The sequence below is a fragment of the Paraburkholderia phytofirmans PsJN genome (genome assembly GCF_000020125.1).
Classification (GTDB): domain Bacteria; phylum Pseudomonadota; class Gammaproteobacteria; order Burkholderiales; family Burkholderiaceae; genus Paraburkholderia; species Paraburkholderia phytofirmans.
In genome coordinates this window covers 115343-576715 of the sequence record NC_010676.1, presented here as the reverse complement: position 1 = coordinate 576715, position 461373 = coordinate 115343, and the positions used below count along the sequence as shown (strand labels likewise).

420 protein-coding genes and 6 pseudogenes (2 of these 426 only partly in view) are annotated in these 461373 nt (G+C 62.4%); 186 read left to right on the top strand and 240 right to left on the bottom strand.

What is annotated here, in order from left to right; translation table 11 throughout:
* Positions 1-271, top strand: the 3' portion of a protein-coding gene (locus BPHYT_RS22375) for a thioesterase family protein (protein ID WP_012426396.1). Its footprint begins 239 nt before the window's first position; only the last 271 of its 510 coding nucleotides appear in the window; its start codon lies beyond the left edge, outside the window; its stop codon occupies positions 269-271.
* Positions 264-1229 carry an alpha/beta hydrolase gene (locus BPHYT_RS22370; protein ID WP_012426395.1) on the top strand — a complete coding sequence of 322 codons (966 nt, stop codon included), beginning with the start codon at positions 264-266 and terminating at the stop codon, positions 1227-1229. Before BPHYT_RS22375 ends, BPHYT_RS22370 begins: the two co-directional genes overlap by 8 nt.
* A gap of 75 nt (positions 1230-1304) precedes the next feature.
* Here the strand turns inward: BPHYT_RS22370 and BPHYT_RS22365 are convergent, their stop codons facing one another.
* The 3 genes from BPHYT_RS22365 to BPHYT_RS22355 all read right to left on the bottom strand — a co-directional run bounded on the left by BPHYT_RS22365 (position 1305) and on the right by BPHYT_RS22355 (position 4761).
* Positions 1305-2747: a sensor histidine kinase gene (locus BPHYT_RS22365; protein ID WP_012426394.1), complete on the bottom strand. Its 1443-nt coding sequence runs from the start codon at positions 2745-2747 to the stop codon at positions 1305-1307.
* Between the two features lie 24 nt (positions 2748-2771).
* Positions 2772-3734, bottom strand: coding sequence for a response regulator (locus BPHYT_RS22360; RefSeq protein WP_012426393.1), 963 nt, complete (start codon positions 3732-3734; stop codon positions 2772-2774).
* Between the two features lie 352 nt (positions 3735-4086).
* Positions 4087-4761: an HAD family hydrolase gene (locus tag BPHYT_RS22355; protein ID WP_012426392.1), complete on the bottom strand. Its 675-nt coding sequence runs from the start codon at positions 4759-4761 to the stop codon at positions 4087-4089.
* A gap of 138 nt (positions 4762-4899) precedes the next feature.
* On the opposite strand from BPHYT_RS22355, the gene BPHYT_RS22350 reads away from it, so the two are divergent.
* Positions 4900-5754, top strand: a complete 855-nt coding sequence (locus tag BPHYT_RS22350; protein WP_238535740.1) for a hypothetical protein — start codon at positions 4900-4902, stop codon at positions 5752-5754.
* 220 nt (positions 5755-5974) lie between these two features.
* On the opposite strand, the gene BPHYT_RS22345 is transcribed toward BPHYT_RS22350, so the two are convergent.
* The 3 genes from BPHYT_RS22345 to BPHYT_RS22335 all read right to left on the bottom strand — a co-directional run bounded on the left by BPHYT_RS22345 (position 5975) and on the right by BPHYT_RS22335 (position 12584).
* Positions 5975-8221 (bottom strand): hypothetical protein, encoded by a 2247-nt coding sequence (locus BPHYT_RS22345; protein ID WP_012426389.1) that lies wholly within the window; start codon positions 8219-8221, stop codon positions 5975-5977.
* A gap of 1692 nt (positions 8222-9913) precedes the next feature.
* The gene (gene msrA / locus BPHYT_RS22340; RefSeq protein ID WP_012426388.1) at positions 9914-10654 is read right to left on the bottom strand and encodes a peptide-methionine (S)-S-oxide reductase MsrA; all 741 of its coding nucleotides are present in this window, start codon (positions 10652-10654) and stop codon (positions 9914-9916) included.
* Between the two features lie 49 nt (positions 10655-10703).
* On the bottom strand, positions 10704-12584 hold the full coding sequence (locus tag BPHYT_RS22335) for a cytochrome c biogenesis protein DipZ (RefSeq protein ID WP_041759101.1): 1881 nt from the start codon (positions 12582-12584) through the stop codon (positions 10704-10706).
* A gap of 266 nt (positions 12585-12850) precedes the next feature.
* Here BPHYT_RS22335 and BPHYT_RS22330 point away from each other — a divergent pair, with 266 nt between their 5' ends.
* Both BPHYT_RS22330 and BPHYT_RS22325 read left to right on the top strand, forming a co-directional pair.
* Positions 12851-13588, top strand: a complete 738-nt coding sequence (locus BPHYT_RS22330) for a response regulator transcription factor (RefSeq protein WP_012426386.1) — start codon at positions 12851-12853, stop codon at positions 13586-13588.
* On the top strand, positions 13585-15081 hold the full coding sequence (locus tag BPHYT_RS22325; protein WP_012426385.1) for a HAMP domain-containing sensor histidine kinase: 1497 nt from the start codon (positions 13585-13587) through the stop codon (positions 15079-15081). Before BPHYT_RS22330 ends, BPHYT_RS22325 begins: the two co-directional genes overlap by 4 nt.
* Positions 15082-15183: 102 nt before the next feature.
* Here the strand turns inward: BPHYT_RS22325 and BPHYT_RS22320 are convergent, their stop codons facing one another.
* Together BPHYT_RS22320 and BPHYT_RS22315 are read right to left on the bottom strand one after the other, a co-directional pair.
* A complete protein-coding gene (locus BPHYT_RS22320; protein ID WP_148225139.1) occupies positions 15184-15963 on the bottom strand; it encodes a hypothetical protein in 780 nt (259 codons plus the stop codon).
* Positions 15964-16061: 98 nt separating this feature from the next.
* A complete protein-coding gene (locus tag BPHYT_RS22315) occupies positions 16062-16259 on the bottom strand; it encodes a hypothetical protein (protein ID WP_012426383.1) in 198 nt (65 codons plus the stop codon).
* A 185-nt stretch (positions 16260-16444) separates the two neighbouring features.
* On the opposite strand from BPHYT_RS22315, the gene BPHYT_RS22310 reads away from it, so the two are divergent.
* The 3 genes from BPHYT_RS22310 (at position 16445) to BPHYT_RS22300 (ending at position 18095) form a co-directional block, all read left to right on the top strand.
* Positions 16445-16765: a DUF4148 domain-containing protein gene (locus BPHYT_RS22310; RefSeq protein WP_012426382.1), complete on the top strand. Its 321-nt coding sequence runs from the start codon at positions 16445-16447 to the stop codon at positions 16763-16765.
* Positions 16766-17142: 377 nt separating this feature from the next.
* The gene (locus BPHYT_RS22305) at positions 17143-17337 is read left to right on the top strand and encodes a hypothetical protein (RefSeq protein ID WP_012426381.1); all 195 of its coding nucleotides are present in this window, start codon (positions 17143-17145) and stop codon (positions 17335-17337) included.
* Positions 17338-17633: 296 nt separating this feature from the next.
* Complete coding sequence (locus BPHYT_RS22300; protein ID WP_012426380.1) at positions 17634-18095, top strand: hypothetical protein; 462 nt, start codon at positions 17634-17636, stop codon at positions 18093-18095.
* Here BPHYT_RS22300 and BPHYT_RS22295 read toward each other — a convergent pair.
* On the bottom strand, positions 18071-18949 hold the full coding sequence (locus tag BPHYT_RS22295; protein WP_012426379.1) for a LysR family transcriptional regulator: 879 nt from the start codon (positions 18947-18949) through the stop codon (positions 18071-18073). The genes BPHYT_RS22300 and BPHYT_RS22295 overlap by 25 nt on opposite strands.
* Positions 18950-19070: 121 nt before the next feature.
* Here BPHYT_RS22295 and BPHYT_RS22290 point away from each other — a divergent pair, with 121 nt between their 5' ends.
* Entirely contained in the window at positions 19071-19823 is a 753-nt protein-coding gene (locus BPHYT_RS22290; protein WP_012426378.1) for a TerC family protein, read from the top strand.
* Between the two features lie 93 nt (positions 19824-19916).
* Complete coding sequence (locus BPHYT_RS22285) at positions 19917-20237, top strand: TFIIB-type zinc ribbon-containing protein (RefSeq protein WP_012426377.1); 321 nt, start codon at positions 19917-19919, stop codon at positions 20235-20237.
* Positions 20238-20290: 53 nt separating this feature from the next.
* Here BPHYT_RS22285 and BPHYT_RS22280 read toward each other — a convergent pair whose 3' ends face one another.
* The 5 genes from BPHYT_RS22280 to BPHYT_RS22260 form a co-directional block, all read right to left on the bottom strand.
* Positions 20291-20944 (bottom strand): DUF2894 domain-containing protein, encoded by a 654-nt coding sequence (locus BPHYT_RS22280; protein WP_012426376.1) that lies wholly within the window; start codon positions 20942-20944, stop codon positions 20291-20293.
* Positions 20937-21584 carry an OmpA family protein gene (locus tag BPHYT_RS22275; RefSeq protein ID WP_012426375.1) on the bottom strand — a complete coding sequence of 216 codons (648 nt, stop codon included), beginning with the start codon at positions 21582-21584 and terminating at the stop codon, positions 20937-20939. Before BPHYT_RS22275 ends, BPHYT_RS22280 begins: the two co-directional genes overlap by 8 nt.
* Entirely contained in the window at positions 21581-24199 is a 2619-nt protein-coding gene (locus tag BPHYT_RS22270) for a DUF802 domain-containing protein (protein WP_012426374.1), read from the bottom strand. The genes BPHYT_RS22275 and BPHYT_RS22270 overlap by 4 nt, the downstream gene beginning before the upstream one ends.
* A gap of 10 nt (positions 24200-24209) precedes the next feature.
* Positions 24210-25001 carry a DUF3348 domain-containing protein gene (locus tag BPHYT_RS22265; RefSeq protein WP_012426373.1) on the bottom strand — a complete coding sequence of 264 codons (792 nt, stop codon included), beginning with the start codon at positions 24999-25001 and terminating at the stop codon, positions 24210-24212.
* Between the two features lie 106 nt (positions 25002-25107).
* Positions 25108-25398 (bottom strand): Rossmann-fold NAD(P)-binding domain-containing protein, encoded by a 291-nt coding sequence (locus BPHYT_RS22260; protein ID WP_041759100.1) that lies wholly within the window; start codon positions 25396-25398, stop codon positions 25108-25110.
* A gap of 408 nt (positions 25399-25806) precedes the next feature.
* Between BPHYT_RS22260 and BPHYT_RS22250 the strand changes: the two genes are divergently transcribed.
* Positions 25807-27051, top strand: coding sequence for an NAD(P)/FAD-dependent oxidoreductase (locus BPHYT_RS22250; protein WP_012426372.1), 1245 nt, complete (start codon positions 25807-25809; stop codon positions 27049-27051).
* A gap of 74 nt (positions 27052-27125) precedes the next feature.
* On the opposite strand, the gene mctP is transcribed toward BPHYT_RS22250, so the two are convergent.
* Both mctP and BPHYT_RS22240 read right to left on the bottom strand, forming a co-directional pair.
* A complete protein-coding gene (gene mctP, locus BPHYT_RS22245) occupies positions 27126-28607 on the bottom strand; it encodes a monocarboxylate uptake permease MctP (protein ID WP_012426371.1) in 1482 nt (493 codons plus the stop codon).
* Positions 28604-28801: a DUF3311 domain-containing protein gene (locus tag BPHYT_RS22240; protein WP_012426370.1), complete on the bottom strand. Its 198-nt coding sequence runs from the start codon at positions 28799-28801 to the stop codon at positions 28604-28606. Before BPHYT_RS22240 ends, mctP begins: the two co-directional genes overlap by 4 nt.
* A 256-nt stretch (positions 28802-29057) precedes the next feature.
* Here BPHYT_RS22240 and BPHYT_RS22235 point away from each other — a divergent pair, with 256 nt between their 5' ends.
* The 7 genes from BPHYT_RS22235 to BPHYT_RS22205 all read left to right on the top strand — a co-directional run bounded on the left by BPHYT_RS22235 (position 29058) and on the right by BPHYT_RS22205 (position 36714).
* A complete protein-coding gene (locus BPHYT_RS22235; RefSeq protein WP_012426369.1) occupies positions 29058-30473 on the top strand; it encodes a cache domain-containing protein in 1416 nt (471 codons plus the stop codon).
* Positions 30470-31117, top strand: a complete 648-nt coding sequence (locus tag BPHYT_RS22230; RefSeq protein WP_012426368.1) for a response regulator — start codon at positions 30470-30472, stop codon at positions 31115-31117. Before BPHYT_RS22235 ends, BPHYT_RS22230 begins: the two co-directional genes overlap by 4 nt.
* Positions 31118-31226: 109 nt before the next feature.
* Positions 31227-31775 (top strand): hypothetical protein, encoded by a 549-nt coding sequence (locus BPHYT_RS22225; protein ID WP_012426367.1) that lies wholly within the window; start codon positions 31227-31229, stop codon positions 31773-31775.
* Positions 31776-31933: 158 nt separating this feature from the next.
* Entirely contained in the window at positions 31934-33880 is a 1947-nt protein-coding gene (locus BPHYT_RS22220) for an arylsulfatase (RefSeq protein WP_012426366.1), read from the top strand.
* A 7-nt stretch (positions 33881-33887) separates the two neighbouring features.
* On the top strand, positions 33888-34973 hold the full coding sequence (locus BPHYT_RS22215; protein ID WP_012426365.1) for a formylglycine-generating enzyme family protein: 1086 nt from the start codon (positions 33888-33890) through the stop codon (positions 34971-34973).
* Positions 34970-35764: a MetQ/NlpA family lipoprotein gene (locus BPHYT_RS22210; protein ID WP_012426364.1), complete on the top strand. Its 795-nt coding sequence runs from the start codon at positions 34970-34972 to the stop codon at positions 35762-35764. Before BPHYT_RS22215 ends, BPHYT_RS22210 begins: the two co-directional genes overlap by 4 nt.
* Positions 35758-36714, top strand: coding sequence for a hypothetical protein (locus BPHYT_RS22205; RefSeq protein WP_041759098.1), 957 nt, complete (start codon positions 35758-35760; stop codon positions 36712-36714). The genes BPHYT_RS22210 and BPHYT_RS22205 overlap by 7 nt, the downstream gene beginning before the upstream one ends.
* 12 nt (positions 36715-36726) lie before the next feature.
* On the opposite strand, the gene cls is transcribed toward BPHYT_RS22205, so the two are convergent.
* The 3 genes from cls to BPHYT_RS22190 all read right to left on the bottom strand — a co-directional run bounded on the left by cls (position 36727) and on the right by BPHYT_RS22190 (position 39495).
* Positions 36727-37989, bottom strand: coding sequence for a cardiolipin synthase (gene cls, locus BPHYT_RS22200; protein WP_012426362.1), 1263 nt, complete (start codon positions 37987-37989; stop codon positions 36727-36729).
* Positions 37990-38135: 146 nt separating this feature from the next.
* Complete coding sequence (locus tag BPHYT_RS22195) at positions 38136-38621, bottom strand: hypothetical protein (protein WP_012426361.1); 486 nt, start codon at positions 38619-38621, stop codon at positions 38136-38138.
* Between the two features lie 22 nt (positions 38622-38643).
* Positions 38644-39495: an H-NS family nucleoid-associated regulatory protein gene (locus BPHYT_RS22190; RefSeq protein WP_012426360.1), complete on the bottom strand. Its 852-nt coding sequence runs from the start codon at positions 39493-39495 to the stop codon at positions 38644-38646.
* A gap of 603 nt (positions 39496-40098) precedes the next feature.
* On the opposite strand from BPHYT_RS22190, the gene BPHYT_RS22185 reads away from it, so the two are divergent.
* Both BPHYT_RS22185 and BPHYT_RS22180 read left to right on the top strand, forming a co-directional pair.
* Positions 40099-40389: a hypothetical protein gene (locus tag BPHYT_RS22185; RefSeq protein ID WP_012426359.1), complete on the top strand. Its 291-nt coding sequence runs from the start codon at positions 40099-40101 to the stop codon at positions 40387-40389.
* A gap of 56 nt (positions 40390-40445) precedes the next feature.
* On the top strand, positions 40446-40685 hold the full coding sequence (locus BPHYT_RS22180; RefSeq protein ID WP_012426358.1) for a hypothetical protein: 240 nt from the start codon (positions 40446-40448) through the stop codon (positions 40683-40685).
* A 27-nt stretch (positions 40686-40712) separates the two neighbouring features.
* On the opposite strand, the gene BPHYT_RS22175 is transcribed toward BPHYT_RS22180, so the two are convergent.
* Complete coding sequence (locus tag BPHYT_RS22175) at positions 40713-41786, bottom strand: DUF6765 family protein (RefSeq protein WP_012426357.1); 1074 nt, start codon at positions 41784-41786, stop codon at positions 40713-40715.
* Positions 41787-42127: 341 nt separating this feature from the next.
* Between BPHYT_RS22175 and BPHYT_RS22170 the strand changes: the two genes are divergently transcribed.
* Entirely contained in the window at positions 42128-42358 is a 231-nt protein-coding gene (locus tag BPHYT_RS22170; RefSeq protein ID WP_041759097.1) for a DUF2964 family protein, read from the top strand.
* Between the two features lie 47 nt (positions 42359-42405).
* On the opposite strand, the gene BPHYT_RS22165 is transcribed toward BPHYT_RS22170, so the two are convergent.
* From BPHYT_RS22165 to BPHYT_RS22155, 3 genes are all read right to left on the bottom strand, one after another.
* Positions 42406-42867 carry a DUF488 domain-containing protein gene (locus BPHYT_RS22165; RefSeq protein WP_012426355.1) on the bottom strand — a complete coding sequence of 154 codons (462 nt, stop codon included), beginning with the start codon at positions 42865-42867 and terminating at the stop codon, positions 42406-42408.
* A 100-nt stretch (positions 42868-42967) separates the two neighbouring features.
* Positions 42968-43369, bottom strand: a complete 402-nt coding sequence (locus tag BPHYT_RS22160; RefSeq protein ID WP_041759096.1) for an FKBP-type peptidyl-prolyl cis-trans isomerase — start codon at positions 43367-43369, stop codon at positions 42968-42970.
* Positions 43366-44244, bottom strand: coding sequence for a carbon-nitrogen hydrolase family protein (locus BPHYT_RS22155; RefSeq protein WP_012426353.1), 879 nt, complete (start codon positions 44242-44244; stop codon positions 43366-43368). The genes BPHYT_RS22160 and BPHYT_RS22155 overlap by 4 nt, the downstream gene beginning before the upstream one ends.
* A gap of 216 nt (positions 44245-44460) precedes the next feature.
* Between BPHYT_RS22155 and BPHYT_RS22150 the strand changes: the two genes are divergently transcribed.
* The 8 genes from BPHYT_RS22150 (at position 44461) to BPHYT_RS22115 (ending at position 56702) form a co-directional block, all read left to right on the top strand.
* Positions 44461-47106 carry a ligase-associated DNA damage response DEXH box helicase gene (locus BPHYT_RS22150; RefSeq protein ID WP_012426352.1) on the top strand — a complete coding sequence of 882 codons (2646 nt, stop codon included), beginning with the start codon at positions 44461-44463 and terminating at the stop codon, positions 47104-47106.
* Positions 47103-47762, top strand: coding sequence for a ligase-associated DNA damage response endonuclease PdeM (gene pdeM / locus BPHYT_RS22145; RefSeq protein WP_012426351.1), 660 nt, complete (start codon positions 47103-47105; stop codon positions 47760-47762). Before BPHYT_RS22150 ends, pdeM begins: the two co-directional genes overlap by 4 nt.
* A gap of 1124 nt (positions 47763-48886) precedes the next feature.
* Positions 48887-50098, top strand: coding sequence for a hypothetical protein (locus BPHYT_RS39470; RefSeq protein ID WP_167315764.1), 1212 nt, complete (start codon positions 48887-48889; stop codon positions 50096-50098).
* 932 nt (positions 50099-51030) lie between these two features.
* On the top strand, positions 51031-51792 hold the full coding sequence (locus tag BPHYT_RS22135) for a 3-oxoacyl-ACP reductase (RefSeq protein WP_012426347.1): 762 nt from the start codon (positions 51031-51033) through the stop codon (positions 51790-51792).
* Between the two features lie 351 nt (positions 51793-52143).
* On the top strand, positions 52144-53532 hold the full coding sequence (locus BPHYT_RS22130) for an FAD-binding oxidoreductase (protein ID WP_012426346.1): 1389 nt from the start codon (positions 52144-52146) through the stop codon (positions 53530-53532).
* Between the two features lie 214 nt (positions 53533-53746).
* Positions 53747-54337, top strand: a complete 591-nt coding sequence (locus BPHYT_RS22125) for a BPSL1445 family SYLF domain-containing lipoprotein (RefSeq protein WP_012426345.1) — start codon at positions 53747-53749, stop codon at positions 54335-54337.
* A 269-nt stretch (positions 54338-54606) separates the two neighbouring features.
* A complete protein-coding gene (locus tag BPHYT_RS22120) occupies positions 54607-56094 on the top strand; it encodes a SulP family inorganic anion transporter (protein WP_012426344.1) in 1488 nt (495 codons plus the stop codon).
* A 161-nt stretch (positions 56095-56255) separates the two neighbouring features.
* Complete coding sequence (locus BPHYT_RS22115) at positions 56256-56702, top strand: response regulator (protein ID WP_012426343.1); 447 nt, start codon at positions 56256-56258, stop codon at positions 56700-56702.
* 30 nt (positions 56703-56732) lie between these two features.
* Here the strand turns inward: BPHYT_RS22115 and BPHYT_RS22110 are convergent, their stop codons facing one another.
* Positions 56733-58292 (bottom strand): methyl-accepting chemotaxis protein, encoded by a 1560-nt coding sequence (locus BPHYT_RS22110; RefSeq protein WP_012426342.1) that lies wholly within the window; start codon positions 58290-58292, stop codon positions 56733-56735.
* A 316-nt stretch (positions 58293-58608) separates the two neighbouring features.
* On the bottom strand, positions 58609-59148 hold the full coding sequence (locus tag BPHYT_RS22105) for a YbaK/EbsC family protein (protein WP_012426341.1): 540 nt from the start codon (positions 59146-59148) through the stop codon (positions 58609-58611).
* A 273-nt stretch (positions 59149-59421) separates the two neighbouring features.
* Here BPHYT_RS22105 and BPHYT_RS22100 point away from each other — a divergent pair, with 273 nt between their 5' ends.
* On the top strand, positions 59422-60753 hold the full coding sequence (locus BPHYT_RS22100) for a YihY/virulence factor BrkB family protein (protein WP_012426340.1): 1332 nt from the start codon (positions 59422-59424) through the stop codon (positions 60751-60753).
* 418 nt (positions 60754-61171) lie between these two features.
* A complete protein-coding gene (locus BPHYT_RS22095; protein ID WP_012426339.1) occupies positions 61172-62353 on the top strand; it encodes a porin in 1182 nt (393 codons plus the stop codon).
* A 224-nt stretch (positions 62354-62577) separates the two neighbouring features.
* Here BPHYT_RS22095 and BPHYT_RS22090 read toward each other — a convergent pair whose 3' ends face one another.
* The 8 genes from BPHYT_RS22090 to BPHYT_RS38315 form a co-directional block, all read right to left on the bottom strand.
* The gene (locus BPHYT_RS22090) at positions 62578-63450 is read right to left on the bottom strand and encodes a proteasome-type protease (protein ID WP_012426338.1); all 873 of its coding nucleotides are present in this window, start codon (positions 63448-63450) and stop codon (positions 62578-62580) included.
* A gap of 173 nt (positions 63451-63623) precedes the next feature.
* Positions 63624-64424 (bottom strand): transglutaminase family protein, encoded by an 801-nt coding sequence (locus BPHYT_RS22085; protein WP_012426337.1) that lies wholly within the window; start codon positions 64422-64424, stop codon positions 63624-63626.
* 12 nt (positions 64425-64436) lie between these two features.
* The gene (locus BPHYT_RS22080; protein WP_012426336.1) at positions 64437-65387 is read right to left on the bottom strand and encodes an alpha-E domain-containing protein; all 951 of its coding nucleotides are present in this window, start codon (positions 65385-65387) and stop codon (positions 64437-64439) included.
* Positions 65388-65551: 164 nt separating this feature from the next.
* Complete coding sequence (locus BPHYT_RS22075) at positions 65552-66961, bottom strand: circularly permuted type 2 ATP-grasp protein (RefSeq protein ID WP_012426335.1); 1410 nt, start codon at positions 66959-66961, stop codon at positions 65552-65554.
* Between the two features lie 404 nt (positions 66962-67365).
* On the bottom strand, positions 67366-67818 hold the full coding sequence (locus BPHYT_RS22070) for an HU family DNA-binding protein (RefSeq protein WP_012426334.1): 453 nt from the start codon (positions 67816-67818) through the stop codon (positions 67366-67368).
* A gap of 514 nt (positions 67819-68332) precedes the next feature.
* The gene (pdxR, locus tag BPHYT_RS22065; RefSeq protein WP_012426333.1) at positions 68333-69805 is read right to left on the bottom strand and encodes a MocR-like pyridoxine biosynthesis transcription factor PdxR; all 1473 of its coding nucleotides are present in this window, start codon (positions 69803-69805) and stop codon (positions 68333-68335) included.
* A 218-nt stretch (positions 69806-70023) separates the two neighbouring features.
* On the bottom strand, positions 70024-71565 hold the full coding sequence (locus BPHYT_RS22060) for a peptide MFS transporter (protein WP_012426332.1): 1542 nt from the start codon (positions 71563-71565) through the stop codon (positions 70024-70026).
* 151 nt (positions 71566-71716) lie between these two features.
* Positions 71717-72115 carry a hypothetical protein gene (locus BPHYT_RS38315; RefSeq protein ID WP_148225138.1) on the bottom strand — a complete coding sequence of 133 codons (399 nt, stop codon included), beginning with the start codon at positions 72113-72115 and terminating at the stop codon, positions 71717-71719.
* A gap of 373 nt (positions 72116-72488) precedes the next feature.
* Between BPHYT_RS38315 and BPHYT_RS22055 the strand changes: the two genes are divergently transcribed.
* From BPHYT_RS22055 to BPHYT_RS22025, 7 genes are all read left to right on the top strand, one after another.
* On the top strand, positions 72489-73061 hold the full coding sequence (locus tag BPHYT_RS22055; protein ID WP_012426331.1) for a cupin domain-containing protein: 573 nt from the start codon (positions 72489-72491) through the stop codon (positions 73059-73061).
* Positions 73062-73242: 181 nt separating this feature from the next.
* Positions 73243-74859, top strand: coding sequence for a peptide ABC transporter substrate-binding protein (locus BPHYT_RS22050; RefSeq protein ID WP_012426330.1), 1617 nt, complete (start codon positions 73243-73245; stop codon positions 74857-74859).
* 17 nt (positions 74860-74876) lie between these two features.
* A complete protein-coding gene (locus BPHYT_RS22045; RefSeq protein ID WP_012426329.1) occupies positions 74877-75815 on the top strand; it encodes an ABC transporter permease subunit in 939 nt (312 codons plus the stop codon).
* Positions 75816-75818: 3 nt separating this feature from the next.
* Entirely contained in the window at positions 75819-76733 is a 915-nt protein-coding gene (locus BPHYT_RS22040) for an ABC transporter permease (RefSeq protein WP_012426328.1), read from the top strand.
* A gap of 1 nt (position 76734) precedes the next feature.
* Complete coding sequence (locus BPHYT_RS22035; RefSeq protein ID WP_012426327.1) at positions 76735-77733, top strand: ABC transporter ATP-binding protein; 999 nt, start codon at positions 76735-76737, stop codon at positions 77731-77733.
* Entirely contained in the window at positions 77730-78755 is a 1026-nt protein-coding gene (locus BPHYT_RS22030) for an ABC transporter ATP-binding protein (RefSeq protein ID WP_012426326.1), read from the top strand. The genes BPHYT_RS22035 and BPHYT_RS22030 overlap by 4 nt, the downstream gene beginning before the upstream one ends.
* A gap of 176 nt (positions 78756-78931) precedes the next feature.
* Positions 78932-80521 carry an OprD family outer membrane porin gene (locus BPHYT_RS22025; protein ID WP_012426325.1) on the top strand — a complete coding sequence of 530 codons (1590 nt, stop codon included), beginning with the start codon at positions 78932-78934 and terminating at the stop codon, positions 80519-80521.
* A 51-nt stretch (positions 80522-80572) separates the two neighbouring features.
* Here the strand turns inward: BPHYT_RS22025 and BPHYT_RS22020 are convergent, their stop codons facing one another.
* Entirely contained in the window at positions 80573-81451 is an 879-nt protein-coding gene (locus BPHYT_RS22020) for an IclR family transcriptional regulator (RefSeq protein WP_012426324.1), read from the bottom strand.
* Between the two features lie 303 nt (positions 81452-81754).
* On the opposite strand from BPHYT_RS22020, the gene BPHYT_RS22015 reads away from it, so the two are divergent.
* From BPHYT_RS22015 to BPHYT_RS21985, 7 genes are read left to right on the top strand one after another with little or no spacing between them, the layout of a single operon-like run.
* Positions 81755-82846, top strand: coding sequence for an ABC transporter ATP-binding protein (locus BPHYT_RS22015; RefSeq protein WP_012426323.1), 1092 nt, complete (start codon positions 81755-81757; stop codon positions 82844-82846).
* Positions 82839-83753, top strand: a complete 915-nt coding sequence (locus tag BPHYT_RS22010; protein ID WP_012426322.1) for an ABC transporter permease — start codon at positions 82839-82841, stop codon at positions 83751-83753. The genes BPHYT_RS22015 and BPHYT_RS22010 overlap by 8 nt, the downstream gene beginning before the upstream one ends.
* Before the next feature lie 39 nt (positions 83754-83792).
* A complete protein-coding gene (locus BPHYT_RS22005) occupies positions 83793-84587 on the top strand; it encodes an ABC transporter permease (RefSeq protein WP_012426321.1) in 795 nt (264 codons plus the stop codon).
* Complete coding sequence (locus BPHYT_RS22000; protein WP_012426320.1) at positions 84587-84973, top strand: (2Fe-2S)-binding protein; 387 nt, start codon at positions 84587-84589, stop codon at positions 84971-84973. The genes BPHYT_RS22005 and BPHYT_RS22000 overlap by 1 nt, the downstream gene beginning before the upstream one ends.
* Positions 84970-86403 carry an FAD/NAD(P)-dependent oxidoreductase gene (locus tag BPHYT_RS21995; protein ID WP_012426319.1) on the top strand — a complete coding sequence of 478 codons (1434 nt, stop codon included), beginning with the start codon at positions 84970-84972 and terminating at the stop codon, positions 86401-86403. The genes BPHYT_RS22000 and BPHYT_RS21995 overlap by 4 nt, the downstream gene beginning before the upstream one ends.
* Complete coding sequence (locus tag BPHYT_RS21990) at positions 86396-87523, top strand: NAD(P)/FAD-dependent oxidoreductase (RefSeq protein ID WP_012426318.1); 1128 nt, start codon at positions 86396-86398, stop codon at positions 87521-87523. The genes BPHYT_RS21995 and BPHYT_RS21990 overlap by 8 nt, the downstream gene beginning before the upstream one ends.
* A gap of 32 nt (positions 87524-87555) precedes the next feature.
* Positions 87556-88602, top strand: a complete 1047-nt coding sequence (locus BPHYT_RS21985; RefSeq protein ID WP_012426317.1) for an ABC transporter substrate-binding protein — start codon at positions 87556-87558, stop codon at positions 88600-88602.
* An 86-nt stretch (positions 88603-88688) separates the two neighbouring features.
* On the opposite strand, the gene BPHYT_RS21980 is transcribed toward BPHYT_RS21985, so the two are convergent.
* From BPHYT_RS21980 to BPHYT_RS21890, 19 genes are all read right to left on the bottom strand, one after another.
* The gene (locus BPHYT_RS21980) at positions 88689-88988 is read right to left on the bottom strand and encodes a hypothetical protein (protein ID WP_012426316.1); all 300 of its coding nucleotides are present in this window, start codon (positions 88986-88988) and stop codon (positions 88689-88691) included.
* Between the two features lie 67 nt (positions 88989-89055).
* A complete protein-coding gene (panE, locus tag BPHYT_RS21975; protein WP_012426315.1) occupies positions 89056-89991 on the bottom strand; it encodes a 2-dehydropantoate 2-reductase in 936 nt (311 codons plus the stop codon).
* A 219-nt stretch (positions 89992-90210) separates the two neighbouring features.
* The gene (locus BPHYT_RS21970) at positions 90211-91176 is read right to left on the bottom strand and encodes a nucleoside hydrolase (RefSeq protein ID WP_012426314.1); all 966 of its coding nucleotides are present in this window, start codon (positions 91174-91176) and stop codon (positions 90211-90213) included.
* Entirely contained in the window at positions 91173-91562 is a 390-nt protein-coding gene (locus BPHYT_RS21965) for a cytidine deaminase (RefSeq protein ID WP_012426313.1), read from the bottom strand. The genes BPHYT_RS21970 and BPHYT_RS21965 overlap by 4 nt, the downstream gene beginning before the upstream one ends.
* Positions 91563-91577: 15 nt before the next feature.
* Positions 91578-92855: a NupC/NupG family nucleoside CNT transporter gene (locus tag BPHYT_RS21960; protein WP_012426312.1), complete on the bottom strand. Its 1278-nt coding sequence runs from the start codon at positions 92853-92855 to the stop codon at positions 91578-91580.
* Positions 92856-93051: 196 nt separating this feature from the next.
* The gene (locus tag BPHYT_RS21955; protein WP_012426311.1) at positions 93052-94239 is read right to left on the bottom strand and encodes a thiolase family protein; all 1188 of its coding nucleotides are present in this window, start codon (positions 94237-94239) and stop codon (positions 93052-93054) included.
* 70 nt (positions 94240-94309) lie between these two features.
* Positions 94310-95743: an efflux transporter outer membrane subunit gene (locus tag BPHYT_RS21950; RefSeq protein WP_012426310.1), complete on the bottom strand. Its 1434-nt coding sequence runs from the start codon at positions 95741-95743 to the stop codon at positions 94310-94312.
* Positions 95744-95753: 10 nt separating this feature from the next.
* Positions 95754-97325: a DHA2 family efflux MFS transporter permease subunit gene (locus tag BPHYT_RS21945; protein ID WP_012426309.1), complete on the bottom strand. Its 1572-nt coding sequence runs from the start codon at positions 97323-97325 to the stop codon at positions 95754-95756.
* Between the two features lie 7 nt (positions 97326-97332).
* Complete coding sequence (locus BPHYT_RS21940; protein ID WP_012426308.1) at positions 97333-98433, bottom strand: HlyD family secretion protein; 1101 nt, start codon at positions 98431-98433, stop codon at positions 97333-97335.
* Between the two features lie 90 nt (positions 98434-98523).
* A complete protein-coding gene (locus BPHYT_RS21935) occupies positions 98524-98946 on the bottom strand; it encodes a MarR family winged helix-turn-helix transcriptional regulator (protein ID WP_012426307.1) in 423 nt (140 codons plus the stop codon).
* Between the two features lie 81 nt (positions 98947-99027).
* Positions 99028-99450: a MarR family winged helix-turn-helix transcriptional regulator gene (locus tag BPHYT_RS21930; protein WP_012426306.1), complete on the bottom strand. Its 423-nt coding sequence runs from the start codon at positions 99448-99450 to the stop codon at positions 99028-99030.
* A gap of 171 nt (positions 99451-99621) precedes the next feature.
* Positions 99622-100584 (bottom strand): formimidoylglutamase, encoded by a 963-nt coding sequence (gene hutG, locus BPHYT_RS21925; RefSeq protein ID WP_012426305.1) that lies wholly within the window; start codon positions 100582-100584, stop codon positions 99622-99624.
* Positions 100581-101357, bottom strand: coding sequence for an amino acid ABC transporter ATP-binding protein (locus BPHYT_RS21920; protein WP_012426304.1), 777 nt, complete (start codon positions 101355-101357; stop codon positions 100581-100583). Before BPHYT_RS21920 ends, hutG begins: the two co-directional genes overlap by 4 nt.
* Positions 101354-102022, bottom strand: coding sequence for an amino acid ABC transporter permease (locus BPHYT_RS21915; protein WP_012426303.1), 669 nt, complete (start codon positions 102020-102022; stop codon positions 101354-101356). Before BPHYT_RS21915 ends, BPHYT_RS21920 begins: the two co-directional genes overlap by 4 nt.
* A gap of 17 nt (positions 102023-102039) precedes the next feature.
* On the bottom strand, positions 102040-102795 hold the full coding sequence (locus BPHYT_RS21910) for a transporter substrate-binding domain-containing protein (RefSeq protein WP_012426302.1): 756 nt from the start codon (positions 102793-102795) through the stop codon (positions 102040-102042).
* 75 nt (positions 102796-102870) lie between these two features.
* A complete protein-coding gene (locus BPHYT_RS21905; protein WP_012426301.1) occupies positions 102871-103620 on the bottom strand; it encodes an IclR family transcriptional regulator in 750 nt (249 codons plus the stop codon).
* A gap of 187 nt (positions 103621-103807) precedes the next feature.
* Entirely contained in the window at positions 103808-104698 is an 891-nt protein-coding gene (locus BPHYT_RS21900; protein WP_012426300.1) for a transglutaminase family protein, read from the bottom strand.
* Positions 104695-107331, bottom strand: a complete 2637-nt coding sequence (locus tag BPHYT_RS21895) for a circularly permuted type 2 ATP-grasp protein (RefSeq protein WP_012426299.1) — start codon at positions 107329-107331, stop codon at positions 104695-104697. Before BPHYT_RS21895 ends, BPHYT_RS21900 begins: the two co-directional genes overlap by 4 nt.
* 29 nt (positions 107332-107360) lie before the next feature.
* Positions 107361-110834, bottom strand: coding sequence for a transglutaminase family protein (locus BPHYT_RS21890; RefSeq protein ID WP_012426298.1), 3474 nt, complete (start codon positions 110832-110834; stop codon positions 107361-107363).
* Between the two features lie 335 nt (positions 110835-111169).
* Here BPHYT_RS21890 and BPHYT_RS21885 point away from each other — a divergent pair, with 335 nt between their 5' ends.
* Both BPHYT_RS21885 and BPHYT_RS21880 read left to right on the top strand, forming a co-directional pair.
* A complete protein-coding gene (locus BPHYT_RS21885) occupies positions 111170-112399 on the top strand; it encodes a zinc-binding metallopeptidase family protein (protein ID WP_012426297.1) in 1230 nt (409 codons plus the stop codon).
* 340 nt (positions 112400-112739) lie between these two features.
* Positions 112740-114581, top strand: a complete 1842-nt coding sequence (locus BPHYT_RS21880; protein ID WP_012426296.1) for an adhesin — start codon at positions 112740-112742, stop codon at positions 114579-114581.
* An 85-nt stretch (positions 114582-114666) separates the two neighbouring features.
* Here the strand turns inward: BPHYT_RS21880 and BPHYT_RS21875 are convergent, their stop codons facing one another.
* From BPHYT_RS21875 to BPHYT_RS21865, 3 genes are all read right to left on the bottom strand, one after another.
* Positions 114667-115944, bottom strand: coding sequence for a DUF3443 domain-containing protein (locus tag BPHYT_RS21875; protein ID WP_012426295.1), 1278 nt, complete (start codon positions 115942-115944; stop codon positions 114667-114669).
* Between the two features lie 11 nt (positions 115945-115955).
* Positions 115956-116405, bottom strand: coding sequence for a DUF2844 domain-containing protein (locus tag BPHYT_RS21870; RefSeq protein ID WP_012426294.1), 450 nt, complete (start codon positions 116403-116405; stop codon positions 115956-115958).
* Between the two features lie 581 nt (positions 116406-116986).
* A complete protein-coding gene (locus BPHYT_RS21865; RefSeq protein ID WP_012426293.1) occupies positions 116987-117412 on the bottom strand; it encodes a phasin family protein in 426 nt (141 codons plus the stop codon).
* A gap of 350 nt (positions 117413-117762) precedes the next feature.
* Between BPHYT_RS21865 and BPHYT_RS21860 the strand changes: the two genes are divergently transcribed.
* Both BPHYT_RS21860 and BPHYT_RS21855 read left to right on the top strand, forming a co-directional pair.
* Complete coding sequence (locus tag BPHYT_RS21860; RefSeq protein ID WP_012426292.1) at positions 117763-118221, top strand: hypothetical protein; 459 nt, start codon at positions 117763-117765, stop codon at positions 118219-118221.
* A 775-nt stretch (positions 118222-118996) separates the two neighbouring features.
* A complete protein-coding gene (locus tag BPHYT_RS21855) occupies positions 118997-119767 on the top strand; it encodes a DUF4410 domain-containing protein (RefSeq protein ID WP_012426291.1) in 771 nt (256 codons plus the stop codon).
* A 98-nt stretch (positions 119768-119865) separates the two neighbouring features.
* Here the strand turns inward: BPHYT_RS21855 and BPHYT_RS21850 are convergent, their stop codons facing one another.
* From BPHYT_RS21850 to BPHYT_RS21840, 3 genes are all read right to left on the bottom strand, one after another.
* Positions 119866-120543 (bottom strand): dihydrofolate reductase family protein, encoded by a 678-nt coding sequence (locus tag BPHYT_RS21850; RefSeq protein ID WP_012426290.1) that lies wholly within the window; start codon positions 120541-120543, stop codon positions 119866-119868.
* Between the two features lie 184 nt (positions 120544-120727).
* Positions 120728-121351, bottom strand: a complete 624-nt coding sequence (locus tag BPHYT_RS21845) for an RNA polymerase sigma factor (RefSeq protein WP_012426289.1) — start codon at positions 121349-121351, stop codon at positions 120728-120730.
* Positions 121352-121378: 27 nt separating this feature from the next.
* A complete protein-coding gene (locus BPHYT_RS21840) occupies positions 121379-122410 on the bottom strand; it encodes a MerR family transcriptional regulator (RefSeq protein ID WP_041759093.1) in 1032 nt (343 codons plus the stop codon).
* Positions 122411-122622: 212 nt separating this feature from the next.
* On the opposite strand from BPHYT_RS21840, the pseudogene BPHYT_RS39695 reads away from it, so the two are divergent.
* Positions 122623-122745 (top strand): annotated as a pseudogene (locus BPHYT_RS39695) (NAD(P)-binding protein); the annotation flags it as partial.
* A gap of 25 nt (positions 122746-122770) precedes the next feature.
* A complete protein-coding gene (locus tag BPHYT_RS39190) occupies positions 122771-122935 on the top strand; it encodes a hypothetical protein (RefSeq protein WP_238535738.1) in 165 nt (54 codons plus the stop codon).
* Between the two features lie 323 nt (positions 122936-123258).
* Here the strand turns inward: BPHYT_RS39190 and BPHYT_RS21835 are convergent, their stop codons facing one another.
* On the bottom strand, positions 123259-124356 hold the full coding sequence (locus tag BPHYT_RS21835; protein WP_012426287.1) for an NADH:flavin oxidoreductase/NADH oxidase: 1098 nt from the start codon (positions 124354-124356) through the stop codon (positions 123259-123261).
* 87 nt (positions 124357-124443) lie between these two features.
* Here BPHYT_RS21835 and BPHYT_RS21830 point away from each other — a divergent pair, with 87 nt between their 5' ends.
* Positions 124444-124773: an ArsR/SmtB family transcription factor gene (locus tag BPHYT_RS21830; RefSeq protein WP_012426286.1), complete on the top strand. Its 330-nt coding sequence runs from the start codon at positions 124444-124446 to the stop codon at positions 124771-124773.
* Positions 124774-124812: 39 nt separating this feature from the next.
* On the opposite strand, the gene BPHYT_RS21825 is transcribed toward BPHYT_RS21830, so the two are convergent.
* On the bottom strand, positions 124813-125244 hold the full coding sequence (locus BPHYT_RS21825; RefSeq protein ID WP_012426285.1) for a response regulator: 432 nt from the start codon (positions 125242-125244) through the stop codon (positions 124813-124815).
* A 339-nt stretch (positions 125245-125583) separates the two neighbouring features.
* A complete protein-coding gene (locus BPHYT_RS21820) occupies positions 125584-125868 on the bottom strand; it encodes a DUF4148 domain-containing protein (protein ID WP_012426284.1) in 285 nt (94 codons plus the stop codon).
* Positions 125869-126158: 290 nt separating this feature from the next.
* Between BPHYT_RS21820 and BPHYT_RS21815 the strand changes: the two genes are divergently transcribed.
* Complete coding sequence (locus BPHYT_RS21815; RefSeq protein WP_012426283.1) at positions 126159-126431, top strand: DUF4148 domain-containing protein; 273 nt, start codon at positions 126159-126161, stop codon at positions 126429-126431.
* A 69-nt stretch (positions 126432-126500) separates the two neighbouring features.
* Here the strand turns inward: BPHYT_RS21815 and BPHYT_RS21810 are convergent, their stop codons facing one another.
* From BPHYT_RS21810 to sauS, 9 genes and pseudogenes are all read right to left on the bottom strand, one after another.
* Entirely contained in the window at positions 126501-127946 is a 1446-nt protein-coding gene (locus BPHYT_RS21810) for a heavy metal sensor histidine kinase (protein ID WP_041759092.1), read from the bottom strand.
* Entirely contained in the window at positions 127943-128623 is a 681-nt protein-coding gene (gene irlR / locus BPHYT_RS21805; protein ID WP_012426281.1) for a heavy metal response regulator transcription factor IrlR, read from the bottom strand. The genes BPHYT_RS21810 and irlR overlap by 4 nt, the downstream gene beginning before the upstream one ends.
* A gap of 79 nt (positions 128624-128702) precedes the next feature.
* Positions 128703-129150 (bottom strand): annotated as a pseudogene (locus BPHYT_RS21800) (efflux RND transporter permease subunit); the annotation flags it as partial.
* 15 nt (positions 129151-129165) lie between these two features.
* The gene (locus BPHYT_RS21795; protein WP_012426280.1) at positions 129166-130725 is read right to left on the bottom strand and encodes a SulP family inorganic anion transporter; all 1560 of its coding nucleotides are present in this window, start codon (positions 130723-130725) and stop codon (positions 129166-129168) included.
* Between the two features lie 407 nt (positions 130726-131132).
* Positions 131133-131471, bottom strand: a complete 339-nt coding sequence (locus tag BPHYT_RS21790; RefSeq protein WP_012426279.1) for a DUF4148 domain-containing protein — start codon at positions 131469-131471, stop codon at positions 131133-131135.
* A gap of 88 nt (positions 131472-131559) precedes the next feature.
* Positions 131560-131892 carry a DUF4148 domain-containing protein gene (locus tag BPHYT_RS36935; protein ID WP_012426278.1) on the bottom strand — a complete coding sequence of 111 codons (333 nt, stop codon included), beginning with the start codon at positions 131890-131892 and terminating at the stop codon, positions 131560-131562.
* A gap of 439 nt (positions 131893-132331) precedes the next feature.
* Positions 132332-133714 (bottom strand): MFS transporter, encoded by a 1383-nt coding sequence (locus tag BPHYT_RS21780; RefSeq protein ID WP_012426277.1) that lies wholly within the window; start codon positions 133712-133714, stop codon positions 132332-132334.
* Positions 133715-133777: 63 nt separating this feature from the next.
* Complete coding sequence (locus tag BPHYT_RS21775) at positions 133778-135439, bottom strand: AMP-binding protein (RefSeq protein WP_012426276.1); 1662 nt, start codon at positions 135437-135439, stop codon at positions 133778-133780.
* On the bottom strand, positions 135436-136881 hold the full coding sequence (gene sauS / locus BPHYT_RS21770) for an acylating sulfoacetaldehyde dehydrogenase (RefSeq protein WP_012426275.1): 1446 nt from the start codon (positions 136879-136881) through the stop codon (positions 135436-135438). Before sauS ends, BPHYT_RS21775 begins: the two co-directional genes overlap by 4 nt.
* A 204-nt stretch (positions 136882-137085) precedes the next feature.
* On the opposite strand from sauS, the gene BPHYT_RS21765 reads away from it, so the two are divergent.
* The 3 genes from BPHYT_RS21765 (at position 137086) to BPHYT_RS21755 (ending at position 138590) form a co-directional block, all read left to right on the top strand.
* A complete protein-coding gene (locus BPHYT_RS21765; RefSeq protein WP_012426274.1) occupies positions 137086-137850 on the top strand; it encodes an IclR family transcriptional regulator in 765 nt (254 codons plus the stop codon).
* Between the two features lie 132 nt (positions 137851-137982).
* A complete protein-coding gene (locus tag BPHYT_RS21760; RefSeq protein ID WP_012426273.1) occupies positions 137983-138213 on the top strand; it encodes a type II toxin-antitoxin system Phd/YefM family antitoxin in 231 nt (76 codons plus the stop codon).
* Entirely contained in the window at positions 138213-138590 is a 378-nt protein-coding gene (locus BPHYT_RS21755) for a type II toxin-antitoxin system VapC family toxin (RefSeq protein ID WP_012426272.1), read from the top strand. The genes BPHYT_RS21760 and BPHYT_RS21755 overlap by 1 nt, the downstream gene beginning before the upstream one ends.
* A 119-nt stretch (positions 138591-138709) precedes the next feature.
* On the opposite strand, the gene BPHYT_RS21750 is transcribed toward BPHYT_RS21755, so the two are convergent.
* Both BPHYT_RS21750 and BPHYT_RS21745 read right to left on the bottom strand, forming a co-directional pair.
* Positions 138710-140020: an MFS transporter gene (locus tag BPHYT_RS21750; protein WP_012426271.1), complete on the bottom strand. Its 1311-nt coding sequence runs from the start codon at positions 140018-140020 to the stop codon at positions 138710-138712.
* A 189-nt stretch (positions 140021-140209) separates the two neighbouring features.
* Positions 140210-141865 carry a GMC family oxidoreductase gene (locus BPHYT_RS21745; RefSeq protein WP_012426270.1) on the bottom strand — a complete coding sequence of 552 codons (1656 nt, stop codon included), beginning with the start codon at positions 141863-141865 and terminating at the stop codon, positions 140210-140212.
* A gap of 205 nt (positions 141866-142070) precedes the next feature.
* On the opposite strand from BPHYT_RS21745, the gene BPHYT_RS21740 reads away from it, so the two are divergent.
* Positions 142071-142907, top strand: a complete 837-nt coding sequence (locus BPHYT_RS21740; RefSeq protein WP_012426269.1) for an IclR family transcriptional regulator — start codon at positions 142071-142073, stop codon at positions 142905-142907.
* Positions 142908-143025: 118 nt separating this feature from the next.
* Entirely contained in the window at positions 143026-143778 is a 753-nt protein-coding gene (locus BPHYT_RS21735) for an IclR family transcriptional regulator (RefSeq protein ID WP_012426268.1), read from the top strand.
* A 42-nt stretch (positions 143779-143820) separates the two neighbouring features.
* Here BPHYT_RS21735 and pdxR (BPHYT_RS21730) read toward each other — a convergent pair whose 3' ends face one another.
* Positions 143821-145347, bottom strand: coding sequence for a MocR-like pyridoxine biosynthesis transcription factor PdxR (gene pdxR, locus BPHYT_RS21730; protein WP_012426267.1), 1527 nt, complete (start codon positions 145345-145347; stop codon positions 143821-143823).
* Between the two features lie 321 nt (positions 145348-145668).
* Here pdxR (BPHYT_RS21730) and tauA point away from each other — a divergent pair, with 321 nt between their 5' ends.
* From tauA to BPHYT_RS21695, 7 genes are all read left to right on the top strand, one after another.
* The gene (tauA, locus tag BPHYT_RS21725; RefSeq protein WP_012426266.1) at positions 145669-146727 is read left to right on the top strand and encodes a taurine ABC transporter substrate-binding protein; all 1059 of its coding nucleotides are present in this window, start codon (positions 145669-145671) and stop codon (positions 146725-146727) included.
* Positions 146728-146760: 33 nt separating this feature from the next.
* Positions 146761-147576: a taurine ABC transporter ATP-binding protein gene (locus tag BPHYT_RS21720; protein WP_012426265.1), complete on the top strand. Its 816-nt coding sequence runs from the start codon at positions 146761-146763 to the stop codon at positions 147574-147576.
* Positions 147569-148489 carry an ABC transporter permease subunit gene (locus tag BPHYT_RS21715; protein WP_012426264.1) on the top strand — a complete coding sequence of 307 codons (921 nt, stop codon included), beginning with the start codon at positions 147569-147571 and terminating at the stop codon, positions 148487-148489. Before BPHYT_RS21720 ends, BPHYT_RS21715 begins: the two co-directional genes overlap by 8 nt.
* Before the next feature lie 219 nt (positions 148490-148708).
* Entirely contained in the window at positions 148709-150142 is a 1434-nt protein-coding gene (gene phnY, locus BPHYT_RS21710; RefSeq protein ID WP_041759090.1) for a phosphonoacetaldehyde dehydrogenase, read from the top strand.
* Positions 150143-150329: 187 nt separating this feature from the next.
* Positions 150330-152162 carry a sulfoacetaldehyde acetyltransferase gene (gene xsc / locus BPHYT_RS21705; RefSeq protein ID WP_012426262.1) on the top strand — a complete coding sequence of 611 codons (1833 nt, stop codon included), beginning with the start codon at positions 150330-150332 and terminating at the stop codon, positions 152160-152162.
* 148 nt (positions 152163-152310) lie between these two features.
* Complete coding sequence (pta, locus tag BPHYT_RS21700; RefSeq protein ID WP_012426261.1) at positions 152311-153345, top strand: phosphate acetyltransferase; 1035 nt, start codon at positions 152311-152313, stop codon at positions 153343-153345.
* Positions 153342-154103: a sulfite exporter TauE/SafE family protein gene (locus BPHYT_RS21695; protein ID WP_012426260.1), complete on the top strand. Its 762-nt coding sequence runs from the start codon at positions 153342-153344 to the stop codon at positions 154101-154103. Before pta ends, BPHYT_RS21695 begins: the two co-directional genes overlap by 4 nt.
* Positions 154104-154124: 21 nt before the next feature.
* Here BPHYT_RS21695 and BPHYT_RS21690 read toward each other — a convergent pair whose 3' ends face one another.
* From BPHYT_RS21690 to BPHYT_RS21670, 5 genes are all read right to left on the bottom strand, one after another.
* A complete protein-coding gene (locus tag BPHYT_RS21690) occupies positions 154125-155858 on the bottom strand; it encodes a cobaltochelatase CobT-related protein (RefSeq protein ID WP_041759496.1) in 1734 nt (577 codons plus the stop codon).
* A complete protein-coding gene (locus tag BPHYT_RS21685; RefSeq protein ID WP_012426258.1) occupies positions 155858-156847 on the bottom strand; it encodes an AAA family ATPase in 990 nt (329 codons plus the stop codon). The genes BPHYT_RS21690 and BPHYT_RS21685 overlap by 1 nt, the downstream gene beginning before the upstream one ends.
* A gap of 140 nt (positions 156848-156987) precedes the next feature.
* Positions 156988-158418 carry an amino acid permease gene (locus BPHYT_RS21680; RefSeq protein ID WP_012426257.1) on the bottom strand — a complete coding sequence of 477 codons (1431 nt, stop codon included), beginning with the start codon at positions 158416-158418 and terminating at the stop codon, positions 156988-156990.
* A gap of 269 nt (positions 158419-158687) precedes the next feature.
* The gene (locus tag BPHYT_RS21675; protein ID WP_012426256.1) at positions 158688-160103 is read right to left on the bottom strand and encodes an NAD(P)/FAD-dependent oxidoreductase; all 1416 of its coding nucleotides are present in this window, start codon (positions 160101-160103) and stop codon (positions 158688-158690) included.
* A gap of 13 nt (positions 160104-160116) precedes the next feature.
* Positions 160117-160527, bottom strand: a complete 411-nt coding sequence (locus tag BPHYT_RS21670; RefSeq protein ID WP_012426255.1) for a nuclear transport factor 2 family protein — start codon at positions 160525-160527, stop codon at positions 160117-160119.
* Between the two features lie 283 nt (positions 160528-160810).
* Between BPHYT_RS21670 and BPHYT_RS21665 the strand changes: the two genes are divergently transcribed.
* Genes BPHYT_RS21665 through BPHYT_RS21650 form a run of 4 tightly spaced genes read left to right on the top strand, consistent with a single transcriptional unit; the run spans position 160811 to position 165039 of the window.
* Complete coding sequence (locus BPHYT_RS21665) at positions 160811-161020, top strand: DUF3311 domain-containing protein (protein WP_012426254.1); 210 nt, start codon at positions 160811-160813, stop codon at positions 161018-161020.
* 12 nt (positions 161021-161032) lie between these two features.
* The gene (locus BPHYT_RS21660) at positions 161033-162418 is read left to right on the top strand and encodes a sodium:solute symporter family protein (RefSeq protein WP_012426253.1); all 1386 of its coding nucleotides are present in this window, start codon (positions 161033-161035) and stop codon (positions 162416-162418) included.
* A gap of 33 nt (positions 162419-162451) precedes the next feature.
* Entirely contained in the window at positions 162452-164110 is a 1659-nt protein-coding gene (locus BPHYT_RS21655; protein WP_012426252.1) for an amidohydrolase, read from the top strand.
* Positions 164107-165039 (top strand): CobW family GTP-binding protein, encoded by a 933-nt coding sequence (locus BPHYT_RS21650; RefSeq protein ID WP_012426251.1) that lies wholly within the window; start codon positions 164107-164109, stop codon positions 165037-165039. Before BPHYT_RS21655 ends, BPHYT_RS21650 begins: the two co-directional genes overlap by 4 nt.
* A gap of 31 nt (positions 165040-165070) precedes the next feature.
* On the opposite strand, the gene BPHYT_RS21645 is transcribed toward BPHYT_RS21650, so the two are convergent.
* Complete coding sequence (locus BPHYT_RS21645) at positions 165071-165892, bottom strand: LysR substrate-binding domain-containing protein (RefSeq protein ID WP_193372831.1); 822 nt, start codon at positions 165890-165892, stop codon at positions 165071-165073.
* A 125-nt stretch (positions 165893-166017) separates the two neighbouring features.
* On the opposite strand from BPHYT_RS21645, the gene BPHYT_RS21640 reads away from it, so the two are divergent.
* Entirely contained in the window at positions 166018-166869 is an 852-nt protein-coding gene (locus BPHYT_RS21640; RefSeq protein WP_012426249.1) for an alpha/beta fold hydrolase, read from the top strand.
* A 41-nt stretch (positions 166870-166910) separates the two neighbouring features.
* Here the strand turns inward: BPHYT_RS21640 and BPHYT_RS21635 are convergent, their stop codons facing one another.
* Together BPHYT_RS21635 and BPHYT_RS21630 are read right to left on the bottom strand one after the other, a co-directional pair.
* A complete protein-coding gene (locus BPHYT_RS21635; protein WP_012426248.1) occupies positions 166911-167315 on the bottom strand; it encodes a VOC family protein in 405 nt (134 codons plus the stop codon).
* 203 nt (positions 167316-167518) lie between these two features.
* Positions 167519-168382, bottom strand: coding sequence for an NmrA family NAD(P)-binding protein (locus BPHYT_RS21630; protein ID WP_012426247.1), 864 nt, complete (start codon positions 168380-168382; stop codon positions 167519-167521).
* 184 nt (positions 168383-168566) lie between these two features.
* On the opposite strand from BPHYT_RS21630, the gene BPHYT_RS21625 reads away from it, so the two are divergent.
* The 3 genes from BPHYT_RS21625 to BPHYT_RS21615 all read left to right on the top strand — a co-directional run bounded on the left by BPHYT_RS21625 (position 168567) and on the right by BPHYT_RS21615 (position 170737).
* Positions 168567-169481 carry a LysR family transcriptional regulator gene (locus tag BPHYT_RS21625; RefSeq protein WP_012426246.1) on the top strand — a complete coding sequence of 305 codons (915 nt, stop codon included), beginning with the start codon at positions 168567-168569 and terminating at the stop codon, positions 169479-169481.
* A gap of 117 nt (positions 169482-169598) precedes the next feature.
* Entirely contained in the window at positions 169599-170066 is a 468-nt protein-coding gene (locus BPHYT_RS21620; RefSeq protein ID WP_012426245.1) for a GNAT family N-acetyltransferase, read from the top strand.
* Entirely contained in the window at positions 170063-170737 is a 675-nt protein-coding gene (locus tag BPHYT_RS21615) for an FMN-dependent NADH-azoreductase (protein WP_012426244.1), read from the top strand. Before BPHYT_RS21620 ends, BPHYT_RS21615 begins: the two co-directional genes overlap by 4 nt.
* Positions 170738-170854: 117 nt before the next feature.
* On the opposite strand, the gene pdxR (BPHYT_RS21610) is transcribed toward BPHYT_RS21615, so the two are convergent.
* Positions 170855-172384: a MocR-like pyridoxine biosynthesis transcription factor PdxR gene (gene pdxR / locus BPHYT_RS21610; RefSeq protein WP_012426243.1), complete on the bottom strand. Its 1530-nt coding sequence runs from the start codon at positions 172382-172384 to the stop codon at positions 170855-170857.
* Positions 172385-172572: 188 nt separating this feature from the next.
* Here pdxR (BPHYT_RS21610) and BPHYT_RS21605 point away from each other — a divergent pair, with 188 nt between their 5' ends.
* The 5 genes from BPHYT_RS21605 to BPHYT_RS21585 all read left to right on the top strand — a co-directional run bounded on the left by BPHYT_RS21605 (position 172573) and on the right by BPHYT_RS21585 (position 176740).
* Entirely contained in the window at positions 172573-173325 is a 753-nt protein-coding gene (locus BPHYT_RS21605; RefSeq protein ID WP_012426242.1) for an SDR family oxidoreductase, read from the top strand.
* 106 nt (positions 173326-173431) lie between these two features.
* A complete protein-coding gene (locus tag BPHYT_RS21600; protein ID WP_012426241.1) occupies positions 173432-174142 on the top strand; it encodes an SDR family NAD(P)-dependent oxidoreductase in 711 nt (236 codons plus the stop codon).
* Positions 174143-174376: 234 nt separating this feature from the next.
* Entirely contained in the window at positions 174377-174898 is a 522-nt protein-coding gene (locus BPHYT_RS21595; protein WP_322786759.1) for a TetR/AcrR family transcriptional regulator, read from the top strand.
* 161 nt (positions 174899-175059) lie between these two features.
* Entirely contained in the window at positions 175060-175938 is an 879-nt protein-coding gene (locus BPHYT_RS21590) for an NmrA family NAD(P)-binding protein (RefSeq protein ID WP_012426239.1), read from the top strand.
* 40 nt (positions 175939-175978) lie between these two features.
* A complete protein-coding gene (locus BPHYT_RS21585; RefSeq protein ID WP_012426238.1) occupies positions 175979-176740 on the top strand; it encodes an SDR family oxidoreductase in 762 nt (253 codons plus the stop codon).
* Positions 176741-176926: 186 nt separating this feature from the next.
* Here the strand turns inward: BPHYT_RS21585 and BPHYT_RS21575 are convergent, their stop codons facing one another.
* Entirely contained in the window at positions 176927-177127 is a 201-nt protein-coding gene (locus tag BPHYT_RS21575; RefSeq protein ID WP_012426237.1) for a hypothetical protein, read from the bottom strand.
* A 567-nt stretch (positions 177128-177694) separates the two neighbouring features.
* A complete protein-coding gene (locus tag BPHYT_RS21570) occupies positions 177695-178384 on the bottom strand; it encodes a ferredoxin reductase domain-containing protein (RefSeq protein ID WP_012426236.1) in 690 nt (229 codons plus the stop codon).
* Between the two features lie 376 nt (positions 178385-178760).
* Here BPHYT_RS21570 and BPHYT_RS21565 point away from each other — a divergent pair, with 376 nt between their 5' ends.
* Complete coding sequence (locus BPHYT_RS21565) at positions 178761-179384, top strand: LysE family translocator (protein ID WP_012426235.1); 624 nt, start codon at positions 178761-178763, stop codon at positions 179382-179384.
* A 9-nt stretch (positions 179385-179393) separates the two neighbouring features.
* Here the strand turns inward: BPHYT_RS21565 and BPHYT_RS21560 are convergent, their stop codons facing one another.
* A complete protein-coding gene (locus BPHYT_RS21560; RefSeq protein WP_012426234.1) occupies positions 179394-180809 on the bottom strand; it encodes an aminotransferase-like domain-containing protein in 1416 nt (471 codons plus the stop codon).
* Between the two features lie 258 nt (positions 180810-181067).
* On the opposite strand from BPHYT_RS21560, the gene BPHYT_RS21555 reads away from it, so the two are divergent.
* The gene (locus BPHYT_RS21555; RefSeq protein WP_012426233.1) at positions 181068-182396 is read left to right on the top strand and encodes an aspartate aminotransferase family protein; all 1329 of its coding nucleotides are present in this window, start codon (positions 181068-181070) and stop codon (positions 182394-182396) included.
* A gap of 210 nt (positions 182397-182606) precedes the next feature.
* Here BPHYT_RS21555 and BPHYT_RS21550 read toward each other — a convergent pair whose 3' ends face one another.
* From BPHYT_RS21550 to BPHYT_RS21530, 5 genes are all read right to left on the bottom strand, one after another.
* Entirely contained in the window at positions 182607-183125 is a 519-nt protein-coding gene (locus BPHYT_RS21550) for a DUF6496 domain-containing protein (protein WP_012426232.1), read from the bottom strand.
* Positions 183126-183293: 168 nt separating this feature from the next.
* Positions 183294-184010 carry an O-methyltransferase gene (locus BPHYT_RS21545; RefSeq protein ID WP_012426231.1) on the bottom strand — a complete coding sequence of 239 codons (717 nt, stop codon included), beginning with the start codon at positions 184008-184010 and terminating at the stop codon, positions 183294-183296.
* Between the two features lie 92 nt (positions 184011-184102).
* Positions 184103-184399 (bottom strand): 4Fe-4S dicluster domain-containing protein, encoded by a 297-nt coding sequence (locus BPHYT_RS21540; protein WP_012426230.1) that lies wholly within the window; start codon positions 184397-184399, stop codon positions 184103-184105.
* A gap of 2 nt (positions 184400-184401) precedes the next feature.
* Positions 184402-184710: a hypothetical protein gene (locus BPHYT_RS21535; protein ID WP_012426229.1), complete on the bottom strand. Its 309-nt coding sequence runs from the start codon at positions 184708-184710 to the stop codon at positions 184402-184404.
* A gap of 12 nt (positions 184711-184722) precedes the next feature.
* Positions 184723-185304 carry an RNA polymerase sigma factor gene (locus tag BPHYT_RS21530; RefSeq protein WP_193372830.1) on the bottom strand — a complete coding sequence of 194 codons (582 nt, stop codon included), beginning with the start codon at positions 185302-185304 and terminating at the stop codon, positions 184723-184725.
* A gap of 151 nt (positions 185305-185455) precedes the next feature.
* On the opposite strand from BPHYT_RS21530, the gene BPHYT_RS21525 reads away from it, so the two are divergent.
* Entirely contained in the window at positions 185456-185707 is a 252-nt protein-coding gene (locus BPHYT_RS21525; protein ID WP_012426227.1) for a hypothetical protein, read from the top strand.
* Positions 185708-185832: 125 nt separating this feature from the next.
* On the opposite strand, the gene BPHYT_RS21520 is transcribed toward BPHYT_RS21525, so the two are convergent.
* The 11 genes from BPHYT_RS21520 to BPHYT_RS21470 all read right to left on the bottom strand — a co-directional run bounded on the left by BPHYT_RS21520 (position 185833) and on the right by BPHYT_RS21470 (position 200014).
* Positions 185833-187041, bottom strand: a complete 1209-nt coding sequence (locus BPHYT_RS21520) for an ABC transporter substrate-binding protein (RefSeq protein WP_012426226.1) — start codon at positions 187039-187041, stop codon at positions 185833-185835.
* Between the two features lie 73 nt (positions 187042-187114).
* Entirely contained in the window at positions 187115-190738 is a 3624-nt protein-coding gene (locus BPHYT_RS21515) for a molybdopterin cofactor-binding domain-containing protein (RefSeq protein ID WP_012426225.1), read from the bottom strand.
* Positions 190735-191253, bottom strand: coding sequence for a (2Fe-2S)-binding protein (locus BPHYT_RS21510; RefSeq protein WP_012426224.1), 519 nt, complete (start codon positions 191251-191253; stop codon positions 190735-190737). The genes BPHYT_RS21515 and BPHYT_RS21510 overlap by 4 nt, the downstream gene beginning before the upstream one ends.
* A 31-nt stretch (positions 191254-191284) precedes the next feature.
* Complete coding sequence (locus BPHYT_RS21505) at positions 191285-192484, bottom strand: amidohydrolase family protein (RefSeq protein ID WP_012426223.1); 1200 nt, start codon at positions 192482-192484, stop codon at positions 191285-191287.
* A 78-nt stretch (positions 192485-192562) separates the two neighbouring features.
* Positions 192563-193276 carry an ABC transporter ATP-binding protein gene (locus BPHYT_RS21500; protein WP_012426222.1) on the bottom strand — a complete coding sequence of 238 codons (714 nt, stop codon included), beginning with the start codon at positions 193274-193276 and terminating at the stop codon, positions 192563-192565.
* Positions 193273-194082: an ABC transporter ATP-binding protein gene (locus BPHYT_RS21495; protein ID WP_012426221.1), complete on the bottom strand. Its 810-nt coding sequence runs from the start codon at positions 194080-194082 to the stop codon at positions 193273-193275. The genes BPHYT_RS21500 and BPHYT_RS21495 overlap by 4 nt, the downstream gene beginning before the upstream one ends.
* On the bottom strand, positions 194079-196019 hold the full coding sequence (locus BPHYT_RS21490) for an ABC transporter permease (protein ID WP_012426220.1): 1941 nt from the start codon (positions 196017-196019) through the stop codon (positions 194079-194081). The genes BPHYT_RS21495 and BPHYT_RS21490 overlap by 4 nt, the downstream gene beginning before the upstream one ends.
* 175 nt (positions 196020-196194) lie before the next feature.
* Positions 196195-196779: an amino acid synthesis family protein gene (locus BPHYT_RS21485; protein WP_012426219.1), complete on the bottom strand. Its 585-nt coding sequence runs from the start codon at positions 196777-196779 to the stop codon at positions 196195-196197.
* Positions 196780-196852: 73 nt separating this feature from the next.
* The gene (locus tag BPHYT_RS21480; protein ID WP_012426218.1) at positions 196853-197443 is read right to left on the bottom strand and encodes an amino acid synthesis family protein; all 591 of its coding nucleotides are present in this window, start codon (positions 197441-197443) and stop codon (positions 196853-196855) included.
* A complete protein-coding gene (locus tag BPHYT_RS21475) occupies positions 197419-198357 on the bottom strand; it encodes a UPF0280 family protein (protein ID WP_012426217.1) in 939 nt (312 codons plus the stop codon). Before BPHYT_RS21475 ends, BPHYT_RS21480 begins: the two co-directional genes overlap by 25 nt.
* Positions 198358-198409: 52 nt before the next feature.
* Complete coding sequence (locus tag BPHYT_RS21470; protein WP_041759087.1) at positions 198410-200014, bottom strand: hypothetical protein; 1605 nt, start codon at positions 200012-200014, stop codon at positions 198410-198412.
* Positions 200015-200399: 385 nt separating this feature from the next.
* On the opposite strand from BPHYT_RS21470, the gene BPHYT_RS21465 reads away from it, so the two are divergent.
* Positions 200400-201128 (top strand): TetR family transcriptional regulator, encoded by a 729-nt coding sequence (locus BPHYT_RS21465; RefSeq protein ID WP_012426215.1) that lies wholly within the window; start codon positions 200400-200402, stop codon positions 201126-201128.
* A 21-nt stretch (positions 201129-201149) separates the two neighbouring features.
* Here BPHYT_RS21465 and wecB read toward each other — a convergent pair whose 3' ends face one another.
* The 10 genes from wecB to BPHYT_RS21415 form a co-directional block, all read right to left on the bottom strand.
* On the bottom strand, positions 201150-202253 hold the full coding sequence (wecB, locus tag BPHYT_RS21460; protein WP_012426214.1) for a non-hydrolyzing UDP-N-acetylglucosamine 2-epimerase: 1104 nt from the start codon (positions 202251-202253) through the stop codon (positions 201150-201152).
* A gap of 66 nt (positions 202254-202319) precedes the next feature.
* Positions 202320-203507 (bottom strand): class I SAM-dependent methyltransferase, encoded by a 1188-nt coding sequence (locus BPHYT_RS21455; RefSeq protein ID WP_012426213.1) that lies wholly within the window; start codon positions 203505-203507, stop codon positions 202320-202322.
* 66 nt (positions 203508-203573) lie between these two features.
* Positions 203574-206267, bottom strand: a complete 2694-nt coding sequence (locus BPHYT_RS21450) for a glycosyltransferase (RefSeq protein WP_238535737.1) — start codon at positions 206265-206267, stop codon at positions 203574-203576.
* Between the two features lie 66 nt (positions 206268-206333).
* On the bottom strand, positions 206334-207704 hold the full coding sequence (locus BPHYT_RS21445) for an ABC transporter ATP-binding protein (RefSeq protein ID WP_012426211.1): 1371 nt from the start codon (positions 207702-207704) through the stop codon (positions 206334-206336).
* A complete protein-coding gene (locus tag BPHYT_RS21440) occupies positions 207705-208553 on the bottom strand; it encodes an ABC transporter permease (RefSeq protein ID WP_012426210.1) in 849 nt (282 codons plus the stop codon).
* A gap of 517 nt (positions 208554-209070) precedes the next feature.
* On the bottom strand, positions 209071-209466 hold the full coding sequence (gene pcaC / locus BPHYT_RS21435; protein ID WP_012426209.1) for a 4-carboxymuconolactone decarboxylase: 396 nt from the start codon (positions 209464-209466) through the stop codon (positions 209071-209073).
* Positions 209463-210254 (bottom strand): 3-oxoadipate enol-lactonase, encoded by a 792-nt coding sequence (gene pcaD / locus BPHYT_RS21430; RefSeq protein ID WP_012426208.1) that lies wholly within the window; start codon positions 210252-210254, stop codon positions 209463-209465. Before pcaD ends, pcaC begins: the two co-directional genes overlap by 4 nt.
* Before the next feature lie 5 nt (positions 210255-210259).
* Positions 210260-211639 carry a 3-carboxy-cis,cis-muconate cycloisomerase gene (locus BPHYT_RS21425; protein WP_012426207.1) on the bottom strand — a complete coding sequence of 460 codons (1380 nt, stop codon included), beginning with the start codon at positions 211637-211639 and terminating at the stop codon, positions 210260-210262.
* 92 nt (positions 211640-211731) lie between these two features.
* On the bottom strand, positions 211732-212391 hold the full coding sequence (locus BPHYT_RS21420) for a 3-oxoacid CoA-transferase subunit B (RefSeq protein ID WP_012426206.1): 660 nt from the start codon (positions 212389-212391) through the stop codon (positions 211732-211734).
* A 13-nt stretch (positions 212392-212404) separates the two neighbouring features.
* The gene (locus tag BPHYT_RS21415; RefSeq protein ID WP_012426205.1) at positions 212405-213112 is read right to left on the bottom strand and encodes a 3-oxoacid CoA-transferase subunit A; all 708 of its coding nucleotides are present in this window, start codon (positions 213110-213112) and stop codon (positions 212405-212407) included.
* A 386-nt stretch (positions 213113-213498) separates the two neighbouring features.
* On the opposite strand from BPHYT_RS21415, the gene BPHYT_RS21410 reads away from it, so the two are divergent.
* Together BPHYT_RS21410 and folE are read left to right on the top strand one after the other, a co-directional pair.
* Complete coding sequence (locus BPHYT_RS21410) at positions 213499-214428, top strand: LysR family transcriptional regulator (RefSeq protein WP_012426204.1); 930 nt, start codon at positions 213499-213501, stop codon at positions 214426-214428.
* Between the two features lie 123 nt (positions 214429-214551).
* Positions 214552-215190: a GTP cyclohydrolase I FolE gene (gene folE / locus BPHYT_RS21405; RefSeq protein WP_012426203.1), complete on the top strand. Its 639-nt coding sequence runs from the start codon at positions 214552-214554 to the stop codon at positions 215188-215190.
* A gap of 33 nt (positions 215191-215223) precedes the next feature.
* On the opposite strand, the gene BPHYT_RS21400 is transcribed toward folE, so the two are convergent.
* Positions 215224-216129, bottom strand: a complete 906-nt coding sequence (locus BPHYT_RS21400; protein WP_012426202.1) for a DMT family transporter — start codon at positions 216127-216129, stop codon at positions 215224-215226.
* A gap of 292 nt (positions 216130-216421) precedes the next feature.
* Between BPHYT_RS21400 and BPHYT_RS21395 the strand changes: the two genes are divergently transcribed.
* On the top strand, positions 216422-217459 hold the full coding sequence (locus BPHYT_RS21395) for a VTT domain-containing protein (RefSeq protein WP_012426201.1): 1038 nt from the start codon (positions 216422-216424) through the stop codon (positions 217457-217459).
* Positions 217460-217485: 26 nt separating this feature from the next.
* Here BPHYT_RS21395 and BPHYT_RS21390 read toward each other — a convergent pair whose 3' ends face one another.
* Positions 217486-218367 carry a CHAD domain-containing protein gene (locus BPHYT_RS21390; protein WP_012426200.1) on the bottom strand — a complete coding sequence of 294 codons (882 nt, stop codon included), beginning with the start codon at positions 218365-218367 and terminating at the stop codon, positions 217486-217488.
* A gap of 266 nt (positions 218368-218633) precedes the next feature.
* Between BPHYT_RS21390 and BPHYT_RS21385 the strand changes: the two genes are divergently transcribed.
* Positions 218634-219227: a short chain dehydrogenase gene (locus BPHYT_RS21385; protein WP_012426199.1), complete on the top strand. Its 594-nt coding sequence runs from the start codon at positions 218634-218636 to the stop codon at positions 219225-219227.
* 206 nt (positions 219228-219433) lie between these two features.
* On the top strand, positions 219434-221020 hold the full coding sequence (locus BPHYT_RS21380; protein ID WP_012426198.1) for an inorganic phosphate transporter: 1587 nt from the start codon (positions 219434-219436) through the stop codon (positions 221018-221020).
* 109 nt (positions 221021-221129) lie between these two features.
* On the opposite strand, the gene ppk2 is transcribed toward BPHYT_RS21380, so the two are convergent.
* Positions 221130-222056, bottom strand: coding sequence for a polyphosphate kinase 2 (gene ppk2 / locus BPHYT_RS21375; RefSeq protein ID WP_012426197.1), 927 nt, complete (start codon positions 222054-222056; stop codon positions 221130-221132).
* A 156-nt stretch (positions 222057-222212) separates the two neighbouring features.
* Complete coding sequence (locus tag BPHYT_RS21370) at positions 222213-222611, bottom strand: VOC family protein (protein WP_012426196.1); 399 nt, start codon at positions 222609-222611, stop codon at positions 222213-222215.
* A gap of 291 nt (positions 222612-222902) precedes the next feature.
* Between BPHYT_RS21370 and BPHYT_RS21365 the strand changes: the two genes are divergently transcribed.
* Positions 222903-223946 carry a S1C family serine protease gene (locus BPHYT_RS21365; RefSeq protein WP_012426195.1) on the top strand — a complete coding sequence of 348 codons (1044 nt, stop codon included), beginning with the start codon at positions 222903-222905 and terminating at the stop codon, positions 223944-223946.
* Positions 223947-224073: 127 nt separating this feature from the next.
* Here BPHYT_RS21365 and ggt read toward each other — a convergent pair whose 3' ends face one another.
* The 6 genes from ggt to BPHYT_RS21335 all read right to left on the bottom strand — a co-directional run bounded on the left by ggt (position 224074) and on the right by BPHYT_RS21335 (position 230976).
* Positions 224074-225807 (bottom strand): gamma-glutamyltransferase, encoded by a 1734-nt coding sequence (gene ggt / locus BPHYT_RS21360; RefSeq protein ID WP_012426194.1) that lies wholly within the window; start codon positions 225805-225807, stop codon positions 224074-224076.
* A 221-nt stretch (positions 225808-226028) separates the two neighbouring features.
* Positions 226029-227432: an MFS transporter gene (locus BPHYT_RS21355; RefSeq protein ID WP_012426193.1), complete on the bottom strand. Its 1404-nt coding sequence runs from the start codon at positions 227430-227432 to the stop codon at positions 226029-226031.
* Between the two features lie 225 nt (positions 227433-227657).
* Positions 227658-228422, bottom strand: coding sequence for a phosphocholine cytidylyltransferase family protein (locus tag BPHYT_RS21350; RefSeq protein WP_012426192.1), 765 nt, complete (start codon positions 228420-228422; stop codon positions 227658-227660).
* Between the two features lie 27 nt (positions 228423-228449).
* Positions 228450-229469 (bottom strand): lysylphosphatidylglycerol synthase domain-containing protein, encoded by a 1020-nt coding sequence (locus tag BPHYT_RS21345; RefSeq protein WP_012426191.1) that lies wholly within the window; start codon positions 229467-229469, stop codon positions 228450-228452.
* Entirely contained in the window at positions 229466-230278 is an 813-nt protein-coding gene (locus BPHYT_RS21340; protein WP_012426190.1) for a HalD/BesD family halogenase, read from the bottom strand. Before BPHYT_RS21340 ends, BPHYT_RS21345 begins: the two co-directional genes overlap by 4 nt.
* The gene (locus BPHYT_RS21335) at positions 230275-230976 is read right to left on the bottom strand and encodes a CDP-alcohol phosphatidyltransferase family protein (RefSeq protein ID WP_012426189.1); all 702 of its coding nucleotides are present in this window, start codon (positions 230974-230976) and stop codon (positions 230275-230277) included. The genes BPHYT_RS21340 and BPHYT_RS21335 overlap by 4 nt, the downstream gene beginning before the upstream one ends.
* Before the next feature lie 246 nt (positions 230977-231222).
* Here BPHYT_RS21335 and BPHYT_RS21330 point away from each other — a divergent pair, with 246 nt between their 5' ends.
* The gene (locus BPHYT_RS21330) at positions 231223-231657 is read left to right on the top strand and encodes a hypothetical protein (protein ID WP_012426188.1); all 435 of its coding nucleotides are present in this window, start codon (positions 231223-231225) and stop codon (positions 231655-231657) included.
* 264 nt (positions 231658-231921) lie between these two features.
* Here BPHYT_RS21330 and BPHYT_RS38305 read toward each other — a convergent pair whose 3' ends face one another.
* The 3 genes from BPHYT_RS38305 to BPHYT_RS21315 form a co-directional block, all read right to left on the bottom strand.
* Positions 231922-232158 carry a hypothetical protein gene (locus BPHYT_RS38305; RefSeq protein ID WP_148225136.1) on the bottom strand — a complete coding sequence of 79 codons (237 nt, stop codon included), beginning with the start codon at positions 232156-232158 and terminating at the stop codon, positions 231922-231924.
* A gap of 451 nt (positions 232159-232609) precedes the next feature.
* On the bottom strand, positions 232610-234562 hold the full coding sequence (locus BPHYT_RS21320) for a PhoX family protein (RefSeq protein ID WP_012426186.1): 1953 nt from the start codon (positions 234560-234562) through the stop codon (positions 232610-232612).
* 216 nt (positions 234563-234778) lie between these two features.
* Complete coding sequence (locus BPHYT_RS21315) at positions 234779-235315, bottom strand: hypothetical protein (RefSeq protein WP_012426185.1); 537 nt, start codon at positions 235313-235315, stop codon at positions 234779-234781.
* Positions 235316-235943: 628 nt separating this feature from the next.
* Between BPHYT_RS21315 and BPHYT_RS21310 the strand changes: the two genes are divergently transcribed.
* The 3 genes from BPHYT_RS21310 (at position 235944) to BPHYT_RS21300 (ending at position 238419) form a co-directional block, all read left to right on the top strand.
* On the top strand, positions 235944-237095 hold the full coding sequence (locus BPHYT_RS21310; RefSeq protein WP_012426184.1) for a porin: 1152 nt from the start codon (positions 235944-235946) through the stop codon (positions 237093-237095).
* Between the two features lie 198 nt (positions 237096-237293).
* A complete protein-coding gene (locus BPHYT_RS21305; protein ID WP_012426183.1) occupies positions 237294-237764 on the top strand; it encodes a hypothetical protein in 471 nt (156 codons plus the stop codon).
* A gap of 139 nt (positions 237765-237903) precedes the next feature.
* A complete protein-coding gene (locus BPHYT_RS21300; RefSeq protein WP_012426182.1) occupies positions 237904-238419 on the top strand; it encodes a metal-dependent hydrolase in 516 nt (171 codons plus the stop codon).
* 45 nt (positions 238420-238464) lie between these two features.
* Here BPHYT_RS21300 and BPHYT_RS21295 read toward each other — a convergent pair whose 3' ends face one another.
* The 3 genes from BPHYT_RS21295 to BPHYT_RS21285 all read right to left on the bottom strand — a co-directional run bounded on the left by BPHYT_RS21295 (position 238465) and on the right by BPHYT_RS21285 (position 240716).
* Complete coding sequence (locus BPHYT_RS21295) at positions 238465-239286, bottom strand: AraC family transcriptional regulator (protein WP_012426181.1); 822 nt, start codon at positions 239284-239286, stop codon at positions 238465-238467.
* A gap of 143 nt (positions 239287-239429) precedes the next feature.
* Positions 239430-240356 carry a serine O-acetyltransferase EpsC gene (epsC, locus tag BPHYT_RS21290; protein ID WP_012426180.1) on the bottom strand — a complete coding sequence of 309 codons (927 nt, stop codon included), beginning with the start codon at positions 240354-240356 and terminating at the stop codon, positions 239430-239432.
* Positions 240357-240482: 126 nt separating this feature from the next.
* On the bottom strand, positions 240483-240716 hold the full coding sequence (locus BPHYT_RS21285) for a hypothetical protein (protein ID WP_012426179.1): 234 nt from the start codon (positions 240714-240716) through the stop codon (positions 240483-240485).
* A 323-nt stretch (positions 240717-241039) separates the two neighbouring features.
* On the opposite strand from BPHYT_RS21285, the gene BPHYT_RS21280 reads away from it, so the two are divergent.
* Together BPHYT_RS21280 and BPHYT_RS21275 are read left to right on the top strand one after the other, a co-directional pair.
* The gene (locus BPHYT_RS21280; RefSeq protein ID WP_041759487.1) at positions 241040-241492 is read left to right on the top strand and encodes a DUF3005 domain-containing protein; all 453 of its coding nucleotides are present in this window, start codon (positions 241040-241042) and stop codon (positions 241490-241492) included.
* 216 nt (positions 241493-241708) lie between these two features.
* Positions 241709-242314, top strand: coding sequence for a short chain dehydrogenase (locus BPHYT_RS21275; protein WP_012426177.1), 606 nt, complete (start codon positions 241709-241711; stop codon positions 242312-242314).
* 105 nt (positions 242315-242419) lie between these two features.
* On the opposite strand, the gene araD is transcribed toward BPHYT_RS21275, so the two are convergent.
* From araD to BPHYT_RS21245, 6 genes are all read right to left on the bottom strand, one after another.
* Entirely contained in the window at positions 242420-244225 is a 1806-nt protein-coding gene (araD, locus tag BPHYT_RS21270; protein ID WP_012426176.1) for an L-arabinonate dehydratase, read from the bottom strand.
* Positions 244226-244237: 12 nt separating this feature from the next.
* The gene (locus BPHYT_RS21265) at positions 244238-245176 is read right to left on the bottom strand and encodes an ABC transporter permease (RefSeq protein ID WP_012426175.1); all 939 of its coding nucleotides are present in this window, start codon (positions 245174-245176) and stop codon (positions 244238-244240) included.
* The gene (locus BPHYT_RS21260; protein WP_012426174.1) at positions 245176-246054 is read right to left on the bottom strand and encodes an ABC transporter permease; all 879 of its coding nucleotides are present in this window, start codon (positions 246052-246054) and stop codon (positions 245176-245178) included. The genes BPHYT_RS21265 and BPHYT_RS21260 overlap by 1 nt, the downstream gene beginning before the upstream one ends.
* Complete coding sequence (locus BPHYT_RS21255) at positions 246051-247130, bottom strand: ABC transporter ATP-binding protein (protein WP_012426173.1); 1080 nt, start codon at positions 247128-247130, stop codon at positions 246051-246053. The genes BPHYT_RS21260 and BPHYT_RS21255 overlap by 4 nt, the downstream gene beginning before the upstream one ends.
* An 88-nt stretch (positions 247131-247218) precedes the next feature.
* Positions 247219-248388 (bottom strand): ABC transporter substrate-binding protein, encoded by a 1170-nt coding sequence (locus tag BPHYT_RS21250; RefSeq protein ID WP_012426172.1) that lies wholly within the window; start codon positions 248386-248388, stop codon positions 247219-247221.
* A 239-nt stretch (positions 248389-248627) separates the two neighbouring features.
* Positions 248628-249569: an SMP-30/gluconolactonase/LRE family protein gene (locus tag BPHYT_RS21245; protein WP_012426171.1), complete on the bottom strand. Its 942-nt coding sequence runs from the start codon at positions 249567-249569 to the stop codon at positions 248628-248630.
* Between the two features lie 688 nt (positions 249570-250257).
* Between BPHYT_RS21245 and BPHYT_RS21240 the strand changes: the two genes are divergently transcribed.
* A complete protein-coding gene (locus BPHYT_RS21240; RefSeq protein ID WP_012426170.1) occupies positions 250258-250962 on the top strand; it encodes a helix-turn-helix transcriptional regulator in 705 nt (234 codons plus the stop codon).
* On the opposite strand, the gene BPHYT_RS21235 is transcribed toward BPHYT_RS21240, so the two are convergent.
* Positions 250946-251263, bottom strand: a complete 318-nt coding sequence (locus tag BPHYT_RS21235) for a helix-turn-helix domain-containing protein (RefSeq protein ID WP_012426169.1) — start codon at positions 251261-251263, stop codon at positions 250946-250948. The two genes, BPHYT_RS21240 and BPHYT_RS21235, sit on opposite strands and share 17 nt — an antisense overlap.
* Before the next feature lie 154 nt (positions 251264-251417).
* Between BPHYT_RS21235 and BPHYT_RS21230 the strand changes: the two genes are divergently transcribed.
* Complete coding sequence (locus tag BPHYT_RS21230) at positions 251418-252011, top strand: acyl-homoserine-lactone synthase (protein ID WP_012426168.1); 594 nt, start codon at positions 251418-251420, stop codon at positions 252009-252011.
* Between the two features lie 176 nt (positions 252012-252187).
* Here the strand turns inward: BPHYT_RS21230 and BPHYT_RS21225 are convergent, their stop codons facing one another.
* Positions 252188-252877, bottom strand: coding sequence for a FadR/GntR family transcriptional regulator (locus tag BPHYT_RS21225; protein ID WP_012426167.1), 690 nt, complete (start codon positions 252875-252877; stop codon positions 252188-252190).
* Positions 252878-253166: 289 nt separating this feature from the next.
* On the opposite strand from BPHYT_RS21225, the gene BPHYT_RS21220 reads away from it, so the two are divergent.
* From BPHYT_RS21220 to BPHYT_RS21210, 3 genes are all read left to right on the top strand, one after another.
* A complete protein-coding gene (locus BPHYT_RS21220; RefSeq protein WP_012426166.1) occupies positions 253167-253634 on the top strand; it encodes a universal stress protein in 468 nt (155 codons plus the stop codon).
* 403 nt (positions 253635-254037) lie between these two features.
* A complete protein-coding gene (locus BPHYT_RS21215) occupies positions 254038-254694 on the top strand; it encodes a helix-turn-helix domain-containing protein (protein ID WP_012426165.1) in 657 nt (218 codons plus the stop codon).
* Positions 254695-254824: 130 nt separating this feature from the next.
* Positions 254825-256144, top strand: coding sequence for an SUMF1/EgtB/PvdO family nonheme iron enzyme (locus tag BPHYT_RS21210; protein ID WP_012426164.1), 1320 nt, complete (start codon positions 254825-254827; stop codon positions 256142-256144).
* Positions 256145-256260: 116 nt separating this feature from the next.
* Here BPHYT_RS21210 and BPHYT_RS21205 read toward each other — a convergent pair whose 3' ends face one another.
* Genes BPHYT_RS21205 through BPHYT_RS21195 form a run of 3 tightly spaced genes read right to left on the bottom strand, consistent with a single transcriptional unit; the run spans position 256261 to position 259235 of the window.
* The gene (locus BPHYT_RS21205; RefSeq protein WP_167315763.1) at positions 256261-257325 is read right to left on the bottom strand and encodes a nickel/cobalt transporter; all 1065 of its coding nucleotides are present in this window, start codon (positions 257323-257325) and stop codon (positions 256261-256263) included.
* A 53-nt stretch (positions 257326-257378) separates the two neighbouring features.
* Positions 257379-258131: a DUF1007 family protein gene (locus BPHYT_RS21200; protein WP_238535736.1), complete on the bottom strand. Its 753-nt coding sequence runs from the start codon at positions 258129-258131 to the stop codon at positions 257379-257381.
* 3 nt (positions 258132-258134) lie between these two features.
* Positions 258135-259235: a sialidase family protein gene (locus BPHYT_RS21195; protein WP_012426161.1), complete on the bottom strand. Its 1101-nt coding sequence runs from the start codon at positions 259233-259235 to the stop codon at positions 258135-258137.
* A gap of 480 nt (positions 259236-259715) precedes the next feature.
* Between BPHYT_RS21195 and BPHYT_RS21190 the strand changes: the two genes are divergently transcribed.
* From BPHYT_RS21190 to BPHYT_RS39185, 3 genes and pseudogenes are all read left to right on the top strand, one after another.
* On the top strand, positions 259716-261401 hold the full coding sequence (locus tag BPHYT_RS21190) for a phospholipase C (protein WP_012426160.1): 1686 nt from the start codon (positions 259716-259718) through the stop codon (positions 261399-261401).
* Positions 261402-261708: 307 nt separating this feature from the next.
* Positions 261709-261807, top strand: a pseudogene (locus BPHYT_RS39690) (IS6 family transposase); the annotation flags it as partial.
* A 199-nt stretch (positions 261808-262006) separates the two neighbouring features.
* Positions 262007-262483 (top strand): group II intron maturase-specific domain-containing protein, encoded by a 477-nt coding sequence (locus tag BPHYT_RS39185; RefSeq protein WP_238535735.1) that lies wholly within the window; start codon positions 262007-262009, stop codon positions 262481-262483.
* Between the two features lie 777 nt (positions 262484-263260).
* Here the strand turns inward: BPHYT_RS39185 and BPHYT_RS36930 are convergent.
* The 22 genes and pseudogenes from BPHYT_RS36930 to BPHYT_RS21075 all read right to left on the bottom strand — a co-directional run bounded on the left by BPHYT_RS36930 (position 263261) and on the right by BPHYT_RS21075 (position 287387).
* A complete protein-coding gene (locus tag BPHYT_RS36930; RefSeq protein ID WP_012426159.1) occupies positions 263261-264307 on the bottom strand; it encodes a porin in 1047 nt (348 codons plus the stop codon).
* A gap of 870 nt (positions 264308-265177) precedes the next feature.
* Positions 265178-265759, bottom strand: a pseudogene (locus BPHYT_RS21175) (IS5 family transposase); the annotation flags it as partial.
* Positions 265760-265884: 125 nt separating this feature from the next.
* Positions 265885-266811 (bottom strand): LysR family transcriptional regulator, encoded by a 927-nt coding sequence (locus BPHYT_RS21170; protein ID WP_238535734.1) that lies wholly within the window; start codon positions 266809-266811, stop codon positions 265885-265887.
* Positions 266812-267032: 221 nt separating this feature from the next.
* Positions 267033-267945, bottom strand: a pseudogene (locus BPHYT_RS21165) (alanine dehydrogenase).
* 114 nt (positions 267946-268059) lie between these two features.
* Positions 268060-269523 carry an NAD(P)(+) transhydrogenase (Re/Si-specific) subunit beta gene (locus BPHYT_RS21160; RefSeq protein WP_012426156.1) on the bottom strand — a complete coding sequence of 488 codons (1464 nt, stop codon included), beginning with the start codon at positions 269521-269523 and terminating at the stop codon, positions 268060-268062.
* Entirely contained in the window at positions 269520-269876 is a 357-nt protein-coding gene (locus BPHYT_RS21155; RefSeq protein WP_012426155.1) for an NAD(P) transhydrogenase subunit alpha, read from the bottom strand. The genes BPHYT_RS21160 and BPHYT_RS21155 overlap by 4 nt, the downstream gene beginning before the upstream one ends.
* Before the next feature lie 10 nt (positions 269877-269886).
* Positions 269887-271005 carry a Re/Si-specific NAD(P)(+) transhydrogenase subunit alpha gene (locus tag BPHYT_RS21150; protein ID WP_012426154.1) on the bottom strand — a complete coding sequence of 373 codons (1119 nt, stop codon included), beginning with the start codon at positions 271003-271005 and terminating at the stop codon, positions 269887-269889.
* Positions 271006-271072: 67 nt separating this feature from the next.
* Entirely contained in the window at positions 271073-272311 is a 1239-nt protein-coding gene (locus BPHYT_RS21145; protein WP_012426153.1) for a Zn-dependent hydrolase, read from the bottom strand.
* Positions 272312-272454: 143 nt separating this feature from the next.
* Complete coding sequence (locus BPHYT_RS21140) at positions 272455-273456, bottom strand: TIGR03842 family LLM class F420-dependent oxidoreductase (protein ID WP_012426152.1); 1002 nt, start codon at positions 273454-273456, stop codon at positions 272455-272457.
* Between the two features lie 32 nt (positions 273457-273488).
* Positions 273489-274169, bottom strand: coding sequence for an NADPH-dependent F420 reductase (gene npdG / locus BPHYT_RS21135; RefSeq protein WP_012426151.1), 681 nt, complete (start codon positions 274167-274169; stop codon positions 273489-273491).
* Positions 274166-274945: a coenzyme F420-0:L-glutamate ligase gene (gene cofE / locus BPHYT_RS21130; RefSeq protein ID WP_012426150.1), complete on the bottom strand. Its 780-nt coding sequence runs from the start codon at positions 274943-274945 to the stop codon at positions 274166-274168. Before cofE ends, npdG begins: the two co-directional genes overlap by 4 nt.
* Entirely contained in the window at positions 274942-275583 is a 642-nt protein-coding gene (gene cofC / locus BPHYT_RS21125; RefSeq protein WP_012426149.1) for a 2-phospho-L-lactate guanylyltransferase, read from the bottom strand. Before cofC ends, cofE begins: the two co-directional genes overlap by 4 nt.
* Complete coding sequence (locus BPHYT_RS21120; protein WP_012426148.1) at positions 275580-276584, bottom strand: 2-phospho-L-lactate transferase; 1005 nt, start codon at positions 276582-276584, stop codon at positions 275580-275582. Before BPHYT_RS21120 ends, cofC begins: the two co-directional genes overlap by 4 nt.
* Positions 276577-277884, bottom strand: a complete 1308-nt coding sequence (gene cofH / locus BPHYT_RS21115) for a 5-amino-6-(D-ribitylamino)uracil--L-tyrosine 4-hydroxyphenyl transferase CofH (RefSeq protein WP_012426147.1) — start codon at positions 277882-277884, stop codon at positions 276577-276579. The genes BPHYT_RS21120 and cofH overlap by 8 nt, the downstream gene beginning before the upstream one ends.
* A complete protein-coding gene (gene cofG, locus BPHYT_RS21110; protein WP_012426146.1) occupies positions 277881-279041 on the bottom strand; it encodes a 7,8-didemethyl-8-hydroxy-5-deazariboflavin synthase CofG in 1161 nt (386 codons plus the stop codon). Before cofG ends, cofH begins: the two co-directional genes overlap by 4 nt.
* A gap of 67 nt (positions 279042-279108) precedes the next feature.
* Positions 279109-280530, bottom strand: a complete 1422-nt coding sequence (hydA, locus tag BPHYT_RS21105) for a dihydropyrimidinase (protein WP_012426145.1) — start codon at positions 280528-280530, stop codon at positions 279109-279111.
* Positions 280531-280557: 27 nt separating this feature from the next.
* Positions 280558-282063 (bottom strand): CoA-acylating methylmalonate-semialdehyde dehydrogenase, encoded by a 1506-nt coding sequence (locus BPHYT_RS21100; protein WP_012426144.1) that lies wholly within the window; start codon positions 282061-282063, stop codon positions 280558-280560.
* Positions 282064-282108: 45 nt separating this feature from the next.
* Positions 282109-283425: an aspartate aminotransferase family protein gene (locus BPHYT_RS21095; RefSeq protein ID WP_012426143.1), complete on the bottom strand. Its 1317-nt coding sequence runs from the start codon at positions 283423-283425 to the stop codon at positions 282109-282111.
* Between the two features lie 335 nt (positions 283426-283760).
* Positions 283761-284990 (bottom strand): NAD(P)/FAD-dependent oxidoreductase, encoded by a 1230-nt coding sequence (locus tag BPHYT_RS21090; RefSeq protein WP_012426142.1) that lies wholly within the window; start codon positions 284988-284990, stop codon positions 283761-283763.
* Positions 284991-285009: 19 nt separating this feature from the next.
* A complete protein-coding gene (locus tag BPHYT_RS21085; protein ID WP_012426141.1) occupies positions 285010-285219 on the bottom strand; it encodes a ferredoxin in 210 nt (69 codons plus the stop codon).
* Complete coding sequence (locus BPHYT_RS21080; RefSeq protein WP_012426140.1) at positions 285216-286331, bottom strand: aromatic ring-hydroxylating oxygenase subunit alpha; 1116 nt, start codon at positions 286329-286331, stop codon at positions 285216-285218. The genes BPHYT_RS21085 and BPHYT_RS21080 overlap by 4 nt, the downstream gene beginning before the upstream one ends.
* A gap of 132 nt (positions 286332-286463) precedes the next feature.
* Positions 286464-287387 carry a Rieske 2Fe-2S domain-containing protein gene (locus BPHYT_RS21075; RefSeq protein WP_238535798.1) on the bottom strand — a complete coding sequence of 308 codons (924 nt, stop codon included), beginning with the start codon at positions 287385-287387 and terminating at the stop codon, positions 286464-286466.
* Here BPHYT_RS21075 and BPHYT_RS39175 point away from each other — a divergent pair.
* Positions 287334-287546: a hypothetical protein gene (locus BPHYT_RS39175; protein ID WP_238535807.1), complete on the top strand. Its 213-nt coding sequence runs from the start codon at positions 287334-287336 to the stop codon at positions 287544-287546. The genes BPHYT_RS21075 and BPHYT_RS39175 overlap by 54 nt on opposite strands.
* A 77-nt stretch (positions 287547-287623) precedes the next feature.
* Here BPHYT_RS39175 and BPHYT_RS21070 read toward each other — a convergent pair whose 3' ends face one another.
* Together BPHYT_RS21070 and BPHYT_RS21065 are read right to left on the bottom strand one after the other, a co-directional pair.
* Positions 287624-288598 carry a PDR/VanB family oxidoreductase gene (locus BPHYT_RS21070; protein ID WP_012426138.1) on the bottom strand — a complete coding sequence of 325 codons (975 nt, stop codon included), beginning with the start codon at positions 288596-288598 and terminating at the stop codon, positions 287624-287626.
* Positions 288599-288613: 15 nt separating this feature from the next.
* A complete protein-coding gene (locus tag BPHYT_RS21065; RefSeq protein WP_238535732.1) occupies positions 288614-289099 on the bottom strand; it encodes a VOC family protein in 486 nt (161 codons plus the stop codon).
* Positions 289100-289240: 141 nt separating this feature from the next.
* Here BPHYT_RS21065 and BPHYT_RS39685 point away from each other — a divergent pair, with 141 nt between their 5' ends.
* The 3 genes from BPHYT_RS39685 to BPHYT_RS21060 all read left to right on the top strand — a co-directional run bounded on the left by BPHYT_RS39685 (position 289241) and on the right by BPHYT_RS21060 (position 291780).
* On the top strand, positions 289241-289507 hold the full coding sequence (locus BPHYT_RS39685; protein WP_083772083.1) for an FAD-dependent oxidoreductase: 267 nt from the start codon (positions 289241-289243) through the stop codon (positions 289505-289507).
* Positions 289434-289976, top strand: coding sequence for an FAD-dependent oxidoreductase (locus BPHYT_RS39680; protein WP_167315762.1), 543 nt, complete (start codon positions 289434-289436; stop codon positions 289974-289976). The genes BPHYT_RS39685 and BPHYT_RS39680 overlap by 74 nt, the downstream gene beginning before the upstream one ends.
* A gap of 250 nt (positions 289977-290226) precedes the next feature.
* Positions 290227-291780, top strand: coding sequence for an aminotransferase-like domain-containing protein (locus tag BPHYT_RS21060; RefSeq protein WP_012426136.1), 1554 nt, complete (start codon positions 290227-290229; stop codon positions 291778-291780).
* A gap of 202 nt (positions 291781-291982) precedes the next feature.
* Here the strand turns inward: BPHYT_RS21060 and fghA are convergent, their stop codons facing one another.
* The 9 genes and pseudogenes from fghA to BPHYT_RS21020 form a co-directional block, all read right to left on the bottom strand.
* Positions 291983-292813 carry an S-formylglutathione hydrolase gene (fghA, locus tag BPHYT_RS21055; RefSeq protein WP_012426135.1) on the bottom strand — a complete coding sequence of 277 codons (831 nt, stop codon included), beginning with the start codon at positions 292811-292813 and terminating at the stop codon, positions 291983-291985.
* A 2-nt stretch (positions 292814-292815) separates the two neighbouring features.
* Positions 292816-293391 (bottom strand): S-(hydroxymethyl)glutathione synthase, encoded by a 576-nt coding sequence (gene gfa, locus BPHYT_RS21050; protein WP_012426134.1) that lies wholly within the window; start codon positions 293389-293391, stop codon positions 292816-292818.
* 22 nt (positions 293392-293413) lie between these two features.
* Positions 293414-293650 (bottom strand): annotated as a pseudogene (locus tag BPHYT_RS37430) (S-(hydroxymethyl)glutathione dehydrogenase); the annotation flags it as partial.
* Positions 293651-293914: 264 nt separating this feature from the next.
* On the bottom strand, positions 293915-294997 hold the full coding sequence (locus BPHYT_RS21045; RefSeq protein WP_012426133.1) for a BMP family ABC transporter substrate-binding protein: 1083 nt from the start codon (positions 294995-294997) through the stop codon (positions 293915-293917).
* Between the two features lie 178 nt (positions 294998-295175).
* Positions 295176-296102 (bottom strand): ABC transporter permease, encoded by a 927-nt coding sequence (locus BPHYT_RS21040; RefSeq protein ID WP_012426132.1) that lies wholly within the window; start codon positions 296100-296102, stop codon positions 295176-295178.
* A complete protein-coding gene (locus BPHYT_RS21035; protein ID WP_012426131.1) occupies positions 296099-297292 on the bottom strand; it encodes an ABC transporter permease in 1194 nt (397 codons plus the stop codon). Before BPHYT_RS21035 ends, BPHYT_RS21040 begins: the two co-directional genes overlap by 4 nt.
* Positions 297293-297316: 24 nt before the next feature.
* Entirely contained in the window at positions 297317-298858 is a 1542-nt protein-coding gene (locus tag BPHYT_RS21030; RefSeq protein WP_012426130.1) for an ABC transporter ATP-binding protein, read from the bottom strand.
* A gap of 1238 nt (positions 298859-300096) precedes the next feature.
* Positions 300097-300633 (bottom strand): hemerythrin domain-containing protein, encoded by a 537-nt coding sequence (locus tag BPHYT_RS21025; RefSeq protein WP_012426129.1) that lies wholly within the window; start codon positions 300631-300633, stop codon positions 300097-300099.
* A 329-nt stretch (positions 300634-300962) separates the two neighbouring features.
* Positions 300963-302087 carry a branched-chain amino acid ABC transporter substrate-binding protein gene (locus tag BPHYT_RS21020; RefSeq protein WP_041759469.1) on the bottom strand — a complete coding sequence of 375 codons (1125 nt, stop codon included), beginning with the start codon at positions 302085-302087 and terminating at the stop codon, positions 300963-300965.
* Positions 302088-302359: 272 nt separating this feature from the next.
* On the opposite strand from BPHYT_RS21020, the gene BPHYT_RS21015 reads away from it, so the two are divergent.
* The 4 genes from BPHYT_RS21015 (at position 302360) to BPHYT_RS21000 (ending at position 306913) form a co-directional block, all read left to right on the top strand.
* Positions 302360-303451: a GlxA family transcriptional regulator gene (locus tag BPHYT_RS21015; RefSeq protein WP_012426127.1), complete on the top strand. Its 1092-nt coding sequence runs from the start codon at positions 302360-302362 to the stop codon at positions 303449-303451.
* 202 nt (positions 303452-303653) lie between these two features.
* Complete coding sequence (locus BPHYT_RS21010; protein ID WP_012426126.1) at positions 303654-304901, top strand: D-amino acid dehydrogenase; 1248 nt, start codon at positions 303654-303656, stop codon at positions 304899-304901.
* Positions 304902-304959: 58 nt separating this feature from the next.
* On the top strand, positions 304960-305952 hold the full coding sequence (locus BPHYT_RS21005) for an asparaginase (protein WP_012426125.1): 993 nt from the start codon (positions 304960-304962) through the stop codon (positions 305950-305952).
* A 46-nt stretch (positions 305953-305998) separates the two neighbouring features.
* The gene (locus tag BPHYT_RS21000) at positions 305999-306913 is read left to right on the top strand and encodes an ornithine cyclodeaminase family protein (protein WP_012426124.1); all 915 of its coding nucleotides are present in this window, start codon (positions 305999-306001) and stop codon (positions 306911-306913) included.
* Positions 306914-307002: 89 nt separating this feature from the next.
* Here BPHYT_RS21000 and BPHYT_RS20995 read toward each other — a convergent pair whose 3' ends face one another.
* On the bottom strand, positions 307003-307491 hold the full coding sequence (locus tag BPHYT_RS20995; protein WP_012426123.1) for an NUDIX domain-containing protein: 489 nt from the start codon (positions 307489-307491) through the stop codon (positions 307003-307005).
* Positions 307492-307865: 374 nt separating this feature from the next.
* Here BPHYT_RS20995 and phaP point away from each other — a divergent pair, with 374 nt between their 5' ends.
* Positions 307866-308360: a TIGR01841 family phasin gene (phaP, locus tag BPHYT_RS20990; protein WP_012426122.1), complete on the top strand. Its 495-nt coding sequence runs from the start codon at positions 307866-307868 to the stop codon at positions 308358-308360.
* 154 nt (positions 308361-308514) lie between these two features.
* Positions 308515-309054, top strand: coding sequence for a hypothetical protein (locus BPHYT_RS20985; protein ID WP_238535731.1), 540 nt, complete (start codon positions 308515-308517; stop codon positions 309052-309054).
* A 245-nt stretch (positions 309055-309299) separates the two neighbouring features.
* On the opposite strand, the gene BPHYT_RS37420 is transcribed toward BPHYT_RS20985, so the two are convergent.
* Positions 309300-309551, bottom strand: a complete 252-nt coding sequence (locus BPHYT_RS37420) for a hypothetical protein (protein WP_012426120.1) — start codon at positions 309549-309551, stop codon at positions 309300-309302.
* Positions 309552-310101: 550 nt separating this feature from the next.
* Here BPHYT_RS37420 and BPHYT_RS20980 point away from each other — a divergent pair.
* On the top strand, positions 310102-310428 hold the full coding sequence (locus tag BPHYT_RS20980; protein ID WP_012426119.1) for an H-NS family nucleoid-associated regulatory protein: 327 nt from the start codon (positions 310102-310104) through the stop codon (positions 310426-310428).
* Positions 310429-310454: 26 nt separating this feature from the next.
* On the opposite strand, the gene BPHYT_RS37415 is transcribed toward BPHYT_RS20980, so the two are convergent.
* Positions 310455-310973: a hypothetical protein gene (locus tag BPHYT_RS37415; protein ID WP_012426118.1), complete on the bottom strand. Its 519-nt coding sequence runs from the start codon at positions 310971-310973 to the stop codon at positions 310455-310457.
* A gap of 147 nt (positions 310974-311120) precedes the next feature.
* On the opposite strand from BPHYT_RS37415, the gene BPHYT_RS20975 reads away from it, so the two are divergent.
* The 3 genes from BPHYT_RS20975 (at position 311121) to BPHYT_RS20965 (ending at position 312762) form a co-directional block, all read left to right on the top strand.
* Positions 311121-311849 (top strand): haloacid dehalogenase type II, encoded by a 729-nt coding sequence (locus BPHYT_RS20975; RefSeq protein ID WP_012426117.1) that lies wholly within the window; start codon positions 311121-311123, stop codon positions 311847-311849.
* 228 nt (positions 311850-312077) lie between these two features.
* Positions 312078-312218, top strand: a complete 141-nt coding sequence (locus BPHYT_RS39170) for a hypothetical protein (RefSeq protein ID WP_238535730.1) — start codon at positions 312078-312080, stop codon at positions 312216-312218.
* A 70-nt stretch (positions 312219-312288) separates the two neighbouring features.
* Positions 312289-312762, top strand: a complete 474-nt coding sequence (locus BPHYT_RS20965) for a PRC-barrel domain-containing protein (protein ID WP_012426115.1) — start codon at positions 312289-312291, stop codon at positions 312760-312762.
* Between the two features lie 232 nt (positions 312763-312994).
* On the opposite strand, the gene BPHYT_RS20960 is transcribed toward BPHYT_RS20965, so the two are convergent.
* Entirely contained in the window at positions 312995-313957 is a 963-nt protein-coding gene (locus tag BPHYT_RS20960) for a 2-hydroxyacid dehydrogenase (RefSeq protein WP_012426114.1), read from the bottom strand.
* Positions 313958-314271: 314 nt separating this feature from the next.
* Between BPHYT_RS20960 and BPHYT_RS20955 the strand changes: the two genes are divergently transcribed.
* From BPHYT_RS20955 to BPHYT_RS20935, 5 genes are all read left to right on the top strand, one after another.
* Complete coding sequence (locus BPHYT_RS20955) at positions 314272-315030, top strand: SDR family oxidoreductase (RefSeq protein ID WP_012426113.1); 759 nt, start codon at positions 314272-314274, stop codon at positions 315028-315030.
* A 54-nt stretch (positions 315031-315084) separates the two neighbouring features.
* A complete protein-coding gene (locus BPHYT_RS20950) occupies positions 315085-316401 on the top strand; it encodes an MFS transporter (protein WP_012426112.1) in 1317 nt (438 codons plus the stop codon).
* Between the two features lie 25 nt (positions 316402-316426).
* Positions 316427-316816 (top strand): VOC family protein, encoded by a 390-nt coding sequence (locus BPHYT_RS20945; RefSeq protein WP_012426111.1) that lies wholly within the window; start codon positions 316427-316429, stop codon positions 316814-316816.
* Positions 316817-316911: 95 nt separating this feature from the next.
* Positions 316912-318156, top strand: coding sequence for a citrate synthase (locus BPHYT_RS20940; protein WP_012426110.1), 1245 nt, complete (start codon positions 316912-316914; stop codon positions 318154-318156).
* Positions 318157-318302: 146 nt separating this feature from the next.
* On the top strand, positions 318303-318737 hold the full coding sequence (locus tag BPHYT_RS20935; protein WP_012426109.1) for a YciI family protein: 435 nt from the start codon (positions 318303-318305) through the stop codon (positions 318735-318737).
* Between the two features lie 37 nt (positions 318738-318774).
* Here the strand turns inward: BPHYT_RS20935 and BPHYT_RS20930 are convergent, their stop codons facing one another.
* Positions 318775-319062: a DUF1330 domain-containing protein gene (locus tag BPHYT_RS20930; protein ID WP_012426108.1), complete on the bottom strand. Its 288-nt coding sequence runs from the start codon at positions 319060-319062 to the stop codon at positions 318775-318777.
* A 584-nt stretch (positions 319063-319646) separates the two neighbouring features.
* Here BPHYT_RS20930 and BPHYT_RS20925 point away from each other — a divergent pair.
* The 5 genes from BPHYT_RS20925 (at position 319647) to BPHYT_RS20905 (ending at position 325191) form a co-directional block, all read left to right on the top strand.
* Positions 319647-320324, top strand: coding sequence for a type 1 glutamine amidotransferase domain-containing protein (locus BPHYT_RS20925; RefSeq protein WP_012426107.1), 678 nt, complete (start codon positions 319647-319649; stop codon positions 320322-320324).
* 397 nt (positions 320325-320721) lie between these two features.
* Entirely contained in the window at positions 320722-321270 is a 549-nt protein-coding gene (locus tag BPHYT_RS20920) for a (2Fe-2S)-binding protein (RefSeq protein WP_012426106.1), read from the top strand.
* A gap of 11 nt (positions 321271-321281) precedes the next feature.
* Positions 321282-322289, top strand: coding sequence for an FAD binding domain-containing protein (locus BPHYT_RS20915; protein WP_012426105.1), 1008 nt, complete (start codon positions 321282-321284; stop codon positions 322287-322289).
* 24 nt (positions 322290-322313) lie between these two features.
* Entirely contained in the window at positions 322314-324551 is a 2238-nt protein-coding gene (locus BPHYT_RS20910) for a xanthine dehydrogenase family protein molybdopterin-binding subunit (RefSeq protein ID WP_012426104.1), read from the top strand.
* A gap of 22 nt (positions 324552-324573) precedes the next feature.
* Positions 324574-325191 carry a lipocalin-like domain-containing protein gene (locus BPHYT_RS20905; RefSeq protein ID WP_238535796.1) on the top strand — a complete coding sequence of 206 codons (618 nt, stop codon included), beginning with the start codon at positions 324574-324576 and terminating at the stop codon, positions 325189-325191.
* Positions 325192-325577: 386 nt separating this feature from the next.
* On the opposite strand, the gene BPHYT_RS20900 is transcribed toward BPHYT_RS20905, so the two are convergent.
* Positions 325578-327023, bottom strand: coding sequence for a phytanoyl-CoA dioxygenase family protein (locus BPHYT_RS20900; RefSeq protein ID WP_238535729.1), 1446 nt, complete (start codon positions 327021-327023; stop codon positions 325578-325580).
* Between the two features lie 88 nt (positions 327024-327111).
* A complete protein-coding gene (locus BPHYT_RS20895) occupies positions 327112-328905 on the bottom strand; it encodes an ABC transporter transmembrane domain-containing protein (RefSeq protein ID WP_041759085.1) in 1794 nt (597 codons plus the stop codon).
* 345 nt (positions 328906-329250) lie between these two features.
* Between BPHYT_RS20895 and BPHYT_RS20890 the strand changes: the two genes are divergently transcribed.
* Positions 329251-329502 carry a GlsB/YeaQ/YmgE family stress response membrane protein gene (locus BPHYT_RS20890; protein ID WP_012426100.1) on the top strand — a complete coding sequence of 84 codons (252 nt, stop codon included), beginning with the start codon at positions 329251-329253 and terminating at the stop codon, positions 329500-329502.
* 94 nt (positions 329503-329596) lie between these two features.
* Here the strand turns inward: BPHYT_RS20890 and BPHYT_RS20885 are convergent, their stop codons facing one another.
* From BPHYT_RS20885 to BPHYT_RS20875, 3 genes are all read right to left on the bottom strand, one after another.
* Positions 329597-330037, bottom strand: a complete 441-nt coding sequence (locus BPHYT_RS20885) for an SET domain-containing protein (RefSeq protein WP_012426099.1) — start codon at positions 330035-330037, stop codon at positions 329597-329599.
* 187 nt (positions 330038-330224) lie between these two features.
* Complete coding sequence (locus BPHYT_RS20880) at positions 330225-330770, bottom strand: SRPBCC family protein (protein ID WP_012426098.1); 546 nt, start codon at positions 330768-330770, stop codon at positions 330225-330227.
* Between the two features lie 197 nt (positions 330771-330967).
* Positions 330968-331276, bottom strand: coding sequence for a hypothetical protein (locus BPHYT_RS20875; RefSeq protein ID WP_049869205.1), 309 nt, complete (start codon positions 331274-331276; stop codon positions 330968-330970).
* A gap of 496 nt (positions 331277-331772) precedes the next feature.
* Here BPHYT_RS20875 and BPHYT_RS20870 point away from each other — a divergent pair, with 496 nt between their 5' ends.
* On the top strand, positions 331773-332342 hold the full coding sequence (locus tag BPHYT_RS20870) for an isochorismatase family cysteine hydrolase (RefSeq protein WP_012426096.1): 570 nt from the start codon (positions 331773-331775) through the stop codon (positions 332340-332342).
* 688 nt (positions 332343-333030) lie between these two features.
* Positions 333031-333996: a D-2-hydroxyacid dehydrogenase family protein gene (locus BPHYT_RS20865; RefSeq protein WP_012426094.1), complete on the top strand. Its 966-nt coding sequence runs from the start codon at positions 333031-333033 to the stop codon at positions 333994-333996.
* 33 nt (positions 333997-334029) lie between these two features.
* On the opposite strand, the gene BPHYT_RS20860 is transcribed toward BPHYT_RS20865, so the two are convergent.
* Together BPHYT_RS20860 and gcvA are read right to left on the bottom strand one after the other, a co-directional pair.
* The gene (locus BPHYT_RS20860) at positions 334030-334353 is read right to left on the bottom strand and encodes a hypothetical protein (RefSeq protein ID WP_012426093.1); all 324 of its coding nucleotides are present in this window, start codon (positions 334351-334353) and stop codon (positions 334030-334032) included.
* Between the two features lie 204 nt (positions 334354-334557).
* On the bottom strand, positions 334558-335466 hold the full coding sequence (gene gcvA / locus BPHYT_RS20855) for a transcriptional regulator GcvA (RefSeq protein ID WP_012426092.1): 909 nt from the start codon (positions 335464-335466) through the stop codon (positions 334558-334560).
* A 126-nt stretch (positions 335467-335592) separates the two neighbouring features.
* On the opposite strand from gcvA, the gene BPHYT_RS20850 reads away from it, so the two are divergent.
* The 3 genes from BPHYT_RS20850 to BPHYT_RS20840 all read left to right on the top strand — a co-directional run bounded on the left by BPHYT_RS20850 (position 335593) and on the right by BPHYT_RS20840 (position 338662).
* Positions 335593-336435 carry a DMT family transporter gene (locus tag BPHYT_RS20850; protein ID WP_012426091.1) on the top strand — a complete coding sequence of 281 codons (843 nt, stop codon included), beginning with the start codon at positions 335593-335595 and terminating at the stop codon, positions 336433-336435.
* Positions 336436-336786: 351 nt separating this feature from the next.
* Positions 336787-337443 (top strand): peroxiredoxin, encoded by a 657-nt coding sequence (locus BPHYT_RS20845; RefSeq protein ID WP_012426090.1) that lies wholly within the window; start codon positions 336787-336789, stop codon positions 337441-337443.
* 148 nt (positions 337444-337591) lie between these two features.
* Positions 337592-338662, top strand: a complete 1071-nt coding sequence (locus BPHYT_RS20840; RefSeq protein WP_041759464.1) for a rhodanese-like domain-containing protein — start codon at positions 337592-337594, stop codon at positions 338660-338662.
* Between the two features lie 97 nt (positions 338663-338759).
* Here BPHYT_RS20840 and BPHYT_RS20835 read toward each other — a convergent pair whose 3' ends face one another.
* From BPHYT_RS20835 to BPHYT_RS20795, 9 genes are all read right to left on the bottom strand, one after another.
* Positions 338760-339776: an aldo/keto reductase gene (locus BPHYT_RS20835; RefSeq protein WP_012426088.1), complete on the bottom strand. Its 1017-nt coding sequence runs from the start codon at positions 339774-339776 to the stop codon at positions 338760-338762.
* A gap of 155 nt (positions 339777-339931) precedes the next feature.
* Positions 339932-340864, bottom strand: a complete 933-nt coding sequence (locus tag BPHYT_RS20830; protein WP_012426087.1) for an electron transfer flavoprotein subunit alpha/FixB family protein — start codon at positions 340862-340864, stop codon at positions 339932-339934.
* 14 nt (positions 340865-340878) lie between these two features.
* Positions 340879-341628: an electron transfer flavoprotein subunit beta/FixA family protein gene (locus BPHYT_RS20825; protein WP_012426086.1), complete on the bottom strand. Its 750-nt coding sequence runs from the start codon at positions 341626-341628 to the stop codon at positions 340879-340881.
* Between the two features lie 53 nt (positions 341629-341681).
* Positions 341682-342641 carry an ABC transporter permease gene (locus BPHYT_RS20820; protein ID WP_012426085.1) on the bottom strand — a complete coding sequence of 320 codons (960 nt, stop codon included), beginning with the start codon at positions 342639-342641 and terminating at the stop codon, positions 341682-341684.
* 7 nt (positions 342642-342648) lie between these two features.
* Positions 342649-344148: a sugar ABC transporter ATP-binding protein gene (locus BPHYT_RS20815; protein ID WP_012426084.1), complete on the bottom strand. Its 1500-nt coding sequence runs from the start codon at positions 344146-344148 to the stop codon at positions 342649-342651.
* A gap of 18 nt (positions 344149-344166) precedes the next feature.
* Positions 344167-345195: an ABC transporter permease gene (locus BPHYT_RS20810; protein ID WP_012426083.1), complete on the bottom strand. Its 1029-nt coding sequence runs from the start codon at positions 345193-345195 to the stop codon at positions 344167-344169.
* A complete protein-coding gene (locus BPHYT_RS20805; protein ID WP_012426082.1) occupies positions 345192-346271 on the bottom strand; it encodes a sugar ABC transporter substrate-binding protein in 1080 nt (359 codons plus the stop codon). The genes BPHYT_RS20810 and BPHYT_RS20805 overlap by 4 nt, the downstream gene beginning before the upstream one ends.
* Before the next feature lie 126 nt (positions 346272-346397).
* On the bottom strand, positions 346398-348071 hold the full coding sequence (locus tag BPHYT_RS20800) for a GMC family oxidoreductase (RefSeq protein ID WP_012426081.1): 1674 nt from the start codon (positions 348069-348071) through the stop codon (positions 346398-346400).
* A 95-nt stretch (positions 348072-348166) separates the two neighbouring features.
* The gene (locus BPHYT_RS20795; protein ID WP_012426080.1) at positions 348167-349675 is read right to left on the bottom strand and encodes an aldehyde dehydrogenase family protein; all 1509 of its coding nucleotides are present in this window, start codon (positions 349673-349675) and stop codon (positions 348167-348169) included.
* 213 nt (positions 349676-349888) lie between these two features.
* On the opposite strand from BPHYT_RS20795, the gene BPHYT_RS20790 reads away from it, so the two are divergent.
* Positions 349889-350572: a TetR/AcrR family transcriptional regulator gene (locus tag BPHYT_RS20790; protein WP_012426079.1), complete on the top strand. Its 684-nt coding sequence runs from the start codon at positions 349889-349891 to the stop codon at positions 350570-350572.
* A gap of 55 nt (positions 350573-350627) precedes the next feature.
* Here BPHYT_RS20790 and BPHYT_RS20785 read toward each other — a convergent pair whose 3' ends face one another.
* Complete coding sequence (locus BPHYT_RS20785; RefSeq protein ID WP_012426078.1) at positions 350628-352190, bottom strand: acyl CoA:acetate/3-ketoacid CoA transferase; 1563 nt, start codon at positions 352188-352190, stop codon at positions 350628-350630.
* 213 nt (positions 352191-352403) lie between these two features.
* Here BPHYT_RS20785 and BPHYT_RS20780 point away from each other — a divergent pair, with 213 nt between their 5' ends.
* The 5 genes from BPHYT_RS20780 to BPHYT_RS20760 are packed head-to-tail and all read left to right on the top strand — an operon-like array spanning position 352404 to position 357699.
* Complete coding sequence (locus BPHYT_RS20780) at positions 352404-353549, top strand: acyl-CoA dehydrogenase family protein (RefSeq protein WP_012426077.1); 1146 nt, start codon at positions 352404-352406, stop codon at positions 353547-353549.
* Entirely contained in the window at positions 353546-354325 is a 780-nt protein-coding gene (locus BPHYT_RS20775; protein WP_012426076.1) for a 3-ketoacyl-ACP reductase, read from the top strand. Before BPHYT_RS20780 ends, BPHYT_RS20775 begins: the two co-directional genes overlap by 4 nt.
* A 7-nt stretch (positions 354326-354332) precedes the next feature.
* Complete coding sequence (locus BPHYT_RS20770) at positions 354333-355502, top strand: dihydrodipicolinate synthase family protein (RefSeq protein ID WP_012426075.1); 1170 nt, start codon at positions 354333-354335, stop codon at positions 355500-355502.
* Positions 355503-355504: 2 nt separating this feature from the next.
* The gene (locus tag BPHYT_RS20765; RefSeq protein WP_012426074.1) at positions 355505-356689 is read left to right on the top strand and encodes a TIM barrel protein; all 1185 of its coding nucleotides are present in this window, start codon (positions 355505-355507) and stop codon (positions 356687-356689) included.
* A gap of 41 nt (positions 356690-356730) precedes the next feature.
* A complete protein-coding gene (locus tag BPHYT_RS20760; protein ID WP_012426073.1) occupies positions 356731-357699 on the top strand; it encodes a Gfo/Idh/MocA family protein in 969 nt (322 codons plus the stop codon).
* Positions 357700-357950: 251 nt separating this feature from the next.
* Here BPHYT_RS20760 and BPHYT_RS20755 read toward each other — a convergent pair whose 3' ends face one another.
* The 4 genes from BPHYT_RS20755 to BPHYT_RS20740 all read right to left on the bottom strand — a co-directional run bounded on the left by BPHYT_RS20755 (position 357951) and on the right by BPHYT_RS20740 (position 362938).
* A complete protein-coding gene (locus BPHYT_RS20755; protein ID WP_012426072.1) occupies positions 357951-359249 on the bottom strand; it encodes an L-fuconate dehydratase in 1299 nt (432 codons plus the stop codon).
* A gap of 110 nt (positions 359250-359359) precedes the next feature.
* Positions 359360-360298 (bottom strand): ABC transporter substrate-binding protein, encoded by a 939-nt coding sequence (locus BPHYT_RS20750; RefSeq protein WP_012426071.1) that lies wholly within the window; start codon positions 360296-360298, stop codon positions 359360-359362.
* An 85-nt stretch (positions 360299-360383) separates the two neighbouring features.
* Positions 360384-361409 carry an ABC transporter permease gene (locus BPHYT_RS20745; protein WP_012426070.1) on the bottom strand — a complete coding sequence of 342 codons (1026 nt, stop codon included), beginning with the start codon at positions 361407-361409 and terminating at the stop codon, positions 360384-360386.
* A 17-nt stretch (positions 361410-361426) separates the two neighbouring features.
* Positions 361427-362938 (bottom strand): sugar ABC transporter ATP-binding protein, encoded by a 1512-nt coding sequence (locus tag BPHYT_RS20740; protein ID WP_012426069.1) that lies wholly within the window; start codon positions 362936-362938, stop codon positions 361427-361429.
* Between BPHYT_RS20740 and BPHYT_RS38730 the strand changes: the two genes are divergently transcribed.
* Positions 362937-363074, top strand: a complete 138-nt coding sequence (locus BPHYT_RS38730) for a hypothetical protein (RefSeq protein ID WP_167315761.1) — start codon at positions 362937-362939, stop codon at positions 363072-363074. The genes BPHYT_RS20740 and BPHYT_RS38730 overlap by 2 nt on opposite strands.
* Positions 363075-363257: 183 nt before the next feature.
* On the opposite strand, the gene BPHYT_RS20735 is transcribed toward BPHYT_RS38730, so the two are convergent.
* On the bottom strand, positions 363258-363464 hold the full coding sequence (locus BPHYT_RS20735; RefSeq protein ID WP_012426068.1) for a hypothetical protein: 207 nt from the start codon (positions 363462-363464) through the stop codon (positions 363258-363260).
* A gap of 235 nt (positions 363465-363699) precedes the next feature.
* Here BPHYT_RS20735 and BPHYT_RS38725 point away from each other — a divergent pair, with 235 nt between their 5' ends.
* From BPHYT_RS38725 to BPHYT_RS20725, 3 genes are all read left to right on the top strand, one after another.
* Positions 363700-363864, top strand: coding sequence for a hypothetical protein (locus tag BPHYT_RS38725; protein ID WP_012426067.1), 165 nt, complete (start codon positions 363700-363702; stop codon positions 363862-363864).
* Between the two features lie 64 nt (positions 363865-363928).
* Entirely contained in the window at positions 363929-364663 is a 735-nt protein-coding gene (locus BPHYT_RS20730) for a TetR/AcrR family transcriptional regulator (protein WP_012426066.1), read from the top strand.
* A gap of 108 nt (positions 364664-364771) precedes the next feature.
* Positions 364772-366109, top strand: a complete 1338-nt coding sequence (locus BPHYT_RS20725) for a sensor histidine kinase (protein WP_012426065.1) — start codon at positions 364772-364774, stop codon at positions 366107-366109.
* Positions 366110-366127: 18 nt separating this feature from the next.
* Here BPHYT_RS20725 and BPHYT_RS20720 read toward each other — a convergent pair whose 3' ends face one another.
* The 9 genes from BPHYT_RS20720 to BPHYT_RS20680 form a co-directional block, all read right to left on the bottom strand.
* Complete coding sequence (locus BPHYT_RS20720; RefSeq protein WP_012426064.1) at positions 366128-366388, bottom strand: hypothetical protein; 261 nt, start codon at positions 366386-366388, stop codon at positions 366128-366130.
* A 425-nt stretch (positions 366389-366813) separates the two neighbouring features.
* A complete protein-coding gene (locus BPHYT_RS20715) occupies positions 366814-368448 on the bottom strand; it encodes a M48 family metalloprotease (RefSeq protein WP_012426063.1) in 1635 nt (544 codons plus the stop codon).
* A 74-nt stretch (positions 368449-368522) separates the two neighbouring features.
* Positions 368523-368903, bottom strand: a complete 381-nt coding sequence (locus tag BPHYT_RS20710; protein WP_012426062.1) for a hypothetical protein — start codon at positions 368901-368903, stop codon at positions 368523-368525.
* A gap of 2 nt (positions 368904-368905) precedes the next feature.
* A complete protein-coding gene (locus BPHYT_RS20705; RefSeq protein WP_012426061.1) occupies positions 368906-370618 on the bottom strand; it encodes a CHASE2 domain-containing protein in 1713 nt (570 codons plus the stop codon).
* Positions 370619-371089: 471 nt separating this feature from the next.
* Positions 371090-372193 (bottom strand): nucleoside hydrolase, encoded by a 1104-nt coding sequence (locus tag BPHYT_RS20700; protein ID WP_041759081.1) that lies wholly within the window; start codon positions 372191-372193, stop codon positions 371090-371092.
* Between the two features lie 122 nt (positions 372194-372315).
* Entirely contained in the window at positions 372316-373248 is a 933-nt protein-coding gene (rbsK, locus tag BPHYT_RS20695; protein ID WP_012426059.1) for a ribokinase, read from the bottom strand.
* Positions 373249-373386: 138 nt separating this feature from the next.
* Positions 373387-374388, bottom strand: a complete 1002-nt coding sequence (locus tag BPHYT_RS20690; RefSeq protein ID WP_012426058.1) for an ABC transporter permease — start codon at positions 374386-374388, stop codon at positions 373387-373389.
* A gap of 2 nt (positions 374389-374390) precedes the next feature.
* Positions 374391-376004, bottom strand: a complete 1614-nt coding sequence (locus BPHYT_RS20685) for a sugar ABC transporter ATP-binding protein (RefSeq protein WP_012426057.1) — start codon at positions 376002-376004, stop codon at positions 374391-374393.
* A 72-nt stretch (positions 376005-376076) separates the two neighbouring features.
* Positions 376077-377042: a sugar ABC transporter substrate-binding protein gene (locus tag BPHYT_RS20680; RefSeq protein ID WP_012426056.1), complete on the bottom strand. Its 966-nt coding sequence runs from the start codon at positions 377040-377042 to the stop codon at positions 376077-376079.
* 191 nt (positions 377043-377233) lie between these two features.
* On the opposite strand from BPHYT_RS20680, the gene BPHYT_RS20675 reads away from it, so the two are divergent.
* Complete coding sequence (locus BPHYT_RS20675; RefSeq protein ID WP_012426055.1) at positions 377234-378106, top strand: LysR family transcriptional regulator; 873 nt, start codon at positions 377234-377236, stop codon at positions 378104-378106.
* A gap of 30 nt (positions 378107-378136) precedes the next feature.
* On the opposite strand, the gene BPHYT_RS20670 is transcribed toward BPHYT_RS20675, so the two are convergent.
* Positions 378137-379054: a nitrilase-related carbon-nitrogen hydrolase gene (locus BPHYT_RS20670; protein ID WP_012426054.1), complete on the bottom strand. Its 918-nt coding sequence runs from the start codon at positions 379052-379054 to the stop codon at positions 378137-378139.
* Between the two features lie 131 nt (positions 379055-379185).
* Between BPHYT_RS20670 and BPHYT_RS20665 the strand changes: the two genes are divergently transcribed.
* The 4 genes from BPHYT_RS20665 to BPHYT_RS20650 all read left to right on the top strand — a co-directional run bounded on the left by BPHYT_RS20665 (position 379186) and on the right by BPHYT_RS20650 (position 382311).
* A complete protein-coding gene (locus BPHYT_RS20665; protein WP_012426053.1) occupies positions 379186-380085 on the top strand; it encodes a LysR family transcriptional regulator in 900 nt (299 codons plus the stop codon).
* A 329-nt stretch (positions 380086-380414) separates the two neighbouring features.
* Positions 380415-381239, top strand: coding sequence for an isocitrate lyase/PEP mutase family protein (locus BPHYT_RS20660; RefSeq protein WP_012426052.1), 825 nt, complete (start codon positions 380415-380417; stop codon positions 381237-381239).
* A 171-nt stretch (positions 381240-381410) separates the two neighbouring features.
* Positions 381411-381854 (top strand): hypothetical protein, encoded by a 444-nt coding sequence (locus BPHYT_RS20655; protein WP_012426051.1) that lies wholly within the window; start codon positions 381411-381413, stop codon positions 381852-381854.
* A 73-nt stretch (positions 381855-381927) separates the two neighbouring features.
* Positions 381928-382311, top strand: coding sequence for a hypothetical protein (locus BPHYT_RS20650; RefSeq protein ID WP_041759455.1), 384 nt, complete (start codon positions 381928-381930; stop codon positions 382309-382311).
* Between the two features lie 26 nt (positions 382312-382337).
* Here the strand turns inward: BPHYT_RS20650 and BPHYT_RS20645 are convergent, their stop codons facing one another.
* Genes BPHYT_RS20645 through BPHYT_RS20635 form a run of 3 tightly spaced genes read right to left on the bottom strand, consistent with a single transcriptional unit; the run spans position 382338 to position 388606 of the window.
* On the bottom strand, positions 382338-383756 hold the full coding sequence (locus tag BPHYT_RS20645) for an efflux transporter outer membrane subunit (protein ID WP_012426049.1): 1419 nt from the start codon (positions 383754-383756) through the stop codon (positions 382338-382340).
* On the bottom strand, positions 383753-386920 hold the full coding sequence (locus BPHYT_RS20640; protein ID WP_012426048.1) for an efflux RND transporter permease subunit: 3168 nt from the start codon (positions 386918-386920) through the stop codon (positions 383753-383755). The genes BPHYT_RS20645 and BPHYT_RS20640 overlap by 4 nt, the downstream gene beginning before the upstream one ends.
* Positions 386921-386923: 3 nt before the next feature.
* On the bottom strand, positions 386924-388606 hold the full coding sequence (locus tag BPHYT_RS20635) for an efflux RND transporter periplasmic adaptor subunit (protein ID WP_012426047.1): 1683 nt from the start codon (positions 388604-388606) through the stop codon (positions 386924-386926).
* 625 nt (positions 388607-389231) lie between these two features.
* On the opposite strand from BPHYT_RS20635, the gene BPHYT_RS20630 reads away from it, so the two are divergent.
* The 3 genes from BPHYT_RS20630 (at position 389232) to BPHYT_RS20620 (ending at position 391621) form a co-directional block, all read left to right on the top strand.
* Positions 389232-390395, top strand: a complete 1164-nt coding sequence (locus tag BPHYT_RS20630; RefSeq protein ID WP_012426046.1) for a patatin-like phospholipase family protein — start codon at positions 389232-389234, stop codon at positions 390393-390395.
* Between the two features lie 218 nt (positions 390396-390613).
* The gene (locus BPHYT_RS20625) at positions 390614-391324 is read left to right on the top strand and encodes an SDR family NAD(P)-dependent oxidoreductase (RefSeq protein ID WP_012426045.1); all 711 of its coding nucleotides are present in this window, start codon (positions 390614-390616) and stop codon (positions 391322-391324) included.
* 60 nt (positions 391325-391384) lie between these two features.
* On the top strand, positions 391385-391621 hold the full coding sequence (locus tag BPHYT_RS20620) for a tautomerase family protein (protein ID WP_012426044.1): 237 nt from the start codon (positions 391385-391387) through the stop codon (positions 391619-391621).
* 40 nt (positions 391622-391661) lie between these two features.
* Here BPHYT_RS20620 and BPHYT_RS20615 read toward each other — a convergent pair whose 3' ends face one another.
* Complete coding sequence (locus BPHYT_RS20615; protein WP_012426043.1) at positions 391662-392762, bottom strand: NAD(P)H-dependent flavin oxidoreductase; 1101 nt, start codon at positions 392760-392762, stop codon at positions 391662-391664.
* Between the two features lie 165 nt (positions 392763-392927).
* On the opposite strand from BPHYT_RS20615, the gene BPHYT_RS20610 reads away from it, so the two are divergent.
* On the top strand, positions 392928-393839 hold the full coding sequence (locus BPHYT_RS20610; protein WP_012426042.1) for a LysR family transcriptional regulator: 912 nt from the start codon (positions 392928-392930) through the stop codon (positions 393837-393839).
* Positions 393840-393878: 39 nt separating this feature from the next.
* Here the strand turns inward: BPHYT_RS20610 and BPHYT_RS20605 are convergent, their stop codons facing one another.
* Positions 393879-395015, bottom strand: a complete 1137-nt coding sequence (locus BPHYT_RS20605) for an FUSC family protein (RefSeq protein ID WP_012426041.1) — start codon at positions 395013-395015, stop codon at positions 393879-393881.
* A 279-nt stretch (positions 395016-395294) separates the two neighbouring features.
* Here BPHYT_RS20605 and BPHYT_RS20600 point away from each other — a divergent pair, with 279 nt between their 5' ends.
* The 3 genes from BPHYT_RS20600 to msrA (BPHYT_RS20590) all read left to right on the top strand — a co-directional run bounded on the left by BPHYT_RS20600 (position 395295) and on the right by msrA (BPHYT_RS20590) (position 396747).
* Complete coding sequence (locus BPHYT_RS20600) at positions 395295-395720, top strand: Ohr family peroxiredoxin (protein WP_012426040.1); 426 nt, start codon at positions 395295-395297, stop codon at positions 395718-395720.
* Between the two features lie 85 nt (positions 395721-395805).
* Positions 395806-396078 carry a hypothetical protein gene (locus BPHYT_RS20595; RefSeq protein ID WP_012426039.1) on the top strand — a complete coding sequence of 91 codons (273 nt, stop codon included), beginning with the start codon at positions 395806-395808 and terminating at the stop codon, positions 396076-396078.
* 162 nt (positions 396079-396240) lie between these two features.
* A complete protein-coding gene (gene msrA, locus BPHYT_RS20590) occupies positions 396241-396747 on the top strand; it encodes a peptide-methionine (S)-S-oxide reductase MsrA (RefSeq protein WP_012426038.1) in 507 nt (168 codons plus the stop codon).
* 132 nt (positions 396748-396879) lie between these two features.
* Here the strand turns inward: msrA (BPHYT_RS20590) and BPHYT_RS20585 are convergent, their stop codons facing one another.
* Entirely contained in the window at positions 396880-397341 is a 462-nt protein-coding gene (locus BPHYT_RS20585) for a MarR family winged helix-turn-helix transcriptional regulator (RefSeq protein WP_012426037.1), read from the bottom strand.
* A gap of 229 nt (positions 397342-397570) precedes the next feature.
* Here BPHYT_RS20585 and BPHYT_RS20580 point away from each other — a divergent pair, with 229 nt between their 5' ends.
* Complete coding sequence (locus BPHYT_RS20580; RefSeq protein ID WP_012426036.1) at positions 397571-398797, top strand: NAD(P)/FAD-dependent oxidoreductase; 1227 nt, start codon at positions 397571-397573, stop codon at positions 398795-398797.
* Positions 398798-398830: 33 nt separating this feature from the next.
* Here the strand turns inward: BPHYT_RS20580 and BPHYT_RS20575 are convergent, their stop codons facing one another.
* Both BPHYT_RS20575 and BPHYT_RS20570 read right to left on the bottom strand, forming a co-directional pair.
* Positions 398831-399235: an ester cyclase gene (locus BPHYT_RS20575; RefSeq protein ID WP_012426035.1), complete on the bottom strand. Its 405-nt coding sequence runs from the start codon at positions 399233-399235 to the stop codon at positions 398831-398833.
* Between the two features lie 101 nt (positions 399236-399336).
* Entirely contained in the window at positions 399337-400512 is a 1176-nt protein-coding gene (locus BPHYT_RS20570; RefSeq protein ID WP_012426034.1) for a glycosyltransferase family 9 protein, read from the bottom strand.
* 261 nt (positions 400513-400773) lie between these two features.
* On the opposite strand from BPHYT_RS20570, the gene BPHYT_RS20565 reads away from it, so the two are divergent.
* Positions 400774-401205, top strand: coding sequence for a PRC-barrel domain-containing protein (locus BPHYT_RS20565; protein WP_012426033.1), 432 nt, complete (start codon positions 400774-400776; stop codon positions 401203-401205).
* 70 nt (positions 401206-401275) lie between these two features.
* Here BPHYT_RS20565 and BPHYT_RS20560 read toward each other — a convergent pair whose 3' ends face one another.
* Positions 401276-402265, bottom strand: coding sequence for a substrate-binding domain-containing protein (locus tag BPHYT_RS20560; protein WP_012426032.1), 990 nt, complete (start codon positions 402263-402265; stop codon positions 401276-401278).
* A 79-nt stretch (positions 402266-402344) separates the two neighbouring features.
* A complete protein-coding gene (locus tag BPHYT_RS20555) occupies positions 402345-403682 on the bottom strand; it encodes a leucine-rich repeat-containing protein kinase family protein (protein WP_012426031.1) in 1338 nt (445 codons plus the stop codon).
* 292 nt (positions 403683-403974) lie between these two features.
* Here BPHYT_RS20555 and BPHYT_RS20550 point away from each other — a divergent pair, with 292 nt between their 5' ends.
* Both BPHYT_RS20550 and BPHYT_RS20545 read left to right on the top strand, forming a co-directional pair.
* Positions 403975-404607, top strand: coding sequence for a methylated-DNA--[protein]-cysteine S-methyltransferase (locus BPHYT_RS20550; protein ID WP_012426030.1), 633 nt, complete (start codon positions 403975-403977; stop codon positions 404605-404607).
* Between the two features lie 160 nt (positions 404608-404767).
* Positions 404768-405073, top strand: a complete 306-nt coding sequence (locus tag BPHYT_RS20545) for a hypothetical protein (protein ID WP_012426029.1) — start codon at positions 404768-404770, stop codon at positions 405071-405073.
* 87 nt (positions 405074-405160) lie between these two features.
* On the opposite strand, the gene BPHYT_RS20540 is transcribed toward BPHYT_RS20545, so the two are convergent.
* Both BPHYT_RS20540 and BPHYT_RS20535 read right to left on the bottom strand, forming a co-directional pair.
* Entirely contained in the window at positions 405161-406042 is an 882-nt protein-coding gene (locus BPHYT_RS20540; protein ID WP_012426028.1) for a GNAT family N-acetyltransferase, read from the bottom strand.
* Positions 406024-407265 carry a Zn-dependent hydrolase gene (locus BPHYT_RS20535; RefSeq protein WP_012426027.1) on the bottom strand — a complete coding sequence of 414 codons (1242 nt, stop codon included), beginning with the start codon at positions 407263-407265 and terminating at the stop codon, positions 406024-406026. Before BPHYT_RS20535 ends, BPHYT_RS20540 begins: the two co-directional genes overlap by 19 nt.
* Positions 407266-407413: 148 nt before the next feature.
* On the opposite strand from BPHYT_RS20535, the gene BPHYT_RS20530 reads away from it, so the two are divergent.
* Complete coding sequence (locus tag BPHYT_RS20530) at positions 407414-408016, top strand: phosphatase PAP2 family protein (protein WP_012426026.1); 603 nt, start codon at positions 407414-407416, stop codon at positions 408014-408016.
* A 128-nt stretch (positions 408017-408144) separates the two neighbouring features.
* Here the strand turns inward: BPHYT_RS20530 and BPHYT_RS20525 are convergent, their stop codons facing one another.
* Together BPHYT_RS20525 and BPHYT_RS20520 are read right to left on the bottom strand one after the other, a co-directional pair.
* Positions 408145-409731: an alpha/beta hydrolase family protein gene (locus BPHYT_RS20525; protein ID WP_012426025.1), complete on the bottom strand. Its 1587-nt coding sequence runs from the start codon at positions 409729-409731 to the stop codon at positions 408145-408147.
* A 76-nt stretch (positions 409732-409807) separates the two neighbouring features.
* Entirely contained in the window at positions 409808-410707 is a 900-nt protein-coding gene (locus BPHYT_RS20520; protein WP_012426024.1) for a LysR substrate-binding domain-containing protein, read from the bottom strand.
* Positions 410708-410903: 196 nt separating this feature from the next.
* On the opposite strand from BPHYT_RS20520, the gene BPHYT_RS20515 reads away from it, so the two are divergent.
* Both BPHYT_RS20515 and BPHYT_RS20510 read left to right on the top strand, forming a co-directional pair.
* Positions 410904-411800, top strand: a complete 897-nt coding sequence (locus BPHYT_RS20515; protein WP_012426023.1) for an alpha/beta fold hydrolase — start codon at positions 410904-410906, stop codon at positions 411798-411800.
* Positions 411801-411865: 65 nt separating this feature from the next.
* The gene (locus BPHYT_RS20510) at positions 411866-412612 is read left to right on the top strand and encodes an SDR family NAD(P)-dependent oxidoreductase (protein WP_012426022.1); all 747 of its coding nucleotides are present in this window, start codon (positions 411866-411868) and stop codon (positions 412610-412612) included.
* A 127-nt stretch (positions 412613-412739) separates the two neighbouring features.
* On the opposite strand, the gene BPHYT_RS20505 is transcribed toward BPHYT_RS20510, so the two are convergent.
* Positions 412740-413447, bottom strand: a complete 708-nt coding sequence (locus BPHYT_RS20505) for a dienelactone hydrolase family protein (protein ID WP_012426021.1) — start codon at positions 413445-413447, stop codon at positions 412740-412742.
* A gap of 494 nt (positions 413448-413941) precedes the next feature.
* Between BPHYT_RS20505 and BPHYT_RS20500 the strand changes: the two genes are divergently transcribed.
* A complete protein-coding gene (locus tag BPHYT_RS20500; RefSeq protein ID WP_012426020.1) occupies positions 413942-414724 on the top strand; it encodes a bestrophin-like domain in 783 nt (260 codons plus the stop codon).
* 193 nt (positions 414725-414917) lie between these two features.
* Complete coding sequence (locus BPHYT_RS20495; RefSeq protein ID WP_012426019.1) at positions 414918-416264, top strand: PQQ-dependent sugar dehydrogenase; 1347 nt, start codon at positions 414918-414920, stop codon at positions 416262-416264.
* 58 nt (positions 416265-416322) lie between these two features.
* Here the strand turns inward: BPHYT_RS20495 and BPHYT_RS20490 are convergent, their stop codons facing one another.
* From BPHYT_RS20490 to BPHYT_RS20480, 3 genes are all read right to left on the bottom strand, one after another.
* The gene (locus BPHYT_RS20490) at positions 416323-417381 is read right to left on the bottom strand and encodes a porin (RefSeq protein ID WP_041759080.1); all 1059 of its coding nucleotides are present in this window, start codon (positions 417379-417381) and stop codon (positions 416323-416325) included.
* A gap of 237 nt (positions 417382-417618) precedes the next feature.
* Complete coding sequence (locus BPHYT_RS20485) at positions 417619-419256, bottom strand: methyl-accepting chemotaxis protein (protein WP_012426017.1); 1638 nt, start codon at positions 419254-419256, stop codon at positions 417619-417621.
* Between the two features lie 200 nt (positions 419257-419456).
* Complete coding sequence (locus BPHYT_RS20480; protein ID WP_012426016.1) at positions 419457-420224, bottom strand: DUF899 domain-containing protein; 768 nt, start codon at positions 420222-420224, stop codon at positions 419457-419459.
* A gap of 107 nt (positions 420225-420331) precedes the next feature.
* Here BPHYT_RS20480 and BPHYT_RS20475 point away from each other — a divergent pair, with 107 nt between their 5' ends.
* Both BPHYT_RS20475 and BPHYT_RS20470 read left to right on the top strand, forming a co-directional pair.
* Positions 420332-421552, top strand: a complete 1221-nt coding sequence (locus BPHYT_RS20475) for a hypothetical protein (RefSeq protein WP_012426015.1) — start codon at positions 420332-420334, stop codon at positions 421550-421552.
* A gap of 32 nt (positions 421553-421584) precedes the next feature.
* Positions 421585-422217, top strand: coding sequence for a Vgb family protein (locus tag BPHYT_RS20470; protein WP_012426014.1), 633 nt, complete (start codon positions 421585-421587; stop codon positions 422215-422217).
* A 55-nt stretch (positions 422218-422272) separates the two neighbouring features.
* Here the strand turns inward: BPHYT_RS20470 and BPHYT_RS20465 are convergent, their stop codons facing one another.
* The gene (locus tag BPHYT_RS20465) at positions 422273-423157 is read right to left on the bottom strand and encodes a LysR family transcriptional regulator (RefSeq protein WP_012426013.1); all 885 of its coding nucleotides are present in this window, start codon (positions 423155-423157) and stop codon (positions 422273-422275) included.
* A gap of 116 nt (positions 423158-423273) precedes the next feature.
* Between BPHYT_RS20465 and BPHYT_RS20460 the strand changes: the two genes are divergently transcribed.
* From BPHYT_RS20460 to BPHYT_RS20445, 4 genes are all read left to right on the top strand, one after another.
* On the top strand, positions 423274-424155 hold the full coding sequence (locus BPHYT_RS20460; protein ID WP_012426012.1) for an NmrA/HSCARG family protein: 882 nt from the start codon (positions 423274-423276) through the stop codon (positions 424153-424155).
* A 227-nt stretch (positions 424156-424382) separates the two neighbouring features.
* On the top strand, positions 424383-425060 hold the full coding sequence (locus tag BPHYT_RS20455; RefSeq protein WP_012426011.1) for a hypothetical protein: 678 nt from the start codon (positions 424383-424385) through the stop codon (positions 425058-425060).
* Between the two features lie 108 nt (positions 425061-425168).
* A complete protein-coding gene (locus BPHYT_RS20450) occupies positions 425169-426032 on the top strand; it encodes an intradiol ring-cleavage dioxygenase (RefSeq protein WP_012426010.1) in 864 nt (287 codons plus the stop codon).
* A gap of 51 nt (positions 426033-426083) precedes the next feature.
* Complete coding sequence (locus BPHYT_RS20445) at positions 426084-427190, top strand: SDR family oxidoreductase (protein ID WP_012426009.1); 1107 nt, start codon at positions 426084-426086, stop codon at positions 427188-427190.
* Here the strand turns inward: BPHYT_RS20445 and BPHYT_RS20440 are convergent.
* Positions 427164-427946 (bottom strand): IclR family transcriptional regulator, encoded by a 783-nt coding sequence (locus tag BPHYT_RS20440; protein WP_012426008.1) that lies wholly within the window; start codon positions 427944-427946, stop codon positions 427164-427166. The two genes, BPHYT_RS20445 and BPHYT_RS20440, sit on opposite strands and share 27 nt — an antisense overlap.
* Before the next feature lie 238 nt (positions 427947-428184).
* Between BPHYT_RS20440 and BPHYT_RS20435 the strand changes: the two genes are divergently transcribed.
* Complete coding sequence (locus BPHYT_RS20435; protein ID WP_012426007.1) at positions 428185-429561, top strand: MFS transporter; 1377 nt, start codon at positions 428185-428187, stop codon at positions 429559-429561.
* Positions 429562-429621: 60 nt separating this feature from the next.
* Positions 429622-430077 (top strand): type II 3-dehydroquinate dehydratase, encoded by a 456-nt coding sequence (locus tag BPHYT_RS20430; protein ID WP_012426006.1) that lies wholly within the window; start codon positions 429622-429624, stop codon positions 430075-430077.
* A gap of 252 nt (positions 430078-430329) precedes the next feature.
* Here the strand turns inward: BPHYT_RS20430 and BPHYT_RS20425 are convergent, their stop codons facing one another.
* On the bottom strand, positions 430330-430638 hold the full coding sequence (locus BPHYT_RS20425) for a DUF4148 domain-containing protein (RefSeq protein WP_012426005.1): 309 nt from the start codon (positions 430636-430638) through the stop codon (positions 430330-430332).
* A 433-nt stretch (positions 430639-431071) separates the two neighbouring features.
* Between BPHYT_RS20425 and BPHYT_RS20420 the strand changes: the two genes are divergently transcribed.
* Complete coding sequence (locus tag BPHYT_RS20420) at positions 431072-432580, top strand: MFS transporter (RefSeq protein WP_041759079.1); 1509 nt, start codon at positions 431072-431074, stop codon at positions 432578-432580.
* Positions 432581-432727: 147 nt separating this feature from the next.
* On the opposite strand, the gene kdgD is transcribed toward BPHYT_RS20420, so the two are convergent.
* From kdgD to BPHYT_RS20405, 3 genes are all read right to left on the bottom strand, one after another.
* Entirely contained in the window at positions 432728-433645 is a 918-nt protein-coding gene (kdgD, locus tag BPHYT_RS20415; RefSeq protein WP_012426003.1) for a 5-dehydro-4-deoxyglucarate dehydratase, read from the bottom strand.
* A 76-nt stretch (positions 433646-433721) separates the two neighbouring features.
* On the bottom strand, positions 433722-435071 hold the full coding sequence (gene gudD, locus BPHYT_RS20410) for a glucarate dehydratase (protein WP_012426002.1): 1350 nt from the start codon (positions 435069-435071) through the stop codon (positions 433722-433724).
* Positions 435072-435203: 132 nt separating this feature from the next.
* Positions 435204-436535 (bottom strand): MFS transporter, encoded by a 1332-nt coding sequence (locus tag BPHYT_RS20405; protein ID WP_012426001.1) that lies wholly within the window; start codon positions 436533-436535, stop codon positions 435204-435206.
* A gap of 423 nt (positions 436536-436958) precedes the next feature.
* Here BPHYT_RS20405 and BPHYT_RS20400 point away from each other — a divergent pair, with 423 nt between their 5' ends.
* The 5 genes from BPHYT_RS20400 (at position 436959) to BPHYT_RS20380 (ending at position 441575) form a co-directional block, all read left to right on the top strand.
* On the top strand, positions 436959-437669 hold the full coding sequence (locus BPHYT_RS20400; protein ID WP_012426000.1) for a FadR/GntR family transcriptional regulator: 711 nt from the start codon (positions 436959-436961) through the stop codon (positions 437667-437669).
* 258 nt (positions 437670-437927) lie between these two features.
* Positions 437928-438674, top strand: coding sequence for an SDR family oxidoreductase (locus BPHYT_RS20395; protein WP_012425999.1), 747 nt, complete (start codon positions 437928-437930; stop codon positions 438672-438674).
* A gap of 80 nt (positions 438675-438754) precedes the next feature.
* Positions 438755-439876 carry a Gfo/Idh/MocA family protein gene (locus BPHYT_RS20390; protein ID WP_012425998.1) on the top strand — a complete coding sequence of 374 codons (1122 nt, stop codon included), beginning with the start codon at positions 438755-438757 and terminating at the stop codon, positions 439874-439876.
* 78 nt (positions 439877-439954) lie between these two features.
* The gene (locus tag BPHYT_RS20385) at positions 439955-440539 is read left to right on the top strand and encodes a TetR/AcrR family transcriptional regulator (protein WP_012425997.1); all 585 of its coding nucleotides are present in this window, start codon (positions 439955-439957) and stop codon (positions 440537-440539) included.
* A gap of 13 nt (positions 440540-440552) precedes the next feature.
* The gene (locus tag BPHYT_RS20380; protein WP_049869197.1) at positions 440553-441575 is read left to right on the top strand and encodes a LysR family transcriptional regulator; all 1023 of its coding nucleotides are present in this window, start codon (positions 440553-440555) and stop codon (positions 441573-441575) included.
* Positions 441576-441702: 127 nt separating this feature from the next.
* Here the strand turns inward: BPHYT_RS20380 and BPHYT_RS20375 are convergent, their stop codons facing one another.
* Positions 441703-442812, bottom strand: a complete 1110-nt coding sequence (locus BPHYT_RS20375) for an alkene reductase (protein WP_012425995.1) — start codon at positions 442810-442812, stop codon at positions 441703-441705.
* A 231-nt stretch (positions 442813-443043) separates the two neighbouring features.
* A complete protein-coding gene (locus BPHYT_RS20370; protein WP_012425994.1) occupies positions 443044-444312 on the bottom strand; it encodes an MFS transporter in 1269 nt (422 codons plus the stop codon).
* A 182-nt stretch (positions 444313-444494) separates the two neighbouring features.
* Between BPHYT_RS20370 and BPHYT_RS20365 the strand changes: the two genes are divergently transcribed.
* Complete coding sequence (locus BPHYT_RS20365) at positions 444495-445412, top strand: LysR family transcriptional regulator (protein ID WP_041759078.1); 918 nt, start codon at positions 444495-444497, stop codon at positions 445410-445412.
* 25 nt (positions 445413-445437) lie between these two features.
* On the opposite strand, the gene BPHYT_RS20360 is transcribed toward BPHYT_RS20365, so the two are convergent.
* The 3 genes from BPHYT_RS20360 to BPHYT_RS20350 are packed head-to-tail and all read right to left on the bottom strand — an operon-like array spanning position 445438 to position 448446.
* Positions 445438-445752, bottom strand: a complete 315-nt coding sequence (locus BPHYT_RS20360; protein WP_012425992.1) for an AtuA-related protein — start codon at positions 445750-445752, stop codon at positions 445438-445440.
* A 1-nt stretch (position 445753) separates the two neighbouring features.
* Positions 445754-447112, bottom strand: coding sequence for an acyclic terpene utilization AtuA family protein (locus BPHYT_RS20355; protein ID WP_012425991.1), 1359 nt, complete (start codon positions 447110-447112; stop codon positions 445754-445756).
* 29 nt (positions 447113-447141) lie between these two features.
* Positions 447142-448446: a CitMHS family transporter gene (locus BPHYT_RS20350; protein WP_012425990.1), complete on the bottom strand. Its 1305-nt coding sequence runs from the start codon at positions 448444-448446 to the stop codon at positions 447142-447144.
* Positions 448447-448545: 99 nt separating this feature from the next.
* On the opposite strand from BPHYT_RS20350, the gene BPHYT_RS20345 reads away from it, so the two are divergent.
* The 3 genes from BPHYT_RS20345 to BPHYT_RS20335 all read left to right on the top strand — a co-directional run bounded on the left by BPHYT_RS20345 (position 448546) and on the right by BPHYT_RS20335 (position 451483).
* A complete protein-coding gene (locus BPHYT_RS20345) occupies positions 448546-449439 on the top strand; it encodes a LysR family transcriptional regulator (RefSeq protein ID WP_012425989.1) in 894 nt (297 codons plus the stop codon).
* 157 nt (positions 449440-449596) lie between these two features.
* Positions 449597-450112, top strand: a complete 516-nt coding sequence (locus tag BPHYT_RS20340) for a DUF2844 domain-containing protein (RefSeq protein WP_148225135.1) — start codon at positions 449597-449599, stop codon at positions 450110-450112.
* 195 nt (positions 450113-450307) lie between these two features.
* Positions 450308-451483, top strand: coding sequence for a DUF3443 domain-containing protein (locus BPHYT_RS20335; RefSeq protein ID WP_238535727.1), 1176 nt, complete (start codon positions 450308-450310; stop codon positions 451481-451483).
* A gap of 102 nt (positions 451484-451585) precedes the next feature.
* Here BPHYT_RS20335 and BPHYT_RS20330 read toward each other — a convergent pair whose 3' ends face one another.
* Positions 451586-452437: an IclR family transcriptional regulator gene (locus BPHYT_RS20330; protein WP_012425986.1), complete on the bottom strand. Its 852-nt coding sequence runs from the start codon at positions 452435-452437 to the stop codon at positions 451586-451588.
* A 164-nt stretch (positions 452438-452601) separates the two neighbouring features.
* On the opposite strand from BPHYT_RS20330, the gene BPHYT_RS20325 reads away from it, so the two are divergent.
* The 5 genes from BPHYT_RS20325 to BPHYT_RS20305 all read left to right on the top strand — a co-directional run bounded on the left by BPHYT_RS20325 (position 452602) and on the right by BPHYT_RS20305 (position 459215).
* Positions 452602-453798, top strand: coding sequence for an acyl-CoA dehydrogenase family protein (locus tag BPHYT_RS20325; RefSeq protein WP_012425985.1), 1197 nt, complete (start codon positions 452602-452604; stop codon positions 453796-453798).
* 8 nt (positions 453799-453806) lie between these two features.
* Positions 453807-456059 carry an acetate--CoA ligase family protein gene (locus BPHYT_RS20320; RefSeq protein WP_012425984.1) on the top strand — a complete coding sequence of 751 codons (2253 nt, stop codon included), beginning with the start codon at positions 453807-453809 and terminating at the stop codon, positions 456057-456059.
* 141 nt (positions 456060-456200) lie between these two features.
* A complete protein-coding gene (locus BPHYT_RS20315) occupies positions 456201-457589 on the top strand; it encodes an MFS transporter (protein WP_012425983.1) in 1389 nt (462 codons plus the stop codon).
* Positions 457590-457773: 184 nt separating this feature from the next.
* Positions 457774-458592, top strand: coding sequence for an alpha/beta fold hydrolase (locus BPHYT_RS20310; RefSeq protein ID WP_012425982.1), 819 nt, complete (start codon positions 457774-457776; stop codon positions 458590-458592).
* A 392-nt stretch (positions 458593-458984) separates the two neighbouring features.
* Positions 458985-459215, top strand: coding sequence for a hypothetical protein (locus BPHYT_RS20305; RefSeq protein ID WP_012425981.1), 231 nt, complete (start codon positions 458985-458987; stop codon positions 459213-459215).
* 107 nt (positions 459216-459322) lie between these two features.
* On the opposite strand, the gene BPHYT_RS20300 is transcribed toward BPHYT_RS20305, so the two are convergent.
* Positions 459323-461373, bottom strand: partial view of an NADP-dependent isocitrate dehydrogenase gene (locus tag BPHYT_RS20300; RefSeq protein WP_012425980.1) — the 3' portion only. 178 nt of this gene lie beyond the right edge of the window; the window shows 2051 of its 2229 coding nt (coding positions 179-2229); its start codon lies off the right edge, out of view — the gene reads right to left on this strand; the stop codon is at positions 459323-459325.

Here is a 461373-nt window from a genome sequence, read left to right as displayed (position 1 = left end):
CGACATGCGCGTGCTCGGTCACGATGCGAAGCGGCTGCATCTGTACCTCGAGATGTTCGCCGGCGATGGCGGCAAACCGCTAGCAGCAGGCGAGCAGATGTTGCTGCACGTGGATACCGGCGGCCCACGTGCAGCCGCGTTCGATCCGGACGTCGCGGCGCATGTGAAGGCATTGGCCGACGCGCATGCCGCACTGCCGCCCGCGGCGTTTGCCGGGCGAGTGATTGGCTTGCCCGCGAAAACGAAGCCGAGTGGGAGTGGACATGCTTGAGCCAGAGATGGCCGCGTTCATCGAAAGAGCCGCCGCGATTTACCGGGGGCATTCGACTTCATTGACGCCGCCTGAACAGCGCAAAATTTACGACCAGTACGCGGCGGCGGTCACACCCGCGTTGCCCGACGATGTCGTAACTCACGACGCCGAGTTCCACACCGGCGCGGGCCATTCGATCGCGCTGCGGCTGTACCGGAACCATGCAAGACATCATGACGCGGCGCGTGGCGCCGTGCTGTATTTTCACGGCGGTGGCTTCGTGCTCGGCTCGCTGGACAGCCATCAGCTCGTGACCGCGCGCCTTGCTGCGGACACCGATCTCGACGTGATCGCGGTCGACTACCGGCTGGCTCCCGAACACCCCGCGCCGGCCGCGCATGACGATTGCATGGAAGTCACGCTCGCCGCCTTGGCCGGGCGCCTGCCGTTCGAGCTGCATGCCGGCGCGCCGCTGCAACTGGCTGGCGACAGCGCCGGCGCCACGCTCGCGGCCAGCGTAGCGATGCGGCTACGCGACGACGCGGTACAAGGCATAAGCGGCCTCGTGCTGGTTTATCCGATGCTCGGCACCGACCCGCAATTGCCCGCGCGCGACAGCGAAGCACTCGCGCCGATGCTCAAGCTAACCGACGTCCATGCGTTCCGCGATCTGTACTGGGGCCCCCACCCGCCCTACCCCGCGTGGACGATCCCGCTCGATGCGACGCGCTACGACGGCCTGCCGCCGACGCTCGCGATCGGCGTCGAACATGACCCATTGAGGGACGACGCGCGCGTATTCGCCGAGCGTATCAACGCGGCCGGTGGCGAGGCGCGGCTCATGATCGGCGCCGGGCTCGTGCACGGATGCTGGCGCGCCATCGAATCGAGCCCCGGCGTACAGAGGCTCCACGAGGAGGTGTGCCGTTTTCTGTCTGCCCATGCGACGCCGGGGTCGTCCGCGGACAATCGCTAGCACGCGCTCAGGGTTCAGCGTTCAGGCCGCCGGATAGTCAGTGGCAACGGCCACAGTTTTCAACCTGCGCGCCTTTCATTGGCCCTGACTCCAGCGAGGCGAATGCTGCGCCGGCGTCTTGCGCAGTGCGCGATCGGCGGGCGTGTCCGGCGCCGGCAACCGCACGGTGAAGGTGGTGTGGATGCCGCGTATCGAACTGCACTCGATACTCCCGCCCAGCAGCTCCGTCGCGCGACGGCAGAACGCGAGTCCCATGCCCGCGCCGCTGCCGTGCCGCTTGGTCGTGAAGAAAGCGTCGAAGATATAGGGCAGGACGTCGGGCGCGATGCCGGGCCCCGTGTCGCGGAATTGCAGCACGCAGAAGTCCTGATCCTGAACGGCACTGATCGTAATCGCCCCGTCGCCGCCCACGCGAATGGCATGCAACGCGTTTTTCAGCAGATTGAACAGCACGAAAACCACGACCGTATCCGAGCCCGAAAAAGACATGGCGAGGTCGATGGGCATCACCGTGACACGCTCACGCTCGTCGCCGCTGAACGGATACCGTTCGAGCGTGGACATCACGCACTGATGCACCGAATGCCGGCTGAAGTCGCCGCGATCCAGACGATCGAGCGTGAAAGACGCGAGCGCCATTTCGACCATTGCGCTGGTGCCGGAGACTTCGCGCCGGATCGCCGTCGCCAGCTGGCCGATGCGTTCGGACTGTCCAACCTCGTCGTGATCCTCATACAGCCCGTGCGTGACGGCTGTTCGGTATCCTTTGAACACATGCCCCCACACGCTGGCGATTTCGTCGGCGTGCATGCCGATGGTGGCAAGCGGCGTCGAGATTTCGTGCGCAATGGTCGCCGCCACGGCATACGGGTGAATCAGGTGATAGCGCACGATGGTGATCGCCAGCAGCCCGAGGCTCAGACCGATGAACAGGACGCCCGGCGGATAGAACCCGAAGCCGTAGTTGACCGCGTAGTCCATCGCGGCAAACGAGTACAGACACAGGCTCGCCAGACACAGATCGAGGCGCCGCCGCGCGTCGCCCTCTGCCTTCTGACGCGCGGCGAGCAGAAGCTGCGCGCTGCGGCCGGCCAGCAGCACGGTCTGCACCACGTGCAAGGGATGCAGCGGCCCGGCGACCGGATAGTAGCCGAAGAAGAAATGCTGATAGCCCGCCACCACTTCGTTACCGGGCAGCAGTATCGCGAGGACGAAACACAGACCGTACGACGCCAGCAATATCGGCTGCTCGCGGCGCTGCGCCGCCACTTCCGTCACGAAGTGGTAGAACGTTGTCGGCAGAAAAAGAATGAATAGATAGCCGCCCCTGACCAGCAGGTCCGCGGTGTGCGGGTTGTCCGTCTGGAACAGCAGTGTCCATGCGCCTTGCCACGCGAAGGTCGAGACGCACATCAGGATGAACGGCGTGAATAAACGCGTCGCGCCTTGCGTAATCAGTACGTATAGGCCGAACACCACGAACATCGCGGACACGCAGGCGGTCGGAATGGCGTACATTTGGCTTGACGTCGCGGCAGACTTTTAGCGCGTCCGGTCCTTCCGCCATTGCGCGAACGTCAACAGGTCCATGCCTACGTCGGCCTTGTCGATCGGGGTCCAGCAATAGAACACGTCGTCCCAGCCCGGAATAGTGCGCGGGGTCAGCGTCCTGACGGTCATGCCGGAGCGATAGGCCAGGTTCGGCCAGAAGATCGGCATCACCTCGCGCACCGCCATTTGCTTGAGAAGGTCGGCCGGGCCGTCCTCGTCCGCGACGATTTCGCCCTGCGAGATCCAGTCGTTCTCGGCCCACGCGACGAAAACGCTCGGGTTGCCGGCACGATCGAACATCAGAATGGCGTCCTGTTCCGGGCGCCAGTAATACTCGACGATACCGTTCGCGGCCACCACCTCGTCGATCACTTTACGCGTTCGCGGGTCGCAATACGTCAGGCCGTTCTCGCCCAACGCGAGCCAGCCGCCTTCCGAACAGTGCCTCGCCTTGGCATCCTTCAGGAAATGGGCCAGCCGGTTGGCGGAGTCGGTATCGGTCTTTCTCAGGTATAAATCGACGATTCCCGCATTGAAGGCTTTGACCGCGACGGTTTCGTCCGCGACGCCGGTCAGCAGCACTTTTGCGCAGCGCAGGTTGGAGATGGACGAGAGGAATTCCACGCCGTTCATGCCCGGCATGTCGAAATCCACGACCACCGCCGCGACTTCCGCGAAACGGGAGCCGCGGGCCAGAATATCGCGTTCCGCCGCGGTTTCCATGTAGCGCTCAAAACCCGTCTCGCTCACACAGGCCGAGGCCGGCGCGAACTCGAGCGAATTCTTGCGGGCGTGCTGACGGATGAAGGCCAGCGCGGTTTGCGGCCGCGTAAAAAACAGATTGGTGGCGCTGTCCGGAAAGAATCGCCGCAGCGCGTCGAGATAGCTGTCGTTGTCATCCACGAAGACAACCGTCGACGGATGGAAAACAGGTGGTCGAATAAAATTGTTCATATTTTCACGTGGTTCGTCACGCCCCCGCTGGAGGACAACCGCGGCAGACCGCTGGCCGCAGGTCACAGCAACCCGCACGGCACGATGCGGCGCGGCGGCTCTCGAGCATATGGGGACCCGCTGCCTCGGCCATCGGTCTCATGGCCGGGCCATACTTTGCCGCTTCCGGTTCCCGCATGTTCGCATATGGAACATTCCGGCACGCCTTGCAGGATTCTCTCACGCCGGTCGCCAAGGCGGTTTTCCGCTGAACAATATAGTACAGGGCCTTGGCATCGATCGCGCGAAGTCGCCGCGGCGATCAACGGCGGCGCTTATGCGTTCTGGGCGATCCGCGATCAAGGGCCGCCTTTTACGGGCGCGACGCCACCTCGTCCAGATGATCCAGCAGATCCGCCGGATCGTCGTAGACCCGCAGCGCGCCGGCGCGCTCGAGTTCCTCCGTGCCGTATCCGCCCGACAGCAAACCCACGCCCAGCGCCCGGCAGCGCCGCGCCGCGAGCATGTCCCAGATGCTGTCGCCGACCACCACCGTGTGTTCGACCGGTACGCCGAGCCGCCCGGCGGCGGCGATGAACAGATCCGGATCCGGCTTTGCATATTTGACGTCGTCGCGCGTGACGACCACGGCCTTCGCCGGATCGACCCCGAGGGCCTCCAGATTGAGCGCCGCCGTCTCCATGCGGCCGCTCGTCGCCACGGCCCAAGGCGTTCCGGCTTGCGTCAGCGCGTCGAGCAGCGCACGCGCGCCCGGCAGCGGACACACCTGTGCGCGCAACCGCTGATAGGCTGCGGCGTGAGCTTGACGGAGACGCTCGACCCGGTCGGCGTTGATCTCGCCGTGCGTTTCCCGCAAAAGCTGATTGGTGAAGAGCCCGCCGCTCATGCCGATCTTGCGGTGAATTCGCCAGACCGACAAGGGAATGCCTTCGCTGTCGAGCGCTTCTTTCCAGGCCAGCACGTGCTGGTAGACGCTGTCGACCAGCGTCCCGTCGAGATCGAAGAGGAAAGAGGTCTGGATTCGCATGGAGTGCTCCTGTTGATGACTGGCTTCGCCAATATGCCATGTCCGGAGTGCGCCGGTTGCGCGAATGCCGCGTCGATTTCAGTTGACTGTCACGTAGCGTTGGAGTTTATGGCCGGCAAATGGGTCGATGAAACGTGAATGGCGTTCATCCGCGAACGTAGCGCAGCCACTTTGATGCGGAGCGCCCGGACGCGATTTTCGAGCCGCGCCGTTCATGCTAGCCTCTTCGCTTCCCAAAACAGGATGTCGCATGAACACACCTCGATTGCGCCTTCATGGCCTGAACCGGAGACGCACGATCGCGATGCTTGCCGTAGTGTCTGGATTGTCGACGGGCATGAATCACGCTGCCATCGCGCAGTCCGAAAGCACGAGCAGCGTGGATTATTCTGGCACGGTCGGCGGAGCGAAGGTCGGTATGACGCTCGTTTTGCACGGGAATGCGATAGGCAAAGGGCATTACTTCTACTTCTGACACTGCGGGAAGCGAATGGCACTTTCGATTTGCACTTCGTCGGCAATGGATCGAACGGCGACCAGCCGCTCGATTTTTCCAATAGCGTGGGACTTGCCGGCAGTTGGAACGGCGGCGGGAAGACTTTGCCGGTCAGTTTCAATCTCGAAGGCATGTCGTTCGCGGACGCGAATACAGGACACCGCTACGGGATGATCACCAACGAAACGGATGACGCATTCGAAGCACGCGCTCAAGGCTTCTATTTCGCCGCATTGAAGGGCGACCCGAAGCAGGCCGCGCGCTTTGTTCACTTCCCGTTGCGGGTGAACTGGAGCGCGACGCATCACGAAATGATAGATTCGGCGAGTCAGCTTGCCGCCAACTGGAATCGCATCTTCACGCCAAAGTATCTTGCGGCGCTACGCGATGTCGTTCCGCATGATATGCCGGTGATCAAGAGCCAATACGCGATGCTCGGAGCAGGGCTCGCGTTCTTTACGGATAAGGGTGTCGAAGTTTTGAACGCGCAACGGTAGAGCGTTGCGAACGGCGGAGGACGTCGCGGTGCGGGCCGCTCTCCCCCTCTTTACTCGCCGCGAGTGCGGGCGGATTTCATGCATGCGATCGTGGTCGGCGCACAATGCGCTACAACGTACCGTTATCAACGTGACCATGAATGCGTAATCGACGCGCCGCTTTTCATATCGGCGGCGCGTCGATCTTTTTCAGCGGTGGTTGAACCGCCTATCGAGCCAGTTACTGGCCGGTGTAACCGAGCGGAACAGTCGCATTGGCCTTGGCAACCGTAGCGTTGTTCGACACGATGTACTGCGGCACTTCAGTGAGCGTCAGCGCGACCTGACCGTTGGTATACGCCACCGTGCTGACATTGCCGTAGCCGTCGATCTTCGTCACATTGCCCGACGTGCCGGCATTGTCGACCTGAAGCGAATAGCTGGTGGAATAGGTCTGGCTATACGTGCCGTTGCTCGCCGGCCACTGAGCATTGCTGTGCGTCCACGCGGCGGTCACGACCTTGCCGTTGCCCAGTTGCTGGAACCCATACGCAAAGACTCCCGCGGGCGCGCTCTTGATCCGGCCCAGCGTATTCGTGCCGTCGAGAACCCGCGTCATCGTTGCGAAGGCCATCGCTTCAGGCTTCGGCGACAGGTTCGATGCACCGAATGCGCCTTGTGCATCGTTCAGATCGAAGAACGAGCCGTAGCCCACTTCGCCCGGATAGTCCGGACCGTAGAACAGCGTCGTGACCTGAGCACCGCCGCCAAGCACGATGATGTGTGCCCGCACGCCGACTGCAGCATGTGCGAACAACTGGTTCTGCGACGGCACATTCGGACCGTAGTTGAGGCCCGGGTCGTAGCTCACGCCCGCTTCCGTGAAGAAGAGCTTCATGTTCGGCTTGCCGGCCTGCATGACCGAACGCAGTTGCGCCATCTGGTTGTCGAGCGCGTTGGCCTGGTTCGCCGTGCTCGGATCGGAATCCTGCAGCTCAGGCGGATGAGCCGGGTACGTGCCCGCATTCCAGTAGCCGTGCGTGGCCACCGCATCGATGTAATTCCACAGGCCGAGCGCGCCGAACTTCTGCAGATAGCCCGTCGTACAGGTATCGCAATTGGAAGCGAACGGATTGCCGGTGCCCATCACGACCGCATTCGGATCGGTCGAGTGAATGCCTTCGTAAGCAGCTTTGTACATGGCGACGAAATTCGCGTCGCTATCCGCCCAACCGAGGCTCGGTTCCCACGTTACCTGATAGTAGTTCTTCTGCTGATTCGGGTAGTTGGCAGCGCGGATCAGGCTCGTATCGGTGCCGACCTTGCTCATGAAGGTCTGGAACTCAGGCATGTTCGACGGTGCGTAATAGCTGTCGTTGAACTGGCCGGTCTTCGAGTCCCACGCCGGCAGTCCGTCCAGACGCACGATACGCATCTGATCAGGATTGGCCTTGTAGAACGGATCGAGGTCGTTCACGTTCGGCGTGTACGTATTCGGGCCGTTCGGTTCCATGGCCGATACCTGACGATCGTCGATCGTCCACGAGATACCCAGCGCGTGCAAGGCGGCGATATTGCCGTTGAAGCCCTGCATACCGAAGCGGTGCTGATCCTGGTGCGCATACGTCACGGTGCCCAGAACCGAACTGAGGTTCGGCAACACACCGAACGTCGCGATGCCGACCGGACGCGTGCCGCTTCTCGGCAACGTGCCGCCATTCGAACGCAGAGTGGCGGTGAGTGCACCATAGCCGGACCACGTCGACGTACACGGAATCGTGCTGGTTTGTACGCCGGCCTTGACCGCAAAACTGCCTTGCGTCTTGATCGCGCCATTGGAATCCGCGACGGACCAGACGACGGTGTCCGCACTCGGCGCGTTCGTCGTAATCGCCAGTTTGAACGGGGCGTTGTTCTGGAACACGCGCAGGCCGTCGGTGGTCGGCGTGTCGGCGCTGATCACGCCGTTCGCGGTTCCGCCCGCTGTTTGCGTCGGCGTGCTGCACGACATGGTCGCATTGCCCGGCGTGGGGGACGGAGTCGGAGTCGGCGTGGGAGTCGGCGTGGGAGTCGGCGTCGGCGTCGGAGTCGGAGTCGGAGTCGGCGTTGGCGTTGGGGTCGGCGTTGGTGTCGGCGTTGGCGTCGGAGTGGGTGTCGGGGTCGGCGTTGCGGCAACCGCTTTAACCCAACAAGACTTGCCGTACCCGTATGCGGGGTCCGACTGCGAGACTGCGCCGACATAACAGCCGACGCCATTGCTGAACGTACGCGGCGCGGTCAACATCACCGACGGCGATGTGGGCGGAACCGCACCAAACACCACCGAGCCAGTTCCGAGGAATGAGCATTTGCCATTCTCCTGCGCGCACAGCTTGTATTGCTGTCCTGAGACCGTGATGGTGCTTGCCTGAGCCTGCGCGCTTTCCGCGGCAAACGATGCCAACACCGTTGCTGATGCAACGCCCAATAGTTTCAAGTATCTCGTCATTGTCCGTATGTTTCGCTAAAGCAGGTTGTCCCCGAAAATTCAGCAAGATCGATCAGTCGTCCCGCCTTGACGTTATTGAGTCCAGAGAGAGGTGAACCTGAGAACGCGCTGACCGCGTTCATTGCTGATGAAGCCTTGATGTGCCGCTATCCGGTGGTGGACGCGCTGCCTTCCGCTCGCATCCCGACTTTTCACCGACCAGCGGTGTAGGCGAAATGTTTTCCCGGCGTCGGGCGAACATTCTATTTATTACGTCATGCTTACTATTTCATTGCGCCGTGATCGTTCGACAATCGCAAACAATGACTACATCGATATCCTCCACAGCGATCGAGCGCAACACGCACCGATTGCGTGAAAAGATTCAGTCAACGCCGGCATGAAGAATCCTGCCGATCGCAAGACCGGGAAAACGTCACAAGGAGTTAATGCACGCCGCTGACGCGACTCGAACATCTGGCGAGGCTCACACTGACAGGCCAGTGCACCTCAGTTTGATAAACAAATTTCGCACCAATATGCGCGACTTAAAAAATTCAGGATGACGAAAAATTAATCCGAGTTTTTTTCGTTCACCGTTGACAGTCACTCATTGATGTGAACCCGTCGACTCGCCAGTGATCGAGGTCGCCCTCGTTGCGTAAGTCGGGTTCGGAAGCCAAAAAAACAGTTGATTCGCCAATTCGCTTTGCGCGCGGACAGCCGCTATCGCAGTGCAGCAATCGTGGGCGTAACAGTTACAGCCCGTCAGCGCCCGACCGATCTGTCCGGTATTAGTTACAGAAGCTTTTGGCAGACGAATTATAAACGTTTCATCCGCGTAACGTGGGCATTTGAGGGGCGATAAGTGATAATTACAAGAAATTCCGGTAGCATCCTTCCAGAGTCTTTCCAAATTGAATGGAATGGAAAAGCTCTTCCTCACGGTCCGCGAGAAAACGTAATTCTTTGATTTGTCAGTAGATTAGCTGCGTTTTCCCGGACTGGATCATCGCTCGTGCAATTTTTATATTGGTAGTACAAATGTGCACGAGAGCGCCTCTTGCTTATCCGGACGATATCGGACAATTCCAATGCAACGCAAAAAATGGTGTCGCATCCTTTTTACGAGAAAATCAACTTGCTCCAGCGAACAGACAGGCCCTGAAAATTTCAACTCTCGATATCTCGCTCTTACTTCGCATCGCGAATTACATTGTCTTTTCGCAGGGCCCACCGGCTCTTCCAGCTAACGAAACCACCGACTAAATTGCTCTCGTGTACTAATAAAATCGCGGCAGAATATTACCGCAAAGATGAGTATGACGAAGTTGCCCTGACCGAAGACAGGCCATCGTCGCCACGCTGCGCGAACGGCGCCGCTGATGCTCGCCACCACACGGGCGTCGAGACTGCGGCACTGCTCGGCCGTTTGGACCGCCGACCAGCACCCGGCTTTACGCCGGGTTTATAGAGAGATCCTGCCGGACCTGAAGCGGCAAGCCAAACCGCTGATCCTGCTGTCGCACGACGACCGCCACTTCAGCGCAGCCGACCGCTATACCCCGCCGGGAAGACGGCCGCACCATCGAGCAAGTACGACCCGTGCGCGTGTCGACTCACGCGCCGCTACCAGCCAATCCGTCGCGACGCGCCGCGAGCGGTCACGACAGCGGCCACAGTCGCGACGGCAGCGGCGCACCGCCCCACGTCCTATCGCGACGCCGTCGCAAACAACACCGGATCGTTGCGATACAGATCCGGGAACATCCGCTTCAGATCGCTCACTTTCGGCAGATCGTTGATCGCGATGTACGGATAGTCCGGATGCAGCGCGAGGAAGTTCTGGTGATAACTCTCCGCCGGATAAAAGCCCTTGAAGTCTTCGACGCGAGTCACGACTTTCGCCGAGAACACATGAGCGCTATCGAGCTGAGCAATATACGATTGCGCGATGCCGCGCTGCACCGCATTCACCGGAAAAATCGCCGAGCGGTATTGCGTGCCGTGGTCGGGGCCCTGATAGTCCAACTCGGTAGGATTGTGCGCGACCGAAAAGAATATCTGCAGCAAGCGACCATACGTGATCTGCGTCGGATCGTAGGTGATCTGCACCGACTCCGCGTGTCCCGTATCGCCCTCGCTGACGGGTTCGTATTGCGCCGTGGATGCCGCGCCGCCGGTATAACCCGAGGCAACCTGCTTCACGCCGCGCACATGTTCGAACACGCCTTGCACGCCCCAGAAGCAACCGCCGGCGAACACCGCGGTTTCGCTATGCGTCGCAGCGGCTTTTTCGTCCTGTACGGGCGCCGGAATCTTCGTGGCGGCTTCAGCGGAGTGCGCAACGTGCTGCGCGGCCACGACGCCCAGAGCAACGACGACGAGGCCCATGATTCGTGTGACAGAGAAACGCTTGCGCAGCGACGCTGTGCGGGTGGATATCGTACGCATGATCAATCCTTCAGGTCAGTAAGAGTTGAGTCGAGCCGCTTGCATCGGCTCAGCCGAACGTGAAAGCAAATGCCTGCACACCCGGGTCCAGAAACTCGATCGAGAACGTGTGATCCCCGACTTCGCCCGTTTGCCGCACCAGTTGATAGAGACGTTGCCCGGTTACGGTGCCGCTGCCATCGGCGGCGACGTCGGTGCCGTGCGACGCGCCGGGCGCGGCGCCGTCGACGCTCACGCGAAACCGCACAGGCTTGCCATCCTTGCCCGGGCCGAGCACCAGATGCAGGTCGCGTGCATGAAAGCGATACACGATGCGTCCAGAGGATGCCGCGAGCGTTGCGTGCTCCGCGCCAACGTTCCATGAACCGGCAAGACCCCAGTCGTTGACGCCGGGTTGAGACGGCGCTACGTACGTGTGCGTCTTGTCCGCCACTTCCCCGCCCGGCGACGCGAAGTTCTCCGCCCGCTGATAACCGACGTAGGTTTCCGGCGATTGCATATCGGCGTTGTCCGCCGCGGCCTGCACGCCCTGCGCGCCGCCGTTTGCAATTCCGAGCGCGACCTTCGATGCATTCGCGTGGCCCGCTTCGGTCAGCAGTTGCTGGATCACCTTTTCGGACCCCGCATAATCGCCTTCGCCGAAATGGTGATAGCGGATCTGCCCTTTCGCATCGACGAAATAGTGTGCGGGCCAGTACTGGTTATTCAGTGCGCGCCAGATCGCATAGTTGTTGTCGATCGCGACGGGATAGTCGACACCGAGGTCGTGCGTAGCCTTCTTCACGTTGTCGATATTGCGTTCGAAGGCGAACTCCGGCGCATGCACGCCGATCACGACGAGTCCCTGATCCTTGTACTTCTGCGCCCACGCTTTGACATACGGCAGCGAGCGCAGGCAGTTGATGCACGAGTAAGTCCAGAAGTCGACCAGCACGACTTTGCCGCGCAAGTCCTGGGTGGTGAGTGGCGGCGAATTCAGCCATTGAACCGCACCGTCCAACGGGGGCAGCACGCCTTCCACGGGCAGCGGCGCTGCTTCGGCGGCGACGGCGGTGCGCATCATCGCGCCGCCCTGCGCCGCATTGACCGCGGTGGAATCCGCATCGGCGCCTGCCGTCGATTGCGACGCGGCGTTGACGCTCATCATTGCGCCGCCGGATGCATCGGCCGCGTTGCCCGCAACCGGCGCCTTACCCGGCGCCGCGTTCGGCGACAGCTTATCGACGAGTTTCTGTTCGAGTCCACCGGTCGCAACCGTCGAAACGCGGGCAAGCACGCCAGTGTCGAAACCGAGCGCGATCGCCGCCACGCCGCACAACATCAATGCGCCGATTCCGCGGCGAATCCACTCGCCCGCGCCCAGCGAGCGCTTCATCGCCGTGAACACCTTGCCGCCGATCAGCAGCGCCACCGCCAGCGAAGTCGCCGCGCCGGCCGCGTAGGCCACCAGCAGCAACGTCGTACCGACGCTCGCACCGCGCAATGCCGCGCCCGTCAGCACGAGACCGAGTATCGGACCGGCGCACGGCGCCCACAACAGGCCGGTAGCAATGCCGAGCAGAAACGACGAACCCGCGCGGACCTGCTGACCATCGGTCTGCGCGAAATTCGACAGGCGATTGCCGGCGCTAACAAGCGGCCGCATCAGATGATCGGCGAAACGCGGGAACAGCAGGGTCAGCCCGAAGATCGCCAGCAGGGCGATAGCCACCCAGCGGCCGTACTGGTTAGCCTGCGTGACCCAGCCGCCGCCCACCGCGGCAAGCGTCGCGACGAGGGCGAAGGTCAGCGCCATGCCCGCCAGCAAAGGCAAGCCGCTGCGCACGAAAGGCTGGTCGGCGCGCGCGAACACGAACGGCAGCACCGGCAGGATGCACGGGCTGAGAATCGTAAGGGCGCCGCCGAGATAGGCGAGAACGATGAGTAACATGTCAGTTCCGAACGTTCGTATAGGTCGGTTAAAGTGGGCACGCTGACTCGGGCGGCAGCCGGCGTACAGTTCATTCAAAACCTGATACTGCAGAAAGTGCCCACATCCTAGAGCGCCGCCGGTATCGAAGTCCTCACGAAAAGTTAAATTAAATGTGATAACTCGCTGCCCGGAAATTTTGCACAATGGCGCCATGGCCGCTTTTCCTGGCGGCCGCGCCCGGCCCTTCTCCTCAACCACGCCCCCAACCGCGGCTCAAGCCCACCATGGACAATCCGAAGCGCATCCTGATCGTCGAAGACGACATCGACATCGCCAACGTGCTGAGCCTGCATCTGCGCGACGAGCGCTATGAAGTCGTGCACAGCGCCGACGGCAATGAAGGGCTGCGCCTGCTGGAGCAAGGCGGCTGGGACGCGCTGATTCTCGATCTGATGCTGCCCGGCGTCGACGGACTGGAAATCTGCCGGCGCGCCCGCGCGATGACGCGCTATACGCCGATCATCATCACCAGCGCGCGGTCGAGCGAAGTGCACCGGATTCTCGGCCTCGAACTCGGCGCGGACGACTATCTCGCCAAACCGTTCTCCGTGCTCGAACTCGTGGCGCGTGTGAAAGCGCTGTTGCGTCGCGTCGACGCGCTGGCGAAAGACTCGAAAATCGAAGCCGGCAGTCTGCGCATCGCCGGGTTGTCGATCGATCCGCTCACGCGCGAGGCCGCCGTCGACGGCAAGCCGATCGAACTCACACCGCGCGAATTCGACCTGCTCTATTACTTCGCGCAACATCCCGGCAAGGTGTTTTCGCGCATGGACCTGCTCAATGCGGTGTGGGGCTATCAGCACGAAGGCTACGAGCACACCGTCAACACTCATATCAACCGGCTGCGCGCGAAGATCGAGGCCGATCCGGCTCAACCCGAGCGCATCCTGACCGTTTGGGGACGCGGCTACAAGCTCGCCGTCCCCGGCGAGCCAGCCGGCGCACCGAAGGACGTATCGTGAATCTGACGCTGACCCAGCGGCTCTCGCTCGTTTTCTCCGTGCTGCTGCTGGCATGCTGCGGCGCGTCGGCCTTCCTGCAGATCCGTTCGAGCGATCTGCACGAGAAGGAAGTCATACAGAGCCTGTCGCGCAATCTCGCCGACCATATCGCTCATGGCAACTCGCTGATGGATGCCAACGGCTTGCGGCCCGACGCGGTCCGGCAGCTATTCGGCCAACTGATGAGAGTGAATCCGAGCGTCGAGGTGTACCTGCTCGACAATCAAGGGCACATAAAAGGCGACGACGCGCCCGCGGGACACGTCAAGCGCGAACAGGTGAATCTTGCGCCGATCCGGCAATTCATCGCGGGAGACTCGCTGCCGATTCTCGGCGACGATCCGCGCAGCGTCGACGGTAAAAAGGTGTTCAGTGCAGCACCGTTGCAATTGAGCGGACAGCCGCCGTCCGGCTATATCTACGTGGTCCTGCTCGGCGAGGAACACGACGCGCTCGCCGCGCGCGTGGCGGCCAGTTCCGTGCTGCGCACTACCTTGTGGTCGATGGCGCTGGTCGCGCTGCTTGGATTGCTGGCCGGCTTGACCGCATTCGGCCTGATCACGCGGCCGCTGCGGCGCCTGACCGACGCCATGCGCCGCTTCGACGCCGAGGGCGAGCCCGACATCCAGCCGAGCGTGCCGCGTTCGTCGCCGGCCGGACGCCGCGACGAAATCGCCGTGCTCGAAGCAACGTTCGCGCAGATGGCGAACCGCATCGGCGAACAATGGCGCGCGCTGACGCGCCAGGACCAGCAGCGCCGCGAACTGATCGCCAATATTTCGCACGACCTGCGCACGCCGCTGACCTCGCTGCATGGCTACCTTGAAACGCTCTCGCTGAAGTCCGACACGCTCGGCGAAACGGAACGCAAGCGCTATCTGGCGATCGCGCTCGCGCAAAGCGTCAAGGTGGGCAGGCTCGCGCAGGCTTTGTTCGAACTGGCCAGGCTCGAACATGGCAACGTCCAACCCGCGCTCGAACAGTTCTCGCTGGTCGATCTGGTGCAGGATGTCTTTCAGAAATTCGAATTGCCGGCTGAGGCGCGGCATATTCAGTTGCGCGCGACTATTCCGCCACGTTTGCCGAACGTCAGTGCCGATCTCGGCATGATCGAGCGCGTGCTGACGAATCTGCTCGACAACGCGATTCGCCATACGCCCGCGGAAGGATCGATCGAGGTGGACCTCGCGCATAAGGACGGCAAGGTGTCGGTGACAATCAGCGACACGGGCCCCGGCATTCCGCCCGAGCAGCGCGAAGGTCTGTTCGAGCGCCCGTTCAGCTCCGGCGGTGCGCATCGGGGCGGCGGACTGGGGTTGTTGATCGTCCAGCGCATGCTGCAATTGAATCAGAGCCAGATACGTTTGCTCGACACGGCGGGAACGGGCACGACTTTCTGCTTCGAGTTGCCGACGGCCGCGATCAGGTCGAGTGCCGCAAGCATCCTGATGTAACGGACAGCGCCTGACTCCGCCGCGACCTGGCGAACTCAGCGTGCCCAGCGTGCCCAGGCTCAGGCCCGCAAGTCCTTGTAGAACGCGACGAACGGTGGCGGATCAGATGGTCATCGTCGCCTTCCGAAGCCGTCGGCGTTCGCGCCAGTTGCGCAATTGCCCCGCGACGAAGGCGCCGATCAGCAACGCCAGATACAGCATCAGAATGTTGTGGCGCCATGTATCGAGCGAAAGTTGATGGGCGACCAGCTTGGGGTCGGTCTGCAATGGCCCGATGCAGAGTGCGAGGACAGCCTGCTTCATTCGAACGAAACCCGCGGCGGACAGCAAGGGCAACCCAACGAGCAGCCCCAGCAGAAAGGGTTTCGCGCGCCGCGCTCCAGCGCGATGACGCATACGCAGCCACAGTCCCAGACAACCATGCACCCAGCCGGGCGCAAGCAGTGCAAGCTGCAAACCTTGCGTGCCACTAGTAATGAGCGCTATCACGATGCGCTCGTAGTTCGGCTCGAAACCGTACAGCGACGAGGCAAGCCGGGTGGATACCACATGACGGATCAGCAGCAGCGGCAAACTCAGTCCCGCCCAAAGCCGCACCCATTCAGTGAGCGGCATTTTCCAGTGACGCCGCCCGTAGATCGTTCGCAGCGCCAACGAAAAATGCAAGAGCGACGCGCCATAAAGAAGCACTGTTCCCGGCGCGCTGCGCCACACCCGCAACGCCAGTGTCAGACCGCGGCCCGCAAGATCCAGCGACCAGATGCCGAGCGCGTGATTGACCAGATGCAGGAACAGATAGACCAGCAGCACCACGCCGGACACCAGTTGGCAGCGGCGCAGCAGAGTATGAACAGCCGATTCCCTCGCAGCGCGGCCAGCCATACTTAGCGACCGCCGAAAAGGCACCAGTGGCGCGCGCCCGGCGGCTCGCAGCATGTCTGCCGGATACAGCGGCTTCCAGGTCGCAATACGCGTTCGATTCATTTCAGGCCTCGCGTGAAAGGCCGTTGCCGCGGCTTGATAGCCGTTGTGTGATTCACCCGTGTCTGGCGGATAGCGTCGACAAATTTCTCTAGCGCCGACAGCGAACCGCATACGCTGTGGTATTCCTCCCGGCCGATCCGGGCGTCGAGGACAACGGCCATTCCCGATTCACGGGCCATATCGATGATGTTCATTTTGCTCACCCCAATTCGTGTCTTCACGCACTGCAAGACGCCGAATCCGGCGTGATTATTCCCGCGCTTTTTCGACGCGCTGGCGGGAATAAGACGTCCACTCCCCTGGTTTAACTGTTCAGAGCGTGCTGATGCCGGCTCACGTCGAGTTCGAACATTACGCTCGCCTATCGAGGAGTATTGACATGAAACTGACCTCTTTGAACCGTCTCATGGTCCGCGCCGCAGCCGGCGCACTCGTTGCAAGCGCCGCCCTCCTGGCAACGGCAAGCGGCGCCTATGCGCAAACGTCGGCCGCGCCCGGCACGCATCAGCTCACGCGCGCCGATGTGCGCCATGAACTCGAGGAGTTGGAAGCCGCCGGATACGATCCGTCTCGCGGCGACGAAAGCGACTATCCCGCCGACATTCAGGAAGCGGAAAGAAAAGTTGCCGCCATGCACGCAGCCCAGCAGAGCGCGCTAAACAACAACCAGCCAGCCATGCAAGACGCGCCCATGCATTGATGGCGCTCCGGTGTGTGTGAACCTGTGGACAGCGGGTTCTCCTTTTGAGCGTCGGTCTCCTTTGGATCGACGCTCTTTTTTTACCGCGTTCAACGTAACGCGCGGGGGATCCTCACATCAAAATCCGTGGGCTACGATCGTTTGAATAGAAACTCGCCAACGTAAAGCTGTTGTCGTTCAACAGACAGCAGGTTGTTCGACTGTTGGGTTCACCGCATCACTTAAAGCTTCGCCGCAAGCTCTTCAAGCCGCCAACTCCTTTGCTATCAGCCCGTTGACGCTTTTCAAGCACGCCTGGCACATCATGTGCAGTGTGAGTGTGCGAGCACACACAGAAGTGCTCGCACACCCAGGTAATTTTTCTCAAGGAGAACGTCATGAAAGACCTGAAGATCGGCGAACTGCATCGCAACGAAGAAATGACCTCTGCCGACATGGCACGCGTGGTTGGAGGAAAAGATAAAGAACCTGCCGGCAAGCCGACCCATATCGACGCCATTAATGGCGTACTCACGTTCGGCGATGGCTCGAAGTGGTCGATGGACCTCAATGGCAAGCTTCATCCGCTTTAAATCGACAAGGTTCGCCGGGTTCTCCGATGAGGCGCCGCGAAGTCGGGCGCTTCACCGGTGACCGGCCTGTCAACTCAATCCATCACATCTGAGTCGCCATCAAAGTACTCCATTTGCGCCGTACCATCGGCGCGAGCGAAGCATTCAAGCGCGCGCTCCGACGTTCGTCGATCAGGGGCTCAAGCTTCGTTTTTTCCGAACCTTTCCTTCGTAATTAGCAGGTTTATCCTATCCTCAACCTACCGCAGACTGGAGCTCATCTTCACTACGGACATCGTCCACCCAAGGAAAAAATCATGCGAACCTACCCGCGTAACAGCCCGCAAGCCGCAGCACGCATCGTCGCGCTAGCCCTCACTTCGGACGGTCACGTGTGCAGTTCAGAAGAGCGTGTGCTGCAGAAATTGAATATCGCCGGTGAACTCGGTCTCGCGCCCGCGCAATTCGAGCAGATCGTGCAGACGCTGTGCGAAGATCACTCGGTCGCGCAACTGTCGTTCGCGCCGCCGGTGGGCCGTCTCGACCCGGCCATGCTCACGACCTTGATCGACGAGATCGACGATCCTACGTTGCGCCGCAAGGTGATTCGTCTGTGTGTCGCCGTGACGGTCGCGGACGACTATCTGGCGGACGGCGAAATCGCCCTGCTCGCCGCCATGTTGAATGCGTGGGGGCCCGACCTGACGCCGGCCGCCAACCGTCACGGGCTGCCGTCGCGCGTATTGCGCGGTTATCAGCGCGCGCCGGCCACCACCTGAGAAGCGAGCCCGTGATGTTGCCCGCGACGCGAACGGATGGCGTGAATCTCCTCGATCACGCCATCGGCGCGGCCGAGCCAGCGCAGGCCCCGCAGCAGCGACAGATCTTCCGCGCCGAGCTCCGCGAGCGGAAACACGCCGAGGCCGCGCGCGGCAAACACCGCCATCAGCGCGCTGTCCTCGAATTCGCCGACGATGTGCGGCCGGATGCCTTGCGCGTCGAACCAACGGTCGAGCCGCGCACGCAAAGCGGCGTGCCGGGTCGGCAGAAGCACGGGCACCTCGGCGAGGCACTGTGGAAAGCCCGCGCGCGCGGATTTGCGGACGATCCCCGTCGGGCCGTACCAGTCGACCGGCGAACCGGCCAGGCGCTGGCTCAGCACGCGCAGGTCGGCATTGTGCGGCTCCGGCTGGCAAGCGAGCACCAGATCGAGCCGATGAAGCGCGAGTTCCGACATCAGCTCGGCGTGCTCGCCCTCGTGACATAAAAGCCTGAGCGACGGCGTGCCGAGCACCGGCGCCAGCAGCGCATGCGCCGCGAGCTTCGAAATACCGTCGGAAAGACCGACGGCGAGGCGCGCCACACCTTCCCCACCGGCCTCGCGCATATCGTCGAGGAGCGCCTCGCCAAGCTGAAAAATCTGCTCCGCGCGATTGAAGGCCGTCTCGCCTGCTTCGGTCATTGTGACGCCGCGCCCCGCCGGCTTCAGCAATTGCCGCCCAATCGATTTCTCCAGCTCCCGCACCTGCGCGCTGATGGTCTGCACCGCCATATCGAGACGTTCGGCCGCACGCGCGAAGCCGCCCTCCTTCACTACTATCCAGAAGTAATACAGATGCCGGTAGTTGAGCATGGCGTGACACTTCGAAAAAAACGATACATCGCTCAGAATATCACTGATTTATCCGAAGCCAGAAAATGGCGATGATGATCGCTAATCCAACGTCACCCGCATTCACTCGCTTACGGACACCATGGACACTCTGCTCACACTCGTTGCCGACCCCGCCGCATGGGCCGCGCTCCTCACGCTGGTCGTGATGGAGATCGTGCTCGGCATCGACAACCTGATCTTCATCTCGATCCTCAGCAACAAGCTGCCGGAAGCGCAACGCGCGCGCACGCAGCGCATCGGCATCATGCTCGCGCTCGTGATGCGGCTCGGCCTGCTCGGCACCGTCGCGTGGATCGCGCAATTGACCGCGCCCGCCATCACGCTGTTCGCTCACGCGTTTTCGTGGCGCGATCTGATCCTGCTCGGCGGCGGCCTGTTCCTCGTCTGGAAGGCGACGCGCGAGATTCACCACCACGTGACGCATGCCGAAGAAGAACGCAGCAAAGCGGGCAGCACCGTCCAGTTGACCGTGGCGGCCGCGATCGGCCAGATCCTGGTGCTCGATATGGTGTTCTCGGTCGACAGCATCATCACGGCGGTCGGCATGACCGAACACATGCCGATCATGTTCGTCGCGGTAATCAGCGCGGTTCTCGCCATGCTATTCGCCGCACGCCCGCTGTCACGCTTTATCGATCGCAATCCGACCATCGTCACGCTTGCGCTCAGTTTTCTGCTTGTGATCGGTATGACGCTGATTGCGGAAGGTTTCGGTTCACACGTGCCGAAGGCCTACATCTACGTGGCGATGGCGTTCTCCGCGTTCGTGGAAGCGATGAACATGCTGGTGCGCCGCGCGAAATCGAAGCGCGCGCTCAACAGCGGGCAATAAGCGAAAGCGTGTGATGGTTTTTCCCGGATCGGGCAGTCTGCATTCGCCCCGGTCCAGCATTCGATGTCTTTTCTACTCTTGAGGAGCGACGCCATGAAATGCCCGGTTTGCAAGACCACCGACCTGCTGATGACCGAGCGCCGCTCGATCGAAGTCGATTACTGTCCCGACTGCCGGGGCGTGTGGCTCGATCGCGGCGAACTCGACAAGCTGATCGCGCAGGACACGGCGAATTCAGACACGCCGCCCGCTCCGCGCTCAAGTCACGATAGTCACGATAGTCACGATCGCCACGATCGCCATCGGCAGCGGGATCATTCGTACGACAGCCACCGCGGTTACGACGAGCATCGATCGGGTTATCGGACGCAGAAGAAAAAGCGCTCGCTCTTCGACGTGTTCGATTTCGACTGAGCGCCGTCAGCCATGAGGGAAGACGCGCCGGGAACGTTCCGGCGCCTATCGCACTAGCGTGCTTTGCCGCGAGCGCTCTTGCCGGTGCTGCCGGCGCGAGGCGCATCTTTGCCGGCGGGCGCGGCGCCGCCGTTTATCTGCTCCATCCACGACAAGGCATCGACGTAGGACAGAAACTGCTTGAGGTAGCCCGGCGACACCTCGCGCATGAGCGAGAGCGCCCGATGCACGAGGCTGCTCGAATTGAGCGGACCGGCGTTGCCCGGCACCTGTTCCAGCGACTGCCGCATCTGCTTTTCCGCGCGGACCTTCGACCAGACTTCCCTGAAGTAATCGAGCGCGGGCAGTTCGGGATATGAAGCGGCGCGCGGCAAACCGATTGCCGCGGGCACATGATCCTGACTCGCGATGTAGTCGACCAGGCTTTTCAGCGTTGCGTGTGTGGGCTCGTCGGCGGCTTGAGCATTAGTTTGATTTGCCGAAGCGGCCGCGGCGCGCTCAATATACCCGGCGTAAGCGTCCAGCAGACCGGATAGCCTTTCGTCCAGAATCCGCCGCGCTTCGCCGCTGTGACCGGCTGCGCGCCGTTCGAGCGCGTCGATGAAATGGAAGCGAACGGGATCGAGCCGATCGTCGCCGCGCTCGCGCCATGCGTCTAGCGTCGCTCGGGCTCCGCTTGCCGGATCGCTATTGCCGCCGTCACTCACGTGGCTTCACCGCTGCAGTCGATGGCCGAGGCACCGGTGCTATTTCCACGCGCCGGTTTTTGGCGCGTCCCTGCTCGTCGGTATTCGAGCTGACAGGCTGACCGGAGCCGAACGCAGCCGCAAACAGCGACGACGCGGGCACGCCGTCGTCGATCAGCGCGCGCGTCACCGTCAGCGCGCGCTGCGCCGACAATTCCCAGTTGTCGGCGAAACGGCGGTTGCCTTCGCGCAGACGCTGGTCGTCGGTAAAGCCGCTCACCATCAAGATTTCGTCGTTCGCGCCGAGATACGCGGAGAGCGGGCCGGCCAGACTCTTCAGCAGATCACGGCCCTGCGGCTGCAACTGATCCGAGTTCAGCGCGAACAGCACATTGCCGCTGATGCCGATGCGCCCGTTCACGAGCGTCACGCGCCCAGCCGCGAGCGGACCCGCCAGCGCCTGCTCCAGCGTCTTGCGGCGCTGGGTTTCCAGTTGACGCTGCTTGACCTCCTGCTCCAGCTTGCTCGACAACTCCAGTTGCACGCCGATCACGCCCACGAGGATCAGCACGAAAGCGCCCAGCAGCACCGACATCAGGTCGCCGAAAACCGGCCAGATCGGCGCGACCTGCTCCACGCCGCCGTCGATGTCCTCGCTCATGCCGCCTCAACTCCCGCCGACGCGCGCCGGCCGGCAAGCTGCTGCAGGTCTTCGACGATCTGCTTCTGCGACATCACGCTCAGATCGATCACTTCCCGCGCCTGCGCGACGTAATAGGCAAGCTGTTCGTCGCTGCGTGCGAGCGATTTGTCGAGCGCGGTTTCAATACGTTGCAGGTGCGTGACCAGCTTGTCGTTCGACTCGCCGAACACTTGCACGGCGGTGCCGAACGCTTCGCCGAGACTTGCCACTTCGACCGCGCTGCCGGTAACTTGCGCGGCTACCGAGCCGAGCTTGCCGGTTTCGTGTTCGAGCTTGTCGGTGAAGCGCGTGCCCACGCGCTCCAGCAAATCCGCCGACGTGGCGACGAGCGCGTCGACCGCCGTGCGCTGCTCGGTGGATGCGTGATTGACGGCGTCGAGCAGGGTTTCCAGCGTTTCCAGCAAGCGGCTGCGCTCCTGCAGCATCGCGGTATCGCGGACCATGCTGTCGGAGAGTTTCTGACGCAGTTCGGCGACGACTTCGGCTGCGGCCTTCGGCGCTTCCGAAGCGGCTTGCACGAGTTGGCCGATCTCGGCGATCGTCTCGCTGGCGTGCGCCTGTGTCTGGGCGGAGATGTCGCGCGCGGTTTGCGCGAGTGTCTCGCAAATTTCCTGCTGACGGCTCGCGGTTCGTGCGCCCGCTTGCTCCCATTCCGCGCTCAAGGTGTTGGCCATTGCGCCGAGCGCTTCGGTCCAGGCGGCCAGACGCTGCTGATCGCGCGAGGCCAGTTCGGCTTGCAGATTTGCCGCGGCCTTCGGCGCTTCCGCCGCGGCCTGCACGAGCCGGTCGATTTCAGCAATCGTATTGCTCGCGTGCGCTTGCGTTTGGGCGGAAATATCGCGTGCCGTTTGCGCCAGCGCCTCGCAGATTTCCTGCTGACGTGACGCGGTTTGCGCGCCCGACTGCGCCCATTCCTTGCTCAACGTGGCGGCCATCGCAGCGAGCGTGTCGGTCCAGGCCGCCAGACGCTGCTGGTCCCGCGAGGCCAACTCAGCCTGCAGGTTCGCCGCCGCTTTCGGCGCTTCGGCTGCGGCCTCGACGAGCCTGTCGATCTCCGCGATCGTGTTGCTGGCGTGCGCTTGCGTTTGTGCCGAAATATCACGCGCCGTTTGCGCCAGCGTCTCGCAGATTTCCTGCTGACGGCTCGCGGTTTGCGCGCCCGACTGTTCCCACGCCTTGCTCAAGGTCGCCGCCATCGCACCGAGTGTCTCAGTCCAGGCGGCGAGCCGTTGTTCATCTTTCGAAGCCAGCTCGGTCTGCAAGTCCACGTGCGACTGACCTACGCCACGCAGCAGCGACGCCGCGTGCTGCTCGAAAGTCGCCGCGGCCGCTGCAAACGCCTGCTGGTTGTTCGCCGCGAGCTTTTCGCCGGCGCTCTCCTGACGCGCCAGCGCCTCGTTCCAGGCCTGCGCGACGTTGCCCGCCGTGCTTTCCAGCCGCGCGGAAACGCCGTCCAGCAGACCGGCCGAGCGTTGCTCGAAAGTGTCGGTGAAGCGATCCAGCGAGGCGCGCAGATGCTGCGCCAGTTCCTCGCTCGAACGCTGATGCCCAGCCAACGCCTTGTTCCAGATATCCGCGACGGTCGTGGTGGTGGTTTCGAAGCCGCTCGACAGGCCGTCCAGTTGCCGCTGCACGGCGTGCGTGACGGTGTCGTGCAACACCGCCGTCTCGCGCGCGAGGCCGGCCATCGTGGCTTGCATGACCGGTTGCAGCGCCGCGCCGGCGGCCCGCGTGCTGTCGGCCACGCTCTCCTTCAACGACTGCTCGACCGAACTCGCGAGGCGCGTATAAGCGGCCTCGGCCCTGCCGTGAAAAGCCTCCTGGCTGGCGATCTGCCGCTCGTTCAAGGCGAGGCTCTGTTGCTCGATGGCCGACATCATCGTCTGCAGACGGTCGACCAGCGTGGGCATCACCTCGGACTGACGCTGCAGGAGCCTGAAAGCCTCTTCACGCTGATGACTCTGCGAGTAGATGCGCAGGATCGTCGCGATCTTCACGTCGAGCATCTGCGCGGCCTGCAGGCGCTCACGCCGGCACAGCGCGGACAGCAGCCCCAGCATCGCGGAGGTCGCCACGCCCGCAATCGAGGTGCCGAACGCAAAGCCCAAACCCTTGACCGGCGCCGCGAGCGAAGCGCGGATCGCCTGCAGGTCGGTCGCGCTTTCCAGCGCCATGCCGGTGCCGCGCAAGGTCACCACCATGCCGAGCAACGTGCCGAGCATGCCCAGCAGCACCAGCAAGCCGACCAGGTAAGGCGTGAGTGCCGGACCCGGCAAGGCCACCCGCTCGCCCTCGACGCGCAGGCGCGCCGCGTGGCGCAGGCTCGGATGCAAGGGCTCGAGCCATGTGCCGAGGCTCGGCGGCGGCCCGGACAGCCCGGCGACCGCCTGCGTGAGCGTGGCGGTGGCCTGGTTGTAGCGGTGCAATTCGAGCGAACCCGCCAGATAGCACACGCCGATCAATAAGGTGACGGCCAGCGCCAGCGGGTTCGAACCGAGGTAGCCGGCGGCGATCCAGCACACAGCGGCCAGACCTGCCAAAAACACAACGAGATCAATACGATATCTGGACATAGTGTCCCAGTTAGCTGGCGCGAAGGGCGGCGAGCAACCCTTCGACCGGTTGTAAACGAATATCCAGTTCGGCAAGCAACACGCTCTGCATGTCCTTGCGGAACACATTCAGCCATGCGCCGGGTGCGAGCGCCGCTGCGTTGCCCGCGATGTTGCTGCCGGTGTCGTCAGTGGCTTGGTCCGACGCTTCGGCGGCAACCAGCGCCGCCTGCTCGGCCGCGCGCAAGCGCTCGAAGTGTCCGGCCAGCAGCGCGGGTATGGCGGCCAGCAGGTTGCGCTCGCGCTCGCTCAGTGCGCGCTCCATCACCGCGTCCACCACGGCGAGCCGCGCCATGCCGGGTGTTCTGGTGGCCAGCATGCCCCGCAAGCGGCCGCGCAGATTGCCGATCGCCATTTCCATCGACTGCTGGATGGAGAGGTAGCGTTGACGGAAAACCGCGTAATCGGCTGCCGGTTCCGCCGGCGCACTCTGCAACGACGCATGCGCGGACGCGCGTGCGGGCCCACGCCGCCTGTCGGCCGCGAACACGCTATCGCCCGTAATGGTCTTCGCCAGCGAACTGCGCGCGCGGACGTACTCCGATTCTTCGGCGCTGCCGAATTCGCGCGTGCCGGCGGAACCCGCGGGCGGATTGCCGTTCAGTACCGAGGACAGCGCAATGGCGTCGGTCCAGCCGAGCCATTGGCTAAGCCGGTCCGAGAGCGATTGCCTGGATTCGGGAACATCGACATCCGCGAGGCGTGCCAGTAAGCGAATGAGCGCCGGGCCGCTGAGGGCGGTGCGCTGGGGGGCTTGCAACATACCACCGGAGGCAAAAAAGTCGCCAGTTTACACGCTGTCGACGTCTGGACGGCAGCAAGTCGATTCGCGGGCCGTGCGCGACGCGCATTTTACTTGAGCGGCTCGCTTACAAAAGCGACACACCCTCGCGCGCCAGAAGGTTCTCGCGCATCCACTGCTCCATGCTGCAAACCGCGATGCCGCGCCGCCCGTTGAAGGTACGCTCCTTGTCCCACGACACGCCCGCGCCTTGCGCGAACACCACGCGGTACTTTCTGACCGCGCTGCCGGGCTCGCCGGCCAGTTCGCCCTGCAATCGCGGCACGCTCCATTCGACGCGGCGTACCTGCCGCCCGAGCAGCGCATCGACTGCGTCCGCCAGTTGCCGGTAAGTCACCGTGTCGCCGGCGACGAACACGACCTCGTCCGCGATACGCGGTTCGGCGTCACCCGCGTGGAAAGCGAGTTATCCTCCGATGCGGCGACCCCGCGCTGTCGTGTCCGCTTGGACATGCCAAGAGTCATCGGGCGCGCTCAACGAGCACCGTGCGATCAATTACATTTCGAACGCGACCGGCGGGCCGCTCGACTGGCGCTTTCACGGACAAGGCGAAGATCTCACCATGAGCATGCCAAGCCGTTTTGCAGTGAATGAAACAGAGGCCTATCTGCAATGCGGCCTGCTCGCCGCTGCGCGATCGTCGGCGGTACCTGTTTCAATTGTCTATCCGCACGGCCGGAATGCGAGCGGCGCAACCCGAACGTTTGTCGGCTGGATCGCGGAACTCTTCGAACAAAGCGACTTCAAGCGAGGCCTATAAGCAGAATGAAATTCGATACCGTTGTGCTCGGGGCGGGCATTGTCGGCGTGTGCACTGCCGTCCATCTGCAGAAACGCGGCCGTCAGGTCGCGCTGGTCGATCGCAAGCTGCCCGGCAACGAGACCTCGTTCGGCAACGCCGGGCTGATCCAGCGCGAAGGCGTTTATCCCTACGCGTTTCCTCGCGGGCTCGGCACGTTGCTGCGCTATGCGCGCAACCAGTCGCCCGACGTTCGCTATCATGCCGACGCGATCGTCAAGACCGCGCCGTTTCTCTGGCAATACTGGCGCAACTCTCATCCAACGCGGCACGCCGCCATTGCGAAGTCGTACGCGACGCTGATCGAACATTGCGTGAGCGAGCACCGCGCGCTCGCCGCCGACGCCGGCGCGAGCGCGCTATTAAGGCCTATCGGCTGGATAAAAGTGTTTCGCACCGCAGCGGCTCGCGACGCGGAAACCCGGCTCGCCGAACGGTGGCATCGCGAATATGAAGTCGCGTTCGAAGCGCTCGACGCCGCGCGCCTGCAACAGCTGGAGCCCGATCTCGACAAGACCTTGCTGGGCGGCTTGCGCTATCCGGAATCCGATTCGGTGAGCGACCCGAACGCGCTCGTCACCGCTTATGCCAGATATTTCGAAGCACTCGGCGGGCGCTTTTTTATCGGCGATGCGGATACGCTGCGCGATGGCTGGCAAGTCGACACGCAAGCGGGAACGATCTCCGCGTCATCCGCGGTCGTCGCGTTGGGGCCGTGGTCGGAACGCGCGAGTGCGCGCCTCGGTTACCGCTTGCCTCTCGCCGTCAAACGCGGCTATCACATGCACTACTCGGCGCAGGGCATGGCGCGCCTGAATCATCCGGTGCTTGACGCGGAAGGCGGCTACCTGCTGGCGCCGATGGCGCGCGGCATCCGTTTGACGACAGGCGCGGAAATCGCGGATCTCGAAGCGCCCAAAACACCGGCGCAACTCGCCGCGGTCGAGCCGGTCGCCCGCACGCTGTTCCCCTTGGGCGAGCGTCTCGATGACGAACCATGGATGGGCCGGCGTCCTTGTACGGCGGACATGCTGCCGATCATCGGCCCGGCGAAAAAACATCCGGGGCTGTGGTTCGCATTCGGCCACGCGCATCACGGGCTGACGCTGGGTCCGGTAACCGGGCGGCTGATCGCAGAAATGATGACGGGCGAAGCAACGCTTGTGGACCCGCGGCCGTTCAGCGTGGAACGATTCGCGCGGCACGGTTAGCGCTTCGAAGCGCAACGAAAAAACGCCGCGGACAAACCAGCTCCGCGGCGTTGCTTTACTTCGACATCGATCGTTCAGGCTGCGGCCACCACCCTACGCGGCGACAGAACCGACACGACGAAACTCACGACGATATTGACCGTCAGTGCGATCAGCCCGATATACACCGGATAGACCGCATCGCCGAGATGCAAGGCGAACACCGGCTTGAGGCCTTGCGAAATAGCCAGCCCGGTTCCGAGCACGATCCCGGCCAGCCAGCCGAGGAACAGACCCGGCGTGTTCAAACGACGCGTGTACAACGAGAACACGATTGCCGGGAAAATCTGCAGAATCCACACGCCGCCAAGCAGTTGCAGGTCGATCGCGTACTGCGTCGGCAGGAACACGATGAACAGCAGCGCGCCGAACTTCACGACCAGCGAGACGATCTTCGCCGTGGAAGCCTCGCCTTCCGGCGAGATATTCGGCGAAACGAGCGGACGCCACAAATTGCGCGTGAACAGATTGGCCGCGCCGATCGACATGATCGCCGCGGGCACCAGCGCGCTGATCGCAATCGCCGCCGCCGCGAAGCCGACGAACCACGACGGGAACAGCGTGTTGAACAGCGCCGGCACCATGTCCGAGGCCGACTTCACATGCACGCCGGCCGCAATCGCCATATAGCCGAGCAACGCGATCAGACCCAGCAGCAGCGTGTACGCCGGCAGGAAGATCGCATTCTTGCGCACCGTATTCGCCGACGAGGACGACAGCACTGCCGTCATCGTATGCGGATACATGAACGCCGCCAGCGCCGAGCCCAAGGCCAGCGATGCATATGCGGTGAACTGCGTCGGCTTCAGAATGATGCCGGTCGCGCCGCCCTTGGCCTTGAAATACGTATCGGCCGCGTCGAACACATGCGCATAGCCGCCGAGCTTGGCCGGGATCAGCCACACCGCCGCGATCACGACGATATAGATCATGATGTCTTTCACGAACGCGATCATGGCCGGCGCGCGCAGGCCGCTGGCATACGTGTACAGCGCGAGAATCACGAAGGCGACGATCAGCGGCATTTCGCCGGTCACGCCGAGCCCCTTGATCACGACCTGCATGCCCACCAGCTGCAGCGCGATATACGGCATGGTCGCGACAATGCCGGTAATCGCGACGGCCGCCGGGAACCACTTGCCGCCGTATTCGCCCTGCACGTAGTCCGCTGCCGTAATGTGGTTTTTCGCATGCGCGATCTTCCACAGTTTCGGCATCACCGCAAACACGAACGGATAAACGATGATCGTGTACGGCAAGGCAAAGAAGCCATATGCGCCGACCGAATAGACCAGCGCGGGCACGGCGATCACCGTATAGGCGGTATAGAAGTCGCCGCCCACGAGGAACCATGAAATGACCGTACCGAACTGGCGGCCGCCGAGGCCCCACTCGTGCAATTGCGTGAGGTCGCCCCGTTTCCAGCGCGCGGCAAAGAAGCCGATCACAGTGACGAGAACAAAGAATGCGATAAAGACGGTCATCGCAACCGGATTCACGGGATTAACGTCGCTCATTTGACACCTCGGTACACGGCGTAAATCAGTAGCGAGGTCAACGGCACCCACAAGAACTGATACCAGTAAAAGAAAGGAAAGCCCGCGAACGACGGACGCGTGTCGTTATAAAACGGCAGCCACAGCAATGCGATATATGGGAGCAGCAGGATCAGCCATAGCCATGAACGGCCGGCAGGTTGGGATGTCTCCACAATCATCTCCTAAGTCTATTATTGACACCACGCGCCACGACTTGTGGTCCGGCACGCGGAAACCGGTAGCGGGTATGAGCCGGCAAACCGGGGTGCTTATTACGCCGCGCGAGGCGCGCGACGATGGGCGCAGCCGCCTGCAAGGCGCACTATGCCGTGGGGATGTAGTATTCGCCTTCGTGAGCGTCCTCACAAGCGCGCAACTACGTAAGCCGGCTACGTAGTACTACGTAGCCGGTCAGCGGTCTTTTCAACGATGAAACTCAAAGCCAAGATTGTCCTGCTGGCGATCGTGCCCTTTCTGGCCGCCATCGCGAGCATCGAAGTCGGTGTGCAACGGCAGGCCACGGCGCTCGCCGAGACGCAACACGCGAGCACGCAGGCCGCGTATATGGCCAGCAAGGAGATCGAGCTCAAGCATTACGTCGAGCTCGCCACCACTGCGATCGCGCCGCTCTATGACGCCGGCCAGGACAATGCGCGCGACGACGCGACGCTGCGCGCACGCGCGCTCGACGTGCTGCAAAAAATGGACTTCGGCAAGGACGGCTACTTCTTCGTCTACGACATGCATGGCCGTTCGTTGATGCATCCGCGCGAGCCCGACCTGGTCGGCCGCGACCTGTGGGAACTGCGCGACCCGCAAGGCACGCTGACCATTCAGCAACTGCTCGCCGCGGCCGCGCGCGGCGGTGGTTATGTGCGGTACCTATGGCATCGTCCGTCGACGGGCAAGGTGGCGTCGAAACTCGGCTACGTAGTGCCGCTGGAGCGCTGGGGCTGGATGATCGGCACCGGCATCTATCTCGACGATGTGGATAACACGCTCGCGCATATCGACGAACGCGCGGCCGCCAACATCGATCGTACGATGAAATGGATCGACGCGATCGCCGTAGCCGGACTCGCCGTGATCGCGTTGTGCGCGCTCGTGCTCAACGTCACCGAATATCGCAGTGCGGACGCCAAACTGAAGCGGCTCGCGCAGCAGGTGGTGGAGTCGCAGGAAAACGAACGGGCGCGCCTGTCGCGCGAATTGCACGACGGCATCAGCCAGATGATGGTCTCCGTCAAGCTGCTGCTCGAATCCGCGCTGGCGCGCTTCGAGCGCAGCGAAGTGCGCGTGCCCGCGGCAGAGGCCGCACTCACCACCAGTCTCACGCGGCTTGGCGACACGTTGCGCGAAGTGCGGCGCATTTCTCACGCGCTGCGTCCGTCCATGCTGGACGATCTTGGCGTGGCAGCCGCGCTGGAACAACTCTCGCGCGAACTCAGCGAGCAGTCGGGCATCGAGATCGGCTTCACGCAGATCGCGCACACGCACGCCGCGGCTTTACCGGATGCGGTCAACACTGTGCTGTTCCGGATCGCCCAGGAAGCGCTGACGAATATCGTGCGCCACGCGCAGGCGACGAACGCGGCGCTCGCGCTGGAAATATCGAACGACGGCGTCACGCTAAACATCGCGGACAACGGGCGCGGGTTCGACGTGGCGCATGCGTTCGTCGGCCGGCGCTCGGGCGTGGGTCTGCGCAATATGCGCGAACGGCTCGAAGCGTTGGGCGGCACACTGTCGCTCAGCTCACAAGCCGGCCACACTCTCGTCACCGCGCGCGTGCCATTGGGATCGACCGAGCCGACATTGCCGGCCTTGCAGGAAACCTCACCATGAACGACGCCTCACCCGCTATCGCCCGCCTGATTCTCGTCGACGATCATCCGCTCGTGCGCGACGGTTTGCGCGCGCGGCTCGAAGCGGTGCGCCACCTCGAAGTGGTCGGCGAAGCCGGCAATGCGCAGGAAGCGCTCGCCCTCGCCGCGAGCGCGGAGCCTCATCTCGTGCTGATGGATGTCGGCATGAACGGAATGAACGGCATCGCGCTGGCCGGCATGTTTCACGAACGCTTCCCGGCGATTCGCGTGCTCATGCTGTCGATGCACGACAATCTCGAGTACGTGACCCAGGCAGTGCGCGCGGGTGCGAGCGGCTACGTGCTGAAGGATTCGCCTTCCACCGAGATCATCCAGGCAATTGGCGCGGTGCTCGAAGGCAAACAGTTTTTCAGCGCGGGACTTGGCGCGCGTCTGATTCAGGCTTCGGCTATGCAGTCGCCCGTCGAACGGCTCACGCCGCGCGAGCGCGACATTCTCGATGCGCTTGCGGAAGGCTTGTCGAGCAAACAGATCGCTCAGCGCAACGATCTCTCCGTGCGGACGGTGGAAACGCATCGGCTGAATCTGAAGCGCAAGCTCGATATTGAAGGTCAGGCCGAATTGATCAAGTTCGCGGTGGAGAACCGGCGCACGAACCGGTGAAAACCTGACTGACGCGGATCGGCGATCCGTCGCATAATCGGCGCTACAGCCACTCAAACCACTGCTGTCGTTCCGTCTACTCAACGCCCGACACCTGGAGCTGATGAGGATGAAACGCTCGACCCCATTGCGGCTAGCGAGTCTGCTGATCTGTTTCGCCGTTACTGCTATTCACGCGCATGCCGAACCGGCGCGCGTCAATCGCGGTCACGACCCGTTCTTTCAGATCTCCAAAGCGATCAGCGATTGTCCGGTGCCATTGGGGCCGCTCGAAACCGAGAAAGAATGGCTCGACGACAGCCATTACCGGATCGAACGCGGCAATAGCTGCTGGGTGGAAGGTCGCTGCCGTTTATCGAACGCCTATCTGTACGACGTGGAAATCGCCGAGGCCGTGCAGCGTCGACTCACCAACATCAATTTCGCCACGCACTGGCGCGAACAATCGACGCTCTGGCTGACACTGCAACGCCGTTTCATCTATGTGGAAGGCTGCGTTGCGCCGGGCTTCGCCAAACAGAGCTTCCTCACCGAGCTCGCGAAAACCGCGGACGTCGAGCGGGTGATCGACGACACCGTCACCAATCCGCACGCCGCACAACTCCCCTACAAAACGCTTGCGAATCCGGACAAGCCGGTGCTCGATCCGGGCAACTAGCCATCTACGTTTAAAGGCGAAAGCGGCGCGCGGCTGATACCCGGTATCACGCAGCAAGGCTATATCGGCAATCGGACATAGCAACGCAGAAATCGAACTTTGGGCGTTCTGGCGTCATTGCTACCATCGGCGACCCGACATATCCGGTCCGCACAACAATGACAACACCACGATCGCAGCGCCCTTCTCTTCGTCTTGGCATGATCGGCGCCGCCGTCGCCAGTCTCGTCGCTCTCGCCTCCTGCGGCGACGACAATCTGCCCGGCCCGACTCCCACGCCCGTAGTCGCCCAGAAACGCCCGAACATTCTGTACATCATGGCCGACGACCTCGGCTATTCCGACATCCACGCGTTCGGCGGCGAAATCAACACGCCCAACCTCGACGCGCTGGTGCAATCGGGCCGCATCCTGACGAATCACCATACGGGCACCGTCTGCGCGATCACGCGCTCCATGTTGATCTCCGGCACCGATCACCATCTGGTCGGCGAAGGCACCATGGGTGTGCCGACCGACGAGCGCAAAGGACTGCCGGGTTATGAAGGCTATCTGAACGACCGCGCGCTCTCCGTTGCGCAACTGCTGAAGGACGGCGGTTATCACACGTATATGGCCGGCAAATGGCATATCGGCTCGGGCATTGTCGGCAGTACGACAGGCGGCGGACAGACGCCCGACCAATGGGGCTTCGAACATAGCTATGCCTTGCTCGGCGGCGCCGCGACCAATCACTTCGCGCACGAACCGGCGAACTCGCACAACTACACCGAAGACGGCAAATACGTGCAGCCCGGTCAGCCGGGACAACCGGGTGGCGCGGGCGGCAGCCCCGCAGTGTTCTATTCGACCGACTTTTATACGCAGCGCCTGATCTCGTACATCGATTCGAACAAGGGCGACGGCAAACCGTTCTTCGCTTACGCGGCCTACACGTCGCCGCATTGGCCGCTGCAGGTACCCGAACCTTATCTGCACAACTACGCCGGCAAATACGACGCCGGTTACGACGCCATCCGCAACGCGCGCATTGCGCGGCAGAAAGCGCTCGGCATCATTCCGAACGACTTCGTGCCGTACGGCGGCGCATCGGAAACGCTCGTCGCCACCGCGGCCACGGCGAACAACGGCACGGTGAACGCGAAGTACGTGAGCGCCGTGCATAGCGCGGCGCAAGGCTATACCGACTACGGCCCGGGCACGGTGAACAAGACGTGGGCGAGTCTCTCGCCCGCCGAGAAGAAAGCCCAGGCGCGTTATATGGAAATCTACGCGGGCATGGTCGAAAACCTCGATCACAACATCGGGTTGCTGATCCAGCATCTGAAGGATATCGGCGAGTACGACAATACCTTCATCATGTTCCAGTCGGACAACGGCGCGGAAGGCTGGCCGATCGACTCGGGCGCCGACCCGACCGCGACCGACACCGCCAATGCCGCCGACCCGGTTTATTCGGCACTCGGCACCGACAACGGCAAGCAGAACGCGCAACGTCTGCAATACGGTTTGCGCTGGGCCGAAGTCAGCGCCACGCCGTTCCGTCTCACCAAGGGCTATTCGGGCGAGGGCGGCGTCTCCACGCCGTTGATCGTCCATCTGCCCGGTCAGAGCACGCAGAAACCGACACTGCGCGACTTCACGCACGTGACCGACAATACCGCGACGTTCCTTGCTGTCGCACAGATTTCGCCGCCCACGCAGGCCGCGCCGCCGCTGATCAATTCTCTGACCGGCGTCGATCAGAACAAGGGCAAGGTGGTCTACAACAATCGCTACGTCTATCCGGTCACCGGGCAGTCGCTGCTGCCGCTGTTGAACGATCAGGCGACGAGCGCGGTGCACAGCGCATCGTTCGGCGACGAAGCCTATGGCCGCGGCTATCTGCGCAGCGCCGACGGCCGCTGGAAAGCGTTGTGGACGGAACCGCCGCTCGGTCCCGTGGACGGTCACTGGCAACTGTTCGACATGAGCGCCGACCGTGGCGAAACGCAGGACGTGTCGACGCAGAATCCCTCGGTGATCGACGGTCTCGTGCAGCAGTGGAACAACTATATGAGCAGCGTCGGCGGCGTCGAACCGTTGCGTCCGCGCGGTTACTACTGAGCACGCAATGACCGTCAGATCCAAGTTGAAGAGCAACACGGCGCTCTACGGCGTGTATGCGGCGATCGCCACGGTCGCGTTCGCCACCGCTTTTACCGCGGCGACGGCCGCTTCGGCGGTCTTTAGCGGCGGTGCCAAACAACGCGCGTTCGATGAACTCAACACGTCGCGCCCGTTGGCGGCGCTCGGTTCCGAACAGCAATGCGCGCGCTATGCCGGTCTGCCCGCGCGCTGGCGCGACGATCCGAAGGCCGGCATGGTGCACCTGCATGGCGGCGACTTCGTATTCGGCAGCAAGCTCGGCTACGAAGACGAGCGTCCGGCCGGAGACGGCAAGACGCGCGTCGCCGGTTTCTGGATCGATCAGACCGATGTGACGAATGCGCAGTTCGCGGCGTTCGTGAAAGCGACGGGCTATGTCAGCGATTCGGAGCGCCAGGGTGGCGCCGTGGTGTTTCACACGCCGACGCGCGACGAGATGAACGCACGTGATCTTGCGTGGTGGACATGGGTAAAAGGCGCCGCGTGGAATCATCCGACCGGCCCCGGCAGCACACTTGAAGGCCGCCTGAACCAGCCCGTGACGATGGTCACGCAAGCCGACGCGCTCGCCTACGCGCGCTGGCTCGGCCGCGATCTGCCCACCGAGGCCGAGTGGGAATACGCGGGCAAAGCAGGCCGCGAAGGCGCGGACCTCGACACCGCGCCACGCGATGGACACGGCAAGCCGAGCGCGAATTACTGGCAAGGCGTGTTTCCCGTGCTCAACACGAATGAGGACGGTCACATCGGTCTCGCGCCCGTCGGCTGCTATGCCGCCAACGACTTCAAGCTCTACGACATGATCGGCAATGCATGGGAATGGACCAAGGACGTCTACACGGGTCCGCACCAGTCGCACACCAATGGCGACACCGCGGAGGTCGCGCCGCTCAGCCGCAAACACGACACGCCGATGGTCATCAAAGGCGGTTCGTTTCTATGCTCGCGCGACTATTGCGTGCGCTATCGCGCGGCGTCGCGCGAACAGCAGGAAGCGGATTTGCCGGCGTCGCATATCGGTTTTCGCACGGTGTTGAGGGACGCGTCATGAAGGCTCGGCGATTCGCGACGGCTGTGCTGCTGGTTGCCGCTTCGATGGTTCAGCACGTGCAAGCCGCCGCGCCGCAAGTCATCAAGGTGGGGGTGAGCGCGGGCGCGCATGCCGAGATCATGGACGAAGTGCGCCGCGTCGCGGCCAGCCGCGGACTCACGCTCGACGTGGTCGTATTCGATCAGCCCGAGCGTATCGACGCCGCGCTGGCCGCGAAACAGATCGATGCGGCGAGCTTCGAAGACGAGCCACGCTTCGAAGCGCAGTGCAAACAACACGGCTTTCCGTTGACGAGCGTCGCCACCACCGTGACGTTTCCGATCGCCTTGTACTCGCGCAAACTGACCAACCTCGGCCAGTTGCAACGCGGCGCGACGATCGCGATCCCCAACGACCGGGAAGGAACTGCGCGCGCCTTGATCCTGCTGCAGAACTTCACGCTGCTGACGTTCAGGGACACGGCGGGCCTGCATGCGACGCTCGCCGACATCACGAGCAACCGGCTGAATCTGCAGATCCGCCAGGTGCCGCGCGCACGTTTGTTCGACACATTGAACAGCGTGGCCTTCGCCGTGATCGATAGCGACGACGCGGCGCGTGCAGGTCTTTACCCGGCGCGCGACAGCCTCGGCCTCGAAGATGCGCGCTCGCCCTACGCCAACGTGTTGACGGTGCGGGATGCCGAGCGCACTCAGCCTTGGGTTGCGCAACTGGTGGCCGCTTATCATTCGGACGACGTCGCGCATTTCATTCTGACGCGCTATCAGGACTCGGTGCGCCGGCCGTGGTGAACGCTTTCTCGTTCGCGTGCACGGCGTGCGGCAAATGCTGCAATAGTCCGCCGGCTATGGCACTACCCGAGTTGTTCCGGCATCGCGACCGGTTCATTGGCTGCCTCGCAATCGGCCGCGTGCCGCGCAGGCGCGTGGGTGAGCGGTTGCGCGTCGGCCGCCATGAAGCCGTGCTCGACGAAGCCGATATCGCCGCTTTCGATTCAATTGCGAACACGTTGCTCTATCGAACCGGCGACACCTTCAGCATCATGACGCAGGGCTACGATTACCCTTCGCTGGCACGCTGCCCGGCACTCGCTGACGACGGACGCTGCGCCATTCATCTGAACGGCAAGCCGGTCACGTGCGAAGTGGTGCCGCTCGATCCGTTCGTGCCCGATGCATTGCAACATCTGGTTCTCGCCGGCCGGAATCAGAGCGCCTCGTACATCGGCGCCGATTGCATTCAGGAAGGTGAACGCGCGGATGCTCCACTACTGACCGCGGAAGGCGAGATAAAAGACGCGAATGCAAGGGACGCTTTGGCGCGTCGCCGCAGCGCGCTCGAAAGAGAACGTGAGGTGTGGGGCCGTGCCGTATTCGACTCGCTGCGCAAAGACCTGTTTGCCTCGCCCGCCGCGCTGGCGCGCATTCCGCCGGGCGGTTTTCTGACGATCTCGATCGTGCCGGTGCTATTGGCCGTGGCGAGTACTTCCGCGCGTTGCAGACAGTTATGTCTCGACTATATCGACAGTCAAATCGCGCTGATCGGCCGCAATATCGAGCAAGCGCTTTTGCGACGCCGCCTCGAAGATCGTGCGGTGACACAGGAATTGCGCGGATTCGCTCATGCGTATCAACGTGCAAAAGCGCTTCTCGGCACAACGCTTCCCGCTATGGAAGTGGAGAGCAGCGCGCCCTCTTCCCTCTCATCTATCGAAGCCTATCTCTGTGGCGCGCATCGATAACCAGAAGATTCGTTAGAGCTGCGTATCCAGCAGCGAGACAAACTTTTCGATTAGTTTTTCCATCAACGGCCGATGCATCCATGCTTCGAGCGTGATCTGTTGCGACTTCTTTATATCGTCGGCGAAAACAGCAGTTTGCTGCTTGGCGAAGTCGCGGTCGTAGATGTTCAGATTCGCTTCGTCGTTGAGTTTGAACGAACGGCTATCGAAATTGGTCGAGCCGACTGAGACCAGGTATTCGTCCACCACCAGCAATTTGCAGTGAAACATGGTCGGCTGATACTCGTACATTTCCACGCCGGCTCTGAGCAGATCGCCCCAGCACGCACGCGATGCCTCCCGCACAGTATGCGTGTCGATCCGTTTTCCGGGCATGATGATCTGCACTTTCACGCCCCGTTTCGCCGCCTCGACGATCGCGTTGATGGTCAGCTTGTCGGGAACGAAATAGGCACTCGCCAGATGAATGGAATGCGTAGCCGCCGTAATCGCCATCAGATACATTAACTGCATGTCGTCGCTGCCGCCCGAGGGCGAACTGCTGAACATATGCGCGAGGCCCTCGCCCATTGGCTCGACATCGGGAAAATAGTTGGGGCCGTGCAGCACATTGCCCGTTGCCTTGACCCAGTTGTCCATGAATACGGCCTGCATATGGCCGACCACCGGGCCCTCCACGCGGAAATGCGTATCGCGCCAATGCTTTTCATTCTGCGCGTGGCCGGTCCACTCCGGCGCGATACCCACACCGCCCGTAAAGCCGACATGCCCGTCGATCACCAGCAGCTTGCGGTGCGTGCGATCGTTCATGCGACCCAGACCAGTCCAATGGGGCTTGTGATACTGAATCACTTCCGCGCCGGCATCGCGAAGCAGATCCAAATAGCGCTTATCCATTTTCGACGAACCGACCCAATCGAGCAGCACATGCACCGCGATGCCCTCGCGCGCTTTATCCGCGAGCGCCTGTGCAATCTGCTCGCCAATCTCGCCGGACCAATAGATAAAAGTTTCAAACGTGATCGTTCGACGTGCGGAACGGATGCCTTCCAGCATCGATGGAAAAATGTGGTCGCCGTTCAGCAGCATCTCGAAGCGATTGCCCGAAATAACCGGCGGCCCGAGCAGCAGGCCCATTGAGCGCAGGAATTGCGGATCGTCGCTCGCGTAAAGGCGATCGATCTTATGCTCGATCTTCTTCTCGCCGCTCGATAAATTGGCAATGACCAGAATGATGACGAGCGTGACGAAAGCGGTAATCGGAATCGTCAGCATGCGTAGCCTCGATGCAAATCGGCGGGACGCGTCGTATGCACGTCCTGCGGTTGACGAACATTCCGGACCTCGGCCCGGCTTTTACGACTAACGCAGGACGCACGGCGCGTGCCCATTGCAGGCCCGCACCTTGCTACTCAATCGCACTACCTGACCAGCGAGAACGCTTCCCGGCTGGCAATTTCACCCGCGCCGTAGACACCGACCACCGTATAGTCCGACGCCACGCATTCGAAAGTGGATGCCTGAAACGTGATGACGAAATGGCGCAGCGTGGGTCCCGTCGATGCCACCGCCGCAAGCTCGCTGGCTAGAGACGAATTCCTGAATTCATGAACCGAATAGCCGGTGAGACCCTGCGAGGCGAGCGGGTGAATCTCCAGATCGCCGTCACCGGGCGGACCCAGACGATGAAATACCGTGTCCGGAAATAGCACCGCGCAAAATGGATCGTCGTCGGGATCGAATGGTCCGAAGCTTTCAAAGTCGGACTCCGCAATCGGATAACAGAGAATCACCCGGCGGTCACTCGCGACGATAAAGGGTTCGGCGGCGTCTTCTGCCGGATGAGGAACGGAGTCCAGCAGGACGACCTGATCTTCCTGCTGGGTTTTTTCACGCGTTCGGGTCATCTACTTCACGACTCGGTTGCGCTCATGCGCCGGCTGACGCCGGTGCGGCTGCCGGCGTGGCCGGGGCACTCGTCGCAGCAGCTTTTTTGGCAGCGGCTTTACGAGCCGGTGCTTTCCTCGCTGCTTTGGCCACGGCGCTCTTCTTCGCCGCCGGCTTTACGGCGCCTTTCTTTGCCGCTACTTGTCTGGTTGCCGCGGTGGCTTTCTTTGCAACTGTTTTCTTCGCCGCGCCTGCTTTCTTTGCCACGACTTTTCGAGCCGCGGCTTTCTTGCTCACTACACCGCCAGTTGCCGCCGATTTCACTTTGCCGGCCTTCTTCGCGGCTTGGTGACCCGCATCCGCCACGGCTGCCGAGGCGCTATCGATCAGGAATTTGCTACGGTCCTTGACGCTGGCAAGCCATGCCGGGGCCGGGCCGCGGCCGCTCCAGGTCGCGCCAGTTTTCGGATTGATGTACTTGGGCGGTTGCGCGCCTTTCGGCTGACCTTTGCTGCCTTTCGCATGGGTGACAGCAGCCTTTGCCGCCGATTTCAATTCGCTCGCGCCTTCGATCAGGAACTGGGTGCGGTCTTTCACACTGGCAATCCAACCCGGTGCGCGGCCGTGGCCTGTCCAGGTCGCGCCGGTTTTATGGTCGCGGTACTTTGCCACTGCCTTACCGGAGCTCACGGCTTTCGCCTTGCCGCCGCCATTCAAGCCTCTCGCGGCGCGCCGGGCTTTTGCCTTGGCTTCGATATCCGCGGTAGTCAGGCCATGCTTGAGCATCAGGTCACGAATCTGGTCGACCGCGACTTGCGCTTTCCTGGCCAGAAGAACGTCAGCTTGCGCCTGAAGCTTTTTAAGCTTTGCTTGGATTTGCTCTAACGTGGGCATTTGATTGCTCCTTATGTGGTAATCGATCGAACTATGCCACGAATGACGCGAGAAAGGCAGATCGGCGTGGCTATAAAAACACGACTCTGAGTCGATCACGCATCCGGTGGAGTACGAACTTTTTGGATTCTTTACTTCGTCGCCCCACTTTTCCGGCTTTTTTCTTTGCCACTCTCCCTTTCTTTTTACTGTCTTTCCAATTCCTGGGCCGGCTTTGCAATTCCCGGCCGGCGGCTGCGACGGCATTCCGTCGCACTGAAGTGAGCCGCCGTGCATTGAGGCATAAGCCGCTTCTACTATAGGCAAGCATTAGAAGATTCAAAGGCCGGCAGTACATTTTTTATTGCCTGAGTACGTTTGCGCGTCTACCGGCTCTTACAAAAAACACTTTTTCGATTCCGAAATCCTGGCTTGCCCGAGATGCAATGCGCTAGCCGGCACCTTCGTAACCCCGCGTTACCAATCTCGCAACGCTGTTTCACCTGTGTCCGGACCGCCCTTCTACACTCCGAACCGCAACTCGATGCAAAGCTCTGGAAAACCCGCAAGGGTGAAAGCTGAGGCAATCGGAAGCATCGCACTTCGATAGCAAGGAGAAGGCAAATGAACAAGAAGATCATCGGCGCGGTATTCGGTCTGGCAGTGCTGGCAGCATCGTCGGCGGCCTCGGCACACGTGGATGTGGCTGTCGGAGTCGGCATTCCAGTCGGCGTGGTGGCACCGCCGCCTGTTTATGTCGAGCGGGGTCCGGCGCCGGTGCCGGTTGTTTACGGCGGCTACGACGACTGGCGCGCGCGCGAATGGCGCGAACGCCGTGAATGGCGAGAACGCGAATGGCGCCGCGAGCACTGGCGCGAACATGAATGGCGGGAACGGCACTGGAATGGCTATTGAAATGACGCCGTATAGCGCCATGTTAGAACCCCTCGTCAATTGAACGGTACTTTCAGATGAAAGCTGGTTACATGAGAGCCGCCCTCGCGGCGGTGGCGCTCACTTCTGCAGCGGTCGGCACGGCAAACGCGGCCGGCTGCATGAAGGGGGCAGTAGTAGGTGGAGTGGCGGGACACTATGCCGGACATCACGCGGTGGTCGGCGCGGTCGGCGGCTGCCTGGTCGGGCGGCATATGGCCAAAAAGCATGCAGAAGAACAACAGGCCGCGCAACGCCAGCAAGCCAGAGTGGAATAAACCAGGTTCGGGGCGCCCGCGCCCCGGTCAGGCGATTCGCAATCCGTGCGTTGGCAGAATCTCCTGCGTGGTCACGAAGCGGTGCTGTTTGACCGCGTCGTGAAACAGACGGTAATCGCTTTTCTCGAAAGCGTTCGTCCATTCGGGCTTGTCGCCGGTATCGTCGTCGAACTTCAAACCGGTGGCCAGATACTTCCAGGAGCCGGGACCTTTTGGCACATAGTCCGGAATCGACTCTTTCAAACCCGGAATACCGCCGGCCTTTACGACGCGGCAAATGTGCCGCAAGCGATCGTTGTCGTCCTCCAGCCGGTTCGTATTGAGCAGGTCCGTGAGCACGTCCGTCACATCGTCCGGCATGCCGGGCAGATTCTCGAAGTCTTGCCGCCCCGCCAGATAGGCGCGCACCGCGCGGCACGCCATCTCGGCCGCTTGCACGAATTCCGGCAGATTGTGTCGCTGGACGAACTCGTTTCTACCGTCGATGTAATGCCATTTTGCCCACGGCTGGTCAGGATAGTGCAAGGCAGCACCGTGACCGACGGGCAGCGCGACGGTCAGCACGTCCTCCTCGATGTGTTCGATCAGGTGCTCGCTGGCGAGTCTGAGTTTGGCGAACCAGCCTTTGCGGGTGCAGTCCTGAGCTTCCAGCAGATGAACCCGATTCCACGGACTTTCGATCCCGGCGAAGCCTTGATGCGCCCATGTATCGACATACGTGTGAAGCGTCACGCCCAGCCGATGCAATCCCGTTTCGGTGTCCCGGCGCAGGATCGCGCGCCGCACCACTTCGCGCGCGACCGCGCTATCGGGCCGGCACACGGCCTTTTCGTGCAACGTCGAGCCCTCGGCCGCCGGCAGAAAATGAAAGGGCGTCCACACGAGCCGGTTCTTGTCGTCCTCGGTAGTAGCGTAATCGAACAGCTTGTGCGCGGTGGCGAAGCGTTCGAACGTCTCGCCGCCCTTGAAGCGCAATATGCCCGCGGTCGTCGCATCGTCCACATATTGGCAGGCGTGCGCCACGGTGATCGCGTTGTCGGCCGTCATCCCGGCCACGCGCGCGGCAATATAGACGACACCGTAATGAAAGTCGATATTCATGGCTGGCGCTCCTGAAGCGCGACGAATGACGACGGGGGGATTCCGGACTGCGCGGCGGGGTGGATGCCGCGTCGGCGCGTGAGTAGATAGTAGACGACCGAACGCGCCGGGACTTTAAAAAACCGCTCACTACCCGGTTTCGTGCCGGGTCCGGCACGCGCGCGCCGCGGAATAAATAGACTTGCGACAATCTTTCCGCTTTTATCGTTTGCACTGTCGGGCGGCTCAGCTATGCTGTGTGCCATTGGAATCCATTCGTAATGCGAAAGGGCATGACCGGACCGCACGACTCTCCAGTCCAAACCTTCGGGCATTACACGCTAACGCAAAGGACACATCCCGTGAAACTCGACAATTGGAAAGAAGGCGCCAGTCCGGAACGGCGCAAGCTGATTCGCAGCAAGCTTCATGTTTTGCTGGCCACTATCGGCACCCTGGCGTCCGTGGTGGGAATCTGCGTGGCCATTAACGGCGGACTGGAATTCAATCGCACCAAAGTTTTTATCGGAGTCGGCATTACCGTCGTCTCCACCATCGTTTATATCTCGATGCTTTTCGCGCCGTCCGATTGAAATCGGCCCTTCTCCGGTTGCGCAAAACGCCGCCATCGAACGGTCGGTTACGACAGGTGGGTAATTTTCAGGCGGCTATTCCAGCGCGAGTTCAGATACTCGAGCGCCAGCCGCCGGTGGCAATGGTGTGGTAAATGTTCACTGCAAAGCAGGCAAGCCGAGCGGAATAGATCAACGTCCAGATTGCTTTCCACGCGCCGCCTGGCGATCAGTTCGACGTAAGCCGCGGAGAACTCGTCCCACGTCAGCTCGTTGGCCTTGTAGCGCTTGAACAAGTCGGGCTCCGGAGCCAGCTCGGGCATTTCCCGGTAAACAGCGCCGCACAACTTGTCGAGAAAGAAAGGCAGGTCCTGTTTCTTCGCGAAACCGGCCAGTTGCGACGTGTTGCTCAGGCGAATGTCGAGCACCGTGCGCACCTGCGCGTTTTTCAGCAGATCGAAAAATTCCTCAGCCGTCTTGCCGGTGAATCCGATGCTGGCGACGGGCACGGCATTGTTTTCGCGTTTCATTGCGGGAGTACCTGGCAATGGGCGGACGCAGTGCCCGGAAAAAGAAAAGCCCCGCTGCGAAATTCGGAGCGGGGCTCAGTCTCAGTTCACGTCGCGCTGTTTACTTGACGATACCGACCAGCTCGACCTCGAAGGTCAGGTCGCTGTTCGGCGGAATCACGCCAACGCCGCGATCGCCGTAAGCAGTCGCCGCCGGGCAAGTCAGTTTGGCCTTGCCGCCCACCTTCATCTTCTGCACGCCTTGCGTCCAGCACGGAATCACGCGGTTCAGCGGGAACGTGGCTGGGCCGCCGTGTTTCGCCGAGCTATCGAACTCGGTACCGTTGGCGAGCGTGCCGCGGTAGTTGACCTTCACTACATCTTCGGCGGCCGGTTGGGCGCCTGTGCCTTGAGTCAGATGTTCGACCACGACGCCGGAAGGCAGTTTCTCGGTGGTGGGCGCGGCGGCCATTGCCGTCGAAGACAGAAGAGCTGCTGCGACCAATGCAACGATAGATTTCAAAGCGAGTCTCCAGATGGGTAGTGCGCCTCATTGTAACGGATCGCATGAACCGCCTCGTCACGCTCGCGGAAGTCCGCGAGCATCGTCTCGCGTTCGCGGACGTCGGCCAGCACCGCCGGATCGAGTAGCGCGGTAATCACTTCTTCGCGCTCGCGGCTCGCTTGCGCTATGACGTCACCAGACGGACTCCAGATCGCGCTTGCGCCGCACGTTGCCCAACCGCCCGTCGTGCCGACATGATTCGACAACAATGCATACATCGTGTTGTCGAAGGCCCGCGCGGGAAACCAGATGCGCGACTGGTGGTAGCCGGTCTGCACGCTGAAGAGTGCGCTCACCAGATACGCGTGCGCGCCGTTGACCGCCGCATGGCGCGCGTGCTCCGCAAAGCCTGAGTCGTAGCACACGCCGAGCGCGAGGCGCCATCCGTCGAGTTCGAGCATGCGGCCTTGCGTGCCCGGCTGATAGATCCTTGTCTCGCTGCTGTACAGGTATTGCTTGTGATATGAATCGAGTTGCGCGCCGGAACGGCTGAAGACGAGCGAAGAGATATGCAGGCCGCGCTCGCCGCGCGTCGCCGCGCCGACGATGACGGCGATTTCACGCTGCCGGCAGATGTCCCGAATCGGTTCGAGCCGCGCGTCGTGTGCATCGAAAGCGTATTTCGCGGGATCGCCGGCGATCAGGTCGGGTTCATAGCCGGTCAGGAATTTCTCGGGAAAAACCACCAGTTTTGCACCGGCGTCGGCAGCCAGTGCGGTCAATTCGACCGTTCTGGCGATGTTGCCCGTGACGTCGCCCGATATGGGTTGAGCTTGCGCAGCCGCGATTCGCAATGAGGTTTGCGGCAGCAATGCCTGTATGTGATTCAACATGCGCTCTGTGGTGAAAGGACCGTTGCGATATGGCTGCGTACTTTGAACCCTTGGGTCGAGGCAACCGAAGCACCGGCATTTAAACACGTGCGGCACGCCGCGCGTAAGTGCGAAGATGCGTGGTGAACCACCTGAGCGGTTTAGCGGTCCACATAGGTAATCCCCTCCTTCGAGTTGTTCGCCGACACGCGAATCCAATGCTAAAGAGCGCTTTCGATGACCGAGCCGGCTGACTCCGACGAGACCACAATCCCGGCGCCTTCTGCTGCGTCGGAGCGGCGCCGCGCGCCCCGGCCGCGCCGCATTCCGCGCAGCCGCGAGCAGCAGGCGCGGCTCGACGCGCGCGAACCGGCGTTCGAGCCGCAGCCTTTTTCCATCGACGAAAACGCTGCGCAGCGCCCGTTTGCCGAGAAACTCGGCGAGTGGTTCGAGGCGCGCCGTTGGCAGCCGTTCGAATTTCAACGCGAGGTCTGGCAGGAGATCGCCCGCGGCGCGAGCGGCTTGCTGCACGCGACGACCGGCGCCGGCAAAACATGGGCCGTCTGGTTCGGCGCACTGGCCGCTTTTGCCGCCACGCCAAGTGCGCGAAAGCGCAGCACGCTCCGTACGCAGCCGGAGCCGCTCACGGTGCTATGGATCACGCCGATGCGCGCGCTCGCCGCGGATACGGCGCGCGCGTTGCAAAGTTCGGCGGCGGAACTGGCGGTGCCGTGGAGCGTCGGTTTGCGCACCGGCGACACGTCGTCGGCCGAGCGCGCGCGGCAGAACCGGCGAATGCCGTCGGCACTGGTCACGACGCCGGAAAGTCTCTCGCTCATCCTCACTCGCCCCGATGCACACGATGTGCTCGCACACGTGCGGCTCGTGATCGTCGACGAATGGCATGAGCTGCTCGGCAACAAGCGCGGCACGCAGACGCAACTCGCGCTCGCCCGTCTCGCGCACTGGCGGCCTGAATTGCAGGTATGGGGCTTGTCGGCGACGCTCGGCAATCTGTCCTTCGCCGGCGACGTGTTGCTCGCGCCCGTGAAGACGCCACGCGTGAGCGTGCATGGCGCGCTGCCGAAAGCACTGATCGTCGATACGGTGATTCCCGAGACGATCGAGCGGTTTCCGTGGGGCGGCCATGTGGGCATGCGCCAGGTCGGCGCCGTGGCCGAGGCGATCGGCGAGGCTCAGACCTCGCTCGTGTTTACCAATACACGCTCGCAATGCGAAGTCTGGTATCAGGCGCTGCTCGAAGCGCGGCCCGAATGGGCCGGCCTGATCGCGCTGCATCACGGCTCGCTCGATCAGGAAGTGCGCGAATGGGTCGAGCGTGGCCTCAAGAGCGGCTTGCTGAAAGTGGTGGTGTGTACGTCGAGCCTCGATCTGGGTGTCGACTTTCTGCCGGTGGAGCGCGTGTTCCAGATCGGCTCGCCCAAGGGCGTCGCGCGTTTGATGCAGCGCGCGGGGCGTTCGGGTCATGCGCCGGGGCGGCCGTCGCGTGTCACGATCGTGCCGACGCATGCGCTCGAACTGGTCGAAGCCGCCGCCGCGCGCGAGGCCGTCGAAAAGCGTCAGATAGAAGGCCGCGAAACGCCTGAGAAACCGTTCGACGTGCTGGTGCAGCATCTCGTCACCGTGGCGATCGGCGGCGGTTTCGACGCGCGCGAACTATATGGCGAAATTCGCAGCACCTATGCCTATCGTCAACTGACGCAGGCGGAGTTCGACTGGGCGCTCGGCTTCGTCGAAGGCGGCGGCACGGCGTTGCGCGCGTATCCCGACTACCATCGCGTGGTGCGCGAAAGCGACGGCATGTACCACGTGCCGCGCGAGGATCTGGTGCGAAGGCATCGCAACAATATCGGCACGATCGTCGCGAACGGCACGTTGAATGTCGCTTATCTGTCGGGCGGCCGGATCGGCGCGATCGAGGAATCGTTTATTTCACGGCTGAAACCGGGCGATATTTTTACTTTCGGCGGACGTGCACTCGAATTGATCCGCGTGCAGGATATGACCGCGTGGGTGCGGCGCGCGACATCGTCGCGCGGAGCCATGCCCCAATGGGCGGGCAGCCGTATGCCGCTTTCGTCCGAACTCGCCGACGCCACGCTGACGATGCTTGCACGCGCCGCGACCGGCATCTACGACGAACCGGAAATGCGCGCTGTGCGGCCGCTGCTCGAATTGCAGCAGAAGTGGTCGGCCTTGCCGGAGCCGGGCGTGCTGGTGGTGGAGTTGGTGAAATCGCGCGAAGGACATCATTTCTTTTGCTATCCGTTTGCCGGGCGCACGGCGCATATCGGTTTGGGCGCACTGCTCGCATGGCGCGTCGCGCGCGAAAAACCGGGTACCTTTTCTATTTCGATGAACGACTACGGCTTCGAACTGTTGTCCGCGCAACCATTCGATTGGGCGGCGCAACTCGAAAGCGGATTGCTCTCGCCCAAAGAACTGGATCACGACATACTCGCCAGTCTCAATTCGTCGGAACTCTCTCTGCGGCGTTTTCGCGAGATTGCGCGCGTGTCGGGCCTGGTGTTTCAGGGGCATCCGGGGCAGCAGAAGAGCGCGCGGCAATTGCAGGCGTCGAGTGCTCTCTTCTACGAGATCTTTCGCAATCACGATCGCGGCAATCTGTTGCTCAACCAGGCCGACGATGAAGTACTGCTGCAGGAACTCGACGCCCGCCGCATTCGCATTGCGCTCGAACGCATGAACGCGAGCCGGGTGGTCGTCACGCGGCCAAAAAAACCGACGCCGTTTGCATTTCCGCTGATTGTCGGACGCCTGCGGGAGAAGGTCAGCACAGAGAAGCTCGCGGATCGCGTCGAGCGGATGCTGGCCGAACTCGAGAAGGCGGCTCGCGTATGAAGCCGGCCTCGTTGCCGGTGGAGATCGCCGGGCATCCTGTCGTGCTGTCGAGCCTGCGTGCGATGTTCGATCCCGCGCTGCGCTGTCTGTTCGTCGCCGATGCGCATTTCGGCAAGGACGCCGTGTTTCGCGCACGCGGCATTCCGGTGCCGATCGGTTCGACCGCCGACAACCTGATGCGCCTGGATATTCTGATCGCCGAGTTCGAGCCGGCCATGCTGGTGTTTCTCGGCGATCTGCTGCATGCGCGCGAGGCGCACGCCAGTGAGACACTCGACGCATTGCATGCCTGGCGCGCGCGGCATGCGCGGCTGCGGGTGGTGCTGGTCGAAGGCAATCACGACCGGCATGCGGGCGCGCTGCCGGCGACGCTCGAGGTCGAGTATGTGCAGGAGCCCTGGCGAGTGGGACCGTGGGCGCTGTGTCATTACCCGCAGAAAGTGGAAGGCGCGTATGCGCTCGCGGGGCATGTGCATCCGGTGTATCGGATTGCGACGCGCAACGATTCGGTGCGGGTTCCGTGTTTCCGGTTCGGGACGGCGTGCGGTGTGTTGCCCGCGTTTGGGAGCTTTACTGGAGGAACGCGCGAGGACGGTCGTGTCGCAGGAGAGAAGGTTTTTCTGGTGGTGCAGGAGAGGGTGATGGAAGTGGTGTGACGAGGGATTTTGAACTGGTTTCTGAGCGACCAGTTTGCCGAGGTTGACGATGGGAGCGAGCGGACGGGAGTCGTTCGCTCGCTCCGTTTGGCATCGGTAGGGAGGCCGGTCTCCCGGCCTCCGTGCGATGAAGAAGCGTCGCTTCGTTAGTGGTTGCCGCCGCCGTGGCCACCGCCACCGCCGCCGTAGCCGCCACCGTGGCCGCCGAAGCCGCCGCCATGGCCTGAGCCGAAGCCGCCGCCGAAGCCTCCATGGCCTGAGCCAAAGCCGCCACCGAAGCCGCCACCGTGGCCTTGGCCTCCATTGCCTGCGCCGGGGCCGTTTCCGCCCTTGCCGCCGTCACCGCCGTGGCCGTGGCCACCTGCGCCAGGACCACCGTTGCCGCCGTTGCCGGGGCCGCCTGCGCCGGGGCCACCGCTGCCGCCATTGCCCGGGCCGCCTGCGCCCGGGCCACCGTTGCCACCGTTGCCGGGGCCGCCTGCGCCGGGACCACCGTTGCCGCCGTTGCCCGGGCCGCCTGCGCCAGGACCGCCGCCGCCCTTGCCACCGTTGCCCGGCCCACCGTTGCCACCATTGCCCGGGCCGCCTGCGCCTGCGCCCGCACCGGGGCCTCCGTGGCCACCGTTGCCGCCGTTACCCGGGCCACCTGCGCCAGGACCGCCGTTGCCTGAGCCACCTGCGCCCGGACCGCCGCCTCCCTTGCCGCCGTTACCGGAGCCGCCGTTACCGCCGTTGCCCGGGCCGCCTGCGCCAGGACCGCCGTTGCCAGAGCCACCTGCGCCCGGACCGCCGCCTCCCTTGCCGCCGTTGCCGGAGCCGCCGTTACCGCCGTTGCCCGGGCCGCCTGCGCCAGGACCGCCTGCGCCTGGACCGCCGTTGCCAGAGCCACCTGCGCCCGGACCGCCGCCTCCCTTGCCGCCGTTACCGGAGCCGCCGTTACCGCCGTTGCCCGGGCCACCTGCGCCAGGACCGCCGTTGCCAGAGCCACCTGCGCCCGGACCGCTGCCGCCCTTGCCGCCGTTGCCGAAACCACCGCTGCCGCCATTCCCCGGGCCCCCTGCGCCAGGACCGCCATTGCCCGAACCGCCTACGCCGGCACCGCTTCCTCCCTTGCCGCCGTCGCCGTGGCCACCGTCGCCGTGACCACCATTGCCGGGACCGCCCGCGCCAGGACCGTTTCCGCCATTGCCGCCATCGCCGTGGCCGCCTTCTCCATGGCCACCCTCTCCATGGCCACCGTTGCCAGAGCTGCCTGCACCAGGACCGTTTCCGCCCTTGCCGCCATCGCCATGGCCGCCGTCTCCGTGACCGCCGTCGCCGTGACCACCATCACCATGGCCACCGTCTCCGTGGCCGCCGTCGCCGTGGCCGCCGTCGCCGTGACCGCCATCGCCATGACCGCCATCGCCGTGGCCGCCGTCGCCGTGGCCGCCGTCTCCGTGGCCGCCATCGCCGTGACCACCATCACCATGACCACCATCAGCATGACCGCCGTCTCCGTGACCACCATCACCATGGCCACCGTCTCCGTGGCCGCCGTCGCCGTGACCGCCATCGCCGTGACCACCATCACCATGACCGCTGTCTCCGTGACCGCCGTCGCCGTGACCACCATCACCATGGCCACCGTCTCCGTGGCCGCCGTCGCCGTGGCCGCCGTCGCCGTGACCGCCATCGCCGTGACCACCGTCACCATGACCGCCATCACCGTGACCACCGTCACCATGACCGCCATCACCGTGACCGCCATCGCCATGACCGCCATCGCCATGACCGCCGTCTCCATGACCGCCATCGCCATGGCCACCATCGCCATGGCCACCGTCTCCGTGGCCACCGTCACCATGACCGCCGTCCCCGTGGCCATGGCCTCCATCGCCATGACCGCCGTCTCCATGTCCGCCATCGCCGTGGCCACCGTCTCCATGACCGTCGCCGCCATGGCCATGACCGCCGTCACCATGATGACCGCCATCGCCGTGGTGACCATGATGACCGTGGTGCCCATGATGGCCATGACCATGACCGCCGCCGTCGCCACCGTCACCGCCATCGCCGCCGTCACCTCCATTCCCGCCGGTGCCGCCGCCATCGCCGCCTGTGCCGGTTCCGCCGTTACTACCGCCGTTACCACCGCCACTTCCCGTACTCCCAGAACCGAGTCCAGACGAGCCCGAGCCGTTCCCGCCGCTATTGCCCGCGGTCGCCGTCCCTGTCGACGATGTCCCGTTGCCGCTTTGCGTGCCCCCGGCCGATACCGCACCCACCCCACCCGGGGCGAATCCACCTCCACCAGGCATCACGAGGCTTCGGCTTTGCCGAATGCAACCGGGTGAGTCCGGACAATCGCCCGGCAACGCTTGCGCCAACATCATCACGTTCGAACTGACCGACGGCGCGGCCGACGCTGCCGGATTTGTTTGCGCACCCGCCATCGCCGCATACAGACTCACAGCAACTGCGAATACCGCCCGGCGCGTCCCCAGCGCCAGCGCGTCCCCGTTTTGCTTTTTCATTTCATTCTCCTAACTATATGCTTTTAGCGACCGGCCCTGGTAACAAGCGAATCTCTGTTCACTGTTAAAAATGAAACCTCAACGCCCAGTCGTCATTGCCTCGCGTCACGCTAAAACCACATGACTTTCGGCATCTCTCGCGCGGAAAACCCCGGTCCGATTCAGCGTGATTCGAGAGAAGACAACGGGCTGTGCGCGAACCCCGATTTTTAAAAACGCACAGCTGGGCCTGATGGACGTTGAAGTTATGCGCAGTGCCATTCAGTGACCGTGCGCTACCCCACGCAGTGCGATATCGCTGCGGTTTTTACGGTGATTTGCGCATCGGAACTGTCAGAGATCGTCAACTGCCGGCTTTATAGAAGAGGGGATAATTCATGCCTTTAGATATGCACTCCAAACTATTATTCTTTTACATCCACCTTGATCGACTCGATCAGACGAATCAAGCGACCGGATTCAAATGCATCACTTACGTGCGTATCCGAACAAAAAAGATAAATTGCGCATGCACGAGTGCGCGCAATCACACAGACGGCGCAACCCCCGGACTATTTACCTGCGCCATAATCACCTGCCAACCAGAGCAACGCACAAAACCGTCGAGTGAATAAAAGCATTCAGTCATCGGATCGGCCGCCACTCCCTTTCTGAATTCGTTCGCGCTATATGCGCCATCGCACGGACCGGGTGCGAATTCCGTTTCGGGCGACAATACGAGCATCGCAACTCCACCGGCAACGGGAAAACAGATGCTTCTATCCGAACAATGGGTGCTGGTCACGGGCGGCGCTCGCGGACTCGGCGCGGCGATCACGCGCGCGCTGGTGCGCGAAGGCGCAAGCGTGGTCGTCAACTACCGCAACAGCGAAACATCGGCGCTCGCCCTGAAAGACGAATTCGGCGACCGGGTGTTGCCACTTCGAGCGGACGTCACGGACGCGGCCGCCGTCGTGCGCCTGTTTGACAAAGCGCAGACGCGAACCGGCCAACCCATTGTGTCCGTGGTCAACAACGCACTGGCCGACTTCCAGTTCGACGGCGACGCTCGCCCAAAAATCGACTCCATCGCCTGGGCGCGTTTCCAGCAGCAACTCGACGGTTCGCTCAAAGGCGCGCTCAATACGATCCAGACGGCCGTCACCGGCATGCGTTCGCGTGGGTTCGGCCGCATCGTCAACGTGGGCACCAATCTGTTTCAGAACCCCGTCGTTCCCTATCACGACTACACGGCGGCGAAAGCGGCGCTGTTGTCGCTCACGCGCACCGCTGCTCACGATCTCGGTCCGGACGGCATCACGGTGAACATGGTGTCGGGCGGACTGCTGCGCACCACCGACGCGAGCGCGGCCACGCCGGAATTCGTCTTCGAGCTGATCGCGAGTTCCACGCCGGTGCGCCGCGTCACGACACCGGAAGAATTCGCGGATGCGGTGCTGTTCTTCCTGTCGCCGTGGTCACGCGCGGTGACCGGCCAGAACCTGATCGTCGACGGCGGCCTCGTGAAGGGCTAAGCGTTCGCTCTCCACTCGCGCGCCTCCCACGCGCGGGAGAGCCGCACTGTGAAGTGTCGCTGCGCACCCACCACGCGGCGGCGCAACCAACACTTTCCCGCAGTATCTTTTTCCGAAGCATTTCCACCATCCGTGGCGCCGGACGGGTTATTGCCACCGGTAAGGCTCGCGCAAGCTTGTCGCGCCAGCGCTCCCGCCCAATCGGTAAAAAACGCGGGTTTACCTCTGTTTGACTTCAGGAGGCAGGCTCGTTTACTGGACGCAAAACAAGCCTTCAGGACACTTCCAATTTGCTTTGGTCAGCTGAATAGTGTTCTGCGAATCTCTTCCACTATCTCAGGAGATTGAGCCATGGTTAATGTGTCCAGCAGCGCCGTCGACGAATTGAAAACCGCCATGCGCGGCCAGGTTCTGTTGCCCGGCGACGCGGCCTTCGACGAAGCGCGCAGTATCTGGAATGCGATGATCGACCGGCACCCTGCGATCATCCTGCGTTGCGCGGGCGTTGCCGACATACGCCAGGGTGTGGCCTTCGCGCGCGATAACGGCCTGCCGCTCGCGATTCGCGGCGGCGGCCACAACATCGGCGGCAGCGCATTGTGCAACGACGGCGTCGTGCTCGACCTGTCGCAGATGAAATCGGTGCAGATCGATCCCACGGCACGTCGCGCGTATGTCGAACCGGGCGCGACGCTGCACGATTTCGATCATGAAGCGCAGGCCTTCGGGCTCGCCACGCCGCTCGGCATCAACTCGACCACCGGTGTCGCGGGCCTGACGCTCGGCGGCGGCTTCGGCTGGCTGAGCCGCAGATATGGCATGACGGTGGACAACCTGGTCTCGGCCGACGTCGTCACCGCCGAAGGCGAACTGGTCCACGCAAGCGCCGATTCGCACGAAGACCTGTTCTGGGCGATACGCGGCGGCGGCGGCAATTTCGGCGTCGTCACGCGCTTCGAGTTCGCCCTGCATCCGGTCGGGCCGCTGGTGTACGGCGGCCTCGTGGTCCTGCCGATCGAGCAGGCAAGGGACGCTCTGCTCAAATACCGCGCGGCGAACGCCACGATGCCGAAGGAACTGAGCGTGTGGGCCGTGCTGCGGCTCGCGCCGCCGTTGCCGTTCCTGCCGCCCGAAGTCCACGGCAAGCCGGTGATCGTCTTCGCAATGTGCTATACCGGCGCCGTTGAAAGCGGTCCATCCACGGTGGAATTCGTGCGCGCCTTCGGAACGCCGCTCGGCGAACATCTCGGACCGATGCCGTATGTCATGTGGCAACAGGCGTTCGACCCGCTGCTCACGCCGGGCGCGCGCAACTACTGGAAATCGCACAACCTCGTCGACATCCCGGACGGCCTCATCGACGCGCTGCTCCGCTCAATCGACAACCTGCCGTCGCCGCAATGCGAGATTTTCTTCGGGCAGATCGGCAAGCAGACCCAAAGCGTTCCCGTCGAGGCCACCGCCTATTCGAGCCGCAACACGGTGTACGCGATGAACGTGCACGGCCGCTGGGACGATGCGAGCGACGACGCCCGCTGCGTCGGCTGGGCCCGCGCATTTTTCGATGCCGCGGCGCCGTTCGCGCTGGGCAGCGTCTACGTCAACTTCATGACAGAAGAAGAAGGCGGACGCGTCGCCGATGCGTACGGGCCGAACTACGAACGCCTCGTCGCTGTAAAAAACCGCTACGATCCACGCAATCTGTTCCGCCACAACCAGAACATCCGGCCGTCGGCGTAGTCAGAGATCGCCAGGCAACGGGCGCCGGTATTTCGCGCGCGCTGCCGCCAAACGGGTGCGGGTCCCGCCGTGAACACGCGCACGGCGGGACCGGGCACGCTACGTGCTGGTTAGCAATTGACGTACGGGCTTGTCGGCGTCACGCCCTTACCGCCTGAATGGAAAACGAACAACGCCACTTTCATCACGCCAATAACGCAAAAGGAAAACAATCATGCGCAGACGACAATTCATCATGACCACCAGCGCCGCGCTCGCCACTGCGGGGCTCGGCCTTGCCGGCTGCACGACGACGTCGCCGTCCTCGAGCGCATCGCCTTCGGCCAATGCCGGCAAGCGGGACAGCATTAACGCGGGGGTCGATTCCACGCTGTCGCGTCTCTACGAAAACGTCACCGGCTCGCGTGAACTGGTCGCCAAGGCACGCGGCGTTCTGGTGTTCCCGAACGTCATTTCGGCGGGCTTCTGGATCGGCGGCCAATACGGCGAAGGCGCATTGCGCGTGGGTGGCCGCACGGCGGGTTATTACAGCACGGTCGCGGGTTCGTTCGGTTTGCAGATCGGCGCGCAATCCAAGGCCCTCATCTTCCTGTTCATGACGCAGGAGGCACTCGACAAATTCACGAGCAGCCAGGGCTGGGCAGCCGGCGCGGACGCCACCGTCGCTTTGCTGAAGGTCGGCGCGAACGGCGCAGTCGATACCTCGACCGCCACGAGCCCGGTCGAAGCGTTTGTGTTGACGAACGGTGGCCTGATGGCCGGCGTGTCGCTCGAGGGCACCAAGGTTTCGCGTCTGATGATCTGAATCTGAATCTGAATCTGAGCGCGCACGCGCATTGCCGGACAGCCGCTTCGCCGGCTGTCCGGCAGCTCCGGCATCTCTCCAACGCGCGGTGCGACAGTTGCCGCCGCCTCACCCGCCTCCCGGTGATCCACATCGCACTGCTGTAAAATCCACGCTTTTTGCAATCTTGCCCGGCCAACGTTGCGCTCAGGCCGGGACACTCATCTGTCCGCAAACGCACGTCTCGCTTGCATGCACGCCGTTAGCCCGGACTTCCCACCTCGCTGAAGATGAACACCGCTCGTCCCTCTCATGGCTGGCTCGCCACGCTGCCCGGCATCAAAAGCAATGTCCTCGCAGGACTCACTTCTTCGTTCGCGCTGGTGCCGGAATGCATCGCCTTCGCGCTGGTCGCCCATCTCAATCCGTTGATGGGCCTGTACGGCGCCTTCTCCATTTGCGCCATCACGGCGTTGTTCGGCGGACGGCCCGGCATGATCTCCGGAGCCGCCGGTTCGATGGCGGTGGTCATCGTGGCGCTCGTCGTGCAACACGGTGCGCAATATTTGCTTGCCACGGTGATTCTCAGCGGCATCCTGATGGTGCTGTTCGGCGCGCTGCGGCTCGGCAAACTGATCCGCATGGTCCCGCATCCGGTGATGCTCGGCTTCGTCAACGGACTGGCGATCATCATCGCGATGGCGCAACTCGCGCACTTCAGGCAGAGCACGCCGCAAGGCGAACAATGGCTGCACGGCAGCGCGCTGCTCCTGATGTGCGGACTCGTCGCGCTGACCATGGCGATCGTCTATCTGCTGCCGCGGCTCACGCGCGCTGCGCCGCCCGCGCTGGTGGCGATTGTCGGCGTGGGTCTCTTCACGCAGTGGCTGCACGTGCCGACCCGCACGCTCGGCGACATGGCGCACATTGCGGGCGGTCTGCCGGGTCTGCATATGCCGGACGTCCCGCTGAATCTGGACACGCTGCACGTCGTGCTGCCCTACGCGGTGCTGATGGCGGTTGTCGGTCTGCTGGAAACGCTGCTCACCTTCAATCTGACCGATGAAATCACCGAAACGCGCGGCCAGCCGAATCGTGAATGCCTCGCGCTCGGCGCCGCGAATATCGCCTCGGGTCTGTTCGGCGGCATGGGCGGATGCGCCATGATCGGCCAGACCATGATCAATCTGAATTCAGGCGGCCGCTCGCGCCTGTCGGGCATCGTCAGCGGCGTGATGATCCTGATGTACATCCTGTTCCTGTCGCCGCTGATCGAACGCATTCCGCTGGCGGCGCTGGTGGGCGTGATGTTCGTCGTGGCGCAACAGACTTTCGCGTGGGGCTCGCTGCGAGTGCTGGGCAAAGTGCCGCGCAACGACGCGCTGGTGATCGTGGCAGTTACCATCATCACCGTGTTTTCCGATCTGGCGATCGCCGTGTTGTGCGGCATCGTGATCGCCGCGTTCAACTTTGCGTGGCAGCACGCCCGTGAAATTCACGCGCACGTCGAAGATCGCGCCGGCGACAAGACCTACGCGCCGCGCGGCACGCTGTTTTTCGCATCGACCACGCGTTTTCACGAGCTTTTCGATCCGGTAAAAGATCCCGCGCGCGTCACGGTCGACTGCCGCGATCTGCTGCTGGCCGATCATTCCGCGCTTGCGGCATTGCAAGGCCTGGTCGAACGCTATCGAAAAGCCGGCAAGGAATTACGTATGAAGAATTTGTCCGATCGCAACAAACGGCTGCTAAGTCGCGCTGGTATTGCGCTGGCTTGACGGACCGGGTGACGCACACCCGAATCGTTGCGCGCGCAACCTGACGGATTAACAACGCGAATTGGCGCCTGGTGCAAACACTGACCCAAGGTAATATTTCCCGAGATCACCGTTTTTTCGTACTACAGTAGACGTTCTGCGTGCAGTCTTCGGAGGCCACCGTGACACGGCGCGTATCGCTCGACGACGAAACCGAGTTTGCCATCTGGAAACGCAGAAGCACCGCGGATAGCGGGCCGTCGCATCGCATCCTGATAGGACATCGCGACAAGGCCATCGGCGAATCGCTCGTGCTGTCGCTTTCGCTTAAGGGTTACGAAGCGATCTACGCCGCCGATCTGATCAAGGTGCAAAGTTTTCTGAAGTGGTGGAAGCCGCACGCGGTTTTACTCGACACGCGGCTCGACTCCGTTTCCAGCTACGAATTCGCGCGCGCCGCGCGCGCGGAACGATCCAACGCCGACGTCCTGATTCTGGCCATGAGCAACGTCTGGCCGCTCGACCCGGTCAGCCTGCTGAAAGACGCCGGTTTCGACGGCCATTGCCGGCGCCCCTGCTCACTATGGCGCGTGGCGGATATCCTCGAACATCACTTCGCCCGGCAGTGAGCGGCCGCTCACTGCCCTCTTACCGGCTAGTCAGCGAGTTTCCGGCAGCGTGAACACGGCAATCGCCGCGCTGAGCTGTCCGGTCTGCGCCTTCAGCACATCCGCCGACGCGCTTGCTTCTTCCACCAGCGCCGCGTTCTGCTGGGTCGTCTGATCCATGCTCGCCACCGCGATATTGACCTGCTCGATGCCCGAGCTTTGCTCCACCGAAGCCGCGCTGATCTCGCCCATGATGTCCGTCACGCGCCGCACCGCCTGCACGACTTCATGCATGGTTTCGCCGGCGCGGCTCACGTACTGCGAGCCGCCTTCGATCTGCGCCGCGGACTCTTCGATCAGCGTCTTGATCTCCTTCGCGGCCGCCGCGCTGCGCTGCGCGAGGCTGCGCACTTCGCCCGCGACCACCGCGAAGCCTCGTCCTTCCTCGCCGGCGCGCGCTGCTTCGACCGCCGCGTTCAAAGCAAGAATATTGGTCTGAAACGCAATCCCCTCGATCACGCCGATGATGTCGCCGATCCGATGCGACGACTGCGAAATGCCGCGCATCGTCTCGACCACCTGGTCGACCACTTCGCCGCCGCGCGCCGCCGTCTCCGACGCGTTATGCGCTAACTGGCTCGCCTGCTTCGCGTTGTCGGCGTTTTGCTTCACGGTCGCGGTGATCTGCTCCATGCTCGACGCGGTTTCGCCGAGCGCAGTGGCCTGCTGCTCGGTGCGGCGCGACAGGTCCGCATTGCCGGCGGCGATTTCGTTGGAGACTGTCGAGATCAGCGTCGCGCCGCCGCGAATCTGTGTGATCGCGTGTGCGAGGCGCTGCTGCATGCGCTGCATCGCGGCGAGCAGGCTGGTGTCGTCGCCGGCCTTGGTGTCCACGATCACGTCGAGCTCACCGTCGGCGATGCGCGCGGCGATCTGCGCCGCGTATGCCGGCTCGCCGCCGAGTTGCCGCAAGATGCTGCGCAGGATCACGCCGATCACGAGCGACACCACCAGGCACAGCAGCAACGCGGCGCCTACGTACTGGACGAGCGTGGTGTAGAACGCGGCGTCGATATCGTCGGTGAAAACGCCGGTGACGATCGTCCAGTCCCAGGGCTTGTACAGCCGCACGTAATTGATCTTCGGCGCCATTTCGTTGGAGCCCGGTTTCAGGAATTGCAGGTGGATGAAGCCTTCGCCTTCGCGCTGGGCGAGATCGGAGCCGTCCTTGAACACATGACGCCCTTGCGGATCCGTGAAGCCGCTCATGTCCTTGCCTTCGAGGTCGGCCCGCACGCCGTGCATCAGCACGCGGGCGTGCGCGTCTTCGATCACGAGATAGCCGCCTGCGCCGTCGTAGCGCATCGCGCGCAGATCGGCCATTGCCGTGCGTTGCGCGTCGGCGAGCGGCATCGAACCCGCGGCGACCAGGCCGTTATAGCGATCCAGCACGCTGTAGGCGACGCTGACCACGCTCTTCAGTTCGGCCTGACGATCGGCGATCATCGTGTCGCGTGTTTTGAAAGCGCCCCACAGGCCGATTGCCAGAATACCCATGCACATGACTGCCAGCGCGAGCCAAAGCCGCACCTTCAGGCGAAACCGTTCCATCTCCGTATCCCTTTGTACTTTGTCGTCGACGCGCCGCCCGCGGCGGACGCCACGGCGGTTCATGTCACTCTTTGGATTAACGGCGGAACGGGGGAAAACTTCAGACTTTGCCGGTCGGCTTCGAGCGCCGGGCCCAGGCAAGTGCGGGGCAGGCCCTGACCGGAGTGCTGACCTGGGTGACTTCGATTAGACGTTGACACGGCTCGCGCCCGCTTACTCGCTGACGCAGTTCACGCCGCTCGCTAAAGGACACGCGTGCAGCAGCGCCCTTCGCTCAAATGATTCGTGATGTCGTGCTTGCGGATCGAACCGGGTCTTACTCCGCCGGCAGCGTCAGCGCGGCAACTTCGCAGCGCGGCCACTGCCGCAATACGTCAGGCGACAGCAACAACTTGGCCGCTCGCACGCCCGCGCCCATGACGATCTGGGTCCGCTCCATGACGGCGGCATCGACGAGAATGCGCCAGTCGTCCGGCAGGCCGAAGGCCGTGATACCGCCGAACTCCATGCCGCTGTGCTCGACCGCCGCCTCGCGCTTAGCGAAAGAAAGCCGCTGCGCGCCCAGCGCCGCCTTCACGGCGCCGTTGATGTCGAGCCGCAGCGAACCTAGCGAGACCACCGCCGCGTAATGCTCGGCGCCCTCTTTCTTGTAGCGGATCACGATCGTGTTCGCGCAGTCTTCCAGGCCGAAACCGTAACGCTCGCTGAATGCGGCGGTATCCGACGCGTCGTCGGTGACGGAGAAAACCGTGACGCCTTGCGCCGGCAATTGTTCGACCACATGCGCAGGCAAATGCGCGCCCAATTGTTCCGCTGCAATGACGTCCAGCCGCTGTACGAGTTCGTGCGAGTGCATAGTGAGCAATGTGTATGAGGATCCCTCCGCATTCTAACGGCACACCTCGCCCGAGGTGCGCTGACCGCGCCGGCACGCAGGCGGCGCGCGCCGGTCGCGCTTGTTATAGTGACAGGCTGACAGGCACAAGGTTTGCGAAAGGCTTGGACGCGAAGACCGCGGCGAACTGCGACGAACTGCGGCGAAGCTGCCTGATCCGTCCGCACATACCCGGTCCGCACCCGCCACCTCGTATTGCCCGCGCGGCGCCAGTACCCATTGGGAAACACGACCATGGACATCGACACGCTTTCCGCCGAGAACCTCCAGCAGGTGGCCCGCAAGCAGGCCAACTGGGCCATCGGCGCCTTCAAACAGTTTGCCGAAAACCGCTGCGCGGCCATGGCCGCCAGCATCGCGTTCTATGCGGCGTTTTCACTCGCGCCCACGCTGGTGATGGTGATCGCCGTGGCCGGCTGGTTCTTCGGCGCCGAGGCCGCGCGTGGCGAGTTGTTCAATCACATCCACGGATTGCTCGGCGACCAGGCCGCCGCGGGCGTCCAGACCATCGTCGAGAACGCGCATCACAGCGGCAGCGCCGGCGGTATTGCTGCAGTGATTTCGCTCGTGACGCTGGTAATCGGCGCCTCTGCGACATTTTCGTCGCTCAATAGCGCACTCAATATCGTCTGGCCCAATACCGGGCCGCGTTCGTCGAGCGTGATCGCGCTGGTACGCGTGCGTCTGATTTCATTTGGACTGGTGCTGGGCGTCGCGTTCCTGCTGATCGTGTCGCTGGTGCTCGATACGGTGATCACCTTCGTCGGCAAATGGCTCTGGGGCGACTCCCCGTATATCGTGATCGGCAATCTTCTCCAACTCGGCGTCGGCTTGCTCGTGCTGGCGTTCGCCTTCGCCGGCTTGCTCAAGTTTCTGCCGGATGCCCGCGTGCGCTGGCGAGATGCGTTCGTCGGCGGGATAGTCGCGGCCGTGCTGTTTTCGGCGGGCAAGAAGCTGTTCGCGCTGTATCTCGCGCACGCCGGCATGGCCACCTCGTTCGGCGCGGCCGGTTCGCTCGCCGTGTTGCTGATGTGGCTTTACTTCTCCGCCGCCGTGCTGCTGCTCGGCGCGGAATTCTCGGCGGCGCGCGGGCGCATGCACGATCCGCGCGGCGGCTGGGGCATGCAGAACGACACGCCGCCCGGCAGCCGCGCCAAGCTTGCGTCTGTACTGGCGGCATCGACCGTTGCCGCGGATGCGGTGCCGCACGCCGACGCGCAAGCGAACGGACGCGCCGCGTCGGACGACGCCACGCGCAGCCCCGCCTTGCGCGCCGCGAAAGCCGTAGCGCTCGACGGCGCGGCGCCGCCGGCAACGTTCCGGGCGCGAGCCGAAAACAGGCCGTCGGCGCGGGCGACGGCGCTCAAGGTCGGCCGTACGGTCGTGCTCGCCGAAGCGCAAGCGACGCGCATCGCCGCCGTCACGCTGATCGAAGCAAGCCGCAAGGCCGTTGCGGCCGACCGCTACGTGAGGCGGCATCCGTGGACTTCGGTGCTCTTCGCGGCGACCGCCGGACTCGCTGCAGCGATGGTCACGCGCCGCCATACCGGCAACAACGAACGCTAAGGCCTCGAGTCGCAGCCAGCCAAGGCCTTGCGGGCCGCACCTGCAGGCTTGACGGATGTGCCTGCCCAGAACGACGAAAACCTGTCCAGCGACTCCGTCAAGCACGATCCGGCTCGATTTTTATGGAAACGCTACAAAACGAGCCGAAAAATTAGATAACTTCATTACATTCCGCATACAAATCAGTGTCGAAAGTACACGTATTTGAGTACTCACTGTCATCAAAACAACAATAATGCTGAGTCAACGAATAAATGTTGCTGAAACTGAAATAATCGTTAACGCGCTTTAAATACAAGGCTTTGCGTGGTTTGTCAGTTTTTGGAGACACTCTTTTTTTTCCAGTTCTTGCCGATTGACGCGGTGAGCTATTCTCCTTTCCGCAACAAAGAAACTAATCATCTGCGTGGAGAAATGGATGAAACGAATCGCACTGTCTACCCTCTCGCTGGCGCTCCTGAGCGCCACTGGCGTGGCACATGCTCAAAGCAGCGTGACCCTGTACGGTTTGATCGATGAATCGATCCAGTACGCTCACAACACCGTCGACACGAACGGCAAGAACTCGAATCAAGTTGGCCTGGTCGGCGGCAACCTGCAAGGTCCGCGTTTCGGCTTGAAAGGCACGGAAGACCTCGGCGGTGGCCTGAAGGCGATCTTCCAGTTGGAAAACGGCTTTGACGTGAACACCGGCAAGCTGGGTCAAGGCGGCCGCATGTTCGGTCGTCAAGCCTACGTCGGCCTGACGGGTGATCAGTGGGGTACGTTCACGCTGGGTCGTCAATACGACCCGCTGGTCGACCTGGTTCAGCCGCTGACGGCTGACAACTACTTCGGCTCCACGTTCACCACGCCGGGCGACGTCGACAACAACGACAACTCCTCGCGCACGAACAGCGCCATCAAGTACACCTCGCCGGTGTGGAGCGGCTTCCAGTTCGAAGGCATGTACGCTCTGGGCGGCGTGGCTGGCGCAACGGGTTCGGGTCAATCGTGGTCGGGTGCTGCAACGTACGCAACGGGCCCGTTCAGCGTGGCTGCAGGCTACTTCCGCCTGGACAACGGCAACACGCTGGCTAGCCGCACGTCGGCAGGCGCGGTGGGCTGGAACGGCAGCACGTCGGACGGCACGTTCGACAACCAGGTCAACGGCGCATACGCCGCGGCCAAGTCGATCGGCATCGCTTCGGTCGCTGTGCAATATGTGGCAGGCCCGTTCACGGCCAACCTGCGTTACAGCAATGCACAGTACAAGCCGGATGCAAATTCGGGCTTCGGTTCGACCGAGAAGTACAACATCGGCGGCGCATACCTGGGTTACCAGGCAACGCCGGCCATGCTGGTTGGCGTGGGCTACATCTACACCAAGGCTAGCGGCGATTCGAGCGCAACGTATCACCAGGTTTCCCTGGGCGGCGACTACAACCTGTCGAAGCGCACGGACGTCTACCTGGTCGGCGCATACCAGCACGCAAGCGGCCAGCAACGTACGTCGGGCGGCGGTCTGGTCGACGCAGGCGCGGCAATCGGTTCGTACGGCTACAACTCGGCTTCCAGCTCGCAAGAACTGGTCAGCCTGGGCATCCGCCACAAGTTCTAATCGAACTTGACGGACTGCTGAAGCAACACGCAGTTGAAGACCAGCCACGGGCGAAAGCCTGTGGCTGGTTTTTTTTTCGTCCGGCGTTCTTCGACTCTTCTGGACCAGCCAATGAAAAAGGCCGCCAGCAAGCCCGATTCAGGCTCCTGACGACCTTTCGTGTACTGGCTTCCGCGAAGCCCCACGTCACGCTGCCCCGAACGCAAGCGGCGGCGACTTCCGGCTTACTTCCGCTGCGCTTTGCCCCGCTCCGCCTGCGCCAACGTCTGCGCGGGTTTCGCATCGAGTTCATGCTCGATGCCATCGGCGCCCACCGGCGCGCGGTGCAGCACCAGTGCCCGCTCCCGCTGCAGCAGCGGCACATTCGGCGATTCCTGCCAGTCCGGATCGGGAATCTCGCCGAACACCTGACGCAGCCGCTCGCCCCACGTCCGGTGAATCATCTCGAAGTACGCGTTGTCGTGATCAATCGAGACGAAGCGCGTAACGTGCAGCGTGTCCTTCTGGTAGACCAGCAGATCGAGCGGCAAGCCGACCGACAGATTCGAGCGCAGCGTCGAGTCCATGGAGATCAGCGCGCATTTGGCGGCTTCGTCGAGCGGTGTGGACGGCGTCAACACGCGGTCGATGATCGGCTTGCCGTATTTGGCCTCGCCGATCTGGAAATACGGATTCACCGCCGACGCCTCGATGAAATTGCCCGCCGCGTAAATCATGAACAGGCGCGGCCGGTTGCCCGCGATCTGCCCGCCTAGAATGAAACTGCAATTGAAGTCGACGCCGAATTCCTGCAACGCCTCCGCCTCGCGCTGATGCACGCAACGCACCGCGCGGCCGATCACGCGGGCCGCGTCGGCCATGGTCGGCGCGTTCCAGAGCGTGGGCAGGGAAGGATCCGTGGGCTCGGACAGCTCGTGCAGCACCGCTTGAGTCAGCGACAGATTGCCGGCGCCCAGCAGCGTGAGCATACGCTCGCCCGGCTGCTCGAACACCGACATCTTGCGCGCGGTGCTGATGTGATCGACGCCCGCGTTGGTGCGCGTGTCCGAGAGGAACACGAGACCGTCGTCGACGGACATCGCGACACAGTAAGTCATAAGAAAAGTTACCCGCAAAAAACAACTGAACGGCGCTATTGTAAAGCGGCGCGCATGCGCCTCTATCCCGTTATATGCCGATTATCGGCCGTTGCGGGCCTATTCTGAATGGCGATATGAGGGCTGGCGCTCGCAGGCGCCATTAGAGCCGTCTCTGCAGGCCGCCCTCGTCTCTATTGTGACTGTTGCCCGCTGACCGTCACGGACACTTTGAGCTGTTCTTCCAGCCCGCCGATACGCCGGCCACGCACCGGCGCGGCCGCTTCATAGTCGCGCGCAACGGCGAGGCGGCAGTAGAGTTCGCTGGCAAACGCGGCATGGGTGACGTCGATGGAAATCCAGCCCTTGCCGTCGACCCACACGTCGACCCATGCATGGCTCGCGCCGTGCGTGACCTCGCCGGGTTCGATATAGCCGCTCACGTAGCGCGCCGGAATGCCGCGTGCGCGGCAGCAGGCGAGCATCAGATGCGCGTGGTCCTGACATACGCCGTTGCCGAGCGCGAGCGCCTCGGCGGCCGTGCTAGTGACTTCGGTAATGCCCGTGTTGTACTTCACGCGCTGCACGATCTGTTCGGCGAGCGCGATCAGATTCGCCGAGCTGCTCAGGCTCGGCACTGATTCGGCCAGTTCACGGACCGCCGCATCGGCCTCGGTCAAGCGCGTCGAACAGGTGAAATGCTCGAGCGGAATCGGCCCGACCGCGTCGGGCAAATGGCCGTCGATCAGCGGGATCGTGTCCACTTCGCCGGCCACGTGCAGACGAATCTCGCTATGCGGCTTGTTGATGACCAGCGTGTGCAGCACGTTGCCGTAAGCGTCGAAAGTCGCGTCGAGCTTGCCCGGCGCGTCGATGGCCCAGCGCCGCACGACCTGCGAGGCGCCGCTTGCCGGCGTCAGCCGCAGTTGCTGGATCGAATAATGGACAGTCGCTTCGTAGCGATAGGACGTGTCGTGGCGGATCGTCAGGTACATAAAGAAACTCCGTCAGGCGACTGGCAACATCAGATAGGTACGCGCAACCAGATTGCCCAGCTCGAACACGCGAGCGAGGAACTGTGTCAGATAGGCGTGCAGGCCGGCTTCGAAAATCTGCCGGATGTCGGAGTAGACGAGTTCGGCGCGCAGCTTGCCGGCGAACCGTTCGCACTGATTCGAGCCGGAGGTGCGCAGCATCGCCAGATTCACGCAGACGCCTTCGAGCGACGCCAGCAGCGAACGCGGCATCTGCTGATTCAGGATCATCAGTTCGACCACGCGCGCCGGCGTGACGACATCGCGATACACCTTGCGATAGATCTCCAGCGCCGACACCGAACTCAGGATCGAGGTCCAGTAATAGAAGTCTTCGAGCTGGCGCGCGGCATCGCGTGAATTCGGTTCGACGTCGGCAAAGCGCACGTCGAGAATCCGCGCGGTGTTGTCGGCGCGTTCGAGGAAAGTGCCGAGCTGCGTGAAGAAGAACGCGTCGTCCTGCAGCGCGGTGCCGATCGTCACGCCGCGCGACAGATGCGAGCGGAACTTGACCCACTCGAACAGCGCGCCCGGATTGCTCGCGGCCTGGCCGGACGAAGCGCGCTCATTGAATTCGAGCCATGTATCGTTGATGGTTTCCCACCACTCGGTCGTCAACGTGCCGCGCACGGCGCGGGCGTTTTCGCGCGCGGCTTGCAGACACGAATGGATACTCGACGGATTGGTCGCATCGGCCACCATGAAATCGAGCACGTTTTCGCGAGTCGGTTCGTCGTGGCGCTGCGCAAACGCGGTTTCGAGTTCGGAGATGCGCAGCACCGAGCGTTGCGCGCGCGCCTCCTGGTCGGGCGTCTGCGGCAACAGCAGCGCCTTCAGGTTGATATCGAGCATGCGGGCGGTGTTCTCCGCGCGCTCCATGTAGCGGGCCATCCAGAAAAGGTGATCGGCGGTTCGGCTTAGCATGACGGCGTTCCGTATCTGATGACGCGAGGCCTCGTCGAAGTAAGAGGCTCGCGCTGGTTATCCGTGTGCGCCGGCGGCGCGCGTGTTACGTCTCACGTGCTGCCCGGCGCGTTGGGTTGCAGGCGCGGTTGCGTGAAGCTTGTGCGACCGCATCGGCAACCGCGTCAGTCGACCATCCACGTATCTTTGGTCCCGCCTCCCTGCGACGAATTGACGACGAGCGAGCCCTCCTGCAACGCCACCCGCGTGAGTCCGCCGGCGACCATCGTGACGGTCTTGCCGGACAGCACGAACGGACGCAAGTCGATATGACGCGGCGCGATGCCGGCTTCGACGAAGGTCGGACATGCTGAGAGCGCGAGCGTGGGCTGCGCGATGTACCCCGCCGGACGCGCGATCAGACGCTCGCGGAACGACTCGATTTCGGCTTTCGTCGAAGCCGGTCCGACGAGCATGCCGTAGCCACCCGCGCCGTGCACTTCCTTCACCACCAGTTCCGGCAAATGCGCGAGCGTGTACGCCAGATCGTCGGGCTTGCGGCACTGGAACGTGGGCACGTTGTTGAGGATCGGCTTCTCGCCGAGGTAAAACTCGATCATTTCCGGCACGTACGGGTAGATCGATTTGTCGTCGGCGATGCCAGTGCCCATCGCGTTCGCGAGCGCCACGCGGCCCGCGCGATACGCAGTCAGGAGACCCGGCACGCCGAGCGCCGAGTCGTTACGGAAAGCGAGCGGGTCGAGAAAATCGTCGTCGACGCGGCGGTAGATCACGTCGACGCGTTTCGGTCCTTGCGTGGTGCGCATGAACACATAGTTGTCGTCGACGAACAGATCCTTGCCTTCCACCAGCTCCACGCCCATCTGCTGCGCGAGGAACGTATGCTCGAAATACGCGGAGTTGTACATGCCCGGCGTGAGCACCACCACGACTGGATCGTCGACGCCTTCGGGCGCGACCGAGCGCAGCGTATCGAGCAACAGATCGGGATAATGCGCGACCGGCGCAATGCGGTTCTGCACGAACAGCTCGGGGAAAAGCCGCATCATCATCTTGCGGTTTTCGAGCATATAGGAGACGCCCGACGGCACCCGCAGGTTGTCTTCGAGCACGTAGAACTCGCCCTCGTCGCCCGCTCGCACCACGTCGACGCCGGCGATATGCGCGTAAACACCGAGCGGCACATTCACGCCCTGCATTTCAGGCCGGTATTGCGCATTGGTGTAGACCTGCTCGGCCGGCACAATGCCGGCGCGCACGATATTGCGGTCGTGATAGACGTCGTGAATGAACAGATTGAGCGCCTGCACGCGCTGACGCAAACCGGCCTCGAGCGTCTGCCATTCACCGCGCGGAATGATGCGCGGAATCAGGTCGAATGGGATCAGCCGCTCGGTGCCGGACAGATCGCCGTTCACCGCGAAGGTGATGCCGACCCGGCGAAACAGCAGGTCGGCTTCCGCACGCTTGCGTGCGATCGCTTCGTTGCCCTGCTTCACCAGCCACCGCTCAAAGCGCGCGTAGTGTGGCCGCACGGCATCGTCATGATGACGCATCTCGTCATAGCATCGCATGTCACGCCCCGCTCTTGTTGTCGGATAGAAGGCGAATGCGCTGCGCATTCGGTGTTCGACAATCGATCAAGCAAGCGCTATGCCATTGAGCTTTCCACGTACTAAACCGCTTGCATGCACGCGAATAGCGCATCCCGGCCGGCATGGCTTCGCTGCCATCGTACTGCGGCGGCCCATGATGCGCTAGTACAGTGCATACGTGGCACCGTGGTGCACCGATAGAGCAGGAGATGCAAGGTGCTCCGCGAAATCTCAACGCGCTGCGAACGTACACAAAAAATCCCCGTGGACTTTCACCCACGGGGATTCAGACAACATGTACAGCGGATCGTCCCGAGGAAATGTCCCTCGGGCCGTCTCACGCGTCAACCATTGTTAAAACAGCGGCGACGCGCGAAACGCGATCAGCCTGCAGCAGCGTCTTTCAGCTTCTTCAGCGGACGTGCCTTGATGCGCACGCTAGCCGGCTTGGCCGGGAACCAACGCTCTTCGCCCGAGAACGGGTCTTTGCCGAAGCGCTTCTTCTTCGCCGGGACAGCTTGCACGACGATCTTCAGAAGACCCGACAGCGTGAATTCGCCAGCGCCCTTCTTGTGCACGGCGCCGAGGATCGTGTCTTCGAGCGCAGCCAGAACAGCCTTGGCGGTCTTCGGTTCCACAGCAGCGCGTTCAGCGACGTGTGCAGCCAGCGAGGCCTTCGTGAAGGTGTCCTTGATCGGCGCCGGAGCGCTGGACGCCTTCACGGCGACCTTCTTAGCTGCGACGGCCTTCTTCGCAGGAACTTTCTTTGCAGCAACCTTCTTGGCGGGTACCGGGGCAGCAGCCTTCTTGGCCACCTTTTTTGCGGAAGTCGGCATGTTTCTCCTACCTGTTGTGGTCAGTGAATTGCACGAAGCGCACACCGTATGTGCACGCTTCAACGCCGGATTCTACAAGCGCTAATGCGATTTGCGCGACTCTTTTATGTATAACAGCGAAGGTTTGTTGCGCGGCGCAGACTGCGCAACACATTTTGATGCTTGTTTTAGCGGGTAAACGTGCGTCGAGGGGCCGGGCAACACGAACACGTAACGTACGTTACAAGTCATTTCGATGCATGAATAACGGCACTTTCTGCGCTTGGGCATCGTCGGCGGATCGCTCGATGATCGCGAAAAACACTTCATGGCTCGCACGTCATGTACTTTCACGCGGCGGAAAAAACACGCCTCCTGCAGCGAAAAACGCTGCAGGGGGAGGCCAATCTCGCCCTGCGACAGAAAATCGCGGGCGGCACTCAAAACAGTTTTACTGCCGACTGACGTGTTTGAGATCGTGTTCGCGTTGGCCTGCACCTTCTTGATTTAGACCAACACCACGTGCGTCGCGGGCCTATTGCGTGAGCCGCGGCAGGATGCCGGCGAGCTTGGTGAGCGCGGCATCGATGTGCTCGACCGCGATATTGCCGTAGCCGAACATCAGGCCCGGCTGCGGCTTCGCGCGGACATAAAACGGCGCGAGTCCATACAAGCCGATCGACGCTTCACGCGCCGCGCTCACCACCGCTTCTTCCGTCAGCGGCGCTTTCAGACGGGCCGCCATGTGGATGCCGGCGGTCGGCACGATCGGTTCGAACCAGGGTGCGAGGCCGCCATGCAGATGATCGAGCAGCATCGCGCGGCGCGCCGCGTAGGTCTTGTGCATGCGCCGCAGATGTTTGGCGAATTCGCCGTTGAGCATGAACGACGCGAGCGCCGTTTGCGTGAGCGTGCAGCCGTGCCAGTCGCCGATCTGGCGCGCCTTGATGAGCGGACCGTAGAGCGAGGCCGGGGGCACCACATAGCCGACGCGCAGTTCCGGAAAGATCGTCTTCGAAAACGTGCCGACGTAGGCGACCAGTCCGGCGCGGTCGAGGCTTTTGAGCGGCTCCATCGGGCGTCCTTCGAAACGGTACTCGCAGTCGTAGTCGTCCTCGATGATCACCGCGCCGCGTTTCTGCGCCCATTCGAGCAACTCGACGCGACGCTCGAGGCTCATCGGCATGCCGAGCGGAAACTGATGCGAAGGCGTCACGTAGACGAGCCGCGCCTTGTCCGGCAGCTTGCTGACGATCAGGCCTTCCGCATCCACCGGCACGGGCACCACGCGCGCGCCGGTCGCCTTCAGGCACGCATGCGCCGGCAAATAAGCGGGGTCCTCGATCGCCGCGACTTCGCCGGCGCGCAATGAGATACGCGCCAGCAGATCGAGCGCGTGCTGCGCGCCTTGCGTGACGATCACGTCTTCCCAGTTGCTCGAGACGGCGCGGTTGAAGGCCAGGTAGCGCGAGATCGCGAGGCGCAGCTCCTGCTCGCCGGCCGTATCGCGATAGATGCCGGGACCGCGCGCTTGCGCACGCAACGCGTGGTTCACGCAGCGGCGCCAGATGTCGAAGGGAAACAGCGTCTTATCGGTCGCGCCGCCGACGAAGTCTTGCGGCGACGCCACCGAAGGCTTCGGCAGAGGCAAGCTCTCGGGCATCTCGTCCCACAGCGGCTGGGCGCGCGCGGCGGCTTTCGCCCTGGCCCGTTCGCGCGACGACTCCGCGGCCCGCGCATGCGCGGAGCGCTCCACCGGCAGACGCTCCAGACCGTCAGCGACGAAAGTGCCCGAGCCGCCGCGCGCGCTCAGATAGCCTTCGGAGAGCAGCCGCTCGAACACGTCGAGCGTGGTCTTGCGCGACACGCCCAGTTGCGTGGCGAGCTCACGCGTGGACGGCAGACGCGTGCCGCCCGCGAGCCGGCCTTCGAGAATGCCCGCGCGCAACTGCCGATAGATCTGGCCGGACAGATCGTGATGACCTTCGACCGCGATATGGATTTCCATCCGGGTGGCTACCTTGAGTGTCTGGGAAACGGTTCGTTGGAAAGACCAATGGCAACCGTTAGCTTACCTCCGGCGGTTCTATCCCATGAACACCTTGGACACTTGAGCGCGCGGCGCTTCCAGATACAAAAATGGCGCGCCTTGCGTTGCGAGGCGCGCCATTTCTGTTTTACCGGCGCACATCATGGCGTGCGCCGCGTTCGTCGATCAGAGCTTGATTACTCCGCCACCGCCCCATTCAACGCCGCCGTTTGCCGCGCGCTCTCACGCGCCTCGTCGCTGCAACGCTGATGTTCACGCGAGAGCTTGCGCATCAACGGCAGCAACAGAACCGCCACCAGCGCGCCCACCGCCGCGAGCCAGCCGAGGCCCGTAAACAGCTTGGTATACAGCGGCAACGATTCCAGCGGATCCATATCGCCCGCCGGCATCTGCGCGAAATTCGCCACCACGCTGCCCAGATATTGCGACACGCCGGTCGCCACGAAGTAAGCGCCCATCATGAAACCGCTCATGCGCGCCGGCACGTAGCGCGCGATCATCGCGAGCCCCAGCCCGCTCACCAGCAATTCGCCGAGCGAATACAGACCGTAGCCGCCCACCATGAACCACGACGACACGCGTCCGTTCACCGCATAGTTGCCGCTCGCCGCATAGACGAAGAAGCCGGCCGCCACCACCGCGAAGCCGAACGCATACTTGACCGCCACCGGCACGTCCTTGCCGCTCTTCGCGAGCTTCGTGTACAGCAGCGCGAGCAGTGGACTCAGCAACATGATCCAGATCGGGTTGAGTGCCTGGAATTGCGCGGCGCTCCACGTGAACCACGTCTGGCCGAACAGAATGAAACGCGGATCGACGTTGCGCAACGCGAACAGCGTGAGCGACGTCGACATCTGCACATAGAACACGAAAAAGAGGATCACCTGCGCGGTCAGGATCAGCGCGGCGACGAGCCCAGAACGCTCCGAGCGTTCGCACTTCATCAGCATGTAGCCGAAGATCGCGAGAATCGCGACGCCCGCCGTGTACACGCAGGCCACCGCGATCGCCTTGTGCTGCAGCACGAACATGGTCGCCGCGCCGAGCGCGAGGCCGCCCAGCGCCACCGCGCCGACGCGCTTCCAGCGCACCGGTTCGGCGTCCGGCGCGGAGCCGATATGCGCGAGCGTACGGAACATGATGAAGTAGTTCAGCATCGACAACAGCATCCCCGCGCAGCACACGGCGAAGGCCGTATGCCAGCCCCAATGGTCCTTGATCCACGGCGTGGCGAGCATCGACACCGTCGAGCCGATGTTGACCGCCATGTAGTAGATCGTGAATGCGCTGTCGATACGCGCGTCGTCGCCTTCATAAATGCGTCGCACGAGATTCGCGGCGTTGGCCTTGAAGAGGCCGTTGCCGACCACGATCACGCCGAGCGACGCATACATATAGGCAAGCTGGTCGTTGGGCAGCGCCAGCATGAAATAGCCGACGGACAGCACGCCGGCGCCGAAGATCATCGTGCGCCGCGCGCCGAGAATCTTGTCGCCGATCCAGCCGCCGATCGACGGCGACGCGTACACCAGCGCCGTGAATGCGCCCCACGTGAGCGTGGCGTGGCTGTCGGTGAACTGCAGCTTGTCGATCATGAACAGCACGAGCAGCGCGGCCATGCCGTAATAGCCGAAGCGCTCCCACATCTCGATCAGAAAGACCGTCGAAAACGAACGGGTCTGCGAGACGCGTGCGCCCGCCGGAGTGGTTGAATTCATCGTGTACCTCTTGTTCAAACGGTTGCGGCGTCGCGCGAACTGGCCGCGCGGCGCGTGAAACGGAATCTGGAAAGACAGTCGGCGAAGCGTGCGTCCTCATGCGGATGCAGCAGGCGCACAGACGCAGCGCGTTAGCGCGCTTATCCGCACGTTAAAGCGCCAAACCAGCAGATAAACCAGGGGATGGGATCGAAGCCTGTCTCGCGAAACGCTCCGCGGCAAGTCCTATTGGGCGACACTGCGCCACACCGGGCTCGGACTCCGGCATGCGGAGCGGGCTCAATGATAAAGCATCGCGACGAACGGAGATTTCGAGGGCGGCACAGCGCGGCGTTGCTATACGGCGGCAGGCGGAAAGCCCGCGGCGGAAAAAATCGGCAGTGATGGTCATGTCCTTGCGCCGGCCGCCGTTCGGTTGGAACGTGCCGGACAGTGTTCCGCCGCGCAGGATCGCTGCGGGCGAAATGATAAACAGCGGCCGGATTCGCGTGTGATGGTGTCCACATGCGCGCCCGTCCGCAAGCGGGCCTGATTCTGCAAACAGAAACATCCCAAGTCACTCAGGGAATTCACTGAGCCTGCGTCGATTACATGCCATTACGCCCATATGATTTCGCCGAATCGGTGCGTGCCGGCGCAAATAGCCTTTAGTGTCATACGCTTAACCGTCTCGATACTCATATTGCATAACCGCGTCTATCAGCGTGCATACTGCAATCGTCACTCCGATTGTTCGTCGTTTCCAGAAATAAACAGTCGTTTTAGCCGGGGTTAGTTTCGATTCTGGCAACATAGAGTGCTGTCTCGAAATGTGGTCACTCGCAACCACATGGGGCTGAAAAGCCTGCAGTCCCGCCCAAGACCGCAATCAAACCATATTTACTTATATCAAACAAATTTTGACGGGCTAATTTCCTCCTGCTATGGTCACGACAATTCAAAAAAGCAATCCGGCACTAGAAATCGGCAGCAAGATCCGCGCGCTGCGCCAACGGCTCAAGCGCACGCTGGATGACACGGCAACCGCGGCGGGAATCTCCAAGCCGTTTTTGTCGCAAGTCGAGCGCGGGCTGGCGTCACCGTCCATTACGTCGTTGGCCGGGATCGCTCACGCACTCGGCGTCACGGTGCAGTATTTCGTCGACACACCCAGCGAGGAACGCTGTGTGAGCCGGGGCGATCAGTTGAAGTTTTTCGGTTTTGCGGACTCGGCCAATCTGTTTGCGCGGCTGACCAACCTGACGGGCGGCCGTCAGCTCGAAGCGATCCTGGTGAGGATGCCGCCCGGGCAGAAGCGCTCCGAAGTGACCACGCATGCCGGAGAAGAGTTTGTTTATGTGATCGACGGCGAAGTGTCGTTGACGCTGGAAGGCAAGACGTTCGTGTTGCACGCGGGAGACAGCGCGCATTACGAATCAACGGTGCCGCACAGCTGGGTGAACACCGCGCGCATCGAGTCGGTGGTCGTCTGGGTGGGCACACCGAGACTGTTCTAAAAAGCAGGCACCTTATCCGGTTGAGCCGGCGAGGGATTGCCTGCATTACGCAATGTAAGGAATCCTGCATGTCGCGCTACCATCACGAGCAACAAGGGCCGCCCTGGCCCGGGCAACGCAGCTAAACCGGCGCCCTGGCGCCAGCGCGTTTCTCTCTCGACCTTTCCTGCGATCTCAACCGATGAAAACCCCGTTCGTCTACACGACGGCGCTGGCCGCGCTCGTCCTCACGTTTGCCCCTTCCGCTTTCGCCGTCACGGTGCCGCCTGGCGTCACGCTTGCCGCCAGCCAGGAGATGACCCGCCAGGTGCCGGGCGAAACCGAATCGCTCGACCCCGCGCATATCGAATCGTGGACCGGCAACACGATCGGCCTCGACCTGTTCGAAGGGCTGACGCGCATGGACGCGAGCGGCGCGATCGTGCCGGGCGTCGCCGAGTCGTGGTCGCGCAGCGGGCCGAATACATGGGTTTTCAAGTTGCGCCACGATGCGCGCTGGAGCAACGGCCAGCCGGTCACGGCGTCCGACTTCGTCTACTCGTGGCAACGCGTGCTCGATCCGAAGACGGGTTCGAAATACACGGTGCTGGTCGAATTCGTGAAGAACGCCAAGGCGATTCTCGCCGGCAAGGCGCCGCTTTCGAGCCTCGGCGTGCGCGCCGTCGATCCGTACACGCTCGAAGTCACGACCGAAGTGCCCGCCACATTCTTCCCGCAGCTCACGGCCATGGCGACGATGACGCCGGTCAACCGCGCGGTCGTGACGAAGTTCGACGGCGATTGGACCCGTCCGGGCAACTTCGTGGGCAATGGCCCGTATGCACTGACCGACTGGCAGCCGAGCAACCGTCTGGTGGCCACCAAAAGCCCGACGTACTGGAATAACGGCAAGGTCGTGATCACGAAAGTGACCTACCTGCCGATCGAAAACGACGAAACGGCCATGCGCATGTACCAGGCCGGCCAGTTCGACTACACGTATTCGATTCCGTCAGGCGTCTATTCACAAGTGAGCAAGCAGTTCGGCCCCGAGCTGAAGACCGGCCTGCAGATCGCCACGTACTACTACAGCCTGAATAACGACGACCCTGCCTTCAAAGATAAACGCGTGCGCCAGGCGCTCGCGATGGTGCTCGACCGCGACCTGCTGACCAAGCGTCTGACAGCCGACGGCGAAGTGCCGATGTACGGCCTGATCGCCAAAGGCACCGAAGGTTCAGGTGTCTTCACGCCGGAGTGGGCGAACTGGCCGATGGCCAAGCGCGTCGACTACGCGCGCAACCTGCTGAAGACCGCGGGCTATTCGGACGCGAAGCCGCTGACGTTCACGCTCACCTACAACACCAACGACCTGCACAAGAAAGTCGCGCTGTTCGCCACCTCGGAATGGCGCACCAAGCTCGGCGTGACCGCCAAGCTCGAAAACGTCGAATACAAGGTGCTGCTCAAGCAACGCCACGACGGCAAGGTGCAGGCCTCCCGCGACGGCTGGTTCGTCGACTACAACGACGCCAACTCGTTTTTCGATCTGATCCGCTGCAACAGCGTCCAGAACGACCAGCACTACTGCAACCCGCAAGTCGACAAGCTGATCGACGAAGGCAACCAGCAGCTCGACGACGCGAAGCGCACCGCGTTGTTCACGCAGGCGCACGATCTGGCCATGAACGATTACCCCGTGGTATCGCTCTTCCAGTACTCGGCCGACCGGCTGGTCAAGTCGTACGTTGGCGGCTATAAGCCGACCAACTACCTCGACATGCGCGCCACGCAAGACATGTATCTGACCAAGCACTAAACGCGGGGAGCACCGTCATGCTGGCCTATACGCTGCGCCGCACGCTCTGGGCGATCCCGACGATTCTCGCCGTGATCACCGCGTGCTATCTGCTGCTGCATCTCACCCCGGGTGGCCCGTTCGACACCGAGAAGCAACTCTCGGCCGCCGTGCTCGCGAACCTGAACGCCAAGTATCACCTCGACGAACCGTTGTGGCTGCAGTACCTCCACTACCTCGGCTCGCTGCTGCACGGCGACCTCGGGCCGTCGTTCCGCTACGCCGACTGGTCGGTCAACGATCTGGTGTGGAAAGCACTGCCGGTGAGCCTCGGCGTGGGCGGCGTGTCGGTGCCGATCGCGCTCGTAATCGGCGTCGCGCTCGGCACGGTGGCCGCGGTGCGGCGCGACCGCTTCGTCGATCACTTCGTGATGGTGCTCGGCAATCTCGGCAACGTGGTGCCGCCCTTCGTGCTGGGACCGGTGCTGGTGTGGATCTTCGCGATCCTGCTGAAAACGTCCGAAGGGCACGGCTGGCTGCCGGCCGGCGGCTGGGGCGAAGGCGAATGGCGCTATCGCGTGCTGCCGATCGTGCTGCTCACCATCATCAACGTCGCAGCGATTGCGCGTGTGATGCGCGGCAGCATGATCGAAGTGCTGTCGGGCAACTTCATCCGCACCGCACGCGCCAAGGGTTTGCCGGGCCGCACGATCGTGTTGCGTCACGCGATGAAGCCGGCGCTGATGCCGGTCGTCTCGCTGCTTGGCTCGATCTGCATCTCGTCGATCACCGCGGCGGTGGTCACCGAATCGGTGTTCGCGCTGCCGGGCCTCGGCCAACTGGTCGTCAACGGTGCAATCAATCGCGACTACACCCTCGTGCTCGGCCTCGTCGTGCTGACGACCGCGGTCGCCGTGCTCTTCAATCTGCTGGTCGACCTCGCGTATGCGTGGCTCGATCCGCGCATCCGGTACTGATCCATGCCCCGCTCAATTCAATCGACTGCCGCGGCGCTCGATCCGCTCGCGGCCATCGCCAGGGCGCCGCGCTCACGCGGCCCGCTCGCCACCGCCGCGTGGCGCTTCGTGCGCAACCGCGCCGCATTCGCGGGCTTCGTCGTGCTGATGCTGATCGTGATCGCGTGCGTGGCGGGTCCGTGGCTGCTGCCGAACAATCCCATCGACAGCGACTGGAGCGCGATCAGCCTGCCGCCGACGCTGCAAAACATGCATTGGTTCGGCACCGACGAACTCGGCCGCGATCTGCTCGCGCGCACTTTGCAAGGCGGGCGCGTGTCGCTCGAAGTCGGTCTGCTCGGCACGCTGGTGTCGGGCCTGATCGGGGTCGCGTATGGCGCGACAGCGGGCTATCTCGGCGGACGCGTCGACGCGGTGATGATGCGCATCGTCGACATGATGTACGCGATTCCCTACATGCTGATCGCCATCCTGATGATGACGATGTTCGGCCGCGCTTTCTATCTGGTCGTGCTTACTATCAGCGCGTTTTCGTGGCTCGACATGGCGCGCGTGGTGCGCGGCCAGACGCTGTCGTTGCGCTCGCGCGAATTCATCGACGCGGCGCGAGCGATCGGCGTGAGTTCGGGCTCGATCATCGCGCGTCACATCGTGCCGAATCTGTTCGGCGTGGTCGTGGTGTACGCGAGTGTGACGGTGCCGAACATCGTGCTGACGGAATCGGTGCTGTCGTTTCTCGGCCTCGGCGTGCAGGAGCCGATGACGAGTTGGGGCGTGCTGATTCAGGACGGCGCGCAGAAGCTCGAATCGATGCCGTGGCTGCTGCTGTGCCCGGCCGTGATGCTGTGCGTGACGCTGTATTGCGTGAATTTCGTCGGCGATGGTTTGCGCGACGCATTCGATCCGAAGGACCGCTGACATGCCGCTACTCGAAGTCAAAGACCTCAGCGTGCGCTTTACGCGCCGCGAAGGCGCACCCGTCGACGCGGTGCAAGGCGTGTCGTTTTCGCTCGAGGCCGGCCGCACGCTCGGCATAGTAGGCGAATCGGGCTCAGGCAAGAGCCAGACCGTAATGGCGCTTCTTGGCCTTCTGGCCGGCAACGGCAAGGTATCGGGCAGCGCGACTTATCGCGGCGAAAACCTGCTGACCATGAACGAAGCCTCGCTGAACAAGATTCGCGGCGACCGCATCGGCATGATCTTTCAGGACCCGATGACCTCGCTGAATCCGTTCCTGACGATCGAACGGCAGATGACCGAGACGCTGCAACTGCATCGCAAGATGTCGCGCCGCGAAGCGCGCCGCCGCGCCATTGAAACGCTGGAATCGGTGCGCATTCCCGATGCCGCGCGCCGGATCGGCATGTACCCGCACGAGTTTTCGGGCGGCATGCGTCAGCGCGTGATGATCGCCATGGCGCTGCTCTCCGAGCCCGAAATCCTGATTGCCGACGAACCCACCACCGCGCTCGACGTCACCGTGCAGGCGCAGATCATCGAGCTGCTGCGCGAACTGAATCGCGAACGCGGCACGGCGATCATTCTGATCACGCACGACATGGGCGTCGTGGCCGGCCTGTGCGACGACGTGATGGTGATGTACGCGGGCCAGACCGTCGAGCAGGCGAGCGCCGCCGCGCTGTTCGCCGCGCCGACGCACCCGTACACGCTCGGCCTGCTGAACGCGCTGCCGCGCCTCACTGACGATGACGACGACCGTCCGCTGCAAACCATTCCAGGCAATCCGCCGCTGCCCGGCGAAGTCGGTGCGGGTTGTGCCTTCGCGCCGCGCTGTGGGTATTGCACCGAACGTTGCCGTGAATCGCGGCCGCCGCTTGCCGCCTCTGCTGATCACGTCGACGCGCTGCGCGCCTGCCATCGCCCAGTGGGTGAAATTCTCGAGGCACAACACGTATGAACACCACTTCGCTTGCAAATCAGGACGCGGCAACGTTGCTGCGCGTCGACAATCTCAAGGTGCAATTCGGCGTGCCGCGCGGCGGCTTTCCATGGTCCGGCAAAGCGACGCTGCGCGCGGTGGACGGCGTGTCGTTCAACGTGCGGCGCGGCGAAACCGTGGGACTCGTCGGTGAATCGGGTTGCGGCAAGTCGACGCTTGCGCGCGCGATCATCGGCCTCGCGCCGGTCGCGAGCGGCAGCGTGCGCTGGCTCGGCGACGAAACCGTGCTGCCCGGCGCACGCCGCAATACCTCGCGTTTGCGCCGCGACGTGCAGATGATTTTCCAGGACCCGCTCGCCTCGCTCGATCCGCGCATGACGATCGAACAGATCGTTTCCGAACCGTTGACGACGCACGGCCAGGATGTCGCCCGTGCCGATGTACAGCGGCGCGTGCTCACCATGCTCGAACGTGTCGGCCTCAACGCGCAGCATCTGCGCCGTTACCCGCACGAGTTTTCCGGCGGCCAGTGTCAGCGCGTCGGCATTGCGCGCGCGCTGATCGGCGAACCGCAACTGGTGATCTGCGACGAGCCGGTGTCCGCGCTCGACGTGTCGATCCAGGCGCAGATCGTCAACCTGCTGCGCGATCTGCAACGCGAACTGTCGCTCTCGCTTCTGTTCGTCGCGCACGATCTGGCCGTGGTGAAAGCAATCAGCCACCGCGTGCTGGTGATGTATCTGGGTCGCGTGATGGAATTCGGCGACAAGCGCGAGGTGTACGGCACGCCGCGCCATCCGTACACGCGGGCGTTGCTCTCGGCCGTGCCGGTGCCCGATCCGGTGGTGGAGCGCGCGCGCCGCCATTTGCTGTTGCGCGGCGAAATTGCCTCGCCGCTCAATCCGCCTTCCGGCTGCGCGTTTCGCACGCGCTGCCCGGATGCAATCGACGCCTGTGCCCGGGAGATTCCGCAACCCGTCACGCACGGCGCGAGGGCGACACGGGTCGCGTGTATTCGCGTGGAAGACACCGTGAGGTAAGTGCCGCCGAGGCACCGCCTGCACACCGAAAGATCCGAAAGATTAAACCGTATTCCCGGCGCGGCGGGCCGTCGCGCCGCTGGATTCGTTCGTCCTGCCAACCGCGGAACGAGCGATAAGCATGGACTGGCTAACCGCCAGCCAAAGATTCACCACAATAATCAGAGACGTACTTAATGAAAGATACCCGATCAAAAAACCGGTCAAAAAAAACCGGAGCAGCAACGTTCTTTTACTGCGCATTCACGCTTCCCGCACTGACATTGGCTGCAAACGCGTATGCCGACGACGGCGTCACGGAGCCCACCTCCGAGGCGTCTAAAACTCAAACGGTCGCGCAAACGTTGTCGTCCCCCGCGCAACTCGCACAGACCGCGCAGCCCACAACCACGCAGCAAAACAACTCGTCCAGCAAGCGTCGCGCTGAACAAGGCGGCCAGGTGCGTAACGACCAGCCCGACACCACGAACGCCATCGTCAACGCAGAGGCCAGCCAGACAGTCACGCCGCCCGCGCCGCCGTCGAGCCAGGCGGCGAGCAAGGGTTTTATCGCGGACAGCCATCTGAATCTGCAGTTTCGCAACTACTCCGACTACTTCCAGGCACCCAACACGATCTACCGTCACGCGTGGGTCCAAGGCGCGCAGGCCAACTTTGAATCCGGCTACACGCAAGGACTGATCGGCTTCGGCATCGATGCGTCGCTGTTCGGCGCGCTCAAGCTCGACGGCGGCAACGGCGCGGGCAACATGGTGCACGTGGGCAAGGACGGCGGCGGTTCGCAGCAACTCGCGTGGGCGTATCCCGGCATGTACGACATCAAAGGACGCATTTCGGAAACAGTCGTGAAGTACGGCTTGCAGGACGTGACGAACCCGTTCCTCGAACCGCACGACAACCGCGCGTTGCCGCCGACCTTCCTCGGCGTCTCGATGGTCAGCAACGATCTCGCGCACACTGAGCTTCAGGCCGGCAGCTTCACCAAAGTCGACGCGCGCGGCCACACCAACCTGACCAATCTCACCACCTCGTACGGCGGCACGCGGATCGATCGCCTCACGTATGTGGGCGGCACGTGGCACTACGCGAAGAACGGCGAGATGGCGCTGTACGTCGATCAGGCCGACGACGTCTGGCGTCAGTACTACGGTTCTGTTGCGCAATCGTTCGGCGATCCGACCACCATCAAGTGGAGCGGTCTCGCCAACATCTACTCGACGCACGACACCGGCGCGTCGCGTCAGGGGCACATCAACAGCAATGCGTACAGCGTGTCGGTCTCCGCGCAGCACGGCCCGCATGCGCTGCTGCTCGGCTACCAGCAGGTGCTCGGCGACCAGTTCTTCGACTACGTCAACGAGACCAACGGTATCTACCTGACCAACTCGATGGACGTGGACTACAACGCGCCACACGAACAGTCGCTGCAATTGCGCTATACGTTCGACGGCAAATACGCCGGCGTGCCCGGGCTCAAGGCGATGTTCTGGGGGCAATACGGTTGGGGCGCGGATGCGTCGGCGGGTGCGGCGGAGAATGCCTCGCCTTCGGCGCCGCTGCATGATCTGTACTGGAAGAACGGCGAGCCGGTGCATGGCCACCATCACGAGTTCGGTTTCATTCCGAGCTACACGCTGCAAAGCGGACGCTTCAAGGACACGAAGGTTACGTTCATCGCGATGTGGCACAACAGCCAGTATCACTACTCGGACGGCAACAATATGGAGTACCGGCTGGTCGTGAATGTGCCGGTGAAGGTGTTCTAAGCGGATCGAGGCGGCACGGTTTGCGCGCTGCCTCGTTCGTCGCGCATGCGTTCAGCCGGTGATCCGCTCAGTGGTCATCGCTCGCGATAAGCCATGCATCGGCCGGCGCAACGCGACATCGAAAGGATTGGTTTGCGGGCCGATCGCATCGGCCTGCCGCCGCAGCAATTCGACCACCATCGGCAGACGATCGTCGCCGAGACGCGCGGCCAGCGTGCCGACGCTCAACGCCGCCACCGCCACGCCCGTGCGGTCCAGAATCGGCACCGCCACGCCCGCCATACCATCGAGCACGCCGCTATTGCGGCCCGCGTAGCCCAACTGGCGCACGCGTTCGATCTCGGTGCGCAAATACACTTCGTCGAGCACGCCGTAGCCGCGAATGCGCGGCACGTTGAAGCGGATGATCTCTTCGCGCTCCGCCTCGGGCAAAAACGCGAGAATCGCCAGACTGCCCTGCCCGACTCCCAGAGCCACGCGCCCGCCGATATCGCCGGTGAACGAGCGGATCGGAAACGGCCCCTCGCAGATGTCGAGGCACACCGCGTCGAAACTGCTTTTGACGAGCAGAAAGATCGTATCGCCGAGACTCGCGCACAGACGCAATAACGCAGGACGGCATAGCGTGCGCATGCCGCTCGGATTGCCGGCCTGCGCCGCGAGCGCGAAAAAATCCACACTTAGCCGGTACAGCTTGGAGCTTTCGTCCTGCTCGACGATGCCCTCCGCGATCAGCGCATGCAGGATGCGATGCACGGTGCCCTGTGTCAGCCCGACCGCTTTCGCGAGACGCGTGACGCGTCCGCCGTCCGGTTGCGCTTCGGACAATGCGCGGATGACCGCGAACGCACGCTCCAACATGCCGGGGCCGGGAGCGCTGCCTGTGTCTGCGGTGTCGGGGTGAGTATCTCGTTTGGCGGCAGGATTCATTTCAATGGCTTCGGATTATTTCACTGATCGGAACACTATAAAGTGTTTTATCCGTCAGCGGAATCATGATCGCGTTCCCGAGTGCCAACGTTGTGCCGATAATTCATAGGGATTTTCCGGAGGTCATGCAGCGGAACACTCGCCATCGGTTTCAACAAATACATTTCGTTTAGCGGAATTTTTTCGAATCTTATACCGTTAAACGGAATTTGAAATTGACTGACGGTAATTTGGCTAGCTAGAGTCGGCGTCATCGAGGCAGTAGTCGGTTGAACCGGTGTCGAACCATCCAAAGGCCAGATCATGTCGTTCCTCACACTCACGGACGTAACGAAATCGTTCGGCGATCTGCAGGCAGTCGCCGACGTGAACCTGTCGGTGGAAAAAGGCGAGTTCGTTTCGTTGCTCGGGCCGTCCGGCTGCGGCAAGACCACGACCTTGCAGATGATCGCGGGCTTCGTCGAGACGACGCACGGACGCATCACGCTCGACGGCCGCGACATCACGCACATGAAACCGAACAAGCGTGGTCTCGGCATCGTGTTCCAGAGCTACGCGCTGTTTCCGCACATGAGCGTCGCGGACAACGTCGGCTTCGGGCTGGAGATGCGCAACATCGACAAGGCCGAGCGCAAGGAGCGTATTCGCGAAGCGCTGTCGCTGGTGCGCCTCGATACGCTCGCGCATCGCTTTCCGCGCGAACTCTCCGGCGGTCAGCGTCAACGGGTGGCGCTTGCCCGCGCCATTGTGATCGCGCCGCCGGTGCTGCTGCTCGACGAACCGATGTCCAATCTCGACGCCAAACTGCGCGAAGACATGCAGTTCGAACTACGCGGCATTCAACGCAAGATCGGCACGACCACCATCATGGTGACGCACGATCAATCCGAAGCGCTGTCGATCAGCGATCGCGTGGTGGTGATGGAAGCCGGCCGCATTACGCAGATCGACACGCCGTACGAAGCGTACGAGCGCCCGGAAAATCGGTTCGTCTCGCAGTTCATCGGCAAGGCCAACATGCTGCCGGGCACCGTGGTGGCGCGCGACGGCGACGCGATCCGCATCGACCTAGGCCACGATCTCGCCGAGACGGGACACACGGCGCAATTGCCGGCGCGCGAGCGCGTGGTCGGCGTCGGCGACGCGGTGACCTTGTGCATCCGTCCGGAAAAATTGCGGCTGTGCGCACCGAACGCGGGACGTGTGCCGGCCACCGTGACGAGCCGCTTCTTTCTCGGCAGTCAATGGCTGTACCGATTGGACAGCCGCCTTGGCGAAGTGCTGGTGTGCTGCCAGAACGAAGGCACGGAACCGCTGCCCGAAGGCGCGACGGTCGGCGTCGACTGGAACAGCGAGGCGATCCGCTTCATTCAACGGGACGCGCATCATGGCTAGTACGCTGCCCGCCGCCGACAATCCCGACATGAAATCCGGCAACGTCCGCCGCGCGCCATGGCACGCGTTTTTGCCGCTCTGGCTGATGTGCGCGCCGGCCTTTCTGCTGTTCGTGGCGCTCGTGCTTGTGCCGCTTCTGATGACGCTGGTGCTGACCTTCTATCGCTTCGATCCGGCCAGCGGACCGATCGCCGCGTTCCAGTTCGGCAATTACGCAGAAGTGCTGAGCTCGTCGTATTACCACACCATCTTTCTGCGCACCTTCGGCATTGCGTTTCTGGTGACGCTGCTGTGCATCGTAATCGGCACGCCGGAAGCGTACGTGCTCTCTCGAATGCGCGATCCGTATCGCTCGATGTTCCTGCTGGTGATTCTCGCGCCGCTGCTCGTTTCGGTGGTAGTGCGGGCGTTCGGCTGGAGCATGCTGCTCAACACCAACGGCCTCGTGAACCAGGCATTCGGTCTGGTCGGACTCGGGCCGTACAAACTCGAGTACACCACCTTCGCGATCGTCATCGCACTCGTGCACGTGATGCTGCCGTTCATGGTGATTCCAGTGTGGACCGCTTTGCAGAAGCTCGACCCGCAAACGGAAAACGCCGCGCTGTCGCTGATGGCGTCGCCCGCCACCACGCTGCGCCGCATCGTTCTGCCGCAACTGACGCCGGGCATTCTGTCGGGCAGCCTGATGGTGTTCGGCTTGTCGGCGAGCGCCTTCGCGATTCCCGGCCTGCTCGGCGGTCGACGCCTGAAAGTGGCCGCCACCGCCGTCTACGACGAATTCCTCGGCTCGCTGAACTGGCCGCTCGGGGCGACCATCGCGCTTCTGCTGCTGGTCGCGAATCTGATTGTGATGCTCACGTACTACCGGGTTCTGGAACGCAAGTACACCCGAAGCCTCGGTTAATTTATCGGCCCTCTCGTCAGCACATTCAGTGAAGTCATCATGAGAAAAAACGGCCCCATCGCGCTGATCTTCCACACGCTCGTGATTGCGTTCGTGCTCGCGCCGCTCGTGATCGTCGTGCTGGTCGCCTTCACGCCCGACGAAACGCTCACGCTACCCACGCACGGCGTCTCGTTGCGCTGGTTCCGCGCGATTCTCAATTACCCGGATTTCATCGGCGCGTTCTTCAACAGCCTGAAGCTGGCATTCGCTTCGGCGACGCTGTCGCTGATCGTGGCGCTGCCCGCCGCGCTCGCCATCGGCCGTGCGCGTTTTCCGGGGCGCAGCTTTCTCAACGGCCTGCTGCTGTCGCCGCTCGTGATTCCCGGCCTCGTACTCGGCATCGCACTGCTGCGCTTCTTCGCGCTGATCGGCGCAACCGGCTCGTTCGCGTGGCTCGTGCTTGCGCACATGATCATCATCACGCCGTTCGTGATGCGGCTCGTGCTGGCTTCGGTGAGCGGCCTCGACCGCAGCATCGAGCATGCCGCGCACTCGCTCGGCGCCGATCCGTGGACCACGTTTCGCCGCATCACTTTTCCGATGATTCTGCCGGGCATTACCGGCGGCTGGCTGCTGGCCTTCATCAACAGCTTCGACGAATTGACGATGTCGATCTTCGTCACCTCGCCGCAAACCGTCACGCTGCCGGTGCGCATGTACATGTACGCGACCGAATCGATCGATCCGATGATGGCCTCCGTCTCCGCGCTGGTGATCTTCATTACCGGTGGCGCGATGCTGCTGCTCGACCGCGTGTATGGCCTGAACCGCATTCTGATCGGCCAGCACTGATGTCTTCTTCCGACCACGCTCTCATGCCGTCCACGTTGCCGTCCACTCAAAATGCCGCATCGCAGTTCATCCGTTTGGCGGAAACGCGGCGTGAACCGCTGCACTTCTTTATCGACGGCCAGGAAGTCGCCGCACTGCAAGGCGATACGCTGCTGACAGCCGTGCTGATGCAGCAACGCCGCGTGCGCGAAAGCGAATTCAGCGGCGCGCCGCGCGCCGGCTTCTGCCTGATCGGCGCATGTCAGGACTGCTGGATGCGCACCGAAGACGGCAAACGCGTGCGCGCGTGCTCGACGCCCGTGACCGAAGGCATGCGCGTGCTCACCCGGATCGCTGCTGTAGTAACCAGTGCCGGCGCCGCGGACGAAAACGGAGAGGCCCGATGAGCGACGAACGCCGCATCGTGATCGTCGGCGCCGGGCCGGCGGGCGTACGCGCCGCCGAGACGCTGGTCGCGGCCGGCGTGAAGCCGATCGTGATCGACGAAAACGCGCGCTGGGGCGGCCAGATCTATCGGCAACCGCCGGCGAACGGCGGCTTCGAGCGCTCGAAAAAAACGCTCTACGGTTTCGAAGCGCACAAGGCCGAAGCCTTGCACTCGACCATGGCCGCGCTTCTGCCTCATCTCGACTATCGTCCCGACACGCTCGCGTGGGCCTGCGAAGCCGGTCGCCTCGATACCTTGCACGCGGGACGCGAACTGCGCGTGCCGTTCTCGCACCTGATCATTGCCAGCGGCGCGACTGACCGCGTGCTGCCGGTGCCGGGCTGGACTCTCCCCGGCGTCTACACGCTCGGCGCGGCCCAGGTCGCGCTGAAGGCGCAAGGCTGCGCGATCGGCCGACGCGTCGTGCTGGCCGGCACCGGACCGTTGTTATATCTCGTGGCGTATCAGTACGTGAAAGCGGGCGCGCAGGTCGTGGCCGTACTCGACACGAGTCCGTTCTCACAGCAGATCGCCGCGGCGCCGAAACTCGCGCGTCTGCCGGGCACGTTCGCCAAAGGTCTGTACTACGTCGGCTGGCTGAAAACGCATGGCGTGCGGATCGAGCGCGATGTGACGCTGGTGGGCATTCGCGGCGTGGATGGTGTGCAAGCGCTCGAATGGCGCGCTTCGCGTGAAGGCTCGCCGACCGAAACCATTGCATGCGACGCGGTCGGCGTGAGCTTCGGCCTGAAACCCGAAACGCAGCTCGCCGATCTCGCGGGCTGCCGCTTCCGTTTCGATGCGACCAACCGGTGCTGGCTGCCTGAAGTCGACCCGGCGGGACGCAGTTCCGTGCGCGGTCTCTATCTTGCCGGCGACGGCGCGGGCATCGCCGGCGCGGACGCCGCCGAACTGGCCGGCCGCCGCGCCGCGCTCGCTTTGCTCGACGACCTCGGCATCGCGCATCCGCGTGGTGCGGGCATGCCCGACGCGGCATCGATCGAGCGTAGTCTGAAACGTATCGCGGTGTTTCGCGAGGGCATCGAAACGGCTTTCGCGCCACCGGCCAACTGCGCGTCGCAATGGCCCGACGACATGACCGTGTGCCGCTGCGAAGAGATCGACGCGGGTACCTTGCGACGCTGCATTCGCGGCGGCGAAGCGAATGAGATCAACCGGCTGAAGGCGCTCACGCGCGTCGGCATGGGCCGCTGCCAGGGGCGCATGTGCGGCGAAGCCGCGCTCACTCTCCTCGCCGAGGAAACCGGCAAGCCGCTCGACGCAGTCGGCCGTTTGCGCAGCCAGCCGCCCGTCAAACCGATTCCGCTCGCGCCGGAAATGTATGCCGACGACCTCGCCGAAATTCCCGCGGAGGCGCGCGATGAGTAACACGCTGCATTACGACGTCGCGATTGCGGGCGGCGGCCTGGTCGGTTCATCGGCGGCATTGGCGCTCGCGAAGCGCGGCTTGCGCGTCGGCCTGTTCGAGCGGCGCTATTGCGGCGCGCAGGCAAGTGGCGTGAATTACGGCGGCGTGCGCTGTCAGGGACGGCCGGTCGAACAGATGCCGCTCGCCATTCGCGCACGGCGCATCTGGGACCGCTTGCCGGAGTTGATCGGCATCGACGGCGAGTTCACGGTGTCGGGACATTTGCGCCTCGCGCGTAGCGAAAGCGATCTCGCCGCGCTGCAGACGTGGGCCGACATGGCACGCGATTTTGGACTGCACGCGCAACTCGTCAGCGGCGCGGCGTTCCGCCAGCGCTACCCGTGGCTCGGGCCGGCGGCGGTAGGCGGCTCGCTGTGCGCGACCGACGGCCATGCGAACCCGCGGCTGGTGTCGCCCGCCTTCGCGCGCGCAGCGCGGGCCGCCGGTGCGGACGTGCGCGAGCAAACCGAACTCACCGACATTCATCACGACGGCACGCGTTTTCAACTGCGCGCCGGCGATCTGCGCGTCAGTGCCGACTGGCTCATCAATTCGGCGGGCGCGTGGGCGAATACGGTGGCCGGTTACTTCGGCGAAACCGCGCCGATGAAACCGATCTACCCGAACATGTGGGTCACCGAACCGCTGCCGCTTTTCATCACGCACAACCTGGGCGTGTACGGCGGCGGCATCTACGCGCGGCAAGTGGCGCGCGGCAATTGCGTGATCGGCGGCGGGCGCGGACATGGCGACGGCGAATACGGCCAGCCGTCGACGGACACCACGCGCGCCGTGATGCGCGACGCGTGCGCGCTGCTGCCCGCGCTGCGCGAGGCGCTGCTGATCCGTACGTGGAGCGGCGTGGAGGGCGAAACGCCCGACAGCAATCCGATCATCGGTGCGAGCCGTACCGTGCCGCGTCTGTTGCATGCATTCGGTTTTTCAGGCGGCGGCTTCCTGCTCGCGCCGGGCGTCGGCGAAGTGCTCGCCGATCTCGTCGCCGACGGCGCCACCGTCACGCCACTCGACGCTTTTTCGATTGGCCGTTTTGCTGCTGTCGCGACCTCACCGGTCGCTTAAGTTTTCGTATAGTGAACCTCAGGAGCCCCTCGATGAAACTGTTCAAGACGCTCGCGGCGCTGGCCGCATTATGTGCATTCGGCGCGGCCGCGCCGGCCTGGTCGCAAACCAAGACGATCTACATCGGCATGAATGGCGGCCCGATGGAGAAAGCTTATACGAGCCAGGTGCTGCCCGACTTCGAGAAGGCCAACAACGTGAAGGTGGTGGTGGTGCCGGGCACGTCGTCGGACATTCTCGCCAAGCTGCTCGCCAACAAGGCCAACCCGCAGATTCACGTGGTGTTTCTCGACGACGGCGTAATGGCGCGCGCGATCAGCATGGGCGTGTGCAAGAAGCTCGACGATGCGCCCGTGCTCAAGGAACTCTATCCGTTCGCGCGCATGAAGGACGACATGGGCGCGGGCGTGCAACTCGGCATGACCGGCATCGCGTACAACAAGAAGCTGTTCGCTGAAAAAGGCTGGGCGCCGCCGACCTCATGGATGGATTTCGCCGATCCGAAATACAAAGGCAAAGTGGTGTTCCAGTCGGCGTCGAGCAGTACCTTCGGGCTGCACGGCTTTCTCGCCATCAACCGCTTGATGGGCGGCAGCGAGCAGAACGTGGAACCGGGCTTCACGAAATGGGCAACCACGGTCGGCCCGAACGTGGTCGAGTACGTGCCGAATTCGGCGAAGATTTCCGAAATGGTCCAGACCGGCGAAGCGGGCCTGTTCCCGTTGACGCCGACCGCCGTGGGCGATCTGGCGGACAAGGGCATTCCGGTCGGCTATGTGAATCCGAAAGAAGGCCCGGTGCTGCTGCTGGTCGACCTGTGCGTGGTCAACAACAACCCCGATCCGCAACTGGCGCAGAAGCTCGCGCAATTCCTGCTGTCCGCGCCGGCGCAAACCAAGGCCGCGGAAGCCGGCCGTCAGATTCCCACCAACCGTCTTGCGAAGATGACGCCGCCGATGCAGCAGAGTCTCGGCAACATCGACGATCTGGTGCACAAGGTGACGGTCGTGGATTGGGATACGATCAACGCGCACCGCGCGCAGTGGGACACGCGCTGGAACCGGCAGATCGAGCGCTAGGCGCTGACCGATTGCGCATCAACGAAAACGCGCGCCATGCAACTGTGCAAGGCGCGCGTTTTCTATGTGTGAGCATGGCTGTCGTTCTAGAAAATCACCGACATCGCCACCGCAAGCCAGATCCCCGCCACGCCGGCAAGAAACAGATGCCGCGCAATGCGAATCCGGCTATCGCTGCCTTCGGGTTCGACAGGACTCGTGGCGACCCACGGCACGAGCCCGAGGCAACCGAAACCGATCAGCGCGAACACGAACACGAAGACGTCGGCGGCTCGCCACTGTATCGGCTCATACAAACCCCAGTAGCCGAGAAAGACGATGCCGATCGAGAAGATCGTGGCCGAAGCGGCACTGAGTGCGGGCACTGATCCGATGGGAGTCGGCATGCTTCACCTCTGAACGTTAGACTGTCCGCCATGCCTGCGAAGTCCCGATTCGTGCCCGTGGCATCTCTCAGGACGTGCGGGCCTGCCTCGCTTCATACGTCTTCAGATGACTATAGGCGATACGCAGCAACGACAAACCGTGCTCGCCCTTTTGCGCGTCGCCGCCGCGCGAAATCAGATCGCCGAGAATATGATCCGCCTCGGTATGCGAGTGATTTTCCACATCCCGCAACATGGACGCGGTGAGCGGCGAAGGCGTGAAGAGCGTTTGCGTGGCGCGTGCGTCGAAGTCCGGGCCCATGGTGAAGCCGTTGTGCTCGGCCACCGCGCGGCACTCGCCGAGCAGGTTCTCGATCACGCGCTTGCCGTCCGGCGCAGCCAGAATATCGCCGACCGAACCGCGCATCAAGCACGTGCCGCCCGCCAATGTGGCCAGGAACACCCACTTCTCCCACATGCGCAGCAAGATGTTGTCGCTGATCACGGCGTCGAAATTCGCATCGCCCATGGCTTCGGCGATTGCCTGAACACGTTCCGACGCGCCGCCGGCCTGTTCGCCGAACGTGATCGCGTGGGTGTCGTTAAGATGCACGATATGCTGCTCGGCATTGAGCGTGGCGGCGATTACGCATTGCCCGCCCAGCACGCGTGCGGCGCCGAACTTTTCGTTGAGCACCTCCATATGACGCATGCCGTTGAGCATCGGCAGAATCAGCGTCGACTCGCCGACGAGCGGCGCGAAGGAATCGATCGCGTCGTCGAGACTGAAGGCTTTGCAGCTCAGCAGCACGAGATCGAAGGGCTCGGCGCTGACGCCGGCGAGAATCGTCTGCGGATCGGGCAGCTTGAGATCGCCGCGTACGCTGCTGATGACAAGCCCGTCACGCTTGAGCTTTTCCGCCCGGCCGGGACGCACGAGGAAGGTCACGTCCTGGCCCGCCGCTGCGAGACGCCCGCCGAAATAGCCGCCTACGGCGCCCGCCCCTACTACTAGAATTCGCATCTTTGGCCTCTTGAGAGATTTCGATCACGCGCTTGCGTCCACGAGCCGGAGTTTCAGGGGGCGCGAATGCAGTGCGTGTGCAGAATGTAGCAAAGATTGAAGATCGGCACCGGCCAGGATTGCCGCGAACCGGTGTGTTGAGCGGCGTGTTGCATTGCACAGCGGCTTACCTCTGGTCAAATCAGGCAATGCCGCGAATGCGTCGGGTAAGCGTCTCTTTCACAGCGTGCCGCAAATGGTGCGCTCGTAAAGCGCCAGCATACCCGGCACGTCCACGCCGATACACACTTTGCAGTCCGGCCGGCTATCCCACGCCGGCGCGGGCACGGGCATGGTCGACGGCTTCTGGATGGTCTGGCCCACCGCGATGCCGTCCGTCAATACACGCACAGGGCCGCTGCGCGTTGTATAGAGATGTGGCGCCAGCACATACGCCACCGCCGACGAATCATGCACATAGATGCCCGCCAGCTGCGCACTTTGCTCGTGAAACGCCTCGTAGTGCCGCGACACTTCCCATACGAACTGACCGGCCGCGCCGCCGCGCTCGCGCAGCGACGCCAGATACTCGCGGCTCATGATGGTGGGCTGCGTGACGTCCAGCCCGACGATCGCCACCGGCCACGCCGCGCCGAACACGATGTCGGCGGCGTGCGGGTCCGCCAGGATATTGGCCTCCGCCGCGGGCGTGACGTTGCCGAGCACGCCGTCCGTGCCGAACGCGCCGCCCATGATCACCACCTGTTTGACGAGCGTGGCGATCTGCGGATCGTCGGCGAGCGCGAGCGCCAGGTTCGTGAGCGGGCCCACGGCGAGCAGCGTCACTTCGCCGGGATGCGCGCGCACCGTGTCGATGATGAAGCGGTGCGCGGGACGTGCATCGAGCGGGGCTTCGTCCGTTGTATCCAATGCGATATTGCCGAGCCCGTTGTCGCCGTGAATCCATGCGAGCGGCTCGGGCGCGGTGCGCTTGAGCGGCGCTGCCGCGCCTTGCGCGACCGGCACGCCGGCGGCGAACCGTCCGGCGAGAAAGCGCGCGTTGCGCGTGGTCGTTGCGATCGTGGCGTTGCCGAATACGCTCGTTAGACCGAGCAGTTCGATATCCGGATGCAGCGCCTGAAACACGAGCGCCATGGCATCGTCCACGCCCGGATCGGTGTCGTAGATGACCTTGTGCCTGCTCATAGATAGAACGCGTCCGGCAATTGTTCGCGCGCGGTGGTGTCGCGCGTGGCGCCATGCAGGTTACCGAGGCGAATCGGCAGTTCAGGGCCGCCCAGTTCGATAATCACCTGGCGGCACGCGCCGCACGGCGCGATCGGGCCGTCCGTATCGCCGATCACCGCGAGCGCGGCGAACTGGTCACGCTGATAACCCGCCGCAATCGCGCTGAAAAATGCGGTACGTTCCGCACAATTGCACAAACCGTACGAAGCGTTCTCGACGTTGCAGCCGTCGAACACCTGGCCGTCTTTGGTCAGCAACGCCGCGCCGACCTTGAATTTCGAATAAGGCGCATAGGCCTTTTCTCGCGCAACGCCCGCGCGTTCCAACAGTTGTTCCATATTCATCCAGCAATCCTCGATTCAATTCAGCGTAATGAACATGCCCGCAATCGTGGCGCTCATCAGGTTCGAGAGCGTCGCGGCGAGCACGACACGCAGGCCGTAACGCGCAACTTCGGCACGGCGTGCCGGCGCGACGGCGCTAAAGCCGCCCGTCAGCACCGCGATAGACGAGAAGTTCGCGAAGCCGCACAACGCAAACGACAGGATAGCAATGGTACGCGGATCGAGCGCCGCCAGACCGGCGGCGCTCACGCTCGCGGCGTCTTTCAGATACGGCGACAGCGACGCATAGGCGACGAACTCGTTGAGAATGACTTTCTGGCCGAGGAAATTGCCGGCAATCGTAGCCTCGTTCCAGGGCACGCCGATCAGATAAGCGAGCGGCGCGAATATCACGCCGAGCACCGATTGCATCGACAGTTGCGGATGACCGAACCAGCCGCCCACGCCGCCGACAATTCCGTTGAGCAACGCTATCAGCCCGACGAACGCGATCAGCATCGCACCGACCATCACCGCGATTTTGAGGCCGACGGTCGCGCCGGAACTCGCGGCTTCGATGATATTGGCGGGACGCTTCTCGTCGAAGTTGAGGTTCTCCAGATGCACACGGCTCGGTTCGGTGGAAGGGTGAATGATCTTCGCGAACAGCAAGCCGCCCGGCACCGCCATGAACGACGCCGCCAGCAGATACTCGATGCGCACGCCGAGGCCCGCATAACCCGCCAGCACCGAACCGGCGACAGCCGCCATGCCGCTCGACATCACCGCGAACAATTCCGCGCCAGTCATCTCGGCCGTGAACGGTTTGACGACGGCGGGCATTTCGCTCTGGCCGAGAAAAATCGTAGTGACCGCGGAAAACGATTCGATCTTCGACACGCCGAGCAGCTTCTGAAATACCGTGCCGAGCACGATCACGATCCAGCGCATCACGCCGAGGTAGTACAGCACGGAGATCAACGCGGTCACGAAGATGATGGCCGGCAGCACGCGCACGGCAAATACGAAACCACCGTCGCCGAAGACCTGGAACATCTTCGCTTGCACGAGCCCGCCGAACAGGAACTCGATGCCCGCGTTGCCGTAGCCAAGCACATGATTGACAGCGGAAGCCGCACCCGAAAGGATCGACTTGCCGAAGGGCACGAACAGAATGAATGCGCCAATGCCTATTTGCACGAGCAACGCGCTGATTACAGTCCGTAAGCGGATAGCGCGCCGATTGGTGGAAAAGATAAAAGCGATAAGCAGCAGTACCGCAATGCCGAGGATGTTTCTAACGATCAGTGCCATGTCTCGTGGTGTTCTTGTGAAAGTGGCAGTGATGCTAAACGAAACCGATGCCGGAATAAAACCTTTAAATATAGGCCCGCACTCTAGTGCCCATAAATGCGCCACGGTTGATGCGTCGCGCATTTCAGGGATTCGCGGCGAGGTGCATCGACATGTATTTCGCACGCCGACGCACCCTGCCGCTATCGCTTCAAACTCACAGCATTTCCAATGCCAACGCGATGCCCTGACCGCCGCCAATGCACAACGTCACGATGCCGCGTTTGATCCCATCGCGCTGCATCGAATGAAGCAGGCGCGTGGTCAGCACGGCGCCCGTTGCGCCGATCGGATGACCATGCGCGATTGCGCCGCCTCGCACGTTAATCAACTCGTCCGCAATGCCGAGTTTGCGCGCGACCGCGATCGGCACGGCGGCAAACGCTTCGTTGATCTCGAAACGCTCGACATCGTGCAGTTGCCAACCGGCTCGCGCCAATGCCATCTGCACCGCCGGAACGGGACCGAGGCCGAACATGCCGGGTTCGACCGCGGCGACGCCATACGACACGAGACGCGCGAGCGGCGCGATGCCGCGTGCTTCCGCGAAACCCCGCTCGGCCACCAGCATCGCGGCTGCGCCGCTGTTCAATCCGGGCGCGTTGCCCGCGGTGATCGTGCCGTCGGGGCGAAATGCCGGACGCAGTTTCGCGAGCGTTTCCACCGTGGTGTCGGGACGCGGTTGTTCATCGCGCGTGAAATGCTGCGGGCCTTTGCGCCCGGCTATTTCCACGCCAACCAGTTCGGCGTCGAAATCGCCGCGCGCCTGGGCTTCGCTGAAGCGCTGCTGCGAACGCGCGGCCCAACGGTCCTGAGTTTCACGCGTGATATCGAATTGCGCGACGAGGTCTTCCGTATGCCAACCCGAATGCTCGCCGGAAAACGCATCGTTAAGGCCGTCGCGCAACAGGCTGTCGTGGATCTGCGCGTTGCCCATGCGGTAGCCCCAGCGGCCGCCGTCGAGCAGATACGGCGCGCGGTCCATGTTTTCCATGCCGCCGGCCACGGCCGCGTCGCCCAAACCTAGCAGAATTTCCTGGGCCGCCGACGCGATCGCCTGCGCGCCCGAGCCGCATACGCGATTGACCGTCAACGCCGGCACGGCCACCGGCACACCGCCGCCGATCGACGCCTGGCGCGCCGCATTCATCTTGTTGCCGGCCTGAATCACATTGCCCATCACGACCGACGCCAACTCGGCCGCGTCGAGCCGGCTGCGGCGCAACGTCTCACGCACGGCGACCGCGCCGAGCGTAGTCGCGGGCACCTCCTTCAATGCCCCGCCGAACGCGCCGATCGGCGTTCTCACCGGATTGCAGATCACTACTTCTCGTTGATTCGCCATCGTTTCTCTCCAGTTGGTTCAACACCACATTGGTCATGCCCGTGCATCGGTCGATCGCGTGTTCAAGCGTTCAGTTGCTCGACGACACCGCCGTGACCGCGTCGGGCACATCCCAGCCGCCGCCGAGCGAGCGGTACAACGCGACCGCCGAGAGCGCATGCTCGCGCTTGGCCTGGTTCAAGGACTCCGCGTCACGCAGATACGCCTCCTGTGCGGTGAGCACATCGAGAAAATCCGCCGCGCCGCCCTTGTACAGTTCGCTCGACAAATGCAGCGCCTGGTTCGACGCATCGAGCGCGCCGCCGAGACGTTGCACCTGCACCGCGCCGCTCACCAGATCGCTGCGGTTGTCCTCGATTTCCTTCAGCGCTTGCAGCATGGTTTGCTGCAAACCGAGTTGCGATTCGCGCATGCGGCTTTCGCTCGCGTCGATATTCGCGGTGATGCGGCCCGCGTTGAAGATCGGGCTCGTCGCGTTCAAAGCCGCGCTGAAGAGGTTGTCGGTCAGCGTCGGCAAGCCGAGGTACGACGAGGCCAGCAGGCCGTCGGCGAGATTGAGCCGGAACTGCGGATAGCGCTGCGCTTTCGACACGCCCACTTCCGCTGCGCGCTGCTCGACCGTCGCGTACGCGGTACGCACATCGGGACGCTGCAGAAGCGCCTCCGAAGGCAGCATCTGCGGCACGCTTTGCGCGGGCACCGGAATATCGCGTGCGTTGGCGAGCAGCAGGCTGTCGACGCTCTCCGGCGTGCGCCCCGAATACACCGCGATCAGACTCAATTGATGCTGCACCGCAGATTGCACGCGCGGAATCTGCGCCTGCAAATCCTGGAGCTGGTTCTGCGCGCGCGCGACGTCGAGTTGCGTCGACAGCCCATAGTGCAGCCGCTGCTGCGTGAGCTTCAAAGCGCGTGCGCGGATCTGCTCGTTGTCGCTCAGAATCTGCAACTGCGATTGCGCCCAGCGCAGATCGATATACGCTGCGGCGGTATTCGCCGCGAGTGCGAGGCGCACCTCGTTCAATGCCGACTGGCGCCCCGACACCTGCGCCTGCGCCGCCAGCACGGCAAGACGTTCGCCGCCGAATACATCGGGCGTCCAGCTCGCCGTCAAGCCGACGCCGGCCTGGCGCACATAACCGAGCGGCGGCGGCGTGTTCTGACGCGAGTCGGACGCCGTCGCGCTCGCGTTCAACTCAGGCAGCAGCGCCGCGCGATTCTGCTTCGCCAGATCCTGCGCCTGCCTGACGCGCTCCACCGCTGCCTGCACATCGAGATTGCCGGTCAACACGGATTCGACCAGCTGATGCATGACCGGGTCGCCGAATTGGTCCCACCACGCGTTGGCGCTCACGCTGTCTTGCGGCGCGTCGACATTCCACGCGGCGGGCGCGACCGTCTTCACGGTTTGCGGCAAATCGGCGTGCGTTTCCGGTTGCACCGCGCACGCCGCGAGCGTCAGCAAGGCGGCGCTCGCCAGGACTTTGACAAGGATCGGTTTCATGTTGAGTTCCTCAATGGGCATCGGGCGGCGGTGCGGTGTTGCCGAACGGGCGCGAGAACAGCACGCTGAACAGCCCGACCAGGAAACACAGTGACAAGGCGAAGAAAGTGTCGGAGAACGTGAGCACGAGCGCTTCACGCATCAGCAACGCATGCAATTCACCGAGTCCGGCGTTGGCCGCGTTCAGCACGTTGCCGCCCACTGCGGCGAAATGCGCGCTTTGCTGCTGCAGGATCGACTCGACTACCGGACGGCCCACGTTCAGATGTTCATCGAGCCGCTCGTAGTGCAGGTTCAGGCGGTCGTTGAGCATCGTGCTGCTTACCGCAATGCCGATCGCGCCGCCGAGGTTACGCATCAGATTGAACAGGCCGCTGGCGGAACGCAGCCTCGACATCGGCAACGAACCCAGCGCCATCGTCACGATGGGTGGAATGCAGAACTGCTGGCCGATGCCGCGCAACGCCTGCGGAATCAGCAACTCGTGCCAGCCCCATTGATTGGTCAGCGGCACATACAGATAACAGCCGACGCCGAACAGCACGAGACCGAACACCAGCAAAATCCGCATGTCGATAAAGCGCGCGACCACCGAATACACCACCATCGCGACCAGTTGAAAACAGCCGACCGACAGCAACGCCACGCCGATCTGCAACGAATCGAAGCCACGCACACGAGACAGGAACACCGGCGTCAGAAACACCGCGCAGAAAATCCCGATCCCGGTGATGAACGACAGCAGACTGCCGATACCGAAGTTGCGGATCGCCAACGCACGCAAATCGACGATCGGTTCTTTTGCCGTGAACGCATGGACGAGGAACAGAAACCCGCAGATCGCGGTGATCCACGCGCACGTCAGGATCACGTGATCGCCGAACCAGTTCTTGCGCGGCCCTTCCTCCAGCACGTATTCGAGGCAACCCAGAAAACCGGACATAAGAAGGATGCCCAGGTAATCGCCTTTCTTCAGCAGCGACAAATCGACGTTGTCGAAGTGCACGTACTTCGGCACCAACAGCGTGACGGCGAGGCCCGGCACGAGGTTCAGATAGAACAGCCAGTGCCACGACCATTGCGACGTGATCCAGCCGCCGATCACCGGACCAATGGTCGGTGCGAGCGTGGCGAGCGCGCTGATGGTGGTCGAGGCGATCAGGCGCTGCTTGCCGGGGAACAGCACGAATGCGGTGGTGAACACCGTCGGGATCATCGCGGCGCCGAGCGCGCCCTGCAAGCCGCGGAACAGGATCATCGAGTTGATGTCCCACGCGAGACCGCACAGCATGCTGGTGACCGTGAAGCCGAGCGCGGAAAACGCGAACACCCAGCGCGTGGAAAACACTCGGGTGAGCCAGCCGGACATCGGGATCACCAGAATTTCAGCGATCAGATAGGAGGTCTGCACCCACGAGAGTTCGTCCTGGCTCGCGGACAAGCCGCCGCCGATGTCCTTGAGCGACGACGCCACGATCTGGATATCGAGCGTCGCCATGAAAAACCCGACGCACATCAACGTGAACGCCAGGACCTTGATTCGCGTCGGCAGGTCGGCGGGGTTGGCGAGAACTTGAGTCATGATCGGCTCATCCACGCGCCGGCGTGTCGCCGCTATCGAGATGCACTTTCACCGTGGCCGACAAGCCGGGGCGCAGCACGCCTTGCATGGACTTCGGCACATCGAGCCGCACACGCACCGGCACGCGCTGCACGATCTTCGTGAAGTTGCCAGTGGCGTTCTCCGCGGGCAGCACGCTGAACGTCGCGCCAGTGGCCGGCGCCAGACTTTCCACCACGCCGTGAATCGGCGTGCTCGATGCGTCGAGATCGACATCGACGCTGTCGCCGACGCGCATCTTCTTCAACTGATCTTCCTTGAAGTTGGCGTCGATCCACAATCCGCTCGACGGCACCACGGTCAGCAGCGATACGCCGGTGTTCGCCAGCAGGCCGACACGCGCCGTGCGATTGCCGACATAGCCGTCAATGGGCGAGCGAATCGTCGTGTACTCCACGTTCAGCGCCGCGACACGCTGGGCGGCCTGCGCGGTCGCGATGCGCGCCTCGGCGTCGCCGATCTGCGCGTCGAGCACGGCGATCTGACGTTGCGCCGCGATCAGTGCCGCGCTGCTGCGATCGACCGCCGCGTGCGCTTTGGTCAGATCGGCGTCCGCGCGTTCGACGACCTGATTCGATACCGCGTCGTCCTTCACCAGTTCGCGGTAGCGCGTCTGGTCCGCGGCGCTGCGCGTCAGTTCGGCGCCGGACGCGCGGACCTCGGCGGCCTGCTCGTTGATGGTGGCGAGCTGCAAGGACTTCTTCGCCTGCAGTTCGGTCACCGACGCTTGTGCGCTCTGCACTTCCGCCGTGGCCTGCGCGAGCCGCGCGTCGTAGTCGCGCGCATCCAGCCGGATCAGCACGTCGTTCGCGTGGACGAACTGGTTGTCGTGGACCAGCACGTCCGTAACGAAGCCGTTCACCTTCGGCGCCATCACGGTGACATCGCCGCCCACATAGGCATCGTCAGTCGTTTCGACGAAGCGGCCGACGAAGAACCAGTACGACGCCGCAAGCGCCAGCACGGCAAGGACCGTGATGACCGCGAGCAGCATCCACGGAATGCGACGTGCCGGTTTGGCGGTCTGCGCCGCGCTCGGCGGAGCGATTGTCGATGGAGTAGTGGACATGATGTCGATATGTGCGTATGCACTCGTTGCGTTGAAAAAAAAGCGCGCGGATCGCGCCGGCCGTGCGTCGCCGTAGCCGTAGCCGCGACTTCAGATTGAATCCCGTGTGATGGCGAACAACTCGCCTCGCAAGGCCGCCGCGCGCCGTTCGCCGAAACGATGCTCGAATTCGGCTTGCGCGGCATGCCAATGTTCACCGCCGGCCTTGAGACGCTCTTCGCCTGCCAGCGTGAGCGCGATCGTCAGCGCGCGCGCGTCGGCGCCGAGCGCCTCGCTCGACACCAGACCGTTGCGGCGCAGCGGCTGGATCGTTCGGACCAGGGTGGTGCGTTCCATGCGCATGGTTTCAGCCAGTTGCTTCATCGTCATGGGGCCGGTGCGTTTGAGCCGTCCCAGCAGCGAAAACTGCGTGATGGTCAGCCCGACATTCGCCAGGTGCCGGTCGTATATCTGCGAGACATAGCGCGCGGCCTGGCGGATGGCAAAGCAGTCGTCGTCGAAGAATCGTTCCATCGCTGCACTTCCTCGTTTGTGAGTGCGTATGCACATAAGCAGGCGGACCAATGCTCGCCGGAACGAGCGGGTACGCCTCAACTAGCCGGTGATGCTGAAGAGTTCGGCGCGCAGCGTTTTGGCTCGCGCGTGGCCGAACTTCTTTTCGAACTCGTCCTGCGCGGCGCGCCAGGCGATGGCAGCCTGATCGAACGTGGTTTCGCCCTTTTTCGTCAGGCTGAACAGGAATGTGCGGCCGTCGTGCTCCGCCGCTTCGGCCGCCACCAGACCGTCACGCTGCAACGGTTTCATGGCGCGAACCAGCGTGGTGCGTTCCATCACCATCGCGTCCGCCAGATCCACCATGGGCAGATTCGGCACGCGCGCGAGTTTGGCGAGAATCGTGAACTGCGCAGCCGTCAGGCCTACCTCGCCGAGGTGGCGTTCGTAGATTTGCGTGACGTGCCGGGCCGCCTGGCGCAGCGCGAAGCAGTTGCATTCGTCGTAGGAGATGGGACGGTTCATGTGGTGGAGTCTATATGTGCATACGCACAGCGTCAAGGCTGGTTGGTTTGAATACAGTGTTGCTGCATCTGCTCTTACGCCTGCACGGGCGGCGCAATGCGGCCGGTCCGACACCCATTTCCGGGTCGCGGCACCCACCTGACCGCCGGTTGCCGCCAGACAGATGCGTTCTCAGAGCAAGCGGTAAGCCAAGCGCGCCGCCGCCCTCGCGGTGCGCCTGTCCTGATCGAGCGACGGGTTGTACTCCGCGATATCCGCCGCGCGCAGCTTGCCCGAGCCACGGACACGTCGCACCATCTCCTCGACCACGAAGAGAGGCACGCCCAGCGCCGCAGGCGCCGAGACGCCCGGCGCGGTGGCCGCGGGAAGCACGTCGAGATCGATGGTCAGATAGACATCGTCCGCTTCGTCCAGCATCAGATCGAGCTCTTGCAAGCGTAGCGGCAGTTGCGTTTCCTGCATGTCGACGTCGAGTGCGTAGCGAACGCCGAGACGCTGCGCGTGCACGAACAGCGAAGCCGTGTTGCCCAGATCGCTGATACCGAAGCAGACGTAATTGAATGGCACGCGGCGCTCCGCGCAGTCGTTCGCGATCTGGTCGAACGGCGTGCCCGAGTTCGCGGGACGCTTCTGGCGCAGGTCGAAGTGCGCGTCGAAGTTAATGATGAGCAGTTTGCGAGGCGTAGCGGATTCGTCAGCCTCACGCCGATGTTGATGCAAAACCAATCCACAATACGTTGCCCACGCCACCTCATGCCCGCCACCGAATACCAAGGGCCGGCCTCCGCTCGCCAGCACCTCGCTAATCACGTTTGCCAATTCGGCTTGCGCGCCTTCGAGGTCGCCGTCGTCGCACGCAACGTCGCCCGCGTCGGCAAGCATCGCCATCGAATTCTTAGCGGGCAAGCCCGCCAGCGCACGCCGCAATTCCTTCGGCGCATGCGCCGCGCCGGTGCGGCCTTGATTGCGGCGCACTCCTTCATCGGAGCCGAAGCCAACAACCACCGTCGTATCGCCATGGGCACGAAGCGAACCGTCAAACGGCACGATCTGATTGAAAACTCGCCGCGTGTCGCCGGGCTCGCCGTCGTCCGAGCGGCCCGCCCACATCTTGTCATCGAATGGAACTCTCATGCGCGCGACAACACCGCCTGCAAGAAAGCTCGCGTGCGTGGCTGCGAAGGCGCGGAGAAAATCTCTGCCGGTGGACCTGCTTCGACGATCACGCCGCCGTCCATCACCACGACTACGTCGGCGACTTCTTTCGCGAAACCCATTTCGTGCGTGACGACCACCATCGTCATGCCCTCGCTCGCGAGCAACTTCATCACCTGCAGCACTTCGCCGACTAGCTCGGGATCGAGCGCCGAAGTCGGCTCGTCGAACAGCATTACGCGCGGCTGCATGGCTAGCGCACGGGCGATCGCAACGCGTTGCTTCTGACCGCCCGACAAGCTCGCCGGCATCACATGCGCCTTGTGCGCAAGTCCGACTTTCTCCAGCAACGCGAGCGCGGCCGCTTCAGCCTCAGCCTTGCTGGCGCCTCGCAACATGCGCGGGCCGACCGTAATGTTATGGAGCACCGACAGATGTGGAAACAGATTGAACGACTGAAACACCATGCCGACTTCGGTGCGCAACTCGTTCAACGAGCGCTCCTTGAGCATCTCCCCCTGATCGACCAGCCGATGCCCGCAGATATCGATCGTACCGCCCTCCGCCTGCTCGAGCCCGTTGCAGCAGCGCAGAAACGTACTCTTGCCCGAGCCGCTCGGACCGATCACCACCACAACCTGTTGCGGTTGAATATCGAAGTCAATGCCATTGAGCACGGTATGCGAGCCAAACGACTTCGTCAGTCCGCGAATGCTGACGATAGGTTCACTGAGGTTGGTCACGGTATTCATTGCACCATCCCTCCCGCGCGCAAATGGCGCTCGACACGATGCAGCGCGTAATTGGTCGCCTGCGTCAACACCAGATACACCAGCGCGATGGCCAGATACACTTCGAGCGAGCGGTACGACACGCTGATGATCTTCTGCCCTTCATGCATCAGATCGTCGATGGTCAGCAGCGACACCAGCGCCGAGTTCTTGATCAACGCAATGAACTCGTTGCCGAGTGGCGGGATCATCCGCACGATGGCTTGCGGCAGAATGATCGCGCGCATGGCCTGTCCCGACGACATGCCGATGGAGCGCGCCGCTTCCATCTGTCCGCGGTCTACCGACTGAATCGCGCCACGCACGATCTCCGAAACGTAAGCCGCCGAATACAAGCCGAGTCCCAACATGCCACACACAAACGCCGGCAACAGAATGCCGAATTGCGGCAAGCCGAAGAACAACAGAAACAGCTGCACCAGCAGCGGCGTGCCGCGGAAAAACGTCAGGTACGCCGTGCAAAAGCCGTACACGATGCGCCGTTTCGGCGTGAGCCGCCCAATGCCGATCAGTAGGCCCAGCACGCAACTCAGCGCGAGCGAAGCGGCGGTCACTTCGACCGTCACCACGGCGCCGTGCAATATGTCCGGCAAGCCGGCAATGACCGGCGAAAAATCGAGTTCCATTGGTTTCGCTTAGCCGGTTATTGCGCCGTTGCGCCGAACCACTTCTTGACGATCGCCGCATACGTGCCGTCGGCCTTGATTTTCGCGAGCGCTGTATTGAACGCGGCCTTCAGTTGCGGCTCGTCCTTGCGCACGGCAATCCCATACGCTTCGGTCGTAAGCGGTTTGTCGAGCACACGGAAACCGCCGCGCGTCTTCACGAGCTGATAGGCGGCCGGCTTGCCGGTTACGGCGGCGTCAGCGCGGCCAATGCCCACGAGATCGAACATTTCTTGATTCTTTTCGACTTCCACGCGATTGATCTGCGGGAAGTTGTCGCGCAGGAAGTTGACCGATTTGGTGCCCACCTGGACCGAGACTTTCTTGCCGTTCAGTTCTTCCACCGACTTGATAGGCGAATTGCTCTTCACCAGCACGACGAGGCCTCCGGCATAGTAGGAGTCGGTGAAGTCGACCACCTTCGCGCGTTCGTCGGTGATGTAGATGCCGGAAATCGCCGCATCGAAACGGTGGGCGATCAGGCCGGGAATCAGACCTTTGAAGTCGATGTCGGTCCATTGCACCTTCTTGCCCATCGCCTTGGCGAGCGCATTCATCAGGTCCACGTCGAAGCCGGTGCGTGCGCCATTTTCGGTGTACTCCATGGGCGGGAAGGTAGCGTCGGTGGCCACGTTCAGCACATCCGGCGTTTGCGCCGATGCGGCGCCGGAGAAGCCGGCGAAAGTCACGGCAACCGTGACGCAGGCGAGAGACAACAGTCGTTGCAGCTTCATTGGATAGGTTCCTTGTGGTTTTTTAATTTCGTTCGGAATCCAGATTGAATTCCGGTCGCAAGCGGTTTCGTCCAGTCAATCGGTTTGCATACGCTCGGAAATGGCGCGGGCCGTACGTAGCGTCCCGTCGATGAATTGGCTTTCGCGGCCGACGGCGCGCGTGGACGGCGCCATCAGCGTGATCGACGCGCCGCTGCCGGCGCCGCGTCCGCTGCGATGGAATATCGGGGCGCTCACACCCCAGACACCCGGATCCACTTCACTGTCGCTGACTGCGTAGCCTTGGGCGCGAATCTGCTCCAACCGGGCTTCGATTGCCACGCGGCCGGCCGGATCGTCATTGAACAGGTTGTCGAGTACTTCGGTGCGTGCCTTGTCGGCCATGAACGCGAGCAGCGACTTCGCCGACGCACCCGCCTTGAGCGCCACGGCGCGTCCTTTCTCGAACGAACAGCGCAGCGAGTGCTGGCTGTCGACCATCTCCAGACACATCACCTGATGTTTAACGGCGACCACCAGTCCAATGCTTTCCTGCGATGCTCGCGCGAGCCGCTGCATCTCGCTGCGGCTCGCTTCGACCAGCAGCGAATTGACGTCGAAGCCCAGCGCCAACTGCAGGCTAATGGGGCCCGGCGCGTAATGCCCCGCGTTCTCCGCGACGAAGCCCCAGCGCTTGAGCAAGGCGATCTGCCGGTACAAGGTGCTTTGCGCGAGTCCGGTGACAGCCAGCAGCTCTTTCACCGACATGGCCTTACCGTGACTGGCGAGCGCCGCCAGCACGAGCAGCACCCGTTCAGCACCTGTCACACCTTGTTCCGTATTCACAATGACACCGGCCCGCAACTCATCAGGGACTCAGAATGCCAGAACGCTCTCAGATTTCAAAAATTCAATTCCCGCTGAATGGGAATGAGTGACAAGGGTTTCCCCGAACAGGGTGGGATAAGTGGCCGCGGCGCCAACGATGAATCGAGCGCATTCTTTGCATCAGAAAACGCTTTGTCAGATGACGTCAAAGCGCAAGCACCGTCACCCCCACTTCCACCCGATGCGCCCCACCACCCAGAATCATCCCGCGCAGCAACGAGACATCGCTGTAATCGCGGCCGATGGCGAGCGTCACGTGATCCATATCGGCGAGCACGTCGTTGGTCGGATCGAGATCGATCCAGCCGCTGCCGGGGCAATACACGGACACCCACGCGTGCGACGCGTCGGCGCCAATCAACCGCGGCTGTCCCGGCGGCGGATCGTTGCGCAGATAGCCGCTCACGTAGCGCGCAGGCAAACCCAGCGAGCGCAAGCAGCCGATCATCACCTGCGCGAAGTCCTGACACACGCCGCTTTTCAATTCGAAGGCGCGTTCGGCCGGCGTATCGAACATCGTCGCGGAAGGCTTGTAGGCGAAGTCTTCGTGAATGCGGTGCATCAGATCGATCGCGCCCGCGGCGACCGGCATGCCGGGCGGAAAACTCGGCAACGCATAGTCCCGCAACGACGGCCGTGGCACGATATTCGGCGACGCGAAACAGAACTCCGCCTCGGGCCGGAACCGGCCGCCGACGCGAAAGCGCAGCGCGTCGGCCACGTCGTCCCATGCGGGCGTCGCCTCGGGATCGAGATCGGTCCAGCGCGGCATGAGCGCCACCGTGGTTTCGCTGACAAGTTGCAAGCGCTCATGCGGCGCATCCAGCGCGAAATACAGCACGTCGTTGCCGAATGCGTCGATCCGGCTATTCATATACGACGGTTCGGGTTCGATCTTTTCGCTGTGCGAGACCACGCGCTGCCATGAACAGGCAATCGGCCGGATCGTCGCGAGATGCTGCGCGGTCTCCACAAAGGTGGAGTAGCGATAAGTGGTGCGATGCGAGACGGACAGCACGGTCGGCGTGTGCTTCATGACCACACCTGCGAGGCGACCGTGCTGGCGTGGCTGAAATAGCGCGCGCTGATCTCGTGCCCGGCCGCGCCGACAAATCCGGCGATCTGATCGCATACCGCGATCAGATTGGCGTACGTGCCGTTTTCGTCCACCTCGCATAGCGATTCCAGCGTCGGCAACACATCGGTGGGCGCCATCAATTCAGCAAACGGACGATGCCGCGTGCTGCCCGCCGCCACGGCGATCTCGTCGAGCTTTTTACGCAGACGCTCATACACACCGTAAATGCCGCGCGGATTGGTCGGCTCGATGACCAGCAGGTCGAGCAAGGCCGGCACTTCGAAGCGGCCTGGATAGAGTGAGCGATACGTCAGCGTGCTGTCGAACAACTGCAGCAGCAGATCGAAACCGGCGGGTGTAGAGAGCTGGCCTTTGTCGGCGACCACGCGCAGAAACGAGGTCATCGCCGACACGCGTTCGATGTGGCGGCCCACGAACAGCAGACGCCACGCTTCGTCGCGCGTCATGCGATCGCCCTGCGCGCCGCTGATCGCCGACAACTGCACCGACAGGTGTTCGAGCGCGCTCATCAGCGTGACGCGGTCATAACGTTCATAGCGTTCGCCGCGGCCATTACCGTTACCTTGTGATGAAGATGAACCATTGCTGTAACCCGGCGCGGGCATCAACATCTGCAATGCGTCGCGGAAATCGTTGCGCGCCGCGAGAATCGTGCGCCAGTGATCGTTCGACAGACGCCCGCGCACCTCACCATTGGATCGCGCCTGCGAAGTCAAGTTCTGTCCGATGCTCGCGGCGCCGGTGCTCTCGATCAGGTTAGCGACCAGCGCGCGCTCGAAAGCTTGCGGCGAATGCGGCGCGAACATGTCGCCGGACTGCACGAGCCCGCAATATAAGGCGAGTTCGACCAGAGTCGGAAACATCGCGTCGGCATCGTTGCCTTCCAGCGAACCGAGGATCAGGCGCAACAGCCGCACATTGTTCTCAGCGCGCTCGCCGTAACGTCCGGCCCAAAACAGGTTTTCCGCCGCGCGGCTCGACACGGTGCGATGCTTGCGCGCGAGGTCGGCGGGCTGCATCGGCGAAGGCAGCAACGTGAAGGTCGAAGTCGGCTGGCTCGACAACACCCATGTATCGACGCTGCTGCCGCCGTACTGCATGGACACCGTGGCCTGGCGTTCGGCGGCCATGCGAGTGAAGCCGCCCGGCATCACATGCCAGCCGCCGTTGACGTCCGCGATCGCATAGACGCGCAACACCGACGGACGGCGGCCGACGGTGCCATCCTCATAACGCGGCGTGCAGGAAAAGCGCTGGGCCTGCTGAATCGTGTAGGTGTCGGGCATGGCTTCGATCCGCTCGCGCCACGTCGACAAACGCTGCCGGCCCTGCTCCACGCCGGGCGGCGCATCGCGCCCGGCGACTGGCCACGTCGGCACGATGAACGCCTCATCGAGCCGACGGAATGCGTGCTCGCGCGCCGCCTCCTCGCCGCACCACCATGTCGCCACGCTCGGCAACACGAGGTCTTCGTCGAGCAGCACTTCGGCGATGCCCGGCAGAAAACCGTGCAAAGCCGGCGATTCGACAAAACCCGAGCCTGGCACGTTGGAGACGATCACATTGCCCGCGCGCATCACCTGCAACAAGCCGGGCACGCCGATGCTCGAATCGGCGCGCAGTTCGACCGGATCGCAGAACGCATCGTCCAGACGCCGCAGCACCACGTGCACGCGTTCGAGACCGGCGAGTGTCTTCAGATAGAGCTTGTCGTCGCGCACGGTCAGGTCTTTGCCCTCGACCAGCGTCACGCCGAGGTAGCGGGCCAGAAACACATGCTCGAAATAGGTTTCGCTGAACGGCCCCGGCGTGAGCAAGGCAATATGCGGCGAATGGTCGGCGCCGTCGCTCTCGTGCCGCATGGTGGCCTGCGCCGCCTGCACGAGTGTCGCGATCAGTTGCGAATAAGTCGGCGCGAGCCGGCTCACGCGCAGGGCGCGGAACGGATCGGCGAACAGCGTCGAGACGATCAGGCGGTTTTCCAGCGCGTAGCCGAGACCGGACGGCGCTTCGGTGCGATGCGCCATCACGGTCCAGTCGCCGTCGGGCGTGCGCGCCAGGTCGACCGCGACCACTTGCAGAAACTGGCCGCCCGGCGGCGCGTACCCCTTCACCGAGCGCAGATAGCCGGGGTGGCCGAAGACCAGCGCGGGCGGCAATTGCCCGCGCTCCAGCAAGGTTTGCGGCCCATAAATATCGGCGACGATCGCATTGAGCAGATGCGCGCGCTGCGTTACGCCGCGCTCGATATGCGCCCACTCTTCCTCGCTGATCAGGAACGGCAGCAGGTCGAGCGCCCACGGCCTCGGTTCGCCGTTGTCCGCGTAGACGTTGTAGCTGATGTCGTTGTCGCGGATCTGCCGCGCGACCGAGGCGAGGTGATCGTCGAGCCGCGCGATGCCGTCTTCGCCGAGCCGCTCGAAGAATTGCCGCCACGGTTCACGCAGCGCGCCCGAGGCATCGCGCAACTCGTCCCAATGTCCCTCGTGGGCCGGCAACAGGCGCAACAGGGACGAAGCGTCCGCGCGCGCCGCGGACGTCTCGAAGGGAAAAGTCGATTGAAAGGCCAAGGTCGTGTCGTTTTAAGAGTGTGCTGGTTTCACCAGTAGCGCAGGTCCAGTGTGAACGGAAACTCCAGACTGCGGTGCGGTGCATCGACCGTGAGCGGCCCCGGCGTATGTCCCGACGCGAAGAAGCGCGCGCGCCGCCGGCTTTCCGCCTCATAGGCGTTCACCGGGAAGGTCTGGTAATTGCGCCCGCCCGGATGAGCGACATGATACTGGCATCCGCCCACCGAGCGGCCGGCCCATGTGTCGACCAGATCGAAAGTGAGCGGCGCGTCCACGCCGATGGTCGGATGCAGCGCCGACGGTTGCGACCACGCGCGAAAGCGCACGCCGGCCACATATTCGCTGACGCGGCCGGTCGGCTGCAACGGCACGGGCACGCCGTTGACGGTCAGCACATGACGATTGTCGTTCAGGCCCAGCGCGCGCACTTCGAGCCGCTCCACCGACGAATCCACGTAACGCACCGTGCCGCCCGGCGAGCCCTCCTCGCCCATCACGTGCCACGGTTCGAGCGCGTTGCGGATGGTCAGCGAGACGCCGTTCACCGTGGTTTCGCCGACCAGAGGAAAGCGGAACTCGAAGTGCGGCGCGAACCAGCTGCTGTCGAAGGCGAAGCCAGCGCGGTTCAGTTCGCCGAGCACGTCGTCGAAATCCATCTTCACGAAGGTGCCGAGCAGGAAGCGGTCGTGCAGTTCGGTGCCCCAGCGCGTGAGCCGCTGCGTGTACGGCGTGTGCCAGAAGCGCGCCACCAGTGCGCGCAGCAACAGTTGCTGCACGAGACTCATACGCGCGTGCGGCGGCATTTCGAAGCCGCGCAACTCGAGCAGGCCGAGGCGGCCGGTCGGGCCATCGGGCGAATAGAGTTTGTCGATGCAGAACTCGGCGCGGTGCGTGTTACCCGTCACGTCGATCAGGATGTTGCGCAGCGAGCGGTCGATCATCCATGCCGGCAGGCTCGCGCTGTCGCGACCGCCGAGCATGTCGATCTGCCGCTGCAACTCGCGGAACGCCACTTCGAGTTCGTAGACCTGATCGTTGCGCGCTTCGTCGATACGCGGCGCCTGGCTGGTCGGCCCGATGAACAGCCCGGAAAACAGATACGACAGCGACGGATGGTTGTGCCAGTACGCGATCAGGCTCGCGAGCAGATCCGGACGGCGCAGGAACGGACTATCGGCGGGCGTTGCGCCACCGAGCACGAAGTGATTGCCGCCGCCGGTGCCGGTGTGCCGGCCGTCGGTCATGAACTTCTCGCTGCTCAGATAGCTTTGAGCCGCCGACTGATACAGATACTCGGTGTGATCGACCAGTTGATCCCAGTTCGCCGCGGGATGAATGTTCACCTCGATCACACCCGGATCCGGCGTGACCTGCAGTATTTTTAGGCGCGCATCGCGCGGCGGCGGATAGCCTTCGAGCACCACTTGCATGCGCAACTCGGCTGCGGTCGCCTCGACGGCCGCGAGCAGATCGAGATAGTCGTCCAGTTCGGTGAGCGGCGGCATGAAGACATGCAGCAGCGTGCGGCCGCTGCCGAATGCTTCCGTTTCGGCCTTCGGACCGGCCGCGCGTTTCGGGTCGCGCGCTTCGACGCAAATCGCGGTGCGGATCGTTTCCTTCGACGATTGCCCGCGTTCGGGCGGCGCCTCGTCACCCGGTTGGCGCGCATACGCCAGCACGCCGCTGCCGGGCATGCCGCTCAGCAAATCCGCCGCCGAGGACGACAACGCCGCCGCGCGCCGCGCATCGGCGGGGCTCATGCTGCGCTGCTCGCCGTCGTATTGCATGCGCAACTGCGCGGCCGGACGCAACGGCACGGGCGGCGCGAACGGATCGTGCGCGTGCTGGTACGGATAGTCGGTCTTCGAGACCCACGGCAGCGAATCGAGCGGCAAGCGGTAACCCATCGGCGAATCGCCGGGAATCAGGAACATGCGCTCGTCGCGGAAGAACCAGCGGCCGCTGACCCATTGCGGCGCCTCGCCGGGCACGTCGCGTTCGCGCGCGAGCGGCAGTACGTAGCCGGTCGCGCCGCCCAGACCCGCGTCGAATACGCGGCGCAGGCGCACGCGCTCCAATTCGTCGTCCAGCCGCGCGTCGAAGGGATCGACGTTGACCGGCAGACGCCGCTCGCGCCACAGGTAGTACCAGACGTCCTCGAAACCGGGCTGGATGCAGTCCGTGTCCAGCGAGAGCTTGTTCGCGAGATGCGCGAGGAAGCGTTGCGCGTCGGCCGCGGTGTAGGTGCCGGGCTCGCGTTCGTCGGCGAACAGAGACGGATCGTGCCAGCAGGGCTCGCCGTCGGCGCGCCAGTAGAGCGACATCGCCCAGCGCGGCAGTTGTTCGCCCGGATACCACTTGCCCTGGCCGATATGCAGGAAACCGTTCGCGCCATAGCGCGAGCGCAGCTTGTCCATCAGCGCAACCGCGTAGCCGCGCTTGGTCGGGCCGAGCGCGTCGGTGTTCCATTCGGCGGCGTCGCGATCGCGCACCGAGACGAAAGTCGGCTCGCCGCCCATCGTCAGACGCACGTCCATGTCCTGCAATTGCCGGTCGACCTGCGCGCCCATCTTCAGCACGTCGGCCCACACCGCTTCGCTGAACGGCTTGGTGACGCGCGGCGTCTCCAGAACCCGCTCGATCGACATCGTGTGTTCGAATTCGACCTCGGACTCGTCGACGGCGCCGGAGATCGGCGCCGCGCTGCCCGGTTCGGGCGTGCAGGCGACGGGGATATGCCCTTCGCCCGCCAGCAGCCCGGAGGTCGGATCGAGACCGATCCAGCCCGCGCCCGGCAGGTAGACCTCGCACCACGCGTGCAGGTCGGTGAAGTCGACTTCGGTGCCGCTCGGGCCGTCGATCGATTTGACGTCGGGCGCGAGCTGCAGCAGATAGCCGGACACGAAGCGCGCCGCCAGCCCTAACTGCCGCAAGGTCTCGACCAGCAGCCAGCCGGAGTCGCGGCACGAACCCGCGGCGCTCACGAGCGTTTCCTCGGGCGTCTGCACGCCCGGTTCCATCCGGATCAGGTAGCGGATCTCGCGCTGCAACCGCTGATTCAGGCCGACGAGAAAGTCGGCGGTGGCGGCCGGCGTGCGGTCGATACTCGCGACGAACTCGGCGAAGCGCGGCGTCATCGGCCGCTTGACGCGGTAGGGCGCGAGTTCCAGCGCGAGGCCGGGCGAATACTCGAAGGGAAACTGCTCGGCCGAGGGTTCGAGAAAGAAGTCGAACGGGTTGTAGACGGCCATTTCGGCGACCAGATCGACGGTCACCTTGAATTCGCGCGTCTTCTCGGGAAACACGAGCCGCGCCTGATAGTTGGCGAAAGCGTCCTGCTGCCAGTTGATGAAGTGTTCGGCCGGCTCGACCCGCATCGAATACGAGAGGATCGGGGTCCGGCAATGCGGCGCAGGCCTGAGACGCACGACCTGGGGCGACAGTGAAACCAGCCTGTCGTAACGGTAATGTGTGACATGATGCAACGCGACGCGTATGGACACACCGGACTCCTGGACGAAGGATGGCAGCCCGCCAAAAAGCAAGCTTCATGCCGTTTATTGAACGCTTGTTGAACAAGTGCGAAAAACCGCTCGAACTGCCTGTACACCCCGGATCATCGCCTGCTATGAAGTGGGTGGCGCTTCGCCGACCGTCCGGTCGATCGAACCAAGCCCCGTTTCACTACCGTTTTCAACGCCACGCACCAAAGCGGCGCAGCGCCGATGCACGATCATGCACGTAATGTGCGTTAAACCAGTGACGTCTGGCAAATGCGGCATAAAGATTGCGACACAGCGTCTTCTACGACTGCCTTCCCACCTTCCAGGCTCCACCGATGAAAACCTTCCACTGCAACCATTGCTCGCACCTTGTCTTCTATGAAAACGTTCGCTGCGAACGTTGCGAGTCGTTGCTCGGCTATGTGCCCGAAGTGGCGGAAATCAGCGCGTTCGAAGATGCCGGCGAAGGCCGCTGGCGCAGCCTGCATCCAGGCGCTGAAGGCGCGCTGTTCCGCCAGTGCCACAACTATGCAGTCGAGAACGTCTGCAACTGGATGATCCCCGCCGACTCGCCGGACCAGTTGTGCCGCGCCTGCCAGTTGACCCTCACCATTCCGAATCTGAGCGCGCCCGACAACCGGCTCTACTGGTATCGGCTGGAAATGGCCAAACGCCGTCTGCTCTACACGCTGGCCGAACTCGGCCTCGACGTGAAGTCGCGCCAGGTCGATCCCGAGCACGGCCTCGCGTTCGAGTTCCTCGAGGACGGCGGCGACGGTTCGCGCGTCATGACGGGCCATGATAACGGGCTCATCACGCTGAACATCGCCGAAGCCGACGACGCCCACCGTGAGAAAGTGCGTACCGCGATGGGCGAGCCCTACCGGACTTTGCTCGGCCATTTCCGGCACGAGACCGGGCACTACTACTTCAGCCAGTTGGTGGAAAACAACCCGCGCTGGCTCGAACCGTTCCGCAAACTGTTCGGCGACGAAAGCGTCGACTACGGCGAGGCGCTGAACGCCTACTATCGCGACGGTGCGCCGGCCGAGTGGCAGGCGTCGTTCATCAGCGCGTACGCCACCATGCATCCCTGGGAAGATTGGGCCGAGACGTGGGCGCATTACATGCTGATCGTCGACGTGCTGGATACGTCGACGTCATACGGCGTGGCGCTCCTGCCCGACGACCCGAGCGAGCCCACGCTGACCGATCGCACGCCGGTGGAAGACGCGAGCTTCGAGAATTTGATGAAGCGCTGGTTTCCGCTCACTTATGCGCTGAACAGCCTGAATCGCAGTCTGGGCATGCCGGACGGATATCCGTTCACGCTGGCCGCGCCGGTGGTTGAGAAGCTGCGTTTCGTGCACCGGGTGATTCAAGCGGCCGGGGATAAGTCGCAGCCGAGGGAAGCAGCGACGCCGCCGGGTCAGGCGGCGGTGGCGCCGGTGCAGGAGGCGGCAGCGCCGCAGCAGCAGCCCGTTGCGTCCGAGCCTCCGCCACTACAGCCCGCGCCCGTCGCTGCTCAGACAGCCCCGGCCAAACGGGCCACGAGACGACGCTAACCGGTATTTTCGGAAGCAAACCGGCTTGGTCGGGGATCGGCTCTTAAAACCGTATCCCTGACACATTCAACGCGTGCATTTCCCGGTTTTCGAACAATCTCACTCAAAAACCCTTTCTCAAAATAAGACTCTTCCTAGATGCAGCCCGGTCGAATTCTTTGACAATCGGATTCAGTCGGCGACACACGCAGCACGCGCATATCGCCCTCAATCGGCGCGCCGTGCTTTGAATCACGCGTCACAACCCGCCACGGGTTGCAAACGCCCTGCCGCCGCCTCCCTGTCATTGAACATAACGCGCATGCCGAACATCGCAAGCCGTTCACCATCGACCCAAGCCATGAGCACCGAATTTTCCCTCGATCGTTTCGAATCCCAAATCCAGTCCCGTGACTACGATGCCGCGCACGAGGAATTCTGCACGCTACTCAGGACGCTGTCCGACAAGCGCGGCAGGCTCGGCGCCGAACACTTCGCCCGCAGCACGCCGAACGCACCCAGTGACGAAAAATCGCGGGACACCTTGCAGCGCATCGCCGACGGTTTCACCACGCTGTTTTCCGCCCCCGAGTATCCGCTCCAGGCGGAGAAGATGAACATCATGTTCTGGGGGCGCCCGTGGATCAACATGATCTTCGCCGTGACATCGTATGGATCGACGGATCACATCGTCCGCAAGCTGCTCGAAACCGCGGAGGATAACGATGAAGCGCGCGCCATCTTGACCCGCAAGCAACTCGTGCTCTACACCGCAGGCTCGCAATACGACATCGATTTCACCGACCTCCACCGGCGCGACCCGGTGCTCGCGACGAGCCTTGGCGTTTCGATGGTCAGCGCGGCCGTGCACATCTCGCCGGCCGCGCACGAAAAACGCGAACGTCTGCTCGAATGGCTGCCGGGCGCGCTCGACAAGATCGAGGACCTCGACGAGTTGCCGACCGCCGCCGTCTGCGGCGCCTACATGCATTGCAGCTATTCGACATCGCCTGAGCGGCATGAGATCAAGCGCAGCATCAACAGGCTGGTGCGCAAGAAGCTGGACGCGCTCGGCCTGCTCGGCCACGAGGCCAGCGTCGCCCGCACAGGAATCAAAGGACGCAAGCCGGTGATGCTCGTGGTGCTCGAATGGTTCTCGGGCGGTCACTCGATCTATCGGACCCATTCGCGCACCATGCTCGCCGCGCGCCAGCATTTTGAAGTGGTCGCGTTCGGCGAGGCGCAGAACGTGGACGAAGCGGGACGCGCGATTTTCGATCGCTTCGTCGAATTCGAGCATCCGGAATATGTCGGCGACTGCATCCGCCAGATCCAGGCGTTCGCCGCACGCGAGCAACCGGACGTGCTCTATATGCCGAGCGTCGGCATGTTCTCGCACACGATCTTTCTGTCGAACCTGCGCGTCGCGCCGTTGCAGATCGCAGGCCTCGGTCATCCCGCGACGATGCACGCGGCGCATATGGACTACGTGAGCGTGGAGGACGATTTCGTCGGCGATCCGGCCTGCTTCAGCGAAAAAATGCTGCGTCTGCCGAAGGACGGCCAACCGTACGTGCCGTCGAAACTGCTCACCAATGTCGTGCCGTCCGTGCCGGAGCGCGGCGACGTGGTCAACATCGGCGTGACGGCCAGCGCGATGAAAATCAATCCGCACTTTCTCGAGACCTGCCAGGCGATCGTTCGCACTGCGCGCGTGCCGGTCAAATTCCATTTCATGACATGCTGGAACGAAAGCATCGATCTGGCGTACGTCAGAAAGTCGATCTACGCGACGCTGCCGGAATCGAGCGTGGACGTGTACGGCTCGCTCAGCTACCCCGAGTATCTGAAGATCCTCAACACGATGGACATGTTCGTGAGCCCGTTCCCATTCGGCAATACCAACGGCATCGTCGATTCGTTCACGATGGGCCTGCCCGGCGTCAACCTGTGCGGACGTGAAGTGTTCGAGCATATCGACAGCGGCCTTTTCGAGCGCGCTGGCCTGCCGTCATGGCTCACAACCTATTCGACCGACGAATACGTGCGCGCCGCCGCCCGGCTCGCCGAACAGCACGACGAGCGCGAAGCGCTGCGCCGGCGCCTGATCGACGGGAAAGCGGTCGAGCGGATCTTCGAGGGCCGTCCCGAAGCGTTCGGCGAAGGCGTATTGAAGTTGCTGAACGGTCTCGGCGAAAAGTAAGTCATTCGACCGCGTCAAACGAACGGGCCGCGACGGGAGATATTCCGTCGCGGCCCGTTTTCACATCCGTCGGCGGTCGCCTCGGTCAATACGCAACGTAAGGGCCCATGCCGCCGGGCGTCGGCTGCTGCTCGACGGCGGCGTACACACTGCGGCCGTAGAAAAACGGCAAACCCCAGTCGAAGATCGCGGACTGCACGAACGCCGGTCCCGCCAACAGCGGCAGCGCCGAATCGCCGCTGTACGTCTGGGCAATCGTCGTGGCATTGCCGACGCTGAAGTTCACCGCGCTCGTCGTGCCGTTCACGCCCTGGATCATCGCGCTCAATTGCTGGGTCGATCCCGGGCAATAGTACGAATTGTTCGGGCTCGCGCAAACAGGCAATGCACTGGTCTGGAAGAACAGTCCCGTCGAGCCGCTGTCCAGAATACTGCGCGGATACGTGATGCCGTTCTGCACGGTCGTGAAGGTGCCATTCGACGGACTCACGCCGATTACCTGCGCGCCGCCGAGCGCATTGTTGGTCTGCGTGCCAATGCCGAATATCAGTTGCCCGCTGACCGATTGTGCGCCACCCGATACCGCCGGCAGGCTCAGCAGCGAACCGTTGTTGTCGGTGGCGAAGTACGGAACCGGATTGGCCACTTGCAGTTCTTCGGCGAGCGGAATCGACGTGCATGTCGCGCCATTGCAGCCGTAGTACGTGCCGGCCAGCGCCTGCTGCACGCAGTTCGCGCCGCAATCGTGCTTGAACACGCCGATGCCGAGAATGCCGTTGGCCTGCAACGTGGCCGGCGTGTTGCGCGCCGCGCCGAAGTTCGCGCAATCGGCGGGCAGCGTTGCATAGTTCGGGTCGATCACCTGAATTGGCAGCGATGCCGCTTTCTCGCCGGCAATCTGCAAGTCGGCGAGCTTGACCGGACCCCACGTGTAGCCGTCGAAAAACTGCATGCATTCGGCGACCAGATGGCCCGACGTGTCCTTCTGTTGCGGCAGCGTCATCGAAGCAGGCAACTGGGAAGCGAAAAGACGCACGCCCCACGACCCGGTATCGACCAGCACATGATCGATGGTTTGACACTGCGTCGTGCCCGGCGCGCAGATGGTGAGATTGACGAACGGCATGTTCGGCACATCGCTCACGCCGGAATCGACCGTCACGCGCACCGCGTTCGCAGCCAGCGTTTGCGACAACGGCACGGTGTTGGCCACTGACGGACCAGGCGAGGCACTGGTCGAACCGTTAGTGCCGGCCGCGCTGCCCGAACCGCTGGAGCCGCCGCCCCCTCCGCCGCACGCACCGACGAGCAACGCGAGCAGCGCCGCGCACAGCAAAGTTTTGAACGAAGACATAAGGCGCATGATCCGCTCCGTTATTGAATGACGCCGGCATCGACGCCCGCGGGCACCGTTTGCGGCAGATAGGCATGACCGGAGAACGCCCGCAGATGACCGCCGGAGTACACGACCAGGTCGCTGTTGGAAACCGCGAGCGGCGTACCGCGGCGCGTCGTGGTGGCGGCGACATACGCGTCGAATGAAGTCCCGAGCATGGATTTCAGATCCGGCAGCGTCGGCCCTTCCCACGCGACACCGAACACGATGCCGTTGCGCGCGACGTACTCGCGCACCAGCGTGCCGGACGGCAGCGTCATCAGGTGCACGGAATACGCGCTTTGTGTAGTGGCCGTGTGAGTCACCGCGCGCAAGCGGGACTGATCGCCGTTGACGGTGCTGACGTTCTGGCCGAGCGTCGCGTGCGCGGCAAGCGACAGCGCGCAGCTTGCCCCGAGCATTGCGCGAGCAATGCGGGAATAGAGCATCGGTTTCAAGTGAGTTCCTTCGAGGTGAAACGCTCGTGACCCGGCATCGAGCCCGTCACGAACGGGAAACTAGGGGCGCACGCTTCGCCGGTGGTGCCGTGTTGCAATCACACTGGTTGGGCTGCGTGAATGCGTCTACGGAGTGGCGGCGCGAAACTTTAGGCATCGCGGCGAAACGCGCCAATCGTTTGCGGAGGGATTTAATCCTTTGTGCCGCATAGCGTCGTTTGGGTCTGTTTGATATTTCCGGACCAGATCACCAATGGGCGGCGCTTGGGCGCGCGTTTTTGCTTCACGGCTCGTTTAAAGCGAACAGTGAAGCACACCGGCCAAGGCCGAAGCAGAAAAAATTCATGCGCGCAGCATCGCTGCGGCATATGTAAGCGGACACTGAAAAGATCAATTAAAATGCGGCTTTTTGTCCGACAATACAAAGCATTAAAAGGCTTTTTGTATGACCAGATAATCGACGCTTTAATCGTGATTTCGAGGGCAAAGAAATGCCGCAGATAACTCGAAGGTTATCTGCGGCATTTGGCGGTTGAACGTGACGCGTCAGCGATTCAACGCATCAACGTCCGTTACTTTTTCTGCTGTTGCAAAAGCGATTTAAGCTCCTGCACGTTTTCTTCTACGCGTTTTGCGATCACCGCATACGACTCTGCCTGCGTCTGATACGCCGCTTGCGCCAGTTGCTGCATATCGGCGAGCGACTTGTGCAGACTCTGCTGGATCAACTCGGCAGCTTTGCCCGAAGGCGCCGTGCCGCCAGCCGACAACTGGCCCGTCAGCGACTGCAATTCGCCCAAGGTCGAGCGCAGCATGTCGGCCTGTTTCTGCGCGAGCGACTGCATCCCCTGGAAAGCCGTCTGATTCGCCTGAACCAGTGCTTCCATGTCCTTGCGTCGCGCTTCCATGATGGCGGGTACGTCGAAGCCGGGGAGCTTGAACTGCTCCAGCATTTTGGTGAAATCGCCAAACGGATTGGCGGCGTCAGGTCGGTCCATGCGAAATCCTCCTTAACGGTTGACTACTCGCCGGCGGTGCATCGCCGCGTTATGTCTGCGTGACGCATGCACCGGCGGCATCGCGTGCGCCGTGCGTCCGCAGGAACGGACGGTTCTGGGGTCGGACGGCACATCGTTCAATCATGCGCTATCCGGAAACAATGCGCCAGCGGGCACACCCTGGCTCCGGCAATGCCGTCGGCGGAACTTGCCGGACGCCGGCCGCGCGCGGGGAAAGGCGAAGTAAGTTACCGGGCGGCTTCAGTAACCCTACGAATCGGCAGGTCGACTATCGTTGCTCATGTGCCGGCGCACTGTAGCGCCGGCGCTGTCTCGACGGGAGCGAGTTCATGAAAAAATCAATCTTGAGCGCGGCGCTGAGCGTCGTTGTGACTCTAGCCGCGACGGCCGCGTTTGCCCAGGAAGCGCCGCCGCCCGCAGCCCCTCAGTCGCACGGCGAACCGCAGCACGACGACGGGCCGCCGCCGCATGGCCGGATGGGTCCGATGGGTCCGATGGGCCCCGGCTTCGCGGTGATCAACGATCTGGAACAGTTGCGCCGCCTTTATGCCATGAGCGGACATCAAGGTGAAATCATCGCCGTGTATCACGACGTGCTGAACAAGACGCAAGATCCGATGCTGCGTCACTACGTGTACGACTCGCTGGCTCGCGAGCAGTTGAAGCCCGCTAATCCCGACCAGGCAATCGTGACGCTGCGCACCAGTCTGTCGGAAGACCTCGCCGCCGCGAACAAGGCGCCGCGCGGCGGTCCCGGCGGCATGCCGCCGCCGGCTGAAGCCCAGTAATCCTCGCGGTGGCGTCACGGCGCGAGTCTCGTCGTGACGCCGTCACATGTAAGACGTGGTCAGTGCCTGACTACCGCGTGGCTCGTCAACTGAGTGACCGCTCGACACGCACGCCGGTGCGCTCCGCGCGCTGGCTTTTTTCCGCCAGGCGACAAACGCACGGCAACTTGTACGCAGGCGTTTCTAATTGGAAGCGCTCCCGCCTGCGCGCCGTCTAACCATTCAGCATGCTGCGTTAGCTTTCCCACATTGCCGCTTCACTGACCACTTCTCATCTTCCGTCAGGTGATTAGGATATGAGCACTGCAACACTGGTGCTCTGGTGAAGAATGCGCTACCCGCTGAATCTGGCCGTCGCCGCCGTCCTGCTGGTTTTTGTCCTCGGCTGCATCATCAAGCTTGCCTTGAACTGATGGCCGATACGTACGGCGTCATCCGCACCGTTGCACGACCTCGCGCCGCTTGCCGGCGAGGTCGATCCCCCTCCGCACATTCGCCTTTTTTCCGCCACGTCCGCTGACTCTCGCGACTCGCGAAAGCCCCGCGCGACACCGCTTCGCGCCATGACATAGGACGAAATAATTGTTGAATGGAGTTCGGGAAGTCACGCGTCCATACTTCGTTTCGCTGCCGGTGCGTACGAAACAAAACGCATGAGATCAAGGGTGCTTCACGTGCGAGACGTTTCGCCGATGATCAACGATCCTACGGTTGCCCGATCATCGAGAGAACCGTTCGAACATTCCGGCACCGCGTGCCGACGACAGGATCAACAATGTTGCCTACTTCAATGAAATCCCTCAGAAAAAATGCCGCCCGTCTGGCCTGCGTGACGATGGTCTTTTGCAGTGCGCTGCTGACCGGTTGCGCCGGCAGCAGCATCAAGGATGCGAGCGCGGCGAGCACGCCGGTCCAGGTGCGCCCGGACAACATTTATGTCTACACCTTCGACGCCAATCCGGACCAGGTCAAACTCGACGGCGGCATGATGCAGAAAGTGAAGACGCAGCTCGAAGGTTCGTCCGCAGCGCAAAAGCAGGCCGCCGATGCCGCCGAAGTCCGCGAGCAGGTCGCCAACGAAATCGCGCATCAATTGCAGTCGATGGGTCTGCGCGCGATCCGCTCGGATATCACCGCACCCGCCGATCAGAATGTGCTGCTCGTGCAAGGCAGCTTCAACACGATCGACTCGGGCAATCGCCGTCGCCGTATGTTGATCGGCCTCGGTGCGGGCAAGAGCCAGGTGAGCAGTTCGGTGCAGATTCTGTATAAGCCCGCGGGCGGCACGCCGCGTCTGGTGCAAACCTTCACCGCCAACGCTGACAGCGGCAAGGCGCCGGGCATGGTCGAGACAGCGGGCGTGGGCGCGGCGGCCGGCAGTATCGCGACATCGGCCGCAGTGGGTGGCGGTCTGCACGCGGTATCCGAAACCAAACGCGCTGGAGTGTCAGCGGACGCAAAGCGCCTTGCAGATGCAGTGGCCAAGCAGATTGGCGAGATCGGTGTGAATGGCGGATGGCTCTCGACGCAACACATCAAAGGTTGATAACGCATTAGCCGGCGTGTTGAACCGCAAGAATCATGAATAGCGCGGCAGAGTTGGAATTCGATCCGACTCTGCCGTTCGGTTTTCAGGCCTGCGCTTCAGGCCTTCGTATAACGCAGCCACACTGCACCGTGTTCCTTTTGTTCGACGGACGTGAGCTTCAGATACGCGGGCGCTTGCCACTTCTCCATGGCCACTTCGAACGAGGAAGGATGTTCGCTGCGGCCATCCACCAGCGGCAAAATCAGCACGCTGACTTCGTCGACGAGACCCGCGTTCACGAACGCGCCGCTCACATGCGAACCGCCCTCCACGATCAGCTTCTTCACACCGAGTTCACGCGCGAGTGTTTGCACGACCTTGCCGAGATCGAGTTCGGTCTTGCCGCCGAACACGTATGACACGCCGATCGATTGCAGATAAGCGAGGTAGTCGTCGGCAACCTGTTCGGTCAGCACTTCGATCACGTGCGACTTGAGCGCGGTGTTGCTCTTCCACGCCACTCGCCCCTGCGGATCGATGGAAATCGCGTACTGATCCGCTTTGCGTTCGACGAAGTGATCGGTGCGCGGCACGGCGCCCTTGGCGAGTCCTTTCGGATAATCCGCGCCGTGCGCAATTTCCTGCATGGTGACGCGTCCGCAGATCCAGCCGTCGGCTTCGAAAGTGGCTGCCGTGTCTTCGTACAGATCCGAGGCATAGTCGAGATGCCAGCCGTCCGTCAGACTGCGGCCATCGAGCGAGGACATCATGTGAGCGACGATATATGGGTTCATGCGTCAAGCCTCCGTGTCAGGTCAATGAAGAGACCTTGCAGCAAGGGCCGTTCCGCAAGCGCGTTGGTGGCTTGCTGACGATGCATGTGAAGTCGGTCGCGCGACGAGTTGGCCGTTCATCGGTGACCCTGCAAGATAGCCGCAGCGAATGCTCGAAGCGACGCGGCGCCGCCCGGCCAGTGGATCAGTAAAGGCCGCCGTGATGCGGCGCAGGTCGCGCATCGGCCATCGCGCGCAGCGACTCCAGTCCGCGGCTGATCCAGCTTTTCACTGTGCCGACCGGTGCATCGAGAGTATGCGCGATCTCCGATTGCGATTGACCCCGGAAATAGGCAAGCGCGATCGCCTGACGCTGAACCGGAGCCAGGCGGCCGAGATAGGAGGACAGACGCTCGGCATCCAGCGCGAACTCCTGCCAGAAATTCACGTCGGCGTCGCCCGCGGCATTGCGCTCGTCCAGTTCGTCGACATACACGCCGGAATACGGATTGCGCCGCAAATAATCGAGCGCCTGATTCTTCACGATGGTCGACATCCACGTGGACGGCGAAGCCTTGCCGGGGTCGTACGACCCGGCGAAGCGCCAGATCTTGATGAAGCCGTCCTGCACCACTTCTTCGGCCGATTCGCTGGTGCGGGTGACGCGCACCGCGAGACCGAATAGCGACGGCGCCGACGCCCGGTACAGCGCCTCGAACGCGCCGGCTTCGCGCCTTGAAACGCGCTCGAGCAGCGCCGCGAGATACGCGCTCTTCTGATCCAGTGCGGACGCGCCGATGGTCGCGTCGGTCGAAGCATCATGTGACATTGCACATCCTCCGGGACGGTGCGCGCGCTATGCCTGACCGGCCTGCGGCGACTGCGATCCGGCAAACCAGCCTTCTTCGCGCGCGACACGTTCGAGCGCCGCCTCGACCATCGCGCAGGCCCGGTTGCTGACGTCGCCCAGATAGCGGTGCAGCGCGGCGTCCTGCGCCGAGCGCGACGTGCAAGCGTCGCTGTAGCGCTCGAACGCCGAGAGCTTCATGACCAGTTCCGCGAGGTGACGCGGACACTCGCACGCAATCGTCGAAGAACGGCCGGCAATCATTTCCAGCTCGCGGTCGTCGTAGCGACGGCGCACGCGCGACCACACGGCGTCGTCGCCGATGCGTTCCTGACTGCGCACGCGTTCGCACAGGTCGCCGAGCATCTGACGGAATTCTGTCCGGCTGTCGGGCTCGCGATAAAGACGCACGCCCGCCACGCGCAGAATCTCCGCCGCCGGCCCGGTGCCGAAGCCGTAGACGACCGCGATGGCTTTCGCGCGAACCGCGTCGCCGAGCGCAATGATCTGTGACGCGATGTCTTCTTGAAGTGAGTCGATGCTGACCAGCAAGGCGTCGATCGGCGCGCCGCGCTCTCCGCTCGTGCCGCCGCCTGCCGCGGCGAGGGAGAGATCGGCAAACGTGATCAGCTCGTTCACGCCATAGGGCCGCAAATCGACACCCGACGCCCGAAAACGCTGCGCAAGGCTGCCGCCCACGAGAGCGAGCCGGAGATTGACGGACTCGACCAGAGGGAGGTCAGTCGCGCCGCCGCTCTCGCGTCCGCTGCGCGCAGCCAGAAATTGCAATTGCTCGCGATCGAGCCGTGCGATCGCGCCGATCGCGTGGCCGCGGCTCACCAGCAGTTTGATCAAGGTGAGTCGCCTGACGTCGTCTTCTGTGTAGAGACGCTGGCCTGACGCGGTTTTAGCCGGCCCGACCACGCCGTAACGGCGCTCCCAGATCCGCAAGGTCGTGACCGGCATCTTGGCGAGGCGCGCTGCCTCACCGCTTCTGTAGCCCTGTTGAGCCGGTCGTTGCTCGTCAGACGAAGTCATCATGAAACCTCAAACTATTCATTGTCGTTTCAAGCATACTTCATTTTCGGCTTTGTGAAACGACTTATCGACTCATTTTAAGTGGTTGAAACGGTATTTTCGATGCACCGCCGTTGTTGACACCACTCGCGCAGATCATCCGCCTCGGCACCGACGACTAATCAAGACGTCGTGAAGCGCGGCCAGCGTCGCGCAGCCATCCGGGTCGAAGCATCGTGAAGAGTTCTGACTCGCGCGCCCATATCGCGGTCGTCGGCGCAGGCATTGCCGGTCTGTCATACGCCATGACTCCGCGAGCGGCAGGCTGCCGGCTGCGCATGTTCGACCGCAGCCGCGGCCCGGCCGGCTGGAAGCCTTTCGGCGTTGCGGCGGACCGAGGCCGGCGGCGTGGACCCCGCGCCGTTGGCGTCACGCCGATGCGCGCCGGACGGCGATCTCGCGGCGGGTTACGTATGGCGCAACGTGGGCGGCTTGGGTCTGTGCGGCGACTGGCTGAACGGCGGCCAAGAAGTGGAAGCGCGTGGCTGAGCTGAAGAGTGTTAGAGCAGGAGATGCTGCGGGCACTGCCGCCGGTCTAGCGATTGGAAGCGCGGCACAAAACGGCTGAGCATTTCACGCGGAATGCTGCGAGCGCTGTAATCGGTCTAACAGTTGGAAATGCGGCGCCGGGGTGCAGAGCACGCAATGCGAAATATCGCGCGCGCAGCAGTCGGTCGAGTGCGCGTGCTCCTGCACGCGCAACCGGACGCTCGCCTGGAGGCAGAATGAAACGCGCCGCCTGCGCGGCGCATAAAGCGGCGGAGCCAGGCGGCGCGGTCAGCACAACAAACTCGACGCGAAAACTCAGCCGCTCAGGCGACCTTATAGCGTTCCAGCCAATGCGCATAAGGCGCCGGCAATGTCCACGACGGACGCTCGATACCGAGCTTCTTCGCCGCATGGTACGGCCAGTGCGGATCGGCCAGATGCGCGCGGCCGACCATCACCAGATCCAGTTGCCCGTCCTTCACCGAACGATCCGCCAGTTCCGGCGTGTCGATACCCCACGCCGACGACACCGGAATCCCAGCTTCGCGGCGCACGCGCTCGGCGATCGGCGCGAGAAACGCCGGCGCCCACGGAATCGCCGCCGTCGGCGTGGAGAAGCCCACGCTGACGCTCAGCATGTCGAGGCCTTCGCGCTTGAAGTTCTTCGCGAGTTCGATCGATTCGACGAGGGTTTCCTCGTCGCGGCCGTCGTACTCGATCACGCCGAAACGCGCCGTCAACGGCAGATGCTCAGGCCACACCTTGCGTACCGCTGCCAGCGTTTCCAGCAGGAAGCGGCTGCGGTTTTCCAGGCTGCCGCCGTAAGCGTCGTCGCGCTGATTGGAGTGCGTCGAGAAGAAGCTCTGCCCGAGATAGCCGTGCGCGAAGTGCAACTCGAGCCATTCAAAGCCGGCGTCGAGCGCGCGCTTGGCAGCCGCGACGAAATCTTCGCGAACGCGCGCAATGTCGTCGAGCGTCATCGCTTTAGGTACTTTCGGCAGACCACCGCCGAAGGCGATCGCCGACGGGGCGATGGTTTGCCAGCTGCGGCTGTCGTCGTCGGCGATGTGGTCGTCGCCTTCCCACGGACGGTTGGCGCTGGCTTTGCGGCCCGCGTGGCCGATCTGGATGCCCGGCACCGCGCCGGCCGCCTTGATCGACGCCACGACCGGCGCAAAAGCCTGCGCCTGCTCGTCTGTCCAGATGCCCGCGCAACCCGGGGTGATGCGGCCTTCAGGCGACACGGCCGTCGCCTCGACGATCACCAGACCCGCGCCGCCGCGCGCGAGACCAGCCAGGTGGATGCGGTGCCAGTCGTTGATCAAACCGTCTTCGGCGGTGTATTGGCACATCGGCGGAATGGCGATCCGGTTGCGCAGGGAAACGTCTTTGAGCTTGTACGGCTGGAACAATGCGGACATCAGGCTAAACTCCTCTGGACTTGCTTGTACGGTAGTTCGATAAACATCGAATAACGAAGTATCGCAGAAACCTTTATCATTTGCAGGATGCGCACCTATAACCACCCCGCCGCCGAGGATTTCGCCCTCGGGCGGCTCTTTCATGCCCTGAGCGACCCGGTCCGCCTCGAGATCGTGCGGCGCCTCGCGTCGGTCGACGAGGCCACCTGCGGCGAGCTCGACGGTGGCCGCCCCAAGTCGAGTGTGTCCCATCACTTCCGGATCCTGCGCGAGGCGGGTCTCGTGCGCACGCGCGTGGCCGGCACCGTGCATCAGAATTCGCTGCGGCGCGCTGAGTTGGACGCCCGCTTTCCGGGCTTGATGGAGGCGATTCTCAAGCAGATCGTCGCGGAAACGGCGGAGAGCGAGCCGGCTTGACGTCAGGCTCCGGCGTCGCGCGCGCGGCGATCCGCGCCTCTATTCGCGCCAAAGCTTGCGCATCAGCGCGAGCAACGCGGTCGGGGCCGTGCCTTTTTGACAATAACCGTCGAAATTGTGACGTGCCTTGCCGGTTTCCTTCACGTGATCCTCATCGAGCGAGGTGAACGCGACGATGCCCAGACTTTGCGTCGGCAGATAGCTGCGTAGCGCGCTCGCGGTTTCATAGCCGTCGCGCTCCGGCATCATGATGTCGAGCACCACCACGTCGGGCACCCAGTCCCGCACGCAGCGCAGCGCCTGCTCGCAGCCGTCGGCGGCGCGAGCTTCGACGCCTTCATAGGAGAGATAGGTGGCGAGCGCTTCGGCCGCGCCGACGTTGTCGTCGACGACCAGCACGCGCGGTAATTCGTGCAATACCCGGATCTCACGGGCGCTCCACCTTTGGCAAGTAGCGGGGGTTCGGGGCATAGGCGTGACAGCTTGCGATAAAAACATTAGCTGACAGCAAACCGCGTACCAACGGGCGGCGTTGCAATAGCATCGTCATCAAGCCGGCAATGACGACCAGGCTGCGCTTATGGCGCGTCGCGTAGACCAGCGCGCTTGCGGCGTTTCACGATGCATTCCGCTCGGTTGACCGCCAGCGCGCGTCGCAAAAGGTTCGCGCATCGCGCTTCAACACGCGGACGAGTTCACTGGCGACAAATACCGGAGCGGACGCCAGCCCAATCAACCCGTATGCCGCATACGCGACGCCGCGACGCGCGTGCGTTGCACCGTCCATCGCGGATGGTTGTACATCGCATTTCAATCCGAATTGGAAACAGGCGCGCGTCCCGCCTCCGACGAACCGCTTGCGCTGCCGCCGAAACCCGTCGCGGCATGCCGCGCCGCCACCCGTGCTTCGGCGGCCTGAATATCGGCCGGATAGTTCGGGTCTTCACCGCGGCCCGGGTTATAGCCGGCCTGTTCGAGTTCGATCAACTCGGCACGCACTTGCGCGCGGGTGACAGGCGAGTTCGTTTGGGCAAACACCGCAACCGGCGCTGCAAGCACAGCGGCAACCACAACGGCTTGAATAAGGGACTTCATGACGACGACCTCCAGACTTCGCTTCGTTCTGCTACGAACAGCCCTGTTCGTAATTCACTGACGACAGTCTAGAAAAGCCGGTGCTTGAGAATAAGTGCCGCGCGTGGAGAGGATTGTTCTCGAATATGGATAAAGCGGTTGGACCTCTGCGGCCGGCCACCCGATTGCCGTTTCGTCGCCACCGCATGTCCTGACATTTTTCTCATGTTTCTGTCACGGTGACACACCACCGGCAATTCACACTGGGCTCACGAATCGCCAAACGGCGGCCGTCACCCGGGAGATTTCACATGAATGCTGCAAGACTCTTCACTCTGTCAGTCGCCGCGTTGACGATATTCGGCACGGCATCGCAGGTTGCGCAGGCACAAGGCAAGTCTCGCGCCGAGGTGCAACAGGAACTGGTTCAAGCGCAACACGCCGGCTTGATTCCGTCCAGCAAGACACAATACCCGCCAGACGCCAGGACGGTTGCCCGCAACAAGCAGATACACGCCATTGCGTGGCATGGTGGTGAAACGACGCCTTCATTGGACCAGCATGACAAGCTCTCCGCGAAATAACGACCTGCGCCGCCGGCACCAACATGCACGGCGGCACGCGCGCGCCTGTTGCCGTTGAACGGGGCGTGCTCACGCTTTGCGTACGGCGTCGCGTCCTGGGCGCGCCGCCATGCCGTGACTTGAGCAATCATGGTTCGGAAAGCGCAGCCAGAAACAGGTGCGCACATGTGGCCGGCTTTCGCAGCCGCACTGCCCCCCGTGGCTCGTCATGATCGATTTCACGATGGCGAGGCCCAGCCCCGTGCCCGATGCCGAACCGTGCCGCGAAGGATCCACACGATAGAACCGCTCGAATATGCGTTCGAGATGGCGAGCTTCGATTCCCGCGCCCGAATCCGACACACTCAGCGTGGTCCAGTCCGGCTCCTCCTTGCAGTCGATGATAATGGTGGTTCCTGGCGGCCCCTGCGCGAGCGCGTTCGAGAGCAGGTTGCTGAGCGCGCGTTGAAAGAGCAGCAGATCGGCTAGCACCGTGCCCTCGCCCGTCACCTTGATCTCGACCTGCGCATCTTCGGCCACGGTCTCGTAGTAGCCCGCGACCCGCTCGGCCTCCGCGACCGCGTCAAGTAAACGCAAGGACGGGGGCGCATCAGCCTGATCGGAACGCGCCAGGAACAGCATGTCTTCGATCATGTGCGACAGCCGCCGATACTCGTCCACACTGGACTCGATAACGTCCCGGTAGTCCTCCGCGCTGCGGCGCTGTGACAACGCCACCTGAGCAGCGGCAAGCAGATTAGTGAGCGGCGTGCGCATATCGTGCGCAAGATTGGATGAGAATTGACTTAGCCGGGTGAACGATTCGTCAAGCCGCGTGAGCATGCCGTTAAAGGCCTGCTCCAGTTCCTTCAACTCGCCTGACGCATGCAATTCCGGCAGCGGTTGCGCGAGACCGCTCGTCGACATCGCTTCTGCCCGGGCCACCAGCCTGCGCAGCGGGAGCAGTCCCACCAGGGCGATACCGTATGCGAACACGGCGGCTAACAGCACACCCAATACTTCGATCGCCACCGTGGTGCAGGCGTACACGCGCAATAGCGCTTCATCGCCGGTGCCGTCGTATTGAATGGCGACCAGCACCGGCGGTCCGATTCCGCCATTGAGCGCCACGCGCTGCAGCAGGTATCGAAGATTCGAACCGGCGCGCGTGAGCGCCAAAGGCGCACCGTTCAGCACGATTGCCGCAATCGGCGCATAGGGCTTGAAGCCCGCCGTGCTCAAGCGGCGCTGGCCCGCTGTGTCGTAAATGGCAAGCGCCATGTGGGGATGCCCACGCAGGTGGTCGATCACCGTCTCCGCGTTGCCGCCAATGGCATGCACGGTCGGAATCCCCGACAGATGCGTGTGTAACGCCGCCATCGTGCTGGACATCTGCTCGACCGAGCTCGACTCGAGGCAACTGCGCAGCACGTGATATAGCGCAAGCCCGCTGAGCGCGAGGATCGCCGACGTAGACACGATGATGAGAGCAGTGAGCCTTGCACGCAGCGTACGCGGCACCATGCACCTGATCAATTGCCGGCGCCCCGGTTTTCCAGCACATACCCCATGCCTCTCACGGTGTGAATCAGCTTGGGTTCGTAGGCGTCGTCGATCTTGGAGCGCAGTCGCCGGATTGCCGAATCGACCACGTTCGTGTCGCTGTTGAAGTTCATGTCCCACACTTGCGAGGCGATCGTAGCGCGCGGCAGGATTTCCCCTTCCTTGCGCATGAGCAGCCACAGCAGCGTGAATTCCTTGGCGGTGAGCAAAATCACGTCGTGCTGCCGGGTCGCCTTACGCCGCGTCAGATCCAGTTCGAGATCGGCGACCTTCAGCAACGTGAATTCGCGTGGCTTGCCACGCCGCAGGATCGACCTCACGCGTGCGATCAGTTCGACGAAGTCGAACGGCTTCGCCAGGTAGTCGTCGGCGCCGAGCTCCAGGCCTTTGACGCGGTCTCCCACGTCGTCGCGCGCGGTGAGAAACAGCACCGGCGTGCACCGTTTGCGGCGCAGGTTTTGCAGCAGCGTCCAACCGTCCTGTCCCGGCAACATTACATCGAGGATCAGCAGGTCGTAGTCTTCCGTCTCCGCCTGATGCTGGCCCGTCACACCGTTTTGCGCCCAGTCGACCACGTATCCCGCCTCAGACAAGCCCTTTCGCAAATAGGCGCCGGTCTTCGGCTCATCTTCCACCAGCAGAATCCGCATTGCCACTACCTCGAAAAAATGCCCAACCGGCGCAGCAACTGAGCGGGGGACGTCTTGGCTAGCCAGTTCGATGCAACGGCGCGATGAACCCGACCGCCGTGGCGATGGACAACGGAATGCCTGTCAACCAGAGTGACAGCATGCCGCCGCTCAATGCGAATGGAATACCTGTGAAGACTAGCAAGCCATCCTTAGCATTATTAAACACATTGAACAGCAGGACAAACACGATGAGACGCCAATTCGTAGCGGTCCATGTTGATGGTGAGAACCGGCAAGCCGCTGGTCTGTTCAATCTTGACCTCAGTCAGCGCCCGGCCTTTCTGCAAAGCCGCCGCGATCTCTTCTGCAGCATCGCTGAGCACCGTCGTGTTGTCGCCGAATAGTTTTACCGCGACATCGTTGCGCGCGCTAGAGATCAATCCGTCGAAACGGCGTCGTATCGGTCGGGAAAATTCGTATTTGTTTCCCAGCATTTCCGCAACGACGGCTTCGGTTTCCACAACGAGTGCGTCGCTCGACTTCTGCCGCGCCGACGCGGATCATTGCCTGCGCAGGAGCGCCCCGAAGCCCCGCAATCCGACGCGCTCCTCGACAACTTTCTCCAACTGCCGACACTCGACCTGAATGCCTCGCGCGGGAGCGTTTTTCACAAATTCATCGATCAGTTCGCGCGCGTCGGGGTCGATGAAATCCGCGCGGCTGCCGTCGAGTATGACCGTGGCCCGATCGGGAATCGTCTTCAGATGTTCCTTGAGGCTGACCTTCGCGAGAAACGACACGTCCTTGCGCAAGCACAGCAGGAAGTGGTCGTCATGCTGCGCCATGGTGATTGGCCGCCGCATGTGCGCATGAATGGCGAATGCGACGCTGCACACAATCCCGATCACGATGCCCATTAACAGGTCGGTCAGCAGCACGGCGGCGATCGTCACGACGAATGGTGCGAAACGCGCGAAACCCTGCCTGGCGGCATCCGCGAACATCGACGGCTTGGCAAGTTTCAGCCCCGTGAAGATCAGAATGGCGGCGAGACTCGCAAGCGGAATCAGATTGATCACCGCTGTCAGCGCGAACACGCTCACGAGCAACAACGCGCCATGCACGACGGCCGACCAGCGGCTTTGCGCACCCGCTTCGACGTTCGCGGAACTGCGCACGATCACGGACGTGATCGGCAATCCGCCGATCGCACCGGCCACGATGTTGCCGATGCCCTGCGCCTTGAGTTCGCGATCCGGCTGCACAGGGCGTTTCTTCGGATCGATTTGCTCGACGGCCTCGAGACAGAGCAGCGTTTCCAGACTCGCGACGATCGCAATCGTCATTGCCAGGCGCCAAACATCCGGCTTCAGCAAGTGCGTCAATTCAGGCCAGTTGAACACCTTGTCCAATGCCGCAAACGAGGCCAACGACGGCAGCGACACGCGATGCTCGAGCGGCGGCGCGAACGCCGGAGCAACGAAGTCGAGCAACAGCGTGAGCCCAATACCGAACAATACGACCGCCAGCGGCGCGGGCACGTGGCGCACGAACGCGAAACGTCGCGCGGCCCGGGTTTCCCAACTGGCGAGAATCGCCAGCGACACGAGCGCGATCGCGCATGCCGCCACGGACATCGCGCCGAACGGCGTGACGACCGTGCCGCTCATCGCACTCGTCACGCTCGCGCTGCCGTCGGCCAGCCCTGCCGCGAGCGGCGCCTGTTTGATGATGAGCAGCAGGCCGATTGCCGCCAACATGCCTTTGATGACGGAAGATGGCACATAGGCGGCAAAGCGGCCCGCTTTGAGCAGGCCGAATCCGAACTGCATGGCGCCCGCGAGCAGAACCGCGATCAGAAACGAGGAGAAACTGCCGAGCCTCGTCATGCCGTCGACGACGATCACAACGAGCCCCGCCGCCGGACCGCTGACGCTCAGATGCGAACCGCTCAGCAAGGCGACGACAAGGCCGCCGATGATGCCGGAAAGCAGGCCGGCGATCGGATCGACGCCGGACGCATTGGCAATGCCGAGACACAACGGAAGTGCGACGAGAAAGACGACAGTGCCGGCAAACATGTCGCGAGGAAACGATGCAAACTGTTCGCGTAGATTCATGATGATTGTGTTTCCAGACGTTTCGTACAAGCGGAAGATGAGACAGGCACTCGAAACAGCGCAAGTCGGTTACCTGAATTTAACGGCCACAGGGTGCGTGTACATGACTGACAAATGAGAAGTCCGTCACGTACGCGTGATGGTTAATGAGCTTGATGAAACAGGTCTATGGGGAGCGGTTGCGCGACGGAGCGAATGGGACGCTCTGTCGAATGTCGATGTCGTTGTTGCTGAAGAGGCCACTCCGGTGAAGGCCCGGAACTTGTTTTCAGGTAGTTCTATCGTGCCGATTCGGCCGCGCCATGTGTGGGCATTGGCACGGGTTCGCCACCGCGACGGGCCGCTCGCTCACGGACGAACACAGCAGCGAATTCAGTGCGACGGTGGTTCTTGTAGTGAACACAGCATCACGAACCTGCATAGATGTTGCAGAAGCTCACCGGCCCAACGCAGTGCGGATTGCCCTCAGGCATCGGCAGTCCGTGCGGCGCGCTGCCGGATTCATGCGATCCTGCCGGCACGCCGCCTTCGTCGCTCTGCGCCGATGGTGTCGCGGCTTTGGCCTTCACCTTGTGGGCGAAACTCGGATGCACATCGGGATAAGATGACTCAGTAACGTAGCGCAAGCCATTGGCCTGTGCTTCGATGAGTTGCTGCTTCACCTCGGCACGAGTCAAGCCTTGAGCCTGAACAGCAGAAGTAACAAATACGGCCGAAGCCAGGGCAAGACTGATGATCGATTTCATATGCGACTCCGTGGGTGTCGAATAATGCTGCGCATTTGCGCGGGTTGTTGTGAGAGACAACGAGTAGAGGAACACGCAGGTTTGCCGGTTACTCGAGGTAGCGTTCGGTTTCGGCAAACAGTGCCTTATTGCGCTCGATAGTCCGTTTGCTCGGCGGATAGTCGGCTTCGGTCGTCGGTATGAGACCGTCCTTATATGCTTGAAGCAGCTCCTGACGAACTTCAGCGCGTGTCTTTCCCTGAGCCGCCGGTTTGACCACCGGTGCGGCACTCGACGGCAGAGTGGTTTGCGGTACGCTGCCGTAACTCCCATCTTGCTTGACGGGTGCGTGGCCGGGGGACGCGTGCCCCACGTCCGCTAAAGCCAGCGGGGATAAAAAAGCGCCAAGCAGCCCAATGACAAATACTTTTCGAAACTTCATCTGAACCTCCATTCAATCCGGTGCCGTTATTGACTCGACTCCAGTTTGGCGCGCGGAGGAAACGTCAGGATGATTGCAAGATGATGTTTTTGTCAGAAGGCGGCGCAGTCATACGCGCGTCACACATTGCTGCTTGTGTTGCCAATGGCTTATGCATCAGCAGGCGGACGATGCGCGAGATGTGCGCCAGTGGAGGGACAGAGAGAAGTGGAGCGCGGCATCACCTGCGCGAGCGGAGAGTGCGCCGATCAATAGTAAGGGAGACGAGAGTGTAGAGATTCTTTAGATCTGCGCGCGTACGCCGGCCGATCGGCCGATCGGCCGCCAGATGAAATACGGCGGGCGCCACCCATGCGCCCGCCTTGCGTGAATTGCTTGAATCGGCTGAACGGGGCGGATCGCACAACTCACACCACTCCCGTCACCAACGCCACTCGTATCACTTGCGCCAACGCAACGGCCGGCGCAAGTGATGGCGCTCCAGCCTCACACCCGCGCCCGCATGCGAGAAAGACGGCATGCCGCCCAACTCGACGCCCGCGGCGCGCTCGCGCTCCTCATCGGCTTCCACGGTCTTGCTGGTGTCGATGAAAAGCGCCGCGAGAATGCCAACCGCAAGCAGGCCCGCGGAGATATTGAACGGCACGTTGTAGCTGCCGGTCTTCTCGATCAGATAGCCGAACACCACCGGCGACACCATCCCCGCGACACCGAAGCCCGTGTTCATCATGCCGCCGGCGGTGCCCGCGTACTTGCCGGCGATGTCGAGCGGCAGCGTCCACAACACCGGGTTGGTGATTTCGAGGAAGAAGAACGAAGCCGACAGGAACCACACGGCCGTGAGCGGATTGGTGGCGGACACCATCGGCAGCAGAAACACCAGCGAACCGCCCATGCCCACCACCAGCACCGTGCAGCGCGCGAAGCGCAAGCGGCCCGTGATCTTGTAGAGCTTGTCCGACACGACCCCGCCGAGCGTGTCGCCGATCACGCCGGCCAGCAGCGGCAGCGCGGTGAACAGCGCCAGCTGCTTGAGATCGAATCCACGCGACTCACGCAGATAGGACGGCAGCCACGTCAGATAAACCCACAGCAGCCAGCCATAGCAGAAGTCGACGAACGTGACGAGCCACATGCGGCGCACCAGCTTGCGCCACGGCGTGGCCGCATGCTTGGCGCGGTCGCAATCGCCGGCGCGGTAGCCGATTTCCGCGGTTTCTTCAGGCGTGATGCGCCGGTTCTGTTCCGGCGAATTGGTGAACACGAAGAGATAGAGCACGGTCCACGCGAGGCTCGCGATGCCGAGCAGGATGAACGCGTCGCGCCAGCCGCCGGTCGCCACCACGGCCAGCACCAGCGGCGGCGTGATCGCACCGCCCAGCCGCGCGAAACTGTGCGTGATGCCTTGCGCGAAACCGCGCTCGGCCACCGGCATCCAGTAGGTGAAGGCGCGCGTCGCGGTAGGAAACGCGCCGCCCTCGCCGATGCCGAGCGCGAAGCGCATCACGACCAGCATGGTGACGCTGCCCGCGAAACCCGTGGCGAGCGTAGCCACGCCCCAGATCAGCGACAGCACGGTGAGCACCAGTTTCGGCCCGTACTTGTCGGCGAGCCATCCGCCGATGATCTGCATCGCCGCATACGGATAAGCGAAAGCCGAGAACACCAGCCCGAGTTGAACGGTCGTCAGGCCCATCTCGTGACGAATCAACGGACCGGCGACCGCAATGTTCACGCGATCGATGTACGAGATGAAGTACATCAGGCACATGACCGCCAGGATGATATGGCGTGTCTTGACACGCCGGATACGCGTTTCCATGCTGTCTCCTATCTATTGTATGTATCGATCTCTACTGCACTGCGACTGGGATGCGGCGCGGCGTCAGGTGGGCACCAGCTTGAGCCGCTGCACCTTGCCGGAAGGCCCGCGCGGCAGTTCATCGACGAAGCGAAACTCTTTCGGTGTCTTGTAGCGTCCGAGTTCGCGCAAGCAGTGCTCGCGCAGATCCGCCGGATCGGGCGCGCCGCGGCCGTCGCTCATGCGCGGCACCACGAAGGCGACGATGTCCTGGCCGTAGGCCGGGTCGGGCACGCCAACAGCCGCGGCATCCAGCACATCGGGATGACGCAACAGTGCTTCGTCGATTTCGCGCGGCGCAATGTTTTCGCCGCCTTTGATGATCAGTTCCTTCGCGCGTCCGTTGATGTAGAAGTAGCCGTCCGCGTCGCGATAACCGAGGTCGCCAGTGCGCAGCCAGCCGTCCGAAGTAAAGGCAGCGGCGGTTTCTTCGGGCCGCTTGTAATAACCGCCCATCACCTGCTCGCCGCGCAACACCAGTTCGCCGCATTCGTTGGCGGCGCACTCGCGCCCTTCGCGATCGATTACCTTCGCCTCGCCGCCCGAGGGCAGGCCAATGCTGCCCACGCGCCGCCTCTCCATTTCATACGGATTACTGAAAACCGGTGCGGCGGTTTCGGTCATGCCCATGGTTTCGATCACGCCGATCCCGAAGCGCGCCTCGAAGGCGCGGTGATGATCGGCAGGCAATGCGGCCGACGCGCTGCGGCAGAACTTCAGCGCCGACAGATCGTAGGTGCAGGCTTCGTCGGCGTTGAGCAGATACGCGACGATCGTCGGCACCACGTTGATCCACGTGCAGGCATGCAGCGCGACATCGCGCCAGAACGTGCGGGCCGAGAAGCGCGACGTCATGACCGCCGAGCCGCCATGAAACAGCGGCGCGAGCAGCGTCACGACCAGACCGTTGATGTGATAGAGCGGCAATGACGCGAGCACGCGGTCGTCCGATGCAAGCCGGTGTTCGGCGCTGATGTTGCGTGCGTTGGCCACCAGGTTGCGATGCGTCAGCAGGACGCCTTTGGGCGTTCCCGTGGTGCCCGAGGTGTACATCAGCAACGCGACGTCGTCGGCTGTTGGTTCGTATGCCGTTGCGCGGCTCGTCACAGGCCGCGGCGCGACGCTGCGCTTCGCGAGCGCCGGCGCCGGCGCCGTGGCGCCGCTCGCGCCGTGTGCCGCGGCTTCGACCAACGCAGGTTCATGCTTCGCCAGCGAGGGCGGTTCGGCATCGTCCGGTTCGGTCTGGATCAGCGCAATTTCGCGGGTCAGCCCGGCGGCGCGCAATTCCGCGACTGCCGCGCCGATCACCGCATGCGTGTCACTCGCGGCGAAGATCATCCGCGTGTCGGAATGATCGACGATATAGCGCACCTGCGAAGGCTGGCACAGCAGATTGAGCGGATTGGCAACGAGCCCGCTGTACATGGCCGCGAGCAGCAGACGAGCCGTCTGGATGCCGTTGCCCATGAACACGGAAATGACTTCGCCCGGTTGCAGACCCGCTTCCCTGAAGCGTGCCTCCAGCGCGCGGCAGTCGTCGCGCAATTCGCGAAACGTCAGGACGGTCGCGCGCCGATCGGGGACCGGCGTTTCATCGTCGTCGAGCGCGGCGAGTAGGAAGGGTTTGTCCGGATGCTGCGCGGCGCGCTCGTCGATCAGCGCGCGAAGGGTGACGGGCGTGTTCATCGGCCGTACCTCGCGAAGAAGTCGCCGAGCAGTTCATCCGTTTCCGGCACGCGCTCTTCGATCGGATAGGCGACCCGCGTGGTGTTCAGATAGTGGCGGAAGCCCAGATTGCCCGAGAAGTTGTTGCGGCCCCACGTGCCGCAGCCCATCGACAGCGAAAACGGCAAGCCGTTGTCGAAGTTGCCGCCGGTGGCAAGGCAATGCGCCTGATTCACGATCACGCGCGCGACGGGCAACGTCACGCCGAGTTGGACCGCTTGCGCGGCATCGCTCGAATGCAATCCGACCGAATGGCCCGCGCCCATGTAGGCGTAGATGCTGCGTACGACTTCCGCCGCGGCATCGAAGCCGGCGGCGCGATACACGGTGAGGACCGGCGCGAGTTTCTCGCCGGAGAACGGATAGTCGCTGCCCGCCCCGCTCTCTTCCACCATCAGGAAGGCGGGATGACGCGCGGCGACTTCCTCCAGACCCGCCACGCGCGCGATCACCTCGGCGGATTTAGCCGTGCACTGTTCTGAGAGCTTGCCGTTGACCCACATCGCCGTCTGCAGCTTGGCTTTCTGCGCGGCGTCGAGGAGTACGCCGCCGCACGAGGTCAGTTCGGCCAGCATCGGCTGATACACGGCTTCCTCGATCACGATGCTGTTTTCGGACGAACAGCTCGTCGCGTTGTCGAAGGTCTTCGAGCGCAGGATCTTGCGCGCCGCATCATGCAGATCCGCGGACGCCGTGACGATCGAAGCCACGTTGCCCGCGCCCACGCCGAACGCAGGCGTGCCGCTCGCATACGCCATGCGCACGTTTGCCTGAGAACCGGTGGCGACGACCAGATCGCACTGCCGCATCAGCGCAGCGGTCGCCGCCTTGCTGATCGGCGCGGGCAGCATCTGCACGAGGTCAGGATCGATGCCGGCCTTCGCGAATTGCGCGTGAATGAATTCGATCAACAGCGCGCAAGACGAGTACCCTTTGGGGGACGGCGCGACGATTACTGCATTGCCGCATTTGAGCGCGTTGATGATCTTGTTGGCCGGCGTCGCCGCCGGATTGGTCGAAGGCGTGATGGCCGCCACCACGCCGACCGCGCGCGCGATCTCGACGAGGCCGCTTGCTTTGTCTTCCGCAATCACGCCGGTGGTCTTTTGTTCGTGCAAATCGCGCAGCAGACCCAGCGTTTTACGATAGTTCTTGCGGAACTTGTCGTCGGCGTTGCCGAGGCCCGTATCGTGCACCGCGCGTTCCGCCAGCTGCCGGTTGCGCTCGGGCTCCATGATGGCCCACGCGGCGGCATCGGCGGCGGTGTCGAGCGCCTGTTGTCCTGCCTGCTCGAAAGCGCGCTGCGCCGCGCGCGCCTTCGCAACGAGCGTGGCGACGATGCGCTCGGCTTCGCCGTCCGCATGGGTGCCCGAGATTTCGGCTCCTGTGGCCCTGACGTTCATATGGGTTCGCTCCGCGTGAATAGATTGATTGCAGTGCTATCAATCTAGCCAGCCGCGCGTAGAGCGAAGTCCCGTTTTTCGAGCTATCCATTGCAATGGGTTTACCAGCATCGGAAAACGCAAAATTCGGTACTTTCCACAGTCCCGAAAAGCAATGAAGTCGATGCAAAATCAACGCTGTGAATACGCTGGCGAGGGAGTGGGATGTCGACGTCAAACCAGTCGAATGCAGCTGCAGTGCGCGCGTTTCGCGTACTCGAAACGCTTGCCGAAGCGGGCAGCCCGCTTTCGATGACGGAGCTCGTCAATGCGCTCGGTCTGCCCAAGCAGACCGTTCACCGCATCCTCGTGCAATTGATGGATGCGTGGCTCGTCACACGCGGCGCGGGCGACCGACTTTACGAATGTTCGCCACGCGTGCGCATGCTCGCGGTCAATGTGTTGATGCATGCGGGACCGGCCGCCGCGCGTCATGTGCTGCTCGAACAGCTAGTGGCGAAAATCGGTGAGACCTGCAACCTGACCATGCTGTCGGGCAACGATGTGGTCTACGTGGATCGTGTCGAAACCGAGTGGCCGCTACGCATGCATTTGCAGCCGGGTTCCCACGTGCCGCTGCACTGCTCGGCAAGCGGCAAGCTGCTGCTGAGCTTTCTGCCGAAGGACCGGCGCGAACGCGTGATCGAGACGCTGCCGTTGCGTGGTTATTCGGAACGGACGATCACCGATCGCGACGCATTGCGCAAGGAATTGAGCACCACGCGGCGGCGGTTGCTTGCGATCAACAACCAGGAACATCTGCAAGGGCTGATCGCGATTGCCGTGCCGGTGATGCTGGATCGCAATCGCGCCTGCGCGGCGATTGCCGTGCAGGCGCCGGTGGGCAGAGTCACGCTGGATGATCTGCTCGCGTTTGTGCCTGATTTGCGCCACGCGGCGGAAGAGACGGCGAAGACGTTTCAAGAATGACGCCGCTAAAGACTACGATAACGTACCCGTAGGTAGCACGGCTTTCTCGAGCGGCGCGCGTTGGACGTTTCCCTAACGGTTGACTGCGGCACACAGGTGGACTAACATGGACTAAGTCCACTAGGAGCCATCATGTTGACAGTCAATATTCATGAAGCAAAGACTAATTTTTCGCGGTTGGTCGACGCCGCTGCTGGCGGCGAGGAAATCCTGATCGCAAAAGCCGGCAAGCCGGCGGCGCGTCTGGTCTCCATCACGAAGCCTGCCCGGCGCTTTGGCGCCCTCAAAGGCGCGGTACGCATCGCGGATGACTTTGACGCACCTTTACCTGATGACGTGATCGCAGCATTCGAGGGCAATTGATGCGCGTACTTCTCGACACGCATATCTACCTTTGGGCGGTCACGGACGATCCGAAGTTGAGCGCGACCGCACGCAAGATCATTCTCGACGCCGACGAGGTGTTTGTCAGCGCCGCGAGCATCTGGGAGGCATCGATCAAGGTGGGGCTAGGCAAACTCGATGCGGACATCGATCAGCTCGTCGCCGAAATCGAGGAGAGCGGGTTTTCTGAACTGCCCGTCAGAGCGGCGCATGCGGCGATGGTTCGCAATCTGCCGGACATCCATCGTGATCCTTTTGACCGGATTCTCGTTGCGCAGGCCATGGCAGAACCGTTGCGGCTCATCAGTGCGGACGGCCATCTGTCGAAATACAGCGAACTCGTCTTAACCGTGTAGCTTCAGCCGGCGAGCGACCGGGATGCAGTTTCGGGCCCACTGCAATGGCCTTGATCGCTCACCAGCCTGTCAGAGATCGTGGAGAGTGATGGCCGTCGGCCGGCGATCACCCTGCGAGATCACGACCGCGCATGCACCACCGATTCGAACGCGCCCGCCCGCCTCCGCTCTATCGCGCGCACCGACAACGCCGATACCAAAGCCGAAAACAACACATACGCGCACACAGTCCATGGCTTACCGCCATTCAACCGCATCAGGATCGTCGCGATGATCGGCGTGAGCCCGCTCGCGAAGATTCCCGAGAACTGATACACGAACGAGATGCCCGTATAACGCACTTCGGCATCGAACAGTTCGGCAAACAATGCCGCCTCCGGCCCGTACACCATCGCGTAGAAAATGCCGAACGGCACCACGATGGCCGCCCAAATCAACAGCGTGTTGGCCGGTTGCATTTCGATGAGCCAGAAAGCCGGAAACACCGACACGCCACAAATCAGCGAGCCCCAGAAATACACCCGCGCGCGGCCGAGCTTATCCGACATGCTGCCGAACAGCGGGATAAAAAAGCACATTACGCCGGCCGCGATCATCACGCCGAGCAAGGCATCGGTGCGGCTCATCGACACGTGCTGCGTGAGGTAGCCGATCGAGAACACGGCGAAGATGTTGAAGAACACGCCGTCGATATAACGCGCGCCCATGCCGAGCACCACGGCGCCGCGATAACGCGTGATCATGTCGACGAACGGAATCTTCGCTTCGCGCCGATTGCGTTTGAGTGCGATGAATTCGGGCGTCTCCATCACCTTGGCGCGAATGTACAGGCCAATCAAAACCAGACCGAGCGACGCGCCGAACGCGATCCGCCACCCCCACGACAGGAACGCCGTTTCGGGCAGCAGGCGGGAGAGCGCGGCGACCATCCCCGATGCGAGACAGAGTCCGATCGACAAACCGATCTGCGGCAGGCTCGCGTACAGGCCGCGCTTTTCAGGTGGCGCGTATTCATACGCCATCAGCACCGCGCCGCCCCATTCGCCGCCGAGCCCGATGCCCTGCAACACGCGCAGCGACAACAACAGAATCGGTGCCCAGATGCCGATCTGCGCATAAGTGGGAACGAACGCGACGCCCGCCGTCGAGATCCCCATGATGATGAGCGTCAGAATCAACGCCGATTTACGCCCGATCCGATCGCCGAAGTGACCGAATATCACGCCGCCCAAAGGCCGCGTCACGAAGCCGACTGCGAAGGTCGAATAGGCGAGCAGCGTCGATACGAGCGGATCGCTGGCCGGAAAATAGAGCTTGTTGAATACGATGCCGGCGACCACGCCGTAAAGAAAAAAGTCATACCATTCGACGGTTGCGCCGATCACACTGGCGAACGCAACGCGCCGGATAGCGCGGGGATCGATTGCCATAGCAGCAGCTCCTCAATGGACGGCCATGCCGCGCGTATTAACGCGCGTGCCTGGCCGATAACCCCAGTTGTCTCCTCCGGGGCGGTTTATGTGCAGATCGAGCAACGTCCACTACCTGACGACCCGCGACTGCGTATTGCGGCGGACCTCGTCCGCCGTCGTTTTGCACCTGCTACTTCAATTGCTGGATCAAGCGGCCACCTTCGCCGCAGGCGTCGTCGCCACACCTCGATCGACGCCGCTTGCGTCGTGCAGAATCATGTCCGATGCTTTTTCAGCGACCATCACGATCGGTACATTCGTATTACCCGACACGAGTGTCGGCATGATCGAGCAATCGACCACGCGCAGTCCCTGCGTGCCGTACACGCGCAAACGTTCATCGACCACCGCGAGCGGATCGCCCGCCGGTCCCATCTTCGCTGTACCAGATGGATGGAAAATTGTCTGTCCGTACTCCCGGCAGAACTCGAGCAGTTCGTCGTCAGTCTGCGCGTCCGCGCCGGGCCGCACCTCGCGTTTCATCAGTCCGGCCATCGGCTGCGCCGCCGCGACGCGGCGCGCGAAACGCACGCCGGCGATGGTCGTGCGCCGGTCCAGATCGGTGTCCAGATAGTTGGGCTGAATAGACGGCGCCTCACGCGGATCGGCGCTGCGAATGCGCACCGCGCCGCGCGATTCCGGGCGCAACTGACAGATCGAGTACGTACAACCGGGAAAGTCGTGGACGTTGCCGCCCGCGGAATCCGCCGACAGCGTCGAGAAATGGAACTGGGTATCCGGTGTCGCCGATTCTTCAGGCAGCGCGCGGCAGAACATGCCACCCTGGTTGATACCGACCGCGAGCGGGCCGCTGCGCATCAGCGCCCATTGCAGGCCCATCTTCGCGCGGCCCGTCCATGAACGCAGTTGATCGTTGGTCGTGATCGGCTTCGTCACTTCATAGATCAGACGGATTTGCAGATGGTCCTGCAAATTCTCGCCAACGCCCGCGCGATTGGCCACCACGGGAATGCCGAACTCGCGCAGTAGCGCGGCCGGTCCCACGCCGGACAGTTGCAGCAATTGCGGGGACTGCAATGCACCGGCGGTCAGGATCACTTCGCGATTGGCGCGCACTTCGCGCAACTCGCCGTGTTGCCGATACTGCACGCCGCAGGCGCGGGTGCCTTCGAAAAGAATCTTCGAGGCCATCGCGTCGGTTTCCACATGCAGGTTCTGGCGCTGCCGCGCGGGTTTGAGATAAGCAACAGCCGTCGAGCAGCGAAACCCGCGGCGCGTGGTCAGCTGATAGTAGCCGACGCCTTCCTGATCGCCCGTATTGAAGTCGTCGATGCTTGCCACGCCTAACGAATTCGATGCCTCGATAAACGCATCCACCAGTTCGTGGCGCTGTTTGATCGTCGAGGCCCACAGCGGTCCGTCGACACCGCGCGTCGGCCCTTCGCCCAGTTCGTTATGCTCCAGCCGTTTGAAATACGGCAGGCAGTCTTGCCAACTCCAGCCGCGATTGCCGAGTCGCGCCCAGTTGTCGTAATCGTCCCGTTGTCCGCGCACATAGATCAGACCGTTGATCGAACTGCTGCCGCCCAGCGTACGGCCACGCGGCCAATAGAGCCGGCGATTGTGCATGTTCGGATCGGGATCGGTATAGAAGCCCCAGTTGTAGACCGGGTGAAACATCGTCTTGCCATAGCCGATGGGGATATGAATCCACATGAAACGGTCGGCCGGCCCGGCTTCGAGTAGACACACCGAGTAGCGGCCGCCTTCGGAAAGCCGGTTCGCCAGCACGCAACCCGCGGATCCCGCGCCGACGACGACGAAGTCGAATCGGTCTGCCATGTGACCTGTCTCCTACATGTTTTATAAAAAACGGTATGTTTCGTTGAAATTTATGTTCAGCCCGTTTCCTGTTCAAGAAATTCCCGCTACTATCGGTTCATCTGAAACAGAAACAGCGTTTTTTGTTTCACTTTTAGAAATGACCGGCCGGCCCGCGCGGCGTACGCGGACGTCGGACAGCCACCGATCGACAGCCAGGAAGCGTATGCAAGCACTTTGCTCGTCCCCACGCGGTGAACCTCTCGCCGAGGATTCCCGGGCGCTGCGCGCATTGGCCGTGCTCGAGCAACTCGCGGGCGCGGGACAGCCGTTTTCGCTTTCGCAACTCTCGCTGCGCCTGCACATTCCCAAGGCCACGCTGATGCGGCTGATCGAATCGCTTGAAACGCAGGGCTACGTGATGCATTTACCCGATTCGCGCGGCACGGACCGTGGCATCACGCTGGGTCCGAAAGCGGCACAGCTCGCGCTCACCACGCTATCCAACAACACGTTCGGGCGCGCCTGCCGTTCGCTGCTGCGCTCGCTGGTGGACGCGCTCGGCGAGACCTGCAATCTCACCGCGCTGGACCGCGACACCGTCCTCTATCTCGAACGCGTGGAGACCACCGAACCGCTGCGGCTGCACCTGCAGCCCGGCACGCGTGTGCCGTTGCACTGCACCGCGAGCGGCAAGCTGTTCCTGTCGCAGATGCCGCCGGCCGAGCGCCGTCCCGTGCTCGCGCGGCTGACGCTGGAGCGCAGAACGCAAGGTACATTGACGGAACTGAATCTGCTCGAAGCGGAACTCGACCGGCTCGCCGCGCGCGGAATCGGCATCGACAACGAGGAGCTGGTGCGTGGCATGGTGGCGGTTGCGGTGCCGGTGCGCGACGCCGCCGCCGGGCATGTGCTGGCCGCGTTGGCGATTCACGCGCCGACCGCGCGAGCGAGTCTGAACGACCTGCTCAAGGCCGTGCCGAAGCTCAAGGACGCAGCGTTGAAGCTGGCTCCGCTGTTATCCGCCGGCCCTTCCGCGGAGCATCCGTACCATGAGCGCTGAGGCCTTTCCCATGAGCGAACCGTTAGACACGGCAGAGTCCCCGGCCCGCGGCGCCAAGGCCGGGCGGCCCGAGGCCGGGTTGTACAATGACGCCGATCCATTTTCCGGAACGGCAGGCATGACCAAAGCGGATACTCCGACGCTGCGCGCGTTTGCGTTGCTCGAACACCTCGTCAACTCGGACGGCCCGGTTTCGCTTGCCGACATCGCGCAAGACGTGGCGCTGCCCAAGGCGTCGCTGCATCGCATGCTCGCTTCGCTCGAGGCGGGCGGGCTCGTGATTCGCGAGCCCGGCCAGAAAAACGCGTATGTGATCGGACCGCGGCTCGCACAGCTTGCGTTGGGTGTGGTGATGCATTCCGGCGCGCGGCGCCTGCGTCATGCGATCCTCGCGCGTCTGGTGGCCGATCTCGGCGAGACCTGCAATCTCACCATGCTGCACGAAACCGAGGTGTTGTACCTCGACCGCATGGAAGCGCCGTGGCCGTTGCGGCTCGATCTCAAACCCGGCTCGCACGTGCCCGCGTATTGCAGCGCGAGCGGCAAGCTGCTGCTCGCCATGCTGCCGCGCGAACAACGCTCGGCGCTGGTGCGCGCGCTGAAGCTCGAACGCTTCACGCAGAACACCATTACCGATCCGGAACTGCTGGAGGCGGAACTCGACCGCACCGCGCACAAGCGTATTGCAATCGATAACGAGGAGTTTCTGGCCGGCATCGTGTGCGTCGCGGCGCCGGTGATCGATGAGAACGGCACCTGTATCGCGGCAATCGCCGTGCATGCGCCGGTCTCGCGCGCACCGCTCTCTCGCGCGCTCGAATTCGTGCCGCGCCTTCAGGAAGCCGCCAAGGAACTCGCGGCAACCTTCTGATGCCTTGACGTCCTTAACGCGCGTCTTTGACTTCGGACGCGGTTAAAGCGCGGGCTTCTGCTTGCGCACGAGTTCGGCCAGCAGGCGCACGCCGGCGTCGATCTTGTCGAGCTTGATCGCAGAAAAGCCCATCCGGAAGCAGTTCTTCTGCTCCAGGCCGTCCATGAAGAACACGCCGCCCAATTCGATCAGAATGCCGTGCTGTTCGGCGTCGTCTGCAAGACGCACGGCGTCGAGCCAGGGCGGACCTTGCACCCAGCATGAGGCCCCGCCCGTAATCGGGATGTGACGCGCTTCGGGCATGTGGGTATCGAGCGCCGCCATCAGCGCCAGCGCGCGCTCGCGATAAGCGTGGGCCAGCCGGCGCAGCAGTGCGTCGTGATGACCGAGCGAGAGAAACGTCGCGAACGCGCGCTGAATGTAGGCTGCCGGATGCCGCACCATGAGCCGGCGCAACGCGCGCAATTCCTGCACCAGTTCGCGCGGACCGACGATATAGCCGAGCCGCAGGCCGGGCGCGAACGTCTTCGACAGACTGCCGATGTAGATCACACGGTCGGCCTTGTCCAGACTCTTGAGCGCCGGATGCGGCAGGCCCGAGAAATTGTTTTCGCTTTCGTAGTCGTCTTCGATCAGCACGAAGTCGTGCTTCTGCGCGAGTTCGAGCAAGGCATGCCGGCGTTCGATCGGCATGGTGGCCGTAGTGGGGCACTGGTGGCTCGGCGTCACGTACACGTAGTCGCATTGGGCGAACAGGTGCGCGTCGTCGACCGGGCGCACGCCGCCTTCATCGACCGGCAGCGGTATCAGTTGCGCGTTGCGGTTCTCGAAGATATTGCGCGCGTCCGGATAGCCGGGGTTCTCAAAGCCTACCGTGGTGCGTTCGCGCGCCAGCAGATCGGCGATCAGATATAACGCCTGTTGGCAGCCCATCGTGATGACGATCTCATCCGGCATCGCAAACACGCCGCGGCGCGGCAGTACGCGCGTGCGGATCTGCTGGATCAGCGTGTCGTCGTCGCGGCCGATCAGATCGGGCGCCCAGTTGCGGATCTCCATCACCGACAGTGACTTCATACAGCATTCGCGCCAGTCGTTGGTCGGAAAGAGCGACTGGTCGAATTGCCCGTAGATAAAGGGAAATTCGTAATCCTGCCAGTTGCCGGGCTTGACGATGTTGCGCTGCGCGGACGGCCGCCGTTGTACACGCTGGGCCCAATCGGGGCGCGCGCTCGCGTGCTCCTGCTCGCTGCCGGGCACCGTGTGCACCGCTTTGAAGCCGTGGCGTCCCTCCAGCATCGCTGGATTGACGAAGTGCCCGCTGCGCTCGCGCGAAATCAGATAGCCCTCCTCCACGAGTTGCTGGTACGCCAGCACGACCGTATTTCTCGCGACGCTCAGTTGATCGGCCAGTTCCCGGCTGGACGGCAGCGCGGTCTGCGGCGGCAGCTGGCCGTCCAGAATCGCGGCCACCAGCATCTGGCGGATCTGCCCTTGCAGGCTCATGTTCGAGTCGGTTGGACGCTGGAACCGCTGCGTCCAAAGCGCCGTCGCTGTACGGCTGGACATGCTTCCTCCTGAAAGTGAAAGAGCCGCACCAGTCACGCCGACGCTGCGCGTGACGGCCTTCTGCCGCGTGAGCGGCGACGGCGCGGGCCGGCCAGAACGGTTCGGCGCGCCGATGTGGACTCAACGATCGGCGCCGTCTGGCACTAACTTGCTCTATTTTTTAATGACGATACTCGACTCACCCCGTCCGAGGCGATTGGGACAAGCACCCCTCGTGGTCATACGAGTTCCATGCTCCACCGGCAGCCGCTGTTGAAACCCGTTGTTTAAACCGCTGATCAAACCGCTGTTCACACCTTCACACCTATTGTGAGACCTATTATGAAACGCCATAAAAACTCGACATTGCGGCCGTGGTTCCAATGGACGGCGCGCTGCGTCCTGTCGCTGGTTTGCGCCGCCACGGCGTGTTTCGCCACGACGCCCGCCCACGCTGAAGACAAGGAAATCACGATCGCCTACCAGCAGATCGTCGACCCCTGGGTGGTCGGCATCGCGAACGGGTCGATCGAAAAGGCCACGGGTTACAAGATCAACTGGCGGCAATTCGAATCCGGGGCAAAAGTGGCGACCGCGCTCGCATCCGGCGACGTCAAGGTCGGCGTGATCGGTTCCAGCCCGCTCGCGGCGGCCGTGAGTCAGGGCCTCGATCTGCAACTCTTCTGGATCCTCGACAACATCAACCAGGCCGAAGCGATGGTGGTGCGCAACGGTTCCGGCATCACCAAGCCCGCGGACCTGAAGGGCAAGACCATCGGCGTGCCGTTCGTTTCGACGACCCACTATCACACCATGTTCGCGCTGCAGCACTGGGGCATCAATCCGTCCGACCTGAAGATTCTCAACATGCAGCCCAATCAGATCGTCGCGGCCTGGTCGCGCGGCGATATCGACGCCGCCTATGTGTGGGACCCCGCACTCGCCGAACTGAAGAAAAGCGGCAAGGTGTTGATCACCTCCGGCGACCTTTCGAAACTCGGCAAGCCGACCTTCGACGGCATTGCGGTCGATCGCAAATGGGGCGAGGAACACAAGGACTTCATGGCCAAACTCGTCAAGGCGATCGCCGACGCCGACCAGCAATACCGCAGCAATCCTTCGCAATGGAACGCGAGCTCGCCGCAAGCCGCCGCCATCGCGAAGATGATCGGCGGCTCGCCGGCTGACGTGCCGGCCTCGCTGGCGCTCTATGCGTTCCCCACGCTTAGCGAACAGGCATCCGCGCAATGGCTGGGCGGCGGTACGACGAGCCGCGCCGCGCTCGCGCTGAAGGACACCTCGGAGTTCCTGAAGAGCCAGAAGCAGATCGGCACCGTGTTGCCGGACTACTCCAAATTCGTGACGCCGGCCTATGCTGAAGCCGCCGCGCAGCTCAAATGACGTAACCGTGATTCTTGGGGATAGGGAGGCAACATGGAAAACATGACTGTCAGGAACGTGAGCGTGGTATTTCCGGGGCGGCGCCCCGGCCAGACCGTGCAGGCGCTCGACGATATCAACCTGACCATCCGCTCGGGTGACTTCGTGGTCGCGCTGGGTGCGTCGGGCTGCGGCAAGACCACGCTGTTATCGCTGATGGCCGGTTTCATCGCGCCGAGCCGCGGCGAGTTGCTGCTCGGCGGCGAACCTATTGCGGGGCCGGGGGCGGACCGCGGCGTGGTGTTCCAGAAGCATGCGCTGTTGCCATGGCTCAACGTGATCGACAACGCGGAATTCGGCCTCAAGCTGCAAGGCGTGCCACGCGCGCAACGGCGCGAAATTGCCGTGCGCAATCTTGCGCTGGTGGGCTTGCAGGACTTCCACAAGCACATGATCTACCAGCTCTCCGGCGGCATGCAGCAGCGCGTCGGGATTGCCCGCGCGCTCACCTGCGATCCGGCGATGCTGCTGATGGACGAGCCGATGGCCGCGCTCGACGCGCTCACTCGCGAGACCATTCAGGAGCTTCTGCTCGACGTGTGGAAGAAGACCAACAAGATGTTCTTCTTCATCACGCACAGTGTGGAGGAAGCACTGTTCCTTGCGAGCCGGCTCATCGTGATGTCGCCGCGTCCCGGCCGTATCACGCATACCTACGAACTGGACTTCAACCGCCGTTTTCTCGAATCGCGCGACGCACGGGCGATCAAATCGAGTCCCGATTTCATCGCAATGCGCGAGCAGGTTCTCAACATCATCTACGGCGACGAGAAAATGCATGCCGCCGAGGCCGGAGTCGCTCATGTTTAGTTCTAAATCCGCTCATGCCGTGTTGCACGGCGAGGCCGCGCAAATGGAGACGAACTCGCCGATCGAGCCGCCCCGCAGACCGGGCCGCGGACCTCGTATGCTCGCGAAGAAGCCCGCCAGGCCCGGCGACACGTTCGGCGTGCCCGGGCAAGGCAGCAGCGTCGCCACGAGCCTGATCACGGTCGCCGCGTTCATCGCGCTCTGGTTCGCGGCGACCAATCTGCACTGGATCAAGCCGTTGTTCCTGCCATCGCCGCAGGCCGTCTACGCGAAGTTCATCTATGTCGCCACGGAAGGTTTCGCCAATTCGACGCTCGCGCAGCACACCGGCATCAGCTTGCTGCGCGTGTTCGGCGCGTTCGCGCTCGCCTGTGTGACGGCGATACCCGTCGGCGTGATGATGGGCGTGTCGCGCTTCGCGCGCGGTGCGTTCGATCCGCCGATCGAGTTCTACCGGCCGTTGCCGCCGCTCGCCTATTTGCCGCTCATCATCATCTGGTTCGGCATCGGCGAATTTTCGAAGGTGCTGCTGATCTATCTCGCGATCTTCGCGCCGCTCGCGATTGCGGCGCGCGCAGGCGTGCGCTCGGTGTCGATCGAACAGATTCACGCCGCCTACTCGATGGGCGCCTCGCGCACGCAAGTGGTGCTGTACGTGATCCTGAAGTCGGCGATGCCGGAGATCTTTACCGGCATGCGAATCGGCATCGGCGTGGGCTGGACGACGCTGGTGGCCGCTGAAATGGTCGCCTCGAACAGCGGCCTCGGTTTCATGGTGCTCAACGCGGCGGAATTTCTGGCGAGCGACGTGGTGATCATGGGGATCATCGTGATCGGCTTCTTTGCGCTGTGCTTCGATTTGCTGATGCGTTATATCGAGCGCGTGCTGGTGCCGTGGAAAGGGAAGGTTTGAGAAGGCTTCACCGTATTCCGCTGACAAGGGCCCTTCATTGGGCCCTTTCTCTTTTCGCATGCGCTGCAGCGACACGGCGCTGGACTCAGCGACTCCTCCAAGCTGGCTCTACCCCGTTGGCGTGCCCAACGGCACTATCGACCTCAACGGTAAGACATTTACTTTCCACCATCGTCAATCCAGCCAGGGGGCCGCGTGAACGCCATTTTCAAACCACGGATGCCTTCTGCCGTTCGCCACGAGGCCATGCGCATCGGCGGGGAAAGGGTGACGCGCGCTGAGGTCATCGAGGTATTCAACCCCTATACGCGCGAACTGGTCGGCACCGTCCCGAACGCCACCGTGGACGACGTGCGCCATGCCTTCGAGTACGCTCACGCGTATCGCGCCAAACTCACACGCTATGAGCGCGCGCAGATCCTGCGGCGCGCGGCGGATATCGTGCGCGAACGGACAAACGAAATCGCCGACCTGATCACCGCGGAATCGGGGCTCTGCAAAAAGGATTCGTTATACGAAGCGGGCCGCGTCAGCGACGTATTGGTCTTCGGCGCCAACGAGGCGCTAAAGGATGACGGCCAGATCTTCTCGTGCGATCTGACACCACACGGCAAACAGCGCCGCGTCTACACGCAGCGCGAGCCGCTGCTCGGCGTGATCTGCGCGATCACGCCGTTCAATCATCCGATGAACCAGGTGGCGCATAAGATCGTGCCATCCATCGCCACCAATAACCGGATCGTCGTCAAGCCGTCGGAGAAGGTGCCGCTGTCCACCTGTCTGCTCGCCGAGATCCTCTACAGCGCCGGCCTGCCGCAACAGATGCTACAGGTGGTGACAGGCGACCCGAAAGATATCGCCGACGAACTCATCACGAACCCGCGCGTCGACCTGATTACGTTCACGGGCGGCGTCGCTATCGGCAAATACATCGCGAACAAGATGGGTTACCGGCGCGCGGTTCTAGAACTGGGCGGCAACGATCCGATCATCGTGATGGAAGACGCGGACCTCGACGAAGCGAGCACGCTGGCCGTTTCCGGCTCGTACAAGAACTCGGGGCAGCGCTGCACCGCCATCAAGCGGATGCTCGTGCATGAGGCGGTGGCGGACCGCTTTGTCGAACTGCTGGTGGAGAAGACCCGCGCAATACGCTACGACGACCCGGCCGATCCCGCCACCGACATGGGCACTGTGATCGACGAAGACTCCGCGAAGTTCTTCGAAGCGCAAGTCAACGACGCCGTGAGCCGCGGCGCGAAGCTGCTGCTCGGCAACGTGCGCCGCGGCGCTCTCTATTCGCCGACCGTGGTCGATCACGTCACGGCCGATATGCCGCTCGTTCGCTATGAAACCTTCGGGCCGGTTTCGCCGGTCATTCGTTTCCGCGATATCGACGAAGCGATCCGACTCTCTAACTCCACCGATTACGGCCTGTCCTCGTCCGTCTGCACGAACCGGCTCGACTACATCACGCGGTTTATCGCGGAACTGGAAGTGGGCAGCGTGAACGTGCGCGAGGTGCCGGGCTATCGGCTCGAACTGACGCCGTTCGGCGGCATCAAGGACTCGGGGCTCGGCTACAAGGAAGGCGTTCAGGAAGCGATCAAGAGCTTTACCAACGTCAAGACGTACTCGTTGCCGTGGCAGTAAGGCTGCGGCAGCGGTCGCCACTGCCAGAACGCAAACCGCATCCTCGCGAAACGAAAAATTTTTGATACAAAACGTTCCATTTATTTGAATTTTGGTTGACTGACGCAAACCACTGACCTACATTTCAGACACCAAGCATTTTTCGGTATTTTTTGTTCCACTTATCTCAAAGAGCTGGAGACACCCCATGAGCGAGCAGAATCCTTCCCCGCGCGACGCGACCGCCGACAACCGTGCCAGTGGCCCGCAGGCCATGACGCCGTCGGAAGCGTTTGTCGAAACCCTGGCGGCCAACGGCGTGACCGATATGTTCGGCATCATGGGCTCCGCCTTCATGGACGCCATGGACATCTTCGCGCCCGCCGGCATCCGCCTGATTCCGGTCGTGCACGAGCAAGGCGCCGGTCACATGGCCGACGGCTATTCGCGTGTCTCGGGGCGTCACGGCGTGGTGATCGGCCAGAACGGCCCGGGCATCAGCAACTGCGTCACCGCCATTGCCGCGGCCTATTGGGCCCACAGCCCGGTCGTGATCGTCACGCCGGAGGCCGGCACCATGGGCATCGGTCTGGGCGGCTTCCAGGAAGCCAAGCAGCTGCCCATGTTCCAGGAGTTCACCAAGTATCAAGGCCACGTCACCCATCCGGCCCGCATGGCCGAATTCACGGGCCGCTGCTTCGACCGCGCGATGGCGGAAATGGGACCGACCCAGCTCAACATTCCGCGCGACTATTTCTATGGTCAGGTCAAGGTGGAAATTCCTCAGCCGCAGCGTCTCGATCGCGGCGCGGGCGGTGAGCAAAGCCTGAACGAAGCGGCAGAGCTGCTCGCGCAAGCCAAATTCCCGGTGATCATTTCCGGCGGCGGCGTGGTGATGGCCGATGCGATCGAAGAATGCAAGGCGCTCGCCGAACGTTTGAACGCACCGGTCGTCAACAGCTATCTGCACAACGATTCTTTCCCCGCCAACCATCCGCTGTGGTGCGGCCCGCTCGGCTATCAAGGCTCGAAAGCGGCCATGAAGCTACTGTCGCGCGCCGACGTCGTCATTGCGCTCGGCTCGCGCCTCGGACCGTTCGGCACGCTGCCGCAGCACGGCATGGACTACTGGCCGACCAACGCGAAGATCATCCAGATCGATGCCGATCACAAGATGCTTGGCCTCGTGAAGAAGATTTCGGTGGGTATCTGCGGCGACGCGAAAGCTGCCGCCGTCGCGCTGACCGAACGCCTTGCGGGACGCAAACTCGCAAGCGACGCCACGCGCGAGGAACGCGGCGCTCAGATCGCATCCGAGAAAGCCGCCTGGGAGAAGGAACTCGACGACTGGACGCACGAGCGCGACGCCTACAGTCTCGACATGATCGAGGAGCAGAAGCAGGAGCGCACGCCTGGCGGCGGCACCTACCTGCATCCGCGCCAGGTGCTGCGCGAACTGGAAAAGGCCATGCCTGAAGACGTCATGGTCTCGACCGACATCGGCAACATCAACTCGGTGGCCAACAGCTATCTGCGCTTCAACAAGCCGCGCAGCTTTTTCGCGGCGATGAGCTGGGGCAATTGCGGTTACGCGTTTCCGACCATCATCGGCGCCAAGGTTGCCGCGCCGCATCGTCCGGCCGTGTCGTATGCGGGCGATGGCGCATGGGGCATGAGCCTGATGGAAACCATGACTTGCGTGCGCCACAACATCCCGGTGACGGCCGTGGTGTTCCACAATCGCCAGTGGGGCGCGGAGAAGAAGAACCAGGTGGACTTCTACAACCGCCGCTTCGTCGCCGGTGAACTCGACAACCAGAGCTTTGCGGCGATTGCCCGCGCGATGGGCGCCGAAGGCATCGTGGTGGATCGTCTCGAAGACGTGGGCCCGGCGCTCAAGCGCGCGATCGACGCGCAGATGAATCACGGCAAGACCACCATCATCGAAATCATGTGCACGCGTGAACTGGGCGATCCGTTCCGCCGCGACGCGCTCTCCAAGCCGGTGCGCATGCTCGACAAGTACAAGGACTACGTCTGAGCGTGTTATGCGGCGCGCGCGGCCTCGGTGTTCAAACGGACCGAGGCCGCCGCGCTCACTGGCCGGAAACAGCGCGCATTCTTTTCACGCGCGCTGTCTCCGGCTTCTTCGTTCAAGGTTCTCGCTATTTCTCCACTCGGCCACGCTTATGAAAGCCATCAACCGCATCATTGAACAAGCGCGCCGTTCGCCGATGCGCATCGTGCTGAGCGAGGCCGAGGATCCGCGCGTGTTGCAGGCGGCGCAACGCGCGACCCGAGAAGGCATTGCGCGCATTCTGCTGGTGGGCGACGCCACGCGTATCCGCGAGGCTGCCGCCGGCTTCGACGTCGATCTATCCGGTATGGAATTGGTGGACCCTGCTACTTCGGCGCTCGCATCGTCATATGCCGACGAACTGTTCGCATTGCGCAGCAAGAAAGGCATGACGCTCGAACAGGCGCGGAAAGAAATCCTCAACCCGCTGTGCTTCGCGAACCTGATGGTGCGTCTCGGCCATGCCGACGGTTCCGTGTCCGGCGCGGTCAATACCACCGCCGACGTGGTGCGCACTGCGATCCAGATCATCGGCATTGCGCCGTCGTTCAAGCTCGTCTCGAGTTTCTTTCTGATGATGCTGTGCGAGCCGTTCCACACGCTCAAGGGCGGCCTGATCTTTTCCGACTGCGCGCTCGTAGTGGAACCCGATGCCGCCCAACTCGCGGAGATCGCGATGGCCGCGGCGGACAGCGCAAGAAGCCTGCTGATGGATGAGCCGCGCGTGGCCATGCTGTCGTTTTCGACGAGCGGCAGCGCGCATCATGCGGCAGTCGACAAAGTGGTCAACGCAACCCACATCGTGCAGGAACGCCGCCCGCATCTCGCGATCGACGGCGACGTGCAACTCGACGCGGCTATCGTCTCCGAAATCGCGCTGCGCAAGGTCAAGCATTCGCAGGTGGAAGGCCACGCCAACGTGCTGGTGTTTCCGAGTCTCGAGGCGGGCAATATCGGCTACAAGCTGGCCGAGCGGATCGGCGGCGCGAAGGCGATCGGCCCTTTGCTGCAAGGCCTGCGCAAGCCCGCCAACGACCTCTCGCGCGGTTGCAGCGCGGACGACATCTACTACGTCACCGCCGTCACCGCGGTCCAGGCACAAGCCGCGCTCACGCATCCCGACGCCCTCACGCCGTCTCATACATGATCGTTCAAAAGTTGCTGCCTCTGCTCGCGCTGATGGGCGTCGCGAGCTATTTTCAAACCATCACCGGCTTCGGCCTGAGCATGATCGTGATCGGCGCCGCCAGCGGCCTGGACCTCGCGCCGGTGACGAGTCTCGCCGCGTTGCTGAGCCTCGTGACGCTCGCCAACAGCGCGACTGCCTTGCCCGGCAAACTGCATCACATCGACTGGCGGGCGGTGGGCGCCGCTACGTTGGGCATTCTGCCGTCGGTAGTAGCGGGCGTGCTGGTGCTGGATCTGTTGAGCAATGCAGCGTCAAGCATGTTGCAGCTACTGCTGGGCGCCGTGGTGCTGTATGGGGGCTTGAGCGCGGCGCTGCGGCCCACACCGCTCGCTTGCCGCTCAGGCAACCGAAGTTTTTTTGTTAGCGGCCTCTTTGGCGGTCTGCTGAGCGGGATGTTCGGCGTATCCGGGCCGCCGTTGATTTTTCAGTTCTATCGCCAGCCGCTCTCGCTCGTGCAGATCCGCTACGCGTTGATTGTGATCTTTACGGTGACGTCGACCATTCGCACGATGTTCAGCGCGTACCTGGGCCAACTCGACGCCGATCTCTGGATGCAAGCCGCGTTCGCAGTCCCGGTCGTCGCGCTGATGACGCTTGTAGCGCGGCAGTATCCGCCGCCGCTGTCGAGTGTGATGACGCGCCGCATCGCGTACGCGATTCTGGTGGTGATCGGCGGTTCGCTGATCCTGCATGCGTTGCAGCAGCTGCTCCGCTAGGCGGCCGCGGACCCAAGCGCCCTAGCGCCGCGCGCCGATCCAGCCAACGAGTTCCGTAAACAACGGCATGTCGGGCGGCGTGGACAGATCGACCGCAAGGCAACGGCGGTAATAAGGACTGAGATCGAGTCCGACGCCCAGGCCCAGCAACTCGACATCGCGCGCGGCTTCGTTGCGTTCGACGACTTGCTTCAGGTGGTTGTCGAGATAGTAGGTGTCGTTGACCTGAGCGGTGGCGCTGTCCATCGGGCTGCCGTCCGAGATCACGACGAGAATCCGCCGCGCCTCGGCACGCGTTCGCAGCCGCGTGCAGGCCCAGTCGACCGCTTCGCCGTCCACGCCTTCGCGAAACAGATCGGCCTTGAACAATGCGGCGATGTCGGCGCGAGCACGCCGCCAACTCGTCGCCGCATCCTTGAAGACGAGGTGAGCGACCTCGTTGAGCCGCCCAGGATGAGACGGCCGCCCGCCGGCCAGCCAATCTTGCCGCGCGCGGCCGCCATTCCAGGCGCCGGTCGAGAAACCCAGCACCTCGCTGGCGACACCCGCCTGATCGAGCGCGCGAGTGAGCACGTCCACCAGCAGCGCCACCGGCTCGATATACGTGCGCATCGAACCCGAACAATCGATGAGAAAGCTCACCACGCAATCGGCGAGCGGCTTGTACCGTTCGAGCAGAAACAAACGCCGCTCGGCCGGCGAGCTGACCAGCTGCGCGAGACGCCGGCCGTCGATGCGGCCGTGCTCTTCGCCGAACGACCAGCCGTCGCGTTGCGGCACCGCGAGCGCCGCCTTGAGCGCATACGCGAGTCGCGGCACGTTGATGCGCTGCGCGGCAATGCGCTTGTCGAGCTGGTCGCGGTATTCGGTCAGCAACTCGCTGCGAATGCGCGAGCCCGGCATGAACTCGCGATCGTAGCGCGTGGTGTACGCCAGGTAGCGATGCTCCGCGTCTCTGAGCACGCGGCTGTCGCCGGTGGCGGCGAGGCCCATGTCGACCTGCTCGCCTTCGTCGGTATCGAACCAGAGCGCGAACATGGACCGCACGGCTTCGTCGTCTTCCGGTGCCTGCTCGTCTTCTCCTTCGACGGACTGCGCGCGGGCGTCACGCATCATCTGGCTGACGAGACGCGCCAATTCGAGCGCATGAATTGCAAACTCGCCCTGCTCCGTTCGATGCCGCCGCAGCGCCGCGAGCGGTACGCCCAAGGTCGGTGTGATCGCGGCGCGCGTGGCTTCGATCAGACCTTCTGTTTCTTCCAGCACGGGCCAGCCCGACAGACGCGACCAGACGATCTGCGCCACGGTGTAAAGCAGAATGCCGAGGTGGCCGTCGGTCCACCCGGTCCGATAGAAAGCGCGCGACCACGTTTCGAAACGATGGCGCAGATTCTGCGCGAGTCCCGGCATGCTGGCCGGCACAAGCGCTTCGCAACGTAACTGCTCGAACAGCTCGAACAGCAGTCGCTCCACCGGCTCCGCCGGTTCGGCTGGACACAGACTCGCGTGGAGCTTCGCGTCGGAATGCGTGAGGCGTAATGCTGCGCCGTCCGCGGCGCCGCGCAGGGAACGCAGATCGTCTGGTTGCGCGTCCATGCGCAGATGCGGCGCATGCAGATGCACCGGACGCAGACCACGGAATAAGCGGCCGGCGCGGTAATGCAACTCCGCGTCCCCGGTCAATGCGCGCACCGCCGCCGCGCACAGGTTCTGACGCTGTTCGGCGCGGCGTGCCGCTTGCCGCTCGGCAGGCATCATTGCGGCACCGTCGAGCGCATCTCGCGCTCCGCCGCGCTTTCCAGTTCCCTATCGAAGCAGCGCTGAAAATACTCGGCCACGATGGGCCGCTCTGCTTCGTCGCATTTGTTGACGAAGGTCAGGCGAAACGCCATCGCCGGGTCGCGGAAGATCTGGCAATTTTCCGCCCAGTCGATCACGGTGCGCGGCGACATCAGCGTGGACAGATCGCCAGTGGCGAAGCCTTTGCGCGTCAGTTCCGCCACACTGATCATCGACTCGATCAGCGCGCGGCCGGCCTCGTCGGCGAGTTCGGGCACGCGCGCCAGCACGATGCCGGCTTCCTCGGCACGCGGCAGATAGTTGAGCGTGGCGACCACGTTCCAACGGTCCAGCTGCGCGTGATTCAACAACTGCGTGCCGTGGTAAAGACCGTTCAGATTGCCCAGGCCGACCGTGTTGGTCGTAGCGAACAGCCGGAAATACGGATGCGGATGAATCACGCGGTTCTGATCGAGCAGCGTGAATTTGCCGTCGCGCTCGAGAATGCGCTGGATCACGAACATCACGTCGGGACGGCCCGCGTCGTATTCGTCGAAGATCAACGCCATGGGACGTTGCAGCGCCCACGGCACGATACCTTCCTGGAATTCGGTGATCTGCACGTCGTCGCGCACGATGATCGCGTCTTTGCCCACCAGATCGAGACGGCTGATATGCCCGTCGAGATTCACGCGCACGCACGGCCAGTTCAGGCGGGCCGCGACCTGTTCGATGTGCGTGGATTTGCCCGTGCCGTGCAGACCCTGCACCATCACGCGGCGCTCGCGCATGAAGCCGGCGAGAATCGCCAGCGTCACTTCTGGATTGAAGCGATACACCTCGTCGATTTCGGGAACGTGGTCGTCCCGTTCGCTGAAGGCCGGCACCATCAAGCCTGAGTCGATGCCAAACAACGTGCGCACCGAGACCATCCGGTCCGGCTTGCCTGTCACGATATCGGTCACTACGCTCTCCTCGCGCTTCGTCACGACGAAGGCCGGCGCCTAGCATGGCTGGCAGCGCGGCCTTGTCGAGCCATCATACGCACTTTCTTTTTTCGATACAAATCATCTCGTTTTTTTGCATTCGCAGCCTGACGCCGACATTAGTGATGGTGATGCCGGTATTCCAGCGTGTCCGGTTCGCCGAACCCGGCATCGGGTTTACGGACGCGCAGCAGATAAGCGAGCAGCAACACGCCTAGGCTCGCGACTCCGAACCACAACGGTTGACGTTGCTCGGGAATGAACGCCATCGCCACCAGAATGCCGACCATGCCGATGATCGCGACCCACGTGAGGTACGGGTAGCACCACATCCGGACGCGCAGCTTCTCCGGCGCATCCCGTTCGATGCGAGCGCGCAGTTTCAATTGCGAGATCGCGATCAGCACGTAGACGAAAATCGCCACCGTGCCGTACGAATTCACGAGGAAGGCGAAAACCGTATCCGGCGACACGTACGACATCACCACCGACGCATAGCCGAACACGGTGCCGATCAGAATCGCCCGAACCGGCACGCCGCGACGATTGACCTTGGCGAGTGCGGCGGGCGCGTCGCCGTGGCGTGTCAGCGCGAAGATCATCCGCGACGCGGCATAGAGGCCTGAATTGAGCGCAGACAGCACCGCGGTCAGCACGATGGCATTCATGACGCTGGCGGCGGCGGGAATACCCATGGCATCGAGCGCGCTCACATACGGCGTCGCCATCTTCGGGGAATTCCACGGCACCAGCGCGACGACGAGCAGGATCGAGCCGACATAAAAAACCAGCACGCGCGTGATCACCGAGTTCGTCGCTTTGGCGACGGCTTTGGCGGGCTCCTGCGCTTCGGCCGCCGCGATCGTGACGATCTCCGCGCCGAAGTAAAAGCCCGTGGCCGCAACCGCGCCGCTCAGCACGGGTCCGATTCCCTTCGGCATCAAGCCGCCGTGCGAAAGCAGCGTCGGCAGAACGGCGGTGACGTGCTTCGCCGCGGGCCACAGTCCCAGCACATACATGCCGCCGAGAAACAGGAACACCATGATCGCCGCGACCTTGATCGACGCGAACCAGAACTCGAATTCACCGTAGCTGCCGACCGAGACCAGGTTGGTCGCCGTGAGCGTGACCAGCAACACGAGACTGATCGCCCACGCGGGAACGTCCGGTAGCCAAAACTGCACGAGTTTCGCCCCGGCCACGGCCTCCACCGCGACGACGATGACCCAGAAATACCAGTACATCCAGCCGGTCAGAAAACCGGCGAGGTTGCCGGACGCGCGCTTGCCGCCGAACGCGAGCCGCGCGTATTCGTAGAACGAACCGACGGCCGGCATCGCGCAGGCCATTTCGCCGAGCATCCGCATGACCAGCACGACCAGCGCGCCGGTGATCAGAAACGACAGCACCGCGGCGGGGCCAGCCTGCTGCACGACCACGCCGCTGCCGACGAAGAGCCCCGCGCCGATCACGCCGCCGAGCGCGATCATCGTCATGTGGCGCTGTTTGAGGCCCGCCTTCAATTCCGTTGTGTCTGTAGATCGCTGCATGTCACCTCCAATTCCGTTATCCGATCGCGGACCGGGCCGTCCTGCTTTCGCGGCCGCCCGAGTCCTATCGTCGTCAATACTGGATGGGGCGAGGACGCCCATGCGTCCCGCCCAGGATTTTTTATGAAGCACCGCGCGACTCTCGCGCATGGTGCAAGTGTGCACCGGTTGGAGCGCTGTTTGGTGTGCCGTTTGCGCAGTGCGAACGGCAAGTTGCCGGTTGCAAGTTCAGCGCCGCACGGCGCGCGGGCAATGTTCCGCCCGCTGCATCACGGTTTTTCGTCGCGCCGGAAATACAGTTGATACAGCATCCGCTGGCCGATTCGCCGGAATGGCGCGAACGGGTGCCCGGGCAATGGCGACGTGAAGATCGGCAACGTCTGTTTCGCGCCCTTTCCCGCGATGCGTTCGGCCAGCCGCCGCCCGGCCTGCTGCGAATACGACACGCCGTTGCCGCCGTAGCCGAGCGCGTAGTACACGGTCTGCATCGGATCCGGCTGATACACGCGCGGCATCATGTCGTGGCTGACGTCCACCCAGCCCCACCATGAATAATCGATCGCGACGCCGCGCAGGGCCGGAAACTTGCGCAACATGCCTTCCATCAGCAGATCGTAATGGCGCGAATTGGGCGCGTCGGCGCCGGTGATCGCGGAACGGCTGCCGATCTGCAAACGGTTGTCCGGCAGAAAACGATAGTAGAAGCGCAGCGTGCGCGTATCGGTCAGCACCTGGGTCGTGCGAAAGTTGCACGCGTCGATTTCCTGCTTCGTGAGCGGCCGCGTGACCATCGAATTCGACAGGATCGGCATGATGCGGCTGCGCAGCGAGTTGTGCAGCGTTTGCGCCGTGTACGCGCCCGTTGCAATGCCGACCGCGCGTGCCCGCACGATGCCGCCAGGCGTGCGCAAATGATGCACACCGTTGATCGTTTCCCAGCCGAGCACCGGGCTCGCCGGATGCACCTTGGCGCCCGCTTCGCGGGCCAGCCGCAGATAACCGAAGGCGAGCTTCAACGCATGAATGCCGATGCCTTCGGGCTCGTGCAGCGCGCCCGCTGCTTCGTGATCGTTGACGTATTCGCGCTGGAAGGTCTGCTTGTCGATCAGCTCGGACGGATAGCCGAACACGTCCTTCCAGACTTTGGCCTCGGCGGCGAGCTTCTGCATGATGCGCGGCCGGTGCGCGATCAGAAAGTGGCCACCGGGTTGCGGATCGCAATCGATCTCCGCGACCAGCGACTTGAAATTATCGAAACCTTCCTGAATCTCGTCGTGCATTTTCAACGCGACGTCTTTACCCCAGCGCTCGATCCATTGCGAACGCGACAGCCGGCCCGAGGCGTTCTGACCTTGGCCGCCGTTGCGGCTGCTGCAGCCCCAGCTCGTCTTGTTGGCTTCCAGCACGACAGCCTTGATGCCGTGCTCCCGCGCGAGACAGAGCGCCGTGGCGAGCCCGGTATAGCCGCCGCCAATGATCGCCACATCCACGTCGACATCCGCGGTGATCGGGCCATCGTCTTCGGGCGGCGTGCCCGCGGTCGCAACCCAGTAGGTCGGCGCGTATTGCTTGCCCCAGCCCGGCCCGGGCGACACCAGCGGGTCGTACGCCGGGTCGTAGCGCGTATCGTCTGCGCGGCCGGACGGCATGCCTTGCGCGACCCGTTCGATTTCACTGTGCTCCATGTGAAGCTCCCGATCAGCGTGCGAGGTTCTGCTTCGGACGTTCCTTGCGGAAGGCCCGCTTGACCGCGATGAGGCCGTCGCGGAATTCGAACAGGTCGCAACCTTCCGCCTCGATGCGCCAGCCTTCCGCGTGCGTTCCCGTGAACACCCACTCGGACACGCCGCGCTCGCCGCTCACGTAATGACGGCCTTGCCCCCAATGCGCGTCGGGAAAGGTCTTGAAGACGGCTTCGAACGCCGCGCGCGTTGCCTCGCGGCCCACGAAGCGCGTGCCGAAGACTTCCGGACCGCCCGCTGCATCGAACACGCAATCGTCGGTCATGAAGGTCATCAACGCGTTTGCGTCATGACGATTGAATGCATCGGAAAACGCGGCCAGTGTTTCGGCCGTGACGTGCTGCAGCGGGGTCTGTGTTTGAGCCATTGCTTTCTCCTCCTGGATGACTATCGCTTTCGCGTTCGTTTCGATAAGGCATGAGACGCCGCCGGTGGCCGGCGATTTCGTGAGGAAATTGTAGGCAGGGGGGTTTTTAGCCGGTAGGTCCAGTGAGGTGCTTTCGCCTGGTGCAGCGCGCCGTGACACGGGTCTCGCGGAGTCTGCGGCATCTGCTGAATTGGACTCATCGACTCCCGCCAACTGGCTCTATGGTTCTGTTTTTTTGTTCGGCAACACTGAGGGCATTGGCCACATGCTGCGAGGAGTTAACGTGCTCAAACTGTTTATCGGACTCGGCATTCCCTATCTTGGCGTGGTCGGCCTGCTGCCGTGGGTGGCGTCCGTCGATCGCTTCGTGCTGGGCGTGCCGTTCATCTATGCCTGGATCTTCGCGTGGTTCATCCTCACCTCCGGGTGCCTGATGATCTGCTGGCGCGTGTTCGACTGCCGCCACGACGAGTCCCACCCGCAAAACAGCTAAAGGAGTGTCCGGATGGCCACCGCAGTCTTTCTCGGCTTCCTCGCTTTCTCGCTTTACCTCGCGATCCGTTCGAACAAGGGACGTGGTCCGCAAAGCGTGCATGACTTCTTCGTGGCGTCGCGGCAGTTCGGCGCCTACCTCGTGTTCTTCCTCGCGGCCGGCGAGATCTACAGCATCGGCACGATGGTAGGTTTTCCGGGCGGCATCTATGCGAAGGGACCGACCTACGGCGTCTGGTTTCTCGGCTACATTCTGCTGGCCTATCCCGTCGGCTATTTCATCGGCCCGAAGATCTGGCAAGCCGGCAAGCGCTATAACGCGATCACCCTGCCCGATCTGTTCAAGGGGCATTTTCAGAGCCGCGCGCTCGAACTGATCGTCGCGGGCTCCGCGATCGTCTTTCTGCTGCCGTGGGGCCAGTTGCAGTTCACCGGACTCGTCGCCGCGTTGAACGGACTCGGGTGGAACTTCAAACCGCTGTATCTGATTCTGTTCGCGGCGTTGCTCGCCTTCACCTATATCGCAATCGCCGGCGTGCGGGCATCGGCTTATATCGCCGTGCTGAAGGATATCCTGATGGTCGTCGCGATCGTCGTCACCGGCGTTGCCGTGTCGATGGAAGTCGGCGTGACCGAGGTCTTTCATGCCGCCAGCCAGCACGTTAGCAACCGGATGAATTCGCACCAGTTGACCTTCTCGATGAGCACCATGCTGTTCCAGTCGCTCGGCTTCTACGTCATGCCGTTCGCGGTGCAGAACTTCTTTACCGCGAAAAGCGCGAACACGATCCGCCGCACGCAGGTCGCCATGCCGCTTTACATGCTGATGTATCCGTTTCTCGTGGTCGCGTCGTACTACGCGATCAGTCAGAACCTGCATCTCGCCTCGCCTAACGAAGCGTTCTTCGCTGCCGCGATCCGTTTGCTGCCGGGCTGGCTGCTCGGACTCGTCGCGGCCGGTGCGTCGCTGTCGGGTTTGCTCGTGCTGGCCGGCATCTGTCTCGCGATCGGGCCGATCGTGACACGCAATCTGCTGCCGGGCATGCCGGAAGCTCGCCAGAAGACGAGCGCGAAAGTGGTGATCGTGCTGTATCTGCTGGTGTCGATCGTGATGACGCTGCTCACGCCGAATCTGATGCTCACGCTGATCAACACCACGTATTACGGCGTGACGCAATTCTTCCCCGGCGTGATGGTCGTTCTGTTCGGACTGCGCGTGCGGCCGTCCGCGATTGCCTCAGGCATGTTGACCGGGCAGTTGCTGGCGGTCATCCTGTACGTGATGCAGATCGATCTCGGCGGCTTCAATCTGGGACTGGTATGCCTCGGCGTGAATCTGCTGGTGCTGACCGCCGTGAACCTCACCGCGAAACCGAGCCGTGCGCACGCACTCAGTTGAAATCCGGCTGAAACGAACTTCAATCACTGACCTATGACTCAACGAGAAGAAAAGTGCCCTACACAAGTCTTCGTCGCGAAGAAGATCGTGACGATGAATCCCATGCAGCCCTATGCGACGCACGTGGCGATTCGCGACGGCAAGATTCTCTCGGTAGGCGGCGCTGACGACGTGAAGCAATGGGGCGATGCCGAAATCGTCGATACGTTCAGCGATAAAGTGTTGATGCCGGGCTTTGTCGAAGGCCATTGCCACTTGATGGAAGGCGCGATGTGGGACGCCGTCTATGTCGGCTACTACGACCGCCGTGGCCCAGACGGCCGGCGCTGGCCAGGCCTGACATCGCTGGACGCCGTGATCGAGCGCCTGAAGGCGGCGCAAGCCGAAATGGCATCGGCCGACGCTCCGCTGCTCGCGTGGGGCTTCGATCCGATCTTCTTCGGCACCCAACGCCTGAGCGTGCGCGAACTGGACACGGTGTCGGCCGAGCGGCCCATCGTGATCCTGCATGCGAGCGTGCACCTGATGAACGTCAATTCGCCGATGCTCGCGCGCGCCGGCATCGACGAAGAAACGGATATCGACGGCATCGACAAAGACGAGAGCGGACAGCCGACCGGCGAGTTGCAGGAGTTCGCCGCCATGTTCCCGGTCTACCGCGTGATCGGTGCCGGCCTCTCGATCGCCGCGAGCGAAAGCACGAAGGCGATCTGGAATTTCGGCCGCGTCGCGCAACTCGCCGGTGTGACGACCGCCACCGATCTGGTCAACGACTTCTCCGAAACCGGTAATCGCAATCTGCGCGAAGTGACCGCGAGCGCGGATTTTCCCGTGCGTATCGTGCCCGCCTTCGCGCCGCAGCGCAGCCCTGAAGGCGGCGCCCAACGGGTGCTCTCGGCGATGGAAACCGCCACGCCGAAGCTTCACTTCGGGCCCGTCAAGTTTATCGTCGACGGTTCGATCCAAGGCTTCACCGCGCGCCTGAAATGGCCCGGCTATCTGAACGGTAAGCCCAACGGTTTATGGCTGATTCCGCCGAGCCAGTTCGTCGAAGTGTTCACGCCGTTTCACGAAGCGGGCCTGCAACTGCACGTGCACACCAACGGCGACGAGGCGACCGAGCTCGTGCTCGACGCGTTCGAGCGGCTTCTCACGCTTCATCCGCGACGCGATCACCGGCATACGCTGCAGCACTGCCAGATGGCGGACGCGAGCCAGCTCGCGCGCGCGGCGAGCCTCGGCCTGTGCATCAATTTCTTTTCGAACCACATCTATTACTGGGGCGACGCGCACTATACGCAGACCATGGGCGCGGACCGCGCGAATCGCATGAACGCGGCGGAATCGGCGCGCCGCCTGGGCATTCCATTTGCGTTTCATTCCGACGCGCCCATCACGCCGCTCAATCCGCTCTTCACCGCATGGTGCGCGTCGCAGCGCGAAACGGCGTCGGGGCGCGTGCTCGGTGCGAACGAACGCGTGCCGATCGCCGACGCGCTGCGCGCGATCACGCTTGGCGCCGCTTATACGCTCAAGATGGATCACCTGGTAGGCAGTATCGAAGTCGGCAAATTCGCGGATTTCGCGGTGCTCGCGGAAGACCCCGCCGAAGTCGCGCCGCAACGTCTGAAGGATCTGGAAGTGTGGGGCACGGTGCTCGGCGGCCGCATTTTCCAGGCGCCGGCGGGATGAACGCGATTCCGCTCGTCGTCATCGGCGGCTATCTCGGCGCCGGAAAGACGACGCTGCTCAACCATATTCTGAGCAATGCCGGATCGCGGCGCATCACCGTTCTCGTCAACGACTTCGGCTCGATCAATATCGACGCTTCGCTGATCCGCCAGCGCACCGACGACGTGATCAATCTGGAAAACGGCTGCGTCTGCTGTTCGATCGGCGGCCGGCTGGTCGAGGCACTGCTTGCCATAAGTTCGCGCACTGACGCACCCGATCTTCTGATCATCGAAGCGAGCGGCGTATCCGACCCGGTGCGTATCGCGCAGATCGGCTTGCTCGATCGCGCGTTTCGTCTGGACGGCATTGTCGTGCTGGTGGATGCGGAGCGAGTCGAAGAGACGCTGGCCGATCCTTATGTCGGCGACATCGCGCAGCGGCAGATCGCGGGCGCCACCGCCATCGTGCTGAACAAGATGGATCTGCTTGGCGAGCCCGCGCGCGAGGCTGTCAAAGCGCGGGTTGAAGCGTTGGCTAACAGCCGTGTCATTGTGCAAACGACGCACGCAGCCGTGCCGCTCGGTCTGGTCTTCGAAGAGGGGCATCCACTGCCCGCGCGTTCTATCGGCGCGATGCCACTGTCCGCCTCTCCTACCCCGCGCGATCTGTGCAGCTTTTCATTTGTCACCAACGCGTACCTGAGCCGCAAGAAACTCAAAGAAGCGCTGCGCAGTTTCTCGGCGAAGCTGTTGCGTGCGAAAGGTTTTGTCCGACTGGAGAGCGACGGCGCATTGCATGAACTGCATGTGGTCGGCAACCGCGTGGTGATCATCGCGTCGCCGGCCCGCACTTGCGCTCAATCGCAGATCGTTCTGATCGGCATGTTCGATCGCGAAGACGAGTCCATTGCCAGAGCGGCGCTCAAAGCCGCGGAAGTCGGCGCATGAATCCGGCCAACCGGAACGCACGCCAAGAAAGCTAGCGCCTCAACTCGGAGACAATCTTCTCCGCCAGAAAATCGCACGGCGGACGATTCGAAGCCGTGCTGCGCGCCAGCACCATTTCCAGCGCGGTGATTTCGGGCAAGCCGTGCGCGCGCCCAAGCAGCGTGAAGTGTGCCGGCACCGCGCAGCGCGCGAGCGGCACGATCGCGAGGCCTGCTTCGGCCATCGACAGCAGCCCCAGCAGACTCGGGCTTTCATACGAGGTGCGGTAGGGAATCTTCGCGCGCTCCAGGCTGCGAATCGCGTTCTCGCGCGCGACGCTGCCCGGCAGGAACACGGCGATCGGCAACGGCCGTTCGCGCCATATTTCATCGGCGCTCGGCGCGGCCGCCCATTCCATGGGTTCATGGCGGATGAATTCGCCCGACAAACCCTTGACTCGCGTCGCGCACACTAGATCGACGGAGCCGTCTTTCACCATCGGCGCGAGCGCGACGCTCGGCAAACCGACGACCTGAATCTCCACCTTCGGATAGGTCGCGGAAAACTTCTTGAGGATCGGCGGCAGCAGCGACGACGCGTAATCGTCCGGCACGCCGATGCTCACGCGCCCCGTCACGTCCGGCCGAACCACCGCCGCCCACGCCTCGTCGCGTAAGGCGAGCATGCGGCGAGCGTAGGTCAGCAGGACTTCGCCGTCTTGCGTGGGCACCACGTTTCGCGGCTTGCGCACGAACAACGGCTTGCCCAGCGCGGTCTCGAGCGTCTTGATCTGCATGCTCACCGCCGATTGCGACCGATGCACGACCTCCGCCGCCCGGCTGATGTTGCCGGCGTCGGCAACGGCGACGATCATGGTCATCACGTCCAAGTCGAGAGCTTTCAAAGGGCTGGTATCAGAAAAGTAGATAGATTCGATCAATATTACGCGATTTTCTAAAGTTGCGACATGGGGCATAGTGGCCGCAAAGGAGCCAGTCCATGAACGCCCGTACCGACCTCTCAGTGCTTGCCGTGCCCGAACTGTCGTTTGCGACCATCGCATCGGGCATCTGCGTGCCGTATGTCGAGTGCGGAGAAGGCGAGCCGCTCGTGTTCGTGCACGGCTCGCTGTGCGACTACCGCTACTGGAATGCGCAGACGGCAGCGCTCTCGCAGCATTTCCGCTGCATCTCGGTGAGCCTGAGCCACTACTGGCCAGCCAGCGAGGCGTGCATTCAGGGCGAGTTCGGCTGGCAGACGCATGTCGGCGAATTGGCCGAATTCATCGAGGCGATCGATCTTGGGCCCGTGCATCTGGTCGGCCATTCGCGTGGCGGCTGCGTGGCGTTTCATGTTGCCCGCGACTATCCGCGGCTCGTAAAAACGCTGACGCTCGCCGATCCAGGCGGGCCGTTGCAGATCGACGGCATGCCGGACGCGACTTTGCCGGCCACGACCAATGTGCTGCGCGCGCGCGTTGCTGAACTCATCGAGAGCCAGCAGATCGACGCGGGCCTGGAGCTTTTCGTGGACTCGGTGAGCATGCCCGGAGCGTGGCGCAAGAGCCCGGTTGCGTTCCGCACCATGGCGATCGACAACGCGGGCACGCTGCCCAAGCAGCTCCGCGATCCGTTGCCCGCCTATTCCCGCGAAACCGCGCGCGGCGTGAAGTGCAGGACGCTGCTGATCGACGGCCAGCGCAGCCCGCGCATGTTCCGCAACAACGTCGACAAGCTCGCGGAGTGGATCGATTATGCGGAGCGGCAAACCATCGCCGGTGCGTCGCACGGCATGAATGTGTCGAACGCCGGCGCTTTTAACCGGCTCGTGCAGGCGTTCGTCAACTTCTGATTCCGGCATTCAGCGTTTCGCGGCAGGGTCGTCGAGGAACATTAGAGGTCGAAAGTGCCGCGATATTTCTCGTCGGCGTCCGAACGCGTGTTGATTTCGACGAGAACGCCACCGGGCACCTCGCAGAAAAACCGCGAGCCGCGCTCATGCTTGAACACGCCGGTCTTCATCACGACGCCGGCGCCGGCCATCTGCTCGTAGAGCGCGCGAACCTCGTCGAGAGAAGCCAGCTCGAAGCCGATATGAAAGTTGTGCGGCCACTCGACCGGATGGCCGGCGGCGTCATCGATCACGATGTCGAAACCGGGGCGTTTCAGAAACCAGCTCGTCCCTCGCGCGGCAACCGTACAGCCTAGATGGTTCTCGAAAAAGGTGGCGGTGGCGCTCACATCGGATGAAGGGAAGCTCATGTGATTGAGCTTCATGCTGGTGGTGATATCGGTCATGTCGATCTCCGTTGAATCGGATCGCTCGCTGCGTTCCGTACGGAGGATGTTACGAGTAAAAGCTCACATTCCATACTCGCATCGCCCGGCTCGCGCTATCGGCCGCTCAGGCCCGTGCTACGGGCGTTTCCGCACATGCGACGCCAACTTGCGCGCGGCTTGCTCACGTTTTCTCGCCCGTCGCTCAGACCATGAGCCGATCTTTAGACCGACTGCGAGACGAGATCTCGCAGAACGGTCTCCAGCTCCACTTCGCCCTTGACGATGTCGGCTGGGTCGCCCTCAAAACAGATCCAGCCTTCATTGAATCCGTCGAGCATGCGCATACGCGGCAACGGCTCCTTCATACCTTGAGATCGAAACAGCGCGTCCCATGTTTCGCGCGGCACCGCCTCCGCACGAACCGGGCAACCGAGCACCTTGGCAAATGTCTGCGCCAGATCGTTCGGGCTCACGCGTTGCCCTTCCAACTCGACGACACGCACGCCGCGCCAGGTCTGCAGAAGCAGTTGCGCGGCAACGCGACCGACGTCCGCGGTCGCGACCATCGGCACAGCCCTGTCGAGCGGTTGCAGAAAGCTGGAGATCACTCCGTTGTCCCGCGCCGGCGCAACGTCCCATGCGGCGTTTTCCATGAACCAGCCGGGACGCAAAAAAGTCACGGGCATCGGCAAATCGCGAAGCGCCTGCTCCATCAGCGTAAGTTGCGTGAGCAGATTGGTTTCGGTGGCGTGCGCGCCGATCGTCGACAGGCAAACCACCTTGCCGGGCGCCACCGATTGAAGCGCACCGCGCACGGCGTCAATGACAGCGCGCGCCTCGGGAAAGCCGGGCGACGGATCGAACTCCGGCGGCGGCAGAATGAAGACGCCTTGCGTGCCCTCGAAAGCGGCGGTAAGCGAGCCCGCATTGTCCATGTTGGCGGTCACCACTTCACATCCGCGTTCAGCCCACGAGCGTGCCCGGGTGGCATCGCGTACAACCGCGCGCACCGGCTGGCCCGCGGCGAGCAACGTGCGCGCTACCGCGCCGCCGACCTTCCCTGTTATCCCTGTGATTGCATACATTGCAGCTTCTCCTCGCGTAGATAAATAACGTTGAAACGCACTGTCGGGATGGATTGTGGGCAAACGCGATGAGAAACTAAATGACATGAATGACACTTGTGAAGTGACTCGTGGTTACTAATACGGCATAGTGCGGTTTTTGATGCACTGTGCGGAGGCAGTCAATGACCAGGATGCAGCGCCCATGAGATCGTCCAGTGAGAATCTCTCTAGCGGTATCAGCGTATTTGCCGCTGTCGTCGATGCGGGGACGTTCGCGGCCGCTTCCGAATTGTTGGGCATGTCGCCGCCAGGAGTTAGCCGCGCCATCGCTCGACTCGAAAAACGGCTCAAAACACGGCTATTCAATCGGACGACTCGCGCCGTTTCCCTCACGGAAGAGGGACGGCGCTTCTACGAGCAGGTCATGCCGCACCTGAGGGGCATGGAGGAAGCGGCCGCAGCCGCGGCAGGAGGCGCCGCGACAGTGCGCGGGAAGCTGCGCATCAATCTCGACCCGGTTTTCTCGCGGATCATTCTGGGCCCGAAGCTCGATGAATTCATGGACGCGCATCCTGAGCTCGAACTCGAACTGATCGCCAGAGATCAGCTCGGCGATCTCGTCATGGACGGCTTCGATCTGGCCTTGCGGTTCGGCGAACCTCGCTCATCCAGTCTGATTGCGCGAAAGCTCCTCGATACCGCGGTGGTCACCGTCGCAGCGCCCTCGTACCTCGCTCGCAGGGGGCGGCCGGCGGAGCCTCAGGAACTGGGGCTCGGAATGCACAGGTGTCTTGAATTCCGGAACCCGGATACCGGCAAACCGTATCCGTGGGAGTTTCATCGCAAGCGCAAGAAGATCGTTGTCGAGACGAATGGACGGCTTACGGTGAATGATCCGAGCGCGCTCCTCAACGCGTGCCTGGCCGGCTCCGGCGTCGCGCAGATGCTGCTGCTCGGCGGCGAGCACCTGATCCGCGAGGGACGGCTCGTCAACCTGTTCCCGGACTGGCCGGACGAGCGCTTCCCGCTCTATGCGTACCATCCGTCGCGACATCACACGCCGGCCAGGACGAGAGTATTTCTCGACTTTATCGTCGCGTTGACGAGAACGGGTTAGAAAGCTGACGACCGACGCGAAACGACGCCCGATGGCTCAATCGAATCGCCGATTCTTGGCTCTACCGACCAAGCCGTGCGCGGGATATCGTGAGCGTCGTTCCTCATGGAGACGCCTATGCCCGCCTCGCTTCGCTTCGTTCACCTCGACACGCCCGAGTTACTGCTCCCCGCATTCGACGTCATGCGTCAGTTGCGACCGCATCTCACCGACGCGCATTCGTTCGCCGCACAGGTGGCCAGACAGCATGCCGACGGCTATCGCCTGCTCGCTGCTTCCGACGCGAGCGGCATCGTCGGCCTCGCCGGTTATCGCATCCTGACCAATCTGCTGTACGGCCGCTTCGTCTATGTCGACGATCTCGTGGTGGATGGCAAGCTGCAACGTGACGGCATCGGCGCGCAACTGCTCGACGCGGTACGGCAGATTGCGCGCGAAGCGGGCTGCGTGCAATTCGTGCTCGACACGGGTCTGCACATGCCGCTTGCGCAGCGCTTTTATTTCCGTAACGGGCTGCTCGCGCGAGGCATGCACTTCGTCGAGCCCCTCGCCCCTCTTTCCCCTGCTAGCGCGCTCACGCCATGAGAATCTTGCTGATCAATGCCAGCCCGCATGGTGAAGCGAGCCACGGCTACCGTTTCGCCGACGAAATCGTCGGCATGCTGCACGGGCACGCCGCACCCGCCGCCTCGGCCATCACCGTGGTCGAGCGCGACCTGGCGGCCGCGCCGCTGCCGCCGATCGCCCGCGATTACGCACGCGCCGTCACGTCGCGCGCGCCGGATACGGCGCATTTCGATGTCTCCGAGCAACTGATCGGTGAAATCGAAACCACGGATGCGCTCATCATCAACACGCCGATGCACAACTTCACGGTCCCGGCAGCGCTCAAGCTGTGGATCGATTACACGCTGCGCATTCATCGCACGTTCGCCTCGACGCCGGAGGGCAAGGTTGGACTGATGCGCGACCGGCCGACCATCGTGATCGTCGGTTCGGGCGGTGTGCATAGCGGCGAACGCGCGCGGCAGACGGATTTCCTGACCCCGTATCTGCGCTACGCGCTCGGCTCGATCGGCATTCACAGCGTGCAGTTTCTTCTTTTGCAGGGGCTCGTGATGGGCGAAGCGACTGTGGCCAAAGCGCTCGATGCGGCGCGCGTTCAGCTTACCGGCGACGCAGTGTTCGTCTCGCTTGCCGCGCAGGCTTCCCGATGCGCGAGGACGGCGGCCGGTAGTACTGCACGGAGCGCATAGGGCATAGGGCATAGCGCACGCCGGACGAAATGCGATGCCAAAGCGTTTCTGTCGCCTTGTGCGAAAGCGTGCCGCGCTGCGCCGCGTCAATTCGAAACCCGGTACATATCCCGTGCTTCAACCGTCCAGACACGCGCGCAACGTTCGCGCGAGACGGCCTGCTTCATCCGCATCGGCGATGTTCGCGAAGCCCATCACCAACCCGCGCCGCGTGCGCCGCGCCCGGCTATTCGCGTGCCAGATCGAAAGCGGCAGCACCGCGAGCCCCGCCTTGCGGGCACGCGCGGCGACGGCGACATCGTCGACCGGGCCATCGGGGCCTTCGGCGAACTGCACCGCGAACTGAATGCCACCCGGCGGCAAATCGACGATCAGCCGTTCACCGAACGCCTTCTCCAACGCATGCACGATCAATACGCGCCGCTCGGCGTACAACGCGCGCATGCGCTTCAGATGCCGCGCAAAATGCCCCTGCGCAATGAAATCCGCGACGGCCGCTTGCAGAAGCATCGGCGATCCGGCGTTCATGCTGTGCGCCACCTTCCCGACGCGCTCGACGGCGCGCTCCGGCACCACCACATACGCTAGCCGCAAACCGGGAAACATCACCTTGCTGAACGTGCCGCAATAGATCACGCGGTCGCGCCGGTCGAGACTCTTCAAAGCCGGCAATGGCCGGCCCAGATAACGGAACTCGCTGTCGTAGTCGTCTTCGATAATCCAGCGGGAAGCCTTCCCTGCCCAGTCCAGCAGCGCCATGCGTCTTGCGAGCGACAGCGTGTGCCCGAGCGGGCTCTGGTGCGACGGCGTGACCACGGCGAAGCGCGCCTGCGCATCCAGCAGCGTGCCGCGCTCGACGTCGATGCCTTCGCCATCCACCGGCACCGGCACGAGCTGCACGCCGGTCTCGGTCAGAAAATCGCGCGCGAGCAGATAGCCGGGATCCTCGAACCACACGCGATCGTCCGCGCGGGCGAGACTGCGCAACACGAGTTCGAGCGTCGCGCGGAAGCCGCCGGTGACGAACACCTGTTCCGGCAAGCAGGTCACGCCGCGCGACAGCCCGAGATACGTGGCGATATGTTCGCGCAGCGGCCGGTAGCCGGACGGATCCGGATACGCGAGCATCGCGCGTTCACCGCTGCGCGCACGCTGTGCAACGAGCCGGTTCCATACCTTGCGCGGAAATGCGTCGAGCGCGGGCAGCCCCGGCTGCAACGGCCGCGGCTCGCCGCTCATGGCGACCGTGAGGGCCGCCTGGCGCGGCGCCGCTCGGCCATCGCGCGATTCAGGCGGCGGCTGCGGCGAGTCTGCTCCTGCAGCGCCTTGTCTGGCGCGCGCGGCCTGAACGCCTTGCGCCCGCGACGAGCGCGTCACCGAGGCCGGCAGCGACGCCGATACGAACGTGCCCGCCGCGCCGCGCATCTGCAGGTAGCCCTCGTCGACGAGAATCGTGTAGGCGAGTTCAACGGTGCCACGGGCTGTGTTCAGCTGCGTGGCGAGGCCGCGCAGCGCGGGCACGCGATCGCCGGGACGCAGATGCCCCGCGGCGATCGCGGTTCTGAAACGCTCGCAGATTTGCAGATAGATCGGCAACTGCTGCTGCCGGTCGATTTCAATGGTCAAAGCGGGCGTTGGAACGGTCATGACTCTCTCGCGGACAAGGGAAGCAGCAAGCGGTTTGTACTAGTCGGATCGTCGATTCTTGGCACTTTTCGATCGACCATGATTCTTCCACAATGGCCTCACGCGATGAGACGGCGGCGAACCATTTCGCGCGATACGACACTCGCCGGGCGCCCCGCGTTCATTCACTCTCATCTGGAGAATTTGCCATGAAAATCGTCGTAATCGGTGGGTCCGGCCTGATCGGATCGCGTCTTGTCACGCTGCTGGGCGAAGCAGGCCATGAAGCGGTCGCTGCGTCGCCGCGTACTGGTGTCAACGCTGTGACCGGCGAGGGTCTGAGCAATGCGCTCGTGGGCGCGGACGTCGTAATGGATGTGACAAACGCGCCGTCATGGGAGCCGCAGGCGGTACTCGACTTCTTCCGCACTTCGGCGCGCAATCTTGGCAAGGCCGAAGCGGCTGCGGGAGTGCGCCATCACGTGGCGCTCTCCATCGTCGGCTGCGACCGCTCGCCGAAGAACGCGTATTTCGCTGCCAAGGTCGCGCAGGAGGAATTGATCCGGGCAGCCGGCGTGCCGTACACGATCGTGCGCGCGACGCAGTTCATGGAGTTCATCGGCGGTATCGCGGATTTCAGCACGGTCGACGGCACGGTGCGTATCGGCGAAGGACTGTTTCAACCGATCGCCGTGGATGACGTCGTCGCCAACCTTGCGCAGGTCGCGCTCGCTGCGCCGCAAAACGGCACGGTCGAGATTGCCGGCCCGGACCGCGCACCCTTCGCGGAGATCGTCTCGCGTTTTCTGAAGTCGGTGGGCGACGCGCGCCCGGTGGTGACGGATCGCGATGCGCTGTATTACGGCGACCGCGTCGAGGAACAATCGCTCGTGCCGCTCGGCGATGCACGGATTGGCCGCGTCAGTCTCGACCAGTGGTTCGCGCGCGCAAAGAACGGTTGATTGCAGGTTTAAGCGAAACCTGAATCAACGTGTCGGCGTTTAATGCTGATCGGAGCTGTTAGGCCGATCGGCTTCGAAACCGAATGAAAAATTTTCTGGGTAAAGCATGAGCAAGTCGCAGAAGGTTGTCGTCGTTACCGGCGCGTCGCAAGGCATCGGCGCCGAAGTCGTCAAGGCGTTTCGCAAGCTCGACTATCGCATTGTCGCGAACTCACGGTCGATCAAGCCGTCCGACGACCCGAACATCCTCTGCATCGCCGGCGATATCGGCGACCCGGCAACCGCCCGTCGCGTCATTACCGAAGGCGTCGCGCGATTTGGCCGGATCGACACGCTGGTGAACAACGCCGGCATTTATATCGGCAAGCCTTTCACCGAACACACCGCGCAAGACTACGCCGCGGTGGTGAACGTGAATATGACGGGCTTCTTCCATATCACGCAGCTAGCCGTCGCCGAAATGGAAAAGCATTCGAGCGGTCACGTGGTCAGCGTCACCTCCAGCACCGCCGACAACGCGATCAGTGGCGGATACTCGGTACTGGCAGCCCTGACGAAGGGTGGTCTGAACGCCGCCACGAAGTCGCTGGCGATCGAGTACGCGAAGAAAGGGATTCGCGTGAACGCCGTCGCGCCGGGGATCATCAAGACGCCGATGCACGCGCCGGAAACCCATGAAGCGCTGGGTGCCTTCCATCCGCTCGGGCACATGGGCGAGGCGAGCGATATCGCCGATGCGATTCTGTTCCTCGATACCGCACCGTTCATCACGGGAGAAATCCTGCACGTGGACGGTGGCCAGAGCGCCGGTCGTTAAACTCATCGGGCACCGCAACGCGGTGCCCTTTTATTTTGCTGCTCGCTCCTTAGAGCCGGCCCCAGTCCGGCAAATCCGCATGCGCAGAAAAAAGACGCAGCGAATTTCGCCTACTTCCCTTGACATTCAATTAGATGATGACTAACATCTAAATCAACGAATCGTCCTGGAGCCAGCACTATCATGAGGAAATCGAGGGTCGAAACCGCCGAAACCCGGCAGCGAATCGTCGACGTGGCAGCGCGCAAGTTTCAGCTCAACGGCATTAGCGCGACGGGCTTGGCCGACGTCATGTCTGAAGCCGGGCTCACACACGGCGGCTTTTACCGGCATTTCGAATCCAAAGATCAGCTGGTTGCCGAAGCCTGCGCAACCGCGGCGACCAACATCGTCGCCACGCTAGAAGAAGCGGCCAGCGACAGCGACGTCGAAGAGGGTTTTCGGGCCATCGTCGAGCGATATGTATCGACCGGCCACCGCGACAACGTCTCGGGCGGCTGCCCGCTTGCGGGAATGGGCAGCGAGTTGTCGCATGGCGACGAGAACACTCGTGCGGCCGCTTCTCAAGGCTTCCGCGATCTCGTTGAGGTCGTAGCGAAGCGACTGGATCCGCAGCGGTCTGAGGCGACGGAGTCGAAGGCCGTCTTTGCGGTAACGGCGATGATCGGCGCCATCACCATGTCCCGGATTCTTACGGACAGCGACGCCTCGGCATCGGTTCTGCAGCAAGTCAAACAACATCTCGACGCGATCTAGGCGACTGGCAATCCCGACCCTCGCCTAAACATTTATCCGCTTCTGTGTATATACACATGAAGATGAAAGACCTACATGTCGCTGCCAGACCAGGCATCGATATGCGCCGCCCCCGGCACTCGCCAAGAGTGCGCATACCTTGAGAATGGAGCATCGACATCATGCAACAACGCAACTATCTGGTAACAGCCGCCGCTGGCAAGACTGGCGTGCACACAGTCCGTCACCTTCTTGAAGGCGGTCACGGCGTTCGCGCCCTTGTCCACCGCGAGGACGAAAGAAGCGCAGCGCTTCGAAAGGCCGGCGCCGAAGTCATCGTGGGTGATCTTCTGGAACACGACGATGCGATACGCGCCACGGAGGGCGTTTCGGGCGCCTACCTGTGCTATCCCGTGCGTCCGGGGTTCATTCAGGCAACCGCATACTTCGCGGACGCGGCGCGGCGCGCAAATCTCGACGTCGTGGTGAACATGTCGCAGATCTCCGCTCGCGAAGACTCGAAGAGTCACGCTGCCCGCGATCACTGGATCGCAGAGCGTGTTCTGGACTGGTCGGGCGTGCCGACCGTCCACCTCCGCCCCACGTTCTTCTCGGAATGGCTGACGTTTCCGTGGGTGCGCGACCCCATCGTGAAAGAAGGAAAGATTGCGCTTCCTTACGGCAACGGACGCCATGCACCGATCTCCGCCGAAGACCAGGCGCGAGTGATCGCAGCGATTCTCGCTCAGCCGTCAACGCATATCGGCAAGACGTACCCGCTGTATGGTCCCGTCGAACTCAGCCAGCAGGAGATCGCCGACGCGGTCGGCAATGTGTCGGGCCGCAAAATCGTCTACAGCCCGACAAGCATCGAGGACTATCGCAAGCATCTGGAAACATACGGTCTGCCCGAATTCATGATCCAGCATTTTCTGGAAGTGGCAATCGACTACCAGAACGGCATCTTCGCTGGTACCAACGACGTGATCGAAAAGATCACCGGACAAGCGCCGCAAACAATCGACGCATTTGTCGCCGCCAATCGCGAGGCGTTCCAGTAAGCGCATCGTTCAGCCTGAATCGTTAGAAGGAACCGTTATCATGAAACTCAGCGGAAATACGATCTTTATTACCGGCGGCACCTCGGGTATCGGCCGGGCACTTGCAGAGGCGTTTCATCGTAAAGGCAACAAGGTGATCGTCAGCGGACGCCGCAAGGCCTTGCTGGATGACGTCGCCAACACAAATCCGGGCATCGACACAGTAGAGCTCGATGTCGATGACCCGGCGCAAATTCAAAATGTCGCGAATGAGTTGATCACGAAATATCCGTCGCTCAATGTCGTCATCAACAATGCGGGAATCATGCCGTTTGACGATGTAACCGGCCCCTTCGACGACGCGCAGGCGGTGCATTTAATCAACACCAATCTGCTGGGACCCGCGCGGATCAGCGGTGCATTCGTCGAACACCTCAAGACACGACCGGAGGCGGTCATCATCAACAATAGCTCGGTTGTCGCGTACATTCCGATGGCAATGGCGGCACTCTACTCGGCAACCAAGGCCGCCATTCACTCGTACTCGCTTTCTCAGCGTTTTGCGTTGCGCGAGACTTCCGTTCGCGTGTTGGAGATTGCCCCGCCTTGGGTTGACACAGATCTTGTCCATAAGAGCGGCGATCCGCGAGCGATGCAAGTCGAGCCGTTCATCGCGGAGATAATGGCGCTTCTCGAAAGCGCGACGACTGAAGTCGTCGTAGAAGCCGCCAGGCAGTTGCGGACCAGTGCGGGACCGAACGAGCACGGCATTGTGGATTATTTCAATCAGATGATTTTAGATAACCCGCTGCCGACTCCCTGAAGGAGGTTCTATCCGCGGCCCGCGACGTGGCGTGGCGTGGCGTGGCGTGCCGACACGGTCGCCGCGATTTGCGCCGCGCGCAACACGCCCGGCGTGAATAGTAAGACTTGAGAAAGACAGTGCGGCTCGCCATGCGGCACTTCGAGATAGTTCGCGTGCCCCGGCCGATTCCAGGCAAATGTCTGCTTATGCTTCAACAATCGTCGCGTCAAAGTCCTCATCGACGAAAGCGACGAGAAACTCTTCCGGCATCAGCCACGAATCAACGCTGACCGTCTTCGTGTCGATGTCCACGTTGACCTTCGCGTCGGCGTCGACGGTCTTCATCGCATGTTCGAGAGTCGGAATATCGTCAGAGCGAATTTCATCTTTAACCGAGAATTTCATTTTTCATTTCTCCAGTAGATAACATCAGTTTGTTGTCCGCACCATTCGTCTTCATATCCTTCATGGTCCGACACAGCCGAATGTAGGCGCGTTGTCTCGAGTTTCGAATACCCGCACCGTACAAACAGTCTTGCGCGGTGAGAACAAATCGAAAATCAGGCTGCAGAGCTTGCTGGCCTGACGTGCACGCAGTGGCACTAGCTGAGTGCTACGCCGAGCAGGCCCGCTGAGATCTTTCGAATGTCGGAAAAGCCATTTGTATCGGCTTCGGGACGCGACTGCCCGAGCGTTGGCAATGGCCGATGCTCAGCCAGACGCAGAGGCTTCACATAAGCCCAAAGTCCGCCGACCGAGCTAAATGGACAATGCTGGAGTTTTCGCAGCGAGCCGGGATGTGCAGTCGGTCACTGGCAAATCTGCTCCCGCTTTTCTCGCAAGGCAACGGGAGCTTGATCAAATGAATCGGAGATATTGATCTTCTGAGGTGGCGCTTCGTGGGGTTTCCGGAGGGCCGTGCGTTTTCGGCTCACCTTCGTTGAGAAGCGGGCCGTCACACATGTTCGTCGACTATGCGCTTCTTCTGTCACCCAGGAAAATTTTGTGGATATTGGCCGGATACACCCAGTCGCGAGCCTGACGCTCGATGAGATCCATAAACGCCGGCGGACCACTGCAGTAAATCTGAGTGTTAGCCTGCACTGGGCTTATCGCGTGAGAAGTCGCCTGCTCCAGTCGGTCAGCATCCAGACCAAAATGGTGATAAACCCGACTTTCGCTTTTGAGCGCGTCTAGCTCATTCCGAAAGACTGCTCGTTCAGGAGACCGGGCAAAGTTGTGCAACTCGAATTTCTGCCCCGCCAACGCCAGCCGTGTCGCAATCCCCGCGATCGACGCCGCGCCGACACCTCCCGCAAACAGTAACGATTGGGTACGGCCGTCCAAAATAACCGTAGGACTGCGTGTCGTCACGATAAACGCCTCGTCGCCTTGACTCAACGAAATGTCCGCTGTTTTCGCATCCGTGTCGGCATCGTCTTGTCTCACGGCGATGACGTACGCACGCGGCCGAGAAGTAAAACGGCACAGGGGATATATTTTCTCTTTGCAGATGACATCGTCGCGAACAAGTGTGACGCAAGACCCATCGTCAAACGACGGCAGTTCGGATCTGCATCTGGTTTGAAGTTCAACGGCGTGATAACTCTCGGCAAGTTGCCATTTCCGTGTAACGACGACTGAGAGGAATTTGTCGTGCATGTCTTCTCCAATAGGACCTTCGTCTTCCTCGATCGGAAGTTCGTCGGTGTATGGATTGCATGAGATGGCCGGTCCAGCAAACTGCTGGAGGGTGGTTGAATGTCCGATTCAGGTTAGGGCGGAAGGCAATCACCAGCAAGGCGTTCAACGCGAATACCACCTATATAACCGTGCTGATAAAGGGTGGCCGTTGGCTCGGGGGCAGCAGATGGTCAGCTCGCCGACCTGGCGAAGTTCGCGCTCGGTACTGATTGAGCGGCACCGGCACCGGCACCGTCACCCGTACCGGACACCATCCCACAAAGCGTACCGGTACTGTACCGGCAACCCTCGCTAGAATGCTCCAACGTCCTTTCGACCGACACCGGAGCTTGCCATGTCATACCTCAGTCTCAGCGCGCTGCCTGCCGGCATCCTGTTCGCGCTCGTCACCACCATTACGCCCGGTCCGAACAACACGATGTTGCTGGCCTCCGGGGTCAACTTCGGATTTCGGCGCACGTTGCCGCATCTGTCCGGCATCAGCGCTGGCGTCGTGCTGTTGATGCTGTCGGTCGGGATCGGTCTGGGGGAAGCCTTCGTGCATTTCCCCGTGCTGTACACGGTGCTCGAGGTCGCGAGCGTCGCTTATCTGCTGTACCTCGCGTGGAAGATCGGTACCTCGGGTGAGCTGAAGATGAAAAAAGGCGAGCGCCGGCCCATGAAGTTCTACGAAGCGATCGCCTTCCAGTGGGTCAATCCGAAGGCATGGATGATGGTGCTGACCGCCGCCACGACGATCCACCTCAGCGAGAGCTACAGCATGAACGCTATCGCGATGGCGGTGATCTTCTACGTGATCGGCTTTCCGTGCATCTGCCTGTGGGCGGGTTTCGGCACCGCCATGCGGCAGGTGCTGTCGGATCCGAAGCGCTTGCGCATCTTCAATGTGGCGATGGCGCTGCTGCTGGTGCTGTCGCTGTATCCGATCGCGCTGAAGCTGATCGGGCAGTCGGCCTGAACGCGGCCTCTACAACGTCCCCTGCCCCACTCGCTCGATAAACCGCCACAACGCATCGTCCGTCGAATACGGTACGTTGAAGCGGAACCAGGCGCTCGGAGCATCGTCGGGACGAAAGTAAGAGCCCGGCGCGAGCCAGATACCGTGTGTGAGTGCGGCCGTCGCCACTTCGCCGGCCCGCTCCGCTTCGATCGGCAAGCGCGCCCACAAAAACAGCCCGGCGCGCGGCCGGTGAAACAGTTCCAGACCCAGCGAATCGAGCCGATCTTCAACGGTCGCGTGCGCGAGCTTGAGGCGCTCGTTGACGGCTTCCACGTGACGCGCGTAGCGCCCCTCCAGCAGCACCTTGTCGACGATCCGCTCGATCGCCTCCGACGACGTCAAACCCACCGCCATTTTCGTGCGCGCCAGTTCGCGCAGCACCGCGCGCTCGGCGACCACGTAGCCGCAGCGCAGCCCCGGCGTCACCGTCTTCGAAAAGCCGCCGACGTACAGCACGCGCTGCAAGCCTTCCATCGCCGCGAACAGCGGCGCGCCGGACGGCGCGAGTTCGCGGCTCACGTCGTCCTCGATCACCCACATGCGCTGACGCTCGGCGATCTGCAGCAGGCGGAACGCCGCGGACATTCCGAAGGTCGCGCCGGTCGGATTCTGCAGCGTCGTGTTGACGAAGATCGCTTTCGGCTTGTGCTCGGCAACCAGCGCTTCCAGCACGTCCGTATCGACGCCCGCCGGCGTGCGCGGCACGCCATGCACGACGAGGCCGGCGAGCTTGAGAATCTGCAGCAGATTGCAATAACCGGGATCTTCGACGATCACGGCGTCGCCCGCTCGCAGCAGCGTGCGCACGATCAGATCGAGCCCTTGGGTCGCGCCCTGTGTGAGCAGGATGTTCGACACATCGACCGGTAAGCCGCGCCGGTCGAGCTGCTCGGCGATCCGCTCGCGCAACGGCGCGAATCCGTACGGATGCCCGTAATCGCCGAGGCGCGCCGCGGGCACCCGGCTCATGGCGCGCAGCGCGTGCTGCAAACCGGTTTCGTTGATCCACTCGTTCGGCAGCCAGCCGCCGCCCGCCTTGATCGGCACCGAATGGTCGGCGAATACGTCGGACAGGAGCCAGGTCGCGGTAATGCTCGGCGGCTGCCAGTCGGTCGCCGCGACCCGCGCTGACTGCGAGCGCGCCGCCACGCGATAGCCGGAACCGCGCCGCGCGACCACGAGTCCCATCGACACCAGCCGGCTGTACGCCTCGGTGACCGTGAAGGTGCTCAGATCATGGCTTTGCGCCAGTTGCCGCACCGACGGCAGCAGCGCGCCCGCGCGCAGCGATTGCCCCTCGATGGCGCGCGCGAAGCCTTGCACCACCTGGTCGACGAGCGTGGGAGCGGCGCGCCGGTCGCGCTCGAGTTGTAGTTCGATCATGGTCTGGACAAAAAAGCGGGCCGCGCGGGGCGGCTGAAAGTGTGAATACGTGCGCACAATGCGTATGTGCTAAATGCGGTGCCAGCGAGCCTGCCCGCCTGCCACGGCACGCATCGACACAGTTGGCGAAGATTCACCAACACAGTTAGCGCCACACCGCGTCAACTGTTTATGCCGCCATTAAACCGCGAACGCTACAGTTTCGCCATGCCCCGAAGGAAGTCCTTCCGGGGGACTACTTCGATTCGAGGAGATACCATGACTTCGCGCCCCGTCATCGACGACCTGTCGTCTTTCTGGATGCCCTTCACCGCCAACCGCCAGTTCAAGGCCGCGCCGCGCCTGCTGGAATCGGCCAAGGGCATGTACTACCGCAGCACGGACGGGCGTGAAGTGCTCGACGGTTGTGCCGGTCTGTGGTGCGTGAATGCCGGCCATGGCCGCGAGGAAATCGTTGCAGCGATCACGGAGCAACTCTCCACGCTCGACTTCGCGCCGACCTTCCAGATGGGCCACCCGCTCGCCTTCGAAGCAGCCACGAAAGTCGCCGAGCTGATGCCGGAAGGCCTCGACCGCATCTTCTTCACGAACTCGGGTTCGGAATCGGTCGATACCGCCCTGAAAATCGCGCTCGCCTACCACCGTTCGCGCGGCGAAGGCCAGCGCACGCGACTGATCGGGCGCGAGCGCGGCTATCACGGCGTGGGCTTCGGCGGCATTTCGGTCGGCGGCATCGCACCGAATCGCAAAACCTTCTCGGGCGCGCTGCTGCCGGCGGTCGATCATCTGCCGCACACCCATAATCTCGAACACAACGCGTTCACGAAAGGCCAGCCGGCTTGGGGCGCGCATCTCGCCGAGGAACTCGAACGCATCGTCACGCTGCATGACGCGTCGACCATTGCCGCCGTGATCGTCGAACCGGTGGCCGGCTCGACGGGCGTGCTGATTCCGCCGCAAGGCTATCTGCAAAAGCTGCGCGAGATCTGCACGAAGCACGGCATCCTGCTGATTTTTGACGAAGTGATCACCGCGTTCGGCCGCGTCGGCAAGGCTACGGCGAGCGAATACTTCGGCGTGACGCCCGACCTGATCACGATGGCAAAGGCCATCAACAATGCCGCGATCCCGATGGGCGCGGTGGCCGCGAGCCGCACGATCCACGACAGCATTGTGAACGGCGGCGCGCAAGGCGCCATTGAACTGTTCCACGGCTACACGTATTCGGCCCATCCGGTCGCGACAGCCGCAGCGGTCGCGACGCTCGATCTGTACAAGCGTGAAGGCCTGTTTGAGCGCGCCGCAACGCTCGCGCCGACGTTCGAAGCCGCAGCCCATTCGCTGCGCGGCGCCAAGCACGTGAAGGACGTGCGCAACCTCGGCATGATCGCCGGCGTGGAACTGGAATCGCGCGACGGCGCACCGGGCGCGCGGGCTTACGAGGCGTTCGTCAAATGTTTCGAGGCGGGTGTGCTGGTGCGCTTTACGGGCGATATTCTCGCGTTCTCGCCGCCGCTCATCATCAATGAAGAGCAGATCGCGCATATCTTCAAGACGGTTGGCGACGTGCTGGCTACTGTGCAGTAATTAACTTGCGATAAGCGGCAGGAAGAGGGCGGCGCGTGATTTGCGCCGCCTTTTTTTTTCGAGCGCGCTTTGCGCCTTACAGGCTCGAACCAAGCATTTAGAGGATGGCGGCATCGCGCGGGACAGCGCGGCCGCCGCCAGGCGCGGCGGGCCGTCGATCTAGCCTAACTCGGCAGGCCGCCGGGCTGCGCCGCGCGACTGCAACTTACCTCAGTGATGCGTACGCGAAGCCCGTGTCTGAGCAGCTTTCTTCGCCGCCGCTGAACGTCCTGCAGCCCCCTTCGTCGCGGCCGCCTTCTTTGCCGCGGCCGAACGGCTGGCCGCCGGGCGTTTCGCTGCCGCGGTCTTCGTCTGCTTCGACAGCGCCGCGCGCGACGCGCCCGCGCTGCCTTCACGCTTCAACGCATTCGTAGCGGCGCGCGAGCGCTTCGCAGTCGACTCCGTGCTCTTCTTCGTCGCGCTCTTGTGCTGGCCCGCGGCGTTATCCGTCGCAGCTTTCTTGCGCGTGGCCTCGCTCGCCGTGCCCTTCTTCGGCGATTTCACGGCGACTCCCGCGCGGCGCGCTTCCGAAAGGCCGATCGCAATCGCCTGCTTGGCGGACCTGACGCCGTGCTTGCCGGCACGCACCTTATCGACCTGTTCCTTGATGAATTCACCCGCTTGGGTGCTCGATGCTTTACCGGCGCGCTTGTCACTCTTGGCACGCTCGATCGTTTTCTTTTCAGGCATGACGGTTCTCCAGTTGGGTATGGCCTGTGTCATACAGCAACGCGTGTGCCGCACGGCGTCGGCAGGCGAATCACGCTGAAAAAAGCCGTCTGGAGCCAGCCGACCTCAACAATTGCCAGTGACATTTTGGTCAAGTTCACCATCACAGCAACACCGCTCCCCGTCAGCCTACGAAACGACAACCGTAAATTCGACCCCTGATTCAAAGTCCAGCGTCGTCGTCGAGAAACGCGGATTGCCGTCAAGGTAGTGCTTGTATGGCCGAACGGCGTCCTCGGCTGTGTACATGTTGTCGGCGAGAACGATAGATCCGGGTCGTAACAGCCGTTCAATCTGCTTGAATAGACTCAGATAGGAGCTGGCCCATACGTCGATAAACACCATGTCGAACGTGCCGTCCAGTCCGGAAACGGTCTGGAAAACATCACCCTCCCGCAGGTCGACATACGCTTGCACGCCCGCCGTTCTGACGTGGGCCCGAAGCTGTGCGCATTTAACAGCGTCGAGTTCGGTCGCTACAACGACGCCGCTGCCGAGCATGCGAAGCGCCTCGGCGAAATACAGCGTGGACACACCGCAGGAACTGCCGAGTTCGAGGATTCGGGCCGGTTTGTGCGAAAGCACCATATTGCGCAAGAACCTTCCCGTTTCCGCCGACACGGCGAGCGACAGCGGCGTGCCTTGCGAGGCTTCGAAATCTTCGCTGGATAGCCCGAGCGTTTCGAGGAAACGGCCACGCAGACGCGGCGCGAGCATTTCGTATTCCTCCGCAAGATCCTGGAACTCCTGGCTCGATCCCTGGAACTGCGCGCGTGCGCGGGCTATCACTTCTGTCTGGCTCTGTTCATGAAGCCGCTGCAAAAGACCTGTGGTTGATGAAGCCATATGCGCTCCTTGACGAGACCGAAAATACTGATGACGTATCAAACGACAGACAACGGCCCTGCCTCTGCGTCACCAGCTAAAAACGTGCGGCGCTATGCCGTTCTGGCCAGCTTGATCGCTCGTTCAGGGCACGCCGTCACGCAAAGCCCGCATGACCGGCAGGCGTGCGCATTGGGCGTGTAGGCGACTTTCATTCCATGCACGCGCAGCTTGAGGCGATGCATCAGATCGAGGCCGCGATAATCGGCCTCGTCGATGCGCCGGATCTCAAACACATTCTCGGGGCAGACCTCCATGCAATCGCCCTTTCCCTCGCAACGTGTCAGGTCGACAACCGGTGCAATTACGCCCGGCATCTGTTTGCACTCGGCCGCTGATTTCTCGCGCATGTTCAATCTCCCGCCCGCCGGTCGCGGCCCGATCGCCATGCCGTCTGGAAATGCTCGCGTTCTTCGGGTGTCATCGCTTCCCATTTGCGCCAGCGACGCCGTTCGCGCCAGCCGCCATGTCCGCGGAATCCGCCGAACAGGATGCGGCTCAAAACCAGCAAGCCCAACGCATGGGCGAAGTCGATCGCACGAGCGCCGACGAATAGCGCCGGAATCACCCAATTCCATAGCGTCATGACCACCCAGCCGAGCACGCCGATAGCGACCACCACAAGCAGTGCCTTACCCGCACATCTGATTCGAAAATTCATCCGCCAACTCCTTTAGATACCCAGTTCGTCACAAATGGCCTGCAGCCGCGCACGCAGATGCAAGACCGCATAGCGTTTGCGCGCGAGCAACGTATTGAGCGTGACGCCGCTTTCCGCCGCCATCTCCTTGAAGGACCGGCCCTCCAGTTCGTGCGCGACAAAGACCTCACGTTGATTCGCTGGCAACTCATCGAGCGCGTCCTGCAAGGCCTTCAGCAATAGAGCGCGCGCGTAGAGGGCTTCGGGACCCGCATCGTGCGCCGGCAGGTCGAGGTCGAGGCGATACTCACTGTCGGCGTCGTCTCCGCTCGCGGACAGATCTGCCAGCGGCTGCTCTTTCTTCTTGCGAAACCGATCGACGATGCGATTGCGCGCGGCACGGAACAGCCACGCACTCGCCTGTTCGATCGGCGCGGGAAGCCGGTAAGCCTGCACGAATTCGTGGAACACATCCTGCAGAATGTCCTCGGCATCGTCTGGGTCGCGAATTCGGCGCCGGATAAAATTGACGAGCCTCGTGCGCTCACGCACCACGGTCGCGGTGATGTCGGTGTCTCGTTCGGTCATCGTGTGCGAAGTGGGTGGCGGTTCCATGCGCCTGAAGACGTTTCAGGCGCGCGAATATTGTGGCGGGCGCGAAAAATCTTTGCTGGAGCAACTGTGCAACAGCGCTCGCGCCGCTCATCCGGACGGCGTATGGTGCTGGTAAGGGTCGGCGTGTGGTCCGGCCCGACGGGAGACGTCCATGAAGATACCTACCGTACGTGCCGCCGCGCATATCGAGGGCGTGCACTGGATCGCCGAGTACGCCGAAGACGTCCACGAGATTCGCGTCTTTCGCGAAGGCCAGGAAGTGGATGTGCACAACGCGCCGTCCACCCTGTTCGGCGACGAGGAAAATGCGGGCTCCAAAAGCACCGCGGATCATCGCGCGGTCGAAGCCGCCGTATTGGCTTATCTGAAACGATTCGTGATCGAGCACGACGCGGAGGAGTAGCCCTCCGCTCACCGCGCACTGCTCACCGCCGCGCGCTGCGGCGGGTCACCGTGGATCGCCGTGCGGCGACGTGGTGCGTTTTGCTCCAGATGCCCGCGACGCCGCGCGCCGCAGGCATCGGCACCTTACTCGGCAGGCCGCAGCTTCTTGACCTCGGCATCCGAGGGCTGAACGCTCGCGCCATCGATATACCGGTACGAGGTCATCACGCCCTTGCCGTCCTTCAAACCCGTCACGCCGACATACGCGCCCATGGTCGACTGATTGTCCTGCGCGCGATAGGTGATCGGCCCGAACGGCGTGTCCACACCGAGGCCCTTGAACGCGGCGGCGAGCTTATCCGGATCGACCGACCCCGCCTTCTTGATGCCCGCTGCAATCGACATCAACGCCGAATACCCCACCACCGAGCCGAGCCGCGGATAGTCGTGATACTTGGCCTGATACGCATCGACGAACTTCTTGTTGGCTGCGGTATCGATCGAGTACCACGGATAGCCCGTCACGATCCAGCCGGTCGGCGCTTCGGCGCCTAGCGGGTCGAGATAATCCGGCTCGCCCGTCAGCAGCGACACCACGCTGCGATCCTTGAAGAGCCCGCGAGTATTGCCCTCACGCACGAACTTGCCGAGGTCGGCGCCGAACAGCACGTTGAAGATCGCATCCGGCTTGGCGTCGGCGATCGCCTGCGTCACCGCGCCCGCGTCGACGTTGCCGAGCGGCGTGGCCTGCTCGGCGACGAACTGCACGTCAGGCTGCGCCGCCGTCAGCAGCTTCTTGAAGGTCGCCACCGCCGATTGCCCGTACTCGTAGTTCGGATACACGAGTGCCCAGCGCTTCTTATGCAGCTTGGCGGCTTCCGGCACCAGCATCGCCACCTGCATATACGTCGAAGGCCGCAGACGGTACGTGTATTTGTTGCCATCGGCCCAGACGATCTTGTCGGTCAGCGGCTCGGCGGCGAGGAAGAAAATCTTCTTCTGCTTGGCGAAGTCAGTCAGCGCGAGGCCGGTGTTCGAGAGAAAGCCGCCGAACAGCAATTGCACCTGCTCGCGCGCGATCAGTTCCTGCGCGACGCGAATCGTGTCGCCCGGATTGCCATTGTCATCGCGCGACACCACTTCGAGCTGTTTGCCGAGCACGCCGCCCGCGGCGTTCACCTGGTCGAGCGCGAGATTCCAGCCGTTCTTGTAAGGCCCGAGAAAGGCGGGCTGCGCCTTGTAGCTGTTGATCTCGCCGATCTTGATGGTCTGCTGTGCGCTCGCACTCAAGGCGGCGAGCGAGAGCACCGTTGGCACCATGAGGCGAGAGATCCATCCTGCGCGCGTGGTCATGCGTTTCTCCGTTATCAAAAGGATTGCGGGAATGCGGTCATTGTTATCGGATATTTCGAAAGGGGTTCGCGAGTCAGTCGGCCCGCCGCGGCGTCGCGCGAATCCTGGCGACCCTCGCCGCGACGTCCTGCCATGCGGGCTTGCCACCGGCGAATTGCTGACGCAGGTACGACACGAGTTCGGCGACCTGGACGTCGTTGAAACTGTCGCGGTAAGCCGGCATCGTACCGAGTTCGGGCCGCGCAGGCGAGCCGATGCCGTCGAGAATCACGCGAATCAGATTATCGGGCGTCGCGCTGTGCAGATTCGTGTTGAGCGCCAGCGAAGGATGCGCGCCGAACAACTGCGGCCCGCCACCCGTGTGATGACATGCGGCGCACGCGCCGTCGAAAAGCCGCGCGCCGAGGCCCGCTGGCGCGCCCGAGATTGCGCTGGCCTGTTCATACTGACGCGCCATCGCTACGGGATCGGCGTTCGGTTCCAACGGATTGAGCGACGCGAGATACGTGGCCATCGCGCGAATATCGCTGTCGGGCAGCGCCGCCAGATCGCCGACGACCGGCGCCATCGGCCCGGCCGCGACGCCGTGCAGCGGCGCGTGACCATTGCGCAAGTAGCTGAAAAGTTCGTCCTCGCTCCAGGGCACGGGTGCGGTCGAGAGCGCCGACAACGCGGGCGCTTCCCAGCCGTCCGCCATGCCGCCGCCCATGAACGCCGCACCGGTTTTCTCGGCGCCAAATGCATTGCGCGGCGTGTGGCACGCGCCGCAATGGCCGAGTCCGTTCACCAGATACGCGCCGCGATTCCATTGCGCGGTTTGCGTCGTGCTGGCGGTGAACGTCGTGCGCCCGAGAAATAGAGCGTTCCAGGCAGACATCAGCGGACGCACGCTGAACGGGTACGCGAGCTTCGTTTCCGGCGGATGTGAGCGCACCGGCGTTTGCGCCATCAGATAGGCATACAGCGCTTTGAGATCGTCGTCGGAAGTGTTCTGGAACGAGGTGTACGGAAAGGCCGGATACAGGCGATGGCCATCGCGGCTGATGCCTTGCCGCATCGCCCGCACGAAGGCTTCGAGCGACCAGTTGCCGATGCCGGTCTGACCGTCCGGCGTGATATTGGTGCTGTACACGGTGCCGAACGGCGTATCGAGCGGTTTGCCGCCGGCGTTCGGCACGCCGTTGTGCGCGGTGTGGCAAACCGCGCAGTTGCCGAGCGATGCCAGCAGCTTGCCGCGCGCCACGAGCTCCGGCGCGAACGCGCTCGCCAGCGGCGGCGTGATCGGCGCGATAGCGTGCGGCGCGAGCGACAATGCGCCGAGCCAACCCGCCGCTCCTGCCGCCAACGCGCCTAAAAACCCAAACCGCCAGCGCTTCTTCCTGCGCGCCGCCTTGTCTTCGGCTTGCGCATCGGCGAGCGCGGCGCGGATCGTTTCCGGCGTGAACGGCGGCCGGCGAAAACGCACGCCCGTGGCATCGAAGAGCGCATTGGCAATCGCCGCCGCGCCGGGCAGCGACGCGGATTCGCCCGCGCCCATCGGCGGCTCGCCGTGGCGCGGCATCATCACCACGTCGATCACGGGTACTTCGCGGAAGGTGAGGATCGGATACGCGCCCCACTCCTGGCTCGTCACTGCGTTCTCGCCGAACGTCACGCGCTCTTTCAACGCACGGCTGGTCGTCTGGATCACGTTGCCGTGAATCTGATGACGCACGCCGTCGGGATTCACCATCGTGCCGGTGTCCTGGCCGACCACCACGCGCGTCACCGCGAGATCGCCGCTCTTGCGATTCACTTCGACATCGGCCACCCATGCGGACCATGCCGCACCGAAGCCGGGAAATTTGCTGTGCACGTAGCGGGCGTAAGCGATGCCGCGCCCGCGTGCGATGTCGCCTTCCTCATCTTTAAGCTCGGCGTTGCGCTCGGCGCTGCGTGCTTCCCAGCCAGCTTTTTCCGCGACCGCTTTGACCAGTTCGATCGCTCGCGGATCGGTCAGATGCTTCAGGCGAAACTCGACCGGATCGATGCCCGCTTCCACCGCGAGTTCATCGATGAAGGACTCGTGCGCGAACGTATTCGGCAACGCGGACACGCCGCGCAACCACGACGCCCGAACGATCGGCGGCGTGTCGTCGCAGACGATGCGCATGCTGCGGTAATCGTACGGCGGCACCGCCGTGCGGTCGCCCATTTCGAACACCTGTGGCTGCGCGGAAATTGTGCCCGTCAGTAGCAATGCCAGCGTCGGCGCATCGTTGGACGGATAACGCGTCGCAAAGTCGTAGGCCGCCAGTTCGCCTTCGGCATTCAGCGCGCCGCGCACGTCCATCAATTGCGCGGCGCCTTTCGGTTCCCACGCGTGCTCGTCTTCGCGCGAGAGTTGAACGCGCACCGGACTGCCGGTGGCGCGCGAAAGCAATGCGGCGTCGGCGGCGACATCGTCCGCGCAATTGCGGCCGTAGCAGCCCGCCGCTTCCATCCGCACGATTTCGATGTGCGCTTCGTCCATACTCATCAGCAGAGCAAGATCGGCGCGCAACGAATGCGGGTTCTGCGTGCCCGACCAGACCTTCAAAGCGCCTTCGCGATAATCGGCCACCGCGCAAGAAGGCCCAATCGACGCATGCATCTGAAACGGCCATACGTAGGTGCGTTCCAGCGTGCGGGCGGAGTCTTGCGCGAGCGCTGCATCGACATCGCCTTCGATCACCAGATCGCGCCGCTTGGCGGGATTCGCGCGCAACGCCGCTTCCACTTCCTCGCTGGTTTCGAGCGACGGCAAACCTTCTACCTCTTTCCATTGCACGCGAAGCCGCTTCGCGGCCTGCTGCGCGACTTCTTCACGCTCAGCCACGATGCCGACGAAATCGCGAATCACTACCACTTTGACGATGCCGGGCAATTCGCTAACCGAGTCTTCATCCACCTGCAGCAGACTATTGCCCATGAAGTCGCCTTGCGCGACACCGGCGTACGGCGGCCGCACCACACGTCCATGCAACATGCCGGGCACGCGGACGTCGTGCACGAAACTCAATTCGCCCGTTGCCTTCGCCGGAATATCGACGCGCGGCGTGCTCTTGCCGACGATCTTGTACGTGTCCGGCGACTTCAACGGCGCATCGGTGGCGAGCTGCAATTCGACGCGTTTTCCGCTAATCAACTCGCCGTAGCCAATGCCTTTCGCAGCCGCGCCGCCGTCACGTCGATAAACGACGCCATCACGCACATCGAGTTGCTCGACGCTCACATTGAAGCGCGCCGCCGCTTCCGCCAGCAGAAATTGCCGCGCCTGCGCCGCAGCGTGCCTCAACGGCACCGCCGAAATCTGAATCGTCGCGCTGGCAATCGTCGGCCCCTGATTCGGCGCTTCACGCGTGTGGCCGAGCACAATCGACACGCGCGTCAACGGCACATCCAGTTCTTCCGCGACGATCTGCGCGAGCGCCGTGCCGATGCCCGTGCCCAGATCGACGTGACCGTTGAACGCGACCACGCTGCCGTCATCGCGCACCACGAGAAACATGTCCGCCTCAGTCGGCACGAACGATGAGCGCGAGCCCGGCTGCCCGATCGCCGGCTTCACCGGCGCCTGCGGCGCGCGCGTGACGATCAGCACGCTCTGCGCATCGTAGAGCTGCTGCCGCGACGGCGGTGCGCTGCGTCGATCGACGCTGAAATCCGGCCCGGTCATGCGCGCACTCCTTCGTGCACCGCTACCCGCGCCGCGCCTTGCGCATCGAGCAATTCAGCGGCGCGCTGCACCGCGCGCACGATCTCGACATGCGTGCCGCAACGGCACAGATTGCGCGACAGCTCGCGCCGGATCGTCTCGACGCTCGGATGCGGATCGCGATCGAGCAGCGCCTTGGCCGTCATGATCATGCCGTTCAGGCAATAGCCGCACTGCGCGGCCTGTTCTTCGATGAACGCCTGCTGCACCGGATGCAGCGCAGCCCGTGTGCCCAGTCCTTCGAGCGTGGTGATTTCGCGGCCCAATGCGACCTTCGCGGTCGTGACGCACGCGCGCGTCGGCATGCCGTCGAGCAACACGGTGCACGCGCCGCATTCGCCGAGTCCGCAGCCGAACTTCGGACCGTTCAGCGCGAGGTCGTTACGCAGCAGATAGAGCAGCGGCGTATCGGCGTCGGCGCTGACGAGATGCGTCGCGCCGTTCACGTTCAGCAGAAGAGGCGCGGGGCGGTTCATGAACGTGCCGGAGCGGCTATGCGACACGTACTCACAGCACCACCGGCACTTCGGTAGCCGGCGGGGTATTACGGCTGCGCCGGCAGCGGATCAGACCGTCGATCATCACCATGCCCACGCCCGGAATATCGCCGAGTTGCACGCTTTCGAGCAGCGTATCGGCCGCCGTATGTTGTGCGCGATCCATGAACACGAGGTCGGCGGGACGGCCCACTTCAATCAGCCCCTGGCGCAGATTGCGCTGACGCGCGGTGTTGCCGGTCGCGAAGCAGAAGGCGATTTCCGCGGGCACGTCGGCGAGACTCGAAATCAGCGCGATCATGCGCAAGATGCCGAGCGGCTGCACGCCGGAACCGGCAGGACTATCGGTACCGAGGATGATCCGGTGCGGGCACTTCAATTCGATTGCATGACGCGCGGTCAGCAAAGCGATCCGTTCGTTGCCGTTGTGGACGATTTCCAGCGCGCGGCTCGACTGCTCGCACAGATCGCAAACATGCCGGTATGAAAGCGACGTATGCCCGCCGTTGATGTGGCCGATCACGTCCGCATCGGCCGCGAGCACCACGTCGCGATCGATCAGGCCCGAGCCGGGAATCGACGGACCGCCTGTGTGAATCGTGCTCTGAATGCCGTACTTGCGTGCCCACGCGACCATTTGCGCGGCTTCCTCGCCGCCTTTCACGCTGCCGAGGCCGATTTCGCCGAGCAGCTTCACGCCGGCTTCGGACAACTCCTTGAAGTCCTCTTCGACCATGCCCTTCTCGATCACCGGCGCGCCCGCCATCACCTTCACGCCGCCGCCGACACCGGCGCCGCGCATGCCTTCGAACGAACGTTGCGCGGTAATCGCAAGCGCCTTCACGCCGAGCACGTCTTTCGGGCGGCCGGGCAAATGCACTTCGCCGGCGGAAATCATCGTGGTGACGCCGCCATTCAGATTCGACTCGATCCAGCCCATCTGATTCTGCCGCGGCGTCCAGTCGCCGAACACGGGATGCACATGCGAGTCGATCAAACCGGGCGCCACCGTCGTGCCTTTGCAATCCACCGTCGTGCGCGCGCCTTCGAGATCGCAGTCCTTTTCCTTGCCGACCGCGACGATCACGCCGTCGTCGATCACGAGCGTGTCCGCGTCGAGAATCGGCTGGTCGATGTCGCCCGATAACAGCAGCCCGATGTTGGTTACCGCGACCTTGCCCGACAAGCCTGTCAACGTCTCTGCTGCCATCTGCCTCTCCTTTCGCAACGACTGCCCGGCACTCACGAAGTGTCACAGCATGCAACTCGCGCGCGCCGATGGAAGAAATCACACGCTCAGATAAGCGCGCCTCACTGTTTCGTTCTGTGCGAGTTCGCCGATCGTGCCGCCAAAACGGATCTGCCCTTTTTCGAGCACATACGCGCGGTCGCTGACCAGTTCGGCGAAGTGCAGGTTCTGTTCGGACAACAGAATCGACAGCCCTTCGCGCTTGAGTTCGAGAATCATGTTCGCCATCTGTTCGACGATCACGGGCGCCACGCCTTCGGACGGCTCGTCGAGCAGCACCAGATACGGATTGCCCATCAGCGTGCGCGACACGGTGAGCATCTGCTGCTCGCCGCCGCTCATCTGCCCGCCCGGCCGCTGCGGCATTTCGCCGAGATTGGGAAAGAGCCGGAACAGTTTTTCCGGCGTCCACTGCGGTGCGCCGTCGCGCGGCGGCTGGCGGCCCGTGGCGAGGTTTTCCATCACGGTCAGATCGGCGAACACGCGTCGATCTTCGGGCACGAAGCCCATGCCCATGCGCGCGATCTTGTACGGCGGCAGCGCCGTGATGTTCTGCCCGCGAAAACTCACTTCGCCCTGACGGCGCGGCAGCAGACCCATCACCGCTTTCATCGTGGTGGACTTGCCCGCGCCGTTGCGGCCCATCAACGCGACGACTTCGCCGCGCCCGACTTCGAGGCCGACGTCGAACAGAATATGCGCGCGGCCATAGAACGCGTTGAGGCCGGAGACTTTCAGCATCGGCTCGCTCATTGCAACGCTCCTTGTCCCTGATGGCCGCCCGCTGCGTCGTGCAGCGGCGCGTGCGGCTGGAAGGTCTTGCCGGTGCCGAAATAGACTTCCTGCACGCGCGGGTCGTTGCGAATGGTGTCGGCGTCGCCTTCGGCGATCAGCTTGCCGCGCGCGAGCACGATCAGTCGATCGGCGTAGGCGAATACGACGTCCATGCTGTGTTCGGTAAACAGCACGCCGATCTTGTGTTCGGTGACGAGGCGTTTGGTCAGCGCCATCAATTCATTGCGCTCCTTCGGCGCCATGCCGGCGGTGGGTTCGTCCATCAGCAGCAGCTTCGGGCGGTTGGCGAGCGCGATCGCGAGTTCGACACGCTTCACGTCGCCATAAGCGAGCACGCCGCAAGCGCGGTGCGCGTCCGACGCCATACCCACCTGGTCGAGCAGCGCGAGGGCTTCGTCGGCGTAGCGCGCGCCGGCGGGTTTCCATAGACCGAAGGTTTTGCGTTCGCGCGAGACCAGCGCCATTTGCACGTTCTCGATCACGGTCATGGAATTGAAAGTCGCGGCGATCTGAAACGTGCGGCCCACGCCCAGTCGCCAGATATCGCGCGGACGCATGCCGACCAGTTCCTGACCGTCGAGACGGATCGATCCTGACGAAGGCGGCAGCTGTCCGTTGACCATGTTGAAACAGGTCGACTTGCCGGCGCCGTTCGGTCCGAGCAAGGCAAGCAATTGGCCGGCTTCGAGATCGAACGAGACATCGTCCACCGCCTTGAGTCCGCCAAACGATTTGCAGAGGCCAGAAACGCGCAGCAAGCTCATAGCCCCTCCTTGATCGCGGCGCGTCGGGAAGGTGAGACGGCGCTCTTGTCCGCGGAATCGGCACTGTCGTCGCCGAAACGCTCGCGAATGAAGCCGACGATTCCCTGCGGAAACGCAATTACCAGCAGCAGGATCGCGAAGCCCAGCAGCGCCTGCCAATAGTCGGTCTGGCGCGCGACCGTGTCTTGCAACCACGTGAACACAGCCGCGCCCACGATTGGCCCGGTGAGCGTCTGCAAACCGCCGAGCAACACCATCACGAGACCGTCCACGGAACGGCTCACGCTGATCACTTCCGGCGAAATCGTGCCCTTGGAGAACGCATACAGCGAACCGGCGAGCCCGCAGAACAGCGACGCGATCACGAACGCGGCCCATTGCACGCGCTTCACGTCGATGCCGATCGCCTCGGCGCGCAGCACCGAATCACGCGACGCACGCATCGCGTAACCCAGCGGCGAGAACAGCATCTTGCGCAACAGCCACACGCCGATCACAGCGCAGACGAGCGTCACATAATAGAAGGCCACCGGGGAGGACAACCAGTTCGACGGCCACAACCCGAGAATGCCGTTGCTGCCGCCCGTCACGTCGTCCCACTGGAACACGACCGACCAGACGATCTGCGCGAACGCTAACGTCAGCATCGCGAGATACACGCCGGACAGGCGCACGCAGAACCAGCCGAACACCAGCGCGCCGGCCACGGCCAAAAGCGGGCCGAGCAGCAAGGCGGCTTCCATCGGCAGATTCAGCACTTTGAGGAACAGCGCGGCGCCGTATGCGCCCAAGCCGAAGTACGCAGCGTGGCCGAACGAATGCATGCCGCCCGGTCCCATGATGAAATGGAGGCTTGTGGCGAACAGCACGGCGATCAGGATCTCGACCAGCAGCACGGGCATGTACGGAAACGCGTTGGCCGCCAACGGCGCGAGCACGAGCACCAGCAAAGCGATAGCGGCCAGCCACTTGAGACGTTTGCCCGCCGGACGCAAAGGCGTTTCCGGCGCCGCCATGCCGCGCACCGCGGCGCTCGCGCGGCCGAGCAAGCCCCACGGACGCACCACCAGCACGACCGCCATCACGACGAATTCCGCTACCAGCGTGAAGCGGCTCAACGACAACCCGACGCCGAAGATCGTCACATGGCCGATGCCGATGCACAGCGCCTTGATCTCCGCGATGATCAGCGCGGCAATGAACGCCCCCGGAATCGAGCCCATGCCGCCGACCACGACCACGACGAACGCGTTGCCGATCGTCTCCAGATCCAGCGATAGATTCGCCGACATGCGCGGTCCTTGCAGCGCACCGCCAAGACCGGCGAGAAACGCGCCGACGAAAAACACGCCTGTAAACAGCCACGCCTGATTGATACCGAGCGCGCCGAGCATCTCGCGATCCTGCGTTGCGGCGCGCACCAGCGTGCCCCAGCGCGTGCGTGTCAGCGCGTACCAGAGCAGCAGCAACACCACCGGCCCGATCACGATCAACGCGATGTCGTAGGTCGGCAACGGATGGCCGAGGAAATCCACCGCGCCCGCCAGATGCGGCGCGCGTGGTCCGAACAGGTCTTCCGGACCCCACAGCCACAGCGCGGCATCGCGAAAGATCAGCACCAGCGCGAAGGTGGCGAGCAGATGAAACAACTCGGGCGCCTGATAGATGCGCCGCAGAACCACCATCTCGACCAGCGCGCCCAGCACCGCGACCACCAGCGCCGCCGCCAGCACCGACAACCAGAAGCCGCCCGTCGTATGTCCGAAGCGGCTCGCGATGCTGTACGCCACATAGATGCCGAACATATAGAACGAGCCGTGCGCAAAGTTGACAATGCGCGTCACGCCGAAGATCAGCGACAAACCGGCGGCGACGAGAAACAGCGTCGACGCGTCGGCGAGTCCGTTGACCAGTTGAACCAGCAAATTCGAAAGCATCGCGACCCTTGGCAGCTTGCCGAATAGCGAAGGCGCGGCTTTGGCGCATTCGACGCGATCGGCAGACATTGCAGCGCGTGCGGCACCATGCGCGCACGCGTCAACGGCAGGACAATACAATACGCCCCGAAGAAAGTCCCTTGGGGCGCCGGCAAAAACGCCGAATGCAAACTCCTCAGCGCAAACCGTCTTCGCCCTTGATCTCGCTCACCTGCAAGCCGCCGATGCGCGGCAGCGGCCGCCCCGATGCCGTCACCGCGACGGCCACGACGATTTCATTCGCGCGAGGAGCGTCCGATACGCGCGCTTCGATCGCATCGAAATGGCTGCGCACGAAGGCGGCGTCTTTATGGCCGAGCGGCACGTCGATCGCGGTGCCGAGCGTGCCCATCTTTTTCGCCGACGGCACCAGCGCCGCGCCTTTTTCGACCGCGATCCGCAGCGGCGCGCCGAGCTTGGGATGCAGAATCGCCGCGGCATGTTCCAGTTCGCCCGCCTCGCCGACAATGGCCGCCTTGCCGTAGCTTTGCGCCTCGCCTGGCGCGATGCCCAGCGCCTCCACGCACTTGTTGCCGAGCAACGCGCCCAACTCTTCGCCGGCTTCGATCAGCGCGTCGAGCTTGGCCTCGTAGCGGCCGGCGTAGGGATTATCGATCACCGCGATCGCGACCGCGCGGCGCGCCGGCGGCTCGACGGCCTGGCCCATTTCAATGCGTGTTTCATCCACTTGCACGACCAGCTTGCGAAGCTTGATTGCCATTTCGCTCTCCGAGTTTCGATGCTTGCTCTGCTTCGTTTCAATGCTTCAGCGCGGCGCGTGATTCAGGCGCTGCTCAGCGCAAACCGTCCTTGCCCACGATCGCCTCTTTCGCAAGGCCGCCGACGCGTGCATGCACCCGCTGCCCCGTGCTCATCACGAGGATATACACCAGCTCGTCCGCGGCGGGCGCGCCGGGCACGCGCACTTCGATCGCGTCGAAATGGCTGCGCACGTAGCTCGCGTTCACGTGGGTGAGCGGCACGTCGAGCGCCGTGGACGGGGCGCCGACTTTCTTCGTCGACGGCACGATGGCGTTGGTGGGCACGCCGTTTTTCTCCAGCAACTCGCGCATCGCATAGCCGCCGGGAACATGCCACAGCGCGCCATGTTCGAGTTCGCCGCGCGCGCCGACAATCGCGCCCTTGCCGTAACTCTCGATCGACGCATGCGGCACCGCCATCGCCGCCAGCAGCCGTTGCGCCATATCGAAGCCGATCGGCTTGAGTGCTTCCATGGCGTGTTCGATTTTCGCTTCGTAACGGCCGGCGAACGGATTGGTCATCACCGCGGCAATCGCGCCGCGCCTGAGTGGCTGCGCGGGCGCGGGGCCGAACTCGTGGAAGATGTCTTCGACGTGCGTCAGCACGCGGCGTATTTCAAACACGGAGCCTCCGTTTTAGTTTGCGCGCTCTGCAAGACCAGACCGCTTGTGTCATGAATGCCGGCGACACGCACCCGTCCTTGCAGAAAAAGCGCGGCGCCTTCGATCAAGCCTTGGTCGAGCAAACGCCGCGCGGCTTCGACGCCACGTGCCAGCGCAAAATCGACCAGCGGCTGCGGCAACGTCGGTACGTCCACCGTGACGAGCATGTCGCCCAGGTCGCTCTCGTCTTTCAGCGACGAAGCCGGCCGCCGCAGAATACCCTCATGATCCAGATCGACAGCGTTGGCGATAACGGTTGCGGCAGCGTCGGCGGCGGCGGCGTTGCGCGCGAGCACGGTGACGCTGTCGGCAATGCCGAGGCTGAAGCTGCGGCCACGCCAGCCGCTCGTCGCGATGCCGCGAACGGCCAGGCTGGCGTCGAGCGTCAGATTGGCGTCGAGCGCTTGATCGCGCGACAGCCGCACGGCCGAGAACGACGCCAGGTCCGCGAACACGCCGACGCGGTATTGCTGGCCTTCGGTCAGATACAGCGCGATGTCGCCGCCGTTGTTGACGAAGGCACGTGAGACGCCTTCGCGCGCAAATGCGGTGATCAGCTCATCGGCCACGCTGCCCGCCACGGCGGCCATCGGCGTGATGTAGCGCGCGCGATGAGGATGGCAGGCCGACCACATACGGCGGGCAACCGGGCCTTGCAATGCATTGTCGTGCAGCGCGGCTTGCGATGAAACGGGTTGCTTGAGCTGCTTCAGTTCGCCCCCGAGTTCCGCAAGCACATCGACAAAGCGCGCCCAGCACGCCTCATACGCGGCCTGCACCGCCTGGGGCGTGCCGTCCGCGCTGAGGATCAGATCGATCGGCCCATGCTGCCAGTGCCAGCGGGTCGCATCGAGTCGGGTGCGGGTGGGGTTCATGGTGTGCGTTGCGTTCGTCTTTTCGTCACGTGTCTTGCAGGTGTCCGCCCGGTCAGCCCAGCATCGGCGGCATGGCGGGCGGCCACGGGTTGTCGGGATTGCGCGCCAGCGTACGGCGCGCGCGCGGCGCGCCTTCCGTATGTTCCGGCCCGTTCGCGAGCACGCTCTCCAACGAACGCACCGCGTCGAGATGACCGCCGAGATCGCGATACGCGTCGTACGTCATGGTGAATTCGATCGGCGCGACGATCGCCGGCGTCGGCACCGTGCCGAACGAACGGTCCGGCATGCGCGCAACGTCGACCATCACGGTGATCCCGCCACCCGGCCACACATAAGCCGGCGCGCCGCCGCAGGTCACGTTGACCAGCTTCTGTTTGATCGCGCGCGTGAGCAGCACCGGGTTCTCCGTGGCGCCCGCTCGCAGACTGCCGCCCGCGCCGCCGAGGAACAGCACGGTGGCGAGCGAAGGCTCGCAGTTCTCGCCAATCCGCTCCACCGTGCGCCTCACCGTATCCGGCATCGCCGCGACGCGCGGCACGAGGTTCTGATCCAGTTCGTACCACTGCGCGTGTTCGCCGGTGGTCGACACCATCAATAAGCGCATGCCGGGTTTGGCGACGGCGGGATCGAAGCCCTCGACAATCGCCAGCGGGTCCTGAATGTCGGTGCCGCCCCAGCCGGTGCCCGGATTCGCCACCTGGAAATAGCGGCCCGGCGTCGACTTGCGTCCGCGAATCTTCACGCCTGAGCGCGTCATGCCGAGGCAGCGCCCGGCCTGATGTTCGGTGAGCACGCCGGTGATGTGATCGTCGACGACCACCACTTCGTCGGCGTGACCGAACCATTGCTTCGCGAAGATGCCGATGGTCGCCGAGCCGCAGCCCACACGCATGCGCTGCTCCTCGACGCCGTCGACGATCGGCGCCGCGCCCGCGCGAATCACGAGACTCGCGCCGCCGTCGATGCTCAACTCCACCGCTTCCTTGTTGCCGAGCGCGAGCATCATGTCGCAGGTCACGCGGCCTTCCTTCTTGCTGCCGCCTGTGAGATGGTGCACGCCACCGAGGCTCAGCATCTGCGAACCGTATTCCGCCGTCGTCACATGGCCGACAATTTCGCCGTGGCAGCGCACGTTCGATTGCTCCGGCCCGAGGAAGCGGTCGGTGTCGATCTTCACCTTGAAACTGCAGTAGCTGAAAATGCCTTCGGTGACGACCGTGATCATGTCGACATCGTCGAGTTTCGAGGCGACGATAAAAGGCGCGGGCTTGTAGTCGGGATAGGTAGAGGAAGCGCCGACGCCGGTCACGAACAACGCCTGCCCGGCAGCGGAGTCTTGCACTTCAGATTCAGAAGATGCACCGAATTCAATCGCGGCATTCGCCTCGGCCGTTGAAGATGAAGACGCGCGCGACAGGAACACCACCGGGTCGACGCGAATCAGCCGCCCATCCGCGTTCGCATAACGATCGCACGCGCCGGTGCGCCCCTCGGATATCTGACACAGCACCGGGCAGGCATTGCATTCGATCTTGTTCGACGCCATCCGCTCGCTGCGCGGCGCGGCCTTCTCGAGCACGGTCGGACCCGGCGTCGAGGCGGTTTCGCCGTCGACGCTGTCCGCACCGAAATCGACCTTCGTATGTTCTGTCATGGTGGGGTTCCCATACGACGACATTACAATCGGTCCCGCTCCGGCTAACGAATAGTGCCTGTTTTCAGGCACTTTCGCGTGATCCGCCGATTTCCATGTTGCGGTCACTCACCGTTCGTGTAGTATCCGCTACACCAAACTCGTTAGAAATCTACTCGATCAATTTAGTCTGTGCAACGTATTTACCGGCGTGCGCGCGATTGGTGCAATGCCACATCGCCGCTTTATTGACAGCGTAGGCACGCTTCAATCTACGCTGAAGTGAATGATCGCGCAGTGCATGCCGCAGCAGTCCGTGCGGGCTGTATGATGAAGGCGCGCGCCCGCCTGGCCGGCCGCGGCGCACGCCGTTCAACCCGACGCTAACAAGAGATCCGAGACCGCCATGAGTTCCACCGCCGCCCGCAAGCCGGGCGCCACCGGCATCCGTGCGAAACAGGCGCAGGACACGCGCGCCAAGATTCTGAAAGCGGCGATCAAGGTCTTTGCCAAGCAGGGCTATGCGAGCGGACGCGTGGAAAGTATTTCAAAGGCCGCGCGCTCGCACGACCGCATGATCTACTACTACTTCGGCAGCAAGGAACAGTTGTTCGTCGAAGTTCTCGAAACGATCTATACGCAATTCAACGAGGCGGAAAGCAAGCTCGATCTCGATCTGGACGATCCTGTGCACGGACTCGAACAGATGGTCGAATTCGTCTGGCAGTATTACCTCGATCATCCCGAGTTCGTCACGCTGCTCTCCAGCGAGAATCTGCACCAGGGCAAGCACGCGAAAAAATCGCTGAAGCTGAAGGAGATTTCCGGCTACGCGATTTCGGTGGTGCAAAAGTTACTGGACGCGGGTCAGGCACAACAGGTCTTTCGCAGCGACGTCAAAGCGCGCGACGTCTATTTGATGATCGCGTCGCTTGGCTATTTCTATAACGCCAATCAGTACACGTTGGGCGCGTTTCTCGGCGAGCCTTTGATGGACAAGGCGTCGCTCGACCACTGGCGCGAGGTTATCAAGGACACGGTATTGCGCGCGGTGCGCTCGAGCTTGCCGGCGCAGGCGGGTGCGACGGCGCTCACCGTTGCGTTGAACGAGGCAGGCCAGAATAGCGAGGCATGACCGCCCCGCCGCAAGATGGCGCTACACCCGAAAATGATCTCTCAATACGCTTACGATTCGTTCGGACGCCTGGCCGTCACCGTACGGCGACACGCCTCGCGCCATGCGCCCGTATTCGGCCGGGTCGTCGAGCAGCCGTTGCGTGTTCGAGACGATGTCGGCGTATTCGGTGCCCACGAGCCTGACGACCTCGTGCGCGACCGCCTCCGGGCGCTCTGTCTCGCGCCGCAGCACGAGCACCGGTTTGCCGAGCGCCGGCGCCTCTTCCTGTACGCCACCGGAGTCGGTCAGGATCAGATAAGCGCGCTTCATTGCCGCAACGAACGGTAGGTAATCCAGGGGTTCGCACAGCGTGATCCGCGGATGATTGCCGAGTTGGGCGTATGCCGTCTCACGTACGTTCGGATTCGGGTGAACGGGATAGAGGACGTGCACGTCGGGATTGTTGTCGGCGATCGTTTTGATTGCTCGCAGGATGTTCTGAAACGCCTCGCCGAAATTCTCGCGACGATGCGAGGTCACCAGAATCAGCCGGCTATCGCCCTTGAAAGGCGTTGCGCCATCGCACCGCGCGGCTACGTCCAGCAACGCGTCGATGACCGTGTTGCCGGTGACGAACACGTTCGCTGCATCGATACCTTCCGTGAGGAGATTCGTTTTCGCGGTCTCCGTCGGTGCGAAATGCCAGCGCGCCAGCCGGCTCGCGACCACACGATTCATTTCTTCCGGAAACGGATTCGACAGATCGCCCGTTCTCAATCCCGCTTCGACATGCCCGACCGGCACGCGCCGGTAAAACGATGCCAGCGCCGCCGTCAATACAGTAGTCGTGTCGCCCTGCGCGAGCAGCACGTCGGGCTGTTCGGCGGCAAGCACATCGTCGAGCCTGACCATGAGCCGCGAGGTCAGCATGGGTAGAGACTGACTGGGTTGCATGATATCGAGGTCGATATCGGCTTCAATCTCGAACAGCCGCAACACCTGGTCGAGCATGCCGCGATGTTGCGCTGTTGCCAGCACGCGGCAGTCCGCCCATTCTTCGCGCTGCAGCTGCTTGACGAGCGGCGCCATTTTTACCGCTTCAGGACGCGTTCCGATGGTGACGATGATCTTACGTTTTTTCACGGCGTTTTCCGGTATTGGACTTGATAAAGGGTAGGCGGGTATCACCGGTGGCGGGCCTTCGCATGGTCATGCTCTACCGACCAACCGGCAGATCGCGCTTCTGAGTCGCCAGGTCTTCGAGCGCAGCATCGTGTTCAATTGCCTTTCGACCGCGTCCGCATGCGCTCGGGCTTCAGTCAGCAACGCCGCACATTGTTCGCCTTCGATTTCGTATCTTTCGATGCACGCATGAAGCGAAGCAATCTCCGTAGACAGAGCGCGGCACTCCTGGCTCGCTTCGCCCATTGTCTGGTCGCGTTCGGTGATTGCTCGTGTTAGTTCACGGACTGTCTGCTCCCGCTCGCTGATCGCTTGCTTCAATTCGCCCAGCACTTGATCCCGTTCGGCGAGCGTCTCTTGCGAGCGCTTCAGCGCTGCTTTCTGCGCATCGAGTTCTGCGCATACTTGCTGCAGCGTATTCTCTGTCGATTCGAGTCGCGCGGTGGTCGCGGCATGCTCGCTATGCGTTTGAGCAAGCTGCGCCGCGAACTGCTCCCTCTCCGAGGCGTGCTGTTGAGCAATGCTTTGACTACGTTCTAACGCGAACGCCTCGTAGGTATCGTCGCCCGTAAAAAAGTTACGCAGATCGGGCTGAGTGTGTCCGAGCGCCGAGAGCCGTGCATAGACGACCAATATCTGCTTGCCGTTCCAGTAGTCGATATTGATTTTTGCCGCATCGACGACGCGGCAGGCCACCGCGGCGAAACCGGGCACCGGACAGACGGGAATGTTGTCCAGGTCGAACGTGAAGAAATGCTCGGGAATCCGGTCATATTCCTGAAACGGCAGAAGCAGAACCAGAAAGCGCTTCGTGTGCTCGGCCAGGCGCGCGACGACATCAAACGGACTGTCGAAATGTTCAAGCGTATTCGACGAAAAAATGACGTCGTAGTCGTCCAGGTTGTCGAGAGACTGCGCTTTGAAATGTCTATGCGGGAAAAACGCCTGGGCCTTCGCAATCGCCACTTCCGAAATATCGACACCGGTGATGGAGTTCACACCAAGCCATTTGCTCAGTTCGTCTACGCCCTGCCCCTCGGCACAACCCCAATCGCAAATATTCCATTGCTCGCGCAACACCAGGTCCTTGAACCAGTCCGGCATCAGCTTGGCCGCAAGCGTCGCGAAAAATCGCGTTTGCCCATGTCCGCCGGCAGACACCCAGTCCGTCGAGAAACGATGATCCCAGTATTGCTTCGAGTTGATGTCGGTCATACAAGGCCTGTTGGTCTGCGCATTCCATTGAATGCGCGAGCGTTCGCGATGGGGTCGAAAAAATGCCTAGTCGACGGTCAGCGTGCTTTCGATGACTTCGCGCCAGCGGTTTTCCCATTCCTTCTTCGCGAACGCGGCCGAAGACTCGAGTCCGTGCGCCGCGAGTCTGGCGAGCCTCACTCGATCGTCGGCCAGTTCTTCGATAGCAGTCGCAAGCTCGATATAGTCCGCGCGGATCAGCTTGCCGTTATAGCCGTCGACGATCAGATTCGGCAATCCGCCGACGTTGGTTGCGATGACCGCGTTATTGGTCGCCAGAGCCTCGATGCAGGACAGTGACGTTCCTTCCGAATACATGGTCGGCACCAGCACGATATGGCTGTCGACATAGGCTTTGTGCATCTCTTCCATGTCGTACTCGGTCCACGTCACCCGCTGCGAGTGACGCGCCATGAACGCTTTCACCGCTTCCGCATCACGATCGACCGCCTGACCGCACAGGACCAGACGGATATCCGCGCGCCGCGAAAACAGAAGATCGAACGCGTTGATGGTCAGATAGAGACCCCGCGCTTCATACAGCCGGCGCGGCAGGAGAACGCACAACTCCTCCGCTTCGAAGTTCTTCGGCTGGCTCCTGAAAGACTCCAGATCGACGTAGTTCGGGACATACGTCAGCGTGTTGGCAAGCGCCCAGTCATAGGTGCGCACCCAGTTGATAAAGTTCGTATCAACACAGACGCATTGGTCGCTGTTGCGCAGCGCGCGGAACAGCGTTTCATAACGGCCCCGGTCGAATGTTGCGAGGTTATTGGACGCGCCGTCCCAATGAATGCCGTGGTTGATCGAGATGACGCGCCTGGTTTTTCCAAGCGACGCGGCAAGTTCAGTCGGCGACGCGATGATGAGATCGACATCCGCGCAATATTCGGCGTAATTGCTCGACATCATGTCGAAATCAAAGTTGTCCGCGGCCTTGACCCCGACAACCTTGACGCCACGAAAATCGCGCTCGAACGGCTCCCGGGCGTTCTGCAACAGACGAACCTCGCACCTCATGCCATGGAGCACGACCGCGAGGTCGTAGACATAGCGTTCCGCCCCGCCCTTGTAGACGGTTTCGCCGTTCCAGTCGTAGAAGTTGACGTTGATGATGTCGACTTTCATCGTGCGCCGCGCGGAAGGGGCCGACAGCCTTGTCACGTTCCTGGCGTTGACCTGTCTGAGCAACGGCGCGTGAAGCACCGGCCAGGCATGCGCGCCCGCGACCTCTGCGGACGCCTCCGTGTATGCCGTCGACCAATCTCCGCTCGCCACCGCGTCGACGAAGTCGATTCCCGAGGCGACGATCATGGCGTGTTCGTATTCCCTGATGGTCCGGGTCGGCGTGCCGATCACCGGCTTCCCCGCGGCCAGATACTCGAACAGCTTCAGCGGCGAAACGGGGTCGGTTTTCTCGCTGACCACGAACGGCACGATACCGACATCGATCCAGGCGAGATAGTGCTTCAGTTCGTCATACGGTTTCGGACCGAGGTGAATGAAATTGTCGAATGTCTTCAGACGCGCCATGCGCTCCTGAACCTCGACGCTGTATTGCGGCTCGAAAGCGACGACAGGGCCGACGAACAGCAGCACGATCCCGCTGAGCCGCACGATTTCGTCGAGCAAATCGAAATCGAGCAGTTCGGAGATTGCGCCGTGGTAGCCGACAACCTTCCGGTTCGCCACCATCTCGTACAGCTCCGGCGGCACGTCGCATCGCTCGCGCTCGCCGTGAATGAAGTCTTCGGGATACACGCCGTTTTCCAGCAGCAACGCATTCGTGACCTTCGCGCGGTTCGCCTCATACAGCCGATTCGACGAGAACAGGCAGACATTCGCGATCTGCAGCAAGACCTCATGGTCGCAACGCATGACGTCGGAATAGTTCGCGAAGATGGTCAGGTCATCCAGAACATCGTAGATCGTCAGTGCGGCACGGCAGATTTCGGCGACGTATTTGAAACCCGGCCAGTGGAGATAAAGCGTGACCGGCTCGTCCTGGAAATAGCCGAGAAAATCCTCGACCATGTTGGACACGTACAGGTTTTTTGTCTTGGGCTGAATAACGGGGTAAAGGCCGCCGAACTCCAGCATCACGCAAAGGTAACCCGCCTTTGCGAACTCGGCCATGATGTGGTCGGGGCGCTGCTTGAGCGAAAGATCGTAGGCAACCGGGCACAGCAGCACCCCGCGGCGGTCCGGATGCGCCGAGAGCAGGCGGCTGATCTGGTGCCTTCTTTGCTTCGAGGGATCTTTTGCGTAATTGCCAAAGTATGCCGCCTGGGCGCGCGTATGGGTTTCGTAGTCTCCGCCGGCTACGGGCAGGACGTCATGCATGGGAACACTGGCAACAGCCGGCGCCTGCGTCTTGCCGCGCGCCGCCAACGCGTAAACCGCGCTCGCAATCCGTCGCATAGGCGCGGTCACCTTCCACGAACTGCTTTCGAATACTTCGCTAAGGGCGCCCTGCACCCGCTCGCGCTCGCGAACCTCGAGCCCAAGTTCGCTCGATGCGTCGTTCAGCGAGCGTTTGAGACTATGGATTTCGGACAGCGCGTCCGACAACCGCTTCGCCAGCGTGTACCGGTCTCTGCGCGCGAGCCGCTGCTCCTCTGCAATCTGCTCATGTTGCGTGATGAGAGCATCCGCGTCGGAGATCGAAGCGCTCCGCTTCGTGACCGGCGCGAGGGTTTGTCTCCGCGTTATATTTGGCATTGCTTCCTGTCCGTCCATGGCCAACCTCTCGAGTCGCCGTTATTCCAATTGCTCTTTCTGGTGCCGTCAGCGCCTGAGTAGAGGCGTCTCGTCCATGCGTATTTTTTCTGTGATGTCCGGCAGGAACAGCCCGTATCGATCGTTTTCGATGTAGGAAGAGAAATAGCAGGCGCCCTCGATGTACTCGTAGTACTGCGGCACTGCGGTGGACCGGTCTTCGAGAGCCGCCACGAGCAGATACCGGCCTGTGTTGAGCTGGTTTCTCAGGCGAAACTCGATTTCGAACTCGCTGCCGTCGAACTCGAAGTCAATACCTTTCTCGTCGTGAGTGGTTCGGACGATCAGGTCCGTGCCTTTTGTATCCTTGATGGAGAAAGCCACGCTCAGCGCGCGGCGATCGACGCCTTCAGGGATCTGGATCGCCAGGCGGACGATCATCGGCTCGAAAGCCGTGAACACGCTCTGGCGGCGACCAGCCGAGTCCAGGACCTGAGACGACACGATCGACCCGATATGTGTGCCCCAATGGTTGATCGGTTCGTCGCTGGCAGTTGCGGCAGGGCGCCCCGCGTTCTGCGCGGTCTGACCGTTTTGCTTCGCTTCTTCGTCCAGTCCGGCCGCGCTGCCCGCCGGCTGGCTGGAGATGCCGATCGCTTCGCTTTCGCCGAGCCCTTCGGACATGAACTGCGTGTATTGCGCGGTGACGGCGAACGCGCCACCCTCCATCCGAACCCGGCCACCGTCGAGCCAGACGGCGCGCTCACACAAGGTTCGCACCGAGCCGACGTCATGCGACACGAAAAGGATTGTGACGCCTGATTCCTTGAGTTCCTTGATCTTGTTGAAGCATTTGGCCTGGAAACGCGCGTCGCCCACCGCAAGGGCTTCGTCGATGATCAAGACCGCCGGCTCGACGTGAATGGCCACGGCAAACGCGAGGCGCACATACATGCCGCTCGAATACGTTTTGACCGGCTGATCGATGAAATCGCCAATTTCCGCAAACTGCTCGATGCTGGCGAATTTCCGTTCGATCTGGTCAGACGTCATTCCCAGCATGGCGGCGTTCAGATAGACGTTTTCCCGGCCGGAAAACTCCAGATTGAAACCGGCTCCCAATTCGAGCAATGCCGCCACACGCCCGTTAATCGCGATGTCACCCTGCGTGGGGCGAAGCGTTCCGCAAATTATCTGCAAAAGCGTGGACTTGCCGGAGCCGTTGCGCCCGATGATGCCCACCGTTTCGCCGCGTGTGACCGAGAGCGATACGTCCCGAAGCGCCCAGAATTCCCGCGAATAGCCGGTGCGTTTTGGGAAGACGATATGCTTGAGACGGTCGAGCGGCGTCTCGTAGATGTCGAAACGCTTCGAGGCGTTTGTCACCTGAATCGTGGTTTCAGGCTTGCCGACTTGATTCATTTCCATGAGCATCGGCATTTACAGAACATCCGCGAAACCTTCGCGTGTCTTCTGGAACCAGGCCAGACAGATCCACGCGAACCCGATGCTGCATGACAGATAGATCGCTATGCCCACGAAGTCAGGCAACTCGCCCGCAATCATGACCGCGCGCGCCTGCTCGATGATGAACGTCAGCGGATTGGTCAGAATGAGCGCCCTGAAAGCGGGCGTCAAAGTATCGAGCGCGTAGAAAACCGGCGACAGGAACATCAACAGAGATGAAAGCAGCGTGGTGACGTACGTCAGGTCACGCACGTAGACGCCGGTGGCGGCGAACAGCCAACCCACACCCACGCCGACAAATGCGAGCGGGATGAAGAGCGCCGGCAAAAAGACGATCGTCCATTGAAGCTTTCCGTATACGCATAGCGCAAAGACAAGCCAGACGGCAAAACTCGTCAGGAAGTGAAATGCCGCCGAGGCGACTGTAATCCACGGCAGGATCTCGAGAGGAAAGACGACCTTCGTCACGTAGTTCGCGTTGGTCGTGATAATGGTCGGCGCTCTATTCAGGCATTCGGCGAAAAAATTGAAAAGAATCAGGCCCACGAACAGGATCACCGCGAACTGAAAACTATTGTCGGTTCCGGGCCAGCGCGATTTCAACAGTGTGCCGAACACAACCGTGTACATGGCGAGCATGATTAACGGCTGAACGATGGACCAGGCCAGTCCCATTATTGACCCGCGATACCGGCTCAAAATGTCCCGCCGGGTTAGCGCGACGATAAGCTGGCGTTGCTGCCAGGGCAGTAAAAAGAGATCACGAAAATGAGCACGGGGATGAGACTCCTCGCGACCATCGTGTTTATAGGTAAAGCTCATATTGGCAGATCGCCTTGAACAGCGCCGGCTGGTTTAACGGTCAACGAAGAGGCAAACCATGCGGCGTCAAATAAACCTGCCGGGATTCCGCCAGCGGAGGATGCTCCATTGCTCTTGAAAAATCCCACGGACCAGCCGGACTCACGCGAATGAATCACTATCTTGAGGTGGCTAAATTCACCTCTAAACGTGCAGAAAGATTAATAGCAGAGAGCTCACCGGCATTCGTATTGTCAACGAATCGGGTCTGCCAAAATCTCGGAAAATGACGATGCGCAAACAAGAACGTCAGAAATGTTTGCAGGAAAATTCAATTTCAGTGTGCGAATTTTCTGCAAAAATCGAGAGGAGTGGAATGCGACCGAATCTCGCAGTGCGCGGCGTCCAGGTCGAACACCACCGGATATCAGGTATCCGTATCACAACCCGTTGCAGGCTGGATGAAGTCGAACATCGTCGATGTTGAGGAGCAGCGTGCATTCGCACGCTGCCTGGCACGTCAACTCGATTGCATGGCTTACGGTTGAGCTGCCGCTGCGTCGTCTTCGCGGAACAATTTGTCCGCAAGGTGGAACGCCGAATTGGCCGCCGGCACGCCGCAATAGATCGCGGTTTGCAGCAGCACTTCCTTGATCTGCTCGCGTGTCACGCCGTTGTTCTTCGCGGCGCGCAGATGCAGCGCGAGTTCCTCGCTGCGATTGAGCGCCACCATCATCGCAATGGTCAGCAGGCTGCGCGTGTGGCGCGGCAAGCCGTCGCGCGTCCAGATTTCGCCCCATGCATAACGGGTGATGAAATTCTGAAACTCTTCCGTCAACTCATTGCGATTCGCAAGCGACCGGTCGACGTGCGCACTGCCCAGCACCGCGCGGCGCACATCGAGGCCGGCTTCATAGCGATCTTCGTCGTTCATTTTTGCTCCGTGAGGAAATCGACTACCGTCTTCGTGAAAGCGTCGGCTTTCTCGATGTTGGAAATGTGCGAGGCGTCCAGTTCCACGTAGCGCGCGCCGGGAATCGACTGCGCCAGCTCGCGGCCTTGCGCCGGCGTCGCGGCCAGATCGTGCGTGCCGCTGATCACCAGCGCCGGCAGCTTGATGCCGGGCGCTTCGGGGCGCAGGTCGGCCGCGTCGATTGCGTCGCAATTCGACGCGTAGCCTTCCTTGTCGGTATGCACGAACACATCGCGAATCAGGGCCAGCACTACCGGCTCGCGTTCGATATAGTCGGCCGTGAACCAGCGCGGCAGCACGGCATCGGCGAGCGCGAGCATGCCTTCGCTGCGCGCTTTCGCGGCGCGCGGCACCCACACTTCCGGCGAACCGATGCGCGCCGCCGTATTGCACAGCACGACGCGCTCGAACCGGTTGCCGTGACGCGCCGCCAACGCAACGCCCGTCAGGCCGCCCATGGAAATTCCGCAAAAATTCGCGCGGGCGATCTTCAGCGTATCCATCAGGCCGAGCACGTCGCCGGTCAGCTGTTCGATCGTGTAGGGGCCCTTCGGCGCTTCCGAATGGCCATGGCCGCGCGTGTCGTAGCGCAGCACGCGAAAGTGCTTCGACAGCGCCGCGACTTGCGACGCCCACATGGACAGATCCGTGCCGAGCGAATTCGACAACACGATCCACGGCGCGTTGCCGTGACGGTCGCCGTCGATTCGATAGTGAAGCTCGGTCCCGTTGACTGCGGCGTAAGGCATGCCCGTTACTCCCTGGAATGGTCGCGCTGCGAGCGCGTGGTGTGAAGTGCCAGCGCGGCGTCCACATAAGCGTGCGCCTGGCCGACGTATTGAGCCGGATCGAGCAGTTGTTTCAGGCGCTCGAGCGGAAGATGCGCGGTGACGGCCGGGTCCGCGGCGAGCACGTCGAACAGCGTCTGGCCGTCGCGGATCGCGGCTTTCGACGCGCGCTCCACCAGATGATGCGCGTCGAGCCGGCCGATGCTGTCGCCGAGCGCGAGCATCACTGCTTCACCGAGAATCAGGCCGTGCGTGACGTCGAGATTGGCGGCAAGGCGCGGCACGTTGACGTTCAGCCCGGCGGCGATCTGTTCGATATTGGCGAGCGCGCCACCCGCGAGACGCGCGAGATCCGGCAGCGCGTCCCACTCGGCTTGCCAGCCGCCGAGCGCGCGTTCGTGCTCCTGCACCATGCCGGCGAACACCGTGGCGACCAGCCCCGGCGCGCGCGTGGCGGCCGTCAGCACCGCCGCGCAGCCAACCGGATTGCGCTTGTGCGGCATGGTTGACGAGCCGCCCTTGCCGGCCGCGGCCGGTTCGGCGAGTTCGTCGATTTCGGTTTGCATCTGCAGCGAGATGTCGCGCGCGATCTTGCCGAGCGTGCCGATCAGCATGCCGAATAGCGCCGCCGTTTCGGCGATGCGATCGCGCTGCGTATGCCAAGGCAGCGTCGGCACGGTGAGGCCGAGTTCTTTTGCAAGCGATTGCGTGACTTGCGGCGCGGCATCGCGCAGGCTCGCCAGCGTGCCCGCCGCGCCGCCGAATTGCAGCACCAGCGCGCGAGCGCGCAACGCGTCGAGCCGCTCGCGATGGCGCAGCAGCGCGTCGAGCCATTGCGCGAATTTCAGGCCGAGCGTGATGGGCAGCGCCTGCTGCAACCAGGTGCGGCCGATCATCGGCGTGGTGCGATGCGTGGCCGCGAGTTTCGCCACGGCGTCGCAGGTCGATTGCAGGCTGCTGTCGAGCAGATCGAAAGTGTCGCGCAGTTGCAGCACCGTCGCGGTGTCGATGATGTCCTGGCTCGTGGCGCCCCAATGCACGTATTTCGACGCTTCGGCGTCGGCCGCCTTGACGCGCGCGGTGAGTTGCTTGACGAGCGGAATCGCGAGATTGCCGCCGAGCGCGGCGTCGCGTGCGAGTGCGTCGGCGTCGAGTTGATCGGCCTGGCAAGCGGCTTCGATCGCGGCCACCGCCGTTTGAGGAATCACTTGATGCGCGGCCGAAGCGCGCGCAAGCGCCGCTTCCACGTCGAGCATCCGTTGCAGCGTGGCGCGCGGCGCCCAGATGTCGTTCATCGGCTGCGTGCCGCAAAGAAGTCCGGTGAGACGGGCGCTGGAGTCGAGCATGGTGACGTCGATGATCGAAGGTGTCGGTGATTGAGTTTACGCCGCAAGGCGCCGGCATGCGGGCCGGCGTCGCGCGGCGCGTTACGGGCGCGTTAAGCCGCGTGCGCCGCCTGCGTGCCGTCGATCAGCGGCACACCGGTCAGCTTGTGCAAAGCATCGAAATCGATGTCCGAGAAAATCTCGCGCACCACGAGGCCCCGATCGGTGACATCGATCATCGCCAGATCCGTATAGATGCGGTCGACGCAACCCACGCCCGTCACCGGGTATGAGCATTCAGCGGCAATCTTGCTCTCGCCCTGCTTGGTCAGGTGCTCCATCATCACATAGACTTGCTTCGCGCCGATCGCCAGATCCATCGCGCCGCCGACAGCCGGGATCGCGTCGGGCGCGCCGGTGTGCCAGTTTGCCAGATCGCCCTTGGCCGACACCTGAAAGGCGCCGAGCACGCAGAAATCCAGGTGGCCGCCGCGCATCATCGCGAATGAATCCGCATGGTGGAAATAGCAGCCGCCCGTGAGCAGCGTGACGTGCTGCTTGCCGGCGTTGATCAGTTCGTCGTCTTCCTCGCCTTTGGCGGGCGCCGGGCCCATGCCGAGCAGGCCGTTTTCGCTATGCAGGAAGATTTCCTTGTCGGCGTCAAGGTGGTTGGCCACCAGCGTAGGCACGCCGATGCCGAGGTTCACATACGCGCCTTCGGGGATATCCAGCGCAACGCGCTTGGCCATTTCATCGCGGGTCAGTTTTTTCATGTCGGTCTCCGAATCAGGCGGCAGCGTCGTGAGGATTGGGCATCGGGGCGTGGGCCGCTTGCGGCACTTCGATCACGCGTTGCACGAAAATGCCGGGCGTCACGATGTTTTCCGGGTCGAGTTCGCCGAGCGGCACGACTTGCGATACCTGCACGATCGCGGTTTTCGCCGCCGTGGCCATAATCGGTCCAAAATTCCGAGCCGTCTTGCGATACGTGAGATTGCCCCAGCGATCGCCCCTGTACGCCTTGATCAGCGCGAAGTCCGCGTGCAGCGGCGCTTCCAGCACGTAGTGCCGGCCGTCGATCAGACGGGTTTCCTTGCCTTCGGCGAGCTTGGTGCCGTAGCCGGTCGGCGTGAAGAAGCCGCCAATGCCTGCCCCCGCCGCGCGAATGCGCTCCGCCAGATTGCCCTGCGGCACCAGTTCGAGTTCGAGTTCGCCGGCGCGATACAACGCGTCGAACACATACGAATCGCTTTGGCGCGGAAACGAGCAGATGATCTTGCGCACGCGCTTGGCTTTGAGCAGCGCAGCGAGGCCGATGTCGCCGTTACCGGCATTGTTGTTGACGATGGTGAGCTCGCGCGCGCCCTGTTCGATCAGCGCGTCGATCAGCTCCGATGGCATGCCGGCCGTGCCGAAGCCGCCGATCATGACGGTCGCGCCGTCGTTGACATCGGCGACCGCCGATTGAAGTGACTCGAAAATCTTGTTGATCATGTCGAATTTCCTTTGAGGGCGCTGCGTGCCGTCAGACTTGCTGCCATGCGGGCAGGGCTTGAGCGGGACGGTCTCCGGCCAATGCTGGCGGCGGCTCGCCGAGTGCGATGTGGGCTGGCGCCGTTGGTTTGCTCGCTTCAAATTTGTTCGTTACATGAACATGGATTCGTTTAGCGAACGCTGAGACGATTATCGTAGTCCTTCGTGCACGTTGTCAAGGCAGGGAATTCCCCTTAATCATAGGTTCTCGCCGCATGACATGCCGGTTTGTCGTTGCCGTTGGCCGGCGGCAGCGGACAATCGCACTATCCAAGTTGGAGATTAATGGGCTAACCTCTATCTACATATCAAATACGCAGATCCGCAATCCGCACAGGTCGTCAAGCATGTCTGAATCAAATCTGGATCTGAATCTGATCCCTTTCCTTGTCGCGATGGAAGACACGCGCAACGTCAGTCGCGCGGCGGAGCAGCTCGGCGTCAGCCAGCCACGCGTGAGCACCGCGCTCGGCAAGTTGCGGGAATACTTCGACGATCCGCTGTTCGTGCGCACGTCCAAAGGCATGGAGCCGACGCCGCGCGCGCTCGCCATCCTGCCCGCCGCGCGCGACGCGCTCCTGCGCATCGAGAAAGGCATGCTCGACGTACAGGAATTCGACCCGGCCACCAGCACTCATACGTTCTCGATCGCGCTCTCCGACGTCGGCGAGATCGTGTTTCTGCCGCGGCTTCTGCAACTGTTCGCCGAACGCGCGCCGTTTGCGAATCTGCGCTCGGTGACGGTCTCGCCGTCGCAGGTGGAACGCGGGCTCGAATCGGGCGACGTCGATCTGGCGATCGGCTATTTCCCTGATCTGGCGGGCAATAACTTCTTCCAGCAACGGCTCTTCAGCCATCGTTTCATCTGCCTGATGCGCACGGGCCATCCATTGTCGAAGGCGCCGCTCACGCTGGCTCAGTATGTAGCGTCGGGTCACGCCGTCGTGCGCTCTGAAGGACGCAGTCAGGAAATCCTCGAGCAATACCTGGAGAAGAAACGCATCAAGCGCCGCGCCGTGCTCGAAACGCCTCACTTCATGAGCCTGCCGTTCATCCTCGCGCGCACCGATCTATTGGCGACCGTGCCGCATGCGATCGGCTTCGCGTACGTCTCGGAGCACGCGTCGATCACGCTGGTCGAGCCGCCGCTGCCGTTGCCGCATTTCGATCTGCGCCAGCACTGGCATCGCAAGTTTCATAACGATCCGCGCGGCGGCTGGCTGCGTAGCGTGGTCGCCGAACTGTTCAACGACGCGATGGACGAATGGCCCAAGTGAGCGGCGCCCTGACAGCACACAGGGACATCAGCACGACTCGTTGCAAAACATGGAACAATGGCCGCACTCATTGAACCCGCGCGCTCCGTACAGCGTCGACGCGCGATCCCGTAGGAGCGACGGATGACCAGTAGCAAGGCGAAGAAAACCAAACCCATAACCGCAACGGAGCGCCCGAGCCGCGAGGAAGCTGAAGCAGCGGTTCGTGTGCTGCTGCGTTGGGCCGGCGACGATCCGGCGCGTGAAGGTCTGATCGATACACCGGCGCGCGTGGTGCGCTCGTACGAGGAGTTTTACGCGGGCTATCAGGTCGACCCGCGCGAGATCCTCGCCCGCACCTTCTCCGAGGTGGACGGCTACGACGAAATGATCGTGCTGAAAGACATCCGCTTCGAAAGCTACTGCGAACATCACATGGTGCCGATCATCGGACGCGCGCACGTGGCGTATCTGCCGCAACATCGCGTGGTCGGCATCTCCAAGCTGGCGCGGCTGGTCGATGCGTTCGCCAAACGCCTGCAGATCCAGGAAAAGATGACGGTGCAGATCGCCGACACCTTGAACGAAGTGTTGCAACCGGCAGGCGTCGGCGTGATTCTCGAAGCCGCGCACCAATGCATGTCGACGCGCGGCGTGCACAAGGCCGGCGTGACGATGGTTACCTCGCGCATGCTCGGCACGTTCCGCACGGATCCGTCGACACGTCGCGAGTTTCTGTCGATCGTCGGCAATCCGGGGGTGGTGGCGGTCGCTAATACCTAGACCCAGGTTGAGCGCAGGTAGGGCATGCCTGCCTCATGCCGCGCTCCGCCTCATGCGCAGCTGGCCGAAAGTGGCCAGCAACACCGCGCCCAGCACGCACGCGACACCGGCGAGTTGCGCCGCGCTGACCGGCTCACCCAATACCATCGCAGCCAACGCCACCGCGCTCACCGGCACGAGTGCGGTCATCAATCCCGCTTCCGCGCCGCTAATCCGGGCGGCGCCCGCATACCAGAGCACGAAGCCCACCACGGTCGGCACCAGCGCGTAATACAGCACGCCGCCGAGTGCGCTCGCATCGACCGGCAAGGCCCACGGCTTTTCGAAGCAGGCCGGCACGAGCGCCACGGCGAAACCGATGCCACACATCAACGCCGACAGCGGCAACGGCGCCACTGCCGTGCTCAGCTTGCGATTGAGCAGAATGAACAACGCCTCGCAGACGATCGCGAGGAACACCAGCGCGTTGCCCGCCAGCGAACTCACCGCATGCGGCGCGCTGAATTCACCGGGATGCACGGTGCACACGAGCACGCCCGCCGTCGCCAGCAGGATCGCGCCGATCAACGCGGGCGCGGGGCGCTCGCCGAGCGCCAGCACGGCGACGCCGGCCGACACGGCAGGCAAGGTGCCGGCAATTACGCCCGCATCGGCGGCCGAGGCGAGTTTCATGCCGCTGATTAGCAGCACGGTGTAGCCGACGCTCCCCGCGCCTGCTTGGGCAATCACGAGCAGCGTATCGCGCCGGTCCAGACGCGGCCAGCGCACGCCTCGCCAGCGCATCGCCAGCACGAACAGCGGAAAGGCGATCGCGAAGCGCAACGCGGTCGCGCTGAACGGCGGCAGTCCGGCCGCGATCGGTTTGCTGACCACCACCGTGCTGCCGACGCCGATCATCGCCAGCGCGCAATACAGATATCCGGCATACCGCGAGTTCATGGTGCTGTCCTGTTGGTTGGATCGAGCACGCAGAGTAAAGGTGCGATGAGCGGCGGTCTTGAACGAAATTGCAAAGCCAGCGCAAGCCGACAAGCGAGTCAATGAACCAGGTCAGCCCGCTCACGATGACGCCGTCAATGTTGGCCCTGCGCCAAATCCATCGAGTATCCTGAGCGAACGGAACGCCGCTCGCATGAAGCCGGCAGGCCGCTCAGGTACACGCTTTGCAACCGCCTGAAGAAAAGCCCTCGAAGCACGCCGGCGCAACCGCAAAAAAACAGGAGCTTCTCAATTGGTAGAATTTCCGTCTTCGGCGGTGTCGACCTGGGGTGGCGCGGTCGTATTCCTCAACGTCCTGTTGACGCGCCTCGGCGTGCCGATCCCCGCCGTGCCCGTACTGCTGTTCGCAGGCTCCGCGATTGCCGCCGGCACGCTGTCGTTCTGGCCGGTCCTCGGCGCCGCCGTGCTCGGCGCGCTGCTGGGCGACGGCGCATGGTTCACGGCTGGCCGCCTGTATGGTCGCAAGCTGATCGCCGCGCTAGGCCGGCTGTCCCCCGCCGTCGATGCCAAAGTGGATAAGGCGCGCGCGCTGTTCGAGCGCTTCGGCGTGCCGCTCGTGTCGATCTCGAAGTTCGTCCCAGGACTCGCGCTCATCACGCCGCCGCTGATGGGCACGACCGCCGTCGACGCCCGCATCTACGCCGCTTGGGACGTAGCCGGCGCCCTCGCGTGGGCGGCCTTCTGGCTCCTCGGCGGCGCCGCGGCGGAACGGCAACTGCATATGCTGCTCGAATTCGTCAAAGCGCGTGGTGGCACGGTCATCGACATTTTGCTGGCCAGCGCGCTCCTCTATCTCGTCTTCCGTCTGCAGCAACGACGCCGCGAACGCCGCCGTTTCAGGGAAGCCGCGGCGGCACAGGCCGCCGGCGGCTGGCTCCGTCTCGCGCCGCCGCCCAAGGTGCTCGATGCCCGTCCGCAGGCGCCCTCGATTGAAGCGCCGTGCCGCATTCCCGGCGCGCTCGCGCTCGATCCGCACTCGCCGGAGCAGATCGACGGAGCGCTGCGGGCGCACGACACGGTGATCTACTGCATTTGCCCGGACAGCGCGACCGCGGTCGAAATCACGCAACGCATGCGTTACAACGGCTACACGCGGATTCGCGCGCTACGCGGCGGCCTCGATGCCTGGCAGCGGCGCGGCTTTCCCGTCGAACCGCTTGCTTTAACCGACGAGCCGGGCACCGGCAACCGCGCGGCGGCATCGCTTGGTGAAGCGCGCGGGGCGATCACGTTGCGGGGCTTCGCGCCGCGCAGCACGCAAGGCACCTGAGCCGAGCCACGAAGACGCGCGCCGTATCACAGCTTGCGCAGCAGTCCGGCTGCCGAACGCATCCGGCGTTTGCGCTCCTTGCCGAGCCAGTGAAGCGCCGCTTCAGGGTCGCCTGCGCCCGCAAGCAAAGCCGCATTGTCGCGCAGCAACATCTCGCTTGCGACCACATCGTTCAGCGTACCGAAACGTTTCTGGATCTGCTTCAAACGTTTGAGGGTGCGTTTGCGGCCGCCGCTCAGGATCGGTCCGAAAAACTCCAGCAGATAGCGCAGCTTCTTGCCCGCCTTCCTGACGTTGTGAAAGGCGACGTAGTTGGAGCGCTTCGCGCGGCGCGCGCGTTTCATCCGCTTCTTCAGCGAACGCTCGGAAGCGGCCACGCGTTGCTCGGCGAATTTCCGCAGCGGTGTGCGTTCATGCGCGGTGTTCAGTTCTTTGGACGCAGTGGACAAAGCTTCGCGCAGCAGATGCTTGACGTCGGCGTTCGAGAGCGTTTCGCGGCTTGTCGTCAACGCGGCGCCGCGAGCGTCCTGCAGTTTGGGCGCTATTTCGCCGGTGCCGCTGCGCGCGCCGTTATCGTCGCGTGTCAGCAGTTCGATCAGAATGTCCCAGTCGCGCGTTTTGCCGGCGGCCGTGGCCAGATACTTATATAGCGCGCGTTGCCGGGTGTTCTCGCCGCTTTCAAGCAACGGCTCGAACGCCCACCATAACGAGCGCAAGCGCCGTAGCGAGACGCGCAATTTGTGCAGCGCTTCCGGCGACGGGTCTTCGCGCACCGCGTTCGCGTATTCGATCGCGTGATCGACAAGAGGGGCCGCATACGACGAGAAAGCCTCTTGCGCGGAGTGCGCCTTGACCGCCGGTTCGCTGTCGGCGGATCGTTTTTCGCCTTTCGGATTGTCGCGCTTCATTGAAGCCCCTTGAGAACACCCTATCGGCAGACTAGCAAAAAAAGCGCCCAACAAAAATGATGCGTGGTCATTGCTTCGCTTTGACGGCCCGCACGCATGATCTAACGCAAGCTTCATCCGTCGCGGGGCGAGCGTGCTACTTTTTTCTGCGTTCGGCGACATCGCGTGCATGGAGCGACTATCTTTAACAGACGCGTCAGCACTTACCCGCGCATCGGCGCCGCAATCTGGATCGGCGCAAAACACAAACAGCTTCAGGAGCTTGTATGCGAATACTGATTGTCGGTGCAACCGGTCTGATCGGCGGCGAGGTGGTCAAGTTGCTCGCCGCCGAACACGATATCGTCACCGCGAGCCGCAAGGGTTCGGATCTCCACGTGGATCTGTCGAACAAAGGCAGCATCGAATCGATGTACCAGCAAGCCGGCACGCTCGACGCGGTCATCTGCACCGCCGGCGCAGCGAAGTTCGCCCCGCTCGACTCACTCTCCGACGACGATTTCTCGTTCAGTCTTACCAACAAATTGATGGGCCAGGTCAATCTGGTGCGCTGCGGCGCGGCACACGTGTCGCAAGGCGCGTGCTTCACGCTGACGAGCGGCACGCTCGCACAGCACCCGATGGAAGGCAGCGCGGCCGTCAGCATCGTGAATGCCGGCGTGGAAGCGTTCGCGCGCTCGGCGGCACTCGAGCTGCGTGGCAAAGCCCGCGTCAACGTGGTCAGCCCGGGCTGGGTCGCCGAGACGCTCGAATCGATGGGCCGCGATCCGTCGCAAGGCGTGCCGGTTGCCGTGGTGGCGCAGGCCTACAAGCGCAGCCTCAATGGCAGCGCGAGCGGCGACGTGATTTCCGCCTCGTGACGAATCGCGTGCGCCAGTCCTTTTCGGACATCTGAGCATCCGTATCCGACAACCTCCGAGCCGTACTCCGAAGCGACGCGCTGCCCGTGGCCGCGCGCCTTCTCGCGCGCCACGACGGCGCGCCGCAGCGTCACGCCACTGTCATCATTGCGACACACACGCCCCGCAGGATCGGAAACTCGCGACAAACTTTTGGGGCTCACGTCATGCCGGAACTTTCGTATCCACAGCCAGGCACTGCTGCCGGAAAGGGGCGCAACATCAGCCTCATCATCTTCCTCGCAGTGATCCTGGTGGGCGCGGTGTATTGCGCAGTGCACTTATTGGACGATCTGCAACCCGTTCGCGAGAGCTCGGTTCTGCCTTACCTGCTACTCGGCATTGCATTGTTGATCGCGTTGGGCTTTGAGTTCGTCAACGGCTTTCACGACACGGCCAATGCAGTCGCGACCGTGATCTACACGCATTCGCTTGCACCGAATTTTGCGGTGGTGTGGTCCGGCAGCTGGAATTTTCTCGGCGTGTTGACGTCGAGCGGCGCGGTCGCTTTCGGCGTGCTGCAACTGCTGCCGGTCGAACTGATCTTGCAGGTGGGCAGCAGCGCCGGTTTCGCGATGGTCTTCGCTTTGCTGATCGCCGCGATCATCTGGAATCTCGGCACATGGTGGTTCGGACTGCCGTCGTCGAGCTCGCACACGCTGATCGGCTCGATCATCGGCGTCGGCCTGATGAACCAGTTGATGCACGGCACCGACGGCACGAGCGGCGTGGACTGGAATCAGGCGCTCGGCGTGGGCAAATCGCTGCTGTTTTCGCCGCTGGTCGGTTTTCTCGCGGCGGGTTTGCTGTTGCTGATCCTGAAAGCCGTGGTGCGCATTCCCGCGCTGTATGCCGAACCGAAGGGCAAGGAGCCGCCGCCGTTCTGGATCCGCTGCCTGCTGATCCTGACCTGCACGGGCGTCTCGTTCGCGCATGGCTCCAACGACGGCCAGAAAGGCATGGGCCTCATCATGCTGATCCTGATCGGCACGGTACCGACGGCCTACGCGCTGAACAAGGCGGTCACCCCGGCGGAAACGCAAACCTTCCTCGCCGTCGCGCATGAAACTTCGGCGACGCTCGCCAAATACACCCAGGGCGCGACACCCTCGGCCAATCCGCGCGCCGATGTCGAAGCGTATGTGCGCACGCACCAGTTGACGCCCGCCACCGTGCCGGCCTTGCGGCAACTGACCGACATCATTGCCGGCCAGGTTGGCACATCGGGCTCGATGGCCGCGGTGCCGCAAGGTATCGTCGATAACGTGCGCAACAACATGTACGTGGCCTCCGAAGCGATTCGCCTGATGGCCAAGAACAAGCAGCCGGCATTCTCGCCGGAAGACGCCAAAACGATCGGCAACTTCAAGACGCAAACTGATCACGCCACCAAATTCATCCCGACGTGGGTCAAGGTCGCGGTGGCGATCGCGCTCGGTCTCGGCACGATGGTGGGATGGAAGCGCATCGTCGTGACAGTCGGCGAGAAGATCGGCAAGCAGCATCTGACATACGGACAGGGTGCATCGGCTGAATTGGTGGCGATGCTCACGATCGGCGCCGCCGACATGTACGGCCTGCCGGTCTCCACGACGCACGTGCTGTCCTCGGGCGTGGCGGGCACGATGGCGGCCAACGGTTCCGGCCTGCAATGGGGCACGGTGCGCAGCCTGATCCTTGCCTGGGTGCTGACGTTGCCGGTTTCGATCGCGCTGGCTGCCGGCTTGTACTGGGTGTTCCGGGCGGTGTTTTAAGCCTGTGCGGCGGCCGGTTCCTCAACCGGCCGCCACTTTGAAAAGACATGAAAAAAGCGCGGAACGAGCCGCGCTTTTTTCATTCCAACGTCCCGCACTTTCTCGCTGACTAGTACACCTCAGGCACGATCATCGAAGCCGGCACCGGCTGACGGCTGTACTCGTCGTGATAAACGCGCGAGGGCAATTCGATCTGCGAATGTTCGATCTCGTGATACGGCACCTGGCTCAACAAATGGTGAATGCAGTTCAGGCGCGCGCGCTTCTTGTCGACCGCCTGCACGACCCACCACGGCGCTTCGAGAATATGCGAGCGCTGCAGCATCACTTCCTTGGCCTGCGTATAGGCTTCCCAGCGACGTCGGCTTTCAAGGTCCATGGGACTCAGTTTCCACTGCTTCAGCGGGTCGTGAATGCGGTTCTGAAAGCGGATCTCCTGCTCTTCGTCGGTAATCGAAAACCAGTACTTGAGAATCTGCACGCCGCTGCGCGCCAGCATCTTTTCGAATTCCGGCACCGAACGGAAAAACTCTTCGTACTCTTCGTCGCTGCAAAAATTCATCACGCGCTCGACGCCCGCGCGGTTGTACCAGCTGCGATCGAACAGCACCATTTCGCCGCCGGCCGGCAGATGCGACACGTAGCGCTGAAAGTACCACTGCGTGCGTTCGCGGTTATTCGGCGCCGGCAGCGCCGCCACGCGGCACACCCGTGGATTGAGACGTTGCGTGATGCGTTTGATCGCGCCGCCCTTGCCGGCCGCATCGCGCCCCTCGAAAATCACCACGAGGCGATGGCCGGTCTGCACGATCCAGTCCTGCAGTTTCACGAGTTCACCCTGCAACCGGAACAGCTCGCGGAAGTACATCTTGCGCGCCTCGCGATGCTCGGGCGTGAAGCCCTCCGCGCCGTCGATGATGCGGTCGTCGACCTCCATTTCGAGTTCCTCGTCGTAGGCGTCGATCAGGTCCTCTTCGAAACGGCGCTGCCGCTCTGCCATTAATTCAGCCTCGGGTCTCGGATCCTGCTCTTTCATTGCGGCTCTCCTGGCAACGGAAATGGTTAGGCGCGCGGCGGCAAACGCGACGCGGACGCGTTCGATTATCGAAGCGTCAGGTGTCAGCCGTGTTACCGCTGCGGCTTAGCGCCCTGTCGACGCCCATGATAGCGAGTTTCGCCCGGCCGCCCGGTGCTAGCGCAACGGTTTCGCGAAGCTGAGTTCGTGGCCGTCCGGATCGGTGATGTGAAAATAGCGCTCGCCCCAAGGCGCATCGGACGGTTCCAGCGACGGTTTTAGTCCCGCCGCCAGCGCTTTGCGATAAAGCGCGTCGACGTCGGAGACATAGATGATCACGCGGCCCCACCAGGCGACCGGCGCGCGCGTATCGACGATCAGATTCAGGTACGAACCGCCGAACGCAAACGATGTGAAAGCCTCCTGCGGACCGCCGAATTTCATCGGAAAGCCGAGTGCTTCGTAAAACAGCACGGCGCGTGGCATGTCGCGGGTGGCAAGCGTAATGGCGCTGATCGATTCGATTTGGGGTTCCGTCGGCCCGCTCGACGAAGGTGATGTGGCGGCTGGGTTCATGGCGGCTCTCTCCTTGGCATGGCGGACGTGTTTTGGGTGCAGCACGGTGCGTGCCGTAGCTGAGGCGTCTGCTCTGGCTTTGCTGGCTGCTAGCGGCTTGGCTGGCTTGGCCGCCTCGCTGGCCTCGCTGGCCTCGCTGGCCTCGCTGGCCTCGCTGGCCTCGCTGGCCTCGCTGGCCTCGCTGGCCTCGCAAAGTGTCTCACAGCGCACTCAGCCGCGGCGCGCTTCGCGGCCACTTGAAAACCTTCGCGACGCCCCGCATCTCGCATTCCGTTTATCCGGAGCATCGCCATGGGAAGCCGCCCACGCTTCGTCGATGACCTGTCGCGCGCCGCATCCGACGCCCCCGGGCCCGAGACACTCAATCCTTTTTCCGACGACGCCCTGCTCGACGCCTACTCCCGCACCGTAATCGGCGCGCTGGAACGCGTTCAGCAAGCAGTCGCCTTCATTGCCGTCGAACGGCGCCTGCCCGGCCAGCCGTCCGGCCGCGGACGCGGTTCGCGCGGCGGCACCGGCTCGGGCTTTCTGTTTACGCCCGACGGCTATCTGCTCACCAATAGTCACGTCGTGCACGGCGCCACCCACATTACCGTGACGCTCGCCGACGGCGCGAAATTCGACGCCGATCTGGTCGGCGACGATCCCGGCAGCGATCTGGCCGTCCTGCGGATCGGCTCACCGGAGCCGCTGGCTCATGTCGAACTCGGCGAATCGTCGAAACTGCGTGTCGGTCAAATTGCGATTGCGGTCGGCAATCCGCTCGGCCTCGCGCAAACGGTCACGACCGGTGTAGTGTCGGCGCTCGGCCGCTCGTTGCGTTCGAATTCGGGCCGCATGATCTACGACGTGATCCAGACCGATGCCGCGCTCAATCCCGGCAATTCGGGTGGTCCGCTAATCAATTCGGCGGGCCAGGTGATCGGCGTGAATACCGCGATCATTCCCGGCGCACAGGCCATCTGCTTTGCCACCGCAATCGACACCGCCAAGTGGGTCATCATGCAGATCTTCGCGCATGGCCGCGTGCGGCGCGCTTATATCGGCGTCGCGGGCACGACCAGGCCGCTGTCGCGCCGTGTGCAGCGTTATTTCGGCTTGAGCTCGGAAAGCGGCGTACATGTCATGGAGATCGTCAAAGGCAGCCCGGCCGCGCTCGGCGGTCTGCGCACCGACGATACGATCATCGCGATCGATACGCAGGCCGTGCAGGACGTGGACAGTTTGCAGCGCACGCTCGACGCATCTCGAATCGACAGACCGGTCAATGTGACGGTGTTGCGCGGCGCGCAGCGGCTCGAATTGACGTTGACGCCGGTCGAGCAGGCTAGCTGAGACGCCGGCGGCATGCATGTTCCTGAAGTATAAAAAAGCCTCGCGTTCGAACGAACGCGAGGCTTTTGATCAGGAGGCAGCACCTCTCATCACGAGATGCGCTACCCGACGGCCAGCCATAAAACGCTTACTGGATCACGCGCGTCACACCGCGGCCGCGCGGATCGGCCGCGGCTTCCGGCGTATTGCCGTCGATCTTGATCGCCTGGATATCGCCGCTGAAATCCTGCCCCTTCAGCGTGTAGCCCTTGGCTTCGATCTGCTTGGCGAGTTCGCCGTCGATCGGCTTGTACGGCTCCCAGAAGATCGTGTTCGGCGGCAACAGTTGATGATGGAAACGCATCGCGGCAACAGCCTGCTGCAGCGGCATGTTGTAGTCGTAGACGTTGTTGATCACCTGGAAGATCGACGTGAAGATGCGTGAGCCACCCGGCGTGCCGATCACAAGCGATACTTTGCCGTCTTTCGTCAGGATCGTCGGGGTCATCGAGGAGAGCGGCCGCTTCTTCGGCTCGATCGCGTTCGCGTCGCTGCCCACCACGCCGAACATATTCGCGACACCCGGCTTCGCGGAGAAGTCGTCCATCTCGTCGTTCAGCACGATGCCCGTGCGATCCGCCACCACGCCCGACCCGAAATAGCCGTTGATGGTGTAAGTATTCGACACAGCGTTACCCCACTTGTCGATCACGGAGAAGTGCGTGGTTTCCGCTTTCTCCGGCATCGACGTGCCGAGGCCGGCCTGGATGCTCTTCGTGTCCGAAGGCGCGTTGGGATTCACTTCGCCGGCGCGCTTGGCGATATACGCGTCGTCGGTCAATTGCGCGACCGGCACTTTATAGAAGTCAGGATCGCCGAGGTATTGCGCGCGGTCGGCGAACACGCGCTTTTCGATTTCCGCGATCAGATGCACGTATTGCGCGGAATTGAGGGCGACGCCCTTGAAGTCGGGCGCAATGTCGGCCTTCATTTTCAGCAACTGCACGAGACCGATACCACCCGAGCTGGGAGGCGGCGCCGTGTAGACGCGATAGCCGTTCCAGTCGGCCTGAATCGGCTCACGCCACACCGCTTTGTACTGTTGCAGATCCGCCTTGGTGATCAGGCCGTGACCGCGCATGGATGCCGCGATCAGATCGGCCGTCTTGCCCTGATAGAAGTCTTTGGCGCCCTGATCCGAAATGCGCTGCAACACGGCGGCCAGATCCGGTTGCTTGAAGTTGACGCCCTGCTTCAGATTGCCGAAGTAGGTATCGAAGTTGGTTTTGCCGGCGAACTCTTTCGCGGCTTCGTCGCGGCGTTCCTGCAACTGTTGGCTGACCTCGAAACCATCGCGCGCGTAATGGATGGCCGGTGCGAGCACCTGCTTCCACTTAAGCTTGCCGAAGCGGCGCTGCGCCTGCCACATGCCGTCCACGGTGCCCGGCACGCCCACTGCACGGTAACCGAACAGGCTCATGCCTTTGATGACCTCGCCTTTGTCGTCGAGATACATGTTTCTGGTTGCGGCCAGCGGAGCGCGCTCGCGGTAGTCGAGGAAGTACGGCTTGCCGTCGACATAGAGCGTCATGAAACCGCCGCCGCCGATGTTGCCCGCCTCCGGATAAGTCACGGCAAGCGTGAAGGCAATTGCTACGGCTGCGTCTACGGCGTTGCCGCCTTCCTTGAAGATCTGCTCGGCGGCGTCGGCGCTGAACTTGTCCGCGACCGCGATCGCGGAGGCAGTGAGGACAGCGGGTTGAGCTTTTGCGGGCGGCTTTGCAATTGCCGGCGTGGCTTCGAGAAAGCCGGTGGAAACAGAAACAAGTGCGACCAGCGCGAATCCGCTGGCCGACGATTTAACGTTGCGGAACAACTTCATTGCCTATCCCCCAAGACGACTTTCATCCGATGATTACAGATGCCTTCGGTTTTATAACATGCGAACCGATCGCTTGCGAAGCCGCTATATATCGTAGGGTCCATGGTGCGGTACACAAGAAGACCGCTCGGTGGCACGCAAGAGCATCTGTCAAAAAACCCAAGACAGAAGCGCTCAGCAAGCCGTATGCCGCGCCGCTCGATGCCACCCTGCGTTGCCGCTTATGCGTTGCCGCGACTGCCGCGCGCGATCTCGTCGCCGGCGCCGTGCGGCAGGCGAGCGGTGATCGGAATCGACATGAACGAGAACAGACCGACCACGAGAAAAGCCGGCCAGAAATCGGAGAACACGATAGCCGAATGACCCTGCACGTTATGCGAAATCTGCAGCACGATACCCGCGATCGTCACACCGAGGCCCAACGAAATCTGCTGGATCACGCTTGCGACGCTCGTCGCGCGACCCACGTCGCGGCTCGGAATATCGGCGTATGCCAAGGTGTTCAACGACGTGAACTGCAGTGACGGAAAGAAGCCGCCGAACAGCACCACACACCAGATCAGCCAATGCGGCGTGCCGGGAAAGAACAGACCGTAGACCGCGATGGCGAGGCCCGCGCAGCCCGCGTTGAACATCAGCACGGTGCGAAAACCGAAGCGCTCCAGAATGCGCGACGCGGCCGCCTTCATGAAGATCGAACCAAACGCGGACGCACAGGTAATCGACCCCGACTTGAAGGCTGTCATGCCGAGGCCTTCCTGCAAGGCAAGCGGCAACAGAAACGGCACGGCCCCGAGACCGATGCGAAACAGCGAGCCGCCCACTACGCTCGCGTGAAAACTCGGGATGCGCAGCAAGCGCAGATCGAGCACAGGCAATTCGACGCGGCTCGCGTACAGCGCATAAAGCGTCAGCAACACTACGCCGATCACGCACATGCCGACCGACACCGTGTTCGACACCAACTCGCCGCCCACCAGCGAAAGCCCGAGCATGAACAGCGACGCCCCGCTCGCGGACAAAAAGAACCCGGTCCAGTCGAGTCGGCCCGGATGCGCTTCGCGCACGTTGGCAATGTGTTTGTTCGCGAGCCAGATGCCCAGCAGGCCAATTGGAATGTTGATGAAAAAGATCAGACGCCAATGCAGATAAGTGGTGATGAAACCACCCAGCGGCGGCCCGACCACCGGCCCTAGTAGAGCCGGCACCGTCAGATAGTTGACCGCGCGAATGAAGTCCGACTTCGGTACCGAACGGAAAATGATGATGCGGCCCACCGGCACCATCATCGCGCCGCCAATGCCTTGCACGAAGCGCGCAACCACGAACGTGCCGAGCGATGTGGAAGCCGCGCACATCAGCGAGCCGGCCATGAAGACGCCGATGGCCGCGCGAAACACCGTGCGCGAGCCGAAGCGGTCGGCAACCCAGCCGCAGATGGGGATGAAGACGCCGAGGCCGATGACATACGCCGTCACTGCAAGCTTGAGGGTGATGGGATCCTGACCGAGATCGCGCGCCAGTACCGGCAGCGAAGTCACGATGACCGTGCCGTCCACGTTTTCCATGAACATCGCACACGCGACGATCAGCGGAACAATGAAAGTGCCTAAAGCGAGAGGCATTGGCATGGCGACGGCTTGCGAGGCCGTCTGCGTAAAGCGTCGATTATGGCATCGCATCGGCAACAGTTGTGGTTGCGCGAGGTCTTTTCGTGCCCGATGGTTGAGCGTGCAACCAGGCAGCGGTCACGGCGATGCGCGAGCCGTAAGCGCAAAAAGGTCGAGCCGGCATTCAGCCGGCTCGACCTTCTCAATACGTCAGCGAACAGGCGGACGGATGAGGATGACTTAGCGCGATGCGCTGACCAGCGGCTGCAACTGCGGCAGAATCTCGGTGCTTGCGCGAGCCACGTCGTTCGGGAAGTCGATCTCGATCCACGGTGCACCGGTCACGTCGGCGGTATCGAACACCTGGCTACGTTCCAGCAGCAGATCGCGCACCGCTTCTTCGTGCGGCAGGTTGGCGCGGCCGCTGTCCACATAGCCGGCCACGATCTGCGCAAAGCGTTGCGCGGTCTCCTGGCGGAAGCGGAAGAACCCGACCGACTCGCCGATGGTGTCGTACTCGAGATTGACCGCGAGCTGCTTGCGCAACTCGACCGGCACGCCGTCTTTCAGACACAGCTTGACGGGTTCGTCGCCGGCTTCGAAATCACGGTCGATCAACAGGCGGTTGACCGTCTCGCCCGCCACCAAAGCAGCCAGAATGCGCTCGTCGTAGAGCACGTCGGCGTCCATCAGCAGCACGTCGCCGCCGCGCGTCAACGCATCGGCCACCGTGTGCACCGTCAGCACGCTGCCCAGGTCGTAACGCGTGTTCAACACCGTTTCCACCTGATGCGGCCAGTTGATGCGCTCCAGTTCCGCCTGCACCGATTCCGGCTGAAAGCCGAGCGCCAGCACGACTTCCGTCACGCCGGCGGTTTCGAGCATTTGCAGATGCCGTTCGAGCAGGCTCATGCCGTCGAATTGCAACAGACACTTCGGGAACTGAGCTTCCGGCGGTTGCTGGAGACGCAGGCCGAGGCCCGCAGCGAGAATGATGGCACGCATGCGCGGTCCTTTAAAAAAATGCGGAGTTTAATCGACAACCGGCACGCGCCCAAGAGCGCGGCGCCGTTGCCAGCTTCGTTCACTGAAGTGCAAAACCAGCAGACCCGGCAAGCCTAGCAGGATTTCGCGGGCGCGCTTGGCGAGCGACAACGCCAGGGCCGCGTCCGGCGGCAAACCGACCAGCGGCGCGAGCAGCAGATAGCCGCCTTCCTGCACACCGAGTGAGCCGGGAATCATGAATGCCGCGCCGCGAATGGCCTGGCCCAGGCTTTCGAGCAACAACGCGTCGACCCAGTCGACGGGATGTCCGAGAAAGCGCAGCGCGAGCCACACTTCCACCGTGCCGACGATCCAGCCCAGCAGGCTCATCGCGAAGCTCGCCGCCACGCGGCCGCGTTCGCGGTACATCGCCTGCACGGCGGCGTCGACGGCTTCGGCGCGCGTCATCAGCGAAGACCAGTCGCGCTTGCCGAAGACCTTGGAGACCACGCCGAGCAGGCGGCCGAACAGACCGCGCCGTTGCGCGTAGTAGAACCCGACGATCATCGCGCCCAGCACACCGGTCGCGATGAGCGTGGCGGTTTGCAGATCGTGCAGCGCGCCGTGCGCGGCGTAAGCGCCGAACAGCAGCAGGCCACCCAGCGCGAAGATGATTTGCGCGAGCGCCTGCGCGGTGGTGCTCACCGTGATCGCCGCGGCCGCATCGCGCATGCGCATGCCGCGCTGGGACAGCTGCCGCACCATGACCACCGGTCCACCGATCTGGCCGGCCGGCAACAGGCTATTCACCGACTCGCCGATCCAGCGCGCGAACAGCGCGTCGCGCCACGTCAGATCGTGGTGGATGCCGTCACGCCGAGGATGGAACAACACCGAGATCGCGCCGGCATCGAGAAGCACGGGCACGAGGTGAAACGCCGCGACGAGCGCCAGTCCCCAGCCTGCCGTGAGCAGCGTCGAGGCGACCGAGCCGAAACCCTGCCACGCGAGCAGGCCAACAAACAGCGCCGTCCCGATCGACAGCAAAATCAGGGCCGCGCGGCTCATGCGCGGTCCTTCCCGCGGCGGGTCATCTGGCGAAAAACCTGGCGGAAGCCGAAGTACGCAATCGCGTCCTTCATGTTCGAGATGAAGCGACGCCACGGCCGCATGTTCGGGTCAGTGACGTATTCGAAAGTGAGCGACACGCGCATTTCGTTCGCGCCGGCGGGCGTGATGCGATGGCGCAGCTTGTCGCCGTCGAAAAACACCAGACCGCCCGGCGGAATCTGCACCGAGCCCGGTTGATCCGCGACATCCGGATTACGCGTATGGAGCTCGTAGTCGAGGCGGCACGACGATTCGTCGATCACGCCGAGCAGCAGGGTATAACGGCGGCCGTCATAGTACGAAGTATCGTAGTGCCAGCCGATGTGGTCGCCCGGCCGCGTGTAGTAGTAGAGCGCGTACGCATGCGGATCGTCGGCGGGCGAAAGCTGCAGTTTGTCGCCGCTCAGTTGCTCCAGCCAGCCGATCAATTCCTTCGAGCGGTACAGCTCGGCGATGAATGGCGCCAGGCGATCGATCGTATGACGGCTCACACTGCCGCCCTGCTTGTGGCCCGGCAGATAGTTGCGGTTCACCTCGTCGAGCAGCGAACGCGCGCTGTGAACGAGCTGCGCAGTGACTTCGGGCGCGAGAAAGTCTTCCAGATAAAGAAACGCGCCCTGCTCCGCGAAGTCCTTGCGCAGACGCAGGTTGTCGAACCCGCGCGTGCGGCTTGCGACCGCGCGGTCGGCATTCGGTGCGGGCGATGCAGCCGGCGAGTGCTCTACTGCATCGCGCGCGATCAAGTCGTTTTCGGCCTGCGTACTCATTCGCTGGCCCACATCTGACGGGTTTCGGCCGTGCCGGCGGCAACCGGCGGCGCGCTGGCGGCACGACGCGCAACGCGCCAGTAGTCGACCACCACCCAGACAGCGAAGAGCGGCGCGCCGATCGACGCGACCACCACGAAGGGCAGAACGACGCTTGTCAGCGTGACGATCGGTAGCAGGTACAAGACGTCTTCCGTTTCGAAACCGCCGACTGATGCCTGCCTCGTGCCCGCCTTGCCGGCCATTTCCTCGATGCGCATGCGCAGGAAGAAAATCAGCGCGATCGCCACGCCGGCCACGGCGCCAAGCACACCTGGCGCGATCTTCAAGCCGGCGATGTGCGTGGCGCCAGCTCCCACGCCCATGCCGACGAACAACATGACGGTCACGAGGGCGTCGCAAGCGAGGTCGTAAAAATGACCGATCCGACTCGACTTTCCGCCGATGCGCGCGAGTTCACCGTCCGTATGGTCGACGAAGTTCGACAGCACGATCAGGAGGGCGCCGGCGTTAGCCCAGGCGAATTCGCCGTGAGCCAGGCACAGCGCGCCTGCCAGCCCGATCAGGAGGCGCAGCGTGGTCAGGTGGTTCGGGGTGACCCACGTGTTCACGAGCGGAGTCACGAGCCGGCGGGCGAGCCGCGCGTCCCATGTTCTGGGCGGCGGAACGTTAATTGGAGTCTGGGGTCGCGAATTCATAACCCGGAAATATATACGGGATCGCAAAAGATTGCTTTCTTCCCGCGCGTTTCTTTGTTTCTTTGGGCGCTGCTGGTTCCCGATCTATGCCGACCGCGAAGCAAGATTGGCCGAATCGCGATAAAGTACAAAGCAGTTGCGCCTGTCAAGGGCATGACTTCGATGCGCAACGTCTTTTCAAGTCTCGAGTTCACGCCACCGCCCGTTGCGAACAAACTACATCGATTCCGGTGGCCGTCCACGCTTATGAAACGCTTTCTTTCGTCTGTACTCCTTGCTCTGGCAGCCGCCGCGTTGCCGCTTGCCAGTTACGCCACCGCGCTCGACGTGCCGCTCGCCTGCAATGAAAGCGGCCATCAGTTCATTGCCGACCTCGCGGACCAACAGCTGATCGACCCGAAGCCCACGCGTGTGGAAAGCAACTCGATCAACGCCTTCTCGCCGACCTCCGGCGCGAATCTGACGGCATACGGCTTTCGGGTGTTCGCGGTGGTCGGCTACGAAAAAGACGACCCCATGTTCCGTGTCGGCGACGGCGAGCCGGTCGCGCGTTCGGCCTACGGCGTCGTGGTGTTCGGTAGCGAGGCCAAAGTGCGGAACGCGATTGCCGGCACCGGCAGCACGGCGATCGTGCACCGCGTGGCGCCGCTGATTACGGCGATTTTTTGCAAGCGGAGTTGAGACGGCACGACCCGACCGCAGGGCTCGTTGGAATGGCCAATGGGCAGATAGGAAGACGACGTCTTACGCGTTATAATTGTTGCAGATGGATTTTCCGGGGCCCGAAAGGGCGTCTATCTGCCTCCTCGTCAAACAGGATCCAGCCGTGCTGGTTACGTCGGCTCACGCCGATCAAGCGCACCCGCGAAGTTATGAGGCCCCCTTGTGGGGCCTCACCTATTTTTGAGGCTGGAATCGGCGAGTTATACGCGGATGCCGCATCGGCTAACGGCGGTTGAGACTCGGATCGCGAATCGACTTGCCCCTCAGTATCTTTGCCGCCATCACACGAAACCGCACGATGCTGCGCCGGTTGCGCGGAGTCCCCGCCTTGCCCCTGGTCACGTCGCGCACATAGGCGCTTTCGATCACGAGCCGCAATGCGCTCGCCCCCATGCGGCGAAGACGAAAAAACACCTCGTACTCAACTGGCTGGCCGCGATCCGTGATGTCCTCGATCACGAGCCAGTTCGAATGACCCGTGAAATAACAACGCCGTTCGCCGAGCTGAGCGACGATCGCTGGCAGTCGAAGGGACCAGCGGTACCGTTCGGCGCAGAATGCGCGAGCCACCTGCCGACGGTCAAAGATCCTGCGGCCACTACCAGGCGCTTCGAAATCCAACGGGCTTTGGGCGCCCGGCCCGACCGACACACAATGCGACGTATATTCGACATGCACGGTCGCCGTTGTCGCAGCAAACTTACCCGAAGCGGGAATGGCGAGAGTAAAGAAGCTGGCGACGAGATGCGAAAGGCCATATCGCACGCTTGCCACGTCGATATAACCTTGTCGCAAAATCGAAATCCACTGCATACGCCAGCCAAGGGGGAAACCGCAAATTATCGCGAGATTCCCCCTCGCTGACTCCTCAGCCGGACGGCCTAAGACAGGCGAGTTCGCCTCGTTCGCCTTACAACCTGATCCCCGCCGGATCCGCCGTCAGATACCCCACCGTTGCCCCGAAGCGGTCCTTGTAGTTCGCTCGCACGAGCGGATCGAGCGTCGATTTGACCTTGTCGTGCAACGGACTTTCCCAATCGCCGACGTGCTGGAAGTTGCTCATCACGTAAGTCCAGCCGTTGATTTCATCGACGGCGTGCAGGCCCGTCGATTCGGCGCCGGCCGGGCACGAAAGCACGCGCGCGAGCGTCTTCGTGTCGACGTTGTACGCCCACAGGAAGTTGTTCACGTGCATGCCGCTGTCCTCGCCGATAAAGAGCGTGCGCAGCTTCTCCGAGAACTTGAGGTTGTCCGGGTTGGCAATGCGCTCGGGATTCGCTGTGTTGCCGAGCGCGTCGGCCGTCGACAGATCTTCGCCGACCAGCGCCGCGGGCGCGGCCATGTCCACCGGCACCCATTCGCTGTCGATCGCAGCGCCGCTGCGGTCGCGCTGGCCGCCCTTCATGTTCAGCGCGTACACCGCGCCGGCGCTGATCGTCTTGTCGACGGCCACGTCGGTGGATGCAGCGTTGCCGCGCACCATCGACTTCTCGATACGCGACATCGCCGAATATAGCACCTTGTCCTTGATATTGACCGTCGTGCCTTCGAGTTTCGTGAAGCCCATGCTGCCGCCGGCCAGCGCCGCATAGCGATGCGTCTCGAGGAAGGTTGCCGCCTGCGTCATGCCGGGCTTGACGCGCACCCAGTTGAACGTGCCGTTGTAGTTGATCTTCGTGTAGGCCGGATCGAGCGGGTCCTTGGTCGCGACGTCCATGATGTCGCTTGCGCGCAGCTGGTTGGCGAGCGCCTCGATTTCGTCGCTGCTCGCGTGGCCCAGCTTGATCCACGACAGCGTCGCCGCGCCCGCGCCGCTCGCCGACACCTGCGTCCACTTCGCGACGTACAGCGTGCCCGCCGACAGATCGGCTTCGCGATCCGCGATGAACATGAACAGGCCGCCGTTGGTCGCGTCGTCACCCATCAGGACGGTGCGCTTGTCCGGCATCACCTGAATCAGTTCGTGCGAGATGCGGCCGAGGCAGTAGTGCTTTTTGATCGTGCCGGTGCCGTCCGGATTCACGGTGACTTCCGGCAGATGCCCGTAGTGATACGGGTTCGCGGTGGTTTCATCGCCGTACAAACTGCGGCTGAAGCCCTTGAACTGGCTGTTGCTGGCGATCGTCGTTGCATCCGGCTCGTACTCTTCACTCGACAGATGCGTGTTCCACGGCGACAGGCTCGCGCCGCAGGTGATCCACAAACCATGAGCCTTCGACGTATCCACGTTCGAGTAGCCCGCCAGCGTGAGCTTGCCGGTGGCCGGGTCCTGGTCGAGCGTGAGGACGGCGATCGGCGACGGCAATTGGCCGTACATCGAGACCAGACTCTGATCGCGCGTGGTGTATTCGAACTGCACGACGGCGAACACCGCGTTGCCTTTGAGGCCCTTCACGGTGGGATTGTCGAGGCGGATCAGCGAACTGCCGTCCGGGCAATCCGAGTAGAACTGGCGCTCCTTGCCCGCCACCGATTTATCGACGATCGGCTGATTGTTGATGTCGAAGTAGCCGCCGGCAAGAATCGTCCCGCCCTTCACGTTCGGCACGCTGTCGCCGGTGACGAAGAACGGCTGATACGCCAGCTTGAACGCGCGGCTGCTGCCGTCGCTCAGTTGCACCGTCAAGGTCGAGCCGACCGTGGTCTTCGCCATGGCCGCCGGGTCGGCCAGCGTCGGCGCGGCCATGCTGGCGAACGCCGCGGAGACAAAGTTGGCGACCGGTTTGACGGGCGTCGCCAGCTCGTCGCTGCCTCCGCAAGCGGTCAGCATGGAGGCCGTGGCGAGTCCGCCGAGTGGCAGCATCGGCGCGCCCACGAGAAGTTTCAGGGCCTTGCGGCGGGAAAGGTCGAGCGGCTCTGCCATGTTGTCGTGATCCAGTGTTTGGGTAGCGTGGGTGAATGCACAGCCGGCACGCACTCAGACCCAAACCACATGGTTCACGCTCGCGCCGCTATGACGCGAGGATTCTATGAAGTGAATATGAAAGTATATTGACAGGACTTAGTAATTTAAGCCCAGCCTTTGAGAGACAACGCCGGCCAGTCCCGGAGCCTGTCGCGGGCCGCAGCCGCGCGGCCTCTAACCCGGACGACGAAACTCGTTCTCGACCCACGCCGCCGCACTTGCCTTGCTGAGCTTGAAGTTAGGCGCGACCTGCACTTGCGCGAGCTGCTCGCCGAATGTATCGAGCGCGGTCAGCAATGCATAGGGCTCATCTTCGTCGGGAACGATGTCGAGCGTGATGTCGAGTTCGTCGTTGCCGTCCGCGCTCGCCACCCGCACTTCCTTATGCAGTTGCGCGCGCAGTTGCTGCTCATGGCGCCGCAGCACTTCCGACGCCGTCTTCACCAGCGTGTTGAACGCCGACGTGTCCAGCGGCTTCGGATCCTTCTTGTTGCGGCCCATTGTCCACGGACCGACGAGCGCGGGTTCCGCTTCGCCGTCCTTGATCATGGCGACGGCCCAGCCTTCGTCGTCTTCATTCTTGATGACGCGCGCGGTCCAGCCGTCGTCGCGCCACAGACGCGCTTCATGCACGGTTTCGCCCAATTCGGACGCGCCTTCCGTCGTGAGATCTTCAGCGGTGTCGGACGATGGAAGGGGTAGATCGGTCATTGCAGGTTCACTCACGTTCGCAGGGGCGGAAACACATCTCAAGCGCGCAATTCTACCCGCCCCGCACACAGCGGATGCGGCCCTCTGACGAACGGACAAGCCGCGGCAAGCGCATCGACAATCGAAATAACCTAGTTCCTCCTTTGCGGTGACTTATAAACCGGTTATTAAAAATTGCATAAAAAAACGCGGCCCGAAGGCCGCGCATAAAGACGAAAAAGACACCCTTGTTCAGGGGGCAAGGCGAATTGCAAAACCGTAATTCATTGAGATAGACCCAATGATTGAAAGAGTGCATTGCGTGAAACAGAATAAACGGGTGAGATATCTCGAAATAACGCCATCCCTTACTGATCATGGCTTGCGGCGAGTCGTCGCGGTCAAGCAACATCGCCAGGTTGAGATGGCCTCCACGAATCCATAGAGGCATGGGTTTTTTCTTTTGTTTATCCGCACTTAGACAATTCACAATTCGTCATTACGGATCTTAAAATTGATTGTTGTGACATCTGCGATTAAATACACGAATAGCAGGAAATACACTGCGCAGCGGATCGTCAGCCCGCCAGCACAATTGGCGGTGATCACTAAAGCACGATTCCCATGCACGTTTCGGAGTTATCTAACCATGAAAAAAACCCTCATCGCAGCAGGTCTCCTCAGCGCGGTTGCCATCAGCGCCCATGCACAGAGCAGCGTGACCTTGTACGGCACGCTGGACGCAGGCCTCGTCTACTCGAACAACCAGGGCGGCCATAGCAACTGGCAGCAAGGCAGCGGCTCGGTGTCGAACACCTACTTCGGGCTGCGCGGCAGTGAAGACTTCGGCGGCGGCCTGCATGCGATCTTCACGTTGGAGAACGGCTTCAACCTGAATAACGGGCAGAACACGGAAAGCAACACGATGTTCAACCGTCAGGCCTTCGTCGGTCTGCAGAGCGATCAGTACGGTGCGCTGACGCTTGGCCGTCAATACGACTCCGTGGTCGACTACCTGGCGCCGCTGTCCGAAGCAGGCGCGGGCTACGGCAACAACTTGGCGGCTCACCCGCTCGATAACGACAACCTCGACAACTCGTTCTCGATCAAGAACGCCGTCAAGTACACGAGCGCGAATTACGCGGGTCTGAAGTTCGGCGGCCTGTATGGCTTCAGCAACTCGGCCGGCGATTTCTCCAACAACCGCGCGTGGAGCGTCGGCGCTTCGTACGACAACGGTCCGTTGAGCGTTGCCGCCGCTTACCTGCAACTGAACCAGTCGGGCAGTTCTAACCTGAGCGGCGCGGTGTCGCAAGGCGACGGCACCGCGGCGGTCGCGGCCAATCTGCAACGCACGTACGGCGCGGGCATCAATTACACGTACGGCCCGGCAACGGTCGGCTTCGTCTATACGCATACGCAGCTCGACGGCATCACCGGCGTGGACGTCGGCGGCACGACGCTGCCTGGCGTCGCCGGCACAAACCTGCACCTGGACAACTACGAAGTGAACGGCCGCTATGCGCTGACGCCGGACCTCAGCCTCGCGGCGTCGTACACGTTCACCGACGGCAAGATGTCCGGCTCGAACGGCTCGGGCGATCCGAAATGGCACACGGTATCGCTGCAAGGCGACTACTCGCTCAGCAAGCGCACCGATGTGTACGTGGAAGGTGTGTATCAGCATGCCTCGGGCGAACTCGGCAACTTCGGTTCGAATGTCGCGGCGATCAACACGCTCGCGCCATCGTCGACCGGCAATCAGGTGGCGGCGGCAGTCGGCTTGCGTCACCGCTTCTAAGTATTTTCAGTTGATACGTGCGAAGCGAATGGTTCGATTCGCTTCGCGGACAACCCGCGCGTGACACGATCACATCGCGGGTTCTCGTGGCCTTTACGTTTGGACACAATGCCGACGGCCGCGGATAGTGACGACGCGTGCACCCGGTGGGTATACTGAGCCCGGCTGCCTTCCTTGCCGCAACGCTGCAACGTTGCGATGTCGTTGCGGTTGAACGGCGGCTTCGTCGCGAAGCATGACGTCGCGCTCTATCGCGTTGCGCTTCGCCCGCGCCCCACGTTCCCGCGTACGACCGGGGACGCCGACGACCGGACCATGAAAAGACTTCTCCTGCTTGCTCCCGCTGCCGCCGCGCTCGCCGCCCTCGCCGGCTGCGGCTCTTCCAGCGGCCCCGCCCGCGACGCGTCCCTGCCGATGATATACGTGTCCTCGCAACACGCCCCCGCCTATATCGCCGATTGCCTCGAAAGCCGTTTGTCACGTGTGCGTACGTCGCACGTCGGCAGCGCGACGGAGATCGCCGTCGGCTCCGATTCGAACAACTCGTATTTCGTGACGCTGACGCCGTCGAACGCCGGCTCCGTCATCAAGGTCATGCATCCCGCCAACGCGCCGGACGATCCGCCGGAACCGGAAATGCGCTTCGATATTGCACGCTGCGCGACCTGAGCTCCGGCCACACGCTTGCGATCCGAAGGCCACGCCGGCGCGCGAATTTTTTAACTCGCGTGCCGGCTATTTTTTTATCCCCGCATCTGCGAACATAGCCGCCCCTTGTTCCTGAAGCGGCGCTCTGCCGCGAGTTTCGATGGCATCCAGCAAAGCACATCACGCTACCGGTTTTGCGGCCGGCGTCATCGCGGCGGCGATCGTCGCGCGCATCGGCGGCGGCGGTTCGTTTCACGTCGGCGTGTTGTTGAGTTTCATCGCTGGGGTGATCGGGAGCACGGCGCCGGACTGGCTGGAAGTCGCGTGGTGGTCGCGCGCGCGGCGTCTGTGGATCACGCATCGCACGCTGACGCATTGGGGTGTGGGATGGCTCGCGTTGCTCGCGGTGTCGTACCACTGGCTCGGGCATTCGGCCTATGCCGCGCCGGCTTTCGGATTCGCCTGCGGCGGCCTGATGCATCTGTTCGCCGATTGGCCGAATCCATTAGGCGTGCCATGGATCGCCGGCCGGCACTCGCTGAACCTCTGGAATAGCGGGCACTGCGACCTGATCGTGGTGGCGGCTTCGTGGGCGGCGGCATGGTTTATCGGGCAGCATGTCTGGTTGCACGGCGTGCATGGCGCGGCCTTGCTCCAGCATTTGCGGATCGGCTGAGGCTGAGGCTGAGACTGAGACTGAGACTGAGACTGAGACTGAAGCTCAGCGCAGCGCGGCTGCGTAGTTCGCGGGCGTCACGCCAAGCAGGCGCACGAACGCGCGCGTCATGTGACTCTGATCGGCAAAGCCCGCTGCGGCAGCCGCATCGGCAAGCGTCGCGCCCCGCGCGATCCATTGTCTCGCGAGCACCACGCGACGCTGCATTCTGTATGCATGCGGCGGCAGTCCCATTTCATGCGCGAAGCCGCGCAACAACTGGAAACGACTCATGCCGGAGTCGGCGGCGAGATCGGCCAGCGTGAGCGGAGAAGAAGGGTCGTCGTCGATGCGTGCCTTCGCTCGCGCAATGGGACCCAATGCATCGGCCGACCATGAGCGTGTTGGCCGCGTCGCATGAACGCGCACGACGTGCCCGAATAGTTCGAGCAACGCCTCCTCACGCGCCAGATCGTCGGACATGATGGGTGCTTCCACCGCGACGGCGAACAGCCGCTCGAACAAACGCTTCAGCAATGGATCGTGCGCAACCGGCTGCGTGAGTTCGATCTCGCGCGCCGCCGCGCCGGTCAGCTCACTCGCGGCGGTGACGAGCATCGACGGTTCGAAATACAGCATGCGCCACGCGCGCCCGCGCTCGTCGAGCGGACTGCCGTCGTGGACTTCACCGGGATTGACCATGATCGCGTCGTTGGCCCGCGCTTCGACGAGCCCACGTCCGCTTGCCGACCGATGCCCGCCGCTGACGATCACGCCGACGCCGAAGCGGTCGTGCGAATGGCGCGGAAACGCATGCGCCGTTTCAGCCACCGTCGCTTCGACGCCGCCAATCGCGCAGCGGGGCATGTGGACGCGACCGCGCGACATGCTCATCGCCTAGCAGCTAAAGGGACGTACGCGCACTGATACACGCGACGGTTCGCAAGCCGGGCCGTGCATCACTGCTGCCGGTTGTCGGTACGCTCGCCTTCGCATGAAGACACACGAGCGCGCGCGTACGAAGCCGCGTATCACTGCCGCCCCTCGTCGGAGCGCTCGCCTTCGCGAATCTTGCCTTGCGACACGCTGCTGCCCGGCGGCACGCTGTGCGTGAGCCACACATTGCCGCCGATCACCGAGCCGCGCCCGATCGTCACGCGCCCGAGAATCGTCGCGCCGGCATAGATCACGACATCGTCCTCGACGATCGGATGACGCGCATTGCCCTTGACCAACGTGCCGTCCAGATCCGCGGCGAAACTCTTCGCGCCGAGCGTCACGGCCTGATACACGCGTACGCGTTCGCCAATGATCGCCGTCTCGCCGATCACGACACCCGTGCCGTGGTCGATAAAGAAGCTCGGCCCGATCGTCGCGCCCGGGTGAATGTCGATGCCGGTTGCCGAGTGGGCGATCTCGTTGATGAAACGCGCCAGCAACGGCACACCCAGGCGATGCAGCGCATGCGCGAGACGATGATGCGTCATCGCCCACACGCCCGGATAGCAAAGCAGAATTTCGGTGATGTGCTGCGCGGCCGGATCGCCGGTGAACGCCGCCTGAATGTCGCTGACCAGCAACGCGCGAATGCCCGGCAACTGCGTGCCGAATTCACGCGCGATGTCGAATGCGCGCGCCTGCAGATCGACGTCCGGTGTTTCGCCGAACTCGGGCAAAAAGCGCAGGGCGCGGCGAATCTGTTCCGCCAGCAGCCGCAGCGTGCTTTCAAGCGTATGGCCGACGTAATAGTCGACGGTCTCGTCAGTCAGATCGGGCGCGCCGTAATGCGTGGGAAACAGCGCCGCGCGCAGTCCGGCGACAATGTTGACTACCGCTTCGCGCGACGGCAGCTCGCGAATGCCGAGCGGATGCCGCGTGCGATGCAATTGTTCACGCGACGCGCGCAAGTCGGCGACGATCTGTTCGAGGCCCCAGTTCTGGGTAGGCACATTAGGCATAAAAGGACAGCGCCGCGCGGAAGCACGGTTCGAAGTGATTATGCCGAGAGATTACCGCGTTTTGCCGCGGCTCGCGCAGCCCCGCTCGACGGCGGAGCACGCGGTACGACATGGCGCCGGAGGCGCTCAGATGGTCACGCTGCTCGCATCGATCCAGCGCACCGCCCAGTCGCGCGCATGCGCAATGGCGGCCGCTTCCTCACGAAAGCGCAAGTCGGTGGGAAAAAAACGGTTAGCGACCAGTTCGCCGTCGCTCGAGCGGGAGATGACCACGTAAGGTTGCCAAGTGCCATCCACCGCGCGCGCGGGGGCGCAATTTAACAAATAGCCGCGATGTGTGAATGCAGCATCGAAGTGCATGTGTCACCCGCCCTGACGGCCCCGTAAAATGTTTTGAGTGGCGCGCAGACGGTGCTACCGGCCATCAAGAAATAGCCGGACCGAATGTCTTCCAATTTAACCGCGCTTCGCTCGTCGGAGTAAGATCATACTCTGTAGAAAATACGCGTCCATTAAAAAAATCGAAAAGAATCGCGGACGCAATCGCCAGCCGAATACCTCACTCGCAACTGCGCATGCGACTGCGGACAAAGCGCAGCAAGAACAGGTGAATCAGGGTTTGTGCGAGGCGGAACGGGTTTTGCTGCATGTCACACCATGTCCTCTTCAAAGGAGAATGCATGATGAACAGCGATATCAAGAAGCCAGCAGACGCAACGCAACCGGCTGCCACCAGCCGCGCGAACACCGCGGAATTGCACAACGACCGCACCCACGACAGCACCGTCGACACCGACGGCAAAAACCTCGAAGCCGCGCGCATAGCGGGCCACAGCCCCATCTCGCCCGACGAGATCACCACCAGCAATGCAACCCTCACGAACAGCGTGCCCGAGTCGCTCGACGGCATGGCCGGCTTCGACAGCCGGGTTGGCGGCAATCATCTGCTGCTCGCGCTCGAACCGGGCTACACCGTGATCGACAAAGGCATGGTCGCGCCGCAAGGTGCGTATTCGGCGGACCATCAGTACGACGATCCACGGCCGGTCGGCAGCCGTCAGGACCGCGGCCGCATTCATTACGCCCTTAATCATTTGCGCCCTACCAGGCTGATCGAATTACATCGGGTGAAATAAACATTCGCGCAAAGTTCGCATTTGATTGCGCGTTTGAATTCTCGCGCGAGCCCTAATTAATCCGTGTATTGCGAAGCGCGCACCGTTTGATTCGCGGTGCGCGCTTTTACTTCGATTAGAAACTCAGGGTTGCAGGACCTGCACGCCGGCGAGGCTATTTCCTTGCGGCAACCATCGGCAGAATCGACTGCACGTCAACCCTCAACGGAGCAGTAGATGAAAAAGATCGTCGTGATCGGCGCCACCGGCACGCTGGGCCAAGCGGTGAGCGCGGAACTGAAGGCGCGCCATGAAGTGATCGAGGTGGGCGCGACGCGCGGGCAATACCACGTCGACAGCACCGACCCGGCGAGCGTCGAGCGGCTCTTTCGCGAGATCGGCAAAGTGGATGGCGTTGTGACCGCGACCGGCAGGGTGTATTTCGGTCCGTTGCCCGAGATGAGCATCGAACAGTTCTGGGTTGGCCTGCGCGACAAGCTGATGGGCCAGATCAACGTGGTGCTCACGGGTCAGCAATATGTGAACGACGGCGGCTCGTTCACGTTGACGAGCGGCATCCTCGCTGAGGAACCGATTCTGCAGGGCGCGAGCGCGACCACCGTCAATCTGGCACTCGAAGGTTTCGTGCGCGGCGCGGCGATCGAAATGCCGCGCGGCATTCGCATCAACCTGGTGAGCCCGACCGTGCTCACCGAAGCGATGGACGCTTATGCGCCCTACTTCCGCGGCTTCGAGCCGGTGACGGCGCAGCGCGCGGCGATGGCTTATCTGCGCAGCGTGGAAGGCGCGCAAACTGGCCGCGTGTATCGCGTCGGCTATTGAAGTGAAGGATTCACGCGATGCGGTTATCGAGCCGCATCGCGCCCTGTTCCCATGTTGCCGGAGCGCTGCAGTGGCCGCCTCACGCTTTCGACGGCCCTTAATGACTCAGTGAATCTCCGGCTCGCCCGTATCTTTGGCGACGTCCGCATCGGGTGCAGCTTGCGCGCCGCCGCGTTGCAGGAAATCGAAATCGCAACCTTGATTCGCCTGCATCACATGCACCTGATGCATCGCGCCGTAGCCGCGCGTGAAACGCGGCGCCGGTCTGACCCATGCAGCTTTGCGGCGCGCGAGTTCATCATCCGTCACCAGCAGGTTGAGTTTGCGTCGCGGCACGTCGAGCTCGATCATGTCGCCGCTCTCGACCAACGCAAACGGCCCGCCGATGAACGACTCCGGGGCGACGTGCAGCACGCACGCGCCGTAACTCGTCCCGCTCATCCGCGCATCCGATATGCGCACCATGTCGCGCACGCCTTTCTGCAGCAATTTTCGCGGGATGGGTAATTGGCCCCATTCAGGCATCCCCGGCGCGCCGACCGGCCCCGCGTGCTGAAGCACGATCAGACTGTTCTCGTCGATGTCGAGCGTGTCGTCGTCGATGCGCGCGGCCATGTCGTTGTAGTCCTTGAACACCACCGCGCGGCCGGTGTGCACGAGCAGATGTGGTTCGGCGGCGCCGGGTTTGATCACAGCGCCGTCGGGCGCGATGTTGCCGCGTAGCACCGCGAGCCCGCTGTTGGGCAGCAGCGGCTTGTCACGCCGGCGAATCACGTCGTCGTTGAAAATCTCCGCGCCTTCGAGATTCTCACCGAGCGTGCGGCCGTTGACGGTTTTCTGCGAACGGTCGATCAACTCGCCCAGTTCGGCGAGCAAGGCGCGCAAGCCGCCCGCATAAAAAAAATCCTCCATCAGATACGCACCGGTCGGACGAACGTTCGCCAACACCGGCGTGCGGCGCGCGATGTCGTCGTAGCGATCGAGCGTCAACTCGATGCCGGCACGCCGCGCAAGCGCGATCATATGCACGATCGCGTTGGTCGAACCGGACAGCGCGAGGCAGGTGGTCACGGCGTTATCGACGGAACCTGCCGTGATCAGGTCGGACGGTTTGAGGTCCTCCCACACCATCTCGACGATACGCTTGCCGGTTTTCGCCGCCATCTGCGCATGGCGCGAATCCGCTGCGGGAATCGACGCGAAACCGGGCAGCGTGAAGCCGAGCGCTTCGGCCGCGCTCGTCATGGTCGACGCGGTGCCCATGGTCATGCAGTGCCCCGGCGAGCGCGCAATGCCGCCTTCGATGCCTTGCCAGTCGTCCTGCGTGATCGTGCCCGCGCGCAATTCGGCCCAGTATTTCCAGACGTCAGAACCGGAGCCGAGCGTCACGCCGTTCCAGTTCCCGCGCAACATCGGGCCGGCGGGCAGGAAGATCGCCGGCAAGTCCATCGAGATCGCGCCCATCAGCAATCCGGGCGTGGTCTTGTCGCAACCGCCCATCAGCACGACGCCGTCAGCGGGATACGAGCGCAGCGTTTCCTCGGCTTCCATGGCGAGGAAGTTGCGATACAGCATCGTGGTGGGCTTCTGGAACGGCTCGGAGAGCGTCTGCACCGGCAGTTCGACCGGAAAGCCGCCGGCCTGCCAGATGCCGCGCTTCACTTCCTCGACACGCTGCTTGAAGTGCGTATGACAGGCGTTGATCTCGCTCCACGTGTTGAGAATCGCAATGACCGGTTTGCCGGCGTATTCCTCGCGGTCATAGCCCATCTGCGCGGTGCGCGAACGGTGGCCAAACGAGCGCAGATCGTTCACGCCGTACCAGCGGTGGCTGCGCAGTTCTTCGGGTTTCTTTCGCTTCGTCAACGTCTGCTCCACGATGTCTTTCGCCACGCCGCAGGCGCGGCTCATGTCCGGGCGTATTCAGCGCTTCTGTTCCTTCACGCGCGACACGATCTGCGTCGGGCTCACGAATTGCAGTGCGATCAGCACCCAGATCAGCGTGATCGCCATATAGATCATCGCCATCGCATCGATCGATTGCGGCGCGCGCACGCCGGTTGAAAAGACAGCGTAGTACAGCGCGACCACGAGCGTTTGCGTCGCGGGGCCCGCGGTGAAAAAAGTCAGCTCGAACATGCCGATGGTGCGCACCAGCACCAGCAAGCCCGCGGCCAGCATGCCGGGCACGAGCAACGGCAGCAGCACATAGCGGAAATAGCGAAACGTGTTGGCGCCGAAAATACGCGCCGCCGCTTCGAGATTCGGATCGATCTGTTCAATGAAGGGCGTCATCACGAGAATCACGAACGGCAACGCCGGCACGAGGTTGGCCAGAATCACGCCACTCAGCGTGCCGGCGAGGCCGACCTTGTACATGACCGTCGCCATGGGAATGCCGTACGTGACAGGCGGCACCATCAGCGGCAACAGGAAAATCAGCATCGCGATGCGCTTGCCGGGAAATTGCACGCGCGCGAGCGCATAAGCCGCCGGCACGCCGAGCAGGACCGACAGCAGCACGACTGCGCCGACCACTTCGACGGTCACCCACAACACACTCGCCAACTGGAAATCGCTCCACGCCTGCGCATACCAATGCAGCGTGAAGCCTTGCGGCAGCAAGGTGCCGAACCAGCGCGTCGCGATCGAATTGACCGCGACGGTCGCGATCAGCAGCACCACGTTGACGAGAAAGAACACCATCGCGCCCCACACCAGCACGCGCCAGATGCGGCCGGGCACGCTGGTGCGCTGCCGGGTGTGACCGGTGCGCCTTTCCGGCTCGCGCGCGCCGTCGTCGTGATCGTTCGATGTGGACGCGGACCACGAAGGCTGCGTCGCGCGATGATCGGTCGTCATCAGCCTTTGCCTCCGGTAGTCGGACCGCTGTAGAAGAAGCGGCGCGCGCCGAGCAGCGCGGCAACCACCAGCAGCTGCACGAAGCCCATCACCATCGCGATCGCGGATGCCAGCGAATAGTCGTAGCTTTCGAACGCGGCCTCGGCGGCGGCGATCGACATCACGCGCGTCGGCCCGGCGGGCGCGCCGAGCAGCACCGCGGATGGAAACACCGAAAACGCCTGCACAAAAGACAGACACGCCGCCATGGTCAGCCCCGGCACCAGCAGCGGCAGGTAGATGCGGCGAAACTGCTGCCACGGACTCGCGCCGAGCGTCGCTGCCGCGGCGGCGAGCGTCGGGTCGATGCCGGTCACGTACGAGAGCGTCAACAGAAACGCAAACGGAAAGCCCGACACGATCAGCGAAATCAGCACGCCCCAGAAGTTATGCGTGAGGCGCACTTCACGCGTATAGAGATGCAGGCCCTGCAACGCTTGCGGAAACCAGCCGTTCGGGCCGAAGTACGTGAGCATGCCGTCGGCGATCAACACGGTGCCGAGGGTCACGGGGATCACCAGCAGCGTCGTGACGAACTTCTGATAGCGCGAGTAGCGGCGCAGCGCGAACGCCACCGGCACGGAGACGCCGACGTTGATCAGCGTGGCCGGCACCGAGAGCTTGAGCGTGACGAAAATCGTCGGCCACATCGACGTGTCGGTGAAGAAGGCCAGATAGTTGGCCCAGAGGCTGCCGCCGTTCATCGGCCGGAACGACAGCATCAGACCGTACGCGAAAGGATAGATGAACAACGCGACGACGAAGAGCAACGCCGGGGCGACGAGCCACGCTTTGGCATCGCGCGGCACGAGCGGCGGCGACAGCGTGGGCGTATTCACACCGCCTCCGCGTCGTACACGAGCGTGCGCGACGGCGGCACGCGCAGGCTGATGCGCTCGCCTTCTTCGAATTCTCCGCCGACGCGCGCCCAGATATCGCCAAAGGCGGTCTTCACGCGCAGCAGCGAATCGCGGCCGCCGTATTCGACGGTCGTCACCAACGCATCGAAGGCATTCTCCGCACCGGGCGTGGCGCGCTCCATATCCTCGGGACGCAGCGCGACGCTCACGCGTTTGCTATTGAAGCCGGCCATCGGCGTGCCGAGCAGACGCACACCGTGCGCGCTCACCATCACGCTTTCGCCTTGCATGCCTTCGAGTTCGAACTCGGCCACATTGCGATAGCCCATGAAGCGCGCGACATGCAGATTCTGCGGCCGCGTATAGACCTCTTTCGGCGTGGCGACCTGCTGCACCACGCCTTCCCTCATCACGACGATGCGATCGGCCATGGACAGCGCTTCGTCCTGATCGTGCGTCACGTAAAGTGTCGCGCGTTCGAGCTGGCTATGGATGCGGCGAATCTCCGCGCGCATTTCGATGCGCAGCTTGGTGTCGAGATTCGACAGCGGTTCGTCCATCAGGATCAGCGGCGGCTCGATCACGATCGCGCGCGCAATCGCGACGCGTTGCTGCTGGCCGCCGGAGAGTTGGCCGGGCAGTTTGCGCTCGTGCCCGACTAGTTGCACGAGTTGCAACGCTTCGCGCACCCGGCGCACGGCTTCGCTCTTGCCGATGCCGCGCATTTTCAAACCGAAGCCGACGTTGTCGAGCACGCTCATGTGCGGAAACAGCGCGTAGTTCTGAAATACCATGCCGAAGCCGCGCTTCTCCGGCGGCAGTACGTCGATGCGTTTGTCGTCGAGCCAGATGCCGCCGCTCGTCAACGGCTGCAATCCGGCGATGCAATTGAGCGCCGTCGACTTGCCGCAACCGGACGGCCCCAGCAATGCGATGAACTCGCCACGCTGGATGGTCAGATCGAGTCCACGCAGTGCCGCGATCGCCTGGCCTTCCGCATTCGTGAAACTGCGGCTCACCGAATCGAGCCGCAACTGCTCAAAGTGATGCTTCATGGCGATTTCCTGATACGCGCGATGCGTGCGCCGTCATCGATCAGGTGGGGATCGAGGCGGCTTCGTGCGTGCATGGCCGGTGCGGAGGCTACTTGGTCTTCTGCGCGCCGATCTCGGTGTCCCATTTCTTGAAAGCCGCAACCATCGCCGCGGCATTCAGCGGCAGTACGTGCGGATGCTCGGCCAGCAGCTTCACGTACTCAGGCCGGCCGTATTTCTTCAGCACGTCCTGGCTGTGCGCGGGCGCCTGCTCGACGCTCACGCCCTTGATCGCCGGACCGGGATAGAAATAACCGTCGTCATAGGTCATGGCCTGCTGCGCCGGCTCGAGCATAAAGTTCATCAGCTTGTAGAGCACGTCGATTTTTTCCTTCGGCACGCCTTTCGGAATCACCATGTAGTGCGCGTCGTTCACCCACGTCATGTTGTCGAAGGCCTGCACGCGGAATTCGGCCGGCACGATACCGAGCGCGCGCGGATTGATGTCCCAGCCCGTTACGGTCACGGTCATGTCGCGCGTGCCTTCGCCGAGTTCCTTCATTACCGCGGACGTGCCGCCCGGATAGTAAGGAATGCAATCGTTCAGTTGCTTGAGAAAGGCCCACGTCTTGTCCCAGCCGTGAATCGGATCCTGCGGATCCTTGTCGCCGAGCACGTACGGCAAGCCCATCAGGAACGTGCGGCCCGGACCGGAATTTGCCGGCCGTGCATAGATCAGTTTGTCCGGATGCGCCTTGCACCATTGCAGCAATTGTTCGGGTGTCTTCGGCGGGTCGCTGACTTTGGCGGGGTTGTATTCGAGCAGCGGGCCGGCAGGCATATACGCGACTTCGAGCCCGTAGCCTTGCGCGAGATCCTGCATCTTGCGCGGACCCGGCGCGTATTTGTCGAGCACGCCGGGGAACGCCGCCGCGTTCTCAGGCAGCAGCTTCATCCATAGACCCTGTTCGATGCCTGCGGCGAGCGCGTCGGTGCCGGTCAGCACGAGATCGATATCGGAGCGGCCCGCGGCCTGCATCGCCTTGATCTTGCCGGGCAGTTGCGGCGCCGGCGCATTCGTGAAGGTGAGATTGGCGACGAGGTTCGGGTACTTCGCCTTGAAGGCCTCGAAGCCCTTTTGCGTGAGTTGAAGGTCGCCGGCCACGTCGACGATATTGAGCGTGACCGGGTCGGCCGCGTGCGCGGCGGATGCGAAAGCGGCGCTCGCCGCGAGACATACGGACACCAGCCTGAGCGCCAACCTGTCTGAAACAGTCATTGCGTCTCCTCGCTTCTTGGTATGGAAATCCGCCGGTCGAATGCGCTGCGGGCGGTGTCTTACTACCAATGGAACATAGCGAAGCGGGACAGCTGATGTCAAGCAAATGCTTGTGGCTGCGGCGGGCTCGCGAAAACCGGGGTTTTCGGGTTGAATCCTTGCCGCTCAATGGCTTGCGCGCTGCACCCAAGGGCAAACCCGAAGCTGCGCATGACCTCTGACGACAACTTGTCAGGCAACTAGCCGCCTTGCACGCCTTGGGTGTTCACATAGAGCGAATAAAGTCCGTGGCTTGCCGCCATGAACAGCCGGTTGCGATGCCGCCCGCCAAAGCACACGTTCGCGCAGCGCTCCGGTAGAGCAATGTGGCCGAGCGGCTCGCCTTGCGAGGTAAAGACGCGCACGCCGTCGAGTTCGTCGGTGCCCATGCCCCAGCCGCACCACAGATTGCCGTGGACGTCGACGCGAAAGCCGTCCGGCGTGCCCGGACCCGCGTCGATCAGGACGCGGTTGTTCGACAGCGCGCCGCCGGTGCCTTCGACGTCGAATGCACGGATCGTGCGGTGCGGCTCGCCGCGCGATTCGACGATGTACAGCACCGACTCGTCCGGTGAGAACGCCAGACCGTTGGGGCCGAGCACGTCGTCCGCGACGACGGTGACTTCGCCGGATTGGCCGTCGATGCGGTACACGCACGCCGGCAATTCCGACTCCTGGCGCTCGCCCTCATAGAAGCCGTCGATGCCGAAGGTCGGATCGCTGAACCAGATCGAGCCGTCGGATTTCACGACCACGTCGTTCGGCGAATTGAAGCGCTTGCCGCGATAGCGCTCGGCGAGCACGGTGATCGAGCCGTCGTATTCGGTGCGCGTGACGCGGCGCGTCAGATGCTCGCAGCTGACGAGACGGCCTTGACGGTCGCGTGTATGGCCGTTGGCATTGTTCGACGACTGACGAAACGTCGACACCGTGCCGCTTGGTTCGTCCCAGCGCAAGATGCGGTCGTTCGGAATGTCGCTCCATAGCAGATAGCGGCCGTCGCCGAACCAGACCGGGCCCTCGGACCAGCGCGCGCCTTGGTACAGGCACTCGACGGACGCGGAAGCCAGGATCAACGGTTTGAAGCGCGGGTCGAACACGCGGATGGATGGGTCGGGATAGCGTCGAGTGTTGTCGGTCATGCTGGCGTTCAAGGGTCGAGGTGGGGTTGGCCTGGGCGAATTCATGCTCCAACGCGAGCAGCACTCGCGCGGCGTGCTCGATCTTCGCACGATGCTCGGGCGGCGTCGAACTGAGTCGTTGCGCAAGGTTTCGAGCGGCAGGAAGGCGTCGTAAAAACGTTGCGCCGGGTCGAGAATGTCGTCAAACAACTTGGCGCCGAGCCCGGTTTGACGAATTCTTCACGTGGATCGCAAGCGGCGCAAAGTACACGACGTCGCTTTTGTATGACAATAGCGCTTGGGCACTGACTGTTATCTCGCCACCGCCGTGCTGCATGCGAAAGACATTATCGGCAAACAGTGCGATTTTGACTGAAAATTTGGCAGCGACAGCTAATTAGAATGCTTTCGCAATAATGTTGCCGACGAATGGCATCAAAACGGCTACTACGAGAAATTACCCACATAAACGACCGGTGATTGTTAAATTGATCAGAAAATGAGTTACAAAGACCGATTCATTCGTATTCTCACCGAATCACCTTCGCTGGCATTTTGTTAGAAATCAGTTCTCGCTCTGCGAAATAAATTTTGGTGATAGATTATGAAAGTAAAAAACCACCAGACAGAATGCCGTACCGCAATTCACCGCAACGGGATGCCTACGAGCCTGAGAGAGTAAAAATTGTCGCTACATTTTATCGAGCAGATGGCACCGCTACTGGACGCCGCCGACGAAGCGGAATGGTTCGGTGCAATCGCGGGCCTTGCCGAGACGTGGGGCTTCGACAAGCTTTTGATCGCCATGCTGCCGCGCCCCACCATTCGCCTGGAAGACGCTTACGTGCGCAGTACGTACTCCCCAACCTGGCGACGTACCTATGACGAGCAGGGACTGGTTCACATCGATCCGACCGTTGCGCATTGCGCGACGCGCGCCACGCCGCTGATCTGGTCGCCGGATATTTTCAAGACCGCGCCGCAGCTTTCCATGTACGAGGAAGCCCGCGCGCATGGGTTGCGCTCCGGCATAACACTGCCGATTCACGGGCCGAATCAGGAAGCCGGCATGATGTGCTTCGTCAACGACAACAATCCCAACGACGAATTCTGGCGGCATATCAACGTGGCATTGCCGAACCTGGTGTTATTGCGCGACCTGGTAATCGACACCAGTCAGCGCCATTTGAATACGCACGCCCAGACCTTATTGCCCAAGCTAACACCGCGCGAACGCGAATGCCTGAAATGGACCGCACGCGGCAAATCCACGTGGGAAATCTCCCACATCCTGAACTGTTCGGAAGCCGTGGTGAACTTCCACATGAAGAACATCAGGACGAAATTCGGTGTGAATTCGCGGCGTGCGGCGGCGGTGATTGCCGCGCAACTTGGGCTTATTGACCCGGGTTGAGCAAGGCGGCGGCGTCGCGGCTGTACAGCACGCGCTCGGCGCGGCCCAGATCGGCGTCGGACACGGTTTTGGTGAAGTACAGACCCAGCAGGATCGAGACCGGCGGCGGGATTTCCGCACCGGATTCGAACCGGCTGCCGCGCGACTGCGTCACGCCGAAGCGCGCCCAGAAACGGCGTTGGCTTTCTTTTTTCTTCTTGCGGTAAGCAATGATCAGAACGCGGTCCACCGCCGTGGAAGGCTCCGCCGGACGGGTCTGAACGCCGGTTTGCGGTTGCCAATGATTTTCGATGAGTTCCATTTTTCGGTCCTGTCGGGTTGAGTGCAGTGCTTGTCTCGAATTCTGCGTTACCCGATAAGCATGCACACCTATCCAGGTAGGTAGGTGGCGGAAACATTCAAAATGCATAAGTTTTCTTGCGTATTGGGTACCCCAACACGTTCAGGAGAACGTCATGCAAACAGCAATCCGGATTGGAATGCGTCAGGAATTCGACAACGCGGACATTAACGAGATGTACCGCCTGCGGGCGCGAGTATTTCATGGGCGGCTCGGGTGGGATATTCCGACCATCGCGGGCATGGAGATCGACGGCTATGACGCGCTCGGGCCGCACTACATGCTGATCCAGGCCGACGACGGGCAAGTGCGCGGCTGTTGGCGCCTGATGCCGACCGAGGGCCCCAACATGCTGAAGGACACCTTCCCGCAGTTGCTGCATGGCGCGGCCGCGCCGGTTGGGCGGCACATCTGGGAACTGAGCCGGTTCGCGATCGAAACCGGCGGTGAGGAACAGTCGTTCGGCTTTGCTGACCTCACCATGCAGGCGATTCACGAACTGGTGACGTTCGCCGACCAGATGGGCATCACGCGGTATGTCACCGTGACCACCACGCCGATCGAGCGGCTGCTGCGCAAAACCGGCATCGACATCAGCCGGCTCGGGTCGCCATTGCAGATCGGTGTGGAGCGAGCGGTGGCGCTGGATATCGCGGTGAGTCCGAAGACTCGCACCGCGCTGTTCGGACCGATGGCCGTTGCTGCCTAGCTGTCGCCCGGCCGCCCGCTGATTGCAGCCTGCTTGCTGCCTGGCTGTTAGCCGGCGGCCGGTTCGCTGCCGCGAAAGCGGCGATTTGACGCTGCATCAGGCGGCCTTGGAATTGCACTCGTCCGTATCGCGGCGGCTCGCCGCGGCCTTGGCGCGCGACGAGAGCCGGCGGCAGATCAGGAACCGAACATCCGCTCGAGCGCGTTCTCAAGATGCGCTCGCATGGCGCTCGCCGCGCCTGGCGCATCCTTGCGGCGGATCGCATCGAGCACAGCCCGATGCTCCTCCTGAACGAGCCGCTGCCGCGCCACCGTCTTCACCAGCGAAAGATTGCGCGATAGGTTCATGCTGAACAGGATCTGCTCCTCGATGAACGACATGACCGTGATGAAAAAAGGGTTCTTCGACGCACGCGCCACCGCCAGGTGGAACATAAAGTCGTCTTTCGCGCCGATCCCTTGCGTCTCGATGATCCGCTCCAGTTGGTCCCATGCGTGCTGGATGGCGGCGATGTCGTCGGCGTCGGCTTTGAGCGCCGCCTGCTCCGCGGCGCCCGCTTCCGTCACGATGCGAAACTCATAGCAGCGACGGATATCGGACAGCGTTTCGAGCGGCGCGAAGCGGCGCACGTCCGGGTCCGGCCGGCGCGCGACCGTCGTGCCCGAGCCGTGCCGGGTCATGATGATGCCGTCCGCCCGCAAGCGCGCCAAGGCTTCGCGCACCGTCGGCCTGGACGTCGCGAAACGCTCGGCCAGCGCATGCTCGGTCGGCAAGCGCTCACCTTCCTTGTACTCGCCTTCGACAATGCGATTGAGAATGTCGCCGTAGATCTTGTCGGGCAAGCCCGTCGTTTTGCGCTCGTTCATCAGCGGACTGAAGCAGCTTGTCTGAGTAGGTTGCAATTGTAAGGCAAACCTTCCCTTGTCCTGATCGTGGATATGCTTTGCGAATGGAAGCGAAGTCCCGCCAACGCTTGCCCACAGCACTTGCCGAACCCGACAAAGCCACCAAAAAATTTGACAAGAGTTTGATTTACATCCAGGTCGAGCGCATGTTTTTCGGCGATCATTCAGGCTTACATCAGCGATGATCGTCATTGCGCCCAGCCGGTTGGAAACAGCTGCGGCATCCGGATCCTTCAGACGCGGAGTCGATATGTACACACGCATTCTTGTAGCGGTCGACGGCAGCAACACCTCCCGCCGTGCATTCGAAGCAGCGCTCGCGCTCGCCAAAGCCAGCGGCGCGGTCTTGCAGCCGTTATATGTCGTCGAGAACACACCCATGTATTTCGAAGCGCCCGGCTATGACCCGTCCGTCTTGCGCAATCGTCTCGCCGAAGAGGGCAAGGAACTCGGCGCCGAATTCGCCAAGGCCATGGCGGAGCAAGGCGTGAAAGGCGAGCTTGTGGTGAGCGAGGCATCCACGATCGACGATGTTTCGGTCGTCGTGCTCAAAGCCGCGGCCGACTTCAACGCCGACCTGCTGGTCATGGGTACGCACGGGCGGCGCGGTTTTCAGCGCCTGATTCTCGGCAGCGTCGCCGAGCGCTGCGTGCGGCAGGCAAGCCTGCCCGTGCTGCTCATTCCGTCCGCCGCGGGCAAGTCCGGCAACGCGGACTGATGAGCGCCGCGCTGGTGCGCAATGCGCTTGACTGCCGTATCGACCGCGCGTGCGCTCGTTCTGCAAAAAGCGAGCTTCATCTGCCAAGGTATGAGTTGGGTTTGCCTGCTCACCTTCGCAGCAATCCATAAACCAACTCACGAACGCCGGTGTGACATTGCTCAACAAGCCTGACTGCCCGAACGCGTCCTTTTGACGCGAAGCGGGCAACCCGGTCGATGGGACAATCTGTCAATACCCTCACTGGCTGCAGAACATGCTCACTCCTATTGCTGTTACGCACACCGCCGGCACTGCCGATTCCGCAGCCTCTGCCGCACGTTCGTCGCCGGTGCGCGGCGGCCGCCGCGCGGCGCCGTCGCGGGCGAGCGCGCGTTCCGCCGCTCGCTGTTCAAGTTGCGCGATGCGGCAACTCTGCATGCCCCAAGGTTTGTCGCCCGAGGAATTGATGAAGCTCGAAACGCTCATCTGTTCCGCGCGTTCCGTCCAACGCGGCGAAGCGCTGTATCGCAGTGGCGACCGCTTCGACAACATCTACGCCGTGCGTTCCGGTTCGATGAAAACCGTCATGACGCACCGCGACGGCCGCGAACAGGTCACCGGCTTGCGGCTCGCGGGCGAAGCGCTCGGCCTCGACGGCATCAGCGACGACGTGCACGCCTGCAGCGCGCTGGCCCTCGAAGACAGTACGGTCTGCATCGTCCCCTATACCGCGCTCAAGTCGCTGTGCCGCGAAATCGGTTCGATGCAGGAACGTATGCACAAACTGCTGGGCGAGCAGATCGTGCGCGAAGCCGCGCAGATGATGGTGCTCGGTTCGCTCTCGGCGGACGAACGGGTCGCGGCATTCCTGCTCGACGTCTCCGAGCGCAACGCGCGGCGCGGTTATTCGTCGGCGGAATTCAATCTGCGCATGACACGCGAGGACATGGGCAGTTACCTCGGCATGACGCTCGAAACCGTGAGCCGCACCCTGTCAAGATTTCAAAAGCGCGGCCTGATCGACACACAGGGCAAGCACATCCGGATCGTCGATCTGGACGGTCTGCGGCAAGTCTAGGCTCCTGGCGGGAGCGCGGCCCGCGCCGCCGCGTCCCTGGCGCATGCTCTTTTCACGCGCTTTCGTCTTGGCATGGCTCCTGCGAGCGGGTACAGTCTTTAGTCCGTCCCCCGCAAGGAGACCCGGCGAAATGAATCGCGACCCCGCCCCGCATCACCCGCTCGTGCAGCGCCTGATCGAAGCGCGTCAAGTGACTGACGCACTGTTTTCCATCGTCAAACCCGAGTTTCTGTACGAACGGCCGATCCGCGAGCGCCACCGGATCGTGTTCTACATCGGCCATCTGGAGGCTTTCGATCGTAATCTGTTCGATCAACGCCTCTGCGATCTGCCGGCGTTCGATCCACAGCTCGACCAGCTTTTTGCCTTCGGCATCGATCCCGTCGACGGCGGTTTTCCGACCGATCAACCAGGTGACTGGCCATCGCTCGACGTCGTGCGCAGCTACGGCTTGCGTGCGCGCGAGCAGATCGACCGCGAGCTCGATGCGCTAACGCACGCCGCGGGACTCGGCCGCAACGGCGCGCAAGCCGACGCCTCCGAGCAATTGCTGAACGTGGCGATCGAGCATCGGTTGATGCATGCTGAAACGCTGGCGTACATGCTTCATCAGTTACCGCTGGCGCAGAAGGTCACCGAATTGCGCGAGCCTGTCGTGACGCGCGCGGAATCGCGGGACGCGTTGTCGTCGATGGTCAGCATACCGGCCGGCGCAACGGTGCTCGGCATGCCACGTGACGGCGGACGCTTCGGGTGGGACAACGAGTTCGGCGAAATGCGGGTCGAAGTGCCGGCCTTCGAAATGGACCGCCATATGGTGACGAATGGCGCGTTCCGCGAGTTCATCGAGGCAGGCGGCTATCGCGAACCGAAGTGGTGGTCGGAGAAGGATTGGGCGTGGAAGGAGGCCGAGCACATCGAGCATCCCGCGTGCTGGTCGCGGCACGAGGCCGGCGGCGAAGGTGACGCATGGACGTTGCGCACCATGTTCGACGAAGTGCCGCTGCCGCTCGACTGGCCCGCGTATGTGAGCCACGCCGAAGCCAGCGCGTACGCACGGTGGGCAGGCAAAGCATTACCGACCGAGGCGCAATGGCAACGTGCGGCACACGGCGCGCCGCACGCCGCGTCGGGCAATTTCGACTTTCGCAGCTGGGATCCGCGACCTGTCGATGAGTATCCGGACAATGTCAGCGCGTTCGGCGTGGAAGGTCAATTCGGCAATGGCTGGGAGTGGACCTCGACGGTGTTCGATGCGCTGCCCGGCTTCGAAGCTTTTCCGTTCTATCTAGGCTATTCGGCCAACTTTTTCGATGGTCAGCACTATGTGATCAAAGGTGGATCGGCGCGCACCGCGCAATGCATGCTGCGGCCGGCTTTCCGGAATTGGTTTCAGCCGCATTACCAGTATGTGTATGCGGGGTTTCGGTGTGTGAGGTCATGTGAATAAAGCAAAAAGTCGGCGCCCTTTGCGGTCTTCGTTTCTGCGAGCTTGGCGCTGAGTTCACAACCATCCTTCTCGAGATCGGCTCTTCGCGCCTTGAGTAGGAGCTTTTCCATCGCCGGTCATACGAGCCCGGCTACCTGCCAGCCGGCCAGTAGCGCGAACACCTGCCAGGCAGCGAACAGCGTGATGAAAACTGCGCCCGCGAGCGCGAAGCGCGTACGGATCGTTTGTAGTGCCTCCCTGCGCGCGACACTCCGGCTCGACACCGCCCGGTTCATACCGAGGCTCGCCAGACCAATTGCCAATACGGTCAACGACACCCCCGCGGCCATCGTGAACACCGACAGGACGCCGATTATGAATATGCCGTTGGCAAGCGCCGCGATGAGAACAAAGATCGCACCGACGCAAGGCCTCGCGCCCACCGCCAACCCGGTCAGGACGATCTGACGCGCGATCCAGGTATTCCCTGCCCTCTTGTCCGCCCATGTCCAGTTGATCGAGCGCCGGCGCGGTGGCATCCGTACAGCCAGATAGGCGCCCTGCTGGGTGTCGTCGTCGGCGTGCTCCGTCGCGAAGAGCCCCGGGCGGCGTTTGTGGACGAGCGTGACACGCCCTTCGTCGCAACAGTCGCGGCGCGTCACGATCGACCAGGCAGTGAAGAGACCGACGCATAGTAGCGAAAAATAGCTGACCAGATCGAGTGTCGCCGCGTGCGTCATCACGCCGCCTAGCCCCGCGTGTGCAAGCCACGCCGCACCACCGACCAGGCAGATCGCGGAGATCGCTTGCACACACGCGCTCCACATACTGAGCGCAACCGCATGGCCCACGCGCGCACGGTGCGAAATCAGATATGTGCCAATGACCAGCTTGCCATGTCCGGGCCCGAGCGCATGCAGGACGCCGTAGCCGAATGACAGCAACATGAGGATCCAGGCAGCCTGCATGTTCGCGCCGTTGCGTTGCTCGGCGAGCTTGTCCTGAAGCTGGGCATTCAGGCGGCTCTGCAGAGCGATGCTGGCCGCGACCGCGCGCCGTAATGGCTCCAGCGCGACGAGATGATCCTCCGGAGCCGTCTGAGACGCCGGAGTCTGAACGTTGGCGGCGCTGGGTGTCCCAGTCGATGTCCTGCCAAACACATCGACTGTCTGTGCCCCGACGCTGCGGGCGGCGACGATCACGAGCGCTATCACAATCAATGCGCTGTAGCGGATCCCGCGACGCAACGAAACATTCAGCATGCGAGCTTCACCGAGAGCGGATAAATAGTACCGCCGAATATCGGGTGAGCTTTATCCTCGAGCGGTTGCGCGGTACAGGTCTTCGGAGCGGCTGCGTCGAATACAACAGGCAAGGCGCCCTTTGGCGGTGGCTGAAAATCGACAAAGAACGTTTCGTCCCATATCCCCAGTTGCACCTGAGCGAGCCGCACGTCCACTTTATCCGCGAGTGGCAGTTCGAACGTATAGACAATTCGGCCATCGTCGATGGAGACGGCGAAATTGCGCGGCTCGCCGAAGCGCACCGGCTTGCCGTCGACGAAGACATGGGTGAAGTAATCCGCGCCCTTCAGTGAATCGAAAGCCTGCTGCTTGAAGATATTGACGTACCTGGGTCCAAGCGACCCGGCTTTTGGCATGTCAGCCAGGTCGCCCACTATCGACACCGGGAACCCTTGCGAAAAGGTCCACTTCTCTTGCACAGCGTTGAGCGTCGAGCCGTGCATTTGCGCGACGCTCGCATACGTGATCCACACATGGGGGTGAGCGGCGAGCGGGGCTGCAACGAGCATGCAGCACGCTGCGGCTGCAGCGTGCTGCAAAACAAGAACGCGCTTGCGGAGCAAGTCGACAACGCTATTGATCATGAAAATCTGTTGGGAACACGAACGGTCATCGAAACGGGCCATTGCGACGGCCTCGTAGGACTGCTTGCACAGATCGTCAGATAAATCGTGAACACCAACAGCTTGAGCACGGATTGGCACTAGCTATTGATGGCCGGTCGCGGCTGACAGCGTTGAACGGGACGCGTAGATTCGCTTCGGATCAAGCACGACATGCTTGATATAAATCTTTTTCCATGTGTAGGTAATGTGAACCATCCCGTCCGGGGACTGAATTACTGCGGGATACGAAAACTCCTGACCCGCCTCGTTCTCAAGGTCCAACACGTCGCGATAAGTCTGATGGTCTGCCGAGATCAAGACAGACAGCTTGTGTCGGTCCCAACGACCTTCGACGTAAGGCAGAGGATTCGTGACGATCAGGTCGCGGCCGTCAGTCAAGGTCACCGCGTCCAGACCAGAATTTGAGTTAGGAATATCTAACCGCGCGAGAGCACTCCACGTCTTCCCCCAATCGCTCGACTTGGTGCTGAATACAAAGCCGCTTTTCGTTCGAACTAGCGCCTGCAACTGCCCGTGACGATGGTCAAGAATTGTGGGCTGGATCGCTTGAACCGTAGGTAGCCCGACCGCCGGGTACACGACATGCCACGTATTGCCGCCATCCATGGAACGCTCGAAGTGGATTTTCCATCCGTCATACTCGGTGCTGCTTCCTGCTATCACGACTCCATTTGATAACTCGACGGGCTTGTCTTTCGCCGGCCCAGAGATACCTGGGTCAAGAGCAACGGGTTTCGTCCATGTGGCGCCGCCGTCAAGCGAGGTCATCCGCAGAGGATGCCAATCAGCTGGCAGTTTCCCTCGCCTGTAGAACAACATCAAAGGACCGCGTTTGGGCGAAAAGAGAATGGGGTTAATTACCGTCAGCGCTTCACCGTCAGGCGAGCGACCGTCTGCGACGCGCACAGGCGGGCTCCATTGATTGCCAGAGAAGCGCGCCACCCAGACACCAACGTCGTTCGCCGCTTCTTTGCTGCCGGCCAGCCATGCCGCCACCAAATGGCCTTGCGAAAATGCGACCGTCGAAGCATGACAAAACGCAATGTTCTGCGGAGGATTTACGACTTCCGTGGATACGATCGCATCAGAATTATTTCCGCTTTTTGCAGACGATTGTACGGATAAGAAGGAAAGGATAACGAAAGATACGTGTCGCAAAAATGACATTTTTTGCCACGTCATACAGATTGAGCCGGTAACATGATTATGGACTGATTTTCAGAGACGACGGATCATAACCGATCCAAATGCATTGTTTTCGGAAGAGTCTCTCTTTCTTTCCAAAAATTTTTTGCAACTCTCTGAGCTGGCGCGACCATGAGTCTCGCTTCTTCAGCGCCAGCATTTTTTTGTCAAAGCCGCAGTTGCGGCAGTTTGGCCATTAAAGAACAGCCGGGGCGTTGCGCAAACGTTTGACCCGGCGGGCTGGGTCGCTCGGGTCCCGGGCCGCGCGCGACAACCATCCCATAGTGCGCAACGAACCATTCAATACTCTTTCGTCGATTTTTCAGCGTAAGGGTTGGGTAAATAAAGCGCCATTTCCCGGTAACGACTGGATGTTTCAATAAGCGCGGTTTTTGACGGTCCCCGCACGCCCGCTGATTTCATCCTGGAACGGCGGACGAAAAATAAATAGCAAAACGACATCCGGAGTTAACTCGTATGTTTTCCCGAGCTTTCCTGTTTGGTGTATCAGGCATCGCAATGGCAGTCTCACTGTACGCATGCGGTGGCAGCGGTTCAAATGGGCTTACGCCCGTGAGCGCACAAAATCAGTTGACGACGGCGACGCCCATCAAACACGTCGTTGTGATTTACAACGAGAACGTCTCTTTCGACCACTACTTCGCAACCTACCCGAATGCGACGAATCCGTCGGGTGAACCCGCGTTCACGGCCGCCGCGGGCACGCCGTCGGTGAATGGTTTGAGCGGCACATTGCTGACCAACAATCCAAACTTCATCAATACGCTGAACGGCGCGGGCGCCACGAATCCGTTCCGGCTGGACCGTACGCAAGCGGCGACGGCCGACCAGAATCACGCTTACACCGCGGAACAGCAAGCGTATAACAATGGGGCGGCGGACCTGTTCCCGAAGTTCACGGGTAAGGGCTCGAGCGGTGGCGCAGGCGCTTTTGCTACGACCGGACAGGTAATGGGCTACTACGACGGCAACACCGTCACCGCCATGTGGAACTGGGCTCAGCACTTCGCGATGAGCGACAACGCTTACACCGATACGTTCGGACCGTCGACGCCCGGTGCACTGGAAGTTGTCGCAGGCCAGACGAACGGCGTGCAACTCGTCAAAACCAGCCAGCAGCCTTTCAATCTGACGACAGCCTCGCACTCTTACTACGTCAATGACGGGCAGGGAGGCGTGACATTAATCAACGATGTCGACCCGGCAAACGACCTGTGCTCCAGCACGACCGACCAGATTCTTATGTCCGGCAAGAACATCGGTGATCTGCTCAACGCCAAGGGCATCACGTGGGGCGGCTTCATGGGTGGCTTCAACCTGGCGACGACCAACAGCAACGGTACAACCGGCTGTAAACGCAGTACAGTCACACCGGCGGTTGGTCAGCCGACGGCCGATTACATCCCGCACCACAACTGGTTCCAGTACTACGCGTCGACGGCAAACCCGCAACATTTGCGTCCCAGCGCGACAGCAGCCATCGGGTACACCCTCCAGTCGGACGGCAAGACTGTCGATCCGGCCAATCACCAATACGATTCTGACGATTTCTTCGCAGCGGTGAAGGCCGGAAACTATCCATCCGTCAGCTTCATCAAGGCACCTGCCTTCCAGGACGGTCACGCTGGCTACTCCGACCCGCTCGACGAGCAGGCGTTCACTGCGAAAGTCGTCAACTTCCTGCAGCAGCAGCCTGACTGGAAGAGCACCGCGGTTATCGTCGCGTGGGACGATTCGGACGGCTGGTACGACCATGCCTATGCGAATCCCACAAGCTCGTCGTTCGACGCTCAGGCGGACCAGTTGAACGGCGCTGGCAAGTGCGGTACGGGAACCGCTCCGAACGGCGTAAACGGTGCGGCAGTCAATGGTCGCTGCGGCCCGGGCACGCGTATCCCGTTCCTCGTGATTTCGCCGTGGGCAAAGGTCAACTATGTTGATCACACGCCGATTAGCCAGGCATCCGTGGTTCGCTTCATCGAAGACAACTGGCTGGGCAGCCAACGCATCGGCGGCGGCTCCTTCGACGCTACGGCGGGCAGCATCATGGGCCTGTTCAACTTCAGCGGCTCGGGCAACAACCCGACGGTGTTCGTCGATCCGAACCTGGGCTCGGTAGTCTCTTCCGTACCTGCCATCTAAACCCCGCCGTTCGCATCGGTACGCGCCAGCGGTGCGAAACGGAGCAGTACTTTGGTGTTGCCAGCCCTTTGGGGTTGGCAACATTTTTATTTCGGATTTCCTTCCCCATCCGGCGTACGAATGGTGGCCCTCACAGTGACACGGATCGTGATGCACCGGGCAAGCTTCGACTGGCCCAACGCGCCAAACGATCGGATACCAAACATTCGGAAAAAGATGCTCGGCAACACAAATCGGGCAATGACGGCGCATCGTCAACTCAATGCACTTGGTTAAACTAATTAAATTGCTTTTACTATTAATGGCAGGCATCGGCTTGATGCATATCATCGCCAAATGGAAGATGCAGTGTGCTCGCGGAACCCACCCGTCCGCCACCGAACAATTCCACGACCTCGTAACGTAATGAGTACTTCGCATATCGATATCGAGCGCCGCTTGGTCTTACTGCGACAAAACCGGATAAGGTCATCCTGTCGCCTCACCGTGATCGCGAATACGGCGGTAGATGGACTTGTGGTTGCAGTATATGCAAGCGTGCGTAGATTGGAACTCGCGCGCCGGAGGGTAAAACTCAATGTTATCCGTTACGCCGACGATTTTGTGTGACCAACACTTCGAATGAAGTGCTCGAATCCAGAGTTCTGCCTGCTATCCGGCGCTTCATGGCTGAGCGTGGGCTGGAACTTGCGGAGGAGAAAACCCGGACCGCGCATATAGCGGAGGGTTTCGATTTCCGTGGCCAGACCATGCGCAAGTACGACGGCAAACTGCTGATCAGTCCAGCGAAGAAGAGCATCACATCGTTGCTTGAGAACGTCAGAGGAATCATCAAGGGTAATGCGAGCGCCGCTCAGGAAGCGTTGATACAGCAACTCAACCGGGTGATCCGCGGACGGGTGATGTATCACCGTCATATTGTGGCGAAAACGACCTTCTCATTGTTCGACTCGCACGTCTGGCGACTGCCCTGGAAGCGGGCAACGAGTAGGCATCCCACGAAAGGAACACGGTGCGTCAAGAAGAGATATTTCCGCATAAACGGACCCAGGTCTTGGGACTTTGCGACGAAGGGCCGCTGACAACAGTACCGCCAGCTTTCGGTTGTTCCGAGCAATGACGATTAATTTCAATTTCCTGTCGAACGTATCTTGTCATTGCAGAAACGCGTCCGCCCGAACATACGGATAATCTGGGGAAAGTCTCGTACGCGACTCCGCAAGATAGACGATGAATATGGAGGATAATCCGGCACTCATGAGACTACGCCGCTGATATCGGGATGATCCAGGGCAGTCGATAGTTCGATCTCATTGACTGGCCGCAGCCGAAGTCGCCGCTACTCTATTTTTTGCCGTCTGGAGATTTTGTGGATAGTCTGCAGAATTCGTCGCGGCGGGATCATATCCCGCATTCTTCAGCTTCTTCAGCTCCGCGTTCTTACGCGCTCTGGCCTCCTTGCGGGCAGCCTTCCGTTGCGCCTTTACTGAGCTCGCCGACTCAGTCTGCACGGGCGCGCTGGGTTGAGCGTAAGCGAAACCAGAAACGCATGTAAATGTCAGCGCAACAACCATAATAGAAAATGAACGACGAGCGAGGCGCCTCATTTTAATCTCCAGTAGTTAACATTTGCCTTACGCTTCTCGATAAGAATCCAAACATCTATGCTCCGGCTCAAAGACGTATTTACACAATACAGTCGTCGAATCTTCACCAATCAACCAGCACTGCCCGTCAATAGATATTCGTTGGACAGGAACATCGAACCGCTGCTGCGAGAAAGAACATTTCGGTCTTTTTCCTCCTTCGTCCGATGAGGGAGTATGGTCGCAAGCTCTGCCCCTAAAGGACCGAGCCCGTCAGAATTTATGTGTAATCCCCAACATCACCGCGAACTGATTCGCTCCATTAAGTGGAGCATCACCATATTCATAAACCGTCTGAGAACTATGAGCAGAGTTCCTGGAGTACCCAACATTCAGGTAAGTTTGTGTACGAACGGATAGCGAATAGACAGCCCCTGCGACATATAACGTTGGATCGCCAGTCTGCGGATTTTTTGAAAGCGTCTGATAGACGGCAGCCCGGAATTGGAGAGCCGGTGTGACATCGTAGCGACCCCCGCCCCAAATAACCGTTTTGACAGGTGACAAATCTCCGGTCGTGCGCTCGACACCCGCGAGTAGCGTTGCGGGGCCGATCTTATACGCAGCGCCAATCACACCGATCCTCTCAGTCTTCCCCGAGCTGCCTGCGGTTTCCATCTCTGAACCATTTTTCTCCCGCAGAGCCACACTCATATTAAACGGGCCGCGGCTGTATTGCATTCCAAGTTCCAGGGTACGCCCAGATGCGAAATTTCCTGCAACACCATCGGTCGATATCAACCCCTCGAAGACGAAGCCGCCATAGCTGTTCGATAGATACTTTATCGAGTTGTTCACAATAATGTCCGATAGCGGATTGAGCTGTGCCTGCCCACCATATGCGGCGAAGTAGGTCGGATCAAACATTACTGTCTCGTCAAAGAGAACAGAAAACTGTCGTCCAGCCGTCACAGTTCCAAAGCCCCCTTTGAGGCCGACATAGCTCTGCCACCCAAATGCATCACCCGGGATTCCTGATTTTCCATTAGTCATACTAAATGATTGAGAGAGCTCAAATATTGCAGATACCCCCCCGCCCAAATCCTCTGACCCATGTAACCCAAAGATCGTAGGTACGCTCCCATAGTTTTGAAGATTAATTGCGGAATGCTGTCCGTCCGCGCGCGTTGTAAGCTGAACGCTCACATCCAAAATTCCGTAAAGAGTCACGCTACTCTGCGCCATCGTCGCTTGCGACGTACATGCCAGAACGATGGAAGCACACAATCCAATGGCCATTGACGTTGCTTGGTTGCACATTGTCTCATTCCTAGTTTGCATTAGCTTACGAAAAGCGAGTGTCCTGCGAGTCGAAAACAGAACACGCTGCCAAACACGACACGCCCCGTTTTTATATCTAAACCAGGCTATTCGCACTTATGGCATCGCAGAATCGTCGCGGACCGGCTGAATCTGATCAATTTATAATTAACATTATTCTGCATACCGTAATATATTTTTGCGGTTTTTTCAGGGACAGTCATATTCTCGCTATCGGGAGCGGCAACATTTCGTCTTAAGATCAAAAGCACGCGGTGATGACAGAACGTCTTCAATTGTCAAGGTTCACTGAAAAGCCAATGTGACTTCCGGATGACCTGTAGCTCCCTGCCAACGAACTCTATCCAGCCTTTAAGCCGCGGTCTCTATACGGATAGCAGGAAGCTTTTAAACCGTACATCTATACAAATCAATACGTATAGCCAGTCCGCATATATCTGGATCGCGCCATGTCTGGCATAGACTCCAACCCCCGAATGAATGGAACCATGAGCCGGCAGAGCAAGCTTTCCCCGAGGCTCAAGAGCGAGTAGTCAACGCGGTGCGTGACATAGAGACGGACATACGTCATCGTGGGAAGTGGTCCATTCCACCGGACCCGAAGCAGCTGTTCGCGCCAAACCCTCGGCTGGCCGGGCGTTTTCGGAGGTGATCAAATTTTGCCGCGGGTCCCGCCGACGTTGTGCGCTGAATCGGTTAAGAAGGGTCTGCACAACCCGCTTTCGAAGCGTTGTTTTTCACATCAGGCGCAGCCTCGGCGTTCAGATCTTGGTCGATGCGCGGATTGCAAGATTTTCCCGCACACTGGAGCGCTCCAACCAGACATATGGCCTTCATTTGCCCGGTGTTTCAAGCTTTGCGCAAAGCGCTACGCGCCATCCACAAATTGCCCAAAGCAAACAGGATGGTGATCTGGGCAGTGTTCTTCATCAAACCGCGATAGGGCATTTTCAGGTACCCGAACTGCCGCTTGAGGATGCTAAGCGGGTGTTCGACTTTGGCCCGAACACCCGCTTTCAGGCGTGCAATCTGATCGTAGATCGCGTCCAACGAATCACTCGGATCCAGTTTCCTGCGCTTTGCCGGTCGCATTGCAACATGCCAGCGAACCGCGTCAGTCCCGCTGCGCTTTCCGATACCCTGGTGACCGGCGTCCGCGTACACATCCGTTTCTTCACCGTGCAGCAACGCTTGGGCTACGTTGAAGTCGTGAACATCGACCGCCGTTCCAATGAACGTATGGACGAGGCCCGAGTCGGCGTCCACGCCGACGTGCATTTTCATCCCGAAGTACCAGTTGCCACCTTTCTGCGTGGATTGCATTCCCGGATCGCGTGTGCCGCAGCCATTCTTTGTCAAACTGGGCGCGGCAATCAGGGTGGCGTCGACTGCCGACCCAGCCTTAAGCATCAGGCCTTTGTGCGTCAGAAGCCAAACTCAACGCCGTAGCCGGACCGCCCAGCGAACGTTCACGCAAGACACCTGATTTGATTTAGATGCGCTGACTGAACGATTTCTCAATCTGTTGCTTCGACCGGTCGAGCCCACACTCCCGCCTAGCTGCTGCCAGAGGAGCTTCTGCCGACATAGCCGGAAAAGGTATCGATGTCCTTAATACAATCGGCCATTAGCGTGATCAAGTCGCTGAGCTTTCTTCCGGCAAAGCGCTGCTTCTGATAAGCACAGTAAATGCGCCTGGGTTGCGGCTTCCACTCTGGCAATACCGGAACGAGCAGTTGTTGGCTCAACTCCGGCTGCACGAAGAAATCTGGCAACAGGGCGATGCCAAATCCGTCAATGCAGAACGTCTTCATGATCCAATGGTCGTTGGTCGTGACATTGGCTTTGGGAAGGTAGGGTTGACTTCCGCCTTGCGAATACAGCATCAGGGTGTCCTTGTTCCCGCTGGTCGACCGGATCACGATGGAATCATGGCACGTCAGGTCCATCGGCGTTACAGGGGTACCCTTCTGCTTCAGGTAGGCGGGGCTGGCGTATAGCCCGCAGCTGATTTGCCCAAGCAGCTTGCCGACGAGGTCCGGAATGTCCGGCAGCTCGGCGCAGATGTAGCCGTCGATTTCCTCCGCTTTGGCGCAGCCAGGGTAGTCGGCAACGTCGAGGTTGAGCTTCACATTCGGATGCCGCGCCATAAACAGCTTGGTGACATGTGCGGCGAAAGTGGTACTGAATTCGCTGTCGGCCTTGATCGACAGCTCGCCGCCAATGCCGGAACCCAGCTCCTGAAGTTGCTCGCGGGCGACTTCCAGTCGTCCGGAGACGTCAGCCAGGATTTGCTCGCAATGCGTATGAAAGGCCCGCGCCGCCTCCGTCGGGCTCATGCCACGGGCACGCCGGTTGAACAGCGTAACGCCCAGCTCCTCCTCCAGCACTTGTAACTGGCGGCTCAGCGTCGCCTTCGAGACGCCACTGATGGCTTCCGCCTGCGTGAGGCTCCCGCTTCGCATGACGAGCGAGAACGCCATGACCAGTCTCATATCCAACTGCATAAACCACTCCCCACTGCGGCGCCTGTTCCTACTGCATATCCCGGGGTCCGGTGCCGTCGGCAAAGGCATGTCGTGCTGTATCGGCGATCCACCGTCACGCCCTCAAAACAGTCCAGTTTTGCGCAGGAGCAGAACGATCCGCAATGCGGGAGAACGATAGTCTTCTGGCGCGCGTTCAGAGAGGCTGCCACCTACTGCTACGCCAAGGCCCGCTCGCCGGGTAGGTGCTTATACCCCAGATTGCGCGCTTCTGCTTCGTGAGTCATTTGGCCTCGGCAGACGTTCAGGCCTGCGCGCAGACGCGCGTCCCCGCGCACTGCCTGCGTCCCGCCCTTGTCGGCGATCGCGGTGGCGTGCCCGATGGTGGCATTGTTCAGCGCCAGCGTGGAGGCTCGCGCTACCGCGCCTGGCATGTTGGCCACGCAATAGTGGATCACGCCATCCACGACGAAGGTGGGCTCCGCATGCGTGGTGGCGACGGATGTTTCGAAGCAGCCGCCCTGGTCGATCGCCCCGCCGACCACCACCGAACCGGCTTTCATCCCGCGATCATGCTGCGGCCGACTAGATTGGGTGCCACGCCCCCCCCCGGAATCAGCACGCTGCCGATCGCCAGGTCAGCGTCCACCACGGCGTCTTCGATCGCTTGCGTACTCGAGGATTGCGTGGTTATGCGATTGTCGTAGACGAGATCGATCTGGCGCAGCTGATCGATGCTCCTGTCAGGCACAGTCACGCGCGCGCCCATGCCTACTGTCATCTGCACGGCATTGCTGCCGACTACTCCTGCACCGATGATGACCACGTTGGCTCCCGGCACGCCGGGCACGCTCGACTAGCGCCACGATCTATTCCGGATCCGGCGCCAAGTGCAGACACGTATACGTGATCTGCCCAAGGCGCAGCATCGCGCACTCCGCAGGCTCCGGTTCCTTGACCTTGACTATCATGTCCGCGCTGGCGAACACTCCCTTCGAACTTCGGCTCGGCTGGCGCCGGCTGTGACATATTCACCGTCGGTCATGCCGATGGCGGCGCCGGCCCCAACCTCCACCAGCACCTGATGCCCGCGCACGCCTAATCGCGCACGCTCCCGAGCGTCAGGCCCACCCGATATTCGTGGTTCTTGGCACGCCGATCGACATCGCCTTCTCCTGTTTAGTTATCCTGCCGGGCGGGCCGCGAGTCGGGCAGCACATCCGTTCCGCGGTTGGGGCGAGTGCCTCAGTGCACAGCCTTCACCATGTCTTCCACAACCTTCTTGGCATCGCCGAATACCATCATGGTCTTGTCCATGTAGAAGAGTTCGTTGTCCAGCCCGGCGTAGCCGGCAGCCATCGAGCGCTTGTTCACGATGATGGTCTTGGCCTTGTAGGCCTCGAGGATCGGCATGCCGGCAATGGGCGAATTGGGATCGGTCTTGGCCGACGGGTTAACCACGTCATTGGCGCCGAGCACAAGCACGACGTCTGCTTGGCCGAACTCGCTGTTGATGTCTTCCATCTCGAAGACCTGATCGTACGGCACCTCAGCCTCGGCCAGCAGCACGTTCATATGGCCCGGCATGCGGCCCGCCACCGGGTGGATCGCGTACTTCACGCTCACGCCCTTTCCCTTCAACATCTCGGTGAGTTCCTTGAGCGCATGTTGCGCGCGGGCCACCGCCAAGCCGTATCCAGGTACGATGACCACGGTTTCCGCGTTGCCTAACAGGAAGGCCGCATCATCAGCCGAGCCCGCCTTGACCGGGCGCTGTAGCTGGTCGGCCGCCGCCGCGGTCGCGCCGCCGAAGCCGCCCAACAGCACGCGGAAGAACGACCGGTTCATCGCACGGCACATGATGTACGACAGGATCGCACCGCTTGATCCCACCAGCGAGCCGGCAACGATCAGCATCGGCTGGTTCAACGAGAAGCCGATGCCTGCCGCCGCCCAACCCGAGTACGAGTTCAGCATCGACACCACCACCGGCATGTCTGCACCGCCGATCGGAATAATGATCAGCACACCCAACACAAAGGCAATCGCCAGCATCAGCAGAAACGGCAGCCAATCCTGCGACTGGGCGAAGAGGCATCCGAAACTGATCATCGCCACCGCCAGCAGCAGGTTCAGCCAGTGCTGGCCGGCAAACACCACTGGTGCGCCCTGGAACAGGCGGAACTTGAAGCGTCCGGCCAACTTGCCAAAGGCGATTACGGAACCAGAGAAGGTAATCGCGCCGACAAAGCAGCCAATGAACAGTTCGATGCGATTGCCCAGTGGGATTTCATGCGAGGCCGCCTGCGTGATGCCGAATGCCGCCGGCTCGGCGACCGCCGCGACCGCGATGAACGCGGCGGCCAGACCGATCAGCGAGTGCATCGCCGCGACCAGCTCCGGCATCCTGGTCATCTCGACCTGCTTCGCCGCGTAGGCGCCGATGCCGCCACCCACCACCAGCGCACCAAAGATCAGAATCAGGCCCAAGCCCACCGGCGACTGCGCCGTGCCCGCCGCCAGGAACTCATTCTTGAGCTTGACGATCAGCAGCAGCGTGGTCACCGCGGCGATGGCCATGCCGCTCATGCCGAAGACGTTGCCTCTGCGAGCCGTAGTCGGGTGCGACAGACCCTTGAGCGCCTGGATGAAGCAGACCGAAGCCCCCAAATAAAGCAGGGTGACCGAATTCATCGAGAGTCCGTTCATCGTGCAGCCTCCGCAGCCTTGCCGCCTGCATGCGTCTGGCGCTCGGCCTGGGGCTGCGCCTTGGGTGACTTCTTGCGGAACATCTCGAGCATGCGCTGCGTGACCAGGAAGCCACCGAACACGTTCACGGCGGCGAGCGCCACCGCCAGCGTGCCCGCCACGCGTCCGACGCTGCCTTCGGTCAGGCCGGCCGCCAACATGGCGCCGACGATGATGATGCCCGAGATCGCATTGGTGACCGCCATCAGAGGCGTATGCAAAGCCGGTGTCACGGTCCAGACCACGTGATAGCCCACGTAGATCGCCAGTACGAAGATGATCAGGTTGATCACCGTGTGGTTAACTAATTCCATTGAAGTCTCCTTAGCTGGCCAGATCGACTTGCTCTTGCCCGGTCATCAGGCAGGCGGCGACGATGTCGTCCTGCCGGTCGATGACGAGCTTGCCCTCCTTGTCGAGGATCAGCTTGAGGAAATCGAGCACGTTGCGGGCATACAGCGCCGAGGCGTCGGCAGCCACCATCGCCGCGAGGTTGGTATGGCCGACGAGAATGACGCCATGGCGCTCGACCACTTCGTCGGGAACCGTCAGCGGGCAGTTGCCGCCTTGCGCCGCCGCCAGATCAACCACAACCGAGCCTGGCTTCATCTGCTGCACCGACGCTTCCTGCAGCAGCACGGGCGCCGTGCGGCCAGGGATCAGCGCGGTGGTAATGACGATGTCGGCTTGCTTGGCGCGCTCATGCACGAGCTCGGCCTGGCGGCGCATCCAGTCCGCGGGCATCGGACGCGCATAGCCGCCCGCACCTTGTGCGATCTCGCGCTCCTCGTCGGTCAGGAACGGCACGTCCAGAAACTTCGCACCCAGCGATTCGATCTGCTCCTTTACGGCAGGGCGCACGTCCGAAGCCTCGATCACCGCGCCCAGCCGCCTCGCGGTGGCGATCGCCTGCAATCCGGCCACGCCGGCGCCGAGGATCAGCACGCGTGCGGCCTTGACGGTTCCGGCCGCGGTCATGAGCATCGGCATGAAACGCTGGTAGTGATGGGCGGCGACCAGCACGGCCTTGTAGCCTGCGATATTCGCCTGCGACGACAGCACGTCCATGCTCTGCGCACGCGTGGTGCGCGGCGCCGCTTCCAGCGCGAAGGCAATGATGCCCGCGGCGACCATTCGGACCTCGTTCTCCATGTCGAACGGATTGAGCATGCCGACCAGCACGGCGCCGGGCGTCATCATGGCCAGTTCCGCAGGCTCGGGGGCGCGGACTTTCAGGACAAGTCCGGCGCCCATCGCCTCCGAGGCGGTGCCAATGCGGGCGCCGACTGCCTCGTAAGCGGCATCGCGCAGGCTGGCACGCACACCGGCGCCGCTTTGCACGATGACCCGGTGGCCCTGCGCCACATACTTCTTGACCGTCTCCGGCGTGGCGGCTACGCGCGCCTCGCCTTCGCGAATCTCCCTTGGTATGCCTATCAGCATCAACCTCTCCCTGCATTCTTTGCGATGACTCTCGGTCGGCCGGCGCGCTAACTTGCCGGCCGTCGTATCAACTGACTTGCCCGGCCCGCTCAAGCATCGAGTGCAGCAGCACGTTGCAGCCGGCTTCCAGATGATCTGAGCGAGCGTCTTCGATCTCGTTGTGGCTGATGCCGTCCTTGCACGGCACGAAGATCATCCCCGACGGCGCCACGCGAGCGGTGTAGACGGCATCGTGACCGGCTCCCGAGACCACGTCCATGGTCGGATAGCCCAGCGCACCGGTGGCTCTGCGCACAGCATCGACGCACTGCGGATGAAACTCGCACGGCCGGTAGTACGACACACGTTCGATGCCGATGCTCAGGCCGCTTTCCGACTGCGTGCGGTCGATGAAAGCCAGCATCTCGTCATGCATCTGATTCAGCAGCGCATCGTTCACGTTGCGCAGGTCGATGCTGAACTTGACGCTGCCCGGAATCACGTTGCGGCTGTTCGGGAACGTCTGCACGAAGCCCACCGTGCCGCGTCCATAGGGCGGATACCGGTTGGCGATGGCCACCACCTCCTGCATCACGCGCGTCGCCACCTGCAACGCATCCTTGCGAATCGCCATCGGCGTTGGGCCGGCGTGGGCCTCCATGCCCCTCACCTCGCAGTCGTACCACGACAGGCCCAACACGCCCGGCACCACGCCGATTACCTTGCCTTCATCCTCCAGTACGGGGCCCTGCTCGATGTGCGCCTCGAAGTAAGCGCCGAGCGGATGTTTGCCCGGCTCCTCGTCACCGAGGTAGCCAATGGCTTCCAGTTCGTCGCGCACGCGCTTGCCTTCGATGTCGCGCGCCGCATAAGCGTGCTCCAGCGTAAACGCGCCACAGAACACGCCCGACCCCATCATCACGGGCACGAAACGCGACCCCTCTTCATTTGTCCAGATAGCGACCTCGAGCGGGGCGCAGGTCTTCACACCGGCATCGTCGAGGGTGCGCATCACTTCAAGCGCGGCCAGCACGCCATAGTTGCCGTCGAACTTCCCGCCGGTGGGCTGGGTGTCGATGTGGCTGCCCGACGCTACCGGCGGAGCGTCGGGGTCCGTGCCGGCGCGCCGCATGAAGATATTCCCGATTCGATCGACGGTGATCGCGAGACCAGCCGCCCGCCCCCACGAAACCACGAGGTCGCGTCCCTGCTTATCCAGTTCCGTCAGCGCCAGCCGCTTCACGCCACCCTTGGGGGTGGCCCCGATCGCGGCGAGGTCCATCAGTGAGCGCCACAGGCGCTCGCCGTCGATGCGCAAGTCCTTCATCGTTCATCCTTTTTTGTTGTGCCTGCATCCGGGAAAGCGGCTTCTTGCCGTCCCGTGAAGGCGCGGGCTCAGTGACTTTCAGATGTCGGAAAAGTCACTGGCCGTCAGCGTTCGCGAGGCAACGAATATCTCCGGGCGGGCGCTCAGCGGAAGGCCGGAATGATCTTGTCGCCGTATGTCTCGATGATCTGAGCCTCGTCGCCGTTGTCGAGATAGATATTGAACTGTGTCACGCCAGCAGCACGGAGCTTGCCGATCTTCTCGATGTGCTGATCAGGAGTGCCAAGCACGCAGAAGCTTTCAACAACGTCCGGCGTGATGAAGTCGAGGTACGGGTTGTCGCTCTGGCCATGCTTGGAGTAGTCATAACCACGACGTTTTTCAATGTAGGAGGTCAGGCTCTTGGGCACCAGGTGCGAATCCTTGCCATACTTGTCCACGATGTCCGCCACGTGATTGCCGACCATCGCCGGAAACCATTTGGTAGCCTCGATGCACTCGTCCATGTCGCCGAAGTAGGCGGGCGCGGCGGCCTGGACCCGGTATTTCGACATGTCACGTCCAACATCCTTGCCTGCGGCCACGGCCTGGTCAGTGAACCACTTGCACAAGCCCGGATCGGCGATCTGCAGAATCAAGCCATCGCCATGCTCGCCTGCGCACTTGAGTGCGATGGGGCCGTAGGCGGCGATCCACACCGGCAGTTCGTAGCCGGTGGCCCACGGGAGCCTCACCGGCGCCTCGGCGTCTTCATATTTCACCTCGTCGCCGCGCACCATGCCCTTGACGGCGTGAGTAAAGGCCGCCACGCGATCCATCGAGGCCGGCTTCTTGCCCATCACGCGGCGCGAACTGTCACCGCGACCCAAACCGATGTCGATGCGGCCCTTCGATTGCAGGGCCAGGCTGCCGTACAGTGAGGCGGCAAGCGACCACTCGCGCACATCGGGATTGGTCACGCACGGCGCGAAGCGCATCCGGGTGGTGTGCTCCATGCACATGGCCATGGCCACGAACGACTCGCGCCACAGAATGTGGGAGTCATAGAACCAGCAGTAGTCAAAGCCCTGTGCCTCTGCGAGGCGCACCAGCGCGCGAGCGCGGTCGGGCTCCACGAAGCCCTTGAAGCAAATGCCGAATTGCATGTCGTTCCTCCTGAGTGAAAACTTAAAGTGAGTTATGCCGGTAGTCCGGGCGCCCAGATGCGAATGCCGGCATGGCTGAACGGCACCTTCTTGCTGATATTGAGGCGAATCAACAGCGGTGTGATTGCCTCCACGCAACGCGCGGCTAACGCGGGACCGGCGTAGTACGTCCTCACACCGATACGGCCGACCAACTCCATCACCGCCTCGGCGGCTTCGATGTTGTTGCCACACACCAGCACATCGCAATTGATTGGCTGATCGAGATGGTTGAGCGTGTGCGCGGAGACGTTGTGCAGGCCGCCGACCACGCGTACCTTGTCACCCAGTAGGGCCTGCGCAGCCTCGGTGGCCGAACCCTCGGGCGGCATGGTGACGCCCCTGGGGTCGCCAGGCGTGAGCGGCACCACAAGGTCGACCAGTATCTTTCCGTCAAGGGCAGGCGCGACGGTGCGTAGCGTGGCATCGTGGCCAGCATAGGGCACCGCCAGCATGACGATCTGATCGGCAGCAGCCACTGCGTCGCTATTTTCGAAACCATCAATGCGCGCACAGCTCTGTAAGCCTAATAGCTTCGCATTGAGATCGCATGCGATTTCCGCGCTGCGCGAGCCGTCGCGCGAGCCGAGCGCGACATTTATTCCGGCCATGGCGAACCGCAAGGCTAGCCCCTGCCCTTGCGGCCCTGTACCGCCAAGAATGGCTATGTTCATTGGAACAAGTCCTCCTCCAAAGGGCGCACCAGCTGCCTGGCATGAGCGCCGTTGTCGATGTCCCAGCTCAGCCCGCGCACGAGCACCACAGGCGTGAAGCTGTCCTTCCCCATCAGCAGTCCGGCTGCCGCCGCTACCTCATCGGCGAACGCCGGCTGTGAAATCTGCAGCGGACGGCCATAGGCATCCACCCGGCCGATCCAGTCGACGATCACCGGCACGTTGGCCGCGCCGATGGCCACGTTGACCAGCCCGCGCCGCCACGCGCGCCCAAAGGTGTCGCTGATGATCACGCCAGCCTTGATGCCGCCGCGCGCCTCCAGCTTGCGCGCCACCTCGGCCGCGCTGGCGTCGGGGTCGACCGGCAGCAGCAGCATCGTGCCGTCTTCACCGACATTGCTTTCGTCGATGGCGGCGTTGGCGCAGACCCAGCCATGCCGGTGGCGCGTGATCATCAGGCCGTCCGGCCCCACCTTTGCCACCCGCACCACGTCCACAGACTCGTCAAGCATGGCCTGAACCTTGCGGGGATCCTTGTCGCTAACGCTCGCGTACTCCCACGCCATGTGGGATGGGTAGATATCGGCGAGGCGCCGGGTGCGGCCTTCCGCTTTGGACACGATCTTCTGAGCGATCACGACGATGTCGCCGGTCTGCCATTGGCGTCCGGTGCGCGCCATCGCGTCGGCGACCAGGTCACCCACGTCGTCCCCTTCGCGCACTCCCGGAATGCCAGGTAAGGCGACCAGTTCCATGGTGTTGCTTCCCGCGTTCATGGCGGCGCTCCGTTGAATGCGGAGAGGCGGGGGCCACGGCGACACCTGCGCGCGTGGGCGAGTACTAGGCAGTCCTCAGCGGTATCGATATCGCGTGCGAGAAACGGCAGCTGGCAGCGCGCCACGCTGAGTCCGCACTCCAGTCCGCTACGCGTGTGCAGAGCAGCGGACTGCGGGCCGTAGTGAAAGGTGAAACGCTGCGGTGGCGCAAGTGCAAGGAAGTTGGTGCCGCCGTCGTGCGACTCGGCGAGCGTGAGCCCGTGGCGCTGCGACAGCGACAGCATCTGCCGTACCTCGGCGCGCAGCCAGACCGGGACGTCGCCGGGTACGATCACGAGCCGCTCATAGCCGCCAGTCCACGCGTGCTGCAAGGCGAGGCCGGCCGCCGCGCTCAGGCCGGCCTCGCACACCTCGAGCAGCACTCCCGCACCGTGCCGCGCAGCCAGCGGAGCGATCTGTGTCGCGTCATCGGTCACTGCCACCACGTCGAAATCCGGCCAATTGCGGCGGAAGAACGCCAGAGTGCGCTCGAACAGCCGCACCGCGAGCTGCGCGCGCTGGCTGTCGTCCATCGCGGGGGCAAGGCGCGTCTTGGCGCGCGCTGGCGCTTTCATCGGAATGGCGAGAAGCGTCTTCATATCGTGACCTCCTTTTGCATCTCCCCATGGATGCTCTGGCGCGCGGGAAGGCCATCGCGCACCCATGCCAACAGGGTGCGGGCAAGCCGGACTGAAGCCGGACAAGACGAAATCCGGGTTTCGGCGCTGAGCACCGCCAGTCCCCGCGCCTGCAAGCCTGCGCTATCGGCCGCGTCGTCGGTATGGATCACCAGCCCGTGGAGCAAACCCTCATAGCGCTTCGCGATGCCGGCGTTGCCGCCCGGCAGGCCCATGTCATCCAGCATCCGGTCCAGCGGCCCCTTCACGGCCTTGCCACCGATCAACGGCGACACGGCGACGCAGGGCGCCCCCGAGGTCTGCAGGGCCTCGCGCAAGCCGCCGAGTGCGAGCATCGGTTCGATCGACAGCAGCGGATTGGAAGGGGCGATCACGATGAGGTCCGCCTGCTCAATCGCGCGCAGGACCTCGGGTGTTGCGCAGCGGTCCTCCGCACCGCAGTAACGCACCTCGCGCACGGGCGGCGCAGCGCGGTGGGCGACGAACCATTGCTGGAAGCGCAGCGGGCCCTCATCGCAGACGATTTCCGTCGGTACAGGAGCGTCACAGGCCGGCAATAGATAGCCCGGCACGCCGAAGCGGGCACTAGCCTCGGCCATCACACTCGTCAGGCTCTCGCCGAACGCGAGTCGCCATGTGCGCCAGACATGCAGGCCCATATCTGCGTCGCCCAGCTTCATCCACACCGGCGCGCCAAGTTCACCGAGCACACCGAGGGCGCGGGTGTTGTCGCCCTCCACGCCCCAGCCCTGCATCGGATCGACCTTGCCGCTCAGCGTATAGAGCAGGGTGTCGAGGTCCGGACAGACACGCAGCCCGTAGAAATCCTCGTCGTCGCCGATATTGGCGACGATGCTCAGGCTGCCGGTTGCAAGTTCGGCGCTCAGCCCGAGGGCCATGCGGGCGCCGCCCACGCCACCGGCCAGCAGTACGATGCGAGCGGGATAGCCGGTGTCACGCATGAGCGAGCTCCTCGTTGTCGCATCCTGCCTGCGGCCGGTTGCGCAAAAACCGGATCGGATCATAGGCACGCGCCTTCAGCGGCGGCAGCGCCACCGGATCATGGTCGACGTAGCGCTCGAGTGGGACGTACAACGTGCTGCGGCGCACCGGCTCGCGCCCGGCGTCGCGGATAATGCTCACCATCTCGGCCGCCGTGATTTCCTCCCCGAACGACGCGCCCGCCGACCGGGAGATCGATTCGTCCATCAGCGTGCCGCCAAAGTCGTTGGCGCCGGCAGCCAGCAGCGCCTGCCCTGTCTGCGGTCCTAGCTTGACCCACGACACCTGAATGTTGTCGATCCAACCCGCCAGCATCAGGCGGGCGATCGCGTGCACCTTGATATGCTCGACCAGCGTGGCACCGGCACGCACGCCAGGGATCTCGTGCTCCATGTACAGCGGCGCCTCGCTGTGCACGAAGCCCAGTGGCACAAATTCGGTGAAGCCCCCAGTCTCCTTCTGGATGCTGCGCAGCAGGTCGATATGCGCGGCCCAATGGCCGGGCCCATCCACGTGCCCGTACATCATGGTCGACGTACTGCGCAGGCCCACGCCATGCGCGGCACGGACGATTTCCACCCACGCCTGGGCGGACAACTTGTTGCGCGTCAGCTGACGGCGCACATCGGTATCGAGAATCTCCGCCGCCGTTCCTGGAATAGAACCCAAACCGGCGGCCTTAAGCTCGCGCAGGTAGTCGGCGGCCGCCTGGCGGCGCTTTTTCGAGCCGTACCATATCTCGAACGGCGAGAATGCGTGGATATGCATCTCGGGCACTCGCGCCTTGATCGCCGCGAGGATGTCGAGATAATGGTGATCCGTCAGGTCTGGATGCAGTCCACCCTGGATACAGACCTCGGTGGCGCCGCGCTGCCTGGCCACATCCGCGCGCCTTGCCACTTCGTCCATCGACAGCAGTTCCGCGCCCTCCTCCTCGCGCCGCTTGGCAAAGCCGCAGAAGCGGCACCCCATGTAGCAGACGTTGGTGAAGTTGATATTGCGGGTGACCACAAAGCTGACGACGTCGCCAACGCGCTCGCGCCGTACATGGTCGGCGGTGGCGACCACCGCCTTGAGGTCTTCGCCATCGGCCTCGAACAGGACTCGTCCTTCGTCGCGGGAAATCTCCGCGCCTTCCAGATGGCGCGACAGAATGAAACGCACAGGGGCGGACGCCGCGCTCAATAGTGCAGACGGGTCGTCGCCGTTGCGACGGGCGGCCAGGAAATCCAGCCAGTCACGATCGGTCATCGCATTCATGCCGCGCACTCCGCGGAAGCCGCCATTGGCATGGCTTCGTACTGATGCAGTGCAAGCCCGTCGGGGCGCGCCTGGCAACCCAGTGCCCGCGCGGGCGCGGCCCCGACGAAGTCCGGCTGGCACAGATAGCGCGGATAGACCGTCAGCCGCTCGGCGAGCCCGAGACCGCGGCCGTGGCTGCGGCGCGCGACATCATGGATGGCCGGCCAGGCACGCTCGGGGTTGATGTAATCGGCCGTCACCGGCGAGATGCCCCCCCAGTCATTAATGCCGGAATCAAGATAGTCCTCGAAGGCTTCGGCCAGGTTGGGCGGAGCCTGCAGAGAGATATCAGTCGGCAGGAGCAGCCGCGCCACGGCCAGCGTGCGCAGCATATCTTCGTGGCCGGGCTCATTCCATGTCGCCATCATCGTGCCTGGCTTGGCGCGAAAGTTCTGCACGATGACTTCCTGGATATGCCCGTGGCGCGTATGCAGTTCGGCAATCGCGAGCAGGCTATCGATCCGTTCGACCCATGTTTCACCGATGCCGATCAGAATCCCGGTGGTGGTCGCGATCCGCTCCACACCAGCCATGTCGAGCGTGCGCAGACGCTGCACCGGCACCTTGTCGGGACAGGCGTAGTGCGCCATGCCCCGCTGCACCAGCCGGCGGCTAACGTTTTCCAGCATCAGACCGACACTGCCGCACACCGCCTTGAGCCTGACGATCTCGGCACGCGTCAGCGTGCCGGCGTTGACGTGCGGAATCAGCGAGGTCTCCGCCAAAATCCGCTCGCTCATCGCAATGACATAGTCCATGGTGGTGGCGTAGCCGAGCGCATCGAGCACCGCGCGGGCCTGCGGATATACCAGCTCGGGCTTCTCGCCGAGCGAGAAAAGCGCCTCCTTGCATCCGAGAGCCTCGCCTCGGCGCGCAATCGCCATGACCTGATCCGGAGCCAAGTAGCCTGCGCCAGGTTCGTCAGGCTGGCGCGCGAACGTGCAGTACCCGCACTTGTCCCGGCACAGGTTGGTCAGCGGAATGAACACCTTGCGGGAATAGGTTACCGTTGCGCCCCACGCTTTCTCGCGCACACGGCACGCCCTGCGCATTAGCTGGTGCAGTTCGCCCGCGCTCACCTGGTCTAACGCAATTGCCTCGGCTCTGGAAAGCATACTGTCCCTCCCCTGCATGTCTTCAAAAGTGTGCGTCTCTGTGTACGGCGCACAAACCACAACACCGTCAGGCGGCCGACTGCCGCTTGCGTTGCAACGCGTCGAATATCGGGCCGAACGGCTTGCGTTCGACGTAGCGCCCGGCCCCCTTCACCGCGCGCAGGTCGCCCTGCGCGTAGACCACCTTGCCGTTGCTCACCGTATGACTTGGATTACCGCGTACGACGCGGCCCTCGAACACATTGAATCCACCCCTCGCGTGCTGCGTGCGTGCCGAAATCGTGCGCGTAGCCTCTGGGTCCCACACCACCACGTCGGCATCGGCGCCGACGGCGATGACGCCCTTGCGCGGATACATATTGAAGATTTGCGCGACATTGGCCGACGTGACCTTGACAAACTCCGAAGGGGTCAGGCGCCCGCCGTTGACGCCCGTGTCCCAGATCACCGACATGCGGTCCTCGACCCCGCCGCAGCCGTTGGGGATCCGGGTGAAGTCGTCGCGTCCCGTCGCTTTCTGCGCGGCGCAAAAGGTACAGTGGTCGGTCGCGGTGGTATGCAGGCTGCCGGCCTGCAAACCGTTCCACAACGCAGCCTGGTGCGCCTTCGAACGGAACGGCGGGCTCATCACGTGGCCGGCGGCGAAGTCGAAGTCAGGGTGCGTGTACACAGAGTCGTCGATCACCAGATGTCCGGCCAATGCCTCACCGAAAACCCGCTGGCCGCGCGATCGGGCCAGCGCGATTGCTTCCACCGACTCGGCGCACGACACGTGCACGATATAGAGAGGGGTGTTCATGACGTTGGCGATAGCGATCGCGCGCTGCACTGCCTCGGTCTCCACCACAGGTGGGCGCGACAGCGGATGCGCCTGCGGGCCTGTCACACCGGCCTGCAACAGTTCCTGCTGCAACTGGAAGACCAACTCCCCGTTCTCGGCATGAACCGTTGGCACCGCGCCGAGTTCAAGCGCGCGGCGGAAGCTCTTCACCAGGATCTCGTCGTCCGCCATGATGGCGTTCTTGTACGCCATGAAGTGCTTGAAGCTGTTGACGCCGTGCTGGTTGACGAGCGTCCCCATGTCGGCGTGCACCGATTCGTCCCACCACGTCACGGCGACGTGAAAGGTGTAATCGCTACAGGCCTGTTCGGCCCATCCGCGCCACTTTTTGAATGCCCCCATCAGCGATTCCTGCGGGGACGGAATCACGAAGTCCATGATGGTGGTGGTACCGCCCGCCAGCCCCGCGGCGGTGCCGGTGAAAAAGTCGTCGGCGGTCACGGTGCCCATGAACGGCAGCTGCATGTGCGTATGTGGGTCGATGCCGCCGGGCATCACGTACTGGCCGCCGGCGTCGATCACCTCGGTATCGGCTCCCGCCGCGAGGCCCGTGCCGACGGCCACGATCCTGCCTTTTTCGCACAGCACGTCAGCACGTGTCTCGCCGTCGGCATTGACGACCACGCCGCCTCGAATCAGTACGCTCATTTCAGGCTCCCGGTCTGACGGCAGTGCTCAGTTATGCTGAGGAAACGCGAACTCGGCGCCAGCGGTGATGGTGTCCGGCCACCGTTGCATCACGGCCTTGTGACGCGTGTAGAAGCGCACACCCTCCGGTCCGTAGATGTGGTGGTCGCCGAACAGGCTGCGCTTCCAGCCGCCGAAGCTGTTGAACGCCATCGGCACCGGCACCGGCACATTCACACCGACCATGCCAATCTGCACCTGCCGCGTGAACTCGCGCGCCACGCCGCCGTCGCGTGTGAACACAGCCACACCGTTGCCGTACTCGTGGGCATTGATAAGCTCGACGGCTGCTGCCACGTTCGGCACGCGCACCACGCACAGGACCGGCCCGAAGATTTCCTCGCGGTAGACCGTCATCTCGGGCGTCACGTGGTCGAACAGCGTGCCGCCGACGAAAAAGCCGCTTTCACGTCCCGGCACGCGGTAATCGCGCCCGTCCACCACCAGCGTGGCGCCGTCAGCGACACCGGCACCGATCAGCGACTCGATTCGCTCTCTTGCCGCCGCCGTGATCACTGGGCCCATCTCTGCGCCTGGCGCGGTGCCGTCGTCAATCTTCAGCGCGCGGGTACGCTCGGCCAACGCAGCCACCAGACGATCGCCGACATCACCGACTGCCACCGCCACCGAGATCGCCATGCAGCGCTCCCCCGCAGAACCGAAGGCCGCGCCGATCAGCGCGTCGGTCGCCATGGCCATATCGGCATCCGGCATCACGACGAGGTGGTTCTTCGCGCCGCCCAGCGCCTGCGCCCGCTTGCCATTCGCGCTGGCGCGGGCATACACGTATTCGGCGATGGGAGTCGAGCCGACGAAGCTGACCGCCTGCACCTCGGGGTGGTCCAACAACGCGTCGACCACGGCCTTGTCGCCCTGCACGACGTTGAAGACACCGTCGGGCAGGCCCGCTTCCTTCAGCAGCTCGGCGTGCAACAGCGAGCACGATGGATCGCGCTCAGAGGGCTTCAGCACGAAGGTGTTACCGCAGGCCAGCGCGATCGGGAACATCCACATCGGCACCATCGCCGGGAAGTTGAACGGTGTGATACCTGCCACCACACCCAGCGGCTGACGAATCGACCAGGCGTCGATGCCGCGAGAAATCTGGTCACTGAACTCGCCTTTCAGCAGATGCGGGATGCCCACCGCAAACTCGACCACCTCGAGACCGCGCGCCACTTCACCTCGGGCGTCGTCCAGCGTCTTGCCATGTTCGCGCGTCAGCATCTGCGCAAGCGTATCGGTGTGCTGCTGCATCAGTTGCAGATACTTCGCCAGAATGCGCGCACGGGCCAGCGGCGGACGGGCCGACCATGCCGGAAAGGCGGCGGCCGCGGCGCCGACCGCAGCATGGATATCCTCTGCCGAGCCCATGGCCACCTGCGCCACGGCCTCGCCAAGCGCCGGGTTGAACACAGCCTGTGTCTCGGCATTGCGCAGGCTGGCAGTGCGCTGGCCGTTGATAAAGTGCGAAATAGTTTCTAGGTTCGTCATGTGTGTCTCGATTCAGGAATAGGGCGCGTTAGCGTTGTGAGTCGCTCAGTCCAGCGCGCGCAGGATCGCGGCGATCTTTTCGAACATTTCGTCGATGTGCGTCTTCTCGAGTACCAGCGGCGGCGACAGCGCGATCGTGTCGCCCGTGACGCGGATCAGCAGGCCGTCGGCAAAGGCGCGCCTGAACGCATCGAAGGCACGCGCGCCGATTCGGCCCGGGATCGAATCCAGCTCGATCGCCGCGATCAGGCCGAGATTGCGAAGGTCCTTCACGTGCGGCAGTCCCTTCAGCGCGTGCACCGCGTCCTCCCAATAGCCGGCAATGCCACGGGCATGCGCCAGCACGTCGCACTCCGCAAAAATATCGAGCGAAGCGAGGCCCGCTGCGCAGGCCAGCGGATGCCCCGAGTAGGTATAGCCATGGAACAGTTCGATGCCGTCGGGGCCGTGCATGAAGGCGTCGTGCACGTGCGACTTGACGAACACCGCGCCCATCGGCACCACGCCGTTGGTGAGACCCTTGGCCGAAGTGATCATGTCGGGTTCGACATCGAAGTAGTCGGCTGCAAACGGTGTGGTGAGGCGGCCGAAGCCGGTGATGACCTCATCGAAGATCAGCAGAATGCCGTGCGCAGTGCAGATCTCCCGCAGCCGTTTCAGGTAGCCTTTTGGCGGCACCAGCACGCCGGTCGAACCCGCCACCGGCTCCACGATCACGGCGGCGATAGTGGAAGCGTCGTGCAGCGCAACGATGCGCTCGAGATCCTCGGCCAGATGCGAGCCCCACGTCGGCTCGCCGCGCGTGTAAGCGTTGTGCTCGAGGTTGTAGGTGTGCGGCAGATGGTCCACGCCAGTCAGCAGCGAGCCGAAGCCCCTGCGATTGGCGGAGATCCCGCCAACCGAGATGCCGCCGAAGCCGACGCCGTGATAGCCGCGCTCGCGACCGATCAGGCGGGTACGCGTCGCGTCGCCGCAGGCGCGGTGATAGCCGATGGCAATCTTAAGCGCGGTATCGACGGACTCCGAGCCTGAGTTGGTGAAGAAGACCTGGCCGAAGCGATTGCCGCTGTAGTCGATCAGGCGTTCGGCGAACGCGAACACGGCCGGATGACCCACCTGGAACGACGGACCATAGTCGAGCGTGGACACGGCTTCCTGCACAGCCTTGACGATCTTCGGCTGACGGTGGCCCAGTGGCACGCACCACAAGCCCGCCGTGGCGTCGAGCACCGGCTTGCCGTCGATGTCCTTGTAGTACATGCCTTCCGCCGACACCAGCATGCGTGGATGCTGCTTGAAGTCGCGGTTCGCGGTGAATGGCATCCAGTAGGACCCAAGGGCGGGTCCGCTGCTTTTCTGCATTGTGGGTGTCTCCAGTAGCGCGCTGCGCCCGTGGCCTGTATGACGTAAGGCCGGCGGCGCAGAGTGCCTGTTTTGGAATAATCGCCCTACACGGAGGCGATGGAATGATCGTACGGAGGGTTGCGCGCGGCGGACATGGACGGCAAGGCGATTTGTCTGCATACCGTCCTTGTCGGGTAGGACCACTGTGCAGAGAGCGGCAGCAACACAGTCGAAAATCGATGCTGTAATCCGTTCACCGACACGGAGAAGCGGCGCCCCTGGATAATATGAATACCTAATTAAATGATTCACGTCGTTGCCCTGACGTCATCAACCCTGTTTAGACACCATCCCTACGGAACACAATGGCCCATGGCTTCGAGTGCGAGGTCCCAACGGCTCCGCTTCTCGATCTGCTGCTTGGCCAGCATCAGGCTTTTAGGTTCGTTCAGTGCCAGCGCGCCGCACAACTGGTCGCCCTTCCGGTAGTAGGCAAGGAAATGTCCTTCCCCGTACGAACCCTTGACGATCTTCACCTCGTCCGCGACTTCCGAGCCAGCAAACTGGATGCGCTTGCCATATTGATCCGACCAGAAGTAGTTGCTGCCGACGAAGGGGGTTCTGCCTTCATGGCCCGCCAGAATGTTTCGCGCGACGTGGCGGCCTTGCTCAGCGGCATTGGTCCACTGCTCGCAACGCATACCGCGTCCGAACAGGCCGTTCGGCCACCAGGCCACGTCACCAGCCGCGTAAATGCCCGGAGGTCCCGCCGATAGCGCTGCATCGCACACGATGCCATTCGCGAGCTCAAGGCCCGAACCTTCGAGCCAGCCGATATTCGGTGTCGAGCCAATGCCGATGACCAGGATGTCGCACGCGATACGCTCGCCGTTAGTGAGCAGCAATTCCTCGACGCGCCCATCGCCGAAGATCTCCGCGATGGACACACTACAGAGCAATCTCACACCATGGTCTGCGTGCAGCGCGGACAACATTCCACCCATCTCCGGTCCGACGGCACGCTCCAGCGGAGTGGCTGCCAGGTTGACGATGGTCGTTTCCAGTCCAAGGGAGCGCGCGCACGACGCGACTTCCGCGCCGATGAAGCCGGCGCCCAGGATTACCACCCGCGGCGCTCCGCTCCGGAGTGCCGCGCGAAGCCTGAGCGTGTCCTCGATGCGGCCCAGCGTGTAGATTCCGTCGCAATTCGACTTCAGGGGGAAGGAACGTGGGGAGGCACCCGTGCAGATAAGCAAGTCGTCGAAGGCAATCGCGGACCCGTTCGCCACCACCTCACGTTCGAGGATGCGCAGCTCGGTCGCCGGGTGGGACAGGTACATGTCCACCTGGTGGTCGCGATAAAACGCGTCGTCCCTATACTGGACTTCGTCGAACTCCTTCGCCCCAAGCAGCACATCCTTCGAAAGCGGCGGCCGGTCATACGGCAAGTGCGGTTCCGCCGTCACGATCGCGATCCTGCCGTCATGCCCTCCCCGCCTTAGTTCTTCGGTACAGCGCAGTGCGGCGAGGCCGCCGCCGACGATAGCTACCCGCCGGCTCGTTGACTTGATCGCATTCTGCATGGTGCCTCCTGCTGTTTCGTTACTCAGTGCGGCACAAGTCCGTCAGGCGAATGGCCTCGACCGGGCAGCACGCCTTCGCGTCTTGCGCTTCCTTGATATCGCCGGGGCTGCTGCATTCGCTCTTTATCACCATCAGGCGCGAGTTCCCGTCGAGATCGAAAAGGGTCGGCGCGAGGGAAACGCACATGCCCGCACAGATGCACTTCTTCATGTCAACTTCGACTCTCATTTGACGCTCTCCTGATGGAGGTGGATCACCGGCTTGGTCAGTTCTCTCGCGAGTTCGAGCAGCCACATGCGGTATTCGACCGAATACTTGTCGACGCCCTTGACGTGCATCTCCTTGGTCAGGTCTTCCGGCAGTTCCTCCGGACGCTGCGACTCAACAACCCATCTGTCCTGGTCGTAGATAAGCTTGACGAAGTCACCGAGTTCTTCATTCGCCTTGGCCTTGTCGCCGAAATCACGGTGCGAGACAGTGAAGTTGCGGGTCTTCCTGGGGCCCATTGGCGTCGGGTGGAACAGCAGGTGGTATCTGTTCCCGTCCTGGAACGAGATGTCGTACACGCAGGTTAGCGGCATGAACACACGCCATTTGAAGTACATGCGCAGATACGGATCGGCCGGCTTGTCTTTCCCGCCCCATGCTGCCGAGTCGATCGGCACCCGCACCCACGCGCCTTCTCCCTGGACGTTCTCGAGCTTGTTGCCGTTGCGGAATACGTCGTGCGGCGGCACCTGCGGAACGGTACGGTCCGCGAGAAAGCCATCGTGAAGGATCGCGAAGTGCGAGTAGTCGGTGTAGTTCTCGACACGGCGAGGGGCGCTGCAGTCCCAATCTTCCGCCGGCGAGACGGCCACGTAGTGAAACTCGGGGTTATCCCAGACCGGATAGTCCGGCAGCGGGAAATGCGGCTTGTCCTCCAGGCAAGCCCATACCATGCCGTACTTCTCGACCGATAGGTACTTGCGGGTTCGGGCGCGCAGCTGCCCGGCAAGGTCGGGACGCTGCGGCGCGAGCGTCAGCTCGCCCTCCTGGTCGAATTGCCACCCGTGGTACGGGCACTCCAGACGGCAGCCATCACGGACATGTCCGAGAGAAAGCCGCGTGCCGCGGTGCGGACAAATATCGTCGAATACCGAGATTTCGCCGTTGAGCCGCACGATCACGATGTCCTTCTCCAGCAGGGTAAAACCGACAGGCTTGTCGGTGACCTCGTGCGAGTAAGCGACGACATGCCAGAAGTGGCGAAGCGAACGATATACCCTCGCCTCACCCTCGACGTCTAATTCGTTTTCCCGGGTCAGAACCGGGACTTCTTTTACGTTCCCAACAGTCACTTCTTGTCTCCTTGATATGTGCGGACGCGAGCGTAGTGGGCGCACGGCGTGCCTGCGCCCACTGGCGCCGCCATCCGGGATTGCTTGCGCCGATGCGCAAGCAGAGTTTCTCGACAGGCTGAGTTCCGCGCGTCAGCTTTTCTGCGAGGCAGTGAAGTTCTCGAACAGCCACCGGCGGTACTCGATCGAAACGATGTCGGAGCCGCGTACCGGAGTCTCGCGATCGTCCCGGTTTTCCCCGTTGAAGCTGAACCACTTCGGCCGCTGCGACTCGATGATGGCCTTGTCCTCGCCGAGGATCGTGTCTTCCAGTTCAATGAAGAACCGATCCTCCATCGGCTCCGTGCGGAAGTCCCGCGCCTGCCACCAGAAGATGCGAGTAAGGTCCTCTGTAACCGGCGATGCGCTCATGAAAAGCACGTACCGCTTGTCGTTCGGCATGCGGAAACTCGCGTGCACCGTCGCCGGCAAGAAGATGTGATATGCGTTGACCGGCGTCACCCTATCCGTTTCCCGTACGGGGAACAGGAACTTGTAAAGGTCGGGATTAGGCGGCAGATAGCCGCTACGGTCGAAGCGCAACACGTGGCCTTCGCGCCAGACCTTGACCGTCTCCACGGCGGGGTTGTCGCGGGCGCCGATGGTGCCGTCGTGCACGTAGGGAAAATGGGCGAAGTCGACGAAATTTTCGAGGCGGCGCGGCGCGCTGGTCGCCCATTCGTAGCTCGGTCCCTGCTGGATGCGAAAGCTTGGATCGCTCAGTTCCGGGAAATCCGGCAGCGGTGCGATCGGCTTTTCGAGTGCCACCCAGATGATCCCGACATGCTCGGCCGCGTAGTAGCAATCGATCGAGACATTCATGCCTTCGGTCAGCTCTTCCCGCGCCGGAACCCGGACGCACTTTCCGCCGCCGTCGAATTGCCAGCCGTGGTACGGGCATTCGATCTTGCCATCCACGACTTCACCCAGTGCGAGCGCCGTGCCTTTGTGCGGACACCGTCCATGCATCGCGCGGACTTCGCCATTGAGCCGCGCAATGACCACAGACTCGCCCAACAGCGTGACACCGAGTGGTTTGTCCTTCAGCTGGCCCGAATAGGCGACGGCGTGCCAGTATTTGCGCATCGCGGTGAAAAGCTCCGGCACTTCGCCCTTTTCGACGTTAATTTTGATATCCGCAAGATTCGTCATATCGATTGTTCTCTCATCAAATGAAAATAGGCGATGCCTTCAATCAATCGGCTTACACCCTTGCACTCGCCACAAGTTGCTTTTGCCTCACAGCCGTCGCTCTATATATCCAGAGTCAACGCTTCGCCCTTGCACCGTGACACGCAGATCATCATGGTCTGGTTCGATGCGCGCTCCGCCGGCGTCAGCACGTGATCTCGATGGTCAGGCACGCCTTCGACCACCCTGGTTTCACACGTCCCGCAAATGCCTTGCCGGCAAGAAGACAGCATGGGTACCCCGTTCTCCCTCAGCACTTCGAGAATCGAACGGTTTGGCGGCACCACCAGGGTCTTGCCCTGCCTTGACAGCGTGACAGTGAACGCCCCCTCGGCCTCACCCAGGGTGTCAGCAACTGGCGCCTTGAAGTACTCGAGGTGAACCCGCTCCGGCGGCAAGCTGGCAAACGTCGTCGAAAAGGCATCCATCAACGGCGCCGGGCCGCAGCAGTAGAAGTCCGAATCCGGTCGGTGCGCGGCCCGGACATCGCCCAGATTCAGGGACGTCACCCCCGCTTCGCCGTCGAAAACACAATGAAGTGCGCGATCTGGGTAAGTGGTTGCTGCCAGCTCCTTTAATTCACTCAGGAACGCAGCCCTGGCTGGCACACGGGCGCAGTAATAAAAGTCCCAACTGAGTCCAAGTTGGCACAGCCGCCGGACCATCGCCAGCAAAGGCGTTACGCCAATTCCTCCGGCGATGAGAACCGAGTGCACCGCTGCCTCATTCAGCGGAAAGTAATTGCGCGGCGCACTCACGATCAGGCGGCTGCCGAGCGCCACGGAATCGTGCATGGACATTGAACCGCCGGCGCCGCCTGGATCGCGCTGGACGGCGATCACGTACCGGTGGCGCTCAAGCGAGTTTGTCAGTGAGTATTGCCTTGTCATGCCGTGTGAGAGATGCACGTCAATATGCGCGCCGGCTGTAAATGGCGGCAGCTCCCCGCTAACCGGCCAAAGCTCGAACGAGCGCACGGTTTCCGCTTCAATCCGGATGCCGCGCACCTCGACTTCAAACGTCTCCGATGATTTCATCGCTCCTCCAGATGCTCAGAGCAGGACATTATTGATTCGGAATACGTTACGTTCCGGGTCGAGCAGAACCGCCTGATACCAGTGATAGTAGGTTTCATATGGCGCTTTGATCAGCGTGGCGCCAGCCGCGATCGCCACGGGCACCAGCTTGTCCACGGCCTCTTTCGTATCGACGTCGAAGTTAAGCAGAAACTTGATACCGCTGGTTTCACTGAACTGCGCGAGTTGCAGTAATTCGTATGCCTCATGCGCATTGAAGCCAATGCAGCTCTTTCCGGTGTCGAGCCCGCGGAAGATTGGCGACCGAATCGATTCGATTTCCTGGAAGCCGAACACCTGCTGGTAGAAAGCGCTGAGCGCCACGATATCGCGGGTGAAGATGTTGACGTAAGACAGATCTGCCATGTTCTTTTCCTCGGACTGTCCCTCTGATTGCGCCACGGGCGCTATCACGTTGAAGCGATTTTGTGCATGCTGCACAATCAAAATCGTCACGAACATGTTCAGTACGATCTCCTTTTCTCAAACGTTTCGGATCGGGCCATTGAACGTGCAGGCCGAAAGATCTGCACAGTGGACGTGCATCAAAACGCATGGGGCCGTCACTAGCAAGAAGCAACTGCCGGGCAAGAGAAACTCGACATAGACCAGTCGCGGCCGGGCATTTACACACTGCGTACGATTGACGACGCCCTGGCCATCAATGAGAAGATTCTGCCTGGCGTCAGAGTGGTAATCGTCGGTGCAGGCTTCATTGGATCCGAGGTGGCTTCGAGTGCTGCGGCGAGTGGCGCGCAGGTGGTCCTGCTGAAAATCGCCGAGACTGCGATGTCCCGTGCAGTCTGTGCGCGCCTTGGGCCTTGCGTTGGGCCAGTTGCACAAGGAGTTCGGTGTCGGTCTGGTGTGTAATGCACGCGTGACTGGCTTCGGAGGAGAAATCCGCGTTCAATCAGTCCGGCTGGCGGATGGCCGGGAACTGCCGGCCGATATCGTGGTGGTTGGCATTGGCGTGTTGCCGAACACGGAGTGGCTAGCGGATTCCGGCTTGAGGCTTACGATGGGATTCTGCGTGACGGGACGCTCAATGCAGGACCAGAAGCGGTATACGCTGCCGGCGATGGCGTGGCGTGGCCAACCGAATGGTGGGCGGCGTCATGCGGGCAGAGCAATGGCTCATCGCGGCGGACCAGGGAATGCACGCTGCGAAGAACCTGTTGGCCTGCGGCGCGCAGGCCCGACCATTCTCGACCATACCTTGCTTCTGGAGCGACCAATACGACCGCCGCATTCAGGTTGCCGGGCAAAGCGTTTCACCTTTTCACCATCGCTCAGATATCAGCCCTTGCGCCTTTCCGCATGGCACATTTGCCGTTTGTGATTCATCCGCGGCGCCGCCGTTCGCACAGCCGCGGACGCGTTGGGTTCACCGGCTGAGTCCGCCGGGCCTGTCTGCATATGAGGTCGGCGTGAGGGGGCCCCACCAAAGCGAGCGTTCCAATTGTGAAACGGAGCGTATTTTTATCCCCCTGTTTCAATGGGCTAGCCGTCGATAGAATCTCCTCAAGATGCAATTTCAGCTGAAGGCATCGCAGTTGAACTGCATAACAAAACTACAGTCGGAGACTCCCATGATTGCTTACGCACCACCATCGGCGGCACACGTACCTGCGAACAACAAGATCTCGGCCAACGACTGTGAAGCGACAACATTGTCCATTGCATCCTCGCCTAGACGTGAATGGACGCTGCTGGAACTACTGCGGATCGAGCGTCAACGAGGTGTGAGCCTTGTCAAGCAGATCGTTGCCAGCCTCGACGCCTTGGTCGACTCGGGGCGGCTCCGTCCGGGAACGAAGACACCGTCGGTGCGGGAGCTTGCAAAATCCCTTGACGTCAGCACCTTTACAGTGGCCGAGGCATACGATGTGCTGGTCTCCCGGGGCGTACTGAGTTCGCGGCCCGGCTCCGGGTACTTCGTCACTTCGCGCGCCGCGCACGTGACAGCATTGCTGGATGAGCCGCCGAAAAGAAAGGAAGCGGCCTCAGGCTCATGGCTGCCGGTGCTGGTGTGGAACCAGGACCCGGACCTGCAGCCGGTTGGTTCCGGTGTGCTTCCGCCGGAGTGGTGTAGCGAGAGCACGCTGCTACAGGCGGTCAGGCAGGCCATCAAGATGCCCGCTGAGCGTCTGGTCGGCTACGGTCATCCGCTCGGCTTCCAGCGCCTCCGCCAATTGCTCGCCCGCGGATTTACCGAGCGATTCTGCCCTGTCTCGCCGGAGCAGATCATTCTCACGAACGGGGTATCGCACGGTCTCGACCTTGTCGTCCGAACCATTCTGCAGCCAGGTGACACGGTATTTGTCGAAGAGCCCGGTTACTTCAACACCAACCATCTTCTGCGCAGCCACGGCGTGCGCATGCTTGGCGTTCCTCGGGGAGCGGATGGACTGCACGTCGATAAGCTGGCCGCGATGGCCGCGGAGCACCGGCCCAAGGCGATTTTTCTCAGTTCGGTCTTGCAGAATCCACTTTCGTCCACTTTGCCGGCTTCGCAGGCCTACCGGGTCATCGCGTTGGCCGAGCAATACGATTTCCTCATCGTCGAAGACGATATCTATCGCGATCTCGCTTCGCCTTCGGACCCCTCCTTGACATCACTGGATGGGTTGAATCGTGTGATCTGCCTGGGCGGCTTCTCCAAGACTATCGCCCCATCCTTGCGAACAGGATTCATTCTTTGCCCTGATCATCTGGTTTCCGGTATCGTCCGGACGAAGATGGCATCCGGCCTGACGACATCGGAATTGAATGAGCGATGCATATATGAGGTCTTGGCAGATCCGGGCCACCGCCGTTATATCGATCGACTGCGGATGCGCCTCGCAAACGACCGCGAGCAATTTCTTTCGTTTCTGTCCGAAGTCGGCATAACCCCTCTCGCCACGCCCCGCGGTGGACTCTTCGTCAGTGCCGGATGGCGAATCCAGCCAACCGCCCAGTTCAATGCGGAACTGATCACAGCAGAAGCCAGGGCGGCAAAGATTGCCCTCGTCGGAGGTGATTTATTTATGCTCTCGCCATCCACGGACAGCGTCTGGTTTCGCTTTAATGTCGCTTATTGTGGTTCGCCGGAACTCCAGCACTTTCTCCGAGGCATCTCCGCGCGTGTGCCGAAGGCGTGAGTTGGTGCGCCTTTTTCATTGATCAGGCCACACATCGAACATGATCAGTCAGCCGGGCCAGCACGCCGATTGAAATTGCAGCGGGTCCGTTGCTGCACCTCACCAGCATCAATCGCGTCAATGAGTAGTGGCACCCACACATCGTAAAACGGTCGCCACTACCCGCTCGGTCAAAACGCCAAGGCGCTCTGTGGTCGACCAGTCAACGCAATGCTCCTGCGTGGTGCGCGATATGCTCGCCGATGAAATTGCTTATGAAGTAATAGCTATGGTCGTAGCCAGGGCGCAAATTTAGTCGCAGCGGATGGGCCGCCGCCTCGCAAGCCGCGCGAAGCAATTGCGGTTTCAACTGCTCCTCAAGGAACTCGTCGCCCTCGCCTTGATCCACCAGCAATGGCAAGCGCTCGACTGCGCTCTTCAACAGTTCCACCGTGTCATACTGCTTCCACACTTCACGATCTTCGCCCAGGTAAGCCCTGAATGCCTTCCTGCCCCACGGCACCTCGGTTGGCGCGACGATCGGCGAGAAAGCCGACACACTTCGGTAGCGGCCTGGGTTGCGTAGTGCAATTGTCAATGCGCCGTGCCCGCCCATCGAGTGCCCGCTGATTGCACGCGCGCCGTTGGCTGGGAATTCGGCCTCGACTAGCGCCGGTAACTCGTCGACCACGTAGTCATACATGCGGTAATGTGTCGCCCACGGCTCCTGCGCAGCGTTGATGTAGAAACTCGCTCCCTTGCCGAGGTCGTAACCCGGGTCGTCGGGCACATCGTCGCCGCGTGGGCTGGTATCCGGCGCGACGATAATGAGGCCGTGTTCAGCGGCGTAACGCTGGGCGCCCGCCTTGGTGATGAAGTTTTGCTCGGTGCAGGTGAGGCCGGAAAGCCAATACAGAACCGGGCACTTCTGACCGCGCAAGGCCGCATTAGGCAGGTAGAGACCAAACCTCATCTCGCAGCCAAGGGTCGACGAAGCGTGTTTCCAGACTTCCTGGTAGCCGCCGTAGCTGGCGTGCTGCTCGATGCGTTCCATAATCAAGCCTCGCTGTGGGTGCTCTTGGCCTTGGCCGAATGAGCAGCCAGGATATCCATCAGGGCGGGACTTAGACAATCGTAGGGTTCCAGCCCCTTCTCGCGTGGCGTCTGACGAACTTCGACCATGGAGGAAGGCGCGGTGCCACTTTCGATAATGGACGAGACGAAAGGCGCGAAGCCAGGACCATCCCAGCCAGCCTCCGTCGACAGTTCAGTCTGAATGAAGTCCAGCCCGTAGAAAGCGCGCTCCTTGTTTTCAATACGTCCGTACAGATGGGTGCCGCAGGCAGTGCGGGCGTCGCGCTGAATCAGTGCCGTATCGTCCCTCACCTTCAGTTTTTCGCGATGCGACGTAACTGCCACCTTCTCGCGCGGAACTACACCCACGACCGAGGACAGGGTGTGCTCGGGTTTCCAGCATTGAGTACAACCACACGCGTGGTTGTACAACACCTGGGTGTCGACGTGCACCTCTACCGGATCATTGGTGCACGAACAGCGTAAAGTGCCTCCGCCGAAGTCACTTGCGCCTTTTTGGATGCCGTGGTCGACGGAGAGATGAATTGCTCTGGTCATGGTCCATCTCCTTCTTGGGGTACTAGTAGTGAACAATGGTGCGGATTGACTTGCCCTCGTGCATAAGGTCAAACGCTTCGTTGATGCCGGTAAGCGGCCGGGTATGTGTTACGAATGGCGCGAGTTGAATCTTTCCGGCCGTCGCGTCTTCGACCATGCCGGGCAACCGCGAGCGTGCCTGAACGCCACCAAAGTCCGCCCCTAACCACCGGCGGCCTGTGACAAGCTGAAACGGACGGGTGCTAATTTCACCAGCACCTCGCCCTTGCGAGGCGGCTCGACATCGATCTCGACAATTTTCAGCGGCTTTCCTGGCTCAAATCCAACGGCAGCTCGAGATTGCATAGCATCCCTATTGCCGAAAGAAATATTCAGGCGATCTCGCGGACACTCGCTCAAGAGTATTAACGGAGACAGAAACGTGCGAGTGAGTCCGCGTCGTCAATCGACGTCTGCGATGTACCCTTTAGCTCTACCAGAAGGGAAAACTCTTCTCGCAGTATGTTTATGCCGCCGACTGGCGCTATTTCTGGGTAATGACGCCCTTGACGAACCACTCCATTTTCCAGAGATCTTTGTCAGAGAGCACCTGACCTGCGGACACGCGCAGTTGGCCATCGCGGTCACTGAGGGGACCCGCGTAGATCTGCTTGCCCTTGATGATGGCATCACGCTCAGCCTTGATTAGTGCCTGCTTGTCGGCAGGTACGGCGTTGCCGGATCCGGCAATATCGGTTCCCCCATCCTTCATTTCGATAAAGGCGCCATACGGTGCCGGCTGCCAGTTGCCCGCTTCGATTTTGCGGATTTCTGGGATCAGGAATTTGTCCCATACCCACACGGAAGAGCAAACGGTTGACTTGGGGGCATACTGTCTCATGTCTCTGTGGTGCCCAGTCGCGTAAACTCCGCGCTCCTGTGCAACGAGTTGAACTGTCGGGGAATCGGTGTGCGCGCCCAGCACGTCGTCTCCTTGGTCTATCAGGGCGGTCGCCGCTGCGCGTTCCTTCACCGGATCATCCCACGCGCCGGTGTAAACGACCGTGAGCACCGCATTGGGATTGACCTTCCGCGCGCCCAGTTCATACGCGTTGATGGTCCAGTTAACGACTCCGAATGGGTGGGCAGCGACGAAACCCAACTTGCCGGTCTTGGACACCGCTGCCGCCGCCATGCCACAAAGATACTGACTCTCGTAGGTACGGCCGTAAAAGGACTCGAGATTAGGGCCATTGGTTGTACCTGCTGCATCCAGGAACGCGACATCGGGGTGACGTTTTGCGAGATCCTTGAACGCATCGGAGTAGCCGAACGCAGTGCCGATAATGATGTTATTTCCACGCTTGATAAGTTGCTCAACAGCGGGCACGACAACGGCAGCATCTTCGGGGATACTTTCGACGTAGGGAATCTTCTCGCCAAGCGCCGCTTCCATTCTGACTCTTGCTTCGTCGAATGATTGAGTCCATCCGGCGTCATTCTTCGAGCTGAAGTACACCATGGCGATCTTTGGTTTTGCTTTCAGGGTAAAGCCGTCTGCATACGCCGTCGTGGCAACGCCACAGCAAGCCATCGACATCGCAACCAATAGAAATCGAGAGTTCATACATTGCCTTTTTAAATAACATTAGGAATACGATGTATTAATCGAGTGAGAGATCGAGTGGCGGAAATTCAAATCCCTACAGCCAACGACAAGGGACTGCCGATTGCCCCGGTCGCTGTTGTCTCGCCAACCGCCCGCATATCGAACACTGGACCGGCTACGTTCTGGATCCGCAAGCTCAGCGTCGTTCCTCGCGAACATAGGGTTCTCCGAGGGCGCATGGCGTTTCATCGCTGCCGCGGCGCACGATAGCCCCCTGGATCATCACGGCAAGGGTGATCAGGTATGGCGCGCAAAGCACATAGTACTGGGGCATACTGATGCCGGCGGCCGCCATCTGCGGTATGAGTGCCTCGATCCCGCCGAACAGCAGAGCGCCAATCAGGGCACGACCTGGCGACCAGCGGGCAAAAATCACGAGTGCCACTGCAATCCATCCGCGCCCTCCCGTCATATCGGCGATCCACATATGCGTACCCGCCACGGAGATGTATCCGCCAGCAAGTCCCACCAAAGTGGACCCTGCCATGATGGCCAGAAACCGGACGCGCAGCACCGCCACGCCGGCGGCGTCCGCCGCCGGCGGGCTCTCTCCGACGGAGCGCAGGCGTAGCCCACCAACCGTACGATTTAAATACCAGGTCACGACCGCGAAAATCAGCGGCGTCAAGTAGACCACCAGATTCTGGTTGAAAAGGGAGCCGACTAGAGGGAGACGGGCCACCGGCCCAAGTGCAATCGGTTGCAGGCCAGAGACCGGCCGATTGATCCACCCTGCTAACGTGCCCAGCAGACTGGTCAGGCCCTGGCAAAAGAACACGAGCGCCAATCCCGCAATCACCTGATTGACACGCAACCACACCACCATCACGGCGAACAGGACCGAGATTGCCCCACCGGCGATCATCGACATGAGCAGTGCAATACCGGCATTATGGACAGTAAGTTGAGTGCCGATGCCGGCCAACGCACCAACCAGCATGATGCCTTCGGCACCGAGCGAAAGTACTCCGGCACGCTCGCTCACAATCAGGCCGAGAGCGGCCAGAGCGAAGGGCACGGCAGCGTCCGGTACATTTCCAATCCAGCTGAAGAGCAGGTTCATTCGGCTACTCCCACGGGCGACAGGCGGTAACGGGTGAAGAAGTCCGATGCCGCAACGACAATGACGAGAATCGCCTGGATGAGTTGCACCATCGAAAACGGTATCTGGTACAACACCTGCAGGCTGCGGCCGGTGACAAACAACGCAGCCACCAGCAGCGCGACCACGCTGGCGGCGATCGGGTTGTTGCGCGCGAGGAATGCGATAAGGATTCCCGAGAATCCGTAGCCACTGTAGAAATCTTGCGTGAGCCGCCCAGCCTGCGCCGCGGTTACCGTAAATCCGGCAAAACCCGCGAGTGCACCCGAGAGCAGCACGACACCGGCTACGACGTTGCGCACGGGTACGCCCATCGCCTCCGCCGCACGCGCATTGACGTTCACGAATCGCACGTATATGCCAGCCCGGCTGCGATGCAGGAACCACCAGGCGGCTAGTGCGAACAACACAGCCAGCAAGATTGCGCTGCTGTATCCGCTGGCAATGCTGGGAAGACGCTCCGCTGCCAGGAAGTTGCGCGAATGAGGAAACGAATCTCTAGGGTCTTTCCATTGGCCATAGACCAGATTCAACAGAAGGTTGGCCGCAACGTAGTTAAGCATGAGTGTGGAAATGATTTCGCTGATGCCTAGGCGCATCCTGAGCAGCAGCGGCAACACAGTCCATAGCGCACCGCAAACCAGCGCTGCGGCGCCCATCAGCCACAGTCGCGTCTCGGGTGTACCGGCATCCGCTAGCGCAACCGCGGTCGCGCCAATGGCGCCCCACACCATCTGGCCTTCCAGACCAAGGTTCCAGAACTTGGCCCGAAAAGACAGCGCGGCCGCAAGGCCTACCATCACCATCGGCGCCGCCTGAAAGAGGACAGCCCGAAAGTTGTCGGCGTCGCCTAACGTCTCCACGATAAATTCATTAAACAGGTCACTGGCCGAGATGCCCGCGGTCATCAAGATCGCAACACAGACGGCCAGTCCCACCGTGACTGAAAAGGCAAGCACAACGGCCTGTTTGCGCCGTGGAGTCTCCTGGCGCAGCTCAAGCGCATAACGCCGCGCCAGCAGCGATGTGCGGCATGCACGCCGAGGAGTGGGGGTAGCCTCGAGTGAGGCAAACGAGGTCGAAGATTCGCCGTCGAGCGCGGAGTCTGGCATGCGGACCTCCGTCTGGTTGGACGGTACGGTATTGGTCATAGATGCTCCAGGTTGCAGGGGTCATCAGGAGTGAGCGACCATCGCTTGACCGATAGCCTGTCGGTCCACGGGTGCGCTGAAGTTGCCGACGATGCGTCCACGCACCATGACGCCGGCGCGGTCGGCAAGCGCCAGTACTTCGTCGAGGTCTTCGCTGATGATCAGCACGGCGGCACCTTCATCACGAGCGGCACGAAGCCGCGCATGGACTTGGGCGCTCGCGCGTACATCCAGTCCCCTACTGGGGCTATGCGCAAGGACGACTCTGGGCCGGCGGCTGAATTCGCGCGCAATCACCAGCTTTTGCGCGTTGCCACCTGAAAGTAGCGAGACACTCTGGCGTAGCGAGCGCACGCCGAGCACATCAAAATGTTTGACCGCTTTGGCGGCATCCGCCTCCATGCGCCGATAGTCAAGCCACAAGGGGTTGCCGTAGTGGCCTGCATGAACCTGCCCGATGGCAAAGTTTTCGACCACCGAAAGCAGCCCGGCTAACGCAAAAGTCTGCCGGTCGGCGGGAATGCAGGCGATGCCCATGTCGCGCCGATCAACAGAGCTGGCGCGGCGCAGGTCTCCTGCGCCTTCGATCACCATGGTGCCTTCGTCCAGTGGCAGCAGGCCCATGATCGCCTGCATCAGTTCGCTCTGACCGTTTCCTCCCACCCCGGCAAGCCCGTAGATCTCGCCCGCGTGCACTGTCAGGTCCACGCCGTCGAGCGCCGGCAACCCCTGCCGGGTGCCGGTTCGTGAGGCTGCGCTGCGCACTCCCCGTAGAAGAAGTCGCGGTTCGGCACGGTCTCTATTGGCAGCATCAATCGACGGCTTCTCCGGTGCCACGACCTCGCCCACCGCAAGGCGCACCACCTCCGCCTGCGACATCTCGGATGGTCTGAATGTGTTAACCGTGCGACCAGACCGCATCACTGTGACGCGATCGGCGTAACGTCGGACATCGGCCATCTTGTGCGTGACCAGTACGACGGCTGAACCCTTTGATGCGAGCAGACGCATGGTTTCGAGCAATCTCGCGGCTTCCTGACCGGTGAGCACGGCAGTCGGCTCATCAAGCACGAGAATGCGTGCGCCGGCCAGTAGCACCTTCAGTATCTCGACACGCTGCTGTTCGGCCACCGACAATTGAGAAATGCGTCGGTCCGGATCAATTTCGAATCCGAGAGTCGCGCACTGCGAACAGATCGCCTCACGTACCTTTGCGAGTCGCTTGCCGTATCTCGGCTGCGCGCCGCCCATTGAGATGCCCAGCAGGATGTTCTCGGCGACGGTAAAACGGGACACCAGCTTGAAATGCTGATGAACCATTCCGATACCGATACGAGCTGCGTCGCCGGGTCCACTCAGTCGCACAGGCTGACCACCTACTGAAATGGTGCCCGTCTCCGGCGCATAGAGACCCGCAGCAACATTCATCAGGGTAGACTTGCCCGCGCCGTTCTCTCCGAGTAGCGCGTGCAGTTCGCCCCACCTGACATCAAACTGCGCATCGCTCAGCGCAATGAATCCATCAAACGACTTATGGATTCCAACAAGCTCAAGTGCCATCGACATGCGAGGAGTCCTTCGCTAGTATCGCGATTTGTAAATTCTCAAAATAATCAGGATTGTTGCTTGCCTTTCGGATAGTTACCGCTGCCCACCAAGGACGCGAGCAGGGAACCGCGTTCGTGCTTCGTTCAAATCAGGCCTTAGCTGCTTTATTGGTCGATCGCTCGGCTGGGCGTCATAAAACGCTCATCACCGGACGCCCGGCATCGGGCGGAAACACGCACCACATACCGTCATCGTGGAGGAAGATATAAATTGCCAACGTACTTCGTGCCTGCAATGCCTCAACGCATACATAGCGGCGCTGATTTGAGCGCGTGCGGCTGAACCGGGTCGCTCGGACCGGTATGACTGAAGTCAAACCAAACCATTTCCGACCAGCATACGCACGGACCGGTCCATCGTGCCCACCGATCTTCCCTTCAATTCCGCATCTCTTCGATGCAGCGATTCAATACCATGCTCTGAACTCCGAACTTTATGTCACAGTGAGAACGACTCCTTTGTGCGAAACATAGGAGTTATTTCAGCACCGTCCTGATAGCCATCACGGCGCCCAGCGATTCGTATTGCGAATTTATAGATAATGACACCAGGTCATTTCTTTACGTCACATAACCATTCACGACTTGAATGCGATCAAGTCCACGGTTTGACTAAACGGACGTCTAAACGCGCAAACTCTAGATACTTCTCCCCTTTGTCATTTCATATTATTTCCGGACCGGTGACTTTCTTCCCTGTCTGCAGCGACAACGTAACAAGTGAAGTCCTAGCTTGAAGTCTCACCAGTCAAAATAGCTTCGAACATATGCAGTCGACATGCCATCCGAACCGCCGTGACGGAGGTGAATAAAAGCCGGTTGTTGGTGTTATCTGTACAGACATGACGACCCCACGCGTTACCGCCGCTCTTTGCAGGCTGCGGGTATCGTCACGAATTGGACGACGCGGCCAACCTCGTGGCGGTGGCCTAGCCGGGACCGCTGCATTGCTGAGACGGTTCCGTAAAATCTCGCAATGAAGAATACGAAAATCGCTCTACCACGGGCATCGTTTTGCTGGGCAATGTCAAGTTAGCGCAGGCTTTTCCAGTGGAAAAAGCACAGCACTCTCGTCCTGAGCGTAGTCGTGCCACAGGAATATGTCGAGCAACGTCTTGCGCATGCTGCGAAGTCGCTGCTCGACGGTCATAAGTACCACTTTGGTTGGCAGACGCGACGGCTATCGCGTTTCTTCATTTAGCCGGCGAGTGTCTTGTCGCCCACCAGTTTGCTACCTGCCGCGTCGAGCTTACCCTGCAGTTCGGCCTTTCGCTTCGCCATTTTTTCACCGAGTGCGCGGAGATCGCAAGGAGTCTTGCGCAGCTCCGGAAAGAGTTCCTCTTCTTCTTCCTCGACATGATGACCCACCATCTCGCTCATCACTTTGAAGGTCGCATCGAAGCCCTTGTCACCCGCCTTCATGGTTTCAAATTTGGCGATCAAGGTCTTGACGAGGAAATGTTCGATATACGCTTCCTCGACGTCTATCGCGTCGCTGTCCGGTAATGCTTCCTGTGCGGCCGGATAAAGCAGTTCCTCTTCGAGCATCGTATGAATGGAAAGCTCTTCGCAGGCACGCTGCGCCAGTGCCGACTTCGCCTCAAGATCGTCGTCGGCCGCTTTCTCGAATGCCGTGAAAAGTTTCTCCACTGCGCGATGCTCCGCCTCGAGAAAAGCCAGTGCATCGGGCGCGCCCGAGCCCGTTTCCGTTTTGTCCTGCTTGGTGGTTTCCATGTCGATCTCCTCGGCCATAGGGTTGACTGCAACGCAGCTGGTTGCAGCGGTTGAGCACCCTATGCCGCAACCCGCATGCCTGGACATCGACAGGGCCTGAGGCAGCTTTGGAAGACGACATTACCGACGACCGGTCAGACGTCGGGCGACCGAGAACCGCCGCCGCGCTTCGGCAGTGTCGTTGTCATAAAGTTGCGGTGCGCGGTCGAGAAGAATCAGTTCCATGGTGTAGTAAAACAGCGGCACATCAACCACGCTTCTGTGCCGCCAAACCTACAACAATCCGAGAACAGCGCTCGATCAGTAAAAACAAGACCGCTAAAGCCCCCTCACTTCTCCACCACGCCCAATAACGCCTGTTTGCCACCGACATACTTGTACAGCGAGATCACGCCGTGCCGCAGGTCGCCTCTGGAATCGAACTGCGTTTCGCCGAGCACGCCGTGATAATCGGTCGCCGGCATCGCCGCGAGAATCTTCGCGGAGTCCGTCGACTGCGCGCGCTTCATCGCTGCAACGATCACCCCGACCGCATCGTATGCAAACGGAGAATTCAAGACCGGCGCATAGCCGAAACGCTTCTTGTAGCGTTCGACAAACGCCGGACCTTCGGCCATCTTGAGCAGCGGCGCACCGGCAATCGAGCAGATCACGTTATCGGCGGCGTCGCCCGCGAGTTTCGCGAGGTCGTCGGCGCACAAGCCGTCGCCGGCGAGCACTTTGATCGTGATGCCGAGCTGCTTTGCCTGCTTCGCAAACGGTCCGCCGGTGCCGTCGAGGCCACCGTACATGATCGCGTCCGGCTTTTCGCCCTTGATCTTCGTGAGAATCGCGCGGAAGTCGACGGCCTTGTCGGTGCTCGCGTCGTGCGACAACACCGTGACGCCATTCGCCTTCGCCTGCCTCTCGAACTCGACCGCTAGGCCCTGGCCGTAGGCGGTCGAATCGTCGACGATCGCCACCGTCTTCACCTTCAGCGTTTTTGCGGCGTAATCGGCGAGCGTGGGTCCCTGCTGTGCGTCGGTGGCGACCACGCGATACGCGGTCTTGAATCCCTGCAACGTGTACGCCGGGTTGGTCGCGGACGGTGACACCTGCACGACACCGGCATCGTTGTAAATCTTCGACGCGGGAATGGTCGAACCGGACTGCATATGGCCGACCACCGCGACCACTTTGTCGTCCACCAGTTTCTGCGCGACCTGGGTCGCCTGACGCGGATCGCCGGCATCGTCCTGGGCGTCGAACACCAGCGTCACCTTCTGTCCGCCGATCACGAGCCCCTTCTGGTTGATTTCCTCGATCGCAAGGCGCGCGCCGTTTTCCGTGTCCTTGCCCAGATACGAAGCCGGCCCGGTCACGGGCGCGGCTTCGCCGATTTTCACCATCTCGTCGGCACGGGCGGCGCCCACGGCAGCCGCCGCCAATGTACCCAGAATGCCGACAGTCGCCATGCCGCGACCCAAGGCTGTGCTTTTGCTCATGCTTCACCCGAATAGTAGTGATGGTTGGGGCACGCGACTGCATGCGCCGATCTTCCTGCCTTCGTCGGATCGCCCGGCCTCGCGGCACGGCGTCGTTCGTCAGCGGTTCCAAATTTATGCAGCCAGAAAGCGGCGGCATTGAACCGATCTGCCGGAAAATAGAAGAATTGCGTCAGGCGCCGATTGCGCGAATTCGCGGCACCTCACCGTATAATCAGCGCGAACCGCCCCCGAGTTTGCGCATGCCGACTGCCCGCTCTTCCTCTCCTGCGTCCCCTGCCACTGCGCCGACGGCTCACGAACTGGTCGAGCAACTGGATGCACTGCCGCGCGCGTTGCAAGCCCGCCCGAGCCGCTCCGAGGCCGAGTTGAGCGTGGGCATTCTGTTGTGGCCGCGTTTTCCGATGCTGTCGCTCGCCGGCCTGTGCGATGCACTGCGCCACGCGGCGGATCGTGGCGACCAGAGCCGCCAGTTGCGCTGTCTGTGGACCATCGTCGGCGTTCAGGCCGAAGCGGTCGAAGCGAGTTGCGGCATTCCGGTACGGGTGCAATCGGCGTTTCCGGATGTCACGCAATTCGACTATGTCGTCGTGATCGGCGGATTGCTGCCGCATCTGGACCAGGTCGACCGCCGCTACTGGGACTATCTGCAGCAGGCCGCACAGGCGGGCATTCCGCTGGTCGGCATGTGCACCGGCAGTTTCGTGCTGGCGCGGGCCGGTCTGCTGGAAGACCGTGTTGCCTGCGTGCACAGCTTCCATCTGGACGACTACAGGCGCATGTTTCCGTCACTGCGCGTGATCACGCACGCCGACTATCTGATCGACGGCAACCGCATCACCTGCGCGGGCGGCATTTCGGTGGTCGAACTCGCCGCGCGTTTGATCAGCTTGCACTGCGGACCGGACCGCGCGTCGAAGGTGATTCATCAGATGACCGTCAGCCGTCAGGGCGGCTCATCGTTCGTCGAGCGTCGCGCCGCGCTGGGTTATCTCTCGGTCGATGACGCGACCGTGCGTCACGCGGTATTGCTCATGGAAGAGAATCTGGAAGCGCCGCTGAACATCGCGGTCATCGCGAAGATGATCGGCACGAGCGTGCGTAACCTCGAACGCGCGTTCATGAGCGAGATGAACGCGTCGCCGAATGAATTTTATCGGCGCATGCGGCTGCGCTACGCGCGCTGGATGCTCGTCAACACGGCGCGCAAGATCACCGACATCGCCTACGAATGCGGCTTCGCGGATTCGGCGCACTTTATCCGGGCATTTCGCGAAGCGTATGGCGTGACACCGGGCAAGCTGCGCGCCTCGCGCAGTGTTGCAACCAGCTGACCGTCCCGTCTCCAACACCATCCTCACGAGCGCTTCATCTCACCAGGCTGGTACCTGTCGCGTTTCTTCTACTTTTCGGCAAATCGGTGCAATTCCTCCGCACCGGCCCCGTCGTACATTCAGGTCATCGGGCAAGCCATGCATCGTGCTGCCCCTAACGCAAAAGATCGCGAAGATCACGCAAGAGAGCGAGTGCAGCGGTATGCGGATATTGATCATCGGCGCGGGCGTCATCGGCCTGTCGAGCGCGTATTACCTGAGCCGCGCGGGCTATGACGTCACGGTAGCGGACCGGCATGCGGAGGTCGCCAGCGAAACCAGTTTCGGCAACGGCGGGCAGCTGTCGTATAGCTACGTCGCGCCACTTGCCGGCCCCGGCGTCGTGTCGAAACTGCCGCGCTGGCTAACGCAGCGCGATTCGCCGGTACGTTTCCGGCCGAAGCTGAGCGTCGAACAGTGGCGCTGGTGCTTCGAATTCCTGTCCGCCTGCACACGCGCCCGCAGCGAGTTGACCACGCAAAAGCTGCTGTCACTGTCGTTCCTGAGCCGCACGTTGATGCACGAACTCATCGCCGCCGAACCCTCGCTCGATTTCGACTTCGTGCGCTCCGGCAAGCTCGTGCTGCATCGCGACGCCAACGCCATGCAAAGCGCGGTGGATTTGCTGGCGTTCCAGCGCACGCTCGGTTGTGAACAGCAGGCGCTGAGCGCCGACGCATGCGTGGAAATCGAGCCGGCGCTTGCGCATGCCCGGTCGTTTCTGGCGGGCGGCATTCATACGCCGAGCGAAGACACGGCCGATTGCCGGCGCTTCTGCAAGGGTCTGGAGGCGGTGCTGCGCGAGCGCGGCGTACGCTTCTTGATGAACACGCCAATCGATGGCCTCAAGTTCGGTGCAAAAGGCGTCGAAGCCATTTGCGATGGCGCACCGCTCGCGGCGGATCGGATTGTCGTCGCCTCGGGTGCGGGCGCAGCGCAATTGCTCAAGCCGCTCGGCATCCGCGTGGCGATCTATCCGATCAAGGGCTATAGCCTGACATTCGATCTTCAGCCGCACATCACGGCGCCGCATGTGAGCATCACCGACTTCGCCCGTAAGGTCGTCTATGCGCGGCTGGGCGAACGGCTGCGAGTTGGGGGCATTGCCGATATCGGCGGCTATTCGCTCGATGCAGACCCCGCGCGCTTCGCGACGCTGCGCAAGGAGACGGCTACGCTGTTTCCCGAGGTCGCCCAATCCGCCGCTTCTGGCGAATGGACCGGTTTGCGTCCGGCAACGCCGCACGGCCTGCCGATTGTCGGACCGACGCGCTATCCGAACCTGTGGCTCAACGTAGGACATGGCGCGCTCGGCTTTACGCTCGCGACGGGTTCAGCCGCGCTATTGGCGGATGGACTCGCGGGCAGCAACAATCGCGAACTGAGCAGCGCCTTCGTCCTTTCGCATTGACGTTCTAAAGCCGCCCCCCAATGACCTCGTTTCTATTCTCCAACCTGACCAGATCCGCATGACAGCAAAAGCCAATATTGTTGTGATTGGCACAGGCGGTACTATCGCCGGCCAAGGTAAAGCCAGCGTCAATACTTCCACGTACATGTGCTCGGTACTCGGCATCGACGAGATTCTCGGCTCGATTCCGCACGCGGGTGAACTGGCGAATCTGCGCGCGGAACAACTGCTGCAAACCGGCTCCGAGAATTTCAACAACACGCACCTGCTTGCAATCGGCAATCGCGTCGCCGAACTGCTGGCACGAAACGATGTCGACGGCGTAGTCATCACGCACGGTACCGATACGATCGAGGAGACCGCGTACTTTTTGCATCTCACTCTCAAGAGCGCAAAGCCGGTGGTGGTGGTCGGCTCGATGCGTCCGCCATCGGCGATGAGTTCCGACGCCGCGCTGAATTTATACGATGCGCTTGCGGTTGCAACGCATCCGTCGTCGCGCGGACTCGGGACGCTGGTCGTCGCCAACAACGAGATCCATACGGCACGTGACGTGGTCAAGAGCAACAGTTTCAAGCTCGACGCCTTCCGTTCGCCATACGGTGCGCTAGGGTATGTGATCGAAGGCGCGCCTCGCTATTACCGTCGGCCCGCGCGCGCCCATACGCTCGACACGCCATGGTCGATCACCACGCTTCGCTCACTGCCAAAAGTCGATATCGTCTATGCGTATGGCGCGCTCGAACCCGGCGCGATCAGCGCGATTACCGCGAACGCGCGCGGACTGATCTATGTGGGAACCGGCAATGGCAATGTCGCCAGTCATCTGATCGATCCGCTTCGCGATGCCGCGAGGCGGGGCGTGCATGTGGTGCGCGCCTCGCGCACCGGCAGCGGCATCGTGTTACACAACGGCGCGCAACCCGACCACGAATACGGCTGGCTCACAGTCGACGACCAGATTCCTCAGAAGGCCCGCATCCTTCTGACGTTGGCGCTCACGCAAACCGACGACACAGCTGCGTTGCAGGCCGTCTTCGAGCGCTATTGAAGCGCGCGTCTTCTTTCCGACTCACTCTCCTCCGATCACGCCAATCATGCAATTCATCACCGACGACCACGTGCGCCGCCTCATCACGATGCGCGACGCAATTGCCGAACTGCGCATCGCGCTCGCGGAACACGGCGCGGGCCGCGCTCCGGTTCAACCGCGCGTCAGAACGAAGGGCGAGCATGTATCCGTCAGCATGATGGGCGCGATCCTGCCGTCGCGCGGCGTGTGCGGCGCCAAGGTCTATTCGACGCATGGCGGCCGGTTCGATTTTGTCGTTCCGCTCTTTTCGAGCGACGACGGATGCCTGATATCGATTCTTCACGGCGACGCACTGACCGAATTCCGCACCGCCGCGGTCACGCGTATCGCCAGCGACGCACTCGCCCGACCCGGCGCACGGGTGCTCGCCGTGTTCGGTACCGGCCGGCAAGCGAGAGCACATATCCGTGCGCTCGCTGACGGGTCCAGCATCGAGCGGGTGCTGATCGTCGGCATCGACCATGTGGCGCAAACGGTTGCTGAAATGCAGGCGCTGTTCCCGGACAAACTGATCGAAGCCAGCCACGCGCAAGCGGCCGCTCGCGCCGCCGATGTGATCGTCACCGCCACGCGTAGCGCGACGCCGCTCTTCGACGGCACGTGGGTGAAGCCGGGCGTATTCATCGCGGCGATCGGTTCAAGCAAACCCGATGCGCGCGAACTCGACGACGCGCTGCTGGCGCGCGCGAATACACTCGTCGTCGAGTCGCTCGAACAGGCCCGCAGCGAAGCGGGCGATCTGCTGATGGCCGCACCGGGTGTGGTCGCCTGGGACGACATCATCGAACTGGGTGCGGTGCTCGCGAACCGCCGGATCGAGCCTCGCGCCCGAGGCGACGTGACGATTTTCAAGTCGCTCGGCTTCGGCCTCGCTGACGTTGCGTTAGCCGGTTTGATCACGCGGCGGATGAGCAACTGAAGGCAGTAGCGCTACCTTCCAGTTCGTGCAGGAAAACGACGAGGCTTTCGCCAGGAAATGCCGGGATGTCCAGAAAGGAAAAGGGCCAACTAACAGCGGCCATCTTTGCCGAGATACGCAGTGACCGCTTTTGTGAGCGCGATGCTGTGCATTTCCTCCGGCGATGCCAGACGCGCGGCGACAATCTCACGATTATCGAGCCGCAGCGCGGGCATGCAATCGAGGCGCAGTTCAAAGAAATGCACCCGGTCTCTTCGCCCGTCCCAAATGCCGCAGGCGCTGCCCGCGGGGAGCAATCTGCCAGTCGACAGGCCAATCTCCTCCTCCATTTCACGCCGCGCTGCTGCATCAGGCGCCTCACCGGGGTGGACACTACCGCCGGGAAAATTCCACTCGGCCCGATACGATGACTTCACAAGCAATAGCGCCTGACCGACGTAGATGGCGACGAGCGCGCCTTCATGGTGAGGCCGCCGAAGATGCCACCATACGCGAGCGAACTGGAATCCGAGGCGAAGCGCCATACGCCAGACAGAGTCGATAAGCATAGCTGGTCGTACTCGCTCAAGGCTCGGCATGCGTTCTCTCCTTTCCTTTCTTGGCTGGAGGGTGTTCCGGGGGCGATCTGTTTGTGCGGCTCAGGTCGTTCAACGTTTGCCGCACCACAATCAGGAAACCGTAGTGTAGCCAGCGGCTGCTTCTGCTCGGGAGAGCGATTATCGACAATTCAAGGGCGCAAGTCGACTGGCCGTGCCAGTTCGTCACGGCGGCGCTGGCCTTGCCGTCGCAAAGAATTCATCGACCTCACAGCGAAACCGATTGACATCCCGATAATCCCCCGTACAATGGGTTTTGTTGCAGCGCAGCAATTTACGTTGCCCCTCTTGGCGCGCGGTTTTGTTTCCACTCAGAGCCCCTCGCACTCTTGCCGCCTTACCCTTACGGAGCAGTGATGAGCACTCTTATTCCCCAACAATTGGTTGCCGCCCAACAATCCAGCCTTGAGGCGCTTTTCGGTCTGACGAACAAAGCATTTGAAGGTTTCGAACAGTTGGTCGCGTTGAATTTGCAAGTTGGTAAAGCAGTTCTCGCCGAAAACCAGGAAATCGTCACCAAAGCTCTCTCAGCCGGCAACCCGGGCGCGCTGTTCGCGTTGCAAGCAAGTCTTTCTCAGCCAGTGGCGGAAAAAGTAGTTGCGTACGGCCGCCGGGTTCATGAAATCGTGTCCGGCGTTCAGAGCGAAATCACCGCCGCTGCGACAGCGCAGGGCCAGCAGTTCCAACGGGACGCACAAGGTTTCGTCGAGAGCCTTCAGAAGAACACACCGGCCGGAAGCGAATCCGCTGTTGCCGCGTGGAACTCGGTTCTCTCGGCAGCGAATGCGACCTATGAATCGGCTAACAAGGCTGCCAAGCAGTTCGTGTCGAGCGTATCCGCCGTTCATTAAGACCCTGCGTCTTTCTTAGACCTTTTGCGTCTGCCAATGCGAACTTCGGTTCGCATTTTCTTTTTCCTGAACCGGATGTATCAAGAAGCGACTAATGCTGTGCAGGTTGCTTCTGAACAGCACCACGAGACAGCGCACTTCAAGCAAGGACGAAATGACCGGACACTCTGCAATGGACGATCGATTTGATCGACGAGAACTGCTCCTTCACCTGGGCGACATTCTCGCCGCGTTGAACTGTTTAAACGACGCGAACGAACCGGGCGCCTCGGTGGCGCATCTTGTGAAGAAACATGCTTCATTGGAGCACTTCGCGTTCCTTCACGCCCTGTCGCCAACAATGACGACGAGCGAATTCGGCACACGCGTCGCCCGTTCATTTTTCTCGTGGCCAAGCGAGTTGCTCGAGGCGGATCTCAATCGGGACACACTCGCGTCAACCGTCCAACAGAATCTGTTTGAAGCAAATCCCGACGGCTGGAACGCGTATCTCGGCTACGTCCGAAAGAAAGTGAAGTGGTTCGGCACCGCACTCTCGAATCACGGCAAAGACGCTCTGGCTGAACCGTCGCACGATGTCCCCAATGAGACCAGCCCAATCGAGCCGCCGGTCAAGGTCGAGCCGACTGCGCAAGCGGATGCGCGCGACGAGAAAAGAGGTTGGCCCTGGCCGGAACCGCGGTCGAAGTCCTGACACTTGCCGCTTGTGGCCAGTACCTCCAGATCAAGATTCGCGAGCAGTCAAACTTGGCGTGCAAAGCGCTTTCCGTTCGCGGCGGAAGCCAGCAGGGACGCTTCGCAAACACCGTCCATATCACTGCGCGCGCGGACCTCAATGGATGAAAGAGGATCCGGCCAGCCTGCCCACAGGCGCCGGTCCCGTGCCCGACGCGAGCAGACAGCGCCATAGGCTGTCGACTCACGCGCGGTCAGTCGGTGTTAGCTGCCTCCGAAAAAAACGTTGCATTGCGGGTCTACCCTGCACGGCCTGGCATGGCGCGCGCCGCTTTGCATCCGGGTATCAGGCGTGCCGCCGTAGGCTTCCATCCCCGTACTGGGCGAAGAATCAGCCTGAGTCGCGGCGCTTTGCTGCGGAGCGGGTTGTGCAGCATCGGGCATGCTTTGCGCATATGCAAACCCGGCCATGACAAACAACCCGAAAGCAGAAGCAACCATCAATCGTAATTTCATGTCGGCTCCTTAAGCCAGGTTGAGTTTTCCATCCATGTGATTCGTAATGCGCGTGTCGCGCGATTGAAATCCATGCAGGATGTGCGGATGCGAAGCTGTCTTCGAATCCGCGGGCCCACCGCCCGAGGCCAGAGTTTCAGGCAGTTGGGAAGAAGCGAAGCGCAGTGCGCCAGGCGAAGGTCGATGGACGCGAGATGGCGTGCGAGCAGCCAATGTCAACGGATTTCATGGACCCGTTGGCACGTAATAGTCGCCCCTGCAAATACGTTATAGGGCGCAGAAAGTCGAAACGAAAGCGAATGTTTAAACCCACTGTCCCCATGCAACGCAGACGCGGTTTTTGCCTAGTGGGTCGAGATGGGATCTGCCATCCAGGGTCGCGAAGGTTTTGCCACTCTGCCTGCAACAGTGTTTTCAGAAATCGCACATCGACGCCCGCTTTTCTCGACACGATACTTCCCACATCCGAATTGTCTCGTGACGGGACGTGTCGGCAAGGCAAGACGACACGAGACCGCTACGAGCCTCGAACTTCGAAGGGGAAACCGACATGGACGAGCAAAAACGCCTCAGCATGATTGCGTACCTGCGCCGCAAGATGACCACAGTCGGCATCAAGGTGGCGGACCTCAAAGCGGCGATCGCCGAAGACAGGGCGCGCCAAAAGTCGGCGCGATATCGCAGTGCTTTCGGCGACACCTGGGACGGCAAGGGCGATATGCCGCAATGGCTAAAACAAGCCACGAGCGCCGGACAATCACTGACGCACTTTGCGATCGACAAACCGTCGGCATCGGCTAGCCGTCAACGTCCTGCCATCGACTGGAGTCGAGACCCGTTCGCGGGCACGCGTCTGGCGACAGTTCGGGCTTCTTGAGCTGACAAGGTGTATATCCCGGGCGCTCAATGCGAACGCCCGTGTCCTCCGCCACTGCCCCAGTAGTGGCCGCCACCCATCCCGTGCCCAGGGTATCCGCGGCCACCCCAGCCGCCATGACCGCCCCAACCGCCTGAATATCCGTGGCCCCAGTAGCCGTAGCCGTGGCGGCCCCAATAGCCGTATCGGCCACCGCCATAACAGCAGCCGCCCCAATAGCCGAAACTCAGCGACACTGAGGGTCCCCACCACGCGGGCGAGCCGTAGTAGGGATACGCGACTGGATAATACGCGGGCGCAACGAAGGCGGGCACAGCTGGTGCTATGTAGGTGTTCGTCGCCACAGTCGCATCCGACACGGCCGCACCATCTGCTGCTGTGGCGGCCGTCGAGAAAGAGTATTGCTGCGGTGCGGCCGCCGTCGGCACAACGCCGTATGGAACGTAGCCATAGGGCACGTAGTAGTAGCAACCGGACAAAGCGGCGGACAGGACAACCAGCGCAACGGCGCGGCCCGCGCGCGACATTGCGTCCAGCGTTTTCATAACATGCTCCACGGTCTGAAACGGCGCGGCAAGCCGCGCCTTTAATACAGTCAGCTTACTCCAGAAAACCGGATGCCTATGCGCCTCGGGGTCAGGGACATATCCGGTTAGACTTGTTTCTCCGCACCGCATGAAAAGGTCCGTCACATGCCGAATAGCCCGGAAATCAAGGCTCTTTTGTTCGACGTCTTCGGGACGGTCGTCGATTGGAGAAGTGGCGTCGCTCGCGACGTCGGTCAATTTCTCAGCCGTCACGCCGTGGCAATCGACTCATTCGCGTTTGCAGACGCGTGGCGACGTCAATATGCGCCCGCCATGGAGGAGATACGGAGCGGGCGGCGGCAGTTTGTCCGGCTTGACGTTTTGCACAAGGAAAACCTGCTCAAGGTCCTGGCCGACTATGGCGTCGACAACAGTTCAATTTCCGCGGCGGAACTGGATGAACTGAATCACGCCTGGCATCGCCTGGACGCCTGGCCCGATTCAGTCGAAGGACTGCTGAGACTCAAGCGCCACTTCATGATTGCCCCGCTCTCGAACGGGAACATCAGGCTGATGATCGATATGGCGAAACGCGCCGCGCTTCCGTGGGACGCAATTCTCGGCGCGGAAGTCGTTCGGGCATACAAGCCGTCGCCACAAGTCTACGTCGATACGGTCGAAATCCTGGGTCTGAACCCCGCGGAGGTTTGCATGGTGGCGGCTCATAACAGCGACCTCGCAGCGGCACGTCAATGCGGCTTGAAGACGGCGTTCGTCGTGCGCCCCGTCGAACACGGACCTGACCAGCAAAGCGACCTGCATGCCGAACAGCGTTGGGATTTTGCAGCAGTGGATATGAATGACCTCGCCACGCAGCTCGGCTGTCCGACGTAGCGGCCCCGCTTACATCAACTGGTGTTTTGTCGTACGAATTGCTTCTAGCGGCAATCGATTCTCGTCATCGAACCTTCACATATTGACGGGACAATCGCGCCACTGAGAGAGCGGGCGTCGCCACCCCAAATAAATCAAATGCAAATCCTGCCGAACACACCGGCCACCAGAATCAGCTCTCATCGCGGGTATGGTCTCCGCGCAAGTACGACGCCGACCGGCGACGGCTTGCATTCCGCCGACCTCGTTATCGAACAGCCCGGACGGCCGCCGCGAGCATTCGCCTCGCTGGATCTGTTCTACGACCACGAACAGGCAATGCAATACGCCACTGTCTGGGGGCGTATCTGGGTCGACTCAAAAACCTGAGACCAACCTGACCCACTCGGGAACACCGCTTGCGCGCAACCGGTTTACCTTTTTTCGAAGGAGGTAAATCATGGGCTCAATCAACCCGCAAGGTGACACCCGCCGCGGAGCGGAAATCGTCGGCGGTGGCATGGGCGAAGGACCGGGACCGGACATCATGGCCGCGGCAACGCTCGACGGGAACAAGGTCATGTCCTCTGATGGCGAACATGTCGGGAAAATTTCGGACATCATGCTGGACGTCAGGAACGGACGCATTGCCTACGCGGTACTTTCCGAGGGAGGCTTTCTCGGAATGGGTTCCACCTTGCACGCCATCCCATGGAGTGCGTTGACGCTCGACACGGACGAGAAGTGCTTTATCGTCGACATTACCGCACAGCGTCTCAAGGACGACCCGGGTTTCGACAAGGACCACTGGCCGACAATGGCGGACGCGAAGTGGGGAGAATCGACGTACAGCTACTACAACCGCCAGCCGTATTGGTCAGCCACCCATGACGTGGTAGAAAGCGACCCCGCCATCAGACCGAGCGAGCACTAATAACAACTAATAACATCCACAGGTAAGCCGTGCCATGCGGACGGCCAGTCTGTCGCTCTAGCGCTTGCGCCCACCGCGCTCCATTGCGGTGGGCGTAAGCGCATCAAACAAAGCATGAACTGGCGGCTAACCACGCTCATGAATTTATTGCGAAAGCCGGTGATTGCGGCGCATGGTTGAAACACCCATCTACCGCTCGCACATTGCAAGCTCCGATTTTGAAAAGCGAACGTCAGACCGGGTTCAATGCAGGCCGTTCATTCAGCACAGCGGCAACATTATCCAGCGCCGTAAAACCCATCTGATCGCGCGTCTCCATCGTGGCGCTGGCCATGTGAGGCGTCAGGAACACGTTGTCGAGTCCGGCGAACCGCTTATCGACATTGGGCTCGTTCCGGTACACGTCCAGACCTGCACCAAACAGATGTCCCGAGGTCAGCGCTTCGTAGAGCGCGTCTTCATCCACCAGTGCGCCACGCGCCGCGTTGACAAAAACCGCGCCCGCCGGCAGGAGCGCAAATTCTCTTTTTGTCATTAGCGGAACGCCTCCGCCCGGCACGTGCAGCGTCAACACCTGGCAGTGCGGCAACATTTCGTCGAGGCTGTTGTAAAACGTCGCGCCATTTTCCAGCGACGCAGCCGCACGGTTGATGTCCGTATAGATCACGCGCATGCCGAAGCCCTGCGCACGCTTCGCGACCGCGCGCCCGATACGCCCGAATCCGACAATGCCGAGCGTCTTGCCATTGACGCGCGTACCCAGCATCTCGGTCATCCCGAATGATTTGCCCCAACCGTTGCGCATGATCCGTTCATATTCCGACGCGCGGCGGCAAGCCGCCAGCACGAGCAGAAGGGAAAAGTCGGCCGTGCATTCGGTCAACGCATCGGGTGCGTTCGTGACGACGATTCCCCTCTCGCGGGCGGCCGCCACATCCATGTGATCGAAACCCGCGCTCGCGTTCGCAATGATTTTCACCGTCGAGGGCAGCGCGGCAATGTGCTCCGCTTGCAGACCCGACTTCTTCCCGATCAATACGGCCGGCGTTGCGTGCTTTTTGCAAAAGTCGACGACCGACCACGCGTCCATATCGGACTCGGTCACGAAGGCATGAAATTCGGCCTCGGCGCGATTCGCCACGGCTGTGGGCACCTTTCGCGCAATCAACAGCCTGGTGCGGTTATTTTCCGACATGGTTTTTCCTTGGGTAGGGCAGACGTCGAGAGACTACGAAACCGCAGACGGGACCGTCAATGTTGATTGGAAGAATCAACTATCGAAAACGATTCCCCCCTTTATTCGTCCCTGGCGCACCATGCACGTTGCGATGCGTTGCGTTCCATCTCCGAACCCACGCGCCGCCGGCAACGCGCGCATCAGGAAAACCCTGGTGCGCGCCCCATCGGTAAAGCGCCCAGATGTTGATTCAATGAATCAAGATTGCTCGACGGATAGCGCGAATGCAACTCTGCTTCCCGTGTTCAACCGAACTGTCGAGAGGAAGTGAAATGCCTGCATCGAAGAAATTCGCAGCTGTGACCGGCGCCGGCTCCGGGATCGGCCGCGCCGCCGCCGTGGCGCTCGCCAATGCGGGATTCGCCGTTGCGCTGATCGGGCGCAGAACCGAGCCGCTGCTGGAAACCAAGGAAACCATCGGCATGGCCGGTGGAGAAGCGCATGTATTCCAGGCGGACGTTGCCGATGCGGCATCGGTCGAGCAGGCGTTTTCGCGCATTGCCGAGGCATTCGGCCGCCTCGACGTGCTCTTCAATAACGCGGGCCGCAATGCGGGCGCGGTGCCGCTGGAAGACTACGACGCCGATTTCTGGAACGATGTCGTGGCCACCAATCTGACCGGCGTTTTTCTGTGCGCCCGGTCCGCTTATCGCTTGATGAAAGCACAGTCGCCTCAAGGCGGTCGCATCATCAACAACGGATCGATCTCCGCTCATTCGCCGAGGCCGCATACCATCGCCTATACGGCGACAAAACATGCGGTCACCGGCATCACCCGCTCGATCGCGCTGGACGGACGCGCGTTCAACATCGCGTGCGGCCAGATCGATATCGGCAATGCGGCCACATCGCTCACAGAACGCATGAACCGCGGCGTGATGCAAGCGGACGGACGCGTGGCGCCTGAAGCAAGAATGGATGTGACGCACGTCGCGAATGCCGTCGTGCATATGGCCAGTCTTCCGCTCGAAGCCAACGTCCTCAACATGACCATCATGGCGAGCGCGATGCCGTTCGTCGGCCGCGGATAAATCGCACCACGCCGAATATAAAAAGAACAACCGGCCAACGTACTGGAGACACCGATGAAAGTCGTAGAGGAACAAACATTGTCGGCGCGAAACCCGGCTTACGCGGATACCACGAAGCGCTCCAAAGTGCGATACGTCGTGCTCTCGATGCTGCTCGCGGCAACCATCCTCAATTACGTGGACAGGTCGGCGCTCGGCATCGTCGCGCCGGGACTCTCGAAAGGCCTCGCGCTGGACAAGATGCAGATGGGCGAGCTGTTTGCCGCATTCGGCCTCGCCTACTCCATCGGGCTGGTGCCCGGCGGCGTACTGACCGACGTTCTAGGCTCGCGCGTGGCATATGCACTGTCCCTCCTCGGCTGGTCGTTCGCCACGCTAACGCAAGGTCTCGCGACCGGCTATCACATGCTGCTCGGCTCGCGGCTTGCCATCGGCGCGCTGGAGGCGCCGGCTTTTCCTTCAAACGCGCGTGCCGTGACGTTATGGTTTCCCGCCCGCGAGCGCGGCTTCGCGACCAGCGTCTATGTCATGGGGCAATACATCGGCACGCCGTTGTTCACCGGCCTGCTGCTGTGGATTTCCGCCGCGTATGGCTGGCGCATGGTCTTTTACGTCACGGGCGGCGTCGGCATTCTGTTCAGTCTTTTCTGGTACCGGGTTTATCGCGATCCGCATCAGCACGCGAGCGTAAATGCCGCCGAACTTCAATACATCAACGACGGCTCTACGGCTGCGCGTAAGCCCCGCGAGAAGTTCGACTGGCGTATGGCGCTCAAGCTGCTTAGTTACCGGCAGATTCTCGCCATCTGCGTCGGCAAGTTCTGCAACAACACGCTGCTTGTCTTTTTCACCACGTGGTTCATGACCTATCTGATCGAAGCGCGTCATATGTCGATGATCAAGGTCGGCATCTTCCAGGCACTTCCTTTTATCGGCGCGACGGCCGGCATTCTTCTCGCCGGCTCCCTCTCGGACTTTTTCATCCGGCGCGGCGTGTCGATTTCCACGGCACGCAAGACGCCGCTCATCGTCGGCACGCTGCTGGGCGCATCGATCGTGCTGGTCAATTTTGTCGAGTCGAACGAGGCGGTGATCGCCATCCTCACTATCGCGTTCTTCGCGCAAGGTGTCGGGTCGATGTCGTGGGCTGCCGTTTCCGAAATCGCGCCGCGCCAATACGTGGGACTGACCAGCAGCATCACGAGTCTCGCGGCCAACATTGCGGGCGTGACGACGCCGCTCATGATCGGCTATATCACTCACCACACCGGCCACTTCTACTGGGCGCTCAACCTGATGGGCGCGATATGCCTGCTCGGCGCGTTCTCCTACTCCGTGCTGCTGGGGAAGCTCTCCCGCATCGAACTGTGACGCTTTTGACTACCGGTGAAATCGTATGATGGAATTCAAGTGGGATCATCTGCAACTGTGCTCGGCCGACGCCGAGGCCACCGCCGCATGGTTTGCGCGCTGTCTGAACGCCGAGATCGTGCGTCGCCCGGGGCGAGTGGATTTGCGCATCGGCAGCATCAACCTCTTCATCACGGCGCTAGCGGGCGCGCAAACCGGCCGCGCCGATAGTAAGCGGAAACAGGGCATCGATCATTTCGGCGTGGTCGTGGATGATCTCGATGCCGCGTTCGAGCATCTGTCGCGCTGCGACGCGGAAATCGTCGAGCCGATCAAACAGGTCCGCCCCGGCGTCCGAGCCTGCTTCGTGCGATCGCCAGGGGACATTCTCGTCGAGATCCTGGAGCGCCGACCCGCCGAGATGACTTTTACCTGAAAAGACGTCAATATTGACGCTCGATCGGTTGCGCTCGCCTGCATGGCGCGGTCCGCGTCGTAACGGCTCTGCTGCATCACCTTGCCTGCCATCCCATGCGAAACTGGATCACGCTGACTGAAGCGGCTCGACAACTCGGCGTGCAAGCGCAGACCATCTATGCGTACGTCAGCCGCGGCAACATCGCGGTCATGCCGGATCCGAATGACCCGCGCAAGAGCCTGTATCGTGCGGAAGACGTGGCCGGCCTGTGCCGCAAAAAACAGGTTGGACGCAAGCGCGAGGCGCTCGCCGCCGGGACCATATTCGGCACCGAGCCCTGCATTTACAGCGGCATTACCACCTTCTCAAAGGGTCGGCCGTATTACCGGGGACGGGACAGCATCCGGCTGTCGGACACGGCGACGCTCGAAGACGTGGCGGCCATTCTCTGGAATGCGCGCGGCCCCGTCTCCTTCGAACCCGGCGACCTGCCGCTACAGGGCGACGAGCGCGGCAGGCAATGCGCGTTCACATCGCTGGCGGCGCTCGCGGCCAGCGGGCACTCGACCCTCGGACGCACCGACAGCGCGCTTCATGTCGAGGCTGGCCGGCTCGTCGCGCTGATCGCGCAAGCGTTTGGCGCGCGCTCTGATGCGGATGCACAAACGACGCATGAACGGCTCGCACTCGGCTGGGGCCAGGGCCGCGAAGGCGCCGAACTCATCCGCCGCGCCATGGTTCTCGTGGCCGACCACGAGACGACGAGTTCGGCGTTCGCCGCCAGAATTACCGCCTCCACCGGCGCATCCCTGCCGGGATGCCTGCTCACCGGGCTCGCGACGCTCTCAGGCCCGCTTCATGGCGACGCGTCAGGCCGCGTGAGGGCCGTGTTCGACGACGTCGCAAGACTCGGTGCGGAGCATGTCGTCGTCCATCATTTGCAGTCGGCTACGCCCATTCCAGGGTTCGGGCATCACCTCTATCCAGACGGCGATGCCCGAGCAGCCGCACTGCTCGACGTGCTCGATCCGCCTCGAGAACTCACGTCGTTCATCAACAAGGTGGTTGAACTGACCGGCTTCAAGCCGAATATCGACATCGCGCTTGCCGCATTGGCGGCGCAGTTGGCGTTGCCGCGCGATGCGTCGTTCGCGCTGTTCGCAACGGCCCGAAGCGTGGGTTTGCTGGCGCATTGCATCGAACAGCTCAGGGTGGGCAAGGTCATTCGGCCACGGGGCCGCTACACCGGCCGCGCATTGGAAGACGCCAGCCCCGCGCTGCCCGCGGACGGTGCCGAGAAAGCGCTGGATCCAGCCACGCTCGACAAGAATCGGGTGTTCAAGGTGGTTGAGCGCTGAGAAGCGCCTCCCGCCCAGTCTCCGCTAAGCACAAGAAACCCTCGGAGCCAACTGTCGATTTCGCGCGCACTCGTTCGTCGTGGTGTTGAAGGCACCGAATGTCTTCCCACATAATCTGAGCCTCAACTTTGGACGGGAGAATCCCAATGCGCGTTATGGTCATGGTCAAGGCGACCGCTGAATCCGAAGCCGGTCAAATGCCCGGCACGGAACTTATCGAAGCGATGGGCCGATATAACGAGGAGCTGGTCAAGGCCGGCATCATGCTCGGCGGCGACGGACTTAAACCGAGCTCGAAAGGCGTGCGCGTGAAATTTTCTGGCAAGGATCGAACCGTCGTCGACGGTCCGTTTGCCGAAACCAAGGAATTGATCGCGGGCTACTGGATCTGGCAAGTGCAATCAATGGAAGAAGCGATCGAATGGGTACGCCGCTGCCCGAACCCGATGGCGAGCGATTCGGAAATCGAAATTCGCCCGTTCTTCGAGGCTGCGGATTTTGGCGAGGCATTTACGCCTGAGCTACAGGAACACGAAGAGCGGCTTCGGCAGCAGATTGAATCGAAGCAAAGTAAAGACTAAGGCAACTCTCCGCGCGCCGATCGTTGCCGCCTTTTCGTCACACGCCCTCGACGAGAACCGCGCGGTAACGAGCACCCTTGAACCGGTGCTGTGCGACTTCCTGATACGCCGGGCTGTCGTACCACGCACGCGCGGCTTCTGTTGACGGAAACTGAACAATCACCACACCCTCCGGCGCGTCGCCTTCGAGAACCTGCTGAGGTCCGTAGGCAGCGAGGACCGTGACGGGATGACCCTTGAAGGTCTCGCCCACCTTGCTTTGATAGATGTCGAGTTCAGCCTGATCCTGCGTGCTTTCCTTGGTGAAGACGATGTATGTCGCCATAACGTACGCTCCTGATGTGTGGTGAAGATGCGCACGACGCTTCCCAGCGAGCGTATTACACCTCGATACGCAGAGTCGGCGCATAGTCGAATCTTATTGCATCCTGCATTCTAGCGTCGCGCCAGCTATCTCGCATCGTAGCGTGAGTCGCTTTGACGACTGCGCCGGTGAGCCGTGTGTTGCCCACTTCGAGGTCTCCGGAAACACGGCACGCGACGACATAATCTTCCGTATTGATGCCAGCATGAAAACAGCGGCGCTACCGGCATTGCGCCATGGCGTCGCAGGTCGATCGGCAAAGCGCCGCGCATACCATCGCATGATTAGGCGATACCTTGGTGTGATAGCGCGACTCGGGAACGGGACCAGAATACAAGCGGTCATCACATGCGTCGCAACAGCAGATGGCTGCGACAGCGCTCCCCTTCATCGGGTCTGGCGGTCTTCATCCTCCCGGCCCACGCGCGCCAATTCCGCGGCAACGCGAAGACCACGAACATCTGCTCCGAGGAACGACTTCAACCTCAAGCATTCCCTGCGGCGAAGCCGCGCTTTAGCACTGGCCTCAAAGAACGGAGACTGCAATGAAAATTCTGTTGGTTTTGACTTCGCACAACGTGCTCGGCGATACAGGCAAGCCGACCGGCTTCTGGCTCGAAGAATTCACCGCGCCCTACTATGCGTTCACGGATGCCGGTGCGGAGGTCACCGTGGCCTCACCCAAGGGCGGCCAACCACCAATCGATCCCAAAAGCGACGATCCAGACAATCAGACCGACACCATGCTGCGCTTCAAGAAAGATCCTGCGACCCAGAAGGCGTTGGCCAACAGCGTCAAGCTCGCCGACGTCAAGGCCGCCGACTACGACACGATCTTCTATGCCGGCGGCCACGGCCCAATGTGGGATCTGACCAACGACAAGAACTCGATTGCGCTGATCGAGGATTTCTACAATGCGGGCAAGCCGGTCGCCGCTGTCTGTCATGGTCCGTGTGTTCTGTTCAAGGCGACCTACGAGGGACAGCCTCTCGTCAAGGGAAAGCGCGTTACCGGCTTTACCAACGACGAAGAAGAAGCCGTGGGCCTCACCAAGGTTGTGCCCTTTCTCGTCGAGGACGAGCTCAAGCGTCTGGGCGGCCACTTTGAGAAGGTGGAGAACTGGGCCGTGCTCACGGTTGTCGATGGACGGCTGATCACCGGCCAGAATCCGGCCTCCTCCGGGCCGACTGCCAAAGAGTTGCTGAAGGTTCTGCAGGCCTAGTTTCAATCGGGCGCGGACCACGAAGTCCGCGCATCTGTCGGCGACAGGAGCCTCTGCCGTTTTGAGGCCCTGAATATTCGAAGCTGTACCAGTTCTTTCAAAAATGGCCGGACGCTCACACGTCCGGCTTTTTTTCTTCGACATTTGCGGTAGATTGATCGCGACATTCGCGATTAGTCGAGCCGGTCAGGCGCAAATGATTTTCACGCGCGGCGCACCTGGGCATCAGACTTGCTGATCCATGACCTTGCGTGCGTGACGCGTCTTACGACGCCCGCTACCCGAATGTCCGACACCCCGGCGATTCGTTCGCCAATGGGTCCAAATCCTGCTTCAGCCCGCCGCCCGACCGCCCCTTGTCGCCGGATCGTGGCCTCTCTCGCCATGAGGAGAATGCATGATGCAACAGACCGCCTCCAAAACCCCGCAACAAAGCGCCGACCCCGACGCGGTTCGGACCACCCGTCAGCCTTCCGCGAACGCGACGATGCCAGTCGAGTTGACCGTCAACGGCAATCTCTACACGCTGTCGCTCGATCCGCGCACCACGCTGCTAGATGCGCTGCGCGAGCATCTGCACCTCACCGGCACCAAAAAGGGTTGCGACCACGGCCAATGCGGCGCGTGCACAGTGCACGTGAACGGACGGCGCGTGAATGCGTGCCTGTTGCTCGCCTGCGCGCACGCCGGCGACGAAATCACCACCATCGAAGGCATCGGTCAGCCTGAAGCGCTGCATCCGATGCAAGCCGCGTTTGTAGAATGCGACGGCTATCAGTGCGGCTACTGCACGTCGGGCCAGATCATGTCCGCGGTCGCCCTGCTCGGTGAAGCGGTCGGGCCGGACGACGCCGAAGTGCGCGAAGCGATGAGCGGCAATCTGTGCCGCTGTGGCGCCTATCAGAACATCGTCGCGGCGATCCAGCGCGTGCGCGGCCAATCCTGAGGAGTGCCATCATGGAAATCTTCCAGTTGTCGCGCGCCAACGGCGTGCGTGACGCGATCACAGCGGGCGCGACTTCCGCAACGGCCCAGCAAGGTGCACAAGTGCGCTTTCTCGCCGGCGGCACGACCTTGCTCGACCTCATGAAGCTGAACGTCGAGCAGCCGACGCAAGTCATCGACATCAGCCGGCTGCCGCTGGACCGTATCGAAGCGCTGCCCGACGGCGGCGTGAAGATCGGGGCAACGGCACGCAATGCCGACCTCGCATTGCACCCGCTGATCCGAGCACCGTACGCCGTGCTGTCGCAGGCGCTGCTCGCCGGAGCGTCGGCGCAATTGCGAAACATGGCGACGACCGGCGGCAACCTGCTGCAACGCACGCGCTGCGTCTACTTTCGCGACACCGCGATGCCGTGCAACAAGCGCGAGCCGGGCTCGGGCTGTCCTGCGATCCAGGGATTCAATCGCACGCTGGCCATTCTCGGCGCCAGCGACGCCTGCATCGCCACCAACCCGTCGGACATGAACGTCGCCTTGACCGCGCTCGACGCGACCATTCACGTCGAAGGCACGGGCGGCGCGCGCAGCATCGCGATCGACGATTTCTTCGTGTTGCCGGGCACGACGCCGCAGCGTGAGAACGTGCTCGACGCGGGCGATCTCATCACGCACGTGACACTGCCGCCGCTGCCCGCGGGCGCCCGCTCTGTTTATCTGAAACTGCGCGATCGCGCGTCGTACGAGTTCGCGCTGGCGTCGGCGGCCGTGGTCGTGACGCTCGACGGTGGCCGCATCGGGCATGTGCGCGTCGCGCTCGGCGGCGTTGGCACGCGGCCTTGGCACGCGCTCGAAGCGGAGGCCGTGCTACGCGGCGCAGCACCCGATGCCGCGACCTTCCGCAAGGCTGCGGATGCCGCGCTAGCGAATGCGAAGCCGCAAAGCCAGAACGGTTTCAAAGTCGAACTCGCGCGGCGCTGCATCGTCCATGCGCTGACCCAGGCTACCGCCGCGACGCCCTGAACCGTCCATCGAGAGGAACGCACCATGTCTACCTTGCCCGACTCCGTGCTGTCCGTGATCGGACAGCCTCAAGCGCGCGTTGACGGACCGCTGAAGGTCAGCGGTAGCGCCACCTATACTTCCGACGTGAATCTGCCCGATCTGCTGATTGCCGTGCCGGTGTGCAGCACGATCGCGAGCGGCCGGCTCGTGTCGCTCGATATCGCGGACGCCGAGGCGATGCCCGGCGTGCACGCGGTGCTGCATCGAGACAATATCGGCCGCTTCTACCGGCTCTCCGGCAACTCGATGGAGACGGGCTTCGTCGACGAAGCGCGGCCGCCTTTCGAGGACGACATCATCCGCTACTACGGCCAGTACATCGCCGTCGTGATCGCCGATACCTTTGAGGCGGCGAGCGCGGCATCGGCGGCGATCGGAGCCCGCTACGAAGTCACGCCGCACGACGTACGCGACGAACTCGAGGCCGACGACAAGCCCAAGGTCGAAAGCGAGCGCGGCGACCCGAACCGTGCGTTCGACACTGCGCCGGCAACGCTCGACGCAACTTACGTAACGCCGACGGAAACGCACAACCCGATCGAACTGCATGCAACGATCGCGGACTGGGACGGTGAGAACTACACGTTCTACGAGACCACTCAGGCCATTGCGGTCCACCTGGGCACGCTCTCGCAGATGCTCGGCGTGCCAAAGGAAAAGATTCGCGTGATCTCCCGCTATCTCGGCTCGGGTTTTGGCGGCAAGCTGTGGATGTGGCCGCACTCGCTACTCGCGGCGGCGGCGACGCGCCAGACGGGTCGTCCCGTAAAGCTGGTCGTGAGCCGCAAGATGATGTTCCAGAACGTCGGCCATCGCCCCGTCACGCAACAGCGCGTGCGGGTGTCCGCCGAACGCGACGGCAAACTCACGTCATTGCAGCATGACTACGTCAACCACACTGCGATCGCCGACGACTATCAGGAAAGCTGCGGCGAAGTCACGCCCCTCATCTATAGCACGCCGAATCTGCGCGTGACCTCGGGCGTCACGCGCCGCAACGTCGGTTCGCCGACGTCGATGCGCGGACCAGGCGCGGTGCCCGGCCTGTACGCAATCGAATCGGCGATGAACGAACTGGCGCATGTGCTGAACCTCGATCCCGTCGAGTTGAGGCTGCGCAATGAACCGCGCATCGACGAAAGCACGGGTTTGCCGTTCTCTTCACGGCATCTCACCGAATGTTTGCGCATGGGCGCCGAGCGCTTCGGATGGTCGCGGCGCACGCCGGGCGTCGGCTCGATGCAGCGCGACGGCCTGACTTTGGGCTGGGGCGTCGGCGCCTGTGTCTGGCCAGGCTTGCGCTTTTCCGCTGCGGCGGACGTCGATCTTCGAGCGGACGGCAGCGCCCGGGTGGTGTGCGGCACCCAGGACATCGGCACCGGCACGTACACGGTGCTCGCGCAACTGGTCGCCGAGGAAACCGGCATTCCGCTCGAGCGCATCGAGGTGGGTCTCGGCGATTCCGTGTTGCCTCTGGGGCCGATTTCGGGCGGCAGCGCAGCAACGGCTTCGGTGATTCCCGCCGTGCTCGATGCGGTGCGCGCGGCCACCAAGTTGTTGCTGTCGCGTGCGGCGGCCGTCGACGGATCGCCGTTCAAAGGTGCGAGTGAAGACGAACTCGCGTTCAGCGCGGGATATGTGCATCGCAAGGGCGAGACGCCTGAGCGCGGCGTGCCGTTCGGCCAGATTCTCGAGGCAGCGAAGATGCGCGCCGCTTCAGGCAGCGGCAGCGCCAAAGGCGGCTTCGACGATCCGCTCAAGAAACGCTTTTCGATCTATTCGTACGGCGCGCACTTCGCTGAAGTCACCTGGCAGCCGGAGATCGCGCGGTTGCGGGTGAGCCGCGTCGTCACGGTGATCGATGGCGGGCGCATCGTCAATCCGCGCGCCGCGCGCAACCAGATCGAAGGCGCAGTCGTGATGGGCGTCGGCATGGCGCTGTTTGAGCACACCATGTACGACAAACAGACGGGCGCGCCGATCAACAGCAACCTGGCCGATTACGTCGTCGCGACGAACGCGGACACTCCCGAACTCGACGTGACCTTTCTCGATCATCCGGACACCGTTTTCAACGAACTCGGCGCTCGCGGGATTGCGGAAATCGGGCTTGCGGGCATCGCGTCGGCGATTACCGAAGCGACCCATCATGCCACCGGCGTGCGCGTGCGGAAGCTGCCGATCATGATCGAAGATCTGCTGGCGGCGGAAATGACTTGAGGACGGATGTTCATTGGAAGTCGTGGCCGGGAAAGCTATCCTAGTAGCTTGTCTTCTGAAGGTCGAAGACGAAGCAGGCATTGCACGCCGGGAGTCGAAGGAAATGTTTCCGCCCTCGCCCGTGCCGGAGAACGCCATGACATCCTTGCACCAAACCCTGAGGGCCGCCGCGCTGGTGGCCCTCGCAATATGCCTCGCTGTCCCGGAGTCGTTTGCTCAGACGCCGCCTGGCGTGGCGGGTTCATGGTCTCTGGTTTCGCTGACCGTCTCGAGAAGTGGAAGCGACGTCGACGTGCTCGGTCCGCATCCGTCCGGGCAACTCATCTTCGGCAGCGACGGCCGCTATGTTTTACTCGGCGTTCGTGCGGACTTGCCGAAGTTCGCATCCGGTAACCGCTTATCGGGTACCTCTGAAGAGAACGAACGCATCGTGCAGGGCAACTTCGCACACTTTGGCACCTATACCGTCGATCCAGCCGGACAGGTGATTGTTTTCCGCATTCAGAAAAGTACCTTTCCAAACTGGGACGGCGATGTTCAGCAGCGCCCGTTCACACTCGATGGCGACCGGCTGACGTACGTCACGCCCGGGAGCTTCGGATATGGTGCGTCGAAAGTGGTGTGGCAGCGAATGAAGTGAGCAGCCGAACGTGGGCTGCGTGAGCTACGTGAGCCGAACGATCATGCACTGTCGTCGAAGTCGGGTGACACGGTGGTGGCTGAACACACGCCTCCGGTACGGCGTCCGCTTAAAAACGATAGTTATGCCTGGCGATGTCAGGGATTTCCATGCTCCACGATTCGTCCCTAATCCGAAAAGGCTCGATGACAGCGTATCGATGCTGGACCATGCTGGTCGGTAGCACGGAATGACCGCTCGAAGTATTCAATTTGGTCATGTTCGGGTTCTTTGCAGGAAGGCGATCCCGGACGGTCCCCGCGAGGACGCGGCGTCGCGTGGCTATCGCTTCGTCAATCCTGCGATCAGATCGTCTTTTGCACTATCGACTGAGTCTAAAGAAATCGTTAACTCGTGCCGGATTGTGGGTTGGTGGAGCAATGTCGCGCTGCGTGCTCGTTCAAGGCGAGCGTGAAGCGGGCGGGATCCCACTCCTCGTCGAGTCCGCGATGCATGAGTTCCTGCTGGCTTTCCGGCGCCAATCCGCCGATCGGCGGGTCGCGGTCGAGCTTGGTCGGGAACGGGTAGCCCTCAGCGCAGGATGCGATTGCCGCGGTGATTTCCGTGTCGCTTATCCGCCCCGACGCGCGGCGTTCACGCAGTACTGGATACAACGCCTCGCACATCCCCCTGCGGTCGAGCACTTCCATCGCCCGGCCATAAGCCGATGAGACCTGCAAGAGGTTCGCCATGCGCTGTACGTCCGCAGTGCGATTTGCGCCGGCCGCATGGAACAACGCGGGATTGAAGAACACAACGTCGCCTTTGGAGAGCGGCAGCTGGACGAAATGGTCCTCGAAATACGCCCGAAACTCGGCCCGGCGCCAGGCCAGATATCCTTCGTGATATCGCTGCGAATACGGCAGGAGCTTGGTCGGTCCACTTTCGACCGGCATGTCGCTATGCGCCACCGCGCCCTGCAGAGTTAGGAAGGGGGACATTCGATGCACGTGCGCGGGATAGCGTTCAGCCCTTTCAGCCGTCTGGAAGCCGAGGTGGTAATCGCGATGCGCCTGTTGGGCAGCGCCGCCTGGGCGAACCACGTTGACCTGCGAGGTCATCTGGTAACACGGTCCGAGCCACGCTTCCGACATAATCATCAGCATTGGATTCGAAAAGTATTCCGCGAAGACTTCAGGCGCTCGCAGGCAGAGCTTCTCCTGGGCGTTCCAGATCCGGTCATTCGCGCCTGCCTTGGCGAAGTGGTCTGCCGCACTCGAGCCTTGCTCGCGTTCACTACGAATAATGGATTCGAAGACAGCCGTTGCATCGTCGACCGGTCCGGTATCGACAAATGCCCGCCGAAGCACGAGTACCCCTGCGCCATCGTGAAGCACGCGCGCCCATTCCGCCTGCAACTGCGCTCTCTGCGATGCATCGCGTGTCATGCCATCGAGTTGGGGACAGTCGTAAATGGGAATCCGCTGCGTAATTTCCGCCGCATAGCGGGTCGGGCCGTGGTCATCATCCTCTAGCAAAGCGACGAATTCGTTTAAAGCGCAATCGCGCTCGCGGTACCAACTCTGCTCGCGCTTTTCGATACGATCGTGGCTGCGGTCCATGTCTCTCTCCTCTGTACGGCAAGGATAGTCCCATGTCGATGCGCTCGCCAGGCGTGTAATCGCGCCCTCGAAGAAACTGCCTCTGCCCAAGCCCATTCTGATGTATTGGACAAGGCATCGAATAGGCACGCGGATGATGAACAGGTCTCCGAATGGTTTGAGTTGCGAACCGATGTCAGGGTGGAAATGCCCGACGAAGACCCCGGCAACAATGCCAATCAGAATCTGCACATAAAGCGCCGTTTATTCCGGTTGAAACTGGCGCTTTGCTTTACGACCAAAAGAAGAAAGCGGGCCGCAAAGCGTGAGCCGCCCGCTGTCATTGCGCGGGCGCCGTCTGCCCCAACTGCTCGCCGAACTGCAAAGCCGCAAGCTGAGCATAAAGCGGAGAACTCAAAAGGAGTTCGGCATGACGCCCCTGCGCGACGATCCGCCCCTGCTCCAGCACGATAATCCGGTCGGCCTGTTGGACGGTCGCGAGGCGGTGTGCAATGACCAGTGTGGTGCGGTTCTGCGCGGCATTGTCCAGCGCCTTTTGCACTAGCCGTTCGCTGGCGGCATCGAGCGCACTGGTCGCTTCGTCCAGCAGCAGGATGGGCGGATTCTTCAGGATCGCGCGAGCGATCGCGATGCGCTGGCGCTGTCCGCCGGACAGCCGCACGCCGCGCTCGCCGAGAAAGGTGTCGTAGCCCTCCGGTAGTTCTTCGATAAAGCCAGCCGCAGCCGCCATGTCGGCGGCCTGTTGTACTTGCGCAAGCGTGGCTTCCGGCGCGCCGTAGCGGATGTTGTCGAGCACGCTCCCCGAAAAAATCACAGATTCTTGCAGCACCACGCCGATTTCCCTGCGCAATTCGACGAGCGGCACGTCGCGCGTCGGCACGCCGTTGATCAGAATGCGGCCGGCTTGCGGATCGTAAAAGCGCAACAGCAACTGGAACAGCGTGGTCTTGCCCGCGCCGGACGGACCGACCAGTGCCACATGTTCACCGGGGCGAACCTCGAGCGAGAGCGAGGAAAGCGCCGCGATGCCTGGGCGCGATGGATACGAGAAGCTGACATCGTCGAAGCGGATGCCCTCGCCTCGCGCAGGCAGGGCAACTGTGGTTTCGGCCTGCAGCACCGGCGAGCGCGCCGCCAGCAATTGAAGCAAACGTTCGGTGGCGCCGGCCGCGCGCTGCAGATCGCCCCATACCTCTGCAACCGCGCCCACGGCGCCGGCCGTAAACACGGCGTAGAGAATGAACTGGGACAATTGGCCCGCCGTCATCCGACCGGCCAGGACCGCCTGCGCGCCGAGCCACAGCACGAATACGATAGCGGTGAACACCAGCACGATCACCACGGCGGTCAACCAGGCGCGCGCGCGAATGCGCGTGAGCGCGGTCTCGAAGGCCGTCTCCACCGCGCCGCCATAGCGCCGCGCCTCGAATGGCTCCTGCGTATACGACTGCACGGTCGGCATGGCATTGAGCACCTCGCCCGCCAGCGCGCTCGTGTTCGCGATCTTGTCCTGGCTCGCGCGCGAGAGCCGCCGCACGCGGCGGCCGAAGATCACAATAGGTGCGATCACCACGACCAGCGTCGCGATGATGTAGCCGGACAGCACCGGGCTCGTCACCGCCAGCATCGCCACGCCGCCAGTCAACAGGAAGAAGTTGCGCAATCCCAGCGACAGGCTGGTGCCCACTACCGTCTGGATCAAAGTGGTGTCGGCGGTGAGCCGTGACAGTACCTCGCCCGTCTGCGTGGTCTCGAAGAATTGCGGGCTCATGCTCAGCACGTGATCGTAGACCGCGCGCCGCAAGTCGGCCGTGACCCGCTCACCCAGCCATGAGACGAGGTAGAAGCGCAGTGCCGTGGCGGTGGCCAGCACCAGCGACACGACAAATAGCGCGAGGAAATAGCGATCGATGTGCCCCCGGTCGCCCGAGGCAAAACCACGATCGATCAGGTATTTGAACGCCACCGGCAACACCAGCGTGGCGCTCGCCGAGGTCACCAGCGCGAAGAACGCGAGCGCCCAGCGGCCGGCATACGGGCGCAGGAAGGGAAACAGTGCGAAGAGCGGGCTGATGCGGCGTGAAGGCGGCGGCGACGTCATGGCGTCTGGCATGAGGATTCCCAAGCGGATCGAATATTCTGTCGATTGTAGGCGGCGGCTGGCAAGGCAGGCGAACGACCTTGGCGATGCATGGCCGACATTCCGGGCGACGGCGGATTCGTCAATCGACTGGGCGGCAGCGAACCTACGGGAGCAACTAAACAGTTGCATGTGGTCGCCTCGAGTCGGACAATTTTTGTTAGACCGGCGTGTTGCAGCGATGCTCGATGCGCGAACCGACGAGCATATGTCGGCCGACCGCCGCATCTAACGCGTATGCTTCGGAAAGCGTCATAGTGAAACAGTAGCCAGCAGTAAAAGAAAAAACCGTTGCACTCACACTCTTGCGAGGTCGGCATGCTTTCCTTCATTGGCACACTGATTGTAGGACTGGTCGTGGGATTGATCGCGCGGGCGGTGAAGCCCGGAGACGACCGCATGGGCCTTATTATGACCATCGTCCTCGGCATTGCCGGCTCGCTGATTGCGGGCTATGTCGGGCGCGCGCTGGGTTGGTACCAACCAGGCCAGGCTGCGGGCTGGGTCGCCTCTATAATCGGCGCGATCATCCTCCTGGTCATTTACGGATTGGTGCGCCGGCGGAGCTAGCGCGGTTGCGCGAACTTCCCGGCAGGACAGGACATGCGGCGCCTGAGATTAACGGAAGCGGACTGACTGTCCGCTACCTCATCAGCCCGTTAAATCAAGTGACGGCTGCCAGCATCGACCGACGACAGCCCACCACGGCACACCGGCAAGCGTATTGTGCTCGAACGTCCTCGTCCAAGGGATCGTCGGTCGCCAGCAGGTATTCGATAAACAGTTCTTCGCCTGCCTCGATCGGCCGGATCGTGTGAATGAAGATTCGGCCATCGTCCTCGACGGTTTCGCAGTTCGGCGCGCATGCGTGGTTCAGCCATCGCGCACTATTGCCGCCACGGCTTCCGTCAATCACGCGTCCGTCCGACAGGCCAAAAAGAAACGTGTGCCCGGCGACGCCTTCGCGCCGATGCCGGCGCACGGCTTCCCGCCAGCTCGTCAATTCGCCCCGGTATTCAAGCACGCACTCGCCCGCCGCGAGCGGCCGCATCGCGAACACACCCTTTCCGTGGACTGACGACCGCCGTACGATCACGCGCCGCATATTGTTTCCTTGACTGACTGACTGACTGACTGACGCACCAGTATACGAGCGCAAATTTGCGCTTGCATGATTTTGTGCCGGCTATCGACACTTGCAGCCATCGCGTCGCCCGACAGCAGCCACCCGAGTATCGACGAGGCACACCGGGCACGCGGTCTGCATCGGCACATTAAGACGCTGCCCCGATCTATTGCTGCGGCGACGCTTCCAGAAGGCCCTTGAGTTGAGAAACCGCCGTATCGGATTCCGATTGAATCCGCGCGCGCAGCACCAACCAGTTGAATATAGCGAACCACAACGACGGCGCGCGATAAGTGAATTCACGTTCGAAGCGAGTTCCGCTCTCGGTCAATGTCAGCGAATAAGTCACGGTGCCGGCCGGTCTGCCATCAATCGTTCCTTCTATCGACCACTTGCCCGGAGGCTCTCGCTCAGCAACTGTCCACACGACGCGGCCGCGCCTTCCCGCTACTCGGAATTCCTCCGTTACCTGCTCGCCCAGATCGAGGGGATGGTCAACCGAGCCGCTGACCGCAAGCGATGACGGATGCCAGGCGGGCCAGTGAGCCGGGGTCGTGACATAGCCGAATACGACAGTGGGAGAGCGTTGAATCGACGCGACCGTCACGATGCGCGTGTCGAGCGCGATTCGCTGCGGCAATGGGACAAAGAGCAACGCGATGAAAACGAGCACAGCCAATATCGCCGTGAGGAACCGTGTACGGTTTTTCATAACGCTTGATACTCTGCGTGCTCCAGACGAAGTTATTCTACTGCGGAGCGGTGAGTCACGCGGATCGAGTGCGAGCGTTGTCGTCCTGCATCAGCGGATGACGTGCTGTCCGGCAGCGCGATGATCGAGTGCAGGGACTGGGCTCCGATAGATCTCCGTGGCCACGGTTGCACATCGGCGCTCCGCGAACAAGCACATCAACCACCGTGATACATCGGATTGATGCTATCGCCCGGGGCACGCCGACCGGATTGCGACTTACCCGATTCGCTACCGCCAACGCCGCTATGGTTCACGTCAACCACGCCACCGTGGCCTTCTGCCGCCGCCTTCGCCTGAGCGGTTTGACCGCGATGCGCTACTGACGTAGCGACGTCGTTTCGATAGGAGGACGTCTGGTCGTCACCACCCGCGAATGCGGGATCTGTTAGCAATGCGATGCTTGCGACTAACACAGCGGCAATAGATCTCACGTACATGGTGACTCCCATAAGCTTGTCGAACATTCAACGGCACCCGCATCAAGTCCATTGCGGCGCGCGCGATGCTCAACGCCGATGGCGTCGACGTGCAGGAGTTTTCCGCGCGCGAACAAAGTGGCTCAAACGAACAACGAGTTTCCCGGCATTCGGGCAACGCATGCCGATGCCGCGGCGATAGCGTTAAACCGTCCGTCGTTGTGCCCACAGTTTTCAATGCACGGGTTGTGCCAATGCTTGCTCGCTCATCTTCCGAGCGACCGCAACTAGCTGAAAATAAACGACCTCGATCTCGACCACGAGAGCCTTTACAGTCGAGTTGAGGAGCCATGACGTCTGGTCATAGGCAACGTTTCCTGAGCTGCTGTGTGTGGTCACCCAACATATCGAGCAACTGAGTCGGAACTCAAATACTCATTAGTTTGCGCGCCCCGCGATCACCATCGGTCATGGTGGTCGTGCTAGAGTCGAGCAACTTTCTTTATCGCATCGCCCTTATTCCGCCACGGCGCAAAACGTGAACATGCAGATTCCAGCGATCGTTCCTGAACAAACCGCTCTGGTGGTCATGCATTATCAGACGGACATCATGCGGTTATTTCCATCGGTCGCACCTGCTCTGCTCGCCAACACGCGCAAGCTGTGCGACGCCGCGCGGGCCAAAGGAGTCGGCGTTTATTTCGCAAGGATTCACTTTAGTCCAGGCTATCCGGAAGTCAGCCCGTTAAACAGAAACGGGCAGGGAATCAAGCAACTGGGTCTTTTCGTCGACGACGAGATCGCGCCGGAACTCGGCCAGCGGGCCACCGAACCGCTCATCATCGCGCATCGCGCCAGCGTGTTCTTTGGCACCGATCTGCAGGCGCGGCTTTCCGCGCAGGGGATCGATACGCTAATCATGGTGGGCATAGCGTCGACCGGCGTCGTGCTGTCGTCGGTAGCGTACGCAAGCGACGCGGACTTCCGCTTGTTCACTGTGAAGGATTGCTGCTACGACCCGGATCAGGTCGTGCACGATCATCTATTTTCAACGGCGTTCGATTCGCGCACCACGGTGCTCTCGCTCGTTGATGCCTTGTCGTTGCTTGCGTAGCACATGCTGGCATTTTTTCGGCTGTCGCTGCCAAGCAGCGGCTCTACTCCGCTGCATGGTGTTCACGTCGAACTTCGACGTTCAAGAAAACAGCGGTAAAGATTCAACTGCCGTTTGGCGCTGGCGCCGCGAAGCCGCTGGTCGGCAGGTTCGTGCAGGAACGTATTCGCCGACGGAGCCGAGGCGCTTGTTGAGATCCGACAGTGCTTTGCAGACGGACGTGCGATCGGGCATTGCGACCAATGCCGCCTCGAGCCGGTTCAGAAGTTCCGGCAGACTCGATTCCCCAGTCATCTTTCCTGCGAACTTCCGCTTCCGCATAAGACCGCTCCCTGATTCGACAGACGCTGCGCGCACAGTGCCTCATGCTACCAGGTCGACAGGGACGCGTCCAGGCAAGTTCGGGAGACCGACCTCGCAAAAGCGGAGACGTCCTAGGCAACAACCGAGGCCGAATAGAACAGCGGCCTGCCGATGTTCGCGAATAGTTTCCCGCGCTGACTTGTCCGTCATTTGCATCTGGACCGATTATGATAGCGACGGACGACATCGTATTTATCGCCTGAGGTGGCTCGGGGAACGGCTGTGGCCCGTCTCGCTGAATCACTCCGCAAGCTGGACAACCAGGTCATGATTTCGGCGCGCGTACCAACGCGCCCCCAGTCGATCATGCCTCACAGGAATAACCATGAACGACAAATCCCTCATCAAGGTAGCGGTCCTCGACGACTATCAGAACGTCGCGCTGAGCATGGCTGACTGGTCGCCACTCACGAACCGTGCTGAAGTGACAGTGTTCAACGATCACGTCGCCGATATCGGGAACCTCATCCAGCGCCTGCAGCCATTCGACGTCATCTGCGCGATGCGGGAACGCACACCGTTGCCCCGCGAGGTCATCGAAAGCCTGCCGAATCTGAAGCTGATTGCCTCGACCGGCGCAGGGAATACGTCGATCGATCAGGATGCGGCGGCCGAACGCGGCATCGAAATTCGTCACACCGGCTATTCGTCCACGCCGACGATCGAGATGACGTGGGCGCTGATTCTCGCGATGGCCCGCAATATTCCGCTCGAGAATCAGTCGGTGCGGCAAGGAGGCTGGCAACTTTCGCTTGGCGATGAACTCGCGGGCAAGACGCTCGGATTGCTCGGCCTTGGCCGCGTCGGTTCGGCTGTCGGCATCATCGGGCGGGCATTCAGAATGAACGTTGTCGCGTGGAGCCAGAACCTTACCGAGGAACGCGCCGCCGAAAAAGGCGTGCAGCGAGTCAGCAAGGACGAGTTGTTCTCAACAGCGGATTTCCTGTCGATCCACGTGCGGCTTGGCGAGCGAACCACCGGGTTGGTCGGTGCAGCGGAATTCGCACAGATGAAACCCACGAGCCGGCTGATCAATACGTCGAGAGGTCCGATCGTCGACTCCGCCGCGCTGCTTACCGCGCTCACAACCGGCCAGATTACCGGCGCCGCGCTGGATGTGTACGACGTCGAACCGCTCGACAACCCGCACCCTCTGCGCGAATTGCCCAACGTGCTCGCAACGCCTCATATCGGCTACGTATCGAAGGAGTTGTATCGCACCTTCTACGGCGATACGGTGCGCAACATCGTTCAATGGCTCGATGAAAGCGGCGGTTCCGCGCGCGGCTAGCGAAGGAAACGATCTCCGCAGGCTTTAGCCCGATCAGCCCTGTATCGACGCAGGGTTCAATTCGATATGCAGGACGACGAGCCACCGCTTCGGGCAGTCGTCCGCGATCTGCACGCCCTGCGTGTCTTCACCGCTCTTCTTCACAAAGCCCTTCTCGCGCGCGAAACCGAATGCGCGCCGCGCATCGGCCTGCAGCCATAACGTCACCATCCCGCACGTCACACAGCTGAAAATCCAAACCGCTTGATGCGGCGGCGCGGAATCGAGTTGCTGCACGAAATACGTGAAAATAGTCGTCAGCGCCTGGTTCGTGACGAAGGCAATGGCCACGACCTTGCACAGACCCCTGAACATCATCGCAGGTCCCGACGGCGTCATGGAAGTCAGACGCCGAGCTCGACGGTCACGCGACGCTTCGTTTGCTTGAATCCCATATCGACTCCAGTAGATCGCTTCGTTTCTTCACAGCGCGAAGCGAGTCACCCACTATACGAAGTCCGTGATAAAGAACGCGCAACGATTGCCGGCAATGCCGTAAAGATTGCGTGAAATGGCCCGCGTCTAAAGGGCCGTCTGCGCCTGTGAGTGCATAGCTTCGCGTTCGAGCCATGCGCGGAACAGCAGGACCAGTTCGTCCGCCGACTTCGCATCCGGAACGTAAGTGCAATAGCTCCGCGACGGCAAACGAGGACCGGCGAACGGCGCGACAAGCCGGCCGGACGCGAGATCGTCGGCGACCAGGGCGGTCGGTCCCATCGCAATGCCTATTCCGTCGATGGCCGCTTGCAACGTCAGAAAGAAGTGATCGAAGCTCAGCGCGGCGGCTGGCCTGAGTGCCGGAATCTCCGCGCTGGCCAGCCAGTCCGGCCAAACCCGCGGCAGACTCGACGTATGCAGCAACGTGTGCTGCCGCATATCGTCCGGCGTTCGAAGCGGCAGGCGCTGCAACAGCGCCGGACTACAAACGGGAATTCGCTCCTCGGACAGGAATGGCCGCATCGAGTAGCCATAGAAGGTGTCCGGACCGCCCCGGACGATCACGTCGTAGGTCTCCTTCAGACTCTCCAACGACTCGTTCGACGTCTGCACATTGACGTTCACATCGGGATGCGCGGCGCGGAATGTCGCCAGTCTCGGCACCAGCCAGCGCAATGTGAAGGTCGCGGGCGCGTTCACGGATAGTGTCCGGGAAAGCGTGTCAGGGAATCCGTATCGGGCCGTGGCCCGTGCGAGTTCCTCGAACAAAGGACCGATTTCCGCCAGATAAGTCTTAGCTGCCGTCGTCAGCGCGACGCGCCGGTTGTGCCGTTCGAACAACGATGCGCCGAGCCACTCTTCGAGCGCACGCACGTGCTGGCTTACCGCACCGTGAGTCACGTGTAATTCAGCGGCGGCTTCCTTGAAGCTGCCGAGACGGCCCGCGGCTTCGAAGGCGCGCAAGGCATTGAGCGGTGGCAGGGCCCGTTTCATTCAGAATAGTTTATCTAACGTGAAGCCTCAATTTAACTGGTTTGTCGGCCTCCTACAAGATAGATATCTTCCTTACTGCGCCGCTGATTCCGGCTCCCTCGCACTCTTTTCGGGTCTTGAACCTGCATGCTCAGTTACACCGGCGGTCTCGTCCTCGTTGCCGCTCTGCTCCACGCAAGCTGGAACGCGATGCTGCACGGCAACCGCGACCGCTTCCTGTCCATGACGTGGATGAGCATCGCCATCGCGGCGGTCGCCACGCTCGCGATCCTGTTCACGCCTCTGCCCGCCAGCGCGGCCTGGCCGTACCTCGCCGCATCGGGCCTCGTGCATATCGTCTACAACGTCAGCCTCGTGCGGGCCTATCGCCGCGGCGATCTGGCGCAGGCGTACCCGATCGCGCGCGGCTCGTCGCCGCTGCTCGTCACGCTCGGCGCGGCGCTCTTCGCGCATGAGGCGATCGGCCCCTTGCACGCGCTCGGGATCGCGATGATCTCAGGCGGCATCATCGCGCTCGCGCTGCAAGGCGGGCGCGTGTCGCGCGTGGGTGCACTGGCCGCGCTGGCGACCGGTGCGTCGATCGCGCTCTATACCGTGATCGACGGTATCGGCGTGCGTTTATCCGGCGGCGAGGCGCTCGCTTACACCGCCTGGATGTTCCTGTTCTATTGGCTGATGCCGGTGCTGTTCGTCGCGATGCGCGGGCTCGCGGCGTTGTGGACGCCGATACGGGCGGCGCCCATCGCCGTCGCGTCGTCGCTCGCCGGCGGCATGGTGTCGATCGCGGCGTATGGCATCGTGATCTGGGCGATGCAGTCGGGCGCGATGGGTACGGTATCCGCGTTGCGCGAGACCAGCGTGGTGTTCGCCGTGCTGATCGGGCGCGTGATCTTGCGGGAAGCGGTAAGCGCGAGGCGCTGGCTCGCGTGCGTGGTCGTCGCGGCCGGGGCGGTGTGTTTGGGGCTTTGACCAGACAAGATCCCACCGGTGCAAATTGAAGCGCAAGGCTCCTTTCTTCGGAGTACAAGCAACTTCGCTGCCACGACGGCGGAATCACCCTACAGTCTGCCAACTGCGAAAGTCTTTTTTGTTCTACGCTATAGGTGCGGCCCGCAGCACGTCCGAAAGTCTGTCCCGCATCACGACTATCCGGGAAAGCCTCAGATTCCGCTGCACTCCGTAGATAGACGATATTCCGGCGCGGTACGGTGCAACCGGCCGGAGCCAGCCCTATCGCCACTCAACACTCCGGCAGCCCGGCGGACCTCGCTCCGGCCGTGGCACTCGAACCTTGGTGCACCCAATCTATGGAGACTAAAGATGTCTATTCGATTAGGAGAAGACGCTCCCGATTTCACCGCGGAAACCACCGAAGGGACGATCCATTTTCACGAATGGATCGGCGACCATTGGGCAGTCCTGTTTTCGCATCCGAAGGACTTCACTCCCGTTTGCACCACGGAACTCGGATACCTGGCGGGCCTCAAGCCGGAATTCGACAAGCGCAACACGAAAATTATCGGGCTCAGCGTCGATCCGGTCAGCGACCACACGGAGTGGGTCAAAGATATCGCCGAGACTCAGGGTCACGCAATCAATTACCCGCTAATCGGCGACTCGGACCTGAAGGTCGCGAAGCTCTATGACATGATCCACCCCGAAGCTAGCGGCGGCGGGCCGCGCACTGCGGTCGACAACGCAACGGTGCGCTCGGTGTTTCTCATCGGCCCGGACAAGAAGGTCAAAGCCATGCTTGTCTATCCGATGAGCGCGGGCCGCAATTTCGACGAAGTACTGCGCCTGCTCGATGCGCTGCAACTCAACGCGAAACACACGGTGGCGACACCGGTAAACTGGAAACCGGGTGAAGACGTCATCATTCCGACATCCGTTTCCAACGATGCCGCAACGCAAAAATATCCGCAGGGTTTCAAAACCGTAAAGCCTTATCTGCGGTACGTTGCGCAACCGAAGTAACGCGCGCGAAGCGAGTCCGGGTGCATTCGTGCGCCCGGACCTCTGAACGGGGCAGCGCTCGATTGGACTGCCTGTAGGGTAATCGGCGGCACCGCATGAGCCACCATCTTCAAGCGCTCGCAGAAGCGGGCCACGGAGCGAAATCGTGTTGATCTTCCGGCAGCTATTCGATCAGCAATCGTCGACCTACACCTATCTTCTTGCCGATAGCACGACGCGAGAGGCGGTACTGATCGATCCGGTATTCGAACAGGTGCGCCGGGACGCCGCCCTGATCGAAGAACTCGGCTTGCATCTGCTTTATACGATCGACACCCACGTCCATGCCGATCACGTGACCGGTGCATGGATGCTGAATCGCCGCATAGGCAGCCGCATTGCGATATCGGCTGCAAGCGGCGCCGAAGGCGCGGACCGCTATCTGAGCCACGGCGACAAAGTCGAGTTCGGCACGAGATATCTGACGGTACGCGCGACACCGGGTCATACCGATGGATGCATCACGCTCGTACTCGACAACGAGACCATGGCGTTCACCGGCGATTGCCTGTTGATCCGAGGCACGGGCCGCACGGATTTCCAGCGCGGCGACGCGCACACCATGTTTCGCGCCGTGCATGGCCAGATTTTCACGCTGCCCACCGCGTGCCTGCTCTACCCGGCTCACGACTATCGCGGCCTGACGGTGACGAGCGTGGGCGAGGAGCGGCGCTTCAATCCGCGCCTTGGCGGTGAGCTGTGTGAAGAGGATTTCACCGGATACATGACGAACCTGCACCTGCCGCATCCGAAGCAGATCGACGTAGCGGTGCCCGCGAATCTGAAATGCGGACTGGCGGCGAGCGTCCCCACGCAGATGACCGAGCCCGATTGGGCGCCGCTGACCTGCAGCTTTGCGGGCATTTGGGAAATCAACGCGCAGTGGCTCGAGGAAAATCTGCGCGCGGTCGAAATCGTCGATGTGCGGGAACCTGAAGAATTCAACGGACCGTTGGGACGCATTCCCGCAGCCAGGCTCATTTCATTGGGCGAACTGGCCGGGCGTACCGCGGAACTTACGAAGGACCGTCCGATTGTGACGGTTTGCCGGGCCGGCGGACGCTCGGCACAAGCCACGGTCATGCTGCGCCAGGCCGGATTCGAACGGGTGGCCAACCTTCCCGGCGGCATGCTGCGCTGGCGTGCGGAAGGCCGCGTCGTTGAAAACGGCAGCGTGTAGCGGTGTTGTCGATGCGTGCTTTCAATGCCGGCGACACGGCAGGCCGATAGCCTGCCGTGTCGTCCATGGCTGCCCGGTGATGGGCGAGAAAGACTGTCTAGCGAGGCGTCGGCGAGTCCTCGCGAATCAGTCCGCGGCGCTTCAATTCGGCCCAGAATTCCGCCGGAATGTCGGCCCGGAAAGTTTGCAGGTTGTCTTCAAGTTGCGCGACGCTGCGCACGCCAGGGATATTCGTCGGAATAGCCGGGTGACCGAGCACGAATTGCAGGGAGGCGGCTTTGAGCGGCACCGAGAAGTCGCGGCACACCTGCTCGATCTTGCGCACACGTTCCAGAATTGCTTCCGGCGCGGGCGCATAGTTGTATTTTGCGCCGGGCACGGCGCCCGTGGCGAGAATGCCGCTGTTGTAACCGCCGCCGAGAACCACCGACACCTGACGCTCCTCGCACAGCGGCAGGAAGCCGTCGAGCGCGTCCTGCTCCAGCAATGTGTAGCGGCCGGCCAGCAACAGGCAGTCAAAGTCGCTGCGCCGGATCGCTTCATGCGCGACCTGCCACTCGTTCACGCCCACACCCACGGCCTTGACGACACCCTCGTCGCGCAGCTTGAGCAGCGCCTTAGCCGCGCCGTTCATGGCGGCCTCGAACACCTGCGGCTGGCCATCGCCATGCGTGAACAGGTCGATGTCGTGAATCAAGGCGATATCGATATGCTCCAGCGCCATGCGCTGCAGGCTGTCCTCGATCGAACGCATCACGCCGTCGTAGCTGTAGTCGAAACGCATGTCGAACGGCAGCCCGTCGACCCACGGTGTGAAGTTGATTTCAGCGCGCTTGCGCGGCTTGAGCAAACGCCCCACTTTGGTCGACAGCACGAACTGGTCGCGCGGATACCAGCGCAGAGCCTGCCCGCAGCGCGCTTCGCTCAAACCGTGGCCGTACATGGGCGCGGTGTCGAAGTAACGCACCCCCGCGTCCCACGCGGCTTTGATAAGCGCCGCCGAATCCTCTTCGCTGATCGGCCTGAAGATATTGCCGATCGGTGCAGCGCCGAAACCCATCAGCGTCGTTTCGAGTCCCGAACGCGGCCATTTACGCTTTGCCACCGGATCCATCTTTGTCTCCTGTCAGGGTGTTGAGCGGTTCGTTCCGCCCACTTTGATTTGTCATGCCAATAGTTTAACGCCAGCGTATGTGGCGTCGCAGCCAGGACGACGCCGACGGTGACGATCTAGATTTTGCGCGGCCTGATCTCAGGGTGTGAAATGCTTTAGACCGACGTGGTCAGGTCCGGGACCGCGTCGAAAAGATCGCCGACGAGGCCGTAATCGGCGACGCTGAAAATCGGCGCTTCTTCGTCTTTATTAATCGCGACGATCACCTTGCTGTCTTTCATGCCGGCCAGATGCTGGATCGCGCCCGAGATGCCGACTGCGATATACAGCTGCGGTGCGACGATCTTGCCGGTCTGGCCCACTTGATAGTCGTTCGGTACGAAGCCTGCGTCGACTGCGGCACGCGAAGCGCCGAGCGCGGCGTTCAGTTTGTCCGCCAGCGGTTCGAGAACCTTGGTGTAGTTCTCGCCGTTGCCGAGACCGCGGCCACCCGAGACGATCACCTTCGCTGAGGTCAGTTCCGGACGGTCCAGCTTCGTCACTTCGCGGCTCACGAATGACGAGATGCCGCTGTCCGCTGCCGCTTCGATTTTCTCGACCGTCGCGCTGCCGCCTTCGGCTGCGACTGCATCGAAACCGGTCGTGCGAACCGTGATGACCTTGATCGGATCAGCCGACTGCACCGTTGCGATTGCGTTGCCGGCGTAGATCGGACGTTCAAAGGTATCAGCCGAATCCACTGCCGTGATATCGCTGATCTGCGCAACGTCGAGCTTCGCTGCGATACGCGGCGTGATGTTCTTGCCGTAAGCCGTCGCCGGCGCGAGGATATGCGTGTAATCCTTCGCGATATTCAGCACCGTTGCTTCGACGTTTTCCGCGAGGCCTGCTTCGAGTTGCGGCGCGTCGGCCAGCAGCACTTTGCTAACGCCTGCAATCTTTGCTGCCGCATCCGCCGCGGCTTGCGCGTTGTGACCCGCCACCAGCACGTGAATATCGCCGCCAATCTTCTGCGCGGCGGCAACCGTGTTCAGCGTCGCGGCCTTGATCGACGCGTTGTCGTGTTCTGCTATTACAAGATTCGTCATTTGCTCTGTCTCCCTCACAGCACCTTGGCTTCGGTCTTTAGCTTCTCGACCAGCGTCTTCACATCCGGCACCTTCACACCGGCGGAGCGCTTGGGCGGCTCGACGACCTTCAGCGTTGTCAGGCGCGGCGTGACATCAACGCCCAGATCTTCAGGCTTGAGGACTTCCAGCGGCTTCTTCTTCGCCTTCATGATGTTCGGCAGCGTGACATAGCGCGGCTCGTTCAGGCGCAGGTCGGTCGTGACGACGGCGGGCAGCTTTAAAGACAGCGTTTCCGCGCCACCGTCCACTTCACGCGAAACGGTTGCCTTGCCGTCAGCGACGACAACCTTCGATGCGAACGTCGCTTGCGGCAGACCAGCCAGCGCAGCGAGCATCTGACCAGTCTGGTTCGAATCGTCGTCGATAGCCTGCTTGCCGAGAATGACAAGCGAAGGCTGTTCCTTGTCGACCAGTGCCTTCAGCAGCTTGGCCACCGCCAGCGGCTGCAGTTCTTGCGAAGACTCGATCAGGATCGCGCGATCGGCACCGATGGCCAGTGCCGTACGCAGCGTTTCCTGCGACTGCGTGACACCCGCCGACACGGCGATCACTTCCGTCGCCACGCCCGCTTCCTTCAGACGCACGGCCTCTTCAACCGCGATTTCATCGAACGGATTCATCGACATTTTCACGTTCGCGATGTCGACGCCCGTGCCGTCCGACTTGACTCGAACCTTCACGTTGTAATCCACCACTCGCTTAACCGCTACCAGAACTTTCATCTAAACCCACTCCATCACAGTCCAAAGACTTCCACATCGAATGCCTTCAGCGCTCACTTGATGATCAACACTTTCGAGCGATCGAACGCCACCGTCACCGCGACGATCAGAATCACGCCGAACACGATCTGCTGCGCAAACACACTGATCCCGACAAACGTCATACCGACCCGCGCGACCGACACCAGCAGCGCGCCAATCAGTGTCCGGCCGACGCCGCCCGCGCCGCCCGTCAACGCAGTCCCGCCGACGATCACCGCGGCAATAGCGGGCAACAGGAACTGGTCGGCGAGCGTCGGCGATCCGCTACCCAACCGCCCCGCCATGATGACGCCCGCGAGCCCGGCAAACAGCGACGACGTCGCGAATACGAGGCAGCGCGTCACCGGCACACGCACGCCCGATGCAATCGCGGCCGGTTCACCCGCGCCGATCGCGTCGACGTGCCGCCCGAACACCGTCGAACGATGCAGGAACACGCACAGCAGGAAGACCACCAGCGCGAGCATGATTTCATGCGGCATGCCGAACGAAGAGCCCGTGGTCCAGCCGAGCGACGCGTTGCGCATCTCGTCGCTGATGCCGATCGAGCGCGTCCCCGACAGTGTCAGCGCAGCGGCCGACGCGATCCCGCCGACCGCCAGCGTCGCGATGAACGACGGAATGCGCAGCACGGTTTGAATCACGCCGCTCAGCAGTCCAATCCCGAACGACGCCGCTAGCGCCACCACCGCGGCCCACGCACCGTAACGCGGCAACAACATCGCCACGATCACACTGGAAAGCGAAGCCACCGCCTGCAACGACAGATCGATACTGCCCAGCAGCACGACAAAGGTCGTGCCGGCCGCCATGATGAACAGCGTCGAGCTGTCAGCAAGCAGGCCGAGCTGCGTCGACGGCGCGAGGAACGTGGGCTGCGCGATCTCGATCAGCAGATACAGCGCGATGAGCGCGATGAACGGCGCGTTGTCGCCGAGACGTGCTTTCAGTGATGCATTCATTTGTGCCATGTTGCCCTCACACCATGTGTTCGACGACGTCGATCTGCGACGGCTTGTGGCCGACTTCGCACGCGAGAATCTTCTGCGCGCGTCCGTCGCGCATCACCATCACGCGATGACTCAGGCCAAGAATTTCTTCGAGCGTGTCGCCCGTCAGCACGACCGCCACGCCTTCCGCCGTCAGTTCGCGAATCAGTTGATAGACCTCTTCTTTCGCACCCACGTCGAGGCCGCGAGTCGGATGATCCAGCACGAGAATGCGGCTGCCCGCAAAGCGCCACTTCGCCAGCACGACCTTCTGCTGATTGCCGCCCGACAGATTGCGGCACGACGCAGAGGGGCCGGGCGTCTTGATGTGCAAACGCTCGATCCATTCATTGGCGACCGCGCGCTCGCTGCGCTTGTTGACCACGCCGCTGCGGCTCACTGCGGCTAGGCGCGGCAGCGTCAGATTCTCGGCTACGCTCATCTGCGTGACGAGTCCCTCGACCTTGCGTTCGCGCGGCACGTAGCCGATGCCGAGCGAAACCGCATGCGTGGCCTGCGCACGCAAGCGCGTTTCGCCGACCAGCACCTCGCCCGCGTCGAGCGATTCCAACCCGGCAATCACGCGGCACAACTCCTCGCGCCCCGAACCGACCACGCCGGCCACGCCGAACACCTCACCGCAATGCACGTCGAACGACACGCCCTTCAGCGTATGGCCGAGCGACGCGTTGCGCACCGACAGCGCGACTTCGCCGCGGCATGGCTTCTGCAAGTTCTCGCGATAGTACTGGCCGTCCATCGTGCGGCCGACCATCAGTTCGTGCAGTTGTCCGACCGATGCATCCGCCGACGCCATGCCGGCGACCACCTTGCCGTCCTTCATCACATAGACGCGGTCGCTCAGCGACAACAGTTCGTCGAGCCGGTGCGAGACGAATACGAACGACGCGCGCGCCTTCAACTCGCGCACAAGACGAAACAGGATCTCGATCTCCGCTGCTTCGAGCACCGAGGTCGGCTCGTCGAGCAGGATGACCGGCATGCCGTCGGTATGGCTCGCGAGCGACAGCGCCTTGGCGAGTTCGACCATCTGCCGCTGGCCGAAGGTCAAGTCTTCGCATAACGTCAGCGGATCGATATCGAGGTGCACGGTGGCCAGTTCGGCTATCGCGGCACGCTTGAGCTTTGTCCAGTTGACGCGGCCGAGCGTGAGAAACGGCTCTTCCCGGCCGAGAAACAGATTTTCCGCCACCGTCAGATTCGGCAGGATCGACTGCTCCTGATAGACCATCGCAATGCCTTCCGAGGTGGCATCGCGCGGATTCTTGATGACGAGCGGTTTGCCGTCGCGCAGAATCTCGCCCGAGTCCTGGCGGTAGCCGCCGGTCAGCAGTTTCATCAGCGTGGATTTGCCCGCGCCGTTTTCGCCGATCAGACCGACGATCTCGTTCGGCCGGATTTCGATAGACACGTCGTTAAGCGCCAGCACGCCGGGGAAACGCTTGGTGACGTTCCTGAGAGTGAGCATCGTGATGTCTCCGTTGCGTTACTTGACGATACGGCGGCGCGAGCGATTCAGCGCCAGCGTCACGGCGACGATGATCAGCACGCCCTGAATGCCCTGCTGCACATACGGCGGCACGCCGAGCAACACCATGCCGTTGGCGAGCACGACCACCACCAGCGTGCCGATCAGCGTGTTGAGCGGACCACCGTTGCCGCCCGCGAGCGACGTGCCGCCCACCACGATCGCGGTGATCGCGACGAACAGTTGGCCGTCGGCGATCATTGCGTGACCTTGCCCATACTGCGCGACCGCGAGAATGCCGGCCACGCCGTAGAACGCGCCGGCAAGCGCGAACACGGCTATGCGCACGCGCGAGATCCGTACGCCGCTCAGCCGCGCCAGATCCTCACCGCCGCCGATCGCGAGCGTATGGCGGCCGAGAATCGTATGGCGGTGCACGAACCACGCGAGCCCGAGCGCCAGCACGCCGATCCACACCGACAGCGGCAGACCGAAGTAGCGCGTGATCGAAATCGCGCGCAACGCCGTGTCGCTCACGCGGATCGTGTTGCCCGACAGCACGGCCGTGCCGATCCCGGTCGCCACGAAGCCGACCGCGAGCGTGGTGATGAACGACGGGATGCGCAGAAACACGTGCAACACGCCGTTGGCCAGCCCCAGCACCACGCCCGCCGCGACGCCGATGGCCAGCACCCACAGGCCGAAGTGGTTGTCGTTGTACGAGTTCTCGACCAGCATCGACACGGCGATCGCCGCCACCGCGACAATTCCTTCCGCCGACAGATCGATGCTGCCGAGCTGAATCACGAACGTGCCGCCCAGCGCGATCGTCAACGGAATCACGGCGGCAATCGCGATCCGCGACAGGTTCATCGGGTCGAAAAAGTCATGATTGAGCACGCCGATGCACAGGCCCAGCGCCATCAGCACGAGCAACGGCGAGTAACGCCGCAGCAGTGCCCGCACGGCTGCGGGGCCGTGCACGGACGCGGGGGATCGAGCGGCCTGAACGGCGTGCCGGGAAGGAGTCGCGGTGAGCTTGTTCATCGATACACCACTGGCCCCGCAACGCGGGCATAAAGGTTGTTCCATTCCGCCTTCGGAGACGCGGCGCGCGCGATCACGTCCTGAACGTTGGTCTTCGTGACGAACGTCGCGGTGCAGAACGACTCACGGCGGTCCTTGGGCAGCGTCGCCAGGTCGATCTTCTTCTCCTTCGCCTGGAGCCCCATCGAGAGGCCGATGCCGCCGAGCCAGAACGGGTCCCAATCGACCGATGCAACCAGCTCGCCGCTCTTGATCGCGACGAGCCCCGGCTGGGTCCCGTCCATGCCAGTGACCGGAATCTGACCGGCGAGACCTTCGGCGCGCAAAGCTTCGATCGCGCCGAGCGCCATGTCGTCGTTCGCGGCCCACACGCCCTTGATCTTCGAATTGAAGCGCGTCATCCACGCCTGCATGATGGGAAACGCCTTCTGGGAATTCCAGTCGGCGACCTGGAAATCGAGCAACTGGATGCCTGGGAACTTCTTCAACGCTGCATCGAGCCCGGCCTTGCGCTCGATCGCCGGCACGTTGCTGAAGATACCGCCGAGCGCGACCACGCCGCCCTTGCCACCCATCGACTTGAAGAGCTGCGTGGCCGTTTCCTCGCCGTACGCGACGCCGTCGTATGAAAGATGCGCCACGTAGTTCGGGTTGTAATCCCACGGGTGCAAATCCTTCGGCTTGTTCCAGATCGTCGTGACATACGCGCCGGCCTTCGAACAGGCCTCGACGATCACGCGTGCATCGGCGGAATCGTTCGGGTCGACGTTGAGCACGAGATTGCCGCCGGTCTTCTGCAACAACGCCCGGATATCCGCGATGCCTTTCTCGGAACTGCCCTCTGTCGTGAGCGGCACATACGGCAGGCCGACGCTCTTCGCGAAGCTCTGCGCGCCCTTGTTGAATGCCGTGTAATACGGGTTGGTCAATGAACGGAACGAGCAGGCGAGCGTGGTCTGCCCCGCACCGAACGAGAGGCCGGACATGCCGCCGCCCGCCACGGCAAATGCCGCGCCCGCGCCAAGCTTGATGAAGTCGCGGCGTGATACGCCTGCGCGTTGATCCTGTCTGTTCATGATGTCTCCTCCGAGCAAAAGCGCCCTCCGATCAGGGCATTTATAAATAACCGGATATTTACGCTATGCAAAAGGTACGTGAACGTTTCGCGTACCTTTCCTGGTCTTGCTTGCGCTATCGCGGCGTCAAACCGCAGCCGCGGCGGACTCGCGCGCGACGCGTCCTGACGTGCTCGCGAGCGCGCCCTTCACGGCCGCAGGTTGCGCTGCCAACCCGCGAATCAGATCGGCGGCCTTTTCCGCGATCATCAGCGTGGGCGCATTCGTATTCGAACTGACGATGCGTGGCATCACCGACGAATCCGCGACACGCAAACCTTCAATGCCGCGCACACGCAGTTGCGGATCGACGACCGACATCTCGTCCACGCCCATCTTGCAGGTGCCGACCGGGTGGTAGCCCGTGCGCCCGTACTGCTGCGCGTAGGTCTCATATTCAGCCTGCGTGCGCACCAGGCCACCCGGGAAATGCTCGCTCCGGATGTACTTGCGCAGCGCGTGCTGGCTCATGATTTCGCGGCTCTGCCGAATGCCGTCGACGGCCACCTTCAGGTCGTACGGATCGCGAATGTAGGCCGGATCGATCAGCGGCGCATCGGCGGGATCGGCGCTGTGCAACGTCACGCTGCCGCGGCTGCGCGGACGCAGGAAGTACGAGTTCAACGTGCAACCCGAACCGGACGGCACGGGCGGCACGCCGGCCTCAACGCCCGCGCCCGGCAGGAAATGGAATTGCAGATCGGGCGTCGGCACGCTGCTATCCGAATACCAGAACGCGCCGCCTTCGGCGATATTCGAGGTCACCGGTCCCTTGTTGAACAGTTTGTACTCGAGGCCGGCGAGCAGCATCATGTGCTTTTTCGCGTACTTGTCGAGGCTATAAGGGCCGTTCAATTCGTAGACGATGTCGATGTCGAAGTGGTCCTGCAAATTTTGCCCGACGCCGTTCAACGCGTGCACCGGCTTCACACCGACGCGCTCCAGATCTTCGGCGCGGCCGATTCCGGAGAGCATCAACAGTTTCGGCGAACCGATCGCACCAGCCGTCACGATCACCTCGCGTTCGGCGCGCGCAATCGTTACGTTCGCGCGCTCGCCGCGCGGCGCAAACTCGACACCGACGGCGCGGCCCTTCTCGATCACGATGCGCGACACGAGGCAGTCCGTGCGGACCGTGAGATTGGGGCGCGAGCGCGCATCACGCAGATAACCCACCGCCGCGCTGCAGCGTTTGCCGCTGCGCTGCGTGACCTGGTACACACCCACGCCTTCCTGCTGCGCGCCGTTGAAATCGCTGTTGTACGGCATGCCGGCTTCCTGACCTGCCAGCACGAACGCCTTGGTCAATTCGTTGACGCTGATGAGATCGGACACGCCGAGCGGGCCGCCCACGCCGTGATATTCGTTGCACAGGCGCTCGTTGTCTTCCATGCGGCGCAGGTAGGGCAGCACGCCGTCGCGAAAGCCCCAGCCGGTGCAACCGTCGCGTTCCCAGCCGTCGTAGTCGGCAGGCTGGCCGCGTGTGTAGACCATCGCGTTGATCGAGCCGCCGCCGCCGAGCACGCGGCCTTGCGCGAACGGAATCTGGCGGCGCTGCGTGTGCTCGGCCGCCGTCGTGCGATAGCCCCAGGTCAACGGACCGCCCGTCATCTTGAAGAAGCCGACGGGCATGTGGATATACGGATCGGTATCGGCGGGGCCGGCTTCGAGCAACAGCACACGGTTGCCGGCGTCCTCGGTCAGACGCGCCGCCAGCGCACAACCCGCCGCGCCGCCACCCACGATCACATAGTCATACATTGCTGTCTCCGATACGGTTTTCTACGATCACACGCTGCGCGTGATCCGGATGTTGCGTGCGGCTCTTGACGGCCGCTTCATGGATTCGACGGCTGTTACGCGATCCATCGCGGCCGCTTGCCGAGTTGGACGTGCACCGACTTCAGTTCCGTGTATTCCTCCACGCCATAGCGGCCCGTTTCACGGCCGATGCCCGACTGCTTCACACCGCCTATCGGCATTTCCGGTCCGCCGGTGATCGTGCAGTTCACCCAGATGCGGCCCGCCTGAACCTCGCGGAAGCTGCTGATCGCGCCTTGCAGATCGCGCGTCCAGATGCTGGCGGCGAGACCATAAGGCACACCGTTCGCCAACTGGATCGCTTCTTCGAAAGTATCGAACGATGTGACCGACAGCACCGGGCCGAAGATCTCTTCCTGCGCCAGCGCGCTCTGCGGCTGCACGTTGCGGAATAGCGTCGGCTGGATAAAGAAGCGTTCGCCGTGGCTGGTCGACTCGCCGCCGTGAACCAGTTGCGCGCCGTCACGCCGGCCCGCGTCGATGAAGCCACGAATCTTGTCGAACTGACGTGCTTCAACGATTGCGCCGACATGGTTCGATGCATCGAGCGGATCGCCAACACGCACTTTCTCGAACACAGCCTTCACGCGCGCGACGAGTTCCTCTTCCACCGAGCGGTGCACGACGAGCCGGCTGCCCGATACGCAGCACTGTCCGGCGTTAAAGCAGATGCCGAAGGCAATGGCGTCGGCGGCATCGTCGAGATCGGCATCCGCGAAAACGATTTGCGGATTCTTGCCGCCGAGTTCCAATCCGACCTTCTTCATGTTGCCGCCGGCAGCCGCGAGAACCGAGCGGCCTACGGGCGTCGAACCGGTAAACGACATCATGTCGACGTCCATATGCTCGGCGAGCGCCTGGCCGACCACCGCGCCGAGACCCGTCACCACGTTCACGACGCCGTCGGGCAAGCCTGCTTCGGTCAGCAAGGCGGCAAGTTTCAACGTGGTAGTCGAAGTGAGCTCAGCCGGTTTGACGACAGCCGTGCAGCCCGCCGCAAGCACGAACGGCAGGCGCTCGGAAAGAATGAAGAACGGAAAATTCCATGGCGTGACAATGCCGACAACTCCAATCGGTTGACGCACCGTCAAGCCGAACAGATCGGCGCCGAGCGTGTCGTGCGAATCGCCATGCACGACACGCGCGAGACCGGCCGCATATTCCCAGATGCCCGCGGCCGCGTTGATCTCGCCGCGCGACTGCCCGATCGGCTTGCCGCTTTCCAGCGTTTCCAGATACGCCAGCGTCTCCACTTTGTCGCGGATCAGACGCGCCGTTTTCAGCAGCACCGTGGCGCGCTGCTCGCCCGACAGGCGGGACCAGCGGCCGTCGTCGAAGGCACGGCGCGCACTGGCGACCGCTGCGTTCAGATCGTCGACGCAGGCGCGCGGCGTGGCCGTGACCGGCACGCCGTGGCCCGGGCTCTTGCGCGTGACGAACTCGCCGGTGTTGCCGGCGTAGTCCTTGCCGTCGATAAACATCGGCGTGCGCAGCGGCTCCGCCGGAAGACGAAGCGTTGCCGCGAGTTCATTCAAATTGCTCATTCGTGTCTCCAGAGTTTGCATTCAAACGGGCGCTGAAACGCGCGCCGCGCGCGCGGGAACCCGCTTCGGCAAGACCATGCTTTTGTCATTTTTGGCGCCCATTCTGCACCATCCGGTTACTTCCTCGCAATGCCTTTTTGGTCTATAGTCGCTGACACGACAGCAGATCGACCGACTCAGTTTCCTCACACATTTTTCCTGCGACCAGCCAACATGACTCTCGCGAGCACGCCCCCCGGCCGGGCATTGAAAACGGCCAAAGCCGGCGCCACGCAACCGCCCCGTCAACGCGACCCCGAGGTCACCCGGGCCCGCATTCTCGAAGCCGCCAAGAAAGAGTTCGCCAAACTCGGCCTCGCCGGCGCACGCGTCGAAGCCATCGCGACGCGCGCCAAGGCTAACAAGCGGATGATCTATCACTACTTCGGCAGCAAGGAGGAGTTGTTCCAGGCCGTGCTCGAAGATGCCTACGCCGACATCCGCTCCGCCGAACTGAAGCTGAACCTCGACCACCTGTCTCCCGAAGACGCGATCGTCGCGCTCACCACGCACACGTGGAACTACTACCTGAAGAACCCCGAGTTCATGACGCTCGTGAACAGCGAGAACCTTCACAAGGCGCGCCATGTGAAAAAGTCCGAACGGTTCAAGGAACTGCATCATGGCTTCATCTCGATGTTGCAACGCATAATCGATCGCGGCGTCGAAGCGGGCGTGTTTCGCGCGGGCGTCGATGCACGGCAACTGCATATCACCATGGCGGCGGTCGGCTACTATTACCTGACCAATCGCTTCACGAGCGGTGTGATCTTCGACATCGACTTCATGAGCAAAGAGGCTTTGAAGAACCGCCTCGACTTCAATATCGAAACCGTTCTGCGCCTGCTGCGCCCCTGATCGCCGCGATGACTGAAGCGTCCGGATGCGACGCTTCATGTCATAGCGAGCCGCGTCAGGCCACTTTTGCGTGCGCTTCATTTGCGTCAACTTCATTTGCGTCAACTTCGCGTGCTTCATTTTTGCCTTGCGCCAACAGCGCCTCGTCGACGAGCGGGCGGAACGACATACGCGCCAGCACATCACGCTCCACGTCGACGCCTTGCGCCACTTCGATCAAACGCACGCCACTCTCTTCGAGACGGAACACTGCGCGCTCCGTCACATACAACACTTCCTGCTTCGCGATCCGCGCCTGTTCGCCGCTGAACGTAACGTGCTGCACGCGCTCCACGAGCTTCGGCACGCTGCCGTGCGACACGATCTTCACGCCCGCGCCCGCCTTTTCGACCTGCAAGCCTTTCGCTTCGAAACTGCCGCAGAAAACGATCTTGCGCGCGCCCTGCGTGATGTCGATGAAGCCACCCGGCCCCACCACCGTCGCGCCGAGCTTCGACACGTTGATGTTGCCTTCGCCATCCATTTCGCCCATGCCGAGGAACGTGATGTCGACGCCGCCGCCGCTATAAAAATCGAACTGATCGACGCTCGAAAGAATCGCTTCGGCGTTACGCGCGGTGCCGAACATCGGCCCGTCGAGCATTGCGCCGTTGTGAATGCCCTGCTCGACCGAGCCCCAGAACGTGCCGAGCCGGCCCTGTTGCGCGAGCACGCCGGGAATGCCGCCCGGAATGCCGAAGCCGAAATTCGCCGACTGTCCCGCATGCAATTCCTGCGCGGCGCGCGCGGCGATGATGTAGCGGATGCCCGTGGGCGTTTCGTAGAAACCGTCGTCGATCGGGCTCAGTGATTCGCCGCTCAGCGCCGGGTCGTAATCGGCAACCACGCATTGCACCTGCTCCCGTGCCGCGACGAGCGTATCGACGAGAATGCCAGGAATGCGCACGAGCCGAGCCGGCACATAGCCCTGCGTGGTGCGCTCCTTGACCTGGACAATCACGCGGCCGCCGCTGTTATGAGCGGCGAGCGCGGCAGCGTAGGTGTCGAGATCGGCAGGCTCGCGGCGCAGCGTGACGTTGCCGTTCGCATCGGCCGACGAGCCGCGTACGATCGCGAAATCCACCTTGAACGGTTTGTAGCGCAGGTATTCGCGCCCATCCAGCTCGATCAGTTCGACCAGTTCCTCACTGGCGCGCGCGTTGATCTTGCCGCCGTCTAAACGCGGATCGACGAAGGTGCGCAAACCGACATGCGTGACGAGCCCCGGCCGCCCCGCGCCGATTTCGCGCAGCAGCGTGGAAATCGCACCGGCGGGAAAACTGTAGGCCTCGAACGCGTTGTCTTTCGCCATCTGCTGCATGGCCGGCGACCAGCTCCAATGTCCGCCGATCACGCGCCGCACCATGCCGGCATGCGCAAAACGTGAGAGTCCGCTGCTCTTGCCATCGCCGATGCCGAGCGCGTGAACCACCGTCAAGTCACGCGGATGGCCCGTCTGAAGAAAGCGCTGTTCGAGCGCCGCCAGCACGGCGTCCGGTTCGAGCAGACCGCCGCCGGAACCGGCCAGCGCGATGGTCGCCCCGTCGAAAATTTGCTCGGCCGCTGCGGCGGCATCCATCCATTTATCCAAACCATCCTCCACTCAGATCGGCGTCAAACCTCGTTGACAGCGGCGATTCGTTGGTCTTAAATAACGAACCAGTTGGTTACTTGTTGCCAATGTTGGCACATGAAATCACGTAATTCAAGTGGCGATGCGCGAGGCTCGGGTTTACCTGAACGAGCCCGGTCAGACGCAAAAACAGGTACCGATCGATACGATGGAGACAGCATGAAACTCTCAGACACGCACCAGCAGATTCGCGAAACCACGCGCCGTTTCGCGCAGGAAGTGATTCGTCCGATCACGGAAGAACTGGATCGCGACGAGCGCTTTCCGGCCGAGATCTACACGCAGATGGGCGAGTTGGGCCTGTTCGGCATCACCGTTCCGGAAGCTTTCGGTGGCGCCGGCCTCGATGTCACGGCGTACGCGCTGGTGATGGAGGAACTGTCGCGCGGTTACGCGTCGGTGGCGGATCAATGCGGTCTGCTCGAACTGGTCGGCACACTGCTTTCGGTGCACGGCACCGACTCGCAGCGCGCGAAATACATGCAGCCGCTGCTGCGCGCGAAGCTGCGTCCCGCGTACTGCATCACCGAAGCGGACGCCGGCACCGACGTGTCGGGCATCCGCACGACTGCGATGCGCACGCCGGACGGCTGGGAGCTCAGCGGCGCGAAACTGTGGATTCACAACGCGCCGGTCGCGGACGTCGCGTTCGTGCTCGCGCGCACCGATCCCGCCGCGGGCCGGCGCGGCATGAGCATCTTTATCGTGGACTGCGCGCTCGCCGGTGTGTCGAAAGGCGCGAAGGAACACAAGATGGGCCAGCGCGCGTCGCAGGTCGGGGAACTGCATTTCGATCGCGTTAAGCTGCCGCAAGACGCGCTGCTCGGCCAGGAAGGCCGCGGCTTTCACATCATGATGAGCGTGCTCGACAAGGGGCGCGTGGGCATTGCGGCACTCGCCGTCGGCATCGCGCAGGCGGGCCTCGAAGCCGCACTCGATTACGCGCAGACACGCAAGCAGTTCGGCAGCCATATCGCCGAATTCCAGGGCATTCAGTGGATGCTTGCGGACATGGCGACCGACATCCAGGCCGCGCGACTGCTTGTGCACGATGCGGCGGAACGGCTCGAAGCGGGTGAACGCGCGAGCATTGCGTGTTCGATGGCGAAGTGTTTCGCGGGCGATACCGCCGTCAAGCATAGCGCGAACGCCGTGCAGATTTTCGGCGGCAGTGGCTACATTCGCGGCTATGAAGTCGAGCGCCTGTATCGCGACGCGAAGATCACGCAGATCTACGAAGGCACCAACCAGATTCAACGCACTATCGTCGCGCGCGATCTGATCGCCAATGGAGCCACGCTATGAGTGCGCGTCCCATTGCTCTCGTCACGGGCAGCCGGCGTGGCATCGGCCGCGCGATCGCCGTCGAACTCGGGCTTGCGGGCTTCGACGTCGCGTTGACCGATGCAGCGGCATCGCAGGAACTCGAAGACGCCGTGCGCGAGGTCGAACGAACCGGTGCGCGTGCAATCGCGCTCATCTCGGATCTCGCCGACATCGACTCGCACACCGGCACTTTGCGTGAGATCGAAGCCACGCTCGACGGCCAGATCGATTGCCTCGTGAACAACGCGGGCGTCTCGGTAATGTCGCGCGGCGATCTGCTCGACGTCACGCCGGAGAGTTTCGACCGTTGTATCGCGGTGAATACGCGGGGCACGTTCTTCCTCACGCAGGCCTTCGCGAAACACTGCCTCGCGCGCTCCGGCGGCGCTGTCGCGCCGCATCCTTCTGTCATCACAATCACTTCGTCGAACGCAATCGCGGCGTCGCCGTTGCGCGGCGAATACTGCGTGTCCAAAGCCGGACTTTCCATGGCGAACACGTTGTTCTCGCTGCGCCTCGCCGAACACGGCATCAGCGTGTACGAAGTGCAGCCCGGCCTGATCGAGACCGAAATGACGGCGCCGTCCCGCGCGCGCTACGACGCGCAGATCGAGCAAGGGCTCACCGCGATCAAGCGCTGGGGCACACCGCAGGAAGTGGCGACCACCGTCCGCACGCTTGCAACGGGCGGGCTTCCCTATAGCGTCGGCCAGGCGATCCGTATCGACGGCGGCCTGCTCGTCACCAAATACTGAGCTGCATATGAACCTGTCTATCAAACTTCCGGCCGCGTCCGGCACGATGGAAACATATCGCGTAGAAGGCGCGCCGCTCGAGGTACGCTCGCCCGCGCGCGCTTTCAACCGCATCGCGTATTCCGCGGCGCACGTGGTAGCTGATCCGCTGCGCGCGGGCGAACTGAATGGCGCGCCCGCCATCGACTGGGAGCGCACGATCGCTTACCGGCGCTATCTGTTGCAGCAAGGTCTCGGCATCGCCGAAGCGATGGACACCGCGCAGCGCGGCATGGGCTTGCCGTGGAGCACCGCGCTCGAACTGATCACGCGCAGCATTGAGGGCACGCGCGACATTCCGGGCGCGGCCATCGCGTCGGGTTGCGGCACGGACCACATTGCGCCCGCTTCGGTCACGAACTGCGATCAGGTGATCCGCGCGTATGCCGAGCAACTCGAGGCAGTGCAGCGCGTGGGCGGCCGCGTGATCCTGATGGCGAGCCGCGCGCTCGCGCGGGTTGCGCGCACGCCGGACGATTACCGGCGCGTGTATCGCGAAGTGCTCGCCATGTGCGATCAACCGGTGATTCTGCATTGGCTCGGCGAGATGTTCGACCCCGAACTCGCGGGCTACTGGGGCGCCAATGAATTTGCCGACGCGGCGCAGGTGTGTCTCGACATTATCGGCACGAGTGCGTCCAAGGTCGACGGCATAAAGATCTCGCTGCTCGACGAGCAGAAAGAAATCGCGTTCCGTCAGCGCCTGCCGCACGGCGTAAAAATGTACACCGGCGACGACTTCAACTATCCCGCGCTGATCGCCGGAGACGGCATGCATTTCTCGCATGCTTTGCTCGGCATCTTCGACGCGATTGCGCCGGCCGCGTCGCAGGCATTGTCCGCGCTTGCCGCGAACGATCACGCCAGTTTCAACGCCTTGCTCGCGCCGACCGTGCCGCTTTCGCGCCACATCTTTCGCGCGCCGACGCAGTACTACAAGACGGGCGTGGTGTTCCTCGCGTACCTGAACGGCTTCCAGGATCACTTCTTCATGCCCGGCGGCCACCATGGCATGCGTCCGCCCGCCTACCTCGCCGACGTCTTCCGCCTCGCCGATCAAGCCCGGCTTCTGCGTGATCCCGCGGATGCCGTCGCGCGCATCTGCCGCGTCATGGCGCCCCTCGGTTGCGGAGACTGACGATGAGCCGCCCAACCGGTCCTGTGCGGCACATGGTGTTCTGCCGGTTTCGCGCCGACGTCACGCCGGCGCGGCGGCTCGCGTTCTTCGAGCAGATTCGCCGGCTGACGGAAGTGCCCGGTATTGCCTTCACGAACTTTCAGTGCGGGCCCAACGTATCGCCGGAAGGCTACGGCATGAACTTCGCCGACGGCTTCATGATGGACTTCGAGAGCGGGCAGCCTGCTTCGCGTATCTCGCCCATCCGACGCATCAGGCGATCGGCGCGCGTCTGCTCGAAGCGCTCGATGGCGGCGCGCAAGGCCTGCTCGTATTCGATATCGATATGGAAACTTATGAGAAACCTGCAAGGAAGACTCGACCTGTGCTCCATCAATACCGCGACGCTGGGGCATCGCGAGCCGCTCAGCCGCACGATTGACCGCATTGCCAAAGCCGGATTCGGCGGGATTGCGCCGTGGCGTCGCGAAGTCGAGGAAGCCGATCTCGTGCAGATCGCAAGACAGATCAAGGCGCTCGATCTCACCGTGACCGGCTACTGCCGCTCGACTTACTTGCCGGCGGCGACGTCGGCGGAATTCAAGGCGAATGTCGAAGCGAACCGCGCTGCGTTGCGCGACGCGGCCATCCTCGGCGCGCGTTGTTTCGTGATGGTGGTGGGTGGGTTGCCCGAAGGCAGCCGCGATCTGGACGGCGCGCGAAACCAGGTCTCCGAGGGCATTGAAATGTTGCTGGAAACCGCTCGCGATTGCGGCGTGCCGCTTGCGCTCGAACCGCTGCATCCCGTGTACGCGGCCGACCGTGCCGTGCTCAACACCATCGCGCAGGCATTGGAGATTTGCGAGCGCGTGGATAGAGATCGCTCGGGGATGCTCGGCGTTGCCGTCGATGTCTATCATTGCTGGTGGGATCCTGCCCTGACGGCTTCAATCGAAGCAGCGGGACGCGCTGGGCGAATTCTTGCGTATCACGCATGTGACTGGCTGCGCGAAACGCGCGACGTGTTGCTCGATCGGGGCATGATGGGCGATGGCGTCATCGACCTGCCTGCCGTGCGGCAAACCATTGAAAGTGCCGGCTACGAGGGTCTGGTCGAAGTCGAAATTTTCTCCGCGCAAGACTGGTGGCTGCGCGATCCAGACGAAGTTCTGGCAATCTGCGCGGACCGCTTGCAGAACTTCTGCTAGCAGCGCAATGCGCGCATCGCATAAACCATAAAGGAACGACAATGACAGACAGAGTCCGCTGGGGCGTATTGGGCGCCGCAAAGATCGCGAACAACTTCGTGGTGCCGGCTTTGCAACGATCGCGCAATGGCCGGGTGACGATGGTAGCCAGCCGCGATCTCGCGCGCGCGCAGGCGTTCGCGACGAAGCATGACATCGCCCGCGTGTCGGCCAGCTATGAGGAAGTGATCGCAAGCCAGGATGTGGACGCGATCTATATTCCGCTACCGACGGCAAGCCACTTCGAGTGGTGCAAGAAAGCGTTGCTCGGCGGCAAGCATGTCTTGTGCGAGAAGCCGATTGCGATGAACACGGCCGAGGTGGAGGAACTGATTGCATTGCGCGATCAGACGGGCCTTGTATGCGGCGAAGCGTTCATGGTCGCGCATCATCCGCAGTGGGCCTATGTGCGCGACAGTCTTGCGCAAGGCCTGATTGGTGAACTCAAACTGGTGGAAGGCTCTTTTACTTACTTCAACGACGACCCCGGCGCGCTCAAGAACAATCTCGCGCTGGGCGGCGGCGGCGTGCGAGACATCGGCGTGTATCCGGTTGTCACCGCGCGTCTCGCGACCGGGCTCGAACCGGATCGCATTCAGAGCGAGATCGTGCTGGATCCACGTTTCGGCACCGATCGGTTCGCTCGCTGCGTCGCGGATTTTCCGGGGTTCACGCTGAGCTTCTATTGCGGCACGCAAATGGCGCGCCGCCAGCATATGATGTTTCACGGCACCAAAGGATGGCTGAGCGTCGACGCGCCTTTCAATCCGGGAAGCTATGGTCCCGCAAAGGTCCGCCATCGTCGGGATGCAACCGGTAGCGAGCACACCCAGGAATTCAGCGATGTCGACCAGTACCAGGCGATGGTAGAGGACTTCTCGAATACCGTCATTGGCGGCACAGCAGGACTTGTATTTTCTCTTGAGAGTTCACTTGCCAATCAGCGCGTCATCGATCAGATATTGCGCTGAGAGTTAGAACATCGGGGCGCCCGATCGACGGAAAGACCGCCGATCAGGCGAACCTGTCAAACGAAAGCGTAAAACAACGTACGAAGGCCAATGCGCACCGCCGTCGACGATTGCCGGTACTCACATAAGCGCAGGTCGCAAACACAGGCGCCGCTCCGCCGCCGAGAAACACCGGCGCGGCGCCTCCCGAAGCACGCAGATACGTCGCGCTCGTGTAGACGTCAGTGCGCTTGGACAACGCGTAGTCGAGCTCACCCCCTCCACGCCACCCCTTCCGGAAAGTCATATTCATCGAGCGACGCCGCATGCATCTCGATGCTGTAACCCGAACGCTGCGGCGGCATATAACGGCCATTGCGGATCACGACCGGATCGACGAAATGCTCATGCAGATGATCCACGTATTCGAGCACCCGATTCTCTAGCGACGCCGACACGCAAATATAGTCGAACAGCGAAATATGCTGGACGTACTCGCACAATCCGACACCGCCCGCATGCGGACACACCGGCACGCCGAATTTCGCCGCCATCAGCAGAACGACGATCACCTCGTTCAAACCACCCAGCCGGCAACTATCGACCTGACAGAAGTCGATGGCCTGCGCCTGCAGCAACTGCTTGAACATCACCCGGTTATGACAGTGCTCGCCGGTCGCGACGCCGATCTGCCGAAGCCGTTGACGGATAGCCGCGTGGCCGAGAATGTCGTCAGGACTCGTGGGCTCCTCGATCCACCACGGATCGAATTGCGCGAGGCGCCGCATGTTCGCGACCGCTTCGTCGACATCCCACACCTGGTTCGCGTCCATCATCAGTTTCCGGTCTTCGCCGATTTCTTCGCGCAGAATACGGGCGCGGCGCATATCCTCGTCGAGATTGCCGCCCACTTTCTGCTTGAAGTGCGTCCAGCCCTGCGCGACACCTTCACGCGCGAGCCGGCGGATTTTGTCGTCGTCGTAGCCGAGCCAGCCCGCGGATGTCGTATAGGCCGGATAGCCCTGCGCGAGCATTTCCTTTTCGCGCTCGCCCCGTGTCTTCGCATGACGATGCAACATCGCGATGGCTTCCTGCGGCGTGATCGCGTCGGTCACGTAGCGGAAGTCGAGGCAGCGCACGAGTTCTTCGGGACTCATGTCGACGAGCAACTTCCACACGGGCTTGCCTTCCGCTTTGGCCCACAGATCCCAGGCCGCGTTGACGACGGCCGCCGTCGCCAGATGAATCGCGCCTTTGTCCGGGCCGATCCAGCGCAACTGGCTATCCGACGTCAGCGCGCGCCAGAAAGCGCCCATGTTCGCGGCGATATCCTCCAGCCTTTTACCGACGATCAACGGAGCCAACGCCTCGACCGCGGCTACGCAAATCTCGTTGCCGCGTCCGATCGTGAAGGTGAGACCGTGGCCGGTGAGTGCGTCGGGCGAATCGGTTTCGAGCGTGACGTAGGCGGCGGAGTAATCCGGCGCGGCGTTCATCGCATCGGAGCCGTCCAGTGAGCGCGAGGTGGGAAACCGAATGTCGCGGACGGACAGCCTGGTGATCGTGGGCATCTAAACTCACTCCTCTGCGACAGTCATCGACTTCGGTCTCATAGCAAAGAGGGCCGTGGCATCGGCAGACGCCGCGACCCTTGCCTCTCCACACACTCAAAAGGCGTTGCTCAATCGTAGAGCACGGCTGCGATCTTCGGATCGGTCATGTTGGTCTTGTCGTACCAGTAGAAGCCCGTGTCGACTTTCTTCGGCAACTTCTCGCCCTTGAGCGCCTTCACCGCGGAGTCGACCACGCACTTGCCGATGCCAACCGGGTTCTGCGTAATCGCGCCGGCCATCAATCCCGAGTTGATATCGTCCTTCTGTTCCTTGCCCGAGTCGTAGCCGATCAGCACGAGCTTCTTGCCCGATTCCTTCACGCCGATCGCGGCGCCTTCCGCCGAGCCTTCATTCGCGCCGAAGATGCCCTTGAGATTCGGGTTAGCCTGAATCATCGTCTTGGCGATTTCCGCCGACTTCAAATGGTCGCCGCCGCCATATTGGACTGAGACGATCTTGATGTTCGGGTGCTTGGATTTCATTTCATTGAGGAAGCCGTCGCGGCGATCGATGCCGGTGCGGCTCGTCTGGTCGTGCACGATCACGCCGACTTCGCCGGCATTGCCGATTGCCTCGGCCATCTTGTCGGCAGCGAGTGCGGCTGCGGCGAGGTTATCCGTTGCGCACGTTGTCAGCGGAATATCGCTGTCCACGCCGGAGTCGAAAGCGATCACGGGTATCTTCGAGGCCTGTGCGCGCTTTAACAGTGGAATTGCCGCTTTGCTATCGAGCGCGGCGATGCCGAGTGCCTGCGGCTTCTTGGCGAGCGCGGCCGAGAGCATGTCGATCTGCTTGTCGACCATGGCTTCGGTTTCCGGTCCCTCGAAGGTAATTCTGACGTTGTGCTCCTTGGCCGACTGTTCGGCACCGGATTTGACGGCCTGCCAGAATTGATGCTGGAAGCCCTTCGAAATGAGCGGGATGTAGGTGTCCGCGTACGTTACGCTCGTCCCGCCAATGAGAGCGCCAACGCCGACCACGACACCGATTAGTTTTCTTTTCAACATGGTGTTTCTCCTCCTAAGATGGGCTATCGACTTCAGCCGTTGGGGAGCTTATGGCGCTCCATTCCTTATCCTGTTCCGCGTCGCGTCAACTTTTCTTGCGCCGCAAAATATCGCCGTAGACCGCAAGAATGATGATGAGACCGGTCACTACGATCTGCCATTCCTGCGCGACGGACATGATGCGCAGACCGTTGGTCAGCACACTCATGATGAACGCGCCAATGATCGTGCCGAGAATCGTGCCCGCGCCGCCGCTAAGCGATGTCCCGCCAATCACCACGGCCGCGATTGCTTCGAGTTCGTAACCTTGGCCTAGCGCCGGCTGCGCCGAATTCAAACGCGAGGCGATCAGTAGCCCGGCAATCCCGCAAATCGCGCCGCTCAACCCGTAAATGGCGATCTTCCACCGGTCGACATTCACACCGGACAGGCGCACTGCTTCTTCATTACTGCCGAGCGCGAAGGTATAGCGGCCGAGCGCCGTGCGATTGAGCGTGATCGAACTGACCACCGCCAGGAAAAACAGAATCAGGACCGCGTTCGGCACAGGCAAGCTCGGCAGCAGATCGCCGATCAGCGAATCCTGCGAGATCATGTAGAAGTTTTCGGTGTCGGTGAAATAAATTGGCTTGTCGGCCGAGACCACCAGCGACAGCCCTTTCAGCAGCATCATCATGCCGAGCGTGGCGATGAACGGCGGTATTTTCATTTTCGCCGTCAGCGTTCCCGAAACGGTCCCGCAAATTGCTCCCGTGCCGATCGCGGCAAGGACGCCGGTCCACATCGGCAAATGCCAGTAGGTGAGGAACACGCCGCAAATGACCGCCGTGAAGGTCATCAACGTGCCGACGGACAGATCGATACCGCCGGTGATGATTACAAACGTGCAGGCAATCGCGAGCACGCCGTTCACCGCAGTCGCCTGCAGAATCCCGAGCATGTTGTCCATCTGCATGAACGCGGGAGACGCGAAGCTGAAAAACACCAGCAGCAGGATCAGGCTCCCGAACGCAAGCAGCTTTTGCAACGCGGTCGGCGTGAAGACGCGGGCTCTCAGACCTGAGAACGTCTTTTTATTACCCAGCGCCGAAGTGTCCGATTGCGATGTCATGAAAGACCTCTCGAAGCTCACGCCACGTTTAGGGGTTCGCGCTGCGTCGCCAGTTGCATGATGCGCTCCTGGGTGGCGCCTGCCGCCGCGAGTTCGCCAGTGATGCGGCCCTCGCACATCACGACAATGCGGTCGCTCATGCGCAGGATTTCCGGCAGTTCCGACGAGATCATTACGATTGCCTTGCCCTGATCCGCGAGCGAGCGCAGCAGCTTATAGATTTCGCTTTTGGCGCCCACGTCGATGCCGCGCGTCGGCTCATCGAAGAAGAGCACGTCGCAGTCGCGCTCAAGCCATTTCGCAATGACGATCTTCTGCTGATTGCCGCCCGATAGCAGCCGCACCTCCTGCGTCGCGGAAGGCGTGCGAATGGCGAGCAGATTGATGAAATGGGCAGCAGTCTTGCGTATCTGCGTGCGGCGCAGAAAAAAGTTCAGCGACAGGAATTTGCGCAAGTTCGACATCACGATGTTCGATTCGACGCTCATACCGGTCGCGAGGCCGAAACGCTTGCGGTCTTCCGAGAGATAGCCGATGCCGCGCGCCACCGCATCGCTCGGATTCCTGATCGTCGCCTTCACGCCTTTCACGACGATCTCGCCCGACTCGATCGGATCGGCGCCGAACACCGCGCGGGCGACTTCGGTGCGGCCGGCGCCCATCAAGCCCGCAAAGCCTAGTATCTCGCCCTTGCGCAGCGCGAAACTCACATCTCTGACCAGCGGGCCGGCGTTCAGCCTGGTAACTTCGAGCGCGACCTCGCCCTGGTTGGCGATGTGCTGCGAAGGCGCGGCGTCGGTCAAGGTTCGCCCGACCATCATGCCGATAATCGCTTGCACGGTCGTGTCTTTCACCGCGACCGTCGCCACATATTCTCCGTCGCGCAACACGGTGACGCGGTCGGCAATCTGCTTGAGCTCGTCCATCTTGTGCGAGATGTAGATGATTCCGACGCCCCGCTTCTTCAGGTCGCGAATGATGCGGAACAGCTCGGCGATTTCGGCGTCGTTCAGCGCTGAGGTCGGCTCGTCCATGATCAGCACGCGCGAGTCGAACGACAAAGCTTTCGCGATCTCGACCATCTGCTGCCGCGCGACAGTGAGCGAGCTGACCAGCGCGCGCGGGTCGAGAGTCACGTGCATGCGGGCGAGAATGTCGTGCGCTTGTGCGTTGAGCTTGTCTTCGTCGAGGAACAGGCCGAGGCGTCCACGCGGCTCACGGCCGATAAACATGTTCTGCGCGATCGTCAGATGGTTCATCAGTTGGAGTTCCTGATGAATGATGCCGACGCCCACGGCCTGCGCCTCACGCGGGCTCTGGAAATCGACCGGCTGGCCTTCGTAGAGAATTTCGCCGGTATCCCGCGTGTACACGCCGGCGAGGATTTTCATCAGCGTGGACTTGCCGGCGCCGTTCTCGCCCATCAGCGCGTGGACCTCGCCCGCGACGAGTTCGAATTGGACTTCGTGAAGCGCCCTCACGCCGGGAAAGCGCTTGCTGAGCCGTTTGACGGAAATGAGCGGGGTCATGATGCGGATCGAACGACAAATCCGCGAGCGCCGCCGGCCTCATTGCGAGGAGCGGATTGAAAAAGCATGGAACGCCGCTTGGCCGGACGCCGCCGGATATCGCACTGCAAAGACGGACGGTGCAAAGCGCGGTTGAAATCGCAACGAGAAACCAGACGCATTGCTGGGCCCTCAAATCGATGTGCCACGATTTTACGACGCTGGACCTCGCCGGCTCAAGCTTAGGCATTCCCTAATATCATGAGGCGAATAGGCCGCGGGCCTGCTTCCCACTATTTGATTTGCCGCCAATTTCAGGCCGATTCGTCGGCCTTCACTATCAGAACAGTTGGGCGCCGAGTTCGCGCAGGCTGTTCCATTTCACGGTGCTGACAAACGTGCGGCCCGTGGTGTCGAGCGATTCGATCATCGCCCGTTGGCCGCGCGCTTCAGCGACGACGCGCACGATGCGCGCCTGATAGCGCAGCAGCGCACCAATCGGCGGGCACAGCGCTTCCCGGCTAATCCGCGATCGTTTCTTTTCCATACCCAATCTATATAGATGTCCAGCGAGTTGCAGGGCCGCCGACCAGCCACGGCGTCTCTGCGGGTGATGCTACCAGGTTGGCCGGCAACGGTCCAGGCCGTCCAGCGACGCACGGCCTGGCCTCACGGTGTCGCGCCCGCAGCACCGCGAAGCTTACGTTAGTCTGAAGCCGTGCTAATTCATCGCTAATTCAAGCCCGATACGATCATCGTTACGGTAACGAAGGGGACGACCCATGGTCGACGTGCTTGAATGGCTCATAGATATCTCGGTGGCGAGCGCGAATGCCGCGGCCACCGGTTCGATCTTTTTGCTGCTGGTCGGCGTGGCCGGCGAGACGCGCCGGCATGTCGTCAAACGTCGCGAGGCACCGCAGCGTAATGCGCTCGCGCGCCTTTGACTTTTCCCTGTCAGCCGGTCAATATATCTTTTCATTGTAAAAATACTGGCCGCTGCCACGAACCATGAAAGAAGCAACGTCACGCCGTAAAACGTCCGCGCCGCTTAAAACCCCAGCCCCAGCTCACACCTCAACCGACCACGCATCGCGCGAGAAACCGTATCATCACGGCGCGCTGCCCCATGCGCTGCTCGAAGCGGCGGAGGTCGTGCTACGGCGCGACGGCATTCGCGGCCTGACATTGCGCGCTATTGCACGTGAAGCCGGCGTCTCGCATACGGCGCCTCAGCATCATTTCGGCGACACAGCCGGGGTGTTGAGCGAACTTGCCGCGAGCGGACACCGGCGGCTCGCCGCGACCATGGCGGAGCAAGCGGACGGAATCGAAGCGGGCCAGGCGCGGCGCAAAGCCATCGCTCGCGGCTACGTGAGCTTCGCGGTGGCCAATCCAGATTTGCTGCACCTCATGTCGCGCAACGAAATGCTCGACGCTCAACGCCCGGCCCTCGTGCAGGCGCGGCTAGCGTCGGCGCGCGCACTGGCCGGCGTAGTGATTGCGCCCACCGACCACGCGGAGGAAGACAAGTCCTCGTTCGGCCGAATCACCGCGGCTCAGGCCACTGCCATGACAGCAGCATGGGCGTACGTTCATGGGCTTGCTTTGCTTCTGATCGACGGACGCCTGAATGCGCTGGCCGCATCCGCCGACGGTATTCGCAGCGCCGAAGATCTGGTGGAAGCCGCCATCGAGCACGTCCAGATCGTTCCTGCCTACCCCACTGGCAAAGGCCGAAAATGAACGGGCGGACTCGTATCGCGATGCCGCAACGCCCAACCTGACGTCAATGCCGCGATGACACTCAGCCTCTCGCGTTCTGGTCGCTCGCTCCTCTAGTAGCCCACATCCATGCTCAAATCGCTCCGCAACCAACTTGTTATCGCACTCGGTGCCGTGGTGAGCCTGTTCGCCATTCTGCAAGGCGTCAGTTCCTACCAGTTCTGCGTGGCCGGTATGAGCGCGGTGCTCGACCTGCGCATGGAACAGGTCGCCTCGCGTTTGCGAGTCGGCTTCGGCGAGGGCATCCCGACGGTCCCTGCGCGCGGGTCGCAAGACGCGCGCGATATCTTCATCGTTATGTGGAAAGATGGCGAGACGCAGCCGGTGCGCACTACTGAGCCGTCGCTGCTTCTGCCGCGCAATGCGGTCGAGGGCTTCTCGTCGCCGATCGTGAATGGCGAAGGCTGGCGGATCTATACGGCTCGCGACGGCGCTCAAACCGTGCAGGTCGCGCAGCGCCTGTCCGTACGTCACGAGATCGAGGAGACCGCCGCGACGAAGACGCTATGGCCGATTGTCGTGCTGATCCCGCTCGTTTGGGCCGCTGTTATCTTCGTCGTGAGTCGTTCGTTGCGGGAACTGAACCGGCTCGGCAACAAGGTTCGCGATATCGACGTGAACCATCTGCAGGCGCTGCCGCTCGCGCGCGTACCTACTGAACTGCTGCCATTCATCCGCTCAATCAATCTGATGATCGAGCGGCTAGCCCGCTCCATCGAGAGCGAACGCAAATTCATTTCCGATGCCGCGCACGAATTGCGAACGCCGCTCACGGCTCTGCAATTGCAAGCCGATAATCTGCAACGCGACGTCATGCCGAGCAACCAGGAGCGGTTTCGCGCGCTCCAAGGCGGTATCGCGCGAAGCAGCAATCTGATTTCGCAGTTGCTGCGGCTCGCGCGCGCGGACGCCCCGCCGGTGGGTCAATCGATGACACGGGCAATGATCAGCGTCGATGTCTCGGCCGCCGTCGTCAATGCCATTTCCGATGTCCTGCCGATTGCCATGCAGCGTGGCATCGATATCGGCGCGGACGAAATGGTCAGCGCCAAGGTGCGCGCAATCGAGCTCGACATCGGCACGGTGATCAAGAATCTCGTCAGCAATGCGGTTCGCTATACGCCCGACGGCGGCACAATCGATTTGTCGACCCGCGTGCATGACGGCATGGTTTCTGTCGAAGTGAAGGACACCGGTTCCGGCATCGACGAAACTCTGCTGCCCCGCGTGTTCGACCGGTTCTTTCGCGCCAATACGGACATTGAAGGCAGTGGCCTCGGACTGTCGATCGTGAAGGCGATTGTCACGCGGTACGGCGGTACGGTGACGCTGCGCAATCGCGATGACGGGCAGTCCGGCATTGTGGCGACGGTCAGTCTTCCGATCGAGCCGGACGGGGCGGGTTGATGGGTTTCATGTCCTGCTTTAGTGGCGCAAGTAAATCGACTTGAGGCCCACGTCATAGCCCGGATGCAACAACTCGACGGGACTTGCGTTCGCATGCGTGCCGCCGATGGCGATCGCCGGAGCTGTATGCGGCGACATCTGCGTTAAATCGACACCGCCCACTTCATAAGCCACCATCTCGACCTGCATCTCATCGATCGGCGTGGCAGGTTGTGCGAACGCCGCAGTCGGCAAAGCGATCAGGCCGGCGATCAGCGTGGTGCGCAAAAACTTGGTCATGGTCATTCTCCTTCAAAGTTGCAGCTTCATTCTGGGTATGGAATACGGATCGCGCTATCGCGAAGTTGCTGGCCGGGTTATTTGCGGGTCCGTTTCCAATTGAGCGGCGGTGCTTTACGAAGTACCCCGGCCAGCCACGAATACATATTGCGCGCCCAGAATTAGCGCTGAATGAGGGAGTTCGAATTACCCGTTTTGCCCTTCGGCCAGCCCTGTGCTCACTGCGTCGTGCTGCGCAGCGCTTGTTCCCACAGGCGCTATCGGACTCAAACCGGTGTCCGGAAACTGAAGAGAGCGTTTATCGACGCCGAGCACGCGCTCAGACGCCGATGAGCAAGTGACAGCTTCGGTCGATGACCAAGCCGGGTGACATATTTACCTTCCGCATGCGCCGCAACAACTCGGGCGACAGGTCACCCGAGCCATCACTTCGGCAACAGCCCCTTCGCTTGGTCGAGCATTTTGTCGACCGCCTTGCTGAAGCCCCCGGCCTGATCGTCACTCTTCTTTTGTGCGGGCGCCTGCGAAGCGGCGACGCAGGCAGCGCGCATTTCCGGATGTTCTGTCCAGCATGTGGTAGCCAACTGCTTCGCGCGGTTGATATCGCCATGCTCGCGATACCACGAGATCACGTTGGGCCAGGTCACCGACGTCCGGCCGAAGTAGTCGAACTGTTGCAACAGGAATGCTTCGCCTTGCTTAGGGTCTTTCTGCCCGATGCGGTTGGCAAGATTGGTCTGCACCGCCCATGAGCGGTCGCGTGAAGTCAGATTGCGTCGCAGCACCTGCGCCTGTGTATCCGGCGGCGCTGACCGTGACAGCGTCATCATATTCGACAACAGGAACACGGGATAAGCGTGGTCCGCCGTCGGGCCCGATGCGATCGTCGTCGCTACTTGCAGCGCCTGCGAGTAGTTGGCAGCGGCTTGCAGATCCTGCATGTCCGAGATGGACTTGTAGTGGGCCAGAATAAGCGGCGTAGAGCCGCGCTTGCGGGCGGCGTTCCATGGCTCGGTCCGCGCATCGGGCAGCTTGTCGCCAAGCATCGGGCGCACGAGTGCGGTCAGGTTGTCCTCGCGAGCGGCCGGATCGCCGTGATCGTCATGCAAAGTTTCGAGTTGCGCCGAGATCTGATCGTCGATTACCGCACGGGCATCGAAGAGACTTTCCGCGACGCTCGCCTGCGCGCCCACACGCGCGGACGTGTATTGTGAGACCGCCTCGCGCAGCTCGCCGATGCTCGTGAGCTGATTCACCGTCTGCGCTGCACCGCCGCCGACAGCCGGCGCGATCGGCTGAGTACGCGCCTGCGCCGCAGCCTGCTGTCCGGCCTTCTCCCGCCCTGCTTGCAGTTGCTTCTCGCGCAGCTTCTGACGTCGCGCTTTGGCATCCTGATCGTACGCAATGACGCGTTCGAAGAAAGCCTTGAAACCGTCCACGTAGGAATAGCCGCAACGCAAGCTGATCGTCGCGCCGAACCGGTCTGCTTGTTCTTCGACGCTGCGTTGCCAGGCAGGGAACAATACGCGTGTGCCGAGCGTCTGCACAACGGCGATATTGTCCACTCCGGTCCACGTGTTCGACGTGGGCGATTTGTTCGTTACTGTCCAGGCGAGCGACACAATGGCAAGTGAAGTATCGCCGGCCGTGCGCGCGTCGAAAATCGCGTGATGGTTAAGGTAGATATGGCCGAACTCGTGAGAGAGGATCGCAAATATCTCGTCCTCCGATTCGGCCGACTGCAACCAGCCGATCGACACGAAGATGTTGCCGCCCGCACTCGAATTCGCGTTGAGTCCGATCTCGGAGATGATATGCACTGAGCCCGGATAGTTCGGCGTGCCTGCGGTTTTCTTGATCGTCGCGAGCAGGCCGTTGAGATATGCCTCCATCTCGGGCATGGGGACGAGGCCCCAGCCGTCGGCCCGCGCATTCATCAGGTCGAGTTTGATGTCGGGCCAATCGCGCGCGGGTGGTGGCGGAATGGAGCCGACGGTGTCGAGGGTGGGTCCTTTCGGGGAGCCGCCACCGAGGTTCAGGTTCGATAGCGCGCCTGGCATTTTGACGTCCGCGCATGCGCCGAGTAGAAGGCTTGCGCATGCGCCGCAGAAGTATCGCCGTCCGGTGTGCATGATTATTGGCACCGGTTGGTGGCGGCGCCCAACGTCGCGGCTGACTGCACGCCCGCTGACTGACTGCATTGCGCCTGCGCTTTGCGAACGACCTTGACATCCAGGCCGTTCACCCAATAAGACCGGCCATTGACTGTCACAGGATAGAACTGATGTTGCGAAGGGCCTGTCGCGTGAAGAGGCAGACTCGGGGCATCCATTGCACTTTCCTTGTCGCCCGGCGAGTTATACAGCTTCACAGTCGCGCCAGGTTGCGGCGCATAGATATAAGGCTGCTCGTCGGCAGCGGCAACGTTGCCGAGGGTTACCGCGATCATCGCGAGCGACGCTGCGGCCAGCGAAGCGTGTCTGAGCCGCGGCCTGGTATCTCGAACTTTATTCACGATCAATCCTCCTTGCTGTCGGTGATCCAATTGAACAGGTGCTCGCTCCACTCGAGCCATTCGACCGCGATAGTGCAGGCTAGAACATGCGAAATCAGAAGGAACGGGACTAGCATCCAGTTGCCGAGCAGGATCATCAGGACGCCAAATGCCACGAGCACGATAAAACTGGTAACGAACAACGTGATATTGAAAGCAGCAGTCGTACCCTTCGCGGCCCACCAGTGCCAGTGGAGAGGTTTCCTCCAATGCGTGCGCTCGCGATGGAACCTGGCAAACTTCTTCCTGGCCTCTTTCTTGAGAAATACGGTGAAGAAAATCAGGCCGAAGCCAACGGCACCCAAGCTCAAAAGCCTGCCCCACCGATTTGCGGACGTGTGGAAATCAAGCTCCCAGGCTTCGACATTCTCCAGTTTGTCACCACGGCTCAAGAGATTGTCCAGAGCGACAGCATGCAGAAACACGCCGGGTATGCGGTCCTGGAGAGGAGAGAGGATCAGGTCGTTCGAATAGGCAAACGATGTGCCGATCATCACGAAGTGATTGCTGAACGCTTTCTTCAGGTCTTCGGGGCTCATCCGCTCAAGCTGGCTTGCGTGGATGGTTCGATAGTGCACGCACAGAGGCCTGCTTGAAGGACGGAAGAGCGCACGCACCTCGGCGCGCTTCAGCAGCGTCGACAGGTTGCCGCTCGACGTGCAATACATCTCCTCATCGTCGTCGCCGAGATCAGCCCGCAGGATTCGCGGCATACCGTGACGTGCCTCGCTCTCTTCGTCTGCGGATTCCTGCCAGAGCAGGCCATCCGCTGCTGTATCGAGCGGCCACGTGATCGACATGGATTTGGACTCGTTGCAAGGCACGATGAGTTTTTTTTCCGTCTCGTACACTTCGCTGAAGATTGCGAAAGCTGCACTCGCCGTGCATTGGCCTTTCGATGAATCGAGAAGCTCCGGAGCGGCCGCACTGGGAGCAACGGGGTGCGTCGTTTGGATATCGCCCGGCTCCTTACCGGCGTAGACGAGCGGATACGTCCATGCGAGCCGGTCCACCGAATGGGCCGAGAATTCAACGCCAACGCGCCGCAAAGATTTGAACGCGCTATCGCTGTCGATGGCGGCGTTCGTAACCAATGTGTTGTCTGGCTCCCGGCGTGCAGCCAGAAACACGGGTACATTGCTCGATATCAGACCAGTGACTGCCTGCCTGAAATCGCCAAAATCATCAATGTCGTTGGTGCAATAGCAAGCGTTGGCTTTCTTGAAACCGCTGAACCCGGTGGCCTTGCCGCTGCCGTTGCAATCCTTATTTCCTGGTTGGGAAAGAATCACATCGATGAACAGACCTGTCGGCCGATACTTGTTCAAATAGCCCAAGAGCCAACTATAAAAAGGGTAACGTGCCGGCCAGCCTTCGCCACGCGCCCTTAACGCCTCGCGATCGATTGCCAGCACGGTGATCTCGCGCTTATTCCACTTAACCGGATCTTTCGCGGCGGCTTTCCCGCGCTCGATGTCGAACAGATAGCCTGAAAACGGCGCGGCGTAGCGTGCCATGGTCTGAGCACCCATTTCTTCGGTAAAGCGCGTCGGCACTACGAGGGCGAGCGCGAGACCTAACAGCACGGACAAAGCTGCCCGACCGAGCAAATGCAACCACTCGATCCCTTCGACTTTTTCACCTTTCGGACCGCGTTTTTTCTTCTGCGTCGTCATCACCCGGCCCGAGGTGTCATTGGAGCGGATCAACAGAAAGGAGTCTAGAAAATCATTGACCTTCGCGTGAGCTTATTTTTCCCCGGGTAAACACGGGCCAAAACAGCAATCTGAACGTGACGGAGGCGCTTAACGTATGAACGTGGTGAGCGCGATACCGGTCCGCACAGTTTGATCTGGATGACTAATATTCTGCCATTCAGAATCAACCGTTCAGAAAAGCTCGACTCTGGAAACTTCAGACGATAGTTAGCAATTTGCCGCCATGATCATGGCGATTGATCGTGAACACTGCGAAGGAGGCACACCGCTTTTCAATTCGAACGGATTGATTCATGGAGGGAAGTCGGGAGATGGCGGATAACGACTATTTACTAGCCGCTATCCGCTCTTTGTCTGTGAAAGACCATCAGGCACATGCAATGCAACAGACGCAAAAGACCTGCCGTATGTATCAGACCGCGAACACCATCACGGCAACGTAATCGGCACAGGCCGCGTCAACAAATCCACATAAAGACTAAAAAACCGATTGTTATCAAACTGCGTAACGTAAGTGATCTTCTGCGGCGAAGCACTGGCTGCCGGCTGATCCGGATACACCGTCACACGCCCCTGATCCTCGCCACTCACCGTATCGATGTCCAGATAAGCGCTTTTCGTTTGCGTCGCATAAGTCGGATCCAGGAAATACGCGATCGTCAACGTATCAAACAAATCCGTATTACTAGCGAACGCGCCGGCATTGGCAATCCCATACGCCCTCGTTACCGCAGTCTGCTTGCTCGGATTATTGACGATCTGGTCGTACACGCTTTGAGTCAGCGGCACCGTATTTGTCACGTCGAGCGGAATCACGGCTTGCGGAATCGAAGTCTGCAACACCGTACGCACAGCGAGCGGATCGAACCACCAGTTAAGCTCGCCCACGGCGTTCGCATTGCCCGGCACCGCCATCGCGCCGCCCATGTAGACGATCCGTTTGATCAGCGGCACGATCTCCGGCGCCTTCATGATCGCCGTGGCAAGGTTGGTGGGTGGCCCGACCTCGAGAATAGTGACCTGGTTCGGATAACGCTTGATGGTCTGAATCATGAAATCCGCCGCGCCCTGCGCCTGCAGTTTCGTCGACACTGCGAACCCATCCGGCGGCGCAACGAGTTGAGACTGCTGAGTCGGCTCAGGCCGGCTCCACGCGCCGAAATAGCCGTTCGGGTTGGCCGCCTGCTGCGCGCGGATACTCGCTACATCGTATCGCAGCGGATAATCGGCGCCGCCGTACACACCCACCACATTCTGCACACCCATGCGTTCCACAGCTTTGAGCGCATCCGACTCTTCCTGCAGCAACCAGTCGTTGCCGGTGACGACGGTGAGTCCGAGCAGATTGACTTTGCCTTGACCCATTAACTGCGTAGTCATGGCGAAAAGCTGGCCGTCGTCGCCCATCGTGTTGAAGTCTGAATCGATGATGACCTTCGGCGCATTCGCGAGAGGATCGGTGGTCGATATGCTGCCGCCGCACGCAGCGAGCCCCAGCGACATCATCAGTATGCCTATGCATTGTGATTTCATGTTTCGTCCACTCGAGAGCGTGATTAAGAAGGGAACACCATCGTGAGATGGCGCCGATAAATCAACGTCAAGCCACCGAAAGTGGCAATACAGACCGCCTCATGTCACAACAGGCATCCGTGTCAGGCTGCGCTATCGACTTCCGCGCGGGTCGGTATCGAAGGCTGCGCGCCCGCGCGCGTCACGGAAATCGACGCGGCGCGTTGCGCCAAGCTGATTGCGCTTTCCAGCGGCTGCCGTGAAGCGAGTTGCGCGGCGAAGACGCCGATAAAAGTGTCGCCGGCCGCGGTCGTATCAACTGCTTGCACCTGCGGCGCGGGAAAGTGCATGCCCTCGCCGCCTTCCACCAGCAGATAGGCGCCCTGTGCGCCGAGCGTGACGATCACATTGCGCGCGCCGCCCTGTTGCAGCTCCGTCGCCGCGCGCCGCGCACCGCTTTGCGATTCGACCGGCAGGCCAGCCAGAATGGCGGCCTCGACCTCGTTCGGCACGAGGTAGTCGACCAACGGCAGCCATTCCGCCGGCAACGGCCCGGTGGCTGGCGCCGGGTTCAACACGGTGATCTTGCCGAGCCGGCGCGCGAGTGCGAGCGTCGCGTGAACGGAATCCCACGGTGTTTCCAGTTGACACACCACGACGTCGCAGGCCTTGATGGCCGCTTCATGGCGCGCCACGCTCTCCGGCGTGAGTTCGCCGTTGCTGCCGGCCACCACGACGATCGTGTTCTGCCCGTCGTCGGACACCGTCACCATGGCGACACCGGTCGGCTGACCTGGATGAACCTCAATGCCGCTGCAGTCGATCCCTTCCGCTTCCAGATCCTTGACGCGTTGCGCGCCGTTCGCGTCTTTGCCGACGCATCCAACCATCGCAACCTGTGCGCCGATGCGCGCGGCCGCGACCGCCTGGTTCCCGCCCTTGCCGCCGGCGACCTGCGAGAACTCATGTCCGCCGATCGTCTCGCCGGGGCGCGGCAAATGCGGCGCGCGCGCGACGAGATCCGTATTGATGCTTCCCACTACCAGCACGCGGCCCTGCTTCGTTTCTTTTGACACTTTAATTTTCTCCTGTCGACCAGAGTTAGTGCGTTAGCACTTACTCTGGTCCCATGCAACGCGGTCGACCAGAGTCAGCGCTTCGGCACTCACTCCAGGCCCATGCAAAGCTGCTGACCATCCACGGGATAATCCCGATTATCCAGCGCGACGCCGGCTTCGATAAGTATCCAGCACGACAGCCACCACAATCACAGCTCCCGTAATGATGCGTTTGGTCGGCTCGGTCGCGCCGATCTGCGCGAGACCCGCAGCGAGCACCGAAATGATCAACACTCCGAAGAACGTGCTCGTCACCGAACCACGTCCGCCCATCAAACTCGTTCCGCCGATCACCACCGCCGCGATCACCTGCAATTCGATACCTTGCCCGGCATTCGGGTCCGCGGCCTCGAGCCGCGAAATCTGGAACAACGAAGCGAGGCCGGCAAGTAAACCCATCATCGCGAACACGGCGATCTTGTAGGGTCGCGGATTGACGCCCGCGAGCCGCACGGCTTCCTCATTCGTGCCGATGCCGACCAGATAGCGGCCGAAAACCGTACGCGTCAACACGAACTGCGCGGCGACCATCACCACAATGGCGATGATGAACGCCGGCGAGATGCCGAACGCGACCGGGTTGGAGAGGAAATCGAAGGCATCGCCGATATAAGCGGTGCGCGAGTTGGTCAGCTGATACGCAAGACCACGCGCCGCTTCGAGCACGCCGAGCGACACGATGAACGACGGAATCCGCCACGCCACGGTGATCGCGCCCGTCACGCAGCCGGTCAGCGTCGCGCCCGCCATGCCGAGCAACGCGGCAGGCAACGCCGGCCAATGCCACTGCAAGGCCGCGACGCTTGTGAGCGCTGCGCCGAGCGCCAGCACCGAGCCGACCGACAGATCGATGCCGGCAATGATCAGCACGAACGTCATGCCGATCGACATGACGACGAGATCGGGAATCTGGTTGGCAATCGTGCTGAAGGTGTCGTAAGTGAGGAAATGCGAACTCAGCAGCGAGAACAACACGATCATCCCGAGGAGCGCACCGAGCAATCCAAGGTAGTTCGACAATCCGAGTCGCGTGCCGAGCGGCTTCGCGTTTTTGGGTGGTTCGTTCTGCAGCGTAGGCAGGCTGGTTTCCACGGTCATGCTCAATACTCCACTAATTTACTTTCGCCGGGCGCTTTCGCGTCGGGTTCGATCGGCTCGTGCAGCATGTCGTCGCGTTTCGCATAGCCCGCGAATGCCGCCGCCAGCAGCGCGTCCTGAGTCCAGTTGCCGCGCTCGAACAGGCCCGTCATGCGTCCCGCCGACATCACCGCGATCCGGTCGCAAATCGCCATCAATTCGCGCAGGTCGCTCGATACCACCACCAGCGCGCGGCCTTCGCGAGCCAGCGCGCCCATCAACGCATAGATGTCGAACTTCGCGCCGACGTCGATACCGCGCGTCGGCTCATCGAACAGCAACACAGTGCAATCGCGCGCGAGCCACCGGCCGATCACCACCTTCTGCTGATTGCCGCCCGACAACTCGGACACCGGCTGCGCCGGCCCGGAACTGCGGATACGCATCGCGTCGATCTGCCGGCGCGCCAAAGACGCTTCACGACGGCCGTCCACCACGCCCTTGCTCGACACCGAACGCAAGTGGCCCAGCGAAATATTGGCGGCGATCGGCTGGGTCAGCAAAAGGCCCTCGCCTTTGCGATCTTCGGTGATCAGCGCGATGCCGTGCTTCACGGCGTCCGACGGCGACGCGATCGTCACGGGCTCGAGCGCGCCGCCTTCCCGCACGATCGACACAGTGCCCGCGTCCGCGCGGTCCGCGCCGTAGATGAGCCGCATCAACTCCGTGCGCCCCGCACCGATCAGTCCGCTAATGCCGAAAATCTCGCCGGCCTTGACCTCGAAGGACACGTCGCGCACCACCGGCTCACGCGTCATGCCGCTGACCTTGAAGGTCATCTCGCCGATACGCCGTTCGCCGAGATCGATCCGGTCGCCGATATCGCGGCCTACCATCAGGGTCACGAGACGGTCGGTAGTGAGGTTGGCCATCTCGTCGACGTGCACGAGCCTGCCGTCACGCAACACGGCTGCGCGCCTCGCGATACGCTTCAACTCTTCCAAGCGGTGCGAGATGTACACCAGCGCGACGCCGCGCGCCTTCAGCCGCTCGACCTGCTCGAACAGCAGATCGACTTCGCGGGCGGTCAGCATCGCGGTGGGTTCGTCGAGAATCAGCACGCGGCAATCGCCGATCAGATTGCGTGCAATCTCGACCATCTGTTGATGCCCGATGCCGAGCGTGCCGACCAACGTATCGGGATCGATTGCGTCGAGGCCGACTTGCGCCATGGCGTGCCGCGCGTCCTCGCGCAGTTTGGCGCGGTCGATCCAGCCGAATATGCCGCGCTGCGGCAAACGGTTCAGAAAGAGGTTTTCCGCCACCGAGAGCGTGGGCAGCAGGTTCAACTCCTGCATGACCATGCGCACGCCGAGCGCCTCGGCGTCTTTGCGGCTGGCCGGCGTGTAGGCCGCGCCGGCGAGCGTCATCGAACCGGTAGTCGGCGTGACGAGACCGCCGATTATCTTGGACAACGTGCTCTTGCCCGCGCCGTTTTCGCCGGTCAGCGCCAGCACTTCGCCCGCGTGCAAGTCCAGCGAGACATCGGCGAGCACGGGCTCGGCATAGGTCTTGCCGATACCGTGCACGCGCAGCACCGGCGCGGCGTCGGCAAGAGATGAGATGGGAGTGGACATCAGATTGTTTCAGGCTGGACAGAAATCAGTCGGCGTGGCCCCTTGCGGAGCGGGCCACACCTTGCACCCGTCTTACTTGGTGACCAGATCGACCGGCGTTTCGACAACGCCGGACAATTCAGACTGCTTCTTGTGTTCGGAGAGCGCCTTCAAAGCCGTGTCGATGCCGAACACGGCCTGCTTGGCTGCGTATTGATTGGCGGTGGCGAGTACGCGGCCGTCCTTGAGCATCGGCTTGATCGCGTTGATGTCGTCGTAACCGACGATCTGCACCTTGCCTGCCTTGCCGGCCGCCCGCACGGCCGACACGGCGCCGATCGCCATATTGTCGTTGCCGCACAGTAAAGCCTTGACGTCCGGATTCGCGTTGAGGATCTGGCTCGCGACGGCGTTGCCCTTGTCGATTTCCCACTCGCCCGATTGCAGCGCGACGACCTTCATGCCGCCCGCCGCCATGGCCTGCTTGAAGCCGGCCGTGCGTTGCTGCGCGTTGGTCGTGGTCGTGACACCTTCGATAATGCCGACGTTGTCGCCCGATTTCAGGTGCTTGGCCAGGTAGTCACCGACCTTCTGCGCGCCCTTCGCGTTATCCGGCCCGACGAACGGGATGTTCAGGTCTTTCGACTTGAGGACGTCGTTATCCAGCTTGTTGTCGATATTGACCACGATGATGCCGGCATCGACCGCCTTCTTCAGGACCGGCACCAGCGCCTTCGAGTCAGCCGGCGCGATCACCAGCGCGTCGACCTTCGAGACGATCATCTGCTCGACGATGCGGATCTGGTTCGCGGTGTCCGTCTCGTCCTTGATGCCGTTGGTGACGAGATCGAACTTCGCCGGATTCTGCTTCTGATAATCCTTGGCGCCCGTTTCCATGGTCAGGAAGAACTCGTTTGCCAGCGACTTCATGACAAGCGCGACTTTCGGTTTATGGGCGGCCTGGGCGAAGGCTGCCGGCATCGGCAAAATCGACACAGCGAGGAAAGCTGCGCCGGCTGCGATGGCGCGACGGCGCGCCGGAAGGAAATGGCGAATCATTGATGTCTCCGTATTGCTCGTTCGGTCTACTGAGAGCCGTTGAGTCGTGTGATGGGCAGGAACGCCGCACTTGCCGCCACTGGCTGAACCATCAGGGTCGTCCCGTATGCTGGGCAAGCATGGCCAGATCCAATCCTATCTCCGCGAACTGCGTTATGCTATGCCAAATTTCAAAATCTATCGTTTCAAAAATGGAACACGTAGACTGGGACGACCTGCGGATTCTGGTGGCGATCGCCCGCGAGGGCACCATGCGATCGGCCGCCGCGGCATGTGACCTGAGCGCGCCGACCCTGTCGCGCCGCTTGACCGAACTCGAACGGCGGCTGGGCGAACCTTTGATCGACCGGGTACCGTCGGGCTGTAGCGTCACGGCGTTCGGCGCCAAGGTGCTGGCCTGGGCGGAGCAAATGGAAGACCTGGCGCACCAGATAGAACGCGCCGCGGACGTGAACGGCGGCGCGCCCGCGCATGGCACGGTGCGGATCAACGCCGTCGAATGGCCGTCGTACATTTTGCTGAAACTGCTCGGCTCCTTTCAGGACCGGCTGCCCGGACTCGCGATCGAAGTGCTGACTTCGCGGCGTCCCTATAGCCTTGCGCGGCGCGAGGCGGACATCGCACTGTGGTCCGAATGCCCGGAAGAGGGCGATCTGTACGTCCGGCGCATCGGCAAGATCCGCTTCGGGCTGTTCGGCTCGCGCGATTACTATCTGCGCCACAAGGCCGCGATCGTGAAGAAAGAGTGGGACAAGCTGTCGTTCGTCGGCTACGACGACCGTCAACCGGACCACCCGGCGACACAATGGCTGAAGGCGCTGCCCGGCGCTCCGGCGCCGTCGCTACGCAGCAGCTACGGCATGGGCGTGTTCGACGGCGTGCTGGGCGGCTCCGGGCTCGGCATACTCGCGCAGCTTGCCGGCGACACGACGAGCGATCTCGTCTGCGTGGAGAAGCACATCAAGGCGCTCGATCAGGACGTGTGGATGGTGCTGCATCCGGCCTTGCGCGACAGTGAGCGGATCCGGACCGTGGCGAACCTGATTGCCGAAATCTTCCGCTAAGGCCACCTTGACGAACGAACCGAACGAACGCTAGCGTATCGGCCGATTACGGCTAACCTGCGCAAAACTGAGCGCGATCGCGCCTCGCGAAGTGGCGCCGCGTGGCTCGAAATCCGCCGCTCGATGGTCGCCGGACCGGGTCAGTAAGCCGTAGAGTTCCGGGCGGCGCGCCGTCAGCCATTGCTGCCCTGCACTTCCGTCGATCAGGCCTCTGTCCAGATCGGCGGAAACGAGTGCGTCTCGCGCGCGGCTCGCAGCGAGTATGCGGCCGCAGGGATCGACGATCATCGCTGCCCCGCTCGACTGTCCTGATCCGCTTATCTCCACGCCATCGCTGAAGACGACGAACATGCCGTTGTCACCAGCTCGCGCCGACAGCAAACGAGGCAGCGATTGCCCTATCGAACCAGCTTGCGTTCGGCGATCGCCAGTCCGGTTCGCGCCGTCGCTGCGATGCGGCGCAATCAGCAGCGTCGCGCCCATGAGCGCAGTCATGCGCATGTTCTCGACCAGATAGTTGTCGCCGCCGATCAGGATGCCCACGCGCACGCCCCACGCCGTATCGAACACGGTGAACCGGTCGCCGCTGCTAATCCGCCGATGCCCGAACGCATGCAGCTTGCGGTGACAATGACGCATGCCGCCCGGCAGGCACACCACGTAGCTGTTGAACAGACGGTCATCGGCTGCGCGCTCCAGGAAGCCGACACCAGCAGCCACGCCGGAGCCTTCGACCGCATCGGCCACCGCGCGGATCGACGGTCCGTCGAGCGGCTCTGCAAGCGCATCGAGTTCGGCGCGATGAAGCTTCGCCATGCTTGCGTAGCCGCCGACACAGGTCTCCGGAAACACCACCAGCCCGACCTCTTTCTTAGCGGCAAGCGCCAGGCAATCCGCAATACGCGCGACGTTATGCGCCGCGTCGCCGGGACGTGAAACGAGCGACATAGCCGCAACGCGAAGCGACGGAACAGTGGAGGCGAACATCTTCACGACCGCATGAACAGAACGACACCATTGGACCGCTCCGCCAACCATAAGTAAAATGAAAAATTCTATCCATTCAATCACTTGCTGGAATGGAACTCAAACTCCTGCGCGCCTTTCTGACCGTCGCTGAACTCCGCCACTTCGGGCACGCCGCCGAAGCGCTTTATGTCAGCCAGCCCGCTCTGAGCAAGCAGATCGTGGCGTTGGAAGCGAGCCTTGGCGCGCGGCTGTTCGAGCGCGGACGGCACGGCGCGGAGCTGACCATCTTCGGCGAAGGATTTCTTGCCGACGCCGAGGCGCTGGTCCGCGACGCGGACAATATCCTCGCGCGTGCGCGCGAGGCGAGCAGCGGCACGCGTGGCTATCTGCGCGTCGGCCTCGGACTTTCGACGTTGACCGAAGCGCCGCAACTGATCGCCCAATTCCGCAAGCTCCATCCGAACGTCAGCGTGACACTCAACGATCTGTCTTCCGCGGAGCAGTCCCGGCGGCTTCTCGGCGGCAAGCTCGATGTCGGCTTCCTGCGCTTGCCCGCCGACGCCGGCCTGTCCACCTTGCCGATACTCGACGAGGCCCTGGCATTGGCGATACCGCAGTACGCACGCTGGAAACGCGTTCCGTCGAATCTGCAGGAATTGAACGAGCCCGGCTTCATCGCGCTGTCACGCGGACGCGGTCCCGGCCTCGCGGCACAAATCGATCACTGGTGCGGTGAGCATGGCTTCGTGCCCAAGGTAATCCAGCAAGCCGACGACATTCAATCGGTCCTTGCCGGCGTGGCGGCGGGCGTGGGCGCGGCGTTCCTGCCGTCACGCGCGCAATACCTGTTACGCGACGCGAGAGTGCTGCCGTTGCGCGATGCCGCCGCACGCTGGCGGGTGGCACTGGCGTGGCAGACCACGCGCGACGATCCCGTGGTGGCGAATTTCGTCGCGTTCGTTCGCGCGGCGAAGAAGTCCCTGCGTGCCGGTTCCGCTGCGCCGGGTTGATAGACAAGGTGTCGTCGGCCTCGCCTGCCTGGCGAAGCCTTCGCCGAGCGTCGCGTGCCCCGCAGTGTCAGGCTGCACGATTGCGTAGAAACGCGCGCTCTCCAGGCCGGCGAGCGGAGAAGCCCGTCCGAACATACGTATGTCGCACACAACAACAACGATTTCGCGGATGATGGAACCCGCCGCAACCGGCTCCATCAGATGCACTGCGTCTATCACGCCGGCGATCCGCGTCCAGCGGACACCGAAACCGACTTCCCGGTCGTGGACCTCGAGGTCGCATAACCAGCACGGGCGGCTCAGGCTCGTCCGTTTTCAGGAGATACGCCATGTCCCGCACCGTCGCCGAGAAGCGCGCCGCGTTCAAAGCCCTGCACACGTCCGGCTGTTTCATCCTGCCCAATCCGTGGGATGCCGGCAGCGCGCGCTATCTGCATACGCTCGGCTTCCAGGCGCTAGCCACGACCAGTTCCGGCTTTGCCTGGTCCACCGGACACGCCGACAACAGCTTGCCGCGCGACGCCATCCTCACGCACCTGCGCAAGATCGTCGAAGCGACCGACCTGCCCGTCAACGCGGACTTCGAGAACGGCTTCGGCAGCACGCCGAACGAGGTCGCGGAAAGTGTCAGGCTCGCCATCGAAACCGGCGTGGCCGGCCTGTCGATCGAGGACTCCACCGGCAACGCCGCCGCGCCGCTTTTCTCCATCGAAGTTGCCGTCGAGCGCATTAGCGCCGCGCGCCGCGCCATCGACGAAAACGGCGGCGATACGCTGCTGGTCGGCCGGGCGGAAAACTTCTTCGCCGGCTCGCCCGATCTCGACGACGCGATCGCGCGACTCAAGGCCTACTCGGAGGCGGGCGCCGACTGTCTGTACGCGCCAGGCATTCAGACGCGCGAACAGATCGAGGCGGTGGTCGCCGCCGTGGCGCCGAAGCCCGTCAATCTGCTGATCGGCTCGACCTCGCCGTTCACGCTGCAGGACGTGGCCGCGCTCGGCGTGCGGCGCATCAGCGTCGGCGGCGCGCTGGCCCGCGCGGCGTGGGGCGGTTTCATGCAGGCGGCGCAGTCACTCGCCCAAGGCCGCTTCGACGGGTTTGCCGGCGCCGCGCCGGGCTCGCTGCTCAACGAACTGTTCGAGAAGCGCGGGTGATTCGAGGTGCTGTGAGGTGGCCAAGGCGAGGGATCGACTGCGCCTCGGGTTGAACCGGGGTGCGGAACCGCCATCGTTCGCTGACGCACGTACGCAGTTCGCGTAGCCGTGAGAGACTGATGTCTAGCGTGCGTTCAGCCTACCGACGCCCGCAGTCCGGTCACGTCAGCCATGGAATCTCATCCTTTCAGAGTGCTTGCCGCACTCCTCGTTTCAAGCGCCGGCTTCTGCCCGGCGGTATCGCATGCCTACGCGCTCGACGCACAGTTCGACTGTCAGGCGCGTCCCCACACGTTCATCACCCAACTCATCGACGACAACTACATCGAGTCCAAGCCGATGCGGGTCGACAAGAACTCCGTCAACGCGTTTCGTCCCGTGCACGGCAGCGACATGACCGTGTTCGGCTTTCGCGTCTACGCGGTGCTCGGCTACGAGCCGGACGACGACATGTTCAAGAAGGGCCGCGGCCAGGCACTCGCGGGCCCGTTATATGGCGTCGTGCTGTCCGCGCCGAGCGAGTCGGTCGAAACGCGCGTGCGCGCGGCCGGAAGCACCGCCAAGGTGCACTCGGTCATTCCGTTGTTGCTGACCGCGCTGATCTGCACAGATTGACGGAGCTCGGCCGAGCGTCGTGGTGCTATGCTTTTCGCTCCTCATCGCCCACGTCGCCAAGGTCTTCACACCGATGCCCTCGTCCGTCCGCAACTCGCTTATCTGGATCTTCGACGCGTTCGAACGCGATCCGACTTTTATCAGCAAGCGGATGTTCGGCAGCGACGCCGCTTATATCGACGGGCTTTTGTGCCTGATTGCCGCGGACCGCGACAAGCCGTGGAATGGCCTGCTGGTGTGCACGTCGCACGAGCGCCACGCGGCGCTTATCCATGAGATGCCGGCTTTGCGGCCGCATCCAGTGCTCGGCAAGTGGCTCTACATCGCGCAAGACGATCCCGCGTTTGAAAGCGCGGCTGAGGAATTGACGGCGCTGGTGCTCGCCCGCGATCCGCGCATAGGCGTCGAGCCTAAACCGCGTGCACGCGGCAAGAAATCAAAGCTGCCGAAAGCGTAGCGCGTTGCACCGTTCAATTGAACGGCTCACCCGCGCGTTGGCGTCTGCGAGCCGCTGTCGACGTTCCAGCCATAGCCAAGCGCCTTGTACAACGCGACGATCTCGGCAAGCTGCTGGTCCTGCAATTGCGACTGCTGAAGCTGCGCATTGAACAGACTGCGCTCGGCGTCGAGCACTTCCAGGTAGCTCGTATAGCCGCCTTCGTATAAATCGCGCGCGAGCGAAGCATATTGCGCAAGCGCCTCGACCTGGCGATTGGTCGCCTGCAACTGGTCACGCACGCGCGCCACGCCGACCAAGGCGTTCTCCACATCGGCAAAAGCGGACTGGATAGCCTGCTCGTAGCTGAACAGCGCCTCTTGCTGCTGCGCCTCGGCGGTGCGCACCGATCCTGTGATCGCGCCGCCGGTGAAGATCGGCTGCGAGATCGCGCCCGCAAACGACCAGATGCGCGCCGGCCCCGTCCACAGTCCGGAGAGCGCCGTGCTCGCCGCGCCGAACATGCCCGTCAGCGAAATGCTCGGGAAGTACTGCGCGCGCGCCGCGCCAATCGACGCGTTCGCGGAGACCAAAGCCTGTTCGGCTTGCAAGATATCGGGCCGTCGTTCAAGCAGCGACGACGGCAGGCCCGCCGGGATCGCGGGCGCGCTGAGTTGCGTCAACGGCTTGCCGCGCGGGATCGGTCCGGGGTTGTCGCCGAGCAGCAGCGACAACGCGTTTTCCTGTTGCGCGATCTGCTGCTGGAATGCGTACACGGATGCTTGCGCCGACTCGTATTCGGACTTCGCCTGACTCACCTGAAGTTGCGACACGACTCCGCCGGTGAAGCGCTCCTGAAACAGCGAGAGCGCATCAGCACGGCTGGCGAGCGTCGACTTCGCGATTTCCAGCCGCTGGTCGAGATCGCGCAGCAACAGATACGAGGTCGCCACACTGGAGATCAACGCGATACGGGTCGCCTGCTGCGCGGCCTGAGTGCCGAGATAATCGGCGCGCGCGGCTTCGGTCAGGCGCCGCAGGCGGCCGAACAGATCGATTTCCCACGACGCCATCACGTCCAGTTGCACCTGATTGCCGACCGCCGGCGCGAAGCCCGGCGCGGGCACGCTGCGGCCGCGCCCGCCGCCGAAGTTCGCACCGACTTGTGGGAAGAGCCCGGCACGCGTGGTCATCAGGCGTCCGTAGAATTCGTCGACGCGCGCGGCCGCGATGGCGAGGTCCTTGTTCTGATCGAGCGCCCGTTGGATCAGGCCATCGAGCACTGGATCGTTGAACTGGCTCCACCATTGCACGGCGCCCTGATCGACCACTTCGGCGTCCGGTGACGCATAGCGGAACGACGACGGTGTGTCGACAGCAGGCCGGTGATAGTCGGGGCCGACCGTGCAGCCCGCGAACCAGCAGGCGCAAACAGCGGCCAATAAGCGGCATCGAGGGAATCTCATGTCCCTCCCTCCCGCGGCCCCGGCGACACCGGCGGTCCGGCATCGGGCGCCGGCGCCTTCTTGCCGCGCGACGACAATGTTTCGAGTCCCCAGAAGAACATCGGAATGAAGAACAGCGCGATGACCGTCGCACCGAGCATGCCGAAGATCACACCGGTGCCGAGCGAGCGGCGGCTCGCAGCCGACGCGCCGCTCGCGATCGCCAGCGGCACGCAACCGAGAATGAACGCCAGCGATGTCATGATGATCGGCCGCAGCCGCAGCTTCGCGGCTTTGAGCGCGGCGTCGTAGGGGGACAGCGCTTCCTTCTCGCGCATCTCGACGGCGAACTCGAAGATCAGAATCGCGTTCTTCGCCGCGAGCGCGATCAGCACGGTCAGGCCGATCTGGAAGTACACGTCGTCTTCCATGCCGCGCAACAGAATGCCGATGAGCGCGCCGAATATCGCGAACGGCACCGCCAGTAGCACGCCGATCGGCAACGACCACTTTTCGTATTGGGCCGCGAGGATCAGGAACACCATCAGCAAGGCAAAACCGAATACGAGAATCGCGGTCGAGCCGGCCTGCTTTTCTTCGTAGGCCTGGCCGCTCCATGCATAGCTATAACCTTCGCCGAGCACCTCGTGCGCGATCTGCTCCATCGCGGCGATGGATTCTCCCGAACTGTGTCCCGGCGCGGCATCGCCGGTGATTTTCGCGGCGGGAAAATTGTTGAAGCGCGTGACGATGTCGGCGCCCGGCACGAAACGGACGGTCGTGACGGCCTTGATCGGCACCATGTCGCCGCTGCGGTTGCGCACGTAGAGTTGCTGGATGTCGTCGGGCTGTGTGCGGTATTGCGGCTCGGCTTGCACGATCACCTGAAAGAGCCGGCTGCTCTTCGGGAATTGACTCACATACGAGGAGCCGAACATGGTCTGCAACGCGGCGTAAATGTCCTGAATCGGCACACCGAGCGATTCCGCGCGCTCGCGGTCGACCTCGACGAGCAACTGCCGCGAGTTCGTATTGATGGTCGAGTTGACGCCACGCAACGCCGGGTTCTGACGCGCCTTCGCAATGAACGCGCGCACCTTCTCTTCAAGGTTCTGATAGCTGCCGTCGCCGGTGCTTTGCAGCCAGAACTCGAAGCCGCCGGTCGTGCCGAGCCCGGGAATGGACGGCGGATTCAGCGGCACTACCACGCCGTCCGTGTAGCCGGAAAACGCCTTGTTCGCATCGCGGATCAGGTCTTGCGCGGTGCCGTTCTCGCCACGATCCTTGAAGCCTTTGAGCGTGATGAACAGCGTGCCCGCGTTCGACTTGTACTGCGAGTCGATCAGGCTGTAGCCGATCGGCGCGGCGACCGATTTGACAGCAGGCTGCTTAGCGAACCATTGTTCCGCGCGTTGCGAGAGGTTGCCGGTGCGGTCGAGGCTCGCCGCATCGGGCAGCACCACCGCGCCGAGCAGATAGCCCTGATCTTCGGTGGGCAGGAACGACGAGGGAATGTGTTTGAACAGCCCCGCGGTCGCCGCCACCATCGCCACAATCAGCAGGATCGACAACGCGACGCGGCGTATCGCGAGTTGCACCGCGCGTCCATAGCCTTGCGTCAGGCGGTCGAAACGCTTGTTGAACCAGAGAAAGAAGCGGTTCTTCTTGTGCGTGCCGGGCTTGAGCAGAATCGCGGCAAGCGCCGGCGACAGCGTCAACGCAACAATGCCTGAGATCACGACCGAGACGGCGATCGTCACCGCGAACTGTTTGTACAACTGCCCCGTGATGCCGGACAGAAACGCCACCGGAATAAATACCGCGAGCAGCACGAGCACGATCGCGATGACCGGCCCGGTCACTTCGTCCATTGCGTGTTTGGCGGCCTCTTTCGGCGGCAGACCGAACTCGGTCATATTGCGCTCGACATTCTCGATCACCACGATCGCATCGTCCACAACGATGCCGATGGCCAGCACCATGCCGAACAAGGTCAGCATGTTGACCGAAAAGCCGAACACCAGCATGCCGATGAACGCGCCGAGAATCGACACGGGCACGGCGAGAAGCGGTACGAGCGTCGCGCGAAAGCTCTGCAGGAAAATGAACACGACGAGAATCACGAGGATCACCGCGTCGCGCAACGTGTGAATGACTTCACCGATCGATTCCTGCACGAACTCCGTCGTATCCAGCGCGACTTCATATTTCAGGCCGGGAGGAAAGGCCTTTTGCAGCTGCTCGAGCGTGGCATGCACCTGCTTGGCGACTTGCAGCGCGTTGGCGCCCGGCTGCTGATACACGGCGATCAGCGTCGCGGTTTTGCCGTTGTAGCGCCCGCGCAGCGAATAATCTTTCGCGCCCAGTTCCGCGTGGCCGATATCCTTGATGCGGATGGTCGACGCGTCGCCCGAACCGGCGCGCAAGATGATGTTGTCGAAATCGGCAGGCTTGGTCATGCGGCCTTTGGTCGCCACCGGAAAGGTCTGCTGGACCGGCGCGTTGGTGGGCGACTGGCCGAGGCGGCCCGCGGAAAATTGCTGGTTCTGGTTGCTGATCGCCTGCTGCACATCGGCGACGGTGATGGAGAGTTTCGCCATGCGGTCGGGCTTGATCCAGATACGCATGGCGTAGTCGGCCGAACCGAAAATCGATGCCTGGTTCGCGCCCGGAATGCGCTTTAACGCGTCGAGCACATAGACGTTCGCGTAGTTCGCGACGTACGACTGATCGAACGCGTTGTCCGGCGAGTAGATCGCGATCACCATCATGAACGCCGACGAGCGCTTCTGCACCGACACGCCTTGCGCCGTTACCGAATCGGGCAGCGTGGGCAGCGCCAGATTCACGCGGTTCTGCACATCCACCTGCGCCAGCGACGGATCCGTGCCGATGTTGAAGTATGCCGTCAGCGTCATATTGCCGGTCGACGAGCTGGACGAGTTCATGTACATCATGTTGTCCGCGCCGTTTACCTGCTGCTCGAGCGGCGCCGCGACATTCTGCGCGACAACCTCCGCGCTTGCGCCCGGATAGGTCGCGCTCACGGTGATGGTCGGCGGCGCGATATCGGGGAACTGCGCGATCGGCAGGTTGAACATCGCGACGGTGCCGGCCACCACGAGGATGATCGACAGCACCGACGCGAAGATCGGCCGGTCGATAAAAAAGTGGGCGAACTTCATCGATCAGCCCCCCGTCGACGGCGCGAGGGTGACATCGACACGGCGCGACTTGTCGGGCGCGTCGCTTGCCACGATGCGCGCGGGACGGCGCATATCGATACGCGCGACGTCGACACCCGCGACGATCAGCGCTGAACGGACTGTCGCGGCGCGCGCGGCGGCGAGTTTGACGTTGGCTTCATAGGAGCCGCTGGAATCGGTGTAGCCGGAAATCACGGCGCGCGAACCGGGCGCGGCGAGCAAGCGACGCGCGACGCCCGCGAGCGCGTCGGCCGACTGCGAATCGAGACTCGCGCTGCCGAGCGCGAAGAACACCGCGGTTTGTCCAGCCGGGAGTGCCGACGGGTTGGTCGCGTTCGCCGATGTGCCCTTTGGATTTGCCTGAGCGGCTGCGTTGGCTGATGCGCCTGCGGCGCCATTCACCGTGCCAGACGCGGCACTTGCGTCGGTTTGACCCGCGACGCTCGCCGCATTGCTACTAGTGCCACCGCCACCACCACCAGCCGGCCCCGCTCCTCCACCTGACAACGCGGCAATATTCACGCTGGCGGCCGGCATCGGCACGACATGCGCATTCACCGCCGCACCGGGCATCAACCGCAACGTGTTATCGATCACCACGCGATCGCCCACGCGCAGACCCGAATTGACCACCCAGTCGTTGCCGTTCCACTCGCCCGTTTCGATCGCACGTTGCTGGGCTTTGTTGTCCTTGTCGACGGTCCACACATATTCGCCGCGAGGTCCCTGCAAGATCGCGCCTTGCGGTACGGCGACCGCCGCGCTCCGCTCGGCGCCCAGCAGCTTGATGCGCACGAACTGGCCGGGCCGCAGCGCGCCGTCCGGATTGGGCACGGCCGCGCGAATCAGATACGTGCCGGTCTCGGAACTCAGCGACGCGTCCCTGAACGCGATATGGCCGCGTTGCGGATAGATGCTGCCGTCCGCGAGCACGATGACCGCTTCGAGATCGTCGATCTGCGGCAGCTTCAGCGTGCCGTTCGCGGTCTGCGTGCGCAGTTGCAGCATTTCGTTCTCGGACAACGAGAAGTTGATCCACATGGGATCGAGCTTCGCGACATACGTGAGCAGGCTATTGGTCGAATCGATGTAAGAGCCATCCTGCTTCTTCGCGAAGCTCGACAGCCCGGTGACCGGCGCCGTGATGGTCGTGTAGCCGAGATTCAGGTTCGCGCTCGTGACGTTCGCGCGGGCCTGTTCGAGCGCCGCCGCCGCTGCCTGCTGCTGGCCAATCGAATCGTCGAGGTCTTTCTGGCTCAGCGCGTTCTTCGCGACGAGCGGACGCACGCGATTGAGATTCGCCTGCGCGGTGTCGAGACGGGCTTTCTGCTGCGCGAACTCCGCGCGCGCGGCGTCGAGACTCGCCTGGAAGGGTTTACGATCCATCACGAACATCACGTCGCCCTGATGGACCATCGAGCCTTCCTGATAGACGCGCTTCTCGAGAAAGCCGTTCACGCGCGCGCGTATTTCGACCTGCTGCGAGCTTTCCGTCTGGCCGACGTAATCGAACACGACCGGCACGTCGCGTAATGCAATGTCGACCACGCCGACATTGACCGGCGGCCGCGCGGCCGCGGGCGCCTCTTTTTCATGACACCCGCTCAGCGTCGCGAAGGCTGTCAGTACGAGGCAAGCGGCAAAGACGTGCGTCCGTCGTATCATCTTGATCTCCGTCGGCAAATCTCCGCGGCGGTATGGCGCGGGCGTCGAGACGCAACCGGCTGCACCGGAGACTCGCAGCTTCGGTGCGGGTCCGGCAACACCCGGCAACACGATTGAAACTGCGCTAATGCGTCAGCTTCGCGCCCGGATGCGCATGCTCTCGAAGGCAGGTTCGTTTGCTGATCAATTGCTGCGTTGTTGCGTTATCTACGCTACGCGAGGCAAAAAGGAAGTGGACGGCCACCAGCCGCCTGGTCGGTGCGATGCTAATGAATGCATCAAGACTCGCTCGCCAACCGTTGCATACGTGCTCCTTTTTCTTCTAGCGGTATGTCAATACGATGTCTGACACCGTGCAGAAGTGTCAAAAGGCAATGGCCAGTTGCCGCGAAACGCTTTTAATCTGTTTGCTGAGGAAGTGTAGCATCGCTAATCAAAAAAACAACACGCGATCAGTGTTCGATAATCGGACCATAGCCAATTCGCATTTAGACGTTATGCAGCGTCAACGCGCCTGGTTTCGACATTATGGAAACGTTGACTAAATTCACCACTGCGCGTGATGGCGTGAATCCATACCGTGGCAGAATCGGCGACACCGCAATGTGGGTCCGGGAGGTTTGTCATGAGCAACGAAACGCACGTCGAACATCAGACCGGCGCAAGTGACACTCCGCATTCGCCGCCGGACATTCCCGGCCAGATCGTGCTGGTCTTTCAGGGCGGCGGCGCCCTCGGTGCTTACCAGGCCGGGGTGTATCAGGCGCTTCACGACGGCAAAGTCGAGCCTCATTGGGTCATCGGCACCTCGATCGGCGCGATAAACGGCGCGATCATCGCCGGCAATCTGCCTGAGAATCGTATGGCGCGTCTGACCCGGTTCTGGAACGGCGTGGCACGCCAGGGCATGGAAGCGGCAAACTGGCTGCCGGGACTCGCAAACTGGCTGCGCGATTTTGTCACGGTCACTCAAGGCGTGCCGTCGTTTTTCACACCGCAGTTGCAGTCGTGGGCGGGCCTTCAGGCACGCGTTCGTTCCGATCAGGCAGCTTTCTATTCGACCGGACCGCTGCGCGAAACCCTGGCTTCGCTAGTGGATTTCGACTACCTGAACCAGAAGACGACTCGGCTGACCGTCGGCACGGTCAATGTCCGCAGTGGACGCATGCGCTACTTCACGAATCGCGATGCGTTGCTGGACGTCGAACACGTGATGGCTTCCGCCGCTTTTCCGCCCGGCTTCCCGGCGGTGCAACTGGAAGGCGAATCGTACTGGGACGGCGGCATCTATTCGAATACGCCGCTCGAAGCCGTGCTCGACGACCGCCCGCGGCGCGACTCGGTGATCTTCTCGGTGCAGTTGTGGCCTTCGAGCGGTCCTGAGCCCGAGTCGATCTTGCAGGTCATGAGCCGGCAACGCGACATTCAGTACTCGAGCCGCGCGGAGAGTCATCTCGATCGACAGAAGCAGATTCACCGCTTGCGTCACGTGATCCGCGAACTGGGCCAGCATCTGCCCGAAGCGGCACGCAATGATCCGCAGGTGCGCGAACTGCTCGGCTGGGGCTGCGGCACGACGATGCGCGTGCTGGAACTCGACGCACCGGCATTCGATAACGACGATCTGAACCGGGACATCGATTTCTCTTCGGCCGGCATCGAACGGCGCTGGCTTGCGGGTTACGAAGACACGGTCCGCTTGCTGAAGCGCGCGCCGTGGCGAGAAACACTGGACCCGATGGAAGGCCTCTCGGTCTTTCGCATGGCCTCGGCGGAAAGCCAGCAATAAATCGCGTCAACGCCGCAAATAACGACTCGCGACCTCGGCCGTCGCGTAGGCCGTGCGCGCCTGCTCCCTCACCGCAAAACCATTTGTACCTGGCAGGCAAGACTGTTTGTCCATGGCGGGTGTTCGAGATCGGCGCGGATGCGCCTAGATTTCATACCCATCGGAGCCACCGGCCCGATCAGCATTTGATCCCAAGTTACTTATCTGGAGATTCAGCCATGAGCACATCACAAAAAGTCGTTGTCGTTACGGGCGCATCGCAAGGCATCGGCGCCGAACTGGTCAACGCGTTTCGCAAGCTCGACTACCGCGTCGTCGCAACCGCACGTTCGGTCAAGCCCTCGGAAGATCCGAACATCCTGACTGTGGCAGGCGATATCGGCGAACCGGCCACCGCGCAGCGCGTGATTCGTGAAGCCATCGCCCGTTTTGGCCGCATCGACACGCTCGTCAACAACGCCGGCATCTTCGTTGCCAAGCCCTTCACCAGCTATACGGCCGAAGACTACGCGAAGGTCACCGCGGTGAACCTCAACGGCTTCTTCTTCATCACGCAGCTGGCCATCGCCGAAATGGAAAAGCACGGCAGCGGCCACGTGGTCAGCATTTCGACGAGTCTCGTCGACCACGCCATCGACGGCGTGCCCTCGGTGCTGGCCTCGCTGACCAAGGGCGGCCTGAACGCGGCCACGAAGTCCCTCGCGATCGAATACGCGAAGAAGGGCATCCGCGCGAACGCCGTCGCGCCGGGCATCATCAAGTCGCCGATGCACGCTGAAGAAACCCATGCGGCGCTCGGCGCATTGCATCCGGTCGGGCACATGGGCGAAATGAGCGATATCGTGAACGCTGTGCTGTTCCTGGACTCGGCGCCGTTCGTGACGGGCGAAATCCTGCACGTCGACGGCGGCCAGAGCGCAGGCCACTGATCGCGCGAGGGCGCCGCTGACCGGCGCCCTTCACGCCAACCGAGCATTATGGAGAACGCCATGCCTATCGTCACAATTCAGGTGACCCGCGAAGGTTCCAAACCCGGCACCAATGCCGTCACGGCCGACGAAAAAGCCAGGCTGATCGCAGGCGTCAGCCAGGTGCTGCTGGACGTGCTGAACAAGCCGCTCGCGGCGACCTTCGTGGTTATCGAAGAAGTGGATATGGAGAACTGGGGCTGGGGCGGGTTGCCGGTCGAGGCCTATCGCAAGCAGCTCGCCCAGAAGCCGGGTTGAGCGTCGCAACGGGAGCGCTCAACCCGCTGTGCTGTTAGTTTCAGTTCGCGAACTGCCGCAGTTGCTCGATGCTCTGCTTCAGTTCGCGCTCCAGCTGGGCCACCAGTTCCGCCGCTGGCAACGACCTTGCCAGCGCGGCGGCCTGGCCTGCCCAATGCGCGCCGTAGCCGAACTCACCTTTCGCCTTGGCTGCCGCGTTCAGCGCCTTACCGGCATCGTAGGCAATGGGATAGGTGGCCGGCTCGGGTGAACGCGGGTCGGCGCCGAGCGCCGTGAAACTGTTCGCCATGCTTCTCGCCAGCCGCCCGGAGATCGCCGCCGTGAAAGTCGTGCGGCGCGCCGCCTCGCCAAGCAACGCGCGACGATAACCCTCGTCGATCGAAGTCTCCGTGCACGCCACAAAGGCCGTGCCAAGCTGCGCGGCCTGAGCGCCAAGTGCGAGCGCCGCGGCAATGCCCGCGCCGTCCATGATCCCGCCGGCGGCGATTACCGGCAGCCGGCATTCCTTGGCGAGCAAACGTGTCAGGGCGAACGTGCCCAACCGGTCGTCGAATGCATCCGGGTCGAAGACACCGCGATGCCCGCCGGCCTCGATACCTTGCGCCACGATCGCATCCACGCCCGCCGCTTCGACTTGCGCCGCTTCCTGCAGATTTGTCGCACTGGCGAGCAGCCTGATGCCTGCCTTCTTCAGTTCGGCGATGACATCCGCCGACGGCAAGCCGAAGTGAAAGCTGACGATCGCCGGCTTCTCCTCCAGAAAAACTGCCAGCATGGCGGGGTCCGCGAGGAAGCTCGTGTAGATATCCGAGAGCTTCGCCGGCGGCGTTGCCCCATACTTTTCGAAATGCGGCGCAAGCCAGCTCAACCATTGCTGCTCGACCGCGGCGTCCGCTTGGGCAGGCCGATGGCAGAACACGTTGATGTTGAACGGCTTGTCCGTCAGCGCGCGCGTCTCCCTGATCACCTTGCGCGCGCCGTCGGCATTCATCGCTCCGACGCCCAACGAGCCGAGCCCGCCTGCATTGCAAACAGCCGCGGCCAGTGCGGGCGTCGAGACACCTGCCATTGGCGCCTGAATGATCGGTTTGTCGATGCCCAGCAAGGGCAGCAAGGCACGCTTGCCTGTCTGATCGGTCATGTCGCTTCCTCATCGAGTCTCACTACAATATAGTCCTGATATTCCGTACGAACCCTTGTTCCGCGCCGAACGCGGCGAGCCGCCGCCGCGTTCACGTGGCGGCCGTTCCGGGCGGCTTTCCGCCTTGAAGCCAGACCTCGCTATCAGGCACCTCGCCGAGAGACCATGCAGCGTCAATTTGAAGATGTCCTTCTGGGCAGTATCGAACTATTCTGCCTGGCGGCCGAACTGGAGAGTTTCACCGAGGCCGCGAACGCCGCGAGCGTCACACCGGCCGCCGTTAGCCGTACGGTCGCGCGTCTGGAGGAGCGCCTCGGCGTGCGATTGTTTGTGCGGACCACCCGGCAGATCCGGTTGACCGACGCGGGACGGCGCTACTTCGAACAATGTCGTCTCGCGCTGGCCCAGCTCGCTGAAGCCGAGCGCGAAGCGACCGGACAGCAAACCGCGCCGACCGGCGTGCTGCGCATCAGCATGCCCACGCCGTATGGACACTACCGCGTGCTGCCCCTGCTGGCCGAGTTTCGCCAACGCTATCCGGGCGTGACCGTCGAAACGCATCTCAGCAATCGCAACATCGACTTTGGCGAAGAAGGCTTCGACCTGGCCATTCGCGGCGCGGCGCCCGGCGACTCCGGGCTGATCGCGCGCACGATCGAGGACGCGGAACTGGTGGTCGTCGCTTCGCCGGCTTATCTGCGCGGCGCAGCCAAACTGAAAACGCCCGACGACCTGGTCCATCACGACTGTGTCCAGTACGCGCTGCCGAGCACCGGCCGCAATCTTCCGTGGCTGTTCAAAGTCGAAGACGAGGTTGTCGAGACGATGACGAGCGGCGGTTACACGTCGTCGGGCGACGTGCTTGCCGGGGCAACGCTCGCGCGCCACGGGGCGGGTATTTTTCAGACCTATCGGTTCATCGTCGAGAAAGACATCGCGGCGGGAACGCTCAAGGAATTGCTCATTCCCTATGGCGGTTGTTCGCGGCCGTTCGTGCTGCTTTATCCGCATGCGCGGCATCTCTCGTCGCGCGTGCGCAGTTTCGTCGACTTCCTGATGGAAAAGCTGGGATCGTAGGCTGGTGGATGATCGCGCGACGCTCGCCAAGAGGACCCGTCACACGCGCAGCGGAAAGATGAATTTCGCCGCCAGCAGTCCAACCACTCCGCCAAGCAGCGTCTCCCACGCGCGAGCGCCAAGAAACGAAATGGAATGCACGCCGCCGATCGCCAGCGTCACGATCAAGGTGACGGCGAACGCCCCGCAAGCGATGTCGTAGCGCTCTGGCAAAGCCATCGCGTAGATGATCATGGCGGCCGCGACGGCGGCCCAGGCGAGCAGCGGCACGTGTTCGACGAGCGGCAGGCAGGCCAGACCCAGCGGCACGCCGACCAGGGTGCCGATGATCCGCCTGCGCACTCGTTCTGCCGTGCCGCTCGCCGAGCCCGCCACCACGTAGGTGCTTGCCGTGATCGCCCAGGCGGATTCCTTGAGGCCGATCGTCTCGTTCAACACGACCACGACCAGCGCGCCGCTCGCCGCCTGCAGGCCCATGATGAGTTCGGCCGAAAGTTTCCAGCGATCCGGCATGTCGACGGGCGAAAGCACCGTCAGGGCCGGACGCTCCGCCGGACCGCTGAGCAGACGCGGAACAATGGACGCAAGCATGGCGATCAGTCCCGCCACCAAGACGGCCGGCATGTCGACAGGCGTCAGGTGAATGTTGTAAGCCAGCAATTGGCCGATGAATATCTGCGAGCCCATTCCCGCGCCCAGAATGCCGAAGCGCTTCAGGTAGCCGACGAGAAACGCGCCGGTGACGAGCGTCAGTTCGGGGCCCGCCGCGCCGAGGGTCTGCAGGATCGGGGCGAACGCGATGAACATGGCCGCGCCAAGCACGGCGGCGGCACACAGGAATGCCAGGTCGCGACTGGATTCGGGCCGGGAGACACGCGCTTCCGAGACGCTGGCCCACAGCGCGAAATTGCCGGCCAGCGAACCGACCAGCGTCGCACCGGGCAAACCGTGGGTGACGTCCTGCAAGGTTCCGAGCGCGGCGGCGATCCCGTACGCGGTGACGAGCCGCAGTCCCTTGATCCGGCGATGCGTGCCGGGATCGAGCTGCTCCAGCCATGTCGCCGCCGACCGTATGACGCCACGTCCGCCCTCGCCGGCCGCCTCACCGCGAATGCCGTCGCTCGCCGCGCGGTTTTGCGCGTCGGCGTCGATCTTTCTGTCGTCCTCCGGGATCATCTTTCGCTTCACGGCGTAGTGCGCGTCGGATTGAGGTAACTCGTAGTCTAGTCAATCGCAGCGGCGCGGACCGGCCGGAAATCGTCGTCAGAGGCTGCCGCGGTGAGGCAAGCGCGCCCGAGGCCGGCAACCGCGTGCCGCTCCGAACAGATTAAATCGCATGCGATTTAATCTTATGCGCTTGACAAGGCAAAACTTCTCCTCCATTATTCGACGCATGCGATTACATCGCATACGATTTAAAGCAACTTCACCGTTCTGACCATCAAGGAATTCATCATGACCAAGATCGAAAAAGTCCTGCTCACCGGCAAAACCCACACGACGTTCAGCGGCCGCGGCGGCCGCGTCGACCTCAATCTGTCGGCGGGCAAAGGCGCCGGCGCGGACATCACGTTCCCGGCTGTAGAGGCTCATCCGACCGCGGAGCAGTTGTTCGCCGGCGCCTGGTCGGCCTGTTACATCTCGGCGATCGGCCTGGTGGCTCAGGCGAAGAAAGTGACGCTGCCGTCCGATCTGTCCGTGGATATCGAGGTGGACCTGGGCATGACCGGCGACGCCTACTTGCTCCAGGCCCGCTTCAACGTCAGCGTGCCGGGCGTGGCGCGCGAAGTCGCCGAGGCCATCGCGCATGAAGCACACCAGATCTGCCCGTATTCGAAAGCCACGCGCGGGAACATCGACGTGGTAGTCAACGTCGCCTGATTTTTCGATCACCGAACCGGCACTTGTGGGTGCGATCCGGCAAGGCTCGCACCCCTCATCGAACATTTTTTAGCGGAGTTTCACCATGAAAACCAAATTCGTTGCTGCACTGCTCCTCGCACTGTCCGCTTCCGCCGCCGCGCCCGCGTTCGCCAGCGGCTATGGTCCGGCTCCCTTCTACCGGCCTTCGGTCGGTGCCCCGGCGTCGCAACGCGGCCAGAGCGCGCAAACCGTCGCCGCGAGCAACGACGACGCAGGCGCCGCGCAAGCGGCGTATGGCGGTGTCGTCTCGGGTCAGTCGGAATCCGCGAGCCGGGTTGCCCTCGCGCCCCGCGACAATCTTTACGCCCGTCATTGAGGCACGCGCCGGTCGCGGCAAGATCCCGGCCGGCTACGCATGCCAATGGCGGCATGATGGGTTTTGCCTGCCGGTCGGCTAGCCGAGCCGATCTCTGGCATGCTTGCGGGATCGCATCCGATAGACGGCGAGCCAACCACTGACGAAAAGGATTGGATTGACATGACGACGCAAACCGAAACCGCCATCCTGGCCGGCGGCTGCTTCTGGGGCATGCAAGACCTGCTGCGGCGTTACCCCGGCGTGCTATCCACGCGCGTGGGCTACACCGGCGGCGACGTGCCCAACGCCACTTACCGCAACCACGGCACGCATGCCGAGGCGCTCGAGATCGTGTTCGACCCAAGCCAGATCAGCTATCGCAAGATCCTCGAGTTTTTCTTCCAGATTCACGATCCAACGACGAAGAACCGCCAGGGCAACGATACCGGCATGAGCTACCGCTCGGCCATCTTCTATCTCGACGATGAGCAGAAGCGAGTGGCCGAGAACACCATCGCCGACGTCGAGGCTTCCGATCTCTGGCCCGGCAAGGTGGTCACCGAAGTCGCTCCGGCCGGCCCGTTCTGGGAGGCTGAGCCGGAACATCAGGACTATCTGGAGCGCATTCCCAACGGCTACACGTGCCATTTCGTCCGTCCGAACTGGAAGCTGCCGGAGCGCGGCTGACGGTTAAATTGAGCGCTAACGGTCGAGCATTACCGTGGCGCAATAAACGAAGAAGCCCGCGGACGACGTCCGCAGGCTTCTTCGTTTTGCAAGCCGCCTGACGATGCGCTCATGGATCGAGCGATCCGCCGCTCATCCCCCGTTCTGCACCGCTTTGACGAGATTGTTGCGCAGCGTCACGATTGCCTTCTGCACTTTCGAGAACTCATCCGGCGCAAGGCCGGTTGCCTCGACAAGGTCCATGTTCAGACCTTTTTCGCGCAGGCGCCGGCCGCTTTTCGTGAGACCCACCCGCACCTGACGCTCGTCTTCCGGGTCCCGCTGTCTTTCGACATAACCTGCCGCCTCCAGCTTCTTCAGGATCGGCGTGAGCGTGTTGGACTCGAGGAACAGCTTCTCGCCCAGACTGCTGACAGTCTGGTTGTCCTCCTCCCACAGCGCAATGATCGTGATGTATTGCGTGTAGGTCAGCCCCAGCTCTTCGAGAATCGGCTTGTAGGCCTTGCCGAATGCCAGGTTCGCGGAATAGACCGCAAAGCACAGAAAGTCAGAAAGCTTTACATCCGTGGAAGCGGGTTGGTCGGTCGATTTCATCTTCGTCCTCGTTGGGTAGAGGCTCACGCCTCGCTAACGGCATTATACATCGCATGCGATTAAATCGCGGTCGCTAAAATTGGCGAGCATGGCGGAGGAGCACTGACGATCGGCTTCAGCGTCCGCTTTGGCGCGAGTAAGCTACCAGCGCGGGCCATCATGCCCTTGAAAACGGCCGCCGCTGCGCCGACGCCTGAAGGTCCACACAGCATTCCCATAGGAGAACGTCTTGAAGCGGATCGTGGTGATCGGCGCAGGCTTCGCCGGACTGTGGAGCGCGATAGGCGCGGCGCGCAAACTCGATGAACTGCGCGTGCCCGCCGATCAGGTGGAAATGGTCGTAGTCAACGGCACGCCATATCACAGCATCCGCGTGCGGAACTACGAACAGAATCTGGACGAGACGCGCGTGCCGCTCGCCGATGTTCTCGGGCCGATCGGTGTGCGGCTTGTCGAAGGCGAAGTATCCGGCATCGATTCGGCGAACGGTCGCATCGCCGTTCAGACCCAAGGGCCGACGCAGACGCTCCCCTACGACCGGCTCGTTATCGCGGCAGGCAGCCAACTCGTCCACCCCGACATTCCCGGCTTGACCGAGCACGCGTTCGACGTCGACACCTTCTCAGGCGCAGCGAAACTCGCGACGCACTTGCGCGGCTTGCCGTCGCTTGCGAATGCGGCGAGTCCGTTTACCGCCGTCGTAGTCGGGGCCGGCTTGACGGGCATCGAACTGGCTGCCGAATTGCCGGCGCGATTGCGCGGCATCGCGGGCGACGCGCATCGAGATGCCGTGCATGTGGTGCTGGCCGATCGCTCGGCGAAGATCGGCCAGGCGATGGGCGGCGCGCAGCCTGTCATCGAGCGCGCCATGGACGCTCTCGGCGTCGAGATGCTTGCCGGCGTATCCCTGCAGTCGGTGGACGCCGACGGCGTCGAACTCACGAATGGCAGGCGCATCGATGCGGCCACGGTGATCTGGTGCGGCGGCATGCGCGCGAACGCGTTGACCGCGCAAATCCCCGTGACACTCGATCCTTTTGGACGCCTTCCGGTAGATGCCTTCATGCGCGTGGAAAACGTCCCGCATGTATTCGCTGCGGGTGACTGCGCGCGCGTGTTGATCGACGGCGCGCGGCCATCGGTCATGTCATGCCAGCACAGCCGGCCGATGGGACGCTACGCCGGTCACAATGTCGTCTGCGATCTGCTCGGCGGCGAGATGCTGCCGCTTCATATCGACTGGTACACGACCATTCTCGATCTCGGTCCCTGGGGCGCCGTGTACACAGAGGGCTGGGACCGGCATCTCGTGTCCGAAGGCGACGCCGCGAAAGCGACCAAGCAGACTATCAACTGCATACGTATCTATCCACCGCGCACGCGCCTTCGGGACGACATCCTGCAAGCTGCCGCGCCTGTCGTGCAGACACCGCCGCCAACCGCCGCGGCTCGTTGAACCTGCGGAGCCGCAAAACTGACGGCTCAATGTTCAAGCGGCGCCCGGGGATTCGAGCTGCGCTTCGATGGCCGCCTTATCGATCACCGACCACACCTGCTCGATCTTTCCATTGCGGAATTGATAGAACACGTTCTCCGTGAAGGAAACGCGCTTGCCGTTGACGGCGAGGCCGAGAAATGTGCCCACTGGCGTACACACGAAGCCGAGCCGGCTGGCTATATAAGGCGGATCCGAAATCAACAACTGGATGTTGAAATAAAGGTCCGGAATTTCACGGAAGTCTCTCTCCAGCATCTCGCGGTAGCCCGATAAACCGATGCGCTGACCGTTGTAGTGCACGTCGTCGTCAACGTATTGCCCGAGGTTCGGCCAGTCCTGTTTGTTCAGGCAGCCGATGTAATCCCGGTAGAGTTTGTAGAGGTCAGGCGTGTCCACGGCAATGCTCCGTCCTTGTACAAGGTCCGTGCTGCGAGGCAGGAAGAATTGAAATTCTACCGCCGTGGAAAAACGGCCTAGAAATCGCAGTTAGTACAACGTCAGGCTGCCGCGTCGACTTGCGCCCGCTGCTGGGTGGCGACCGCCTCCAGCACCGCTTGCACGACCCGCTCGACGCTCGGCCAGTTCCGCGCAGGTTCGCCCGCGACATATTGCTCAGGCGACACACTGCGATACGGCGGCGGATAACCCCAGATGGCATCGTGCCTGTCGGGTCGGGTGATGCTTCCGCCGATCACGGCAACGGTCGGACGGCGAAACGCGGCCGCGACGTGCATCAACATCGTCGAGTTCGTCAGCACGACGTTGGCCTCTTCAGCGAGAGCGAACATCACGCGCATCGGCACCTCGCCTGCCAGCGAGCGGACCGGCACGCCCGAACCCGCCGCGGCGATCGCCTCGACGGCGCGCGCCTGATCCGCTTTGCTGCCGACGATCACGATATCGCACGCGTCGCCGGCTTGTTCCAACGTCTGCGCGATCCGCGCGAGCGCGGCGCCCACCTGACGCGCGTCCCATGCCTTGGTCGCCACGCCGGCCCCGACGCCGACGATCAACCGCACGGTACGACGCCCCGGCACGTTGCCCGCACTCCAGATTTGCGATGCGGTGGCACGCTCGTCGTCGGTCAGGAACAGTTGCGGGCGCGCTTCCGGCAGCGCCGTCGCGCCGATCAGTTCGCCCTGCGCAAGCGCGGCGCGGCCGCATTGCCGGGCAGCGAATTCGATAAACGCCTGACAGCCGCTCCAGCCGCCGCGATAGCCGCGCACGCCGATGCGATACCGCACGCCCGTGCGCATCATCAGCAGCGCGCCCATGTAACTGCCGAGCACGTCGATACCCACATCGAAGCCGCCGCGCGCGCGCAGTGCGATGACCTGTGGAGACTTCCATAGAAAACGCAGCACGTTGCCGTGCGAACGGTCCTCGACGAGCTTGTTGTTCCAGGGCGCGTCGATTTCCACGATCTCGTCGACGAAGGGATTGTTCTCGAGTATCGGACGCCCCCAACTGCCTACGCCGGCGATCAGGCGCGTCGTGGGAAAGCGCTTACGCAGCGCCTCGAAGAGCGGTGTGGTGGTGAGCAGTTCGCCGAAATCGTTCGGACGCAGCACGAGAATCTCGCGCGGCGTGTCGCGACTCGGATCAAACCGTGGCGGGTAGAAGCGGCCCATCAACCAGACCGGTGTTTCGATCAGCAGACTTTTCCAGCCCATTGCTTCTCCAATGCGGCAGGCGTTGGCGGCCGTCGCCGCGCATCGGTTCGCGCCGGGCAAGCGGCCGGGCGCGCCGGGCGCAAGTGCGCCGCATGCGCTGCCCGGATATCACGCCGATTGTGCATTGTTGCCGCAACGTGCTCTGTGGCCAGGCGTACAGAGACACACGATTGACGATTCACGCCGGCGTCCGGGCACGTCACGTGCTTCCGCATACGGGGCTACGAAGCTGACAGCTAAACAGACAACAAGGAGCAGAAAATGAAAGCAAAAACACTCATCTGCGCGACCGCTCTCGCCGCCATCTGCGCCTCACAAGGCGCCTATGCGCAGATTGCCGGACTGCAACCGCTCGGCGGCACGGTCGAGCAAACCAATGCGCTGCTAAAGGGCTGGAGCGTGCGGCGCGCGCTTGTCGACGAGCCGGTCTACAACGATCTGAACGACAAGATCGGCAGCATCTACGACGTGATCATTTCGCCGGACCGTAAGGCGACGTATGCGGTCGTATCGGTGGGCGGCTTCCTCGGCATGGGCAAGCACTATGTGGCGATTCCGGTCGATCACTTCGAGATCCGCGACGGCAATCTGTTCCTCGCCGGCGCGACGAAAGATGCGTTGAAGTCGGTACCTGAGTTCGAATACAACAAGCTCGAAAAAGCCACCAAGCCGCGCAAGGTCAAGGCGGAATAATCGACGTGACATGCGCTGTTGCGAGCGTGAGACCGCTCACGTTCGCAACAGCCTTGCGACGGCTCGCACTCTAGTGATTCGCGGCCGTGACAAGCTGCAGCGGAGTTTCGATCACACTCGACAATTCGCTCTGCTTCCTCTGTTCGGTCACCGCCTTCAAGGCCACATCGACGCCGAATACGGCTTGCCGCGCGGCGAACTGATTGACCGTGGCCAGCACGCGGCCATCGGCGATCAACGGCTTGATCGCGTCGATATCGTTGTAGCCGGTGACGTACACGCCGCCGGTTCTGCCCGCATCGCGAACCGCGTCGACCGCGCCCATTGCCATGTTGTCGTTGCCGCACATCAGCCCGCGGATCTGCGGATGCTCGCTGAGCATCTTCGAAGCGGCGTCGCGGCCCTTCCCATATTCCCAGTCGCCGGTCTGAACCGCGACGATGTTGATCCCCGCGGCATTCATCGCATCCCGGCAACCGTCCGTGCGTTGCTGCGCATTGCGGTCGGCTGAACTGCCTTCGATAACGCCCACCTGATCGCCCGTCTTGAGCCGCTCCGCCAGGTAGTTGCTCACCTGCTGCGCGCCCTTGCGATTGTTCGGGCCGACGAACGGCACGGAAATGCCGGCCGCGTCCTGAAACGCCTCGTCGAGCGGATTGTCGATCGAAACCACGATGACGCCCGCCTTGATCGCGCGCGCGACGACCGCCGTCAGCGCCTTCGAATCGGTCGGCGCAATGACGATTGCGTTCATCTTCGCCTTGATCATCTCCTCGACCATGCGGATCTGCCCGGTCGTGTCGCTTTCGGTGGCCGTGCCGCGCACCGTCAGATCGAATTGCGAGGCGTAATGCTGCTGGTAGTTCTGCGCGGCGCTCGCCATCGCGATCGTAAACGGGTCGCCGAGCGACTTCAGCACGAGCGCGATCTTGAGCTTGCCGCCCGGCGTAGCCGCTGCATCGGCCGCGCCGCCGATGCCGGCCGCGGCCAGCGCGCCGGCAATCACCACCCGGCGACGCATCCTCCAGGACGGCATGCTTCGCGGCGTCTTCTGCATCATCGAATCTCTCCTTCTGGGCCGCGCTGACGATTCGTAGTATCGCAGTCGAACGAAGGGCGGTCGTAACGCAACCCGCCGTTCATCGATCGCCCATCAGCGCCAGCAAACGCGCGGTGATCTCATCGAACAACGGCCGGCTGTCGATCGCCTCGCTCAAGCAATTGTCCTTCAACTCCACGAGGAGAGCGCGAATGTTCGCCGACGCCTCCGGCCAATCGCATCGTTCGAGCAACTCTTCGAGCAGACAACCGTAGGCGCTGACTTCGAGGCGCTGAAGCGCGAGGCCGATGCGCCGATCGCCCAAAGCATAGAACGAAGCCGCGCCGAAATCGCCCAACAACGCGCGCCCCTCTCCGCCGTACAGGATATTGTGCGCGTACAGATCGCCGTGCATGATGCCTTGCTCGTGCAAATGACACGCCGCCGACGCGATACCGTACGCAATGCCCAACGCCGAAGCCATATCGAAGCGTGTGTCGGCGTCATAGATATCGCGCGTGCAGGATTCGAGACTCGGCGGACCGGCAAGGTTGGTGAATTGCGGATCGATCAGTTCCATCACGAGGCCGTGCGTACCGGCGGGATGATCCTTCACTTTCCCCGCCACCGGGATCAGGTTCGTATGATCGCCCGCGCGAATGCAGGCTGCCATTTCGCAGTCGGGCAAACCGTCGCTGGTCACCGCCCCCTTGAACAGTTTCACCGCGACAGAGCGGGACGCGCCGTGCCGACCCGCCAACTCCGCGCGATAGATGACACCGGAGGCGCCCTCGCCTAACGGCGCGTCGAGTTTCAAGTCGTGCCACGCTATCGCGACGCTCGGCGTGTCGGTGAGCGCCGCCGCTTCGAGCGCCTCGCTGAACGGATTGCCGGCGTACGCCAGCCAGGACAGCCGCGGCAGACGCAGCAACCAGTCAGGCAGTCCATCGAGCTGATTCGCGGCGAGCCGCAGCAGTTCGAGCTGCGAGCAGGCGGCCAATTCTTCGGGCAGCGTTCGCAGACGATTGCCCGCCAGCATCAGCTTTTGCAATTGGGAACAGCGGCCGATTTCGGCCGGCAACACTTCGATCTCGTTGTCAGTGAGGATCAACCAGCGCAATTGCGGGGGCAGCGCTTTGCCGGATACATGCCGGATGCGGTTGGCCTTGAAGCCGACCATGCTCAATTGCGAACACTGTCCCAGCACCTCGGGCAACTCGGTGAACGGGTTGTCGGAGCCGAAGAGAATGCGCAGCTTGCGCAGACGTGGCAGATCGTCGGGCAGCGACGTGAGCGCGTTGCCCGACAGGTCGAGAACTTCCAGCGTGTCGGCGAGGTCGAAAATCTCGCGCGGAAATTCAGTCAGGCCGCAAGCCAGTTTCAGCCGGCGCGTGCCCGCGAGCTGGCCGGCCCGCAAATGATCAAGTGTCGTTGTCACAGTCGTGGAAGAGAGGTCCGGTTGCCAGTGCGCTTCAAATCGGAGGTATCAATTCTACTGAGTCACGAGCCTCGCGCAAAAACGGTTGAAAAGGGTTGTACAGTGATGCATCGTCCCGTCCACAACAACGCGCCGCCGACCGACATCGGTCGCGAGAAATTGGACAGCAAGATTCGGAGCGCAATCAGAGAGAGCGAGGCTCACACTGTCGGATATTCGGCGCGCACGGCGCGCGTATTCGCAGACTCGCCTTGCGCGCATCTGTGCCTCCAACCAGTCAGGAGCAAGCAAAGTGACATACGCCTACAAATTGATGGACTCGCCCGTCGGCCAGTTGAAACTCGTTGCAAACGGCGAGCGCCTCGCCGCCATTCTGTGGGAGCACGACAAGCCGAACCGGGTGCGCCTCGGTGAGCTGATCGAAGCGAATGACCGGCCTGTGCTGATCGAGACCGAACGGCAGTTGAACGAGTATTTCGCCGGCACGCGGCATGAGTTCGACCTTCCGCTGACCTTCCAGGGAACGGACTTTCAGAAGCAGGTGTGGGCCGCGCTGTTGACCATCCCGTTCGGCCAGACGCGCAGCTACTCGGAAATCGCGACGCAGATCGGCAACGTCAATGCGGTGCGGGCGGTCGGCGCGGCGAACGGCAAGAATCCGATTTCCATCGTGGCGCCGTGCCACCGGGTGATCGGCGCGTCCGGCGATTTGACCGGCTTTGCGGGGGGATTGGCGAACAAGATGCTGCTGCTGTCGCTAGAAGCCGGGCAGACTTCGTTCGAAGCGGAAGCGGACGGGCAAACGGACATGTTCGCGCTCGAACAAAGGGCGACGGTCAAGACTCAGGTCAAATCCGAAGCCCAGACGAAACCCGCGCGCCACGCGCCGAGTCGCGGCACGCAAGCGTCATTGTTCGGAAATTGACTGGATGAATGCATGGTCCGCGATGGCAGATGACTTCCACTGCGGACTTTCACTGCGGACTTTCACTGCCTCGCGTTGAACGCTTCGTGATAGACCGCATAACCGTCCGCATAAAGCATCTATCCTTAAGAAGCCCTTTGGGCGTCAACAGGAGGATGACATGCGCATGCTTCTCAACATACGAATCCCGCACGAACCGTTCAACACCATGGTGCGCGAGGGCACCGTCGGGCAAGTGATCGGCAAAATACTGGAAGAAATAAAACCGGAAGCCGTCTACTTCACCGAGCAGAGTGGAGCGCGCGGAGCAGTCGTCGTGGTGGATATCGACAACGCGTCGGCGATTCCCGCACTTGCGGAGCCGTGGTTTCTGAAATTCAACGCCGACTGCGAATTGCGCATCGCGATGCTGCCGGAAGATCTGCAGAAAGCCGGACTGGAGAACCTCGGCTCGAAATGGAAATAGCGCTTGCCATCGGCGGCTCGCGACGCGGACCGCCGGTGGTTGCACAAACGAACAAACAGACGAACAGACGGCAGCACCGCGTTGCAGTCAGCCCAGCTCGAATGAAGTCACGCCGAACACGCGTTCAATGGATATGGCGGGCTGCTCCCGCGTATACATCCGCGCGGTTTCGAACACGCTCGTCATGCCATGCCGCTCGGCCAGTGCAATCGCATCCGCGTTGATCTCGGGCACATCGAAGAAAAACAGGTCGCCCGCAATGCTCGACGTCAACGCAGAGAACAGGCGAGCAGCAATCTCGTTGCTATCGGCGAAAAGCGGGCCGATCTTGTAGCCCGTCAAACAACGCCGCAACACGCCGTAGCCCGCCACCTGCCCGTTGCGCACTGCCACTCGCGCCACTCGCGTCATCACGCCAGGCTGCGCGAGCCACGCCGCGAGAAAGCGCTCGCGCGCTGCGGGAAAGCATTGTCGATCGTAGTCGTTCAGCGACTCGAAGGGCAGCGCCGAAGCATGCAGCAAGTCGGCGTAAGGCTCGCCCTGAACGATGTCTTGCGCGACGCCCTGAAAGCGAATGTTGCGATAGGCCAGCTGAAAACCGGACTTCCTGTAGTTCGCCTGTTGAGCGACCACGCCGTCCAGACCGACGTTGCGGTTTCGCAAATAGTCCATACCGTGCTGCCAGACGCGCATGCCGAAGCCTCGACCGCGAAACGCCGGTTTCACGATATAGAGGCCGATAAAGCCGAAGTCCTCGCCATACGCGACAGCGGATAGACACGCCACCGGTTCACCGCGCCATTCGCCGATGAAAAACCCGTGCGGGTCGGCCGTACGAAAGCACTCGGCATCGTGCAAGCCGGGGTTCCATCCTTCCTGCGCGGCCCATTCGAGGGCCAACGCGACGTCCCCGGCCGACATCGTGCGCACGACGAAATCGCCAGATTCGCTTACGACCGTTTCGCCCATTGCTCCTCCAGCATCGCCGCCGCAGCCGTGGCCGCGACCTGGCAACCGAGAACGATGTGCGCCTCGGCCGTATCCTCGATGAAATCGTGACTCACGCCGCCAATGCTCGGCACGAACATCATGCAAGCCGGCATGCAGCGCGCGATGACCTGCGCGTCGTGCGCGGCGCCGCTCGGCATGCGGATCCATTGGCCGGGCGCCACCGCTTCGGCGGCGCGGGCGAGATGGTCTGCGAGCACCGTGTGCATGGTCACGGGTTGCATCGGCTCGTCGATGGTGGTCAGCTCGACGCTGATCGAACTGCGCGCGTTGAAGTCCCGTACCAGCTGGGCGAGCCTGTCTTCCATCGCCTGCAAACGCGCGGCGTTCGCGTCGCGGAATTGCAAATACATCTGCGCTGCGCCAGGCACGACGCTCAACGAGCCGGGGTCGAGGTCGATGCGGCCCACCGTCCAGACGGTGTCGGCATCCGCAAGTTGCGCGAACGCTTCGTTCATCTGCGGGATAAAGGCGACCAACGCGGCGCCGGCGTCACGGCGGATCGCCATGGGCGTCGTGCCCGCATGATTGCGCTGCCCTGTGAAGCGCAGCCGCAATTCACGCAGCCCCACGATCGTGGTGACGACCCCGATGGATTTGCCGGCCGCTTCCAGCCGGCCGCCCTGCTCGATATGCGGTTCGAGATAGGCGACCTGCCGGCCCGGCTCGAAGCGCGCACGCGGCCGTCCGGCCAGACCCGCGGTGGCGAGCACGTCTGCGAGACGCTGGCCTTGCCGATTCGTCGCGTCGCGAATCGTCTCGTCGACGTTCTCGCCCACGAAACTGCGGCTGCCGAGCAGGCCGGAAAACGTGCCTTCTTCATCGATCCACGATGCGACGTCCACCGCGAGGTGACGCGTCGCCTCGTTTTCCGCGAGCGCGCGTGCAATCTCCAGCCCGTAGATCACACCCATTGCGCCGTCGAGCCAGCCGCCGGTCGGCTGCGTGTCGGTATGCGAGCCGATCACGAGCGCGGGGCCGCTTTTGCGCGAGCGTCCGAACACGGTCCCCACGCCGTCGATCGCGGCCTCGAGTCCCGCCTCCGTCATGCGTCCGGCGAGCCATTCGCGCGACGCCAGATCCACCGGCGAAAGCGCCAGCCGAACGACGCCTGGGCCGGTGGCGCCGAAACTGCGTAGTTGCTTGAGATCACTCAGCAACCGGTCCGGATCGATCCTCACCACGTTTTCGTCTCCTTTGAATATCGGTTCATGATGCCCTGCGGTATCCCGACAGATTACATGGCCTAAGCATTTCCTAAGGTTGGCCCGTTACCATTCTTCGACATCGACGCGCCGGAGCGGCGCCAGCATTCATCGAAAAATACACTCTATGCAGACACTTGAAGCGTTCAACCAGGCGCTTTTCCTCATGATCGACGCGACGCTATCGACACCGGCATGGTGCATCGACTTCGCACGTTCGATCGCAGACTACCTTATCTATCTCGTGCCGCTCTGCCTGACCGCAATGTGGCTCTCCGGCGACGAACGTCAGCGCGAAACCGCCCTGCGCGCGTGCTGCGTGACGCTCCTCGCGCTCGGCATCAATCAGCTCATCGGCCTGGTCTGGCCACAACCGCGGCCGTTCGTGCTGGGCATTGGCCATACGTTTCTCGATCATGCACCGGACCCCTCGTTCCCCAGCGATCACGGGACGATCTTCGCGAGCATCGCGCTGACCCTGCTGCTCGGCGGCGTGAAACGGTACGGCTCGCTCATCGTTTTGTCCGGGCTCGCGGTTGCCTGGGCGCGCATCTTTATCGGCGTTCACTTTCCGCTCGACATGGCGGGCGCTGTCGTCGTGGCGGCCGTGGCTTTCATGCTGGTCGCGCCGCCGTGGCGGCTCGCCGGCCCGAGCATGACGCGCGGACTCATCGCGCTGTATCGCAAGTTGCTGGCGTGGCCGATCGAACGCGGCTGGTTGTCGCTCTAGACGATGATTCGACGCGCAACCGCGAGTTCACGCACGTCGTGACAACGCGCCATCCTATCGCGTCAACGCTCCGAAAATCGCTCGGCGAGATGTCGTAAGCGCGGTGAAAATGCGCGGGTGGCGTGCGCTCAAAAGTTGGCGAAAAACGCCCGCGCCGCCACCGTGCAGAACGACGCGACCAGTTCACCGTGGTACGCCCGCAGCACGGCTGAGGCGCCGCCGTCGGTCGCACCGCGGGCCACGGCCTGACTCGCGACCTCTGCCTTCGCGCCTGCAAAACCCCGCTTGACGCGCGCATACGGATCGCCGGGCCCGACGACAGGAGAGTCCACATCCAGCACGGACGTGAGCCCCGCGGGAACGTTGGCGTTCTGCCAATACGCCTGCTCGACGCGCGCGTTGAAAAAGAACACCGTGGGATCCGACGCGCCGCCGCACATCAGAACGGGCGCACGCGGCACCCAGTTGCGCAAGTCGTTGCGCTTGAACGCCTGGCGCAACGGATGCAGCGGATTCGCTGCCGGTTTCATCGCAAGCGTCGGGTTGGGAAACGCGCCATCGGGATTGGCGGCGGCGTCCTCCAGCAAGGTCAGGCGATAGGCGTTGCGCACGAGGTTGGCATCGCCGAAGCCCGCGGCAAAGAGCGGTTTCAGGAGCGGCGGCGTCAAAGGCGGTGACGCGGGCGGCGTGATCGAGGCGTACTGCGTTGCGGGCGGCACGCTGTTGAAGAGATGCGCGGACGGCAGTTTGCCCGTTCCGAACAGCTTGTCGAGCGGCTGCAAGTTCGGCAGCAGCGTTTCGATAGCCGGAGCGTAAGCCGCTTCATAGAAGTCGCCGGGCTGACGGTAGATATTCCCGTAGGCATGCTGATAACCCGTCACGATCAGCGTCGAGAAGAGCGTGGCGCCCAGGTTGACCTCGCCTTCGATAAGCGCGTCGGCGGTGGCTGCAAGTGCGTACGGCCCCGAGCCCGGCGCGGACGCCGTCACCTTGACGCCGGCCGCTTGCAGCGCCCGATGCGTCGCCATTGCCACGAAGCCGCCTTGCGAATAGCCGGTGACGAACAGCTTGCCGTTTTCGCGCGCGCCTGCTTCGGCTTTCATGTCGGCTAGCGCCGCACGTGCCGCGCGCAGCGAGTCGATCACATCGGCGGATTGCTGGTCGGCATTGAGATACGGGTGGTAAGGGAGATCGGAGCCGGCGTAGCCCGCATAGTTGGTCGCCACCACGATATAGCCTTGCGCCGCATACATGGCCGCTACGCTGATGCCTTCCCCGGCGCCGTCGCCGTTGGCCGGGTCCGTTCGTGTGATATCGGCGAGGTTGTAGTTGCGGTACGCGGTAGTGCCGTGCGCATAGAGCATGAGCGGCAGCGATCCGCCGCATGTCGCCGAACTTCCTGACGGAATCATCAACGCGCCGCTCGCCTGAGTAGGCTCGCCCGCGCCGCCGATGGTCCGGTAGCGAAAGCTCACGATCTCGACGCCGCACGCGGGCGCGCCTGCTATTCGCACGAGTTGCCGGCCGCCTGCGCTCGACGCCAGCAATTTCGCAAACTCCGTGGCGCTCAGCTTCAACGTGACGCGATGATCGAGAAGCTGGCCGCGGCCATTGCACGCTTCACCGCATTGTGAATCTGCGGGTGCACCGGCACACGCGCCCAAAATGCAACATGCCAGCAACCCGAGGGCCGCGTTTCGGATAGCTATCCACATGTGAGGCTCCGTCTTGTTGGTATGACGACGAGTGGCGGCCTTGCAGAGTGACAGGAGTATAGGTAAACCCGCCGGCTCAGCGCGGTTCGGCACTGACATGCGCCATCAACTCGTCGGCTCTCGACAGAAACAGCTTCAGCACCGGCGATGTATTCGACCTGCTATAGCCGATCACGAGATCGACGGTCGGCGTCTCGCCTTCCAGCGGCCGGCTGACCACCGACCACGGCAGCAGGTTGGTCGCATACTCGGGCATCAACGCGAGCCCGCGCGTGGAGGCGACCAGCGACATCGCCATGGCCAGGTTGTCGACGTCATGCCCGGGCGCGACCGTGATGCCGTTTTCGTCCAGATAGCGCTGGATCACAGCGTGCAGCACGCGCGCCTTGTTCGACGCCATGATGAAGGTCTCGCCGGCGAAATCCTCCGGACGGATCGCGCTGCGCTCGGTAAGGCGATGGTCGCTCGGCATGAGCACGATCAGCTTCTCGCTACTGACCACCCGATAGTCCAGATCGAAGCCCGGCTCGGCACGCAAAAACGCAAGGTCGAGCTTGCCGCGCGCGAGTGCGTCCGCGAGGTCCGGCGAATAGTGGCTCGACACCGTGACGTCGATATTCGGCAGTTCATCGCGCAACACCTGCATGGCGCGCGGCAGCCACGTCATTTCCTGGCCGGTCAGAAATCCCAGCGCGAAAACCTGCTTGGAGGGCCGCGCCGCCCGGCGCGCGGCTTCGATAGCGGCGTCGACTTGCGAGAGCGCGAGCCGCGCGTGGTCGAGGAAGGCTTTGCCCGCCGCGGTCAACTCGACGCCGCGCGCGCTGCGGCTGAACAACTCCGCGCCGACCTCGTCTTCCAGATCGCGAATCTGGCGGCTCAGCGACGGCTGCGACGTGTGCAGACGCCGTTCCGCCGCCACCGTCAGGCTGCCCGTTTCGGCGACGGCCACGAAGTACCGCAGATGTCGAAGCTCCATAAAACCTCGTTGAGTTTCCCGCGATTGGTATGCCTAGCAGGCATGCCCGTCAGCCTACAAAGTCTTTTTCCTTTGCACAAGCCCCCACTACATTACCTCTCATGCAGCGCGACGACAGGCCACTGAATCAGCTCCGCAGCCTTTCGGCACGCACCCGCACTCCATGCCTTTCAACTATATCGCCAAGGAACCGAAAATGAACTCGACAGTTGCTTCGAACGACGCCACCGCGATCCGCCACACCCACCAGACCGCGCCGACCCGCTATGTCGACGCAAACGGCATCCGCTTCGCCTATCGCCGTTTCGGCAAGGCGGGCGGCGTGCCGCTCGTGTTCAACATCCATTTCACCGGGACGATGGATCACTGGGACCCGGCCGTGACCAATGGCCTCGCGCAGGATCGCGAAGTCATCCTGTTCAACAACGCCGGCATTTCGAGCACGTCCGGCGAGGTGCCGGAGTCGATCGAAGAAATGGCGGCCAACGCCGCCGCGTTCATCAAGGCGCTGGGCCTCCAGCAAGTCGACGTGCTGGGCTTCTCGATGGGCGGCTTGATCGCACAGACACTGGCGATCGCCGAACCGGCCCTGGTGCGCCGCGTGATCCTGGTCGGCACCGGTCCGCGCAGCGGCGAGGCGATGCAATCGCTGACGCCCGAGGCTCAGGAGATTTTCAGCGCTGCGTATGCGCGCCCGGATCATCTGTGGCTGCGTGTGCACTTTTCGCCTTCGGATGCGAGCCAGACCGCCGGCCGCCGTTTCCTGCAGCGCTTCCGCCAGCGTAGCGAAGGACGCGACCCCGAGGCCAACGAGAAGGTCGCGCCGGCCCAGCTCGCCGCGCTCGCCAAATGGGGCGCGCCGCGTGAGAACCCTTTCGAGTATCTGAAGGCCCTCAGGCAGCCGACGCTCGTCGTCAACGGCGACCACGACGTGATCATCTATTCGATCAACTCGTGGATTCTTCAGCAGAACCTGCCGAACGCGCAATTGATCATCTATCCCGACGCCAACCACGGTTCGCTGTACCAGTATCCGGAGCGTTTTGTGGCCCACGTGTCGCAGTTCCTCGCCGACAGCGGGTCCGCGGTCTGAGCATACGGCGCTGCGTTCGCCAACTTGATTGCCTCGCACTCGAATCAACTCGAAGGAGTTTCACCATGAACGACCTCACAGGAAAAACCGCGCTCGTCACGGGCGCTTCACGCGGCATCGGCCGCGCCAGTGCTCTGGCGCTCGCCAGGGCCGGCGCGCAGGTGCTGGTTCACTACAGCAGCGGCGAAAAAGAGGCAGATGCCGTGGTTGCGGAAATTCGCGCGGCCGGCGGCAATGCGCAGAAAGTCGCCGCGAATCTGCGCGCGGCGGACGGCCCGCATACGCTCGCCAAACAGGTGCGCGCCGTGATCGGCCATCGGCTGGATATTCTGGTGGCGAACGCCGGGATTTCGAAGGGCGTCAGCATCGAGGACACGACCGTCGAAGACTTCGACGATCTGTTCGCCGTGAACGTGCGCGCGCCTTACTTCCTCGTGCAGCAATTGCTGCCGGTGATGTGCAAGGGCAGCAGCGTGGTGCTGCTGTCGTCGCTCGCGGCGCGCGCCGCGGTCGGCACGCTGTCGGCCTACGCCGCCACCAAGGGCGCGGTCGATACGCTCGTCAAGCATTTCGCTGCCGCGCTCGGCGAACGTGGGATTCGTGTGAATGCGGTCGCGCCGGGTGTGGTCGAAACCGATATGTCGAACTTCACCAAGACCGACACGGGGCGCGCGGCGACGCTGGGTATGCAGGCGCTCAAGCGCGTGGCGCAGCCGGACGATATCGGCGGCGCCGTCGCCTTTCTCGCCTCGGATGCCGCACGGTGGGTTACCGGCGAAACGTTGCATGTCGACGGCGGTTCGAAGCTTTAAACCCGTGAACGCGATTACGTTACGATCGCGCCGGGAGGAGTCTGTGGCGCGCCGCCCATGCATGGCGGCGCGCGTTAAGTCTTCGCCGGCGCGATTCGATGCGCGCCTCAAGCGGCAAGCGAGCCGCTTACTTCCACAAAGTGCGGCCGAAAAACGTCAGCGTGCGATCCCAGGCCAGTTGCGACCACACCGGATCGAACTGCGTCCTCGGAATACGGCCGGGGCCGACCGCCGTTTCGTTCGCGAACGCATGGTGTGCAAGATAGCGATGAAACTCGACGTCGACATTCGCTTCCTTCAGTTTGCTTTCCAGCGCGTCGACCGTTTCAGACACGAAGAAATCATCTTGCGTCGCCCAGTGACCGATCAGCGGCGCCTTGATTTTCGATGCGTCGATATATTCCAGCGGCGGGAAGCCATACCAGACCACGCCGGCGGACACTTCAGGGATATTGCACAGCGCCAGCAAAGTCAGCGCGCCGCCCATGCAAAAGCCCGTCACGCCGACCTTTGTCGCATGCTGCTGCAGATACTGGACGGCGCCGCGCACATCCTGCGTGGCGGCGTCGCCGAAATCGAGCCCGTCGAGCAGATGGTGGGCTTCCTCCTCTTCCACCGTCGTCTTGCCTCGGAAAAGATCGGGCACCAGCGCCAGGTAGCCGCACTGCGCGAGCCGGTCGGCCACGCCGCGAATTTGATCGTTGACGCCCCACCACTCCTGAATCACGACGATGGCGGGCGCTCCCTCCAGCCTCTGCGGCTTGGCGAGATAGCCCTGGATCTGCTGGCCGTCGGGCCGGCTAAAGGTGATCATCGAACCTGCTGTCTGAGTCATCAGTTGCTCCTCGAAGTAGACGAAAGCGCTAGCATAGTCCCGACGTGGCAGGTTCTGCTTGCCCGCTGCCGCGACAGGCTGGCCGATATGAACAGCGGACGCGCCGAGCCGACGAACATGGAGCCGTGCGCTTCGATCGCGCGCCGGTCCAGCTCGCAGTTCTCCGCGAATCGGAGAAGTCGTATTTGAAGGCCGTGGCCTCACCCGTGTTTCAAGCGTCCTGCCGCCCGCCACGCACCCCTGCAGGTCTGATGTCACTCGGCAGAGTCAGCAACTGGCTGCCCTTCGTCTTCTATCGAGGTGCCGAACTCACGCGCCTGTCGGAATAAGGTGCCGCTTCAATTGCGAAGAGATCTGCCTGGCCGGTTCTTGCGACGGTTCGTGGTCGCGCGTACAGACTGTCGATTGACTCCTGTGGTTTGGTTGAGCGCGTCGATTCACCGGCATTCAATAGATATAGCCGTCAAGTCAAGCCGCGCGTGGAGGAAGCCGCAATGATGAGTACATGGTTGCACAATCTGCCGATATGGCTGATGACACTCGTCGCCTTCGGCGCCACATTTCTCGTCGGCGCAGCGCTTCATGTCATCACTGCCATGTTCGCCGGCGGCCAGCATGGCCGGTCATACGGGGCGATTTCCCCCGCCTTGCTTTCTCCAATAGGCATTATCTTCGGTCTCTTCATCGCATTTACTGCCGCACAAGTCTGGAACGACACGGCGCGCGCCAATGCCGCGGTCAACACGGAAGCCGGTGCGTTACGCTCGATCGTTGTCATGTCCGCCGTTCTGCCGCAAGAATCACAGGTCGAATTGCGAAAGCTCGTACGAGACTATATCCAATACACGGCGACGACCGAATGGCCGCTGATGGCGAGGGGAGTCGTTACGCTCAACGTCAGTCCTCCGTCGTTGAACAGGGCAATTCAGTCCACACTTTCCCTCGCCGTGAATACGCCCGGACAGGAGACAGCACAGCGCGAGGTGGTGGCATCCTTGCGACAGGCACTCGAAGCCCGTCGCGAGCGGATTCTGATTAGCCGAACCCAGGTAAGCGGTGTCAAATGGGCATGCCTGATATTTTTGGGCGTCTGCCTGCTGTTCGCAATCGCGTTGGTTCATTGTGAAAACCGGCTGGCATCTGCCGTAGCAATCGGTCTGTTTTCCGCTGTGTTCGCAACGACCATTCTGCTCATCCTTGCTCACGATCGGCCCTTTACTGGGGAGATCGCCCTGACGCCCGAACCGCTTCTGCAAGTGATCCCCGCAGAGCGCTGACCCCTGGTTTAAATGATGATAGGCCTTGAGGTCCGGAAGCTATTCAAAACCGATCGGCGCGTTCTCTCGAGAGATGAAGCAGGGACGTTACAAGGGTAGACGCACTGACAGGTCCAGCGATTCCGATCTCAGGCAAGCATCTTGCTGCTCTCACCGAAGATAAGTTGTACATCTTCAACGTCCGGAGCGCGGGATGCGTCAATTGAACCGCTTTGCCTTATTCATGCTGCTGCCGCTCGCCGCGTGCGCGGCAGGACCGTCGAGTCCCGCCGATACCGGCTTTGGCCCGTCACCGCTATTGCCCGCGCCGGAATCGTCGCTAATGACCACGGTCAATATCGCGCCCGTCCGGGCGCCGGCTGTCGGCTTTCTCCCAACTGCGCCAAACGGGTTTGTCGTGACGCAATTCGGCCGCGGGCTGACTCATCCGCGCTGGCTCTACACACTGCCGAACGGCGACGTGCTCGTGGCGGAAAGCAATGCACCCGAGCAGCACGACGAAGGCAGCGGCATATTCGGCTGGGTTAGAAAACAGGTCATGAAACGCGCGGGAGCGGGCACGCCGAGTCCCGACCGTATCGTGATGTTGCGCGATACGACCGGCAGCGGCATCGCCGATCAGCAGACCGTGTTCCTCAGCGGCCTGCACTCGCCGTTCGGCATGGCGCTGATCGGCAATCAGCTCTATATCGCCGATACGGACGCCATTCTGCGCTTCGACTACACGCCCGGCGCGACCCGCATCGACACGCCCGGCGTGAAGGTAGCCGATCTGCCGGCTGGGCCGATCAATCATCACTGGACCAAAAACATCCTGGCTGATCGTTCGGGCAAGCACCTCTACGTGACGGTGGGATCGAACAGCAACGCGGGAGAAAACGGCGTCGACGCCGAAGCGGACCGCGCACGGATTCTCGAATTCGACGTGGCGTCGGGCCAGATGCGGCCCTTCGCGACAGGCTTGCGCAACCCCAACGGAATGTCGTGGCAGCCCGACAGCGGCGCACTGTGGACAGCCGTCAATGAGCGCGACGACCTGGGCAACAACCTCGTGCCCGATTACATGACGGCCGTGAAAGACGGCGCGTTCTACGGCTTTCCCTACAGCTATTACGGCCAGCATGTCGACACGCGCGTCAAACCTCAGCGCCCCGACCTAGTCGCCACGGCCATCGCACCGGACTATGCGCTGGGCAATCACACGGCATCGCTCGGGCTGGTTTTTTACGATCGGACGCTGTTCCCGGCGCATTACCGAGGCGGTGCTTTCGTCGGTCAGCATGGCTCGTGGAATCGCAAGCCGTATAGCGGCTACAAGGTGGTGTTCATTCCATTCGTTAAGGGCCAACCCGCAGGCGCTCCGGAAGATTTCCTGAGCGGTTTTCTGACCGCCGACGGTCACGCGGTCGGTCGGCCGGTCGGTGTAGCGGTGGATAAGCGTGGAGCGCTGCTGGTGGCGGACGACGTCGGCAATGCGGTCTGGCGTGTGGCGCCGCGTAACGATACCGGCGCGGCAGTCGGCACGCCGTCGGCGCAATGACAGCGGATTCGCCAAACGCTTATCGGCAGCACAGCGGCAATCACTCCACCGCGGCAAGTTAGAACCGCTCCAACACACCAAGCTGCACGCCCTTGACCGGCGCGCCGGGATACGAGACCGGCAGCCCGGTCACGTTGACGCCGCGCAGGGTGAAGCTGGCATTGTCGTGATTGGCCAGATAGGCCCCGCTGAAATAGAACAGCAGACTCCGCGAAAAGTTATATTCGAACGCCACGCTGAACTGGTCGGCGCTCGCGCCCGCGCCGGTATAGTCGCGCACGTGCGCATAGCCCAGCGAGGCGCGAGCACTCGGAGAAAAGCTGTACTGAGCGGAAAGCGATCCACCCGCGCCGTGATAGAGCGGCGTGCCGCCATCGCCGTTGAAGAACGCGAGCCACACACGCACCTTGTCGATCGCGTAGGTCGCGCCACCGAGATTCGCCCGCAGCGCGCCCGCGCCGTGCGTCTGCTGTCGCGCGTAGAGCAGCCTGAAGTTGTCGAGCTGATAGGCGGCGGTTACGTAGTATCCGTCGATGCCGTTGCCGTCCTTCTCCGACGGATCGCGCGTGGCCGTCATCAGCGTCGCGCTGAAGCCGCCGACGACCGGCGAGAAATACGCAATCGCGTTGCTGGCGTAAGGCGTGATCTTCGACAGGTTGTTCAGTCCGGACGCGATCGTGCCGGCGCCGAACGCATCGAGGTCGCCCTTGAACGGGATATAGATGGGCGAATATTGCCGGCCGAAACGCAGTTCGCCCCAGCCGTTGCGCGCGCCGATCCACGCCTGTCGGTTGAATAGAACTCCGGGAGCCTGAAGCGTGCCGTCGACCGAGCTGAAGCCGTTTTCCAGCGTGAAGATGATATCGGTGCCGTTGCCGAGCGGCTCGCTGCCGCGCAAGCCGACGCGCGAACCACGATAGGCGCCCGAGTCCAGACGTGGAGTCCAGCCGGAGCCCGGGTCGGTTATTTCGAGGCTGGTGTCCAACACACCGTACAGCGTGACGGCGCCCGCGCCGCCATCGGAGGCCGCCACGCTCTGCAAGCAAAATAGCAGCGCCGCGCTTGCCACGCCCGCGCGCCAGCCCACGCGACGGCTCCAGCCGGCGACCTGCGCCACAAGATCCCAGGTTCGTCGCGGCTTGTCGAGTTGAGTTTTCGCGGCACCGACCAGATGCAGTCCTCCATAGGCACGTCGAACGTGTGTTCCGGAATGAGGACGTCCATCGCCGCATCACGAGTGGAATGTGAACGGGTGTTGAACGGCTCAGCAGCGAACATAACAGACCTGAGCCGGTTTGCAATTGTCAGCGCTGTGAATTCTAAGCGTTCAGGCGCGCGCGGCACCGCATAACGTTCAAACGACGGCTGCAAATCCGCGCGCTTCTTCCGCTGCCGGCCTACGGACTCGCAACAGCCCAGCCGCTTCGTCGGCGCCATGCTGCTGCAAGTTGAACTGGCTGATCGACACCTGCAGCAGCCTCGCCTGTTCGGTGAGCGTCTGCGCCACCGCCGCGGCCTGCTCGACCAGCGCCGCGTTTTGCTGCGTTACGCTATCCATCTGCGCGACGGCGTCGCCGACCTGATCGATGCCGGCGCTTTGCTCGGCGGCCGCCGCCGCGATATCGCGCATGACACCCGAGACTTTCGCAATGGCCTCGCGCGCGGAGTGAATCGTCGCGCCGGTTTGCCCGACGAACTCGGCGCCGGTCCCGACCTTGTCCACCGCGTGGCTGATCAGCGCGCGGATTTCCTTCGCTGCCGCCGCGCTACGCTGCGCGAGCGTGCGAACCTCGCCGGCGACCACCGCGAAACCACGCCCCGCGTCGCCGGCCCGGGCCGCTTCGACCGCCGCGTTCAGCGCCAGAATATTGGTCTGAAACGCGATGCCTTCGATGACCGAGATGATCTCCACCATCTTGTGCGATTCCGTCGATATCTCCTGCATCGTCGATACCGCTTGTGCCGCCATCTCGCCGCCGCGATTGACGATCTGCTCCGCGCCGGCGGTCAGCTGGCTCGCTGTCTGCGCGTTCTCCGCCGTTTGTCGGACCATCGCCGTCATTTGCTCCATGCTCGCCGCGGTTTCTTCGAGCGATGCCGCCTGATTTTCCGTGCGCGCCGACAGATCCGTGTTGCCGCCGGCAATCTCACGCGCGCCGGTCGCCACCTTGTCGGCCGCGCCTTTGATCTGTTCGATCGTGTGAGCGAGCGCGTCGCGCATAAGGTACACGGTGTGCAGCAGGCTCGACTCGTCGCCGTGACGGAGGTTGATGGGAATGGCAAGGTTGCCCCGGGTAATTTCGCCGGCCACTTGCGCGACGTAGACCGGATCGCCGCCGATCGTGCGCCGGATGCTGCGATTGGTCAGCGAGACGAGCGCGGACAGCAGCAGCGCCAAGACCGCAAAGATTCCGCCGACGAAATACAGAGACTCCTTGAACGCGGCGTCGATGTCATCCACGTAAGCGCCCGTGGCGATGATCCAGTCCCACGGCGCGTAACGCACCACGTAGCCGATCTTGCCGACCGCGGCCGAGGGCGGGTCCTGCGGATGCGGGAAAACATAATCGACGAAGCCGCCGTTCGGCTTCTGCGCGACCGCGGCGAACGTCACGTAGTGGTGGCGGCCGTCGGCATCTGCAGTGCCGGCGAGATCCTTGCCGTTCAGCGCAGGCTTCATTGCATGCATGACCATGCGCGGTGTCGAATCGATGACGAGAAAATAGCCGTCCTCGCCGTAACGTATGCCGCGCAGCCGTTCAAGCGCCTGCCGGCGGGCGTCCGCTTCGCTAAGTGCGCCGCTTTGCGCCAGCGCCGCATATTCGGTCACGATGCTGAGTCCGACATGCGCCACGTTCACGAGATCGTTTTTGCGCTCCTCGATGCGCGTCTGCCGCGACAGCCACGCCGCCGACACGGACACGGCGAGAAGTGCCACGAGACTGACGACCAGCGGCAGCCAGAGCTTCTGTGTGAAACTGAATCGGACCATGCACGCGCCCCACGTCGGTATCGAACGATCGAGTCAGGTCGCGTCATGGCAACAGGTGCCGATATGGCATCGGCGCGCTGTTGCGTGAGTGCGACCACCCGATTCTTTTATCGGCAAGCGCGTGCATCTTTTGTGTAGAGACAAACCCTTTGGGGGGAGTGAGCCTGAGCCACCGCAAAGGCGGCCGGCCCGCAGTTGCCTCAGTGCTTCTCGTATTCATCATGCCGGCGCCACCACACACCCGTTTCGTTACGTCCTTTGGGCGCGCGGTCGAGCCACTGATACATGCCCCAGAGCGCGTCCACACCGCGTCCGTAAGTGGAATACGTGTGGAATACGGCGCCGTCTTCGAGCACGAACGCGCTCATGCCGGGCCTGTCGAGTGAATACGTGGGCGCGTCGGTTCCGCACGCGGCCGCGAACTCGACCACGGGCGCCGGCGCCGGTGTCGTATCCATTGCATGGCCGCCGCGCTGGTAGTTGTATTCGACGCTTCCATCACGCTGCTGCTGCTCGGTGAACGAGACGTTGATGTCGAAGTTGAAGTCGCTGCCCGCCGACGACGCCCACGGAAATGCCCATCCCATACGCCGCTTGTATGCCTGCAGCTTCGCGAGCGGCGCGCGCGATACCGCCGTCATTGCGACGTCGTGATTCGCCAGATGGACCACGGAACCGTTGAACCCGTCCGCGACCGCCGAACACGACGGACAACCGGCGGCGTAGTCGGGGCCGAACATGAAGTGATAGACGAGCAACTGCGAGCGTCCGCGAAAGAGATCGGTGAGCGAGGCGCTGCCTTCATCGGTCTCGAACCGGTATGCCTTGTCGATTCGTACCCAGGGCAGCGCTTGCCGCTGGCGGGCCAGTTCGTCGCTCTGCCGCGTGAGCGCCTTTTCCGCGTCGAGCAGTTCGAGCCGTGCGGCCAACCATTCTTCCCGTGTGCCGATGCTGTGTTTCGTCGTCATGCTTGCCTCCTTGCTTCGCTATGCGAAGTGCTGTGGGTGGGTCGTGCTAGATTAGCCCCGGGCTTCGAACGACGGGAGTGACAAGTGTGGCGTGATTCAACTCGAAGATGGACTCGCTAGTCACGGCGGCGGCGCGCGCGCTCGCCGCGGGCGATCCGCTCGGCGCGCTGAATCGCGTCGCCTTGCGCGACGACGCGCCCGCGCTCGCGCTGCGCGGCATCGCGATGGCGCAGCTCGGCGATCTGGTGCGGGCCAAGGCGCTCTTGCGCAGCGCCGCGCGTGCCTTCGGTGCGCGAGAGCCGGTGGCTCGCGCGCGATGTGTCGTCGCGGAGGCCGAGATTGCACTCGCCTCGCGCGATCTCAACTGGCCCACGAAGGCACTGGACGCTGCATGCGCCACACTGGAAGCGCATGGTGACCGTCTCAACGCTGCACATGCGCGCTATCTGGCGGTGCGGCGCCTGCTGCTCATCGGGCGTCTCGACGAGGCCGAACGCGCGCTCGCCGAGCTCGACCCTACGCCGTTTCCACCGGCTTTGAGAACCGCACACGAACTGGTGGTGGCCGGTGTCGCGCTGCGCCGCCTTCAGACCAAAGCGGCACGCGCCGCACTGGAGCGAGCCCGGCGCGCAGCGGATCGCGCGAGCATCCCCGCTCTGACGGCGGAGGTCGACAATGCCGCGCTCGTTCTGAACGCACCGGCGGCGCGACTGCTCGCGCGCGGCGAAGAACGTCCGCTACTGCTCGACGAGGTGGAAGCGCTGCTGGCATCGAAAGCATTGATCGTGGATGCGTGCCGTCACGTGGTGCGCGACGCGGGAACGGTGGTCTCGCTCGCCAGCCGGCCGGTGTTGTTCGTGCTCGCCCGCGCGCTGGCCGAAGCATGGCCTGACGACGTATCGCGCGACGTGCTGGTTGCGCGAGCCTTCAGGGCCAAGGCCGCCGATGAATCGCATCGCGCGCGCCTACGGGTCGAACTCGGGCGGCTGCGTTCGGTGCTTCGCACCGTGGCCGGCGTGAGCGCGACGCCGCGCGGGTTCGCGCTGGTGCCGCGACATGGGCATGAGGTGGTCGTGCTGGCGCGGCCTGTCGAGGACAAACATGCGCCCGTGCTTGCCTTGCTCGCGGACGGCGAGTCGTGGTCGAGTTCGGCCCTCGCGCTCGCACTCGGCGCGAGCCAGCGCACCGTGCAGCGAACCCTCGATACGCTGGCGGCGCAAGCCAAGGTGCAGTCGCTGGGCCGGGGTCGCGCGCGTCGCTGGATGACGCCGCCCATGCCCGGATTCACGACGACCTTGTTACTCCCCGCTCCCTTGCCGATTGATTAGGATGGCAACACGAAAACCACGAGGGACAAGTCATGAAACGATCAGCCGCCGAAATCATCACCGAGTACGGACCCTTTGAGGGCATGGAACGCGTGCATGGCGTGACGTACGACGGCCAGCACGTCTGGTTCGCAACGGGCAACGCGTTGAACGCGTTCGACCCGGAAAGCGGCAAGCAGGTCCGCTCGATCGATGTCGCCGCGCACGCCGGTACGGCCTTCGACGGCGAGCATCTGTTCCAGATCGCCGAGGACCGTATCCAGAAGATCGATCCCAAGACCGGCCGCGTGCTTGCCACGATTCCCGCGCCGGGCGGCGGTGCGGACTCGGGACTCGCGTGGGCCGAAGGGACGCTGTGGGTCGGACAGTATCGGGAGCGCAAGATCCATCAAGTCGATCCGCAGACGGGAGCGATTCTGCGCACCATCGAGTCCAATCGCTTCGTGACCGGCGTCACGTGGGTCGACGGTGAGCTGTGGCATGGCACGTGGGAAGGCGACGAAAGCGAATTGCGGCGCATCGATCCGCGCACCGGCGAAGTTCAGGAGCGGCTGGAGATGCCCGCAGGAGTCAGCGTGTCGGGACTTGAGTCCAATGGCGGCGACCGGTTCTATTGCGGCGGCGGAAGCAGCGGCAAGGTACGGGCGGTGCGACGGCCCAAGTGAGATTGCGAAGTGGCGCCGGTTGCAAAAGCAAGCCGCGATCGGCACCTGCATCAGCCTATTGGCGCTCGCGTCCCGGCAAGTCTCGCAGCAGATCCATGAACGCCCGGACCTTCGCGCTCAGCAAGCGCCGCGAGTTGTACAGCGCCCAGATCTCGACCGGCGGTCCATCCGCCACACCCCAGCAAACGAGCCGTCCCGCCGCCACATCCTGTTCGACCAGCAATTTAGGCAACATCGCCGCGCCCACTCCATCGAGCACCGCGTTGCGCACCATCAGCAGCGATGAGAGCCGCAGCACCGGCATCGGCGCGAGCGATCTCGGACCACTTTCCGTGCGCACGCTCCATATCGCATTCGCCGATGCCGCCACGGACACGACCGCGGGCACCGCCAACGCGGCAGCATCGCCAGCGGCCCATGGAGGTATCGACATCGTGGGTGCAGCGACCAGGAGCAGTTCGTCGCCGAGAATGCGCCGGCCCACCAGTTGCTGGTCAGGCGCAGGATTGATGCGGATGACCAGGTCGTAACCGTCTTCCACCGGGTCGACAACGCGGTCTTCCGCCACCACTTCGAGCTCGACCTGCGGATAGGCCAACGCAAAACGTGTCGCGATCCGCACCAGCACCACGTGCGCGAACACGACCGGCGCACTGATCCGCAATCGCCCGCGCGGCACGGGCGCGCGCGACGCTACCGCCTCGCCTGCCTCCTGAATCTCCGCCATCAATCCCCGCGTGCGCTCGTGCAGTGCGAGACCTTCTTCGGTCAGCCGCAACGTGCGCGAGCCACGCTCGATCAGCCGCACGCCAAGCGTTTCTTCCAGTTCCGCCACGCGCCGCGACAGCGTGGCCTTGGGGCGGTCGAGCGCCCGGCTGGCCGGGCCGAAGCCGCCGTGCAGCGCAACCGCATTGAAATCGGCCAGCGACGTCAAATCCATGATCGTTCCAAATATGAGACGAGGTGTCTGAATTTTTGCACTTTCGCGCCTTAAATGGAACATCTATTGTGTGTCTACGGGCTGACATCCAGCCCATTCAACCCAAGGAGAAAATCATGGCAATCCTCGTAACCGGCAGTACAGGCGTGGTCGGCAAGCAGGTTCTCGAACATCTTCTGGCAGCCGGCGGCGCGCAAGTTCGCGCGCTGACTCGCTCGCCGGAAAAAGCGCAATTCCCGGACGGCGTCACCGCGGTCCAAGGCGACCTGTCCGACGTGGACGGCTTGCGCCGCGCGATGAACGGCGTCAGCACGCTGTTCCTGCTTGCGCCGAACGCCCCGGACGAACTGACCCAAGCGCTGCAAACCCTGAGCGTGGCGCGCGAAGCCGGCGTGAAAGGCGTGGTGTATCTGTCGGTGTTCAAGGGCGCCGAGTATGTCGACGTGCCGCATTTCACCGGCAAGCACACGGTCGAACGCATGATCGAACACTGCGATCTGCCGGCCACCGTGTTGCGTCCCGCGTATTTCATCCAGAACGACGTGCGCCAGAAAGAGCCTTTGCTGACGCATGGCGTGTACGGTATGCCGATCGGCGCCAAAGGTATTTCGATGGTCGACGTGCGCGACATCGGCGAGGCCGCCGCGCGCGAATTGCTGCGCCGCGAACGGTCCGCAACCCGCTTGCCGCGCGAGACGTATGAACTGGTCGGCCCCGATGCGATCACGTCGGAGACCGTGGCGTCGATTTGGGCTGAAGCGCTGGGACGCAGCGTGCGTTACGGCGGCGATGACCTCGATGTACTCGAACAGCGCTTGAAAGCAGCCGCGCCAGGCTGGCTCGTCTACGACATGCGTCTGATGATGAGCCGCTATCAGCAGGACGGCGCGGTCGCATCGCAAGCGCAAATCGATCATCTCGCGACGCTGCTCGGCCGGCAGCCGCGCTCCTATCGGGAATTCGCGGCGGAGATGGCGGCTGCCTGGAAGAACGGTTGAGCGATTAAATTGGGGCGGCGAGGCAATGAGTCGCCCCATTCTCTACATCACTGCTTTTGAATAAATGAATTGATTGTGAAGTTCTAAAAAGCCATCGATTAAACACACGCTAAAGTTTTTCTCTCGCGCTGTCGTTTACACGGCATGCGCCGTGTGCTGAATCATTCACGCCGCATAAACAACTCTAATTCTGGCCCAAGCACAAACCACACTCCTTTCAATTCGTAATGAAAAAGTACATCGCACTCTTCGCCATTGCCGGCACGTTATTGACATCAGGCTGCGCGACTGTTTCCACCATGTCGCCGACCACCTCGACGAGTTCGGTCGACACCACGAAAAACTCGTACGCGTTAATGACGGTAACGCTCAAGAACGCTTATCACACGAGCTATCAGCCGAGTCCTATCGTCGTGAATATGGAGCGCGGTGCAGCCGACTCGCGCGAAGACCGTTTGAATTTCAAATTCGACGATCAGGCCACCACGACGAGCGACAAGGGTAATCATTATTTCATTCGCCTTCCGCTGGCGCCGGGCAAATATGTGATGCGCGGCATAACCGGTCAAAGCGGCATATTCCCGATCCGCGGCATGTTCTTTACGCCGCTTCACGAAGTGGTCGACATCAAACCGAATTCCATCGTGTATCTCGGCCATATCGACGCCACGATCGTCGAACGTAAAGACGGTGAATTGCGCGCGGGACCGGTGATTCCGCTGGTCGATCAGGCGGTGGCGGGTTTCAGCGGCGGAACGTGGGATATCAGCGTGAGCGACCAGTTCGACGACGACGTGACGGCATTCAAAAAAGACTTCCCGGCACTGACCAACGCATCGATCGATCGTGAAGTGCTGCCCGCCTGGGATAAAAAGAAAGCCACCGAATGGTGGAATAACCACTGATTTTCAGGCTGCAAATCCGAACGGTGCGCGCAGTGCAACCCGCTTGCCTGCGCCCCTTTCCAAACAAGCCGATAATCGCATGACCGACAGGAAGGAGACGCCACGGTCATGCGCAATCTCGACGAAAACACAATCACCGAAGCAGTTCTGGCGCGTCACGCGCACTCAGGCGACGAGCGGCTGAAAACCATCGTCACGAGCCTCGTGCGGCACCTGCATGATTTCGCGCGCGAAGTGAATCTGACCGAGAGCGAATGGGAACAGGGCATTCGTTTTCTCACCGACGTCGGCCTCATCACTGACGACAAGCGCCAGGAATTCATTCTGCTCTCGGACACGCTCGGCTTGTCGATGCTCGTCACGGCTATGGCGAACCGCAAGCCGCCGGGCTGCACGGAAGCGACAGTCTTCGGACCGTTTTTCGTCGAAGGCGCGCCCGCCTATCGAAATGGCGACGACGTGTCCAACGGCGCACGCGGCGAGCCCTGCTTCGTATCGGGAACCGTCAAGGGAGCCGACGGCGAAGCGGTGGCCAATGCGCGCATCGAGGTCTGGCAAGCCGACGCGGACGGCTTCTACGATGTGCAACACGCCGGTGACGACACGCATCGCGCGAGAGGCGTGCTCCATAGTCTCGCCGACGGGCGCTATCACTTCCGTTCCATCGTCGCCGAGCCTTATCCGATTCCACACGATGGACCGGTCGGGCGTATGCTCGCGGCGCTCGGCCGGCATCCGTGGCGTCCGGCGCATCTGCATTTCATGATCACGGCGCCGGGCTATGAGCGCCTCGTGACCCACGTGTTCCGCGAAGGCGATCAGTACCTCGATTCGGACGCGGTGTTCGGCGTTCGCTCGTCGCTCGTTGCACAGTGGAAGCACCATGAGGCAGGCACGGCACCGGACGGCACGTCCATGACCACGCCGTTCAGCACGCTTGAATTCGATTTTGTGCTGAACCGATCCGTGTGACGCGGGTCACTCTCTTATCGCAGCAGCCATCCCTTACCGAGCTTTACTCCTATGGAAAAACGAGCACTCATCATCGGCGCGAGCGGCATTGTCGGCGGCAATCTTGCGGACCAGTTGCTTTCGAATGGCTGGCACGTCGCCGGACTTTCGCGCGGACGCACGCCGGTGTCGCCGGCAATCGAATCGATTACGGCCGATCTGCAATCGGCCGACTCCGTCAACGAGGCACTCGCCGGCCAGGCGTTTAGTCATGTGTTCCTCACCGCGTGGTCGCGCCAGGCGACTGAGAAAGAAAACATTCGCGTGAACGGCGCGATGGTGCGTCATGTGATGGACGCCGTAGGTCCATCAGGCACGCTCGAACATGCCGCGCTCGTGACAGGACTGAAGCATTACCTCGGCCCGTTCGAAGCGTATGCGACCGGCGCGGTGCCCATCACACCGTTTCGCGAGGAGCAAGGCCGCCAGCCGGTCGACAACTTCTACTACGAGCAGGAAGACCGCTTATTCGAGGCCGCGCAGCGCTACGATTTCAGCTGGAGCGTGCATCGTCCGCACACGATCATCGGCTTCGCGCTCGGCAACGCGATGAACATGGGCGTGACGCTCGCCGTCTACGCAACCTTGTGCAAGCAGACGGGCCAGCCGTTCATCTTCCCCGGCTCCGCGGCGCAATGGAACAGTCTCACCGACATGACCGACGCGCGGCTGCTCGCACGCCACCTCGAGTGGGCAGCCACGTCCGCGAACGCGCGCAATGAAGACTTCAACGTGGTCAACGGCGACGTGTTCCGCTGGAAATGGATGTGGTCGCAAATCGCCGGCTACTTCGGGATCGAAGCCGTACCGTTCGACGGCGAGACACGTCCGCTCGAAGGCCGCATGCAGGAGGCCGGCAAGGCATGGGCCGATATCGCCGCGCGCTTCGATCTGAAGGAGGCCGATATCGGCAAGCTCGCCTCGTGGTGGCACACCGACGCGGACCTGGGCCGCCCGATGGAAGTGCTCACGGATATGACCAAGAGCCGGCAAGCAGGCTTCCTCGATTATCAGAGCACGCCCGACTCGTTCTTCGCGCTGTTCGACCGGTTGAAGGCGGAGCGCATCATTCCCAGCGATACGCGCACGCGGCTAGCGGCCTCGATTGAACAGCGGTGACGCGTGGCTCGCGGCGGCAAGTTCCGAGGCCGCCGCAAGCAGTGTCGAACCGAGGCTGGCCATGCGTTTTTCGTCGAGCCGCACGAGCGGCCCGGCAATACTGATCACCCCCATCGCGGGATAGCCGCGCCGCTGCACGGGCGCGGCCATTGCCGTCATGCCGGGGGCAAAGACTTCGTTGATCGTCGCGTAGCCTCGTTCGCGCGCGGCGTGCACGAACTTCAGCAGTCCGCTGATCGTGGTCGGCGCGTTCGGTCCGTATTGTTTCGGTTGCCCAAAGCCCTGCCGCGTGACGAGTTCGAGCGCGCGTTCGTCGGTCATCGTCATCATCCATGCGTGGCCCGTGGCGCTGCACGAGAGGATCGTGTCCATGCCCATGTCCGGGTCGTAGCGCAAACCCTTCAACGCGCCCTGCGCCTTGGCGACCCACGTCAGCCGGTCGCCGTCCACGATTGCCAGCCGCACCAGCTCGCCGGATGTTTCGGCGAGCCGGTCGAGCATCGTCTGCGCGATGTCAACGATGCCGGACGTCGCGAGAAAACCGAGCCCCAACCCAACGAGCTTGGTGGTGAGCACGTAATCGCCATGCTCGCGCAACTGCCGCACATAACCGCATTGCTTCAGATCGACGAGCAGCCGATGGCACGCGCTGCGCGGAATCTCGAGCTCGTCCGCGATCATCGCGAGCGGCGTGCCCTCCATCTGCGCGGCGAGAAATTCGAGTACCGCGAGGGTGCGTTCGGTAACGCCTGGCATGCCGGTCTCCATCTTTTCTGAGTTCTTCGCGCAGCCAGTTTTGCACATTATGAGATGAAATTCCACCCTGGAACGGCATCCCACCCAAGGGTGCTAACCTTGGTTTCAAGGCGGCGCGACGCGCACAGCGAGTTGAGAGCACCCCCGAGTTTATCGATCAGACAAGAGAGCGGGAAACGGTTAGCAACGCTCATCGCTTGCGACCTGCACCCCGTGCGGCGACGGTTAAGGAGACAACATGATTCAGGACACACAACAAGGCACGCATGCCGCGATGCGCACCCGAGCGGTGACGGCGGCGGCCGTCGGCACCGCGCTCGAGTGGTTCGACTTCACGCTTTACGGTGCATTGGCCGCCACGGTTTTGCCCAAGCTGTTTTTCCCGTCGATGGATTCGACCTCCGCCCTGCTCGCCTCGCTCGCGACCTTCGGCGTGGGGCTCGCGGCGCGGCCGCTCGGCGCGATCATCTGCGGCCATTTGGGCGACAAGCTCGGGCGGCGCAACCTCATGCTCGGCACCGTCACGGTGATGGGCCTCGCCTCGATGCTGATGGGCCTGCTGCCGACCTACGCGAGCATCGGCGTATGGGCGCCGGTCCTGCTGGTGCTGCTGCGCATTCTGCAAGGCTTCGCGCTGGGCGGCGAGTCGACCGGCGCGCAGTTGATGGCAATCGAACACGCCAGCGCCGACCGGCGCGGCAAGTACTCCGGGCTGCTGGGCCTGTGTTCGCCGCTGAGTCAGATCATGGCCAACGGCGTGTTGCTTCTGCTGTCGTCCATGATGTCGGCGCAGGCATTCGATTCGTACGGTTGGCGCATTCCTTTCATACTGAGCTTCATCCTGGTGGTGGTCGGCGTGTATATCCGCTTGCGAGTCAGCGAGACGCCCGCTTTCGTCGCGCTGCGTAAAACGGAAGTCGTACACGTGGGCAGCCCGCTGCGCGATGCATTGCGCCTGCACTGGAGAACCGTGCTGCGCTGGATGCTGTTCTTCTGCGGACCCGCGGCGATCTTCTACCTGATCGTGGTGTTCTCGCTCAGCTACATCACGAAGACGCTCGCTATCCCGAAGCAAACCGGCTTTCTGTTGCTAATGGGCGCCAATGTCTGCGCGATCGTCGGCGCGCTTGCCGGCGGCATGCTGAGCGATAAGATCGGCCGCAAGAAGGCGCTCGCGATCGGTTCGATCGCAACCTTGCTGATGCTGTTTGTGTACTTCCAGATTCTCGACACCAAGAGCTTTGTACCGATGCTCGCGGCGATGGGCTTCTTCCTCGGCTTCACGCAGTTTCAAAGCGGCATTCAGCCGGTCGCGTTCGCCGAAGCGTTTCCGACCAATGTGCGCTACTCCGGCTCCGCGCTCGCCTATACCGGCGCGAACCTGGTGGCGGGCGGCCCGATGCCGGTGCTGGCGGTATGGCTTTTCTCCGTGTGCAACGGCTCGCCTTGGGGTGTGGTCGCCGTGTGCGTGGTCTTCAACGTGATTTCGCTCGTGATGATCCTGACGGCGCGCGAAACCCTCGGCATCGACATGAACCGCACCGACTCGACGGCGGCCGTCACGGGCGAAGCGGACTTTACGCCGGCGCACGTGAGCAACAGCCACCGCACGTAATACGCGTGGCGCCGCGGCGCCACGCTGAATCATCGAAATTTGCAAACAGGCGAACGAACAATGACTGAACTCGTATATGTACTGAATGGCTCGAACCTCAACATGCTCGGCAAGCGTGAGCCGCATCTGTACGGGACGACCACGCTCGCGCAGATCCAGCAGCAGGTGGAGGCGCTAGCGGTTCGGCTGGAACTTCAGTGCGAGTTCCGCCAGACCAACAGCGAGGCCACCATGGTCGACTGGCTGCAGGAAGCGTTCGAACGCGACGCTGCGGTGATCATCAATCCCGCCGGCTTTTCGTTCGCGTCGGTGCCGGTCTTCGACGCGGTCAAGCTGATCGAGCGACCGTTGATCGAGTTGCATATCACCAACATCCACAAGCGCGATGAAACGTACCGCCATTCGCTGGTGTCGCGCGCGGCGACTGGTGTGATTTGCGGACTCGGTGCGAACGGGTATCTCGTCGCGCTGCAGGCGATGGCGATGGCGCTCGGCAAAAGTCCGAGCTTCGGGTGAGAGCGTTGAGGAGCAGACTGGGTGCCAGGTGTCGCGCGACGTATGCGTCTGCGGGCACCTCGTTCCATCGAGGCAGTGTGAACTTGTGAATGTCGCCGGTCGAATCCGATTCGGCGAAAGTCGCCAAGTTAATCCTTCGGCGAACAGTTCGTTGAGTGGCTCAGGGCCCCATAGGTCCTGGCGACCGGACGCTCACTTGAACGACGGGTGGTCAAGAAAGCCACTCTCTTCACCATCAGGCGATGTTTCGCATCAAGCGGGCGGCGCATGCTGGCATTCCGCCGCGAACCAACTGTCCACCTGACGCTGGGCCGCTTGCAGGTCCGCCGGGTAGTACGGGTCGAACCACCTGGATGGGTCGTAGCCCGCGCTCCTTAGGGCTGTCAGCTCGCTGCGGCTTCGCTCCGGCGTCGGAGGGGCGTTGTTCTTGAGCGCGGCCAAGTCCTGGCATTGCAATGCGCTCAAGTGCGACGCGCTTTGCTGGCTACCGCCTGCCGCGCAGCCGCCGAGCAATAAAACGAGCGCGGACAGCATCGGCCATATTTTCCGCGGGTTCTTCATCTCACTTCTCCTTCCATTCAATCGACACAGGACCGCGCGTCAATCCGCCGATAAGCGGGCCGCGGCCACACGAAACAAACTCCATTGCCGCGCTGTCGCGAGCCGGCCGCGCCGCAGCAGTCCCTGGATTTCCAGCTAAACCAGCAGTGCAGAGACATCCGTACTGTCGAGTCTAGCTAATCGCACACGAACCCAGCGAATACCCGTACCACAGCGCGTCACAGCGCGGCATTTTTGCTAGCAAATTGACACGAACGGTCCAGATGAGGGAAAACCCGTATAATCCCTTCCCAAGAGGTCAGACAACTAGAGGACATCAGTCGTCAAGACCCCGACCTGCGCCGGCCGCACAGCGTCCCCTTTGCACAGCATTCTCCTCAGATCCGTGAACCCGACCGCCACCGCCCTGCCGTTCCGCAACGCCCTGTTCGCCATGCTCGGCATCGGCCTCGTCAACATGCTGGTCGCACTCGATCAGACGGTTGTCAGCACCGCGCTGCCTTCCATCGTCGCCGAGTTGCATGGGTTCGAGTACTACGCGTGGATCGCCAGCGCGTATCTGCTGGCGTCGGTGGTCACGGTGCCGGTGTTCGGGCGGCTCGGCGACTACTTCGGCCGCAAGCGCTTCGTGATCGCCGCGGTCATCACGTTCACGGTGGCGTCCGTGCTCTGCGGCGTCGCGAACGACATGCTGTTTCTCGTCATCGCGCGCGGCTTGCAAGGCGTCGGCGGCGGGATGATGGTGGGCACCGCGTTCGCCTCGATTCCCGATCTGTTTCCCGATCCGCGCGCGCGCGTGCGCTGGCAAGTGGTGATGGCCGCCGCATACGGCATCGGCACGGCGGCGGGACCGTCGCTCGGCGGCTGGATGAGCGAGCACTGGGGCTGGCGTTCGACCTTCCTGATCAATCTGCCGGTCGGCGCGGCGGCGCTGTATTTCATCTGGGCGCATCTGCCGGCCTTCCGGCGTCCGCATGAAGGCGACGTCAAAATCGACTGGCTCGGTGCGGCGCTGGTCGCGGCCGTGCTCGGCGGCCTGCAGGCTTTTATCGAAGCCGTGCCAAAAAACGGCCTGACCGCCGGCAATCTCACGCTGGCCGCTTGCGTGATCGTGGGCACGATCGCACTGTTGATCTGCGAGAAGCGCGCGACCCACCCGATCATTCCGCTCGATCTGTTCAGGGACCCGCAACTCGTCACGCTGTTCACGCTCGGCATGCTGTCCGGCTTCGTGATGTTCTCGCTGATCTTCTTCGCGCCGTTGCTGCTGCAAGGCGGATTCGGGTTGTCGCCGCAACAGGCCGGCCTGCTCGCCACGCCCATCGCCGCCTGTATCGCGCTCGGCAGTCTGCTGAATACGCGCATCGTGATTCACATGAAGAAGCCGACGCAAATTTTGTCGATCGGCTTCGCGCTTCTGCTGTTCGCTGCCATCGCGCTGGCGTTCGCGAATCCGGACACGCCGCACGTCTGGATCGAATTGCCGATGGCTGCGGTCGGCATCGGTCTCGGCTTCATCCTCAACAATCTGAATGTGTTTGGCCAGGAGATTGCGGGGCGCGAGCGTTTCGGCATCACCACGGCGCTGCTGCAATCCACGCGCATGGTGGGCGGCATGCTGGGCACGAGCATTGTCGCGACCGTGGTGCAGCATCATTACCGCGACGTGGTCGCGCGCACGATGAGCGTGCTCGGTGAGCCTGCTGCGTCGCAATGGCGGCCTCGCTTCGTCGATCTGCGCATTCTGATCGATGAAGCGTCGCGTCTGAAGCTGATCGCGGACATGAAGCCGTCAGGGCTCGATACGCTCGCGTTGATCGACACGGCGCGCGATGCGCTGGTGCAGTCGATACATATCGGCGTGTGGCTGACTGCAGTCGCGGCGCTGGCGGCCGCGTTGCTGGTGCAGCGGATTTCGCACGTGGTGTTTCGCAAGAGCTGAAGGCGACGACGGGTCTCCGCGCTTGCCGTGCGGAGGCTCAATCGGCCGCCGTCAATGTGTTGAAATCAAAGCGGTCGGTCCACCAACCGCTAAGACGAACGCCGCATGAAAATCGTGGCGTCGTATTGGCAGAGAAACACCGCCCGCTTACTGCGCGCCGAGCTTTCTAATCAGCGCGTCGAGTTGCGCCGACTCTTCATCGGTCAAATCGGTCAGCGGTGCGCGGACCGGACCGGCGTCGTGGCCCACCAGTTTCGCGCCCGCCTTCACGATGCTCACCGCGTAACCCGCGCGACGATTCCGGATCGCCAGATACGGCAGGAAGAATTCGTCGAGCAGCCTGCCTTGCGTTGCGTGATCATTGGCGGCGACCGCGCGATAAAACTCCATCGCCGTCTTCGGAATGAAGTTGAACACCGCCGATGAATATACCGGCACACCCAGCGCCTTATACGCCGCCGCATAGACTTCCGCGGTCGGCAGGCCGCCGAGATACGAGAAACGCTCGCCCAGCCGACGGCGAATCGTCACCATCGCTTCGATTTCACCCACGCCATCCTTGAAGCCGATCAGATTCGGGCAGCGGTCCGCGAGACGTTCGAGCATGTCCGCGTTCAGCTTCGAATTGGCGCGGTTGTAGACGATCACGCCAATGTTCGGCACGGACTTGCACACCTGCTCCACGTGCGCCGCGATGCCTTCCTGCGACGCTTCGGTCAGATAATGCGGCATCAGCAACACGCCGCTTGCGCCGAGACGTTCGGCTTCCTGCGCGTATTCGATCGCCACGCGCGTCGGGCCGCCCGCGCCCGCGAGAATCGGCACCTTGCCTCGGCAGGTGTCGGTCGCCGTGCGGATCACGTTCGTGTAGTCGGTTTTCGTCAACGAGAAGAATTCACCCGTGCCGCCCGCGGCGAACAGCGCGGTCGCGCCGTAGGGCGCGAGCCATTCGAGGCGCGCAGCATAGGTGTCGGCGCGAAACTCGCCGTGCGCGTCGAAGTCGGTCACGGGAAAGGACAGCAGCCCTTCGGAAACGATGGCTTTGAGTTCTTGAGGTGAAGTCATGGCGTGTATGGCGTTTGGGGCTTCAATTGTGGTGGGCGCGCGGTCATTCGCGCCGCCACCCGGATCATCGATGGGTTCAACGCACCAGACACGGGCGCTTGTTGTCGAACTTCCAGTTCGGAATCAGATATTGCATGGCCACGCCGTCGTCGCGCGCGCCGAGGCCGTGTTGCTGATAAAGCGCGTGCGCCTTCTCGATCTCGTCCATGTCGAGTTCGATACCGAGCCCCGCGGCCTGCGGCACCTTGACCTTGCCGCCGACGATCCGCAGCGGATCGCGCGTCAGACGCTGGCCGTCCTGCCAGATCCAGTGAGTGTCGATCGCGGTGATCTTGCCGGGCGCAGCGGCCGCCACGTGCGTGAACATCGCAAGCGAAATGTCGAAGTGATTGTTCGAGTGCGAACCCCACGTGAGGCCCCAGTCGTTGCACATCTGCGCGACGCGCACCGAGCCCTGCATGGTCCAGAAGTGCGGATCGGCAAGCGGAATATCCACGGATTGCAACTGGATCGCGTGACCCATCTGGCGCCAGTCGGTGGCGATCATGTTGGTCGCTGTCGGCAAGCCGGTCGCGCGGCGGAATTCGGCCATCACCTCGCGGCCTGAGTAACCGTTTTCGGCGCCGCACGGATCTTCCGCGTAGGCGAGCACGTCGTGCTGGTCGCGGCACAGGCGCACCGCTTCCGCCAGCGACCAGGCGCCGTTCGGGTCCAGCGTGACGCGTGCCTTCGGGAAACGCTCGGCGAGTGCGGTGACGGCTTCGATCTCGGCGTCGCCGGGCAGCACGCCGCCTTTGAGCTTGAAGTCGTTGAAGCCGTAGCGCGCCTGTGCGGCTTCGGCCAGACGCACCACCGCCTCGGGCGTCATGGCTTCTTCGGTGCGCACGCGCTCCCAGTCGTCGCGGCCATCGGCGCCGCTGGCATATTCCAGATCGGTCTTCTTGCGGTCGCCGATATAGAACAGATAGCCGAGCATTTCCACTTCGTCGCGTTGCTGGCCTTCGCCGAGCAATGCGGCGACCGGCACGCCCAGATGCTGGCCGAGCAGATCGAGCAGCGCGGCTTCGAGCGCGGTCACCGCGTGAATCGTGGTGCGCAGATCGAAGGTCTGCAAACCGCGGCCGCCCGCGTCGCGGTCCGCGAATTGCGTGCGCGCCTTGTTCAGGACCGCTTGCAGATTGCCGATCGATTGGCCGACGACGAGCGGACGCGCGTCGTCGATAGTCTTGCGAATGCTCTCGCCGCCCGGCACTTCACCAACGCCGGTGTGTCCCGCGCTGTCGCGAAGAATGACGATATTGCGCGTGAAGAACGGACCATGCGCGCCGCTGAGATTAAGCAACATGCTGTCGCGGCCGGCGACAGGCACGACACGCAGTTCAGTGACGACCGGAGTGGCGTTCAGTTCGGAAGATTTCGTGGACATGATGTTGGATCCGATAAGTTAGTGAGCCGGGCGGCGCAAATCGAGGCGCTGTGCGATCGCTCTCGACAGGGGCAGCGGACGGAAACTGGAAATGAATTGGCGCATGCTGAGCGGCTCTGTCAGTCAGTGTAGTCAGTGAACTTTATGCTGGAGCGATTCCGGCAGCGCGTCGTGATTCACGCGCCGGTTGCGGGTCAGGAAACCGGCCGCCGCCGCGATCAACGAAGCCACGGCGAGGCCATACAGGCCGCCGGTAATCGATCCGGTGTGCTGCTGCAGATAACCGAACGCGGCCGGCGCGAAGAATCCGCCGAGATTGCCCACCGAGTTGATCAGCGCGATCACCGCCGCGGCCACACGTGCGTCCAGATAACCCTGCGGAATTGGCCAGAACAGCGAAGCGGCCGCCTTGAAGCCGATCGCCGAGAAACAGATCGCCACGAACGACAGCACCGGATTACCCGAAGTCGAAGCGAACAGCCCGCACGCGGCAATGACGAGCGCCACGGCCAGCCACGCCTGCTGGAAACGCCATTTCGCCGACAACAACGCGAAACAGTACATCGCGAACATGGCGATGAGCCACGGAATCGCGTTGAGCATGCCGACCTGGAAATCGGACAGGCCGCCCATTTTGCGGATGATCGTGGGCAGCCAGAAGGTGGCTGCGTAGATGGTCAGTTGAATCGCGAAGTACAGGAAGCAGAACAGCAGAATCTGCGGATCCTTCAGCAGTTTCATGGCCGGCAAATGCGCGCCGCCGTGCGCCTCGCGTGCGGCCTGTTCCGCCGCGATCGACGTTTCGAGCACGTGCTGCTCTTCGGCGGTGAGCCACGAGGCATCGCGAATACGCGACTTCAGAAGCATCCAGCTCACCGCGCACAATACGATCGAAAAACCGCCTTCGACGAGAAACATCCATTGCCAGCCGTGCAAACCGAAGCCGCGAATCGACAGCAAGCTGCCGGTGATCGGACCGGACAACACCGACGCAAGTGCGGAGCCGCCGAGAAAAACCGCCACCGCCTTGCCGCGTTCCTTCTGCGGCAGCCACTGCGTGAAGTAAAAGACCACGCCGGGAAAGAAGCCGGCCTCGGCGATGCCGAGCAGAAAGCGCAGCACATAGAACGAAGTGTCGTTCCAGACGAACGCCATCGCCGCCGCGACCAGCCCCCACGTGCCCATGATGCGGGTGAGCCATGCGCGCGCGCCGTACTTCTGCATCAACACGTTCGACGGCACCTCGAACAGCGCATAGCCGATGAAGAACAAACCGCTCCCGAGGCCGTAAGCCGCGGCGCCGATGCCGAGGTCGGTCTGCATGTGCGAATTGACGAAGCCGATGTTCACGCGGTCGATGTAGTTCGCGATGAACATGATCAGAAACAGCGGCAGCACGTGCCGCTTGACCTTGGAGACCGCTGATTCGAGCGGATCGGCGGCGGTGGTGAGAGCAGACGTCAAGATTGTCTCCAGTTTCGGCCGCTCAGGCGGCCTGATCGAGCGCAACGCGGCACGTTTGCCTTAGCCGATTCGCGGCGCAAAACGCGTGATACGTTGTCTGACGACAGTCTACTGCGTGTTGGCGGCTGATTCCAATGCGGTGTTTACCCTGAAAATTCCTCTGCATCGCTTGTATAACCGGATCGGTTAGCCTTGGGAACATCAAAACTACGGTTGAACTAGGATGTCCGATGACAATAGAATCACCATATCTCTCCTTCAACAAGCCGAGCCCGAACCACGCCTGCGCAAACCATCGCGAACGCGCGAATCAAAACGTTCTCATCCGGACAAACGCTATGATGGCTATACCGAGGCGTCACACGCCGCAGTTCGCACGCGCAGCGTGCGCATTCCCAGCCGACCAATCAACCAGCCACAGAAATGAGCAGCCTAACTGAGAAGGTGGTGGCCACCCTTTCCGATGAAATCCGCCGCGGCACCCTGAGGCCGGGCGACCGCATTCCCACCGAAGTCGCCATGATGAAGCAACTCTCGGTGAGCCGCTCCGTGGTGCGCGAGGCGATTTCGCGCCTGCAGGCGGCCAAGGTGGTCGAGACGCGTCACGGCATCGGCACCTTCGTGCTGGAGCCGGCCACTGAAAAGTCCATGCAGTTGCCCGCCGCCGATCTCTCCAGCATGCTGGACGTGATGGCGATCATCGAATTCCGGATCGACGTCGAGGCCGCGTCTGCCGCGCTCGCCGCGGCGCGGCGCACCGATCAGAACCTCAAGCAGATCCGCGGCGCGCTGGAGCGTTTCGAGTCCGAACTCGAGCGCGGCAGCACCGACACGCTCGCGCACGACATCGAGTTTCATTTGCAGATCGCGCGCGCGAGCGGCAATCGCTATTTCTTCGACGTGCTCAGCCAGCTTGGCCGCGCGGTCAGTCCTCGCACGCGGCTCGGCTCCGCGGAGATCGCGGAACTCGACCATATCGAGCATTTGCGCAATGTGCTCAGCGAGCATCAGATGATCTATCGCGCGATCGAACGCCAAGACCCGGACGACGCGCGCGCCGCCATGCGCATGCACCTGAGCAACAGCCGCGAACGGCTGCGTCGCGCTCACGAGTTGAGCAAAGCGGGCGATTGATTCGCCGCCAGGCTGACGGCAGGCCGCCGCCTTCCTTCTGACAAAAAATACAATCGTACTGGTTTAGATACCAGCCGGATGGAAAAGCATGGCCGCAGCACTGCCCTCATCAAGAGCATTGTTGGCCTCAGTCGAATAGTGCATTCAGGTCAAGCCGCTTGATGGGTTTAATACGTTCGTCCATATTCCTCCCATCGCATGTTGCTGTCCCAACCTCGACGACAACGCGGACCTTGAATCCACTTTGAGAAACCCATCATGAAACTCACAGGCAACACTATTTTCATCACCGGCGGCGGTTCGGGCATAGGCCGCGGACTCGCTGAAGCGTTCCACAAGCTCGGCAATCAGGTCATCATCGCCGGGCGCCGCAAGGCGAATCTCGAAGAAACGATTGCCGCCAATCCCGGCATACAGTCGGTCGAACTGGACATCACGGATCCGCAAAGCATTACCGCGGTCTCGCAACAACTGATCGCGCAGTACCCGTCGCTGAACGTGCTGATCAACAACGCCGGCGTCATGCAGATCGACGACCTCAGCAAGCCGGTCAACGACGCGCTGATCGTCTCCACGCTCACCACCAACCTGATGGGCCCGATCCGCCTGACCGGCGCGCTCGTCGAGCATCTGAAACAACAAGGCGACGCGACCATCATCAACGTGTCGTCGGTACTCGGCTTCGTGCCGATGGCCATCTCCGGCGTCTATTCATCCGCCAAGGCCGCGATCCATTCGTACACGCAATCGCTGCGCTACAAGCTGAAGGACACTTCCGTGCGCGTCGTCGAAATCGCGCCGCCGTGGGTGCAGACCGACTTGCTCGACAGCAGGAACGAACCGCGCGCCATGCCGCTTGCACCGTTCATCGAGCAAACCATGCATGAACTCGGCACGGACGCTGACGAAGCCATCGTCGAGATCGCCCGTCCCTTGCGCAACAACCCCGGCCCGAACGAAGCCGCGTTCGTCACGCAGTTCAATGACATGTTCGCCGGTGCGTAATTCATTGTTGTTCGAGCCGGCCGGAAACAGCGTGTCGCGTTTCTGCCGGCTCCGTTGCGCGCCATCGCGCAGGTGTTCCCATGACTGAAAAATCCGCAGTATCCAAAGTCACGCCGATTCGCGTCGGTATCGTCGGTGTAGGCAACTGGGCGCAACACGGCCACGTACGTGTGCTGAGCCTGCTGCCCCAATACGAATTAACCGCCGTGTTCAGCCAGCGGCGCGAAGCGGCGCAAGGCGTCGCCGAACGTTATGGCTTCAAATACGTCGTCGATTCGCTCGATGAGTTGGTCACGCATCCCGAAGTCGACCTCGTCATCGTGCTGACGACCGCGCCGCAGCACGCCGAAGGCGTGCGCGCCGCGATCGCGGCCGGCAAGGACGTGTACTGCGAATGGCCGCTGACGCCGAGCGTCGCCACCTCGCAGGAATTGATCGATCTCGCGCGCGAGGCCAACGTGCGCCACGTGGTCGGGCTGCAACGGCGGCTCGCGCCGCATAACCGTTACGTGCGCGATCTGCTCGCGCAAGGTTACGTCGGCAAGCTGCGTTCGGTACGCATTCACGTGAGCATGAATTACTTCCAGGCGCTGCGTTCGCAATCGCTGCGCTGGACCGTGCCGTCCGAAAACTTCTCTAGCGTGATCGCAATCTATGCAGGCCATTTCCTCGACATGCTGTTCGAAGCGACGGGTTGGCCGCACGCCATCGCGGCGCTGAGCGTCAATCAGTTTGAGCAGGTGACGATCGCGGAGACCGGCGAAGCCATGCCGACCACCACGCCCGATCAACTCGTGCTCGCCGGCCGCTTGCAGGATGGCGCGGTGCTGTCGGTGCACATCGAGGGCGGCAAGCGCAACGGCTCGGGCGTGCAGATCGACATCACGGGCACGGAAGGCGATTTGCGTATCACCAACCGCTCGGCGTTCGGCAATGTCGGCGACGACTACGTGATCGAAGGCGCGCACGGCAACAACCTGCCGCTCGCGACGCTGCCAGTGCCCGCATCGTACGACCAGTTGCCCCCGTCCGACTTGCCGTCAGCGGTGCTGGAACTCGCCCAGTTGTACGCAGCCTTCGCCGACGACGTCCGCACCGGCGGCCACACTGCGCCGACGTTCGAGCACGCCGTGCGTCTGCACAAGCTGCTCGACGCCGCCGTAGAATCGTCGGATAGCGGCCGCCATATCGAACTCGACTGACGCGGCCCACCCAGCAAGCGCCCCGCACTTGTGCATGACACAATGCGGGGCGTCTGTATTGCCAGAGAATTTCCGACCATGCCGAAACCTTCACACAAAGACACGCTGATCGCCGAAGGCATGCGCGTCATCCACGAATTCGGCTTCAACGGTGCGAGCGTGCGGGACATCGTCAAGGCGGCGGGCGTGCCGCATGGCTCGTTCACGAACCATTTCGCGTCGAAAGAAGCGTTCGGGCTTGAAGTGATCGAACTGTATTTCGAGCGCGCGCGGCTCGAAATGCGCGAGACGCTGCTCAACGACGAACTGAAACCGCTGTACCGTCTCGGCAAATACATCGACGTGCATATCCGGCTCATTAGCCTGAACGATTCGCGCAATGGCTGCCTGCTCGGCAACTTCGCCGCCGATTCGAGCGACAGCGAAGCGATCCGCGCGCGGATCAATGCGATCTTCGCCGAAACCGAAAAGTCCGTTCTATATTGTTTGCGGGCCGCCGTCGCGGCGCGCGAAGTGCGAGCCGACACGAACTGCGAGCAACTCGCCACCTTCATCGTGTCGTCGATGCAAGGCGCGTTTCTGCTCGCCAAAGCGCAGCGCGATCCGGCGCCGGTCGTCAATCTGAAGGAAGTACTGTTTTCCAGCGTTTTGCAGCGGGCCTGACAAGGAGCTTCCCATGACGCAGCCCGAACAGTCTGGCCGTCCTGCCGCAACTACGGCACGCGCAGCCGCGCAGACCGTGAACGGCGAGAGCGGCGCTTCGCCCGGCGCAATGGACCGGTTCGGCTCACTCAACGTGTTCGTGCGCGCCGCCGAAACTCGCAGCTTTACTGAGGCCGGACGCCAGTTGGGCATATCGTCGTCGGCGGTGGGCAAGGCGATCTCGCGGCTCGAAGGACGCCTCGGCGTGCGCCTGTTTCACCGCAGCACGCGCAGCATTGCGCTGACGCCCGAGGGTGCGACCTTTCTGACGCGCTGCCAGCGCATTATCGGAGAAATCGAGGCGGCCGAGAACGAACTGGCGCTCGCCAATGCCGCGCCGCGCGGACTGCTGCGCGTCAGCATGCCGATGGTCAGCACGCTGATGATGCCGGTGATCGCCGCGTTCATGAAGACCTACCCGGACATCGTGCTCGATATCGACTTCTCGGACCGCATGGTCGATGTGATCGAGGAAGGTTTCGATGTCGTGACCCGCACCGGCGACGCGATCGACTCCACGCTCGTCACGCGCACGATGGGCACGTACCGGCATGTGATCGTTGGATCGCCCGCCTACTTCGCGCAGCGCGGCGTGCCCAGCGAGCCCGAGCAACTGCGCGAGCACGCGTGCCTGCAACATCGTTTTCCGACCACCAACAAACTGCGGCGCTGGCCATTGATGCGCGACGGCGAGTTGCTGAACATCGACCTCCCGACCACAGCCATCGCCACCGCCGTCGAACCGTTGACGATGCTTGCCGAACAGGATCTCGGCCTCGCCTGCGTGCCCGACTTCACGATACGCGCGCAACTCGCGCGCGGCTCGCTGGTCGCCGTGCTGCAAACGTACACGGACACGCCGACTGTGTTTCGCGCGCTGTGGCCATCCGGGCGTCAGATCTCGCCTAAAGCGCGGGTCTTCGTCGATTATCTGAGCGAGCATCTGTTTCCGGTTTCAGCTGCGGCAGCGGGAGCGCGTGGCGCTGGCCGCGCTTGAACGTGAAGCTTGTCGGTGCCTGGGCATTTTCAACGCTTATCGTCCCGCAAGATAAAGCCGGCGTATTCAGCAACACACTGAACACGCCGGCTTCCACAACACATCTTGCTTCGTACCTTCAGCGAGCTTATGCGCTCACAGCCTCTTCGTCATAAAGCGGATAGTCGGTATAGCCCACTTCCGTGCCGCCGAAGAACGTCGGCCGATCGTACGCATTGAGCGGCAGATTGCGGCGCAACCGTTCCGGCAGATCGGGGTTGGCGATAAAGTCGCGACCGAATGCGACGAGATCGGCGTCGCCATCGACGAGAATCGCTTCCGCCGAATCGCCTTTGAAACCACCCGCGGCGATGATCGTCCCCGCGTAATGCTTGCGGATCGTCTGCGCGGCGACCGGATCCGGATTGCGGCTCTCATCTTCCACATTGCCGGCGATACGCGGCTCGATCAGATGCAGATACGCGAGATCGAGCTTGGCCAGTTCGTCCGCGACGTAACTAAAGAGGCCGACCGGATCGCTATCCGACATATCGCCCCACGAGCCGCTCGGTCCGAGACGCACGGCAACCTTGTTGCTGCCCCACACCGAAATCACCGCGCGGGTCGCTTCCATCAACAGACGCGCGCGATTTTCGAACGAACCGCCGTAGATATCCGTACGCTTGTTGCTGCCGTCCTGCAGAAACTGGTCGAACAGATAGCCGTTCGCCGCATGCAATTCGACGCCGTCGAAACCCGCCTTCACGCCACGTTCGGCAGCCGTGCGGAAACTCTCGACGATCGCGGCGATCTCGTCGATCTCCAGCGCGCGGTTCGGCGTGTTCGGAATCCAGCCGGCCTTGGTGTAAGCCACGCCGCCATGCAGCACTTCCGACGGGCCCACCGGACGCCGTCCTTCGGGCTGCAACTCAGCGTTCGACTGGCGCCCCGCGTGGTAGAGCTGCAGGAAGATCTTGCCGCCCTTCGCGTGCACGGCGTCGGTGACTTCGCGCCAGCCGGCGATCTGGCTGTCGTCGTAAAGGCCGGGGGCGCCGAGGTAGCCGTTGCCTTCAACAGCGGCAATGGTCGCCTCGCCGATCAGCAAGGCGCCTGCGGAAGTGCGTTGCGCGTAATACTCGGCCATCAGGCGGCCTGGGCGCGCACCGTCTTCGGCACGCATGCGCGTCAGCGGTGCGAGCACGACGCGGTGCGCGAATTCATAAGGTCCTACTTTGACGGAGGTAAAGAGCTTGCTCATGATGTTTGTCTCTCGATGTGATCCGGTGAATGATTGCCGCCGAGCGCTGCGTGCGCTGTCCTGCGTTGAATGACAATCTATAGGCGCGGGGCGTCGAGAAAAACGGGCCACGGCTCCGAAGACTTGGGAGCCTGCAGTCCGCAATGCGCCGAAAGCCTTGCGCCTGCTGGACTGCACAGCCGTCACCGATTGTTTCGATGGCGCGGCAACTGTGTTTCAACAGCGCGCCGGCTATTTGTCGAGTACGTCCTTGAGGCTCGCGTGACGTGTGCTGAACGTCATGATCACAAGCAGGCTCAGCACCGCGAGCAAGCCGCCGAAGTGCATCGTCGAGGCGATGCTGAGGTGATCGACCACCGCGCCGCCCGCCAGCGAGCCGAGCGCGATCGAGGTCTGCACGGTGCTCACGAACATCGACGAACCCGCTTCAGGGCGTTCCGGCGAAGTCCATTGCATCCAGATGCTCAGGCTGAGCGGGATAGCACCGTATGCGATGCCCCACGCCATCACCGCGGCGATCACGCCCACACGCGAGACTTGAAGCATCGGCAAGGCGAACAAAGCGGCCGCCATGAGCGCGCCCAACATCAGCAGCGAGACCTTGAGATGGCGCGTGACCAAAGCCGAGATCGCGAAATTCGCCGCGAAGCCGACCACGCCGAAACCGAGCAGCACAGCCGTAATCCACGACGGACCGAAGGCCGCATTGCGCTCGAGGAACGGCGCGATGTACGTATAAGCCGCGAAGTGCGCGCCGAACAGCAGCCCGACCATCCACAGACTGCGGCGCACGTTCGAGCGTGCCAGCATGGCGCGAAAGTCGTCCGTGCGCATCGCCGCCTTGGGCGGCAGCGACGGCAGGAACACCACCTGTGCGGCCAACGCTACGCCCGCGAGCACCGCAGTCGCAAAGAACGACACACGCCATGAACTCAGATCGGCGATCAAGGTGCCGAGCGGCACACCGATCACCGTCGCCAGCGTGATGCCCATGAAAATCGTCGCGCCGGCGCGGGCGGCCTGGTCCTCGCGCACGAGTTGCCCCGACGCGCCGAGCGCGACGGTCCAGAAGCCGCCGAGGCTCGCGCCCAGCAACGCGCGGCCCACCAGCATCACGGCAAAGCTCGGCGCGATTGCGGAGATCGCATTCGATGCGACCAGCAACGCGGCCAGCAGCAACAGGATCAGACGGCGGTTGATGCGGCCGGCGGCGAGCAGCAGCGCGGGCGCCGAGATCGCGGCGATGATGCCCGGCGTCGTCACCATCAGGCCTGCTGTGCCGGGCGTGACGCCGAGATCGTGCGCGATCTGCGGCAACAGGCCGACCGGCATGTATTCCGTGGCGACGAAGGCAAACGAGCCGACCGCGACGGATAGCACCGCCGCCCACGACGCTCCGCGCGAGGCAGCCGCCCCTGTTGAGACGAGCGGCGCATCGAGCGCGCTGTCGCTAGCGAGTGCCGGTCTCGCGGACGATCCGGCAAGTTGATTGGCATCCATGGATGTTCTCCGATTCAGATATTGAAATTGAGGGCATTACGTCTGAACGGAGAGTAGGAGGATCGATGGGGAATGTGGCTCCCCTTCATCGCGACAGACGGGCGACGCGCTATCATCGGAGCGCGACGGCTGGCGCGCGGCCGCTCATTCACATTGCACACACCTGTTGGGGGAATCTCGACTTGGCGCTCGGCAACATCAACGACATCGCGACCTTCGTCACCGTGGTCAAGGCCGGCAGCTTTACGTCGGCGGGACAGCAACTCGGTATTACGCGCTCGGCGGTCGGCAAGATCATTGCCCGTCTCGAAGCGCGCTTGCAGGTGCGCCTGCTGCACCGAACGCCGCACAGCCTGGGACTCACGGACGACGGCTCCGTGTTTTACGGTCGCTGCACGCAGATTCTCGAAGACCTCGAAGAGACCGAAACGGCCATGGCGGTGCGCAGCGCGACACCGGCAGGCTCATTGCGCATCAGCCTGCCGATCGCCCTCGGTCACCGTCAGGTGTTGCCGATCATCGCGTTGTTTCTGGAACGCTGGCCCGCGGTCAGCGCCGAGGTGAGCTTCACGGACCGCTTCGTCGATCTCGTCGACGAGGGGATCGACGTCGCCATCCGCGTCGGCGAACCGAAACCGGACTCGCGGCTCATCGCGCGCACGGTGGCCACGCAAAAGCTGATCACGTGTGCGTCGCCGGTTTATCTCGCGAAGCGTGGTGCGCCTGTCTCGCCGCTCGATCTCGCGCACCACGAGTGCCTGCAATTCGTCAGCGCGGGACGTCCGCAACCCTGGCTTTTCGCGGGCGTCGGGCAACAGGCGGTGGAGGCCGGCGGCAGATTGAAGATGGACAGCGCCGAGGCGTTGATCGGCGCGGCTGTGAATGGTGTGGGCATCATCAATCTGCCCAACTATCTGGTTGCGAACGAGATCCGCCAGGGCCATTTGCAACCGCTGCTGCAATCGTTCGCAGCGCAAGCGCTGCCGATTCGCGCGATCTATCCGACGCGCCGGCATCTCACGCCGAAGGTGCGGCTTTTTATCGATGAGTTGATCGAAGCGTGGCAGCCGGTGCCGCCGTGGGAAGAAGCGGACGCCTGAAGCCGGCCGCCAACGTATAAGCGCACTACGAAGCGGGCGCCTCGACATCGAGATCCATCAACGCGGAACTCAACGACTTGCCGTGTGCATCGAGTGCGAGCGAACGCGTCACACCGCCGCCGAGCGCATTGCCGAGCACGAAGTTGAACGCGGCAATCGCGGGCAGTTCATGGCGCACCACGTCGCCCCGCACGACATCACGCAGATGCGCCTTCACGCGTTCCGGCGTCAGCACGGTGCGTAGATGGTCGTAATGCTGCGCGTCGTAACAGATCACCGAGATGTTCAGCGTATTGCCTTTGTCGCCGGTGCGCGAATGAGCCAGTTCACGTAATTTCATCTCACGCCTCCACCATCGAAAACGCCGGCGTCACATGCTCGCGCGGCAGCAAAACCGATTGCACCGCGACGACTTCGCGCGCTGACTTCGTGACGCCGCCTCCGCCTGCCGGACCGTTGGTATAAAGCGTCTCCACCTCGTTGCCGATCTGCACGGCCTGAGCGAGCGAGGTCGTGCGCCCCGCCACTCGCGCGCGCACTTCGTACGGCTCGGCGTAACCCACTGCTGCGGTTTCGCCGTGCAAAGCGTTCACACCGATCAGATCGAAACGCAATTCACGCGTCTGCACGCCGGTCAACACGAGCCGCTCCCGCACGATATCGAGTGCGAGCCGCGCGCGCGCGAACGCGCCAGGACCGCCATAGGAAATTTGCCCTTCGCCGATATAGCCATCGAAATAAGCCACCGACACCTTCAGCGTATCCGTACGCGGCGTGCCTCGCCCGCCGCTCACGCGAACGCGATCCGGCGCTTCCTGCGCGACACGCACCTGCGAGAAATCCGCGACCACGTCCGGTTGCAGATAGCGCTGCGGATCGTGAATCTCGTACAGCAGTTGTTCCTTGCAGGTCGCCTCGGTGACGCGTCCGCCGGCTTGCGCCAGCTTGGTAATGACCACCCCGCCGTCCTGCCCGACTTCGGCGATGGGAAAACCGAGCCTCGCCAGTTCAGGGACATCCTTGAAACCAGGATCCGCGAAATAGCCGCCGGTGATTTGCCCCGCGCATTCGAGCAGATGGCCGATCACCGTCGCCTGGCCGAGCGTCTGCCAGTCGTCCATGCGCCAGCCGAATTCGTGAATCAGCGGCGCGACGAACAGCGACGGATCGGCCACGCGTCCGGTCAACACGATCTGCGCACCGGCCGCGAGCGCATCGACGATCGCGCTCGCGCCGAGATACGCGTTCGCGGACACGAGCCGATCCTTGTAGTCCGCGACGCGTTCTCCCGATTCCACGAAACAGAAATCGCCTTGGCGCACCACGTCGAGCACATCGTCGCCGGTGACTGCGGCGATCTTCACGTCGCCGAGACCGAGCGAGCGCGCGATCTCCGCGGTCTTGCGCGCCGCCGCGAGCGGATTCGCGGCACCCATGTTCGAAATGATCCGCACGCCGTTGCGCAACGCGGCCGGCAATACCGCCTTCATGCGTGTTTCGAGCAGCGGGTCGTAGCCGAGTTCAGGGTCCTTGCTGCGCGCCTGCTGCGCGATCGCAATCGTGCGTTCCGCGAGGCACTCGAACACGAGGTAATCGAGCGCGCCGTATTGCGCCAGTTCGACCGCCGGTTCAATACGGTCGCCTGAATAACCCGCGCCCGCCCCGATGCGTACCCTACGTTGAGGTTGAGTAGCTGTCATGCTGGTCACATCCGTTGGTTCAGTGATGCTCACAGTGAGAATATCCCCAGCACGACGCAGGCAATCGTCATGACGACCGACGCGCCGAACAGCAAGGGGAACGTGAATTTCTGGTGATCGGCGAGATCGATGCCGCACAGGCCGACCACGAGAAACGTGGCCGGTGTCAGCGGGCTCACCGGAAAGCCCGTGGTCATCTGGCCGAGCAAGGCGGCCTGGCCGACATGCACCGCGGGCACGCCGAGTTGGCCGGCCACTTCGGCGATCACAGGCAGCACGCCGAAGTAGAACGAGTCGGGGTCGAACAACATGCTGAGCGGCATCGACAGCAAGCCGAGCGCGACCGGAATATGGCCGGCCATCGCGGGCGGCACGAAACCGACCGCCGCTTGCGCCATCGCCTTCAGCATGCCGCTGCCTTGCATCACGCCGGTGAACACGCCGGCCGCCAGCAGAATGCCGGCCATCATCAAGGCCGCGCGAGCATGTGCGTCGATCCGTTTGCGCTGCATGTCGACGTTCGGATAGTTCACCATCAACGCGATGCAGAGGCCGACCATGAACATGATCGCCGGCGGAACCTTCTCGCCCATCACGACCATCGTGCCGAGCACCACCAATGTCAGCACAATGTTGAACCAGAAGTTCTTAGGCCGTCGCAGCGCCTGTTCTTCGGGCGAGAGTTCGCGCTTGGGCATGGGCACCGAACCGCTCGCGGCCGTGAGACCGAGACGTTTTTCCTCACGCCGGCCGAGCCAGAACGCCATGCCAAATACGAACACAAGGCCGATCGCCTGCACCGGAATCAGCGGATTGAACAGCGCCGAGATCGGCAGATGCAGCGAGGCGGAGGCGCGAATCATCGGGCCCGTCCACGGCAGAAAGTTGATGCCGGCCGCCATCGAAACTGCCGCGGCCAGTACGCGCCGGTCCATCTTCAGGCGATCGTAAAGCGGCAGCATGGCGGGAATCGTGACCAGAAAGCACACGGCGCCGGAACCGTCCAGATGGATCAGCAGCGCGAGCAGCGTGGTGCCCATTACGATGCGCGTGGGCCGCGTGCCGACCGCGCGCAGAATGCGGTCGATGATCGGATCGAGTGTGCCCGCGTCGGTGATGGTGCCGAAGTAAAGAATCGCGAACACGAACATGCCGACGACCGGCGCGAGGTTCTTGAGTCCGTCGATTACGAACTTGCTGGTCTGAAAGCCGAAGCCGCCGATGAGCGACGCCGCAATCGGCACGATGATGAGCGCCACCAGCGGCGACATGCGTTTAGACAGAATCGCGCCGAGCAGCACGACGATGGTTGCGAGCCCCAGTAATGGCAGCATGTGCTTGTCTCCGAGATTGTTTTTTACTGCGATCCAGCGTAAGTTCGAAGCGGCTATAAATCAATTGAAATGATTTGATCACAGCAATTACAAAGCATCATGGATCTAAATCTTCGGGACATCCGCGCGTTTATCGCCGTCGCGCAAACGGGCAGCTTCACGCGCGCGGCGACGCGGCTGCATCTGTCGCAACCGGCGTTGACGGTGCAGATTCGCCGCCTCGAAGAAACCGTCGGCATGCGCCTGTTCGACCGCAACAGCCGCAATGTCGCGCTCACGCCGACCGGCCGTGAATTGCTGCCGCTGCTGCAGAAGTCGCTGCATGACATGGAGCATGTGCTGATCGACGCGCGTGCGCTCGGCGTTGGCGCAAGCGGCACGGTACGGATCGCCTGTTTGCCGACGTTTGCGGCCAGCGTGTTGCCCGAACTCGTGCAGGACATCAAGAAGGCCGTGCCGCGCGTGAGCTTTCATGTGCGCGACGTGGTCGCCAGCATGGTCAACACATTGGTGCGCAATGAAGAGGTGGACATCGGACTGACTGGCGGCCAGTTGGACGATGCCGCTTTCGAGGTGCTGCATGCGGGCATCGACCGGCTGGTTGCCGTGTTCCCGAAGCGGCATGCGCTTGCCCGGCGGCGGCGCATCACGCTGGCCGATCTCGCGGTCGCGCCGCTCGTGTTGACCGCGCAAGGCACGAGCGTGCGGGCGGTGGTCGATAGCGCTTTCACGAACGCCCGCTGCACGCCGGAGATCGCGTGCGAGCCGACCTACATGATGACCGCGGTCGCAATGGTGCGCGCCGGACTCGGCGTGACGATCCTGCCGGCGTCGGCCCGCGAAGTCAGGGCGGAGCCCGAGCTGATCGTGCGCGCGGTCGACGACCCCGCGTTTACTCGCCCTATCGCGCTCATCAAGAAACGCGGCAGGACGCTGCCGCCGGTTACGGAAACCTTTGTGACGATGCTGATCGAGAAGCTCGGCGCGGATTGAATAACGGACGTCCGTTACCTTTCAATTTTAAACAGAGCCCGATTATCGCCATTAATCGTCTGATTTAATCGAATTCGCTCGCGCTAGTATCGGCTGCGTGCGAGCTCGAGGGTTAAATCCGCTCGCGCGTATTCTCCAAAACTTTGAATACGAAAAAATGATAATGAGTCAATTTCGCATGCTCGCGGTGGCCGCGGCGTCGCTCGCTCTCGTCGCTCTGGCCGCTCCGGCGTATGCCGCATTGGGCGCCGCGCCGACCTATCCCGTCACGGCCAGCAGCACGAGTGCTGGGGCGGCCAGCCAGAATAGCGCGGCGGTGGCGCGCTTCGCCGCCAGCGGCAGTGCGGCCTCGGCGGCTTACACCGTGAGCCAGACGACGCTGCCGTCGGGCACTGTGGTGAGCGAGTACATCGGCGCGGGCAATACGGTGTTCGCGTTGAGCTGGCAAGGCCCGACCATGCCGCCGCTCAAAACGCTGCTCGCCGCTTACTTCCCGTCGTATGTCCAGGCGCTCACTGACGCCCACGCCACGCAAGGCGGCGGCTACGGACCCGCCGCCGTGCATCAGTCGGCGCTGGTCGTGGAGACCGGCGGCCATATGGGCGCTTTCGTGGGACGCGCCTATTTACCGCAAGCGCTGCCGCAAGGCGTGAGCGCTGACGATATCAAGTAACTCATTAAAATCATTAGAGAGAGAACAACAGTGCGCAAAATCGCAAGGATTATTGCCGCGGCGCTCGGACTCGGGTTGGCGTTAGGTCTTGCCGGCTGCGGCGGGGGTGGCGGCGGCTCCAGCAGCAACTCGACGGCTAACGCACCGGCTAATGCACCGGTTGCCGCCAGCGCGCCGGCGGGCCCAGGCGGCACGATGTCCAACCCTTCGACCGGCGACTCGAGCTCCAACACGCTCGCCGTCGATGCGTCTGCCGTGCCCACACCCGTCGGCCCCGGCAACACGATGTCGGTGACGGTAAGCGGAACGGGCATTCACAACCAGCCGATGGTCAGCGTCAAGCTCTGCGCCCCCGGCTCCAACGCAAGCACGAGTTGCACGACGATTCCCAATGTGATTGTCGATACGGCATCGTTCGGGCTGCGTCTGGTGCGCTCCGCGATCCCGACCTCCACCTTCAACGCGCTCACCGCCGAAACGGATCAGTCGAGCGGTCTGCCGCTTGCTGAATGCGCATTGTTCGGCAGCGGTTATGCATGGGGTTCGGTGCATCTCGCGGACATCGGGCTGTCGAGCGAGGTTGCCGCCTCGGTGCCGATCCAGGTGATCGGCGATTCGGCGCTGACCATTGCCGCGCCGAGCGAATGCCAGGTGGGCCGGCCGCTCGCCGCCGCGTCCGATCTCGGCGCGAACGGCATTCTCGGCATCGGCGTCAGCCCGGTGGACTGCGGCTCGCAGTGTGCGCTGACGGTGCTCTCGCAGTTCTATTACACCAATGCCGGCAACGCGGTCTCGGTGCCGGTCTCCAAGCAGATCAGCAATCCGGTCGCACGGTTCGCGCAAGATAACAACGGTGTGATTCTGGAAATGGCGCAGGTGTCCGATAGCGGCAGCGCGACCGCTCAAGGCACGCTCGTGTTCGGCATCGATACGCAAGCCAATAACGTGCTGAACGGCACGGGCGCGCCGATTTTCCGAACGGATCTGAACGGCGACTTCACGTCGTCATATGGCGGCACCACGTTCACACAGACGTTCTTCGATTCGGGCTCGACGGTGATGTTCTTTCCGGACACGACGATCCCTCGCGACACGTCGTCCGGCTATTACATTCCGACCGCAACCGTGGGCCGTACCTCGACGCTGATCGGGACCAATCCGGCGAGCGTGTCACTCGGCTTCAATATTGCCAACGGCGCGACGCTAACTTCATCGGGGAATAACGCGTTCAATAATCTCGGGATCTACATGACCCGGCAGTTCGACTTCGGTTTGCCGTTCTTTTACGGCCGTCATGTGTATTACGGGATTTCGGGGCGTGCTTCGTCGGGGGGCGGGACGGGGCCGTATGTGGCTTATGTTTCGAGTTGAGTGACGGTCGTCCCGCCTGTGAATGACGCTCGATCCGCCATGCGGTGACAACAGCGCGGCGATAAAAACGAAACCCGGCCTGCGTGCCGGGTTTCGTCCTTTTCAGTAAATTCCCATCGCCCCTTCCACACTGCGCACCATCGAAACGAGCCGCGGCCCGATATCGCCTTCCAGTTGCTTCTCCTTCAGCAGATAAGAAGGCACGCCGCAATTGAAAACGAGAATCTCGCCATCGGCTGACGGCTTCATCGGCACGGCAACGGCATGGATCTCGCGACGCAGGTCGCCGTAGGACACGCAAAAGCCGCGCTCATAGAAATAGTCGATTGCGCTCAGTACGCGCTCGCGGAAGGTGCTCCATTCATGCGGCGACTTCACCGCGATTTCATTGCACAGCGCCTCGCGCCGCTCAGCGGGCAGCGCCGCAAGCAGCGCGCGGCCCATCGCCGTTCGCACGATCGGATAGCTCAGCCCGATATCCGCCGGCATTCCAAGCGGCGTACTGCTGCGGCTGCTTTCCAGATACACGACGTTGAGCCGGTCACGCATGCCGAGCGAAACTGAACCGCGAATCTGATCCGCCAGCTCCTTCATCGACGGCCGCGCGATCTGGCGCACGCTCATGCTCGCAAGCAACGGATAACTCAGCGACAACACGGCCGAGCCGAGCTGAAACTTGTTATTCATCCGATTGACGCGCAAATAGCCGAGCCGCGTGAGCGTGTAGGTAAAGCGTGAAATCGTCGCCTTGGTCATGCCGGTGCGCGCCGCCAATTCGGCATTGCCGAGTTGCGATTCGCGCGGCGTGAAGCAATGCAGGATGTCGAGGCCGCGCGCCAGCGTGGTGGCGAACTGGCGGTCGCCGTCGAATTCGTCCGGCACGTAGCGCGCTTTCGAATCCAGGTAATCGCCGGTGAGCGCCGCCGCGTCGGACTGCTTGCTGTTGGCTGCCATCGCTGTTGCTCTCTCTTCTCCGTAATGGCCTATTCTGCGCTCCGCGTTCTGCATATCCAAACTCTGTTCTGCATAGTCGAACAAATCGCTCCGACTGCCGGTAAATCTTCGATAGTGAAGTCACAAATCGACCTAGATAAGCGACTCACATGACGGAGACAAGCATGACCAGCCATTCCTCACACTTCGACGCAATGCTCGCGGGCGTCGCAAAGTTCGTCCGCGACGAAGCAATCCCGCGTGAAAACGAAATCGAACAGGCGGACGCCGTACCGGCCGACCTCGTTCAGCGCATGCGCGAGCTCGGCTATTTCGGCTGGAGCATTCCGCGCGATTTCGGCGGCGCCGGGCTGTCGACCGAGCAGTTGGTGCGCGGCGCGTTTGAACTTTCGCAGGCGTCGGTGGCATTTCGCGCTCGGGTGGGCACCAATACCGGCATCGGTTCAGAAGCACTGGTCGCCGACGGCACGGACACGCAGAAACAGCGCTATCTGCCGCGGCTCGCGTCCGGCGAATTCACCGGCGCTTTCGCGCTGACCGAGCCCGATGCAGGCTCGGACGCCACGGCATTGCGCACCACGGCGCGGCGCGACGGAGATCATTACATTCTCGACGGCAGCAAGTGCTTCATCACCAACGCGCCGATAGCCGATCTCTTCACCGTGATGGCGCGAACCGAGCTGGCCAAGCCAGGCGCGGGCGGCATTTCCGCGTTTCTCGTCGAGCGTGGCACGCCGGGTCTTTCCACTAGTGCGCCTTACGACAAGATGGGCCAGGCGGGCTCGCCGGTCGGCGACGTCGTGTTCGAAGGGTGCCGCGTGCCGGCCGCCAATCTGATCGGCGGCAAGGAAGGCATGGGTTTCCGCACCGCGATGAAGGTGCTGAACAAACAGCGCATCCACCTCGCCGCACTATGCACAGGGCCGGCCATGCGCATGCTCGAAGAAGCGGTCGCCTACACTTCGCGGCGCGAGCAGTTCGGCAAGCCTGTGGCCGAATTCCAGCTCGTGCAGGCGCTGATCGCCGAATGTCAGACTGAAATTTACGCCGCGCGCTCGATGATCCTCGAAACCGCGCGCAAGCGCGATGCCGGCGAGGATGTCGCGCTGGAGGCGTCGATGTGCAAGATGTTCGCCTCGGAAATGTGCGGCCGCGTCGCGGATCGCGCGGTGCAAATGCTCGGAGGACGCGGCTATCTGGCGGGCAACGCGGTCGAAAGGTTTTACCGCGACGTCCGCGCCTTTCGCATCTATGAAGGCACCACGCAGATTCATCAATTGAACATCGCGAAGATCACGCTGCGGCGCGCCGCCGAGCGAGATCAGGCAAAAGTTCGCGCCGACGCCGCGTGTGCAGCATGAGGACCGCCATGAACCCAGCAACCCATGACGCCGGCGCGCTCGATATCGGCCGGCTTGTCGAGCCGCGCTCTATTGCGATCATTGGCGCGTCGAACGATCCGAAGTCGATCAGCGGCCAGCCGATGCGCTTTCTTATGCAGCACGGTTACCAGGGCACGCTCTATCCGGTGAATCCAAAATATGCGCAGATCGACGGCGTCGCGTGCCATGACAGCATCGCCGCTTTGCCGTCCACGCCCGATCTCGCGCTGATCCTCGTCGCCGCGCGCCGCGTTCCGGACATGCTGCGTCAGTGCGGCGAAAAAGGGGTGGGCTTTGCCATCGTCTATAGCTCGGGTTTCGCCGAAGCCGGCGAAGCGGGTGCCGCGCTGCAGCGTGAATGCGCGGACATCGCGAAGGCTCACGGCATTCGCGTGATCGGACCGAACTGCCAGGGTTTCGTCAGTACGGGCGCAAATGTCTACGCCGGATTCGGCGCGCCCTTCGGCGTCGCTTATCGGCGCGGCGGCCTGTCGCTGATTTCGCAAAGCGGCGGCTTCGGTTGCGCGCTGCTTCTCATGGCCGACGAACTGGGCATCGGCTTGCGGCACTTCATCACGACTGGCAACGAGGCCGATGTCAGCCTGCTCGATCTCGTCAACGCGTGCATCGCCGATCCGCACACCTCGCTGATCGCGACGTACATCGAAGGTCTGAAAGACGCGGGACGGCTGGTCGACATGGCGAACCGCGCGCTCGACGCGGGCAAACCACTGCTCGCCTGGAAGGTCGGCAACACCGCCGACGGCGCCAAGGCCGCCGCGTCGCATACGGCGAATCTGGGCGGCGCCTCGGCGCTGTATCGCACGGCCTTCCGTCAGACGGGGGTGATCGAAGTGAGCGACGTCGCCGACCTCGGCGACTACGCCCGCGCGTTCGAAGCCGGACGCCTGCCGCGCGGCAAGCGGATCGCGGTCGTCACGCTCTCGGGCGGCGCCGGCATTCTCATCACCGATGCCTGCGCTGAGCGCGGCATGTCGGTGCCCGCGTTGTCGGCAGCGACGCTCGAGCGCCTGAAGCCGATCGTGCCCGCGTTCGCCTCGCTGAACAATCCAATCGACCTGACCGCGGGCATCCTCGCGGAGCCCAAAATTTTCGCGGACGCCTTGCAGATCATCGCCGACGATCCGAATATCGACGCCATCGCGATCATGGCCGCGGCAGCGAGCGGCGAAGTCGCGCAGGCGATGGCCACGGCGATCGTGCGCGTCTACGGCAGCATCGACAAGCCGCTGATGCTCGCATGGAATGCGCGCCGCGACATGGCCGGCGAAGCGTATGAGACGATCGAGGCGCACGGTGTGCCTCTGTACGCGACGCCGGTGCGTTGCGGACGCGCTTTCGCCGCGTTGGCCGATTATGCGCAGGCGCGTCGCGCGCGGGCAGAGGCGCGCGATCCGATGCCGCGAGCCTTGCGTCGCTATGACGTCGAGCACGCCCGTGCGTTGCTGGTCGATATTCAGGGCAAGCATGGCGACCTGGACCTGACCGAACACGCTTCGCAAGCGCTGCTGCGCGACTACGGCATCGATGTCCCGAAAAGCGGGCTCGCGCAGAATCGTGACCAAGCATGCGCGCTGGCGCGGGCAATCGGTTTTCCACTAGTCATTAAGGTGCAGTCGCCGGACATCGCGCATAAGACCGAAGCCGGTGCCGTGCGGGTCGGTATCCGCGATGAAGCGACGCTGGCCGCCGCCTTCGACGAAATCGTCGGGAACGCGCACCGTCATGTGCCGCACGCGAGGATCGAGGGCGTGCTGGTGCAGGAGGAAATCCGCGATGCGCTCGAGATGATTGTCGGCATCGAAAACGACGCGTCGTTCGGACCGGCGGTCATGTGCGGGCTCGGCGGTATCTATGCCGAAGTGCTGAAGGACGTGAGCTTCCGGCTCGCACCGGTCACCCATGCGGACGCTCACGCGATGATTCGCGAGTTGCGCTCGTTCGCGATGCTCGACGGTGCGCGCGGCAAGCCGCCCGGCGATATCGAGGCGCTCGTGGAGACCATCGTCGCGCTATCCACGATGGCGCTCGATCAGCGGGCGAGCCTGCGTGAACTGGATATCAACCCGCTCTTCGTGCTGCCCGCGGGCAAAGGCGTGCGCGCCGGCGACGCTTTGGCGCGCCTGCTGCCGCGCGCTGCTGACTCGAACGACGCTGCGGACCGCACCGGCGCCATGCACGAAAGCGAGCATTGCGCGCCGGCCGTGGTGGACGGATAGTGCAGCGGCGCCGGGCCGCTTTGAGATCGGGCGCCGCCGGGCCGCCGCATGACGCGCAACGCTATTGCGAGACATGTGGCAGCACGTAACGACAGATACGGCGACGCTCACCGCAGTTGGCATTTTTCGCGCGAGACCATCATGCACGGCTATTCGCATTCAGACGCAACGACGTCCGGCGGCAACACGTCCGTCGGCGTCGAACGCACTTATCGCAAGATCTTTTTCCGGCTGATTCCGTTGCTGTTTCTCTGCTACGTGATCAGCTATATCGACCGCGTCAACATCAGCTTCGCCAAGCTTCAGTTCATGCACGACCTCGGTTTTTCGGAGTCGACATATGGTCTGGGCGCGGGGCTTTTCTTCATCGGCTACGTGCTCTTTGAAGTGCCGAGCAATCTGTGGATGCAGCGTATCGGCGCACGCCGCACGCTTTTACGCATCATGTTCGCGTGGGGGCTGGTGTCGAGTCTGATGATGTTCGTGCGCACGCCGATGCAGTTCTACGCCATGCGCTTCCTGCTCGGCGTGACCGAAGCGGGCTTCTTCCCCGGCATCATCTTCTATCTGAGCTGCTGGTTTCCGGGCGCGCGGCGCGCTCGCGTCACCGCCTTCCTGATGATGGCGACGGCGGTGGCCGGGATTGTCGGCGGCCCGATGTCGGGCTTCATCATGACGCGGCTGGCCGGCGTGGGCGGCTTGCCCGGCTGGCAGTGGCTGTTCCTGCTCGAAGGCGTGCCGGCGGTGACGCTCGGCATCGTCGCCTTCCTCCTGCTCGGCGACAAGCCGGACGATGTGAGCTGGCTCGACGAGCACGAGAAAGCGCTGGTCTCACGTGAACTCGCCGCCGACGAAAAGGCGAAACAGACCGGCCATCTCGACGGACTGCGCGGCGCGCTTGCCAACCCGCGCGTTTATCTCGCGGCGCTCGTCTACTTCGCGGTGATGATGCCGTTCAACGCGATCGGTTTCTGGGCGCCCACCATCATCCGCGATCTGGGCGTCGCCAACGTGCTGGACGTGGGCCTGTTGTCCGCGCTGGTGTTCATCGCGGCGGCGCTGGGGACCTATGTGGTGGGCGCCAGCTCGGACCGGACCATGGAGCGGCGCTGGCACGTCGCGGTGAGCGCCTGCGTGACCGCGCTGGCGTTTGCCTTGTTGCCCGCCGCCGGCCATAACGTCACACTCGGCGTCGGGCTGCTGGCGCTTGCCGCAGCGGCGTCGTATGGGTCGTTCGTGGTGTTCTGGACGATTCCGCAGACCTTCCTGCCGCGCTCGTCGGCGGCGGGCGGTATTGCGATGATCACGAGTCTCGGCGGCACCGGCGGATTCGTGAGTCCGGCGTTCGTCGGCTGGGTCAAGACGCAGACCGGCAGCGCGCAATATGGATTGATCGGACTGGCTGTTGTTTTGCTCGCGGGCGTCGTGTTGATGCTGGTGGTGTTCCCCGCGCCGGGCAGAAAGCTCGCAGTGGGCGCGACTGGCGGCAATCCGGCGGCACAGACAGGGCTCGGACAGACGCGTCACTAAAAAGAGCCGTGTGGGGACGAAGGAAGATGTGCCCACACCGCCCGAATGCAAAATGTCGTAGGTCTGTTGATCTTCTGGTGGCAACGCTGGCAACCTAGCGAATTCCCAACGCAGCCATGTTGCATGGGACCGGAGTAGCGCGCTAAAAGCGCCACCTCTGGTCGACACAGCGGAGACAACGGCAATGGAACCCTCCACCCATCCGCACGACGACGACCTCGAACGCTTCGAAGCCCACGGCGCCGCGCCGCTGCCGGTCCCGAGCGACGAAGGCTACGTCGAGCACGAAGGCGCGCGAATCTGGTACGCATCGTATGGCGCCGGCGCGCCGGTGATCCTGCTGCACGGCGGTCTCGGACACAGCGGCAACTGGGGCTACCAGGTTCCGGCGCTGCTCGATGCGGGACGTCGCGTGGTGGTCGTCGACAGCCGCGGCCACGGCCGCAGCACTCGCGACGCGCGGCCCTACCGCTACGAGCTGATGGCCTCCGACGTGCTGGCCGTCATGGACACACTGCAACTCGAACGCGCCGCGCTGGTGGGCTGGAGCGACGGCGCGTGCGTCGCGATGGTGTTAGGCGCGACCGCCGCTGAGCGCGTAGCGGGCGTGTTCTTCTTCGGCTGCAATATGGACCCGAGCGGCACCAGGCCATTTGTGCCGACGCCCGCGATCGAGCGCTGCTTCAGCCGCCATGCAAAAGACTACGCGCAGCTATCCGCGACACCGGACGACTTCGAGGCCTTCGTCGGCGCGGTCAGCACGATGATGAAAACCGAGCCCAACTACTCCGCCGGCGATCTCGCACAGATTCGCGTGCCAGTCGCGATCGTACAAAGCGAGCACGACGAGTTCATCAAGCCGGAACACGCCGACTATCTCGCCCGCAGCATTCCCGGCGCCGAATTGATCCTGCTGCCCGGCGTGAGCCATTTCGCGCCGCTGCAGCGGCCGGCGCAATTCAATCGCGTGGTGCTGGATTTTTTGCGGCGGATCGCGGATTGATCGAGGCGCTGGCGTTTGCTGCGCCACCTGGCCGCCTCGCTACCGCACAACGGTCCCGCAAAACCCTCAATATTTCACGATGCGGAACGACCACGCGCCTCGTAAAAAATCGTGGTGCGTGGCACAAATTCGGCATTTCGCAATGTCGCCCCACGTTGCACATCGCGAAACAAAGACGATAAGTCTTTATTTATAAACACTAATTTTTGACGAAACGAAGCATTCGACAGCCACTTGCGCCGCTGCCTGCTGACGTAGACTCTTTTACAAGAGCCGGCGCTTCAGTAGTCGAGCGGAGTGGGAAGAGACGGAACAACGTCTGAAGAATCCCAACCTCTGAAACGAAGCCGCCACGGCACCGCGGTTTTTAAATGGTACTTGGGAGACTAAAAATGAAAGGCTTTCGCTTCGGTTCGAATCAGGGTGCTTTCTATATTTTGCCGGGCCAGGACGGTTGGGAGGCAACCTACGGCAACGAAACGCTCGGTGAATTTGCCAGCCCGCAACAGGCGGCGGATGACCTAGCACGCGGCTTGATCTGCCCGCATCTCTCGGAAGGCGACGACACGTCGACGCTCGAGATTCCAGAAAAACTCAGCGAGTGGGAAATCGTTCACGTGTGATGGCCCGTATGGCCGTTATCCACGTCGGCGTAGAAACGACGATGGCGCTCGAAAGCGCCATCGTCATGTTTACCGCCTGCTTCTGTGCAACTTACGGCGTCAGCGCCTTAAGCAATCGCGTCCACGATCTTGTTCAGCGTGGCGCTCGGGCGCATGGCCTTGCTCGTCAGTTCGACATTCGGACGATAGTAACCGCCAATATCCACCGGCTTGCCTTGTGCCGCAGCCAGTTCTTCGACGATCTTCGCTTCGTTCTCAGCCAGTGCCTTCGCCACGCCGGCGAATTGCGCCTGCAGCGCCGCGTCTTCGGTTTGCGCGGCCAGTGCTTCCGCCCAGTAGAGCGCAAGGTAGAAGTGGCTGCCGCGATTGTCGATGCCGCCAACCTTGCGCGCCGGCGACTTGTCGTTGTCGAGGAACTTGCCGGTTGCCTGATCCAGCGTCTTGGCCAGCACCTGCGCCTTCGGGTTGTGATACGCACTGCTCAAATGTTCGAGCGACGCGGCCAACGCCAGGAATTCACCGAGCGAATCCCAACGCAGGAAACCTTCTTCGACCAGTTGCTGAACGTGCTTCGGCGCCGAACCGCCCGCGCCGGTTTCGAACATGCCGCCGCCAGCCATCAGCGGGACGATCGACAGCATCTTCGCGCTCGTGCCCAGTTCCATGATCGGGAACAGGTCGGTCAGGTAGTCGCGCAGCACGTTGCCGGTGACCGAGATCGTGTCCTTGCCCGCGCGAATACGCTCGATCGAGAACTTGGTCGCTTCGACCGGCGTCATGACGCGAATGTCCAGACCGGTGGTGTCGTGGTTCTTCAGGTATTGCTCGACCTTCTTGATGATCTGGGCGTCGTGCGCGCGCGCCGCATCCAGCCAGAACACGGCCGGCGTGTTGGTAGCGCGGGCGCGGTTGACCGCGAGCTTGACCCAGTCCTGAACCGGCGCGTCCTTGGTCTGGCACATGCGCCAGATGTCGCCCGCTTCCACTTGCTGTTCGATCAGCACCGTGCCGGCTGCGTCCGTCACGCGAACCACGCCGTTCGCCGGGATCTGGAACGTCTTGTCGTGTGAGCCGTATTCTTCAGCCGCTTGCGCCATCAGGCCGACGTTGGGCACCGTGCCCATCGTGACCGGATCGAACGCGCCGTGCTTCTTGCAGTCTTCGATCACTGCCTGATAAACGCCTGCGTAGCAGCGGTCCGGAATCACGGCCTTGGCGTCGTGCAGCGCGCCGTCCGCGCCCCACATCTTGCCCGACTCGCGGATCATGGCCGGCATGGACGCGTCGACGATCACGTCGCTCGGCACGTGCAGGCTGGTGATGCCCTTGTCCGAATTGACCATGGCCAGTTGCGGACGCTGTTCGTATTGCGCCTTGATGTCGGCTTCGATCGCGGCGACCGTTTCAGCCGGCAGGTCTTTCAGGCGCGCGTACAGATCGCCGATACCGTTGTTCGGGTTGAAGCCGGCTTGCGCGAGCGCGTCGGCGTGCTTGGTCAGCACGTCTTTGTAGAACACCGACACCACGTGACCGAAGATGATCGGGTCCGACACCTTCATCATGGTGGCCTTCAGGTGCACCGAGAACAGCACGCCCTTGGCCTTCGCGTCGGCGATTTCCGCTTCGATGAAGCTGCGCAGCGCGTTCTTCGACAGCACCGAAGCGTCGATGATCTCGCCTGCTTGCACGGCCGTCTTTTCTTTGAGGACTGTCTTCGAACCGTCAGTCGCCGTCAGTTCGATCTTCACCGAACCGGCTGCGCCGATCAGCGCCGACTTTTCGCTACCGTAGAAATCGCCGCCGCTCATGTGCGCGACGTGCGACTTCGAGTCCGCGCTCCACGCGCCCATCTTGTGCGGATGCTTGCGGGCGTAGTTCTTGACCGACAGCGGCGCGCGGCGGTCCGAATTGCCTTCGCGCAGCACCGGGTTGACCGCGCTGCCCTTGATCTTGTCGTAGCGCGCCTTGACGTCTTTTTCGGCGTCCGTGTTCGCGACGTCCGGATACGCCGGCAGCTTGTAGCCCTGATCGCGCAGTTCGGTGATCGCGGCCTTCAGTTGCGGCACCGACGCGCTGATGTTCGGCAGCTTGATGACATTCGCTTCCGGACGCGTGCTGAGTCCACCCAGTTCCGCCAGATCGTCGGGACCCTTCTGTT

Excerpts from the sequence above, each read along its gene's own strand:
- BPHYT_RS22370 (WP_012426395.1), top strand. The coding sequence starts at position 264 with ATGCTTGAGCCAGAGATGGCCGCGTTCATCGAAAGAGCCGCCGCGATT.
- BPHYT_RS22365 (WP_012426394.1), bottom strand. The coding sequence starts at position 2,747 with ATGTACGCCATTCCGACCGCCTGCGTGTCCGCGATGTTCGTGGTGTTC.
- BPHYT_RS22360 (WP_012426393.1), bottom strand. The coding sequence starts at position 3,734 with ATGAACAATTTTATTCGACCACCTGTTTTCCATCCGTCGACGGTTGTC.
- BPHYT_RS22355 (WP_012426392.1), bottom strand. The coding sequence starts at position 4,761 with ATGCGAATCCAGACCTCTTTCCTCTTCGATCTCGACGGGACGCTGGTC.
- BPHYT_RS22350 (WP_238535740.1), top strand. The coding sequence starts at position 4,900 with ATGGCGTTCATCCGCGAACGTAGCGCAGCCACTTTGATGCGGAGCGCC.
- BPHYT_RS22345 (WP_012426389.1), bottom strand. The coding sequence starts at position 8,221 with ATGACGAGATACTTGAAACTATTGGGCGTTGCATCAGCAACGGTGTTG.
- msrA (WP_012426388.1), bottom strand. The coding sequence starts at position 10,654 with ATGCGTACGATATCCACCCGCACAGCGTCGCTGCGCAAGCGTTTCTCT.
- BPHYT_RS22335 (WP_041759101.1), bottom strand. The coding sequence starts at position 12,584 with ATGTTACTCATCGTTCTCGCCTATCTCGGCGGCGCCCTTACGATTCTC.
- BPHYT_RS22330 (WP_012426386.1), top strand. The coding sequence starts at position 12,851 with ATGGACAATCCGAAGCGCATCCTGATCGTCGAAGACGACATCGACATC.
- BPHYT_RS22320 (WP_148225139.1), bottom strand. The coding sequence starts at position 15,963 with ATGGCTGGCCGCGCTGCGAGGGAATCGGCTGTTCATACTCTGCTGCGC.
- BPHYT_RS22315 (WP_012426383.1), bottom strand. The coding sequence starts at position 16,259 with ATGAACATCATCGATATGGCCCGTGAATCGGGAATGGCCGTTGTCCTC.
- BPHYT_RS22310 (WP_012426382.1), top strand. The coding sequence starts at position 16,445 with ATGAAACTGACCTCTTTGAACCGTCTCATGGTCCGCGCCGCAGCCGGC.
- BPHYT_RS22305 (WP_012426381.1), top strand. The coding sequence starts at position 17,143 with ATGAAAGACCTGAAGATCGGCGAACTGCATCGCAACGAAGAAATGACC.
- BPHYT_RS22300 (WP_012426380.1), top strand. The coding sequence starts at position 17,634 with ATGCGAACCTACCCGCGTAACAGCCCGCAAGCCGCAGCACGCATCGTC.
- BPHYT_RS22295 (WP_012426379.1), bottom strand. The coding sequence starts at position 18,949 with ATGCTCAACTACCGGCATCTGTATTACTTCTGGATAGTAGTGAAGGAG.
- BPHYT_RS22290 (WP_012426378.1), top strand. The coding sequence starts at position 19,071 with ATGGACACTCTGCTCACACTCGTTGCCGACCCCGCCGCATGGGCCGCG.
- BPHYT_RS22285 (WP_012426377.1), top strand. The coding sequence starts at position 19,917 with ATGAAATGCCCGGTTTGCAAGACCACCGACCTGCTGATGACCGAGCGC.
- BPHYT_RS22275 (WP_012426375.1), bottom strand. The coding sequence starts at position 21,584 with ATGAGCGAGGACATCGACGGCGGCGTGGAGCAGGTCGCGCCGATCTGG.
- BPHYT_RS22270 (WP_012426374.1), bottom strand. The coding sequence starts at position 24,199 with ATGTCCAGATATCGTATTGATCTCGTTGTGTTTTTGGCAGGTCTGGCC.
- BPHYT_RS22265 (WP_012426373.1), bottom strand. The coding sequence starts at position 25,001 with ATGTTGCAAGCCCCCCAGCGCACCGCCCTCAGCGGCCCGGCGCTCATT.
- BPHYT_RS22250 (WP_012426372.1), top strand. The coding sequence starts at position 25,807 with ATGAAATTCGATACCGTTGTGCTCGGGGCGGGCATTGTCGGCGTGTGC.
- mctP (WP_012426371.1), bottom strand. The coding sequence starts at position 28,607 with ATGAGCGACGTTAATCCCGTGAATCCGGTTGCGATGACCGTCTTTATC.
- BPHYT_RS22235 (WP_012426369.1), top strand. The coding sequence starts at position 29,058 with ATGAAACTCAAAGCCAAGATTGTCCTGCTGGCGATCGTGCCCTTTCTG.
- BPHYT_RS22230 (WP_012426368.1), top strand. The coding sequence starts at position 30,470 with ATGAACGACGCCTCACCCGCTATCGCCCGCCTGATTCTCGTCGACGAT.
- BPHYT_RS22225 (WP_012426367.1), top strand. The coding sequence starts at position 31,227 with ATGAAACGCTCGACCCCATTGCGGCTAGCGAGTCTGCTGATCTGTTTC.
- BPHYT_RS22220 (WP_012426366.1), top strand. The coding sequence starts at position 31,934 with ATGACAACACCACGATCGCAGCGCCCTTCTCTTCGTCTTGGCATGATC.
- BPHYT_RS22215 (WP_012426365.1), top strand. The coding sequence starts at position 33,888 with ATGACCGTCAGATCCAAGTTGAAGAGCAACACGGCGCTCTACGGCGTG.
- BPHYT_RS22210 (WP_012426364.1), top strand. The coding sequence starts at position 34,970 with ATGAAGGCTCGGCGATTCGCGACGGCTGTGCTGCTGGTTGCCGCTTCG.
- cls (WP_012426362.1), bottom strand. The coding sequence starts at position 37,989 with ATGCTGACGATTCCGATTACCGCTTTCGTCACGCTCGTCATCATTCTG.
- BPHYT_RS22195 (WP_012426361.1), bottom strand. The coding sequence starts at position 38,621 with ATGACCCGAACGCGTGAAAAAACCCAGCAGGAAGATCAGGTCGTCCTG.
- BPHYT_RS22190 (WP_012426360.1), bottom strand. The coding sequence starts at position 39,495 with ATGCCCACGTTAGAGCAAATCCAAGCAAAGCTTAAAAAGCTTCAGGCG.
- BPHYT_RS22185 (WP_012426359.1), top strand. The coding sequence starts at position 40,099 with ATGAACAAGAAGATCATCGGCGCGGTATTCGGTCTGGCAGTGCTGGCA.
- BPHYT_RS22180 (WP_012426358.1), top strand. The coding sequence starts at position 40,446 with ATGAAAGCTGGTTACATGAGAGCCGCCCTCGCGGCGGTGGCGCTCACT.
- BPHYT_RS22175 (WP_012426357.1), bottom strand. The coding sequence starts at position 41,786 with ATGAATATCGACTTTCATTACGGTGTCGTCTATATTGCCGCGCGCGTG.
- BPHYT_RS22165 (WP_012426355.1), bottom strand. The coding sequence starts at position 42,867 with ATGAAACGCGAAAACAATGCCGTGCCCGTCGCCAGCATCGGATTCACC.
- BPHYT_RS22155 (WP_012426353.1), bottom strand. The coding sequence starts at position 44,244 with ATGTTGAATCACATACAGGCATTGCTGCCGCAAACCTCATTGCGAATC.
- BPHYT_RS22150 (WP_012426352.1), top strand. The coding sequence starts at position 44,461 with ATGACCGAGCCGGCTGACTCCGACGAGACCACAATCCCGGCGCCTTCT.
- pdeM (WP_012426351.1), top strand. The coding sequence starts at position 47,103 with ATGAAGCCGGCCTCGTTGCCGGTGGAGATCGCCGGGCATCCTGTCGTG.
- BPHYT_RS22135 (WP_012426347.1), top strand. The coding sequence starts at position 51,031 with ATGCTTCTATCCGAACAATGGGTGCTGGTCACGGGCGGCGCTCGCGGA.
- BPHYT_RS22130 (WP_012426346.1), top strand. The coding sequence starts at position 52,144 with ATGGTTAATGTGTCCAGCAGCGCCGTCGACGAATTGAAAACCGCCATG.
- BPHYT_RS22125 (WP_012426345.1), top strand. The coding sequence starts at position 53,747 with ATGCGCAGACGACAATTCATCATGACCACCAGCGCCGCGCTCGCCACT.
- BPHYT_RS22120 (WP_012426344.1), top strand. The coding sequence starts at position 54,607 with ATGAACACCGCTCGTCCCTCTCATGGCTGGCTCGCCACGCTGCCCGGC.
- BPHYT_RS22110 (WP_012426342.1), bottom strand. The coding sequence starts at position 58,292 with ATGGAACGGTTTCGCCTGAAGGTGCGGCTTTGGCTCGCGCTGGCAGTC.
- BPHYT_RS22105 (WP_012426341.1), bottom strand. The coding sequence starts at position 59,148 with ATGCACTCGCACGAACTCGTACAGCGGCTGGACGTCATTGCAGCGGAA.
- BPHYT_RS22100 (WP_012426340.1), top strand. The coding sequence starts at position 59,422 with ATGGACATCGACACGCTTTCCGCCGAGAACCTCCAGCAGGTGGCCCGC.
- BPHYT_RS22095 (WP_012426339.1), top strand. The coding sequence starts at position 61,172 with ATGAAACGAATCGCACTGTCTACCCTCTCGCTGGCGCTCCTGAGCGCC.
- BPHYT_RS22090 (WP_012426338.1), bottom strand. The coding sequence starts at position 63,450 with ATGACTTACTGTGTCGCGATGTCCGTCGACGACGGTCTCGTGTTCCTC.
- BPHYT_RS22085 (WP_012426337.1), bottom strand. The coding sequence starts at position 64,424 with ATGTACCTGACGATCCGCCACGACACGTCCTATCGCTACGAAGCGACT.
- BPHYT_RS22080 (WP_012426336.1), bottom strand. The coding sequence starts at position 65,387 with ATGCTAAGCCGAACCGCCGATCACCTTTTCTGGATGGCCCGCTACATG.
- BPHYT_RS22075 (WP_012426335.1), bottom strand. The coding sequence starts at position 66,961 with ATGCGATGCTATGACGAGATGCGTCATCATGACGATGCCGTGCGGCCA.
- BPHYT_RS22070 (WP_012426334.1), bottom strand. The coding sequence starts at position 67,818 with ATGCCGACTTCCGCAAAAAAGGTGGCCAAGAAGGCTGCTGCCCCGGTA.
- pdxR (WP_012426333.1), bottom strand. The coding sequence starts at position 69,805 with ATGGAAATCCATATCGCGGTCGAAGGTCATCACGATCTGTCCGGCCAG.
- BPHYT_RS22060 (WP_012426332.1), bottom strand. The coding sequence starts at position 71,565 with ATGAATTCAACCACTCCGGCGGGCGCACGCGTCTCGCAGACCCGTTCG.
- BPHYT_RS38315 (WP_148225138.1), bottom strand. The coding sequence starts at position 72,115 with ATGTTTCTGTTTGCAGAATCAGGCCCGCTTGCGGACGGGCGCGCATGT.
- BPHYT_RS22055 (WP_012426331.1), top strand. The coding sequence starts at position 72,489 with ATGGTCACGACAATTCAAAAAAGCAATCCGGCACTAGAAATCGGCAGC.
- BPHYT_RS22050 (WP_012426330.1), top strand. The coding sequence starts at position 73,243 with ATGAAAACCCCGTTCGTCTACACGACGGCGCTGGCCGCGCTCGTCCTC.
- BPHYT_RS22045 (WP_012426329.1), top strand. The coding sequence starts at position 74,877 with ATGCTGGCCTATACGCTGCGCCGCACGCTCTGGGCGATCCCGACGATT.
- BPHYT_RS22040 (WP_012426328.1), top strand. The coding sequence starts at position 75,819 with ATGCCCCGCTCAATTCAATCGACTGCCGCGGCGCTCGATCCGCTCGCG.
- BPHYT_RS22035 (WP_012426327.1), top strand. The coding sequence starts at position 76,735 with ATGCCGCTACTCGAAGTCAAAGACCTCAGCGTGCGCTTTACGCGCCGC.
- BPHYT_RS22030 (WP_012426326.1), top strand. The coding sequence starts at position 77,730 with ATGAACACCACTTCGCTTGCAAATCAGGACGCGGCAACGTTGCTGCGC.
- BPHYT_RS22025 (WP_012426325.1), top strand. The coding sequence starts at position 78,932 with ATGAAAGATACCCGATCAAAAAACCGGTCAAAAAAAACCGGAGCAGCA.
- BPHYT_RS22020 (WP_012426324.1), bottom strand. The coding sequence starts at position 81,451 with ATGAATCCTGCCGCCAAACGAGATACTCACCCCGACACCGCAGACACA.
- BPHYT_RS22015 (WP_012426323.1), top strand. The coding sequence starts at position 81,755 with ATGTCGTTCCTCACACTCACGGACGTAACGAAATCGTTCGGCGATCTG.
- BPHYT_RS22010 (WP_012426322.1), top strand. The coding sequence starts at position 82,839 with ATGGCTAGTACGCTGCCCGCCGCCGACAATCCCGACATGAAATCCGGC.
- BPHYT_RS22005 (WP_012426321.1), top strand. The coding sequence starts at position 83,793 with ATGAGAAAAAACGGCCCCATCGCGCTGATCTTCCACACGCTCGTGATT.
- BPHYT_RS22000 (WP_012426320.1), top strand. The coding sequence starts at position 84,587 with ATGTCTTCTTCCGACCACGCTCTCATGCCGTCCACGTTGCCGTCCACT.
- BPHYT_RS21995 (WP_012426319.1), top strand. The coding sequence starts at position 84,970 with ATGAGCGACGAACGCCGCATCGTGATCGTCGGCGCCGGGCCGGCGGGC.
- BPHYT_RS21990 (WP_012426318.1), top strand. The coding sequence starts at position 86,396 with ATGAGTAACACGCTGCATTACGACGTCGCGATTGCGGGCGGCGGCCTG.
- BPHYT_RS21985 (WP_012426317.1), top strand. The coding sequence starts at position 87,556 with ATGAAACTGTTCAAGACGCTCGCGGCGCTGGCCGCATTATGTGCATTC.
- BPHYT_RS21980 (WP_012426316.1), bottom strand. The coding sequence starts at position 88,988 with ATGCCGACTCCCATCGGATCAGTGCCCGCACTCAGTGCCGCTTCGGCC.
- panE (WP_012426315.1), bottom strand. The coding sequence starts at position 89,991 with ATGCGAATTCTAGTAGTAGGGGCGGGCGCCGTAGGCGGCTATTTCGGC.
- BPHYT_RS21970 (WP_012426314.1), bottom strand. The coding sequence starts at position 91,176 with ATGAGCAGGCACAAGGTCATCTACGACACCGATCCGGGCGTGGACGAT.
- BPHYT_RS21965 (WP_012426313.1), bottom strand. The coding sequence starts at position 91,562 with ATGAATATGGAACAACTGTTGGAACGCGCGGGCGTTGCGCGAGAAAAG.
- BPHYT_RS21960 (WP_012426312.1), bottom strand. The coding sequence starts at position 92,855 with ATGGCACTGATCGTTAGAAACATCCTCGGCATTGCGGTACTGCTGCTT.
- BPHYT_RS21955 (WP_012426311.1), bottom strand. The coding sequence starts at position 94,239 with ATGGCGAATCAACGAGAAGTAGTGATCTGCAATCCGGTGAGAACGCCG.
- BPHYT_RS21950 (WP_012426310.1), bottom strand. The coding sequence starts at position 95,743 with ATGAAACCGATCCTTGTCAAAGTCCTGGCGAGCGCCGCCTTGCTGACG.
- BPHYT_RS21945 (WP_012426309.1), bottom strand. The coding sequence starts at position 97,325 with ATGACTCAAGTTCTCGCCAACCCCGCCGACCTGCCGACGCGAATCAAG.
- BPHYT_RS21940 (WP_012426308.1), bottom strand. The coding sequence starts at position 98,433 with ATGTCCACTACTCCATCGACAATCGCTCCGCCGAGCGCGGCGCAGACC.
- BPHYT_RS21935 (WP_012426307.1), bottom strand. The coding sequence starts at position 98,946 with ATGGAACGATTCTTCGACGACGACTGCTTTGCCATCCGCCAGGCCGCG.
- BPHYT_RS21930 (WP_012426306.1), bottom strand. The coding sequence starts at position 99,450 with ATGAACCGTCCCATCTCCTACGACGAATGCAACTGCTTCGCGCTGCGC.
- hutG (WP_012426305.1), bottom strand. The coding sequence starts at position 100,584 with ATGAGAGTTCCATTCGATGACAAGATGTGGGCGGGCCGCTCGGACGAC.
- BPHYT_RS21920 (WP_012426304.1), bottom strand. The coding sequence starts at position 101,357 with ATGAATACCGTGACCAACCTCAGTGAACCTATCGTCAGCATTCGCGGA.
- BPHYT_RS21915 (WP_012426303.1), bottom strand. The coding sequence starts at position 102,022 with ATGGAACTCGATTTTTCGCCGGTCATTGCCGGCTTGCCGGACATATTG.
- BPHYT_RS21910 (WP_012426302.1), bottom strand. The coding sequence starts at position 102,795 with ATGAAGCTGCAACGACTGTTGTCTCTCGCCTGCGTCACGGTTGCCGTG.
- BPHYT_RS21900 (WP_012426300.1), bottom strand. The coding sequence starts at position 104,698 with ATGAAGCACACGCCGACCGTGCTGTCCGTCTCGCATCGCACCACTTAT.
- BPHYT_RS21885 (WP_012426297.1), top strand. The coding sequence starts at position 111,170 with ATGAAAACCTTCCACTGCAACCATTGCTCGCACCTTGTCTTCTATGAA.
- BPHYT_RS21880 (WP_012426296.1), top strand. The coding sequence starts at position 112,740 with ATGAGCACCGAATTTTCCCTCGATCGTTTCGAATCCCAAATCCAGTCC.
- BPHYT_RS21875 (WP_012426295.1), bottom strand. The coding sequence starts at position 115,944 with ATGCGCCTTATGTCTTCGTTCAAAACTTTGCTGTGCGCGGCGCTGCTC.
- BPHYT_RS21870 (WP_012426294.1), bottom strand. The coding sequence starts at position 116,405 with ATGCTCTATTCCCGCATTGCTCGCGCAATGCTCGGGGCAAGCTGCGCG.
- BPHYT_RS21865 (WP_012426293.1), bottom strand. The coding sequence starts at position 117,412 with ATGGACCGACCTGACGCCGCCAATCCGTTTGGCGATTTCACCAAAATG.
- BPHYT_RS21860 (WP_012426292.1), top strand. The coding sequence starts at position 117,763 with ATGAAAAAATCAATCTTGAGCGCGGCGCTGAGCGTCGTTGTGACTCTA.
- BPHYT_RS21855 (WP_012426291.1), top strand. The coding sequence starts at position 118,997 with ATGTTGCCTACTTCAATGAAATCCCTCAGAAAAAATGCCGCCCGTCTG.
- BPHYT_RS21850 (WP_012426290.1), bottom strand. The coding sequence starts at position 120,543 with ATGAACCCATATATCGTCGCTCACATGATGTCCTCGCTCGATGGCCGC.
- BPHYT_RS21845 (WP_012426289.1), bottom strand. The coding sequence starts at position 121,351 with ATGTCACATGATGCTTCGACCGACGCGACCATCGGCGCGTCCGCACTG.
- BPHYT_RS21840 (WP_041759093.1), bottom strand. The coding sequence starts at position 122,410 with ATGATGACTTCGTCTGACGAGCAACGACCGGCTCAACAGGGCTACAGA.
- BPHYT_RS21835 (WP_012426287.1), bottom strand. The coding sequence starts at position 124,356 with ATGTCCGCATTGTTCCAGCCGTACAAGCTCAAAGACGTTTCCCTGCGC.
- BPHYT_RS21830 (WP_012426286.1), top strand. The coding sequence starts at position 124,444 with ATGCGCACCTATAACCACCCCGCCGCCGAGGATTTCGCCCTCGGGCGG.
- BPHYT_RS21825 (WP_012426285.1), bottom strand. The coding sequence starts at position 125,244 with ATGCCCCGAACCCCCGCTACTTGCCAAAGGTGGAGCGCCCGTGAGATC.
- BPHYT_RS21820 (WP_012426284.1), bottom strand. The coding sequence starts at position 125,868 with ATGAAGTCCCTTATTCAAGCCGTTGTGGTTGCCGCTGTGCTTGCAGCG.
- BPHYT_RS21815 (WP_012426283.1), top strand. The coding sequence starts at position 126,159 with ATGAATGCTGCAAGACTCTTCACTCTGTCAGTCGCCGCGTTGACGATA.
- irlR (WP_012426281.1), bottom strand. The coding sequence starts at position 128,623 with ATGCGGATTCTGCTGGTGGAAGATGAGCCGAAGACCGGCGCCTATTTG.
- BPHYT_RS21795 (WP_012426280.1), bottom strand. The coding sequence starts at position 130,725 with ATGAATCTACGCGAACAGTTTGCATCGTTTCCTCGCGACATGTTTGCC.
- BPHYT_RS21790 (WP_012426279.1), bottom strand. The coding sequence starts at position 131,471 with ATGAAATCGATCATCAGTCTTGCCCTGGCTTCGGCCGTATTTGTTACT.
- BPHYT_RS36935 (WP_012426278.1), bottom strand. The coding sequence starts at position 131,892 with ATGAAGTTTCGAAAAGTATTTGTCATTGGGCTGCTTGGCGCTTTTTTA.
- BPHYT_RS21780 (WP_012426277.1), bottom strand. The coding sequence starts at position 133,714 with ATGGAAACGCGTATCCGGCGTGTCAAGACACGCCATATCATCCTGGCG.
- BPHYT_RS21775 (WP_012426276.1), bottom strand. The coding sequence starts at position 135,439 with ATGAACACGCCCGTCACCCTTCGCGCGCTGATCGACGAGCGCGCCGCG.
- sauS (WP_012426275.1), bottom strand. The coding sequence starts at position 136,881 with ATGAACGTCAGGGCCACAGGAGCCGAAATCTCGGGCACCCATGCGGAC.
- BPHYT_RS21765 (WP_012426274.1), top strand. The coding sequence starts at position 137,086 with ATGTCGACGTCAAACCAGTCGAATGCAGCTGCAGTGCGCGCGTTTCGC.
- BPHYT_RS21760 (WP_012426273.1), top strand. The coding sequence starts at position 137,983 with ATGTTGACAGTCAATATTCATGAAGCAAAGACTAATTTTTCGCGGTTG.
- BPHYT_RS21755 (WP_012426272.1), top strand. The coding sequence starts at position 138,213 with ATGCGCGTACTTCTCGACACGCATATCTACCTTTGGGCGGTCACGGAC.
- BPHYT_RS21750 (WP_012426271.1), bottom strand. The coding sequence starts at position 140,020 with ATGGCAATCGATCCCCGCGCTATCCGGCGCGTTGCGTTCGCCAGTGTG.
- BPHYT_RS21745 (WP_012426270.1), bottom strand. The coding sequence starts at position 141,865 with ATGGCAGACCGATTCGACTTCGTCGTCGTCGGCGCGGGATCCGCGGGT.
- BPHYT_RS21740 (WP_012426269.1), top strand. The coding sequence starts at position 142,071 with ATGCAAGCACTTTGCTCGTCCCCACGCGGTGAACCTCTCGCCGAGGAT.
- BPHYT_RS21735 (WP_012426268.1), top strand. The coding sequence starts at position 143,026 with ATGACCAAAGCGGATACTCCGACGCTGCGCGCGTTTGCGTTGCTCGAA.
- pdxR (WP_012426267.1), bottom strand. The coding sequence starts at position 145,347 with ATGTCCAGCCGTACAGCGACGGCGCTTTGGACGCAGCGGTTCCAGCGT.
- tauA (WP_012426266.1), top strand. The coding sequence starts at position 145,669 with ATGAAACGCCATAAAAACTCGACATTGCGGCCGTGGTTCCAATGGACG.
- BPHYT_RS21720 (WP_012426265.1), top strand. The coding sequence starts at position 146,761 with ATGGAAAACATGACTGTCAGGAACGTGAGCGTGGTATTTCCGGGGCGG.
- BPHYT_RS21715 (WP_012426264.1), top strand. The coding sequence starts at position 147,569 with ATGTTTAGTTCTAAATCCGCTCATGCCGTGTTGCACGGCGAGGCCGCG.
- phnY (WP_041759090.1), top strand. The coding sequence starts at position 148,709 with ATGCCTTCTGCCGTTCGCCACGAGGCCATGCGCATCGGCGGGGAAAGG.
- xsc (WP_012426262.1), top strand. The coding sequence starts at position 150,330 with ATGAGCGAGCAGAATCCTTCCCCGCGCGACGCGACCGCCGACAACCGT.
- pta (WP_012426261.1), top strand. The coding sequence starts at position 152,311 with ATGAAAGCCATCAACCGCATCATTGAACAAGCGCGCCGTTCGCCGATG.
- BPHYT_RS21695 (WP_012426260.1), top strand. The coding sequence starts at position 153,342 with ATGATCGTTCAAAAGTTGCTGCCTCTGCTCGCGCTGATGGGCGTCGCG.
- BPHYT_RS21690 (WP_041759496.1), bottom strand. The coding sequence starts at position 155,858 with ATGCCTGCCGAGCGGCAAGCGGCACGCCGCGCCGAACAGCGTCAGAAC.
- BPHYT_RS21680 (WP_012426257.1), bottom strand. The coding sequence starts at position 158,418 with ATGCAGCGATCTACAGACACAACGGAATTGAAGGCGGGCCTCAAACAG.
- BPHYT_RS21675 (WP_012426256.1), bottom strand. The coding sequence starts at position 160,103 with ATGGAGCACAGTGAAATCGAACGGGTCGCGCAAGGCATGCCGTCCGGC.
- BPHYT_RS21670 (WP_012426255.1), bottom strand. The coding sequence starts at position 160,527 with ATGGCTCAAACACAGACCCCGCTGCAGCACGTCACGGCCGAAACACTG.
- BPHYT_RS21660 (WP_012426253.1), top strand. The coding sequence starts at position 161,033 with ATGGCCACCGCAGTCTTTCTCGGCTTCCTCGCTTTCTCGCTTTACCTC.
- BPHYT_RS21655 (WP_012426252.1), top strand. The coding sequence starts at position 162,452 with ATGACTCAACGAGAAGAAAAGTGCCCTACACAAGTCTTCGTCGCGAAG.
- BPHYT_RS21650 (WP_012426251.1), top strand. The coding sequence starts at position 164,107 with ATGAACGCGATTCCGCTCGTCGTCATCGGCGGCTATCTCGGCGCCGGA.
- BPHYT_RS21645 (WP_193372831.1), bottom strand. The coding sequence starts at position 165,892 with ATGATCGTCGCCGTTGCCGACGCCGGCAACATCAGCCGGGCGGCGGAG.
- BPHYT_RS21640 (WP_012426249.1), top strand. The coding sequence starts at position 166,018 with ATGAACGCCCGTACCGACCTCTCAGTGCTTGCCGTGCCCGAACTGTCG.
- BPHYT_RS21635 (WP_012426248.1), bottom strand. The coding sequence starts at position 167,315 with ATGACCGATATCACCACCAGCATGAAGCTCAATCACATGAGCTTCCCT.
- BPHYT_RS21630 (WP_012426247.1), bottom strand. The coding sequence starts at position 168,382 with ATGTATGCAATCACAGGGATAACAGGGAAGGTCGGCGGCGCGGTAGCG.
- BPHYT_RS21625 (WP_012426246.1), top strand. The coding sequence starts at position 168,567 with ATGAGATCGTCCAGTGAGAATCTCTCTAGCGGTATCAGCGTATTTGCC.
- BPHYT_RS21620 (WP_012426245.1), top strand. The coding sequence starts at position 169,599 with ATGCCCGCCTCGCTTCGCTTCGTTCACCTCGACACGCCCGAGTTACTG.
- BPHYT_RS21615 (WP_012426244.1), top strand. The coding sequence starts at position 170,063 with ATGAGAATCTTGCTGATCAATGCCAGCCCGCATGGTGAAGCGAGCCAC.
- pdxR (WP_012426243.1), bottom strand. The coding sequence starts at position 172,384 with ATGACCGTTCCAACGCCCGCTTTGACCATTGAAATCGACCGGCAGCAG.
- BPHYT_RS21605 (WP_012426242.1), top strand. The coding sequence starts at position 172,573 with ATGAAAATCGTCGTAATCGGTGGGTCCGGCCTGATCGGATCGCGTCTT.
- BPHYT_RS21600 (WP_012426241.1), top strand. The coding sequence starts at position 173,432 with ATGAGCAAGTCGCAGAAGGTTGTCGTCGTTACCGGCGCGTCGCAAGGC.
- BPHYT_RS21590 (WP_012426239.1), top strand. The coding sequence starts at position 175,060 with ATGCAACAACGCAACTATCTGGTAACAGCCGCCGCTGGCAAGACTGGC.
- BPHYT_RS21585 (WP_012426238.1), top strand. The coding sequence starts at position 175,979 with ATGAAACTCAGCGGAAATACGATCTTTATTACCGGCGGCACCTCGGGT.
- BPHYT_RS21575 (WP_012426237.1), bottom strand. The coding sequence starts at position 177,127 with ATGAAATTCTCGGTTAAAGATGAAATTCGCTCTGACGATATTCCGACT.
- BPHYT_RS21570 (WP_012426236.1), bottom strand. The coding sequence starts at position 178,384 with ATGCACGACAAATTCCTCTCAGTCGTCGTTACACGGAAATGGCAACTT.
- BPHYT_RS21565 (WP_012426235.1), top strand. The coding sequence starts at position 178,761 with ATGTCATACCTCAGTCTCAGCGCGCTGCCTGCCGGCATCCTGTTCGCG.
- BPHYT_RS21560 (WP_012426234.1), bottom strand. The coding sequence starts at position 180,809 with ATGATCGAACTACAACTCGAGCGCGACCGGCGCGCCGCTCCCACGCTC.
- BPHYT_RS21555 (WP_012426233.1), top strand. The coding sequence starts at position 181,068 with ATGACTTCGCGCCCCGTCATCGACGACCTGTCGTCTTTCTGGATGCCC.
- BPHYT_RS21550 (WP_012426232.1), bottom strand. The coding sequence starts at position 183,125 with ATGCCTGAAAAGAAAACGATCGAGCGTGCCAAGAGTGACAAGCGCGCC.
- BPHYT_RS21545 (WP_012426231.1), bottom strand. The coding sequence starts at position 184,010 with ATGGCTTCATCAACCACAGGTCTTTTGCAGCGGCTTCATGAACAGAGC.
- BPHYT_RS21540 (WP_012426230.1), bottom strand. The coding sequence starts at position 184,399 with ATGCGCGAGAAATCAGCGGCCGAGTGCAAACAGATGCCGGGCGTAATT.
- BPHYT_RS21535 (WP_012426229.1), bottom strand. The coding sequence starts at position 184,710 with ATGAATTTTCGAATCAGATGTGCGGGTAAGGCACTGCTTGTGGTGGTC.
- BPHYT_RS21530 (WP_193372830.1), bottom strand. The coding sequence starts at position 185,304 with ATGGAACCGCCACCCACTTCGCACACGATGACCGAACGAGACACCGAC.
- BPHYT_RS21525 (WP_012426227.1), top strand. The coding sequence starts at position 185,456 with ATGAAGATACCTACCGTACGTGCCGCCGCGCATATCGAGGGCGTGCAC.
- BPHYT_RS21520 (WP_012426226.1), bottom strand. The coding sequence starts at position 187,041 with ATGACCACGCGCGCAGGATGGATCTCTCGCCTCATGGTGCCAACGGTG.
- BPHYT_RS21515 (WP_012426225.1), bottom strand. The coding sequence starts at position 190,738 with ATGACCGGGCCGGATTTCAGCGTCGATCGACGCAGCGCACCGCCGTCG.
- BPHYT_RS21510 (WP_012426224.1), bottom strand. The coding sequence starts at position 191,253 with ATGAACCGCCCCGCGCCTCTTCTGCTGAACGTGAACGGCGCGACGCAT.
- BPHYT_RS21505 (WP_012426223.1), bottom strand. The coding sequence starts at position 192,484 with ATGGCAGCAGAGACGTTGACAGGCTTGTCGGGCAAGGTCGCGGTAACC.
- BPHYT_RS21500 (WP_012426222.1), bottom strand. The coding sequence starts at position 193,276 with ATGAGCGAGCCGATGCTGAAAGTCTCCGGCCTCAACGCGTTCTATGGC.
- BPHYT_RS21495 (WP_012426221.1), bottom strand. The coding sequence starts at position 194,082 with ATGAGCTTGCTGCGCGTTTCTGGCCTCTGCAAATCGTTTGGCGGACTC.
- BPHYT_RS21490 (WP_012426220.1), bottom strand. The coding sequence starts at position 196,019 with ATGCTTTCGAATTTGCTGGTTCAACTGGTCAACGGACTCGCCGACGCG.
- BPHYT_RS21485 (WP_012426219.1), bottom strand. The coding sequence starts at position 196,779 with ATGGCAATCAAGCTTCGCAAGCTGGTCGTGCAAGTGGATGAAACACGC.
- BPHYT_RS21475 (WP_012426217.1), bottom strand. The coding sequence starts at position 198,357 with ATGAACCCCACCCGCACCCGACTCGATGCGACCCGCTGGCACTGGCAG.
- BPHYT_RS21470 (WP_041759087.1), bottom strand. The coding sequence starts at position 200,014 with ATGACAGAACATACGAAGGTCGATTTCGGTGCGGACAGCGTCGACGGC.
- BPHYT_RS21465 (WP_012426215.1), top strand. The coding sequence starts at position 200,400 with ATGAGTTCCACCGCCGCCCGCAAGCCGGGCGCCACCGGCATCCGTGCG.
- BPHYT_RS21455 (WP_012426213.1), bottom strand. The coding sequence starts at position 203,507 with ATGACCGACATCAACTCGAAGCAATACTGGGATCATCGTTTCTCGACG.
- BPHYT_RS21450 (WP_238535737.1), bottom strand. The coding sequence starts at position 206,267 with ATGCCAAATATAACGCGGAGACAAACCCTCGCGCCGGTCACGAAGCGG.
- BPHYT_RS21445 (WP_012426211.1), bottom strand. The coding sequence starts at position 207,704 with ATGCCGATGCTCATGGAAATGAATCAAGTCGGCAAGCCTGAAACCACG.
- BPHYT_RS21440 (WP_012426210.1), bottom strand. The coding sequence starts at position 208,553 with ATGAGCTTTACCTATAAACACGATGGTCGCGAGGAGTCTCATCCCCGT.
- pcaC (WP_012426209.1), bottom strand. The coding sequence starts at position 209,466 with ATGAACGACGAAGATCGCTATGAAGCCGGCCTCGATGTGCGCCGCGCG.
- pcaD (WP_012426208.1), bottom strand. The coding sequence starts at position 210,254 with ATGCCTTACGCCGCAGTCAACGGGACCGAGCTTCACTATCGAATCGAC.
- BPHYT_RS21425 (WP_012426207.1), bottom strand. The coding sequence starts at position 211,639 with ATGCTCGACTCCAGCGCCCGTCTCACCGGACTTCTTTGCGGCACGCAG.
- BPHYT_RS21420 (WP_012426206.1), bottom strand. The coding sequence starts at position 212,391 with ATGAAAAAACTGACCCGCGATGAAATGGCCAAGCGCGTTGCGCTGGAT.
- BPHYT_RS21415 (WP_012426205.1), bottom strand. The coding sequence starts at position 213,112 with ATGATCAACAAGATTTTCGAGTCACTTCAATCGGCGGTCGCCGATGTC.
- BPHYT_RS21410 (WP_012426204.1), top strand. The coding sequence starts at position 213,499 with ATGTCTGAATCAAATCTGGATCTGAATCTGATCCCTTTCCTTGTCGCG.
- folE (WP_012426203.1), top strand. The coding sequence starts at position 214,552 with ATGACCAGTAGCAAGGCGAAGAAAACCAAACCCATAACCGCAACGGAG.
- BPHYT_RS21400 (WP_012426202.1), bottom strand. The coding sequence starts at position 216,129 with ATGAACTCGCGGTATGCCGGATATCTGTATTGCGCGCTGGCGATGATC.
- BPHYT_RS21390 (WP_012426200.1), bottom strand. The coding sequence starts at position 218,367 with ATGAAGCGCGACAATCCGAAAGGCGAAAAACGATCCGCCGACAGCGAA.
- BPHYT_RS21385 (WP_012426199.1), top strand. The coding sequence starts at position 218,634 with ATGCGAATACTGATTGTCGGTGCAACCGGTCTGATCGGCGGCGAGGTG.
- BPHYT_RS21380 (WP_012426198.1), top strand. The coding sequence starts at position 219,434 with ATGCCGGAACTTTCGTATCCACAGCCAGGCACTGCTGCCGGAAAGGGG.
- ppk2 (WP_012426197.1), bottom strand. The coding sequence starts at position 222,056 with ATGAAAGAGCAGGATCCGAGACCCGAGGCTGAATTAATGGCAGAGCGG.
- BPHYT_RS21370 (WP_012426196.1), bottom strand. The coding sequence starts at position 222,611 with ATGAACCCAGCCGCCACATCACCTTCGTCGAGCGGGCCGACGGAACCC.
- BPHYT_RS21365 (WP_012426195.1), top strand. The coding sequence starts at position 222,903 with ATGGGAAGCCGCCCACGCTTCGTCGATGACCTGTCGCGCGCCGCATCC.
- ggt (WP_012426194.1), bottom strand. The coding sequence starts at position 225,807 with ATGAAGTTGTTCCGCAACGTTAAATCGTCGGCCAGCGGATTCGCGCTG.
- BPHYT_RS21355 (WP_012426193.1), bottom strand. The coding sequence starts at position 227,432 with ATGCCTCTCGCTTTAGGCACTTTCATTGTTCCGCTGATCGTCGCGTGT.
- BPHYT_RS21350 (WP_012426192.1), bottom strand. The coding sequence starts at position 228,422 with ATGCGTGCCATCATTCTCGCTGCGGGCCTCGGCCTGCGTCTCCAGCAA.
- BPHYT_RS21345 (WP_012426191.1), bottom strand. The coding sequence starts at position 229,469 with ATGAGCCGCGCGGCCCTGATTTTGCTGTCGATCGGGACGGCGCTGTTT.
- BPHYT_RS21340 (WP_012426190.1), bottom strand. The coding sequence starts at position 230,278 with ATGAGTACGCAGGCCGAAAACGACTTGATCGCGCGCGATGCAGTAGAG.
- BPHYT_RS21335 (WP_012426189.1), bottom strand. The coding sequence starts at position 230,976 with ATGAATTCGCGACCCCAGACTCCAATTAACGTTCCGCCGCCCAGAACA.
- BPHYT_RS21330 (WP_012426188.1), top strand. The coding sequence starts at position 231,223 with ATGAAACGCTTTCTTTCGTCTGTACTCCTTGCTCTGGCAGCCGCCGCG.
- BPHYT_RS21320 (WP_012426186.1), bottom strand. The coding sequence starts at position 234,562 with ATGGCAGAGCCGCTCGACCTTTCCCGCCGCAAGGCCCTGAAACTTCTC.
- BPHYT_RS21315 (WP_012426185.1), bottom strand. The coding sequence starts at position 235,315 with ATGACCGATCTACCCCTTCCATCGTCCGACACCGCTGAAGATCTCACG.
- BPHYT_RS21310 (WP_012426184.1), top strand. The coding sequence starts at position 235,944 with ATGAAAAAAACCCTCATCGCAGCAGGTCTCCTCAGCGCGGTTGCCATC.
- BPHYT_RS21305 (WP_012426183.1), top strand. The coding sequence starts at position 237,294 with ATGTCGTTGCGGTTGAACGGCGGCTTCGTCGCGAAGCATGACGTCGCG.
- BPHYT_RS21300 (WP_012426182.1), top strand. The coding sequence starts at position 237,904 with ATGGCATCCAGCAAAGCACATCACGCTACCGGTTTTGCGGCCGGCGTC.
- BPHYT_RS21295 (WP_012426181.1), bottom strand. The coding sequence starts at position 239,286 with ATGTCGCGCGGTCGCGTCCACATGCCCCGCTGCGCGATTGGCGGCGTC.
- epsC (WP_012426180.1), bottom strand. The coding sequence starts at position 240,356 with ATGCCTAATGTGCCTACCCAGAACTGGGGCCTCGAACAGATCGTCGCC.
- BPHYT_RS21285 (WP_012426179.1), bottom strand. The coding sequence starts at position 240,716 with ATGCACTTCGATGCTGCATTCACACATCGCGGCTATTTGTTAAATTGC.
- BPHYT_RS21280 (WP_041759487.1), top strand. The coding sequence starts at position 241,040 with ATGAACAGCGATATCAAGAAGCCAGCAGACGCAACGCAACCGGCTGCC.
- BPHYT_RS21275 (WP_012426177.1), top strand. The coding sequence starts at position 241,709 with ATGAAAAAGATCGTCGTGATCGGCGCCACCGGCACGCTGGGCCAAGCG.
- araD (WP_012426176.1), bottom strand. The coding sequence starts at position 244,225 with ATGAGCCGCGCCTGCGGCGTGGCGAAAGACATCGTGGAGCAGACGTTG.
- BPHYT_RS21265 (WP_012426175.1), bottom strand. The coding sequence starts at position 245,176 with ATGACGACCGATCATCGCGCGACGCAGCCTTCGTGGTCCGCGTCCACA.
- BPHYT_RS21255 (WP_012426173.1), bottom strand. The coding sequence starts at position 247,130 with ATGAAGCATCACTTTGAGCAGTTGCGGCTCGATTCGGTGAGCCGCAGT.
- BPHYT_RS21250 (WP_012426172.1), bottom strand. The coding sequence starts at position 248,388 with ATGACTGTTTCAGACAGGTTGGCGCTCAGGCTGGTGTCCGTATGTCTC.
- BPHYT_RS21245 (WP_012426171.1), bottom strand. The coding sequence starts at position 249,569 with ATGACCGACAACACTCGACGCTATCCCGACCCATCCATCCGCGTGTTC.
- BPHYT_RS21240 (WP_012426170.1), top strand. The coding sequence starts at position 250,258 with ATGGCACCGCTACTGGACGCCGCCGACGAAGCGGAATGGTTCGGTGCA.
- BPHYT_RS21235 (WP_012426169.1), bottom strand. The coding sequence starts at position 251,263 with ATGGAACTCATCGAAAATCATTGGCAACCGCAAACCGGCGTTCAGACC.
- BPHYT_RS21230 (WP_012426168.1), top strand. The coding sequence starts at position 251,418 with ATGCAAACAGCAATCCGGATTGGAATGCGTCAGGAATTCGACAACGCG.
- BPHYT_RS21225 (WP_012426167.1), bottom strand. The coding sequence starts at position 252,877 with ATGAACGAGCGCAAAACGACGGGCTTGCCCGACAAGATCTACGGCGAC.
- BPHYT_RS21220 (WP_012426166.1), top strand. The coding sequence starts at position 253,167 with ATGTACACACGCATTCTTGTAGCGGTCGACGGCAGCAACACCTCCCGC.
- BPHYT_RS21215 (WP_012426165.1), top strand. The coding sequence starts at position 254,038 with ATGCGGCAACTCTGCATGCCCCAAGGTTTGTCGCCCGAGGAATTGATG.
- BPHYT_RS21210 (WP_012426164.1), top strand. The coding sequence starts at position 254,825 with ATGAATCGCGACCCCGCCCCGCATCACCCGCTCGTGCAGCGCCTGATC.
- BPHYT_RS21195 (WP_012426161.1), bottom strand. The coding sequence starts at position 259,235 with ATGACGTGGCAAAAAATGTCATTTTTGCGACACGTATCTTTCGTTATC.
- BPHYT_RS21190 (WP_012426160.1), top strand. The coding sequence starts at position 259,716 with ATGTTTTCCCGAGCTTTCCTGTTTGGTGTATCAGGCATCGCAATGGCA.
- BPHYT_RS36930 (WP_012426159.1), bottom strand. The coding sequence starts at position 264,307 with ATGTGCAACCAAGCAACGTCAATGGCCATTGGATTGTGTGCTTCCATC.
- BPHYT_RS21170 (WP_238535734.1), bottom strand. The coding sequence starts at position 266,811 with ATGGCGTTCTCGCTCGTCATGCGAAGCGGGAGCCTCACGCAGGCGGAA.
- BPHYT_RS21160 (WP_012426156.1), bottom strand. The coding sequence starts at position 269,523 with ATGAACGGACTCTCGATGAATTCGGTCACCCTGCTTTATTTGGGGGCT.
- BPHYT_RS21155 (WP_012426155.1), bottom strand. The coding sequence starts at position 269,876 with ATGGAATTAGTTAACCACACGGTGATCAACCTGATCATCTTCGTACTG.
- BPHYT_RS21150 (WP_012426154.1), bottom strand. The coding sequence starts at position 271,005 with ATGCTGATAGGCATACCAAGGGAGATTCGCGAAGGCGAGGCGCGCGTA.
- BPHYT_RS21145 (WP_012426153.1), bottom strand. The coding sequence starts at position 272,311 with ATGAAGGACTTGCGCATCGACGGCGAGCGCCTGTGGCGCTCACTGATG.
- BPHYT_RS21140 (WP_012426152.1), bottom strand. The coding sequence starts at position 273,456 with ATGCAATTCGGCATTTGCTTCAAGGGCTTCGTGGAGCCCGACCGCGCT.
- npdG (WP_012426151.1), bottom strand. The coding sequence starts at position 274,169 with ATGAACATAGCCATTCTTGGCGGTACAGGGCCGCAAGGGCAGGGGCTA.
- cofE (WP_012426150.1), bottom strand. The coding sequence starts at position 274,945 with ATGAACGCGGGAAGCAACACCATGGAACTGGTCGCCTTACCTGGCATT.
- cofC (WP_012426149.1), bottom strand. The coding sequence starts at position 275,583 with ATGAAGACGCTTCTCGCCATTCCGATGAAAGCGCCAGCGCGCGCCAAG.
- BPHYT_RS21120 (WP_012426148.1), bottom strand. The coding sequence starts at position 276,584 with ATGCGTGACACCGGCTATCCCGCTCGCATCGTACTGCTGGCCGGTGGC.
- cofH (WP_012426147.1), bottom strand. The coding sequence starts at position 277,884 with ATGAATGCGATGACCGATCGTGACTGGCTGGATTTCCTGGCCGCCCGT.
- cofG (WP_012426146.1), bottom strand. The coding sequence starts at position 279,041 with ATGCTTTCCAGAGCCGAGGCAATTGCGTTAGACCAGGTGAGCGCGGGC.
- hydA (WP_012426145.1), bottom strand. The coding sequence starts at position 280,530 with ATGAGCGTACTGATTCGAGGCGGCGTGGTCGTCAATGCCGACGGCGAG.
- BPHYT_RS21100 (WP_012426144.1), bottom strand. The coding sequence starts at position 282,063 with ATGACGAACCTAGAAACTATTTCGCACTTTATCAACGGCCAGCGCACT.
- BPHYT_RS21095 (WP_012426143.1), bottom strand. The coding sequence starts at position 283,425 with ATGCAGAAAAGCAGCGGACCCGCCCTTGGGTCCTACTGGATGCCATTC.
- BPHYT_RS21090 (WP_012426142.1), bottom strand. The coding sequence starts at position 284,990 with ATGCAGAATGCGATCAAGTCAACGAGCCGGCGGGTAGCTATCGTCGGC.
- BPHYT_RS21085 (WP_012426141.1), bottom strand. The coding sequence starts at position 285,219 with ATGAGAGTCGAAGTTGACATGAAGAAGTGCATCTGTGCGGGCATGTGC.
- BPHYT_RS39175 (WP_238535807.1), top strand. The coding sequence starts at position 287,334 with ATGCATCGCGCGGACTTCGCCATTGAGCCGCGCAATGACCACAGACTC.
- BPHYT_RS21070 (WP_012426138.1), bottom strand. The coding sequence starts at position 288,598 with ATGAAATCATCGGAGACGTTTGAAGTCGAGGTGCGCGGCATCCGGATT.
- BPHYT_RS21065 (WP_238535732.1), bottom strand. The coding sequence starts at position 289,099 with ATGTTCGTGACGATTTTGATTGTGCAGCATGCACAAAATCGCTTCAAC.
- BPHYT_RS21060 (WP_012426136.1), top strand. The coding sequence starts at position 290,227 with ATGATTGCTTACGCACCACCATCGGCGGCACACGTACCTGCGAACAAC.
- fghA (WP_012426135.1), bottom strand. The coding sequence starts at position 292,813 with ATGGAACGCATCGAGCAGCACGCCAGCTACGGCGGCTACCAGGAAGTC.
- gfa (WP_012426134.1), bottom strand. The coding sequence starts at position 293,391 with ATGACCAGAGCAATTCATCTCTCCGTCGACCACGGCATCCAAAAAGGC.
- BPHYT_RS21045 (WP_012426133.1), bottom strand. The coding sequence starts at position 294,997 with ATGAACTCTCGATTTCTATTGGTTGCGATGTCGATGGCTTGCTGTGGC.
- BPHYT_RS21040 (WP_012426132.1), bottom strand. The coding sequence starts at position 296,102 with ATGAACCTGCTCTTCAGCTGGATTGGAAATGTACCGGACGCTGCCGTG.
- BPHYT_RS21035 (WP_012426131.1), bottom strand. The coding sequence starts at position 297,292 with ATGACCAATACCGTACCGTCCAACCAGACGGAGGTCCGCATGCCAGAC.
- BPHYT_RS21030 (WP_012426130.1), bottom strand. The coding sequence starts at position 298,858 with ATGTCGATGGCACTTGAGCTTGTTGGAATCCATAAGTCGTTTGATGGA.
- BPHYT_RS21025 (WP_012426129.1), bottom strand. The coding sequence starts at position 300,633 with ATGGAAACCACCAAGCAGGACAAAACGGAAACGGGCTCGGGCGCGCCC.
- BPHYT_RS21020 (WP_041759469.1), bottom strand. The coding sequence starts at position 302,087 with ATGGCGACTGTCGGCATTCTGGGTACATTGGCGGCGGCTGCCGTGGGC.
- BPHYT_RS21015 (WP_012426127.1), top strand. The coding sequence starts at position 302,360 with ATGCCGACTGCCCGCTCTTCCTCTCCTGCGTCCCCTGCCACTGCGCCG.
- BPHYT_RS21010 (WP_012426126.1), top strand. The coding sequence starts at position 303,654 with ATGCGGATATTGATCATCGGCGCGGGCGTCATCGGCCTGTCGAGCGCG.
- BPHYT_RS21005 (WP_012426125.1), top strand. The coding sequence starts at position 304,960 with ATGACAGCAAAAGCCAATATTGTTGTGATTGGCACAGGCGGTACTATC.
- BPHYT_RS21000 (WP_012426124.1), top strand. The coding sequence starts at position 305,999 with ATGCAATTCATCACCGACGACCACGTGCGCCGCCTCATCACGATGCGC.
- BPHYT_RS20995 (WP_012426123.1), bottom strand. The coding sequence starts at position 307,491 with ATGCCGAGCCTTGAGCGAGTACGACCAGCTATGCTTATCGACTCTGTC.
- phaP (WP_012426122.1), top strand. The coding sequence starts at position 307,866 with ATGAGCACTCTTATTCCCCAACAATTGGTTGCCGCCCAACAATCCAGC.
- BPHYT_RS20985 (WP_238535731.1), top strand. The coding sequence starts at position 308,515 with ATGACCGGACACTCTGCAATGGACGATCGATTTGATCGACGAGAACTG.
- BPHYT_RS37420 (WP_012426120.1), bottom strand. The coding sequence starts at position 309,551 with ATGAAATTACGATTGATGGTTGCTTCTGCTTTCGGGTTGTTTGTCATG.
- BPHYT_RS20980 (WP_012426119.1), top strand. The coding sequence starts at position 310,102 with ATGGACGAGCAAAAACGCCTCAGCATGATTGCGTACCTGCGCCGCAAG.
- BPHYT_RS37415 (WP_012426118.1), bottom strand. The coding sequence starts at position 310,973 with ATGAAAACGCTGGACGCAATGTCGCGCGCGGGCCGCGCCGTTGCGCTG.
- BPHYT_RS20975 (WP_012426117.1), top strand. The coding sequence starts at position 311,121 with ATGCCGAATAGCCCGGAAATCAAGGCTCTTTTGTTCGACGTCTTCGGG.
- BPHYT_RS20965 (WP_012426115.1), top strand. The coding sequence starts at position 312,289 with ATGGGCTCAATCAACCCGCAAGGTGACACCCGCCGCGGAGCGGAAATC.
- BPHYT_RS20960 (WP_012426114.1), bottom strand. The coding sequence starts at position 313,957 with ATGTCGGAAAATAACCGCACCAGGCTGTTGATTGCGCGAAAGGTGCCC.
- BPHYT_RS20955 (WP_012426113.1), top strand. The coding sequence starts at position 314,272 with ATGCCTGCATCGAAGAAATTCGCAGCTGTGACCGGCGCCGGCTCCGGG.
- BPHYT_RS20950 (WP_012426112.1), top strand. The coding sequence starts at position 315,085 with ATGAAAGTCGTAGAGGAACAAACATTGTCGGCGCGAAACCCGGCTTAC.
- BPHYT_RS20945 (WP_012426111.1), top strand. The coding sequence starts at position 316,427 with ATGATGGAATTCAAGTGGGATCATCTGCAACTGTGCTCGGCCGACGCC.
- BPHYT_RS20940 (WP_012426110.1), top strand. The coding sequence starts at position 316,912 with ATGCGAAACTGGATCACGCTGACTGAAGCGGCTCGACAACTCGGCGTG.
- BPHYT_RS20935 (WP_012426109.1), top strand. The coding sequence starts at position 318,303 with ATGCGCGTTATGGTCATGGTCAAGGCGACCGCTGAATCCGAAGCCGGT.
- BPHYT_RS20930 (WP_012426108.1), bottom strand. The coding sequence starts at position 319,062 with ATGGCGACATACATCGTCTTCACCAAGGAAAGCACGCAGGATCAGGCT.
- BPHYT_RS20925 (WP_012426107.1), top strand. The coding sequence starts at position 319,647 with ATGAAAATTCTGTTGGTTTTGACTTCGCACAACGTGCTCGGCGATACA.
- BPHYT_RS20920 (WP_012426106.1), top strand. The coding sequence starts at position 320,722 with ATGATGCAACAGACCGCCTCCAAAACCCCGCAACAAAGCGCCGACCCC.
- BPHYT_RS20915 (WP_012426105.1), top strand. The coding sequence starts at position 321,282 with ATGGAAATCTTCCAGTTGTCGCGCGCCAACGGCGTGCGTGACGCGATC.
- BPHYT_RS20910 (WP_012426104.1), top strand. The coding sequence starts at position 322,314 with ATGTCTACCTTGCCCGACTCCGTGCTGTCCGTGATCGGACAGCCTCAA.
- BPHYT_RS20895 (WP_041759085.1), bottom strand. The coding sequence starts at position 328,905 with ATGCCAGACGCCATGACGTCGCCGCCGCCTTCACGCCGCATCAGCCCG.
- BPHYT_RS20890 (WP_012426100.1), top strand. The coding sequence starts at position 329,251 with ATGCTTTCCTTCATTGGCACACTGATTGTAGGACTGGTCGTGGGATTG.
- BPHYT_RS20885 (WP_012426099.1), bottom strand. The coding sequence starts at position 330,037 with ATGCGGCGCGTGATCGTACGGCGGTCGTCAGTCCACGGAAAGGGTGTG.
- BPHYT_RS20880 (WP_012426098.1), bottom strand. The coding sequence starts at position 330,770 with ATGAAAAACCGTACACGGTTCCTCACGGCGATATTGGCTGTGCTCGTT.
- BPHYT_RS20875 (WP_049869205.1), bottom strand. The coding sequence starts at position 331,276 with ATGTTCGACAAGCTTATGGGAGTCACCATGTACGTGAGATCTATTGCC.
- BPHYT_RS20870 (WP_012426096.1), top strand. The coding sequence starts at position 331,773 with ATGCAGATTCCAGCGATCGTTCCTGAACAAACCGCTCTGGTGGTCATG.
- BPHYT_RS20865 (WP_012426094.1), top strand. The coding sequence starts at position 333,031 with ATGAACGACAAATCCCTCATCAAGGTAGCGGTCCTCGACGACTATCAG.
- BPHYT_RS20860 (WP_012426093.1), bottom strand. The coding sequence starts at position 334,353 with ATGATGTTCAGGGGTCTGTGCAAGGTCGTGGCCATTGCCTTCGTCACG.
- gcvA (WP_012426092.1), bottom strand. The coding sequence starts at position 335,466 with ATGAAACGGGCCCTGCCACCGCTCAATGCCTTGCGCGCCTTCGAAGCC.
- BPHYT_RS20850 (WP_012426091.1), top strand. The coding sequence starts at position 335,593 with ATGCTCAGTTACACCGGCGGTCTCGTCCTCGTTGCCGCTCTGCTCCAC.
- BPHYT_RS20845 (WP_012426090.1), top strand. The coding sequence starts at position 336,787 with ATGTCTATTCGATTAGGAGAAGACGCTCCCGATTTCACCGCGGAAACC.
- BPHYT_RS20835 (WP_012426088.1), bottom strand. The coding sequence starts at position 339,776 with ATGGATCCGGTGGCAAAGCGTAAATGGCCGCGTTCGGGACTCGAAACG.
- BPHYT_RS20830 (WP_012426087.1), bottom strand. The coding sequence starts at position 340,864 with ATGACGAATCTTGTAATAGCAGAACACGACAACGCGTCGATCAAGGCC.
- BPHYT_RS20825 (WP_012426086.1), bottom strand. The coding sequence starts at position 341,628 with ATGAAAGTTCTGGTAGCGGTTAAGCGAGTGGTGGATTACAACGTGAAG.
- BPHYT_RS20820 (WP_012426085.1), bottom strand. The coding sequence starts at position 342,641 with ATGGCACAAATGAATGCATCACTGAAAGCACGTCTCGGCGACAACGCG.
- BPHYT_RS20815 (WP_012426084.1), bottom strand. The coding sequence starts at position 344,148 with ATGCTCACTCTCAGGAACGTCACCAAGCGTTTCCCCGGCGTGCTGGCG.
- BPHYT_RS20810 (WP_012426083.1), bottom strand. The coding sequence starts at position 345,195 with ATGAACAAGCTCACCGCGACTCCTTCCCGGCACGCCGTTCAGGCCGCT.
- BPHYT_RS20805 (WP_012426082.1), bottom strand. The coding sequence starts at position 346,271 with ATGAACAGACAGGATCAACGCGCAGGCGTATCACGCCGCGACTTCATC.
- BPHYT_RS20800 (WP_012426081.1), bottom strand. The coding sequence starts at position 348,071 with ATGTATGACTATGTGATCGTGGGTGGCGGCGCGGCGGGTTGTGCGCTG.
- BPHYT_RS20795 (WP_012426080.1), bottom strand. The coding sequence starts at position 349,675 with ATGAGCAATTTGAATGAACTCGCGGCAACGCTTCGTCTTCCGGCGGAG.
- BPHYT_RS20790 (WP_012426079.1), top strand. The coding sequence starts at position 349,889 with ATGACTCTCGCGAGCACGCCCCCCGGCCGGGCATTGAAAACGGCCAAA.
- BPHYT_RS20785 (WP_012426078.1), bottom strand. The coding sequence starts at position 352,190 with ATGGATGCCGCCGCAGCGGCCGAGCAAATTTTCGACGGGGCGACCATC.
- BPHYT_RS20780 (WP_012426077.1), top strand. The coding sequence starts at position 352,404 with ATGAAACTCTCAGACACGCACCAGCAGATTCGCGAAACCACGCGCCGT.
- BPHYT_RS20775 (WP_012426076.1), top strand. The coding sequence starts at position 353,546 with ATGAGTGCGCGTCCCATTGCTCTCGTCACGGGCAGCCGGCGTGGCATC.
- BPHYT_RS20770 (WP_012426075.1), top strand. The coding sequence starts at position 354,333 with ATGAACCTGTCTATCAAACTTCCGGCCGCGTCCGGCACGATGGAAACA.
- BPHYT_RS20765 (WP_012426074.1), top strand. The coding sequence starts at position 355,505 with ATGAGCCGCCCAACCGGTCCTGTGCGGCACATGGTGTTCTGCCGGTTT.
- BPHYT_RS20760 (WP_012426073.1), top strand. The coding sequence starts at position 356,731 with ATGACAGACAGAGTCCGCTGGGGCGTATTGGGCGCCGCAAAGATCGCG.
- BPHYT_RS20755 (WP_012426072.1), bottom strand. The coding sequence starts at position 359,249 with ATGCCCACGATCACCAGGCTGTCCGTCCGCGACATTCGGTTTCCCACC.
- BPHYT_RS20750 (WP_012426071.1), bottom strand. The coding sequence starts at position 360,298 with ATGTTGAAAAGAAAACTAATCGGTGTCGTGGTCGGCGTTGGCGCTCTC.
- BPHYT_RS20745 (WP_012426070.1), bottom strand. The coding sequence starts at position 361,409 with ATGACATCGCAATCGGACACTTCGGCGCTGGGTAATAAAAAGACGTTC.
- BPHYT_RS38730 (WP_167315761.1), top strand. The coding sequence starts at position 362,937 with ATGATGCGGATCGAACGACAAATCCGCGAGCGCCGCCGGCCTCATTGC.
- BPHYT_RS20740 (WP_012426069.1), bottom strand. The coding sequence starts at position 362,938 with ATGACCCCGCTCATTTCCGTCAAACGGCTCAGCAAGCGCTTTCCCGGC.
- BPHYT_RS20735 (WP_012426068.1), bottom strand. The coding sequence starts at position 363,464 with ATGGAAAAGAAACGATCGCGGATTAGCCGGGAAGCGCTGTGCCCGCCG.
- BPHYT_RS38725 (WP_012426067.1), top strand. The coding sequence starts at position 363,700 with ATGGTCGACGTGCTTGAATGGCTCATAGATATCTCGGTGGCGAGCGCG.
- BPHYT_RS20730 (WP_012426066.1), top strand. The coding sequence starts at position 363,929 with ATGAAAGAAGCAACGTCACGCCGTAAAACGTCCGCGCCGCTTAAAACC.
- BPHYT_RS20725 (WP_012426065.1), top strand. The coding sequence starts at position 364,772 with ATGCTCAAATCGCTCCGCAACCAACTTGTTATCGCACTCGGTGCCGTG.
- BPHYT_RS20720 (WP_012426064.1), bottom strand. The coding sequence starts at position 366,388 with ATGACCAAGTTTTTGCGCACCACGCTGATCGCCGGCCTGATCGCTTTG.
- BPHYT_RS20715 (WP_012426063.1), bottom strand. The coding sequence starts at position 368,448 with ATGCCAGGCGCGCTATCGAACCTGAACCTCGGTGGCGGCTCCCCGAAA.
- BPHYT_RS20705 (WP_012426061.1), bottom strand. The coding sequence starts at position 370,618 with ATGACGACGCAGAAGAAAAAACGCGGTCCGAAAGGTGAAAAAGTCGAA.
- BPHYT_RS20700 (WP_041759081.1), bottom strand. The coding sequence starts at position 372,193 with ATGAAATCACAATGCATAGGCATACTGATGATGTCGCTGGGGCTCGCT.
- BPHYT_RS20690 (WP_012426058.1), bottom strand. The coding sequence starts at position 374,388 with ATGACCGTGGAAACCAGCCTGCCTACGCTGCAGAACGAACCACCCAAA.
- BPHYT_RS20685 (WP_012426057.1), bottom strand. The coding sequence starts at position 376,004 with ATGTCCACTCCCATCTCATCTCTTGCCGACGCCGCGCCGGTGCTGCGC.
- BPHYT_RS20680 (WP_012426056.1), bottom strand. The coding sequence starts at position 377,042 with ATGATTCGCCATTTCCTTCCGGCGCGCCGTCGCGCCATCGCAGCCGGC.
- BPHYT_RS20675 (WP_012426055.1), top strand. The coding sequence starts at position 377,234 with ATGGAACACGTAGACTGGGACGACCTGCGGATTCTGGTGGCGATCGCC.
- BPHYT_RS20670 (WP_012426054.1), bottom strand. The coding sequence starts at position 379,054 with ATGTCGCTCGTTTCACGTCCCGGCGACGCGGCGCATAACGTCGCGCGT.
- BPHYT_RS20665 (WP_012426053.1), top strand. The coding sequence starts at position 379,186 with ATGGAACTCAAACTCCTGCGCGCCTTTCTGACCGTCGCTGAACTCCGC.
- BPHYT_RS20660 (WP_012426052.1), top strand. The coding sequence starts at position 380,415 with ATGTCCCGCACCGTCGCCGAGAAGCGCGCCGCGTTCAAAGCCCTGCAC.
- BPHYT_RS20655 (WP_012426051.1), top strand. The coding sequence starts at position 381,411 with ATGGAATCTCATCCTTTCAGAGTGCTTGCCGCACTCCTCGTTTCAAGC.
- BPHYT_RS20650 (WP_041759455.1), top strand. The coding sequence starts at position 381,928 with ATGCCCTCGTCCGTCCGCAACTCGCTTATCTGGATCTTCGACGCGTTC.
- BPHYT_RS20645 (WP_012426049.1), bottom strand. The coding sequence starts at position 383,756 with ATGAGATTCCCTCGATGCCGCTTATTGGCCGCTGTTTGCGCCTGCTGG.
- BPHYT_RS20640 (WP_012426048.1), bottom strand. The coding sequence starts at position 386,920 with ATGAAGTTCGCCCACTTTTTTATCGACCGGCCGATCTTCGCGTCGGTG.
- BPHYT_RS20635 (WP_012426047.1), bottom strand. The coding sequence starts at position 388,606 with ATGATACGACGGACGCACGTCTTTGCCGCTTGCCTCGTACTGACAGCC.
- BPHYT_RS20630 (WP_012426046.1), top strand. The coding sequence starts at position 389,232 with ATGAGCAACGAAACGCACGTCGAACATCAGACCGGCGCAAGTGACACT.
- BPHYT_RS20625 (WP_012426045.1), top strand. The coding sequence starts at position 390,614 with ATGAGCACATCACAAAAAGTCGTTGTCGTTACGGGCGCATCGCAAGGC.
- BPHYT_RS20620 (WP_012426044.1), top strand. The coding sequence starts at position 391,385 with ATGCCTATCGTCACAATTCAGGTGACCCGCGAAGGTTCCAAACCCGGC.
- BPHYT_RS20615 (WP_012426043.1), bottom strand. The coding sequence starts at position 392,762 with ATGACCGATCAGACAGGCAAGCGTGCCTTGCTGCCCTTGCTGGGCATC.
- BPHYT_RS20610 (WP_012426042.1), top strand. The coding sequence starts at position 392,928 with ATGCAGCGTCAATTTGAAGATGTCCTTCTGGGCAGTATCGAACTATTC.
- BPHYT_RS20605 (WP_012426041.1), bottom strand. The coding sequence starts at position 395,015 with ATGATCCCGGAGGACGACAGAAAGATCGACGCCGACGCGCAAAACCGC.
- BPHYT_RS20600 (WP_012426040.1), top strand. The coding sequence starts at position 395,295 with ATGACCAAGATCGAAAAAGTCCTGCTCACCGGCAAAACCCACACGACG.
- BPHYT_RS20595 (WP_012426039.1), top strand. The coding sequence starts at position 395,806 with ATGAAAACCAAATTCGTTGCTGCACTGCTCCTCGCACTGTCCGCTTCC.
- msrA (WP_012426038.1), top strand. The coding sequence starts at position 396,241 with ATGACGACGCAAACCGAAACCGCCATCCTGGCCGGCGGCTGCTTCTGG.
- BPHYT_RS20585 (WP_012426037.1), bottom strand. The coding sequence starts at position 397,341 with ATGAAATCGACCGACCAACCCGCTTCCACGGATGTAAAGCTTTCTGAC.
- BPHYT_RS20570 (WP_012426034.1), bottom strand. The coding sequence starts at position 400,512 with ATGGGCTGGAAAAGTCTGCTGATCGAAACACCGGTCTGGTTGATGGGC.
- BPHYT_RS20565 (WP_012426033.1), top strand. The coding sequence starts at position 400,774 with ATGAAAGCAAAAACACTCATCTGCGCGACCGCTCTCGCCGCCATCTGC.
- BPHYT_RS20560 (WP_012426032.1), bottom strand. The coding sequence starts at position 402,265 with ATGATGCAGAAGACGCCGCGAAGCATGCCGTCCTGGAGGATGCGTCGC.
- BPHYT_RS20545 (WP_012426029.1), top strand. The coding sequence starts at position 404,768 with ATGCGCATGCTTCTCAACATACGAATCCCGCACGAACCGTTCAACACC.
- BPHYT_RS20540 (WP_012426028.1), bottom strand. The coding sequence starts at position 406,042 with ATGGGCGAAACGGTCGTAAGCGAATCTGGCGATTTCGTCGTGCGCACG.
- BPHYT_RS20530 (WP_012426026.1), top strand. The coding sequence starts at position 407,414 with ATGCAGACACTTGAAGCGTTCAACCAGGCGCTTTTCCTCATGATCGAC.
- BPHYT_RS20525 (WP_012426025.1), bottom strand. The coding sequence starts at position 409,731 with ATGTGGATAGCTATCCGAAACGCGGCCCTCGGGTTGCTGGCATGTTGC.
- BPHYT_RS20520 (WP_012426024.1), bottom strand. The coding sequence starts at position 410,707 with ATGGAGCTTCGACATCTGCGGTACTTCGTGGCCGTCGCCGAAACGGGC.
- BPHYT_RS20515 (WP_012426023.1), top strand. The coding sequence starts at position 410,904 with ATGAACTCGACAGTTGCTTCGAACGACGCCACCGCGATCCGCCACACC.
- BPHYT_RS20510 (WP_012426022.1), top strand. The coding sequence starts at position 411,866 with ATGAACGACCTCACAGGAAAAACCGCGCTCGTCACGGGCGCTTCACGC.
- BPHYT_RS20505 (WP_012426021.1), bottom strand. The coding sequence starts at position 413,447 with ATGACTCAGACAGCAGGTTCGATGATCACCTTTAGCCGGCCCGACGGC.
- BPHYT_RS20500 (WP_012426020.1), top strand. The coding sequence starts at position 413,942 with ATGATGAGTACATGGTTGCACAATCTGCCGATATGGCTGATGACACTC.
- BPHYT_RS20495 (WP_012426019.1), top strand. The coding sequence starts at position 414,918 with ATGCGTCAATTGAACCGCTTTGCCTTATTCATGCTGCTGCCGCTCGCC.
- BPHYT_RS20485 (WP_012426017.1), bottom strand. The coding sequence starts at position 419,256 with ATGGTCCGATTCAGTTTCACACAGAAGCTCTGGCTGCCGCTGGTCGTC.
- BPHYT_RS20480 (WP_012426016.1), bottom strand. The coding sequence starts at position 420,224 with ATGACGACGAAACACAGCATCGGCACACGGGAAGAATGGTTGGCCGCA.
- BPHYT_RS20475 (WP_012426015.1), top strand. The coding sequence starts at position 420,332 with ATGGACTCGCTAGTCACGGCGGCGGCGCGCGCGCTCGCCGCGGGCGAT.
- BPHYT_RS20470 (WP_012426014.1), top strand. The coding sequence starts at position 421,585 with ATGAAACGATCAGCCGCCGAAATCATCACCGAGTACGGACCCTTTGAG.
- BPHYT_RS20465 (WP_012426013.1), bottom strand. The coding sequence starts at position 423,157 with ATGGATTTGACGTCGCTGGCCGATTTCAATGCGGTTGCGCTGCACGGC.
- BPHYT_RS20460 (WP_012426012.1), top strand. The coding sequence starts at position 423,274 with ATGGCAATCCTCGTAACCGGCAGTACAGGCGTGGTCGGCAAGCAGGTT.
- BPHYT_RS20455 (WP_012426011.1), top strand. The coding sequence starts at position 424,383 with ATGAAAAAGTACATCGCACTCTTCGCCATTGCCGGCACGTTATTGACA.
- BPHYT_RS20450 (WP_012426010.1), top strand. The coding sequence starts at position 425,169 with ATGCGCAATCTCGACGAAAACACAATCACCGAAGCAGTTCTGGCGCGT.
- BPHYT_RS20445 (WP_012426009.1), top strand. The coding sequence starts at position 426,084 with ATGGAAAAACGAGCACTCATCATCGGCGCGAGCGGCATTGTCGGCGGC.
- BPHYT_RS20440 (WP_012426008.1), bottom strand. The coding sequence starts at position 427,946 with ATGCCAGGCGTTACCGAACGCACCCTCGCGGTACTCGAATTTCTCGCC.
- BPHYT_RS20435 (WP_012426007.1), top strand. The coding sequence starts at position 428,185 with ATGATTCAGGACACACAACAAGGCACGCATGCCGCGATGCGCACCCGA.
- BPHYT_RS20430 (WP_012426006.1), top strand. The coding sequence starts at position 429,622 with ATGACTGAACTCGTATATGTACTGAATGGCTCGAACCTCAACATGCTC.
- BPHYT_RS20425 (WP_012426005.1), bottom strand. The coding sequence starts at position 430,638 with ATGAAGAACCCGCGGAAAATATGGCCGATGCTGTCCGCGCTCGTTTTA.
- BPHYT_RS20420 (WP_041759079.1), top strand. The coding sequence starts at position 431,072 with ATGCTCGGCATCGGCCTCGTCAACATGCTGGTCGCACTCGATCAGACG.
- kdgD (WP_012426003.1), bottom strand. The coding sequence starts at position 433,645 with ATGACTTCACCTCAAGAACTCAAAGCCATCGTTTCCGAAGGGCTGCTG.
- gudD (WP_012426002.1), bottom strand. The coding sequence starts at position 435,071 with ATGTCCACGAAATCTTCCGAACTGAACGCCACTCCGGTCGTCACTGAA.
- BPHYT_RS20400 (WP_012426000.1), top strand. The coding sequence starts at position 436,959 with ATGAGCAGCCTAACTGAGAAGGTGGTGGCCACCCTTTCCGATGAAATC.
- BPHYT_RS20395 (WP_012425999.1), top strand. The coding sequence starts at position 437,928 with ATGAAACTCACAGGCAACACTATTTTCATCACCGGCGGCGGTTCGGGC.
- BPHYT_RS20390 (WP_012425998.1), top strand. The coding sequence starts at position 438,755 with ATGACTGAAAAATCCGCAGTATCCAAAGTCACGCCGATTCGCGTCGGT.
- BPHYT_RS20385 (WP_012425997.1), top strand. The coding sequence starts at position 439,955 with ATGCCGAAACCTTCACACAAAGACACGCTGATCGCCGAAGGCATGCGC.
- BPHYT_RS20380 (WP_049869197.1), top strand. The coding sequence starts at position 440,553 with ATGACGCAGCCCGAACAGTCTGGCCGTCCTGCCGCAACTACGGCACGC.
- BPHYT_RS20375 (WP_012425995.1), bottom strand. The coding sequence starts at position 442,812 with ATGAGCAAGCTCTTTACCTCCGTCAAAGTAGGACCTTATGAATTCGCG.
- BPHYT_RS20370 (WP_012425994.1), bottom strand. The coding sequence starts at position 444,312 with ATGGATGCCAATCAACTTGCCGGATCGTCCGCGAGACCGGCACTCGCT.
- BPHYT_RS20360 (WP_012425992.1), bottom strand. The coding sequence starts at position 445,752 with ATGAAATTACGTGAACTGGCTCATTCGCGCACCGGCGACAAAGGCAAT.
- BPHYT_RS20355 (WP_012425991.1), bottom strand. The coding sequence starts at position 447,112 with ATGACAGCTACTCAACCTCAACGTAGGGTACGCATCGGGGCGGGCGCG.
- BPHYT_RS20350 (WP_012425990.1), bottom strand. The coding sequence starts at position 448,446 with ATGCTGCCATTACTGGGGCTCGCAACCATCGTCGTGCTGCTCGGCGCG.
- BPHYT_RS20345 (WP_012425989.1), top strand. The coding sequence starts at position 448,546 with ATGGATCTAAATCTTCGGGACATCCGCGCGTTTATCGCCGTCGCGCAA.
- BPHYT_RS20340 (WP_148225135.1), top strand. The coding sequence starts at position 449,597 with ATGATAATGAGTCAATTTCGCATGCTCGCGGTGGCCGCGGCGTCGCTC.
- BPHYT_RS20335 (WP_238535727.1), top strand. The coding sequence starts at position 450,308 with ATGTCCAACCCTTCGACCGGCGACTCGAGCTCCAACACGCTCGCCGTC.
- BPHYT_RS20330 (WP_012425986.1), bottom strand. The coding sequence starts at position 452,437 with ATGGCAGCCAACAGCAAGCAGTCCGACGCGGCGGCGCTCACCGGCGAT.
- BPHYT_RS20325 (WP_012425985.1), top strand. The coding sequence starts at position 452,602 with ATGACCAGCCATTCCTCACACTTCGACGCAATGCTCGCGGGCGTCGCA.
- BPHYT_RS20320 (WP_012425984.1), top strand. The coding sequence starts at position 453,807 with ATGAACCCAGCAACCCATGACGCCGGCGCGCTCGATATCGGCCGGCTT.
- BPHYT_RS20315 (WP_012425983.1), top strand. The coding sequence starts at position 456,201 with ATGCACGGCTATTCGCATTCAGACGCAACGACGTCCGGCGGCAACACG.
- BPHYT_RS20310 (WP_012425982.1), top strand. The coding sequence starts at position 457,774 with ATGGAACCCTCCACCCATCCGCACGACGACGACCTCGAACGCTTCGAA.
- BPHYT_RS20305 (WP_012425981.1), top strand. The coding sequence starts at position 458,985 with ATGAAAGGCTTTCGCTTCGGTTCGAATCAGGGTGCTTTCTATATTTTG.